General features: G+C 63.6%; 401 protein-coding genes, 1 tRNA gene and 7 pseudogenes (1 of these 409 cut by a window edge). 147 read left to right on the forward strand and 262 right to left on the reverse strand.

Annotated features, from left to right (window positions below; genetic code table 11):
* Nucleotides 1–30: 30 nt before the first annotated feature.
* The 5 genes from guaA to IPF49_18425 all read right to left on the reverse strand — a co-directional run bounded on the left by guaA (nucleotide 31) and on the right by IPF49_18425 (nucleotide 5,713).
* Entirely contained in the window at nucleotides 31–1,608 is a 1,578-nt protein-coding gene (gene guaA, locus IPF49_18405; GenBank protein ID MBK6289562.1) for a glutamine-hydrolyzing GMP synthase, read from the reverse strand.
* Nucleotides 1,609–1,679: 71 nt separating this feature from the next.
* Complete coding sequence (gene guaB, locus IPF49_18410; GenBank protein ID MBK6289563.1) at nucleotides 1,680–3,146, reverse strand: IMP dehydrogenase; 1,467 nt, start codon at nucleotides 3,144–3,146, stop codon at nucleotides 1,680–1,682.
* Nucleotides 3,147–3,238: 92 nt separating this feature from the next.
* A complete protein-coding gene (msrA, locus tag IPF49_18415) occupies nucleotides 3,239–3,883 on the reverse strand; it encodes a peptide-methionine (S)-S-oxide reductase MsrA (GenBank protein ID MBK6289564.1) in 645 nt (214 codons plus the stop codon).
* A gap of 8 nt (nucleotides 3,884–3,891) precedes the next feature.
* Nucleotides 3,892–4,656, reverse strand: coding sequence for an SDR family oxidoreductase (locus tag IPF49_18420; protein MBK6289565.1), 765 nt, complete (start codon nucleotides 4,654–4,656; stop codon nucleotides 3,892–3,894).
* 31 nt (nucleotides 4,657–4,687) lie between these two features.
* Nucleotides 4,688–5,713, reverse strand: a complete 1,026-nt coding sequence (locus IPF49_18425; GenBank protein MBK6289566.1) for a phosphotransferase family protein — start codon at nucleotides 5,711–5,713, stop codon at nucleotides 4,688–4,690.
* 337 nt (nucleotides 5,714–6,050) lie between these two features.
* Between IPF49_18425 and IPF49_18430 the strand changes: the two genes are divergently transcribed.
* Nucleotides 6,051–6,521, forward strand: a complete 471-nt coding sequence (locus IPF49_18430; protein MBK6289567.1) for a hypothetical protein — start codon at nucleotides 6,051–6,053, stop codon at nucleotides 6,519–6,521.
* Nucleotides 6,522–6,623: 102 nt separating this feature from the next.
* On the opposite strand, the gene IPF49_18435 is transcribed toward IPF49_18430, so the two are convergent.
* Nucleotides 6,624–7,607 carry a zinc-dependent alcohol dehydrogenase family protein gene (locus IPF49_18435; protein MBK6289568.1) on the reverse strand — a complete coding sequence of 328 codons (984 nt, stop codon included), beginning with the start codon at nucleotides 7,605–7,607 and terminating at the stop codon, nucleotides 6,624–6,626.
* A gap of 89 nt (nucleotides 7,608–7,696) precedes the next feature.
* Nucleotides 7,697–8,857, reverse strand: coding sequence for a tetratricopeptide repeat protein (locus tag IPF49_18440; protein ID MBK6289569.1), 1,161 nt, complete (start codon nucleotides 8,855–8,857; stop codon nucleotides 7,697–7,699).
* 141 nt (nucleotides 8,858–8,998) lie between these two features.
* Here IPF49_18440 and IPF49_18445 point away from each other — a divergent pair, with 141 nt between their 5' ends.
* The gene (locus tag IPF49_18445; GenBank protein ID MBK6289570.1) at nucleotides 8,999–9,559 is read left to right on the forward strand and encodes an HNH endonuclease; all 561 of its coding nucleotides are present in this window, start codon (nucleotides 8,999–9,001) and stop codon (nucleotides 9,557–9,559) included.
* Between the two features lie 94 nt (nucleotides 9,560–9,653).
* Nucleotides 9,654–11,042: a DUF1254 domain-containing protein gene (locus IPF49_18450; protein MBK6289571.1), complete on the forward strand. Its 1,389-nt coding sequence runs from the start codon at nucleotides 9,654–9,656 to the stop codon at nucleotides 11,040–11,042.
* 159 nt (nucleotides 11,043–11,201) lie between these two features.
* Here the strand turns inward: IPF49_18450 and IPF49_18455 are convergent, their stop codons facing one another.
* From IPF49_18455 to IPF49_18465, 3 genes are read right to left on the reverse strand one after another with little or no spacing between them, the layout of a single operon-like run.
* Nucleotides 11,202–11,516, reverse strand: a complete 315-nt coding sequence (locus IPF49_18455; GenBank protein ID MBK6289572.1) for a DUF3301 domain-containing protein — start codon at nucleotides 11,514–11,516, stop codon at nucleotides 11,202–11,204.
* On the reverse strand, nucleotides 11,509–12,486 hold the full coding sequence (locus IPF49_18460) for an SDR family NAD(P)-dependent oxidoreductase (protein ID MBK6289573.1): 978 nt from the start codon (nucleotides 12,484–12,486) through the stop codon (nucleotides 11,509–11,511). The genes IPF49_18455 and IPF49_18460 overlap by 8 nt, the downstream gene beginning before the upstream one ends.
* On the reverse strand, nucleotides 12,483–12,974 hold the full coding sequence (locus IPF49_18465; GenBank protein MBK6289574.1) for an LEA type 2 family protein: 492 nt from the start codon (nucleotides 12,972–12,974) through the stop codon (nucleotides 12,483–12,485). The genes IPF49_18460 and IPF49_18465 overlap by 4 nt, the downstream gene beginning before the upstream one ends.
* A 171-nt stretch (nucleotides 12,975–13,145) precedes the next feature.
* Here IPF49_18465 and IPF49_18470 point away from each other — a divergent pair, with 171 nt between their 5' ends.
* Nucleotides 13,146–14,270 (forward strand): nitronate monooxygenase, encoded by a 1,125-nt coding sequence (locus IPF49_18470; protein ID MBK6289575.1) that lies wholly within the window; start codon nucleotides 13,146–13,148, stop codon nucleotides 14,268–14,270.
* Here the strand turns inward: IPF49_18470 and IPF49_18475 are convergent.
* From IPF49_18475 to IPF49_18485, 3 genes are all read right to left on the reverse strand, one after another.
* Complete coding sequence (locus IPF49_18475; protein MBK6289576.1) at nucleotides 14,248–15,393, reverse strand: patatin-like phospholipase family protein; 1,146 nt, start codon at nucleotides 15,391–15,393, stop codon at nucleotides 14,248–14,250. The genes IPF49_18470 and IPF49_18475 overlap by 23 nt on opposite strands.
* A complete protein-coding gene (locus IPF49_18480) occupies nucleotides 15,390–15,860 on the reverse strand; it encodes an EVE domain-containing protein (GenBank protein MBK6289577.1) in 471 nt (156 codons plus the stop codon). The genes IPF49_18475 and IPF49_18480 overlap by 4 nt, the downstream gene beginning before the upstream one ends.
* A 240-nt stretch (nucleotides 15,861–16,100) precedes the next feature.
* Entirely contained in the window at nucleotides 16,101–16,562 is a 462-nt protein-coding gene (locus tag IPF49_18485; protein ID MBK6289578.1) for a MaoC family dehydratase, read from the reverse strand.
* A gap of 144 nt (nucleotides 16,563–16,706) precedes the next feature.
* Between IPF49_18485 and IPF49_18490 the strand changes: the two genes are divergently transcribed.
* A complete protein-coding gene (locus tag IPF49_18490; protein MBK6289579.1) occupies nucleotides 16,707–17,132 on the forward strand; it encodes a hypothetical protein in 426 nt (141 codons plus the stop codon).
* A 57-nt stretch (nucleotides 17,133–17,189) separates the two neighbouring features.
* Here the strand turns inward: IPF49_18490 and IPF49_18495 are convergent.
* The 4 genes and pseudogenes from IPF49_18495 to IPF49_18510 all read right to left on the reverse strand — a co-directional run bounded on the left by IPF49_18495 (nucleotide 17,190) and on the right by IPF49_18510 (nucleotide 21,697).
* Nucleotides 17,190–18,883: pseudogene (locus tag IPF49_18495) on the reverse strand (FAD-dependent oxidoreductase).
* Nucleotides 18,884–18,906: 23 nt separating this feature from the next.
* Nucleotides 18,907–19,964, reverse strand: a pseudogene (locus IPF49_18500) (pyruvate ferredoxin oxidoreductase).
* A gap of 1 nt (nucleotide 19,965) precedes the next feature.
* Nucleotides 19,966–21,138: a pyruvate ferredoxin oxidoreductase gene (porA, locus tag IPF49_18505; protein ID MBK6289580.1), complete on the reverse strand. Its 1,173-nt coding sequence runs from the start codon at nucleotides 21,136–21,138 to the stop codon at nucleotides 19,966–19,968.
* A complete protein-coding gene (locus tag IPF49_18510) occupies nucleotides 21,122–21,697 on the reverse strand; it encodes a 2-oxoacid:acceptor oxidoreductase family protein (protein ID MBK6289581.1) in 576 nt (191 codons plus the stop codon). The genes porA and IPF49_18510 overlap by 17 nt, the downstream gene beginning before the upstream one ends.
* Nucleotides 21,698–21,857: 160 nt before the next feature.
* On the opposite strand from IPF49_18510, the gene ribB reads away from it, so the two are divergent.
* Genes ribB through IPF49_18525 form a run of 3 tightly spaced genes read left to right on the forward strand, consistent with a single transcriptional unit; the run spans nucleotide 21,858 to nucleotide 25,037 of the window.
* Nucleotides 21,858–23,006: a 3,4-dihydroxy-2-butanone-4-phosphate synthase gene (gene ribB / locus IPF49_18515; protein MBK6289582.1), complete on the forward strand. Its 1,149-nt coding sequence runs from the start codon at nucleotides 21,858–21,860 to the stop codon at nucleotides 23,004–23,006.
* A 47-nt stretch (nucleotides 23,007–23,053) separates the two neighbouring features.
* Nucleotides 23,054–24,154 carry a Zn-dependent alcohol dehydrogenase gene (locus IPF49_18520; protein ID MBK6289583.1) on the forward strand — a complete coding sequence of 367 codons (1,101 nt, stop codon included), beginning with the start codon at nucleotides 23,054–23,056 and terminating at the stop codon, nucleotides 24,152–24,154.
* 28 nt (nucleotides 24,155–24,182) lie between these two features.
* Nucleotides 24,183–25,037, forward strand: a complete 855-nt coding sequence (locus IPF49_18525) for an HDOD domain-containing protein (GenBank protein ID MBK6289584.1) — start codon at nucleotides 24,183–24,185, stop codon at nucleotides 25,035–25,037.
* A 7-nt stretch (nucleotides 25,038–25,044) separates the two neighbouring features.
* Here IPF49_18525 and IPF49_18530 read toward each other — a convergent pair whose 3' ends face one another.
* The 5 genes from IPF49_18530 to wrbA are packed head-to-tail and all read right to left on the reverse strand — an operon-like array spanning nucleotide 25,045 to nucleotide 29,341.
* On the reverse strand, nucleotides 25,045–25,398 hold the full coding sequence (locus IPF49_18530) for a diacylglycerol kinase family protein (GenBank protein ID MBK6289585.1): 354 nt from the start codon (nucleotides 25,396–25,398) through the stop codon (nucleotides 25,045–25,047).
* A 7-nt stretch (nucleotides 25,399–25,405) separates the two neighbouring features.
* Nucleotides 25,406–26,488 (reverse strand): aminopeptidase, encoded by a 1,083-nt coding sequence (locus IPF49_18535; GenBank protein MBK6289586.1) that lies wholly within the window; start codon nucleotides 26,486–26,488, stop codon nucleotides 25,406–25,408.
* Between the two features lie 3 nt (nucleotides 26,489–26,491).
* Nucleotides 26,492–28,330 (reverse strand): signal peptide peptidase SppA, encoded by a 1,839-nt coding sequence (gene sppA, locus IPF49_18540; protein MBK6289587.1) that lies wholly within the window; start codon nucleotides 28,328–28,330, stop codon nucleotides 26,492–26,494.
* Between the two features lie 16 nt (nucleotides 28,331–28,346).
* Nucleotides 28,347–28,727, reverse strand: coding sequence for a DUF2069 domain-containing protein (locus IPF49_18545; protein MBK6289588.1), 381 nt, complete (start codon nucleotides 28,725–28,727; stop codon nucleotides 28,347–28,349).
* A complete protein-coding gene (wrbA, locus tag IPF49_18550; GenBank protein ID MBK6289589.1) occupies nucleotides 28,724–29,341 on the reverse strand; it encodes an NAD(P)H:quinone oxidoreductase in 618 nt (205 codons plus the stop codon). The genes IPF49_18545 and wrbA overlap by 4 nt, the downstream gene beginning before the upstream one ends.
* 80 nt (nucleotides 29,342–29,421) lie before the next feature.
* Here wrbA and IPF49_18555 point away from each other — a divergent pair, with 80 nt between their 5' ends.
* The 7 genes from IPF49_18555 to IPF49_18585 all read left to right on the forward strand — a co-directional run bounded on the left by IPF49_18555 (nucleotide 29,422) and on the right by IPF49_18585 (nucleotide 35,056).
* On the forward strand, nucleotides 29,422–30,696 hold the full coding sequence (locus tag IPF49_18555) for a YihY family inner membrane protein (protein MBK6289590.1): 1,275 nt from the start codon (nucleotides 29,422–29,424) through the stop codon (nucleotides 30,694–30,696).
* A complete protein-coding gene (locus IPF49_18560) occupies nucleotides 30,680–31,126 on the forward strand; it encodes a TlpA family protein disulfide reductase (protein ID MBK6289591.1) in 447 nt (148 codons plus the stop codon). Before IPF49_18555 ends, IPF49_18560 begins: the two co-directional genes overlap by 17 nt.
* A 4-nt stretch (nucleotides 31,127–31,130) precedes the next feature.
* Nucleotides 31,131–31,391: an acylphosphatase gene (locus IPF49_18565; GenBank protein MBK6289592.1), complete on the forward strand. Its 261-nt coding sequence runs from the start codon at nucleotides 31,131–31,133 to the stop codon at nucleotides 31,389–31,391.
* Between the two features lie 285 nt (nucleotides 31,392–31,676).
* Nucleotides 31,677–32,399: a L,D-transpeptidase family protein gene (locus tag IPF49_18570; protein MBK6289593.1), complete on the forward strand. Its 723-nt coding sequence runs from the start codon at nucleotides 31,677–31,679 to the stop codon at nucleotides 32,397–32,399.
* Between the two features lie 200 nt (nucleotides 32,400–32,599).
* Nucleotides 32,600–33,067 carry an ATP-dependent zinc protease gene (locus IPF49_18575; GenBank protein ID MBK6289594.1) on the forward strand — a complete coding sequence of 156 codons (468 nt, stop codon included), beginning with the start codon at nucleotides 32,600–32,602 and terminating at the stop codon, nucleotides 33,065–33,067.
* A gap of 5 nt (nucleotides 33,068–33,072) precedes the next feature.
* Complete coding sequence (gene rimK, locus IPF49_18580; protein MBK6289595.1) at nucleotides 33,073–34,005, forward strand: 30S ribosomal protein S6--L-glutamate ligase; 933 nt, start codon at nucleotides 33,073–33,075, stop codon at nucleotides 34,003–34,005.
* Complete coding sequence (locus IPF49_18585) at nucleotides 33,992–35,056, forward strand: succinylglutamate desuccinylase/aspartoacylase family protein (GenBank protein ID MBK6289596.1); 1,065 nt, start codon at nucleotides 33,992–33,994, stop codon at nucleotides 35,054–35,056. The genes rimK and IPF49_18585 overlap by 14 nt, the downstream gene beginning before the upstream one ends.
* 281 nt (nucleotides 35,057–35,337) lie before the next feature.
* Here IPF49_18585 and IPF49_18590 read toward each other — a convergent pair whose 3' ends face one another.
* The 4 genes from IPF49_18590 to IPF49_18605 form a co-directional block, all read right to left on the reverse strand.
* On the reverse strand, nucleotides 35,338–35,871 hold the full coding sequence (locus IPF49_18590) for a carbon monoxide dehydrogenase subunit G (GenBank protein MBK6289597.1): 534 nt from the start codon (nucleotides 35,869–35,871) through the stop codon (nucleotides 35,338–35,340).
* 13 nt (nucleotides 35,872–35,884) lie between these two features.
* Nucleotides 35,885–36,748 (reverse strand): xanthine dehydrogenase family protein subunit M, encoded by an 864-nt coding sequence (locus IPF49_18595; protein MBK6289598.1) that lies wholly within the window; start codon nucleotides 36,746–36,748, stop codon nucleotides 35,885–35,887.
* Nucleotides 36,745–38,979: a xanthine dehydrogenase family protein molybdopterin-binding subunit gene (locus IPF49_18600; protein MBK6289599.1), complete on the reverse strand. Its 2,235-nt coding sequence runs from the start codon at nucleotides 38,977–38,979 to the stop codon at nucleotides 36,745–36,747. Before IPF49_18600 ends, IPF49_18595 begins: the two co-directional genes overlap by 4 nt.
* 113 nt (nucleotides 38,980–39,092) lie before the next feature.
* Entirely contained in the window at nucleotides 39,093–39,563 is a 471-nt protein-coding gene (locus tag IPF49_18605; GenBank protein MBK6289600.1) for a (2Fe-2S)-binding protein, read from the reverse strand.
* Between the two features lie 195 nt (nucleotides 39,564–39,758).
* On the opposite strand from IPF49_18605, the gene IPF49_18610 reads away from it, so the two are divergent.
* From IPF49_18610 to IPF49_18620, 3 genes are read left to right on the forward strand one after another with little or no spacing between them, the layout of a single operon-like run.
* Nucleotides 39,759–40,220 (forward strand): CoA-binding protein, encoded by a 462-nt coding sequence (locus tag IPF49_18610; GenBank protein MBK6289601.1) that lies wholly within the window; start codon nucleotides 39,759–39,761, stop codon nucleotides 40,218–40,220.
* A gap of 2 nt (nucleotides 40,221–40,222) precedes the next feature.
* Nucleotides 40,223–41,524 carry an O-acetylhomoserine aminocarboxypropyltransferase/cysteine synthase gene (locus IPF49_18615; GenBank protein ID MBK6289602.1) on the forward strand — a complete coding sequence of 434 codons (1,302 nt, stop codon included), beginning with the start codon at nucleotides 40,223–40,225 and terminating at the stop codon, nucleotides 41,522–41,524.
* The gene (locus IPF49_18620; GenBank protein MBK6289603.1) at nucleotides 41,521–43,164 is read left to right on the forward strand and encodes an acyl-CoA synthetase; all 1,644 of its coding nucleotides are present in this window, start codon (nucleotides 41,521–41,523) and stop codon (nucleotides 43,162–43,164) included. Before IPF49_18615 ends, IPF49_18620 begins: the two co-directional genes overlap by 4 nt.
* A gap of 81 nt (nucleotides 43,165–43,245) precedes the next feature.
* Here IPF49_18620 and IPF49_18625 read toward each other — a convergent pair whose 3' ends face one another.
* Nucleotides 43,246–44,478: an NADH:flavin oxidoreductase gene (locus IPF49_18625; protein MBK6289604.1), complete on the reverse strand. Its 1,233-nt coding sequence runs from the start codon at nucleotides 44,476–44,478 to the stop codon at nucleotides 43,246–43,248.
* Nucleotides 44,475–45,347 (reverse strand): SDR family NAD(P)-dependent oxidoreductase, encoded by an 873-nt coding sequence (locus IPF49_18630; protein MBK6289605.1) that lies wholly within the window; start codon nucleotides 45,345–45,347, stop codon nucleotides 44,475–44,477. The genes IPF49_18625 and IPF49_18630 overlap by 4 nt, the downstream gene beginning before the upstream one ends.
* A 172-nt stretch (nucleotides 45,348–45,519) precedes the next feature.
* On the opposite strand from IPF49_18630, the gene IPF49_18635 reads away from it, so the two are divergent.
* Complete coding sequence (locus IPF49_18635; GenBank protein ID MBK6289606.1) at nucleotides 45,520–46,266, forward strand: glucose 1-dehydrogenase; 747 nt, start codon at nucleotides 45,520–45,522, stop codon at nucleotides 46,264–46,266.
* Between the two features lie 28 nt (nucleotides 46,267–46,294).
* Here IPF49_18635 and IPF49_18640 read toward each other — a convergent pair whose 3' ends face one another.
* Both IPF49_18640 and IPF49_18645 read right to left on the reverse strand, forming a co-directional pair.
* On the reverse strand, nucleotides 46,295–48,577 hold the full coding sequence (locus tag IPF49_18640; protein MBK6289607.1) for an arylsulfatase: 2,283 nt from the start codon (nucleotides 48,575–48,577) through the stop codon (nucleotides 46,295–46,297).
* Nucleotides 48,578–48,605: 28 nt separating this feature from the next.
* Nucleotides 48,606–49,367, reverse strand: coding sequence for an SDR family oxidoreductase (locus tag IPF49_18645; GenBank protein ID MBK6289608.1), 762 nt, complete (start codon nucleotides 49,365–49,367; stop codon nucleotides 48,606–48,608).
* A gap of 288 nt (nucleotides 49,368–49,655) precedes the next feature.
* Between IPF49_18645 and IPF49_18650 the strand changes: the two genes are divergently transcribed.
* The 5 genes from IPF49_18650 (at nucleotide 49,656) to IPF49_18670 (ending at nucleotide 55,045) form a co-directional block, all read left to right on the forward strand.
* Nucleotides 49,656–51,644: an SDR family oxidoreductase gene (locus IPF49_18650; protein MBK6289609.1), complete on the forward strand. Its 1,989-nt coding sequence runs from the start codon at nucleotides 49,656–49,658 to the stop codon at nucleotides 51,642–51,644.
* Nucleotides 51,645–51,660: 16 nt separating this feature from the next.
* On the forward strand, nucleotides 51,661–52,416 hold the full coding sequence (locus IPF49_18655) for an SDR family oxidoreductase (GenBank protein MBK6289610.1): 756 nt from the start codon (nucleotides 51,661–51,663) through the stop codon (nucleotides 52,414–52,416).
* A 41-nt stretch (nucleotides 52,417–52,457) separates the two neighbouring features.
* Complete coding sequence (locus IPF49_18660; GenBank protein MBK6289611.1) at nucleotides 52,458–53,225, forward strand: glycerophosphodiester phosphodiesterase; 768 nt, start codon at nucleotides 52,458–52,460, stop codon at nucleotides 53,223–53,225.
* Nucleotides 53,222–53,845, forward strand: a complete 624-nt coding sequence (locus IPF49_18665; GenBank protein ID MBK6289612.1) for a histidine phosphatase family protein — start codon at nucleotides 53,222–53,224, stop codon at nucleotides 53,843–53,845. Before IPF49_18660 ends, IPF49_18665 begins: the two co-directional genes overlap by 4 nt.
* A gap of 63 nt (nucleotides 53,846–53,908) precedes the next feature.
* On the forward strand, nucleotides 53,909–55,045 hold the full coding sequence (locus IPF49_18670) for an iron-containing alcohol dehydrogenase (GenBank protein MBK6289613.1): 1,137 nt from the start codon (nucleotides 53,909–53,911) through the stop codon (nucleotides 55,043–55,045).
* A 19-nt stretch (nucleotides 55,046–55,064) separates the two neighbouring features.
* Here the strand turns inward: IPF49_18670 and IPF49_18675 are convergent, their stop codons facing one another.
* Nucleotides 55,065–56,072 (reverse strand): Rieske (2Fe-2S) protein, encoded by a 1,008-nt coding sequence (locus tag IPF49_18675; GenBank protein ID MBK6289614.1) that lies wholly within the window; start codon nucleotides 56,070–56,072, stop codon nucleotides 55,065–55,067.
* 16 nt (nucleotides 56,073–56,088) lie between these two features.
* A pseudogene (locus IPF49_18680) lies at nucleotides 56,089–57,244 on the reverse strand (amidohydrolase).
* Nucleotides 57,245–57,567: 323 nt separating this feature from the next.
* Here IPF49_18680 and IPF49_18685 point away from each other — a divergent pair.
* On the forward strand, nucleotides 57,568–58,092 hold the full coding sequence (locus IPF49_18685; GenBank protein MBK6289615.1) for a nitroreductase family deazaflavin-dependent oxidoreductase: 525 nt from the start codon (nucleotides 57,568–57,570) through the stop codon (nucleotides 58,090–58,092).
* A gap of 22 nt (nucleotides 58,093–58,114) precedes the next feature.
* Here the strand turns inward: IPF49_18685 and IPF49_18690 are convergent, their stop codons facing one another.
* Both IPF49_18690 and IPF49_18695 read right to left on the reverse strand, forming a co-directional pair.
* Nucleotides 58,115–58,645, reverse strand: a complete 531-nt coding sequence (locus IPF49_18690) for a nuclear transport factor 2 family protein (GenBank protein MBK6289616.1) — start codon at nucleotides 58,643–58,645, stop codon at nucleotides 58,115–58,117.
* 43 nt (nucleotides 58,646–58,688) lie between these two features.
* Nucleotides 58,689–59,816 (reverse strand): hypothetical protein, encoded by a 1,128-nt coding sequence (locus IPF49_18695; protein MBK6289617.1) that lies wholly within the window; start codon nucleotides 59,814–59,816, stop codon nucleotides 58,689–58,691.
* Nucleotides 59,817–60,221: 405 nt separating this feature from the next.
* Between IPF49_18695 and IPF49_18700 the strand changes: the two genes are divergently transcribed.
* The 4 genes from IPF49_18700 to IPF49_18715 all read left to right on the forward strand — a co-directional run bounded on the left by IPF49_18700 (nucleotide 60,222) and on the right by IPF49_18715 (nucleotide 63,380).
* Nucleotides 60,222–60,605 (forward strand): DUF302 domain-containing protein, encoded by a 384-nt coding sequence (locus IPF49_18700; GenBank protein MBK6289618.1) that lies wholly within the window; start codon nucleotides 60,222–60,224, stop codon nucleotides 60,603–60,605.
* Nucleotides 60,606–60,640: 35 nt separating this feature from the next.
* Nucleotides 60,641–61,735 (forward strand): mechanosensitive ion channel, encoded by a 1,095-nt coding sequence (locus IPF49_18705; GenBank protein MBK6289619.1) that lies wholly within the window; start codon nucleotides 60,641–60,643, stop codon nucleotides 61,733–61,735.
* A 335-nt stretch (nucleotides 61,736–62,070) separates the two neighbouring features.
* Complete coding sequence (locus tag IPF49_18710) at nucleotides 62,071–62,622, forward strand: carboxymuconolactone decarboxylase family protein (protein ID MBK6289620.1); 552 nt, start codon at nucleotides 62,071–62,073, stop codon at nucleotides 62,620–62,622.
* A gap of 44 nt (nucleotides 62,623–62,666) precedes the next feature.
* Nucleotides 62,667–63,380 (forward strand): glutathione S-transferase family protein, encoded by a 714-nt coding sequence (locus IPF49_18715; protein MBK6289621.1) that lies wholly within the window; start codon nucleotides 62,667–62,669, stop codon nucleotides 63,378–63,380.
* Nucleotides 63,381–63,445: 65 nt separating this feature from the next.
* Here the strand turns inward: IPF49_18715 and IPF49_18720 are convergent, their stop codons facing one another.
* The 3 genes from IPF49_18720 to IPF49_18730 form a co-directional block, all read right to left on the reverse strand.
* Nucleotides 63,446–64,165, reverse strand: coding sequence for an SIMPL domain-containing protein (locus IPF49_18720; GenBank protein ID MBK6289622.1), 720 nt, complete (start codon nucleotides 64,163–64,165; stop codon nucleotides 63,446–63,448).
* Between the two features lie 146 nt (nucleotides 64,166–64,311).
* The gene (locus tag IPF49_18725; GenBank protein ID MBK6289623.1) at nucleotides 64,312–66,171 is read right to left on the reverse strand and encodes a diguanylate cyclase; all 1,860 of its coding nucleotides are present in this window, start codon (nucleotides 66,169–66,171) and stop codon (nucleotides 64,312–64,314) included.
* Nucleotides 66,172–66,270: 99 nt separating this feature from the next.
* Complete coding sequence (locus IPF49_18730) at nucleotides 66,271–68,157, reverse strand: DEAD/DEAH box helicase (protein MBK6289624.1); 1,887 nt, start codon at nucleotides 68,155–68,157, stop codon at nucleotides 66,271–66,273.
* 231 nt (nucleotides 68,158–68,388) lie between these two features.
* Here IPF49_18730 and IPF49_18735 point away from each other — a divergent pair, with 231 nt between their 5' ends.
* On the forward strand, nucleotides 68,389–69,165 hold the full coding sequence (locus tag IPF49_18735; GenBank protein MBK6289625.1) for an acetoacetate decarboxylase family protein: 777 nt from the start codon (nucleotides 68,389–68,391) through the stop codon (nucleotides 69,163–69,165).
* A gap of 126 nt (nucleotides 69,166–69,291) precedes the next feature.
* On the opposite strand, the gene IPF49_18740 is transcribed toward IPF49_18735, so the two are convergent.
* A complete protein-coding gene (locus IPF49_18740; GenBank protein ID MBK6289626.1) occupies nucleotides 69,292–70,512 on the reverse strand; it encodes an MFS transporter in 1,221 nt (406 codons plus the stop codon).
* An 88-nt stretch (nucleotides 70,513–70,600) separates the two neighbouring features.
* The gene (locus IPF49_18745) at nucleotides 70,601–71,425 is read right to left on the reverse strand and encodes an aldo/keto reductase (GenBank protein MBK6289627.1); all 825 of its coding nucleotides are present in this window, start codon (nucleotides 71,423–71,425) and stop codon (nucleotides 70,601–70,603) included.
* A 266-nt stretch (nucleotides 71,426–71,691) separates the two neighbouring features.
* Between IPF49_18745 and IPF49_18750 the strand changes: the two genes are divergently transcribed.
* The 4 genes from IPF49_18750 (at nucleotide 71,692) to IPF49_18765 (ending at nucleotide 74,571) form a co-directional block, all read left to right on the forward strand.
* Entirely contained in the window at nucleotides 71,692–73,278 is a 1,587-nt protein-coding gene (locus tag IPF49_18750) for a 5-guanidino-2-oxopentanoate decarboxylase (protein MBK6289628.1), read from the forward strand.
* A gap of 411 nt (nucleotides 73,279–73,689) precedes the next feature.
* Nucleotides 73,690–73,980, forward strand: a complete 291-nt coding sequence (locus tag IPF49_18755; protein MBK6289629.1) for a hypothetical protein — start codon at nucleotides 73,690–73,692, stop codon at nucleotides 73,978–73,980.
* Nucleotides 73,973–74,344: a hypothetical protein gene (locus IPF49_18760; GenBank protein ID MBK6289630.1), complete on the forward strand. Its 372-nt coding sequence runs from the start codon at nucleotides 73,973–73,975 to the stop codon at nucleotides 74,342–74,344. Before IPF49_18755 ends, IPF49_18760 begins: the two co-directional genes overlap by 8 nt.
* Nucleotides 74,332–74,571: a hypothetical protein gene (locus IPF49_18765; protein ID MBK6289631.1), complete on the forward strand. Its 240-nt coding sequence runs from the start codon at nucleotides 74,332–74,334 to the stop codon at nucleotides 74,569–74,571. The genes IPF49_18760 and IPF49_18765 overlap by 13 nt, the downstream gene beginning before the upstream one ends.
* A 32-nt stretch (nucleotides 74,572–74,603) precedes the next feature.
* Here the strand turns inward: IPF49_18765 and IPF49_18770 are convergent, their stop codons facing one another.
* Together IPF49_18770 and IPF49_18775 are read right to left on the reverse strand one after the other, a co-directional pair.
* Nucleotides 74,604–75,416 (reverse strand): NAD(P)-binding domain-containing protein, encoded by an 813-nt coding sequence (locus tag IPF49_18770; GenBank protein MBK6289632.1) that lies wholly within the window; start codon nucleotides 75,414–75,416, stop codon nucleotides 74,604–74,606.
* Between the two features lie 42 nt (nucleotides 75,417–75,458).
* Nucleotides 75,459–75,860, reverse strand: a complete 402-nt coding sequence (locus IPF49_18775; protein MBK6289633.1) for a cupin domain-containing protein — start codon at nucleotides 75,858–75,860, stop codon at nucleotides 75,459–75,461.
* A 386-nt stretch (nucleotides 75,861–76,246) separates the two neighbouring features.
* Here IPF49_18775 and IPF49_18780 point away from each other — a divergent pair, with 386 nt between their 5' ends.
* Together IPF49_18780 and arcC are read left to right on the forward strand one after the other, a co-directional pair.
* On the forward strand, nucleotides 76,247–77,437 hold the full coding sequence (locus IPF49_18780) for a pyridoxal phosphate-dependent aminotransferase (protein ID MBK6289634.1): 1,191 nt from the start codon (nucleotides 76,247–76,249) through the stop codon (nucleotides 77,435–77,437).
* A 54-nt stretch (nucleotides 77,438–77,491) separates the two neighbouring features.
* A complete protein-coding gene (gene arcC / locus IPF49_18785) occupies nucleotides 77,492–78,427 on the forward strand; it encodes a carbamate kinase (protein MBK6289635.1) in 936 nt (311 codons plus the stop codon).
* A gap of 32 nt (nucleotides 78,428–78,459) precedes the next feature.
* On the opposite strand, the gene IPF49_18790 is transcribed toward arcC, so the two are convergent.
* From IPF49_18790 to IPF49_18800, 3 genes are all read right to left on the reverse strand, one after another.
* Nucleotides 78,460–78,660: a DUF1289 domain-containing protein gene (locus IPF49_18790; protein MBK6289636.1), complete on the reverse strand. Its 201-nt coding sequence runs from the start codon at nucleotides 78,658–78,660 to the stop codon at nucleotides 78,460–78,462.
* Complete coding sequence (locus IPF49_18795) at nucleotides 78,657–79,430, reverse strand: pseudouridine synthase (protein MBK6289637.1); 774 nt, start codon at nucleotides 79,428–79,430, stop codon at nucleotides 78,657–78,659. Before IPF49_18795 ends, IPF49_18790 begins: the two co-directional genes overlap by 4 nt.
* A 253-nt stretch (nucleotides 79,431–79,683) precedes the next feature.
* Nucleotides 79,684–81,171 carry a Fic family protein gene (locus IPF49_18800; protein MBK6289638.1) on the reverse strand — a complete coding sequence of 496 codons (1,488 nt, stop codon included), beginning with the start codon at nucleotides 81,169–81,171 and terminating at the stop codon, nucleotides 79,684–79,686.
* A gap of 396 nt (nucleotides 81,172–81,567) precedes the next feature.
* Here IPF49_18800 and IPF49_18805 point away from each other — a divergent pair, with 396 nt between their 5' ends.
* From IPF49_18805 to IPF49_18830, 6 genes and pseudogenes are all read left to right on the forward strand, one after another.
* Nucleotides 81,568–81,906 (forward strand): helix-turn-helix transcriptional regulator, encoded by a 339-nt coding sequence (locus tag IPF49_18805; protein MBK6289639.1) that lies wholly within the window; start codon nucleotides 81,568–81,570, stop codon nucleotides 81,904–81,906.
* Nucleotides 81,896–83,158, forward strand: a complete 1,263-nt coding sequence (locus tag IPF49_18810; GenBank protein ID MBK6289640.1) for a type II toxin-antitoxin system HipA family toxin — start codon at nucleotides 81,896–81,898, stop codon at nucleotides 83,156–83,158. The genes IPF49_18805 and IPF49_18810 overlap by 11 nt, the downstream gene beginning before the upstream one ends.
* Before the next feature lie 37 nt (nucleotides 83,159–83,195).
* A pseudogene (locus tag IPF49_18815) lies at nucleotides 83,196–83,441 on the forward strand (IS3 family transposase).
* 79 nt (nucleotides 83,442–83,520) lie between these two features.
* Nucleotides 83,521–83,952 (forward strand): transposase, encoded by a 432-nt coding sequence (locus tag IPF49_18820; protein ID MBK6289641.1) that lies wholly within the window; start codon nucleotides 83,521–83,523, stop codon nucleotides 83,950–83,952.
* A gap of 329 nt (nucleotides 83,953–84,281) precedes the next feature.
* Nucleotides 84,282–84,716, forward strand: a complete 435-nt coding sequence (locus tag IPF49_18825) for a hypothetical protein (GenBank protein ID MBK6289642.1) — start codon at nucleotides 84,282–84,284, stop codon at nucleotides 84,714–84,716.
* 137 nt (nucleotides 84,717–84,853) lie between these two features.
* Nucleotides 84,854–85,246, forward strand: a pseudogene (locus IPF49_18830) (transposase).
* Between the two features lie 435 nt (nucleotides 85,247–85,681).
* On the opposite strand, the gene IPF49_18835 reads toward IPF49_18830, so the two are convergent.
* From IPF49_18835 to IPF49_18875, 9 genes and pseudogenes are all read right to left on the reverse strand, one after another.
* Nucleotides 85,682–85,891 (reverse strand): hypothetical protein, encoded by a 210-nt coding sequence (locus IPF49_18835; GenBank protein MBK6289643.1) that lies wholly within the window; start codon nucleotides 85,889–85,891, stop codon nucleotides 85,682–85,684.
* A 33-nt stretch (nucleotides 85,892–85,924) separates the two neighbouring features.
* Nucleotides 85,925–86,119 (reverse strand): hypothetical protein, encoded by a 195-nt coding sequence (locus tag IPF49_18840; GenBank protein ID MBK6289644.1) that lies wholly within the window; start codon nucleotides 86,117–86,119, stop codon nucleotides 85,925–85,927.
* A 65-nt stretch (nucleotides 86,120–86,184) separates the two neighbouring features.
* Nucleotides 86,185–86,298: pseudogene (locus IPF49_18845) on the reverse strand (helix-turn-helix domain-containing protein).
* Between the two features lie 381 nt (nucleotides 86,299–86,679).
* Nucleotides 86,680–87,627: an RHS domain-containing protein gene (locus IPF49_18850; GenBank protein ID MBK6289645.1), complete on the reverse strand. Its 948-nt coding sequence runs from the start codon at nucleotides 87,625–87,627 to the stop codon at nucleotides 86,680–86,682.
* A complete protein-coding gene (locus IPF49_18855; GenBank protein ID MBK6289646.1) occupies nucleotides 87,620–87,799 on the reverse strand; it encodes a hypothetical protein in 180 nt (59 codons plus the stop codon). Before IPF49_18855 ends, IPF49_18850 begins: the two co-directional genes overlap by 8 nt.
* Before the next feature lie 38 nt (nucleotides 87,800–87,837).
* The gene (locus tag IPF49_18860) at nucleotides 87,838–88,089 is read right to left on the reverse strand and encodes a hypothetical protein (protein MBK6289647.1); all 252 of its coding nucleotides are present in this window, start codon (nucleotides 88,087–88,089) and stop codon (nucleotides 87,838–87,840) included.
* Nucleotides 88,074–88,331 (reverse strand): hypothetical protein, encoded by a 258-nt coding sequence (locus IPF49_18865; GenBank protein MBK6289648.1) that lies wholly within the window; start codon nucleotides 88,329–88,331, stop codon nucleotides 88,074–88,076. The genes IPF49_18860 and IPF49_18865 overlap by 16 nt, the downstream gene beginning before the upstream one ends.
* A 110-nt stretch (nucleotides 88,332–88,441) precedes the next feature.
* Nucleotides 88,442–90,841, reverse strand: coding sequence for a DEAD/DEAH box helicase family protein (locus tag IPF49_18870; protein MBK6289649.1), 2,400 nt, complete (start codon nucleotides 90,839–90,841; stop codon nucleotides 88,442–88,444).
* Nucleotides 90,842–90,867: 26 nt separating this feature from the next.
* Nucleotides 90,868–92,262 carry a Fic family protein gene (locus tag IPF49_18875; protein MBK6289650.1) on the reverse strand — a complete coding sequence of 465 codons (1,395 nt, stop codon included), beginning with the start codon at nucleotides 92,260–92,262 and terminating at the stop codon, nucleotides 90,868–90,870.
* Between the two features lie 193 nt (nucleotides 92,263–92,455).
* Here IPF49_18875 and IPF49_18880 point away from each other — a divergent pair.
* Nucleotides 92,456–93,547, forward strand: a pseudogene (locus tag IPF49_18880) (transposase).
* 86 nt (nucleotides 93,548–93,633) lie between these two features.
* Here the strand turns inward: IPF49_18880 and IPF49_18885 are convergent.
* The 10 genes from IPF49_18885 to IPF49_18930 all read right to left on the reverse strand — a co-directional run bounded on the left by IPF49_18885 (nucleotide 93,634) and on the right by IPF49_18930 (nucleotide 102,730).
* Nucleotides 93,634–94,053: a hypothetical protein gene (locus IPF49_18885; GenBank protein MBK6289651.1), complete on the reverse strand. Its 420-nt coding sequence runs from the start codon at nucleotides 94,051–94,053 to the stop codon at nucleotides 93,634–93,636.
* Entirely contained in the window at nucleotides 94,050–95,528 is a 1,479-nt protein-coding gene (locus tag IPF49_18890; GenBank protein MBK6289652.1) for an RHS domain-containing protein, read from the reverse strand. The genes IPF49_18885 and IPF49_18890 overlap by 4 nt, the downstream gene beginning before the upstream one ends.
* 291 nt (nucleotides 95,529–95,819) lie before the next feature.
* Nucleotides 95,820–96,119: an immunity protein 32 gene (locus IPF49_18895; GenBank protein MBK6289653.1), complete on the reverse strand. Its 300-nt coding sequence runs from the start codon at nucleotides 96,117–96,119 to the stop codon at nucleotides 95,820–95,822.
* The gene (locus tag IPF49_18900) at nucleotides 96,116–96,832 is read right to left on the reverse strand and encodes a hypothetical protein (protein ID MBK6289654.1); all 717 of its coding nucleotides are present in this window, start codon (nucleotides 96,830–96,832) and stop codon (nucleotides 96,116–96,118) included. The genes IPF49_18895 and IPF49_18900 overlap by 4 nt, the downstream gene beginning before the upstream one ends.
* 74 nt (nucleotides 96,833–96,906) lie before the next feature.
* Nucleotides 96,907–97,467, reverse strand: a complete 561-nt coding sequence (locus IPF49_18905) for an RHS repeat protein (GenBank protein ID MBK6289655.1) — start codon at nucleotides 97,465–97,467, stop codon at nucleotides 96,907–96,909.
* Entirely contained in the window at nucleotides 97,452–97,637 is a 186-nt protein-coding gene (locus tag IPF49_18910; GenBank protein ID MBK6289656.1) for a hypothetical protein, read from the reverse strand. Before IPF49_18910 ends, IPF49_18905 begins: the two co-directional genes overlap by 16 nt.
* A 439-nt stretch (nucleotides 97,638–98,076) precedes the next feature.
* The gene (locus IPF49_18915; GenBank protein ID MBK6289657.1) at nucleotides 98,077–99,447 is read right to left on the reverse strand and encodes an RHS domain-containing protein; all 1,371 of its coding nucleotides are present in this window, start codon (nucleotides 99,445–99,447) and stop codon (nucleotides 98,077–98,079) included.
* Between the two features lie 262 nt (nucleotides 99,448–99,709).
* Nucleotides 99,710–100,285, reverse strand: coding sequence for a hypothetical protein (locus IPF49_18920; GenBank protein ID MBK6289658.1), 576 nt, complete (start codon nucleotides 100,283–100,285; stop codon nucleotides 99,710–99,712).
* Nucleotides 100,286–100,295: 10 nt separating this feature from the next.
* The gene (locus IPF49_18925) at nucleotides 100,296–102,395 is read right to left on the reverse strand and encodes an RHS domain-containing protein (GenBank protein ID MBK6289659.1); all 2,100 of its coding nucleotides are present in this window, start codon (nucleotides 102,393–102,395) and stop codon (nucleotides 100,296–100,298) included.
* Nucleotides 102,341–102,730, reverse strand: a complete 390-nt coding sequence (locus IPF49_18930) for an RHS repeat-associated core domain-containing protein (protein MBK6289660.1) — start codon at nucleotides 102,728–102,730, stop codon at nucleotides 102,341–102,343. The genes IPF49_18925 and IPF49_18930 overlap by 55 nt, the downstream gene beginning before the upstream one ends.
* 211 nt (nucleotides 102,731–102,941) lie before the next feature.
* On the opposite strand from IPF49_18930, the gene IPF49_18935 reads away from it, so the two are divergent.
* Together IPF49_18935 and IPF49_18940 are read left to right on the forward strand one after the other, a co-directional pair.
* Nucleotides 102,942–103,184 carry a hypothetical protein gene (locus IPF49_18935; GenBank protein ID MBK6289661.1) on the forward strand — a complete coding sequence of 81 codons (243 nt, stop codon included), beginning with the start codon at nucleotides 102,942–102,944 and terminating at the stop codon, nucleotides 103,182–103,184.
* A complete protein-coding gene (locus IPF49_18940) occupies nucleotides 103,184–103,630 on the forward strand; it encodes a putative toxin-antitoxin system toxin component, PIN family (protein MBK6289662.1) in 447 nt (148 codons plus the stop codon). The genes IPF49_18935 and IPF49_18940 overlap by 1 nt, the downstream gene beginning before the upstream one ends.
* 197 nt (nucleotides 103,631–103,827) lie before the next feature.
* Here the strand turns inward: IPF49_18940 and IPF49_18945 are convergent, their stop codons facing one another.
* From IPF49_18945 to IPF49_18985, 9 genes are all read right to left on the reverse strand, one after another.
* Nucleotides 103,828–104,196 carry an RHS repeat protein gene (locus IPF49_18945; GenBank protein MBK6289663.1) on the reverse strand — a complete coding sequence of 123 codons (369 nt, stop codon included), beginning with the start codon at nucleotides 104,194–104,196 and terminating at the stop codon, nucleotides 103,828–103,830.
* Between the two features lie 51 nt (nucleotides 104,197–104,247).
* On the reverse strand, nucleotides 104,248–104,637 hold the full coding sequence (locus IPF49_18950; GenBank protein ID MBK6289664.1) for a hypothetical protein: 390 nt from the start codon (nucleotides 104,635–104,637) through the stop codon (nucleotides 104,248–104,250).
* Nucleotides 104,637–105,584, reverse strand: coding sequence for a hypothetical protein (locus IPF49_18955; protein ID MBK6289665.1), 948 nt, complete (start codon nucleotides 105,582–105,584; stop codon nucleotides 104,637–104,639). The genes IPF49_18950 and IPF49_18955 overlap by 1 nt, the downstream gene beginning before the upstream one ends.
* 471 nt (nucleotides 105,585–106,055) lie before the next feature.
* Nucleotides 106,056–106,146, reverse strand: a tRNA-Ser gene (locus IPF49_18960).
* 362 nt (nucleotides 106,147–106,508) lie between these two features.
* Nucleotides 106,509–106,703 carry a carbon storage regulator CsrA gene (csrA, locus tag IPF49_18965; protein ID MBK6289666.1) on the reverse strand — a complete coding sequence of 65 codons (195 nt, stop codon included), beginning with the start codon at nucleotides 106,701–106,703 and terminating at the stop codon, nucleotides 106,509–106,511.
* 134 nt (nucleotides 106,704–106,837) lie between these two features.
* A complete protein-coding gene (locus tag IPF49_18970; GenBank protein MBK6289667.1) occupies nucleotides 106,838–108,073 on the reverse strand; it encodes an aspartate kinase in 1,236 nt (411 codons plus the stop codon).
* 39 nt (nucleotides 108,074–108,112) lie between these two features.
* Nucleotides 108,113–110,710, reverse strand: coding sequence for an alanine--tRNA ligase (gene alaS / locus IPF49_18975; protein MBK6289668.1), 2,598 nt, complete (start codon nucleotides 110,708–110,710; stop codon nucleotides 108,113–108,115).
* 124 nt (nucleotides 110,711–110,834) lie between these two features.
* Complete coding sequence (locus tag IPF49_18980) at nucleotides 110,835–111,023, reverse strand: Trm112 family protein (GenBank protein ID MBK6289669.1); 189 nt, start codon at nucleotides 111,021–111,023, stop codon at nucleotides 110,835–110,837.
* Nucleotides 111,023–111,862 (reverse strand): M23 family metallopeptidase, encoded by an 840-nt coding sequence (locus IPF49_18985; protein ID MBK6289670.1) that lies wholly within the window; start codon nucleotides 111,860–111,862, stop codon nucleotides 111,023–111,025. Before IPF49_18985 ends, IPF49_18980 begins: the two co-directional genes overlap by 1 nt.
* Nucleotides 111,863–111,962: 100 nt before the next feature.
* On the opposite strand from IPF49_18985, the gene greB reads away from it, so the two are divergent.
* From greB to IPF49_19050, 13 genes are all read left to right on the forward strand, one after another.
* On the forward strand, nucleotides 111,963–112,502 hold the full coding sequence (gene greB, locus IPF49_18990; GenBank protein MBK6289671.1) for a transcription elongation factor GreB: 540 nt from the start codon (nucleotides 111,963–111,965) through the stop codon (nucleotides 112,500–112,502).
* A gap of 18 nt (nucleotides 112,503–112,520) precedes the next feature.
* Nucleotides 112,521–113,270, forward strand: a complete 750-nt coding sequence (locus IPF49_18995) for a (Fe-S)-binding protein (GenBank protein MBK6289672.1) — start codon at nucleotides 112,521–112,523, stop codon at nucleotides 113,268–113,270.
* Complete coding sequence (locus IPF49_19000) at nucleotides 113,270–114,703, forward strand: iron-sulfur cluster-binding protein (GenBank protein ID MBK6289673.1); 1,434 nt, start codon at nucleotides 113,270–113,272, stop codon at nucleotides 114,701–114,703. The genes IPF49_18995 and IPF49_19000 overlap by 1 nt, the downstream gene beginning before the upstream one ends.
* Nucleotides 114,700–115,290, forward strand: a complete 591-nt coding sequence (locus tag IPF49_19005) for an LUD domain-containing protein (GenBank protein MBK6289674.1) — start codon at nucleotides 114,700–114,702, stop codon at nucleotides 115,288–115,290. Before IPF49_19000 ends, IPF49_19005 begins: the two co-directional genes overlap by 4 nt.
* 115 nt (nucleotides 115,291–115,405) lie before the next feature.
* Entirely contained in the window at nucleotides 115,406–118,279 is a 2,874-nt protein-coding gene (gene gcvP / locus IPF49_19010; GenBank protein MBK6289675.1) for an aminomethyl-transferring glycine dehydrogenase, read from the forward strand.
* 101 nt (nucleotides 118,280–118,380) lie between these two features.
* Nucleotides 118,381–119,652 carry a bifunctional O-acetylhomoserine aminocarboxypropyltransferase/cysteine synthase gene (locus IPF49_19015; protein ID MBK6289676.1) on the forward strand — a complete coding sequence of 424 codons (1,272 nt, stop codon included), beginning with the start codon at nucleotides 118,381–118,383 and terminating at the stop codon, nucleotides 119,650–119,652.
* Between the two features lie 4 nt (nucleotides 119,653–119,656).
* Nucleotides 119,657–119,959: a hypothetical protein gene (locus IPF49_19020; GenBank protein ID MBK6289677.1), complete on the forward strand. Its 303-nt coding sequence runs from the start codon at nucleotides 119,657–119,659 to the stop codon at nucleotides 119,957–119,959.
* 201 nt (nucleotides 119,960–120,160) lie between these two features.
* A complete protein-coding gene (locus tag IPF49_19025) occupies nucleotides 120,161–121,402 on the forward strand; it encodes a molybdopterin-dependent oxidoreductase (GenBank protein ID MBK6289678.1) in 1,242 nt (413 codons plus the stop codon).
* A gap of 10 nt (nucleotides 121,403–121,412) precedes the next feature.
* Nucleotides 121,413–122,051: a c-type cytochrome gene (locus tag IPF49_19030; protein MBK6289679.1), complete on the forward strand. Its 639-nt coding sequence runs from the start codon at nucleotides 121,413–121,415 to the stop codon at nucleotides 122,049–122,051.
* 236 nt (nucleotides 122,052–122,287) lie between these two features.
* Nucleotides 122,288–123,268 carry an LLM class flavin-dependent oxidoreductase gene (locus tag IPF49_19035; protein MBK6289680.1) on the forward strand — a complete coding sequence of 327 codons (981 nt, stop codon included), beginning with the start codon at nucleotides 122,288–122,290 and terminating at the stop codon, nucleotides 123,266–123,268.
* Between the two features lie 93 nt (nucleotides 123,269–123,361).
* Nucleotides 123,362–124,594: an outer membrane protein transport protein gene (locus tag IPF49_19040; protein ID MBK6289681.1), complete on the forward strand. Its 1,233-nt coding sequence runs from the start codon at nucleotides 123,362–123,364 to the stop codon at nucleotides 124,592–124,594.
* An 842-nt stretch (nucleotides 124,595–125,436) separates the two neighbouring features.
* Nucleotides 125,437–126,018, forward strand: a complete 582-nt coding sequence (locus IPF49_19045) for a hypothetical protein (protein MBK6289682.1) — start codon at nucleotides 125,437–125,439, stop codon at nucleotides 126,016–126,018.
* Between the two features lie 163 nt (nucleotides 126,019–126,181).
* Nucleotides 126,182–127,048, forward strand: coding sequence for an LLM class flavin-dependent oxidoreductase (locus tag IPF49_19050; GenBank protein MBK6289683.1), 867 nt, complete (start codon nucleotides 126,182–126,184; stop codon nucleotides 127,046–127,048).
* Nucleotides 127,049–127,146: 98 nt separating this feature from the next.
* Here the strand turns inward: IPF49_19050 and IPF49_19055 are convergent, their stop codons facing one another.
* Nucleotides 127,147–128,514, reverse strand: coding sequence for a phosphotransferase family protein (locus IPF49_19055; GenBank protein MBK6289684.1), 1,368 nt, complete (start codon nucleotides 128,512–128,514; stop codon nucleotides 127,147–127,149).
* 122 nt (nucleotides 128,515–128,636) lie between these two features.
* Between IPF49_19055 and IPF49_19060 the strand changes: the two genes are divergently transcribed.
* Nucleotides 128,637–129,080 (forward strand): helix-turn-helix domain-containing protein, encoded by a 444-nt coding sequence (locus IPF49_19060; protein ID MBK6289685.1) that lies wholly within the window; start codon nucleotides 128,637–128,639, stop codon nucleotides 129,078–129,080.
* A 143-nt stretch (nucleotides 129,081–129,223) separates the two neighbouring features.
* Here the strand turns inward: IPF49_19060 and IPF49_19065 are convergent, their stop codons facing one another.
* The 3 genes from IPF49_19065 to IPF49_19075 are packed head-to-tail and all read right to left on the reverse strand — an operon-like array spanning nucleotide 129,224 to nucleotide 133,541.
* Nucleotides 129,224–131,644 carry an arylsulfatase gene (locus IPF49_19065; protein ID MBK6289686.1) on the reverse strand — a complete coding sequence of 807 codons (2,421 nt, stop codon included), beginning with the start codon at nucleotides 131,642–131,644 and terminating at the stop codon, nucleotides 129,224–129,226.
* A gap of 30 nt (nucleotides 131,645–131,674) precedes the next feature.
* Nucleotides 131,675–132,013 carry a hypothetical protein gene (locus IPF49_19070; GenBank protein ID MBK6289687.1) on the reverse strand — a complete coding sequence of 113 codons (339 nt, stop codon included), beginning with the start codon at nucleotides 132,011–132,013 and terminating at the stop codon, nucleotides 131,675–131,677.
* A gap of 46 nt (nucleotides 132,014–132,059) precedes the next feature.
* Entirely contained in the window at nucleotides 132,060–133,541 is a 1,482-nt protein-coding gene (locus IPF49_19075) for a wax ester/triacylglycerol synthase family O-acyltransferase (protein ID MBK6289688.1), read from the reverse strand.
* A 187-nt stretch (nucleotides 133,542–133,728) separates the two neighbouring features.
* On the opposite strand from IPF49_19075, the gene IPF49_19080 reads away from it, so the two are divergent.
* From IPF49_19080 to gdhA, 4 genes are all read left to right on the forward strand, one after another.
* Nucleotides 133,729–134,676, forward strand: a complete 948-nt coding sequence (locus tag IPF49_19080) for an alpha/beta hydrolase (protein MBK6289689.1) — start codon at nucleotides 133,729–133,731, stop codon at nucleotides 134,674–134,676.
* A complete protein-coding gene (locus tag IPF49_19085) occupies nucleotides 134,663–136,066 on the forward strand; it encodes a wax ester/triacylglycerol synthase family O-acyltransferase (protein ID MBK6289690.1) in 1,404 nt (467 codons plus the stop codon). The genes IPF49_19080 and IPF49_19085 overlap by 14 nt, the downstream gene beginning before the upstream one ends.
* Nucleotides 136,063–136,974, forward strand: a complete 912-nt coding sequence (locus IPF49_19090; GenBank protein ID MBK6289691.1) for an alpha/beta fold hydrolase — start codon at nucleotides 136,063–136,065, stop codon at nucleotides 136,972–136,974. Before IPF49_19085 ends, IPF49_19090 begins: the two co-directional genes overlap by 4 nt.
* A 229-nt stretch (nucleotides 136,975–137,203) precedes the next feature.
* Nucleotides 137,204–138,553: an NADP-specific glutamate dehydrogenase gene (gene gdhA / locus IPF49_19095; protein MBK6289692.1), complete on the forward strand. Its 1,350-nt coding sequence runs from the start codon at nucleotides 137,204–137,206 to the stop codon at nucleotides 138,551–138,553.
* 109 nt (nucleotides 138,554–138,662) lie between these two features.
* Here the strand turns inward: gdhA and IPF49_19100 are convergent, their stop codons facing one another.
* The 8 genes from IPF49_19100 to IPF49_19135 form a co-directional block, all read right to left on the reverse strand.
* Entirely contained in the window at nucleotides 138,663–139,151 is a 489-nt protein-coding gene (locus tag IPF49_19100) for a hypothetical protein (GenBank protein MBK6289693.1), read from the reverse strand.
* A gap of 13 nt (nucleotides 139,152–139,164) precedes the next feature.
* Complete coding sequence (locus tag IPF49_19105; GenBank protein ID MBK6289694.1) at nucleotides 139,165–139,710, reverse strand: hypothetical protein; 546 nt, start codon at nucleotides 139,708–139,710, stop codon at nucleotides 139,165–139,167.
* A 20-nt stretch (nucleotides 139,711–139,730) separates the two neighbouring features.
* A complete protein-coding gene (locus IPF49_19110) occupies nucleotides 139,731–140,729 on the reverse strand; it encodes a 4Fe-4S dicluster domain-containing protein (protein MBK6289695.1) in 999 nt (332 codons plus the stop codon).
* A gap of 49 nt (nucleotides 140,730–140,778) precedes the next feature.
* Nucleotides 140,779–143,721, reverse strand: coding sequence for a molybdopterin-dependent oxidoreductase (locus IPF49_19115; protein ID MBK6289696.1), 2,943 nt, complete (start codon nucleotides 143,719–143,721; stop codon nucleotides 140,779–140,781).
* A gap of 275 nt (nucleotides 143,722–143,996) precedes the next feature.
* Entirely contained in the window at nucleotides 143,997–144,671 is a 675-nt protein-coding gene (locus tag IPF49_19120) for an MOSC domain-containing protein (GenBank protein MBK6289697.1), read from the reverse strand.
* 47 nt (nucleotides 144,672–144,718) lie between these two features.
* Entirely contained in the window at nucleotides 144,719–145,897 is a 1,179-nt protein-coding gene (locus IPF49_19125; protein MBK6289698.1) for an aminotransferase class I/II-fold pyridoxal phosphate-dependent enzyme, read from the reverse strand.
* 40 nt (nucleotides 145,898–145,937) lie between these two features.
* Nucleotides 145,938–147,509, reverse strand: a complete 1,572-nt coding sequence (locus IPF49_19130; protein ID MBK6289699.1) for a PQQ-binding-like beta-propeller repeat protein — start codon at nucleotides 147,507–147,509, stop codon at nucleotides 145,938–145,940.
* Nucleotides 147,510–147,829: 320 nt separating this feature from the next.
* Complete coding sequence (locus IPF49_19135; GenBank protein MBK6289700.1) at nucleotides 147,830–149,626, reverse strand: long-chain-acyl-CoA synthetase; 1,797 nt, start codon at nucleotides 149,624–149,626, stop codon at nucleotides 147,830–147,832.
* Between the two features lie 123 nt (nucleotides 149,627–149,749).
* Here IPF49_19135 and IPF49_19140 point away from each other — a divergent pair, with 123 nt between their 5' ends.
* The gene (locus IPF49_19140; protein ID MBK6289701.1) at nucleotides 149,750–149,995 is read left to right on the forward strand and encodes a hypothetical protein; all 246 of its coding nucleotides are present in this window, start codon (nucleotides 149,750–149,752) and stop codon (nucleotides 149,993–149,995) included.
* On the opposite strand, the gene IPF49_19145 is transcribed toward IPF49_19140, so the two are convergent.
* On the reverse strand, nucleotides 149,983–150,180 hold the full coding sequence (locus tag IPF49_19145) for a hypothetical protein (GenBank protein MBK6289702.1): 198 nt from the start codon (nucleotides 150,178–150,180) through the stop codon (nucleotides 149,983–149,985). The genes IPF49_19140 and IPF49_19145 overlap by 13 nt on opposite strands.
* 227 nt (nucleotides 150,181–150,407) lie before the next feature.
* On the opposite strand from IPF49_19145, the gene IPF49_19150 reads away from it, so the two are divergent.
* The 3 genes from IPF49_19150 (at nucleotide 150,408) to IPF49_19160 (ending at nucleotide 155,957) form a co-directional block, all read left to right on the forward strand.
* Complete coding sequence (locus IPF49_19150; protein ID MBK6289703.1) at nucleotides 150,408–151,529, forward strand: efflux RND transporter periplasmic adaptor subunit; 1,122 nt, start codon at nucleotides 150,408–150,410, stop codon at nucleotides 151,527–151,529.
* Complete coding sequence (locus IPF49_19155) at nucleotides 151,526–154,759, forward strand: efflux RND transporter permease subunit (protein MBK6289704.1); 3,234 nt, start codon at nucleotides 151,526–151,528, stop codon at nucleotides 154,757–154,759. Before IPF49_19150 ends, IPF49_19155 begins: the two co-directional genes overlap by 4 nt.
* A 346-nt stretch (nucleotides 154,760–155,105) precedes the next feature.
* The gene (locus IPF49_19160) at nucleotides 155,106–155,957 is read left to right on the forward strand and encodes an SDR family NAD(P)-dependent oxidoreductase (GenBank protein ID MBK6289705.1); all 852 of its coding nucleotides are present in this window, start codon (nucleotides 155,106–155,108) and stop codon (nucleotides 155,955–155,957) included.
* Nucleotides 155,958–156,032: 75 nt separating this feature from the next.
* Here the strand turns inward: IPF49_19160 and IPF49_19165 are convergent, their stop codons facing one another.
* From IPF49_19165 to IPF49_19180, 4 genes are all read right to left on the reverse strand, one after another.
* The gene (locus IPF49_19165) at nucleotides 156,033–156,431 is read right to left on the reverse strand and encodes a YbaN family protein (GenBank protein ID MBK6289706.1); all 399 of its coding nucleotides are present in this window, start codon (nucleotides 156,429–156,431) and stop codon (nucleotides 156,033–156,035) included.
* A gap of 35 nt (nucleotides 156,432–156,466) precedes the next feature.
* Complete coding sequence (locus IPF49_19170) at nucleotides 156,467–158,818, reverse strand: arylsulfatase (GenBank protein ID MBK6289707.1); 2,352 nt, start codon at nucleotides 158,816–158,818, stop codon at nucleotides 156,467–156,469.
* A 71-nt stretch (nucleotides 158,819–158,889) separates the two neighbouring features.
* Complete coding sequence (locus IPF49_19175) at nucleotides 158,890–159,318, reverse strand: nuclear transport factor 2 family protein (protein ID MBK6289708.1); 429 nt, start codon at nucleotides 159,316–159,318, stop codon at nucleotides 158,890–158,892.
* A gap of 55 nt (nucleotides 159,319–159,373) precedes the next feature.
* The gene (locus IPF49_19180; GenBank protein ID MBK6289709.1) at nucleotides 159,374–160,213 is read right to left on the reverse strand and encodes an SDR family oxidoreductase; all 840 of its coding nucleotides are present in this window, start codon (nucleotides 160,211–160,213) and stop codon (nucleotides 159,374–159,376) included.
* A 187-nt stretch (nucleotides 160,214–160,400) separates the two neighbouring features.
* Between IPF49_19180 and IPF49_19185 the strand changes: the two genes are divergently transcribed.
* Nucleotides 160,401–162,692, forward strand: a complete 2,292-nt coding sequence (locus IPF49_19185) for an arylsulfatase (protein MBK6289710.1) — start codon at nucleotides 160,401–160,403, stop codon at nucleotides 162,690–162,692.
* A 103-nt stretch (nucleotides 162,693–162,795) separates the two neighbouring features.
* On the opposite strand, the gene IPF49_19190 is transcribed toward IPF49_19185, so the two are convergent.
* The 3 genes from IPF49_19190 to IPF49_19200 form a co-directional block, all read right to left on the reverse strand.
* Entirely contained in the window at nucleotides 162,796–164,382 is a 1,587-nt protein-coding gene (locus IPF49_19190; GenBank protein MBK6289711.1) for a choline dehydrogenase, read from the reverse strand.
* A 17-nt stretch (nucleotides 164,383–164,399) separates the two neighbouring features.
* Nucleotides 164,400–164,876 carry a VOC family protein gene (locus IPF49_19195; protein MBK6289712.1) on the reverse strand — a complete coding sequence of 159 codons (477 nt, stop codon included), beginning with the start codon at nucleotides 164,874–164,876 and terminating at the stop codon, nucleotides 164,400–164,402.
* A gap of 91 nt (nucleotides 164,877–164,967) precedes the next feature.
* Nucleotides 164,968–166,188: a DegT/DnrJ/EryC1/StrS family aminotransferase gene (locus IPF49_19200; protein ID MBK6289713.1), complete on the reverse strand. Its 1,221-nt coding sequence runs from the start codon at nucleotides 166,186–166,188 to the stop codon at nucleotides 164,968–164,970.
* A 208-nt stretch (nucleotides 166,189–166,396) separates the two neighbouring features.
* Between IPF49_19200 and IPF49_19205 the strand changes: the two genes are divergently transcribed.
* Complete coding sequence (locus tag IPF49_19205; GenBank protein MBK6289714.1) at nucleotides 166,397–167,509, forward strand: AraC family transcriptional regulator ligand-binding domain-containing protein; 1,113 nt, start codon at nucleotides 166,397–166,399, stop codon at nucleotides 167,507–167,509.
* On the opposite strand, the gene IPF49_19210 is transcribed toward IPF49_19205, so the two are convergent.
* The 8 genes from IPF49_19210 to IPF49_19245 all read right to left on the reverse strand — a co-directional run bounded on the left by IPF49_19210 (nucleotide 167,475) and on the right by IPF49_19245 (nucleotide 179,378).
* Nucleotides 167,475–167,921, reverse strand: coding sequence for a nuclear transport factor 2 family protein (locus tag IPF49_19210; GenBank protein ID MBK6289715.1), 447 nt, complete (start codon nucleotides 167,919–167,921; stop codon nucleotides 167,475–167,477). The two genes, IPF49_19205 and IPF49_19210, sit on opposite strands and share 35 nt — an antisense overlap.
* A gap of 32 nt (nucleotides 167,922–167,953) precedes the next feature.
* Nucleotides 167,954–169,771 carry a pyrroloquinoline quinone-dependent dehydrogenase gene (locus IPF49_19215; protein MBK6289716.1) on the reverse strand — a complete coding sequence of 606 codons (1,818 nt, stop codon included), beginning with the start codon at nucleotides 169,769–169,771 and terminating at the stop codon, nucleotides 167,954–167,956.
* Nucleotides 169,772–169,893: 122 nt separating this feature from the next.
* Nucleotides 169,894–172,350, reverse strand: a complete 2,457-nt coding sequence (locus tag IPF49_19220; GenBank protein MBK6289717.1) for a GcvT family protein — start codon at nucleotides 172,348–172,350, stop codon at nucleotides 169,894–169,896.
* A 236-nt stretch (nucleotides 172,351–172,586) separates the two neighbouring features.
* Complete coding sequence (locus IPF49_19225; protein ID MBK6289718.1) at nucleotides 172,587–174,677, reverse strand: glycosyl hydrolase; 2,091 nt, start codon at nucleotides 174,675–174,677, stop codon at nucleotides 172,587–172,589.
* A gap of 15 nt (nucleotides 174,678–174,692) precedes the next feature.
* A complete protein-coding gene (gene zwf / locus IPF49_19230; protein MBK6289719.1) occupies nucleotides 174,693–176,075 on the reverse strand; it encodes a glucose-6-phosphate dehydrogenase in 1,383 nt (460 codons plus the stop codon).
* A gap of 8 nt (nucleotides 176,076–176,083) precedes the next feature.
* Nucleotides 176,084–177,100 (reverse strand): decarboxylating 6-phosphogluconate dehydrogenase, encoded by a 1,017-nt coding sequence (gene gnd / locus IPF49_19235; protein ID MBK6289720.1) that lies wholly within the window; start codon nucleotides 177,098–177,100, stop codon nucleotides 176,084–176,086.
* Between the two features lie 11 nt (nucleotides 177,101–177,111).
* Entirely contained in the window at nucleotides 177,112–177,795 is a 684-nt protein-coding gene (locus IPF49_19240) for an ROK family protein (GenBank protein ID MBK6289721.1), read from the reverse strand.
* A gap of 272 nt (nucleotides 177,796–178,067) precedes the next feature.
* Nucleotides 178,068–179,378 carry an HlyC/CorC family transporter gene (locus tag IPF49_19245; protein ID MBK6289722.1) on the reverse strand — a complete coding sequence of 437 codons (1,311 nt, stop codon included), beginning with the start codon at nucleotides 179,376–179,378 and terminating at the stop codon, nucleotides 178,068–178,070.
* A 233-nt stretch (nucleotides 179,379–179,611) separates the two neighbouring features.
* Here IPF49_19245 and IPF49_19250 point away from each other — a divergent pair, with 233 nt between their 5' ends.
* The 3 genes from IPF49_19250 to IPF49_19260 all read left to right on the forward strand — a co-directional run bounded on the left by IPF49_19250 (nucleotide 179,612) and on the right by IPF49_19260 (nucleotide 183,267).
* Nucleotides 179,612–180,394 (forward strand): hypothetical protein, encoded by a 783-nt coding sequence (locus IPF49_19250; GenBank protein MBK6289723.1) that lies wholly within the window; start codon nucleotides 179,612–179,614, stop codon nucleotides 180,392–180,394.
* A gap of 174 nt (nucleotides 180,395–180,568) precedes the next feature.
* Nucleotides 180,569–182,032: an FAD-dependent oxidoreductase gene (locus tag IPF49_19255; protein MBK6289724.1), complete on the forward strand. Its 1,464-nt coding sequence runs from the start codon at nucleotides 180,569–180,571 to the stop codon at nucleotides 182,030–182,032.
* An 80-nt stretch (nucleotides 182,033–182,112) separates the two neighbouring features.
* Nucleotides 182,113–183,267: a hypothetical protein gene (locus tag IPF49_19260; protein ID MBK6289725.1), complete on the forward strand. Its 1,155-nt coding sequence runs from the start codon at nucleotides 182,113–182,115 to the stop codon at nucleotides 183,265–183,267.
* A 17-nt stretch (nucleotides 183,268–183,284) separates the two neighbouring features.
* Here IPF49_19260 and IPF49_19265 read toward each other — a convergent pair whose 3' ends face one another.
* Nucleotides 183,285–183,881: a hypothetical protein gene (locus tag IPF49_19265; GenBank protein MBK6289726.1), complete on the reverse strand. Its 597-nt coding sequence runs from the start codon at nucleotides 183,879–183,881 to the stop codon at nucleotides 183,285–183,287.
* Nucleotides 183,882–184,268: 387 nt separating this feature from the next.
* Between IPF49_19265 and IPF49_19270 the strand changes: the two genes are divergently transcribed.
* A complete protein-coding gene (locus IPF49_19270; protein MBK6289727.1) occupies nucleotides 184,269–185,897 on the forward strand; it encodes a hypothetical protein in 1,629 nt (542 codons plus the stop codon).
* Between the two features lie 579 nt (nucleotides 185,898–186,476).
* Nucleotides 186,477–186,674 carry a type II toxin-antitoxin system HicA family toxin gene (locus tag IPF49_19275; protein MBK6289728.1) on the forward strand — a complete coding sequence of 66 codons (198 nt, stop codon included), beginning with the start codon at nucleotides 186,477–186,479 and terminating at the stop codon, nucleotides 186,672–186,674.
* 616 nt (nucleotides 186,675–187,290) lie between these two features.
* Here the strand turns inward: IPF49_19275 and IPF49_19280 are convergent.
* The 10 genes from IPF49_19280 to IPF49_19325 all read right to left on the reverse strand — a co-directional run bounded on the left by IPF49_19280 (nucleotide 187,291) and on the right by IPF49_19325 (nucleotide 199,840).
* Nucleotides 187,291–188,112 (reverse strand): HAD family phosphatase, encoded by an 822-nt coding sequence (locus IPF49_19280; GenBank protein ID MBK6289729.1) that lies wholly within the window; start codon nucleotides 188,110–188,112, stop codon nucleotides 187,291–187,293.
* Between the two features lie 84 nt (nucleotides 188,113–188,196).
* Nucleotides 188,197–188,490, reverse strand: coding sequence for a DUF1330 domain-containing protein (locus IPF49_19285; protein ID MBK6289730.1), 294 nt, complete (start codon nucleotides 188,488–188,490; stop codon nucleotides 188,197–188,199).
* A gap of 41 nt (nucleotides 188,491–188,531) precedes the next feature.
* Entirely contained in the window at nucleotides 188,532–189,779 is a 1,248-nt protein-coding gene (locus tag IPF49_19290; protein MBK6289731.1) for a flavin-dependent oxidoreductase, read from the reverse strand.
* Nucleotides 189,780–190,032: 253 nt separating this feature from the next.
* Nucleotides 190,033–191,622 (reverse strand): hypothetical protein, encoded by a 1,590-nt coding sequence (locus IPF49_19295; GenBank protein MBK6289732.1) that lies wholly within the window; start codon nucleotides 191,620–191,622, stop codon nucleotides 190,033–190,035.
* Nucleotides 191,619–192,788 (reverse strand): VanZ family protein, encoded by a 1,170-nt coding sequence (locus IPF49_19300; GenBank protein ID MBK6289733.1) that lies wholly within the window; start codon nucleotides 192,786–192,788, stop codon nucleotides 191,619–191,621. The genes IPF49_19295 and IPF49_19300 overlap by 4 nt, the downstream gene beginning before the upstream one ends.
* Before the next feature lie 83 nt (nucleotides 192,789–192,871).
* A complete protein-coding gene (yghU, locus tag IPF49_19305; protein MBK6289734.1) occupies nucleotides 192,872–193,714 on the reverse strand; it encodes a glutathione-dependent disulfide-bond oxidoreductase in 843 nt (280 codons plus the stop codon).
* Between the two features lie 141 nt (nucleotides 193,715–193,855).
* On the reverse strand, nucleotides 193,856–196,363 hold the full coding sequence (locus tag IPF49_19310) for a HEAT repeat domain-containing protein (GenBank protein MBK6289735.1): 2,508 nt from the start codon (nucleotides 196,361–196,363) through the stop codon (nucleotides 193,856–193,858).
* A 34-nt stretch (nucleotides 196,364–196,397) separates the two neighbouring features.
* A complete protein-coding gene (locus IPF49_19315; GenBank protein ID MBK6289736.1) occupies nucleotides 196,398–197,222 on the reverse strand; it encodes a hypothetical protein in 825 nt (274 codons plus the stop codon).
* Nucleotides 197,223–197,570: 348 nt separating this feature from the next.
* Nucleotides 197,571–199,292 (reverse strand): DUF2207 domain-containing protein, encoded by a 1,722-nt coding sequence (locus IPF49_19320; protein MBK6289737.1) that lies wholly within the window; start codon nucleotides 199,290–199,292, stop codon nucleotides 197,571–197,573.
* The gene (locus IPF49_19325) at nucleotides 199,292–199,840 is read right to left on the reverse strand and encodes a LemA family protein (GenBank protein MBK6289738.1); all 549 of its coding nucleotides are present in this window, start codon (nucleotides 199,838–199,840) and stop codon (nucleotides 199,292–199,294) included. The genes IPF49_19320 and IPF49_19325 overlap by 1 nt, the downstream gene beginning before the upstream one ends.
* 322 nt (nucleotides 199,841–200,162) lie before the next feature.
* Between IPF49_19325 and IPF49_19330 the strand changes: the two genes are divergently transcribed.
* Nucleotides 200,163–201,209: a TauD/TfdA family dioxygenase gene (locus IPF49_19330; GenBank protein MBK6289739.1), complete on the forward strand. Its 1,047-nt coding sequence runs from the start codon at nucleotides 200,163–200,165 to the stop codon at nucleotides 201,207–201,209.
* A 62-nt stretch (nucleotides 201,210–201,271) separates the two neighbouring features.
* Here IPF49_19330 and IPF49_19335 read toward each other — a convergent pair whose 3' ends face one another.
* On the reverse strand, nucleotides 201,272–201,679 hold the full coding sequence (locus IPF49_19335) for a rhodanese-like domain-containing protein (GenBank protein ID MBK6289740.1): 408 nt from the start codon (nucleotides 201,677–201,679) through the stop codon (nucleotides 201,272–201,274).
* Nucleotides 201,680–201,808: 129 nt separating this feature from the next.
* Here IPF49_19335 and IPF49_19340 point away from each other — a divergent pair, with 129 nt between their 5' ends.
* Nucleotides 201,809–203,500, forward strand: coding sequence for an ABC-F family ATPase (locus tag IPF49_19340; protein ID MBK6289741.1), 1,692 nt, complete (start codon nucleotides 201,809–201,811; stop codon nucleotides 203,498–203,500).
* Between the two features lie 24 nt (nucleotides 203,501–203,524).
* Here IPF49_19340 and IPF49_19345 read toward each other — a convergent pair whose 3' ends face one another.
* Nucleotides 203,525–205,747 (reverse strand): xanthine dehydrogenase family protein molybdopterin-binding subunit, encoded by a 2,223-nt coding sequence (locus IPF49_19345; GenBank protein ID MBK6289742.1) that lies wholly within the window; start codon nucleotides 205,745–205,747, stop codon nucleotides 203,525–203,527.
* Nucleotides 205,744–206,208 carry a (2Fe-2S)-binding protein gene (locus tag IPF49_19350; protein ID MBK6289743.1) on the reverse strand — a complete coding sequence of 155 codons (465 nt, stop codon included), beginning with the start codon at nucleotides 206,206–206,208 and terminating at the stop codon, nucleotides 205,744–205,746. The genes IPF49_19345 and IPF49_19350 overlap by 4 nt, the downstream gene beginning before the upstream one ends.
* Before the next feature lie 205 nt (nucleotides 206,209–206,413).
* Between IPF49_19350 and IPF49_19355 the strand changes: the two genes are divergently transcribed.
* The 3 genes from IPF49_19355 (at nucleotide 206,414) to IPF49_19365 (ending at nucleotide 210,790) form a co-directional block, all read left to right on the forward strand.
* Complete coding sequence (locus IPF49_19355; protein ID MBK6289744.1) at nucleotides 206,414–207,037, forward strand: hypothetical protein; 624 nt, start codon at nucleotides 206,414–206,416, stop codon at nucleotides 207,035–207,037.
* Between the two features lie 336 nt (nucleotides 207,038–207,373).
* Nucleotides 207,374–209,134: an amidohydrolase gene (locus tag IPF49_19360; GenBank protein ID MBK6289745.1), complete on the forward strand. Its 1,761-nt coding sequence runs from the start codon at nucleotides 207,374–207,376 to the stop codon at nucleotides 209,132–209,134.
* A 78-nt stretch (nucleotides 209,135–209,212) separates the two neighbouring features.
* Nucleotides 209,213–210,790 carry an AMP-binding protein gene (locus IPF49_19365; protein ID MBK6289746.1) on the forward strand — a complete coding sequence of 526 codons (1,578 nt, stop codon included), beginning with the start codon at nucleotides 209,213–209,215 and terminating at the stop codon, nucleotides 210,788–210,790.
* 16 nt (nucleotides 210,791–210,806) lie between these two features.
* On the opposite strand, the gene IPF49_19370 is transcribed toward IPF49_19365, so the two are convergent.
* The 4 genes from IPF49_19370 to IPF49_19385 form a co-directional block, all read right to left on the reverse strand.
* Complete coding sequence (locus tag IPF49_19370; protein ID MBK6289747.1) at nucleotides 210,807–211,301, reverse strand: nitroreductase family deazaflavin-dependent oxidoreductase; 495 nt, start codon at nucleotides 211,299–211,301, stop codon at nucleotides 210,807–210,809.
* 125 nt (nucleotides 211,302–211,426) lie between these two features.
* Nucleotides 211,427–212,209, reverse strand: a complete 783-nt coding sequence (locus IPF49_19375) for a methyltransferase domain-containing protein (GenBank protein ID MBK6289748.1) — start codon at nucleotides 212,207–212,209, stop codon at nucleotides 211,427–211,429.
* Nucleotides 212,210–212,331: 122 nt separating this feature from the next.
* The gene (locus IPF49_19380) at nucleotides 212,332–213,747 is read right to left on the reverse strand and encodes a sensor histidine kinase N-terminal domain-containing protein (protein ID MBK6289749.1); all 1,416 of its coding nucleotides are present in this window, start codon (nucleotides 213,745–213,747) and stop codon (nucleotides 212,332–212,334) included.
* The gene (locus IPF49_19385; GenBank protein ID MBK6289750.1) at nucleotides 213,723–214,421 is read right to left on the reverse strand and encodes a response regulator transcription factor; all 699 of its coding nucleotides are present in this window, start codon (nucleotides 214,419–214,421) and stop codon (nucleotides 213,723–213,725) included. Before IPF49_19385 ends, IPF49_19380 begins: the two co-directional genes overlap by 25 nt.
* A gap of 149 nt (nucleotides 214,422–214,570) precedes the next feature.
* Here IPF49_19385 and IPF49_19390 point away from each other — a divergent pair, with 149 nt between their 5' ends.
* The gene (locus IPF49_19390; GenBank protein MBK6289751.1) at nucleotides 214,571–215,806 is read left to right on the forward strand and encodes an MFS transporter; all 1,236 of its coding nucleotides are present in this window, start codon (nucleotides 214,571–214,573) and stop codon (nucleotides 215,804–215,806) included.
* 102 nt (nucleotides 215,807–215,908) lie between these two features.
* Nucleotides 215,909–217,021 carry a cellulase family glycosylhydrolase gene (locus tag IPF49_19395; protein ID MBK6289752.1) on the forward strand — a complete coding sequence of 371 codons (1,113 nt, stop codon included), beginning with the start codon at nucleotides 215,909–215,911 and terminating at the stop codon, nucleotides 217,019–217,021.
* Between the two features lie 53 nt (nucleotides 217,022–217,074).
* On the opposite strand, the gene IPF49_19400 is transcribed toward IPF49_19395, so the two are convergent.
* The 10 genes from IPF49_19400 to IPF49_19445 all read right to left on the reverse strand — a co-directional run bounded on the left by IPF49_19400 (nucleotide 217,075) and on the right by IPF49_19445 (nucleotide 228,801).
* Entirely contained in the window at nucleotides 217,075–218,865 is a 1,791-nt protein-coding gene (locus IPF49_19400; GenBank protein ID MBK6289753.1) for an ABC transporter ATP-binding protein/permease, read from the reverse strand.
* Nucleotides 218,866–218,988: 123 nt separating this feature from the next.
* Nucleotides 218,989–219,441, reverse strand: coding sequence for a nuclear transport factor 2 family protein (locus IPF49_19405; protein ID MBK6289754.1), 453 nt, complete (start codon nucleotides 219,439–219,441; stop codon nucleotides 218,989–218,991).
* A 41-nt stretch (nucleotides 219,442–219,482) separates the two neighbouring features.
* Nucleotides 219,483–220,331 (reverse strand): SDR family oxidoreductase, encoded by an 849-nt coding sequence (locus IPF49_19410; GenBank protein ID MBK6289755.1) that lies wholly within the window; start codon nucleotides 220,329–220,331, stop codon nucleotides 219,483–219,485.
* A 38-nt stretch (nucleotides 220,332–220,369) separates the two neighbouring features.
* Nucleotides 220,370–220,510 (reverse strand): hypothetical protein, encoded by a 141-nt coding sequence (locus IPF49_19415; protein ID MBK6289756.1) that lies wholly within the window; start codon nucleotides 220,508–220,510, stop codon nucleotides 220,370–220,372.
* A complete protein-coding gene (locus tag IPF49_19420; GenBank protein ID MBK6289757.1) occupies nucleotides 220,507–221,166 on the reverse strand; it encodes a GntR family transcriptional regulator in 660 nt (219 codons plus the stop codon). Before IPF49_19420 ends, IPF49_19415 begins: the two co-directional genes overlap by 4 nt.
* A complete protein-coding gene (locus IPF49_19425; GenBank protein MBK6289758.1) occupies nucleotides 221,163–222,317 on the reverse strand; it encodes an efflux RND transporter periplasmic adaptor subunit in 1,155 nt (384 codons plus the stop codon). The genes IPF49_19420 and IPF49_19425 overlap by 4 nt, the downstream gene beginning before the upstream one ends.
* A gap of 49 nt (nucleotides 222,318–222,366) precedes the next feature.
* A complete protein-coding gene (locus IPF49_19430; GenBank protein ID MBK6289759.1) occupies nucleotides 222,367–225,528 on the reverse strand; it encodes an efflux RND transporter permease subunit in 3,162 nt (1,053 codons plus the stop codon).
* A gap of 187 nt (nucleotides 225,529–225,715) precedes the next feature.
* The gene (locus IPF49_19435) at nucleotides 225,716–226,477 is read right to left on the reverse strand and encodes a slipin family protein (GenBank protein MBK6289760.1); all 762 of its coding nucleotides are present in this window, start codon (nucleotides 226,475–226,477) and stop codon (nucleotides 225,716–225,718) included.
* Nucleotides 226,478–226,483: 6 nt separating this feature from the next.
* On the reverse strand, nucleotides 226,484–227,992 hold the full coding sequence (locus IPF49_19440; GenBank protein ID MBK6289761.1) for a nodulation protein NfeD: 1,509 nt from the start codon (nucleotides 227,990–227,992) through the stop codon (nucleotides 226,484–226,486).
* Nucleotides 227,993–228,162: 170 nt separating this feature from the next.
* The gene (locus IPF49_19445; protein ID MBK6289762.1) at nucleotides 228,163–228,801 is read right to left on the reverse strand and encodes a DUF2238 domain-containing protein; all 639 of its coding nucleotides are present in this window, start codon (nucleotides 228,799–228,801) and stop codon (nucleotides 228,163–228,165) included.
* A 98-nt stretch (nucleotides 228,802–228,899) separates the two neighbouring features.
* Between IPF49_19445 and IPF49_19450 the strand changes: the two genes are divergently transcribed.
* A complete protein-coding gene (locus IPF49_19450) occupies nucleotides 228,900–230,417 on the forward strand; it encodes a PQQ-dependent sugar dehydrogenase (GenBank protein ID MBK6289763.1) in 1,518 nt (505 codons plus the stop codon).
* Nucleotides 230,418–230,460: 43 nt separating this feature from the next.
* Here IPF49_19450 and IPF49_19455 read toward each other — a convergent pair whose 3' ends face one another.
* Nucleotides 230,461–231,408, reverse strand: a complete 948-nt coding sequence (locus IPF49_19455) for a hypothetical protein (protein ID MBK6289764.1) — start codon at nucleotides 231,406–231,408, stop codon at nucleotides 230,461–230,463.
* On the reverse strand, nucleotides 231,396–232,610 hold the full coding sequence (locus IPF49_19460; GenBank protein ID MBK6289765.1) for a trypsin-like peptidase domain-containing protein: 1,215 nt from the start codon (nucleotides 232,608–232,610) through the stop codon (nucleotides 231,396–231,398). Before IPF49_19460 ends, IPF49_19455 begins: the two co-directional genes overlap by 13 nt.
* Nucleotides 232,611–232,788: 178 nt before the next feature.
* Here IPF49_19460 and IPF49_19465 point away from each other — a divergent pair, with 178 nt between their 5' ends.
* The 4 genes from IPF49_19465 to IPF49_19480 are packed head-to-tail and all read left to right on the forward strand — an operon-like array spanning nucleotide 232,789 to nucleotide 238,442.
* Nucleotides 232,789–235,161, forward strand: coding sequence for a glycerol-3-phosphate 1-O-acyltransferase (locus tag IPF49_19465; protein MBK6289766.1), 2,373 nt, complete (start codon nucleotides 232,789–232,791; stop codon nucleotides 235,159–235,161).
* Between the two features lie 29 nt (nucleotides 235,162–235,190).
* The gene (locus tag IPF49_19470) at nucleotides 235,191–236,687 is read left to right on the forward strand and encodes an HAD-IB family hydrolase (protein MBK6289767.1); all 1,497 of its coding nucleotides are present in this window, start codon (nucleotides 235,191–235,193) and stop codon (nucleotides 236,685–236,687) included.
* Nucleotides 236,684–237,685: an NAD(P)H-dependent glycerol-3-phosphate dehydrogenase gene (locus IPF49_19475; GenBank protein MBK6289768.1), complete on the forward strand. Its 1,002-nt coding sequence runs from the start codon at nucleotides 236,684–236,686 to the stop codon at nucleotides 237,683–237,685. Before IPF49_19470 ends, IPF49_19475 begins: the two co-directional genes overlap by 4 nt.
* A 34-nt stretch (nucleotides 237,686–237,719) precedes the next feature.
* Nucleotides 237,720–238,442 carry a hypothetical protein gene (locus IPF49_19480; GenBank protein MBK6289769.1) on the forward strand — a complete coding sequence of 241 codons (723 nt, stop codon included), beginning with the start codon at nucleotides 237,720–237,722 and terminating at the stop codon, nucleotides 238,440–238,442.
* A 50-nt stretch (nucleotides 238,443–238,492) separates the two neighbouring features.
* On the opposite strand, the gene gabT is transcribed toward IPF49_19480, so the two are convergent.
* The 3 genes from gabT to IPF49_19495 form a co-directional block, all read right to left on the reverse strand.
* Complete coding sequence (gene gabT / locus IPF49_19485) at nucleotides 238,493–239,773, reverse strand: 4-aminobutyrate--2-oxoglutarate transaminase (protein ID MBK6289770.1); 1,281 nt, start codon at nucleotides 239,771–239,773, stop codon at nucleotides 238,493–238,495.
* 115 nt (nucleotides 239,774–239,888) lie between these two features.
* Nucleotides 239,889–240,125, reverse strand: a complete 237-nt coding sequence (locus IPF49_19490; protein ID MBK6289771.1) for a class I SAM-dependent methyltransferase — start codon at nucleotides 240,123–240,125, stop codon at nucleotides 239,889–239,891.
* Between the two features lie 25 nt (nucleotides 240,126–240,150).
* The gene (locus IPF49_19495; GenBank protein MBK6289772.1) at nucleotides 240,151–243,141 is read right to left on the reverse strand and encodes a transglycosylase domain-containing protein; all 2,991 of its coding nucleotides are present in this window, start codon (nucleotides 243,139–243,141) and stop codon (nucleotides 240,151–240,153) included.
* Between the two features lie 569 nt (nucleotides 243,142–243,710).
* Between IPF49_19495 and IPF49_19500 the strand changes: the two genes are divergently transcribed.
* On the forward strand, nucleotides 243,711–244,256 hold the full coding sequence (locus IPF49_19500) for a glycine zipper 2TM domain-containing protein (GenBank protein ID MBK6289773.1): 546 nt from the start codon (nucleotides 243,711–243,713) through the stop codon (nucleotides 244,254–244,256).
* Nucleotides 244,257–244,443: 187 nt separating this feature from the next.
* Complete coding sequence (locus IPF49_19505; GenBank protein ID MBK6289774.1) at nucleotides 244,444–245,622, forward strand: P1 family peptidase; 1,179 nt, start codon at nucleotides 244,444–244,446, stop codon at nucleotides 245,620–245,622.
* 9 nt (nucleotides 245,623–245,631) lie between these two features.
* Here IPF49_19505 and IPF49_19510 read toward each other — a convergent pair whose 3' ends face one another.
* The gene (locus IPF49_19510; protein MBK6289775.1) at nucleotides 245,632–247,638 is read right to left on the reverse strand and encodes an amidohydrolase family protein; all 2,007 of its coding nucleotides are present in this window, start codon (nucleotides 247,636–247,638) and stop codon (nucleotides 245,632–245,634) included.
* 21 nt (nucleotides 247,639–247,659) lie between these two features.
* Nucleotides 247,660–248,583, reverse strand: a complete 924-nt coding sequence (locus tag IPF49_19515; GenBank protein ID MBK6289776.1) for an alpha/beta hydrolase — start codon at nucleotides 248,581–248,583, stop codon at nucleotides 247,660–247,662.
* 154 nt (nucleotides 248,584–248,737) lie between these two features.
* Here IPF49_19515 and IPF49_19520 point away from each other — a divergent pair, with 154 nt between their 5' ends.
* Entirely contained in the window at nucleotides 248,738–250,201 is a 1,464-nt protein-coding gene (locus IPF49_19520) for an NAD-dependent succinate-semialdehyde dehydrogenase (GenBank protein MBK6289777.1), read from the forward strand.
* 1 nt (nucleotide 250,202) lies between these two features.
* Here the strand turns inward: IPF49_19520 and IPF49_19525 are convergent, their stop codons facing one another.
* The gene (locus IPF49_19525; protein ID MBK6289778.1) at nucleotides 250,203–250,559 is read right to left on the reverse strand and encodes a hypothetical protein; all 357 of its coding nucleotides are present in this window, start codon (nucleotides 250,557–250,559) and stop codon (nucleotides 250,203–250,205) included.
* A 344-nt stretch (nucleotides 250,560–250,903) separates the two neighbouring features.
* Here IPF49_19525 and IPF49_19530 point away from each other — a divergent pair, with 344 nt between their 5' ends.
* Together IPF49_19530 and IPF49_19535 are read left to right on the forward strand one after the other, a co-directional pair.
* Complete coding sequence (locus IPF49_19530) at nucleotides 250,904–251,914, forward strand: cytochrome-c peroxidase (protein MBK6289779.1); 1,011 nt, start codon at nucleotides 250,904–250,906, stop codon at nucleotides 251,912–251,914.
* Between the two features lie 305 nt (nucleotides 251,915–252,219).
* Entirely contained in the window at nucleotides 252,220–254,013 is a 1,794-nt protein-coding gene (locus tag IPF49_19535; protein MBK6289780.1) for an aminopeptidase P family protein, read from the forward strand.
* A 65-nt stretch (nucleotides 254,014–254,078) separates the two neighbouring features.
* On the opposite strand, the gene IPF49_19540 is transcribed toward IPF49_19535, so the two are convergent.
* The 4 genes from IPF49_19540 to IPF49_19555 form a co-directional block, all read right to left on the reverse strand.
* The gene (locus IPF49_19540; GenBank protein ID MBK6289781.1) at nucleotides 254,079–255,095 is read right to left on the reverse strand and encodes an alpha/beta hydrolase; all 1,017 of its coding nucleotides are present in this window, start codon (nucleotides 255,093–255,095) and stop codon (nucleotides 254,079–254,081) included.
* 155 nt (nucleotides 255,096–255,250) lie between these two features.
* Nucleotides 255,251–257,323 carry a TonB-dependent receptor gene (locus tag IPF49_19545; GenBank protein ID MBK6289782.1) on the reverse strand — a complete coding sequence of 691 codons (2,073 nt, stop codon included), beginning with the start codon at nucleotides 257,321–257,323 and terminating at the stop codon, nucleotides 255,251–255,253.
* A 232-nt stretch (nucleotides 257,324–257,555) separates the two neighbouring features.
* A complete protein-coding gene (locus IPF49_19550; GenBank protein MBK6289783.1) occupies nucleotides 257,556–257,975 on the reverse strand; it encodes a PPOX class F420-dependent oxidoreductase in 420 nt (139 codons plus the stop codon).
* A gap of 16 nt (nucleotides 257,976–257,991) precedes the next feature.
* The gene (locus IPF49_19555) at nucleotides 257,992–258,483 is read right to left on the reverse strand and encodes a nuclear transport factor 2 family protein (GenBank protein MBK6289784.1); all 492 of its coding nucleotides are present in this window, start codon (nucleotides 258,481–258,483) and stop codon (nucleotides 257,992–257,994) included.
* Between the two features lie 320 nt (nucleotides 258,484–258,803).
* On the opposite strand from IPF49_19555, the gene IPF49_19560 reads away from it, so the two are divergent.
* The 4 genes from IPF49_19560 to IPF49_19575 all read left to right on the forward strand — a co-directional run bounded on the left by IPF49_19560 (nucleotide 258,804) and on the right by IPF49_19575 (nucleotide 261,319).
* Nucleotides 258,804–259,502, forward strand: a complete 699-nt coding sequence (locus IPF49_19560; protein MBK6289785.1) for a TetR/AcrR family transcriptional regulator — start codon at nucleotides 258,804–258,806, stop codon at nucleotides 259,500–259,502.
* Nucleotides 259,503–259,539: 37 nt separating this feature from the next.
* Nucleotides 259,540–259,935 carry a hypothetical protein gene (locus tag IPF49_19565; protein ID MBK6289786.1) on the forward strand — a complete coding sequence of 132 codons (396 nt, stop codon included), beginning with the start codon at nucleotides 259,540–259,542 and terminating at the stop codon, nucleotides 259,933–259,935.
* Between the two features lie 45 nt (nucleotides 259,936–259,980).
* Nucleotides 259,981–260,685 (forward strand): succinate dehydrogenase iron-sulfur subunit, encoded by a 705-nt coding sequence (locus IPF49_19570; GenBank protein MBK6289787.1) that lies wholly within the window; start codon nucleotides 259,981–259,983, stop codon nucleotides 260,683–260,685.
* A 79-nt stretch (nucleotides 260,686–260,764) separates the two neighbouring features.
* Entirely contained in the window at nucleotides 260,765–261,319 is a 555-nt protein-coding gene (locus IPF49_19575; protein MBK6289788.1) for a hypothetical protein, read from the forward strand.
* A gap of 110 nt (nucleotides 261,320–261,429) precedes the next feature.
* On the opposite strand, the gene IPF49_19580 is transcribed toward IPF49_19575, so the two are convergent.
* The 13 genes from IPF49_19580 to IPF49_19640 form a co-directional block, all read right to left on the reverse strand.
* Complete coding sequence (locus IPF49_19580; GenBank protein MBK6289789.1) at nucleotides 261,430–263,757, reverse strand: TonB-dependent receptor; 2,328 nt, start codon at nucleotides 263,755–263,757, stop codon at nucleotides 261,430–261,432.
* A 333-nt stretch (nucleotides 263,758–264,090) separates the two neighbouring features.
* Nucleotides 264,091–264,885: a CoA transferase gene (locus IPF49_19585; protein MBK6289790.1), complete on the reverse strand. Its 795-nt coding sequence runs from the start codon at nucleotides 264,883–264,885 to the stop codon at nucleotides 264,091–264,093.
* The gene (locus IPF49_19590; protein ID MBK6289791.1) at nucleotides 264,866–265,342 is read right to left on the reverse strand and encodes a CoA transferase; all 477 of its coding nucleotides are present in this window, start codon (nucleotides 265,340–265,342) and stop codon (nucleotides 264,866–264,868) included. The genes IPF49_19585 and IPF49_19590 overlap by 20 nt, the downstream gene beginning before the upstream one ends.
* A 30-nt stretch (nucleotides 265,343–265,372) precedes the next feature.
* Complete coding sequence (locus tag IPF49_19595; protein MBK6289792.1) at nucleotides 265,373–266,440, reverse strand: TIGR03617 family F420-dependent LLM class oxidoreductase; 1,068 nt, start codon at nucleotides 266,438–266,440, stop codon at nucleotides 265,373–265,375.
* 26 nt (nucleotides 266,441–266,466) lie between these two features.
* Entirely contained in the window at nucleotides 266,467–267,246 is a 780-nt protein-coding gene (locus tag IPF49_19600; GenBank protein ID MBK6289793.1) for an enoyl-CoA hydratase/isomerase family protein, read from the reverse strand.
* Between the two features lie 52 nt (nucleotides 267,247–267,298).
* Complete coding sequence (locus IPF49_19605) at nucleotides 267,299–267,724, reverse strand: OB-fold domain-containing protein (GenBank protein MBK6289794.1); 426 nt, start codon at nucleotides 267,722–267,724, stop codon at nucleotides 267,299–267,301.
* A gap of 17 nt (nucleotides 267,725–267,741) precedes the next feature.
* Entirely contained in the window at nucleotides 267,742–268,920 is a 1,179-nt protein-coding gene (locus IPF49_19610; protein MBK6289795.1) for a transporter, read from the reverse strand.
* A gap of 10 nt (nucleotides 268,921–268,930) precedes the next feature.
* The gene (locus IPF49_19615; GenBank protein ID MBK6289796.1) at nucleotides 268,931–269,839 is read right to left on the reverse strand and encodes an enoyl-CoA hydratase/isomerase family protein; all 909 of its coding nucleotides are present in this window, start codon (nucleotides 269,837–269,839) and stop codon (nucleotides 268,931–268,933) included.
* A 36-nt stretch (nucleotides 269,840–269,875) separates the two neighbouring features.
* Nucleotides 269,876–271,084: a CoA transferase gene (locus tag IPF49_19620; GenBank protein MBK6289797.1), complete on the reverse strand. Its 1,209-nt coding sequence runs from the start codon at nucleotides 271,082–271,084 to the stop codon at nucleotides 269,876–269,878.
* 18 nt (nucleotides 271,085–271,102) lie between these two features.
* The gene (locus tag IPF49_19625) at nucleotides 271,103–272,311 is read right to left on the reverse strand and encodes a CoA transferase (GenBank protein ID MBK6289798.1); all 1,209 of its coding nucleotides are present in this window, start codon (nucleotides 272,309–272,311) and stop codon (nucleotides 271,103–271,105) included.
* Nucleotides 272,312–272,661: 350 nt separating this feature from the next.
* Nucleotides 272,662–273,087 (reverse strand): type II toxin-antitoxin system VapC family toxin, encoded by a 426-nt coding sequence (locus IPF49_19630; protein MBK6289799.1) that lies wholly within the window; start codon nucleotides 273,085–273,087, stop codon nucleotides 272,662–272,664.
* Nucleotides 273,084–273,323, reverse strand: coding sequence for a type II toxin-antitoxin system prevent-host-death family antitoxin (locus IPF49_19635; protein ID MBK6289800.1), 240 nt, complete (start codon nucleotides 273,321–273,323; stop codon nucleotides 273,084–273,086). The genes IPF49_19630 and IPF49_19635 overlap by 4 nt, the downstream gene beginning before the upstream one ends.
* A gap of 40 nt (nucleotides 273,324–273,363) precedes the next feature.
* Nucleotides 273,364–273,582, reverse strand: a complete 219-nt coding sequence (locus IPF49_19640; GenBank protein ID MBK6289801.1) for a hypothetical protein — start codon at nucleotides 273,580–273,582, stop codon at nucleotides 273,364–273,366.
* Nucleotides 273,583–273,667: 85 nt separating this feature from the next.
* On the opposite strand from IPF49_19640, the gene IPF49_19645 reads away from it, so the two are divergent.
* The 3 genes from IPF49_19645 to IPF49_19655 all read left to right on the forward strand — a co-directional run bounded on the left by IPF49_19645 (nucleotide 273,668) and on the right by IPF49_19655 (nucleotide 276,710).
* Nucleotides 273,668–274,711, forward strand: coding sequence for an enoyl-CoA hydratase/isomerase family protein (locus IPF49_19645; protein ID MBK6289802.1), 1,044 nt, complete (start codon nucleotides 273,668–273,670; stop codon nucleotides 274,709–274,711).
* A 199-nt stretch (nucleotides 274,712–274,910) separates the two neighbouring features.
* Nucleotides 274,911–275,198 (forward strand): ferritin, encoded by a 288-nt coding sequence (locus IPF49_19650; GenBank protein ID MBK6289803.1) that lies wholly within the window; start codon nucleotides 274,911–274,913, stop codon nucleotides 275,196–275,198.
* Nucleotides 275,199–275,258: 60 nt separating this feature from the next.
* Nucleotides 275,259–276,710: a catalase gene (locus IPF49_19655; GenBank protein ID MBK6289804.1), complete on the forward strand. Its 1,452-nt coding sequence runs from the start codon at nucleotides 275,259–275,261 to the stop codon at nucleotides 276,708–276,710.
* A 132-nt stretch (nucleotides 276,711–276,842) separates the two neighbouring features.
* Here the strand turns inward: IPF49_19655 and IPF49_19660 are convergent, their stop codons facing one another.
* From IPF49_19660 to hyfB, 11 genes are all read right to left on the reverse strand, one after another.
* Complete coding sequence (locus IPF49_19660) at nucleotides 276,843–278,345, reverse strand: acyl--CoA ligase (protein MBK6289805.1); 1,503 nt, start codon at nucleotides 278,343–278,345, stop codon at nucleotides 276,843–276,845.
* An 18-nt stretch (nucleotides 278,346–278,363) separates the two neighbouring features.
* A complete protein-coding gene (locus tag IPF49_19665) occupies nucleotides 278,364–278,693 on the reverse strand; it encodes a xanthine dehydrogenase family protein molybdopterin-binding subunit (protein MBK6289806.1) in 330 nt (109 codons plus the stop codon).
* Between the two features lie 71 nt (nucleotides 278,694–278,764).
* Nucleotides 278,765–280,633, reverse strand: coding sequence for a xanthine dehydrogenase family protein molybdopterin-binding subunit (locus IPF49_19670; protein MBK6289807.1), 1,869 nt, complete (start codon nucleotides 280,631–280,633; stop codon nucleotides 278,765–278,767).
* A 24-nt stretch (nucleotides 280,634–280,657) separates the two neighbouring features.
* Nucleotides 280,658–281,164: a (2Fe-2S)-binding protein gene (locus tag IPF49_19675; protein ID MBK6289808.1), complete on the reverse strand. Its 507-nt coding sequence runs from the start codon at nucleotides 281,162–281,164 to the stop codon at nucleotides 280,658–280,660.
* A 34-nt stretch (nucleotides 281,165–281,198) separates the two neighbouring features.
* The gene (locus IPF49_19680; GenBank protein ID MBK6289809.1) at nucleotides 281,199–282,077 is read right to left on the reverse strand and encodes a xanthine dehydrogenase family protein subunit M; all 879 of its coding nucleotides are present in this window, start codon (nucleotides 282,075–282,077) and stop codon (nucleotides 281,199–281,201) included.
* A gap of 193 nt (nucleotides 282,078–282,270) precedes the next feature.
* Entirely contained in the window at nucleotides 282,271–282,771 is a 501-nt protein-coding gene (locus IPF49_19685) for a formate hydrogenlyase (GenBank protein MBK6289810.1), read from the reverse strand.
* A 7-nt stretch (nucleotides 282,772–282,778) separates the two neighbouring features.
* Nucleotides 282,779–284,287: an NADH-quinone oxidoreductase subunit C gene (locus IPF49_19690; GenBank protein MBK6289811.1), complete on the reverse strand. Its 1,509-nt coding sequence runs from the start codon at nucleotides 284,285–284,287 to the stop codon at nucleotides 282,779–282,781.
* On the reverse strand, nucleotides 284,284–285,744 hold the full coding sequence (locus IPF49_19695; GenBank protein ID MBK6289812.1) for a hydrogenase 4 subunit F: 1,461 nt from the start codon (nucleotides 285,742–285,744) through the stop codon (nucleotides 284,284–284,286). Before IPF49_19695 ends, IPF49_19690 begins: the two co-directional genes overlap by 4 nt.
* Nucleotides 285,745–285,752: 8 nt before the next feature.
* A complete protein-coding gene (locus tag IPF49_19700; protein MBK6289813.1) occupies nucleotides 285,753–286,418 on the reverse strand; it encodes a formate hydrogenlyase in 666 nt (221 codons plus the stop codon).
* A gap of 4 nt (nucleotides 286,419–286,422) precedes the next feature.
* Complete coding sequence (locus IPF49_19705; protein ID MBK6289814.1) at nucleotides 286,423–287,460, reverse strand: NADH-quinone oxidoreductase subunit H; 1,038 nt, start codon at nucleotides 287,458–287,460, stop codon at nucleotides 286,423–286,425.
* On the reverse strand, nucleotides 287,370–289,352 hold the full coding sequence (hyfB, locus tag IPF49_19710) for a hydrogenase 4 subunit B (GenBank protein MBK6289815.1): 1,983 nt from the start codon (nucleotides 289,350–289,352) through the stop codon (nucleotides 287,370–287,372). Before hyfB ends, IPF49_19705 begins: the two co-directional genes overlap by 91 nt.
* Nucleotides 289,353–289,459: 107 nt before the next feature.
* On the opposite strand from hyfB, the gene IPF49_19715 reads away from it, so the two are divergent.
* The 4 genes from IPF49_19715 (at nucleotide 289,460) to IPF49_19730 (ending at nucleotide 292,014) form a co-directional block, all read left to right on the forward strand.
* Nucleotides 289,460–289,654, forward strand: a complete 195-nt coding sequence (locus IPF49_19715; GenBank protein ID MBK6289816.1) for a CopG family transcriptional regulator — start codon at nucleotides 289,460–289,462, stop codon at nucleotides 289,652–289,654.
* Between the two features lie 150 nt (nucleotides 289,655–289,804).
* On the forward strand, nucleotides 289,805–290,911 hold the full coding sequence (locus IPF49_19720; GenBank protein ID MBK6289817.1) for a nitronate monooxygenase: 1,107 nt from the start codon (nucleotides 289,805–289,807) through the stop codon (nucleotides 290,909–290,911).
* Entirely contained in the window at nucleotides 290,874–291,176 is a 303-nt protein-coding gene (locus tag IPF49_19725; protein ID MBK6289818.1) for a hypothetical protein, read from the forward strand. The genes IPF49_19720 and IPF49_19725 overlap by 38 nt, the downstream gene beginning before the upstream one ends.
* A gap of 37 nt (nucleotides 291,177–291,213) precedes the next feature.
* Complete coding sequence (locus tag IPF49_19730; protein ID MBK6289819.1) at nucleotides 291,214–292,014, forward strand: electron transfer flavoprotein subunit beta/FixA family protein; 801 nt, start codon at nucleotides 291,214–291,216, stop codon at nucleotides 292,012–292,014.
* Nucleotides 292,015–292,021: 7 nt separating this feature from the next.
* On the opposite strand, the gene IPF49_19735 is transcribed toward IPF49_19730, so the two are convergent.
* The 15 genes from IPF49_19735 to IPF49_19805 form a co-directional block, all read right to left on the reverse strand.
* Complete coding sequence (locus IPF49_19735) at nucleotides 292,022–292,852, reverse strand: enoyl-CoA hydratase/isomerase family protein (protein ID MBK6289820.1); 831 nt, start codon at nucleotides 292,850–292,852, stop codon at nucleotides 292,022–292,024.
* A 21-nt stretch (nucleotides 292,853–292,873) separates the two neighbouring features.
* Nucleotides 292,874–293,797 (reverse strand): TIGR03619 family F420-dependent LLM class oxidoreductase, encoded by a 924-nt coding sequence (locus tag IPF49_19740; protein MBK6289821.1) that lies wholly within the window; start codon nucleotides 293,795–293,797, stop codon nucleotides 292,874–292,876.
* 78 nt (nucleotides 293,798–293,875) lie between these two features.
* Nucleotides 293,876–296,305, reverse strand: coding sequence for a CoA transferase (locus IPF49_19745; protein ID MBK6289822.1), 2,430 nt, complete (start codon nucleotides 296,303–296,305; stop codon nucleotides 293,876–293,878).
* Between the two features lie 61 nt (nucleotides 296,306–296,366).
* Nucleotides 296,367–297,527 carry an acyl-CoA/acyl-ACP dehydrogenase gene (locus tag IPF49_19750; GenBank protein ID MBK6289823.1) on the reverse strand — a complete coding sequence of 387 codons (1,161 nt, stop codon included), beginning with the start codon at nucleotides 297,525–297,527 and terminating at the stop codon, nucleotides 296,367–296,369.
* Nucleotides 297,528–297,574: 47 nt separating this feature from the next.
* A complete protein-coding gene (locus IPF49_19755; protein MBK6289824.1) occupies nucleotides 297,575–298,063 on the reverse strand; it encodes a hypothetical protein in 489 nt (162 codons plus the stop codon).
* A complete protein-coding gene (locus IPF49_19760) occupies nucleotides 298,063–298,584 on the reverse strand; it encodes a MaoC family dehydratase N-terminal domain-containing protein (GenBank protein ID MBK6289825.1) in 522 nt (173 codons plus the stop codon). Before IPF49_19760 ends, IPF49_19755 begins: the two co-directional genes overlap by 1 nt.
* Nucleotides 298,585–298,621: 37 nt before the next feature.
* Complete coding sequence (locus tag IPF49_19765; protein ID MBK6289826.1) at nucleotides 298,622–299,782, reverse strand: CoA transferase; 1,161 nt, start codon at nucleotides 299,780–299,782, stop codon at nucleotides 298,622–298,624.
* Nucleotides 299,783–299,797: 15 nt separating this feature from the next.
* Nucleotides 299,798–300,979 carry an acyl-CoA dehydrogenase family protein gene (locus tag IPF49_19770; protein ID MBK6289827.1) on the reverse strand — a complete coding sequence of 394 codons (1,182 nt, stop codon included), beginning with the start codon at nucleotides 300,977–300,979 and terminating at the stop codon, nucleotides 299,798–299,800.
* Between the two features lie 118 nt (nucleotides 300,980–301,097).
* Nucleotides 301,098–302,342 (reverse strand): CoA transferase, encoded by a 1,245-nt coding sequence (locus IPF49_19775; GenBank protein MBK6289828.1) that lies wholly within the window; start codon nucleotides 302,340–302,342, stop codon nucleotides 301,098–301,100.
* A gap of 215 nt (nucleotides 302,343–302,557) precedes the next feature.
* On the reverse strand, nucleotides 302,558–303,097 hold the full coding sequence (locus tag IPF49_19780) for an LLM class flavin-dependent oxidoreductase (protein ID MBK6289829.1): 540 nt from the start codon (nucleotides 303,095–303,097) through the stop codon (nucleotides 302,558–302,560).
* Nucleotides 303,098–303,142: 45 nt separating this feature from the next.
* On the reverse strand, nucleotides 303,143–303,556 hold the full coding sequence (locus IPF49_19785) for an LLM class flavin-dependent oxidoreductase (GenBank protein ID MBK6289830.1): 414 nt from the start codon (nucleotides 303,554–303,556) through the stop codon (nucleotides 303,143–303,145).
* Between the two features lie 33 nt (nucleotides 303,557–303,589).
* On the reverse strand, nucleotides 303,590–304,450 hold the full coding sequence (locus IPF49_19790; protein MBK6289831.1) for an SDR family NAD(P)-dependent oxidoreductase: 861 nt from the start codon (nucleotides 304,448–304,450) through the stop codon (nucleotides 303,590–303,592).
* 76 nt (nucleotides 304,451–304,526) lie between these two features.
* Nucleotides 304,527–305,315: an enoyl-CoA hydratase/isomerase family protein gene (locus IPF49_19795; GenBank protein MBK6289832.1), complete on the reverse strand. Its 789-nt coding sequence runs from the start codon at nucleotides 305,313–305,315 to the stop codon at nucleotides 304,527–304,529.
* Nucleotides 305,316–305,389: 74 nt separating this feature from the next.
* A complete protein-coding gene (locus IPF49_19800) occupies nucleotides 305,390–306,460 on the reverse strand; it encodes a TIGR03617 family F420-dependent LLM class oxidoreductase (protein ID MBK6289833.1) in 1,071 nt (356 codons plus the stop codon).
* A gap of 106 nt (nucleotides 306,461–306,566) precedes the next feature.
* Nucleotides 306,567–308,690 (reverse strand): TonB-dependent receptor, encoded by a 2,124-nt coding sequence (locus IPF49_19805; protein MBK6289834.1) that lies wholly within the window; start codon nucleotides 308,688–308,690, stop codon nucleotides 306,567–306,569.
* A gap of 323 nt (nucleotides 308,691–309,013) precedes the next feature.
* On the opposite strand from IPF49_19805, the gene IPF49_19810 reads away from it, so the two are divergent.
* Nucleotides 309,014–309,529: a nitroreductase family deazaflavin-dependent oxidoreductase gene (locus tag IPF49_19810; GenBank protein ID MBK6289835.1), complete on the forward strand. Its 516-nt coding sequence runs from the start codon at nucleotides 309,014–309,016 to the stop codon at nucleotides 309,527–309,529.
* A gap of 205 nt (nucleotides 309,530–309,734) precedes the next feature.
* The gene (locus IPF49_19815; GenBank protein ID MBK6289836.1) at nucleotides 309,735–311,723 is read left to right on the forward strand and encodes an FAD-dependent oxidoreductase; all 1,989 of its coding nucleotides are present in this window, start codon (nucleotides 309,735–309,737) and stop codon (nucleotides 311,721–311,723) included.
* 85 nt (nucleotides 311,724–311,808) lie between these two features.
* Here IPF49_19815 and IPF49_19820 read toward each other — a convergent pair whose 3' ends face one another.
* From IPF49_19820 to IPF49_19870, 11 genes are all read right to left on the reverse strand, one after another.
* A complete protein-coding gene (locus IPF49_19820; protein MBK6289837.1) occupies nucleotides 311,809–312,042 on the reverse strand; it encodes a thioredoxin family protein in 234 nt (77 codons plus the stop codon).
* A 15-nt stretch (nucleotides 312,043–312,057) separates the two neighbouring features.
* The gene (locus tag IPF49_19825) at nucleotides 312,058–313,035 is read right to left on the reverse strand and encodes a permease (GenBank protein MBK6289838.1); all 978 of its coding nucleotides are present in this window, start codon (nucleotides 313,033–313,035) and stop codon (nucleotides 312,058–312,060) included.
* 525 nt (nucleotides 313,036–313,560) lie between these two features.
* Nucleotides 313,561–314,874 carry an alpha/beta hydrolase gene (locus tag IPF49_19830; GenBank protein ID MBK6289839.1) on the reverse strand — a complete coding sequence of 438 codons (1,314 nt, stop codon included), beginning with the start codon at nucleotides 314,872–314,874 and terminating at the stop codon, nucleotides 313,561–313,563.
* Nucleotides 314,875–315,070: 196 nt separating this feature from the next.
* A complete protein-coding gene (gene pflA, locus IPF49_19835) occupies nucleotides 315,071–315,916 on the reverse strand; it encodes a pyruvate formate lyase-activating protein (protein MBK6289840.1) in 846 nt (281 codons plus the stop codon).
* Nucleotides 315,917–315,920: 4 nt separating this feature from the next.
* A complete protein-coding gene (gene pflB, locus IPF49_19840) occupies nucleotides 315,921–318,182 on the reverse strand; it encodes a formate C-acetyltransferase (GenBank protein MBK6289841.1) in 2,262 nt (753 codons plus the stop codon).
* A gap of 11 nt (nucleotides 318,183–318,193) precedes the next feature.
* Entirely contained in the window at nucleotides 318,194–319,411 is a 1,218-nt protein-coding gene (locus tag IPF49_19845; protein ID MBK6289842.1) for an acetate/propionate family kinase, read from the reverse strand.
* A 14-nt stretch (nucleotides 319,412–319,425) separates the two neighbouring features.
* A complete protein-coding gene (locus IPF49_19850) occupies nucleotides 319,426–320,379 on the reverse strand; it encodes a phosphate acetyltransferase (protein MBK6289843.1) in 954 nt (317 codons plus the stop codon).
* Complete coding sequence (locus IPF49_19855) at nucleotides 320,376–321,632, reverse strand: MFS transporter (GenBank protein MBK6289844.1); 1,257 nt, start codon at nucleotides 321,630–321,632, stop codon at nucleotides 320,376–320,378. Before IPF49_19855 ends, IPF49_19850 begins: the two co-directional genes overlap by 4 nt.
* Before the next feature lie 51 nt (nucleotides 321,633–321,683).
* Nucleotides 321,684–323,288 carry an L-serine ammonia-lyase gene (locus tag IPF49_19860; GenBank protein MBK6289845.1) on the reverse strand — a complete coding sequence of 535 codons (1,605 nt, stop codon included), beginning with the start codon at nucleotides 323,286–323,288 and terminating at the stop codon, nucleotides 321,684–321,686.
* A 349-nt stretch (nucleotides 323,289–323,637) separates the two neighbouring features.
* Entirely contained in the window at nucleotides 323,638–324,558 is a 921-nt protein-coding gene (locus IPF49_19865) for a GFA family protein (GenBank protein MBK6289846.1), read from the reverse strand.
* A 47-nt stretch (nucleotides 324,559–324,605) separates the two neighbouring features.
* Entirely contained in the window at nucleotides 324,606–325,511 is a 906-nt protein-coding gene (locus tag IPF49_19870; GenBank protein ID MBK6289847.1) for a TIGR03619 family F420-dependent LLM class oxidoreductase, read from the reverse strand.
* 312 nt (nucleotides 325,512–325,823) lie between these two features.
* On the opposite strand from IPF49_19870, the gene IPF49_19875 reads away from it, so the two are divergent.
* Nucleotides 325,824–328,040 (forward strand): TonB-dependent receptor, encoded by a 2,217-nt coding sequence (locus IPF49_19875; GenBank protein MBK6289848.1) that lies wholly within the window; start codon nucleotides 325,824–325,826, stop codon nucleotides 328,038–328,040.
* A 105-nt stretch (nucleotides 328,041–328,145) separates the two neighbouring features.
* On the opposite strand, the gene IPF49_19880 is transcribed toward IPF49_19875, so the two are convergent.
* From IPF49_19880 to IPF49_19895, 4 genes are all read right to left on the reverse strand, one after another.
* Entirely contained in the window at nucleotides 328,146–330,575 is a 2,430-nt protein-coding gene (locus tag IPF49_19880) for a CoA transferase (GenBank protein ID MBK6289849.1), read from the reverse strand.
* Nucleotides 330,576–330,580: 5 nt separating this feature from the next.
* Nucleotides 330,581–331,570, reverse strand: a complete 990-nt coding sequence (locus tag IPF49_19885) for an AraC family transcriptional regulator ligand-binding domain-containing protein (GenBank protein ID MBK6289850.1) — start codon at nucleotides 331,568–331,570, stop codon at nucleotides 330,581–330,583.
* Between the two features lie 143 nt (nucleotides 331,571–331,713).
* Entirely contained in the window at nucleotides 331,714–332,016 is a 303-nt protein-coding gene (locus IPF49_19890; GenBank protein ID MBK6289851.1) for a hypothetical protein, read from the reverse strand.
* Nucleotides 332,017–332,080: 64 nt separating this feature from the next.
* Entirely contained in the window at nucleotides 332,081–333,049 is a 969-nt protein-coding gene (locus IPF49_19895; protein MBK6289852.1) for an amidohydrolase family protein, read from the reverse strand.
* A 203-nt stretch (nucleotides 333,050–333,252) separates the two neighbouring features.
* On the opposite strand from IPF49_19895, the gene IPF49_19900 reads away from it, so the two are divergent.
* The 4 genes from IPF49_19900 to IPF49_19915 are packed head-to-tail and all read left to right on the forward strand — an operon-like array spanning nucleotide 333,253 to nucleotide 337,856.
* Nucleotides 333,253–334,209: an electron transfer flavoprotein subunit alpha/FixB family protein gene (locus IPF49_19900; GenBank protein MBK6289853.1), complete on the forward strand. Its 957-nt coding sequence runs from the start codon at nucleotides 333,253–333,255 to the stop codon at nucleotides 334,207–334,209.
* An 11-nt stretch (nucleotides 334,210–334,220) separates the two neighbouring features.
* A complete protein-coding gene (locus IPF49_19905) occupies nucleotides 334,221–334,661 on the forward strand; it encodes an OB-fold domain-containing protein (protein MBK6289854.1) in 441 nt (146 codons plus the stop codon).
* Between the two features lies 1 nt (nucleotide 334,662).
* Nucleotides 334,663–335,856 (forward strand): transporter, encoded by a 1,194-nt coding sequence (locus IPF49_19910; protein MBK6289855.1) that lies wholly within the window; start codon nucleotides 334,663–334,665, stop codon nucleotides 335,854–335,856.
* Nucleotides 335,857–335,897: 41 nt separating this feature from the next.
* Nucleotides 335,898–337,856: a (Fe-S)-binding protein gene (locus tag IPF49_19915; GenBank protein ID MBK6289856.1), complete on the forward strand. Its 1,959-nt coding sequence runs from the start codon at nucleotides 335,898–335,900 to the stop codon at nucleotides 337,854–337,856.
* 92 nt (nucleotides 337,857–337,948) lie between these two features.
* Here the strand turns inward: IPF49_19915 and IPF49_19920 are convergent, their stop codons facing one another.
* Complete coding sequence (locus IPF49_19920) at nucleotides 337,949–338,563, reverse strand: SRPBCC family protein (GenBank protein MBK6289857.1); 615 nt, start codon at nucleotides 338,561–338,563, stop codon at nucleotides 337,949–337,951.
* A gap of 315 nt (nucleotides 338,564–338,878) precedes the next feature.
* Between IPF49_19920 and IPF49_19925 the strand changes: the two genes are divergently transcribed.
* Genes IPF49_19925 through IPF49_19935 form a run of 3 tightly spaced genes read left to right on the forward strand, consistent with a single transcriptional unit; the run spans nucleotide 338,879 to nucleotide 342,282 of the window.
* Nucleotides 338,879–340,051, forward strand: a complete 1,173-nt coding sequence (locus IPF49_19925) for a DUF1214 domain-containing protein (protein MBK6289858.1) — start codon at nucleotides 338,879–338,881, stop codon at nucleotides 340,049–340,051.
* Nucleotides 340,052–340,061: 10 nt separating this feature from the next.
* A complete protein-coding gene (locus IPF49_19930; protein ID MBK6289859.1) occupies nucleotides 340,062–341,213 on the forward strand; it encodes a sulfotransferase in 1,152 nt (383 codons plus the stop codon).
* A gap of 49 nt (nucleotides 341,214–341,262) precedes the next feature.
* Nucleotides 341,263–342,282 carry an alcohol dehydrogenase catalytic domain-containing protein gene (locus tag IPF49_19935; protein ID MBK6289860.1) on the forward strand — a complete coding sequence of 340 codons (1,020 nt, stop codon included), beginning with the start codon at nucleotides 341,263–341,265 and terminating at the stop codon, nucleotides 342,280–342,282.
* A gap of 150 nt (nucleotides 342,283–342,432) precedes the next feature.
* Here IPF49_19935 and IPF49_19940 read toward each other — a convergent pair whose 3' ends face one another.
* The 5 genes from IPF49_19940 to IPF49_19960 all read right to left on the reverse strand — a co-directional run bounded on the left by IPF49_19940 (nucleotide 342,433) and on the right by IPF49_19960 (nucleotide 350,568).
* Nucleotides 342,433–343,557 (reverse strand): dienelactone hydrolase family protein, encoded by a 1,125-nt coding sequence (locus IPF49_19940; GenBank protein ID MBK6289861.1) that lies wholly within the window; start codon nucleotides 343,555–343,557, stop codon nucleotides 342,433–342,435.
* Between the two features lie 86 nt (nucleotides 343,558–343,643).
* The gene (locus IPF49_19945) at nucleotides 343,644–345,353 is read right to left on the reverse strand and encodes an acetolactate synthase catalytic subunit (protein MBK6289862.1); all 1,710 of its coding nucleotides are present in this window, start codon (nucleotides 345,351–345,353) and stop codon (nucleotides 343,644–343,646) included.
* A 73-nt stretch (nucleotides 345,354–345,426) separates the two neighbouring features.
* Nucleotides 345,427–346,899: an aldehyde dehydrogenase family protein gene (locus tag IPF49_19950; GenBank protein MBK6289863.1), complete on the reverse strand. Its 1,473-nt coding sequence runs from the start codon at nucleotides 346,897–346,899 to the stop codon at nucleotides 345,427–345,429.
* Nucleotides 346,896–348,794: a pyrroloquinoline quinone-dependent dehydrogenase gene (locus IPF49_19955; protein ID MBK6289864.1), complete on the reverse strand. Its 1,899-nt coding sequence runs from the start codon at nucleotides 348,792–348,794 to the stop codon at nucleotides 346,896–346,898. The genes IPF49_19950 and IPF49_19955 overlap by 4 nt, the downstream gene beginning before the upstream one ends.
* An 82-nt stretch (nucleotides 348,795–348,876) precedes the next feature.
* Complete coding sequence (locus IPF49_19960) at nucleotides 348,877–350,568, reverse strand: carboxypeptidase regulatory-like domain-containing protein (protein ID MBK6289865.1); 1,692 nt, start codon at nucleotides 350,566–350,568, stop codon at nucleotides 348,877–348,879.
* A 265-nt stretch (nucleotides 350,569–350,833) separates the two neighbouring features.
* On the opposite strand from IPF49_19960, the gene IPF49_19965 reads away from it, so the two are divergent.
* Nucleotides 350,834–351,856: an AraC family transcriptional regulator gene (locus tag IPF49_19965; GenBank protein ID MBK6289866.1), complete on the forward strand. Its 1,023-nt coding sequence runs from the start codon at nucleotides 350,834–350,836 to the stop codon at nucleotides 351,854–351,856.
* Nucleotides 351,857–351,941: 85 nt separating this feature from the next.
* Here the strand turns inward: IPF49_19965 and IPF49_19970 are convergent, their stop codons facing one another.
* Both IPF49_19970 and IPF49_19975 read right to left on the reverse strand, forming a co-directional pair.
* Nucleotides 351,942–354,209, reverse strand: coding sequence for a TonB-dependent receptor (locus IPF49_19970; GenBank protein MBK6289867.1), 2,268 nt, complete (start codon nucleotides 354,207–354,209; stop codon nucleotides 351,942–351,944).
* Nucleotides 354,210–354,399: 190 nt separating this feature from the next.
* The gene (locus IPF49_19975; protein ID MBK6289868.1) at nucleotides 354,400–356,550 is read right to left on the reverse strand and encodes an FAD-dependent oxidoreductase; all 2,151 of its coding nucleotides are present in this window, start codon (nucleotides 356,548–356,550) and stop codon (nucleotides 354,400–354,402) included.
* Nucleotides 356,551–356,716: 166 nt separating this feature from the next.
* Here IPF49_19975 and speB point away from each other — a divergent pair, with 166 nt between their 5' ends.
* The 4 genes from speB (at nucleotide 356,717) to IPF49_19995 (ending at nucleotide 361,950) form a co-directional block, all read left to right on the forward strand.
* Nucleotides 356,717–357,670 (forward strand): agmatinase, encoded by a 954-nt coding sequence (gene speB, locus IPF49_19980; protein ID MBK6289869.1) that lies wholly within the window; start codon nucleotides 356,717–356,719, stop codon nucleotides 357,668–357,670.
* A gap of 147 nt (nucleotides 357,671–357,817) precedes the next feature.
* Complete coding sequence (locus IPF49_19985; GenBank protein ID MBK6289870.1) at nucleotides 357,818–360,406, forward strand: TonB-dependent receptor; 2,589 nt, start codon at nucleotides 357,818–357,820, stop codon at nucleotides 360,404–360,406.
* 167 nt (nucleotides 360,407–360,573) lie between these two features.
* The gene (locus tag IPF49_19990) at nucleotides 360,574–360,945 is read left to right on the forward strand and encodes a PA2779 family protein (protein ID MBK6289871.1); all 372 of its coding nucleotides are present in this window, start codon (nucleotides 360,574–360,576) and stop codon (nucleotides 360,943–360,945) included.
* Entirely contained in the window at nucleotides 360,946–361,950 is a 1,005-nt protein-coding gene (locus IPF49_19995) for a PA2778 family cysteine peptidase (protein MBK6289872.1), read from the forward strand.
* 18 nt (nucleotides 361,951–361,968) lie between these two features.
* Here the strand turns inward: IPF49_19995 and IPF49_20000 are convergent, their stop codons facing one another.
* The gene (locus IPF49_20000) at nucleotides 361,969–363,831 is read right to left on the reverse strand and encodes a potassium transporter Kup (protein ID MBK6289873.1); all 1,863 of its coding nucleotides are present in this window, start codon (nucleotides 363,829–363,831) and stop codon (nucleotides 361,969–361,971) included.
* Nucleotides 363,832–363,935: 104 nt separating this feature from the next.
* Nucleotides 363,936–364,850 (reverse strand): cation transporter, encoded by a 915-nt coding sequence (locus tag IPF49_20005; GenBank protein MBK6289874.1) that lies wholly within the window; start codon nucleotides 364,848–364,850, stop codon nucleotides 363,936–363,938.
* 150 nt (nucleotides 364,851–365,000) lie between these two features.
* On the opposite strand from IPF49_20005, the gene sugE reads away from it, so the two are divergent.
* Entirely contained in the window at nucleotides 365,001–365,321 is a 321-nt protein-coding gene (gene sugE, locus IPF49_20010) for a quaternary ammonium compound efflux SMR transporter SugE (protein ID MBK6289875.1), read from the forward strand.
* 40 nt (nucleotides 365,322–365,361) lie between these two features.
* Here sugE and hflC read toward each other — a convergent pair whose 3' ends face one another.
* The 20 genes from hflC to IPF49_20110 all read right to left on the reverse strand — a co-directional run bounded on the left by hflC (nucleotide 365,362) and on the right by IPF49_20110 (nucleotide 388,472).
* A complete protein-coding gene (gene hflC, locus IPF49_20015; protein ID MBK6289876.1) occupies nucleotides 365,362–366,306 on the reverse strand; it encodes a protease modulator HflC in 945 nt (314 codons plus the stop codon).
* Nucleotides 366,303–367,343 carry an FtsH protease activity modulator HflK gene (gene hflK / locus IPF49_20020; protein ID MBK6289877.1) on the reverse strand — a complete coding sequence of 347 codons (1,041 nt, stop codon included), beginning with the start codon at nucleotides 367,341–367,343 and terminating at the stop codon, nucleotides 366,303–366,305. Before hflK ends, hflC begins: the two co-directional genes overlap by 4 nt.
* A gap of 75 nt (nucleotides 367,344–367,418) precedes the next feature.
* The gene (locus tag IPF49_20025) at nucleotides 367,419–367,895 is read right to left on the reverse strand and encodes a DUF3237 domain-containing protein (GenBank protein ID MBK6289878.1); all 477 of its coding nucleotides are present in this window, start codon (nucleotides 367,893–367,895) and stop codon (nucleotides 367,419–367,421) included.
* Between the two features lie 61 nt (nucleotides 367,896–367,956).
* Nucleotides 367,957–368,727, reverse strand: a complete 771-nt coding sequence (locus IPF49_20030) for a glucose 1-dehydrogenase (protein ID MBK6289879.1) — start codon at nucleotides 368,725–368,727, stop codon at nucleotides 367,957–367,959.
* Nucleotides 368,728–368,760: 33 nt separating this feature from the next.
* Nucleotides 368,761–369,003, reverse strand: coding sequence for an SDR family oxidoreductase (locus IPF49_20035; protein ID MBK6289880.1), 243 nt, complete (start codon nucleotides 369,001–369,003; stop codon nucleotides 368,761–368,763).
* Nucleotides 369,004–369,020: 17 nt separating this feature from the next.
* Complete coding sequence (locus tag IPF49_20040) at nucleotides 369,021–370,028, reverse strand: YhdH/YhfP family quinone oxidoreductase (GenBank protein ID MBK6289881.1); 1,008 nt, start codon at nucleotides 370,026–370,028, stop codon at nucleotides 369,021–369,023.
* 34 nt (nucleotides 370,029–370,062) lie between these two features.
* Entirely contained in the window at nucleotides 370,063–371,352 is a 1,290-nt protein-coding gene (locus IPF49_20045; GenBank protein ID MBK6289882.1) for a DUF1329 domain-containing protein, read from the reverse strand.
* A 275-nt stretch (nucleotides 371,353–371,627) separates the two neighbouring features.
* Nucleotides 371,628–373,793: a hypothetical protein gene (locus tag IPF49_20050; protein ID MBK6289883.1), complete on the reverse strand. Its 2,166-nt coding sequence runs from the start codon at nucleotides 373,791–373,793 to the stop codon at nucleotides 371,628–371,630.
* Nucleotides 373,790–374,887 carry a VWA domain-containing protein gene (locus tag IPF49_20055; GenBank protein MBK6289884.1) on the reverse strand — a complete coding sequence of 366 codons (1,098 nt, stop codon included), beginning with the start codon at nucleotides 374,885–374,887 and terminating at the stop codon, nucleotides 373,790–373,792. The genes IPF49_20050 and IPF49_20055 overlap by 4 nt, the downstream gene beginning before the upstream one ends.
* A 49-nt stretch (nucleotides 374,888–374,936) precedes the next feature.
* Nucleotides 374,937–375,350 carry a biopolymer transporter ExbD gene (locus IPF49_20060; GenBank protein ID MBK6289885.1) on the reverse strand — a complete coding sequence of 138 codons (414 nt, stop codon included), beginning with the start codon at nucleotides 375,348–375,350 and terminating at the stop codon, nucleotides 374,937–374,939.
* Nucleotides 375,347–375,751, reverse strand: coding sequence for a biopolymer transporter ExbD (locus IPF49_20065; protein ID MBK6289886.1), 405 nt, complete (start codon nucleotides 375,749–375,751; stop codon nucleotides 375,347–375,349). Before IPF49_20065 ends, IPF49_20060 begins: the two co-directional genes overlap by 4 nt.
* A gap of 14 nt (nucleotides 375,752–375,765) precedes the next feature.
* Complete coding sequence (locus tag IPF49_20070; protein MBK6289887.1) at nucleotides 375,766–376,401, reverse strand: MotA/TolQ/ExbB proton channel family protein; 636 nt, start codon at nucleotides 376,399–376,401, stop codon at nucleotides 375,766–375,768.
* Nucleotides 376,401–378,245, reverse strand: coding sequence for a hypothetical protein (locus tag IPF49_20075; GenBank protein MBK6289888.1), 1,845 nt, complete (start codon nucleotides 378,243–378,245; stop codon nucleotides 376,401–376,403). Before IPF49_20075 ends, IPF49_20070 begins: the two co-directional genes overlap by 1 nt.
* Before the next feature lie 11 nt (nucleotides 378,246–378,256).
* Nucleotides 378,257–379,222: a hypothetical protein gene (locus tag IPF49_20080; GenBank protein MBK6289889.1), complete on the reverse strand. Its 966-nt coding sequence runs from the start codon at nucleotides 379,220–379,222 to the stop codon at nucleotides 378,257–378,259.
* Nucleotides 379,222–380,595: a DUF1329 domain-containing protein gene (locus tag IPF49_20085; GenBank protein MBK6289890.1), complete on the reverse strand. Its 1,374-nt coding sequence runs from the start codon at nucleotides 380,593–380,595 to the stop codon at nucleotides 379,222–379,224. The genes IPF49_20080 and IPF49_20085 overlap by 1 nt, the downstream gene beginning before the upstream one ends.
* Nucleotides 380,596–380,636: 41 nt before the next feature.
* Nucleotides 380,637–383,006, reverse strand: a complete 2,370-nt coding sequence (locus tag IPF49_20090; GenBank protein MBK6289891.1) for an MMPL family transporter — start codon at nucleotides 383,004–383,006, stop codon at nucleotides 380,637–380,639.
* 68 nt (nucleotides 383,007–383,074) lie between these two features.
* Nucleotides 383,075–384,184, reverse strand: a complete 1,110-nt coding sequence (locus tag IPF49_20095; GenBank protein ID MBK6289892.1) for a saccharopine dehydrogenase NADP-binding domain-containing protein — start codon at nucleotides 384,182–384,184, stop codon at nucleotides 383,075–383,077.
* A complete protein-coding gene (locus tag IPF49_20100; protein MBK6289893.1) occupies nucleotides 384,181–385,785 on the reverse strand; it encodes an AMP-binding protein in 1,605 nt (534 codons plus the stop codon). The genes IPF49_20095 and IPF49_20100 overlap by 4 nt, the downstream gene beginning before the upstream one ends.
* A 124-nt stretch (nucleotides 385,786–385,909) precedes the next feature.
* Nucleotides 385,910–387,142 carry a thiolase family protein gene (locus IPF49_20105; protein MBK6289894.1) on the reverse strand — a complete coding sequence of 411 codons (1,233 nt, stop codon included), beginning with the start codon at nucleotides 387,140–387,142 and terminating at the stop codon, nucleotides 385,910–385,912.
* A gap of 67 nt (nucleotides 387,143–387,209) precedes the next feature.
* Nucleotides 387,210–388,472 carry an acyl-CoA dehydrogenase family protein gene (locus tag IPF49_20110; GenBank protein MBK6289895.1) on the reverse strand — a complete coding sequence of 421 codons (1,263 nt, stop codon included), beginning with the start codon at nucleotides 388,470–388,472 and terminating at the stop codon, nucleotides 387,210–387,212.
* Between the two features lie 292 nt (nucleotides 388,473–388,764).
* Here IPF49_20110 and IPF49_20115 point away from each other — a divergent pair, with 292 nt between their 5' ends.
* Nucleotides 388,765–389,790, forward strand: a complete 1,026-nt coding sequence (locus tag IPF49_20115) for an AraC family transcriptional regulator (GenBank protein ID MBK6289896.1) — start codon at nucleotides 388,765–388,767, stop codon at nucleotides 389,788–389,790.
* Between the two features lie 35 nt (nucleotides 389,791–389,825).
* On the opposite strand, the gene ald is transcribed toward IPF49_20115, so the two are convergent.
* A complete protein-coding gene (gene ald, locus IPF49_20120; GenBank protein MBK6289897.1) occupies nucleotides 389,826–390,941 on the reverse strand; it encodes an alanine dehydrogenase in 1,116 nt (371 codons plus the stop codon).
* On the opposite strand from ald, the gene IPF49_20125 reads away from it, so the two are divergent.
* A complete protein-coding gene (locus IPF49_20125; protein MBK6289898.1) occupies nucleotides 390,906–391,130 on the forward strand; it encodes an AsnC family protein in 225 nt (74 codons plus the stop codon). The genes ald and IPF49_20125 overlap by 36 nt on opposite strands.
* A 27-nt stretch (nucleotides 391,131–391,157) precedes the next feature.
* On the opposite strand, the gene IPF49_20130 is transcribed toward IPF49_20125, so the two are convergent.
* Together IPF49_20130 and IPF49_20135 are read right to left on the reverse strand one after the other, a co-directional pair.
* Nucleotides 391,158–392,357, reverse strand: a complete 1,200-nt coding sequence (locus IPF49_20130; GenBank protein MBK6289899.1) for a CoA transferase — start codon at nucleotides 392,355–392,357, stop codon at nucleotides 391,158–391,160.
* Nucleotides 392,358–392,389: 32 nt separating this feature from the next.
* On the reverse strand, nucleotides 392,390–393,625 hold the full coding sequence (locus tag IPF49_20135) for an MFS transporter (GenBank protein ID MBK6289900.1): 1,236 nt from the start codon (nucleotides 393,623–393,625) through the stop codon (nucleotides 392,390–392,392).
* Nucleotides 393,626–393,825: 200 nt separating this feature from the next.
* Between IPF49_20135 and IPF49_20140 the strand changes: the two genes are divergently transcribed.
* From IPF49_20140 to lhgO, 4 genes are read left to right on the forward strand one after another with little or no spacing between them, the layout of a single operon-like run.
* Nucleotides 393,826–394,713: a TIGR03620 family F420-dependent LLM class oxidoreductase gene (locus IPF49_20140; protein MBK6289901.1), complete on the forward strand. Its 888-nt coding sequence runs from the start codon at nucleotides 393,826–393,828 to the stop codon at nucleotides 394,711–394,713.
* 17 nt (nucleotides 394,714–394,730) lie between these two features.
* Nucleotides 394,731–396,281, forward strand: a complete 1,551-nt coding sequence (locus IPF49_20145) for a wax ester/triacylglycerol synthase family O-acyltransferase (protein MBK6289902.1) — start codon at nucleotides 394,731–394,733, stop codon at nucleotides 396,279–396,281.
* 31 nt (nucleotides 396,282–396,312) lie between these two features.
* Nucleotides 396,313–398,022 carry a wax ester/triacylglycerol synthase family O-acyltransferase gene (locus tag IPF49_20150; protein ID MBK6289903.1) on the forward strand — a complete coding sequence of 570 codons (1,710 nt, stop codon included), beginning with the start codon at nucleotides 396,313–396,315 and terminating at the stop codon, nucleotides 398,020–398,022.
* Nucleotides 398,019–399,245, forward strand: coding sequence for an L-2-hydroxyglutarate oxidase (lhgO, locus tag IPF49_20155; GenBank protein MBK6289904.1), 1,227 nt, complete (start codon nucleotides 398,019–398,021; stop codon nucleotides 399,243–399,245). Before IPF49_20150 ends, lhgO begins: the two co-directional genes overlap by 4 nt.
* Before the next feature lie 9 nt (nucleotides 399,246–399,254).
* Here lhgO and IPF49_20160 read toward each other — a convergent pair whose 3' ends face one another.
* From IPF49_20160 to IPF49_20180, 5 genes are all read right to left on the reverse strand, one after another.
* Nucleotides 399,255–399,626: a CoA-binding protein gene (locus tag IPF49_20160; protein ID MBK6289905.1), complete on the reverse strand. Its 372-nt coding sequence runs from the start codon at nucleotides 399,624–399,626 to the stop codon at nucleotides 399,255–399,257.
* Between the two features lie 9 nt (nucleotides 399,627–399,635).
* Nucleotides 399,636–400,514 (reverse strand): NAD(P)-dependent oxidoreductase, encoded by an 879-nt coding sequence (locus tag IPF49_20165; protein ID MBK6289906.1) that lies wholly within the window; start codon nucleotides 400,512–400,514, stop codon nucleotides 399,636–399,638.
* Nucleotides 400,515–400,607: 93 nt separating this feature from the next.
* On the reverse strand, nucleotides 400,608–402,458 hold the full coding sequence (gene asnB / locus IPF49_20170) for an asparagine synthase (glutamine-hydrolyzing) (protein MBK6289907.1): 1,851 nt from the start codon (nucleotides 402,456–402,458) through the stop codon (nucleotides 400,608–400,610).
* A 132-nt stretch (nucleotides 402,459–402,590) separates the two neighbouring features.
* Nucleotides 402,591–404,144, reverse strand: coding sequence for an arylsulfatase (locus tag IPF49_20175; GenBank protein MBK6289908.1), 1,554 nt, complete (start codon nucleotides 404,142–404,144; stop codon nucleotides 402,591–402,593).
* A gap of 70 nt (nucleotides 404,145–404,214) precedes the next feature.
* Entirely contained in the window at nucleotides 404,215–405,384 is a 1,170-nt protein-coding gene (locus IPF49_20180) for a CoA transferase (protein MBK6289909.1), read from the reverse strand.
* Nucleotides 405,385–405,659: 275 nt separating this feature from the next.
* On the opposite strand from IPF49_20180, the gene IPF49_20185 reads away from it, so the two are divergent.
* Nucleotides 405,660–406,037: a VOC family protein gene (locus tag IPF49_20185; GenBank protein MBK6289910.1), complete on the forward strand. Its 378-nt coding sequence runs from the start codon at nucleotides 405,660–405,662 to the stop codon at nucleotides 406,035–406,037.
* Nucleotides 406,038–406,178: 141 nt separating this feature from the next.
* Nucleotides 406,179–407,648: an NAD(P)/FAD-dependent oxidoreductase gene (locus IPF49_20190; protein MBK6289911.1), complete on the forward strand. Its 1,470-nt coding sequence runs from the start codon at nucleotides 406,179–406,181 to the stop codon at nucleotides 407,646–407,648.
* Nucleotides 407,649–408,055: 407 nt separating this feature from the next.
* On the opposite strand, the gene sulP is transcribed toward IPF49_20190, so the two are convergent.
* The 5 genes from sulP to IPF49_20215 form a co-directional block, all read right to left on the reverse strand.
* Nucleotides 408,056–409,780 (reverse strand): sulfate permease, encoded by a 1,725-nt coding sequence (gene sulP / locus IPF49_20195; protein ID MBK6289912.1) that lies wholly within the window; start codon nucleotides 409,778–409,780, stop codon nucleotides 408,056–408,058.
* 112 nt (nucleotides 409,781–409,892) lie between these two features.
* Nucleotides 409,893–410,303, reverse strand: a complete 411-nt coding sequence (locus IPF49_20200) for an ATP-binding protein (protein ID MBK6289913.1) — start codon at nucleotides 410,301–410,303, stop codon at nucleotides 409,893–409,895.
* Nucleotides 410,304–410,525: 222 nt separating this feature from the next.
* Nucleotides 410,526–411,344 carry a type IV pili methyl-accepting chemotaxis transducer N-terminal domain-containing protein gene (locus IPF49_20205; GenBank protein ID MBK6289914.1) on the reverse strand — a complete coding sequence of 273 codons (819 nt, stop codon included), beginning with the start codon at nucleotides 411,342–411,344 and terminating at the stop codon, nucleotides 410,526–410,528.
* 88 nt (nucleotides 411,345–411,432) lie between these two features.
* The gene (locus tag IPF49_20210; protein ID MBK6289915.1) at nucleotides 411,433–412,614 is read right to left on the reverse strand and encodes an acyl-CoA dehydrogenase; all 1,182 of its coding nucleotides are present in this window, start codon (nucleotides 412,612–412,614) and stop codon (nucleotides 411,433–411,435) included.
* Nucleotides 412,615–412,781: 167 nt separating this feature from the next.
* Nucleotides 412,782–413,075, reverse strand: a complete 294-nt coding sequence (locus IPF49_20215; protein MBK6289916.1) for an addiction module protein — start codon at nucleotides 413,073–413,075, stop codon at nucleotides 412,782–412,784.
* Nucleotides 413,076–413,115: 40 nt separating this feature from the next.
* Between IPF49_20215 and IPF49_20220 the strand changes: the two genes are divergently transcribed.
* Nucleotides 413,116–413,256, forward strand: a complete 141-nt coding sequence (locus IPF49_20220; protein ID MBK6289917.1) for a hypothetical protein — start codon at nucleotides 413,116–413,118, stop codon at nucleotides 413,254–413,256.
* Nucleotides 413,257–413,429: 173 nt separating this feature from the next.
* Here IPF49_20220 and IPF49_20225 read toward each other — a convergent pair whose 3' ends face one another.
* The 3 genes from IPF49_20225 to IPF49_20235 form a co-directional block, all read right to left on the reverse strand.
* Nucleotides 413,430–413,720, reverse strand: coding sequence for a coiled coil domain-containing protein (locus IPF49_20225; protein MBK6289918.1), 291 nt, complete (start codon nucleotides 413,718–413,720; stop codon nucleotides 413,430–413,432).
* A 28-nt stretch (nucleotides 413,721–413,748) separates the two neighbouring features.
* Nucleotides 413,749–413,970, reverse strand: a complete 222-nt coding sequence (locus IPF49_20230) for a hypothetical protein (protein ID MBK6289919.1) — start codon at nucleotides 413,968–413,970, stop codon at nucleotides 413,749–413,751.
* A gap of 127 nt (nucleotides 413,971–414,097) precedes the next feature.
* Nucleotides 414,098–414,244, reverse strand: coding sequence for a lmo0937 family membrane protein (locus IPF49_20235; GenBank protein MBK6289920.1), 147 nt, complete (start codon nucleotides 414,242–414,244; stop codon nucleotides 414,098–414,100).
* Between the two features lie 669 nt (nucleotides 414,245–414,913).
* On the opposite strand from IPF49_20235, the gene IPF49_20240 reads away from it, so the two are divergent.
* From IPF49_20240 to IPF49_20265, 6 genes are all read left to right on the forward strand, one after another.
* Nucleotides 414,914–416,272 carry a TolC family protein gene (locus IPF49_20240; GenBank protein ID MBK6289921.1) on the forward strand — a complete coding sequence of 453 codons (1,359 nt, stop codon included), beginning with the start codon at nucleotides 414,914–414,916 and terminating at the stop codon, nucleotides 416,270–416,272.
* Entirely contained in the window at nucleotides 416,269–417,198 is a 930-nt protein-coding gene (locus IPF49_20245; protein MBK6289922.1) for a hypothetical protein, read from the forward strand. The genes IPF49_20240 and IPF49_20245 overlap by 4 nt, the downstream gene beginning before the upstream one ends.
* A gap of 2 nt (nucleotides 417,199–417,200) precedes the next feature.
* On the forward strand, nucleotides 417,201–420,329 hold the full coding sequence (locus IPF49_20250) for an efflux RND transporter permease subunit (GenBank protein ID MBK6289923.1): 3,129 nt from the start codon (nucleotides 417,201–417,203) through the stop codon (nucleotides 420,327–420,329).
* Entirely contained in the window at nucleotides 420,304–420,978 is a 675-nt protein-coding gene (locus tag IPF49_20255) for a response regulator transcription factor (protein MBK6289924.1), read from the forward strand. The genes IPF49_20250 and IPF49_20255 overlap by 26 nt, the downstream gene beginning before the upstream one ends.
* A complete protein-coding gene (locus IPF49_20260; protein ID MBK6289925.1) occupies nucleotides 420,968–422,341 on the forward strand; it encodes a HAMP domain-containing histidine kinase in 1,374 nt (457 codons plus the stop codon). Before IPF49_20255 ends, IPF49_20260 begins: the two co-directional genes overlap by 11 nt.
* A gap of 133 nt (nucleotides 422,342–422,474) precedes the next feature.
* Nucleotides 422,475–422,738, forward strand: a complete 264-nt coding sequence (locus IPF49_20265; GenBank protein ID MBK6289926.1) for a DUF2249 domain-containing protein — start codon at nucleotides 422,475–422,477, stop codon at nucleotides 422,736–422,738.
* Between the two features lie 112 nt (nucleotides 422,739–422,850).
* Here the strand turns inward: IPF49_20265 and selD are convergent, their stop codons facing one another.
* The 3 genes from selD to IPF49_20280 all read right to left on the reverse strand — a co-directional run bounded on the left by selD (nucleotide 422,851) and on the right by IPF49_20280 (nucleotide 425,678).
* Nucleotides 422,851–423,891: a selenide, water dikinase SelD gene (selD, locus tag IPF49_20270; protein MBK6289927.1), complete on the reverse strand. Its 1,041-nt coding sequence runs from the start codon at nucleotides 423,889–423,891 to the stop codon at nucleotides 422,851–422,853.
* Nucleotides 423,888–424,577, reverse strand: coding sequence for a hypothetical protein (locus IPF49_20275; protein ID MBK6289928.1), 690 nt, complete (start codon nucleotides 424,575–424,577; stop codon nucleotides 423,888–423,890). The genes selD and IPF49_20275 overlap by 4 nt, the downstream gene beginning before the upstream one ends.
* Nucleotides 424,578–424,877: 300 nt before the next feature.
* Complete coding sequence (locus IPF49_20280) at nucleotides 424,878–425,678, reverse strand: SDR family NAD(P)-dependent oxidoreductase (GenBank protein ID MBK6289929.1); 801 nt, start codon at nucleotides 425,676–425,678, stop codon at nucleotides 424,878–424,880.
* A gap of 188 nt (nucleotides 425,679–425,866) precedes the next feature.
* Between IPF49_20280 and IPF49_20285 the strand changes: the two genes are divergently transcribed.
* Nucleotides 425,867–427,687, forward strand: a complete 1,821-nt coding sequence (locus IPF49_20285) for a carboxypeptidase regulatory-like domain-containing protein (GenBank protein ID MBK6289930.1) — start codon at nucleotides 425,867–425,869, stop codon at nucleotides 427,685–427,687.
* Nucleotides 427,688–427,780: 93 nt separating this feature from the next.
* On the opposite strand, the gene IPF49_20290 is transcribed toward IPF49_20285, so the two are convergent.
* From IPF49_20290 to IPF49_20305, 4 genes are all read right to left on the reverse strand, one after another.
* Nucleotides 427,781–428,332 carry a cytochrome b gene (locus IPF49_20290; protein MBK6289931.1) on the reverse strand — a complete coding sequence of 184 codons (552 nt, stop codon included), beginning with the start codon at nucleotides 428,330–428,332 and terminating at the stop codon, nucleotides 427,781–427,783.
* A gap of 174 nt (nucleotides 428,333–428,506) precedes the next feature.
* Nucleotides 428,507–428,677 (reverse strand): hypothetical protein, encoded by a 171-nt coding sequence (locus IPF49_20295; GenBank protein ID MBK6289932.1) that lies wholly within the window; start codon nucleotides 428,675–428,677, stop codon nucleotides 428,507–428,509.
* Nucleotides 428,674–429,141 carry a class I SAM-dependent methyltransferase gene (locus IPF49_20300; protein MBK6289933.1) on the reverse strand — a complete coding sequence of 156 codons (468 nt, stop codon included), beginning with the start codon at nucleotides 429,139–429,141 and terminating at the stop codon, nucleotides 428,674–428,676. The genes IPF49_20295 and IPF49_20300 overlap by 4 nt, the downstream gene beginning before the upstream one ends.
* Before the next feature lie 2 nt (nucleotides 429,142–429,143).
* Nucleotides 429,144–429,515 (reverse strand): hypothetical protein, encoded by a 372-nt coding sequence (locus tag IPF49_20305; GenBank protein ID MBK6289934.1) that lies wholly within the window; start codon nucleotides 429,513–429,515, stop codon nucleotides 429,144–429,146.
* A gap of 328 nt (nucleotides 429,516–429,843) precedes the next feature.
* Here IPF49_20305 and IPF49_20310 point away from each other — a divergent pair, with 328 nt between their 5' ends.
* The 5 genes from IPF49_20310 to IPF49_20330 all read left to right on the forward strand — a co-directional run bounded on the left by IPF49_20310 (nucleotide 429,844) and on the right by IPF49_20330 (nucleotide 433,520).
* A complete protein-coding gene (locus IPF49_20310; GenBank protein MBK6289935.1) occupies nucleotides 429,844–430,089 on the forward strand; it encodes a DUF2132 domain-containing protein in 246 nt (81 codons plus the stop codon).
* Nucleotides 430,090–430,221: 132 nt separating this feature from the next.
* Nucleotides 430,222–431,610: a glutamine synthetase gene (locus IPF49_20315; GenBank protein MBK6289936.1), complete on the forward strand. Its 1,389-nt coding sequence runs from the start codon at nucleotides 430,222–430,224 to the stop codon at nucleotides 431,608–431,610.
* A 104-nt stretch (nucleotides 431,611–431,714) separates the two neighbouring features.
* The gene (locus IPF49_20320; GenBank protein ID MBK6289937.1) at nucleotides 431,715–431,966 is read left to right on the forward strand and encodes a hypothetical protein; all 252 of its coding nucleotides are present in this window, start codon (nucleotides 431,715–431,717) and stop codon (nucleotides 431,964–431,966) included.
* A 104-nt stretch (nucleotides 431,967–432,070) separates the two neighbouring features.
* The gene (locus tag IPF49_20325) at nucleotides 432,071–432,847 is read left to right on the forward strand and encodes a transporter (protein ID MBK6289938.1); all 777 of its coding nucleotides are present in this window, start codon (nucleotides 432,071–432,073) and stop codon (nucleotides 432,845–432,847) included.
* A gap of 4 nt (nucleotides 432,848–432,851) precedes the next feature.
* Entirely contained in the window at nucleotides 432,852–433,520 is a 669-nt protein-coding gene (locus IPF49_20330) for a DNA-3-methyladenine glycosylase 2 family protein (GenBank protein ID MBK6289939.1), read from the forward strand.
* Nucleotides 433,521–433,557: 37 nt separating this feature from the next.
* Here IPF49_20330 and IPF49_20335 read toward each other — a convergent pair whose 3' ends face one another.
* The 3 genes from IPF49_20335 to paaN all read right to left on the reverse strand — a co-directional run bounded on the left by IPF49_20335 (nucleotide 433,558) and on the right by paaN (nucleotide 437,099).
* A complete protein-coding gene (locus IPF49_20335) occupies nucleotides 433,558–434,469 on the reverse strand; it encodes an SDR family NAD(P)-dependent oxidoreductase (GenBank protein MBK6289940.1) in 912 nt (303 codons plus the stop codon).
* Nucleotides 434,454–435,317, reverse strand: coding sequence for a nitronate monooxygenase (locus IPF49_20340; protein ID MBK6289941.1), 864 nt, complete (start codon nucleotides 435,315–435,317; stop codon nucleotides 434,454–434,456). The genes IPF49_20335 and IPF49_20340 overlap by 16 nt, the downstream gene beginning before the upstream one ends.
* Before the next feature lie 96 nt (nucleotides 435,318–435,413).
* The gene (gene paaN, locus IPF49_20345; protein MBK6289942.1) at nucleotides 435,414–437,099 is read right to left on the reverse strand and encodes a phenylacetic acid degradation protein PaaN; all 1,686 of its coding nucleotides are present in this window, start codon (nucleotides 437,097–437,099) and stop codon (nucleotides 435,414–435,416) included.
* 263 nt (nucleotides 437,100–437,362) lie between these two features.
* Between paaN and IPF49_20350 the strand changes: the two genes are divergently transcribed.
* Nucleotides 437,363–438,811 (forward strand): carotenoid oxygenase family protein, encoded by a 1,449-nt coding sequence (locus IPF49_20350; protein ID MBK6289943.1) that lies wholly within the window; start codon nucleotides 437,363–437,365, stop codon nucleotides 438,809–438,811.
* A 23-nt stretch (nucleotides 438,812–438,834) separates the two neighbouring features.
* Here the strand turns inward: IPF49_20350 and IPF49_20355 are convergent, their stop codons facing one another.
* The 5 genes from IPF49_20355 to IPF49_20375 all read right to left on the reverse strand — a co-directional run bounded on the left by IPF49_20355 (nucleotide 438,835) and on the right by IPF49_20375 (nucleotide 445,134).
* Nucleotides 438,835–440,073, reverse strand: coding sequence for a thiolase domain-containing protein (locus IPF49_20355; protein MBK6289944.1), 1,239 nt, complete (start codon nucleotides 440,071–440,073; stop codon nucleotides 438,835–438,837).
* Between the two features lie 151 nt (nucleotides 440,074–440,224).
* Nucleotides 440,225–441,427 (reverse strand): acetyl-CoA C-acyltransferase, encoded by a 1,203-nt coding sequence (locus IPF49_20360; protein MBK6289945.1) that lies wholly within the window; start codon nucleotides 441,425–441,427, stop codon nucleotides 440,225–440,227.
* A complete protein-coding gene (locus IPF49_20365; GenBank protein ID MBK6289946.1) occupies nucleotides 441,424–443,076 on the reverse strand; it encodes an acyl--CoA ligase in 1,653 nt (550 codons plus the stop codon). Before IPF49_20365 ends, IPF49_20360 begins: the two co-directional genes overlap by 4 nt.
* A 37-nt stretch (nucleotides 443,077–443,113) precedes the next feature.
* Complete coding sequence (locus IPF49_20370; protein ID MBK6289947.1) at nucleotides 443,114–444,121, reverse strand: SDR family NAD(P)-dependent oxidoreductase; 1,008 nt, start codon at nucleotides 444,119–444,121, stop codon at nucleotides 443,114–443,116.
* A gap of 71 nt (nucleotides 444,122–444,192) precedes the next feature.
* On the reverse strand, nucleotides 444,193–445,134 hold the full coding sequence (locus IPF49_20375) for a helix-turn-helix transcriptional regulator (protein MBK6289948.1): 942 nt from the start codon (nucleotides 445,132–445,134) through the stop codon (nucleotides 444,193–444,195).
* Nucleotides 445,135–445,450: 316 nt separating this feature from the next.
* Between IPF49_20375 and IPF49_20380 the strand changes: the two genes are divergently transcribed.
* Nucleotides 445,451–446,266 carry a DUF1295 domain-containing protein gene (locus IPF49_20380; GenBank protein ID MBK6289949.1) on the forward strand — a complete coding sequence of 272 codons (816 nt, stop codon included), beginning with the start codon at nucleotides 445,451–445,453 and terminating at the stop codon, nucleotides 446,264–446,266.
* Here the strand turns inward: IPF49_20380 and IPF49_20385 are convergent.
* Both IPF49_20385 and IPF49_20390 read right to left on the reverse strand, forming a co-directional pair.
* A complete protein-coding gene (locus tag IPF49_20385) occupies nucleotides 446,247–446,672 on the reverse strand; it encodes a hypothetical protein (protein ID MBK6289950.1) in 426 nt (141 codons plus the stop codon). The two genes, IPF49_20380 and IPF49_20385, sit on opposite strands and share 20 nt — an antisense overlap.
* A 2-nt stretch (nucleotides 446,673–446,674) precedes the next feature.
* Nucleotides 446,675–447,451 (reverse strand): enoyl-CoA hydratase/isomerase family protein, encoded by a 777-nt coding sequence (locus IPF49_20390; GenBank protein ID MBK6289951.1) that lies wholly within the window; start codon nucleotides 447,449–447,451, stop codon nucleotides 446,675–446,677.
* Nucleotides 447,452–447,569: 118 nt separating this feature from the next.
* On the opposite strand from IPF49_20390, the gene IPF49_20395 reads away from it, so the two are divergent.
* The 4 genes from IPF49_20395 to IPF49_20410 are packed head-to-tail and all read left to right on the forward strand — an operon-like array spanning nucleotide 447,570 to nucleotide 451,484.
* Nucleotides 447,570–448,604 carry a DUF1611 domain-containing protein gene (locus IPF49_20395; GenBank protein MBK6289952.1) on the forward strand — a complete coding sequence of 345 codons (1,035 nt, stop codon included), beginning with the start codon at nucleotides 447,570–447,572 and terminating at the stop codon, nucleotides 448,602–448,604.
* Entirely contained in the window at nucleotides 448,604–449,578 is a 975-nt protein-coding gene (locus IPF49_20400) for a dipeptide epimerase (GenBank protein MBK6289953.1), read from the forward strand. Before IPF49_20395 ends, IPF49_20400 begins: the two co-directional genes overlap by 1 nt.
* The gene (locus IPF49_20405; protein ID MBK6289954.1) at nucleotides 449,569–451,071 is read left to right on the forward strand and encodes an amidohydrolase family protein; all 1,503 of its coding nucleotides are present in this window, start codon (nucleotides 449,569–449,571) and stop codon (nucleotides 451,069–451,071) included. Before IPF49_20400 ends, IPF49_20405 begins: the two co-directional genes overlap by 10 nt.
* A gap of 32 nt (nucleotides 451,072–451,103) precedes the next feature.
* A complete protein-coding gene (locus IPF49_20410) occupies nucleotides 451,104–451,484 on the forward strand; it encodes a translation initiation factor (protein ID MBK6289955.1) in 381 nt (126 codons plus the stop codon).
* Between the two features lie 18 nt (nucleotides 451,485–451,502).
* Here the strand turns inward: IPF49_20410 and IPF49_20415 are convergent, their stop codons facing one another.
* Complete coding sequence (locus tag IPF49_20415) at nucleotides 451,503–453,278, reverse strand: anion permease (protein ID MBK6289956.1); 1,776 nt, start codon at nucleotides 453,276–453,278, stop codon at nucleotides 451,503–451,505.
* Nucleotides 453,279–453,447: 169 nt separating this feature from the next.
* Nucleotides 453,448–455,808 (reverse strand): winged helix-turn-helix domain-containing protein, encoded by a 2,361-nt coding sequence (locus tag IPF49_20420; GenBank protein ID MBK6289957.1) that lies wholly within the window; start codon nucleotides 455,806–455,808, stop codon nucleotides 453,448–453,450.
* 312 nt (nucleotides 455,809–456,120) lie between these two features.
* Here IPF49_20420 and IPF49_20425 point away from each other — a divergent pair, with 312 nt between their 5' ends.
* Complete coding sequence (locus IPF49_20425) at nucleotides 456,121–456,555, forward strand: UrcA family protein (protein MBK6289958.1); 435 nt, start codon at nucleotides 456,121–456,123, stop codon at nucleotides 456,553–456,555.
* A 64-nt stretch (nucleotides 456,556–456,619) separates the two neighbouring features.
* On the opposite strand, the gene IPF49_20430 is transcribed toward IPF49_20425, so the two are convergent.
* From IPF49_20430 to IPF49_20440, 3 genes are read right to left on the reverse strand one after another with little or no spacing between them, the layout of a single operon-like run.
* Nucleotides 456,620–457,363: a fumarate reductase iron-sulfur subunit gene (locus IPF49_20430; protein MBK6289959.1), complete on the reverse strand. Its 744-nt coding sequence runs from the start codon at nucleotides 457,361–457,363 to the stop codon at nucleotides 456,620–456,622.
* The gene (locus IPF49_20435; protein ID MBK6289960.1) at nucleotides 457,363–459,342 is read right to left on the reverse strand and encodes a fumarate reductase flavoprotein subunit; all 1,980 of its coding nucleotides are present in this window, start codon (nucleotides 459,340–459,342) and stop codon (nucleotides 457,363–457,365) included. Before IPF49_20435 ends, IPF49_20430 begins: the two co-directional genes overlap by 1 nt.
* A 1-nt stretch (nucleotide 459,343) precedes the next feature.
* The gene (locus IPF49_20440) at nucleotides 459,344–460,129 is read right to left on the reverse strand and encodes a fumarate reductase cytochrome b subunit (GenBank protein ID MBK6289961.1); all 786 of its coding nucleotides are present in this window, start codon (nucleotides 460,127–460,129) and stop codon (nucleotides 459,344–459,346) included.
* A 193-nt stretch (nucleotides 460,130–460,322) separates the two neighbouring features.
* On the opposite strand from IPF49_20440, the gene argS reads away from it, so the two are divergent.
* On the forward strand, nucleotides 460,323–461,373 hold the 5' portion of the coding sequence (gene argS, locus IPF49_20445) for an arginine--tRNA ligase (GenBank protein ID MBK6289962.1). 692 nt of this gene lie beyond the right edge of the window; 1,051 of the gene's 1,743 nt are visible here — the first part of the coding sequence; its start codon is at nucleotides 460,323–460,325; its stop codon lies off the right edge, out of view.

A 461,373-nucleotide genomic window follows, 5' to 3' on the forward strand; every position in this document is an offset into this window, starting at 1 on the left:
GGATGCCGATAGACCGCGAAAGGCACCTAATCACTCCCACTCGATCGTAGCGGGCGGCTTGCTGGAAATATCGTAGGTCACGCGCGAGACCTGCGCGATCTCGTTCATGATGCGTCGCGAGGCGGTTTCCAGCAGTTCGTAGGGAAGATGCGCCCAGCGCGCGGTCATGAAATCGATGGTTTCCACCGCGCGCAGACCGATCACCCATTCGTAGCGCCGCCCGTCCCCCGTCACGCCAACCGACTTGACCGGCAGAAACACCGCAAAGGCCTGGCTCACCTCGTGATAGAGCCCCGCGTTGTGCAGTTCCTCGATGAATATCGCATCGGCCTGGCGCAGGATGTCGGCGTAAGCCTTGCGCACCTCACCGAGAATCCGCACCCCGAGCCCCGGGCCCGGAAACGGATGGCGGTAGACCATATCGTGCGGCAGTCCGAGTTCAAGACCAATCTTGCGCACTTCGTCCTTGAACAGTTCCTTGAGCGGTTCCAGCAGTGACAGCTTCATGCGCCGCGGCAGCCCACCGACATTGTGATGGGACTTGATCACGTGCGCATTGCCATGCTGCGAGGCCGCCGATTCGATCACGTCGGGGTAGATGGTGCCCTGTGCCAGCCACTTCACACCCTTGATGCGCGCGGATTTCTCCTCGAAGACCTCGATGAAGGTGCGCCCGATGATCTTGCGCTTGCGCTCCGGATCGCTCACACCCTTGAGATTGCGCATGAAGCGCGCCTCCGCGCGCACCCGTATCACCTTGATGCCCATGTTGCGCGCGAACATGTCCATCACATGATCGCCCTCGCCGAGACGCAGCAGGCCGTGATCAACGAATACGCAGGTCAGACGGTCACCGATCGCGCGGTGGAGCAATGCCGCAACCACCGAAGAATCGACACCGCCCGACAAGCCGAGCAGGACACGGTCCGAGCCCACCGTGGCACGGATGGTTTCGATTGCATCCTCGATGATGCTGCCGGCAGTCCACAGCCCGTCGCAGCCACAGATCGAGTGCAGGAAGTGCTCCAGAATCCGCCCGCCCTGGCGCGTGTGGGTGACCTCGGGGTGAAACTGCAGCCCGTAGAGGTGACGCTTCGCATCGTACATGCCCGCAATCGGCGCACTGGCCGTGGCGGCCAGCAGACTGAAACCGGGAGGCAGTTTCACCACCTTGTCGCCATGACTCATCCACACATCGAGCAGTGCCGCGCCATCCTCGGCGATATGGTCGCTGATGCCATCCAGCAAACCGCTTCCGGGCTGTGCCCGTACCTGGACATAACCGAATTCGCGCCGGTTCGAGGCCTCGACGTGCCCGCCCAGCTGCGCTGCCATGGCCTGCATTCCGTAGCAGATTCCCAGCACCGGGACGCCGAGCGAAAACACCACATCGGGTATCCGCGGCGTGCGCTTTTCGGTAACCGATTCCGGTCCGCCGGAGAGAATGATTCCCTGCGGCGCAAAATCCCTGATCGCCTGCGCGCCGGTGCGCCAGCTGTAGATCTCGCAATACACGCCCAGTTCGCGCACCCGACGGGCGATCAGTTGTGTGTACTGCGATCCGAAATCGAGTATCAGGACGCGTTGTGCGTGGATGTCGGCGCTCATCTGCGATATTTCCTTGCGACGAAAATGCATGCGGGGCTGCAACAGCCCCGCACGAACACTTCAAGACTGATTCAGCGCACCGGGTAATTGGGCGCTTCCTTGGTGATGTTCACGTCGTGCACATGGCTTTCATGGATGCCGGCAGAGGTGATGCGCACGAAGTTCGGGCGGGTGCGCATGGTCTCGATATCCGGACTCCCGGTATAACCCATCGCCGCGCGCAGCCCACCCATCAATTGATGCACGATCGCGGAGATGGGGCCCTTGTACGGAACACGCCCTTCGATGCCCTCCGGAACCAGCTTTTCCACACCGTCGGCGGCATCCTGGAAATAGCGGTCGCTCGAGCCGCCCGCCATCGCGCCAAGCGAGCCCATGCCGCGATAGGCCTTGTAGCTGCGTCCCTGGAACAGTTCGATTTCCCCGGGCGCCTCCTCGGTGCCGGCAAGCATGCTGCCGACCATCACTACCGAGGCGCCGGCGGCAACCGCCTTTGCCACATCGCCCGAGAAGCGGATACCACCATCGGCGATCAACGGCACCCCGCTGTCAGCCAGCGCCGCCGCCACATTCGCGACCGCGCTGATCTGCGGCACCCCGATGCCGGTGACGATACGCGTGGTGCAGATCGAGCCCGGACCGATGCCCACCTTCACCCCGTCGACGCCCGCATCGAGCAGATACCTCGCGGCCTCGGCCGTTGCCACGTTGCCGGCAATCACCTGGATCGCGGGGTAATCCCGCTTGATCGCCATCACCGTATTGCGCACATTGCGCGAGTGGCCGTGCGCGGTGTCGACGACCAGTACATCCACCCCGGCCTCGATCAGCCGCGTCACGCGCTCGTCCGTGCCACCCGAAACGCCCACCGCAGCGCCCACGCGCAGCCGGCCGTCTGCATCCTTGCAAGCGCTGGGATAACGCTCGGCCTTGAAGATATCCTTGGCCGTGACCATGCCGCAGAGCCGGAAATTGTCATCGACGACCAATACTTTCTCGACCCGGTGCCGATGCAGCAGCTTCTTGATTTCAGCCAGTTCGGTGCCCTCGCGAACCGTCACGAGGTCGCGTTTGCGGGTCATGATGGTGGAAACCGGATCATCCAAATTCTCGGCAAACCGCACATCCCTGTTGGTCACTATGCCGACCAGGTCGCGCTTGCGGTTGAGCACCGGGACCCCGGAAAAATTCTTTTCGATGGTGAGCCGGATCAGTTCGCGGATCGTGGCGGTCGAGACAATGGTGACCGGCTCACGCACCACGCCGCTCTCGTAGCGCTTGACCGCGCGCACTTCGTCGGCCTGCTGCTCCGGCGTCATGTTCTTGTGGATAATGCCAATGCCGCCTTCCTGGGCAATGGCGATGGCCAGCTTGGACTCCGTGACGGTATCCATTGCCGCCGACATCAGGGGAATATTGAGGGTGATCTCGCGGGTCAGGCGGGTCTGGAGGCGCACATCCTTGGCCACGACATCGGACTCGCCGGGCATCAGCAGTACGTCGTCAAAGGTCAGCGCTTCTTCCTGTACCCGCAGCATGGCGACTCCGCATGGCCTTGTTTGATCAAGGCGCGGCATTATACGGGCCACATCCGTGGCGGTAAACAAAGCCCGCGGTCACGGGGCCGGACTCAGCCGCTCAGACCGACAGGACAACTCACCTGCGTGCCACCGAGACCGCAGTAACCCGCGGGATTCTTGGCGAGGTACTGCTGATGGTATTCCTCGGCATAGTAAAAGGTGTCCAGCGCGCATATCTCGGTGGTGATCTCGCCGAATCCCGCCGCAACCAGCGCGCCCTGGTAGACCTCGCGGCTCTGCAGTGCCGCCTGCAATTGCTGCGCGTCGAAGGTGTAGATACCGGAGCGGTACTGGGTGCCGACGTCGTTGCCCTGGCGCATCCCCTGGGTCGGGTCATGACTCTCCCAGAAAACCTTGAGCAGCGCGCCGAAACTGGTGGAATCGGGATCGAAAACGACGTGCACTGCTTCCGTATGACCCGTCCGGCCCGAGCAGACCTCACGATAATCGGGATTGGGCGTCACTCCCGCCGTATACCCGACCGCTGTCGAATACACGCCGGTTTGCTGCCAGAAACGGCGCTCGGCGCCCCAGAAGCAGCCCAGTGCGAACACCGCGCACTGCATGCCGGCCGGAAAGGGTGCGCGCAGGGGATGTCCGTTCACAAAATGCCGCGCCGGAACCCGCATCTCCTGCTCCCGCCCCGGCAGCGCCGCGGAAGGTTGCGGCAACGAAATCCTGGTTGCGTCCTTCATGTTTACTCCTAGATCGTCACTCCGCCATCGACCACGATACACTCTCCGGTGATATAGCTCGCCGCTGCGGACACCAGATACAAAACGGTGCCGGCCATCTCGTCGGGCAGCGCGTGGCGGCCAAGGGGCACGCGTCCGATGATTTCACGGTGAATCTCCGGGTTGTCGAACAGGGCTCCGGCAAAACGGGTCTTGGTCAGGCCGGGCAGCAGCGCATTGACGCGGATATTGAATTCGCCACACTCGCGGGCAAACGCCTTCGTCATGTTGATCACCGCCGCCTTGGTGATCGAATAGATCGCCTGCCCCGGTGACGGTTGCAGCCCGTTGATCGATGCGGTGTTGACGATCGAGCCGCCGCCATGTTCACGCATCAGGCGCGCACCCTCCACCGACATGAAGAAGTAACCGCGGATGTTCACATCGACGGTCTTCTGGAACGCACCGGGATCGGTATCGAGCACATGTCCGAAATAGGGGTTGGTCGCGGCGTTGTTCACCAGGATGTCGAGCCGTCCGTGGACCGCACGAATATGGGCAAAAATCGCCGCAATATCCTCCAGGTTGCCGATATGACAGGCCGCGGCCTCGGCCGAACCACCGCTCTCGACGATCGAGGCGGCGACCACCGCACAGTCGGCACGCTTGCGGCTCGACACGATCACGTGTGCCCCGTGCTTGGCCAGCAGGCGCGCGATCGACTCACCGATTCCGCGGCTCGCGCCGGTGACCAGCGCCACCTTGCCACTCAGATCAAACATCGCATCCGGCATCGGAATTTCTCCTGGTTCGGGTTCGTCCGGTTCAATCGATCACTGCGCAACCGGCGGCCGCTATCGCGCGCGCCGCATCACCGTAGCGTAGCGCCTCGGCGCTCGAGGCATTGCCGTCGATGCCGCGCTTGTAGACGCCCTGGCAGATGGCGGCAAGACGAAAAAAACTGACCGCCAGATAGAAATTCCAGTCGCCGATATCGTCAATGCCCATGCGCTCGCAGTAACTCGCGACATAACTCTTTTCATCGGGGATGCCGAGCGCCACGCGCTCGACGCCGCCAAGCCCGCGCAATGCCGCCTGCCCGGCCGGCAGGCGCCACTGCATGCACTGATAGGCAAGGTCCGCATAGGGATGCCCCAGCGTCGAGAGCTCCCAGTCCAGTACCGCAATGATGCGCTCCTCCGCGGGATGAAACATCAGGTTGTCGAGACGATAATCTCCGTGCACCAGAGATACGCGCCCGTCATCGCCGGGAATCCTCGCTTCCAGCCAGCTCATGAGTCTCTCCATCGCATCGACACGCGTGGTTTCCGCGGCCCGGTACTGCTTGCTCCAACGGCTCACCTGGCGTGCGTAGTAGTTTCCCGGCTGTCCGAAATCGGCCAACCCGGCTGCCACCGGATCCACGCGGTGCAGCGCCACGAGCACACGGTTCATTTCATCGTAAACGCGCGCGCGCCGTTCGTTCGACAGTTCCGGCAATGTCGGCTCCCACAGCACCCGCCCGTCCAGGTGCTCCATGACATAGAACATGCTCCCGATCACGCTGTCATCGTCGCAAAGATACAACGCCGCCGGCACCGGTACCGCGCTGCCGGCCAGGGCACGGATCACCCGGAACTCCCGGTCGACGGCATGCGCCGATTTCAGCAGTTCGCCCGGGGGTTTGCGGCGCAACACATAACGGCCACTCGCAGCCTCCAGCAGGAAGGTGGGGTTCGATTGACCGCCGGGAAACTTGCGCGCCTCGCGCAGCCCACGGAAACCCGGAATTGCACGTTCCAGACAAGAACCCAGGCGTTCAAGGGGAAGGTTCTGCAGTGCATTGCCCATCGGTTCGTTTTCCTCTCGATTCAGCCATAGGTTATCGCATTATCGCGACCGCGACCTTCGAGATGCGGCACCGCATTCCAGCCGCCCACCGAGCAGCGCGGCCATTGCACCGCCGGAGCTGATCGCGAGAATTCGCCGATGATCGGCGGCGAGCGCGAACAAGGTCTCCATATTGACCGCATCGCGCAATGCCGGCCATCTGAAAAAAGTCCCGGCACGCTGTGTTGTGCCCGAATTTCTAGTATGCGATTTCTAAATGCGATCGCTAATCTGCACCCATCGTGAACGAATCGGGTTCACGCGAACCGTCCCCGTTACCACATTCAGGAGAATGATCATGGCAGAAGTAGCAAGCACCGAAACCACCCGCAAGCCCGGCCGCCCGAAAGGCACCCGCAAGGCACCGGCGCGCAAGGCCGCAACCCGCAAGACCGCAGCGTCCAGGTCTGCTGCCGTCAAGCGTCCCGTGCACAAGCCTGCGGCTCGCAAGCAGGCTATCTCGATCGACAAGGTAAGCGATACCGTGAAGGAAGTCGCGTTTGTGCAGCTCGGCATCTGCGGCAAGGTATACGACGAGGTCAACACCCGCATGAGCAAGGCCCGCAAGGACGCTCCGAAGCAGTGGAGCGAACTGGTCAAGCGCGGCGAGCGCGTGCAGCGCGATCTCGAACAGGCGCAGAAGGATCTGAGCAAGGATCTCAAGAAGCGCGTCGGCAAGATCGACGTCAGGAGCGACCTGGAAGGCCGCGTTGCCAAGGTACGCAAAGTTGTGAACAAGCTGAAAAACCGCGTCAGGAAAGCCGCCTGATCCCATCGGTTCTCAATCCGGTAAAGCCACCTCCGGGTGGCTTTTTTTGTCTTTGCGACCAGGCTCCGGGGCGCACAGGGCGCCCGCGAGGCGGGCTCTCGATCAGGGTATGAGCACCGCGGCTCCGCTGAAGCGCCCTTCGCGCAGATCATCCAGCGCCTCGTTGGCCTGCTCCAGGCGGTAGGCATGCACTTCGGTTCGCACGGGCAAGGCCGCGGCCAGCGGCAGGAACTCCTCGCCATCGCGCCGGGTCAGGTTGGCAATGGACTGGATATGCCGCTCACCCCACAACAATGCGTACGGGAATGACGGGATATCGCTCATGTGAATACCGGCGCAGACCACTCTCCCGCCCTTGCGCACCGCGCGCAGCGCGAGGGGCAGCAGTTCACCCGCCGGGGCGAAAATGATCGCGGCATCGAGTTCGCAGGGCGGTGCGCACTCGCAACCCGCCGCCCAACGAGCTCCGAGCCGCCGCGCGAACGCCTGCGCCTCGTGATCGCCTTCGCGGGTAAAGGCATAAACTTCCTGACCGTGGGCGCAGGCTATCTGCACCAGAATATGCGCTGCCGCTCCGAAGCCGTAGAACCCCAGGCGCTGTGCCGATTGCACCGGCCGGTATGCGCGATAGCCGATGAGGCCGGCGCACAGCAGCGGAGCTGCCTGCACACTGTCGAGCTTGTCCGGAATCGCAAAACAGTAGTGTGCGTCGGCAACGCAATATTCCGCGAATCCACCATCAATCTGATAACCGGTGTAGAGCGCCTCATCGCAAAGATTTTCCTCGCCGCGACGGCAATAGGCACAACACCCGCAGCTTCCCCCCAACCAGGGAACACCGACCCGGTCACCGATGGCGAATCCGCTCACCGCGCTGCCGAGCGCCACCACACAGCCAATGATCTGATGCCCGGGTATCAGTGGCAGGCGCGGTTCGCGCAAATCGTTGTCGACTACATGCAGGTCGGTACGGCATATGCCGCATGCCAGGATCCGCAACAGCAGCTGCGCGGGAGCGGGTACCGGGATCGCGACCTCGCAGGCTTGCAGACGCTCCCCTGGAGCGTGCAACACCATTGCGCGCATTTTCGTTTTCCTGTCCATGTCAGAACGATACCCTTCCCGCGCGCTGCCCGGATTGATCCGCATCAAGCGGTCCCGACGCTCGCTGCAGCTCAATCGGCGCCCGCCTCGTACCGCGCCCGGTAACGCTGCCGGACGCTGTCGCTCGCTGCCCGCTCGAGCGCGGCGCCGTAACTCCGCGCGGCCAGCTTCGTGTCCCCGAGCGCGCGATAGACGCGCGCCAGGGCAAAGTGGAAATCCCCTTCCTTCGGTGCTTTGCGTACCGCCGCGCGGAACGCCGCGAGAGCCTGCGGATACTCGCCGCTGTGCAGGTAATACTCGCCCTGTGCATACATGAAATAGGGATTCTTGCGACGCAAACGCTCGACCCGCGCACGCAGCGCGCTCGCTTGTTCCCGTTCGCCCTGCAACTCGGCCACGCCCGCGAGGTTACCGAGCGCCGAGAGATTGCGCGGATCGAGCGCGAGCGCCTGGCGATAGCTCTGCCCGGCTTCCTGCAGCTGGCCGTTTCTGGCCAGCGCCACGCCGATATTGATCCACAGCGAGGCGGCTCGCGGATCGACTTCCAGGCCCCGACGAAACAAGCGATACGCCGTGCCGGGATTGTCGTCCGTGAGCTGCTCGACGCCGAGATTGCCAAAATACTGCGCGATCGCATTGGCGTCGCCGATGATTTTCGCGCGGCTCCAGGACGCCGCATCGGGCGGCCGGAAATCGACCACGAACTTGCGACTGGCCACCCGTACCAGCGTATTGACGTGGCGCTCCACCAGGAACACACGCCCGGCAAGACGCCAGGTGGGAAGTACGGGCACGTCCTGGAAGCGGGCGTCGAGCCCGGCCTCACGCGCCATTGCCACCAGCAGAGCACTGAACGAAAGGCAGTTCGCTGCCCGTTGTCGATACGCTTCGCGTGCGGGCAGGGTCAACTCGGAATCGTAGCGGATACCCAACTGCTCCGGATCGAGCAGCAGCCTGGAAAGCCGCTGCAGCCGATCGAGGGGATCGCGCACCCGGCCCAGGCGGGCGGTCACGAGCGCGCGCATGTCGTCATCGATCGCGAGAAACTGCTCTGCGGCGGGAAGCTCGGTCGTGCCCGCGTCGCCAGCGAACGCCGGCACATCGAGCAGCGCCGGTGGCTGCCGCGCCGCACACCCTCCCAGGAACATCACCAGCACAACGCCCAGTGAGACGAGGAGCGCAGTTGCCTCGAGCCTCGGATTGCCGGTTTTTTCGCCATTTTCCCCGGGCACGGCAAAAACCTGTTGAAAACCGCGTGATTCTGCGGTTACTTTGAGCCACCGGAGGTGCGCCTGTCAGAGCGCGCCCTTTCAGGAGGATAACGCCTTTCCATACCTGGAATCATCGACTCTCGATGGCGCGGGGCTGAACCGATGAACCCGCGCATCCTGCGTCTCAATATCGGCGGTCAACCCGTGCAGTGGTTGAGCTGGCAGGAAGCCACCTGCCTCTACGCTCGCGAAATGGTTGCCTGGACCCTTGGTGACACTGTTCGCACGGTGCTCGGAGGCGTTTCGCGCCTGTCGGGCCTGCAATCCTCCATAGCCTTGCACAGCATCGTGGCCTGCTCGGGTCACGTCGTGTTCAAACCGCGTACGGTTCCTCCGCTCACCAACCGCGCATTGTTCCGGCGCGACCTGCATGTGTGCATGTACTGCGGCATCAAGCTCGGCGAACGCGAGCTCACCCGCGACCATATCGTGCCGAAATCCCGCGGCGGACGCGATTCATGGACCAATGTCGTGGCAGCCTGCAAGCGCTGCAACCAGCGCAAGGGCAACCGCCTGCCCGAGGAAGCCACCATGGAGATGCTGGCCATCCCCTATCAACCCAACACCGCCGAGTGGCTCGCGCTGATCAACAGCGATCGCATCCGTGGCGATCAGATGGAATTCCTGCGCTCGCAATTTTCCCCGCACTCGCGCTGGAACTGATCCCTGGGCACGGAAGCCGGTAGCTGCGACGCAATCGCCACGCTGATGTGACGACCGAACCGCGAAGTGGGACGGGTAACCCGGAGTAAAGCGCATGAATTTTCGTCTTGCCAGTGGCGTACTCGCCTGTCTGCTGGGGTTCACAGCCTCGCTCGCATCGGCGTCTGACGGGCCGGCTCCCGAGCGGGTGCGCGAACTCGCGCGGGCGGCGTATATCTGGGGCTATCCGATGGTCGACCTGTACAGCATCCTGCGCAGTCAGACACTCGATCCATCGTCGGCGGAATTCAAGGCCCCGCTGAATCACGTGGGGCATGTGCGCCACGTCGGTACGCCGCAAGACAAGGTGGTCGTCGCGCCCAACCTGGATACTCCGTACTCCTACGCCTGGCTGGACCTGCGTGCCGAGCCGGTAGTGATCACCGTGCCGCCTTTCGAAAGCAACCGCTATCTCTCGCTGCAGATCAGCGACCTGTACACCTGGATTGTCGGTTACGTCACACCACGCACCAACGGATATGGCGGCGGCGATTTCCTGGTGGCGCGAGAAGCCTGGCAAGGGGAGGCTCCGCCTGGAATCCGCAAGGTGTTTCGTTCGCCGACGGATCTCGCGCTGGGTTTTTTCCGCATCCAGTTGCTGAATCCCGATGACCTGCCGAACGTCCATCGCCTGCAGAACAGTATCGTCGTGCGTCCGCTCTCCACGTACATGGGAGACCCCAACGCGCCCGCACCGCAACCGATGCCCGCGCCAATCACCGCCATCAACGTGCGCAAGACTCCGACGGACCCCGCTTTTTTCGACATCCTGAACTGGATGCTGCAATTCATGCCGGTACTGCCCGAGGAGGTCGAGTTGCGCCGTGACATCGCCGGGACCGGCATCGGTGCGGGGCAGCGTTTTCGGCCCGACGACGGCCCACGGGCGACCGTGATCGCCGGTATGGAGGAGGGGCATGCCGAGATCCAGCAGCGCGCTGCGAAGGTGCGTTCCTCGGCCGAAATTTTCGGTTCACGGGAATTCATTGGTCGCGATTACCTCTCCCGCGCCGCGGGCGCGATGCTCGGCATTCTCGGCAACTCGGCCGAGGAATTCCTGGGAATCGGATACCCTGCCGACGCCGAGGGTAATCCCTTCGATGGCAACAAGCGCTACCGGATCCATTTCGAGCCCGATCGGATGCCGCCGGTGGGTGCATTCTGGTCGATCACTGTGTACACGCAGGAGCGCCTGTTATACGCCAATCCTCTGCAGCGCTACGCGATCAATAGCCCGTTGGTGCCTACCCTGGTGCGCGATGCCGACGACGGCTTCACGATCGACATCCAGCACGAATCACCGGGGCCCGAGCGCGAGTCCAATTGGCTGCCGGTGCCGCAAGCCCCGTTCATCCTCACGTTCCGCGCCTACCAGCCCGAAGACGCAATCCGCGAAGGCACATGGAAGGCGCCGCCACCGGTGCCGTTGCCGTTGCCACATTGATGCGTTTCCGGTAGATCCACTGCCGCTGACAGACGACGCGGCGCCGGTGCCGGGCGACGCACGCGCACTGCTGTCGGAGGCGCCCCGGCGCGCGATGGCAGTTCCGCCTCCCCCCGCCGGCGAGCATGCCGTGATCAGGGTCGAGGCGCCGTCCTGAACTCAGTGCAGTATCCGGTGCATCTCCACCTGTACTCCGAGCACCAGCGCACCATGGGTGGTGATCTCGCCACGGTAGCGACGCTCGCCATCGCTGGTGAATTCGAAGCTGAAGCAGCGCTTGATGCGCAGCTGCCCATCGGACGCACGACACAGGCTGATGCGCTGGCGACTCACGGTCTCGTCGAGCATCTGCAGGTCCACGTTGCGACAATATTCGCGCCCGGCGCGCAAAGCCATCTCGCGTACCCGGATGCCGTCGTAAAACAGCCATCCGATCGCGGCCACCAACGTTGCCAGCAACAGCTGCTCAAGCATCGACGCCCCACGCAAACCGCTCGCCCACCAGCTTTTCCGACAATGCCCACAGTTGCTCGGCCGCCGTCGGATCGCGCGCGTACGAACGGTATCCGCCGACCATTGCCGCGGGATCGTCGTTCGCTTCGGCCACACCGCAATCCTCGAGATACAAGCCGCCGCGGGTACCCAGCGCCGGATCGGTAGCAGCCCACACCGTGGTCGCTGCACCCTGCTCCAGAGTCTTGAACGAGTATCCGCCGGCACTCCCGGCCCGCGCCCGCAACAGGGCGTAATCCTCCGCCTGCAGGTGCCGACCCAGGCCGGTGCTGGCGATCGCCCCCGGGTGCACCGCGTTCACGCTCACGCCGAGGTCCGCCAGGCGCCGGTTCAGCGCGACCGAAAACAGGATATTGGCGGTCTTCGCCTGACCATAAGCCTGCCATTTCTCATAGGGGCGGCGACGGAAATCGACATCGTCAAAATGCACATCCGAGAGCTTGTGGCCAGCCGAACTGAGATTCACCACGCGCGAGGGAGCGCTGCGCACCAGCATCGGCACCAACAGCGCGCTCAGCAGAAAATGCCCCAGATGACACACCGCGAACTGCATCTCGTGTCCATCCGCCGAGTACGCGAGCGGACTCGCCATCACGCCGGCGTTGTTGATCAGCAGGTTGAGCCGTTCGTGCGTGGAACAAAAGCGACCTGTCGCGGCGCGCACGCTGCTCATCGATCCGAGGTCGATTTCGAGCCAGTCGACGCGCGCGTTGCCGCTACTCGCGACGATGCCCTGTGCGGCCTGCTGCAGGCGCGACTCCCCGCGACCGGCCAGCGTGACACTCGCGCCATGCGCGGCCAGCGCGCGTGCGGTTTCCAGCCCAAGCCCCCCGGTGGCGCCGGTGACCAGCGCCGTGACGGCGCCGAGATCCAGCCCCTGCAGGACCTCGTCCGTGGTGCGCTCCGCGCCGTTCGGCGCTGCCGTGCTCACCGCGTGCTCCCGGGTGCGGATACCGGGTGACGCCCGGAGATTTCGCCCTGCTCCAGCACGGTGATGTGCTGCCAGAACGGCGCACCCAGATCGAGCCGCGCTTCGAGTCGATACTGCAGGGGCTCGTCGGGACGTTCCATCAACCTGCTCACCAGGCGCATGCCGTTCAACAGGCTTGCCGACAGGACCACCGTCATCTCCACCTCCGAATATGCGGGCACCGGCGGGGGGTTTGCCGCGACGCCGCGCAAGAGTTCCAGGTCGTTGAAACCGACGTTGACCACCAGTCCGCGCGCTGCCAGCGCAGAGGAGTTCGGATTCATCACCCGCAGGCCAACCTCGATGCGCTGCTCGATCCCCGAGGCCGGCAACACCTTCACCGAGACGATGCTGACCCCCGGCTCCTCGATCGGCGTGAATACGCCGGCACAGCCTGCCAGCAGCAGCACGACGATCGGCAGACAAACGCTTCTCAGGATTTCAGCCATCGCTCTCGATCTCCCGGGGACCTCGCGGAGTGTAGGGTCAGCGGCGTCATCCGGGCAACCCGCCGCTGCGGGTTGACTGCATTCGTCACGAGCCAATGAGCCGCATCACCATTGCGGGCATGCGGGTCGGGTACCATGATTGCCACAAACCCAGCCCCTGACGAGGTTCATATGCGCACCGAACTCTGCAAGCAACTCGGCATCGAGATTCCGATTTTCGCGTTTACCCATTGCCGCGACGTCGTGGTGGAAGTCAGCAAGGCCGGGGGCTTGGGGGTACTCGGCGCGGTTGGCTTCTCGCCCGACAAGCTGCGTGAGGAGCTCGACTGGATCGACGCCCATATCGGGGATCTGCCATACGCGGTGGATATCGTGATCCCGCAGAAATATGAAGGCATCGGCAACATCGACCCCGCCGAACTGGAGCAACAGCTGGAATCCATGGTGCCACAGGAGCACCGTGATTTTGCCGCGCGCCTGCTGCGCGAGCACGGCGTTCCGGAGTGGCCCGACCAGGAGGACCGCATGGGGTTGCTCGGCTGGACCGAAGCCACCGCATCGCCCTTGCTCGAGGAAGCGCTCAAGCGCCCCAAGGTCAAGCTCATCGCCAACGCGCTCGGTACGCCGCCCAAGGAAATCATCGACCGCATCCATGCCAGCGGTCGCCTGGTGGCCGCGCTGTGCGGCAAGGTGAAGCAAGCCAGGCAGCACAAGGCGGCAGGCGTCGATATCGTGATCGCACAGGGATCCGAAGGCGGTGGTCATACCGGCGAAATCGGCAGCATCGTATTGTGGCCGCAAATCATCGATGCCGTCGCCCCGACACCGGTGCTCGCGGCAGGCGGCATCGGCAACGGCAGGCAGGTAGCCGCGGCGCTCGCGATGGGCGCGGCCGGTGCATGGACCGGCTCGCTGTGGCTGAGCGTGGCCGAAGCCGCCGCCGAGCCGGAGGAGAAGGAGTGCTACTTCCAGGCGACCAGCGAGGACACCGTGCGCTCGCCCTCGTGGACCGGCAAACCGGCTCGCATGTTACGCAATGACTGGACCGATGCCTGGGCCGCGCCCGGGACACCGAAACCGCTCGGCATGCCGCTGCAGGGCCTGGTCAGCGCTGACGGGATGCGTCGTACCCACCGCTATATCGCCACCGGCGACACGCGCAAGGTGGCTTTTCATCCGATCGGACAGGTGGTCGGACAGATCCACCACGTGGAGACCAGCCGTGGCGTGGTGCAGCGCCTGATGGAGGAATACGTGGATGCGCTAGAGCGCCTCAATGGGCTGATGGCGGAGTGAGAGGCACGCCCGGTGCTTCGAGAAAGCGCCGGACCTGCTCGCGCTCGGCCAGCGCATCCTGGTAACCGAGATCCATCAAGCGCGAGCAGAAACCGCCGTCGAACATGAGATAGCTCGCAAAACTCGCACCCGCCCCGCGTGGCGTGGTGCCGAGCAGGCGGAACAACAACTGCAGCGAACGCGGCTGCTTGGCGAGGTAATCGACCGCAATCTCGCTGAAGTGCGCCGACGGCGTGATCACGAAGGTTTCGATATGCTGCGTGCCAATGCGCTCGCGCGCCTCGGCCGGCAGCTCCATCGAGAAGGTGTTGAAGCGCCGCGCCAGCTCGATGTCGGCCTCCAGATTGTCGATGAATTCCCGGTTGAGCAGATGCCCCGCCATCTGCCCGATGCTCGGGCGGCGGCGCTCGATCATGTGCGGCTGATCCTCGACCGGTGCCGACACCCCGATGATGAACAGCCGCGTGGCGCCGAACTTCAGTGCCGGGCTTATCGGATGCAACTGGCGCAAGGCCCCGTCGCCATAGAACGATTCGCCGATGCGCTGCGCCGGGAACAGGATCGGGATCGCCGCGGATGCCATCACGTGGTCGAGCTCCAGCGTGGTTTTCACGCCGTGACGATAGAGCCGGTCCCACGGTGTCGCGTGCCCGCCGTCGTAAAAGGCCACCGATGCCCCGCTCGAGTAATCCATCGCGGTGATACACAGGTTCTGCAAATAGCCGGCCTTGAGGTTGGCACTGGCGGTCTCGAAATCGAGCCAGCTGGTCAACATGCCACGCAACGGCGTGTTGTCCAGCATCGAGGTCGGAGCGCCGCGCGTGCTCGAGCGAAACGGGGTGGTGAGGATCCGCAGCAGGTTGCCCAGCACCGCACGCCAGCGCGGATCGTAGACATCGCTGGCCGTGATGCCGCGCCAGGCGCGATAGAGCGTCTCGATTCCCTCGCGGGGACGATGCGCATTCGCCGCCATGAAAACGGCATTGATCGCCCCGGCTGAGGTTCCGCAAACCACCTCGAACGGAAACCGGTCCTGCCCGTAGGCCTCCATCACGCCGCGCATCACCCCGACCTGGTAGGCTGCCCTTGCCCCGCCGCCGGAGAGTATCAGCGCTGTCGTCATGGCCCCTTGCCCCGCGCAAGACGGCGGATGATTGCATACTCCCGGGCCGTCACCGGTTGTACCGACAGCCGCCCCTGCTTCAGCAGCAGCATGGCTTGCAGACCCGCTTCGCTCCTGATCACGCCAATGCTGACCGGACGAACGAAGTGCTCACGATAGCGGATATCGATGCAGTACCAGCGCGGTGCATCCGGCCGCGCCGCCGCGTCGAACAACGGGGTAGCGGCCTGGAACTGGGCCGGATCGGGATAGCCGGCGCGTACCACTTCGGCACAGCCGACCACCGCCGGTTCGCGTATACCGGAGTGATATATCAGACAGTGATCACCGGAGCGCACCGCATCGCGCAGGAAATTCCTCGCCTGGTAATTGCGTATCCCGTCCCAGCGCATGCTGCCGCCGCGCGCATCGCGTATGTCCTCGATGCTGCACTCCGCGGGCTCCGTTTTCAGCAGCCAGACGTTCAAGGCGCGCTCATGCCGGCGTTGTGATCGAGCATTCGCATCGTCGCCACACTCCACGTCCCGACTCGATTGCAGTCTAGTCCACGCCGGCAGTGCGCGCTGTTCACGGTATCCGCCGTCGATACCGTGCGGCACTGGATTACGCCACCCGGGAAATCTGCGTCGAGTGAAGCCTGGAGACTGCGCGGCAAACCCAGGGCCGCGCGCGGGCTACCCGCAGGCCGGACCGCTCGGGTCCGAACCCTACTCGTCCGGGAAAAACCGGCTGATGGTGTCGACCACGCAGGCAGGCCGCTCGCCGCCTTCGATCTCGACGCTGACCCGCACGATCAGCTGCACCGCGCCTTTCACCTCTTCGGCCGCCACGATCTCGCCGTGCCCGCGAATACGCGAACCGACGACGACGGCAGCCGGAAACCGCACCTTGTCGACACCGTAATTGACACCCATGCGCACGCCGTCGACGCGCAATAACTGTGGCAGGAACAGGTTCACCAGCGACAGCGTCAGGTAGCCATGCGCGATGCAGGCACCGTAGGGGCCGCTGCGGGCACGCTCGGGGTCGACGTGAATCCACTGGTGGTCGCCGGTGGCATCCGCAAACAGGTTCACCCGTTCCTGGGTGATCGGCAGCCACTCACTCGGCCCGAGCGTCGTCCCTTCCTTGCCCAGCAGATCGCCGGGGCGATCGAAAACCATGGTCATTCGCAATGTCTCCATTTCCGGTTGTTGACGATCACCAGTGTAACCCCGCGCAAAGCGCCCTCGCCAATCCCGCCCGGTGGCGGCATCCCATGTGCACGCCTATACTCCTGAGCACTGCCCAGTCCGGCACGGGAGGTTTTGCTCATGTCCCTGCTAAAAGTCCGTAACACGCGTGGCGTTGGCTGCCGGCTGCTGCTGTTCGTGGCCGCGCTGTGCGCAACCACGATGGCGCAGGCACTCAGCATCGGTGAAGTCAATCTGCACTCGATGCTCGGCGAGCCATTGCGCGCGAGCGTGGCGCTCGGCAATCTCGGATCGCTGTCACGGGATGAATTGATCGTCGGGCGTGCCCCGGATTCGGATTACCGTGACCTCGGGGTCGAACAAGCCGTGAACGCGGCACCGGTACGCTACGAACTGGTGGTCGACACCAAGGGCAATGCGAGCGTCGAACTGAGCACCGAGCGAGTCATCAACGAGCCTCTTGTCGAACTGGTACTGGAAGTACGCTGGCCCAGCGGGCGTGCCATCAGGCAATTCACCCTGCTGCTGGATCTTCCCACCCGTTGAGCTTCGTCGTCGGGCCCAGGGCCGCGCATGGCGCGGGCATGGGGGCGGCGGCGCGAATCACAGCGGTTCCTCGACCATCGCGATGAATCCAGCCGGACACTCGCGCGCACACAAGCCGCACCCCTTGCAGTAATCGTAATCGAACACATAGTGCGATCCGTCACCGGCGACGCGCGCGGTCTTTATCACCGCATTGTCCGGACACAGGTTCCAGCAGTTGTCGCAGGCCAGGCAATTACCACAGGAAAAGCAACGGGCGGCTTCGTGGCGGGCCGCGCTGGCATCCAGGCCGGATTCGATTTCCGCGTGATCACTGCGCTCGCTCACCGCCAGCGATGAGGCACGCCGGGCCGGCGCACTCTCGAAATAGGCGAGGTTGAGCTCCGCGAACGGCAGCTCCCGGCGTGGCGACCGCGCCACCGGCGCGCTGCCATCCAGCAATTGGTGGATTTCCCGCGCCGCACGCCGGCCGTCGCCGATCGCAGCCGCCACCGTGCCACGATCGCCACGCGCATCGCCACCCGCGAAAACACGCTCGTTGCCGGCGAAGCTCCCGCGTTCGTTCACCCGGAGAAAACCGGAAGCGTCCACCAGGGCGCCGAGCCCCGCCGGGTCGACCTGCTCGCCGATGCACGGAATGACCATGTCCGCCTGCAGAATGCGCTCGGTCCCTCGAATGCCACCCGCGCCTTGCGACCGTCCGCGCGTGCCAGTTTGCGCAGGCTGACCATCTCGACCCCCACCACCCGCGAACCGCGCAGCAACAAGCGCTGCAACGTGGCATGCGGATGCAACACGATGCCCTCCTCGATTCCCTCGACCAGTTCGCGCGGCACCACGTTCAGCACATCATCGGCTGCCGTTTCCGGACCGGGCAAGCCGGAAGCAGTCACGAGGTGCACTTCTTCGGCTCCATGACGCTTCATGACCCGTGCGATGTCCATCGCGGTATTGCCGCCCCCGTGGACCACCACCCGCCGCGCCGCCGGGACCTCGCCCACATCTATCCATTCCTTGAGCAGATCGAGCCCGTCGCGACACGCCGCCGGCACCACGCCCTGCACGTCCCATGGCCTGGAGCGCTGGCAGCCCGGTGCCAGGAATACCGCCGCATGGTCCTGCACCAGTTCGTCAAGGCTGATATGGCGGCCGAGCGTCTGACGCGTGCGCAACTCGATACCCAGCGCAAGGATCCGTTCGAGTTCCGCATCGAGAACCGCACGCGGCAAGCGGGTCATGGGGATCGCGGAGCGCATCAGCCCGCCGGCTTCCGGCAAGGCATCGAATATCACCGCTGCCAGGCCCCGGCGGCGCAGATGATAGGCAGCCGCAATGCCGGCCGGACCCGCGCCGACGATCGCCACCCGCGGCGCATCCGCTGCCAATACCGCGATTCCGGGGTACTCCCATCCTGCCGCCAATGCGGCATCGCCCAGGTGGCGCTCGAGGTTGTGAATACCGATGGACTCGTCGTAGTGGCCGCGGTTACAGCGACTCTCGCAGGGATGCGGGCAGACCCGGCCGGTGATGGCCGGCATCGGGTTGACGCGCACCAGTTCGCACCAGGCGCCGTGATCGTCGCCATTCTGCATGCCTGCGATCCATGCCTGGGGATCCTCGCCGGCCGGACAGGCGACATGACAGGGCGCCGCCGCGTGCACATGCACCGGCCGCTCCTCGCGCCAGCTTCCGGTCCTGTAGCCGAGCGAGGTTCCGGGTTCGGCCCAGGCGCCGCGGCTCATTTTTTTCACGTCCGAGTTGGCGTCGCGGGCGCTCACGACACCACCCCGCCACGGCATACCGTATCCGCGCCATCGGCATCCGCGGGGTCCGCCTGTTCGGCGGCGAGACCGTAGATGGCAATGTTGTGGTCGGCCAGCGCCTGCAGGTGCTCACGCTCCTCGAGTGCGCGCGGATCGTCGCCGAACAGATGCCGGAAACGCGTCTGCAGGGCGAGGTAATCGCTGACCGGGCGCGGCGTGCGCAACGGCATGACACCGGTTACGGCACCGCGCTCGAGCTCGATCAGCGGAAACAGGCCGCTCTGCACCGCCAAGCGCCCGACCTCCACCGTCAATGAGGCGGCGTGCCCCCATCCCAGCGGACACGGGGAATGCACCAGCAGAAAGGTCGGCCCTCGATCGCCATCGCGCGTCGCACCTTGCGCTGCAGATCGCGCGGATAGGCCACCGAGGCGCTGGCGGCATAAGGTATGTGGTGTGCACCGATGATCGAGAGCAGGTCTTTCTTGAGGTGACGCTTGCCCATGCGTTCACGCCCGGGCGGCGACGTGGTGGTGCGCGCCGCATGTGGCGTGGAGCTCGAGCGCTGCACGCCGGTGTTCATGTAGGCTTCGTTGTCATAACAGACGTAGAGCACGTCGTGCTGGCGTTCGAGCATGCCCGAGAGCGCCTGGAAACCGATGTCGAAGGTGCCGCCATCGCCGCCGAAAGCCAGCACCTTGGTGGATTTTCCCTGGTGTTTCAGCGCCGCTTCCATACCGGCGGCAATCGCCGCTGCATTCTCGAACAGCGAATGCATCCACGGCATGCGCCAGGCCGACTGCGGCCACGGCGTGGTGAACACCTCCAGGCAGCCGGTGGCATTGGCAATCATCACGTCGTGCCCGGCCGCTTCCGTAACCAGCCGCGCGGCCAGCGCCTCGCCGCAACCCTGACAGGCACGGTGACCGGACTCTAGCCCCTGGTAACGCGGCTGCGCGGCGCGGATATCGATGCGCTCGTGCCGCGCCTGCGCATCGCCATCATCGGCCAGCGGCCGATCGAATTTCGCCCGCAGTTCGGCAATTCGCGCACGCGCCTGCTGGTCCATCTCAACGGTCCTCCGGCGGCAGCTTTTCGGGTTGCAGGTCGAAGATGCCGAACGTGGGCAATTTTCCCGCGCGAGCGGCCTCGACCAGGCGCGCCAGCATTTCCGGCGGCACATCGCGCCCACCCAGACCGACCGCGACATTGTGCACCCGCGGCGCGTCGTCGACGCCTGCGAATACCGCGCGCACCTCGGTGCCGATAATTCCACCCATGCCCGGCGACAGCGCCCGCTCGACCACGATCAGCTCACTCACACCACGGCAGGCCTTGCGCAACGCCGCGACCGGAAACGGCCGGAAGCAGCGCAGCCGCAACAACTTGACCGGCGCGGCGGGCGGACACTGATCGAGCGCCTCCGCAAAGGTCCCGCCGACCGAACCGATGGTCAGTACCGCGATCCCGGCATCGCGCCTGCCGACCTGCTCGATGAGCCCACCGGCGCTGCGGCCCACTGCTTTCTTCCACTCCCGGTCCGCCTGTTCCACGACCGCGAGCGCGCGTTCGAGCGCGACGTGCTGCGCATGGCGTGTTTCGCTGTAGTACTCCGGTGCGACGAAGGTGCCGAGAGTGCGCGGTTGCGCGCTGTCCAGCATGCGCGCGAAGTGATACGGAGGCAGGTAGTCGTCGACTTCGGCCTGGGTGGGCAAGTCGACGATTTCCATGGTGTGGGTGAGCGTAAAGCCGTCCATGCACACCATGACCGGCAACTCGGTCTGCTCGGCGATGCGGAATGCCTGCACGGTGCTGTCGACGGCCTGCTGATTGTCCACGCAGTAGAGCTGGATCCAGCCCGCATCGCGCACTGCCATCGAATCCTGCTGATCGTTCCAGATCGACAGCGGCGCGCCAACCGCACGATTGGCACAGCTGAGAACCAGCGGAATGCGCAGCCCGGCGATGTTGTAGAGTACCTCGGCCATCAGCAGGATGCCCTGCGAGGAGCTGGCCGTGTAGGCCCGCGAGCCGGCGGCCGCCGCTCCCAGCACCACCGAGGCCGCCGAGAACTCGCTCTCCACGCTGATCAGCTCCGCATCCAGTTCGCCGTCGGCGACCAGTGCGGAAATATGCTCCACGATGTGGGTCTGCGGCGTGATCGGATAGGCCGCGATCACCCCGGGGCGGCACAACGCCACGGTGCGTGCTACTGCCTGCGAACCCTCAAGCGCCCGACGCACGTGCCTGCTCCTTCCATAAACCCGCCTCGACCCCTGCCGCCGCACTGCTGGCCAGGGCAAGATTCTGTTCCAGCACGCTGCTCCTGAACCGCGCCGCAAGCGCCTCCTCCAGCGCCCGCGCGGGCAGCAACCCGGTAAGTCGGTTGAAAGCGGCAAGCAATGCGACATTCGGCAGGCGCCGCCCGAGATGCTGCTCGGCCAACTGGCTGGCCGCGAGCGTGACAACCTCGAGTCCGTGACGGGCGCGGACCTCCCGTGCGCTCAACGGCGTATTCAGCAGGATACCGCCACCGGGGCACAGCCCGGCAACGAGTTCGGGCTCGTGCAGCAGGGTTGCATCCTGCACGATCAGGAACGCCGGCGACTTCACCGCATCGCGTCGTTTGATCGGCCGTCTGGCGATACGCACGAACGCCGTGACCGGCGCACCGCGGCGCTCGGCACCAAAAGCCGGAAACGCCTGACAATGGCGCCGCGCGCGGCATGCCGCATCGGCCAGCAGGTAGGCGGCAACCACATTGCCCTGCCCGCCGCGGCCGTGAATGCGTATCTCCAGCATCGAACTGCACCTGCCAGAATCCATCCGAGCGGGTATCGTCGGCGAGTGCAGCCGCTCGCGCATTGATGGAAATCATGTCCTGCACCGATCGTGGAGCCGCTGGCACTGGGGACCCAAACTGCCTAAGATGGCCGCTGCGCCCTCATCATTCGACTTCGCCATGCCGATCAGTGCAATCCAGGACATCATCGACGACATTCGCCTCGGCCGGATGGTGATCCTGATGGACGACGAGGATCGCGAGAACGAAGGCGATCTGATCATCGCCGCGGAGGCCGTAACCGCGGAGCACATCACCTTTTTTGCCTCCCATGCCTGCGGCCTGATCTGTCTGCCGATCACCGAGGAGCGCGCACGACGGCTGGCACTGCCGCTGATGGTGCAAAAGAACCAGTCGCAGCACGAGACCAATTTCACCGTCTCCATCGACGCCGCGGTATTGCCCGCCGCCGGCATCACCTCCGCGGGCCGCGCGGCCACCGTACGGGCCGCGATCGCGCGTGATGCGGTGCCCACCGACATCGTGCAGCCCGGCCACATCTTTCCGCTGGTCGCGAAACCCGGCGGGGTACTGACGCGCGCCGGACACACCGAGGCCGGATGTGATCTGGCACGGCTCGCCGGTTTCGAATCGGCGGCACTGATCGTGGAGATCGTCAACGAGGACGGCACGATGGCACGTCGGCCCCAGCTCGAGGAATTTGCCGCGCGCCACGAACTGCGCATCGGCACCATCGCCGACCTGATCGCCTACCGCGCCCTGCACGACCAGACTGTGGCCCGAAAACATGAAAGGGAAATCGACACCGCCTTCGGACGTTTTCGCCTGATCAGCTATCGCGACCTGATCGATGGCACGCTGCATTTCTCGCTGGTCAAGGGCGAGATCGATCCGGTCGAACCGACCCTGGTGCGCGTGCATGTGCTGAACTTGCTGCGCGACATCTTCCAGACCGAGCGCCCCGGCATGGCGCGCAGCTGGTCACTGAACGATGCGATGCGCCGTATAGAGCGTGAGGGAAGCGGCGTCGTGGTGCTGGTGACGCGAAGCGAATCACCCGAGGACCTGGCAGCGCAGATCGAGATATTTCCGGATGTACCGCAAGCGCGCGGCACGCCGAGCGAGAAGGGACATCACTTCTGGCGCGTAAACGGCACCGGCTCGCAGATACTGAAGGATCTCGGCGTGCACCACATGCGCCTGCTCAGCTCGCCCACCCGCTTCAGCGCCATCTCGGGATTCAACCTCGAAATCACCGAGTTCATCGAAAACACCCGCGAGCGGCAATCGCCTGCCGGTTCCTGTTAGATGATGGTCGTGCTTCAACTACGTTGGTATCTTTCGAGGACGAATCGATGAGAGCGGCAGTACTGGAATCCGTCGGCAAACCGATCGTGGTGCACCATGACGTGGAGATCATCGCGCCGCGTGCCGGAGAGGTACGCGTGCGCGTGCATTACTGTGGTTTGTGTCATTCCGACTACAGCGTGGTGAGCGGCGCTTTCCCGGCCGCGGGTCCGATCATACTGGGGCACGAGGCCTCCGGGATCATCGATTCGGTGGGTGCCGGCGTTACTCATCTCGCGCCGGGCGATCCGGTCGTCCTCAGTCCCTTGCCGCCCTGCGGATCATGCTATTTCTGCCTGCGCAACCAGCACAGCCTGTGCGTGAACGGCATGGGTCTTGCGACTTCCGCTTTGCCCGACGGCCAAACCGGCCTGTCACGCGGCGGCCAAGCCATCCTGCGCGGCGTCGGTCTCGGTGCGCTGGCCGAGTACGTGATCACACCTGCCGCCGGTGCCATCAAGGTGGATGCCGATGTGCCGCTCGATATCGCCTGCGTGATCGGCTGCGCGGTGCAAACCGGCGTCGGCGCGGTACTGAATACCGCGAATGTCGAAGCAGGAGCCACCGTGCTGATACAGGGCCTGGGCGGCGTCGGGCTTGCGACCGTGCAGGGCGCGCGCATTGCCGGTGCCTCGCTGGTAGTCGCCTCCGATCCGATCGCCGCACGGCGCGAGGCGGCGCACGCCTTCGGCGCGACCCATACCATTGACCCGCTTGCCCAGGATCTGGGTACCGAGATCATGCGTCTGACCGCGAACATCGGGGTCGATTACGCGTTCGAGACCGCGGGACGCGCCGCGCTGATAGAGAGCTGCCTGGCGCTGACCCGCTCGGGAGGCACGACCGTGTGCGTAGGCGCACCACCGTTGGAGGAGAATGTCACGATCAACAACGTGGTAATCTTCGCCTCGACCGAAAAAAAGCTGTGCGGGTGTCTGCTCGGGAGTTGCAACTCCCCGCGCGATATTCCGCGTCTGGTCGCGCTGTGGCGAAGCGGACAACTCGATCTCGGGAGCATGGTGACATCGCGCCGCCCGCTGGCAGAGATCAACGAGGGCTTCGCGGATCTCGCGGCGGGCCGGGGCATACGCACGGTGATCTCGATCTAGCCAACGGTCAGGACAGCCGGAGGGCGTGATGACGACTGCGCACGCGCTGGTGGCAGATATCCGCGAACTGGTCAGCCTGCCCGAAGCCTATCTGCATATCCAGGGTCTGATGCGCGATCCGCACAGCTCGGTCGAGGATTTCACGCGCGCCGTGCAGAATGATCCTGGCCTCGTCGCGCGCGTGCTGCAGGTGGCCAACAGCGCCTTCTTCGGGCTGAGCCGCAAGGTTGAAACCATCTCGCTGGCAATCAACCTGATGGGCATATCGCGGCTCCACGACCTGGTGCTTGCCACCTCGGTGATCAGCACCTTCAACGGTTTGCGGGTGACCGAGATGGATATGACGAGGTTCTGGCGGCGCAGTATCCATACCGGTATCCTGGCACGAATGCTGGCCGAGGAGTGCGGTATCTTCGACAGCGAACGGCTGTTCGTCAGCGGACTGCTGCACGATATCGGGCACCTGGTGATGTATCTGCGCATACCCCAGCAAGCGCTCGCCGCGATGGTCCAGTCACGGGAGCAGTCGCGCCCGTTGCGGGCCATCGAAAAGGAACTGCTCGGCTTCGATTACTGCGAAGTCGGCGCCGCACTGATGCAGGCGTGGCGGTTCCCGGAAAGCCTGCAGGAAATCTGCCGTCTGCATGCCGACCCCGGGAGTGCGCGCCAGTTTCCGCGCGAAACCGCGCTCGTGAACCTCGCGCAACACGTGGTGGCAAGCGGCGATGCGCAAGCTCACAGCCTGCCTTTCGTGGCACCCCTCGACGCGATTGCGCTGCAGCTTGCCGGCCTCGGTCCCCAAGCGTTGGCACAGGTGAGCGCCGCCTCGCAGGCACCACTGGCCGAAACCCTGGAGTTGCTGCTTCCGCGGCGTGCGGCCTGAGAGCCTCTCAGAGGAGGAGATGGGGCGCGAAAACCAGCGCGCCGATCAGCGCCGCGGCGAGCGAGGCCAGCAGCACCGCCGCCGCGGCAATGTCCTTGGCGTGCTTGATCAGCGCATGATGGTCCGGTACCGCGGCATCGGCCAGGAACTCGATCGCGGTATTGAGCGATTCCGCCATCCACACCAGTCCGATCGCACCCACCAGCAAGGCCCAGTCACGCCCGGGCAGCGCAAAATGGATTCCGGCGCCAACCACCACCAGCGTCGCGACGGCATGTATCCAGGCGTTGGGCTGGGTGCGGATCATCACCCACAGCCCCGCGAAGGCATACCTGAAACTTGCAATCCGTCCGCGCACCATCGCGCCGCTACTCCGTGAAATTTCCATCGGACGTCATGGTAGCTGCGTGCTCCAGGACCAGCAATCGCGCCTCGCGCCGGGCGGCAGGAAGCTCGGACAGGACGCGGGCGGCGGCATGGAACGAGGACAGATCGCGCTGGTGCTCGAGCAGCAATTGCTCGAAGGCGCCCACCCAGCGCTGGTAATTCGCGAGACTGGCCAGGCGCGCGTTGTTGAGCGGAGCACGCATCCAGGCATCGAAGCGCTCAGGTGCCGGCCAGCTTGCGCTTGCCCGCGCATACTCGGTGCGCAGATCTTCCAGTACACTCGCCTTGCGCTCGCGCATCAGCGGCGCCGCGAGCGGCTGTCGATACAGCAGTTCGAGCCGCTCGCGCGTCGCCGCCAGCAGTGCGGAGAACTGCGCTTCGGTCTGCTGCTCGCGCAGGTATTGCGCATACGCGGTGTCGTCGCCTTCCTGCGCCAGCCAGCGGCGCACACCCTCGCGTTCCACGACGCGGGCAAAACTCTCGGAGAACTCGGTATCGCCGCTTGCGTACAGCACCTGGTGGGCCAGCTCGTGGAATACCAGTGCCGCCAGGGCAGGCTCGTCACGATCGATCCAGGTATCGAGCACCGGATCCGCGAACCAGCCAAGCGTCGAGTAGGCGGTCACCCCGTAAACATGGGTATCGAAACCGCGCCGGGCCATTTTCGCGGCAAAGCGCTCGGCGCGCGCACGTTCGAAATAGCCGCGGTAATTCACGCAACCGGCAACCGGAAAGCACCAGCTGGTCGCGGTTACCGAGAACTCGCCGCTCGCCACCACGTTCCACACCACGAAATCGCGACCAGTGGCGACAAAACTGTCGAAACCGCGCGTATTTTCCATTCCCAGCGACTGACGCGCGAATTCGCGCAACCCGTTCACCGTGCGCAGCCGTTCCCGCAGCGCGGAATCGGTTGAAGGATCAGCGAGCAGGCGCTCGAGCGGCTGACGCGCCGCGAAAAGTTGCGCCTGTCCCCACGCAGCCTGCCCCATGTAGGACATGCTTTCGCAACCCGGGAGCGCCATGGCAAACGCTGCCAGCAGCACACCTCGCCGACGCCACACGGATCAGAACACGGCGCAGACGGTACAGATCGCGTATTGCGAGCGCGGATCCTGCAAACGCCCGAGCAACGTCAGCGGCTCAGGCGGCAGGTACAGCATATGCGCACCGCTCAACGCCTTGCCCAACAACGTATCCGGTGACAGCGAAAGCCTCGCGAGCAACTGGCTGCTCCACGATGCCGGCTCCTCGATATAGCGGGTATCGTAACTGTCGAGCTTGGCCAGGCGCGCGGCCGCGGCCAGCGCCTGCTCCAGATTGCCCAACTGATCGACCAGCCCGTTGGCCTGTGCCTGGGTGCCGGTCCAGGCGCGCCCCTGCGCGACCTCCTCCACTTTTTCCGGGCTCATCTTGCGCCCGTCGGCCACGATATCGACGAACCGGCGGTAGGTATGCTCATTTGCCATCCGCAGTACCGCCTCGAGTTGCGGCGACAGCGGACGCGAGAGGTCCATCCCCCCGGCAATCGAGGTGGTACCCAGGCCGTCGTTGTTGATGCCGAGCTCGTTCAGTCCCCGTGCGATACTCGGAAATGCGCTCAGCACACCGATGGAGCCGGTGAGCGTGGTGGCGCTTGCCCAGATTTCATCGGCGGGCGCGGCAATCCAGTAGCCTCCCGATGCGGCGACACTGCCCATCGATGCCACCAGCGGCTTGCCGGTGGCCCGAAACTCGAGCAACGCCTCGCGGATGATCTCGGAGGCGAAGCCACTGCCACCGGGCGAGTCGATGCGCAGAACCAGCGCTTTCACGCTGTCATCCCTGGCCGCCTCGCGCACCAGGGCCGCCAGCGAATCCCCGCCCACATTGCCCGCGGGCTGCTTGCCGTCGAGAATCATCCCGCTCGCCACGATCACGCCAACGACCGCCTCGCCACGCTCGCCATCGAGTTCGAAGACCGGGCGCACGGCGCTCAGGTAATCGCGGAAATTCACCGCCGAGAAATGCCCCTCGTCGTCTTCTCCCACCATTTCCGCCAGCGTCGCGTCCATCTCGCCACGGGTCATCAGCGAATCCACGAAACCGTACTCCATGGCCGCAGCCCCTGCGTCGCCCCCGTGGCGCGCGAAGATGGCATCGATGCCGTTGGCGTAGTGATCGACCGCCTCGGCGGGCAGCTTGCGCCGTACGGTAACCACGCCGGTATAAGCGCTCCAGATCTCCTGCAGCAGGCTGCCGGTCGCTATCCGGTCGGCGTCCGACATATTGCCCCGTTCCATGAATTCGAAGGCTGATTTGAAAGTTCCCGAACGGAAAACGTGCAGGTCGATCTTCAGTTTTTCGAGTGCATCACCATAGTAATTGCGATAGGCCGCATAGCCGCTGAGATCGACCATGCCCATCGGATGCATCCAGATCTCGTCGGCTTGCGCGGCCAGCAGGTACTGGTCCTGCGAATAGGAATCGCCGATCGCGATGATCTTGCGCCCGGTGGAGCGGAAGGCCTCGAGCGCCGCGGCGATGTCGCGCGTCTTGGTGATACCCGCGCCTTTCAGGGCATCGGTGGCGAGCACGATCGCGCCGATCCGCTGGTCATCGCGCGCATGCACGATCGCATCGAGAATATCCTTGAGCAGCGTTTCGCGATCCTGACCCTCGGCACCGCCCAGCAGTTGCGCCAACGGGTCGACGATACTCAGTTGTTCCACCACGCGCCCCGAGGGGTCCACGACCAGCGCGGCGCGCTCGGGTATGCCGGCCCCGCGATCGGCCGAAAACATCACGATCGCGATCGCAATAAACAGCAGAAAGAACAGGTTTGCGAGGGATGTCCTCAACCAGGTCAGCAGCGCCCACAACCCACCGAAGAAGCGGCGGATCAGACTCTTGCGCTCTTGTGTCATGCGCGATTTTCTCCGTTCAGGAACTGCGACCGGCGATTTCCCGCTGGCGCCAGCGAGCATAGAACATCGCCGCATTGAAAAGAATCACGTTGCACAGCAGTTCGAGCCATTCCCTGGAATCCGCGGGTGTCCGGAACAACTCGTCGACCGTGAACATGAAGTATGCCAACAGCACAAAGCACAGCCACAGATAGGTCTTCCATGCCCCGCGCAACAAGCCCGGCAGGAAGACGATCAGCGGCCCGATCGAGATAACCCACCAGAAGGCACGCGATGCCGGCTCCAGGCGCACGATGCCGAACACCTCGATCGACAGCAGCAGGATCAGCATCGCGTAGCACCCGAGCGCAACACGTTGTGCAAGCAAGACCCTGCGGTGCAAGGAACCGGTGCTCATCGCGGCGCTCCGCGCGGCAACGCCAGCGCCAGGCGTGCGATGCGCCGACCGAGCGCCTGGCACAGCGCCGTCTCGTGCGCATCGACGGGGCGCGCCCCGTCGGCGCCCGCCCAGTGCGATGCACCGTAGGGCGTGCCTCCAGCGCCGGTCTGCATCAGGCCGGACTCGCTGTAGGGCAGCCCGCAGCACACCATGCCGTGATGCAACAGCGGCAGCATCATGCTGAGCAGCGTGCTCTCCTGCCCGCCGTGCAGGCTCGCGGTGGAGGTGAACACACCCGCCGGCCGATCGATCAGCGCGCCGCTCAGCCACAGGCTGGAAGTGCCATCGATAAAATATTTCAGCGCCGCGGCCATGTTGCCAAAACGCGTGGGGCTGCCGAGCACCAGGCCGGCCGCGTTACGCAGGTCGTCTTCCTCGCAGTACAATGCGCCCGCCTGCGGCATATCCGGCTCGCCCGGCTCGCACACGGTCGACACCGCCGGCACGGTACGCAAGCGTGCCCCGATGCCACGCACCGAATCGACCCCGATGCCGACCTGCTCAGCGAGACGCGCGGTGGCTCCGTGACGGCTGTAGTAGAGCACCAGCACGTAGGGGTCGGGGGTACTCATGGGAGCGCTGCGGGCATGACGTGTCCGGATCGGTCTGGTTAAATGCATCGACGCAAGAGCAGGGATTATAGACCAGCAACATGTCCGACCGATCACGACCGATAGACGCGATCATTGCCGATGTGGGCGGCTTCCTGCGCTACCTGGGCGGGCGCATGATCGAGGATCGCTGCCAGCAGACCGCGGCGGCGCTCACCTGGGTGACGCTGTTCGCATTGGTACCCATGCTCACCGTGTTTTATTCGATCCTCTCCCTGGTGCCGGGATTCCAGGCTCTCGGCGATCAGCTCCAGACCCTGGTGTTCCAGCATTTCGTGCCGAGCACCGGCGCCGAGATCCAGCAGTATCTCGCCGGCTTCGCGGAACAGGCGCGCAAGCTGACACTCGCCGGGACGCTGATGCTCGTGGTATCGGCATGGCTGATGCTGAGAACCATCGAACAGGCTTTCAACCATATCTGGCGGGTTCGCCAGGAACGGCGCGGCGTGGCGCGCTTCGTGTTGTACTGGGCGATTCTCAGTCTCGGACCGTTGTTGCTCGGCGCCGGCCTGCTGATCAGCACCTACCTGTTCTCGCTGTCGGTGTTCAGCGCGGTACCACAGACGGAACAGCTGAAATCCCTGCTGTTCGGAGTTCTGCCGGAGGTTCTCACGTTCGTGACCTTCACCCTGATCTTCGTGGCGGTGCCCAATTGCCGGGTACTGCTGCGTCATGCGGCGATCGGCGGACTGGTGAGCATGCTGCTGTTCGAGTCCGGCAAAACCCTGTTCGCCTGGGTGGTGGCCAGGAGCAGCTACACGCTGATCTACGGCGCGTTTGCGGCGCTGCCATTGTTCCTGTTGTGGTTGTACCTGTCATGGCTGGTGTTGCTGGCTGGCGCGGAATTCGTCTACTCCCTGGCCAACTACCGCGGCCAGCGTGCCCTGCAGGTACCCGATCTGTTTGCGGCGCTCGGCGTGCTCGAGCGCTTGAGCCGTCTGCACCGCAGCGGCGGCGTTCTGTGCGACAGCGAGGTCCTCGAGCACGGCTGGCTGCTCGGGCGCTTCACGATCGATCCGCAGCGCTGGGAAATCATCCGCCAGCGGCTGCTCGACGCCCGCATGCTGCGCCTCACGCAGCACGGCGAGTACGTTCTGGGCACGGATGACGGCAGCGTATCGCTGTGGGCGCTGTACCGCCTGATCGGCGCTCCCGAGACGCTGCTCCCGGACGCTGGTCTCGCCGATCTGCCCGCCTGGTATCGCCAGGCCCACACCGCCATCGCACTCGCCGATGCGCGCGCGCAACAAAGCATGGAGCAGAGCCTGCGTGAATTGTTCAACAGTCCGGAGGACATAAATGAGCCCGCGAACTGAGCGCCTCGCGCGCTTGCTGCTGACGATATTGCTGCTGGCCGGCTGCGCGCGCGAACAACCTGCCGACGCACCCGACCCCCTGGCACAGACCCGCGGCGAGTGGCTGTTGATCAATTACTGGGCCGAATGGTGCAAGCCCTGCATCGAGGAGATCCCGGAGCTGAACGAATTCGCACGACTCAACGCCATGCGCGCCCGGGTACTGATGGTGAACTACGACGGTGCCCGCGGTGATGCCCTGCGCGAACAGGCACGGCGTCTCGGGATAACCACCACCCTGCTCGAATCCGACCCTGCCGCACGTTTCGGCTACCCGCGACCACAGGCATTGCCGACGACCTTCGTGATCGACCCCGACGGCAAGCTGCGCGCGACGCTGCTCGGCCCACAGACCGTGGCAAGCCTTGGCGCTGCCACGCAAGCGCCCTGACACGATGTGCCGCCGGGTAATGGCGAGCGGCAAGGTGCAGGGCGTGGGCTATCGCGCATTCGCACGCCGCGCCGCACAAGAACTCGGGATCTCGGGGTATGCACGAAATCTCGCCGACGGACGGGTGGAGATTCTTGCCTGCGGCGAGAACACGGCACTCGAGCGCTTCATCGAGCGGCTGCAACAGGGGCCTAAATGGTCGCGGGTGGAACCGCTCGAGGTGGTCAGCGCCGCGTGCTGCGCCCCCGGATTCTCCACCGCCTGATACGGCATCGGCAGTACGCAGGCGCTCGATCAACTGATCGAGCGGCGGATACAGTGCAACCACTTTCCGGTCCATCGCCCGGGTGCGAAACGATTCCTTGCGCTCGCCCGCGTCCATCTGACCGAAAGCCTGCCTTCGCGGCAACGAGCTCTGGCATTGATTAGGGCAATCGCTATACTTGGAACTGGACAGAAAGGGTAATCCAAGGGGTAGCGAGGCGTGCTTCGGTCGGGCATACGCAATTTTCTGCTCGCGCTGGCGCTATTGCCGGCCGGCAATCCATCGATGGCGGTGGCCGATTCGCTGGCCACTTCAGACCCGGTTCCCGATGCTTACAGCGTGCTCCAGCGCCATGGACTGCTCGAGGCCGCGACGCCGGTGGCGGCGAAAAGCGCACCCGTGATATCGCTGCCTGCTCCTTCGACGCGGCCGAGCCGCACGGTAGCGGTGCCAACCGCCACCTCCCTGACCGAAACCGATGTCCTGCCACGCGCCTATCAGCGTCTGCGCGCACTGGGTTTGCTGAAATCCGAACCCTCCTCCAAGTCCGCGACCGCGCTGATTGCAGACACGCGCCCGAAGGCGGATCGCGTGGTCGTCGACAAGTCCGAACGCAAGCTGTTCCTGATGAGAAATGGTCAGACCTTTCGTGAATTCCGGATTTCGCTGGGCAAGGCGCCCGAGGGACCGAAGCTGCAGGAAGGTGATCTGCGCACCCCGGAAGGCGTCTATACACTCGACTGGCGCAACCCGAAAAGCGGCTTCTACAAATCGATACACATTTCCTACCCGAACGAGAACGATCGCCTGCAGGCACTGAAGCGCGGGGTAAGCCCCGGCGGCATGATCATGATCCATGGCGAGCATTACATTCCCTCGCTCAGCCGCATCTACCGGCTGGCGAGCAAGAAAGACTGGACCGAGGGTTGTATCGCCCTCAACAATGAAGAAATGGATGAGCTGTGGGTCACCGTGGCCGACGGCACACCGATCGAGATTCGCCCCTGAACGACGACTGCCTGCCCGGCGCGCGATGCCAGGCAGGATTTCGCCAAGCGCCCGATCAAGTCACAACCAGGAAATCACCGGCAGCGGGATGGCACCGCAGGCGTCGCGCTGCACCGCACGGCGCAGTAAAACCCTTCCTTGAACACCAAAAACGAGGCGGAACGTTGCGCAAGCCCAAGACAGCAGGGTTATCGAGAACAATCCGACCTACCGCGGGCTGGCGCGAATGGGTCGCCTTGCCGGAGCTCGGCGTCGGCGCCATCAAGGCCAAGCTCGATACCGGTGCCCGTTCCTCCGCGCTGCACAGCAAGAGTATCGAGCGCTTCAGCAGGCGGGGCGCGGAATATGTTAGGGTACTGCTCGATCCCGGCCAGCGATTGCGGCTCAGCGAAACTTTCTTCGAAGCACCCATTGTCGACGAACGCATCGTGACCGACTCCGGTGGCCACCGCGAACGTCGCATCGTCATCGTCTCGACGCTGATGCTCGGCAACATCGGCTGGCCGGTGGAAATCACCCTGACCAATCGCGAGGACATGCGCTTTCGCCTGCTGCTCGGCCGTACCGCGCTGGCGGGCCGCTACACGGTCGATCCCGCCCGATCGTATGTGCTCGGCAAACGCAAATTGGCACTGCCTCGACCAACCCGAACCGGAGAACCGAATTGACCGTGATAGCCCCGCCTGCCAGACCGCTCAAGATCGGCATCCTCTCGCGCAATCCCAAGCTGTATTCCACCCGGCGCCTGGTGGAGGCAGCCCAGACCCGCGGACATTCGGTCGAGGTGATCGACGTGTTGCGCTGCTATATGGACATCACCTCGCACAACCCGACGATTCACTACAAGGGCAAGGAATTCAAACCCAACAGCTTCGATGCAATCATCCCGCGCATCGGTGCCTCGATCACGTTCTACGGCACCGCGATGGTGCGCCAGTTCGAGATGATGAATACCTTTTCGGTCAACGAATCGGTGGCGATCTCGCGTGCCCGCGACAAGCTGCGCTCGATGCAATTGCTTTCGCGCGAGGGCATCGGACTGCCGGTCACCGGCTTTGCGCATTCGCCCGATGACATCGATCACCTGATCAGCGAAGTCGGTGGCGCCCCGCTGGTGATCAAACTGCTGGAAGGCACCCAGGGGCTGGGCGTGGTGCTGGCCGAAACCAAGAAGGCCGCCGAAAGCGTGATCCAGGCATTCATGGGGCTGGACGCCAATATCCTGGTACAGGAGTTCATCAAGGAATCGAAGGGTTGCGACATCCGCGCCTTCGTGATCGACGGCAAGGTGGTCGCGGCCATCCAGCGCACCGCGGCAGAGGGCGAGTTCCGCTCGAACCTGCATCGCGGCGGCAAGGCCTCGCTGATCAAGATCACCCCCGAGGAGCGTTCGACCGCGGTGCGTGCCGCCGGCGTGATGGGACTCAACATGTGCGGCGTCGACATGCTGCGCTCGAACCACGGGCCGGTGGTGATGGAGGTCAATTCATCACCCGGGCTGCGCGGCATCGAGGAGGCCACCGGCATGGACGTGGCCGGCAAGGTGATCGAATTCATCGAAAAGAAAGGCCCTGGCGCCAAGACCCGTACCCGTGGCAAAGGCTAAACCCGACGGCACCGAACTCGTCATTGGCGGCGTGCCGGTCAAGCCCGGCACGCGCGCCAATATCGACATCGCGTTCGCCGCCCTCTACACGCACACCGCGGTCAGCATGCCGGTGCAGGTGATCCGCGGGCGTGTCGCCGGCCCGACACTTTTTGTCTGTGCCGCGATCCACGGCGACGAGATAAACGGCGTCGAAATCGTGCGCCGCCTGATCCGTTCGATCACCCCCGAGCGCCTCAAGGGCACCCTGATCTGTATTCCGATCGTCAACGTGCTGGGGTTTCTGAATCATTCGCGCTACCTTCCGGACGGGCGTGATCTCAATCGCAGTTTCCCGGGTTCGCCGAACGGCTCGCTGACCGCGCGTCTCGCCAACCTCTTTCTCGAAGAGATTATTTCGAAGGCCACCCACGGCATCGACCTGCACACCGGCGGCGGACACCGCGCCAATTTGCCGCATATCCGGGCCAACCTGGACGACCCGCAGGTGCACGCACTGGCGCGCTCCTTCGATGTGCCGGTGCTGGTCAACTCGAGCATGCGCGACGGTTCGCTGCGCCAGGTGGCGGCCGACATGGGCGTCTGCACCCTGCTCTACGAAGCCGGGGAAGCGCTGCGCTTCGACGAGTTCTGCGTGCGCGCGGGGGTGCGCGGCGTTCTGAACGTGATGCGCGCGCTCGGCATGCTGCGCAGGACGCGCAGCGTCCGCCCCGGAACCGAGCCGATGGTGGCGCGCTCCACGCGCTGGGTGCGCGCACCGGGAGCCGGCATCACCCGTTTCGTGACGCCGCTGGGTGCGCGCGTCAAGATGGGCGAGGTGCTTGGCACCATCAGCGATCCGTTCGGCGAGCGCGAGCAGGACGTGAATGCCCCGTGCGACGGCATCGTGCTGGGGCGCAACAACCTGCCGCTGGTCAACGAGGGCGATGCGCTGTTCCACATCGCCCTGTTCGAAAGCAGCCATTCGGTGGCCGAGCAGGTCGAGGCGTTCCAGAACATGCTGTCCGATCCCGACCTGGAGTCGGTCGACAACCAGCCGCCCATCGTCTGAACGGTGGCAGGGATCGGCCTTGTCATGCCCCCGGCACTGCGGGATCGGCCTTGTCATGCCCCCGGCACTGCGGGATCGCCACCGCCAGTACGGCGTCTCGAGCAAGTACACCCCATTCCCCTGCACGGTCACCGTGGGCCGTTTCTCGGCCACCGCAGAGCGCGCGATGGAGCGGCACAGCCGCTCACGCAGTTCGCCCTGGAGCCCCTCGCAGCGCCCGGTCGTGGACCACGGCATTAGCCATCCCTGCCTTGCTGTGACGGATGCGGCCGATCAATCGATCAACCGCCGCGTCGGGACAAGCCCAGCATGCGGAGCAGGCTTTGCCACAGCAAACGGATCATGGCAATGACCGGGTTGAGCGCCCGGGGTTTTTCACGTCCCTGCATCAGCTGTTCGAAAGCGGTGAAGAAATTCCCGGCCATTTCCCTGCTGACCCCGGCGATCATGCGCTGGCCGAGACGTGCGATCTGGCCGCCGACCTGGACCTCGAGCCGGTAATGGATATCGGTACCGTCGCCGCTTTCATTCATCAGCAACTCGGCTTCGCCCACTACAAAACCAGGGCTGCCCTTGCCCTCCAGTCGCAGCTTCAGGCGCTCGGGTTCGTTACGCTCCAGCACATCGAGACTGCCTTCGAAGCGACCGCTGATGGCCGCCAGTTTCAGCTCCAGTACCGCGTCCATATGGTCGGGCCGGGTCTCCTCCAGCGAGGTGAGTTCGGGCATGCTGTCGCGGTAGGTCCGGGTATCGTTCAGGCCCCGCCAGACTTCGCTGATCGCCACTGCCACATGTTCGCGTCCTTCGATGATCATGCCGCGCCAACTTCTAGTTTGATTTTGACCGCGCCACCGCGGCTTCCAACGCCTTCAGCGCCTGCACCTTGAGCAACTGGCGGCGGTAATCGGGCGGCACAAGACGGTCTTCCATCGGATCGGCCTCCGCAATATCGCCGCAGATGCGTTCAAACAATTCGCGGCCGGGCTCAACGCCGACCAGCAGCGACTCGATACTGTGGGCGCGAAACGGAATGATATTGACGCCAGTGACGCCCAGCGTCGCGTTGCTGATCCGCCCCCTGCGATCCATCGTCAACCGGGCCGCGACTCCCACTACCGCCAGTCCCGAGGCCTGGTGGCGCAATTTGCAGTAGGCCGCACCGCTGCGTTTGGCCTGCGCAGGGATAATGATTTCCGTCAGCAGCTCGTCTGCACCGATGTCACTGCTCAGCATGCGCAGGAAAAAATTCTCGGCTTTCACTTTTCGTTTTCCCCTGGCACCCACCAGCCCGGCTTCTCCTTCCAGTGCCAGGAACAGGGCCGGCCAGTCGGCAGCGGGATCGGCATAGGCCAGTGAGCCGCCGATAGTGCCCCGGTTGCGCACCTGGGGATCTCCAATCACACGGGCGGTATCGGTAAAGGCAGGGAAGTCGACCAGGTCGGGGTGATCGATCAACTCGGCGTGCGTGGTGCACGAACCGATATGCAGCTTCCCCCAGCTTTTACTGACACCGCTCAATTGCGCGATACGGCCTATATCCACCACCAGGGACGGTTGGCTGAGACGCGGTTTGAGCGCCGGGATCAGGCTCATGCCACCCGCGAGCACCTTGGCGCCGGGTGTCGTCGCCAACAGCCGGCACGCATCGGCCACGGTCGCGGGAGCTGCATATTCGAATCTGGCCGGTATCATGATTTTCCCTGCTGCATTGCCCGCCACAGTTTGTTCGGGGTGAGTGGCATATCCAGGTGTTTGACCCCAAAAGGGGCCAGCGCATCCACCACGGCATTTACCACGGCTGGCGGCGCGCCCACCGTACCTGCCTCGCCGATACCGCGCGCCCCGAGGGGATTGACCGTCGAGGGTGTTTCGGTGATTTCCACCTCGATCAGCGGCAAGTCGATGGCTCTCGGTATGGCGTAATCGAGAAAGGACGAGCTCAGTGGTTGTGCCATCTCGTCGTAGACCGCCTCTTCCATCAGCGCCTGTCCAATTCCCTGAACGATGCCGCCATGCAGCTGGCCTTCGACGATGTCGGGATTGATGAGCCTGCCCGCATCATCGACCGCGATATAGCGCAGCAGTTTGACCCGGGCGGTATCGGCCTCGACTTCCGCGACGCAGATATGGGTGCCGAAGCAGCTGACGAAGTTGGACGCCTCGAAAATGACCGCGGCCTCCAGACAGGACGCCATCCCCGGCGGCAAATCAACGGGACCGGCAAAGGAACGGTTGGCGACATCGGCAAATGAAATATTGATGGCGGGATCATCGATGCAGCGGAATCTCCCGGCCACCAGCGTCAACCGAGCCGGCTCGAGCCGCAGCATATGCGCCGCAAGGCGCAGCGCCTGGTCCCTCACTTTCTGTGCGGCCTGCAGCACGGCACTGCCTCCCACCACCAGTGAGCGGCTGCCCATGGTACCGTTGCCCTGGGCGACCTTGTCCGTATCACTGTGCAGCACCGCGATGTCCGTCAGTGGCACACCCAGCGTATCCGCCACAATCTGGGCCGTCGTGGTGACAATGCCCTGGCCGTGGGGTGAAGTACCGATCACCACCCGCACCTTGCCGCCGGGATCGACACTGACGATGGCTTTCTCCCAGCCGCCGACCACATATCCCCGACCGCCCGGCACCGAAGGAAATCCTGCACGCCAGACGTGGGTGGCAATGCCAATGCCCAGATAACGCCCCTGCTCCCGTAACAGCTGTTGCTCCCGGCGCATCTTGGCGTAATCGAGCTTTGCCAGTGCCCGTTGCAGGCACAGCTCGTACGCACCGCTCTCATGCACATGACCCGATGGCGTGGCAAAGGGAAACTGCTCGGGCTGAATAAAATTCCGTCGCCGCAGTTGCACCGGGTCCAGCGCCAGTTCCCGCGCGATCAGATCCATGGTTCGTTCGATGAAGTAAGCCGCCTCGGCGCGACCGAAGCCCCGGTAGGGGTCGGTGGGTGTGGTGTTGGTGAAGACGCTGACGATATCGGCCTTGGCGTGGGGGATGCGGTAGGCGCCGGTCATCAGCATCGCCGTCATCATCGCCCCCACCGGAGTAATGGCGTGATAATAGGCGCCCATATCGGCCGTGAGCTTGAAGTGCAGGGCGTTGATCCTGCCATCACGATCCACCCCGGCAGTCAGGTCAACAGTCTGGGCGCGGGCATGGCTGGTCACCAGCATGTGCTCCTGGCGCTCCTCGATCCATTTCACCGCACAGCCCAGTTTCAATGCCAGCGCCGCCGCCAGCAATTCCTCCGGATAGGCATTGTTCTTGGCGCCGAAAGCACCACCCACGTCCGGCGCGATCACGCGCAGCCGGTGTTCCGGAAAATCGAGAAAGCGGGAAAATTCGCGGCGCATCAAATGTGGCGCCTGGGTGGAGAGCCAGACCGTCAGCTGCTGTTCCCAGTGCCGGTATTGAGCCACCACGCCGCGCGTTTCCATGGCGTTCGGGATCACCCGCTGATTTACCAGGCGCTGCCGAATGAGCAGCTCGGATCGCTCGAGAGCGGCATCGGTTTCATTTCCCAACGACATCCGGTAGCCGACATTGTTGCCGATGAAATCGTGCAGTACGGGGGCGTCTTCCTGTAATGCCTTGTCAGGGTCGGCTACCGCTGCCAGCGGCTGATAATCGACACGAATCAGCTCCCGGGCGTCGCGCGCGATATAGCGGTCGCTGGCGAGCACGGCGACGACCCCCTCACCGACAAAGCGCACGCGATCGATCGCCAGGGTGTGATGTTCGGGCGCATTGAAGCCCTCCATTCCGCCGCCACTGGGCACCGGCGGCAGAAACGCCGCCAATTCCCTGCCGGTGTAAACGGCTTGTACACCGGACAGGGTCAGAGCGGCACTCGCATCGATGGCCTTTATGGTGGCATGCGCATAGGGGCTGCGCAGAATATCCAGGTGCAGCATGTTGTCGAGCTGGATGTCGTCAACATAGCTGCCGTGGCCGGTGAGCAGCCGCGGATCCTCACTGCGCTTGATGCGTTGTCCGATCAGGGGTTCGGCTTGCGGTGACGAGATGCTCACTGCGCCGGGCTCCGTGTCTGGCAAACACTGCGGATGGCGTCGACGATATGCTGGTAACCGGTACAGCGACAGCGATTGCCTTCGATGGCTTCACGAATCTCCTGGTCACCGGGATTGCCTTTCTTTTCGATCAGCTCCTGCGCGGACATCACCATACCCGGGGTACAGAAGCCGCACTGCAGGGCATGGTGCTGCTGAAAAGATTTCTGCAATGCCTGCATCTCGCCATTTTTTGCCAGACCTTCAATGGTGGTGATGTCACAGCCGTTGGCTTGTACCGCCAACAGTGAGCAACTCTTGATGGCTTTGCCATCCAGATGCACCGTGCAGGCGCCGCACTGGCTGGTATCGCATCCGATATGGGTGCCGGTGAGACGCAGTTGCTCACGCAAAAAATGCACGAGCAGTGTGCGCGGCTCTATCTCGGCGCTGACCGCCTTGCCATTGACCCGGAATGAAATTTTCATGATCAGTAATCCGATGAAGGTTGCGCAACGTTGAGAGCCCGGATTGGCAGAATCCCGCCAGCAGTTCACGCAGTGCGTCGATATTGCCGGAGGCGGGAGCTGCTCCGCTGCTTTCCACCGCATCTTGTCAGGATTGGCTTTCGCTGGGTAGCCTGTTTATTCTTGCCGCGATCCAGACCACGCCCGGAGGTTTCGATGTCCGAAGATATCGCCACGCTGCGCCGAATCCTCGGCAGCGCTCGCACCATCGCGGTGGTCGGGCTGTCCGCCGAGTGGCATCGGCCGAGCTATTTCGCGGCCAAGTACATGCAGCAGCACGGCTATCGCGTGATCCCGGTCAATCCCCGCTACGAGGAAGTGCTGGGGGAGCGTTGCTATGGTTGTCTCGAGGATATTCCGCAGGCGGTCGATATCGTCGATGTGTTCCGGCGCAGCGCCGATGTGCCGCCGATCGCCGAGAGCGCGATCGCGATCGGCGCGAAGTGCCTGTGGCAGCAGATCGGCGTGATCAATGAGGAGGCCGACGCACGGGTGCGCGCCGCCGGTCTCGACTCGGTGATGGATCGCTGCGTGAAGATCGAGCATGCGCGGGTATTCGGCGGCCTGCACTGGCTCGGGGTGAACACCGGGGTGATCTCGGCAACACGGAGGGCCTGAACATGAGCGATCACGTATTCCAGCCCGAAACCCTGGCGATCCACGCCGGCCAGGTACCCGACAAGGAAACCGGGGCGCGCGCGCTGCCGATCTACCAGACCACCAGTTTCGTGTTCGACAGCGCCGATCACGCCGCCAGCCTGTTCAACCTGCAGACCTTCGGCAATATCTATACGCGGCTGTCGAACCCCACCGTCGCGGCGCTGGAGGAGCGCGTGGCGGCGCTCGAGGGCGGGCGCGCCGCGATTGCGAGCGCCAGCGGCATGGCCTCCGAGGCGATGGCCCTGATGACCCTGCTCGCGCAGGGCGATCACGTGGTCGCGGCCGGCGCACTCTATGGCGGCACGGTGTCGATGCTCGCGGTCAACCTCGCCAGGTTCGGTATCACCACCACCTTCGTCGATGCCACCCGACCCGAGGCATTCGCCGCCGCGATGCAGCCGAACACCCGCGCGGTATTCGCCGAGAGCCTCGGCAATCCGAGCCTCGCGGTGCTCGACATCGCAGCGGTCGCCGAAGTCGCGCATGCCCACGGTGTGCCGCTGCTGATCGACAACACCGTGCCTTCCCCGTTTCTGTGCAACCCGATCCGTCTCGGCGCCGATATCGTGGTGCATTCGGCCACCAAGTACCTTGCGGGCCACGGCACCACGCTCGGCGGCGTGATGGTCGAGAGCGGCAAGTTCCCCTGGGACAACGGCAAGTTTCCCGGCATGACCGAGCCTTCGCCGGGTTACCACGGGGTAAAGTTTTTCGAGACCTTCGGCGATTTCGCCTGCACCATGCGCGCGCGCATGGAAACGCTGCGGGTGTTCGGCGCCACTCTCTCGCCAAACAGTGCCTGGCAGATACTCCAGGGCGTCGAGACGCTGGGCCTGCGCATGGAGCGTCATTGCCGCAACGCGCTCGCGGTGGCGCGTTTTCTGGCCGCCGATCCGCGGGTGGACTGGGTCAACTTTCCGGGTCTGCCCGGTCACCCCCAACACGCCCTGCTCGGCAGGCAGATGCGCCAGGTCGATGGCCTGCCCGGCGGTTCCGGCCTGCTCGCCTTCGGCGTGAGGGGTGGCCTGGCGGCGGGTGTCAGATTCATCGAGGCGGCGCAGTTCATGAGCCATCTCGCCAATATCGGCGATACCCGCACGCTGATCATCCACCCGGCCTCCACCACCCATCGCCAGCTCGACGATGCGCAGCAGCGCGCCGCCGGCGTGCTGCCCGACATGGTGCGCATATCGGTGGGCCTCGAACATATCGACGACATACTCTGGGACATCGACCAGGCATTGGACAGGGCAAACGCATGAGCACGATCTACGAGCAGGATCTGGACAAATGCGCGGCGAATTTCGTCGCGCTGTCACCGGTGAGTTTCGTGGAGCGCAGCGCCGAGGTATTCGCCGATCTGCCGGCGGTGATCCACGGCCAGCGTCGCTACGACTGGGCCGAGACCCGCGCGCGATCGGCACGGCTCGCTGCCGCGCTGCGTGCGCTCGGCGTGGGCCGTGGCAGCACGGTCAGCGCGATGCTGGCCAATACGCCGGAAATGATCGAGGCCCACTATGCGGTGCCGGCGCTGAACGCGGTGCTCAACGCATTGAATACCCGCCTCGATGCCCGGCTGCTCGCCTGGCAGATGAACCATTGCGAAACCGCCGTATTGCTCAGTGATCGCGAATTCGCGCCCGTCATCGGCGAGGCGCTGGCGCTGCTGCAATCCGAACACGGTCGCACGCCGGTGGTGATCGATGTCTGCGACAGCGAGTACACGGGCGCGGGCGAGCGCCTCGGCGCCCATGAATACGAGGCGCTGCTGGCGGCACACGATCCCGTGCCGACGTTGGAGGGACCGCGCGACGAATGGGATGCAATCGCGGTGTCATACACCTCCGGCACCACGGGTGAGCCCAAGGGCGTGGTCACCCATCATCGCGGGGCTTATCTCAACGCGGTCAGCAATGCCCTCACCTGGAGCATGCCGCAGTTTCCGCGCTACCTGTGGACCCTGCCGATGTTTCATTGCAACGGCTGGTGCTTTCCATGGACCGTCGCGTTGCAGGGCGGTACCCATATCTGTCTGCGGCGGGTCGAGGCCAGGGCCATTTTCAAGGCCATGCGTGAACACCGCGCCGATCACTACTGCGCCGCACCGATCGTGCACAACCTGTTGATCGCGGCACCCGCCGCCGAACGTGCCGGCATCATTGGGCCGGTGCGGGCAATGGTCGCGGGTGCCGCACCACCGGCGGCGATGATCGACGGCATGAAGAAGATCGGTATCGATCTCACCCACACCTATGGCCTGACCGAGGTCTACGGACCGGCAACCGTCGCGGTCAAGCGCGAAAGCTGGGACCGCGAAAGCCTGTCCGAGCAGACCCGCCTCAACCAGCGCCAGGGCGTGCGTTACGCGCTCGAGGAAGGCATGACGGTGCTGGATCCGCAAACCATGCTCGCCACCCCTGCCGACGGCGAAACCATGGGTGAAATCATGTTTCGCGGCAATATCGTGATGAAGGGTTACCTGAAGAACCCGAGTGTCACCGAAAAATCGTTTGCCGGCGGCTGGTTTCACACCGGCGATCTCGCGGTGATGGAAGCCGATCGTTATGTGCGCATCAAGGATCGCAGCAAGGACATCATCATCTCCGGCGGCGAAAACATCAGTTCGCTCGAAGTCGAGGACGCGCTGTACCGTCATCCCGCGGTAATGGCCTGCGCGGTGGTGGCGCATGCGCACCCGAAATGGGGCGAGACGCCGCTCGCTTTCGTCGAACTGAAGCCCGGCACGAGCGTCAGCGTCGATGAACTGTTGAGCCACTGCCGCGAACTGCTGGCCGGCTACAAGATTCCGCGCGACATCCGCTTCGAGGAAATTCCCAAGACGGCGACCGGCAAGATCCAGAAGTTCGCGCTGCGCGAGCGGGCCCGCACATCGGATCTGTAGGCCGGCGCACCGATGCCATCGACCACCGTGCCGCCGCGAATCATTACCTTGCTCATTGCGAGCCTCCCCGGGAATTGACAATCATTGCACCGCCGCACGCTGCTGGTTCAGGGCAAGGTCATTGGGCGGATTTTCCACGCAGCGGGTGCCCGCGGGATCGTAGATATAGGCCACGCAGCGATTGCAGCTGGTGCAGCCCGAGCGATCCAGCTCACCGCTGCGAAACTTGTTGACCAGCGCGGTATCGTGAATCAGCGCCCGCGCCATCACCACGCACTCGAAGCCCTCGGCAAGCGCGGTTTCGGCGGCGTCCATCGATTTCACACCACCGAGATAGGCCAGCGGCATCTTCACCGCCGCGCGAATCCTGCGCGAATGCTCGAGCAGATACAGCTCGTGAAACGCGAGATCAGCCGGGGTCCCCATGGAGCCTGCTTTCAGTGCGAGGCGCGTCAACGGGCTGCCCTTCACCACCTTGCCCATCTCCTCCATGTTCATCGCGCTGCCGAACATGAACCATACGGATTCGACATTGCGCCCGCCCGAGAGCACCAGCAAATCGGCGCCGGCCGCTTCCAGCGCCGCGGCCGTCACGCAACCGTCATCGGCGGTGGCGCCGCCAGGCACGCCATCGGCCACGTTGATCTTGGCGATGATCGCCATGTCCTTGCCCACCGCGTCCTTGACCGCGGCCAGTACGCTGGCTGGAAAGCGCACCCGGTTCGCGGGGCTGCCGCCGTACTCGTCGCGACGTCGGTTATCGAGCGGCGAGATGAACTGGTTCAACAGATAACCGTGCCCCATATGCAGCTCAAGGGCGTCGAAACCCGCCTCGCGCGCAAGTCTTGCGGCCGCCACGAATTCGTTGCGCACCTGGTCCATGTCCGCCTGGTTCATCGCGCGCCGACGCCAGTTGCCGGCCAGCAATCCGCCCTTGTTGAGTCCGCTCACCGAACTCATCAGCGCCCCCTTGACCTTCATGCCGGTCACGAAGGAGCCGCCATGGGTAATCTGCGCCGAGATCGCGGCGCCCTCGGCATGCACCGCATCGGTCAGCGCCCGCAGATCGGGCAGGATCTGCGGGCGCATCCAGATCTGGTTTGGCAGGGTGCGACCGACCTCGCTCACCGCGGCGTAGGCGACCGTGGTCAGCGCGACACCGCCGCGCGCGAGATCACCATGGTGGCGGACCAGCGCGCGGGTCGGGGCGCCATCCAGGCACATCGCCTCGTTGGCGCCGGATTTGATGAAGCGGTTGCGCAGCCGCAACGGCCCGATCTGTACGGGTTCGAACAATTCGGAAGTCGTGCTCATGTATTTGCCCCTCCATCAACTTTGCCGAGTATTGCCAACAGTTCCGGTGTCACTTGCGGCCGTTGCAGGCCGCTGAGGTGTGCCGCCCGATTGCGCGCGAATTCAGCGGTCATCTCCGGGTGGGTCGATACCCAGAATTCACCATCCGCGATCTGAGTGAGGATCCTTGAAGCGGCTTCGCGCGGACTGATGCCGGCATCCTGCAGCATGCCATGCATCAGCCCGCGGTGCTGCACGGCCATATCCGCCGGACTACTCTTCGCGTCATCGAAAATACGTGTCGCAACCAGCCCCGGCAGAATCGCCGAGACCCGCACCGCGCTGTTGATGAGTTGCATTTCCATACTGAGGCATTCGCTGTAGGACAGCACCGCGTGCTTGCTCAATATATAAGAAGTCTGCAGCGGCATCATGCCGAGACCACCGATCGAGGACACATTGGCGATATAGGCCGGTTTGCCGCTGGCGATCATGCGTGGCGCAAACGCCCTCACTCCGTGTATCACGCCGTGAATGTTGACGCCAAGCGTGCGCTCCCAATCCGCCGCGGACAACTCCCAGCTGAACCCGAGGGTCTCGATGCCGGCGTTGTTCACCAGCAGTCGCACATCGCCCCAGTGCTCATGCACGCTCGCGGCCAGGCGATCCAGCGCCGCCGGATCGCACACATCCGTCTCCACCGTCAGCGTCTCGGCACCGCCGCCACGGATCTCCGCCGCCACCGCCTCGATACGCGCCAGCGAGATATCGGCCAGCACCACTTTCATGCCGAGCGTCGCGGCATGCCGCGCCAGCCCCTCGCCAATTCCCGAGCCCGCACCGGTGATCACCGCGACACCGCCGCCGAAGGCTTGCAGCTGCCTGTCCATCGTTGTTGTTCTCCTTTACTCTCGGTTGGAGTCGGGGGCGAACATAGCACGATTGCGGCCCGCGCTTGCAAGCCCACGGCATTGCACCAACCATGGGGGGGGTATCCCGCCGCGGGCAACAAACTGCAATAATCGCGGTGTTCGGGGTAGCGCAACACGCGGGAGCATCTTCATGGATCAGGGTTCGCAACGACTGCGGGGAAAAATTGCCATCATCACCGGCGCGGCGCAGGGCATGGGCGCCGAGCATGCACGCGTATTCGTGGCCGAGGGTGCGCGCGTGGTGCTCACCGACCTGGAAGAGGCCAGCGGTCGCGCACTTGCCACCGAACTCGGCGAGTGCGCACTGTTCCTGCGCCAGGACGTGAGCAAGGCCGAGGACTGGGACCGGGTGCTGGAGCAGACCCGTGCGCACTTCGGACCAGCCAACATCCTGATCAACAACGCCGCGATCTATTTCATCGGGGCCGTCGACGAGGCGCAGCCCGAGCGGGTGCGCAAGCTGCTCGACATCAATGTCTTCGGCTGCTGGCTCGGCATCAGCCGGATCGCACCGATGATGCGCGAAGCCGGTGGCGGCTCGATCATCAACCTGTCATCGCTGGCCGGCGCGCGGGGCATTCCGTGGCACAGCATCTACGGCATGTCGAAATGGGCGATCCGCGGCCTGACGCGCTCGGCCGCGCACGATCTCGGCCCCGACGGGATACGCGTGAACGCGGTGCTGCCCGGCGCGATCGAGGGCACCGGCATGCACAGCGGCGAGGCACCCGATGCGGCACTGCTGCAGGCGATACCGCTGCGCCGCTCCGGGCGCAAGGACGAGGTCTCGCGACTGCTGGTGTTTCTCGCCTCCGATGAAAGCGCCTATATCACCGGCGCGGATCATTTCATCGATGGTGGTCGTGCGACCTGGTGAACGCCGTGACCGATATCGTCGGCGCCGTTCACCGCAACTCGATTTCCACCGCGCCCAGCACCCCTTCGGTCAGCGGATAACCGAAGGGATAAGCACCGGCCGGCGAACCGGTATCCATGCCGACACCAAAGGTTTCATCTATCGAGAAGAACGCCGGGGGTGTAGCCGGCAGACGGGCAGTACCCTGCTCCTGCCCGTCGACCAGCAGACGCAGCGTGCCGCCCTTGGCGTAGCCCTCGCCAGCGTAATCGAAGTCGACCTGCAAACGATGCATGCCGGCGCTCAGCGGCTGGTGCGCATCGATGCGCACGCGGCTCACCTCGAACACCCGGTACTCGAACACCGGCTTGCCCTCGGCATCGAGATACAGCGACCAGCCCGCACCCCTGCCGCCCTCGGTCGCGATCACGCCATGCGCGCGGCTTGTCGGAAGTTCCAGCTCCGCAAACAGGCTCCAGGAACGGTTGAGGATCGGCGGAGCCTCTTTCTCCGGGATACCGATTGCGCCGGGATAGTAACGGAACCGGGTACGATCCGCATTGAGACTCGGCATCGGCGTGCGCGTACCGGAGGCATCGCGTAACGGCAGGATACCCACCCGGGCCGCTTCGGTGTCGAACAGTTTGCGCAACGCCGCGAGCTTGGCTGGCTGCTGCGCGGCGAGGTCCCGGGCCTGGCTGAAATCCTCGTCCAGGTGGTACAGCTCCCACGGGTCCGCGGAAAAATCGCGTCCCTGATCGCGCAGCCCGACGGTCCATGGCAAGCCGCCATGAAAGGCCGAGGCCATCCAGCCATCGTGGTAGATCGCGCGATTGCCGAAGACCTCGAAGTACTGCGTGCGATGTTTCTCCGGTGCATCCGCGCTGGAGAAACTTGCGACCAGGCTCGTCCCGTCCATCGGCAACTGCGTGACCCCGTCGACACTCGCCGGCGCCTTGATATGCGCGGCTTCCAGGATCGTCGGCACGATATCGTTGACGTGTCCGAACTGGCTGCGCAGCCCGCCATGCTCGCGGATGCCAGCGGGCCAGCTGACCACCATCGGGTTGCGCGTACCCCCGAGATGCGAGGCGAACTGCTTCATCCACTGAAACGGCGTGCTCATCGCCCAGGCCCAGCCGGCCGGGTAGTTGAGGTAACTGTCCGGTCCGCCGAAATCATCGATACGGGAAAGCTTGCGTGCGACCGGCTCCGGCAGGCCCTGCAGCGTGCCCATGTAGTTCACGGCGCCGAGCAATCCGCCCTCCCCGCTGCCGCCGTTATCACCCACGATACAGAAAATCAGCGTGTCATCGAATTGGCCCGCGTCTTTCAGCGCCTGCACCAGCCGGCCGACCTGCGCATCGGTGTGCGCCAGGAAGCCCGCGTAGACTTCCATCATGCGTGCCGCCACGGCGCGCTCGTCGGCACCCAGTTGCTCCCACGCTGGCAGCAGATCCGGTCGCGGCGTCAGCAGCGCGTCGGGCGGAATCACACCTTGTGCCTTCTGGCGCGCGAAAATGGCGTCACGCATGGCATCCCAGCCGGCATCGAACTTGCCGCGATAAGGTTCGATCCACGCGGCAGGTACCTGGTGCGGCGCGTGCGTGGCGCCGGGCGCGAAATACAGAAAAAACGGCTTGTCTGGCGTCACCGCATGCTGCAGCCGCAGCCAGCGTACCGCCTGCGTCGCCAGGTCTTCGCTCAGATGGTAATCCGGGCCGGCCGGACGCAGCACCGGTGTCGTGCCCTCGTAGAGCGTGGGCTCGAACTGATCGGTTTCGCCACCGAGAAAACCATAGAATTTCTCGAAGCCCACGCCGGTCGGCCAATGATCGAAGGGGCCGCTGGACGATATCTCCCAGTCCGGTGCGAGATGCCATTTGCCGAAGGCCGCGGTGTTGTAACCGTTGCCGCGCAGGATACGGGCGATGGTCGCGGTTTCTTTTTTCAGCACACCGGTATAACCGGGGTAACTGTTGGCGACATTCATGACCGTGCCCACACCGGTGACATGCGCATCGCGACCGGTCAGCAACGAGGCCCGCGTCGGCGAGCAGATCGCGGTGGTATGAAAGCGGTTGTAGCGCAAACCCGCGTTGGCCAGCGCTTCGAGAGCCGGGGTATCGATCGGCCCGCCAAAGGTGCTCGCGGCGCCGAAACCCACATCATCGAGCAATACCACGAGCACATTGGGCGCGCCCTGCGGCGCCCGCAGCACCGCGATTTCCGGCGGCGCAATCTCCGCGGACTGTGCCGCGCACATCCACGCATTTGCCAACAGCAGCAGGGCCAGTCCGATCCGCCATGTCCGATACCGTGCATGACTCATGGGCGCCACCTCCGATGCGTGACAAATATCAGAACTGGTCCGGGCGCAGCATCGCATCATGCCCGCCGTCGACGAATAGCACCGACCCACACACGAACGAGGCTTCCGGACCGAGCAGGTAGCTCACCGCCGCCGCGATATCGTCGGGCTTGCCGGGGCGACGCAGCGGGATGCTGGCGAGGAACGCCCGAATGGCATCACCCATGGCGGGATCCTTCGCCACCTGCTCGGTCATCGGCGTCTCGGTATAACCGGGTGCGACCGCATTCAGACGCACACCGAGAGCGGCATAACCGGGGGTATTGCGGCGCATCCAGCGGGCCAGCGCCAACTTGGATCCGCTGTAGACCGGATGACCTTGCATTCCATTGGCCAGTGCCCGGGCCGCTTCCTCGTTGCCCTCGAGCAGGCGATTCACAAACTCCTCGCTGGTTGGCATCGGTGCGGAATTCGACGAAATCAGCACCACCGCACCCTTGTGCGCCGCGACCAGGTCTTTCAGCCCCTCGACCACATCCACCGCACCGAAATAGTTCACGCTCGCCACCAGTGCCCGATCCGGCACATGACCACCGAGGCCGGCACAGGCAACAATGCCATCGAGCCCGGCACCCGCGCGGCTGCGAATACCCTCGATCGCCGATTCGCGGCCCGCCCGGGTTCCCAGGTCGGCGATCACGTCGGCATCCTTCACGTCGGCCACGATGACCGTGTGCCCTGCCCCGCGCAGCCGCTGCTTGATTGCGGCGCCGATTCCGGTGGCGCCGCCCGTCATGGCATAGATACCCATGTTTTCCGCTCCTTTCCTCGCGTTGGTGGTGCCCGGACAACCGCCCGGTGGTGGCGCCATCTTGCACCGCCCGGAAGGCAATTGAAAGAACACGAGCGGTCAAAGTCGCCGTCAAAACGGTTCGCCGGCAACCCGGACCAATGGCCCGCGAGTTGCCGAAATTGCTTATCGAAATCGAACGCTTGCGCTAAAGCCAAAACTTCGCGAGCGGATTACAGTAGACTTTCGATACGCGATCATCGCAGTTCCGATCGACACCCCGACCACGATAAGCAAAGAGGATCGACCATGAACTATTTCCTGACCGGCGGCACCGGCTTTATCGGCCGTTTCTTTGTCGAAAACCTGCTGTCCCGTGGCGGCACCATCCATTTGCTGGTGCGGGACTCCTCCCGTCACAAGCTCGATGAACTGAAAGCACGTTTCCCGGTGGCGGCCGAGCGCATCATCGGCGTCAGCGGCGACATCACCGCCAACGGTCTCGGCATCGCCGCCACCGATATCGCGCAACTCAAGGGCCGCATCGATCATTTCTTCCACTTCGCCGCGATCTACGACATGGGCGCCAGCGAGGAGAGCCAGCGCCTCGCCAACGTCAACGGCACACTGCACGCGGTGCGCACGGCCGAGGCGCTCGGCGCCGGCTGCTTTCACCACGTCAGCTCGGTAGCGGTGAGCGGTCTCTACCGCGGCAGTTTCCGCGAGGACATGTTCGAGGAAGCCGAGAATCTCGATCACCCGTACTTCCGCACCAAGCACGACTCCGAAAAGATGGTGCGCGAGAAGTGCGGCATCCCGTACCGGATCTATCGCCCCGGCGCGGTAATCGGTCACTCGCGCACCGGCGAGATCGACAAGATCGATGGCCCCTACTATTCGTTCAAGATGCTGCAGCGCATCCGCAACACCTTGCCGAAATGGATGCCGTTGATCGGGATCGAGTCGGGCCTGAACAATCTCGTGCCGGTCGACTACGTGGTGAATGCGATCGACTATCTCGCACACATCGAGGGACACGACGGTGGTTGCTTTCACATCACCGATACCGAGCACTACTCGACCGGCCAGATGATGAATATCTTTGCCGAGGCCGCGCACGCGCCGCAGTTCACGCTGCGCTTCGACCCGAAGATATTCAACTTCATGCCGACCGCGCTGGCCGATCTGCTCGCCAAGCTGCCGCCGGTCAAACGGCTGAAAAGCGCGATATTCGAACGCATCGGCATGCCCGAATCGGCCGCGATTTTGATGAAATACGAGACGCGCTACGACAGCCGCCAGACCCAGCGGCTGCTGGAAGGCAGCGGTATCAAGCCGCCGAAACTCGCGAGCTACGCGGCGCGGATCTGGGATTACTGGGAACGCAACCTCGACCCCGATCTGTTCATCGATCACACGCTGGAAGGGCAGGTCAGGGACCGCGTGGTGCTGATCACCGGCGGCTCGGCCGGTATCGGCAAGGCCCTCGCCATACGTCTGGCTGCCTCCGGCGCCAAAGTGGTGATCACCGCACGCAAGCAGGAAGCACTCGAGGAAACCTGCGCCGAGATCCGCGCCGCCGGCGGCCAGTCATACAGCCATGTCTGCGACGGCGCGGACTTCGAGGCGGTCGATCGTGTGATGCAGCAGATCGAGACCGAGCACGGCGGCGTGGACATACTGATCAACAATGCCGGCCGTTCGATCCGGCGCTCGGTATCGCTCGCCTATGACCGTTTTCATGACTTCGAACGCACGATGCAGCTCAATTACTTCGGCGCGCTGCGCGTGATCCTGCGGGTACTTCCCGGCATGGACCGGCGTCGTCACGGTCACGTGATCAATATTTCCTCGATGGGCGTGCTCGGCCACCCGCCGCGCTTCTCGGCCTATATCGCCTCGAAATCCGCGCTGGAGGCGTTTTCCCTGTGCGCCGCGGCGGAGTATTCGGACCGCAATATCCATTTCACCAATATCAACATGCCGCTGGTGCGTACCGCGATGATTGCACCCACCAAGATTTACGAATACGCTCCGGCACTGGAGGTGGACGAGGCCATCGACCTGATCGTGGATGCGATCATTCACAAGAAAGCGCGCGTGGCGACCGGGATGGGCCGGGTGCAGCAATTGATCGAACTGCTGTTCCCGAAGTTCTCCGAGATCACCAACAACGCGACCTACCGCATGTTCCCGGATTCCGAAGCCGCCAAGGGCCTGCCCGCGCCCGCGGCGCCGCCGGAAGCCACCAGCGAGCAGATTGCAATGGCGGCGCTGATGAAGGGCGTACATTTCTGAGCACGGGAGATCGACGATGGGAATGCTGGATGGAAAGGTTGCACTGGTCACCGGTGCCGGACAGGGCGTGGGCCAGGGCATCGCGCTGGCGCTGGCGGCCGAGGGTGCGCGCGTCGCGGTGACCGGGCGCACGCTGGAGAAACTCGAAGCCACCGCGCGCGAAATCGCGGCGCGCGGTGGCCAGGCCCTGCCAATTGCCTGCGACGTCAAGGATGCGCAATCGATCGCCAACAGCGTGCAGCAGACCGTGGCACAATTCGGCGCGCTCAATATCCTGGTCAACAATGCCCAGGAAGTGCCGCTGGGCACGTTGAACGAACTGAGCGAGGCCGCCTTCGAGGCGGGCTGGCAATCGGGACCACTGGCCACGCTGCGCCTGATGAAACTGTGCTATCCGCACCTGAAGGGTGACGGCTGCATCGTGAACCTCGCGAGTTCCGCCGCCAAGCGCTGGGACATGAGCGGCTACGGCGCCTATGCGGCGGTCAAGGAAGCGATCCGCTCGCTGACGCGCGCCGCGGCCTGCGAATGGGGCGTCGACAATATCCGCACCAACGTGATTCTGCCGCATGCGCGCTCGCCGGGTCTCGAGCGGTGGATCCAGAAGAGCCCGGAGGAGGCGAAGGCCTTCTTCGCGCAGATTCCGCTGCGCCGGGTCGGGGAGTGCGAGGAGGATATCGGTCGTTTCGTGGCGCAGTTGTGTTCGCCGGCCTCGGCTTTCGTAAACGGCCAGAGCATTGCGCTCGATGGTGGCCAGGCTTACCTTGGCTGATGCTTCACGCCCGCCGGGGCGCCCTGCCGGGAGAACGCGCCATGCTGGTCTATGGTCATCGCGGTGCTGCAGGCGAGGCACCGGAAAACACCCTCGGCGGCTTCCGGCATGCGTGGCAACGCGGCGCGCGGCGCTTCGAGCTCGATGTGCACCTGGCCGCCGACGAGGAACTGGTGGTGATCCACGATGCCCGCGTCGATCGCACCACCGGCGAGCGTGGTGCGGTGGCGTCGTTCAGCAGCGCCATGCTGAAACGCATGGATGCACGCCGCGGCGCTCCGCCTTGGCCACGGCGCGAGGGTATACCGCGGTTGCGTGAAGTGCTGCGCGCATTGCCACGTGCCGAATCCTGGCAGATCGAAGTCAAGAAAGGCGGCTCCGCGCAACAGATGCGCGCCACCGCCCTGCGTTTGCGCGCGCTGGTCGCGGAGTTGCGTATCGCGCCCAAAATCATCGTGACCTCCGCTGACCGGGAATTTCTTGGCCACGCAGCTGAACTCATGCCGCGCGTGGCGCGTGGCTATGTGGGCATCGGCCACAACTCGCTCGCCACTGCCAGCGAGCTCGGCTGCAACTACCTGATGCTCAACCTGTTTGCCTGCTCTCCCACGCTGCGCGTGCAGGCCTGGCGCAAGCAGATTGCGTTGTCGGTATGGACCGTGAACGATCCGGTCTCGATCCGCAATCTGCAACGCATGCGCGTGCACAGCATCGTGAGCGATTACCCCTCGATGGCGTTGCCGCTGCTCGCGCAGATCGAGGGCAAGGCGCAGGCCCGCAGTCCGACCCGACCCGGAAAGGCCAGGTGAACCCGCCCTCTTTCGGCAGACGCTACTACGCGCTGCGTCACGGCCAGAGTCTTGCCAACGAGCAGGGTCTGATAGTCAGCGATCCGGAGCGCGGTGCCACTGCCTACGGGCTGACTGCCAGGGGTCGCGAGCAGGTTTGCGCGAGCATCGCCGCCTGCGGCTCGCTCGATCGCGAACTGCGGATCTTGAGTTCACCGCTGCTGCGCGCCCGCGAAAGTGCCCGCCTCGCACAACGGCTGATCGGCTGCGCCGCGCCGATCGTGGATGCACGCCTGCGCGAACGCGGATTCGGTACACTCGAAGGCGGCAGCGATGCGTGCTACGCCGAGATATGGGCCCACGACGCGCTCGATGCCAGCAGTGCGCCGCACGGCGTGGAGTCTGCCCAGGCGGTGCGAACGCGAGTGCTCGAGCTGCTGTGCGAACTCGAACGCCAGCCCGCGGGACCGACGATCCTGCTGGTCGCGCATGGCGACACCATCCAGATCCTGTGGACCGTCTTTGCCGGTCTCGGTGCCGGCGAGCATCGGCGCCGTGCCGCGCTGCGCCCCGGACAATTGGTGGAGTTGGGCGCGCCACGCCCGCGCAACCCTGTCGACCGGCGAACCCGCGCGCTATAGTATCCGCCACCGCCAGGCACGCGGGCACTTCGGCAGGCTTTTTCAGACAATGCGGAGATCGGGATGATCAAAAGCTATTTCATGACCCAGGTGCGTTTCGATTTCGGTGCGGTGGAATTGCTCGGCAAGGAACTGCGCACGCTCGGCATCAAGCGTCCGCTGCTGGTCACCGATCCGGGCCTGGTCGTCACCGGCCTTGCCGCGCGCGTGATGGCGCTGATGCCCGCCGGCAGCGCAATGTTCAGCGATCTGCCGGCCAATCCGACCTGGGAAAACGTGGACGCGGCAAGCGCACTGTACCAGGCGAGCGGCTGTGACGGCCTGGTCGCACTGGGCGGCGGATCGGCGATGGATCTGGCCAAGGGTGCGGCGGTGATGACCACCCACGAGGGGCTGCTGCGCGATTACGACATCACCCGCGTGATCCGCAAGGAAGGGCGGCTGGTAACGGCGGCCGCCGCACCGATCATCGCGATCCCGACCTCGGCAGGCACCGGCTCGGAAGTTGCGACGACCGCGGTTTTCATCGTCGGTCCGGGCGAGAAGATCCTGCTGATCAACAACAACCTGCTGCCGAAGGTCACGCTGGCCGATCCCGAACTTACCCTGTCATTGCCGCGCAGTCTCACCGCGGGCACCGGCATGGATGCGCTGTCGCATTGCCTGGAAGGGGTGTTCTCGAGCAACGAGAACCCGCCGGCCAAGGCGGTCGGATTCGACGGCCTGACGCGCATCTTCGCGAATCTGCGCCAGGCGTATCACGAGCCCGACAATCGCCAGGCACGCCGGGAGATGATGATGGGCGCACTGGAAGGCGGCATGACCATGCTGAACGGCTGCGGCGCGATGCATGCCATGTCGCATGCGCTCGGCGGACTGCATCAGCTCAACCTGCATCACGGCACCCTGAACGCGGTGCTGATGCCCGCCGTGCTCGCCTTCAACCGCCCGCACGCACCGCAGATTTTCGAGCGCATGCGCAGCAGCTTCGGTCTCACTGGCGCAGCCGATCCGATCGATGCGATTCGTGCGCTCAACCGGGACCTGCAGATACCGCAGGGACTCGCCGCGATGGGCGTCGAGGAGCACATGATCGCCGGTGTCGCGCAAGCGGCAGTGCGCGATATCAACACGCTCACCAATCCGGTCAAACCGGTCGCGGCCGATTACGAACGCCTGCTGCGGCTATCGATGCAGTGATTCGTCACGAATTACTCACTCAGGTAATCGCGCGCATCTTCCGGGAGTCCTCGGCGGGCGCGTAGAACTGGCTGAACCAGCGACGAAACTGGGCGATCGGACCATCACCGTCGCAGAGCATCGGGTTCTTCAGATGAATCTTGTTTTCCCAGATCGGGATGTCCTGCTCTACCTGGCGCGAGATTTCGTCGGTCAGACCCTTGGCCATCATCTTCTGCACATCGTTCATGTCCTTGCGCTGGATGAAACAGAAACGCAATTGCATGTGCTCGCTGTCGATCGGGATCACCAGGCCGAACTGGATCGTGTCGAACAGACCCATGAAGCGCTGGATGGTCTGGCCGGGGCCATTGTTCGAGGTCTCGAGCAGGCTGTCGCGCCAGCGCGTGCCGGTGGTGTCGAGCTTGCCCTGCTCGTCCATGTCGGGCGTGCGGCTCTCGTAGCGCGCAAAGCGCTGATGGCCTTCATGACGCACCTCGCCACGCGGAATATCCTGCGAGCTGTGCACGTAGAGGAAATGTGCGGCGTCCGCTGCATTTTCCGCGGTTTCCTGGATTGCCGTGGCGATCGTCCAGTCGTAGACACGGAAATCAGTCCATTGCGGATCGCCGATTTCCGCGACTTCCACCACGTCGAACATCGGCGCCACGCGCTGCGGGTGGTACCAGGCCCAGATCACGCCGCTGCGCTCGATCACCGGCCACGGGTAGATGCACTGCTTGCCATCGGCGCGCGGCGGCATATTGCGTGCATAAGGAACCCGGGTGCACATGCCCTCGCCGCTGAATTCCCAGCCGTGGAATGGACAGGCGATGCTCTCGCCGGTGACCTTGCCACCATGCCCGAGATGGGCGCCGAGATGCGGACAGAAGGCATCGAGCACGCGTGCTTCACCGCTCTCGGTCCGGAACAGCACCAGCTCCTGCGCGAAATAACGCAGCGGGCGCACTTCGCCGAGCGCGAGCTCGCGCGACAGGCTGACGCCATACCAGCCATAGGGAATCGGAAAATCGAATCGGGCGCCCATGGCCGTACTCCTTGAACTACGATGAGGTTGCCACAAAATCGCTGCGCTTCGGGCCGATGCGCGCGGCGATATCCACCAGCGCGGCGCGGTCGAAGCGATAGAACTCGATCGCGTTCTCGCCCAGCATCTGCGCGATATCGTAGTCGGGCAAGCCGCTGAAGGTCTTCTGCAGATGCGGCTTCGTCTTCGGCCAGGAACCCTCGGGGTGCGGATAATCGCTGCCCCACATCAACTGCTCGAGACCTGAAATAGTCGCTCGGAGACAGCGACAAATGACTGTGGAAATCACCCAGCTTGGCCGAGAACTGCACATCGTGGTAGTTGTGATCGAGCAGGCGCAGGTACGGCGGAATCATCCAGCCGCAGCCGGTCTCGGTAAAACTCACGCGCAGCTTCGGGTAACGCTCGAACACCCCGCCCCAGACCAGGAAGGTCAGCGGGCGGTAGGTCCACCACAGCACTTCGGACACATAGATGCCCATCGCGCCGACATAATCCGACGCCGCCTCGGTGGGCCATCCCGGACCGAAATATTCCTTGCTCGGCGCAGCGCCCGAATGAAAGCTCACCACCATGCCGAGCGACTCGCAAACTTCCCAGAACGGGTTGTAACGCGTGTGATGGTAATGCGGAAAATGGCCGGTGAGATTGGGAATCATCACCGCGCGCAATCCTGCCTCGTGAACCGCACGCACCTCGCGCACCGCCTCCTCGATATCCCACAGCACAGGCATCACTGCCACGCCGCAATGACGCGCCGGTGCCTGCGCGCACAGTTCCGCCAGCCAGCGGTTGTGCGCCCGCGCGCCGGCCCACTGCAGTTCCGGCACGATATCCTCGGTGGGCAGGCTGAGCCCGGCACCGAAGGGCGGCGTATTCATCTCGGTAATGCCGTCGCAGAAAATCACCTCTCCCGCGATGCCGTCACCATCGAGCATGCGGATACGCTCGGCATGATCCCAGGCGCCGGTGAGTTGCTGTTCGATGCCGCTGCGCCACTGATCATTGATTTCCTGGATCAGGAAACTCTTTTCCGCGGCCTTGATCTTGGCAACCTGCATCGGCAATGCCTGATCGAAGATCTCGCGATACTGCGGATCGAGATAACCGCGGTACCTGTCGCCGGGCAGTCCGGCATGGCAATCGGAAGAAATAACGATGTAACGATCCATGACGATGTTCTCCTGCCCGCTTCAGCCGACGCTCGGCGCCACGGGGTTGGTATTTGTTCGTATCGATTCGACGCGTGCGAGGTGCCCTGAGTCCGAGTGTAACGCGCGCAGGCGGCCTGGTCTAACCCCCCCGGATCTCCGCGCAAGACCGGAATTGCGCCTGGCACGGCGCGTAACCCCGGGCACCCATTGAACGATGGAGGCGCTATCCATAGTTCGCTACACTGAGGCGCGAAGTCGAGGCTCGTACCGGGAAAAAAGCACTGCTCACGATTGCTCTCCTGCAGAACAGTTCAATGACCATCAGACACGGCGGATTGAATATGAAAGCACGCGACGTCATGAAAAAGCCGGACTCCATGTCGGTCACGGACTGGGAATTATTGAAGGCCCAGACGTCCTCGCTGGAGCGAATCAAAGGTGACGCAAAAGCGGATGTCGAAGCCTATTTGTCCAATCCCGAGGGCCGATCGACGGGGGCCGGTCCGGATCCGACGGTGCCGACCGGGCTGCCCACCTTGTTGCTGACCACCATCGGACGCAAATCCGGCGAGCAACGCATTACGCCTCTGGTGTTTCTGCAACACGGCAAGGACATGGTGGTTGTCGGGTCCCTGGCCGGTTACGACAACCACCCGGCCTGGTATCTCAATCTCGAGAAGAATCCCGGGTGCCAGGTGCAACTCGATCGCAACAAAATGGCCGCCAATGCGCGCGACGCCACGACGAAGGAACGGGAGACCTTGTGGCCTGCGCTGACCACGATGTTTCCAAACTGGGGTTATTTCCAGGCCCAGACCGATCGCCCCTTTCCGATTGTGATTCTTTCACCAACGGGTCCGGCCTGATTCAGCGACTGCCACGATCCCTTTATTGCCCGGCAGCTCCGATCAAGCGGAAAAAGCCGCAGGAAGGGTCATGCTGACCCACCCCTGCCACCGGTGCTCCGTGACGAATCTTCAGCGCCAGCGCATCCGTTGGCACGGGCAGATTCAAGGTGTAGTCGGCAACCGTTTTCCGATGCAGGAACTGCCAGCCATTGATTGATCTCACGTACTTGTCCAGGTAGCGACTGCCCGTGCTGATATTGACCTTTTTGCCATCGCTGTCTTCCATGATATGAACATTGCAGGTGTAAACCTCCCCCTCGGCGTAGTCCCCGGCCAGCTCTATCAAATGGTTCAGGATCTGATGCGAGGTATGGCCGCTTCCTTCAAGGACTTTGCTCACCCATTCGACAAATTCTGCGCCGCTGCCGCTGAACATGCCGCCATGTTCATCGATGGAACCCTCCGCATAGAGCGATTTGAGCAAGCCGTAATCCCGGCGATCAATTGCCCGACTGTATTTGCAGACGAGCTGCTGGATTTCAATCCTGTCCGCAAGTTCTTCAAGTGTCATCTGGTTCCCTCTGGTCATGACGAATGAGGGCGCGGGGAGCGCCTCACTTCGCGCCGTCGAACCAGTCATCGAAGCCATAGGTCGTGTACGGGCCGATATGCATCTGCTCCAGCACGCCCCAGCCCTGGCGTTTGCCGCAACGGGCCTTCACCACCTGCTGGATATGGAGGTTTTCCAGCGCCAGCGGATTCACCGAATCGGCATCCCAGCTCTCGCCCGCCACTGCCAGCTCGCCCTGCCATTTTCCATGTCCCCAGGTCGGGTGCTGATAGCCGAGCCCCTTCATGCGGTGCAGCAGCACGGGCTCGAGCTCGATTTCCATCGACTCGCCCGATTTGTCGTGCATCACGATGGTCGCGCCGCTGGCCTGGCGCGTGCCCGGCACCAATTTGAGCCGGTGCTCGACCCTGCCGTCCCAGGTACGCGCGGCGGGATCGATCACGCCGGGAATATCGCTGCTCGTCGCGTAGGCCGGCAGGATTGCCTGGTCGTTGTGCCACTGGTGCCCCTTGTCGTCCTCGAACAGGCCCGCCAGCGTGCATTGATCATCCCAGTGGATCGGAACCCACATGAAATGCAGCGCCTGGAACGCGTTCATCGGCGCCCCGCCCGGGTACGCATCGCCCACCGGGCGGATACCCCAGGAGCGGTCCTTCAGGCCAAAGGTATTGCGGCCATCGACCGCGAGTTCCTTGCCGTCGTAGCGCACCGTTCCCTGCCAGAACCCGAACTGGTCGAGGCGGGTCGCATCCATCACCACGAAACGCTCGTTGCGCAGCGTCTGGCGCCCCTCCTCGATCACCGCGGTGCGCGGCGAAAACGTCAGGTCGCATTCGATGCCGGTCTCGTTCGGCCCGATCAGCACCCGATGGCGGCCCATCGGCTCGAGGATCTGCAGCGCGAACGGACCCACCACGGTCTCGGTGGGTTCCAGCGGAGCGCGGCGCGAGGCATGAAACGCATACTGGCGCCCACCGATGGCCAGGCTGAAACTGCAGTCGAGTATGCCGAGATTCGGGTACCGGCACATCCCGACCCCGAAATAGAACGAGCCGTCGCGCGCGTGCGCGTTGTACCAGTAGCGGTCATAGGTAAACCGGTCGCTCGAGGCGGTATGAAACAGCGGTTCGGCAGTCTGGTGAATCGGGTAGTCATCGAATTTCGAAAGCATGGCTCGCTCCTCGCGTGGTTTCCGGCAGCCGGTCTGCAAGTCGGCAATGGCCAGTCGCTTGCAGGGTCCCGCGCATTGTACCTACCATCGGGCCCGAACCGTGCGCACAGCGCTCCCGGGGGATTACGCTTTGTTCACACACCGTACGACCAGTCTCTCGGCGAGCTTGCCTGGAGTATCGGCGCCGAGGTTTCCGCATGGCGAGGTGATCCGGAGCGCGCGTGGAAACCATATCTCGAAGCCCTGCAATCACCGGATATGAGTCGATGGTTGGCATCGCAGGCTCATGCAACTAGGATGGACGATGAAGCTGACTGTGCAAGCGACAGCCATCTTCGTCTGGCCATCGGCGCGCTGTCCGGCTGCTTTTCGCGATGACTCGAATCGACGAACGGGAGAAGTATCGTGTATTACGTGGTTGAAACGGATAAATCGTTCGAGCAGGCAGCCGCCGACCTCGAAGCCGCGGTAACGCGCCACGGTTTCGGGGTGCTGCATGTGCACGACCTGGGGCAGACCCTGCGCAGCAAGGGCATTGCATTCGAAGAGCAGTGCCGGATCCTCGAGGTCTGCAACCCGGTACAGGCGGCAAGGATACTGTCGGCCGACATGCTGCTGAACATGGCGCTTCCCTGTCGCATCTCGGTATTCACCGAAGGCAAGAAGACAAAGATGGGCCTGATCCGGCCAGCGAGAATGTTATCGGCGCTGTCGGAGGACGCGGCACTTCTGCAGGTTGCAAAAGACGTGGAGGACGCGACCATGCAAATGATCAAGGATGCGAAATGAGCGCGTCCGCAATGCCCGCGATCTGAGGACCACCCATGCCGGAACTGAGCGGAATCGTCGTTTTGATCTTCCTCTTCGTCCCGCTGATCGCGACCGTCCTCGTCTGCGCCGCGCTGCTCTGGGTGGCGCATCGTCTGCTCATCGCCCGTCACCCGGAAATCGGCAACGAGCAAATGCTCCCGCGGCAACTGATCATGCTGGGGCTCACCCTGGGCAGCCTGGTGGCGCTGGTACTCGCGTTTCCGGTCAGCGAAAGTTCGCGCAATCAGATCATCGGACTCATCGGGCTGCTGCTTTCGGGAATCATCGCGTTTTCATCGAGCACCATTTTCGCCAACCTCATGGCCGGCATCATGCTGCGCGTTACCCGCCCTTTCGGCACCGGCGACTTCGTCAGCGTGAACGGACATTTCGGGCGGGTCGTGGAGCGCGGTCTGCTCGATACCGAAATCCAGACCGAGGACCGGGAACTGGTCGCATTCCCGAATACATCCCTGATCACCAACCCGGTCACGGTGGTGCGCAGCAGCGGCACCATCGTCTCGGTCCGGTTATCGCTCGGCTACGATATCCACCACACGCGGATCGAAACCCTGCTGCTCGATGCGGTGAAGGACTGCGGGCTCGAGGAGCCCTTCGTGCAGATCCTGGAACTGGGCAACTTTGCGGTCACCTACAAGGCCAGCGGGATGCTGCTCGATACCAAAACCCTGCTCACCGCACGCTCCAACCTGTGCCGCAGCGTGCTCGACACCCTGCACGGCAACGGGGTCGAGATCATGTCTCCCGCGTTCATGAACCAGCGACCGATGGCGGATGCGATGCAGGTAATACCGAGGGAACCCAGCCGCGCCCCGGCGGAAACGCTGGCTGTCGCCGAGGAAGTGGTATTCGACAAGGCGGTAAGCGCCGAGCAACTGGAAAAAGAAAAAGAGCAGCTGGCCGCCACCATCAAGGACTACGAGAAACTGCTGGCGGAATCCACGGATGGAGACAAGAAACAGGCCAAGGAACGCATCAAGGAATGCCGCGAGCGGCTGAAGCAACTGGAGAAGCAGACCGGGTCAACGGAAGCCGAGCCTGCGGACACCGACGTCGAGGCCGATGACCCGGAACACAAGCAGAGCTGATCCTGTACGCTCTCTCATCGAGTGATTTTGAAGGCCATACCTGCCCGCTGCGGGGCTGCAGCCGTGGCGGCAAGAAGGGCAAGCCGCAGCTCAACCATGGCCTGTTGACCGATGCCCGGGGTGCCCGGTATCGCTCCCGGTGCGCGCCATTACCAATCCCTGACCCAGGTCGGACATTGCGGCGTCTCCCTTGGCGATCGTGTGCCCATTGGACATGCTAATCATTGTGACCCTTCATCCTCTCGGAGCGTCCTGGGCCTGACAGCTCGTTGAAATTCGCAGCGAACGAGCGAACGGCCGGATAGAATGGTTCAACCGCGCAAATCGAGGTGTATATGGCCAGAATCAGTTATCTCACCAGGGAAACCGTCAGCCCGGAACTCAGCCCGATATTCAGAGAGGGACAGCCACAGCACGTTCCGGGACTGCTCGCTCATGCACCGGCCAATGCGGCGGCACTGGTGAATTACCTGATCAGTATCCTCAGCAAGCAAAAGCTCGACCCGAAGGTCAGGGAGTTATGCATTCTCTACAATGCGCGACTGATGAGCTGCGATTATGAATGGGTGCAGCATGAAAGCATCGGCGTGGCCGCGGGCCTCACCAGGGAGGATATTGAAGTCATCAAGACTGCGGTCCACCCCGAAAGCGCATTCCCCGGCCAAGCAGGAGTCGCGCTGGTACTGACCCGAGAGCTGGTCGAAGCCGGCACTGCAAAACCGGAAACCATCAAGGCCGCCCTGCAGGAAATGAGCGAGCAGGAACTGGTGGAACTGATCATGGCCGTCACTGCCTATCTGGGCCTGGCGGTAATGATGAACGCGCTGGCCATCGATACCGAATCGGGCATGGGTAGTGCGGCTGCACATCAGCTGATCGGCGATTAGAAGTGCCCCCGACCTGACAAGCTGGATCAAGAGAAAGGCTGTCAATGATTGATTATTACGGCTATATCACGACCATGAGCTGGCGCGCATCGATCGCGCTCGAGGAGCTTGGCCTCGATTACCGGTTCAATTCGGTGAACATCGGGGTTGGCGAGCAGTTCACGCCCGCGCATACCGCTCGCAACCCGATGCAAAAGGTCCCGGTGATCGTGGACCATGATCCGGAAGACGGAGGCGAACCCGTCACGGTGTTCGAGTCGGGCGCGATCCTGTTGTACCTGGCCGAAAAAGCCGGTCGGCTGGGGCCGCCGAAGCAATCACGCGAACGCGCAGAGTTTCATGCCTGGTTCTTCTGGATCCTGAACAGCTATGGAGAGGCACTCACCTGGCCCGGCATGATGTTCCATACCGACCCGAAGTATCGACTCTTTGACAAGACGGACTACGGCCGCGCGACTTACGCGTACTTCACCGAGGCGAGCGTGAAGGCCCACGCGAAGCTCGATGGGCGACTCGCCGGACGCGACTTCATTTGCGGAGACTTCTCGCTCATTGATATCGCAGCGATCGGGTCTACTGTTCCGCTGCTGCTGCACGGCATCGAGGATATATCGGCATACCCGAACCTCGCCCGCTGGTACGATCGGGTCCGCAGTCGCGCCGGTGTCCAGGCAGGACTAGCCGTCGGGAGCGCCGCGCGATCGAATCTTCCCGACTATTATGCCGCGGCTCTCTTTGACGACACCTGGTCTGCATAGGCGTTCACGTACACGGCAAGAATCGGGCGGATTCGGCCAGCGACAGCAGGCGCGGACGAGCACCCTCAATCCGAGAGGTAGTATTCAACGGTCGAGACAACGCGGACTTTCTTGATGTGCGGATTGTTCTTGTCGCGGGCCTCGATGGAGAACTGCCCCTGTGAGGCCTGGCGAATCTTGCCGAGGCGACTGTTCGAATCGCGGGCGAATGTCTCGGCGACTTCGCGCGCCTTGGTGGTGGCCTCCTGGATCATCTCGGGCTTCACCTCGTTCAGGCGCGTGAACAGGTATTCGGTCTGGTTTTCGTAATCACCACCGGTGAACGCAATGCCCTGGCGCCCGAGCGTCGCCAGCCTGCTCATCACCGCGCGCACCCGCTCGACCTGGCTCGAATACACCGTCACCGCCTGGACCGCGGAGTAGCGAAACTCGGAGCGCGGACCATCGCCGAAACGCTGCGCGGCCTTGTCGACGATGGTCGGCGGCGTGGCCGATATCTCGCCCGCCGCGATGCCCTGTTCGAGCAGGAAATCGCTGATCTTGCCGGTATTGATCTCGATCGTCTGATAGAGCGATTCGAGATCGTTGTCGGCGCTGGTGAACTGGATCGGCCAGATCACGATATCGGCCGGAAACTCGCGTTCCGACAGTCCTTTCACGATCACGGTGCGCTCGTACTCCTTGTAGCGGATCGCGGCATCGCCGAGCAGGTAGCCGAGCAGGGCGAGCCCGATCAGCAGACACAAGCCAAGCAGCAGCGCGTCACTGGTGTTACGTGTTTGCACGATGTCCTCCGCAATAAAAGTTGTTGTAGCGTTGCCGTCACGGACCGCGATGGATGCGACCGTCCTTCATCACGAACCGCAGGTCCTCGACCACGGCGGGTGCGGTCGCGATCATGCCGCCATGGTAGACCCAACACGCGAAACAGTCAGCCGGGCGCGAGCTCCACCCGGTTGCGCCCCGTCGCCTTGGCCTCGTAGAGGGCGGTGTCGGCACGCTTGATCACTTCCTGCGCATCGGCGTCATCCGCGCGCCACTGGCTCACGCCAATACTGACGCTGGTACGCAAGCCCGGATCGATAGCGTCGAGCGAGAGTTCGCGTACCTGTTCGCACAGCCGCCATGCCACATCACCGGCATCGCTCAACGGCGCCCCGGGCAGCACCGCGAGAAACTCCTCCCCGCCGGTCCTGCCGATCTTGTCATTGTCGCGCATCAGTTGCTGGCAAAGGTCGGCAACGGATTTCAGGGCCTGGTCTCCGGCCGCATGGCCATACAGATCGTTGAGCTGCTTGAAGCGGTCGATATCGAGCAGCACCACCGACAGCGGCTTGCCGCTGGCGCGATGCAACCGGATCTGCTCGTCGAGAAACGCCAGCACGCTGCGCCGGTTGCCGATGCCGGTGAGCTCATCGGCCATCGCCAGGGCGCTCAGGCGCCGCGCCAGCGCAAGCTGACGGGCAACGAAGACTCCTCCCATCAGTAGCAGAAGCGCCGACAGCAGGATCACCGCGGTCTTCAGCCGGTCGATGCGTTGCACGCCCTCCAGGGCCCTCGCGGTGAGCTTGTTGCGCGACCTCAGGAAGCGGTTCGACTGCTCCTTGCGTTCGGTATCGAACTCCGCGCGTTGCCGCGCCAGGCTTTCGTCGCGCCGCGCCAGATCGAGTTGCGCATGCACATCGCGCTCGAGCAGCAAGGTCTTTGCGGCACGCTCGGCCTGAGCGCCGTGCAACAGTATCCTGGCGAGCAACTGGTAACTCTGCTCGAGCCCGGGCAACTGGCGCAGTTCGCCATAGATCGCCACTGCCGCCTCGACCGAGGCAAGCGCCTCTTTGCTGCGCCCCAGCATGAACAGCGCCTCGGCGCGCGCAGCCAGCAGCCGGGCGGTGTAATCCTGGTCCTTGAGGCGGCGGAAAACGGCCAGCGCCGAATCCAGCAGTGGCAGCGCCCTGGCAGGCTCGTTCTGGCGTATGAAGATGCGCCCGAGCGCCTGCGCCGAATAGGCCTCGCTGGTTTCATTGCCGAGCGCGGACGACAGTTGTTGTGAACGTTCGTAAATGCCCCGGGCCTGCTCGAGATCGCCTTTGCCTTCGCGCGCGCGGGCCAGGTTGTACAGGGCGTCCGCGAGCATATGCGTCTGGTTGCGCGCCTCGCGCTCCGGAATGACATCCTGCAGGTACTCGATCGCACGATCGTAGTCTTCGAGCCGGAAATAGAGCACCGCAATGGCTTGCACACAGGACAGCGCCTCGTCAGCCAACCCGAGTTCGTGGTATTTGCGGCAGGCGAACTGCATGTCCTCGAGCGCATCGCCGTAATGCCCCTCGTAGCCGCGAAGTTCGCCACGGGCAAAGCGCGCCTCGGCCTCGAGGCTGGACACACCCAGATTTTCGGCCTGCGCGACGGCGCGGTCATAACCCACCAGCGATTCACTGGACTGGCCGAGATACTCGCGCGCCGCGTACTCGCACAATTCGAGCCTCAGCTGCATCACCTGATCCGGGGCCTGGTCCAGCGCCGCCTTGCCCGCGAGCGCGGCGGCGAGCGCCTGCTCGCCATCCTCCTCGATCAGCGAGCGGCAATCATTGAGGTACGTGCCCGCCTCGATCGTGGAATCCGGAGCATCGCGAAGCAGGGTGCGCAGTTCGGCATCGAGGCGTCGCGCCTCCACCGGAGAGCGATAGCTGGCGGCAACCGCCTGCTCGAGCAGGGCCTGGAGATCGCCCGAAGCGCTGACGCGCCCGGCAGCGCCCACGGCAATCAGGATTGCAGCAATGCTGCAATTCAACCGGCGTAGGTACTCCTGCCACCGCATAACTGGAGATCCCCTGTGTTCCCGCCGTGCCAACTGTTTACAGGGTAATAGCCCGGGGCGCTCAGCGCAAAATCACGGCTTCTCGCGTTTTGCACCGCGTGGCCGCGGGGATGGAACCTTCGGCGCCGGTTCACGCGCAACCTTGCGCGGTGGCTGGTGACCGGTACGCTCGTCTCGTTCGCGCCGCGGCGGGCGCTTGCGCTCGCTCTTGCCGCGCCCGGGGCGCTGATCAGTCTCCCCGGCCGCCATCGGTCGAATTTCCAGCGCGCGCTGCTTTACCCGGGTCCGGCGCAACACATCGAGCACCGCGGCGGGCAGGTCCGCGGGCAGTTCCACGGTGCTGTACTGATCGAACAACTCGATCCTGCCGATGAACCGGCTGGCGAGACCGGCCTCGTTGGCGATGGCTCCGACGATCTCGCGCGGGCTGGCTTCGTGATCGCGCCCGACCTCGATACGAAACGGCACCAGCGCGCCACGCGGTTCGATCGCCGGCGCAGCGGCGCGCGTCTTGCGCTCGCGGGGCTCGCGCTCCTCCCGTGGAGCCCGGGTGCCGCGGCCGTCGCGCGGGTCGCGATCATCACGCGCCACGCGTGCCGGCGTCCGCTCGCGCGATTCGCCCCCATCGGACCCATAACCTTCCTTCTCCTGCAGACGCAGCGGCTTGGCGCGCTGCGCCATGCACACCAGCGCCGCGGCAACCGCGGCCAGGTTGCCCTCGTGTTCCTGTTCGAGTTGCGCCACGACCTCGGCGAAAAACTCCATCGGTTCGGACTTCAGCACCTCGGCAACCTGCTTGCGGAACTGCGCCACGCGCCGGTCGGCGACCAGCGCCCGGCTCGGCAGCGTCAGCGGCTCGATCGGCTGGCGCGTCACCCGCTCGATGGTGCGCAGCATGCGGAATTCGCGCGGCGCCACGAACAGGATGGCATTGCCGGTGCGACCGGCACGACCGGTACGCCCGATGCGATGCACATAGGCCTCGGAATCGTAGGGAATGTCGTAATTGATGACATGGCTGATGCGCCCCACGTCGATGCCGCGTGCCGCCACATCGGTGGCGACCACGATATCGAGCGCGCCACTCTTGAGCTGCTCGATTACCCGCTCGCGCAGCGGCTGGTTCATATCGCCGTTGAGCGCCGCGGCGGAGTAGCCGCGCGCCTCGAGGCGATCGGCGAGTTCCACCGTCGCGGTCTTGGTGCGCACGAATACCAGCGCCGCATCCAGTTCCTCCTCGACCTCGAGAATGCGGGTCAGCGCGTCGAGCTTGTTGGTGCCGGTGACCTGCCAGTAACGCTGGCGGATGGCCGCCACGGTGCGCGTCGCTGACTTGATCTTGATCTCGCGCGGCTCGCGCATGTGGGTGCGCGCCACGCGCCGGATGGTATCGGACATGGTCGCGGAAAACAGCGCCGTCTGGCGCGTGGCTGGCGTATGCTCGAGGATCCACTGCACATCATCGATAAAGCCCATGCGCAGCATCTCGTCGGCCTCGTCGAGCACCAGCCCGGTCAGCTGATCGAGCACCAGGCTCTTGCGCTCGAGATGATCCATCACCCGCCCCGGGGTGCCGACGATCACGTGCACGCCACGCTTCAGGCTGCGCAACTGCAGGCCCATGCCCTGTCCGCCGTAGACCGGCAGCACATGGAAGCCGGGCAGATGCCGCGCGTAGCGCTGGAACGCTTCCGCAACCTGTATCGCGAGTTCGCGGGTCGGCGTCAGCACCAGTACCTGTGGCTGCATCAGCTCGAGATCGAGCCGCTGCAGGAACGGCAGCGCGAAAGCGGCGGTCTTGCCGGTGCCGGTCTGTGCTTCGCCGAGCAGATCGTGCCCGGCAAGCAGCGGCGGAATGCAGGCCTCCTGTATCGGCGAGGGCGTTTCGTAGCCCACATCGGCCAGCGCAGCGAGCAGCGGCGCCGAGAGCTCGAGCGAGCTGAAGGTGGTATCGGACATCGGGATTTACCGGAAAATAGCAGTGGGTCGACGCGGCGATATGCCAGGGAACCCGGAACCGCAGAAGTATGCCGCAGAGGCTGCTCCATGACGATCATTCATGTGGCGACAAAGTGCAGCTTTATGAAACTCCTGTCAGCTCGCGTTGCTCTCGCGTCTACCTGCCCTGCGTTACCATGGATTCGGCCCAGAGCGGGTATCATTCCCGAAATTCAAATGGAGAGAGAACCCATGACCACCAGCACCACGAACGGCCCGCAGGGCAACCCGGGCGATATCCTCAACTGGCCGATGCTGAAGATCACCTACCGCACCGACCCGGCGGCGATCGCGGCGCTGCTGCCACCGGGCATCAAGCCCGGGCGCAACCCCCACGTGAACATCACGATCTACAATTTCCCGGTGCATGCCGAACCCGAGTACGGCCTGGTGATCAATGTCGATGCCGACTATCACGGCGTCGAGGGCGAATACACCCTGGCGATCGGCATCGACCAGGAAGCGCCGCTGTTCATCTGCCAGGAAATGTGGGGCCAGCCGAAGTATCCGGTGGACGCCGAGTACTACCGCCTGATGGACCATGTGGTCGCGAAGGTCGTGCACCAGGGCTGCACCTTCATCGAATTCCACGGTGATGTGGTTGCGACCCTGCCGATCCCCGCCGACCACGAACAGAACGAGTGGTGGATCAAGTCGGTGCGCGGCGTCGATTCCTCGAAGATCCAGTACGATTTCCCGCCGCACGTGGTCAGGGTGCACAGCAAGTACGGTACCGCGCACCTGCAGGAACTGAAGGGCACGCTGACGCTGCGCGAAAGCGCCTGGGACCCGATCGCAACCCTGCTGCCGCTGCGCGAGCAGGTCAGCGCCCGCCTGTGGACGCCGATTTTCAAGGACCGCAGCATCACCCTGTTCGGTGAACTCGACGGCGAAGCCTACTGGCCCTTCGCCGACACCATCAGCGGCACTCGCTGGCCCGGCTCCTCGGGCGGGCCGAAGCAGGGCTGAGCAAGCGCCTCAACCGCCACGCACGCGCAGGCAGGACCAGGCGTGCGTCGGTCGTGAACAGCAAACCGGTGTGCTCGGACAGCGGCGCATCCATCGCCCCGCCACGGCTCCGAACAGGGCGATCCGTCAAGCTCGGGCGGCGCTCTCGCGCCGGTGAACAGCCCCGAGCCGCAGGCCGATCACGGCCCACCCTGCCGCGAGCAGCGCACCGATCAGCGCCACGAACGAAGGGCCGTGGCCGAGCAGATCGAGCCCGGTCTTGACCCAGGCACTGAGCGCATCGCCGCCGCGGTAAACCGCGGTGTCGATGAAATTCTTGGCCTTGTAGCGCGACTCCGCGTCAACCGTCGTGAACAGCATCTCGCGCGCCGGGCGCATCACCGCGTACTCCCCGACCCGGCGCACCACCATCACCCCGGCCAGCACCCAGAATTGCGGCAGTGCGGCGAGCGCCACGAAACCGGCCGCGACGATCACCGGCACCGAGCTCAGCAGTGCCGAGACACCGAAGCGTTCGGCAATCCGTCCCGTGACCAGCAACTGCAGCACGATGGTCAACGCCTGCACCGTGAAATCGAGCATGCCGAAGATCTGCGTCTGGCGGGTCGAATCGGGAAACGCGGCCTCGACCATGCGCGCCTGCTCGAAATACAGGAACGTGGTCGTGGTCGCCAGCAGCAGCACGAAAGCGCTGACGCCGAGCAGGTAGGGCGAGCGCAGCACCAGCAGCAGGCCCGCGAACGGATTGCCGCCGAGCGGGCGCGCGGGACTTTCGCGGGCCGCCCGGGTGCCGCTGTCGGCCCCTGCCCCGGCCCGTTCGCGCCAGCCGAACAGAAAGCGGATGCAGGGTACCGTGGGCAGCAGCAACAGCGCCGAGACCACCATCAACCCGCCATGTCCGAGCGGCTCGACCAGCAGTGCGCCGAGCACGGGTCCGGCGAGCCCGCCGGCGCTCGCGCCCGCGGCGATCAGAGCGAACAGACGATGCGCCTGCGCGACCCGGAAACAGTCCGCCATCACGCTCCAGGCAACCGAGACCACGAACAGGTTGAACACGCTGAGCCACACGTAGAACACGCGCGCGCTCCAGACATGGTCCGGGTGGCGCACGAACAAGGCCGCGAACAGCAGGAGGTTGAGCACAAAGAACACGCTGACCCAGGGCACCAGCGCCGCGCGGCGAAAGCGTGCGCTGAGCGCGCCGAACACCGGCATCGCGGCCAGCATCACCACGAAGGTCGCGCTGAACAGCCACTGCAGGTTCCTGACACCGCCGGTGATGCCCATGGTCTCGCGTACCGGGCGCAGCATGAAATAAGCGGTGAACAGGCAAAAGAAATACAGCATCGCCACCAGCACCGCGCGCTGTTCGCCCGGCTCGATCCGCACCAGCCGCACCAGCGACGGACGCCCGTTCAGCGAGCGAGCGCCCGGTTCAGAGCGCGGCAAAATACGCGGCCATCTTTTCGCGCATCGGCTGCTCCGGCAGGCGCCCGTGCCCGGCGGCGGCATTGTCCAGCATGTGCCTGGGATTCGAGGTCGCGGGAATCACGCAGCTCACCGCGGGATGACTGACGATGAACTTCAGGAAGAACTGGCCCCAGGACGTGCAGCCGAATTCCGCGGCCCATTCCGGCAGCGGCTTGCCACGCACCCGCGCGAACAGCGCGCCATCCTCGTAGGGTCGATTCACCAGTACCGCGACCTTGCGTTCGGCCGCCAGCGGCAGCAATCGCTGCTCCGCATCACGGGTCACGATCGAATAATTGAATTGCACGAAATCCAGCGCCTCGCGCCCGATCACGCGCTCGAGTTCCGCGTGTGCCGCCACGGTGTAATGCGTGATACCGATGTAGCGCAGCTTGCCGGCCTCCTTCAGCGCCCGCACATTGGCCAGCTGCGTGGCGAGATCGACCAGGTTGTGCACCTGCACCAGGTCGAGCACCCCGGTCTTCAGCAGGCGCATGGAGTCCTCGATCTGGCGCAACCCCTCGGCCTTGCCGGTGGTCCATACCTTGGTGGCAAGAAACATCCTCGCGCGGGCACCGGCGGCCTCGACCAGCTCACCCGATACGCCCTCGGCGCGGCCGTACATCGGCGAGGTATCGAGCAGCGAGCCGCCCGCTTCGAGCAGGATTTTCAGCACCTGCGCGAGCGGTGCGCGCGCGGCTTCATCAGCGCCGACATCGAACACATCGGAAGTGCCGAGACCGATAACCGGCAGGAGTTCGCCGGAGGAGGGAATCCTGCGTGTCAGCATGCTGTTCACCGTGCTGGTCCCGGCAGCGGCGAGGCCGGGAATCGCGGCGCAGGCCGCAACCGCCTGGCAAAAACGCCGTCGCGTGAAGCCGATATCCATTTTCGCTGCCTCCCGTCGAATCCTCAGGGTGCAAGCGATGGTACGCCTGCGGTTCGGCAACGCGCAACGCCCGCCGCTCCACCCGGCGTTGCGCTCGCGCGGGCGCACTGTCACGATGCGGGCAAAGCGATCGCGGCATCCCACCCGGCGCCGCGCAAGGAGGAGGTATGGCAAGCTGCGGCGAAGTCCTGGCGCTGCTGCTCGAGGCGCACGGCATCGAAATCGCGTTCGGCATTCCCGGCACCCACACCATCGAGCTCTACCGCGGCATCCCGCAAACGCGCATCCGCCATGTGACGCCACGCCACGAACAGGGCGCGGGCTTCATGGCCGATGGCTACGCGCGGGTGTGCGGCAAGCCGGCGCTCTGCATCACTGTCAGCGGGCCCGGCGCATTCAATATCGCCACCGCGATGGGACAGGCGCTGCAGGACTCGGTGCCGATGCTGGTGATCTCGGCCGACAACAACAGCTGGGAAAAAAGCCTCGGCGAGGGGCGCCTGCACGAGACCCGCAACCTGCAGGCCGCGATGGCCGAATGCAGCCGCTGGAGCCATACGCTCACGCGTCCGGACGAGTTGCCGCGGATACTGGCGCGCGCCTTTGCGATTTTCCGCAGCCAGCGTCCAGGCCCGGTACACCTGAGCCTTCCGCTCGACGTGATCACCGCCGATGCGTCCCATGTGGCGCCCGATGCCTGGCCCGTACCGAGCCGGCCGGCCGCCGACCCCGCGGCACTGGCCGCAGCCGCACGACTGCTGAATGCGGCCGAGCGCCCGGTCATCGCCCTCGGCGGCGGCGCGGCCGATATCGGCGTACTGGCGGCACGGCTCGCCGAGCGTCTCGATGCCCCGCTCACCTGCACCCACAATGCCAAGGGCCTGCTGGCGCGCGAGCACCCGCTGCATGTTGCCGGCAGTCCCTCGCTCGCGCCGGTACGCGAACTCTACCGCGATGCCGACGTGATTCTCGGCATCGGCACCGAGTTCGGCGAAACCGATTACGACTTCTTCTTCAAGGGCGATTTCGCCCTCGGCGGCAAGCTCGTGCGCATCGATATCGATGCGCTCCAGCTGCTGCGCAACGTGCGCCCGGAAATCGCGATACAGGCCGACAGCCGGCTTGCCGTCGAGGCCCTGCTGCCGCTGCTCGAAAGCCGTGAACGGCGCGGTGCCGAACGCACACGCGCGGCCTGCGAGCGACTGCGCGCGCTCGATCATCCCGGCTACCAGCGGGTACTCGACACGCTGCTCGAGGCGCTGCCCGAGGCGATCGTGATCGGCGACTCGACCCAGCCGGCCTATTTCGCCGCGGCGCAATTCCATGCCCGCGCGGCACGGCGCTTTGCCAGCGCCGCCACCGGTTACGGCACGCTCGGCTTCGCGCTGCCCGCGGCGTTCGGTGCCAGGCTGGCGCAACCGGCGCTGCCGGTGATTGCGCTGATCGGCGACGGCGGTCTGCAGTTCACGCTGAACGAATTGTCGAGCGGCGTCGAGGCAGAGCTGTCGCTGGCCATCGTGGTGTGGAACAACCGGCGCTACGAGATGATCGCGCAGAACTTCGAGGCCGCCGGCATGGAACCGATCGCCTGCGATATCCACACCCCGGATTTTCTGGCGATCGCGCGCGCCTACGGCTGCCGCGCCTGCCGCGTCGATGATCATGCCACGCTGATCGAGGCACTGCGCGAATACCTCAACCACCGCGTGCCCACCCTGATCGAGTTGGTGGAAGCGGATTTCATCGGCGCCTGAGCCTGGCGGGAATGACCATATGCGGAGGCGCCCGCCAGGCGCAGGTGGCCACCCGCCGCTGGAGCACGCCGTTCGGCCCAACGCGGAAAAGGAAAAGGGGACAAGGAAAAGGGGACAAGGAAAAGGATGAAGGAAAAGGGGACGGATTTATTTTCGCCTTGATGGAATCGCGGCCAAGATACTGGAGGAGGAAAAGGGGACGGATTTATTTTCGCCTTGATGGAATAGGAATCGCGGCCGAGATACTGCGGCAGGATGCGCGCGGGCTCCAGAACCCGGGGTTCACGCACCGTGGCCCGTCATTGCCCCTGGCCCGCCGCTCCGGGCGCCGACCTGTTACGATGAAGGCCGCATCACTGCGCCCGACGAGCGAAGCACCGGCATAATTCGCGCAGGCACCAGGCGAGGCAAATGGACAGCATTTCCGACCAGCCCGACTACTGCTCGCTGCGCAGCAATGTCAGCTTTCTCGGTCGCCTGCTGGGCGAGTCACCTCGGTCACTCCGAATAAATAAATCCGTCCCCTTTTCCGAACTCTTTGCGGGGGAAGTCGTCCGACCTCAAGCAATTTTCCTGCGAGGTTCTGATGCAAAATTTGACTTACACCGGATGCCACTGGCGGTTCATTTTATTGATTCTGGTCGGGCTTCTAGTTCTCGTATCGGCAACCGCGTGCGGGCGGGGAGGGGTTGTCGTGATTGACTTCTCGACGAAGGAGTCGATTGATAATGCCGTCAACAAAGGATGGCTCCCGGATTGGCTGCCGCGCAACGTAGAGGATATGCGTGGCGCCCAAGAGACCTTCGATAGTAACTTCATATGGATCAGCCTGAAGGTTGATTCGGAGATTCGCAGCATTATTCAGAGCAGCTGCGACGACCGCGCGCTAACCTCCATTGACTTGCCAAGCACTAGCTTCATGGAGCGTTTTCCAGAAGGCGTCGTTGAGGAGTTTCGGCGCGTCTCTGCGGGAGCAATGACGTACTACGCATGTCCCAATACTCGTCGAAATTTTTTTGTTGCGGTCGATGATGCTGAGAGCGCCGCGTATCTCTGGGCAGACTGACGTGTCTCTACAACTACTACCGCGATTACGATCCGAGCACGGGACGGTACATCGAGAGTGATCCGATCGGGCTGGCGGGTGGGTTGAATACCTACGCTTACGTGCGCGGGAACCCGCTACGGAAAAGGGGACGGATTTATTTTCGCCTTGATGGAATAGGAATCGGAATAAGGGGACAGATTTATTTTCACCTTTGTGGCGCTCGATCTCCCGCTGCGTCAGGATAGCTGCCGCCCCGTCCTCTTGTTCTCATGTTTGGCTAATTTGCGGGGCAGGGTTCTGGCGGATTTTCCGGGTCGGGAAATTTGGCCAGGTTCCCACTGTCGCCAACAGGCGCATACCAGTCATCCTGCCAAATGCAGTACCAGTAGTTGCTGGGGAGAACAGCCAGTTCGAACCCTTGTTTTCGCTTCTGCAGCACTGGAACGAACCACAGACGTGCCCATGCCTCGATCTCCCGGGCGTTGCGCAAGGGTCCGGCATCCAGCGGTTGCAACCCAAGTTCCGCAATGATCCTTGCAACCACCTCCTTGGCTTCGCGATCATCGGCGGCAACAAAACTCGTTACCCGCCCCCCGAGGGTCATCGGATCGTCGATCACATTGGACCCTGCGAGCAAGGTCTTCACCACTTTTGCTCGTGGGTTCCAGGCCTGGATCATCTCGGCACTCGAAGTTTCGACCAGACTTTCCAGGTAACCATCCGCCGCCTGGCGGGTGGGTGTCGAAACATCTATCACGATCTTGCCATCCAGGTTCCCAAGATTCTGGGCGACTTGTTCCATTGCCGGCCACGGCACGACCAGCACAACAATCGCCGCTTGCTGTGCCGCCTGCTGCTGCGTCGTCGCACTCGCATCGGCTCCAGTCCGACTCACCAGAGATTTGACCGATTCACGTGTCGGATCACGACTACCGTAAATAACGCGATATCCCCTCTTCGCGAGTTTGGGGCCGACTGAGTCTCCCATGTCACCCGTACCGATAACGGCCACGGTCTCCCGACTCTGTGCGTATAAAACCGCAGGCAGGGCAAACAACGCAAAAGCGAGCAAAAAAGTAAAATTTCTCATAACCCCGTGATTACCTCCGTGCCAACCTGGCATGCCCGTGCATTACTGAACCGGGATAACCGGTGGCGTCTCCTTGTTCTTCACCAGGAATACAAGAAATTTTGCCGGATCCGTGTCGCTCGCGTTTTTCGACACGGCGTGAACGTCCGTCGGCGATTCATAGAATGTCTCGCCAACGCCCAGAGTTACCGGTTCATGTCCTGAAACCTGCATTGTGATGGCGCCTTCGAGCACGTAGACGAATACGTGAGCGTCGTGACGGTGTATCGGGGTTTCCGCACCCGGAGGGTAGCTGACTGTCAGCATCAGACCCTCTTTGCCATCTGTTCCCAGCTCCTTGCTGAGGAGAGGTAAAACGACCCCATCCTCGGCGATCACGCTCGTTGAAACCAGCGGCATAACCGAGACCAGCAGACCGATAATCATTGTACGAAATGGCGACATCGTGATTTCCTCTTGCTCTGCAAATGGATGAACACATCCCGAAATGCTGCTCGCCTCACAAGGACAGGGCCCTGCTACCCCGTCCTGCCTGTGATCGATCAAGAGACAATAATGTAATCGGGGGAATAAGGGGACCCTTATTCCAGTTTTCATTGGATTCCAAAAATTTGGAACGGTGCGCTCGGGTCTCGCTGCTTGCCCTTGACCCGCACCTCATACCGGTCGCGCTGCACTGCCTTCGGCTCCCACCTCTGCATTCACCTCTCCTCTCTCCTGCCCGCGCATGCGTCTGCCCCCTGTTCCCGCGTGTCGCCCCTGGCAAGCTACCATGGATTCGCATGCATTCTGCTAATCTGGAGCCGGCCAACCATGGGCAGGTTACCGGGATGAATACCTTCACCGCGCGCTACAGCCGAACCACCGCACGACTCGACCAGGGATCGGATGCGGCGTGGTCGGTGCATTACCGGGCGCTGCAACGCCTGGACGCCGGCGAGGACGTGATCCTGCTGTGCGTGGGCGATCCCAATTTCGATACGCCGCCGCTGATCTTCGGCGAGGCGCTGGCCGCGATGCGCGCCGGGCGCACCCATTATTCCTCGGCGCAGGGCGAGTACCAGCTGCGCCTCGCGATCGCCGAACTCGAGAGCCGCACCTCGCCGCACCCCTGCCGGCCCGAGGAGGTGGTGGTGTTTCCGGGCGCCACCAATGCCATCTTCAGCACGGTTGCCACGTTGCTCGACCCGGGCGATGAAATCATCATCCCCGAACCGATGTACGTGGGCTACACCGGGATGATGCAGGCGGTGGGTGTGAGCGTGAAGAACGTACCGCTGATCGCCACGCGCAATTTCGCGATCGATATTGAGGCGATCAAGGCGGCGGTCAGCCGCGATACCCGCGCGGTGATGGTGAACACGCCCGGCAACCCTGCGGGCAACATGATCAGTGCCGCCGAGCTCGGCGACCTGGCGGCATTCTGCCGGGCACGCGATCTGTGGCTGATCTGCGACGAAGTCTATTCGATGATCACCTTTCGCGAGCGCCACCGCAGCCTGCGCTCCTCGGCCCGCGAGCTCGACAACCTGGTGATGATCGATGCGCTGTCGAAATCGCACGCGATGAGCGGCTGGCGCATCGGCTGGGCGGTGGCGCCCGAACCGCTGGCCGAGCGGCTGGCGCGTTTCGGTGGCGCCACGCTGTTCGGTTGTTCGCAGTTCATCCAGGACGCCGCCGCCTATGCCCTGCGCCACGACGATGTGTATGTCGAGAAGATGCGGCTCGAATACCAGGCCCGGCGCGATTTCGTGGTCGAACGCATCAACGCGATGCCGAGACTCGCTTGCGACACCCCCGACGCCGGCATGTTCGTGATGATGAACACCAGCGCCACGGGCCTGGACGGGCAACGCTTCGCCGAGGCCCTGCTCGCGAACGCCGCGGTATCCACGGTACCCGGCGCAGGTTTCGGGCCGAGCGGACACGACTTCGTGCGCATCACGCTGGCGCAGGACCACAAACAGCTGGCGCGCGCGATGGAGCGTATCGCGAGTTTCTGCCAGACGTTGGTGCGCTAGGCCGGGGTCCGCTGCGCGGCCTGCCGGCAATCCACGACACCGGGAGACGAGACCATGCGAATTGTGGTTGCGCTGGGTGGCAATGCCCTGCTCAAGCGCGGCGAGCCGATGAGCGCCGCGGCGCAACGCGCCAACGTGCGTGTCGCCGCCGCGGCGCTCGCACCCGTCGCGCGGGAGCACCAGCTGGTGATCAGCCACGGCAACGGGCCGCAGGTCGGTCTGCTTGCGCTGCAGGGCGCCGCCGGCAAGCCCGACGAGGCCTATCCGCTCGATGTTCTCGGCGCGCAGACCGAGGGCGGCATCGGCTACATGATCGAGCAGGAACTCGGCAACCTGCTGCCCGTCGAGGTGCCGTTCGCGACCCTGCTGACGATGGTCGAGGTCGATCCCGACGATCCGGGGTTCGCGAACCCGAGCAAGTTCGTCGGCCCGGTCTACGACAAGGACGAGGCCGATCGTCTGGCCGCGAGCAAAAGCTGGACCTTCGGGCAGGATGGCGAGAAGTGGCGCCGCGTGGTGCCCTCGCCGCTGCCGCAACGGATCTTCGAGATCCGCCCCATAAAATGGCTGCTGGAGCATGACACGATCGTGATCTGCGCCGGTGGTGGCGGAATTCCGACGCTGTACACGCAAGGCAGCGAACGCAGGCTCGTCGGCGTCGAGGCAGTGATCGACAAGGACCTGTGTTCGGAGCTGCTGGCACGCGAGCTCGCTGCCGATCGCCTCGTGATGCTCACCGACGTCGAGGCGGTGTATCTCGACTGGGGCAAGCCGACACAACGCGCGATCCGCCAGGCCACGCCCGCCTCGCTCGCGCACATCGCGTTCGCCGCGGGCTCGATGGGTCCGAAGGTGGCGGCGGCTTGCCGCTTTGCCGAGAGAACCGGCAAAGCGGCCGCGATCGGCGCGCTGGCGGAGCTCGGCGCGATCCTCGCGGGCGAAGCGGGCACCACGATTGCAGTCGAAGGCGAGGGAATGCACTTCGCGTAGCCCGGTTTGCGGACCGGCTACGGGTTTCTTCGTCATGGTCTGCCCGGCTGGCGCAACCGTGCCTGGGCGCGCCACGCGGCAGCACGCTCGAGCGCCTGCTCCCGCGCATCTGCATCCATTGCCGACCAGTCGAGAATATCCTGCAACGAGCGTCCGCAACCGATGCAGATATCCGCCTCGTCCAGGGTGCAGTGGCGGATGCACGGAGAGGCCTGTGGAGTGACTGCGCTCATTGCGGTGCCGCTCGCCGTGGCACGGTATCGCGGAGCGGCCGTGGCAACCGCCCGGGCTCCGCGTGGCTGCCCGGCTGCTGGTCGACCGATAAAACCTCGGCCGCGCTCAGGTGGCGATATTCACCCGGAGCGAGACTTTCATCCAGAACGATGTTTCCAACGGACAGCCGGTGCAGGGCGATGACCTCGTTGCCGAAGAATCCGAACATGCGCTTCACCTGGTGATAGCGTCCTTCGTAAAGGGTGAGCTCCGCGCTATTGGCGGACAGTATTTTCAACTCCGCCGGCAACGTAGTCAGGTTCTCGAAGCGGAAATGGATTCCCGCCGCGAATTTTTCCACGTAGCGGGCGCTTATCGCATCTCTGGTGTGGACGCGATAGGTCTTGGGGATTTTCCGCTGCGGCAGGGTTATCCGGCCGGACCAGTTGCCGTTGTTTGTCAGCAGCAGCAAGCCGGTCGTGTTGAAGTCCAGGCGCCCCGCGAGGTGCAGTCGTTCCTTTCCCGGCAGATCGATCAGGTCGAGGACCGTGGGGTGCCTGCGGTCGCTAGTCGCGCTGACGCAGCCCCGGGGTTTGTGCATCATCAGGTGGATCGGCGTGCCGGACTGCAGCACCCTGCCGTCGGCCTCGACCAGGCAGAATTTCGAGATTTCCTGGTCGCCACTGGCGACGGCCACACCATCGAGACGAATCCGGCGCTCGGCGAACAGGTAGCGCACCGTGCGCGCGGAGCACGAGAGCCGCGATTCGAGGAACCTGTCGAGCCGCATCGGGCATGATCCTGTTCGGTTGGCTGAAATTGTCGTGATGGCAGACGGTGCAGAGTGCGTCGATACATCGCGTTGCTGCTGTCAGCCGCGTCTGCGAAGCACATCAAGATACCTCGCCGCGGCCGTCCGCGACCAGCTTCATGAATGCATGACTCATTGGCCCAGCCCCTCCGGTCCCATCTCTGGATTGAAAAGGACTGTGTGCCGTTGACGCAGGTTGAATTTGCGCGGGCCGGGAATCGAGACCTGCCTCCTAACGCTCGTCGTAGCGGTGGGCGCGCCGCACTGCGTTGAAGGTCGCGACCCCCTCGTCGGGCGTGCTGAAGGCGCCGTCACGCTCCAGACGCTCCAGCAGTTCGTCGTACAGCGTCGCCGGAAGCGCAGCGGTGTAGTGATGCAATTGGTAGAGCACCTTGGTCGCGGTGCGGAAGTCGCCGGCGCGGCTGGCGCGACGCTGGCCGTTCAGGTAGTCCTCGCGTGCGACGTTCGGCACGATGATCTTGTGCTGCCCGGTGGCCACCAGCTCGGCGTTCATCAGGACGTGCGCGAGACGGCCATTGCCGTCCTGCATCGGGTGGACATCGGTGATCAGGAAATGGAGCAGCAGTGCGCGCGTGAAACCCGGCGCCGCCGCCTGGCAGATTTCGAAGCCTCGCGTGAGCGTTCCGGCAACGCACTCGGGCGCAACAAACGGCGTGTTGCCGGCACGGTTGGCGGCGTGCTTGAACTCGCCCGGCCGCATGACGGGCCGCCCGCGCAGCAGCACCTTGTGACGGCTGCGCAGCAGCGACAGAAAGGCACTGGCATCCTGCGGCACATGGCTCATCTCCTCGAGGTCCGCGCAAATCTCCCAACTGCCACGCACATCGTGCGAGTCACCGCTGCGTTGCGCGAGGTCGCGGTGTTCGAACACAACCTGCTGCGCCTCCTCCACGGTCATTTCCGTGCCCTCGATGTAGTTCGAGAAGTAGGCCTCGAAAAACGCCAGGTTGCGCCACGCGCTCCTCTCGTAGACGAACGGCAGCGGCGCGAAGAACTGGCGCTGCAGGTACTCGGCGAACCGCTCGCAACGCGCCAGGCAGGCGCCATCGAACGGTTCGCGGGCGGCGTGCGCATGGCCGGCGGATGAATGCAGCACACCCCCGGCATCACCGGTGGCCAGCAAGGCACTGATTTTCGCATTCAATGCAGCAAAGGCGTCCGCCTGCCCGAATGCGTCCGCGCAGGCACGCGCTTCATCGCGCAGCGCGTTCAATCCGCGCTCCTTGCCCTGGGCCAGCCGCTTGACCAGGATGGCTTCAATTTCGTCCGGGCGGAGAAACTTCTCCCGCCCCCGACGTGCTTTCTGCCCGGCTTCGGACTCCAGCAGGACGCGCACCTCCGTCATGCGCTTCAATCGCGGCAGCACCTGCTCCGTGCCCGTGTCGACGGCGCCTGGCAACAGGTGAATCGTAAGCGGCCCGACCCTGACGTTGCGCGCATTGGGCTTGGGCGTGATCAGGTAGACGTGTGAACTCTCCGGCAACAGGCTCAGCGCATTGCGGTAGGCCAGCACGTGGCCGGGATACAGGAACTCCAGCAGAGGCGCCAACTGCGCACGCAGCAAGGCATCGATGTTATCGACATCCGCTGCGATGTAGACCCTGGGGGCCAATCGGCGAAGCTCCCCCTTGCGGGAGCGGTAGGCGAGCGCATCCCGCTCCTTGGCGGAGCGTGCCAGGTAAAGGCGGGGACTGCCCATTGCTTGATCCATAAATCATGCGATTTCTGTGAGCTATGGATTAATAATCGACTGTTTTCTTGATATTATCCAGTTTCTATGTGTTTTCTAATCAATGAATTCAGATTTTTGTCGGTTTATATCCTGTTTGAAGTCAGTATTCGAGGTGCCGCATTACGCACGGGCTGGCAGGAAGCCTTGGTCTGCCTCCTGTTTCAGAAAATAAATCTGTCCCCATATCCGCTGAAAATATATCTACCCCCATATCCCATGTCTCAATAACAGGACACGAAGCTGTCACAGGACTCATTAATGAATCATTTTGATTGACAAGCTAGGCAAAAATCCTACAATGACTCACTAACAGGACATTAGACCGTTATATGACTCCTCAATGAGGCAAAATCAGGTTTTAGCATGGGCAAGCGCAAATCCCGAATCTATTCCGAGTACGCCACCGAAGCCCTGCGCCTGTTTGGCCAGCTCCTGCGCGAGGCTCGCAAGCGTCGCGGCCTGACCCTGGCCGATGTGGCGACACGGGCAGGCATTTCCCGCTCGCTGATGCAGCGCATCGAAAAGGGCGAGCCGGGCTGCGCGATCGGGGTGAGTTTCGAGGTCGCGGCGATCGTCGGCGTGCCCCTGTTCGAGGAGTCGCTGGCGGACCTGGGTGCGCGGCGCGCGCAGGCCGATGCCATCGGCGCCCTGCTGCCAAAGGCGGTGCGCAAGCCGAGCGGCAACGTGCACGATGAGTTCTGATCCCGATTACAAGGATGCCTATGTCTGGGTGTGGCTGCCCGGCGGAACGCAACCCGTGGTCGCGGGCCATATAAGCAAGGCAGGCGACCGGCTTGTGTTCAACTACGGCCGCAGCTACCTGGAACGCGACGGCGCGATACCGCTGCATCTCCCGGAGCTGCCGCTTCGCCAGGGCCTGATCGAGCCGCTCACCGGGCTGCGCATGGCAGGCTGCCTGCGCGACGCATCACCGGATGCGTGGGGTCGGCGCGTCATCCTGAACCGCAGGCTCGGGGTGCGCGGCCAAGCCGCGGACTCAGCAGACCTTGCCGAGTTGACCTACATGCTGGAGTCGAGCTCCGACCGGGCCGGGGCCCTCGACTTCCAGCGCTCGCCAACGGAGTACGTCGCGCGGGAGACCGGCCAGGCCTCGCTGCCGCAACTGGTCGAGGCCGCCGCGCGTATCGAACAGGGTTTACCGCTACCCGTATCGCTGGGTACCGCGCTGCAGCACGGCACCTCGCTCGGTGGCGCGCGCCCCAAGGCTCCGATCGAGGACGGTCGCCACAAATACATCGCGAAATTCTCCTCGAGCACCGATACCTTCAACGTGGTGAAGGCGGAATACGTGGCGATGCGCCTCGCGATGCTCGTCGGCCTCGATGTCGCACCGGTCACCCTCGCCCGCTCGCTCAACAAGGACGTGCTGCTGGTGCAGCGCTTCGATCGCACGTGGGGTGGCGGGGGCTGGCATCGGCACGCCATGGTGTCCGCGCTGACGCTGCTGGAACTGGACGAGATGGCAGCGCGTTACGCCAGCTACGAGAAGCTGGCGGAAATCATGCGGCACCGGTTTGCCGAACCTGTCGCGACGCTGCGCGAGCTGTTCGCACGCATGACTTTCAATGTGCTGTGCGGCAACACCGATGATCATGCGCGCAACCACGCTGCATTCTGGGACGGGCACACGCTCCGCCTGACGCCTGCCTACGATATCTGTCCGCAGAATCGCACGGGTGGCGAGGCCTCGCAGGGCATGGTCATTCACGCCGGCAATCGACTAAGCCGTGTTGCCGTGTGCATCGATGCGGCGCCGGCGTTTCTGCTGAGCGTTTCGCAAGCCACGGAGATCGTGCGCGAGCAGATTACCGGCATCCAGGCGAATTGGGCGAGCGTTTGCGACGAAGCGGAATTGCCGGCCATCGAGCGGACATTCCTGTGGCAGCGCCAGTTCCTGAACCCGTATGCGCTCGAACACATAATGCTTGCGTGATGTCAGTCCAGTGTTGACGTCCGCACCCCCGATCGGTGATGCGAACCTGATTCGCTCGATGTCTCGCAAGGGGTGCTCGCCTGACAACGCTGCATGCGAAGGCTTCTTCGGACGGCTGAAAACGGAACTGTTCTACCCTCGGGATTGGAAGACCACCACCATTGAGCAGTTCATTCAGGTAGTCGATACTTACATCCGCTGGTACAACGAGAGGCGGATCAAGATATCCCTTGGCTCTCTCAGCCCCATCGAATACCGAGAGAGTCTTGGACTTACGGCATAAAATAAGTCCAAGTTTTTATCCGCACCCCCGTCGTCTACACCCTCAAGACACACCGTACCGTGACGGTACCACGCAGATCGTGTTCGAGCCCATCGACTTTGTCGCGCGTCTCGCCGCCCTGGTGCCGCGTCCTCGCGTCAACCTCACTCGCTACCACGGCGTCTCGGCACCGAATCATCATTGGCGAGCCGAAATTACGCCCGCAGGCCGCGGCAAAGGAGACCAGCGAAAGCAGCAGCGCGACGGCTCCTCACCGACCGAACGCCATGCTTCCATGACCTGGGCACAGCGGTTGAAGCGCGTGTTCAACATTGATGTGGAAACCTGCGCGCGCTGCAGCGGGCCCGTCAAGGTGATTGCCTGCATGGAAGAGCAGGTAGTCATCGACAAAATTCTGGTCCATCTGCGCGACAAGGAACACAAGGCCCCGGCGGCACCACTGCTCGTGGCGCCACCGCGAGCCCCACCGTCACGCCCTGTCCCGGCGCAAATGGATACCGCGCCGGCGTAACCACAACCATCATTCGGAAGGACACCGCTGATGAGAAAACATTGGCACATGGACGGCTGTGTCCGCGAGCGAAAATAAGCGGGAAACGCCGAAACCGCGCCCGGTTTCAGGGCAGCATCAAGCAGTCGGACAACGAATTTTCAGGGGAATCCCGGGAAAACTCGGGTGACAATGGGCATGGCTTCCTGCAAACCGACCCTTTATGCTGCTTATACTCACTCATACCGTAGACCATGTCATGTGAGATCGGAGCCGTATGCCCGGGCCAATTCCCAGGATTCGATACGACCCAGACACAACGTATACATCGTACAAAAGGTACCGAGATCGTGGAATTTCATCAGATGCTGGGGACAGTTCACAGTGGAACCGCCCTGCTGCTTTTTACTCTCGCAATGTTGTCAGTCGCACTTTCCGTTCTGATCGCCGTGAAACCTGCGACGGATCCGGCGAACGCCAGACTGTTGAAAGCGGCAAATGCGGTCGGATTCGTAGAAATCAGCACTGCGGGTATCGTCACCCTGACGGGGTTGATTCTCGTGTACACGGGTTCCTGGTCTCTGGCTCAATTCTGGTTGTGGATGAGCCTTCTGGTCATGGTGTTCTACAGCACCGCATTGAAGCGCTTCACCAAGCCTGCCCGACAGGCAGTCGCCCGCGGTGGAAGTGAGGTGAAGGTCGGTATGCAGGTCGTACTTCAGGTCGGGCATCTGCTGCTGCTGATCGTCGCATTCAGCATGATGCTGTTGAAGCCGGGCCAGTAAGTAAATACCTGCAGGCAGATGCATGCCTCGCCGCCCTGGTGTCGCGTCCTCGCGTCAACCTCACTCGCTACCACGGCGTCTTGGCACCGAATCATCATTGGCGAGCCAAAATTACGCCCGAAGGCCGCGGCAAAGATGACGATTGTTTGCAGGAATTGCGCTGGCTCTACGACCGGCGAGACCTCAAGGAGGCGCAGCAGGACCTGGCTGCCTGGCTCAAGCGCTGGGAAAGCCGTTATCCACGCCTTACCGATTGGGTCGAGGAGAACATCGGCGAGACGCTGACGTTTTACCGATTACCGCGCCAGCATCACAAGCACATGAAGAGCTCGAATCTGCTTGAGCGGCTAAATGAGGAAATCAAAAGGCGCACACGGGTCGTGAGGATCTTTCCGAATCCCGCTTCGTGTCGACGTCTGGTGTTGGCGCTGTGCGTGGAAACCCACGAGACCTGGCTCGAGGACCACCGTTACATCAACATGGGTCTGCTGAAGGAGCAGAAGAAAGAGCAATTGCGCGAGGCCGCATGATCAGCACCTCTGAACATGGCCACCGAATTTGCACAACTTGACGTACACAACTGCTCGCCCTGCGGGCGCTCTCGCTTCGCTCGCGCGTCCAAATCGGCAGTCCTGCCGATTTGTGATTCGGCTGCTTCGCAGCCTCACCCCTGCGGGGCGCCTCCACTGCGTTACGGCGTCCTGCGTCGCCGCGTAGCGGCTCGTTTCAAATCGCTTTCGCGATTTGTCGAACCAGAGGGTTCGTCCACGCCGCTCGCTTCGCCAAATAGAAAAGGGACCTCAGGGTCCCTTTTCTATTTGGTGGTGGTTGCAGTCTGGCGCGATCTCGTCTCCGGAATTTTCCCTGTTCACGGGAAATTTACAGGGAAAATCATTCGCTTCTATCGCACGTTGCCATGCATACCCCCTTAGCCCACTGATTTAGCAGCAGATATTCTAAAGAATTCAGACTGAACGCTTCTGATAACAGGGAATTATCAGGGAATGGTCATTGAAGTCGGACTTCGCGCCACCGAGCATGTTTTTCACTTCGATTGGCAATGATTTACGAATTTGCACCCCACACGTCGAGATAAATAAATCTGTCCCCATATTCCAGTAGAGCTTGTCGTAACCAAAGCTCTCCGAGAGCGCCGCCGTGTTGTCCGTGATCACGGTCACCAGGTTGGCGGTGTTGGCAGGTCAGCGTCAGGTCCTGGGCCACCGCCCTGCGGGCGTCTGGCTCGATTGCAGCGTGGTTATCCGGTATTTCGGGTCACGCCCCACGCTCACGGTCTGCTGGTTCCAGAACTGCCACCCGCTCGGCCCGCCGAAGGGCGCGTGGTTGATGTTGCCGGCCAGCGTAACAGCCGGATCGATTTGTCCGCTTGCCCAGTTCACCACGCGCAGGCGATTCAGCGCGTCGTGGGTGCAGTTACCTTTTCGGGAATAATAAATCTGTCCCCTTTTTCCGCATACCGACGGATGGTCTTGCGATCGACGCCGGTGCGCCGCGCAATCTCGTGCTGGCTCGCGCCGTGCGCCAGCAGCGTGGCAATGGTGGTCTGCAAATGTGACTTCAAGACGTTCAACTCCTCGCTCCCCGAACAAAAGGGGAGCAGCGTAAACGTCCCGCAACAACCGCCGGCGCATACCGACCGGTCAGCTCACAGGTGGGGGATTTTCAAGTGGCCACAGGTGGGGGATTTTCAAGTGGCCACAGGTGGGGGAGTTTGGGTGGCCGCCGGGGGAATACGCACATAACTTGCATTATGTGTAAATGGGGATGATTATTAAAGATCAATCATCAAGTAGTGCAATCACCAAACCATTCAATAAAAGAGCACCAGCGCATATCAGAAGGGAGGATAGGAACTCCAGGCGAGTAAATGAACTCAACAAAAAGGCTCCACCAACTACAACAATAGTCGCGGTTAAAAAACCAACCGGGGAGAAGTACTTTTTTACTGACACTCGCATGACGCACCGCCCGACTGGTTAGCTGCTCCACCAGCAAATACTATTGCACCAGCTTGGTTGACCCTCAGGTTGGTAACCCCAGAAGAACGAATAATTGCAGCGTCAGATTTCCCCGCAGCCTTTAAAGCCTCATATGTTTTCCGACGGAAATTGGGGAAGAGACCTCCCCTAAATATTACCTTCAAGCTTTGCCGATAATTCACAGCTCTCGGCGCTGAGCGAATCACCATCGAACCACCCTTGGCGAGCCCAGCATATGCCAAGCGCCCTCCACCTGCGATTAATGATGCATACCAGCCTGCATCGTAGGCAATTGAACACTCGTTAACTCCACCGTCAACATTCAGGGCATAGCGAAGATCGTCACCAAAACCAAATAGTAGTGCGTCGCCTAGCCCCGCTGAAAAATCCACTACCTCCTGCGGTAGCAGTGGCATATCAGACCATCCGAACAATCCATAGGGATCGTAATATCCCAAGGGATTTCCACCGACATACCCGTACGTATTGAGCCCACCCGCGAGCCCAATCGGATCGGATTCGATATATCTTCCCGTCGTCGGATCGTAATCCCTGAAGTAGTTGTAGTTCAGCCCCGTCTCGGCATCAAAGTACTGACCCGGGAAGCGTGCGTTGTAGGTGATCGAGGTGCCGTTCAGATCCACGTCCTCGTTGGGCAGGCCGAAAGCACCGTGGATCGCATCGAAGGGCGTGCTGTCGAGCGCCCAGACCACCGTGCCGGTGGTGTCCGTGAGCCGCATCGGCGTGCCCAGATGGTCGGTGTGGATCGCATAGGCCTTGGTCGCTTGCGTGGCCGGGTTGACGGGTACATCGATCAGCGCCAGGGGTAAGGCATCGAGATACACATAATCGCGGTGCGCCGTGCTGTTGCCCGGCTGCTCGACCAGCAGCTTGCCGTCCAGATCACACATAATAGGTCCACTGCCCGCTCGCCGCCACGTACTTCGCCACCCGCTGCCCGAGCGCGTTGTGGTAATACGAGGCCACCGGCATCGCGCCCGAGCCGCCAACGGTGCGGGTGACCGCGCTCAGCCGGCCGAGTGCGTTGTAGGCATAGCTGCGCGTGCTGCCATCGGACCGCAATTCCTGCGTCAGGTTGCCGGCGGCATCGTATTGTCGGGTCAGGCTCCCACGCTCGTCAGGCGGTTGTTGGTGGCGGGATAGGCGAGATTCGACACCGTGGTGTTCAGCGTCTGCTTCGTGCGGTTGCCCGTGGCGTCGTATTTCCACACCAGGGCGCCGTAGCTGCCCGTGCTGTTGACCAGGCGGTAGAGCTTGTCGTAACCAAAGCTCTCCGAGAGCGCCGCCGTGTTGTCCGTGATCACGGTCACCAGGTTGGCGGTGTTGTAGGTCAGCGTCAGGTCCTGGGCCACCACCCCGCCGGCGCCTGGCTCGATTGCAGCCTGGTTATCCGGTATTTCGGGTCACGCCCCACGCTCACGCTCTGCTGGTTCCAGAACTGCCACCCGCTCGGCCCGCCGAAGGGCGCGTGGCTGATGGTGCCGGCCAGCGTAACAGCCGGGATGCCATCACTGCTTTGAACAGAACCGATCTGCCCCACCCCGTTACGGCCGTAGCTGATCTCGCGTCCATCGGGATAGGTCCAAATCGGCATTCCTGCCGATTTGTCGAACCAGGGCGCTCGTCCACACCGCTCACTTCTCCATATAAGAAAGGGACCCTGAGGTCCCTTTCTTATATGGTGGTGTGCAGTTTACTACCGAACTATTCGCTATTGGGGCCAATGAGTAAGTCTGCGGCCTCCTGCGGGTGTTCGGCAATCCGGTAGCCCATTGCCCGGTAGCCGCGTTGCCGCTTGTCCCACATCCGGAGCAATGCCTTGTGACCGGTGTCCACGAAATCGATGATCCGCACATCGGTCTTGGTGGCGTGCTCGCGGTGGAGGCGGCCCGCGTATTGCTGCAACGTTCCTTTCCACGAGACCGGCATTGCCAGCACCAAAGTGTCGAGCGGTGGATGGTCGAATCCTTCCCCGACCAGTTTGCCGGTCGCCAGCAGAACACGCGGTGCATCAGGTGGCACCTCATTGAGTTCCGCGATCAGTGTGGCACGTTGTTTCTTGGCTATCCTCCCGTGCAGGACAAACAAGGATGGAATCTTGCCGTCCAAGGCGGTTTGGATAGCATCGAGATGTTCGGTGCGCTCGGTCAGCACCAATACCTTTCGGCCCTGGCCATAGGCGTTGGCGATCTCGGCAGCAATCGCGTCCGTTCTGGATTGGTCGATGGCAAGGTGCCGGAAGACATCCTGAATTCCTGCTTCCTGCTGCAAATCAATCCGCGAATGTAATGTGCACGGCGTGACCACCAGATCGTGCGGCGCACCCGTTGGCTTGGCTGCGGTGTGCCGGGTTGGCCCGCACTGCATGAAAATAATCGGCTGCTGGCCATCGCGGCGAATCGGTGTGGCAGTGAGGCCAAGCACGTATTTGGCTTTGGCCTGCTTCAGAATCGCCTCGAACGACGCGGCACCGACGTGATGGCATTCGTCCACAATCACATGACCGTAGTTTTCGACCAGCGAATTCACTTCGCCCTGCCGCGACAGCGATTGCATTACCGCGATGTCGATCTTGCCTGTCGGCTTGGCTTTGCCGCCACCGATGGTACCGACCACCCCTTTGCAAATGCCCAGGAATGATTGCAAGCGTTCCTGCCATTGCTTGAGCAGTTCAGTCCGATGCACCAGAACCAGCGTATTGACACCCCGCCGGGCAATCATCGCGGCAGCCGTAACCGTCTTACCAAAGGCCGTTGGCGCACACAGGACGCCGGAGTCGTGATGAAGCATGGCCGCAACCGCCGCTTCCTGATCGAGACGTAATGTACCGGCGAAGGCAACCTCGATTGGCTCTCCGGAACACCGCTCATCGACAAGTTCGACGTCAATAGCGTTTTCACGAAGCAGGTCCAGTGCAGCATCCAGACAGCCACGCGGCAGCGCGATGTGATTGGGGTAGTTCTCTGCACAGCCGATTACCCGAGGCTCTTTCCATACCGAAAAGCGCATCGCTTGTTTCTTGTAGAACTCGGGATTCTGAAAGGCCGCCAAACGAATCAAGCGATTGGCCAGTGACTGCGGCAGTTGTGCCTTCTCGAAATACATAAGGTTGGCGAACGTTACCGTGAGCGACTTCGGCATTGGACCGACCAGTTTCTTAGTGGCAGGTGATGGTCGCTTCCACGGTTCCTTCTGATCTTCTTCGTCGATGAAGTTCACATCGAGCGGATGCGAGTTGCCGGTTGCCCGCAGAATGGTGGGCTCGATGTCGTGCGCAGGCATCGGCTGGAACGTGGCGAGGAAAGCCCACTGGTCACGGTAGGGGCGCAAGTCGCCGTCTACGAAAATACTGCAACCACGCTCACGTGGCGCCTTCTGCAGTGGCAAGGCAATCAGGTTGCCGAAGCCGCCCTTGGACATCGAATCCTGATTGGGAAACAACCGGTCATAAGATTCGAGCTTGAGTTGTCGGGTCCGGGCACAGGTGTGGCTGATGATGGCAGTGCCAAGCCGACGCGCATCCCGGGCAGAGACCGTGCCGACGAAGAATATCCAGGCATGGGCGCCGTTGCCGGATCGTGATATCTCGAGTGCTGCCGGCACGCCCAACTCGCGGCACGACTGGATGAATGCCTTGGCATCCTCCCGCCAATCGGCCTCGTCGAAATCGGCGGCGAGGAAATGGCAGGTATCGTCGGTCAGCATCGGATAAACGCCGACCGTGCGTTTCCCAGCGAGATGCTCGTAGATCACCTGGTCCGACAGCGGTTTCATTTGGCGATGGTTGCAGTCAGCGCACTTGATTCTCGGCTTCTCGCAAATACGGTGGCGCCGATCATTGGCACAGACCGGAGAGTAGCCTGACTTGCCGGTTGTCGAATTTTCCCACCGGACTGGATAAAGATCGGTGCGGCCACGAAACAGGCGACGGAACAGCGCCACCTTCTCGTCGGTTGTGAGTCGCGAGGGCTCTGGTTCTGAAACAGGCTTTGCTGGTGGTGGCGGCAAACGCCATTCGATACCGTGGGCTTCAAGCAATGCGATCAGGCGAGAATTTTCAGCCTGGAGATCTGCGACCTGTGGATGTTGATCTGCGTGATCCATCACCAGGGCTCACATCCGTAGCTGCATCATGCGTTTTGGATCTGTTGCTTCCAGGACTCAAACTCCAGTCGCCTGAGTCCGAAACGGACCGCGTTTCCGGCGTGCATAGTCTTGAACTCATCCAGGACGAGTTTGGCAAAGCCTTCCTGATCGTCGGGCACGACCGATGCTGGCATCGACTGACGGACCGCCTCCATCGTTGCGGGCAGACCACCCCGGACGACGGCACACACTGATTCAGCCAATGCGACCCGATAGCGCAGTCTGAAAGTGTCGGGCGGCACAAGCTGACTTTTGACCGCCACGTACTGTTGGCAAGAGCGTTCGTAGGCCCAGACGAAAACGTCGCGCAACAATTCGATGCGGTTCAGTTCGTATACGCCCAGCAAGGCATCGACGTAGGCACACTCCGGCACATCAATAAACGATAGTGGACTCAGGTTGCCCTTGATAAGGGGAATGTTGGCTGCCAAACGTGACACGCGCTTGTTTACATCCTCGAAGGGCTGAAGATAGGGCAGATGGACCATCAGGAAGAACGCCTGCTCGAAGGGGTCTTCAATTTCGGCGGCCATGCCGAGCACAATCCCAAACAATTCATCAATGCGCTGCGGCAGCGCTATTGGCAGAAAGACGCTGCCACCGATTTCAACTGCACGGTTACGTAGCTTGCCGCACGCCATCGGGTCGGCAAGCAGGCCATCTGACAGGAGCGCGTGAACGGCAATGATAGTTTCGGCATTCACGGCCGCACGATCAGCGTCATGAACCAGATACTCGATAGCCATCTTGTGGTTCAAAATCATCTGGGTTTCGATTGCATCCTTGCCTTCGGCGACTTCTCCGAACCGAATCAATCGTTCCGTGTCGAGCCGGTTGTAGGTATTTCCCTCCAGACGCGACGAAGCCCACGACAGATCGATCAGCAGGCGGTTGAGAATGTCGCGGGCAAAAGTGCCCGCCGGCGCAAGATCTGCAGGGGATCGTCCCAGGGTATGCAGTTGTTGGCACAAGTTTTCTGGCAAGTACCACGTGGTGTTTGGCCGGTAGGCTTCGAGGAATGTGATGTTGTAGCTAACAGGACGGCGCCCTTGGATCGGCTGACGCACGTAGGCTTTGATTTCCGCTCCTTCGCGGGAAGTCGGGACATAGACCTCGCCTTGTGCCTCCATCCGGTCACTTTCTTCTGTGACCTCCAATATGCCCGTGATGGGTGCAAGCCGATACTTGAATGACTTCTGCTCTCTGCCGCCGATGACACGTCTCTCGGCAATCAAATCAGCAAGGCGGCGCTGAAGCGTTCGTCGCGACAATCCGCCGCCAATGGCTCCCAATATTTCATCAAGCTCTGCGCCATCAGGAAATCGACCGACAACCTCGGCTATCTGGTCAAACTCCTCTGATCGAATCACTTTTGGCATGGCGGTCCCTTTTATTTGTCGCGCGACAAAGTATCGCGCCATTTTATTTGGCGTGCAACATATTTGCGCGCCAAATAAAACTACTTTTAATGGCGCGCCACACACTGCGGGAGGCGAATTGGTAATTTTCGCAATCAGGAAGCAACCCCCTTGGACTTGATCGCAACATACCCCGCGATATACGGTTCGCATCATGCGCGAAATTATTCTATTGGCGGCCCACTAACTCACAACGCTGGCGAAAATGCTTCGCTCCGGCGGGGCCAAGTCAGTCGTCGCCGAATCGTTGCTATTGAAGCATCAGCTTCTCATCGCTAACCGCTCACGGCAACGGGCTCCGAATCTGACGCCGTTCGATCGAATCTTGCTCGGACTGACAACTTTTTTCATCACGCCGGCTCGCTTCAGCAAGGTCGCCGTGGCACTCAAACCCGCGACCCTGCTTCGCTTTCACGTAGCATTGGTCAAACGAAAATATCACCTGCTGTTTTCGTCGGGCGCGACTCGCCGTAAACCCGGCCCCAAGGGTCCGTCTCCAGCACTCATTGCAGCCGTCGTTTCGATGAAACAAGCCAACCCCCGATTCGGTTGCCTGCGCATCGCTCAGCAGATTACTTTTGACTTCTCAGTCAACAGCGACAAGGACGTCGTTCGCCGTATATTGGCCAAACACTATCGACCCGGATCGGGAAATGGTGGCCCGTCCTGGCTCTCCCTTATTGGCCACGCCAAGGACAGCCTGTGGAGCATTGATCTATTCCGCTGCGAGTCAGTTCTGCTTCGCAGCCATTATGTGATGGTCGTCATGGACGTGTTCACCCGCCGGCTCGTCGGGTTCAGCGTGAAACCCGCCAATATCGATGGCATCGCGATTTGCCGGATGTTCAATCGGGCAATTGCTGGGCACTCGCTCCCGAAACACGTCAGCACCGATAACGCCCCGCTCTTCCGCTTTCATCGCTGGCAAGCAAATCTGCGCGTGCGCGACATCGCGGAAATCAGGTCGGTTCCCTACACACCGGTTTCGCATCCCTTTGTCGAACGCCTGATCGGCACGATACGTCGCGAATATCTGGATCAGGTATTCTTCTGGAATGCCGTGGATCTAGAGCGAAAACTGAGCGATTTCAAGAAATACGATAACGCCGCGCGCGTGCATCGTTCGATTGCTGGCGTAGTTCCGAGCGTCCGCGCCGGAGAGCGGCGCTTAGAACCTGCCAGTCTGGGCTGCTACGCCTGGCAGTCGCATTGTCGTGGTTTGTTTCACACCCCGGTAGCGGCGTGATTAGGAATTCGCCTCCCACACCTTTTCCGAATAAATCCGTCCCCTTTTCCGCGAATAAATCCGTCCCCTTTTCCGGTAGCCTTGGATTAGTGGATATCCCGGTCCTCCTTGCTTGGCTTGCTTAATCCGTCGCGAATCGTTCGACTGGCTGCGAATCCAATAGCAGTTCCGACTGTGCATGACATTGCGTGATAGACAAATAAGATCGCAAACATACCGACCACCCCGGCGATGCGGTCAACCGCGATTCCTAATAACTGGTGGGCCTGCGCGGCGATCATTGCGACGATTGGACCAAACAATGCCAACGACATTCCAACTAGAACCTTGCGCTTAGGTGCAACATAGGTGCTGGCAAATGAAGCAACTCCGGGAACTAGCAGCAACGCTACATCGAGAAACTCTTGGGGTCCGGGCGTCATCAAGTCAAACAGGTAGATGAGATGGGCAGCCACCAGCGTACCGACGCCAAGCAGAACAGCCTTTAGAATTGTCCAGCGAATCATGGCTGATATCCTGGTTCGCCGGGGTGCGGCCCTGGATTGAACGGATAGTTCGGCCATGCTTTCGTTGGAATCGATTGCCCACATGCTTTCAGGGCGTTCTCGGCACAATGACAGCAATTGTTGCCCGTGAAGTGATAGTTCTCGCACTTCTGGTATTCGCGCTTTACGCAATCATCGTCGTCTCTCCCCTCCGCCTTTGTGCAACTAGTAGCTTCCGCCGGCGCGGGATCAGGATGGACACCGTTTAGATCAAAACTTGATGTATCTGCGTTGTTCCCGTTGTATCTAACGAAGCAGTGCTGGCCAGGAATCACGTAGCCTTGAGTTGGCCGCACGCATACTTCTGCAACAAGGCCAAGAGAATCCGTATATCGAAGTGGATTCCCGCCAACGTAAGCGTAGGTGTTCAACCCACCGGCGAGTCCAATCGGATCAGATTCGATGTATCTCCCCGTCGTCGGATCGTAGTCCCGGAAGTAGTTGTAGTTCAGCCCCGTCTCGGCATCAAAGTACTGACCCGGGAAGCGCGCGTTGTAGGTGATCGAGATGCCGTTCAGATCCACGTCCTCGCTGGGCAGGCCGAACGCGCCGTGGATCGCATCGAAGGGCGTGCTGTCGAGCGCCCAGACCACCGCGCCGGTGGTGTCGGTGAGGCGCATCGGCGTGCCCAGATGGTCGGTGTGGATCGCATAGGCCTTGGTCGCTTGCGTGGCCGGGTTGACGGGTACATCGATCAGCGCCAGGGGTAAGGCATCGAGATACACATAATCGCGGTGCGCCGTGCTGTTGCCCGGCTGCTCGACCAGCAGCTTCCCGTCCAGATCATACACATAATAGGTCCACTGCCCACTCGCCGCCACGTACTTCGCCACCCGCTGCCCGAGCGCGTTGTGGTAATACGAGGCCACCGGCATCGCGCCCGAGCCGCCAACGGTGCGGGTGACCGCGCTCAGCCGGTTCATTGCGTTGTAGGCATAGCTGCGCGTGCTGCCATCGGACCGCAATTCCTGCCTCAGGTTGCCGGCGGCATCGTATTGTCGGGTCAGGCTCCCCACGCTCGTCAGGCGGTTGTTGGTGGCGGGATAGGCGAGATTCGACACCGTGGTGTTCAGCGTCTGCTTCGTGCGGTTGCCCGTGGCGTCGTATTTCCACACCAGGGCGCCGTAGCTGCCCGTGCTGTTGACCAGGCGGTAGAGCTTGTCGTAACCAAAGCTCTCCGAGAGCGCCGCCGTGTTGTCCGTGATCACGGTCACCAGGTTGGCGGTGTTGTAGGTCAGCGTCAGGTCCTGGGCCACCGCCCCCGCCGGCGCCTGGCTCGATTGCAGCCTGGTTATCCGGTATTTCGGGTCACGCCCCACGCTCACGCTCTGCTGGTTCCAGAACTGCCACCCGCTCGGCCCGCCGAAGGGCGCGTGGCTGATGGTGCCGGCCAGCGTAACAGCCGGATCGATTTGTCCGCTTGCCCAGTTCACCACGCGCAGGCGCTTCAGCGCGTCGTGGGTGCAGTTACCTTTTCGGGAATAATAAATCTGTCCCCTTTTTCCGACATCCTTATTTGCCTGTGAACGAAGGCACCACACCATCCGCTGGCGCGGACCGCATAACGGAGTGAGCCCGCCTCTTCGCTCGATCAGTGCGACGAACCCGGACGCTGGCACAGTGCGAGCGTGGCGCGTCCGTTTGCGCGCGCGCAGCGCTGCAAACGGCGTGACACGCGGGGGCAGAACCTTCAATAGTCAAGAAGAAAGACCCCGTTTTCTTCTTCCTCAATCATCGGCCTTTCGGGCGTACGGAAGTGCGCCGGCCGAACTGGGCCACCCATACACCTTCACATGGTTCAAGCAATGGTGTTCTTTCTCCTGCGGCAGAGAGGAAAGTTCGTCACCCCCCCAATCTGGTGTGAACATGTGCTCGTGGGGGAAATCGCCGCCCTCGGCGGCGATAGCTAACCTGTCCAGCAATCGTGCTAGTCGTCGGAGCCCATCTGGATCTGCATGAACAAAGAGTTCATCGTTGTCTTCGTTCAACTCGAATACGAGCAGGCCCGGAACTGTTGGCGCGTTCATTTCGATGGCTCCCATTTCCCTGTGTTGGGAAAATAGTCCCACTTCGTCCCATCGGGATTTGTCAGCCCCCAATGGGGTCCCTTCGGTGGCAGATGGTGCGCGTCCGGATGAATCTTTTGACCGGTCTCGGGGTTCACCCAGTTTCCCTTGCCACTCTCGGGCTGACCCTTTCCTTTCCATTCCCAGCCTTCGCCGGGCGATGCACCCCAATTGTCGGGAATCGGCGGCGGATTCTCTGGACATTCTTCAGCCTTCTCATTTGTCTGGCAACTACCACTGAGCAAGCACCAAAGCGATACGCCAGCGGTATTTGTAGCACCTGATGCGTGCCCCGCTGCTCCGGCAGAACACGCCGGATGAAACGGGTCACGCGCACAAACGTTAGTTAATGAGTTCGCGGTCTGAAGACCGAATGGATCAATCGCGCTCAGTGGATTTCCACCGACATACCCGTACGTATTCAACCCACCCGCCAACCCAATCGGATCGCTCTGGATATACCGCCCCGTCCCCGGATCGTAATCCCTGAAGTAGTTGTAGTTCAGCCCCGTCTCGGCATCAAAGTACTGACCCGGGAAGCGCGCGTTGTAGGTGATCGAGATGCCGTTCAGATCGACGTCCTCGTTGGGCAGGCCGAAAGCACCGTGGATCGCATCGAACGGGGTGCTGTCGAGCGCCCAGACCACCGCGCCGGTGGTGTCGGTGAGGCGCATCGGCGTGCCCAGATGGTCGGTGTGGATCGCATAGGCCTTGGTCGCTTGCGTGGCCGGGTTGACGGGTACATCGATCAGCGCCAGGGTAAGGCATCGAGATACACATAATCGCGGTGCGCCGTGCTGTTGCCCGGCTGCTCGACCAGCAGCTTCCCGTCCAGATCATACACATAATAGGTCCATGCCCGCTCGCCGCCACGTACTTCGCCACCCGCTGCCCGGAGCGCGTTGTGGTAATACGAGGCCACCGGCATCGCGCCCGAGCCGCCAACGGTGCGGGTGACCGCGCTCAGCCGGCCGAGTGCGTTGTAGGCATAGCTGCGCGTGCTGCCATCGGACCGCAATTCCTGCGTCAGGTTGCCGGCGGCATCGTATTGTCGGGTCAGGCTCCCCACGCTCGTCAGGCGGTTGTTGGTGGTGGGATAGGCGAGATTCGACACCGTGGTGTTCAGCGTCTGCTTCGTGCGGTTGCCCGTGGCGTCGTATTTCCACACCAGGGCGCCGTAGCTGCCCGTGCTGTTGACCAGGCGGTAGAACTTGTCGTAACCAAAGCTCTCCGAGAGCGCCGCCGTGTTGTCCGTGATCACAGTCACCAGGTTGGCGGTGTTGTAGGTCAGCGTCAGGTCCTGGGCCACCGCCCCGCCGGCGCCTGGCTCGATTGCAGCCTGGTTATCCGGTATTTCGGGTCACGCCCCACGCTCACGGTCTGCTGGTTCCAGAACTGCCACCCGCTCGGCCCGCCGAAGGGCGCGTGGCTGATGGTGCCGGCCAGCGTAACAGCCGGGATGCCATCACTGCTTTGCACCGAACTGATGCCCTTATTCTAGGGGCAATGCGTCGGGATTAATAAATCTGTCCCCTTATTCCTATTCCGTCCCCTTATTCCGATTCACGCTAAGAATCTATACACGATTGGGAACGCTACGATCATGCTGCTTCCGAGTATCCACAAGAAGTAATGCTCGACCTGAGTCATCCCCGTAGCAGACGCGATGACCACGACGAATATCCATATTATTCCGGCGACGCCAAATGCTCCGATGGTCGCTCTTGCTACGCGAATGTCCCGTCTTCTCGTCACTGGGGGATGTTGCCTCTTGCGGATCAGAACAAACACGATGAGCAGACAAAGAATCGCGAGAGCGAACTTCCAATAGCCGACATCTGAGCTTTGGTGGTCGGCTGCCTCGCAAATCTGCGTAAGAGGGAGTCCGGTAAACGCAAATGGCCACCGGCCTCTCATGCTAGCGCTGGCAGTTACAGTCATTGGTTATGCTCGATGAAGTGACGGTAGACGTTCCGTACAACGCACCGATCGAAAACTCGAAGCCGGCTTGCGGCCCGATACCATATCGTCCCGCCTCTCCCAGCTTCGTAGCGCCGATCGACGCGCCAACATCTTGCGGTTTGATCGGGTGACCGGCGAGAGCGGCACCAACAGCCACCGCTGGAGTCGCGGCTCCTGGCAACGCGACTCCAGCCGACGCTATCCATCCTTCGCCGTTAAAGGAACTCGGGTTTATGAACAGATACGGGTCTTTGAATCCAGCGGACGATGCTGTTGCACTCACGTTCACACCTAAACCAAGCCCAGCGCCTACAAAAGTGACGCGGACGTGACCTCTCTGCCCGTTCACACACTCACTGGTCAGATTAAAGAAGTAGACTCCAGCAGTAAAAAAGGCTCCCCCGGTTTGCGTCCCCGTCCAAGTTAGCAGTCCACTCGGATCGCTAGATCGCAGCGGATTCCCCCCCACATACCCATACGTATTCAACCCACCCGCCAACCCAATCGGATCGCTCTGGATATACCGCCCGATACTCGGATCGTAGTCCCGGAAGTAGTTGTAGTTCAGCCCTGTCTCGACATCAAAGTATTGCCCCGGGAAGCGCGCGTTGTACGTGGTCGAGATGCCGTTCAGATCCACGTCCTCGTTGGGCAGGCCGAAGGCGCCGTGGATCGCATCGAAGGGCGTGCTGTCGAGCGCCCAGACCACCGTGCCGGTGGTGTCCGTAAGCCGCATCGGCGTGCCGAGGTGATCGGTGTGGATCGCATAGGCCTTGGTCGCTTGTGTAGTGGGGTTGACGGGTACATCGATCAGCGCCAGGGGCAGGGCATCGAGATACACATAATCGCGGTGCGCCGTGCTGTTGCCCGGCTGCTCGACCAGCAGCTTCCCGTCCAGATCATACACATAATAGGTCCACTGCCCGCTCGCCGCCACGTACTTCGCCACCCGCTGCCCGAGCGCGTTGTGGTAATACGAGGCCACCGGCATCGCGCCCGAGCCGCCAACGGTGCGGGTGACCGCGCTCAGCCGGCCGAGTGCGTTGTAGGCATAGCTGCGCGTGCTGCCATCGGACCGCAATTCCTGCCTCAGGTTGCCGGCGGCATCGTATTGTCGGGTCAGGCTCCCCACGCTCGTCAGGCGGTTGTTGGTGGTGGGATAGGCGAGATTCGACACCGTGGTGTTTCTGGTTATCCGGTATTTCGGGTCACGCCCCACGCTCACGCTCTGCTGGTTCCAGAACTGCCACCCGCTCGGCCCGCCGAAGGGCGCGTGGCTGATGGTGCCGGCCAGCGTAACAGCCGGGATGCCATCACTGCTTTGCACCGAACTGATGCCCTTATTCTAGGGGCAATGCGTCGGGATTAATAAATCTGTCCCCTTATTCCTGTCCCCTTATTCCGTGGGTCAGCGAAGGCACCGACCTGGACTCTCGCACCGGCGCCGATAACGGAGTGATCACGCTACACGCCGGATCGGCGCACGATTCCGGACGCGGGCGCCGCGCGAGCGCGGCGCGCCGGTTGCGCGCGCGGAACAATGGGCAAGAAGCAAGACTTGACCCCGTTTTCCCCACAATCGTGGCCCGTCAAGACGGGATCTGTCCGTGCGCCGATTCGTCTTGGATCGCTCTTGCATGATCGAGGAGCGACATCACCGCACCATCACCGCCAAAAAACTCCAATGCCGACAGAGTAGCCGAATAGAAGCAGAGCACGTCTGTCACCCCAAGTTGCTTCAGATATGGCGCCTCATATCCCTCGCGCGAGAACTTCCACCAAGCCGGCTCAAGCTTAGGAAGCGCCGATATGACTTCGACTGCCCGAGAAAGATCGCACAACATGATCGCGAGGATCTCTGCGCGCCACATTGAGAGTATCGTCTCGATAGACGACCGAAATGCTGTGCTAACTAGTCCCGAAGCGGTGTCAACACGAACACCTGCATTCTCGAATCGGTCCTTCAGATCCTCTAACCGAGTGAACTCTCCGATTGCATGGAAGCTCATGCTCCGCTCACCTGAAGCGCGACCTAGAAGTTCAACAAGGACCTGCGTCTCGCCTGTAACGACCAGTCTAGAATGCTCCGAGGATATTCCTCGCTGCTTTGCCTCCGATTCATCCATAGGCAGATCGAGACGTAATGCAAGGATGCGATCGCGCATATGGCCGGCCCTAGTTGCTGCATCCACAATCGCTACTCTCCGGGGAATCCACCGGCGGTGGTGTCACCGGCTTTGGATCCACGGAGGGCGCTCGATTCCGCCACCACTTTGGAATTTCCCCGTCCCAGCCAGGTGGCTTCCCATGATGCGATCGGTCGTACCTTATGTACTTTCGATATCGCGCAATAAATCGCGGCGCTCCACGAGTCGTGAACGGGCCAAAGATTCTCGCAGCATAGCCGCCCGCCAAAGTGAGAAACGTCTTATCACTTGTACAGGGCGTCCAGAGGGCAGCGACCGCACCGGGTATGTGATACGCCCAGTTGCCCGTCTCTTCGGCACGGTTTGCCCAATACTCGGCAGCCGAATCTCCGTATGACTCCCCGGCCGGGATGCCGAACAGTAGCCCGTCGGGATCGATGTAAACCAATGGATTGGAGCCGGCGTACGCGTAGGTGTTTAGGCCACCTTCCAGCCCAATCGGATCACTCTCGATGTAACGACCGGTACCCGGATCGTAATCGCGGAAGTAGTTGTAGTTCAGCCCCGTCTCGGCATCAAAGTACTGACCCGGGAAGCGCGCGTTGTAGGTGATCGAGATGCCGTTCAGATCCACGTCCTCGTTGGGCAGGCCGAAGGCGCCGTGGATCGCATCGAAGGGGGTGCTGTCGAGCGCCCAGACCACCGTGCCGGTGGTGTCGGTGAGGCGCATCGGCGTGCCCAGATGGTCGGTGTGGATCGCATAGGCCTTGGTCGCTTGCGTGGCCGGGTTGACGGGTACATCGATCAGCGCCAGGGGTAAGGCATCGAGATACACATAATCGCGGTGCGCCGTGCTGTTGCCTGGCTGCTCGAGCAGCAGCTTCCCGTCCAGATCATACACATAATAGGTCCACTGCCCGCTCGCCGCCACGTACTTCGCCACCCGCTGCCCGAGCGCGTTGTGGTAATACGAGGCCACCGGCATCGCGCCCGAGCCGCCAACGGTGCGGGTGACCGCGCTCAGCCGGCCGAGTGCGTTGTAGGCATAGCTGCGCGTGCTGCCATCGGACCGCAATTCCTGCGTCAGGTTGCCGGCGGCATCGTATTGTCGGGTCAGGCTCCCCACGCTCGTCAGGCGGTTGTTGGTGGCGGGATAGGCGAGATTCGACACCGTGGTGTTCAGCGTCTGCTTCGTGCGGTTGCCCGTGGCGTCGTATTTCCACACCAGGGCGCCGTAGCTGCCCGTGCTGTTGACCAGGCGGTAGAGCTTGTCGTAACCAAAGCTCTCCGAGAGCGCCGCCGTGTTGTCCGTGATCACGGTCACCAGGTTGGCGGTGTTGTAGGTCAGCGTCAGGTCCTGGGCCACCACCACCGGGGATGCCTTGCTCGATTGCAGCGTGGTTATCCGGTATTTCGTGTCACGCCCCACGCTCACGGTCTGCTGGTTCCAGAACTGCCACCCGCTCGGCCCGCCGAAGGGCGCGTGGCTGATGGTGCCGGCCAGCGTAACAGCCGGGATGCCATCACTGCTTTGAACAGAACCGATCTGCCCCACCCCGTTACGGCCGTAGCTGATCTCGCGTCCATCGGGATAGGTGATCCCCGTCAGATGGTCGGCCAGATCCCAGCGGTAACCCACGCTGTAGGCATAACCACCAACATTGCCTTCCTGGCGAACCACGTTGCCGCGCAGATCGTAGTAGTAGCGGGTCTCGATTCCGGAACTCAGGGCCGCGAGATGCGTGCCGGTCTCGGTGATCGTCGTCAGACGCCCAACCCCCAGGCGCTGGTTGCCCGTCTGGTCGTACTGGTAATCGATTTGTCCGCTTGCCCAGTTCACCACGCGCAGGCGATTCAGCGCGTCGTGGGTGCAGTTACCTTTTCGGGAATAATAAATCTGTCCCCTTTTTCCCTTCAATAAATCTGTCCCCTTTTTCCCATCGAACGGGGTGCTGTCGAGCGCCCAGACCACCGTGCCGGTGGTGTCCGTGAGCCGCATCGGCGTGCCGAGATGATCGGTGTGGATCGCATAGGCCTTGGTCGCTTGCGTGGCCGGGTTGACGGGTACATCGATCAGCGCCAGGGGTAATGCGTCGGGATTAATAAATCCGTCCCCTTTTCCCTGCACATGAGGTCCGACCAAACCTGCTTGCAAAGGCCGAGGAAGTCGATGAAGCGCAGCGGATTCCCGCCAACGTAGGCGTATGTATTCAATCCACCCGCCAATCCGATCGGATCGCTCTGGATATACCGCCCGATACTCGGATCATAGTCCCTGAAGTAGTTGTAGTTCAGCCCTGTCTCGGCATCAAAGTACTGACCCGGGAAGCGCGCGTTGTAGGTGATCGAGATGCCGTTCAGATCCACGTCCTCGTTGGGCAGGCCGAAGGCCCCGTGGATCGCATCGAACGGCGTGCTGTCGAGCGCCCAGACCACCGTGCCGGTGGTGTCCGTAAGCCGCATCGGCGTGCCGAGATTATCGGTGTGGATCGCATAGGCCTTGGTCGCTTGCGTGGCCGGGTTGACGGGTGCATCATCGGCGGCTGCAGCAGATCGAGAAGCTCGACCCAACCGAGAAGCGTCACGTGCTGCAGCTGCTCGATGCGTTCATCGAGCGGGGCCAGCTCAAACGCAAGATGGAAAGCCGTTCAACGAACGGCTGAAGGAGGTCACCATGACGACGGTCCAGATCACACTGCCCGATGACTTGGCGCAGAAGGCTGCCAAGGAAGGGTTGTTGTCGCCCGAGGCGATGGAGACGATGCTGCGCGAACAGTTGCGCCGGCGCGCCGGCGAGGCGCTGCAAGCGATGTGGGAGCGCATGCCGCGCGAGGAACTCACCCCCGAGATCGAACAGGAGATCGTCGAGGAAGTGCGCAAGGTTCGCGCCGAGCGGCGCAATCGCGGGAGCAGTTGATGGCCGAACAGGGCGCGCACCCGACGCGTCTGGTGCTCGATACCAACGTCGTGGTCGCGGGCCTGCTCTGGAATGGACCGCCGCGACGGTTGCTCGATCTCGGCATGGGTGATGCGGTCGAACTGGTCAGCAGCACGGTGTTGCTCGATGAGCTGGCGCGCACGCTGGCGTATCCCAAGTTCGCCGCGCGGATCGAGCGCTTCGGGGCGACCATCGATGCGCTGCTGGCGCACTACACCGCGCTGATCGCGCGGGTCACCCCCGCCACCGTGGCGCGCGTCTCGCGCGATCCGGACGATGATCATGTGATCGCCTGCGCGCTCGCCGCGCAGGCCGATGCCATCGTCTCCGGTGACCGCGATCTGCTCGTGCTCGAGCGCTATCACGACATTCCCATCGTTACGCCGGCACACGCGCTGAAACTGATCGATGTCGCGCAAAAATAACGTGTCGCTCCCGGCGCTTTTCTTTAGCTGCTGTTTTTTGTATTCATCGCAGGCGGCGCGGCAAGATGCAGCCGCAGGCTGCGGCTTGCTGCGCGCCCACGCTCGGCGCCGTAGCCGCCGGTGCTGTCATTTACCCGGTAGAGCTTGTCGTAGCCGAAGGTCTCCGAGAGTGCCGTCGTGTTGTCCGTTTATTTGTTTCATGCGTCGGGATTAATAAATCCGTCCCCTTTTCCCCCAGTTATCCGATACTTGGTGTCGCGCCCAATGCTCACGTTCTGCTGGTTCCAGAACTGCCACCCGCTCGGCCCGCCGAAGGGCGCGTGGCTGATGGTGCCGGCCAGCGTAACAGCCGGGATGCCATCACTGCTTTGAACAGAACCGATCTGCCCCACCCCGTTACGGCCGTAGCTGATCTCGCGTCCATCGGGATAGGTGATCCCCGTCAGATGGTCGGCCAGATCCCAGCGGTAACCCACGCTGTAGGCATAACCACCAACATTGCCTTCCTGGCGAACCACGTTGCCGCGCAGATCGTAGTAGTAGCGGGTCTCGATTCCTGAAAACAAATCCCGTTTTCCCTCCCGTTGTAGTGCGGCCACGACATGTACCGATCTACGTCAATGGTCTACGCCATGCTTTCTCGAATCTACCTTGTCGACAGATTCCTTCCGCCCGTCAAAAATTGCAGCGGCCTTGTGGGCCAACCTTGGCACTAGCCAAAACCATTGCCAATATCCTGCCGCGAAGTAGAACATCCAAAGCAAGACAAAGCCGGTATAGCCCGACTCGACGACGTCGAGGTACGGCACTGATAGTCTTTCGCTAGCCATGACGAGGAGCGTAATAGTGCCGGATACGACGAGGCTCAGCGGAAAAGCTAGCGCCGTCATTGCTCCCACGAGGAATATTCCGATGTCACTATTGCTGCTCGGAGTGTAACTCCAAAGTGTGAGCGCCAAAACCGCTAAACAGCACATACTCCAGACGGCTTTAAAGAAGACTTTCATTACTTCTTGCACTCTTGCCGGCATTCTTCGAGCGTATCGTCTGCCCACTCCTGGCAATCAGTGCCAAACGGTATGCCGTAGCTCGGCCGATCCTCGGCAGCTTTTCGTATCACGCACTCTTCAATGCAAGTGTTGTCTGGCTCTACTTGGTCGCAGGTATTTTCGTTGTACTCATCGTTGCTCTTCTTGCCTGGACCGTGAACTGGGTCGTACCACTTTTCACCACGTTGATCTTGACCGCCGCAGGTATAAGGTCCGCCGGCGTGATTCACACAAAGGAACTGGTGATGTGCGTAAGGGACATACTCGCGTGCCCACTCGCTTGCCTCTGAACCGAGCTTGTCCGTAAGGGCATGCAAGGGCGCAGTACACATGGCGGTCGCCAAGCCACGGGGATCGGTTAATTTCACGGGGTTCTGCAGGGCGTACCCGTAGGTGTTCAACCCACCTTCCAGCCCAATCGGATCGCTCTCGATGTACCGCCCGATACTCGGATCGTAGTCCCGGAAGTAGTTGTAGTTCAGCCCCGTCTCGGCATCAAAGTATTGCCCCGGGAAGCGCGCGTTGTAGGTGATCGAGATGCCGTTCAGATCGACGTCCTCGTTGGGCAGGCCGAAGGCGCCGTGGATCGCATCGAACGGGGTGCTGTCGAGCGCCCAGACCACCGTGCCGGTGGTGTCCGTAAGCCGCATCGGCGTGTCCAGATGGTCGGTGTGGATCGCATAGGCCTTGGTCGCTTGCGTGGCCGGGTTGACGGGTACATCGATCAGCGCCAGGGGTAAGGCATCGAGATACACATGATCGCGGTGCGCCGTGCTGTTGCCCGGCTGCTCGACCAGCAGCTTCCCGTCCAGATCATACACATAATAGGTCCACTGCCCGCTCGCCGCCACGTACTTCGCCACCCGCTGCCCGAGCGCGTTGTGGTAATACGAGGCCACCGGCATCGCGCCCGAGCCGCCAACGGTGCGGGTGACCGCGCTCAGCCTGCAGAACCGATCTGCCCCACCCCGTTACGGCCGTAGCTGATCTCGCGTCCATCGGGATAGGTGATCCCCGTCAGATGGTCGGCCAGGTCCCAGCGGTAACCCACGCTGTAGGCACAGCCTTTGGACCGTTCCGACCCTGCGGGCTTCGCCGCTACGCGGCTCGTTTCAAATCGCTTTCGCGATTTGTCGAACCGGAGGGTTCGTCCACACCGCTCGCTTCGCCAATTAGAAAAGGGACCCTGAGGTCCCTTTTCTAATTGGTGGAGAGAGAGGGATTAATCGGAACGGCCTTTGGGCCGTTCCGACCCTACGGGCTTCGCCGCTGCGCGGCTCGTTTCAAATCGCTTTCGCGATTTGTCGAACCAGAGGGTTCGTCCACACCGCTCACTTCGCCAATTAGAAAAGGGACCCTGAGGTCCCTTTTCTAATTGGTGGAGAGAGAGGGATTCGAACCCTCGATAGGGTATAAGCCTATACGCCCTTAGCAGGGGCGCGCCTTCAGCCACTCGGCCATCTCTCCAGAACTCATATGTCGCAATTCGTTGACCTCGCGGCTTCGAGCCGCTCGATCAATCAGGGGCGCGCGTTACTCGTCGCTTCGCTCCTCGCCCTTCGGGTCGCCTCCGTTTCACTACGGCGCTCTCTGCGCTGGCTTCGCCAGCTCCGAGTCAGCCACTCGGCCATCTCTCCAGAAGTCATATGTCCGTCAATCAGCTCGTCGCGAGCAGGCGTCCATGCGGCTCGCCCAGCTCGGCATCCTTGCCTCGCGCTCTCGGTGCGCGAAGCTGCGCTTCGCATACTTCGCACCTCGAGCCCATCTCTCCAGAACTCTTGTGTCGCAATTCGTTGAGCTCGCGGCTTCGAGCCGCTCGATCGCTCGTGCTACTCGGGCGCCGGGTCTCCATCGTCATCGTGCTCGCGCTGGATGCGCTGGTAGATTTCTTCGCGGTGCACCGTGACATCCTTCGGGGCATTGACGCCGATGCGCACCTGGTTGCCCTTTACACCGAGCACGGTGATCGTCACGTTGTCGCCGATGATCAGGGTTTCGCCCACCCGACGCGTCAAGATCAGCATGATGTCCCTCTCTTCCCCAACGCCCTCTTCCCTCTGCCGCTATCCTGCCCCGGCATCATCGGAACCTCGCCAACCCGCGAGAGCGCGGGATTATAGAGAATAGTTTGCCGATTCCCAAGCATTAACGTGCGCGATCATTGGCCTTCGAGTACCGGGGTGTCCAGCCCGAACGCGGTGTGCAGCGCGCGCACCGCCAATTCGAGGTATTTTTCCGCGATCACGACCGTGATCTTGATCTCCGAGGTGGTGACCATCTGGATGTTGATGTTCACATCCGAGAGCGCCTTGAACATCGTGCTGGCCACGCCTGCATGCGAGCGCATGCCGACCCCGACGACCGAGACCTTGGCGATCTTGGCATCGGTGGTGATGCCACGCGCACCGAGCGCGTCGGACACATCCGACAGCACCGCCGCCGCGCGCTGCAGATCGTTGCGGTGCACGGTGAACGTGAAATCGGTGTTCTTGTCCTCGGCAACGTTCTGCACGATCACATCGACCTCGATATTGGCATCGCCGATCGGGCCGAGTATCTGGTAGGCGGTTCCGGGCGTGTCGGGCACGCCGCGGACCGTGATCTTGGCTTCGTCGCGGTTGAACGCGATGCCCGCTATCGTGGGTGCTTCCATGGCGTCGGTATCCTCCATCGTGATCAGCGTGCCCGGACCGTCGACGAAACTCGACAGCACCCGCAGCGGCACCTTGTATTTGCCGGCAAACTCCACCGAGCGGATCTGCAGCACCTTGCTGCCCTGGCTGGCGAGTTCCAGCATCTCCTCGAACGTGATGCGATCGAGACGCCGCGCCTCGGGAACCATGCGCGGATCGGTGGTGTAGACCCCGTCGACATCGGTATAGATCTGGCATTCATCGGCCTTCAGTGCCGCCGCCACCGCGACCGCGGTGGTATCCGAGCCGCCACGCCCGAGCGTGGTCACGTTGCCGTCTTCGTCGACACCCTGGAAACCGGCGATCACCACCACGTGATCGCGATCGAGATCGGCGCGGATGCGCTGGTCATCGATCTGGCGGATCCGCGCCTTGGTGAATGCGCTGTCGGTCAGGATCCTGACCTGGCCGCCGTTGTACGAGCGCGCATTGCAGCCGCGCCGGTGCAGCGCCATCGCCAGCAGGGCCATCGAGACCTGCTCGCCGGTGGAGACCAATGCGTCGAGTTCGCGCGCATCGGGCTGCTCCTGTATCTGTCTGGCCAGCCCCAGCAGGCGGTTGGTTTCACCCGACATCGCCGAGACCACGACCACCACATCGTGACCCTGGCGCTTGAACGCCAATACCTTGTCCGCGACCGCCTCGATGCGCTCGACGCTGCCGACGGAGGTTCCGCCATATTTCTGGACGATCAGGCTCATCGTGTCAATCGGGCTCCCTGCCGGTTTTCAGGCCACTATTCATTGCGCCAGGCGCCGGCGCACCCAGTCGGGGACGCTGGCGAGCGCCGCCGGCAGCGCGGCACCATCGGTGCCCCCGCCCTGGGCCATATCGGGGCGGCCACCGCCCTTGCCGCCGACCAGCGCGGCAACCGCGCCAACCAGCTCGCCCGCGGGCACGCGGGCGCTGACATTCTTGCCGACACCGGCCACCAGCGAAATTTTCTCACCCTCGAGTGCCGCCAGCAGCACCACCGCATCGCCGAGCTTGTCTTTCAACTGATCGACTGCGGCGCGCAGGCTTTTGGCATCGGCGCCATCGAGTTGCGCGGCCAGCACCTTGATGCCCTCGATCTCGATTGCACCGGCCGCCAGATCGCTGCCGCTGGCAAGCCGCGCGCGCAGGCGTTCGAGTTCCTTCTCGAGCTGGCGATTGCTCGCAATCAGCTGTTCGAGCTTTTCGACCGCGCCCTCGCCGCCGGCTTTCAGCAGGCGTGCGATTCGCGCATTGCGTTCCTCGAGCGCATCGAACAGGTCGAGCGCATTGGCACCGGTCAGCGCCTCGATACGCCGCACACCGGCGGCAATTCCCGCTTCCGCGGTGATGCGCAGCAAGCCGATATCGCCGGTACGCTGCACGTGGGTTCCCCCGCACAGCTCCACCGAAAAGCCGCCGCCCATCGTCAGCACGCGCACTTCGCTGCCGTACTTCTCGCCGAACAGTGCCATCGCGCCGCGCGCTTTTGCGGTGTCCATATCGGTGATCTCGATGCTCACCGGCGTGTTGCCGCGAATCTGCTCGTTGACCAGGCGTTCGACCGCTCGCAGCTCGGCCGGTGTCAGCGCCTCGAAGTGGGCGAAATCGAAACGCAGCCGGGACGAATCGACCAGCGAGCCTTTCTGGGTGACGTGGGTGCCGAGCACTTCGCGCAGCGCCGCGTGCAGCAGGTGGGTGGCGGAGTGATTGAGCGCCGTGGCCTGACGAATGGCGGGCTCGACGCGGGCATCGACCTCGGCACCGGTACCCATGCTGCCTTCGACCATCACTCCATGATGCAGCGTGGCCGCGCCACTGCGCGTCGTATCACGCACCTCGAAGCGGGCACCGGGCAGTTCGATCACCCCGGCATCGCCCACCTGCCCGCCCGCCTCGGCATAGAACGGCGTGCTCCCGAGCACCAGGATGCCCTGCTGCGCGGCCTCGAGTCGCTCCACCCGGGTACCGTCGCGCACGATGGCGACAAGCTTCGTGCGCCCCTGCAGACTTTCATAACCGGTGAATACCGTTGCCGCATCGATACCGAGTTCGTGCTGTTCGTCCATCACGAAATGGCTGGCACCGCGGGCGCGCTCGCGCTGCGTCTGCATCGCCCGCTCGAAACCCTCTTCGTCGACCGCGAGCCCGCGCTCGCGCGCGATGTCCGCGGTCAGGTCGAGCGGGAAGCCATAGGTATCGTAGAGCTTGAACAGCGTTTCGCCGGGGATTAGCGGGCCCGTGAGTTCCGCGAGATCCTGCTCGAGAATGCGCAGGCCGGTGTCGAGGGTGCGCGCGAACTGCACTTCTTCGAGCAACAGGATGCGCTCGATCTGCGCGCGCTTTTCGATCAGCTCGGGATAGGCATCGCCCATCGCCGCGCCGAGCGGTGCGACCAGCCGATGAAAGAAGGGTTCGCTGGCGCCGAGCTTGTGCCCATGGCGGCAGGCGCGGCGCAGGATGCGGCGCAGCACATAGCCGCGCCCCTCGTTGGACGGGACCACCCCGTCACTGACCAGGAACGCACAGGAACGGATATGGTCCGCGATCACCCGCAGGGAGGGGCTGTCCGGGTCGCCGGCGCCGGTCACTTCGCGCGCGGCATCGAGCAGCAGCCGGAACAGGTCGATCTCGTAGTTGCTGTGCACATGCTGCATCACCGCGGCGATGCGCTCGAGCCCCATGCCGGTATCGACCGAGGGTTTTGGCAACGCCGCGAGCGTGCCGTCGGCGGCGCGCTCGTACTGCATGAAGACCAGGTTCCAGATCTCGATATAGCGGTCGCCGTCCTCGTCCGGGCTGCCGGGTGGTCCGCCGGCCACTTGCGGGCCGTGATCGTAGAAAATCTCGGTGCACGGTCCGCAGGGACCGGTATCGCCCATGGCCCAGAAATTGGATTTCTCGCCGAGGCGGGTAACCCGGGCCGGGTCCACGCCGATCTGCTCGATCCAGATCCGCTCGGCCTCCTGGTCATCCTCGAACACCGTCACCCACAGGCGCTCGCGCGGCAGCTTCAGCACCCCGGTCAGGAATTCCCAGCCGTAGCTGATCGCCTCGGGCTTGAAGTAATCGCCGAAGCTGAAATTCCCGAGCATTTCGAAAAAGGTGTGATGGCGCGCGGTGTAGCCGACGTTGTCGAGGTCGTTGTGCTTGCCGCCGGCCCGCACGCAGCGCTGCGAGCTGGTGGCACGGGTATAGGCGCGCTGCTCGCGCCCGAGAAACAGGTCCTTGAACTGCACCATGCCGGCATTGGTGAACAGCAGCGTCGGGTCATTGCCCGGCACCAGCGAACTGCTGGCCACGCGCGTGTGTCCCTTGCTCTCGAAGTATGCGAGGAACGCTTCCCTGATTTCCGCACCGTTCATGCCATCAACCTGCCTCAGCCAGCCAGATGCGCCCTGCCAGCCGGACCGGGTGCGCAAAAAGGTCAAAAAGTATAAGCGGCGGGACCGTTCAAGTCCCGCGAGAAAATCCCGTTTTCCGGGATAACTACTTGCGCTCGCGCTCTTCGAGGCTGAGCTGGCGGGCCTCGTTCTCGAGCATCACCGGAATGTCATCGCGTACCGGGTACGCCAGTCCGCAGGCGCGGCACACCAGTTCCTGCGCCTCGCGATGGTACTTGAGCGGCCCCTTGCACACGGGGCAGCGCAGGAGGTCCAGCAGTTTCTCGTCGAGCATCAGTTCGAATCTCCTTGAGCAGCGGGCGCCGCCGGCGGCGCGGGCATCGCACCGGCCAGCAGTTGCGGATCGACACGGGCATCGCGCCAGTTCATGCGCCAGTCGAGATGCGGGCCGGTGGCACGCCCCGTGGCACCGACCTGGGCAATCAGCGTGCCCGTTTCCACGCGCTGCCCGACGCTGACCAGCACCTTGCTCAGGTGCAGGAAGCTCGAGGACAGCTCATGCCCGTGATCGATGATGATGGTGCCGCCGGAATAGAACAGGTCCGGCTCGGCCAGCGTCACGATGCCCGGCGCCGGGGCATGGACCGGGGCACCGGTCGGCGCGGCCACATCAACGCCGAAATGCGGGCGCGACGGGGCGCCATTGTAAAAGCGCTGGCTGCCGTACACACCGCTGATCGGCCCGAGTATCGGCCAGGAAAAGCCGGCGGCAAAATCGCTGCGCGGATCATCGCGCCCGCGCGCGGCGTTGACCAGGCGCTGCTCGCGCGCGATCCGTTCCAGGTCCGCCGCCGAAGGGCTCATGATGTTTTGCGCGATACCGGTCACCCGCTGGATCGCGTACTCGCGCTGTTTGATCGCCAACTCGCGCGTCTCCGCGCCCGCCACCAGGGTATGGCTTTGCGGCGAATCGCGATCGAAGCCGATCACGAACAAGCCGTCTTCCGATACCCGCAAGGCGCGTCCGTCAAGGCTTACCGGGGTGCCTGGTGCCACCTGGCCGATTACCACGCCGCCCTGCAACAAGGGGCCCTCGAGTTCCAGCGCAACCGCGGGCAACGGGCCGCACAGCAGCAACGCGAGCAGCAGTCGATCGAGAATGCCTGACATCATGGGGAGCTTCGGTGGCAATGGTTGAACGCTTTTGGCTAAGCTGCAGTCTACCAGAGACCATCGAGCCCGCGCCCGCCGCAATCGAGGGAGTATTCAGCGCATGGGACGCTACCGGCCACCGGCCGCACGCAAGTCTGCCTATATCACTCCCGAGGGCGAGGCGCGCATGCGCGCCGAACTCGAGCAGCTGTGGAAAGTCGAGCGTCCGCAGGTGACCGCGGCGGTGCATGAAGCGGCCAAGAACGGCGATCGCTCGGAGAACGGTGATTACATCTACGGCAAGCGGCGCCTGCGCGAAATCGACAGCCGCGTCCGCTACCTCGGCAAGCGTCTCGAGCAGATGCAGGTGATCCGCGAAGTGCCCGCGGACCGCGCACGGGTGTTCTTCGGCGCCTGGATCAGGCTGGAAGACGAGTCGGGCACCGAGTTGCGCTACCGCATCGTCGGCCCCGACGAGTTCGATATCCGCCAGGGCCTGATCAGCATGGACTCGCCGATGGCGCGCGCGGTGCTCGGCAAACGCCTCGACGACACTATCCAGGTAAGCACGCCAGGCGGCACCCGGGAGTACACGATCGTGGCGATCGATTACCCTGCCGGCACCGAATCCAGCGGGATGCAGCATGAATCCGCCCAGTGAGACAGGCCGGCGCCACGCATCGGCCTGTTCGTGACCTGTCTCGCCAATGTGTTTCGCCCCGGCGTGGCCGAATCCACGCTGCGCCTGCTGCAGCAGGCGGGCTGCACGGTCGAGGTGCCGCTGGCCCAGAGTTGCTGCGGCCAGCCGGGCTACAACGCCGGCGCGATCGCCGCGGCCAAACCGATCGCACGCCAGCTGATCGAGACCTTCGAGCCCTTCGATTACGTGGTCACACCATCGGGCTCCTGCGCCGGGATGATCGCGCATCACTACCCGAAGCTGTTTGCCGACGAAGCCGCCTGGCAGGCGCGCGCGCTGGCTTTGGCGGCAAAAACCAGGGAGATCACCCAATTCCTGGTCGATATGCCGGGTTGGGAAGCCGCGCCAGCACAACTGCCCGACGCACGGCAGTTCACCTATCACGACAGTTGCGCCGGCTTGCGCGAGATGGGTATCAAGGCGCAACCGCGCAAATTGCTCGCCGCCCTGGGTGTATCGCTGAAGGAAATGCAGGGTACCGAGGTGTGCTGCGGCTTCGGCGGGACTTTCTGCGCCAAGCTGCCGGATATCTCGCTGGCGATGGCCGACGAGAAGATCGCCCATGCGCTCGCGAGCGGCGCCGACACCCTGGTCGGCGGCGATCTGGGCTGCCTGCTGCACCTCGCGGGAAGGATCGCGGAGCGCGGGCTCGCGCTCGAGGTACGACATGTCACCGAAGTGCTGGACGGCACGCTCGAGTCGCCCGCGCTCGGCAGCGGGCCGCGCTGATGCACAACACCAGCGAACATTTCATCGCCAACGCGCGCATCGCGCTGCACAACGAGCAGTTGCAGCCGGTGCTTAACGCCGTAACGCAGTTCCTGCCCGCGGCACGCAGCGCGGCACTCGCGGAAACGCCGGAGTTCCGGGCGCTCAGCGATTACGCGGTCGCGATGAAGGATCATGTGCTCGAATATCTCGACGACTACCTCGGCGAGTTCGTGACCCATGTACGAGGCCGTGGCGGACAGGTTCACCACGCCGCAACGGGCGCCGATCTGAACCGCATCGTGGCCGGGATCTGTCGCGCGACCGGCGCCCGGCGGGTGATCAAGGGCAAGTCGATGGTCGGCGAGGAGACCTCGCTGAACGAGGCGCTCGAGACCGCTGGCTTCGAGGTGCTCGAGACCGATCTCGGCGAATACATCATCCAGCAGGCGCAGGAACCGCCGAGCCATATCATTGGCCCGGCGCTGCACAAATCGAAGGAACAGGTCGCACAGCTGTTCCTCGACAAGCACGATCTCGGCCCGCGCCGGCTCGACGATGTGCGGAGCATGGTCAGCGAGGCGCGCGCGGTGCTGCGCGAGCGCTTTCTCGAGGGCGAGGTCGGCATCACCGGCGCCAATGCGCTGGTCGCGGAGACCGGCTCGTTCATGCTGGTCACCAACGAGGGCAACGGGGACCTGAGCAGCACCCTCCCGCGGGTGCATATCGTGATCGCGGGCATCGAAAAGCTGGTGCCGACGCTCGAGGATGCCAGCGCGCTGCACCGCGTGCTGTGCCGCAGCGCCACCGGCCAGGCGACCAGCGCCTATACCACTTTTTATACCGGCCCGCGCGCGCCGGACGATCCCGACGGGCCCGAGGAATTCCACGTCGTGCTGCTCGACAACGGCCGTCGCGAGATGCTGAACGGCAAGTACCGCAGCATGCTGCGCTGCATCCGCTGCGGTTCCTGCCTGAATCACTGCCCGATCTATCGTCATGTCGGGGGCCATGCCTACGGCTGGGTGTATCCGGGGCCGATGGGCTCCGTGCTCACGCCGCTGCTGACCGGGCTGGAAGGCGCGAAAGAGTTGCCCAATGCCTGCACCGCCTGCGGGCGCTGCGAGGAAGCCTGCCCGATGCAGATCCCGTTGCCCGAACACCTGCGGCAACTGCGCGACGACGAACGTGCGCAACACGTTTCTCCGCTCATCTGGCGGCTCGGCGTGGCGGCGATGATGTGGATGTTTCGTTATCCCGCGCTCTACCGCCTGGCCTGTTCGCTGGCGCGCCCGCTGCTCGGCTGGTTGTCCGCGCACCCGGGACTGATGAAGAAGCTGCCGATTCTCGGCGGCTGGGCGGCGGGGCGTACCCTGCCCGCGCCGCAATCACACACCTTTCTCGGACAATGGCAGCGCCAGCTTGCCGCCCGTGAGCAGGACACACGCTTGTGAGCAACGCACGCGAGCAGGCCCTTGCGCGCCTCGCCGCCGAGCGGCCGCGTCCCGCAATAACAGGCGAGCCGTTGGCGGCATTCAGCCGGCGTTTCACCCGCCAGGGCGGTGTCTGTGCGACGCTGACATCGATCGAGTCCCTGCCTGGCTATATCGCCGGGCATTTCGCCAACGCGCAGGATGCAACGCTCGAAGTCATTCTCTCGAGCGACGCCTTGCTCGCGGAGGTCGACTGGACCGCGCAGCCGCGACTCCAACCCTGCCCGGCCAGTGACCGCCCAAGAGGAGCGATTGCAGTCACCACGGCATTTTGCGCCGTCGCCGAAACCGGCAGCCTGGCGGTGTATCCGCGTGCCGGCGCACCGATGGCGCTGAATTTTCTGCCCGACCGGCTGCTGATCGTGCTGCGCAGGGAAGACGTGGTGGCAAATCTCGAGGATTTCTGGCGCCGGGCACGCGCGCGCTTCGACAGCATGTTGCCGCGCGGGCTGTGCCTGGTTTCCGGCCCCTCCTCGACCGGTGATATCGCGATGAGCTTTACCACCGGCGTGCACGGTCCCATAGAGGTGCATGCGCTGATCCTGTGAGCCCCCGGACCTGCGCCGATCCTGCGGCGGCGGCACACGCGGCCTGGCTTGTGCTTAAATACGCCGCTTTTCGCTACCCGGCTCGCGCCGGGGCACCGGCACTGCGAGGAAACCCATGAGCGCCAGCACCACCCAGGTATCCGTACCCACCCTAGACCTGCTGGAACAGCGCGCCGCGTTCGTGCACCGTCATATCGGCCCCTCCGAGGCACAGATACAGGACATGCTGGCATTGCTGGGTGTCGGCTCGCTCGATGAACTCACCGCGCAAACCGTACCCCGGGCGATCCTGAGCAGCGGCCCGCTGGCCCTGCCCGAAGCACAACCCGAGCACGTGGTGCTGGAGCGCCTGGCCCGGATCGCGGCCAAAAACCAGGTGCTGCGCTCGATGATCGGCTGCGGCTATCACGACACCATCACCCCGGCGGTGATCCTGCGCAATGTGCTGGAGAACCCGGGCTGGTACACGGCCTACACGCCCTACCAGCCGGAGATCTCCCAGGGCCGTCTCGAGGGCCTGCTGAATTTCCAGCAGATGATCATCGATCTCAGCGGACTCGAACTGGCCAACGCCTCGTTGCTCGACGAGGGCACCGCGGCGGCCGAGGCAATGGCGCTGTGCAAGCGGGTGGCGCGCAAGAACAAGAGCAACCTGTTCTTCGTCAGCGAGGATTGCCACCCGCAGACCATCGCGGTGGTGCGCACCCGCGCCGAACCGCTCGGTCTCGATATCATGGTCGGCAACCCGGACACCGATCTCGAAGGGGCGGACATCTTCGGTGCGCTGTTGCAGTATCCCGCCACCGACGGTCGCGTGCGCGATCTGTCCGGGCTGATCGAACAGGTGCATGCCAGCAACGCGCTGGCCGTGGTCGCGGCCGACCTGATGAGCCTGCTGCTGCTGAAAAGCCCCGGCGAAATGGGAGCCGATGTCGCGATCGGCAACACCCAGCGCTTTGGCGTGCCGATGGGTTTCGGCGGCCCGCACGCCGCGTACTTCGCCACCCGCGACGAACACAAGCGCTCGCTTCCCGGGCGCATCATCGGCGTCTCGGTGGATGCGCGTGGCAACCCGGCCTATCGCATGGCGATGCAGACCCGCGAGCAGCATATCCGGCGCGAGAAAGCGACCAGCAACATCTGCACCTCGCAGGCGCTGCTGGCGCTGATGGCCGCGTTCTACGCGATCTATCACGGCCCGGTGGCACTGAAGACCATCGCCCGGCGCATCCATCGCCTCACCCAGGTGCTGGCGCGCGGACTCGCCGCCTGCGGGCATCCGCCGCTGCATGCGCATTTCTTCGACACGCTGTGCATCGATGCCGGCGCCGAACAGGGCGCGATCATGCAGCGCGCACGCGATGCCGGCTTCAATTTACGCGCGCTCGACGCGACCCGCATCGGCATCAGTCTCGATGAACGCAGCACGCGCGCCGAGGTACAGGCGGTGTGGCGTATTTTCGCCGGTGACGAGGCGCCCGCTTTCGATCCCATCGACGCGCTGATCGAGGGCTATTCGGTACCTGTCACCTGCGTGCGCCAGAGCGGCTACCTCACGCATCCGATCTTCAACAGCTACCATTCGGAAACCGAGATGCTGCGCTACCTGCGCAAGCTCGAGCAGCGTGATATCGCGCTGAACCGCGCGATGATCCCGCTCGGTTCCTGCACCATGAAACTCAACGCCACCAGCGAGATGATCCCCGTCACCTGGGGCGCCTTTGCCAACATGCACCCGTTCGCGCCACGCGAGCAGAGCGCGGGCTACGCCGAGATGCTGGGCGAGCTGAGCGCCGCGCTGCTCGAATGCACCGGTTACGACGCGCTGTCATTCCAGCCCAACTCCGGCGCCCAGGGCGAATATGCCGGGCTGCTCGCAATCCGTCATTACCACCGCTCGCGCGACGAGGAAGCGCGCGATATCTGCCTGATCCCGAGTTCCGCGCACGGCACCAACCCGGCCAGCGCGGCGATGGCCGGCATGCGCGTGGTGATCGTCGATTGCGACGATCACGGCAATGTCGATATCGAGGATCTGCGCCACAAGGCCGAGCGTCATCGCGAGGAACTCGCCGCGCTGATGATCACCTACCCGTCCACGCACGGCGTGTTCGAGCAGAACATCGTGGAGATCTGCGCGCTGATTCACGACTGCGGTGCACAGGTCTATCTCGATGGCGCGAACATGAATGCGCTGGTCGGCGTGGCCCGCCCGGGAAAATTCGGCGCCGACGTCTCGCACCTGAACCTGCACAAGACATTCTGTATTCCGCACGGCGGCGGTGGCCCCGGCGTGGGCCCGATCGGGGTCGGCGCGCATCTCGCGCCGTTCCTGCCCGGCAACGACGGCACGACGGTCTCCTCGGCACCGTTCGGCAGCGCCAGCATCCTGCCGATACCGTGGGTATACGTGACGCTGATGGGCGCGGCAGGGCTGCGCAAGGCGACCCAGGTCGCGATACTCAGCGCAAACTATATCGCCACGCGCCTCGCCGCCTGCTACGAGATTCTCTATACCGGCGCCAACAACCGCGTCGCCCACGAATGCATCATCGATCTGCGCCCGCTCAAGGAGCGCAGCGGCATCACCGAGGAAGACATCGCCAAGCGCCTGGTCGATTACGGTTTCCACGCACCGACCATGTCATTCCCGGTGCCGGGCACGCTGATGGTGGAACCGACCGAAAGCGAACCGCTGCGCGAACTCGACCGCTTCTGCGATGCGATGATCAGCATCTACCAGGAAGTGCACGCGGTCGAGACGGGTCACGCCGACACCGCGGACAACGTGCTGAAAAACGCCCCGCACACGCTGCGCGACATCTCCGATACCGAGTGGTCGCACCCGTACACGCGGCTCGAAGCCGCATACCCGGTCGCCGGCCTGCACGACGACAAGTACTGGGCGCCGGTCAACCGCATCGACAACGTCTACGGCGATCGCCACCTGGTCTGCTCGTGCCCGCCGGTGGAGAGTTACCGGAACTGAGGGCGACGAGCCGGGGCAACCGGCGCCTGCTGCCAAAAATCGATCGCCCCCGTTGATTATAATGTTCAACTCACATCCACACCTCGACCAAGGACTGCATCATGAAGCTCGAGACGCTCGCCGTGCACGGCGGCTACAGCCCGGACCCAACCACCAAGGCGGTCGCGGTGCCGATTTACCAGACCACCTCCTACGCATTCGACGACACGCAGCATGCCGCCGACCTGTTCGATCTCAAGGTGCCGGGCAACATCTACACCCGCATGATGAACCCGACCCAGGACGTGCTGGAAAAGCGCGTGGCGGCGATGGAAGGCGGTATCGGCGCACTCGCGATGGCCTCCGGCATGGCGGCGATCACCGCCGCGATCCAGACCATCACCGAAGCCGGTGACAACATCGTGACCTCCAGCACGCTGTACGGCGGCACCTACAACCTGTTTGCCCACACCCTGCCGCAATACGGCATCGAAGTCCGCTTTGCCGATTACCGTGACCCGGATGCGTTCGAGAAGCTGATCGACGCCAGGACCAAAGCGGTCTTTTGCGAGTCAGTGGGCAATCCGCTGGGCAACATCACCGACTTCGAGAAACTGGCCGCCATCGCACACAAGCACGGGGTGCCGGTAATCGTCGACAACACCGTGCCTTCACCCTATCTTTGCCGCCCGTTCGAGCACGGCGCCGACATCGTGGTGCATGCGCTGACCAAATACCTTGGTGGGCACGGCAACTCCCTTGGCGGCATCATCGTCGACTCGGGCAAATTCCCGTGGGCCGAACACAAGGAGCGCTTCCCGCGCCTGAATGAACCGGACGTGTCGTACCACGGTGTGGTGTACACGGAAGCGCTGGGGCCGGCTGCCTACATCGGCCGTGCGCGGGTGGTGCCGCTGCGCAACATGGGCGCGGCCATTTCACCGTTCAACGCCTTCCTGATCCTGCAAGGCATCGAAACCCTGGCGCTGCGCATGGACCGCATTTGCATCAATGCATTGAAAGTTGCCAAGCACCTGCAGAACCACCCCAAGGTCAATTGGGTGAATTTCGCCGCCCTGGAGGATCACAAGGACTATCCGCTGGCGCAAAAGTACATGGGGGGACGCGCCTCGGGAATACTGAGCTTCGGCGTCAAGGGCGGATTGGCCGCCGGCACACGCTTCCAGGATGCGCTGCAATTGATCACGCGGCTGGTCAACATCGGTGATGCGAAGTCCCTCGCCTGTCACCCGGCGTCGACTACCCACCGTCAACTCAATGCCGAGGAGATGCTGAAGGCCGGCGTGTCGGAAGACATGATCCGCCTGTCAATCGGCATCGAACACATCGACGACCTGATCGCCGATCTCGACCAGGCACTTGCGACCGCCTGAGCGCATGGCTGGACGGACCGGGGCAATCCCGGTCCGGTTTTCCCGGTCGGCCATCACTGCGCGTTGCGACGAAGGCAGGATCGTTGATGTTTGGCCGGCCTTTGCGGAGCCACCGGCGACGGCAGCTGAGGGACAAGGCAGCGCGTTGCTCTTTCGCGTTGCCTTGTCCGCCAGCCCTGGCGCCAAGGCCGCAGACCAGTTCACCTTCGTCGAAAAAATTTCCCGTCGCGTGTTTCTCGCCAAACTCGATATCAATTCGCGCTACCCATTTGGTAAAGCCTCACCACGTGATGCTTTGCGCGCTTAGCTCAAAAAATATTTGTCGCGTGTCCTGCCGCAAGCAACTATATCAAGGAGCTGTATCACGCTGTGCAATGAGGACGAAAGCGTTGGCATTTCCTGTCCTGCGCTGAAGCCCGGGTAACACGGACCAGCCGAATGAACGGACCCGGCTGACGGTTGTGGCACAATGCCCACGCTCCCGGTACCAATTTGCGGAGGCAGAATAATGAAAGCTGACAGCAGACCAGGGCGTCTTTCACGGCGCCACTTCATGCTCGCAGCGGGTGCCGTGGCCGCCGCCGCATCACCCCTGGCCGCCCTGGCGAGGCAGGACACCGACGAGGGCATCACCTTCGCGGCCGGTCCGCGTCCTCTGGTCAAATACCCGGGCAAGCGCGAGCTGATCCTGGTACACAGCCGGCCGCCGCATCTCGAGACGCCATTCGCAACGTTCAATGAGAGCGTGATAACACCCAATGACGCTTTTTTTGTGCGCTATCACCTGGCAGATTTTCCCGTGTCTATCGACCCCGGGACCTATCGCCTCACGGTCAAGGGCAGGGTGCGAACACCACTCGAGCTGTCATTGGCGGATCTCAAGGCCAGCAGCGATCCCGTCGAGGTAGTTGCGGTAAATCAGTGTTCGGGCAACAGCAGGGGCTATTCGCAGCCGCGTGTGTTTGGCGCGCAGTTGGGCAACGGCGCGATGGGTAATGCACGCTGGACCGGGGTGCCGCTGAAATTGGTACTGGACAAGGCAGGTGTGCTGCCCGGCGCGAAACAGGTCACTTTCAACGGTCTGGACAAGCCGGTGCTGGCCAGCACCCCGGATTTTCGCAAGGCGCTGGACATCGAGCATGCACTGCATCCTGAACCGATACTTGCCTGGGCCATGAACGGCGAAGACCTGCCGTTCCTGAACGGTTACCCTCTCAAATTGATTGTGCCGGGGTATTTCGGCACCTATTGGGTGAAGCATCTATCGGAAATCGAGATCATCGATCACGACTTCAGCGGTCATGATGCGTATTTCATGAGCAGTGGCTACCGCCTGCCGGATAATGACTGCGCCTGTGTGGCGCCCGGCACCACTCCGGATAAAACCCGGCCGATTTCCACCCTGCCCGTGCGCAGCTTCATCACCAGCGTCATGGCCGGAGAAGTGCTTCCCGCCGGGCGTACGGTGGAACTCAAAGGCATCGCCTTCGACGGTGGCGCGGGGATCAGGGCCGTGGATGTGTCCATCGATGGCGGGCGCAGCTGGCGCGCGGCTGCGCTGGGAGAAAACCTGGGACGTTTTTCTTTCCGCGAGTGGCGCCTGCCCGTCAGCTTTGCCAGCAAGGGAACCGCGGTATTGCAGGTACGTGCCACGAATAATCGAGGCGTGATGCAGCCGGCTGAGGCGAGCTGGAATCCAGGTGGCTATCAGCGTCATGTCATCGAATCCACGCCCGTTGTCATTACCTGAGGTTACCCCCATGAAACGAGCGCTGACCAGCGTGTTGATGCTTGCGGCCAGCCTGGTGACGGCAGTCGCCACGGCACGCGAAATCACCCTGCCTGCCGACACCTCCACGCTACGCGTATCCGAGCTCCCGGGATATGCCATCGCCCGGCACAAATGCGGCATTTGTCATTCTGCCGATTACATCAGCTATCAGGCGCCCGCTATGAACCAGGCGCAGTGGACCGCCGAAATGCTCAAGATGCAGCATTCTTACGGTGCCCCGATCGATGAAGATGAAACCAGGCTGATCGGAGCCTATCTCGCAGTCAGCTACGGCAGCGCTGACAAGGATGATGCCAGCGTCGTGGCGCTGTCGGCATTGGCACAGAAAGCGGAGCCGGCACCGGGCGAGGCCGGGGAAATCGATGTGCAGGCGTTGCTGGTGTCCAATACCTGTCTGGCTTGCCACGCGATCGAGAACAAGGTCGTAGGCCCATCCTTTCGGGAAGTGGCTGCCCGTTACCGGAGCGAAGCCCATGCATCTTCCCGGCTGGCCGAGTCGATACGAGCGGGCGGGACGGGAAAGTGGGGGCCGGCTGCAATGCCGCCGATGAGTGCTTTGAGCGCTGCGCAGGCCCAGGCACTGGCGCAGTTCGTGCTGGCGCAATAGGCTATGGATGCCACGCCGGTGTGCGCCGGGTTTCAGGGCGGTATCAATCCACCTGACAGCCAATTTTCAGGGGAAACCGAGTGATAATGGGCCGGGCTTCTCGTTAACAAGTCTTTCATGCTGCTTGTGCTTGTTTGAAATCCACGGCGACGATTGCTGACGGTTCGACAAAATACGGCGATCCGGCGGCAGGCGCGCTGACAGAACGCAACCCGGTAAAGAGAGTGTAAAGATCCATGTATGTTCTTCGATTCGATATGCGCGCACCGGCCACCTCTGCGGCATCAATTGCCGAACTCTACAGGGCAGCTGTCGATATGGTTGCCTGGGGCGAGGCCAACGGCTGTGTTTCGGCCATGGTGTCGGAGCACCATTCCTCCAGTGACAATTACCTGCCTTCGCCGCTGGTGCTTGCTGCCGGTTTTGCCACGCGCACCCGCACGCTGCCCATTGCCATCGGAGCAATCCTGCTCAATATGTATGATCCGGTAAAACTCGCGGAAGACATGGCAGTGCTCGATATACTTTCAGAGGGCCGGGTCAGCTACATCATCGGTCTGGGATATCGGGCCGAGGAGTACGCCATGTTCGGCGTGTCGATGGCGAATCGCACCGCCGTTATCGAGGAAAAAATCCAGGCCTTGCTGCAGGCATTGAGTGGCCAGCAATTCGTGTATCAGGGCCGCAATGTCCAGGTGACGCCAACACCGCGAGCGGCTCGAGGCATTGCAATCGCCTATGGCGGGCACAGCAAGGCCGCGGCGCGGCGCGCGGGCAGATTCGGGCTGGATTTCTATGCCAATGGAGGCAGCCCGGAACTGGTGGATATCTACACGCAAGCTGCCCTATCCGCAGGCAAGGCCGTTGGCAATGCCATCGTGCCGGCTCCTGATTCAGCACAGTGCGTATTCGTGGCGCAGAACCTGGACCGCGCCTGGAATGAAATAGGACCATACATGCTGCACGACATAAAAATGTATCGGCAATGGGAAGGCGAGGACAGCACTGCCGTGACCAGCTACGCCACGAACATCGATGAAATCAGGGAAGAAAGCGGCCCCTATCGTATCGTGACCCCCGATCAGGCGCTGGAGATGATCACTACCACAGGCCCGTTGATGATGAGCCCGCTCGTGGGCGGCTGCCCTCCGCAACATGGGTGGGCGAGCCTGCATTTGCTGGCGGAAAAGGTCTTGCCGCGCCTGGCGGCTCGCTGAATGCCATACGGTTATGTAATGCGTCGATGGATGGAATGAATGCCGTCTATAATCCGGGTCCACGTTTTCTGGGTTGCGGCGGAGATTGAATCGATGACACACCCCCGTTCACGCAGCATTGCTGCCCTGACCACGCTGACGCTGCTTTCGCCGGTGGCGCTCGCCGGCGGACCCGCGCTGAGCGGCATGAGCGCACAGGCGGATTCGGCCGAGACCGCGATCAGCAACCCGGCCGGGATGGCCCGGCTCGACGAAGCCACGTTCACGGTGCGCACGGTAGTCGGCGAGGGGCTGGGCGAATTCAAGGTGGACGAAAACCGCACCACGATGGACGGCGGCGACCCCGATTCGAATTTCGCGCCGGTGATCCTTCCCATGCTGTTCTATGTACGGCCCCTCGGCGAGCGCTGGCGCGCCGGCATCTCGCTGACGATTCCCACTGGATTCGGCGCCGATTACGGCAGCGACTGGGCCGGACGTTACTACAGCGATTACTACACCCTGGTCTACGTGGCACTGACACCGGCACTGTCGTACCGGGTCAACGACAAACTCTCGCTCGGCGTTGCCACGAACATCAACTACACGCTCTCCGAAACCGAGGTTCCGTTCAACAACCCTGGAGCGGACGTAGCGGATGGACGATTGAAAGCCGAACTCGACGGCATCGGCAGCAGTTTTTCCCTTTCGATGCTGTGGGAAGCCACCGAGCACACGCGCTACGGACTGGTTTATACCAGCGAGGCGCAGGCCGATCTCGAGGGTGATCTGAAATTCAGGAATCTCGGCCCGGTGCTCGAATCGGTACTGCAGCAGCAGGGACTGCTCGACTCGGACATCAAGGTCGAGAACACCCTGCCGCAACGCATCAGCGGCGGCATGTATCACGAATTCGAATCCGGCGCCTCGTTCTCGATCGATGCGATGTGGATGGAGTTCAGCGAGTTCGGTACTTCCTCGGTGTCCCTGAACGGCAGTTCGCTCGAAATCGATGAAAATGGAGCGTTCGACGATTTCTGGGGCATGTCGGTCGGCTGGGGTTTCCCCGCTTGCGGCAGATTGCGCTGGTCGGTCGGTGCCTTCTACACCTCGGCTCCGGTCGACGACGACGAGCGCAGTCTCTCGCTGGCGCTCGACCGCATGTGGGGCGTGGGTGCGGGCGTCCACGTCACGCGGCAAGGCGGACGTTCGATCGACCTCAACGCCAATATCGTCGACTACGGCGAGGCGCCGGTGGATACCGGCGACAGCCCCTATCGAGGCCGCGTCGTTGGCAAGACCGACAATCCGTACGCCCTGATGTTCGACGCCTCGTTTCACTTCTGAGCACGGCGTCGTTCACGTCCGACGCAAAATTTTGTCGTGACCATAAGGCAGGATCGTTGACCTTTGGTCGGTCTTTGCGGAGGCACTGGCGACTGCAGCTGCCGGACAAGGCGGCGCAGTTTCGCCAGCCGCACGAGTTCGCGTCGAACCGCATGCCCCAGCACCGCTGCTATTCGTTCCACGAATGCCTCGAAATGTTCCAATCGGTGGTCCATACTCCCTTCGTGACGCAACAGATCGAGACAGAGGAAGCGTAGCGCTCACTTCTTCTAGCACAGTATAAGTAGGGGCCTGTCGGACCTGGCCGTCCGTAGCGAAGGGAACAGGAGATGATGATTGCACACGCCCCTGGATTGTCAGCAAGACTGCGCACTGCGTTGATGCTGCTTGTTTGTTTTGCCTGGGCAGGCAGCACTATTGCGGAAGATGCCTGCCTGGCATCGGGCGACTACCGATTCGTCTGCGGTCCGAAGAGCACCGAGGACCTGGTGCTGGTCCCTGGCACGAACTTCATCATTGGCAGCGCTTTCAGTGCGGGTCCTGCGTTGTACCTGGTCGATGCCGCAGAAAAATCCTGGAGTATTCTCTACCCGGGCGAGCAGGCTCACGCATTACAGGATAGGGAGCGCTATGGCGCATGCCCCGGCGCACCGGACCCCGCAAAGCTGGTGACGCATGGATTGTATATACGAGCCGGCGACGCGGGACGTTCGACGCTATACGTTGTCGGCCACGGCGGTCGCGAGGCCATCGAGGTTTTTTCCGTGGATGCCAGCGGCACGCGGCCTGTCGTGACGTGGACCGGTTGCGTGATGATGCCCGAGGGTCTGGCAGCCAACAGCGTGGCCGCGCTCGCCAACGGCACGCTGCTGGCGACGATTCCACTGCCCCCGGGGAAAACGATCGCTGAAGCGATGAAAGAAAATTTGCCCGGTGCGGTGTACCAATGGTCACCCGGAGACCGCGGATTCACGAAGATCGAAGGTCCCGATGCGCACTTCCCCAACGGTATCGAGCTGTCTGCGAATGAACAGGAATTTTATATCGTGAGCGGTTCCAGCGTCGTCGCCTACTCGAACACCCGTCCCGCGCGGCTGCTGCGAAACACGGAACCGCTGGCGTTCGGACCCGATAATCTTCATATGGGATCCGACGGACAACTGCTCACCGCAGGCATGATTCTCGATTATCCGGCATGTGCAAAAATCGGTGGCGATGCGGATTTTTCGTTTGAGGCATTTGCGAATTGCCCAAGACCTTTCATCGTGGCGGCGGTCAATCCGAAAACGATGGAAGTCAGGCAGATTGCCGATGGTCCTGCCAATCCCGTATTCAGCAATGCCACGATGGTGCTTCCGGTGGGGGACGAATTGTGGATCGGCAGCTTTTTCAGTGATCGTATCGCTTATCGGTCCCGGCACTGAGGCCGTGAGCGAGACGATCAATGGATCAGCAACACGTGAACAACCCCGCCTACGGGCGAGGGGTTCACGGATCCCCGGTGGGGGACTTTGAATAAATTCCTGCTTGTCTCTCTGGCTAGCGCCAGTAAATCGTTGGCATAGGAGCGTAGTTATGCAGATAGGTATGACTCTGCCGCTGATGGAGCCCCATGTGAATGGCATCGTGCTGGAGACATGGGCGCGTGCCGTGGACAAAGGCCCGTTCAGCTCGCTGTGCTTTGGAGAGCGGATGGCGTTTGACAACCCGGAGATCATGACGCTGCTCGGCGCTTGCGCGGCATGGACAGAACGCGTACAGCTGCAGACTACGGTTATCGTCGCACAGCTTCACAACCCCGTGATGCTGGCAAAATGTCTGGCGACCGGTGACATGCTGAGCCGCGGGCGGCTCACGGTTGGCCTGGGAATCGGTGGACGTACTGAAGACTATGTAGCCGCCGGCGTAGATCCGGCAACGCGTAACCATGCCGATCTCGCGGCGCGCGTGGCAATCATGAAACGCGTGTGGGCTGGCGAACAGGTGGTGGACGCGTTGAAACCGGTCGGCCCGGCACCGTATCGTCGAGGTGGTCCGGAGCTATTGGCAGGCGCTCAGGGGCCCAAGGCAATTCGAGCGGCAGCGCAATGGGCCGACGGCCTGTCGGGATTCAGCTTCGACCTGAACATGAAGGATGTGGCTGAGTCATTCAAACAGGTGCGGGCCGCGTGGAGTGAGGCTGGCCGACCGGCGCCAAAGTTGAGCACCGCATTCTGGTTCGCACTCGAGGATGGTGGTCGCGCGCAGATGCAGCGCCACCTGCGCCACTATTTCAACTGGATCGAACCCGCTGCGCTTGAGGCGATATTACCGACTTCGGGCTTTGCCGGCAGTTTGGCGGAACTGAAAACCGTGCTGACACAACTCGAGGATCTGGGCGCTGATGAAGTGCATTTGATCCCTACCAGTGACGCTGTTGATCAGGTGTTGCGCATTGCCGATCTTGTCGGTTAGCTCCTGGCCGTTTTGTTGGCATGAGGCAGAACGCTACTGCAGCACGGTAAATGTCCCTTTGACACTCGCGGACAGCGAGGTTATTCACGAGCGGACCCTTAGCGGAGCTTCTGCACCCGCGATCCCTGAAACTCTTTGAGGATCGGCTGGAGAATCAAAAGCTGTCGCTGATGACGGCGGTAGAGATACTGCAGGATCTCGCCCTCTTGCTCAGCAGGCGCCTCCGACACAAAGTGCTCGAGCGCAGCGTCCGCCGCGCGCCAGTCCGGCGGTCGGGAGCCGAGCAGGGCTGTCGCCTCGTCGAGATCATCTGATTCGAGGGCCGGTCCGTAACACTCCGAGCGACGCAGGTATTCGGCAACACGCGCAGCGGTCGCGACCTGATAGTCCGCGTAGTTGTCCGCTCCCTTCGCAACGCAAAGAAGCTTCTCGAGCGCACCAAACGCCGGGGCCTGACGCCCGGAAACGGGCTCTGGCACAGGCGGCTCTTCCAGCTCCACACCCACTTCGAGCGCCATCACTTCGATCGCCATACGTGCATAGACGTGGTACCAGGCGATGTACTGGACGGGCTCGTCCGGATTGGGTTTGTACAAGGTGCTTGCCGTCGACATCGGTACGCAGATACCGACACGCACGGCATGCCAATTCACGACATGCGGGTCCATCTCGCGACCCGAAAGCTCCGCATACCGTCGCACAGCGTGCGGCAGGGGCCCGAGCGGCTCGGAAAGATCGCGTACAAAGAGGGCGCCCAGATCGCTGGCCGGATCGCCCAGATGCGCGAGCTCAAGGTCGAGCACAGCGGTCAAATGTCCTTTATCAAAGATGAACTGGCCCGCATCACCCTGGACGAAGCTGATCTCTTCGCGCCGCGGCTGGTTCCGCTTCAGCCATTCGATCGTGAAGGCGATTGTCGGGTCCGGGCCCGACTTCGAACGTTCATAATCGGCCTGCCAGCGCGGGAAGTCCCCCCAGGCGAGTGCGTCGGATCGGGTCGGGCGTTCAAATCCTTCCGCCTCCAGGACCGCGGGATCAATCGCGTGCATCCTGACCAGATTCTGCAAAAATTCGTCGAGCACGGCGGTGCGTTCGAGCTCGCTCTCCGCGGTTCCCAGATTCGGTCGCCCCGGTGACCGTTCCATCACGATGCCCGCCGGGTCGTCGCAATAGGCATACACATGCGGGACGAGCACACCTTCCTTTTCGCAGACCTGGAACGCGCGACATTCATGCTCGATGGGGTAGATCCCGACTTGCGGTCGCTCCCCCCGGAAATGAACGGGGATGATCTCGCCGTCGCGTTCGACATCGACGTCAAAGGCGGGGCGCCAGCGTGGGTAGCGGTGGTGGCGCACAATGCGTCCGCCGACGGATTTTTCGATGAAGGCGAAGGCGCGACGCCATTCGGGGGCGAGTTCGCTTTGCTTTGCCGTTTCAGTCTTTTCGTTTTCCCCGCTGCCCATGACGAACTCCTCCGGTCGTTCAATTGGTCGATGAGTATAGCAAGCCCTGGCGTTGCAACCCATAAATAACGGCACATATATTATACTGTTGCGTGTCTTCCCCACGATGACGAGAAGCCGCCATGCGACAGACCGAACTGCATCTTAGCGTTGAGGATCGTGAGGTGCTCGAACTATATCGTGCGAGCGGGTTGCACCGTGCCCGCGAAGTCAACCGGGCACACATCCTGTGCGCCCTTGATCGCGGGATCCCCGAAACCCAGATCATGGCGGTTTTGGGTGTCGGACGATCCGTGATCTGGCGCACACGCCGCGCGTATCTGGCAGGGGGGACTGATTTTGCGCTGCGCGATGTTGCACGCCCCGGCAAACCGCGGCGATATGCGACCGATGTCGAGGCGAAAATTGCCGCTCTCGCCTGCTCGCAACCGCCAGCAGGCGCCAAACGCTGGACACTTGAATTGCTGGAACAGGCGGCGCGCGAGCAGCCGGACATAGGCCCGATCAGCCGCGAGACAATTCGCCGCTTGCTGAAAAAAACTGCCTCAAAGCCTGGCGCAAGGTGATGTGGTGCATTGGTGTGCTGACCGAAGAATGCCGCCAGCGCAGGTACGGGCTGTTCGATCTTGATGCCCGTCCGTTCCGGATGACGACGACGCGCGCACCGGCCGGCCCACTGCCCGGCGCGGGCGCGTCGCCTTCCCGAAGCTTATTTCACCTCGACGGTCACTTTCGGAATGCGGCCGTTGAAGCGTGATTTCTGCTCCGAGCCGATTGCCTCGACGACCGGCGTGCCGAGATCGATGCCCACATCGGCGGTCTCGTCCGCGGAGAAGAGGCCGGCCTGTGTATGCGCGAGTCGGCCCTCGGCAACCTTCTCGCCGTTCACATACAGCACGCCCAGGCCGCCCTTGCCGGGGCCGCCTCCGTCATAGCTGAAATCGTAGCGCAGCGTCGCCTTGCCGGGCGCAAGCGGCTTCGCAGCGGCGATCGAAACGTGCTCCAGACCGAGGAAGTTGTAGTCGTACGCCGGCACGCCGTTCTTGACGTACAGCGACCAGCCACCAAAACGCCCGCCCTGCGCGAGGATGGTGCCGTTCCCGCCGCCTGCCGGTACCTCGATCTCCGCCGTGATCGTCTTGGACCTGTTCTTCACGTTGATGAAGACCGCCTCCATCATGCCGGTCATGCCTTCGGCCAGGGTCAGCGAGGTGCGCCCCGCCATCAGGTCCGGGCGGCCGACCAGCTTGGCATCGAGCCGCTCGAACACGCGGTCGTCGATGGGTAGCACGTGGTACTTTTCGGCTTCCGTCATGAAGACGGCCTGCAACTCGGCCAGCTTCTTCGGGTCCCTGGCGGCGAGGTCGTTGGTCAGGCTGAAGTCGGCGCGCACGTCGTACAGTTCCCAGGCATCCTTGTCCAGCGGATTGCGCCCCTTGGCTTCCCATGGCGCGCGATGGATGGTGCGCGCAAACCAGCCGTGGTCATAGATGGCGCGGTTGCCGGCTATCTCGAAGTACTGGGTAGTGTGGCGCTCACTGGCCTTGGCGTCATCGAAGGTATAGGCGAGACTCGTGCCTTCCATCGGGATCTGCGGCGTGCCATTCACCGTCTTCGGCTCGGGCAGGCCGATCACCTGAAGGATGGTCGGCGCGACATCGATGACATGCCCGAACTGGCTGCGGATCCCGCTCTTCGCCTTGATGCCCTGCGGCCAGCTCACCACCATTCCGTTGCGCGTGCCGCCGAAGTCCGAGGGCACCTGCTTCATCCAGCCGAACGGGGCATCGAAGCCCACCGCCCAGCCGGCCGCCATGTGGGGGTAGGTCTCGGGGCTGCCCCACTTGTCGATGAGCTTCAACATGTCCTCAACTTTTTCGGGTACCCCGTTGAAGTAGGTGTACTCGTTGAACATGCCGTTCTGGCCGCCCTCGCCGCTGGTGCCGTTGTCGCCGGCGATGTAGAAGACGAGGGTGTTGTCGGCCTGGCCGACATCCTCGAAGGCCTGCAGCATGCGGCCGATCTCGTGGTCGGTATGATCGGCGAAGGCGGCGAAAACCTCGGCCTGGTGCGCAAACAGCCGCTTCTCGTCGGCGGAAAGCGTGTCCCAGTCCTTGATCGCCGCGGGCTTTGGCGCCAGCCTGGTCCCCGGCGGCACGATGCCCATCTCGATCTGCCGCGCCAGGCTTTCCTCGCGCAGCTTGTCCCAGCCCTGGTCGAACTTGCCCTTCCACTTGGCGATCCACTCCTTCGGGACGTGGTGCGGCGCGTGCGTGGCGCCGGGGGCGAAGTAGACGAAGGATGGCTTGTCGGGTGTCAAGGCCTTCTGGTACTTGATCCAGGCCACCGCCTGGTTGGCCATGTCGGTCGTGAAATGGTAGTTCGGATCACTCGGCAGTTCGACCTGATGGGTACCATCGAAAATGTACGGAGCCCACTGGTTGGTCTCGCCGCCGATGAAGCCGTAGAACTTGTCGAAACCCTGCCGCGTCGGCCAGCGATCGAAGGGGCCGGAGATGCTGGCCTCCCAGGATGCCGTTTCATGCCACTTGCCGAAGGCCGCCGTGCTGTAACCGTTGAGGCGCAGCATCTCGGCCAGCGGGGCGGTCGCGTTCGGGATCTGCCCGGTTTCGCCGGGCATCGACGTCGCCATTTCGGTGATGAAACCCATGTTCACCGTGTGATGGTTGCGCCCCGACTTGAGTGCGGCTCTGGTCGGCGAGCACAGCGCAGTCGTGTGGAAGTTGTTGTAGCGCAGGCCGTTCTGGGCCAGGCCGTCGAGTGTCGGCATGGGAACCGGGCCGCCGAAGGTGCTCGGCACACCGAAGCCCAGGTCGTCTATCAGCACGATGACGACGTTGGGCGCGCCCTTGGGCGCCTTCACCTCGAAGCGCGGCGGAGGCGTCACTTGCCGCGCGTCGAGCTCCTTGTACAGCGGCCGCTTCGGCTCCTGGATGGGCAGTACCGTCCGGTCGGGTTCTGCCTCGGGTGCCGCATGCGCCGGGGCGGGCAAACCGCCCGCTGCAAGAAGCAATGCGCCGACAAGCGCAGCAAGACGTATTCCAGGCTTGCGCTTCGCCGTGTCGCTCGCCGCAGCCCACTCTCCACCGTAACTGTTGTTGTTGTTCATGGAGTTCTCCTTTCCTGGTTCAAAACGGCTTCACATTGAATAACTTTCCATCCACCCTTGCGGACAGTCAGGATCAACTCGGTCAAGGCGTGCCAGCGCCCTGTTCGCCAGGTCGAGAATTTGCGCCTTGGTCGCCCCTCTGACGTTGAGCGCGATGAGCAAGCCACCTTCGGCAACGACCTGGATCAATGAGGTGTCGGGATGATAGTGGCCAAATCGGCCGATGTCGATCCGCTCTCCTTCTGCTTCCGGATCAACCATATCGCTGGCGATCATGCCTCGCCGCAATTTTTCGGAAATCGACTGCCACCTGGGTGCAGGGGCCTGCGCACGCTGTTCTTCGCGCGACGGGGTGATGCCGGTATCCAACGAAGCGCCGCCAAACCCCGCACGGTGCATTGCGGCTACCCGATACTCAGGATTTCCCGGCTTTCGCGCGTTTTGCCGTTGTCCCCGCTTTCGCGGTGGTGCGCACCGGCCTGGCCCGCGACCTGGTGCCGGTGCGTCGTCCGGCCGCATTTCCAGCCAGTTGCAGATACTCGCGCAACGCCTCGTCCAGGCCCTCCGCGATCGCCCATGCATCGGGTACCAGTTCCGGGTCGCAGGTGATGCCGAAATCGATCTTGTCCACGTAGCTGACGCAGGTGAAGTTGAGGCCCACGCCGTTGACGAGCAGCGAGATCGGATACATCGCCTCGATCCGCGCGCCGGCGAGATACATCGGCCTGGTGCTGCCCTTCACGTTGGAGACCAGGAAGTTGCAGTTCATGCCGGAACGCACCATTTCCGGTGTCAGCGCACGGGTGATCAACCCCACCGCGATCGGCGGCAATGAGTTGATCAGTTCGAACACCGAGGATTTCCCGCTGCGCGCCGTGCGTTTCGCCGCATCGGTCTCGTCGTTGATTGCGCGCAATCGCGCGACCGGATCGGCGCATTGGGCAGGCAGGCCGATATTGGCCGTGGTCAGCGCGTTGCTCGCCGCCGAATCGCTCTCCTTGCGCAGCGACACCGCCATGTTCACCCGAACCGGCTGCTCCGGCAGCGCGTCGTGCTGCAGCAGGTAGTTGCGCATCGTTGTCGTGATGAGCGCCAGCACCACATCGTTGATCGACACCTCGAAATGATTCTTTACCCGCTTTACGCCGCCAAGCGCCAGCGAGCGGCAAACAAACCCACGCTGCGTGCCGACCGCCCCGTTGCAGGGTAGCGGCAGCGCTTTTTGCCGGGGCCTCCCTGGCGAGTCCGAACCGGAGCGCCGCGAGCTCTCCGGACGCAGCATCGACCACACATGCCGTCCGCTGCGCAGCGGAAGCTGCGCCAGATTGCCCACCGTGCGCGCATAGAGCTCGAGTTCACCCGGCGCACCGCCGGTCCGTGCCTGCGACAACTCGAGCGGCACCGCGCGCGGCGGCGGGTCCGGCGCGAAATCACACAGCGCCTCGCCGATCTTCTGCGCGCCCTGCCCGTCCATCATGCAATGGTGCAGCTTCTGCAGCAGGCCGAAACGCCCGTCCTGCAATCCCTCGATGAACCAGATCTCCCACAGTGGCCGCGAGCGATCGAGGCGATGGCTGTACAGGAAGGCCGCGAGTTCGGTGAGGGCCTTCATATCGCCGGGTGCGGGCACCGCGATCCGGTGAATGTGTCGCTCGAAGCTGAATTTCTCGTCCTCGACCCAATACGGCAGGTCCAGCCCAAAAGGAGCTTCCTCGAGCTTCCAGCGAAACTGGGGGATCTGCCCCAGACGCGCGCCGATGAACGACTTGAGCTTCTCGAAACAGAAATCGGGGGATTCGTCCGCATTCAGGATCACCAGACCTGCGGTGTGCTGGTACGAGTTGTCGCTCTCGGTGCTGACAAAGAGGTTTGCGGACTCGGCTAGTTGCAACATCATGGATACCTGTCATCTGATGGAGCCATCGGAGCGCATTCTCGCAGCCCGCTGCATCGTACCGGCTTGACCTCGATCAGCAAAACGAAGTGCCGGCCATGTCTGCCATTGAACTCCGGTGCCCGACATCAGTAAATTGGAGCAATGTATCCAGCATCGATACGCCCGAACCGTGGCAAAGGGTCCCGCCATGAATCCTGATCCGGATCGTTCCGACAGTTCGGCCGCAGCCATCCTGGAGCTGCCGCCGCTGACCACGACCAGACTGCCCGGGGGATCGGTGTCTTACCGGGAAACCAGTGGTCCGCCGGGTGCGCCGGCCGTCGTGCTGCTGCACGGCTTCCTGGCGACGTCGGGGCTCAACTGGATGCACGCTTACGCACCGCTTGGACAGCATTTCCGGGTCATTGCGCCCGATCTGTGCGGTCATGGTGGCGATGCCTTCGAGCGGCGGAACTTCACGCTCGAACACTGCGCGGACGATGTCGCCGCGCTGATTGCGATACTGGGGTTGAAGCAGGTGATCGTCGTCGGCTACTCGATGGGCGGCATGGTGGCCCAGCTCGTGGCGCGGCGCCATGGCGCCCTGATCGGGGGCATGGTTCTCTCGGGCGTGGACTGGGGCTCGCGAGAGTATGGCCGGGTCTCGAAACTGCTCTCCCCCGTGTTCATGGAGGCGACCCTGCGCCTGATACATCTGCAGGTCTGCCTGTTGCGCGTGCCGGTGTCGCTGTTGCGTCGCTTGAACCCGGGAGTGCGGAGCGAGCGCGGTGCGCTCCGCGTGGCCGCCGGTGAAATGAGCGGTCACCACCCCAGGGCGATCGGCGGTGCGACGCGCGCGATCACGCTGTTTCGCAGCATCGAGTGGCTCGGCGAGATCACGGTGCCGACGACCGTGCTGGTCACGCTGCGCGACCGGCTGTTTCCACAGGCGGAGCAGCGTCGGATGGCCCGGGCCGTCGCGGCGCAGGTGCACGAATTCAACGGTGGCCACGTCTCGGCGCGCTTGCCGGAGTATTCGGCCGCCCTCGTTGCGGCCTGCCTGAACGTGAGTTCGCGAATGGAAGGCGGCAACAAGGTAGCCGGCAGAAGTAAGCGGTCTTCAGCGCGCAGCCCGGGCATCCATGTTGCGGCTTAGCGGCCAGGATGCGTATTTCCTCTACCAGGAAACGCAGACCACGCCGATGCACACGCTGAAGATCCTGGTGGGCAGGCCAACGGGGGAACGGGTTCCGACATTCAGCGAAATCAAGCAGGCGATCAGCGCCAGCCTTGACAATATGCCGGGCTTCAGACGCCGCATCGTCGGGGTTCCGTTCGGTTTGCATCATCCGGTGGCCATCGAGGATCCGGAATTCGACATCGATCTCCATGTGCACCGTCTCGCCGCGCCGGCACCCGGCGGCGCCAGCGAGCTCGACGAGGTGATCGCGCAGATTTCCTCGTATCCACTCGATCGCTCGCGGCCCCTGTGGGATCTGTGGATGATCGAGGGGCTGGCAAACGGCCGTGTCGCCTACGTCGCAAAAGTACATCATGCCATTGCCGACGGACAGGCCTCGGTCAACCAGCTTGAACGGATCCTGGGTTCCGCGCGGCGCGAGCTGCCGGATGCTCCGGTAAAGCAGTGGCAGCCCGAGTCGGTTCCCTCGATGGGTCGGCTCATCGCCGATGCGCTGCGCGATCAGTTGGGCGATATAAGGCGCCTGCCCGGGCTGATCGGCAAGACACTGCAAAGCCTGCACCGGGTCTACCTGCGCATTCGCACCGGACCGCTCGATATTACGCTCCCATCCGACGCTCCCGTCACGCCCTTCAACCGATCCCTGTGTGGGCAGCGCGATTTCGCGAGCGTGCACTTTGCCCTGGCCGACTTCAAGGCCATCAAGGCGGGCCTGGGCGGAACCGTCAACGATGCGGTGCTTGCAGTGGTGGCAGGGGCGCTGCGCGACTACCTGCTTGCCCGGCAGCAGCTGCCCGCAAAACCGCTCGTGGCATCGATACCGGCAGCCGGGATCGAGGATGATGGCGCCCGGCGGACGTTCGGCAACAGGGCTTCGGGGATCATGGTTTACCTGCGCACCGATCTCGCAGATCCATTGCAGCGCTATGCGGCTACGCGTGAGGCCATGAGCGCAAGCAAGGAACTGCTCGAACTGCTGGGACGCAACACCTTTCACAGTTGGGCGAGCTATGTTCCGCCGCTGCTCTACACGCTGGCGCAACGTCTCAAGGTGCATTTCCGTATCGCGGAACGCGGCGCGCGCACCATGAACCTGATCGTGTCGAACGTACCGGGACCGCGTTACGGCGAGCCGATGATGGATTTCGAGGTCGAGGAACTCTACTCCGGAGGCCCCCTGCTCGAGGGGGTCGCGCTCAATATCACCGTCTGGAGCTTTCGGGATCAACTGAGTTTTGGGCTCGTGGCCTGCCGCAAGGCGGTGCCTGACCTGCACGACCTGGCGCAGGGGCTTGTCATGCAGCACAACGTGCTGCTGCAGTTGGCCGAGCGGCACGGCGCATGAGCACGACCCACACGTGGACGGTGATCGACAAACGCCGCAACCGCAAGCTGGCGGTGGCGATCACCGGCAAGCGCGGCTTGCCCTTCGTCTGGGGGCACGCGCTGCAGTGCAGCATGCAGGCAGATGAAGCCAGCACCATATTTGACTGGCCGGGGCTCGCAACCACCGTGCAGCTGATTCGCTACGACGCGCGAGCGCACGGCGAGTCCTGCGCCGAGCACGATCCGCAGGCTTGCCGCTGGGAGTCGCTGGCCCGCGACATGTGGCGGGTGGCCGAGGACTGTGGCGCGAACACCGCCGTGCTCGGAGGTGCCTCGATGGGATGCGCCACGGCGCTGCATGCCGCGATGCTGCATCCCGAGCGGGTACTGGGTCTGGTGCTGGTCATTCCGCCGACCGCATGGGAACTGCGGCCACGCCAGGCCCGGGCATACCGGATCATGGCGCGAGTGGTGCGTTTTACCGGCAGGCTGCCGTTCCGCCTGGCCGCGAGCATGCTCGGCAAGGCCACGCCCGGCACCCCGCTGCGGGCAATGGCGCGCGCGGTGGTGCGCGAACTCGCAACGCGGGATCCGCGCAATGTCGAGGCCGCGTTCAACGGAGCCGCTTTGTCTGACCTGCCATCACCCGACGGGTTGGTACGGCTCGACATGCCGACACTGATCCTCGCGTGGCAGAACGATACCGCCCACCCGATCGGGGTGGCGCAAAGGCTGGCCAGCCTGCTGCCCGATGCCACGCTGGTCGTTGCCGAGAATGATGCGGCAATCCGGCGCTGGCCCGAAGAGGTGGCACGCTTTCTCGATTCGATCCGCCGGCAGCGCTCAAAGGCGCGGGCTCGGGTTCGCCGTCGTCAAGTGGCTGGTAATATGCACGCAAGTCCCATCGCTTCGCTGTCCCGGCCTTGATTGAAGTCAAAGCCGGGGGCGCGGATAAAATATATCGTCGGTTCTTTATTCGGCTTGGGCTCCCGCTGTTCCGCTCCTGCTCCGGATGCTACAGTGCCGCGCAACCGGCCAACCACGTGGCCTTGCCGCATGGCCGAGCTTACCGACCGGGCCAGCGGCGTCGGATCCGGCCCGACGACAGCGCAAGCCTCAATACCCGAACCCATCAACCTTCAGGACATCCACCTGTATGACGCATCCCCTCGACGAAAAACTCGAACCGATTTTCCAGGAAGTGATCCGGCGCAATCCCGGCGAAGTGGAATTCCATCAAGCGGTCCGCGAGGTGCTGGAATCGCTCGGCCCGGTGCTGGTGAAGTATCCTGAATTCGGCGAGCACAAGATCATCGAGCGCATCTGCGAACCGGAGCGCCAGATCATTTTCCGCGTGCCGTGGCAGGACGACCGCGGCGAGGTGCAGATCAACCGCGGCTTCCGGGTCGAGGTCAACAGCGCATTGGGGCCCTACAAGGGCGGATTGCGCTTCCATCCCTCGGTTTACCTGGGAATCATCAAGTTCCTCGGCTTCGAACAACTCTTCAAGAATGCGCTGACCGGCATGCCGATCGGCGGTGGCAAGGGCGGCTCGGATTTCGATCCCAAGGGTAAATCAGACTCGGAGATCATGCGCTTTTGTCAGAGCTTCATGACCGAGCTGTACCGGCATCTGGGCGAATACACCGACGTGCCAGCCGGAGACATCGGTGTCGGCACGCGCGAGATCGGTTATCTGTTTGGCCAGTACAAGCGCATCACCAACCGCTACGAGTCAGGCGTGCTGACGGGCAAGGGCCTGGACTGGGGTGGCTCCCAGGCGCGCAAGGAAGCCACGGGCTATGGCGCAGTCCTGTTCATGGACGAAATGCTCAAGGTACGACAAGACACGCTGGCGGGTAAAACCTGCGTCGTGTCCGGCGCCGGCAACGTGGCGATCTATGCGATCGAAAAGCTGCAGGAGCTGGGTGGCAAGGTGGTTGCGTGCTCCGATTCGGGTGGTTATATCCACGACAGCAAAGGCCTCGACCTGGAGTTGATCAAGCAGCTCAAGGAAGTCGAGCGGCGGCGGATCGAAGAGTACGTTTGTCATCACAAGCACGCGCGCTACGTTGCCAAGGGCAACCTGTGGGAGATCCCCTGTGAAGTGGCACTGCCGTGCGCCACGCAGAACGAGCTGAATGGCAAGGATGCGACCAGGCTGGTCAAGAATGGCTGTATTGCCGTTGCCGAAGGAGCAAACATGCCAGTCACACCGGAAGGTGTGCGCAACTTCATCAAGGCAGGTATTGCCTATGGCCCAGGCAAAGCCGCCAATGCCGGCGGCGTGGCGACCTCGGCGCTGGAAATGCAGCAAAATGCCAGCCGTGACGTGTGGGATTTTGAATATACCGAGAAGAAACTGGCCGTGATCATGAAGGGGATTCACCAGCAATGCTATGACACGGCGGAAGAATTCGGTACCCCGGGCAACTACGTCAATGGCGCCAATATCGCCGGCTTTATCAAGGTCGCCACGGCCATGGTAGCCCTTGGGCTGATTTGAACCCGGCGCCAGCACCAGTGCAGGAGCGCCGGGCGCAGCCAGTTGCCAATCCGGCGCGATGCATCGCCGATATCAGGCATCCGGGCAGGGTAGACCGAACCACCGCGGTTCAGGCCGGCGCGCTTTCGATATCCGCCGCCAGCCGATCCACCAGGGCGAGCAGTGCGGGATGTTCACCGAGCATGGCACGGGCCTGTTGCGCCCAGGGTCGCAGGTAGCGTTCCCGCAGACCGTGGACGAGCGCCGCTTCCTGCCGCTCGATGGCCAACCCGAAGACCTCGCAGGCAGGACCCAGGTGATCCGGCGGCAAACGCTTGTCGCCGCTCTCCAGGTCAAGATAGTCGGCAGCCCGCATCAGGTCCTCGCGTGCGGAACTGCCTTCGCGTCGTAGCAGGGCGTGGAACAGCAGGGATATCGGCGGCTGCGGTGAGCCGGCATGAAAGCTGTTCCAGTAATCCAGCCGCACATCGGCGAACACCCCGGGCAAGGCCAGCAGCTCCCACGCCTCCTGGTGCTCGGCATCATCGGCCAGCGGGCTCCACAGGCAGGCCCATGCCAGCATGCGTAGCGCCAACGGGTCGAGCCGATCCTCGCTCATGACGTTGCCGGACTCAATCGAGGGCCAGCCAGCCGGCGCTGATGGACTTCAGCCCGGCGCGCTCCTGGGCGGTGCCGCGCCACACGGCCACCGCGAGCTGGCGATTCCCCGCGAGGGCCGGCCATGCGGGAATTTCGAACACCACCCGCCAACGGCCATCCAGCCAGTTGCCGCTTGCCGTCGTGCCGGCGGATGGCGCTTCACGTCGCACCGTGCCCAGCCCTTCGGCATGGATTCTCCAGGGTTCGTTCCGGTCCGGGCGCCACAGCAGACCTTCCACGGGCTGCTCCGGCGTTCCCATGGAGATCCACGGCGCGTCGGCAACCAGCGGCGCCAATACCGCGCAGGCATCGACGAAGCGGTCGGTCTCGTTGGCGCAGGTGTTCACCGGCTCGGGGCAGTCCCAGGCGAGGGTGATCCGCCACCCCGTTGCGAGCGGCTCCACGGTGACTTCGGCGCTCGGCGTCAGCGCCGCGCTGCGATCGGCAAAGGCGGCAGGTATATACCCTCCGGGTTGGATGCCGGTAGGTGCGGGGATCAGGCTCACAGTCTTGTTCATGCTTGGTCTTCCCGTTCCTGCTATGCCAGCACTTCCCGGAGTCCGGGAGCAAGCTTGAAGTTGTCGTGCCAGTTGTAGGCAATCAGCAGGTCCATCAATTCACTGGTTTCCCCGCGCTTCGTTTTTGCCCGCTCGGCGAGCAGCACGTCCAGCGCCGGCTGTACCGCCGGACCGAACAGGGATTCCAGGTAAGCCAGCGGTATCCGTGGCTCCGTGGTTTCCCGGCCCTGCTCGTCGAGCTTCGGCGGACTCATCGGCGGCACGTAGAAGACGTTCGGGCCCAGCCCGTATTCCGGATGCAGCGGAATCGCGACCTGCCACTTTTCCACCAGCTTCCAGATCGGACCCTCCTGGTCGTCGCGATAGCCGACGAAGCGCAGTCGTCCGGGACACTGACGGGCACAGGCGGGCGCCACGCCCTCCTCGACCCGTGGCAGGCAGAAGATGCACTTGGAGGACACCTGCCGCACATGGTCGTAATAGATCTTCTTGTAGGGGCAGGCCTCCACGCAGAAGCGATAACCATGGCACTTGTCCTGATCGACCAGGACGATGCCGTCCTCCTGGCGTTTGTGGATTGCCGATCGAGGGCATGCATCCAGGCAAGCAGGATGGGTACAGTGATTGCACAGCCGCGGCAGGTAGAAATAATGGTTGTCCGCCGGGTAGACCCCCTCGCCCTGGTCCTCGTCGAAGTTGGGACCCCACTTCACTTCTTCCGTGGGCCGGAGCCACTCCTTGGTCTCACGGCCGGTGGAAGCCAGGACGTCCTTGTGATTGAATTTCCAGGCGCGGCCATAACCCGTATCAAGACCGGGCAACTGGCCCCGCTTGGTCTCGCCGGCCAGATTGCGCCCCGCCGTGTCGGGATCGTGGACCCGGGCCGGATAACCCTTGCCGGGCATGGTCTCCACGTTGTTCCAGTAGGCGTAGTCGGTGCCCTCGTCGGTGTTCCACATTTTCTTGCAGGCGACACTACAGGTGTGACAGCCAAGGCATTTGTTCAGGTCCAGCACCATCGCAACCTGACGTTCGGACTTCGGGATAGCGTATTTCATCGTTGCTCTCTCAGGCCTTGACCACTGGCTTGGCGCCGGTGGACTGACCGGTCCAGGGGCGAATGCCCAGGCGGGTATCCTGCACCGCGCTGCCGGGTTGGTAGCGGTTCATCATGTGCTCGATCTGACCATAGCCTCCGGCCAGGTGCAGCGCGTTGACCAGACCCGGGATCAGCCACTTGTAGGACTCGTGATTGGGGAACTGGTGCGGCTCCCAGGCATGGTGGTAATAGGCCACGCCGGGGCGCACGGTGGTGGAATACTTGATGCGCATGCGCACCGAGCCGTAGTCGTTGTAGAGTTCCGCGTAGCTGTAATCCTCCAGTCCCAGCTTGCGCGCCTCTTCCGGGTTCAACCAGACCTGGGGCTCGCCCCGCTGCAGGCGCAGCATCATCGGCGTGTCGCGCCAGGTGGAGTGGATCGACCAGCGTGCATGGCAGCTGACGAACTGGAACGGGTAGTCACCCCCTGCCCGGGGGCTGTCCTTGTGGGTCGCGAACTGTTCGCGCATCTCGATGAACCACGGGTGGTCGATGAACGAGGTGATGCGACCGGAGTAGGTGGGCCAAGGTTCCTTGTACTCGGTGAATCGCGTGAGCGTGTTCAGCACGCCTGCGCCTTTCCAATCCGGATTGTGCAGCGCGCTCGCCTGGATGCTGCTGCCGGTGCCGGTGAATTTCGCGATCCCGGTCCGCTTCAGGTCCGCCACGGTCACCCCCTCGGTGGCCTCGCTGCGCAGGATTTCCGCGCACAGCACCTCGGCATCCTTCTGCCCCAGCGCGCCGTGGTTGCTGTAGCGCTGGTGCAGGGTTTTCCAGTCGATGCTGCCACGCCCGCAGCCATCGAATACGGGCAGATCCATGGTCTTCGCCTGGCGCTCGATCTCGCGCGACAACAGCCAGTAGATCTCGTATTCGTCCTTCGATTCGCCCAACGGTGGCACCGCGGCATCACAGTAATGAACATAGGGCACGTGGGCCACGGTGTACTTGATGCCCGTTTTTTCGTACCAGCCGGCGGCGGGCAGGATATAGTCCGACTGGGTGCCGGTGTACGAGAACTTGGGGTTGATGTCGACGATCAGTTCCATATCGTCCCAGATCAGGGCCTTCAGGTACTGCGGCAGATTGTTGCGCCGCAGCAGGTTGGCGCCACCACTGAAGAACACCCTGGGTGGCACCTTGCGCGGCAGCCCCGGCGCCCAGCCCTTTTCGCTGGCCTCGTCGTGGTAGGCAGCCAGCGGACGCGAAAACAGATCCTTCTCTTCCCGGTTCAGTGCGTCGCGGTATCCGTCCGCCTTGAAGTTCACCTCCACCACGTCCGTCATGCACAGCTTGTTCTTCAGGTAATGGCTCTCGCCCGCCCGCTCCACCTCGTTCTGCGTCTTGCGCTCCCTGGCGATATCGAGCACGGCATTGAACAACTCCCCGGGTGGCATCGCGCCCAACAGCACCGCCATGCGCCCGCGCAACCCCTTGCGCTCCATCTGCATGGCGTTGCCGAAGCCGCCGAGATCCACCCAGCCCGTGGCCTGGTAACCGGCGCCCTTGCGCCCCAGCGCGCCTTTCAGCGCCAGGCAGAGAATCTTGGCGCGGTTCATCAGATCGGAATGCAGATAGCGGTTGGAACCCCAGGACGACAGCACCATCGGCCGCTTGGCCCTGGCGAAGCCTTCGGCGAAGCGCCGGATCTGCGCCACGTGCAGGCCCGTGACCTCGGCGGTGTATTCGAATGTCCAGGGTTCCAGGTGCTCCCGGAGCATCGAACCCACGGGCACCACGACCACCTCCTGGCCATCCTTCAGTTGAATCGTCCACTGGCCGTCGATCGGGGGCTCGAAGTCCAGGCTCAGCTTGCGGGTCTCGTTGCCGGTGCAGCCCGGGGCGAGCACCGGTGCGTTGTTTCCCGGGTGCCACAGGTAGAGCTGGCTTTCACGCCCCCCCTCCACCAGGTCCTCCTCACGCAACAGCCGTCCGGTGTCGAGACGGGCCAGCAGCGGCAGATCGGTCTGCTCACGCACGTAGGGCAGGTCGATGGCCTGCACCTCGATCAGGTGGCGTGCCACGGCCAGCCCCAGCGCCGCATCGGTTCCGACGGCGAGCGGCAGCCACTGGTCGGCATGGATCGCGGTCGCGGAATACACCGGGTCGATGACCACCAGCTCCGTGCCCTTGTAGCGCGCCTCATACAGGAAATGAGCGTCGGGAATCTGGGTCACGGAGGGATTCATCATCCAGACCACGAGGTAGTCCGAGAGAAACCATTCGTCAGACGAGCCCCCCACATGCGCAAAACCCATGCTCATGGTGGCGCCGATGTTCAGGTCGCCGATCTCGGCCCAGTTGTCGGCAAACAGGCCCCCCGCCATGAACTGGAACTTGAAGCGCCCTGCCGTGGTCGGTCCGAAATCGAAGTTGGGACCAAGATCCTGGTAGAGCGTATCGGTCCCCCAGCGGCTGGCGGCGCCGATGCACTTCTCCGCGATCTCCTGCATCGCCTGGTCCCAGCCGATCGGTTCCCACTGGCCGGAGCCCCGCGGACCGACTCGTTTCAGCGGCACCGAGGTGCGGCTGGGGCCGTACATCACTTCCGTGTAGCAGGCCCCCTTCTGGCAGCCCCGGGGATTGAAATCCGGCACTCCGGCCTCGGACTGCTCGTAGGTGGCGCTCTGCTCCTCCCGCACCACCACGCCGTTCTTGACGTAGAGATCCCAGGCGCACGCCGAACGGCAGTTGGCCCAGCCGTGCGTGCCCTTGGCGATCTTGTCCCAGGTCCAGCGCTGACGGTAGAGATCCTCCCAGGTACCGAGCCGGGGTCGGGTCCGCGGCCCGGGCAAGGCATCCGCGGGCGTCTTGAATCGGTAGTGGAACAGGGGAATCCCGGCGACGCCGGCGACCGTCGCGGTAGCGGCGAGCGCGAGAAATCTTCGCCGACCCAGTGAAACACCACTCATGTATTGGCTCTCCGCATCCATCGACGGGCAAACTGCCCGGCCCGAAGTGAACACGACCGCGGAACGCAGGGTTTTGATCCAGAACAAATTATGGCAAGCGTGACGGACAAGTAATGGTGCACAGGCGAAGCTGATCCGCGGCGTGGAGCTGGCGCTGGGCGCACTCCCCGTCGCGATCGGGCTGGGGCTCCTGCTACCGTGGCTCGCGGTACCTGCGGCTGCCGCGCGCAGAGACCCACGATTTCCGCAAGCGCGCCCTGCCCTTGCAGACGCACTCAGACCGGCGTATCAAGCCGCCGGCTCCAATCCTCGACTGCTCCTGTGGCCAGGCGCCGTGCGGCCAATGCGCGCCAGCCCGGCGCGAGTGCCGCGAGTTCACTCAGCGCGGCGAGCGAGTCCTGTTCCAGGCAGTCGCGGTAGAGCACCCGCTGCACGGCGGCGATGGTCCACTCGGGATGCGGCCGCGCGATCAGCTCGAAGCTGTCGTGTGCAGCGATTTCCCCTTCCTCGATCACCCGGTAATACCAGCCGGCACAACCCGTGTCCTGGACCCGGCGCGCCATGTCGGGTAGTGCGAAACGCACATTCAGTTTCCAGCAGGGCTGGCGCCCCTGCGCTACCTGGATGGTGGCACTCCCGAGACGAAATACATCGCCCACGCAAACGTCCTGCTCGCACATCCCCAGGGTCACGAGATTTTCACCAAAGCCGCCGCTCACGAAGCGCGCGGCGCGCTCGGACAGCGTCGCCTGCCACACGGCGTAGTGCTCGCGGGGGTAGTGATGCAGCGCCTTGTCGGGTCCGCCGTGGTGCTTGCGGTCGGCCTGTTCATCGCCAACGAGACCGAGTGTCGCGACTCTGACACGCCCCGGTACAGGCTGTTTGTGGATGGCGCTCGGCTCGCCGTGCGGTCCAAACGCAACGGCGCGGCCTGCCCGCACTTCGAGCAGGCGGGCGGCAACGCCACGCGACTGGCCTGCATTCGTCGCGCCCGGGACTATCTCACGCACAGCGCATGATCCAGGTCGGCGATCAGATCCGCGCTATCCTCCAGCCCGACCGACAGTCGCAGCATTGCGTCGGAGATCCCGCGGCGGGCACGTTCATCGGGGCTGAGACCATGGTGCGTGGTGGTGCAGGGCTGGGTCACCAGGCTTTCGACACCCCCGAGACTGGGGGCGAGCGAAAAGATCTTCAGCCGATCGGCCACGCGCGTGGCATCCGCCCCGCTGCCGTTCACCTCGATCGTGAGCATGCCGCCGAAACCGTGCATCTGCCGTTGCGCCAACGCGTGCCCCGGGAAGTCCGCCAGCCCCGGATAATAGACACGGCGCACCGCGGGATGCCCGCTCATGGCCTCGGCGATCAACTGGGCCGAGGCATTTTGCTGGCGCACCCGCACCACCAGCGTCCGCAGGCTGCGCGCAAGCTGCGACGCAGTGCCCGGCGCAATCATCGAGCCGAGATTCTTGCGCCAGTCGCGCACCGGCAGCAGCAGTTCCCGTGAGCCCATCATCGTTCCGGCGGTCAGATCGCTGTGACCACCGAGATACTTGGTCGCGCTGTGGATGACCACATCGGCACCGAGTTCGAGAGGGCGCTGGTTCACCGGCGAGGCAAAGGTGTTGTCCACCGCCACCAGCGCCCCGTGAGCATGAGCTCGCTGCGCGATGGCGCGGATATCCAGCACCTCCAGCGTCGGGTTGGTGGGCGTCTCGAAAAACACCAGGCGAGCGCCTTCGCCCAGCAGCGCATCGAGACGCTCGAGCTCGCTGCCGAGCAGCAGGTGGGTGCGGATTCCGAGCAGCGGCAACTGCGTCCCCAGCAGTTCCAGTGTGCCACCGTAGGCATCGCCGATACACACGATGCCGTCGCGTCCGTGGCTCAGGAACAACGCCGATTCAGCCGCCATGCCGGAACTGAACGACAGCGCCGCCTCCGCTCCTTCGAGACCGGACAAAACTTCCTCCAGCGCCAGAATCGAGGGATTCATGCCATAGCGGGTGTACAGGTTGCCCGGCTTGCGCCCCTCGACCACATCGAGCAGATCCGCGGTCGAATCGAACCTGAAGGTGGTCGTGTCGTACACCGGGACGTGGGGGCTGCCGTGCGCATCGCGAAAGCCGTGGCCGTGGATGCTGCGCGTCGCCAGGCCCTGTTTGCTGTTTTTGCTCACTGCGGTTTCTCCTTGGTCTGTGTGGGTAGTGGGCGCACCATCAGCGGGCAGCCCCGGACGGCACCATGGCCACCAGCCCCCCGACCGGCTTGATGCCGGCGCGCAGGAACCAGGGCAGTTTCGGATCCACGCCGTAATGGCTGATCGAGGTGGCGGCGGCCGACAGCGTGAGGTACAAACGCCCGCCCACGTCCGGCACCACGAAAGCGCCCGATGAATCGCGTGCCTCGAACCAGCCCAGCACGCTGCCGTCCTCGGGCGCGAGGTGCACCACCACGATCTTGCGTGGCTGCGGGTAGTCGCCCTCACCGACCGGCAGGCGATAGTTGAGATCGAGAAACGCCAGCAGGCCATTGGCGGTGGCGGTGATGATGCAATCGACGGTCGCGGTTCGATCCAGGAAGGGGCGCCAGGCGAGGTGTGCGCGGGCGATATCGTCATACTGGCGGCTCCACTTCAGCGCGCCGCTCATGCCGTCGATCGCGACGATGGTGCCTTGCATTCCATTGAACGAATAGATCGTGCCGTCGCCACCCACGGTTGGCGAAGCCTGTCCCATGGTGTCCGCGGTTTCCCAGGCGCGTTCGCCGCTTGCGGCATCGATCGCGACCATCAGACCGTCATCGTCGATCGCATAGACCAGCGAGCCGTCGGGTGACAGCGCCGGGCTGGTTCCCGAACCCGCACCCATCGGCGCGGAGAACGCCAGCCGCAGACCTTCTGGCGTGGTATCGATCCCGTAGAGCACGCCGGCGCTCTGGCTGGCGCCGCCCGCGGTGATGAAAATCCGGCCGCTTTCCGGGCTCACGGCAGGCGTGTTCGCAACCTCGACTTCGCGCCCGTAGACCAGGTCCCACAGCGGGCGGATGAATTCGGGCGCGAGCAGCCCCCCGCCCCACAATCCGGGCGGCGGCTCGCGCGAGGGCGGGCCGCTGACGCCCGGCAGGTCCAGCACATCGAAAGCCAGCGAGCCGTCCGCGCGATCGAAGAATGCCACCTTGCCGTCGGTGCTGATGCCGCCCACGGCGCCCTCGTGGCTGAACACCGGGGTGACGAAGAAGCCGGAGACGCCGTGCGCCGCGAGATCGGCGACCCAGCGCATCCGGCCCTGCGCCGTGAAGGACCACAACTGGTTCGAATCGGAGGCATACACGTTGCCGTCGGGGTCCACGATCGGCGCGCTCACTACCGCTGCATGATCGAAATCCGCCGGCGAGTGCATCGGCGGCGTCTCCCACAGCAGTTTTCCGTCACGCGAGAACGCATGCAGATGACTGGTGCCGATGCCGCGACCGCTCGGCACATACAGGTTTCCCTCCGGGCCGATGACCGGGCCCACCAGCAGTGCCGCGCCTTCGAGCGCGCTCCACGCGGGAACGACCTGGGTGCTGACCGCGAGCGGCACATAATCCGAGTTGCGCGAGTCGCGATGCACGCTGGCCCAGGGGCTTTGCGCGTAATGCGTGCCGGTAGCTGGTTGCACCGGTAGTGTCTGCGCCACGGCAGGCAGGTCCACACCTGTGGGTTCGGGAGGTTTGGCGCATGAACACAGCAGCGCCGCAACCGCAACAATGAAGAGCAGCCGTGAACCACCCTGCGGATTTCCGGTCATCGATCCACGTCTCCGAGCGCAGCTGAAGCCAACCATGGATTTTTCGTGATTCATTTTCGCTCCCGTGTCGCAATCAGAACAGATGGCTCGCATACCGCCGCGGTGCCCGAGAAATCGCCCACATCGGCACGGTAGCTACCGTGGCGATATTCGATCTGCCGAACCAGTGCCGGCCATCGCTGCAAGCGGCAACTGCCCCGGCCATCCATGCAGGATCGGCTCGCACTCTGCTCAGCCCCTTGAAGTGAGGTCGGCAGAGGTTCCCGGCGCCTCCCGAATCCATTTGAGTCCATTGGCCGTGCTCCACATGGTCGCACTCATCATGCGGCACACAGCCGCGCCAGCAGTTCGGCGTCGAGCGGTACATAGCTGCCGCGCGCATGGTCCAGACCGTAGAGCGGGTCAGCGACACGCGACGGATCGCAACCTTCCTCGCGCAGGCGCACCTTTTGCAGCTTGAAATTGGCCGTGACCTCGGCCTGCGGCAGCACCCGCACGAACAGCGGCTGCGCGTACTCCGGCAGCCGCTCGGTGACGCACCTGTAGAACGCCTGCGGATCGAAGGCGTGCCCCGGCTTCAGTTCCAGCGCGGCCATACAGGCACGACCCTCGCGGCCGGGAACCTTGACCCCGTAGATGTTGGTGGTTTCCGCGTCGGCGTAAACAGAGAGTTCCTGCGCTACCTCGGTCGTGGACACATTCTCGCCCTTCCAGCGGAAGGTGTCGCCGATACGATCCACGAAGTAGAAATATCCATCGTCGTCGAAGCGGAACAGGTCACCGGAACGCCACCATGCGTCTCCTGGCTCGAACACGTCCCGGAGCACCTTGGACTCGGTGTCCGCGGGATTTGTGTACCCCTGGAACGGCGCGACGATCTCGCCATTGCCGCGCTGGATCTGACCATGGAGTTCGCCAACATCTCCGGGCCGGCAGAGGATGAAGCGCCCAGCCTCGTCACGCAGCAGTTCATCGCTGCCCTGATCATAGCGGAGCATGCGGATGTGGCTGCGTTCCGGGAACGGAATACGTCCGCAACTGCCCGGCTTCTGGTCGAAATTGGTCATGTTGGCATTGGACTCGGTCGCGCCCCAGCCCTCGTAGATCAGAATCTGCTCGCCGAAACGCTGCTTGAAGCGCCGCCACACGTCGATGCCGATACCGGAACCCATGATCATGCGCAGGCCGTGTCCCCTCTCCTCGGGCACCGGCCCCGTGTTGACCAGGTAGCGGATCACTTCGCCGACGTACTGGAACACCGTCACGCGCCAGGCCTGCACATCCTGCCAGAAGCGCGATACGCTGAAGCGACGCCGGATCAGCACAGTGCTGCCCGCCTGCAGCGCGGTACTGTAGAGCGACATCAACGCCGCGCCGTGGAACAGCGGCAATGCGCAATAGAACACGTCGTTCTCGTCGAGCGGCATCACGCTCATCCAGCCGGCGCCCACCGAAAGGAAGCGGCCGTGGCTGACCAGCGCCGCCTTGGGCAGCCCCGTGGTGCCCGAGGTGAAGATGTAGAAACATGAGCTGCGATTGTCAATGCCCGCGCGCAGCGTGGCGAAATCATCCTGCAACACGCCCGAGGTATCGATCGTCTCGAGCTCGAGTGCCTGCGGGTGGCGCCGCGCCTGGGCTATCGCGGCATCGGCAATACGCACGATGGTGAAGCCCTGCGCAGGAAGACCCTCGGCGCCACAAAGCTGCTCCATGCATTCATCACCGACGAACAGCAGTTTTGCCTGCGCGGCGTGCAACGCGTGACTCAACGCAGTGCCCAGTGCGCTGGTGTTGATCAGCCCGGCGGTCACGCCGATGCGCGCGAGCCCGAGCCAGGCGTAGAAGAACTCCGGACGGTTCTCGATCATCACCGCGCCAACGTCACCGGGACGCAGTCCACTGGCCAGTGCCACCCGTGCGTAATGCGCCGAGCGCTGCTCGAGTTGTGCCCAGGTGGTGCGCTCGCCCTCGTAGACCAGCGCCGTGTGCCCGGCGAGGCACCGTGCCTGCTGCTCGAAGCAATCCGGCACCAGGAAATCCGTGCGCATCATCATCGCACCCGCGGCGGCGCGGTGGGCATCGATGATCTGCTGGGTTTTTTCACGAGTGTAATTCACGCCTGTTCTCCGTGTTTCATTCAATTGAATCCGTGCCCTGCTCACTCACTGCCGGCATTCAACCGGAATCCTTGTGCAGCGCTTGTCAGCTAGCCAACGGTGCGAGCGAGACAATGGTCACCGATGCAACGCTGGTCGGCAAGGGACCAGCAATATCCGAAGGGTATCGACGACGTACCGATCCTCGACGAGGGGCGCGCGATGCTGGTGCAGGCCGGCAACTTCCTGGTCGCACCCGAAGAGATCGCCGACGTTGTGGCGGGCGACGCTGGCCAATCTGTTTTGCCTGCGTTGGCGGATGTTCGGCTTGCGCCCGCAGGACAGGAACACTACTTGCCGGTTTCTGGCGCATCTGCTCAGAACAGATAACTCACGTAGAGGCGCAATGCGCGCGCCTCCATCACATGGTAGTGGAGGTCGGCAACCGGAGCCTGCCCGCCGGTACGCAACAGGGGTCGCAACGGAAGTTCAGCCTGTCCGACCACGCCCTGGGAAGCAGAAACCGCTTCGCCGATCAGGTTGAGTTCACGGCCAACGACGATGATTACCGACACAAGGCGCGGCGGAAAGGTACCGGGAACGACTGCGGAAAAGATCGGGAATCCTGTTGCCCGGCGGCACGCAGGAGGAACGGCATCAAAGCTGACGGGCGCGCTGAGCGAGCGGCGGAGTTCCCGCGGCCGAATTGCGCTCCATCAAGTTTTGCGATGCACGGGCAGCGAACATGCACGGGTTGCGCTTAGAATTCGCTCAGTCTTCGAACCTGCCGGAAATCATCCCCATGAGCTTGCGCATCCGTGCCCCTTCGATTCCCGTGCTCGCGCCGACGTGCGCCGCATTGATGCTGTTGGTTCTCGCTCTCCCCGGCTGCTCCGATTCCGACCAGCCCGCGGCGCTCTTCAGGGGCGCGGCGCCGGCCGACCTCGAGACCACAACCGCTGCGGTTGCCACGGTGCCGCGCGAGACATTTTTTGACGGCGTGGTCGAGGCCGTGAACCAGTCCACCGTCTCGGCGCAGACCAGCGGGCGCGTGCTCGAAATGCCGGTCGATGTGGGCGACCAGGTAGAGAAAGGCGCGCTGATCCTGCGCTTCACCGACACCGAACAGAAGGCGCGCGCCGCGGCAGCCGAATCCGCCCTGCAAGAGGCGCAGGCGCGGCTCGCCGAGACGCAGCTCGAGTTCGACCGCACGCGCGAGATCTACGCCAGGAAACTCATCGCCAAGGCGCAGTACGACCGCGCGCGCGCCGACCTCGAAGCGGCGCGCGCGCGCACCGCGGCGGCGCAGGCAACACTGGAGGGTGTGCAGGAGGACCTGGCGAACACCGTGATCCGCGCACCCTATGCGGGCATCGTGGTAGCCCGTCACGTGCAGATCGGTGAAACCGTGGGTGTGGGCACGCCGCTGATAACCGGCGTGTCGCTGGAGCATCTGCGGGTACAAGTCGATGTGCCGCACCAGCACATCGGCATGCTGCGCAAGCATCGCCAGGCCCGCGTCCTGCTGCCCGATGGGCGCTCCATCGCGGCCGAGGAACTGCGCATCGCGCCGAATGCCGACCCCGCGACGCACACCTTCCGCGTGCTGATTACCGTGTCGCAGGGCGAGTACGGCGTGTACCCCGGCATGCTGCTCAAGGTCGCCTTCGTGACCGGTGCCGAGGAGCGGTTGCTGCTGCCCGCCGCGGCGCTGGTGCGCCGCGGCGAGATCGATGCTGCCTATGTGGTCGAGGATGACGGGCGCATCGCGTTCCGCTACCTGCGCCTCGGGACGCCCGCGGCCGACGGACGCGTACCGGTGCTCGCGGGACTGGTCGCGGGCGAGCGCATCGCCATCGATCCGCTCGCGGCGCTCGCCGCCTACAAGGCCCAGGGCGTGCCGGCCGGAGATTCCCTGCAATGAACCCTGGCGGCAAGGAGCGGCTGGGGCTGTCCGGGCGCATAGCGAACAGCTTTCTTGACAGCGAGATCACGCCGCTGATCGCGCTGTTCGGAGTACTGCTCGGGTTGTTCGCGATCCTGGTCACGCCACGCGAGGAAGAACCGCAGATCGACGTGACTTTCGCCAACGTGTTCATTCCCTATCCGGGCGCCTCCGCCAGGGAGGTCGAGGCACTGGTGACCACACCCGCGGAGCAGATCGTCTCCGAGATCGAGGGCGTCGAGTATGTCTATTCCGCATCCTCGCCCGGGATGGCCGCGCTGACCGTACGCTTCGAGGTGGGGCAACTGCGCACCGATGCCATCGTGCGCCTGTACAACGCGTTCTACAGCAACCAGGACTGGCTGCCCGTTGGCACCGGCGTCGGCGCACCATTGATCAAGCCGAAGGGTATCGACGACGTACCGATCTTCGCCGCGACGCTGTGGAGCGAAAATCCGGTCATCGGCGCTGCCGACTTGCTGCGCGTGGCGCACGCGGTCGAGGCCGAACTGCAGCGTGTGCCGGGTACGCGCGAGGTCGAGACCATCGGCGGGCCCGATCGCGCGGTACGCGTGGAGTTCGATCCCGAGCGCCTCGCGGCCTACGGACTTGCGCTGAGTGACCTGCGCATCGCACTGGTCTCGGCCAATGCCGCACGCGATGCCGGCAGCATCGTCGACGAGGGGCGCGCGATGCTGGTGCAGGCCGGCACCTTTCTGGTCACACCCGAAGAGGTGGCCGACGTGGTGGTGGGCGTGCATGAAGGCGCGCCGGTATTCCTGCGCGACGTGGCGCTTATCAGCGACGGCTCCGACCGCCCGGCACGCTACCTGAGCCATGGTACCGGTCAGGCAGCAGCACACCCTGCCGGGACCGCACGCTACCCCGCGGTGACGCTCACGGTAGGCAAGAAGCCCGGCGAGAACGCAGTCGAGGTATCGGCCGGCGTGATCGCGCGTCTCGAACAGTTGCGTGGGGTGCTGATCCCGGACGAGGTGAACCTCACGATCACGCGCGATTACGGCGCGACCGCGGCCGACAAGGCACAGACGCTGATCAGGAAACTGGTCTTCGCCACGCTGTCGGTGATCGTGCTGGTGCTGTTCGCGCTGGGGCGGCGCGAGGCGCTGGTCGTGGGCGCTGCGGTGATCGTGACGCTGGCCATCACGCTGTTTGCGTCCTGGGCGTGGGGCTTCACGCTGAACCGCGTCTCGTTGTTCGCGCTGATCTTCTCGATCGGCATCCTCGTCGACGATGCCATCGTGGTGGTCGAGAACATCCATCGCCACCTGCTGCTGGGCAAGCACTCGCTCGCCGACGCGATACCGATTGCAGTCGACGAGGTCGGCGGACCCACGATACTCGCCACCTTCACCGTGATCGCGGCCTTGCTGCCGATGGCATTCGTGACCGGGCTGATGGGTCCATACATGCGCCCGATCCCGATCAATGCCAGCATGGGCATGCTGATCTCGCTCGCGGTGGCTTTCGTGTTCACGCCGTGGCTGTACCGGCGGCTGTTCCTGCGGGTCGCCACCGATACGCGCGCGCAGCATCGCGAGGATACGGCGCTCGCGCGCATTTTCACGCGCGCCCTGGGGCCGCTGCTCGGGGGGCAGGCCGGCGCGGGCAGACGCTGGCTGCTGCTCGGCGCGCTGCTGGTGCTGATCGCGCTGTCGTGCTCGCTCGCAGGCTTCGGCGCGGTGATCCTGAAAATGCTCCCGTTCGACAACAAGAGCGAATTCCAGGTCGTGGTCGATATGCCGGAGGGCACTCCGCTGGAAAGCACCGAACGCGTGTTGCAGACACTGGCGGAGCATATCGTGACGGTGCCCGAAGTCACCGATTACCAGATCTACGCGGGTGATGCGGCTCCGATCAATTTCAACGGACTGGTGCGCCAGTACTACCTGCGCAACCAGCCCTGGCAGGGCGACATCCAGGTGAACCTGGCCGGGAAACACCAGCGCGAGCGCAAGTCGCACGAGATCGTCGCCGCGGTGCGCCCCCGACTGGCCGCGATCGGCCAGTCCTTCGGCGCCAGCGTGAGCGTGGTCGAGGTGCCGCCGGGTCCGCCGGTGCTGGCACCGCTGCTCGCGGAGATCTACGGCCCGGATCATGCGCGGGCGCTGGACGTCGCACGCGCGGTACGCCAGTTATTCGAGGCCACGTTCGGCGTAGTCGACATCGACGACTCCATCGAGGCACCGCAACGCAAACTCGTGGTCGTGGTCGATCGTGCGCGGGCGGCGAAGCTCGGCGTTACCCAGCAGAGCGTGACGGCAGCGGTCGCGACCGCGGTCGGCGGCGAGGACATGTCCTTCCTGCACAGCGAGCAGGCGAAAATCGCAATCCCGCTGCGCGTGACGCTCCCCGATGACGCCAGGGCGCGGGTCGAGTCGCTGCTGTCGCTGCGTGTGCGCGCCACGTGCGGTGCGCTGGTGCCCCTGTCGGAACTCGCCTCGGTCCACCCGACCACGCGCGAGCAGACCATACTGCACAAGAACCTGCTGCCCGTGGTTTACGTGATGGGCGATGTGGCGGGCCGGACCGACAGCCCGCTGTATGGCATGGCCACAATCGCCTCCGCGCTGCGCGAGACACCGATCGACGGCGCGCCGATCACGCAGCACCTCACCCGGCAGCCCGAGGAGACCTGGACCTGGAGCTTGAAGTGGGACGGCGAGTGGCAGGTAACCTACGAGACTTTCCGCGACATGGGTACTGCCTATGCGGTCGGGCTGGTATTGATCTACCTGCTGGTGGTGGCGCAGTTCGGCTCCTACAGCGTGCCGCTGATCATCATGGCGCCGATCCCGCTCACGATCATCGGCATCATGCCCGGACACGCGCTGCTGGGACAGCAGTTCACCGCGCCCTCCATGATCGGCATGATCGCGCTTGCGGGAATCATCGTGCGCAACTCGATTCTGCTGGTGGATTTCATCCAGCAGGAAGTGCGCGCGGGCAAATCGCTGCAGGATGCGACGATCGCGGCCGCCACGGTGCGTTCGCGGCCGATTACGCTGACCGCGGTGGCCGCGATGATGGGCGGCTTGTTCATCATCGACGATCCGATCTTCGGCGGCCTCGCCGTATCGCTCATCTTCGGCCTGTTCGTCTCGACGCTGCTGACGCTGTTCGTGATCCCGGTTGTCTACTACCACTACAACTGGCGGGGGGCGGAGACACCCGCAACCACGCCATGACTGCCGCCGTGTGTGCTGGCCTGGCCACGGGAGCCGCGCGTGAGCGCGCCGGGGGCCAGACCGGGGTCGCACGCGGACTTGTGGATGCCGAAATCGTCGGGAACGATTTCGGCAACACGCGTAGCCGCCGCACAGGGATGTGCCAGGCGGCGGCCGCGTGCGGAACCGGGCTGGCCCCCGGCGCGCCCGGACGTATCCGTGCCACAAGGGCTTTGCGGCAAAAGTCGCGGCAAATGCCGCCTCCCATGCAACGTGAGCACCGCGTAGCAAGCCCCTCACGCGCTTGCGATCCATCGGCAATCCGGGCAATCTCGCCAGCATCGTCAAATGCAAACCGGAGAGCCCCATGCCGGAGACCCTGAAGAACAGGATCGCGATCATCACCGGCGCCAGCCGCGGCATCGGTGCCGCGATCGCGCTGCGCTTCGCCGCCGAAGGCGCCAGCGTCGTCATCACCGCGCGCACCGTGCAAGCCGACGGCACGCTGCCCGGTTCGCTCGAGGAGACCGCCGCGCGCATCCGCGCCATCGGCGGCGAGTGCCACTGCGTGCAGGCGGACCTCGGCGATCCCGCGGATCGCGCCCGCATCGTGCCCGAGGCCATCGCACGTTTCGGCGGCGTCGATGTGCTGGTGAACAACGCGGCATGGGCCCGCTTTCGCCGCACCGTGAAGCAGACGGCAAAAGACACCCATCTCGCCTTCGAGATCAATTACTTCGCGCCGCTCGAACTCTCGCAGCAGGCGATCCCGAGCATGAACGAGCGCGGCGGCGGCTGGATCCTGAACCTCTCGAGCGCCACATCGAACCACCCTGCCCCGGCCCCCTATGACAGCGCAAACCGCTATCACCTGTTTCACGTGCACAGCGGACCCACCTTGTACGGATCCACCAAGGCCGCGCTGGAACGACTGTCGGCCGGACTCGCGGCGGAACTGGCGGACATGCGCATCGCGGTAAACACGCTCGCGCCGGTGGAAGCGGTTGAAAGCGAAGGCGCGCTCGAAACCGGGACCATCGACTCGCTCGCGCACATCGAGCCGGTGGAGGCGATGGCCGAGGCCGCGCTCGCGCTGTGCTCGCGACCGCAGGATCAGCTGTCGGGGCGTTGCGTGCTGAGCCTGCCGTTGCTGCGCGAACTGGGTGCGACGGTGCGCACGCTCGACGGCGGCAAACCGCTGGCGGGCTTCACGCTGTAACCGGCATTCGCCGCCGGTCTTGCGCGGCGCAGCGGATCACGGTGCAAAACCCGTGCAGCGGAGTGCCGCAGCCCATCAATCCGGATGATCGCGCGAGGGCACGCGGTAAAGCCATACCGCGAGCACCAGTCCCATCAGCGCCAGCGCCGCACGCAGCCGGGGAGGCTCGACAAAAAACACGATCGAGACCGTGAGCGTGCTGCTCATCAGCACGATGGCCACGATCTTGGTGCGCCACGGAATGCTGCCGTACTGCTGCCATTCGCTGATCATCGGGCCGAACAGCGCGTGCGCGAGCAGCCAGTCGTGGAAGCGGGTCGAGCCGCGCGCGAAGCAGGCTGCCGCCAGCAGCACGAACGGCGTGGTCGGCAGCACCGGCAGCACGACCCCGGCAATACCGAGGGCGAGGGCCGTGAATCCGAGCACCACGTACAGCGCACGCACGAAAGACGATTCATGCTCGGTCGATGTCATTCAGTTCCCGGTTGCAATGATGACGAATCCGCGACTCATCGATCGATGCTGATGTCGACGCGACTCAGCACGCCGTTGAACCGGCCCTCGTCGCGGTACTCGGTGCACACCGGCGTATCGGCATCGAAGCCGATGTCGAGGGTGTCGGTCATCTCGGGCAGCTTGGAGATGGTGCGGGCGATGCGACCGCGTGCGACCTCCCTGCCGTTCACGCCGATGCGTATCTCGCCGCCGGCGTTGACGCCGCCATCGGAAACGAACTGGTAGCTCAACACCGAGCTGCCCGCCGGCAGCTTCGCCGTGGCGGCCACGCGTGACTGGTCGCCGGCGAGCTGCGAAGCGGCCATCAGCGCAACCGGCACTCCATCTTTCACGAAGAAACTCCAGCCGCCGAATTTGCTGCCGAGCGCCAGCACCACGCCCGCCGCCTCGGCCGGCGTTTCGATCGCGGCGGTGATCGTGAACGAACGGTTCAGGATCGGCGCGGCATTGATCGCGGGAACGCTGACACCGGCTCCCCAGTAGGTGTAGCTGTCCGCCCGTCGATGCTGGCTCGCGGCGGCGAGAAAGCGCTCCATCGTCAGGCGGTTGTCGAGTGGCAGCACCTGGTTGCGTTGCGCCTCGCTCAGGAACAGCGCCTGCAATTGTTCGAGTTTTTGCGGCTGGGTAGCTGCCAGGTCCCGTGCCTGCGAGAAATCGGCGCGCAGATCGTAGAGCTCCCACACGTAGTCGCCAGGCAGCGCCGTGCTCCGCTCCCCGCTCCACGGCAGGGCGGGAGGCGTGGTGCTGGCCATCCAGCCATCGTGGTAGATCGCGCGGTTGCCCATCATCTCGAAATACTGGCTAACGTGACGCTCCGCCGCCTCCGGCGCATCGAAACTGTACACCAGGCTGACACCGTCGACCGGCTGTTGCGCGACCCCATTGACCATCGCGGGAGCCGTGATGCCTGCCGCTTCGAGAATGGTCGGTGCGATATCACTCACGTGGCTGAACTGCGAACGGATACCGCGCGCCCTGATGCGTTGCGGCCACGACACCACCATGCCGTTGCGGGTGCCGCCGAGGTGCGATGCGTACTGCTTGGCCAGACGGAACGGCGCGTTGGTCGCCCAGGTCCAGCCATAACCGAAGTTCGGCACGCTGTCCGGTCCGCCAAACTTGTCCAGATTCGCAGCAAGGACTTTCTCGCTCTCCTGCGTGCCGTTGGCGAAGTTCGACATCGGGTTCATGCTGCCGTGCATGCCGCCCTCGGCAGCCGCACCGTTGTCACCCTCGATGAAGATCACCAGCGTGGTGTCGCGCAGCCCCATGCGCTCGATCTCGTCGAGCAACCGCCCCACCTGCGCATCCTGGTAGGCGAGCATCGCCGCATACACTTCCATCATGCGCGCATTGATGCGCTTCTGTGCGGGCGTCAGATCCTTCCAGGCAGCGATCTGTTCAGGTCGCGGCGTATTGACGGCATCAGCGGGTATGATCCCAAGCTTTTTCTGACGCGCGACGGTATCGGCGCGAACCTGGTCGTAGCCCGCGTCGAACTGTCCGCGGAACTTCGCGATCCAGTCGGCGGGTGCCTGCAGCGGCGCGTGCGCGGTACCCGTCGCGTAGTACATGAAGAAAGGCTTGGCGGGCGCGGCCGCGTTCTGCTGGTGCAGCCAGGCGATCGCATCGTCGGCCAGCGCCTTGTCGAGCACGCCTTCCTTCAGTGTCGGGAGCGGAGTGATACCGCGATAGAGCGCGGGTGTGAACTGGTTGGTCTCGGCCGCCATGAAGCCGAAAAAGTACTCGAAGCCGAGTCCCGTGGGCCAGAGGTCGAAGGGGCCGGCCGCGGACACCTGCGCCTCGGGCGCGTTGTGGTGCTTGCCGAACATCGCGGTGTTGTAACCATTCTGGCGCAGCACCTCGGCAATGGTCGCCGCGCTCTTCGGCAGCAGGTTGTTGTAGCCCGGAAAGCCGGTCGAGAGGTTGGCGACGATGCCGTTGCCGACCGCATGATGATTGCGCCCGGTCAGCAGCGAGGCGCGCGTCGGCGAGCACATCGCGGTGGTGTGGAAGCGGTTGTAGCGCAGACCCTGCTCCGCCAGCTGATCGAGATTCGGCGTCGGGATCGGCCCGCCGAATGTGCTCGCCGCACCAAAGCCGACATCGTCGGTCATGATGAGCACGACGTTCGGCGCGCCCGCCGGTGCCGAGACCGGCGCGGGGAAGGCCGCGGTGGAATCGGCATAGCTGGTGCCGATCTTGCCGGTGAAGGGTTCGACCGGCCGCGGCAACACGGACTGCGCCATCGCGGGCGAGGCGGCGAGCACGAACAGCAACATGGCAACCCCGGTGCGCCAGACACACCGCGTCAGCGGTAGCGAAAAATCGGCATTCATGTGCATTTGCTCCTTCGTTTCTCGAGATCGGAATCGGGTTCGCCTTGCGTCATCTGCCCGCAAGGTGCCGCGTTGCATTAACCGGGTATTTCGTCCAGTTCATCCCACAGCGGACCGAGCAGGGCGCGGAACAGCACTTCATCGGAATACATGCGCTCGCCCGACAGGCGCTCCTCGCCAAAAGTCAGGATCGCGATGATCCGGTGCGAGGTGGTTTCGCCGGCGTGCGGATGCTCGAGGGAGAGGGTGAATTCCTGGACCACACCCACGTCGCCGATCCATTCGCCGTGCTGTTCCACGTCAACGATCCGCGGCATCGCATTGGCCACGAAATGCTCGTAGTAGCGACGCGTGTTGTTCATGCCCGACAGCCGGCGACCCACGGGGTAGAAGTCGTAGACCGGCTCGCCCTCGAGTGTCGCCAGGATGCCCTCGAGGTCACCGTTGGTTTCGGTTGCGACATGCCGGGCAGCTGCCATCACCAGTTGCAGCAGGGACTTTGTCATGGTCGGTATCCTCGGGTTGTGATTGGTGGACGGTGCCTGTTGATCAGCGTCGCTTTCAGCTTTCGAAAAACGCGTTGCCGGTGATCACCGGAGTGTTGGTCCACGAGCCGTCGGGAGCGCGGTACCAGCCTCCCGCCGCCAGCGCACCGCCGTCGACGTGAAGCGTGGTACCCGTGACCCATGCCGCATGCGGACTGGCCAGGAACAGCGCCGCGCCCGCCATGTCCTCGGGCGTGCCAAAGCGACCGAGCGGTATCCAGCGCTTCTTGTCCTCGGCGAAGCGGGGCGAGATGATATCTTCGATGGGCAACTGCGGGGTGTGGGTCGTCTCGGGTGCGATCAGGTTCACGCGGATGCCTTCCGGCGCCAGTTCCAGCGCGAGGCTCCTGGTGAAGCCGGTCACCGCCGCCTTGAGGGCCCCGTAAACGGCCCCCGTGGGATTGCCGCGAAAGCCCTCGATCGAGGAGATGCCGACGATGCTGGCGCCCGGAGCGCCACGGCGCAACAGCGGGATCATCTGCCGCGTGACCAGGAACATCTGGTTCAGGTTCACCGCGTAGAGCCTGGCAATATCCTCGTTCGAGATATCCGCGAAGGAACCGATCACGCCCATATAGTCACCGACGTTGTTGACCAGGACATCGAGCGCGCCGAAGCGGCTCTCGATCCGTGCCGCAACGTTGCGCACGTCGGCTTCGAGCGTGACATCGGCCTCGACCACCAGCGCATCGACACCCGCCGCCTCGAGCTCGGCACGGACCGCGTCGGCCCGCGTCGCGTCGATCTCGGCAACCGCGACCTTCGCCCCGGATTTCCCGAAACCAAGCGCTATGGCGCGACCGATCCCGGCGCCCCCACCCGTCACCAGCACGGTCCGGTCACTGAAATCGAACATGAAAAGATCTCCTTGCAGAGGTGTTGTTGCCAGGTTACGCCATCATCGCGCGGTCAATCCGCGGAGCATTCCGGATTCTATCCATTTGCTCATCATTTGCCCAAACCAATTGCCTTGTTTTGCAGAGGCGGGCGACAACGCTAAGGTTCGCGGAGGCGACCCTCGAGCAACATTGGAGAATCGGCATATGCGCGCCATTGAAGCCACCCTGAAACTGGCCACCCGGCTGCTTGTGCTGGGTGCCACGCTGGGCAGCGCACCGCACGGTGTCGCGTCCGACGCCGCAGCGGCAGCGCAAGCCGCGCCGGTAGTGACGCGCCAACTGCCACCGGCCGGCGCGCCGAATATCGTGGTGGTGCTGCTCGATGACGTGGGCTTCGGCGCCGCCAGCACCTTCGGCGGCCCGGTCGCAACGCCGGCGCTGGAGCAACTGGCCAATGATGGCCTTCGCTACAACCGTTTCCACACCACGGCGATCTGCTCGCCGACGCGCGCCGCGCTGCTCACGGGACGCAATTCACACGCCGCGGGTGTGGGCACCGTGATGAACAGCGCGACCACCTACCCGGGATATCGCGGCGTGCTGCGCGACGATAGTGCCACCATCGCGCGCGTGCTCGGCCAGAACGGCTACGCGACCTCGGCCTGGGGCAAGTGGCACCTGGTGCCGGACTGGGAAGCCACCCAATCCGGCCCGTTCACGCACTGGCCGACCGGTGTGGGCTTCGACACGTTCCATGGTTTCCTCGGTGGCGAGGCGGATCAATACGAGCCCACGCTCTATGACGGCACCACCCCCGTGGTGCGTGAACGGCAAGCGGGTTACCACCTCACCGAGGACATCGCCGAGCACGCCATCTCGTGGATGCAGATGCAGCGTTCGGTGGATCCGGCACGCCCCTTCTTCGTGTACTTCGCACCCGGCGCCACCCACGCTCCGCTGCAGCCGCCTGCAACCTGGGCCGAGCGCTACCGTGGCAAGTTTGACCAGGGCTGGGATCGCCTGCGCGAGGAAACCTTCGCGCACCAGAAGAAGGCTGGCGTGATCCCGCGCGACGCTCTGCTGACCCCACGGCCCGCCGAGTTGCCGGCCTGGGATTCGCTGACTCCGGAGCAGAAGCGCACCTCGGCGCGCCTGATGGAGCTCTACGCCGCGTTCCTCGCGCACACCGACGCGCAGGTCGGCCGGCTGCGCGATGCGCTGAAGGAAATGGGACAGTATGACAACACCTTGTTCGTCTATATCGTCGGCGACAACGGCGCCAGCGCCGAGGGCGGATTGCTCGGCAGCAGCAATTACCTGGGCGATCTGCAGGGACTGCAGTCGAACCTGGCGAGCTTTGCCGACGATCCCCAGGCGCTTCTTGGCGAGCACAGCTACGCGCATTACAACTCCGGCTGGGCCTGGGCCACCGATACCCCGTTCCAGTGGACCAAGCAGGTGGCTTCGCATCTGGGCGGTACACGCAACCCGATGGTGCTCGCCTGGCCCGCGCGTATCCGTGACCGCGGTGGCCTGCGCCAGCAGTTCGGCCATGTGAACGATATCGTGCCGACGATCCTCGAGGCGGCCGGCATCGCGGCGCCGGCGAGCGTGAACGGCGTGGCGCAGCGCCCGATGGACGGTACCAGCCTCGCGTACACTTTCGCCGACGCGAAAGCTGCCGAGCGCCACACCACGCAGTATTTCGAGATCTACGGCAACCGCGCGATCTACCACGACGGCTGGATGGCCTCCGCATTCCGGGGTCGTGTGCCGTGGAACGTGATCAGCGCGCCGCGCAGCACGGATTTCGCCGCCGACCGCTGGGAGCTCTATGACCTGCGCACCGACTTCAGCCAGGGCCGTGACCTCGCGGCGCGCGAACCCGGCAAGCTGCGCGAACTGCAGCAACTCTTCGACACCCAGGCCGCCGCCAACAACGTGGTGCTGCACAACCCGTCCCGCGAGAACACGCGGTTTCCCGACCTCGCCGCCGGGCGCACCCACTTCGCGTACCGGCCCGGCACCATCGGCATCGCCGAGAAGGAGGCGCCGAACACGAAGACCCGTTCCCACGTCATCGAAGCACACATCCGGGTGCCCGAGGGCGGTGCGCACGGTGTGCTCGCCACCCTGGGCGGACGCAGTGCCGGCTGGTCGCTGTACCTGGACGATGCCGGCGTACCGGTCTATCGCCTGCGTATCTTCGACGCCGAGGAAATCACGCTGCGCGGCACGGCGCCACTCGAGGCCGGCGCGCACGTGCTGCGCTACGAGTTCGCCACCACGGGTGCCGGCCCGGTGCCCGGCGGCACGACGCGGCTCAGCGTGGACGGCAAGGAAGCAGCGAGTGCGACGCTAAAGCGCAGCGCCATGATGTACTCGATCGACGAGACCTTCGATATCGGACTGGACACGGGCTCATCGCCGGCCGATTATCGTGCACCCTACCCGTTCACGGGCGAGATCCAGGGGGTGAACATCGAGCTGCGATAGCCAGCAGACCAGCCTGCACACTCGTGCTCGAGGTGGCCGGACTCGCCGCGCCGCGCCGCGCGACGCCTGAGCCGCTCGGCCGCAGGATTGCGCGCCCATCAACTCACCCTCGCGCGCCGCGAATCATGGCGGCCGCTTTTTCCGCGACCATGATGACCGGCATGTTGGTGTTGCCGCCGATCATGTGCGGTATCACCGAGGCGTCGACCACGCGCAGGCCCGCTACGCCGTGCACACGCAGTTCGGCATCGACCACGGCGAGTTCATCGCGCCCCATGCGGCAGGTGCCCACGGAGTGATAGTCGGCCTCGGCCTTCGATCGGATGAATGCGTCGACTTGCGCATCCGTCGAGATGGCGGGGCCCGGCTCCAGTTCTTCACCGCGCAGCGCATCGAAGGCTTTCTGCGCAAACACCACGCGGGCGATGCGTACCGCGGCTCGCGCGATGCGCCAATCCTCCTCGCGGGCAAGATAGTTCTGGTCGATCAGCGGAGCATCCAGGGGATTTGCCGAGGCCAGCCGCACACTGCCGCGGCTCGCGGGACGGATCACGTTGGTGTGCGCGGCGAACCCGTGGTGCGGCGACAGTTCGCGTCCGTTGTTGGCATAGAGTGCCATCACGAGCAGCAGCTTGATGTCGGGCTCGGCGAGCGCGGGATCGGACTTCACGAAGGCGCAGGCTTCCATGCCGGGATCGCCGAGCGGGCCTCCGCGGGCAACGAGGTACTGCACCAGCGCCGCCGCGCCATGCCACGGCTTGAAATACTTGAACAGCGAGATCGGCGCAAGCGAGCGGTACTTCACCACCACGGCGAGGTGATCCTGCAGGCCCTGGCCGACGCCCGGCAACTCGTGGCGCACCGCGATACCGTGCGCCAGCAGTTGATCGGGCGGACCGATGCCTGAGAGCATCAGCAACTGCGGGGAATTGATTGCCCCACCGCAGAGCAGCACCTCGCGTCGGGCGCGAACCTGGTGCGTCCTGCCCTTTTGCAGATACTCGACGCCCGTGGCACGGCCGTCCGTCAGCAGGACGCGGCTCGCGTGCGCGCGCAGCGCAAAATGCAGGTTGGCGCGGCGACGTGCGGGATCGACATAGGCCCGCGATGCGCTGGAGCGCACACCGCGCCCGATCGTGACATCGACCGGCCCGAAGCCCTCGCGCTCGGCGCCGTTGGTGTCATCGTTGCCGGCATAACCGGCCTGCCGGCCGGCCTCGATGAAGGCACGCGCGAAGGGATGCTTGGCACCCGGTCGCGAGACCTGGATCGGTCCGGTGTCCCCGTGGTAGGGGTCATTCGGGCGATGGAACGTCTCGGCGCGCCGGAAATACGGCAGCACCTCGGCATAGGACCAACCGGGGTTGCCCGCCGCGGCAATGCGGTCGTAATCGCTCGCGAATCCGCGGTCGTAGACCATGCCGTTGATCGAACTGCCGCCGCCCATCACCTTGCCGCGCGGAAGGTAGAGAACCCGGTCGTTCAGCTGTTTTTGCGGCGTCGAGACATAGGGCCACGCGTGTGCACCGGACAGCATGATGGGCAGCAGCCCGCCGGGCGCACGGATCAGCGGGCTGCGGTCGCGCTTGCCGGCCTCGATCAACAGCACCTGCACCGCGGGGTCCTCGCTGAGCCGCGCGGCGAGCACGCAACCGGCCGAGCCGCCACCGACGATGACGTAGTCGTAAATCGGCTCACTCACCGCGCTCAGCCCCACTGCACGAATTCGATCATCAGCGGATCACCCGCACGCTCGAGGTAACACCAGCTGAGCGACGGTGCCGCCTCCGAGACAGGGAAACTACCCGACCAGACGGGGCGGTAGCCGATCCCTGCAGCCCTGGCGATCCAGCCATCGAGGTCCTCGATCACGTAGCGGATGTGCTGCACGCCCTCGCGACCGCCCTGGATGAAATCGCGATGCGGCGTCGGCCCCGAACGCCACTCGATCAGTTCGATCTCGAGCGCGCCGGTGCGTCCGAAGGCGCACAGCAGCTCCACCATCACCCGCTCACCACGATACACGGACTCGAAGGGGCCGTTGTCGAGCACCGTGAACGGCCCGAACAGCGGCTCGTACAGCGCCACGGCGGCCTGCAGATCGCGCACCACGAGGCAGATCTGATCGGCCGGTGGCAGGCCGAGCGAGACCTGCGCGTTTTCTGCCGGCTGCGTGTCCGGCATCAGATCTCCCGGCGCTGCGGCGCGAGCAGCGCGCATATCCCTGGCAGACATCGAAGCATCACGTCGGTTTTCATGGTCCCTCCCCGCGAGCTCACTTGCCACGCTGCAGCGCGATGAAATCGTCGATGGTCTGGTACAGGTAACGGCAGTCCTCGAGCGTCATCGTCGGGTGGCAGGGCAGCATCAGGCCGTGGCGCATCACGCGCTCGGCGTTCGGGCAGCCTTCCGGGTCAACACGGTACTTCACCTTGTTCATCATCGGCTGCAGCGCGGTATGGCCGGACATGATCACGCGGGTGAAGATGCCGGAATCCTCGAGGTGGCGCTGCAGTTCACGCCGGCTCCAGCCGAGTTCGGGGCGCAACTGGACCGGGTAACAGATCCAGGTGGTGAACACCTCGTCGAGCACCCGCGGCTTGACGAAGATATCGCTGCGCGTGTCCATATACGCGTCGTGCAGCTCGAACCGTTCCTGGCGCAGTTTAGTGAACAGCTCGAGCTTGTTCAGTTGCTCATGGCCGAAGGCCGCGCCAGCCTCGTTGGGGATGAAGCCATAGGCGATCTCCTCGAAGATGAACAGCCCGTCGTATTCGATATCGCCGAGGTTTTCGAGAAAGCGGCCGTCGCTGTCGTTCTTGCGCGTGCCGTGCATGAACTTCTCGGAAGAGCGGCCCCAGGCGCGCAGCATCAGCCCGCGATCCCACAGCTGCGGATCGTTGATCGCGATCAGGCCGCCGTTGCCGAGGCAGGTGATGATGTGGAAGATCGAAAAGCTGGTGACGCTGATATCGCTGCGATCACCGGCCGGCGTGCCACGGTAGGTGCCGCCGAGCGTGTCGCAGCTGTCCTCGATGATCTTGAGGCCATGCTTGTCGGCCAATGCGCGCAGGCGGTCCCAGTCCGGCATGCCGCCCACGAGGCTGGGAATCAGCAGCGCCCGGGTCAGCGGCGTGATGTTGCGCTCGATCCTGTCGATATCGACCTGGTAGGTGTCCGGCTCCACGTCGACCAGCACCGGCACATGACCGTTCAGCACGATGCAGGAAATATCGGTGCCGAACGTCAGCGTCGGCGTGATGATTTCCGAGCCGGGCGGCAGATCGAGCAGGCGCACGGCGATCAGCAGCGCGGAACTGCCGGAGTTGACCATCACCCCGTATTCCTTGCCGAGCAGCCTGGCGCAGCGGCTCTCGAAGGTCTGCACCTGTTCGCCAACCGACATGCCGGTCTTCATCACGTTGACGACCGCGTCGATTTCCTTCTGGTCGATCATTGCGCCGCCGTAGCGGACTTCGCGTGCCGGGATTCTCATCCTGCCTGTACCTCTGGGGGTTGGGGTGATCGTGTATCTGTTACGGGTTGGCGCGACAGCTCGAGCCGGAATTATGCGCCCTCCTCCCCTGCGCGCGAGGCCCAACGGGTTCAACAGGGGGACACAAGAGCTCAAATGGTTTAAGTTGAGCCTTGGATCGGCTGCGCGGGGAGGCGCAGATGCAGGATTTTCCGGGGCTCGCTGGCTGATGGCAGTACCGCTTCCACGTCATCCGCCGCAGGGCGTTCCAGCTCAATTTGCCCTGACGCTGCTCCAGGAAATATCGGCTACCGGCGACGACCCCGGGCACCTGCTGGCACGACTCGGCCTGCCGTTCACGTTTGCCCAACTGGCGGCAGGGCGCGTGCAGGTCATTTCGGATCACCACTTCGTGCTGCTTTACGGCGAGTGCATCACCGTGCTCTCGGCGCATGCCAACCGCGAGCGCGGCCTGCCGCCGATGAGCAAGGACGAGGTCGACATGCTCTGCTACTGCGTGATCACCTGCACCACGCTGGCGGAGGTCATCGAACGCGCATCGCGCTTCTGCGCCATGCTGGATCATCGCGCCGCCGACCTGTCGCTCGTGATCGACGCTGACGAGGCCGTGTTCCACATGGCGACCCAGCGCCTGCGCCACAGCGTCAGCGGCTTGCTGACGGACCTGAATGGGCTGAGCTTCTACCACCGCCTGTTCGCGTGGCTGATCGGCGAGGCGATCCCGGTGCAAGGCTACGATGTCTACGCCGAGGCACCGGCGGATCGCGCCACGCTGGAGCGCTTCTTCCAGCAACCGATCCGTTTCGCCTGCCCCGACAATAACTTCCGTTTCCCCGCGCACCAACTCGCCAGGCCGGTGGTGCGCAGCTATCAGCGTCTGGTGGAGCGGCTCAGCGTATTTCCCTTCGACCACCTGCGCGAACCACGCGACGGGGCTCAGTTCGCCGATACGGTGGAACATATCATCGCCACCCGGCTTGGGCGCCAGCAAAGCATGCCGAGCCTCGAGCAGTTCGCGCGTTTCTTCTGCATCAGCCGGGCCACCTTGCAGCGCCGCCTGCGCGAGGAAGGCGTCACGCTCGATGCGATCAAGCAGCGCTTGCGCCTGAAACTGGCGGAGGAATTGCTGCAGCCGGGCGCGCGCCTCAAGGTGAGCGACGTGGCGCTCAGGCTCGGCTTCAGCGATGTGCGCTCATTCCGCCGCGCCTTCATCGAATGGACCGGCAAGTCACCGGATGCCTGGCGGCGCGGCCCTGCGGCGCGGCAGGAAGGAAACAGGTCGGGGATTATCCCGCAACCGCGATCAGGAGGTGGTCGCTGAGATCGCCCGCGAGGTCGAAGAGCGTGTAGTCGCGATAGCTGAAGCGCCATTTGCCGTCGGCGCGCTCGAAATTGTCGTGGTAGCGCCCCGCGGCAATCACTTGCAGCGGCAGGGAGTCGGTCGCCTGCAGCACGGTGTAATAGGAGCGGCAGGTCGCCGTACCCGCAGTCTCATCCACCTCGATGATCGGGTTGGTGACAACGTGCTTGGTACGCGGCGTGCCACAGGGATAAATTTTGACAAAGCGTCGCCACTGCTCGAGCATTCCGGCGTTGTCGAGCAGCTCGCCGGCAGATCTGCTCTTCATGCGCGCATGGCGGAACATTTCAGCGACGGCCTCCAGCTCACCGCCATCCATCAGTTCGGCATAGCGGTAAAGCAGGTTGGCGATCTCGGTCGCACTGTTGCTCATTCTCGTCCTCCCTTGAAGTTGGCGGGTCGCCGTCAGTTTTCCAGCGTATAGGCCACCAGCGCGTCGCTGATGTCGGTGCCGAGATATTTGTGACCGCCTGCGGCAATCACCACGTACTGCTTTCCGCTTTCACCGATCCGGTAACTCATCGGTGTCGCCTGGCCGCCGCCCGGCAGGCGTGCTTTCCACAGCATCTTGCCGCTGTGAATATCGAAAGCACGCAAAAAGTTGTCAGTGGTCGCACCGATGAACACCAACCCCGAAGCCGTGACCATCGAGCCACCGAGATTCGGCACGCCCCAGTCAAACCACAGCGGGAATGGCGCCACATCACGCGTCGAGCCAAGTGGCACCTCCCACAGACGCTCACCCTTGTTCAGGTCAATCGCGAGCAGCGTGCCCCAGGGCGGGCGAATGCAGGGTGCGCCGAGCGGCGAGAGCATCGGCGCCATCGTATGCGCGTAGGGCGCGCCGAGCGAGGGCGGAAACCTCTCGCCGCGCGCGAGCATCGCATCGGCCTGCGCACGTGGATACATGCGGATGATCGCCGGTACCTGGGTCGTGTTGGCGATGAGTATGCCATTGACCGGGTCAATCGATACGCCGCCCCAGTTCGTCGCACCCATGAAACTCGGGAAATAGATCGTGCCGCGCAGCGAGGGCGGCGTAAACACCCCTTCCCAGTTCGCGCCCTCGAAGAGATCCATGCACTTGCCCTTGTCCCACGGCGTGAAACCCCAGATATCCTCCTGCGCCAGATCGCGGCGCACGATGAATGCCGGATTGACCGGGAAGGGCTGCGTGGGGCTGTAGCGCTCGCCCTCGATGGCCCCGCTCAGCGGCACCGGGCGCTCCTCGACCGGGAACAGCGGCTCACCGCTCTCGCGGTTCAGGATGAAGATATGGCCCTGCTTGGTCGCCTGCGCCAGCGCCGGAACCTCGACGCCAGCGCGGTGCAACGGGAACAGCACCGGCTGCGAGGGAATGTCATAGTCCCAGTGGTCACGGTGCACGGTCTGGAAATGCCACTTCACCGCGCCGGTCACGGCATCCAGCGCCACCACCGAGGAGGCATAGTAATCACGCTCGCCACGGATGATATTGGTGTGGTCGGTCGAAGCATTGCCGGTCGGCACGAACACCAGCTTGCGCTCGCTGTCGACCGACAGCGGCGCCCAGGCATTCGGCGTACCACGCACGTAAGGTTCGCCCGCAGGCGGCACTGAACCTGGAGGCGCGGAATTCCACGACCACAGCAGCGCGCCGCTGTGCACATCGAAGGCACGGATCACGCCCGCCGGCACATCGACCCGCATATTGTCGGGAATCCGGCCACCGAGCACGATCTTGCCGTCGACGATCACCGGCGGCGAGGACGGCGAAAAGTCGCCGGGCTGTGTCTGTCCCAGCCCCTGGCTCAGGTCGAGCGCACCGTTATCGCCAAAGCCCGCGCACGGCTTGCCGCTCGCCGCATCGAGCGCGAGCAGCCGGCCATCGAGCGTACCCGCGAACACGCGGCCCGGACACTCGCCGCGGTAACCCGCCTCCTCGGCGTGGTAAGTCAGGCCGCGGCAATTCAGCAGGTAGCTGCCCCGGGTGTCGGCGGTGTAGTGATACGCCCACAGCTCCTTGCCGGACTCCGGATCCAGCGCCGCCACCTTGCCCAGCCCCGAGCACACGAACATGCGGCCACCGGCCACGATCGGCGTGCCCTCGAAGGTGGGCGACGCTGGTGCCGGCGCATCGAGCATGCCGATATGATAGGTCCACGCTTCCTTCAAATGGCCCACGTTGGCGGGCGCGATCTGCGTCAACGGTGAAAATTTCATGCCGCCCTCGTTGCCGCCCATGTACGGCCAGTCGGCACCGGTGCCGTCCGCCGCTGCAACTGCGGCATACACGATGCCGAGCAATGCCGCGGCGCCGGATTTCCATGTAGATGCGATATTCAATTCGTTGTCTCCCTGCACGATCAAAGCTTGATCCGCTCCATCCGCGGATCGTAAAACGGACGCAGTGACACGGTAGCAGGATAGCGCCGCCCCGCGATATCCACTTCCCAGTTTCCTTCGCCGAGCGAATGCTCCTCGAGATGCTCGCCTTCGACCATCGCCAGTCCCACCGATCCACCGAGCGTATGGCCATAGGACGCGGCGCGCACATCGCCCACCGCCACCCCGTCGCGCAACACCACCTCGGCGTGGTACATCATCGCCTCGGGATCCCTGAGCAGCACCTGCACCAGCCGCTGCGGATAGGGGCTTGCGGCTTTCTTCGCCACGCAGGCATCGCGGCCGATGAAACCACCCGGCTTTTTCAGGTTCACCGCGAAGCCGAGACCCGTCTCGTAGGGATCGTCGGTGTTGTCGATATCGTGGCCGTAATCGCGATAGCCCTTTTCGAGACGCAGGCTGGCGAGTGCTTTCAGCCCCGCGAGACGCAAACCGAATTTCGCGCCCGCGTCGAGGATCCGGTCGAGCACATGCACCGCCTGCTCGGAGGGAATGTTCAGCTCGTAACCGAGTTCACCGACATAGGTGATGCGCACGCACAGCAGGCGTGCGAAGCCGATATCGATCTCGCGCGCGGTGCGGAACGGGAAGGCTTCGTTCGAGAGATCCGCGCTGCTCAGCGATTGCAGCAGTGCGCGCGAGCGCGGGCCCTGCACGTTGAGCTGCGCATAGCCCGAGGTCACGTCGGTCACACACACATGCTGCCCGGACGCGATGTGGCGCCGCATCCAGGTCTCGACGTGACGGTGCGCGGTATCGGAGGCCACCACCATGAAGCGCTCCTCATCGAGCTTGATCACGGTGAGATCCGCTTCCAGCTTGCCGGCATCGTTCAGCCACTGCGTGTAGGTGATGCGCTCGGGCTCGCCGTCCACATCGTTGGCCGAGAGATGGTTGAGAAACGCGCCGGCATCACGGCCCTGCACCAGGAACTTGCCCATGAACGACATGTCCATCGCGATCACCGCCTCGCGGCAGGCGCGGTGCTCGGCCTCCCACCACGGGAAAAAGTTCTCGCGCCCCCAGGAATATTTCTCGATCACCGGCTCTTGACCGGGCGGCGCAAACCAGCCGGGCGATTCCCAGCCGCTCACATCGCGAAAGTGCGCACCGCGCGCGGCGAGGCGTTCGTGAAACGGCGATTTGCGCGCGCCGCGTGCGCTTTGCATCGCGCGCGAGGGATAGCGGCACTCGTAGACCATTCCCAGCACCTCGAAGGCACGCGCCCGCCGGTATTCCGGGTTGCACTGGTAGCGGTGGAAACGATCGATATTGAAGCCGGTGACATCGACATCGGGCCGTCCGTGCAGCATCCAGTGCGCCAGCACGCGGCCGATGCCGCCCCCGGTGATGATGCCGACGGAATTGAGCCCCGCGGCCACGAAGTAGTTGCGCAGTTCGGGGGCCTCGCCAATGATCGGCGCGAGATCCGGCGTGAAACTCTCGGGGCCGCAGAAGAACTTGCGGATCCCGACTTCCATGGTGACCGGCACCCGGCGCATGGCACGCTCGAGAAAGGGCGACAGACGGTCCATGTCACCCGGCAACTCGCCAAAGGAGAAATCATCGGGAATGCCCTCGACCCGCCACGGCGCGCAGTCGGGCTCGAACATCCCGACCATCATGCCGCCGCCTTCCTCGCGGTAATAGGCATGCACCGATGGATCCTCCATTACCGGCAGGTCCTTGCCGAGCCCGGGGATCTCGTCGGTGATCAGGTAATAGTGCTCGGCGGCCTGGTTGGGAATGCAGACGCCGGAAAGCTCGCCCAGTTGGCGCGCCCACATCCCGGCGCAGTTCACCACGAATTCCGCCTGGATATCGCCGTGTTCCGTGCGCACGCCGAGCGCGGTTCCGTTGCGGGCCAGCACACCCGTGACCGGCGTGTTCTGGAAAATCCTCACGCCCTTCAGACGCGCGGCCTTGGCCATCGTCATCGTCAGGTCGACCGGATTGATGCGCCCGTCATCGGGGCAATAAAAGCCCGCGACCATCGGCGCGGTATCCGCGTATGGAAACAGGCGCTTGATCTCGGACGGCGAGATCTCCTGCACCTCGTTGCCGTGGCGCCGGTTGAAGCAGGTGACGCGGCGGTACTCCTCGAGGCGATCGCTATCGGAGGCGACCTCGATGAAGCCCACCTTCATGAAGCCCGTCGACATCCCGGTCTCGCGCTCGATGCGCTGGTAGAGTTCGCGCGAGTAGCGGCGGATGCCGAGCGAGGTTTCCGAACTCGAGCCATAGATCGTCATCAACCCGGCCGCATGCCAGGTCGTGCCCGAGGTCAGCTGGTCGCGCTCGAGCAGCACGACATCAGTGCATCCCATGTCGGCGAGGTTGTAGGCAACGGAGCAACCGATGATGCCCCCGCCGATGATCACGACCCGGGCGCTGCCGGGTATCTGCTTGCTCGTCATGACAGGTTCGTTCTCCGCTACCGTGAAATCAATTCCCCGTGGACCATGAAGCATCGCCCTCGGCCCCGGGCACGTACCGCGAACCGATGCTCGGATGCCGGTGCCGCCGGCCCGATCCTTCAGGCGCGGCGATTATCGGATGCAATGCGCGGTATCTCCATACGTGCGGACGGGCCAGGATGCTGAAGCGCCTGGAGAGCATTCAGAAAGATTTCCAGGCCCTGACTTGCCGCGAATCATCGCGTCCCGGACGCGCTGTAGCGATCGAACACGACACGCGGGCAATCGACCGGTTTCCCTCGCTGTATGGAGAGCAGCAGTTTCACGAACTCTGCATGAGTCCAGGCCAACGGCATCGCCGACCCGGTCGGCTTGCCGGGTCTGAGGTTTCGCGCGGCGAGCGTCTGCGCGTCCCAGACCTGCTCGGGCAGCATGCCGTTGGTACCCGACATCCTGTCCATGGCCTGCAGATACGGCCAGGGATCCTCTCCGGCCAGCATCGCGTAATGCCCGCGCTCGCCGGTCAGCAGTGGCCAGGCCCGGCCCACGCCGGTGCCGTCGAATCCCCGTCCGTCCGGATGTTCTCCATAGCCGTCGCCGTTGTAACGATGCCACGACGCTCCGGATGGCGTCTCGACTCGAAGCAGCCCATCGGCCACGACCAGCGAGTCGCGAACACGGGGATCATCGGGCGCGCGCAAACCGAAACGCACCAGCTGCAGAAAATCCGTTGAAACCTGCATGTCCGCGCCCAGTGCGGGGTCACGCTCGCGATTCTTGATCGGAAAGGGCCGGCGCAGTGCCGCGGCGTCCTGCAGTACCTCTGGCGGTGCAACCCGAATGTAGTGCCCGGACACGCGGGCCTTCCGCGCCAGCTCTGTTCCCTGCACAAAAAGCCAGGACTCGATCCGGCTGTTCCACTCGTCGGCCAGTGCGATCGCCGCCGATTTGTCGGCACCATCCAGAAACTCCGCACCCGAGACCAGCGCCGCTATGCACGCCGCCAGCGTGAACGCATTTATCCCACGATCCTCCTCCCAGCGGTCCTGCTCGGTCACCGGTCCCTCGCGCGCAATGAACGCCAGAGCGCGGCGCGTCATGTCCGTGACCTCGATGCCGGCGAGCGCACCGGCTTCGTGCAGCAACGCGGCAAGAACCACCGGCAGCGCAGCCTCGTCGAGCTGGATTCCCTGCCAGAAAGGTGTTCCGCCGAGCCACTGATTCTGGTTCCAGTGGCCGTCCTCATGCTGCGTGGCAATCAGGTAACGCAGCACATCCCTGGCCTCCGCCGCACCGCCAGCGGCCAGCAGCGCGCTGGCGCATTCCACGAGGTCGCGGGGCCATACCAGGTGATAGCCACCACGGTCATCCTTGTTGTTACCCCAGGGCACGCTCAGGCTCGCGACCATCGCGCCGGGATTGAGCTTGTCCATGTGGCAGCGCAGCACCATCCGCGAGGTGTGGAACTGCGCCTCGAGCGCGGGCTCGCAAGTACCGACGTCGATGCCTTCATGACAACTCCGATGCCAGTCCTGCCATGCCGAGACATGCTCGGTCCAGGGCTGCTCGAAGGGCTGGGTCAATGACGCGGTGGCAAGGCTGGCGGCAGCACCCCGCGACGCGCCAAATCCGAGCGCCACCACGCATTCGCGTTCGAGCTCACCGATCAGCGCGACATTGCCAGGCCCGGCACGCTCGTGGCTCCAGCTCAGCCGCTTGTTCGCGGCGAAGTCCTGCCAGCCATCGCTGAAGCCGACGTAACCGGCGCTCATGCGCGCGAGCGCCTCGCGCTGCGCGCGGTTTACGGCAACCAGCGCAACACCAAACGGACCCTGCTCCGCCCAGAGAACATTTCTGCCATGCTGCCGCCCGGCTGCCGCGAGGTTGTCGCGGCCGCTGCCGCCAAGATGCGGTGCGAGCAATACATAAGGCCGCAGCTTCGCCGCGCCCGACAATACGACATCGATCAGCAGAACATCCCGGCGGGGATCCGGTGCGATTCGAATCCGCAATTCGAAGCGTTCATGACGGTGCACGATCGTCGCGGCCGGCACACCGGGCGCGGGCAGCTCGAATCGATAGCCCTCCAGCCGCTTGACCTCGCACCAGAAGCCCTCGTCGTCCGCGACGATGAAGCCGAGATCACGGATCTGCGGCAGATCGACCCGCGGGTAGTAGACCTCGTTGAGGATTCCGTGCCCCAGCGTGAACCACAGCCGGCTCGGTCCCAGCGAGGTTCCCACCAGGTCCTTGTCGCTCGAGGTCCATGTCGGATCGATACCCGGCGCGCCCGGCGCATCATTCTTCGGCCAGTCGCTGTCACTCATCACACGCCTCGCGGTTCATTCGGAACGCGGCGCAGGCCAGCGGTGTCCGCCGCGCTCGAGTCGAGCGGCCTCCGGAGGACCCCAGCTGTCCTGCTCGTAGCCGTACACCGGCGTCGCCATGCATATCAGCGGATCGACGATTCTCCACGCCTCCAGAACTGCATCCTCGCGCGCGAACAACGTGGGATCACCCGCGATCGCATCGCCGATCAAGCGCTCGTAGGCGCCCATTTCATCCTCGCCGCCATTGCACACATGCAGCTCGACGTCCTCGCCGACCAGCTCGGCTCCGGGTTTTTTTGCGCGGGCACCGATGGCAATCGCGACCCGGTCCGGACCCAGACGGAAGCGGATGTAATTGCTGTCTTGGGCGACTGACTCGGGAAATATCCTCACGGGTGGACGCTTGAACCGCACGATGGCCTCGGTCGCGGTGACGGCCAGCTTCTTGCCCGCGCGTATGTAAAACGGAACGCCCTCCCACCGCCAGGAATCCAGATGCAGTTCCATGGCTGCATAGGTTTCGACGGCGGAATCCGCCGCAACTCCGGGTTCGTCACGGTAGCCGCGATACTGGCCACGCACCAGGCTCTTGCCGGTCAGTGTGCGGATCGACTGCAGAACCCGGGTTTTCTCGTCGCGCAGCGCATCGATACCGCGGCCGACCGGCGCGTCCATCGCGAGATGCGACACAACCTGCAGAAGATGATTCTGGATCACATCCCGGATCGCGCCGACTTCCTCGTAGAACTTGCCGCGACCCTCCATCCCCAGCGTTTCCGCCATGGTCACGGTTACGCTCCGCACGTGCTCGCGATTCCAGAGAGGCTCGAGAAACGCGTTGGCAAAGCGGAAATAGAGCAGATTCTGAACCGACTCCTTCCCCAGGTAGTGATCGATGCGGAATATGGCCGGCTCCTCGAATGCGCCGCGCAAAACCGCATTGAGTTCGCGCGCCGATTCCAGATCGCGACCAAAGGGCTTCTCGACAACGACCCGCGCGCCCGCCGTCACGCCGTGCCGTGCGAGCGCGACGACAACCGTTGCGAAAAGACCGGGCGGAATCGCCAGGTAATGGAGCGGTCGCTGAACCTGGCTCAGCGCCTGCTTCAGCTGGCCGAAGGTATTCGCATCGCCGTAGTCTCCGTCGATGTATTGCAGGTTTGCCAAGAGCCTCTCGCGTGCAGCCGCATCGCGCGAATCACCGAATCGATCGAGTCCGTCGGCCACGTGCTCGATCAGCGCTTGTCTGTTCATGCCGGATTTCGCAATCCCGATTACCGGCAGATCGAGACCGCGTTCGTACAAGGCAAGAACAGCCGGAAATATTTTCCGGTGAGCCAGATCGCCCGTCGCGCCGAACAGCACGAGTGCATCCGAATGCAGCCGGTGTGCCATCGCACCGTTCATTCCGCTTTCTTCTCGACGTGTCCGCCAAAGCCGTAACGCATCGCGGAAAGAATCCTGTTCTGGAAATCCGCTTCGCCGCGCGAGCTGAACCGCTGGTACAGTGCGGCTGTCAGCACCGGTGCGGGAACCGCCTCGTCGATTGCCGCGCGGATCGTCCAGCGCCCCTCGCCCGAATCGGAAACCCTGCCGGAGAAATTCTCCAGCTCGCGGTCTTGGGCCAGGGCCGATGCGGTGATGTCCAGCAACCAGGATGAAATCACGCTGCCCCGGCGCCAGAGTTCGGCGATTTCCACGAGATCCAGGTTGTATTGATAATGCGCCGGATCGCGCAGCGGTGTCGTTTCGGCATCGATCGCGTGCACGCGCGTGCCGATGTTCGCTCCCTGCAGGATGCCAAGACCCTCGGCATAGGCAGCCATCATGCCGTACTCGATGCCGTTGTGGACCATCTTGACGAAGTGGCCCGCGCCGTTCTGGCCGCAATGCAGGTAGCCGTGCTCGGCGGTGGTGACCAGCTTCTCCAGACCGGGCGTCCGGGAAATCGTGCCGATTCCCGGGGAGAGTGTCGCGAAGACCGGATCGAGGCGCGCGACGATATCGTCCTCGCCGCCGATCATCATGCAGTACCCGCGCTCCAGACCCCAGACGCCGCCGCTGGTACCGACGTCCACGTAATGGACTCCCGCTTCGCCGAGCTTTTCGGCGCGGCGAATATCGTCCACATAGTACGAGTTGCCGCCGTCAACCAGGATGTCGCCGGCAGCGAGGAGTGGCAGCAGTTCATTGATCGTGTCATCAACGATGCCCGCCGGAACCATCAACCAGATCGCGCGCGGCGCCGACAACCTCGCCACGAAATCCGCCAACGAGGAGCTGCCGGTCGCCCCCTCCGCCACGAGTTGCTGCACGGCTGGTGCGGAAATATCGGATACGATGCAATCATGCCCGTCGCGCATCAGTCGCCGAACCATATTGGCTCCCATCCGGCCGAGACCTATCATGCCCAATTGCATACGTCGCTCCTTCATTTCCTGTTTGCGCGAGTCCGCCTGCCGCGACCTGACCAGAGCAGGAATCCGCCGGCGAAGGCATCCGCGTTGTCGCCCAGGCGGCAGTTCGCCGGCAGCGAGAGAATGTGCCGCGCGTTGCCGCCGCCAATCAGGATGTCATCGGGTTCCAGCGCGGCACTGAATTGCCCGATCACCTGGCATACGTGCTTGCTCCACTTCTTCCTGCCTTTTTTCCCGAGTGCGCGTGCCCCGACGTAATCCTCGCAGTTTCCCTTGCGGTACGGCAAATGTCCGAGTTCCATCGGTTCCACGATCCCGTCGACGATGAAGGCTGAGCCCAATCCGGTGCCAAAGCCAAGAAACAGCATCCTGCCGCCGCGATAACCACCGAGTGCCTGCATGGCGGCATCGTTGACCAGTTTCACCGGACGGTCAAATGCCGCGGCGAAATCGAATGCCGTCCACCCCTTGCCGAGATTATGCGGCTCGGCCGCGACCCGACCGTGCAGAACCGGGCCCGGGTAGCCGATTGAGACAACATCATATTTCCAGTCGCCGGCAAGTTTTTTCACCTGCCTGACCATATCCTCGGCACTCAACCCGTTTCCGGAGGGGAATTGCCGTCGTTCAGCTTTGCCCGACGCAAGAATCTTGACGTGCGTTCCGCCAACATCGATGACCAGTACTTTCAGACTCATGATGTGCAGACGTTCCTTGGATTTCGACCTGGAGCCTGCAGCGAACCGCAGGAAATAAATTGATGCGGCATTCCTGAATTGCCGGAGCAGCAGCCGGTTGCGGCCCGCAATCCGGCAAGGCGATCCTTGCCGCAATCAAAGGACACCGCGCAACGCGACAATGCTCGGCCGAAACGCCCGGATCGGCATTTTTGCCGATAAATATCGCTGCCGGCATCTTACCAACTGCGATGGCTTTGGCGCGTGACCAGAGCGCGTGCGCACGCTCCCCGCTATTGATCGGGGAGCTTTTCGATTCCGACGCGCTCCGCCCGGCGCTGCCCCACCGAGAGCACGCTCAGGCGGAAGCCGGAGACGTCCAGCACGTCGCCCGTGACCGGCAGCCGTCCCAGGCTGTCCATGAACAGGCCGGACAGTGTATTGGTCTTCGCGGCGTGCTCGAGCGGCGTACCGATCATCTTCTCGACATCGTCCAGGGGCGCCAGACCATCCGCTTCCCAGCGTCCTTCGGAAATTACCAGGATGTAGTGCGACTCCTCGCCGGTATCGGTTTCGTCCTTGATCTCGCCGGTGATTTCCTCGAGCAGGTCCTCGAGGGCCACGACGCCACACATCTGACCGTACTCGTCGACGATCAGACCCATGTGCATCCGCCGCACACGCATCTGCTCCATCACGCGCGACAGCCCCACGGTTTCCGGAATCAGCAGCGGTTCGCGCAGGTATCCGCGCAGGTTCTCCCAGGGGGACGGCTCACCGCTCAGCATCGCTCCGAAGATGTCCTTGGTCAGCAATATGCCCACGACACTGTCGTCGCTCCGGCGCACGACCGGGTAGCGCGAGTGCTTGGTCTGCAGGACGATTGCCGCATTGCTCGCGGCATCGTCATCGATATCGAGCGTGATCACCTCGGGCCACGCGATCATGATCCTGGAAACCGGCTGGCGGCCAAAGCCGAGCAGGTTGCTCAGCATTTCGCCCTTCACGTCGCCAATGCTGCCCGCGGCGCGCGAGATCGCGACCAGGCCCTTGATTTCGCTGGCTGTCAGAACCTCCGCGTGGGTCGCCTCGCTGACGCCGAACAGCGAGAGGATGCCGCGCGATGCGCGGTCGAGCAGCCAGTTGAGCGGGTAGACCAGCAGGTAACAAACGTGCAACGGGTAGGCAATCCAGAGCGAGACGGTTTCCGCCTGCCGGATCGCGAAGGACTTGGGTACTTGCTCCCCGATCACGATGTGAAGCGAGGAAAAGATCAGGAAGCCGGTCAGGAACGATATCCGGTGAATGGTGGCTGCCGGCAGTTCCAGCAGTTCCAGCAACGGCCCTATCAGTCCCGCCACGAACGGCTCGCCGATCCAGCCCAGGCCGAGCGAGGCCATCGTGATGCCGAGTTGGCAGGCCGCCAGGTAGGCTTCGAGGTTGCGCATGATAGCGAGCGTGCGGCGCGCCGTGCCGCTGCCGGCATCGGCTTTCTGCTGGATCCGGATGAGCCTGGACTTGACCAGCGCAAATTCCGCCGCCACGAAGAAGCCGTTGACGGCGAGCAGCGCAATGACCAGCAGCAGGGTAAGCGTGGTGCTCATGTTGCGGTTCTCCCCGGTGAAACGCGACGCTCCGCGAAACCGGCATGTTACGAATAACTGGCCGGCACAGGAACCGGCGCGCGCTGGGCCGCATCCTCGCGCGGCAATTACACACCGTCCACAACACACAGGGCAGATACCCGGTTCGAGCTTGATCGCGAGGACTCACAGCGGCAAAATCCCGTGCTCCCCCGGCGGGCCAACAACCACATTCCTCCAGGCAGATCCACATCATGACCACCCATCGTTCGATCCTGCGTGTCCTTGCACTTTTGGCCGCGGCGCTCGGCTTTCAGTCGGTTTGCCAGGCGGAAGCCACCGAGATCACCGTACGGGTGATCGCTCGCGACGCCAAGTTCATCGGCACCAGCATGGGCGGCGTTCGTATCCTGGTACGCGATGCCGACAGCGGCGAACTCCTCGCCGATGGCCTGACGCGCGGTGAAACAGGAGATACCGACCGCCTCATGAAACACGATCACAAACGGGGTAGTGTGCTCGCGACGCCCGGAGCGGCGCAGTTCTCGACCACGCTCGATCTGGATGAGCCGCGACTGATCGAGATTTCCGCCAGCGGCCCCCAAGGCCAGCGCCAGGCCGCGAACCGGGTCTCGGCGACGCAATGGGTCGTGCCTGGCAAGCACCTCACCGGTGGCGACGGCTGGGTCCTGGAAATGCCGGGTTTCGTCGTCGATATCCTGCAACCACCCACGCACGTCAAGCTGAGCGGGTTACCCCGGACCGTCGAATTGCGCGCGAATGTGACGTTGATGTGCGGCTGCCCCGTCGAACCGGCGGGAATCTGGGATGCAAACCGCTACGAGGTGAGAGCACTGATCGCCCGGGATGGCAAACGCAGCGGGATAACGCCACTGGTCTATGCGGGAAAGACGAGCCAGTTCAGTGCATCGCTCGGGATCGACAAACCCGGAACCTACGAGGCGACGGTATACGCATACGACGCGCAGACCGGCAACACGGGTCTCGACCGCGTGAGCTTCATCGTTGCACAGTAAGTAACGCGGTCAGTGCGCTTGTTCCCGGATCGCCTTCGCGATGGCGGATTTGCGCTCCGGGTTGCGTTGCACCACGCTTGATGAACGGATTGTTATCAACCGGCAACGCGGATCGTCATAATATGCGTTGCGAAGCGGCGTGCATCTGCGTCGACTCCGAACAGCGAGGTCCCGATGTCGTTGAAAACCGATCCCTGCACACCGATTTCCGCCGCACACATCGAATCGTGGCACGCGCACACCGACGTGCTCGTCATCGGCTTTGGTGCAGCCGGCGCGTGCGCCGCGCTCGAGGCGCATGCCGCCGGAGCGCGGGTCACGATACTCGAAGTGGCCAGCGGCAGCGGCGGCACGACGGCGCTCGCGGGTGGCCAGATCTACCTCGGTGGCGGCACACCCATACAGACGGCATGCGGCTTCTCCGATACGCCCGAGGACATGGAAGCCTATGTGCGCATGGCCGCCGGCCCGCACGCAGACGATGAAAAGATTCGCAGCTATTGCCGCGACAGCATTGCGCACTACGAATGGCTGGTGAGCCAGGGCGTGGTGTTCAACCCCGAATACTACGGTGGCAAGCACACCAATACCCCCGAGTACCAGTCACTGGCATATTCCGGCAACGAGAAGGGTTTCCGCGAAGCGCAGGCGGCCCGCCCCGCGCCACGCGCGCACAAGCCCAAAGCCTTCTGGGAAGAAGGCGGTGCAACCCTGATGGCAACGCTCACCCGGGCGATCGAGCGCGCCGGAATCGAGGTGCATTACGACACCCGCGCACTGACCCTGATCCGCGAGGACGAACGAGTGGTCGGAGTGCTCTGCCGGCAGGACGGCGAGCAGCGCGCCTGGCACGCCCGCGGTGGTGTGGTGCTGTGTTGCGGCGGTTTCATCATGAACCGGGAAATGATCGACAAGTACGCGCCGCGCTTGCGCGATGCAACACCGATCGGCGGTCCCGGCGACGTGGGCAGCGGTATCCTGATGGGCATCGGTGCGGGTGGCGCCGCCATCAACATGCACGAGGGCTTCGTCTCGGTGATCTGGTATCCCTCGGGCGAGTTCTGCAAGGGCGTGTTCGTGAACCGCCAGGGCAACCGCTTCGTCAACGAGGACTGCTACCACGCCCGTGGCGCTCACCATTGCCTGAACCAGCCCGAGCGCAAGGTCTACATGGTGGTGGACAGCGCGATTTTCACCGAGCCGCCGCTGTACGCGGATCCGAAGGTGATCGAAGTGGGCGAGACTTTCGCCGAACTGGAGCGTGACGCCGGCTTCGCCGAGGGCACGCTGAGCGCCACGCTGGAAACCTACAACCGCTTCGCGCGCCAGGGAGAGGACCCCCTGTTCCACAAGAGCGCCGAATTCCTGCAGCCACTCGACCAGCCACCCTACGCGCTGCTGGATTTCTCGATCGACAGCGACGTCTGGTACCCGGCATTCACGCTGGGCGGGCTCGACACCAGCGTGGACGGGCAGGTACGTTCCGCCAGCGGCGGCGTGATCGAGGGGCTGTACGCGGCGGGACGCACAGCCGCCGGCCTGCCGCGTTGCGCCGAGAGCTACGCCAGCGGGATGTCGATCGGTGATGCGAGCTATTTCGGCAGGCGCGCGGGCCGGGCGGCTGCGGCGCGGCGCTGAACGGGCGCGCGCGGCATGTGATCGTGGACTGCAATTGTATTATGGTAACTACTCACCTTCGACTATTGGAGCGCATCCTGATGAGCCTTTGCCGCACCCTGTCTCTTTCGGTGGTGAGCGCGCTGTATTGCGTCGCGGTATCCATGACGGCAAATGCCGACAACAGCGGTGCCTTCCGGGTCGCCGCTCCGACGGACACCTCAGGCGTACAGCGCAAACCTGCCGCTGGCGGATGGCAGGAAGTCACGATCATGGACAACCACGGATTCAGTCAACCGGTATCGGTGGGTACCGCGCGCATCCCGGCAGAATGGATAACCCGTGGCGGCGTCAGCTGGGACAACAGTACCCAGTGCGTGGGCAACATGATGCGCATGAGCTGGCAGGCATCCTCGGCAGACGGCCTGCACGGATTCGAAATCCGGCCCGGGTACAACTGGCAGGTACAAGGCACTGAAATCCCGTTCAACCCCTGCGCACCCATGCCCATCAACTCGGTGCGTGGCTATCTCGATCTGGTGGTCAACCAGCGCTATGGCGGCCGCGCCAGGATCCTGCAATACCGCGATCGCCCCGACCTGGTGCAAAGCCTGGCGCAGGGCGCGCAAGGCTCGGGCGGTGCGCAGATGCACTTCGAGGCCGGCCAGATGCTGATCGGCTATTCGCAGGATGGACGGGAGTTTCGCGAATCACTGGTCACCACCCTCACCTTCTCCCAATTGCAGGGCAACATCGTCGCCGGGACCCCCAACGTATACGCCCAGCACGCACCCGATGGCCAGCTGGATTTCGAGCTCGGCGAACGCCTGCGTGATTCGATGCGGGCAAACAGACAGTGGGTCGATATGTGGGGACAGGTCACTCGTGCAACCGCCGATCGCGTGGCGATGGAACAAGCCAACGGGATCACCCGGTGGCACAACGATCGCATGAACGAAATCAACCTCAGGGGAGCGAACGACCGCTTGCAGATCCGCCAGCAGACGCTGCGCGAGGTCTCGCAGATCTACTCCGATACCTGGAAAAGCACTCAGGATACGGACGCTCGTATTCAACGTCGCACACTGGAGGCTGTCGGCGAATACAACACCTACAACGACCCGGTCAGCAACACCCCGGTGCGCGCCACCATCCACAACGATTACGTCTGGCGTGTCGGTAACGACAGCTACGTTTCCACCAACGATCCGAATTACGCGCCCGCCAACGGTGTTCAGTTGCAGCGCATTCCCTGATCAAGCGGGGGCGGATTTCAGTCATCGTCCTCGCAACCGCCGACGGTTTTCGCCTGGCAGAAGGCATGAATCACCGAAACTGACGCGCCGGCATCGAGGTTGGCCGCCTGCCGATCAAGCACCACGGAAACGCCACCCCAGCCCTCGCCGGATTCGACCCGGTCGATCATCAGTGAGTAGGTATCAGGATCATCTTCGTCGACATCCGCCGGGATCCTGCAGTCCTGCAATGCCTTCCTGATCTGAGCAAACTGCGCGGGACTCGTTCTGGTCGATGGCCACAAGCAGTTGTAGCGCGCCTCGCTGATGATCGACTCGGGATCCTCGACCCGCGCCACAAGCACCGAACAGATTGCCGCTGCGGCCAACCGACGTTCGGTCGCGTACTCATCGCGGTTGCTGCTGAAGCCTTCAATGCGCTGCAGCTCCGCCATTTCCGGATCGGGCGGAAGCTCCCGACGGGCGCCACGGAATGCGGCAAAATCCTGCCAGCTCGCGGAAATCGCATCATTCAGAGCCGTGCAATCGACTTCCAGGGCAGAGACCTCTGGCACACAGAGGAGCAGCGCTGCTGCGATGGCAATTTTCGGCTGGTATTTGCTCAACAGGGTCATCGATGTTTTTTCCCCATGTGGTGGCAGTGTCTTTTTGGCGCCGTTGTGCCCGGGTATTGAAGCGCTTGCACCATGAAAACGCAGCCCCATATTTGGCTCTTTCTCCCACATGACAATCTGCTATCCGGGTTTTGCCTGCGTATCAATCCAGCACCAACTCTTTCCCGGCGACCACTGCAGATTTCGCGTAGCTCTTCGCTGGCGAGCCCTTTGGCAACCAGGGCGCTGGCCAGGTTCCGCTTTTTCCGGAATTCTGCACGCATTGCCAGAACGCCATCGGTGAATCGCCTGGCGGTGCGGGCGAAACAAAACCGGAACCAGCGGAAAACTTGCTTACAATGCGCGCAAATCCATGATCATCCGGACGCACGAGGAGAGCGCACTGACATGATGACAACATCTCGATCCGTGGCGGTGCTTCTCCTCCTGCTGAGCGCCGGTTGTACTCACAATACCACGCCCTCCCCCGATCCGCTGGCCGCGACCGAGGCGGAATTCCTCCGCTTTCTCGACGCCGCGAATGCCCTCGGCGCTATAGAGTCCGGCCTCTACCGGGAATACGGAGGCCGCGATCTTGCTGCCTGGCAAGCGCTCGAAAAACGCCACCGCGCACAACTCGGCGCGAAGTTCTCCGCGATCGATGAGACGAAGCTCACGGCTGACCAGGCCAACGCGCTCGCCGCGATGCGGCGCACCTTCGGCGATTACGCGAGCGCGAGTTCCGACGGCGCCTCCCCTCCTGTCTGCGCCGATCGTTCGCGCACCGACCTCGACTTCACCACGATGACCGAGGTACTCAGCGCCTGCTTCCGCGAGATCGGCAACAACATGCGTTTCGAAGGTCGCACGATCGACCGCGGCTCGGCACTGCAGCTGCTGCACGACATCGAGGAACCGGCGCGGCGCAAGGCGGTGTTCGACGCTTTCCTGCCGCTGTGGGCAGCGCTGAACGGCAACAACGAACCCGACAGCCCGTACCGGCGCACCATCGGCATGGCCGCCGAAGAGGCGAGGAAGAACGGCTCCTACGTGGACCAGGCCGCGAAGGCCATCGGCATCACCAACGCGGAGCTCGAACGCTGGCTGATCGAGATGCTCGATGCCTGGCGCATCGCCAGCGACCCGGCACCGATCGAGCCCTGGGATTTTCGCTACACGACAGGCGAGGCGAACCGGCGGCTCGCCGTGGCCATACCCCCCGAAGTGCTGGTGCCGATCAACCAGCGCTTCTACGCGGATCTCGGCGCCGATCCCGGGAAACTCGGCGTGGTCCACGATCTCGCCGCGCGCGCGGACAAATCGCCGCTCGCGTATTGCGATTTCCTGGTGCGCGGGCGTTACGAGGCGGACGGCCGCTGGCGCCCGACCCGCGCGCTCGTGGTCGGCACGTATCCCGTCGGCGGTCTGTTCTCGTTGCACGAGCTGGTGCACGAGAACGGCCATGCGGTGCACATCAGCGCGATCCGCAACCGCCCCGCCTTCACCGACTGGCCGGACACGCTTTTCACCGAGGCCTTTGCCGACGTGCCGTCGTGGAGCGTGTTCGAGCCGCAGTGGCAGCGCAAATATCTCGGCAAGGAAGTGGAGCCCGAGACCGCGCTGCGCGCGCAGTTCGGCAACGTGATCCTGGACGTGACCTGGTCGCTGTTCGAACTGCGGCTGCTGCGCGATCCCTCATCCGACCCGAACCTGGTCTGGACCGAAATCACCAGTCATTTTCTGCACATCGAGCCGCACCCCGAAATGCCGTGGTGGGCGATGCGGGTGCAACTGGGCGGCAGCCCCGGCTACATGGTGAATTACGGACTCGGCGCGGTGCTCACGGCGGAGATCAGGAAGCGCACCGCCGAGGCCATCGGCCCGATCGATGCCGGCAACCCCCGATGGTACGCCTGGACCAGCGAGCAGCTCCTGCGCTTTGGCTCCGAGCGCAACACGCAGCGACTGATGCAGGACTTTCTCGGCCGGCCGCCGACATCGCAGGCCGTGCTGGAACAGATCCGCCGCAGGAACTGAATCGTCGCGCGGGGCGGACGCCGAGTCGCGGAATGCGCGTGACAATCGATGTGATAATCTGCTTTGCCTTGAAGATCGAATTATTGGTTAGGCATAATCCCGGAGGCCGTTCCAAGTGCCAGTGTGGCTCAAGATTCTCGCGACCTTGCTCATAATTGCAGTGACGATAGCCATTGCAACTGCGGTAGTTGCGATCCCGCTCTTGCTTTTGCAAAAGCACCTCAAACGCACAGATTCACACAACCGGCTTGTTCAGCGAGTACCCGCCTCCGGGTTCATATCAGCAATCGCTGGTGCTGCCATTGCATTTGCTCTCATTGTTGCCTTGACATTAGCCCCGACTGATCCTCTGAGGATATTCCTATGGCAGGATGCTGGGCTTGTGTACGTTATTGCTGGATTCGGTGGCACAGTTGGTACCGTCTGGTTCGTTGTCGCTGGGGTCAAATTGCTGATGTGCCATATTCGTGGAGCGAATGATGCCAACTAGCGGATCCAGCCGTCCGTCCGGCGCTTCGCTCCTCAACCGTCGCGGCTGATTCCTTGTCGTTATGCGACGACATCGTAAAGGCTTTGCGTATGCCACCGAAGATTCGCGAAATAATAAGTCAGCTTGAAAGCGCTGGCTTTGAAAGCCGGGGAGGCAAGGGAAGCCATCGGAATTTCGTACATCCAAAAGTATCGCGACCGGTTACAATTTCCGGGAAACGGGGTGACGACGCGAAACACTATCAGGTTCGTGCAGTGCGTTCTGCCATTGAGGAGTCCAAATCATGAGAGACACAGCAAAGTACGTAAAGATTGTGGAGTGGTCCGATGAGGACCAGTGCTACGTGGGGAGTGCACCTGGACTAGTACTCGGCGGGTGCCACGGCGACGATGAAAGAGCAGTATTTGCGGAACTCTGCCAAATCGTTGAAGACGCAATTGCGCTATATCGACAGGACGGAAAACCGTTACCTCCTCCAACGAGCGGCCGCGATTTTGCCAACAAACTCCAAAGCGTCGCATAACCAGTCGTATATGCACTCCCCCCAAAAAGCCAAGCGCGATTCAATATGAGTGGCGAAACGCAAACGCGTGCAGTCGTATATCCAGCATCATTGATGAGCCTTTGTTGATGGCTCGTGCCTTCATGGAATCCATTGAAGCACTTGAGTCTTAACCCCAAACACGCGTTACAGCCAACACCGTTCTCGTCGCTTCGCTCCTTCAACGGAGTCGCGTTCATCAAGTTGCATCCACAGGAATGGCAAAATGAACCGTCCGAGCGGCCGGAACACGGGTTAAAAAAAACGTCGTGGGACCCGGGTTACACTTGGTCGCGCGCCCGCGATATGGCCGTGTGCCGCGGTCGGCACCGCAATGGTCTGCGAGTCGAGGCAGAATGCGTTTACAAGCGGAACCGCTCGCGCAGGAACTCCGCTATCCCGTTCTCGTCGTGATGGCCAATGATCGCGGTCGCCGCAGCCTTGATCTCGGGCTTGGCATTGATCGGCGCATAGGACTCGTCCGCCATCGCGAACATGCTGAGATCGTTGTCGCTGTCACCAAAGCAGATCACGCGCGTGGCGCCGAGGTCACGCTTCAGTTGCTCGATCGCGCCGCCCTTGCTGGCCTCGCTGTGATGGATGTCGATCCAGCCGAGGTGCTCACCCTCGAGCGCGGTGCCCGCGTAAGCGACCAGGTGTTCCTCGTCATCGATCAGGCGCGCGATCTGCTGGATCAGCGCCATCTCGCCGATCGCGCTGATGTTGGTGATGTCCGCGGTTGCCGGGAGTTCCGCCGCGGGCCTGAGCTCGATGCCGGTCTGCTTCATGTGATGGTTCACCAGCCTTTCCTCGACCAGACTCTGCAGCGGCGCATGATAGACCGCGTGACGGTTGCCCGGCTCCAGGGTGAAGATGAACGGAGTGATGTGCTGGCCCATCACCGCGTCCAGCACATGCTGGATCTCGCGCTGCGTCAGGATACTCACGCGGCTGTAGCGCTCCGACTCCGGGTTCCAGATCATCACGCCGTTTTTCAGCACATGGGGCAACCTGAATCCGTGCCCTTCCAATATCGCGCGCGAACCGTGCAGCATCCTGCCGGTGGCCACCGTATAGGCGATTCCTCGTGCGGAGAGCAGGCGCAGCGTCTCGGCGGTACGCTCGGACAGCACCGAATCACGGTTCAGCAGCGTGCCATCGAGATCGAAGACCACGAGTTCCATTCAAAATCCCTTCTGGTTGGCAGGCCAGCCCTGCGCCATCGACGAACAGGATACACCCCGCCCACGCCCGGCAAGTAAGCGCTCTCAGCGGTCGCGGACCGGCACGATACTGACCTGGACTTCGGCGGCCTGTTCGCGAATGGCTCGCGCCGCCTGGTATTCGGGCGATTCATACCAGGCGCGGGCGGATGCCACATCGGCGAATTCCGCGATGATCATGAAGCACGACGCAGGCCCTTCGAGCACCAGCATCTCGCCCGGGCCGACGTTCACCCGACCACCGTATTTCCCGACCGTGGGATGAGCCTGGCGGCGGTAATCGAGAATCCTTTCTTCGTCGAAAACCTGCAGGTAATTGAAGATCACGTAGGCAGCCATGCGGTGCTCTCGCTCGTTTGCGGGTGATCAGGACGCCCGTCTCAGGGCTGTTCGTTGAGTGTTTTCGGATCGAAGCCGGCAATCCTCTTGTAGTGCTGCGCCACTGCCTCCAGTTCGGCGCGATCGATCACATCATCGATGTTCGCGAAGCCTTGCGGCGCCCTCTCCTCCGCCATCTGCATCACCTGCTCCGGCCCGTTGTTGCGGTTGGCGAGGACGATGGCCGCCGTTTTCGGGCGGCGTTCGGCGTCATAGGCCACGAAAGCGGATCGCGGGTCACCGTGGGTCCCGAGCATGTTCGCGATGCAGGCCGCATCGAGGATGGCCTGCGAAGCGCCGTTGGAGCCGATCGGGTACATGGGGTGCGCCGCATCCCCGAGCAGCACCACGTTGCCGAATGCCCAGTTCGCCACCGGGTCACGGTCCACCATGGGGAACTCGTAGATCGACGAGGCATCACGAATCAGGCGCGGGATGTCCAGCCAGTCGAAGGTCCACGACTCGAACCGCGGCAGGAAATCGGCCAGCACCCCGGGGCGGTTCCAGTCTTCGCGTGAAATCAATTCCCGCGGCTCGTAGCGCAGCTCGGCGATCCAGTTGCTGAAGGATCGTCCGGCGCGCAGATGCTCGGCGCTGATCGGGTAACAGACGAATTTCTGATCCTGGTGACCCGCCATGAACATCGAGCGCCCGCTCAGGAATTGTCCGGACTCCGTCACCCCACGCCAGAGAATCGCGCCGTTCCACCGGGGCATGCCCTCGTCCGGGTAGTGCATCGCACGCACGCGGGAATGGATGCCATCGGCGGCGATCACGCAATCGGTGGAGCGGGAGTGCAGCACGGCGCCGGTCTTGCGCTCGATGAACTGCAACAGGACGCGGCCGTCGCCCGTGTTCTCGTAATTCCCGAGATGGTGACCGCACACCAACGCGTCTTCACCCAGTCGCTGCTTTACCGTGCGCACCAGCAGGTTCTGCAGTTGCCCGCGATGGATGGAAAACTGCGGCCAGCGATAGCCCATCGCGACGCCGCGCGGTTCGCGCCAGATCAGCTGCCCGAACTTGTTGAAATAGCACAGCTCCGAGGTTTCCACCGCGATCTCGCGCAGCTGCGGCAGCAAATCCAGTTCGGCCAGCACGCGCACGGCATGGGGCAACAGGTTGATGCCGACGCCCAGGTCACGCAGCTCACCGACGCTTTCGAAAATCGTGCAGGATATTCCCGCCCGCTGCAGCGCCAGCGCCGTGGTCAGTCCGCCGATGCCACCACCGATGATGGAGACGTTCAAGAATTACCTTCCTTGCGCTTGTGTCCGAACCAGCCGGGCGGAAACGCGCCGATTGCCGTATCAAGCCGGGCGGAATCATACCACCCGCTATTCGCCTTCCCGCTCCCGGCAGATAACACGATGGGGTTATTCGCGGACCAAACGGGCTACCCGGTTGGGGCAACGCTGGGCGGAATCGTCGCTGCGGTGCTCCTCGCCCAACCGGGTTGGCGTTGGGTGTATGCGGCGGCGGGGCTGGCTGTCGCGATCGGCGTCAGCGGCGCCCCGTGCCATCGCGCTGCTCACGCAGCGCGCGCTGTGCCCGGTAGATATTGGGCGGCATCGTTTCGGCACCCGGCCAGGACTCGACCCACCAGTCCGGCATCGTCGGATCGGCGCGATAAGCCGCCATGCCATCGACACCGACCAGCGTGAGCCCCGGCAGATCCTGCGGCAGCCGGCCAAGGCTGGCGCTGCCCGGAAACACCACGTTCCACAGCGTGGTGCGCGCTCCCCCAGGTTCGTCGGGACGCCGGCCACCACTGAGGAACAGGTCCTGGCCGCTGTCGGCGAGGCTGATTTCCGTGTACAGATTCTCGTACGCACCGGCGCCGTGATGATCGAAGTGCGGCACCGCCGAGCGTATCCCGGAAAACACGTTGCCGTTGGCGAAGCTCGCCACACTGAGATTGTGAACGAACACGGTCTGCACGACGGAATTTTCGATCAGGTTATCCTGGCTGCGCGGACCGGCCACCGATACACCGTAATGACCGGTGGCAAACACCTTGGCCGTCAACTGCGGAGTCCTCAGCGCCGCGCGCAGTTGCAACCCGCTGATGGTGTTGTAGCCGCCGCGGATATCGACGCCGCGGTCGGCGTCGATGATCGTGACGTCGCGCACCCAGCAATTGTAGGCATCGCGAATCAGGATCCCGTAATGGCCCTGTTCATTGTTGTGCCCGGCGTAGGCCTCGCCGGAAAAACGCAGGCTCAGGTTTTCGATTCCCGAATCCTCGACCGAGGCGCTGAAACTCCGGATCTCCGGGCTCCAGCCCATGCGCACATCGAGGCGCAGCGCTCGCTCGAGCGTCACGGTATCGCCGGCGACGGATTCGACGCGCACCAGCCAGTCGACGATCCGCCCCGAGTACCATTGCCGGCGTTCCGGATTGAGGCAGCCGCGCTCCAGGTAGAGATGACAGCCGAGCGAGTTGTCGGCGGGATTGCGCATCGTCAGGCGAATCCACTGTCCCGCGCGAATCCCCGCCACCGACGACAGACGCAGGCGCCGTTCACCACGCGAGGCCGCCACAACCACCGTCGCGAGCCGGTTGCCACCCACCGTGCCTTCGATCTCCAACATTGCCGCACCCTGGTAAGGTGCGCAATTCGGCGGACCCTGGTTGGGCACCGAGCAGTCGCCATGAATCGGCGCCGCCATGATCACGCTCGCGTTCGCATCCTCGCCCCGCAGCACGACTCCCGGGCGCCGGATCGACAGCGGCCTGCTGATACGGTAATTGCCGCGCGGCACCAGCAAGGCCCCTGCATCAACCGCGACAAGCGCCGCCTCGAAGGCCGCGGTGTCGTCGGTCGTGCCGTCTCCCTTGGCGCCAAAATCACGCACGCTGGCAACGACCGGTGGCCGTGGCAGCTCGCGGCCGCCCGATCGGTAACCGGCAGCGGAAAAATCCGGCAACCGGCTCGCCTCGCTCCAACGCTCCCCCGCAACACCCCACAGCCCGGAATACCGTGCCCCGCTGCCCGGCTCCATGCGCTGCGACTGGTACACGCTGCAGCCGCCAGAGAACAGCACCATTGCAAGGCAAAGCGTGGCTGCGAGCTGTCGCGACACTTTCATATGCGCACCCCCGCGGTTGGCTGACTCATGCGCTGCGGATGAATCAGCAGTTGCACGAAGTCGAGTTGTGCAGCATACAGAAACGTCCCGCACCACACGCTGGCCAATCCCAGCACGCCCCGCAGCACGCTGGCTCGCTCGTCGGGCCGGAATCCGTGCGCGACTTCGATCAGCACCACCGCGACAGCGCCGAGCACCAGGTTGCGCAGCAACACGCGCCGCGCGGGCGCGTTGCTGCGACCGAAAGTCTCGCCGATGAGGTAGCCGAGCACCGTCAGTGCGCCAAGTTGCTCGACCACGCGCAACGCAAAATCACGCTGGAAGCCGTATTGCGGATAGATCCACACAATATCGAACGGCGCCTGCAGTCGTGGCGGGAAGTCCAGCGTGATCATCAGCAGGTATGCCAGGTACCACGGCCACAGCGTGGCGAGAATCCGCGCCTCGAAGCGGCGTTCGCCACCGGAGTACGGTCCCCGCAGGCACGGCATCGCCACGCCGATCAGCAGAACCGCGGTCGCGCAGATCGCGACGGTTCCGGGCGCGATCCCGAGCCCGACGATGGCCCCGGCGATGAACCACGCGCTCACGATCAGCAACAGCTGCAAACGCGGCGATCGCAGCGCGCGCTGCAGGCGAAAGCGCCACAGGCCGGCGAGCGTCAATGCCCCCGTGACAGCAAGTGGCAGCAGCACCCACAGGCGCAGGCGATCCGCTCCGATACCCGTACCGGCCAGCCACATCAGCGGCAGCAACAGGTACAACAGGTTGATCAGCGGCAGATCGAGGGTGAGCACGCCGGGCATCCGCCTGTCCATCTGCACGCGCAAGGCAGCGCACATCAGCGCGCCGAGAACGCTGCCGGACACGTTCCCGATCACATCGAGCAGCGAGCTCAGACGCGCTTCGAGAAACAGTTGCGAGGTTTCGATCGCGAGGCCTGCCACGGCCGCGAAAAGCAATGCCCGCAACACGGCTGCGCGCTTGCTCGTGCGTTGCCGCAACAGGCCGAAGATAAAGCCGAGCGGGACGAACAACAGGATATTGTTCGGCAGGTCACCGACATCACCCCACCATGACACGACCCACTGCGTCGGCCAGGCAAAACGGAACGGTGCCAGCGTCAGCACGGCCAGCACCACCAGCACATATGCCAGCAGCGTCAACCGAATGAAATATCCGTGAGCCATGCAATCCTGCGTCGTCCGTGTGCGACGATATCAGCGTGGCGTGACATCCGCCCGGCGGATCAATCCAGATCACTGGCGTCATGACGCTCCGGCACGCGTTTTTCTTCCGCCCCCCAGACCGAGTTGACCCGACGCCCGCGCCTGACCGCGGGTCGTTGATCGATATCCCGGGCCCAGCGCACCACATGGGTATAGGACTCGACGTCGAGAAACTCCTTCGAGTCGTAGAGGCCAATGGTAACCAGGGCACCGTACCAGGGGTAAGTGGCCATATCCGCGATCGTATATTCCTCACCGCACAGGTAACGACGCTCGGCCAGGTTCCTGTCGAGCACGTCGAGCTGACGCTTGACCTCCATCGTGTAGCGGTTGATCGGGTATTCGTATTTCTCGGGCGCATAGGCATAGAAATGGCCAAAACCCCCGCCCAGATACGGGGTGCTGGCAACCTGCCAGAACAGCCATGACAGGCATTCGGCCCGCTGCGCCGCTTCGGTTGGCAGGAAGGCAGCAAATTTTTCGGCCAGGTAGAGCAGTATCGCGCCCGACTCGAAAACGCGGATCGGCGGCGAGACGCTGTTGTCCAGCATGGCGGGTATTTTTGCATTCGGGTTGATCGCCACGAAACCGCTGCCGAACTGGTCTCCCTCGAGAATATTCACCAGGTGGGCATCGTATTCGGCCTCCTTGCGGCCCAGCGCCAGCAGCTCCTCCAGCAGAATGGTGACCTTGATGCCATTGGGCGTTCCCAGCGAGTACAGCTGCAGCGGGTGCTTGCCGATCGGCAAGTCCTTGTCATGGGTCGCGCCGGCGACCGGGCGATTGATCCTGGCGAAACGTCCACCGCTCTCGGCATCCCAGGTCCAGACGCGCGGTGGTGTATAGCTGCTGTTTTCGGTCATGACACGGGTCCCTTTTGTCGATGGTCATCACGGGTCGAGCCCGCAGGGCGAATACGCTTGTCGCGGTACGGGGCAATCCGCCGGGGTTTTTATCACTATTCGTGCTTCCGTGCACCCGCGAAGGCGCCGGATGCGCCCGCTTCAGCGCTTCCCGGCAAACTCCCTGATCGTCTTCGCGGCTTCCCTGGCCCGCTTCTGCAGGTTGCGGTCCGACGCGGCTTTGGCGTATTCGGAAAGGAACTCCATGTCCCCCGCATGATGCAATTCTCCCAGCGCATCCAGCGCGGCGCCGCGAATCGTATAGTCCGGATCCCGGGCGAGCGTTTTCAAGGCTGCGGCCAGGTCGGGGTCCTGCGGCGCGGCCCGCGACCAGCCATCGATTGCCGCCAGCCGCAGCCCCTGGTTGACCGCCGGCCCGATATGGCGCGCGAACGTGGGCACATGGCTCTTATCTTCCAGCTCCGCGAGGCCCTGCAGCGCAGCCAGGCGGAACACATCGTAGTAGCGCGCGTCACGCTCGAGCAAACCCTGGAGAACCACGTCGGCCCGCGGTGCCTGCATGGTACCGAGCGCAACCGCTGCCGCGCCAACCACTTCCTCGGACGGGTCCTGCTCGATCGCTTTCTCGAGCGCCGCGGCGCCCCGCGCACCACCCAGGCGGCCAAGAGCGACGACGACCGCGCGCCGGATGCGCTGGTCCGCATCACCGAGCCCGGCAACCAGCGCCGCACCCGCGACATCGCCGCCCATGCTGCCCAGATCGAGCGCGGCTTCCTGGCGCAGCCCCCAGTGCAGGCTGCCATCGGCAAGCACCCGAGACAGCGCATCCAGGGCGGCGGGTTTGCGCGCATGATCCTGCGCCAGTTGCCGTGCCGTCCGGAGCGCGCTCGCCAGATCCCCGTGCTCGAGCTTGTATACCAGTTCCTGCAGGGTTTCCTCCTGGTGGATGTCGGCGACCAGCCAGTTGCCCTTGTCGACAGTCACCATCAGCGGCTTGCCATCGACCGGCAAAGCAACACTCAGGGATTTTTTGTTCAGCCGCACGCGGTGCGTCCTGCTGCCACCGGCGGTGCGGATCTCGACCTCGATCGGCAAATCGAACAGGTTCTCGAATGGAAGCTCCGCCTGCACCTGTTCCAGCGTCAGGTCCACGGCGTTTCTCTCCGGCACCCACAACCAGGAAACCTGCAGTGCGGGGTAGCCACCGCCACCGCGTATCCAGTCATTGAAGAACCAGTCGAGATTGCGACCGCTCGCGTCCTCCAGCGCACGCTGGAAGTCACGCGACTCGACCTCGGCGAACTGATGCCGATTCAGGTACATGGAGATCGCCGGATAAAAGTTCGCATCGCCAAGGATCCGCCGCAACATGTGCAGCACCAGCGCACCCTTGAAGTACGTGATCTCCGTCGTGTACATATCATCCGACACATCGAATCCGGAATACTCCAGCGGGCGCACGACGCCGCTTTCGCGCACGAAATCGAGGTAGTGGTTCAGGTAGCGCCAACGCTGGTAGGTGAGGTCGTCTTCACCATGGGCGTGCCCGTTCCACACGGTATGCGCAAACGTCGCGAACGATTCGTTCAGCCACAGCGAAGCAAGAGAACGGCAGGTGAGCAGGTCGCCGAACCAGTGGTGGGCGAGTTCATGGGCAATCGTGTCTTCGGTGGTCCAGCCCGGAAACGCCAGATTCAGCTCCGGTCCGTTATCCTGCGGGCCGCCCTGGTATGACAGGCTGTAGGGCGCAAACCCGACCATCGTCGTGGTTTCCATCGCGCTGCTGAAATTTCTCGGCGTCACCTGGTCGTACTTGTCCCAGGCGTAGTCGTAGCCGAATCTGCTCGAGAAAAACTCGACCATCGCAGGTGTTGCGCCAAAACTGAACGCCGCGGATGCTTCGTCGCCACGATGGGTCCAGACCGTGAGCGGCACCTTGCGCGCGCCTACCGTGGCGCTGCGCAGCGGTACCGCGACGAACTCACCGACATCGAGCGCCAGCAGGTAATTGGGGATCGGTTGCTCCTGCACCCAGTGGAAGGTGCGGCTGCCGTCCGGGTTTTCGAGCGTCTCGATGAGCGTGCCATTGGCGAGCACCCTATAGGGTTTGGCAACGCTGATGCGAAAGTCCACGCTGAAGCGGTCGTTGGTATCGTTGTACAGTGGCAGCCATCCGTAATGCCGCCCACCCTCGCCATAGTTCCAGGCTTCCGCGCTCTCGTTGCCGGTCTGCGCAAAGAAATACAGCCCGGAATCGGGTTGCGCGCTGTAGTGAATACGGATTTTCAGTTCCTGGCCCGGCTCGATCCCCGGCGGCAAGGTGATCGCGAGCAGCCGGCTCTTCTTGTCAAAGGACAATTTTTCCGCCCCGGATCGACCCAGCAGTTCCACCTTGCTGACGACAGGGTCGGCGGCATCGAAATGCACGGTATGCAGATCGCTGCGCAGCGCGCTCAGGGTGACGGTTATGGAACCGCTCAGCCGCTGGCGTTTCAGGTCGATATGCAGATCGGCCTCGAGGCGCCCGATATCCACCTCGCGCTCCCGCACCGACTGCTCCGCTCCCTCCGGCAGATGATGACCGGGCACAGGACGCGCCCACGTTGGCGCGGACAGCAGCAGCAAGAACAACAATCCGGGACAGCGCATGAGGTACTCCCTGGAAACCAGACCGCGCACGGGATCAAGGGTTTCGTTGCCGATAAATTCTCGCATAGGCGATGCTGTCGGCGTTATCGACCAGGGTGCCGTTGGGCAGCTCATCGCTGCGCGCGCTGATTTCCAGCATGGCGCCGCCCAGCTCCGTCGCCGTGATCACCAGCGAGCCCGGGCGCAACAGGGCCTCGCCAAGATAGTGAAGGAAGTTTGCATCATCCGCGGACGGGCGGATGAAAGCCGAGCGATAGGAAAACGTTCGCAGCCCGCTGCCATCGGCCAGCGCCGCCAGTTCGCGCTCCGCGCGCCCCTTCTCGCGCGCCCAGCGGGCACTGCCCCCGGGATCGGTTCCCATGCCGGTGACATAGTGAAAGGACATCGGCGCATATGTTCTTGCCAACAACCATTGCTTCACGAACGCCACCGGAAAATCCACGTGGATCCTGGTGTAGGTGGCATCGTCGACCTGCAGCGAGGAGGTGCCCAGCCCCCACAGCACGGTATTGACCTGCGCCAGCACATCGGCCAGGGAAGTGTAATCGGTGAAATCCTGGTGGAGCCTCATCTCGATTTTTCCGGAGGCAATGCCGGCCTCGATCCGCGGCGAGCTGCGCCGGGTGATCACGTGGATCTTCTGCACCTGCGGATCGTCCATCGCGGCCTCGAGCAGGCCGTCCCCGACGGAACCGGTCGCACCGAATACCATCACCACCCGATTGGCGCCGCTGTCACGCGCCGCATCCGCGGACGGCACGATGGTTCCGAGGCTCAGGAAGCCCCAGGCATCGAGCATCGCCACCACCAGCAGCAGGCCCGCCAGAACGTAGATAAGCATCTTTTTTGCAAGCTTCATGGCGCGATCATTCCGCAAAGGTCATTGAGTATTGCATATCCGGATGACACTCAATCAGGCCGCAGGGTAGCTGCCGCACCACTCGCACGGTGACGACCGCCGCGCGACGCAAGGCAGTTGCTGCGCAATTTGGCTGATCGGTTGGCACTGCATGGAGACGCAAGGCGCTTGCTGCGCAGCGAACATAAAGGACCAGCGCCGAGCGAGGACCGGAGACTGCGCAGCAGGCTCCGGGCGGAGAGAGGGTAGCCCGGAGGGCCGCCAGTCCAGTGAGCGGAGCAGCAAGCGCCTTGCGTCGGGCCGTACGCAGTCCAGTGAGCGAAGCAGCAACCGCCTTGCATCCAGCCACTAGCGCCCGCCGCCGCCACCACCTCCGCCACCACCACCGGACGAACCGCCCCCTCCGGAACCGGATGAGCTGCCGGGAGGGCTCGAGGACGAGGCGATCTGCGATGTCAGGCTGCTGCCGAGCGCACGACTCAGGCCGCCGGCATCGCTGAAACGAGAGCCGTGATACCAGCCGATGCGGGAGGTGGCAGCGGCGGCCTCTTCCGCTCCCACGGCCAGGGTGAATTTTTCGGTCCAGGCATCCTCGACTTCGAGCGCGACCGCATACGGCAGCAGCATCTCGTAGCGCCCGGCATCGAGCAACGGGGGCGCATCCGGGCCGGGCATGCGCGCGAGCTCGTCGCGTTCGGCAACGCCGAGATAGAGCTTCAGACCGGCAATTTCGTCGAGCAGGGCGCGACCCTCCGCAGTCGGGGCGCGCACCAGCAGAGCGAAGGCAGCAAGAGCGATCGCCATCAACACGCCGATCGCGATCACCGCCGCAATCCCCATATTGCCGGCAATCCGCCAGGCGCCCACGATGCTCGCCAACGCAATGAAGCCGGCGATGACCAGGCTGCGTTGGTTGCGTTTGAAATAGCGCGGATGCATGTTTGCGTCGAGGATCGCGCTGTGCGCCAGACGCGCGGCGGAAAGAATCGCGGCATTGCTTTTGCCGAGCAGCAGGGATTGCTTGCCCCCGGCGAACAGGCGCTCGAGCAGAGCCTGCTGCGCGGGCTTCAGCGCCGAGCCTGCCGGCGCGCTGCTTCTCTGCAGTTGCCATTCATCACTGAACAGGCTTTTCTTTCTCTCGATCTGCAAACAGCCCGCCACTGCCAGGGCAAGCACTTCGGCGGAGAAGCAGCGTACGTCGTAACCCATGCGCTGCATGTAGCGCAGGCTCGCCGGGGTCTGCGCCGCGGGCGGCTCGTAACGCGCGATGATGATGCCCTGGCGCGGATCGCGACCCACGCGCCGCCATTCCCCGAGGCAATAAACCAGCAGCAACACGAGGCCACCCAGCGCCACCAGTACACCGCGGTTGTCCTGCAACAGCCAGACCGCGCGTTGCAGCGCGCCCGGCTCGGTGACGACACCCTTCGGAAACGACAGGACCAGCGTGAATCCCTGCCGTGGCATCAGTGCATCGCCGAGTTGCCAGCGCGCATGGCCGGGCTCGACCGCACGTGCTACATAGGCCTGCCCCTGCTCGCCCTGGTAGCCGGTATAACCTTCGACCCGCAGCTGATCGATCGGCACCGCCGCCGGCAGGCGCACATCGGCACTGCCGGCGTCGATCGGAAACTCCCATCCCGTGCCGATCGCATTCCAGTACAGCTCGTCATGATCGCGGAAGAAGCCGATCTGACGCGTGGTCCGATAATGGAATGTAAAAGTGTATCGCGCCGGTACCGGCAGGAAATCATCGTTGCCCGTGTTGATGCGGATGCCGTTGTCCAGCGGCTCGGTAAACCAGGGTTCGGAGACACCGTCACGCTGCACGCCGAGCACGTCGAGACCGACGACCACGCGATTGCCGTAGCGATCCCTGTAACGGGTGGGAAAGTCGCGATAGATGCCGCGCCGGATATTCTCGCCGGCAGCTTGCACGGTAATTTCTTCGGTCACATCGAGGCGTCCATCGCGCTCGATATGCACATCGATCCGGTAATCGAGAATGCGTTCTTCGGCATGCACCGCCGACGCCGCGATCAGAGCCAGTGCCGCGATCAAGCGCCACATCACGGTGCGATCTCCACCCGGACCGCCGGTCGCGCGGCGTCCTGTGCCTGGAAGAACTCTGCCGATTCGAACGCGAATGCCCGCGCAATCAGGGTATCCGGCACCCGCTGCACCGCATCGTTCAAGTCGCGTACGGCGCCGTTGTAGAACCTGCGCGCGTACTGCAACTGTTCCTCGACGGCTACCAGGTCGCGCTGCAGTTGCGCGAAGTTGTCGCTGGCCTTGAGCTCCGGGTAGGCTTCCTTGAGCACGAACACCTGGCCGATTGCCTGTTCCAGCGCCGCTTCGACTTCGCCAAGACGCGCCGGACTGCGCAGCGCCACGGCCCGGGTGCGCAACTCCGTCACTGCCTGCATCACGGATTTCTCGTGTGCCGCATACGCTTTTACCGCGGCGACCAGTTGCGGGACGAGATCATGGCGACGCAAGAGCTGCACATCGATATCCGCCCATGCGGTACGCACCTGGATTCGCAGCCGGACCAGCCGGTTGTAGATCATCAGGGCCCAGATCGACCCCGCGATGCAGATTGCCAGCACGACAGCCATGCAATTCTCCTCAATGTATCGTCGGGAGCTACCAAAGCCGGCGACCGCCTTGCAGCTCGATCGCCGACCGTGCGCTCATGGTGCCATCGGCAGCGGATTGTAATCCAGCGGGCGGCAAACCATGGGCAAGTACCCCGGTTTGCGGCAATTCGGCATCTGCGTGTCATCAGGGCAGACGGCGCAGCTTGACATGGTCAAGCCACGGGCCATATCATAAAACCACGCTCCTACGTTGTTTTATGCTAACCGCGCAGGAGTCGACTGCCGCAGCTGTATCAGGCAGATGGCGTGATCGATTCACTGTAAATCGCGAGGTCCCGACATGAACGCTCCCCAATTGGCCAAGATTGATCATCCCGCCTCATGGACGGCCCGATCCCTGACCGAACAGTCGGCGAAATGGGCCTATCAGCTGAGTCCGGAAGACGTGGCCGAACTCGACCAGGGTCTGCAGCAGGTGAAGTCCCTGGGACTGGTGGTTCCGAATTTCGGCACCAAAGAATTTCCGATGCCGAAGCTGGCGGCAAAGCTTGCCTCATTCAAGGAGGGGTTGTGCACGGGAATCGGCCTTCTTTATATCAAGGGGCTGCCCATCTCCCGGTACACCAAGGACCAGGCGAGCGCGATCTTCTGGGGCATCGGCAGCCATATCGGGATACCGTGGCCACAGAATGTCCGCGGACATCTGCTGGGCGATATCCGCGACGAGGGGCGCACGCTGGATGATCCGATGGCACGCGGATACCAGACGACCGCGGATCTCGACATGCACACCGACGGCGCCGATATCGTTGCCCTGCTGTGCCTGAAACAGGCTCCGCAGGGCGGAGAAAACCAGCTTTGCAGTGCACTCTCTGCTTTCAACAAGCTGGTCGATACCGATCCCGCGGCGGCACAGCATCTGCTCGACACCCCCTGGTGCATCGACTGGCGCGGCGAGGAACCGCCCGGCAAGCCGCCTTATCACAAGGCGCCGCTGCTGACCCGGGTCGGCGACGTCATCACCTGTTTCGACCTGATCCCCTACGTCCACAGCGCCCAGCGCTTCGAGGAGGTGCCACGATTGACGGAACGTGACCGTTCCGCCCTCGCGGCATTCGAGAAAGCCATCTGGGACGATGAACTGGTGGTGCGCCTGCGCCAGGAACCCGGCGACATGGTGTTTATCAACAACCACTATCACGTGCACGCGCGCAGCACGTTCAAGGATTTGGAAGATCCGGCGGAAAAGCGCCATCTGCGTCGGCTGTGGCTGGAAACCGATGCGTGGGCCGCCCAGCGTCCTGTCGCGATGAGCACCTTCCTGCACGCCGCCCGCTCTTTCTGGGAAAAGCCCGGGTCAAGCGTCCAGATGTGGGACCATATGTAGCCGGGGCTCGGCGCGGCAAATACGCCAGGGACTGGCGGTTTGCCGGCCAGGCGCGTCAGGCTTCAGCGCACCTGCTGCGGCTCGTGACTGGCGACCGGCGCACCGGATTCCTTCCAGGCCCTGAAGCCACCCTCGAAATGCGCGATGCGCGGCAGTCCCATATCGCCGAGTACCGCGGCGGCCAGTGAGGAGCGCCACGCGGACTGGCAATAAAGTATCAGTTCCTTGCCGGAACCGAAGACCTCCTTGTAATACGGGCTCTCCGGGTCGGCCCAGAATTCGAGCATTCCGCGCGGCGCATGAAAAGCGTCGGGGACCATTCCCTCGCGCTCGAGCTCACGCACATCGCGGATATCCACGAACAGCACATCGGGGTCGCCGAATTTGAGCCTTGCCTCCTCGAGCGACAGGGTGCGGATCCTTGCGCGCGCTTCCTCGATCAGTTTCTTGTAACCCTTGGTCAGTTGCATGGCATATTCCTTGGGCCGGCAAGGCATCAGAACAAATTCAACGCAGAGTATTCCGTAGCGCCATATCATCCGTCAAACCGTGTTCGACGCTACCTGCGGGCGGCGATCCGCGGTCCGGCGGGCGCGAATATGCGGCAGTTGTTGCACTGTTTGCAATTGAGAATTCCGCGGCAGCCATTACACTGGCGCCCCTCGCGGAGCGCTCTTGCGCCGTCTTCACTGTGGATTTCCTTCGTGATCGCTACCAGCAACCTCACCATCCAGTTCGGGGCCCGGCCCCTGTTTGAAAACGTGTCGGTGAAATTCGGCAACGGCAACCGCTATGGCCTGATCGGCGCCAACGGCTGCGGCAAATCCACCTTCATGAAGATCCTCGGCGGCGATCTCGAACCGAGCTCCGGCAACGTGATGCGCCCGGTCGACATGCGTCTGGGCAAGCTGCGCCAGGACCAGTTCGCTCATGAAGACCAGCGCGTCATCGATGTGGTGATCATGGGACACGAGGAGCTGTGGCAGGTCCGGTCCGAGCGCGAGCGCATCTACGCTCTCCCCGCGATGAGCGAGGAAGAAGGCATGGCGGTTGCCGAGCTGGAGGTACGGTTCGCCGAACTCGACGGCTACACCGCGGAATCGCGCGCCGGGGAATTGCTGCTCGGGCTCGGCATCGCGGTGGAACAGCACGCGGGGCCGATGAGCGCGGTGGCGCCCGGCTGGAAGCTGCGCGTGCTGCTGGCGCAGACCCTGTTCGCGGACCCCGATGTGCTGCTGCTCGACGAGCCCACCAACCATCTCGACATCGACACCATCCGCTGGCTCGAAGGCATGCTGAAGGCGCGCAGCAGCACCATGGTGATCATCTCCCACGACCGTCATTTCCTGAACAGCGTGTGCACGCACATGGCGGATCTCGATTATGGCGCGCTGAAAGTCTATCCGGGCAACTGGGATGCCTACATGCGCGCCTCCACCCAGGCGCGCGAGTTGGTGCAGAACGAGAATGCGAAAAAGAAGGCGCAGATTGCCGATCTGCAGAGCTTCGTGAGCCGTTTTTCCGCCAATGCCTCGAAAGCCAGGCAGGCGACATCACGCGCGCGCCAGATCGAGAAGATCGAGCTCGTCGACATCGTGCCCTCGAGCCGCCAGAGCCCTTTCATCCGCTTCGACCAGAAGCAGAAACTGCACCGCCAGGCGGTCACGCTGCGCGCTGCGGGCAAGGGCTTTGGTGCAGCGCCATTGTTCGAGAGCTTCAGCATCCAGGTGGAAGCCGGCGAGCGCATCGCGATCATCGGTCCCAACGGGGCCGGCAAGACCACGCTGCTGCGCTGCCTGATGAACGAACTCGCGCTCGACGCCGGCGAACTGAAATGGGCGGAACAGGCCGATATCGGTTACTTCGCGCAGGAGCATGCCGCGGATTTTGCCGAAGACCTGAACCTGTTCGAGTGGATGAAGCAGTGGACCAAGGGTGACGAGCAACTGGTGCGCGGCACTCTCGGGCGCATGCTGTTCACCCAGGACGAGATCACCAAGTCGGTGAAGGTGATTTCCGGTGGCGAGCAGGCGCGCATGCTGTTCGGACGGCTGATACTGCAGCGCGGCAACGTGATGGTGCTCGACGAACCCACCAATCACCTTGACATGGAATCGATCGAGGCGCTGAACCTCGCCCTGGAAAACTATCCGGGCACGCTGATATTCGTGAGCCACGACCGCGAGTTCGTGTCCTCGCTGGCCAACCGCATCCTGGATTTCAGGCCCTCGGGCATCGTCGATTTCAGCGGCAGCTACGACGAGTACCTGCGCAGCCAGGCGCTGGAATGAGCGGGCGCTGAAGCGCGTGGGACGCTACCCGCTGGCGGCCCAGCCCTTCATCAGCGGCAACTCGCGCAGGCGGCGGCCCGAGGCGGCGAACAGCGCCGCTGCCAGCGCCGGGGCGATGGTCGGCGTCGGTGGCTCGCCGATGCCGCTCGGCGGCTCTTCGCTCGCCACGATGTGTGCTTCGATAACGGGCGGCGCCTCGGTGATGCGCAGTATGCGGTAATCGCCGAAGTTGCTTTGCTCCACGCGCCCCTCGCGCACGCTGAGTTCGCCGAACAGCGCGAGCCCGAGACCGAAGATCGTTGCGCCCTCGACCTGCGCCCGCACACCGTCGGGATTCACCACCCTTCCGCAATCGAGCGCGGTATCGACGCGCACCACCCGCGGCGTGCCGTCGGCCTGCAGCGCGACTTCGACGATCGTCGCAACATAGCTGTAGAAACTGTTGTGCGCCGCAAAGCCCCGGAAATGACCGGCCGGCAATGGCGCACCCCAGTTCACGCGCGCCGCGAGGTGCTCGATCACGCGCCGGTAGCGGCCGCTGTCGACGGTCGTCCCGTTGGAACTGGCAAGCGGATCGGGGTCCTCGTTGGGTGCTGCAAACTGGCGGTCGGGGCCCAGCAGCGCGATGCGATAGGCGAGCGGATCGACTCCCGCCGCGGCCGCCATTTCATCGATGAAACCGTTCAGCGCGAACGCCTGCCACACATTGCACACCGAGCGCAGCCAGCCGATACGGATAGGGACGGGTGCCTGGCAGGCCTCGATGCCGAGGTGGGGCACGGCGAACGGCAGATTGCTCAGCCCCATGCCGATCTCCCAGGGCTGCGGATGATCGATGCCCTTCTCGAACAACCAGTCGATCGAAGGGTAGGCCGCACGAATCAACCACGCCCGCGGCAGGCCATCGGCGCCAAGACGTGCGCGCATGAACTGCACTGCCTCGGCGTGGAAATAGCAGTTGCGGATGTCCTCCTCACGGGTCCAGAACAGCTTCACCGGAGCGCCCACCCGGCTCGAGACCTCGACCGCCTCGAGCACGAAATCGGTCTGCGACTTGCGCCCGAACGCGCCACCGAGCAGGGTGACATTGATGGTGACTCCGGCCGGCGGGATGCGCAGCCATTCCGCGACCAGCCGGCGCGTCGCGCGCGGATCCTGCACCGGCGCCCAGATCTCGCAGCGCCCGTCGTGCACCCAGGCAACCGCTACCGGCGGCTCCATCGGGGCATGCGCCAGCATCGGCGTTTCGTAGCTTGCCTCGACCAGCGTACCTTCGCCCTCGAGTTCCGCCATCACCTCACCGCGCAGCAACCGGCTCCTGCCGGGCCGGGTGAGACTGTCGCGCAGCTGCGCGCGATAGCTCGCCGTCTCGTAGCCGGCATTGTCGCCGGACAGCCATTCGATCGCGAGCGCCTCGCGCCCTTTCAGGGCCGCCCAGCTGCTGTCGGCGACCACCGCGATACCTTCTTCCGGACGGAACTCGCGCGGATGCGCGGAAAAGGGAATGCTGCAGGTGGCTCGGACGCCGGGGACCGCCAGCGCAGCCGTGTCGTCGACCTGGCGGATGCGTGCATCGAACACCGGTGCGCGCGCCACGCAGGCGTATTTCATGCCGGGCAGGCGCACATCGAAGCCATAGATCGCGGTACCGGTGACGATCGCCGGGGCATCGAGGCCACGCGCACTGTGCCCGATATAGCGGAAATCGCACGGATCCTTCAGCGCCGGGTTCCTCGGTACCTCGAGCTTCGCAGCGCGTGACAGCAATTGCGCATACTCGAAGCGCCGCCCGCTCGCGGCATGCTCGACACCGTGATCGAACGCGCGACACTCGGCAGGCGACACACTCCACCACTGCGCCGCCGCCTGCACCAGCATCTCGCGCGCGGCGGCACCTGCCTCGCGCAGCGGCTGGAACATCAGGCGCACGCTTTTCGATCCATCCGTATTCTGGTCGCCGTATTTCGCATCGCCCACCGCCTGCAGCAGCGTGACCCGGGCAAGATCCGCCTCCAGTTCATCGGCCACGATACGCGGCAGCGCGGTGCGTACACCCTGCCCCATTTCGCTGCGGCTCACCGTGATCTGCACGCTGCCATCGGGGCTGAAGGCCACGAACAGGTTGGGCTCGAAGTTCACCTCGTCGGCGCCCGCGCGTGGTGCAATCCGCGCGCCGAGCACCCACGCCGCCGACACCCCGCCGCTCGCACGTAGAAACGCGCGGCGGGAAATCCGGCGCACGTTCATGCCGGTTTCCTCGCGGCGGCGGCTGCGGCACTCACCGCGGCGCGGATGCGCAGGTAGGTACCGCAGCGGCACAGATTGCCCGCCATCGCGGCGTCGATCGCTGCATCGTCGGGATCGGGGTTCTTCGCCAGCAGCGCGACGGCGCTCATCAACTGCCCCGCCTGGCAGTAACCGCATTGCGGGACGTTGTGCTCGATCCAGGCCTGTTGCACGGCGTGAAGGCCGTCGACCGCCAGCCCTTCGATCGTGAGCACCGTCTTGCCCCCCAGCGAACCGATTGGCGTCAGGCAGGCACGCGCGGGCTCGCCGTCGATATGCACCGTACAGGCACCGCAGGCGCCGATGCCACAACCGTACTTGGTGCCGGTGAGACCCGCGCTGTCGCGCAACCACCACAGCAGCGGCATCCCGGGGTCCGCAGCGGCGGTAACCGGTTCGGCGTTGACCGTGAACTCGATCATTCCATGGGCCTCGCAGGGTGTCGGATCCAGCATATCGCATTTTGCCGCGGGCCCGCTCGCAGCCACGGGACGGTCCTGACAGGCGCGCACACCGCCCAAGCGTTGCCGTTTTGTGTTCGTATCCCCGATTGGTTAGGCTTGGCTCACGCCGGGTCGCTTCTCGCAAATTCTCCGCGCAGGCGTTCAACCCAACCGGAGACCCGGGATGCACGAAGAGATCCACAAGCTGATCGCACAGATCGGCGAACTCGAATCACAGCTGCGCGAACGGCTGCATCAGCAGCAAACCCGCGATCCGTACCACGCGGACGGCAAGCGCATCCGCTTCACCTCAACGGTGCGCAAACAGCATCGTGGCATGCGCATACACCTGCTGCGCTGGCTGGCACAAAGCGAGTGGCGCAACGTCGTCTCGGCGCCATTCATCTTCGCGCTGTTCATCCCGTTTGCGCTGCTCGACCTGTTCCTTGCGCTGTACCTGGCAACCTGCTTTCCGCTTTATCGCCTGAAGCGCCCGCGACGATCCGATTTCATCGTCATCGATCATCAGCACCTGGACTACCTGAACAGCATGCAGCGCCTGAACTGCGTCTACTGCAGCTACGTTACCGGGCTGATCGCCTACGCTCGCGAGATCGCCTCTGTCACGGAGCAGTACTGGTGCCCGATCAAGCACGCGGGCAAGATCATCGGAACCCATGCCCGCTACGCAAAATACCTCGATTACGGCGAAACCGAAAACATCGTGGTCAAGGTGCGTGACCTGCGCGAGGAGTTGCGTGACCCGCCCGTCGAAGACAGTTCCGGGACCCCGCCTGGCGCTGCCTGACCGTACTCAAAACGCGCACCCGACCCGCATCTCGTCATCGGTGGCCTTGCGGATCAGATCGAGACCGGTGCAATCGCCAATGGCGTGAAGTTCCGCGACTTGGACATGCAAGTCCTCGACCCCTGATGCCCGGCGCCTGTGCGTCAACGCATAATCGGTGCCATGACATCCGATTCGTCAGTTGCATGCTGCCTATGCGGGGCGACGAGAACAGGTGCAGTCAGTCCGCCATCACGGAGTTTCCCGGTTGCAGATTTACGGCAGCGAACGACAATATCTTATGTTTGCGGATCGAGGCCGCATTTTCTCGCCGCCATTCGCGAATGGAGTTGGCCGATGCACAAACCGAAACCGATACCCGCCCGGATGCTCGCAACCGTGCTGCTCGCGCTGCTGCCCGCCGGCTGCGTGGGCATGCCGCAGCAACCTGCAGCCGATCGGGTGTTCCTGAACGGCGCCGTCTACACCGTGAATCCGGCGCAACCATGGGCCGAGGCCGTGGCAATTCGCGCCGGCGCGATCGTGTATGTCGGGGACGATGCGGGGGCGCAGTCGCTGATCGATACCCGCACCGTGGTGAGCGATCTGCGCGGGCGCATGCTGCTGCCGGGATTTCACGACGGACACGCCCATGTGCTGGCCGGCGGAATGTCCCTGTCGAGTTGCGACCTGGAGGACCGCCGCGATCACGAGTGGATCCGCGCGCGGCTGGCACAATGCAGCCACAGCGATCGCTTCGCCGCGGACGGCTGGATCACCGGCGCGCATTGGGCACTGGCCGCCTTTGCCGACGGCAGCCCGCCAAAGGCCTGGCTGGATGAGAGTTTCGGTTCGCGCCCGGCGTACTTCGTCGACAGCTTTTCACACTCCGCGTGGGTCAACACCCGGGCCCTGGAACTTGCCGGAATCGACCGCGACACCCCGAACCCGCCACATGGCGTGATCGAGCGCGATCCGCTCAGCGGCCAGGCCACCGGCGTGCTGCGCGATGCCGCGATGGAACTGGTAGCGCGCCATGTGCCGGAACCGGGCGCCGCGGAGCTCGCCGCCAGCGTTGCCGCCGGAGTGCAACAGGCCAACAGTTTCGGGATCACGGCATTTGTCGAACCGGGGCTCACGCGCGAATACCTCGTCCCCTACGTGAACGCCGACCGGGCCGGAACGCTGAACGCCCGGGTCACGGCATCGTTGTCGCCGATCGGCTGGGATTCGGGGCGCTTCGGTCCCGAGATCTTCGAGCTGCTCGCCGAACGCGGGAATTTCCGCGGCCCGCGCCTGAACGTCGACTCGGTGAAGGTCTATATCGATGGCGTGATGGAAACCGGCACCTCGCACCTGCTGGAGCCATACAGCGATGGCAGCAACTTCGAACCGTTCTACAGCACGGCGGAACTCAACGAGCTGTATCCCCGGCTCGACGCGCTCGGGGTGCAGATCCACACCCATGCCATCGGCGACGGCGCGATCCGCATGGCGCTGGATGCCTACGCGCAGGCACGAAAGCTGAACCCCTCGAGCGACAACCGCCACCAGATCGTGCACCTGCAACTCATCGACGAGACCGACATCCCGCGCTTTGCCGAGCTCGACGTGGCGGCGGATTTCCAGTCCCTGTGGGCCTACCCGGATGACTACTTCGACATGGCGCTGCCGCTGCTCGGCGCGCCGCGCGTGAACCGCTACTACCCGATCGCCAGCGTGCAGCGCAGCGGCGGGCGCATCGTCGGTGGCAGCGACTGGGACGTGTCCTCGCTGAACCCGCTGGATGCCATCGAGACCGCCGTGCGGCGCCAGGATCCGTTCACGGCCGATGGACCGGTGCTGCAGGCAAGCGAGCGCGTGGACCTGGCCACCATGATCGAGGCCTACACGCGCAATGCGGCCTGGGTGATGCGGCTCGACACGCTGAGCGGATCCGTGGAGGTCGGCAAGCGCGCGGACCTGATCGTGCTCGATCGCAACCTGTTCGCGATTCCTGCCACGGAAATCAACCAGGCGCGGGTGCTGCTGACACTGCTCGACGGAGTGGAGATGTACCGCGCCGCGATGGAGACGCGGGGCGACCTTTCCTCTCTGCACGGGGACGGCGATCGATGAATTCATCGTCATGAACCGCGGGCGGCACATGCGGCTATCATGGGCGTTCCGTTCCGCCCGCAACCAGGACACCTCCCGATGAGTGCACAGAACCTCTATGACCCACCGCTGATGGCCGACCTGCTGATCGGCGGGCTCAACCGGCACTCCGACCGCCCCTGCCTGCTGATCGGCGACACCGTGCTCAGCTATGCCGAGATTCGGGCGCTGACCAGCCAACTGGTCCAGGCGCTGCAGTCGAAGGGACTCGCGCAGGGTTCGCGGGTCGCGGTGATCTCGGGCAATCGCCCCGAGGTGCTGGCCAATATTGCGGCGATGCAGATCACCGGCTGCTGCGGCACGCCGCTGCATCCGCTCGGCTCGCTCGACGACCACGCCTACGTGATGGAAGACGCCGGCATCGAGACCCTGATCTACGATCCCGCCGGCTTCGATCAGCGCGCCGCCGAACTCCGGCAGCGACTGCCCGGGCTGAAAAACCTGCTGGCCTTCGGCCCGAGCGCCACGGGCGAGGATTACCTGGCACTGGCCGCGGGCTTCGCACCGCGCGCACTGGTGGCACCCCCGTTGCTGCCCGGGGACCTGTCCTCGATCAACTACACCGGCGGCACCACCGGCAAACCCAAGGGCGTGATGATGAGTTATCGCGCCAGCGCCTACATGTCGATGATCCAGATGGCCGAGTGGGAATTCCCCGAAGAGCTGCGGATGATGATCTGCACCCCGCTCTCGCATGCGGCGGCGGCTTTCTTCGTGCCAGTGCTGCAACGCGGCGGGGCGTTCTACGTACCGCGCGGCTTCTCGCCCGACGGCTTCTTCGACATGGTCGAACAGCACCGCATCACGGCCACGATGCTGGTGCCGGTGATGATCAACGTGCTGCTCGATTCGCCCCGTGCCGCAACCGCGGACATGTCGAGCATGCAGACGATCTTCTATGGTGCCTCGCCGATCAGTCCGGCGCGCCTCGAACAGGGCATCCGTACCTGGGGGCCGATTTTCTACCAGTTCTTCGGCCAGTCCGAGGCGCCGATGGTGCTCGCCAACATGAAGAAAGGCGAACACGATCTCGCCAAACCCGAGCGGCTCGCCTCCTGCGGCCGGCCCGCGCCCTGGGTGCACCTCGCGCTGCTCGACGATGACAACAAACCGGTCGCGGCCGGCGCTTCCGGCGAAATCTGCGTGCGCGGCCCGCTGGTCATGAGCGGCTACAACAAGCTGCCCGAGCAGACTGCCGAAGCCTTCGCCGGCGGCTGGATGCATACCGGCGATATCGGACGCTTCGACGACGAGGGCTTTCTCTACATCATCGATCGCAAGAAGGACATGGTGGTGAGCGGCGGCTTCAACGTGTTTCCGCGCGAAGTGGAGGATGTGCTCGCGGCGGACCCCGCGGTGGCGCAGGTCGCGGTGATCGGAGTGCCCGACGAGCGCTGGGGCGAGGCGGTCAAGGCACTGGTGGTGCTCAAGCCCGGCATCAGCGGCGACGCCGAACTCGCCGCGGCGCTGATCGCGCGCGTCAAGGATGCCAAGGGGGCGGTGCAGGCGCCGAAGAGCGTCGATTTCATCACCGGCATTCCGCTCACCCCGGTCGGCAAACCCGACAAGAAAGCGCTGCGTGCACCGTTCTGGGCAGGAGCGGCTAGAAAGGTCTAGGAGTCGAGACGCCGGGCTACAGCGGATCGCACAGGAACACCGGGATATTGCGGTCGGTGCGAGCCTGGTACTCGTCGAAATCCGGGTACAGCGACAGCAGGTGTGGCCACAGCGCGGCCTTCTCCTCGTCGCTGACCCGGCGCGCGCGCATCCTGCGCGTGGTGCCGGCAAAGAAGATCTCGACCTCGGGATTGGCGCTGACGTTGTAGAACCAGAACGGGCTTTTGTCCATGCCGCCCTGGGATGCCACCAGCAGTTCCTGGTCGCCATGCGGCAGATGTATCAACGCGACTTCGCGCCACACGCCGGTCCTCGCGCCCTTGCAGCCCAGCACGCAGATCGGGTATCCGCCGGGAAAATGCTTCATCAGCCGCCCACCGCTCTTCCTGTACACCCAGACATTGAGCCGCGTGTACAGCTTGATGAATTTCTTGCCCCAAGCCTGCTGGTTCTCATCCATCGGCTTGACGTCTTCACGGCGCTTGGTCACGTAGTCGTAACGGATCATCATCTATTCCGGGGCTGACATGGCATAGCCACTTTCGGCAGCATAATGCCTTGCGCGCGCCGACAATCAAACTACCTGTCCGGAATGTCATGTTCCGCAGTTGTGCGAAACGAGGCGCTCCGGGATGTTCAGACGCGGTGCGCAATCAGCAGATAGCGACGCTTGAAGCGGGAACGGACGATTTCCACCCGGGGGAATACATCCTTGTGCTTCTCGAACAAGCGCAGCATGGCGCGCCGGGTGAAATAATATTTGAGGCGGTGCGGCGCGTCCGGAGTCGCTCCCGGAACGCGTCCGATGAAGACCACGGGGAAAGGGGTCAGCAGGAAAGCAAAAAACGCGAAAAACGGCACGACTTCGAGTTTGCAAAAACAGTCGAACAGGCTGAATCCGGCGATTTCCAGCACCAGCGTCTCGCGCGTGATGGACATCATGCGCTCGAGTTGCAACAGGGGATTGTCAAGGTGGTGCAGCACGTTCAGGCACAGCACGTAGTCGAACGTTTCAGTCACCGGTTCATGATTGAGGTCACGCCATTCGAATTCCGCGATGACTCCCTTGGCCTGGGCAAGACGGGCAGCCCTGCGGATGATCATCGGGCTATGGTCATAACCAACCACGCGCATGGCCCCACGACGCAGCGCTTCAAAACAGAAGTAGCCGTGATTGCAGCCGAGGTCGAGGACAGTCTTTCCGGCAAGATTTTCCGGAAACATCCGGTCCGCCGACGAAGACCGGTCCTTGCCGTTGGTGCTCAGGCCGTAGGGCAGTTCGATACGCTGATAGGAGAATTGCCCACGCGCCAGAAGCGCTTCGATGCGCTCCTTTGGCCAGGGAACGTTGTCCGCGACACGGTTCCTGCGCCGACCCTCGGCAACAGAGCGCGGCTTCTGCACTTCGGCTTGCGTCAACTATCCACGTCCGTGTCTTGAACATACCGGTTTATGGCGCCACTCGGCGCCGGTCGCGCAATGGTAGTCCCGCAAGCTGAAGATTGGCTGAATGTACGAGGTCAATCGGGTGTGACGTTGCATCACACCGCAAGAGAAGCGAGGCCAGACACGCGTATGTGCAGCCGCTGCTTCGCATCGAGCTCGGCCGCGACTTCGAAGTGAACCTGCTGGGCATACGCCGTCACGAGCGCCAGCCCAAGTCCGCTGTGCTCGCCCGAGCTGCGCGCCGGATCCTTGCGCCAGAAGCGCTCGAACAGGTGTGGCACATCGCTCGATTCCAGGTCCACGACCCGATTGCTCACCCCGATCTGTATCCTGCCGTTGCTGCGTTCCAGCGTGCAGATTACCACCGTGTCACACGGGCTGTAGCTCACGGCATTCGCAAACAGGTTGTTCAGGATGCCCTCGAACTGTTCGCGTCCACGATCGATCACGATCTCTGCGGCAGGCTCGCACCGCAGCTCGAGCTGCCGTCCGCGGGCGAAGGGCTGGATTCTCTGCCATGTTTCCTCGACGAGCGCCTGGAGCGAAAAATCACCGGTTCTGATCGTTACCGTACCGAAATCATGGCGTGCAAGCTCAAGCAGATCGAACACCAGATGCTCCATCTGCAGCGTCGTTTCGCGCACATCGTCGAGATACCCGGTCACCAGCGCCTGGTCCGCCGGCCAGCGCCCTCCGATCTCGGCGAGGGCACGCAGCTCCGCCAGCGGCGTACGCAATTCATGCGCAACGTTGGCGGAAAAGCGCTGCTCCGCGCTGAAGGCCCGCTTCACGCGTTCGAGAAGCGAATTGAACTGGCTTACGAATATATCGAGTTCCACCGCGGGATGCGTCAACCGCAGCGGTGGTTCCATCGAGCGCGCATCGAGCGCCGCCACCTGGCGCCCCAACTCCGAAAGCGGACCAAGACCCCAGCGAACACTGAGCCGGGCCAGGAAGGCAAGTGCAAACATCAAGGCGAAGCTGACGCCAAAAATGACCTCCCGGATGTTTTCACGCATGGCCTCGAGATCGTGACTGCTGCGCGCAACCTGCACGATCGCAGCCTCGCGCCGCAATCGCGCCCGCATCGCCGACGATTCGATCTGCGGCAGGAATTCGATCTCCACCATACGACCATTGCGGCCATCCGGCAGCGTGAGGCCGATGAATCGCACGCCCCCAAGGGCGGTTTCAAATGGGGGCAGGCGCGATTCGCCGAGCGAGCGCGATGCCTCGACCAGGGAGCCGTCCGCGAGCCAGACCTGGAAAAAACTCGCGTTGCTCCTCGCCGCGAATTCCGGCATGAACTCGTCCGCGAAATCAAAAAACACTCCTCGCTCGTTCTGTTTGGTCAGGGTCGCAAGTGCCTGCGCGCGGGCCAGCAGCGCGCCATCCAGATCCGCTTGTAACCGTCTCCCGATCAACGTGTCGAGCAGCAGCCCCGCGCCGAGCAGCAGCACGCAACTGCCAATGACGACGTTGCGGGTCACCCGTGTGCTGATCGATGACACTGTCCGTGGTCCTCGATGCAATAACCAAAACCGCGCCGGGTGCTGATCAGGTCGGGTTCTCCCGCGAGCCGCAATTTCTTCCGCAGCGCGCTGATATGCGCCTCGATGGCATTGCGTGACACCGACGAATCGCTGTCGTAGACGCTGTCTTCAAGCTTGCGCAGTGACACAACACGTCCACGATTCAAGGCCAGGCACTCGAGAATCACACTCTCGTGCGGCGTCAGCTTCAGCTCCGTACCGGACTTGAAAGCCTGGTGCCTCGCCGTGTCGAAATCAATGCTGCCGAGAGCGATCACGGGGTCGGGTTTCGCGTAGCGACGTCGAATCAATGCCGCGATTCGGGCCTGCAGTTCATCAAAGGAAAACGGCTTGACCAGGTAGTCGTCGGCACCGAGTTGCAAACCCTGAACACGGTCCTGCACCTGGTCCCGCGCCGACAGAATGATGATGCCAGCGCTTTCACCCGATCTGCGCAGTTCGCGCAGCACGGCTAGTCCATCGATCTTCGGCAGCATCAGGTCCAGCACGACGACGTCATAAGCCAGCCGCTTCGCATACTGCAGCGCCGCGCTGCCATCGCCCACGAGGTCGACCGCATATCCGCTGCGGCTCAGACCATCAACCAGCGTCTTGCCGAGACGAATCGAATCTTCGACGACCAGGATTTTCATCGACGCACTTTATCACGGCACCGGGCTGCCACCCACGGCGCGGCGCAGTCGATTGCCCGTCGCGTGGGCATGATCGCCTGTTTTGCTTAATCGCTCACCGGCCTTATGCTCTACCCAGGCAATCAGCGGAAGATCCGGATTTCATCGCCATGGCCAGCGCCCGCTCCACCCTGATCACCGTCATGCTGGTGAGCTTCATGAGCACTGCCGGCGTGGCGCTGCCGTTTCCGGTACTCGCGCCGTATTTTCTTGCGGGTGAACCCGGCGCACTGAGCGGATTTCTCGGCTTGCCGCCAAAACTGCTGCTCGGCATATTGCTGGCGGTCTATCCGCTCGGCATCCTGATCGGCAGTTCCTTTCTCGGGGCGCTGTCGGATCATTTCGGTCGCAAGCGGGTACTGGTCGCGAGCCTGTGCCTTGCGGCGCTCGGCTATCTCCTGACCGCGGCCGCGGTGCTGATCGAGAGCTTTCCGCTGTTTGCGCTGGCGCGTCTGCTGACCGGGCTGTGTGAAGGCAACGATGCGATCGCGCGCGCCGTGGCACTCGACCTGCACCCGGCGATCAGCCGCAGCCGCGCGCTGAGCCTGGTGTTCGCTACCACCTACGCGGGCTGGATGGCGGGGCCGCTGGCCGGCGGCTACCTGATGGTGTTCGGCATGGCGGCGGTATTCCTGTTCGCCGGCGCGGCACTGCTCGCCTGCGCATCGTTCACCCTGCTTGCCCTGATGGAGACCTCCGCGCTGCCCGCTTCTCCACAATCCCCGCCTGCCCTGCTGAAAACCGCGCGCCAACACAATTCCCTGCGCCTGTGGCGCGAGCCGCCGATCCGCGAGCTGCTGATCTTCCATCTGCTCTACACGCTTGGCGTGAACGCCTGCTACGAGTTCTATCCGCTGTGGCTGGTCGAGTACTTCGGCAGCGACAGCCGGCATATCGCCTGGCTTACGGTGTACATGACCGGCGCGATGATATTCACCAGCATGTTCGTGGTGACCCGGCTGCGCGCGCGCTGCGCCAGCCTGACGCTGGTGCGCACGAGTTCGAGCGTGTTCGCCGCGCTGCTGCTGTTGCTGGTGTTCACCCCGATCGAGCATGTCCCATGGGTGTTTGCCGGGCTGGGAATGACCATCAGCATCAACAGCGGATGTTTCCCCGAGTACATGGCCGAGCGCTTCGCCCACCAGGGGGCCGGGCGCGTGATGGGTCTGATCAGCACCAATTTCTACGCGAGCAATATGCTGATCGCGCTGGCCGGAAGCGTGATCGCGCTGGCCGGCAGTCAATGGTCGCTGATCGCCGGGGCGCTGCTGTGCGCCTGCGCGGTGGCCTGGCTGCAGTACACCAGGCCGCCGGCGTCGGCGCAGGTGATCGAGGCAGTGACATGAATGGTGCCACGGGCACTTGCTCCGCGACCGCTTCGCGCCGCATGATCAGCCGTAACGATGCCGCGCCGCGAGCGGCCTGACGAGATGTCCGGGAACAAGCATATGGACGAGACGGTGACGGGCATGCGCCTGCGCGGGGTGAACCTCGGCGGCTGGCTGGTGCTGGAGAAATGGATGAAACCGAGCCTCTTCGAGGGGCTCGCCGCCACCGACGAAACCTCGTGGTGCGCGGAACTCGGCGCCGCGGCGCCGGCGCGGCTACGCGCCCACTGGGACGGCTTCATCACCCGGGCCGATTTTGCCTGGCTCGCGGAGCGCGGCATCAACGCCGTGCGCATCCCGCTCGGACACTGGATTTTCGGCCCGCCCTATCCCTGGCACCGCGCCTACGGCAGCAACCCTCACCCGTTTGTGGAAGGCGGCATCGAGGTGCTCGACCGCGCCATGGACTGGGCCGACGAGCTTGGCCTGCGCGTGATACTCGACCTGCACGCCGCTCCCGGCTGCCAGAACGGTTTCGACAACGGCGGCATCAAGGATGTGTGCGAATGGCACACCCGCGAAGAGTACCTGGCGCATTCCGTCGCCGTGCTCGGGCGCCTCGCGGCGCGCTATCGCGGGCGCCGCTGCCTGCACGCGATCGAGGTGCTGAACGAGCCCAACTCGAGCGTGCCGACCGCGCTGCTCGAGGCCTATAACATCCGCGCCTGCCAGGCGATCCGCGCGCACTGCCCGGCGCACGAGGTGGCGGTCGTGTTCCACGACGGCTTTCGCTCGCATCGCGAATACCGCGGCGGCCTGCTCACCTCGGGCGCGCAGAACCTGGTCTTCGATGTGCACCGCTACCAGTGTTTCGAGCGCTCCGACATCGATATGGACATCCACGGCCACCTGCACAAGGCAGGTGTGCTGTGGCGCGAGGAGGCCGACGCGATCCAGCGCGATCTCGCCCTGCCCGCCATCGTCGGCGAATGGAGCCTCGGGCTCGATCTCAAAGTGGTTTCGCTGTGGGCGCAGGGTCCCTGGAATCACGCGCTGGAGCGCATGGACGCCTTCCAGGAACATGTTGCCTACCGCGCCTACGCGGCCGCGCAACTGCTCAGTTTCGAACGCTACCGGGGCTGGTTCTTCTGGAGCTACCGCACCGAGACCACGCCCGCGTGGTGCTTCCGCGAATGCGTGGAGCGCGGCTGGCTGCCCGGGAGGTTCGACTGAGGGGGTTGCGGCGCGCGCAGCCGCGGTAATGCCCGCGGACATGCTTTCCGGGCTCAGTGCGAGATCGAGCCGTTCTCCCGTACCCCCGCGAACAGGAAGTGCGGCTCGGCCAGGCGGTTGAGCACGATCTTGCGATGGTGCAGCGCTTCCAGCCCGGAGTGGAAGCTGATGGTCAGCACCGCGCTGTTCGGCAGTTCGCGGTGCAGCATCTCGAGAATCAGCTGCTCGCCGCGCGGGTCAAAGGCATCGCTTGCCTCTTCCATCAGAATCCACGCCGGACTCTGCAGCAGTGCGCGCGCGAAACCGAGGCGCTGCTGCGCGCGCAGCGGCAGCGCCTGCTCCCAGTTATCGATCGCATCCAGCCGCGGCGCCAGCCAGGTGACGCCCGCGCATTCCAGCGCACGATGGATGCTCTCGCTGCCGTGGGCGTCGCCGCCGCGCGGGTAGCACAGCGCCTGGCGCAGCGTGCCCTCGGGCAGGAACGGGCGCTGCGGCATGAACAGGATGCCGCCGTCATCGGGCAGCAGCACGCGTCCACTGCCCCACGGCCACAGGCCGCCGATGACCTTGAACAGGCTGCTGGTCACGGCCGGGTCACCGGCCACCAGCACCCGCTCGCCGCGGTGGATCTCGGTATCGAGATTCTCGAGCAGGATCAGGCCATCGGGATCGGCGATGCAGAGCTTCTCGATCACCAGGCAGGCGCCCTTCGCGCGACCGATGAAGATGCGCTTGTCGCTGGGCGTGCGCGCCTCGGCATCGAGGCGTTCCATATCCTCGAACAGCGACAGCACGCGATCGGCCGAGGCCCGCGCGCGCGCCATGTCGCCGAGGTTGTCGACCGGCCACGACAATGCCGAGGTAAGCTTCTGGAACGCCTGCGCCGCCTGCATCAGCACCCCGAGTGACATCGTGCCGAGAATGTACTGCGGCGCCGCAACCAGGATCGGAAACACCGGCAGCAGGGCGCCGTAGCCGGTCGAAAAAGACACGATGCCCATGTAGGCCAATGACTGGCGATCCCAGTTGCGCATGATCGCGCCGAACTGCCGGCCCGCTCCGGCACGCTCGATCGACTCGCCGCGTAACAGCGCGATGGCTTCCGAGTGCTCGCGCGCCCGCGCCATGCCGAAGCGAAAATCCGCCTCCGCGGTCTGCAGGGCATTGGTCGAGCGCACCAGCGGGCGTCCCATCATCCAGCCGAGCACCGCGCCGAGGCCCGCGTAAAGGAACGCGAGCGGCACCATGAAACCCGGCACGCGGATATCGGTGCCCGGCAACTGCAACGTGCCCGACACGGTCCACAGGATATCGATGAAACTGCCGAGAATCAGCACCGAATAAACCAGGGTGTGCGCCAGCGCGATCGCGGTCTCGGTCACGACGCGGATATCCTCGGCGATGCGCCCGTCGGGATTGTCGTGCTCGCCGGCGCTGAACAGCAGGCGGTAATGGCGCCCGCTCTCCATCCAGCGACCGATAACCCGGTCCGTGAGCCAGGCGCGCCAGCCCAGTTGCAACCAGCGTTTCACCAGCAAGTGCGCCGCGGTGACGCCCAGGGTCAGCGCAAAGATCAGCGCGAATACCCCGACCTGCAGTATCAGGGCGGGAACCGAGCGCGCTTCCAGCGCATCGAACAAGGCGCGGTTCCAGTAGTTGGTCCAGACCGCGAGCGCGACCTGCGCAACGGTGAGCACCAGCAGCAGCAGCGACCCGCCGCGCACCCGCCACTTGTCGACGCCATTCCAGTACCCGCCGGCGAGCCGCAGCACCCGGGTCGGGAAATGGCGGCGCGCGACCGGGTCTGCCCGCCCCGCGGGGTGTGTGCGGATTTCTTCTTTCATGCTCGGCGGGCGCGTGGGATTTTTCCTGTGGCGCATCGAGGCGCCGGTTTTTGTATTGTTATCGGATCGTGCAGCGCAGTCTTTCCATTCAATGGCAAATCCAGGTCTGTCTCCCACGCCGCCTCAGGCGTCCACATCCTCGCCTTCGGTGCGATCGACGATCAGGGCTCGCTCGACGAATCTCCATTGCCCGTCCACCTTGGCAAACCGGTCCTGGTAACGGATATACATCACGAAGCAATGATCCTTGCCCTGCTTGTGATGGAAGTGCGAGGCGATGCAGTACGTCTCGCCGCTGGCACTGTCGGGCGTGAGGGACAGCAGCAGTTGCTGGCCGACCAGGTGAAAGGTGCGCTGGTAGCGATGCAGCAGCTGCAAGCCCTGCTGGATGGTCGCGAGGCCATCCATCCGGTACAGCGGCTGCTGGGCCGCGGGATCGCCCGTAAACCCCGCGATACTGGCATCGGCGCCCAGCACCGAGTCCAGCTGGTCGAATTCGCGCCGGTCCACATGGCGCGCGTAGCGAATGCCGAGCTCTTTCAGTGCGGCAACGGTAGCGAGGTCGGTGATACTCAAGGTACTGCTCCTGTCACGGGTTCAAGAAAATCGAAAACGACTCAGCAGATCTCGCCACGGTCAGTGGCCGCGAACACCTCCGCGCCGACGATCGCGGCGGCTACATTCCGGCAGTCGGGAAAACTGCGCAGCGTATGCCCGCCATCCACCGCCAGGCACTGACCGGTGATCCACGACGATTCGGGACCGACCAGGAAGCGGATCGCGCGCGCCTGGTCGAGTGGCTCACCCGCGCGACGCAGCGGTTGCTGGTCGAGAAAGCGTTCGATCAGCGCGCTGTCCGCAAACATGCCCTCGGTGGCAGCGGTGCGCGTCAGGCCGGGCCCCACCGCATTGACCCGGATGTTCTTTTCACCGAGCTCGTCGGCGGCGACGCGCACCAGCTGCTCGACAGCGGCCTTGCCCGCGCAGTACGAGGCCAGGTAGCGGCTGGAGAAGCGGGCCGCGGTGGACGATATCGCGACGATCGAACCGCCGCCCGCACGCACCATCGCCAGCCCGGCATATTTGAGCACCAGGTACTGCGGACGCACGTTCTGGTCAATCTCGGCGCCGAACAGATCGTCGGGATAACCCAGCACCGGGCGGAAATGACCGCCACCGGGCACGGTCACCGCGGAGTCGAGCCTGATGCCACCCTCGGCAACCTCGACCGCCCGGCGCACATCGGCACCCTGCATGACATCGCAACCGACCCAGTGGATCGCGCCACCCGAGGCCGCCGCAACGCCAGCCAGCCTGGCTGCCGCGGCACGCAGCTTGTCTTCATCGCGCCCGGCAATGGTAACCGTCGCACCCTCTGCCAGCAGCAGCTCCGCGCTGGCATAGCCGATGCCACTGCCGCCGCCGACGATCAGCGCACGATGTCCTGTCAGCAAGGCGTTGTTCATGTCCCGGATTTCCACGTCGGCAAAGATACGCGGAAAGCCTAATGCACCTGTTGCGCCAAAGCGAGTCCTCCCGCCCCTGCCTGCAGCGTCAGCGTCGCAATATCCTCCATGAGCAAGGTGCAAATGTTCCCGGGAGTGCAGATCACGGCAACCGGAAGCTCGCTTGACGTGTTGCTCATTCAGCCTCCAGCATCGAGATCAGCGCATCGAATGTCGCCCGCACCGCCTGCACGGACTCCGCGACGCGCCCCGCGACCAGGTGCTCGACCAGCACCACGTGACGCTGCAGGGTTGCATCGAGATTCAGCGCGTCATCGACATAACGCAGCGTGATGCGTGCCCGCACATCCCAGTGAAAGGCATCCCAGGTCCTCAGGAAAAAGCGGTTTGCGCAAGCCTCGATCAACCTGCGGTGCAGCTCCAGCGCCGCACCGACATAGGCATCGCGCGCGTTGCGGCCGGCAAATCCACGCATGCGCCTGATGTCCGCCCGGAACCGCCGCGACATTGCGGGATGCAGCGGCAAGGCCAGCTCGACCGCGCGCATCTCGAGTACCGCGCGCAGCTCGTATGCTTCCTTCAAAGCGTTCAGGTCGGCAGCACACACCCGGGTGCCACAATAGCGCTCGGTGGTGAGCAGCCCGGTGGCCTCGAGTTCGCGCAATGCTTCGCGAACCGGCGCCTGGCTCACACCGAATTCCTCGGCGAGCACGAGTTCCTTGAGGCGCATGCCCGGGGGGTAGCTGCCCTCCAGTATGCGTGCCACCAGTTGCTCACGAATCCGGTCGCGCATGCACGTGCGCTTGATGACGCTCTTGGGCAGCAGCTTGCTCATGGGGGATGGTCCGTGGTCCCGGCACCGTTCACGATACGCACCGCCTCGTGATCCGAGAGCGAATCCGGCGGGCTGAGTATCACGCGATCCGTGGCGTCCACTCCGGACAGGATCTCGAGCTCGTTGCCGAAATCGCGACCCAGCGTCACGGGCTTCAGCAACACGCGATTGTCCTCGCCAACCGTGGCGACGTGCGGACCTGCCGCGCGAAACAGCAGGGTATTGGCGGGCAGGCGCAACGTGGATGATCCGGGCAGCTGGAAATGAACATCGACATAGGTGCCGGACAGCAATTCGTGGTGGCGATTGTCCACATCGAGTTCCACCAGCAAGGTGCGCGATGCGGCATCGAGCGCGTTGGCGCTGCGCACCAGTCGCGCCTCGTATTCCGCGCCCGGACGATCAGGAAAGCCGAGTCTTGCGACCAGTCCGGGAGTCATCGTCGCCACATAGACCTGCGGCACGCGAACGAATACCCGCAGCCGGCTGGTATCGGCGATCCGGAACAGTTCCTCGCCCGTGCCATTGGCCGAAATCAGCTGCCCAATGTCGGTATTGCGCACGGTCACGATACCGTCGAAGGGCGCGACGATCCGCTTGAAGGCGCTCAGTTCCTGCAAGCGCTGCAGACTGGCGCGCGCCGCGTTCAGCCGGGCGGCGCTTGCCTGCGCGGCACTCTGCTGCTCGTCGACCTGCTGGCGCGACACCGTGTGGCTCGCACCCAGGGCAAGCCAGCGTTCGGCCGTGGTCTGCGCGAGCGCAGCGGCCGCCTCGGCCGCAGCCACCTCCGCGCCGCCCTCGCGCAATTGCTGATCGAGCTCGGGCGCATCGATCTCGGCGAGAAGCTGACCGGCGGTTACCGTCGTACCGATATCGACGTGCAAGCGGGCAAGATAACCGTCGGTGCGTGCGAAAATCGACGCTTCCACGCGGGCAACCACATTGCCCGGCAGGCTCAGGTCGATGCTCGTATCGCTGCGTGTCGCGCTGATCGTGGTTACCGTGCGCGCAATCTGTTTCTCGGTATGTGCGCGCAGGCGCGCTTCGGCACGCTCTCGTGACACCAGGCCCCATCCCGCCACAACGAGCGCAACGAGCACCACGACCAGTGCCACTCGCCCGAAGCCCCTCGCGGAAGCCTTGATCGGCATGGATCGGTTGCTGCTATTCATGACGATTTCCTGGGGAACATGTACCTGCTCACACCGCGCTCGCGTCGTTGCGCGCGCGGTGCAACAAGCTGAAAACGCCGGGCACGAAGAACAGCGTGGCGAACGTGGCAAATATCAGCCCGCCGATCACCGCGCGCCCGAGGGGCGCATTCTGCTCACCGCCCTCCCCCAGTCCCAGCGCCATCGGCAGCATGCCGATGATCATCGCGAGCGCGGTCATCAGGACCGGACGAAAGCGCGTATGGCCGGCTTCGAGCGCGGCCTCCGATGATGCGAGGCCCTGCCCGATGCGCTCGCGTGCAAAACTCACGACGAGAATGCTGTTGGCGGTCGCCACGCCCATGCACATGATCGCTCCGGTCAGCGCCGGTACGCTCAGGGTAGTCCCGCTCAGAAACAGCATCCACGCGATGCCCGCAAGCGCCACGGGCAATGCGGAGATGATGACAAACGGATCCGTCCACGACTGGAAATTGACCACGATCAGCAGGTAGACCAGAACGATTGCACCGGCCAGGCCGATCAGCAGTCCGGTGAACGAGCTGCGCATGGTTTCCATCTGACCGCGCGCGACCAGGCGCGTGCCGCGTGGCAGCTTGTCGGCATACGCGGCGACGATACGGTCGACATCCTGCGCGACACCGCCGAGATCGCGGTCCTGCACACTCCCGAAGATATCGATCACGGGCTGGGCGTCGTAGTGAGTGGCAACGTTGGCGCCCGCGCCGCGGGAGATGCTCGCCAGCGCACCGAGGATCTGCTGCGAACCGTCAATGGCGCTCCCGACCGGCAGGTTCTGCAGATCGTCCAGCGAGCTCACGCGGTTCTGCGGCATGCGCGTAACAATCGGGTATTGGACGCCGTTTGCCGGGTTCAGCCAGTAAGTAGGTGAAGTCTGGAAGCTGCCCGAGAGCGCGATCAGCAGATTGCCCGCCAGATCACGCTGCGTGAGCCCGAGTTGTTCAGCACGACCGCGATCGGCACTGACCCTGAACTCGGGCTTGTCGTTTTCCTGCTGGATACGCAGATCGACCAGTCCGGGCACATGCCGCAGCTCGGCCAGCAATTGCCGCGCCAGCGCGCGGTTTTCCCCGCTGGGGCCGATGATCTGCAGGTTTATGGGCGCCGGCAGCCCGAAGTTCAGGATCTGGCTGACGATATCGGCAGGGAGGAACGCGAAATTGATCGAAGGGAACGCCTCCGGGAGGCGTCGACGCAGTTCGCGTACATAATCGGCGGTCGGGCGATGGTCCTTTTCGAGGCGAATCAGGATATCCGCATCGCTCGTGCCGATCGTACCGGAGGTGCCATAGGTCAGGTTGATACCGCTGTTGGGCAGGCCGACGATATCGACCACGCTGGCGATGTCCGCCGCCGGGATCACGCGCCGGATTTCCTCCTCCACATCATCAGCCAGCAGCGCGGTCTCCTCGACCCGCGTCCCGCTCGGACCCCGCATGTGCAGGCGTATCTGGCCCGAGTCTATCTGGGGAAAGAAGTTCCTGCCGAGCGCGGGATAGAGCAGCATCGAGAGCAGCGCGAACCCCAGAAACATGCACACAAACAAGCCGCGATGCTGCATGACGTGCTGCAGCGCCTCGAAATAAGCGGTGCGCAACGCCTCGAAGCGTCGTTCGAATGCCTGCTGCACACGCCGCAACGGGTGCGCGGGCGGCTGCACACCGGCCACGGCTCGCGGGCGCAGCCAGTATTTTGCGAGTGTTGGCACCAGGGTGCGGGACAGCCCGTAGGAGGCAAGCATGGCAAACACCACGGCCTCGGCCATCGGCACGAACAGGTAGCGCGCCACGCCCGTGAGCAGGAACATCGGCACGAACACGATGCAGATAGCCAGGGTCGAGACCAGCGCCGGTACCAGGATCTGGCGCGAGCCCTCCAGTATTGCCTCTTCCACATCACGGCCTTCCTCCAGCAAGCGGTTGATGTTCTCGATGGTGACCGTTCCATCGTCGACCAGTATGCCGACCGCAAGGGCCAGGCCGCCCAGCGTCATGATGTTGATCGTCTCGCCCAGCGCATGCAGTGCAATGATCGAGCACAGGATCGAAAGCGGAATGGAGATCGCGATGATCAGCGTGCTGTGCCAGCTGCCCAGGAACAGCAGGATCAGCAGCGCGGTGAGCAGCGCCGCGATGAGCCCCTCGGCCAGCACACCCTGGATCGAGGCCTTGACGAATACTGACTGGTCGCCGGTCGCCTCCAGATTCACGTCATCGGGCAGCAGCGCACGGATCTGCGGCAGGCGTTGCTTGATGGTTTCGATGATGTCCAGAGTCGAGGCCGACCCGGTCTTCTGTACCGTCATCAATACCGCGCGACTGCCGTCGACCCGCACAATATTGGTCTGTGGCGGATGGCCGTCATGCACATGCGCCACATCGCGCACATAGGTGATACTGCCGTTCTGGCCCCGGATCGGAAGATCGTTGAGCTCCTCGAGTTTCTGCGGGCTGGCGTTGAGCTTGACCGCGTACTCGATCGTACCGATCTTCTGGGTGCCTGCCGGCAACACCAGGTTCTGGTCACCCAGCGCCTGGTTGACATCCCGCGGCGAAAGACCCTGGGCACGCAGTGCAACCGGGTCGAGATCGACATTGATCTGGCGTGCCGCACCGCCATAGGGAAAGGGAACCGAGGCTCCGGCAACCGTCGCGAGCTGCGCGCGCACAAACTGGTTGGCAAGGTCGAACAACTCCGACTCGCCCAGCACGGCGCTGGAAAATGCCAGTTGGATGATCGGCACCGTGGAGGCGCTGTATTTCATTACAAACGGCGGCGAAGTCCCCGGCGGAAGAGCGTGCTGGCTCGTCTGGGCAAACGCCGTGATCTGTGACATCGCCAGATTGATGTCGACACCGGGCTGGAAAAACACCTTGATTACCGCGATGCCCGGATAGCTTTGCGATTCCAGGTGTTCGACGTCGTTGACGATCGTGGTCAGCGGGCGCTCGAAGGTCGTGGTGATCCGCCCGGCCATTTCGTCGGGCGCCAGCCCCGAGTATGCGAACACCACGCCGATCACCGGAATCGGGATATCGGGGAAAATATCGGTGGGCATGCCTGCACGCATCGGACTGCCGAAAATCGACAGCGCTCCGATCAGGGGCAGCAACAACGCCAGCACGATGAATGTGTAAGGACGCTGCAGTGCGAGGCGAACGATCCACATTCGATCGATATCCGGGCTTCTTCTGGTGCCATGCGGGGCGTGGGCAGACCACGGCTGGTTATCGATTATCGATAATCAACCGTGGTCGATGCAAGCATGAATTCAGACCAAGGCACCAGCGCTCAAACCCGGGCTCCACTCGATCCCCGCCGCAGCGCACCCATTCCAGATGCGGTGCCACAGCACATCAATCCGGCTTGCCGCGGGGCAAGCTCCCGACGATCGACGTGAGCAAGTCGATCGGCATCGGGAAGATGATCGTGGAACTCTTCTCGCCGGCGATCGCGGTAAGCGTCTGCAGATAGCGCAACTGCATCGCTTCCGGCGCCTGCGCCAGCTTGTTGGCCGCTTCCAGCAGCTTGTCGGAAGCTTGCAGCTCGCCCTCGGCGTGGATCACCTTGGCGCGCCGCTCGCGTTCGGCCTCGGCCTGCTTCGCGATCGCACGGATCATGTTCTCGTTGAGGTCCACGTGCTTGATCTCGACATTCGCGACCTTGATGCCCCAGACATCGGTCTGCACATCGAGCACCTGCTGCAGATCCTGGTTGATGCGCTCGCGATCGGCCAGCAGCTGGTCGAGCTCGTGCTTGCCGAGGATCGCGCGCAGCGTGGTCTGCGCCAGCTGCGAGGTCGCGTTCATGTAGTCCTCGACCTGGATGATCGCGAGCTGCGGGTCGACCACGCGTGCGTAGATCACCGCGTTGACCTTTACCGAGACATTGTCACGCGTGATCACGTCCTGCGGCGGCACGTCCATCACCACGGTGCGCAGATCGACGCGCACCATCTGCTGGATGCCGGGAATCAGGATGATCAGCCCCGGTCCCTTCACCTTCCAGAAACGCCCCAGCTGGAACACCACGCCGCGCTCGTACTCGCGCAAAATGCGCACCGAGGCGAACACCAGCAGAATCAACAGTATTGGAATGAACCCGTAACCGATACCCATCTGTTTTTACTCCTCGCTTGCAGTGGAACCTGTATTGCCCGGGGTGCCACCGTCGGCCGCTTGCGTCGCGACGCCAGCCTCGGGCTGCACCTGCAGGATCAGACCTTCGCGGCCGGTGACGCGCACCTGCTCGCCGGGGCGCAGCGGCGCGCTCGAGCGGACCTGCCAGCGCTCGCCGTGAACTCGTGCCCAGGTCGTCTGCAGGTCTTCGCCGATAATCTCGCCGTGCGCGCCGATCAGCTCCTCGGAGCCGCTCACCACGGGCCGGCCGCGAGCCTTCAGCGCCAGGCGCAGCACCACCACCACGAACAGCACATTGAACAGCGCCACACTCACGATCAGTCCGAGCGGAATGCCGAAGCCCGGCGTCTCGGTGTCGATCAGCATCACCGAGCCGATCACGAAGGCGATGATGCCACCGATGCCGAGCGCGCCGAAACTCGGCAACAGGGCCTCGCCCACCAGCATTGCAAACCCCAGCACGATCAGCGCCACTCCGGCATAGTTCACCGGCAGCATCTGCAAGGCAAACATGCCGAGCAGCAGCGCGATCGATCCCGCCACGCCGGGCAGACCGAATCCCGGCGTGGTCAGCTCGAAATAGATGCCATAGATGCCGAGCAGCAGCAACAGGTAGGCCACGGTCGGATCGGTGATGATAGCGAGCAACCGGGTGCGCCAGTCGGCATCGAAGGCCTCGATGATCACTCCGTCACTTTGCAGCAGCAGGGTGCCGTCCTGCATCGCCACCGTACGGCCCTGCGCCTGTTGCAGCAGCGAGGGCAGATCGGATGCCACGAGGTCGATCACGCCACGCTCGTGTGCCTCCTGCGCCGACAGGCTGGCGCCTTCGCGTACCGCGCGATCGGCCCATTCGACATTGCGTCCGCGCAACTGCGCCAGCGAGCGCAGGTAGGCCGCGGAATCGTTCACCATCTTGCGGGTCATCGCATCGGCACCCGGATGCACTTCGTCCGTATCGGGCGCGGCACCGGGCGGATCCGTCCGCGGCTGCGCAGGCGCATTGGGCGCTGGTGCGGGTCGCGTTCCCGGCAGGCCACCGATCTGTACCGGGGTGGCGGCACCGAGATTGGTGCCGAGCGCCATCGCGGCGACATGGCTGGCATAAACGATGTAGGCACCGGCGCTGGCCGCGCGCGCGCCGCTCGGTGCCACCCAGGCGATGACCGGAACCGGAGAAGCGAGAATGTCCTTCACGATCTGGCGGGTCGAGCTGTCGAGCCCGCCCGGCGTGTCGATCTGCAGGATCAGCAGCGGCGCACCCTCGGCTGCCGCCTTGTGCAGCCCGCGCGCAATGAAATCGACGCTGGCCGGCCCGATCGCGCCGTTCAGCCGCAGCAGCGGCGCGGACGCAGTGACGGCGACCGGCGAGGATTGCTCCGGTTGCGGAGCCTGCGCCGAAACCAGCGTTGCGATCAGCACGAGCAGCAGCACAGCGATACTGCTGCGCCCGGCGCCACGGATGATTTTCCGCACGATGCTGTTCGTACCCATCCTCAAAGCCTCCCACCCGGATCCGGGCAGTTGCCATGTCCACCATCATGCGTCGGTTGCGCCGAATCGGCAAACACTCTGGATAGAGCACCCTGAATCGCCGGGTGGAGATCTCGTGATGGCAGGCCGCGAATTGCGCGCGGACCCCGGAATCCTCGATTGAATCGCGCTCAGTCTTGCGGCGTGCCGGCCTGAAGCCCGACCCCACCCATTTGCCGGTCATGCACTCGCACCAGCGTGAGCTGCGCCAGCACCGCGCCGCACAGCGCCAGGAACATATCCCACTGGGTGTCCCAGATATCGCCCTGGGTGCCGAGAAATTCGATCGACGCCTGGTCCGCGATTTCGGCGGTCCACCATTCGATGAACTCGTAATTCACGCTCACGAACATGCACACGCACAGCACCAGGAAAAACAGCCATTTGCCGCGCTGCAGCGGCGAGCGGCGCAACAATACCTCGCGCGCAATCATCGCGGGTACCAAACCCTGCACGATATGACCGAGCCGGTCGTAGTGATTGCGACCCAGCTCGAACCACTCCTGGAACCAGAAACCGAGCGGTACGCGGGCATAGGTATAATGGCCGCCGACCATCAGAACCAGCGCATGCAGGAAAATCAGCCAGTAAAGAAGCCGGGTGAGCGGAAATTTCCCGCGGCTTGCCGCCAGCAGCGGTATCGCGACCAGCACCGGGAATACCTCGAGAAACCAGGTGGTCATGTCATGGGGATGCCAACCCGAAACCAGCAGCGCGACCAGTGTCAAGGCCAGCAACAGCCAGAGTTCGTTACGCGTCGCGGTGATCATGGGCGAATATCCGGATGGATGCGGCCGGATTACTATAGCAAAGGCATCCTGCGCGCGAGCGCGTGCGAACGATGCATTTCATTGTCTGGAGTGAGCCGATGACAATTCGTCCTTTCAAGATCCTGTTCTGGACCCTGGTCGCACTGGCAATGCTGCTGATCGCGGGAATCACCCTGACGCCGAATCTCGAGATCACGAGCTGGAGCATGCTGCTCAACGCGATCAGCGGTGCGCCCGGGCCGCAGGCGAGCGCCGAATCCACGGGCCGGCAACTCGAGGCGCCGGCGGGCTTTGCGCTCAGCCTTTACGCGGGCGATGTCCCGAAGGCACGCTTCATGCGCCTGACCAGCGCCGGCGATCTGCTGGTCAGCCAGCCCCGGCTCGGCCAGATACTGTTGCTCGCCCGCGATGCCGACGGCGACGGACATCCCGATCGCCAGCAGGTTCTGATAGACGGACTGGACCGCCCGCAAGGCATGGATATCGCCGACGGCTGGCTCTACATCGCCGAGAGCGGCGCTCTCGGGCGCATCGCGTTCGACAGCGCAACGGGGCGCACCAGCGGGGAGTACCGGCAAGTGCTCGGGGGCCTGCCCGAAGGCGGCAATCACTGGGGTCGTACGGTGCGCGTCGGCCCGGACGGCTGGCTGTACCTCAGCATCGGCTCGAGCTGCAACGCCTGCGTCGAGGAGCACCGGTGGCGCGCCGCGATGCTGCGCCTGCGTCCCGATGGTTCGCAGGTGCAGATACACGCCAGCGGCTTGCGCAACAGCGTCGGCTTCGACTGGGCGCCATGGAACGGCGAACTCTATGCCACCGACAACGGCCGCGATCTGCTGGGCGACGATTTTCCGCCCTGCGAACTGAACCGCATCGTTGCGGGCGGATTCTACGGCTGGCCATATATCAACGGTTTCGCCAAGCTCGATCCCGATAACGGCGGCGGCAGGGAAATCCTGCTCGCCACCGCCCTTTCCCCGGCCCACGGGTTTCGCGCCCACACCGCGCCGCTCGGCATCAGCTTCCTGCGCAGTCCGAGCCGTGCACCCCGGTTCCAGCGCGCGGCGCTGGTCGCCCTGCACGGATCGTGGAACCGCTCCGTTCCCGATGGGTACAAGGTGGTGCTGCTCAGCTGGGACGAGCAGGGCATGATCAGCGAGAGCGATTTCCTGAGTGGCTTCGAGCGCGACGGGCAAGTGATCGGACGCCCGGTCGATGTGGTCGAGGCTACCGATGGCAGCATCTTTGTCAGCGACGACTACGCCGGCGCGATCTACCGCCTGGTTCCGGGTCAGGACGCGAACAGCACGCTGCCCATGAGCCCCGCGCCAAGCACCGTGGCGGCCAGGCCAGATCCGCTGGCCGGCATCGATGCGCGGCAACGCGCCGCCGCGCACAGCAGTGGCAGTGCGCTGATGACGCGCTACGCCTGCATCGGCTGCCATTCCGCGGGGACCGTACCCGGCGACAAGCTGCAAACCCTGGCCGAGCGCTACACGCTCGCTGAACTCGCCGATTATTTCCTGTTGCCCACCGCGCCGATGCCGATATTTGCGCTGAACGCCGCCGAGCGACGCGATCTCGCCATCCATCTGCTGGACAATCCGGAGAACTGAAGCCCGCCTATTGCGCCGTGCCCGCCGGTGCTGGCGGGCAGGCTCATTGCTCCTCGCGCAACTCGATGAACAGCTCCGACAATCGCTGCTCGTAAGCGTCGAAATCCAGACCGTCGCGCAGCTTCAGGAATGGCGCCCGCAACAACGGTTCCTCGACCGGATACGGGATGAATTCCTCCTCGCCGGCTTTCTCGAAGCCATAGAGCAGCGCCAGCAACAGCGCAACGCTCAGCGCCGCGGTGATCGCGGGGCGGCGCAGGCTGGTGGCAAAACGCAGGTTGAAATAGAGCAGCGCGAAGGAAAACAGCGCGCTGGCACACCAGTCGGCGATATCCACCGCAGGCGCGAAGCCGACGGCATAGGACAGATAGGCCGCGCCCAGCGTGGTCTGCATGGTCAGCAGCGTGATCAGCGCGCTCACAAAAAGCTGGCTGAAAAACTGCGGCTGGTGACGCAGCACGCGGCCCACGATCGCCCACAACGCCGCCCAGCCCACGATCACCAGCCCAAGAAACACCGGCCCGGTCAACAATTCGCCCCACTCGATAGTCTCGACCGTGTCGAGATAGTCGACGTACAACGCCACCAGCAGCGTGAGCAGCAGCATCGCGACCGCGACGGCCGGCCGCCAGGCGCCCAGCCGGGCCCACACGGTGGTCGACATTGGGCGCGTCCTGGGCACCGGGCTGTCTTCGGACAGCACCGAGAACACGCTCTGGCCGACCGCGATTTCGTCACCCGGGGCGATCGCGAGCACCGCGTCATCTCGCACCGCGCCATTTACCGCAACGGGGTTGGTGCGATCGAGAATCTCCAGCACCAGCGTGCCGTCGGCGCGCAACAAGCGAAACTGCGCGGCGCCCAGGTAGGGATCGGAGACGATCAGGTCATTGTGCAGTGCCCTGCCAATCGTCATGGCGGCGCCATCGAACCTGCGGTGGTAGACACCCCGGCCGTGCCGCGCACCCACCCGCAGCACTAGGGCGTCCATTCGATCGTCTCCACGAAGCGGCGCAACAACACCAGTGCGCGGGTTTCGCTGATACCGTCGATCGCGAGATTGACCACCAGGCCACGCCCCGGCAATTCGCGGCTGACCATCGCCACGCTCACATCGTACAGGCCGGCGTACTGCTGATAGCGGCGCGCGCAGAACGATATCCGCCATTCGAGCCCCTTGCCGCGCACGAATTCCTCGCGGCAGCGGAAATTCCCGACCTGCTCCTTGTCGTTGGCATTGAACGCCTGGTCGTGCTGGTAGTGTGCCGCGAGCAGCCCGTAGAACTGCACCCGATTGAGTTCCTCGCTGCTGAAAAAATTGAACGCGTACTGCAGGTTCCCGGTCTCGAAACTGTCCTCGATGAAAATCGAGTCCTGCGAACTGCATTGCTGGCGCACATGCTCGAATCGATACGACTCATCGTCGCTCGATCCGCCCCAGCATTTGAGGGTCGAACTCAGCCGCCCCGGTACCCTGAACTCGCCGAACGGCTGGCTCACCCAGGGTGCGGCGAGCAGTTCTCCGAAATACTGATCCTGGTCATCGAGCAGCGCCTCCGCGATGCGCTGGTGCATATCGAGCGCCTGGCGGCGTGCGTCGGTGCGTCGCGTCAGCAATGCCTGCAGGTATTCGACGGGCACCAGGAAGCTGATCTGCTCGCCGCCACGCGCGACATTCACGCCGACCAGTTCCCCGGCATCGTTCAGCGCCGGCCCGCCGCTCATGCCCGGGTTCAGTGAAGCCGAGAACAGGATCTTGCGATAACGCGCCGCCGACACATACCCGTTGTAGGTGCCCTCGATGATCGTCATCGCGAGATCGAGCGGATTGCCCATCGAATACACCCGCTCGCCCTGCGCCAGCGTGCCACTCGCCAGCGGCAGGGTCGCCGGCAGCGCCGCCGGCGCCTGCAGCAGCGCGATGTCGTGGACCACGTCGATATCGACCAGCTCGAGCGGTACCGCCGCGCCATCGCGACCAAGGTATTCGAGGTGATAGCGCTGCGGTTTGTGGGCGAATTCCGCCACCACGTGGAAATTGGTGGCGAGCAGCCCATCGTCCGCGACCTGGAATCCCGAGCCGATACTGGACTTGTCACCCGAGGCCTGGTCGATCACGCGGATCTGCACCACTGCCGCCGCGGAGGCCGCGAACAATTCCTCGGCACGCCCCGTCCCGGCCAGCGCTGGCATATTCCATACGAGGAGGCAAAGAACGGCGAGCGCGCGCATATGCGGTCCGGCTGTCATGGAGCCGGCATTGTAGCGGCTGGCGCTCGCGTGCGTCACCGCGCACCGGACAGCGCTTGCGGGCCGCGATCGATCAGGGCACTATCGCCCTGCCCGCCACCAACAAGACAGCGACCAGCGCATGGGCTCCGATGACAACGATCCGTGGTCAGAGCGCCCCGATCTCGCCCGGGTGTTCCTGATCGAGCACCGCAGCGCACTCGAGCGCCGCATCATCGACAACTGGATCAATAGTGCGGCCGCATCACGGGCGGACGATGCACCGCGCTTCCTGCTGGCGAGCGTCGGATCGCCGAGCGCTGACGATGACGAGGCCTTGCGCCAGTTCCTCGGGAGCGGCAGCGACTGCTACTTCGTGCCCTTGCGGGTGATGTGGCTGGCAGGTGCCGGCGAGCACCAGCGGGGCTGGGGACTGCGTCGCCTGTTGCTGGGCGATTCGCGCGCCCCGGGTCGCATCCGTCAGCACCTGGTTTACCGCCGCGACGCCGGACGTGCGCGCACCCTGATCGCGGCAGGCGCGGCGCTCAGCGAACTGCGTGCGCGCTTCGCCGACGCCAATCCCGCCAACCCCGGAGATACCCGCGGACTGGCGCAATTCATCGCCCGCCAGGCGGTGCTCGCGCTCGAGAAAGCCGAGCGCAATATCCGCGGATCGCGCTACAAGGTGCCACGCCTGCTGGAAGAGGAGGTGCTTTCCCGGCCACGCCTCCTGCAAGCGCTCGGGGAGGAAGCCGAGCGCAGCAACCGGCCGCTCGCCGGGATCATGCAGGAGGCGCGCGACTGCCTGCGCGAGATGGCACCGCGCCACAGTACGGTCGCGGTCGACATGATGGCCGCACTGGGGCGCTATCTGTACACCCGCGGCTTCGACCCCGCGATCGATTACCTCGACGCGGATCTCGAGCGGCTGCGCGCCCTGAGCAAGCAATACCCGATCGCATTCCTGATGACCCACAAGTCGCACCTCGACGGGTTCCTGTTGATGAGCATGTTCTACGATCTCGACATGCCGCCGGTGCACCTGTTCGGTGGTATCAACATGAGTTTTCTCGGGCTGGGCGCGCTCGGCCGACGCTCGGGCGCGATCTTCATCCGCCGCACCATGAGCGGTGACAACGTCTACAAGGCGGTGTTCAAGCAGTACATCGATTACCTCGCCGAAAAGCGCTTCCCGCTGTTGTGGGCGCTGGAGGGCACCCGATCGCGCACCGGCAAGCTGATGCCGCCGCGTTACGGCCTGATCAACTACGTGGTCGATTCCTATGTGCGCGCGGCGAGCACCGACATGATCCTGATGCCGATCTCCATCGCCTACGACCAGGTGCCCGAAGTCGGGGATTACATCGCCGAACAAAAGGGAGTCGGCAAGCGTCCCGAATCGGCCTCCTGGTTCATGCAGTACATCAGCGGGCTGCGCAATCCCTTTGGCCGGATCCACGTGCGCTTCGGCGAGGGTGTCAAGCTCTCGGAAGTGCTTGGCGAACCGCATCCCGACCTGCGGGTAGGCGCACTCGACGTGCAGAAAATCGCGTTCCGTCTCGCGGTGGATGCCAACAGCGTGACGCCGATACTCGGAACCTCGCTGATCGCCCTGGTGCTCGCCGCCGCCGGGGGCAAGGCCATGACCTTGTCCGAACTGGCCGAGGAGTGCGCCGCGATGGTGCGGCTGGTGCGCAAGCTGCGTTTGCCCGTGAGCGGCGATGTAAACCTTGCCGGGATGGAGGTGTTGCAGCGCATGCTCGGCCAGCTGGTCCATACCGGCGTGCTGCTGCGTTACGAGGGCGGGCAGGAACCGCTGTTCGCGATCGCACCCGATGCCATCATGGCGGCCTCGTACTATCGCAATGCGGCAATCCACTTCCTGGTAATCGGCGCCATCGCCGAGCTGGCACTGGTGGAAGTGGCGCGCCGCGATTGCGTCAATGCGCTCGGAACCTTGCACGAGGAGTCCCTGAGACTGCGTGACCTGCTGAAATTCGAGTTCTTCTTTCACGAGAAAGCGCATTTCATCGAGGAGCTCGAACAACACCTCGACATCCGCGAGCCCACCTGGCGCGCCAGCCTCGGCGAGGATGGGCGCGCGCTGTACACCCTGCTCTGGTCGATGCATCCACTGCTCGCCCCCGGCGTGCTGCGCCCGTTTGTCGAGAGCTACCTCGTGGTGGCCGAGGCGCTCACCATGCAAGCACCCGACGAGACACCCGAACCGAAGACGCTGTTGCGTTTCTGCATGAGCCTCGGGCGCCAGCGCGCCCTGCAGCAGCGCATCGCGAGCGAGGAATCGGCGGCCAAGGTCTACCTGGAAAACGGCTTGCTGGTGGCGAAGGCGCGCGGCCTGCTCGATCCCGCCACCGCCGGGCTGGCGCTCGCGCGCAGCGCGCATCACGAGGAACTCGATCAGATGGCGCGACGGATCGCGTTTGTTGCCGCGCTGGCCGAGAATCGGCGCCTGGGGCTCGACGCCGGCGTGGGCGTGGAACCGATCGCCCGCTAGAATAACCGCAGCATTGCAGGGGAACGGCCATGTATGGTCATCTGACCGAGAGCATCGACCGCAGCGCGGCGGGCCCGCATATCGGTGCCCTGTTCGATCTCGACCGCACCCTGCTGGAAGGCTTTTCGGTGTTCGCGTTTCTCCAGCAACGCCTGATGAGCGGCACCATGACACCGCGCGAAATGCAGGCCAATGCCGCGGCGTTTGCCAACTACAGCCTCGGCAAGACCGGCTTTTCCGGGATGCTCGCCACCACCACCCGCGCCCTGCGCGGGGTTGCCGAAAAGAGCCTCGAAGAGGTCGGCGAGGACACCTTCGAGAACAATCTTGCTTCGCGGATCTATCCCGAGGCACGCGCGCTGGTCGAGGCACACCGGCGCAAGGGCCATACGCTGGCAATCATATCCTCGGCCACCCGCTACCAGATCGCGCCGGTGGCACAGGAACTCGGCATCGAACACGTGCTGTGCACCCGGCTCGAAGTCGTGGACGGGGTGTTCACCGGCGAGATCGTGCCGCCGCCCTGCTGGAAGGAAGGCAAGGCGGAAGCCGCGCGCGAACTCGCTCGCACGCACGGGCTGAAACTGGAGAAAAGCTATTTCTACACCGACGCCAGCGAGGATCTGCCGCTGCTCGAGATCGTCGGCCACCCGCACCCGCTCAATCCCGATCGCGAGCTCGCGCTGATTGCCGAGCGCCGTGACTGGCCCGTGCATCGCTTCGCCAAACGCAAGACCGGCTTCAGCGAGACGCTGCGCACCGGGCTTGCCTACGGCGGCATGCTGCCGGCCATCCTGGCCGGCGTACCGGTGCGCCTGCTGGGAGGTTCGGCGCGCCAGGCGGCGAACGTGACCATTGCGACCTGGTCGGATTTTGCCAGTGCCGCGATCGGGCTCGATATCCGCATCATCGGCCGCGAGCATCTGTGGTCGCGGCGCCCGGCGGTGTTCGTGTTCAATCACCAGAGCGCCGCCGATGTGATGATCATCGGCCGGCTGCTGCGCCAGGATTTCACCGGCATCGCCAAGATCGAAGCCAGCCGTGCCCTGCTCTCCGGCACCCTGCTGAAAGCAGCCGGCACCGTGTTCATCGATCGTGCCGATCGCGGCAAGGCGCTCGAGGCGCTGCAGCCCGCGGTCGAGGCGCTGCGTAACGGTACCTCGCTGGCGATCGCACCCGAGGGTACGCGCAGCGAAACCGCGGCGCTCGGCGCGTTCAAGAAAGGCGCCTTCCACATGGCCATGCAGGCCGGCGTACCGGTGGTGCCGATCGTGATCCACAACGCCCTTGATGTGCAGCCCAAGGGAGAAAGCGTGTTCCGCCCCGCCACGGTCTACGTGGAAGTGCTGGCGCCGATCGCCACCACCGGATGGAGTGCCCGCGGCATCGACAAGCACGTGGCCGAAGTGCGCGACCTGTTTCTGCGCGCGCTGGGTCAGCCAGCCGGGCCGACGCCACCAAAACGTCGCGCGCCGCGCAAGGCCGCGGCAAGATCCGTCACCAGACGCAAGGCAGCACGCACATGAAACTGAAGGTCGGATTGCTGGGGGGCGGATCCTGGGGCACCACGGTGGCCTCGATGGTGGCGCGCAACGCACCCGCCGTGCTGTGGGCGCGCGACCAGGCCACGGTCGAGGAAATCAACGCCCATCACACCAACGGTAAGTACCTGCCGGGCGCCAAACTCCACGACAACCTGCAGGCGACCGGCGATATCGCCCTGGCCAGCGCCAGCGTCGACGTGGTGGTGGTCGGGGTGCCCTCGCAGGGATTTCGCAGCGCGCTCGAAGCCATCCGCGGCCATATCCGCCCGTGGGTGCCGGTGATCAGCCTCAGCAAGGGGCTGGAGGTGGGCAGCGGCAAGCGCATGACCGAGATCATCGAGGAGGTGCTGCCCGGACATCCGGCCGGGGTGCTGACCGGACCCAACCTGGCGCGCGAGATCATGTCGGGTTTCGCCGCCGCCGGGGTCATCGCGATGGAAGACCAGATCATCAACCGTTCGCTGCAGGGCCTGTTCAGCAGCGGGCTGTTCCGCGTCTATACCAACGACGACGTGATCGGCTGCGAACTCGGCGGGGTGCTGAAGAACGTGATCGCGATCGCGGTCGGCATGGGCGACGGACAGGGCGCCGGCGACAACACCCGCGCGGCGCTGATCAGCCGCGGACTGGCGGAAATCACCCGCCTGGGGGTCGCGATGGGCGGCAAACCGAGCACCTTCGCCGGGCTGGCCGGCATCGGCGACCTGGTCGCGACCTGCACCAGTGCCCAGAGCCGCAACCGGCACGTGGGCGTGGAACTCGGCAAGGGGCGTCACATCGACGAGATCATCGCCGGGATGTTCATGGTCGCCGAGGGCGTGAAGAGCGCACCGGTAGTGATGGCGCTGGCGGAAAAGTACGGCGTCGACATGCCGCTCACCCGCGAGGTGTTCGAAGTGGTGCAGGGACGCGGCAACGCGCGCAGGGCGTTCCGCGGCTTGCTGCGCACCTCGGCGGGCGCCGAATCGGAGGCCGGCTGATCCGCGTATGTCTCGCCATGGGGAGAGAGTTCGGGTGAGCGCAAGAGCAATCGCCCACCGCAAGCGCGAGCAATGGTTCTTTGCACTGATGACCGGCTGCGCCGCGCTGCTCGTGTTCGCGGGTTTTGCACCGACCTATTATCTGAAACGCTGGTTCGCCGCACCCGGACTCGGCACGCTCGCGCAGGTGCACGGCATCGTGTTCAGCGCGTGGATCATGCTATTCGCGACCCAGGTCGGACTGGTCGCCACGGGACGCACCCGCATACACCGCCGGGTGGGTATTCTCGGCGCGGTGATCGCGGCCGCGATGGTGGTGCTCGGCATCGCGCTCGCGATCCAGAGCGCGCGCGCAGGGCACACTCCGGTACCGGAGCTGCCACCACTGTCGACCATGGCGATACCGTTATTCAATATCACCGGCTTCGCGGTGCTGGTCGGCGTCGCGCTGCAACTGCGTGGCGATGCGCAGGCGCACAAGCGCCTGATGCTGCTGGCAACGATCACGGTGGTGACACCGGGAATCGCGCGCCTGCGCTTCGATTTCATCCGCTTTGGTGGCCCGCCGGTATTCTTCGCGCTGACCGACCTGATGGTGCTTGCCTGCATCGCCTACGACGCATTTACCCGCGGCAAGGTGCATTCGGCCTGGCTGCGCGGCGGCCTGCTGCTGGTGTTGTCGCAGATTGCACCGCTGGCGGTTGCACAGACCACACCCTGGCTGGCGTTCGCCGGCTGGCTGGTGGGAACCAGGTAAACGTCCGCCTCGCCAGCCGTCCGACAACTCCGGGATTGCCGCCTCGAGAGCTACGCCGCGGTATCGCGTATGGCGCGGGCAAGCAAATCCAGGCCCTCGTCGAACACCGCATCGCTCACGGTGATCGGCACCAGCACCCGGATCGTGTTGTAGTACACGCCGCAGCTGAGCAGCATCAGTCCCAGTTCGGCGGCACGCGCGGTGATGGCCCTGGTGCGATCAGCGTCCGGTTCACGGGTTCCGGGCTTCACGATCTCGAAGGCCATCATTGCTCCGAGGCCGCGGATCTCGCCGATGCCGTTGGCGGTCTGCGTCGCGAGTTGCTCCATATATGCGCGAAAGTTCGCACCGAGCCTGGCGGCACGGGCCAGGATGTTCTCCTCGCGGATCACGTCGATGACCGCGCAGGCAGCGGCGCAGGCGATGGGGTTACCGGCATAGGTGCCACCCAGTCCACCCGGAGCCGGCGCGTCCATCACCGCGGCGCGGCCCACCACACCCGACAGCGGCAGACCGCCGCCGATGGATTTCGCGGTGGTGATCAGGTCGGCCTGCACATCGTAGTGCTCCATCGCGAAGAACTTCCCGGTACGCGCAAAGCCCGACTGCACCTCGTCGGCGATCAGCAGGATGCCGTGCTGGTCGGCCAGTTCGCGCAGCGCGCGCATGAACTCCGGCGGGGCCACCGTGAAGCCGCCCTCGCCCTGCACCGGCTCGATGATGAAGGCCGCAACCCGGGTAGCCTCGATATCGCTCTTGAACAGGTGCGCGATGTCACCCAGCGCGTCCTCGACGCTGACCCCGTGATAGGGATGCGGGAACCGTGCATGGTGGATGTCGGCCGGGAACGGTCCGAATCCGAGCTTGTAGGGCACCACCTTGCCGGTCAGTGCCATGCCCATCATGGTGCGCCCGTGAAAGCCGCCGCTGAAGGCGATGATTCCCGGGCGCCCGGTCGCGGCGCGCGCGATCTTGACCGCGTTCTCGACCGCTTCCGCTCCGGTCGACAGCAACAGTGTCTTGGCCAGGCCCGCGATCGGCGCCAGCTCGTTGAGCTTTTCCGCGAGCTCGATATAGGGCTCGTAGGGCATGACCTGGAAACAGGAATGGATCACGCGCGCGAGTTGTGCCTCGATGGCCGCCACCACCTTCGGATGACGATGACCGGTATTGAGCACCCCGATGCCACCGGCGAAATCGATATAGCGCTTGCCCTCCACATCCCAGATCTCGGCATTCAGCGCGCGATCGGCAAACAGCTGGCTGGCGCTGCCCACACCGCGGGCAACCGCGGCGCTGCGCCGGGCCCAGAGTTCTGCGTTGCTGCTCATGTTCGATTCCTCGCTTGGTTGATGCGTGATGGTAAGTCCGGTCTTCCGGGGCCGGCAACACCACCGCGGGGGTATGATCATGAGGTAATATCGCCACATGCGGCGAAATGACTCGTCATCGCGCCCCGAGCAAGGGCCAGGCACGCTCGATGCGGGCGTGCCAAGCCATCAGGGTACGGTCATAGTCGGCCCCGAAATTGTGCCAGTCCTCCATTGTCAGCAGGCCATCGGTGGCCTGCGCAATCTGCCTCATGCCGGGCAGTTCACCATTCAGGAAAATGCTCCTGCTGAGCCACGGATTCGCGGCGTCCGCCGCCCCCGAGGTTTTTGCGCCGATGGTGTGCAGCAGCATCAGGCCGTCGCGCGCACTGCAAGCGTCACGAGCCGGCGGATACGCCGGGCGCCGGATCGGGCGCACGTTCGAGCAGCGGCGCCAGCGTCGGCATCAGGGCTCCGAGCAGGCGTACCGGCAGGCCGCTGGTGAATTCGTATTGCGCCGCCTGGGCACCGGGGACGAAAGCCGTGATCGTGCCATAGAAACGGTCATCGATCATGAACACGAAGGTCGCGACCCGGTTGACCACGCGCGAGGAAATCAGTCGTCCCGGCGAGGCGTATACCTCGAAACGGTGATCGCCGGTACCGGTCTTGCCGCCAACCAGGTGGCGCGTGCCATCGGGGCGTTTCACATATCCGAGCAGGGCACGCGCGGTGCCGTTCTCGGCGACGTCGATCAGCGCCGCGCGTGCAACAGCGGCAATGTCCGCGTTCAACACCGGCTTACCCTCGGCCGCTGTAGCCTCGAAGGCAGTTTCGTAGGGCGTGTCGGCGGCAAAGTGCAGGCCCTCGATCAGGCGTGCCGGAAAACGCATGCCACCATTGACGATGATGCCCATCAATTCCGCGAGCGCCGCGGGCCGATCGCCGGAACTGCCGATCGAGGTCGCGATCGAAGGGGTCAGCGAGGCGAACGGATAACCGAGCCGTTGCCATTGCTGGTGCAATTCCTGGAAGGCTTCGATTTCCAGCAGGTCGAGGATGCGCCGGTCCTGCGCTTTGCGCCGGCTGGTTTTCATCAACCAGCGATAGACCTCCTGGCGCACATCGGCAGAGGCGGCGATCGCTTCGTCCACGCGCGCGCCCGGGTGGCCCAGCAGGTAGTCGATCAGCCACAGCTCCAGCGGATGCACACGCGCCAGGTAGCCACGGTCATTGAGATTGAATTTCTCCGGTGGATAGCGGTTGAACAGGCTGTCGAGCGCGGCCGGGGTGTATTGCTCGTCGGGCACATAGCGCGCCATCCACGGCGCAAGGTCGGCGGCTTGCATGTCCGGCCATACCGAGCGCAGCGCAACCACCACCGCACGCGGCGTGACCCGCACCCCGTCGAGCAGGGTGCCGAGAGCCTCGTCGCGGGTCTTGCCACGGTATTTCTCGTAGAAGCGACGCAGGAACACCGTGCCTTCGCGATCGGCGAAACGGCGCAGATAATCGCCGCGCGCGGGATCGGAGGCATTCTCCAGCAGCCGTGCGGTGGTCGAGGGTGCGCGGTACATGTAATGGTCGATGACCTCGCGCATCACACGAATGAACACCAGGTTGACCGAACGCCGCAGCGCCTCGGCAACCGTGAGCACCCGCCCGTTGTCGGCGCGCTCGAAATTGGCGAAGGTGTGCACCCCGCCCCCGGTATAGAATCTTTGTGCCGTGCTGGCCGAGTACTGGCGCCGCATTGCGCTCTCGAGCGTCGAGCGCAGATCCGCACCGCGATTTGCCTGCAGATGCGCGATCACCCAGGCGCTGAGCCGATCACGCGGATGCACATCCACGGCTGCGAGCTCGGCGCTCGACATCACGCGGTAGCGATCGTACGCGCCGGCGATCAGCTCCAGCCAGCTGATCAGCGTGCGCAACTTCGCGGTCGAACCGAGATCGAGCTTGGCGCCGGCATTGATATCGAGCGGCTGGTCGAGGTTGTCGGCGTTGATGCGCAGACGGTTGTATCCGTGTCCGCGCTCGTAGAGCGTGAGGCTGTAGATGACCTTGCCCGGATCGTTGGCCCGCAACAGCCGCGCGCCGGTCAGGCCGAGTTCCGTGATGACTTCAGGCTTCGCGAGCGAGCGCAGGAAATCGGCCACGCCGCGCTGCACCTCGACATCGAGCGAGGTGCGCACCGACAGATCGAGGCGATCGAGCTCATACAGGCTGCGTACATCGAGCAGCGACAACAACCTGGTGCGCGCAAGATTTATACCCTTCTGGCGAGTGAAGTCGATTACCGGCGACGCACCGGCACGCTTGCGAATCTCGAGCGGCACCGCCAGCGCCGCATCCGCGAGGCTGCGCGCAATCGCGCCTTCGCTGGCCATGCGCCGCAGATAGCTGTTGGTCAGATCGGCCAGTGCCGCCGTGTCCTGTCCCAGATAGTAGCTGGGACGACGCACCGAGAGAATCAGACTCAGCGCCTGCTTGTAATAACGCGCACGCTCGGCAAGCGGCGCATCGGCGCTGGCGAGCACACGACTGACCTCGCCGAAATCGCTTCCGTACCAGGCCTGCAGTCCGTCACCGAGACTGCTGACCTCGCCAAAACCCGGTTGCGCGGCGAGCGGCAGCGAATTCAGATAATCCAGCAGCAGCCCGCGGCGCGCCGCCAGGGTATAGCGGCCCTGGCTGTAGACGCGCAGACTGGCCGCCGCCATCTGGTAGAGCTTGTCACGGGGTTCCCGGGTGATGCCGTCAGGGGCATGGCGGAATTTCTCGAGCTGGGTGGCGAGCGTGCTGGCACCGATAACCTTGTGTTCGCGTCCCAGTGTCTTCAGCCCCTGCTGGGCCACCGCCATCGCGAGCCGCTCCCAATCGACCACCGGGTTCATGGTCGGACGCGATTCGTCGAGCAGTTCGCGATCCTCGACAAACAGCAGTGCCTGGACCACCAGTTGCGGTATCGATTCGTAGTCCGGGTAGACCGTGCGCGGGTAGCGTGCTTGTTGCACCACCGCACCATTCATGTCGCGCAGTTGCAGCCCGGTCTGGTTTTTCTCGGGGTAGACATTGAATACACCGTGCGCGGCAAGTTCACTGAGACGACGCGAGGGAACCGCCTGGCGTTCGATGACAAAACCGTTTTGCAGCAAGCGCTGCCGGAATGCGGGAAGACCGGCGTAACCCAGGCGCTCGTCCCAGGGGCCGCGATCCGGCGGCAGCGGCTCGCGCGCCGGGCCGCTTTCGACATGGAAACCGATACCGGCGGCAAAATCAGCCAGCCAGCGCGATTGCCAGGTCGCATTGCGCAGCTCGTCATGGGCAAAGTAGCCGAGCGCGAGCAATTCGCCGAGCAGGATCACGCCCAGGGTGATCCGCAACACCGGCCCCAACAGGCGCCGCCACAGGCTGCGGCCAGCGCGCTTTGGGTTCCGCGGATGCGCACCAGGGAGCTTTTTCCCCGGCGCCGGTGCCACGCCTTTGCTGGAGTCGTTCCGGGTACGGGGCGGGGGCACGCGGTCAGCGGTCACGAATAGGTCTGCGTCGGGTGAGAGGTGTATGCCCATAATAGACCGGCATGCCGGAGCGCGCGAAAATCAGGGCATACTCACATCAAGGGCAAATGCATCGACAGATTTATTTCCTTGTTGACGGCGCGGCCTCGCGGCTGCGCGCCGCTCCCCTGACGCCGTCGTTGTAACCGATCTGTTCCCGGCTGGCCGTTCGGCATTCATTCTCCGAAAGGCTGGCGCAACCTCCCGGGAAGAACAGGGCAAACAGCAACACTGGCCGACGCATAACTGCTCCTTTGTTCACGACCATGGATATCCCGTGATCGCCATCACGCTTTGTGCGCCACGATAATCCGCCGTGTGGCATGTTTGGTCCTTTTGCCGCTTTCGCAGCCTCAGCGCCTGCTAGAATCGACCCTGTCACTCAAAGAGGAATCCGCATGAACAAATCATTGGTGGTTGGCGCCCTTTTTGGCGCCGCCGTTGCAACGGCCGCCGGCGGATTCGCCGGCTACAAGATGCTCAGCACGCCCGAATACGCCGACGTGGTGGCCGTGACCGCTGTAACCGAACGGGTGGAAACGCCGCGCGAGGAGTGCCACGACCAGGTCGTGACCCGCAAGAAGCCGGTCAAGGACCAGCACAAGATCACCGGCACCGTGATCGGTGCGGTCGCCGGTGGCCTGCTCGGCGATGCGATCGGCGGCGGTGGCAGCAACACCGCGGCCAAGGTCGCGGGCGCTGCCGCAGGCGGTTACGCGGGCAACAAGACCCAGCAAAAAATGCAGGAGAACGCCACCTACCAGACCACCGAACGGGTGTGCAAGACGGTGGTGGATGTCAGCGAGCGTACCGTCGGTTACGACGTGCAGTACCGGATCGGGGAGACTCCCGGTCAAGTGCGCATGGACTACGACCCCGGCAACAGCATCCCGCTGCAGGACGGCCAGCTGGTCATCGCGCGCAGCGCGGCACAGACGCGCTGAGGCAAAAAAGGCGGGCGCGCCCTGACCCGGGGCTGAGACGATCGCGGTGTGCATCGCGGTGCTCGCGACGGTAACCGGCGCCGCGTTGCGCGATGTCGGTATCCGGCTTGGCCTCGCGCTGCGCTGGGCAATCCGCCGCCGCGCGGCGTATGCTGGACACTCCTCGCCGCACATCGGGCAAGCCCACGTGAACAAGAACCGGCTGTCCCTGCTGGTTGCCGGCACCGCGCTGCTGTGCGCGGCGCTGGCGGCGGATGTTCAGGCGCGTGCCCGCGACCTCGGGATTCCGTTCGAGGGCACGCCCGGAGCGCTCGACGCCATCACCGATGTGCGCGGCATCGAGGTTGGCCACCACACCCTGATTTCCGGCGCAGCCAATGCACCCGACGGCGGACCCGTGGTGCGCAGCGGCGTGACCGCCATCCTGCCACGTGGGCGCAACAATCCGACGGATGCGGTGTTTGCCGGCTGGTTCAGCCAGAACGGCAACGGCGAGATGAGCGGCACCACCTGGGTCGAGGAATCCGGGCTGATGTACGGCCCGGTGATGATCACCAATACCCACAGCGTCGGCGTGGTGCGCGATGCGGTGATCGGCTGGGCGCTCGATCGTTTCGATATCGACACCGAGGACTGGTGGTCGCTGCCGGTGGTGGGCGAGACCTGGGACGGCTGGCTGAACGATATCAACGGCTTTCATGTGCACCCGGAACATGCGCGCCTGGCGCTCGATGGCGCGCGCGGCGGCGCCGTGGCCGAGGGCAACGTCGGCGGCGGTACCGGCATGATCTGCTACGAATTCAAGGGCGGCATCGGCACCGCATCGCGCCTGGTGCAGGACGAGTCCGGCAACTACACCGTCGGCGTGCTGGTACAGGCCAATTTCGGCAGCCGCGAACAACTGCTGGTTGCCGGCGTGCCGGTCGGCCGCGAGATACCCGAGGAGCCGGCTTACGCGGGCCTCGCCGCGAAACGCAGCGACCGCGACATGGGCTCGATCATCGCGGTGGTCGCGACCGACGCGCCGCTGCTGCCGCACCAGCTGAAACGCATCGCGCGGCGCGTGAGCATGGGCATTGCGCGCACCGGCAGCGTGGCCAGCAATTCCTCCGGCGATATCTTTATCGCGTTCTCCACCGCCAACGAGGGCGCGGCACTCGCGAGCGGATTGCCGGCGCTGAAGATGCTGCCCAACGAACGCATCACGCCGTTCTTCGAAGCCACCGTGTACGCGGTGGAAGAAGCGATCATCAATGCGCTGGTCGCGGCCGAAACCATGGACGGCTACGCCGGCCATCGCGCGATCGAATTGCCCGAGGAACGGCTGCGTGCGGTGCTGCGCACGTACAACCGCCTCGACGAGTGAGGCGCCGGATCAGGGACGCACCAGCACCTCTTTCCCATCGAACACGACGCGCAACACCTTCGTGTCGCTGATGCGCCAGGCATCGCCGCGCTCGGCGAGCTGTACCAGGTTCTGGTCGAGCACGATCAGGTCGGCTTTCTTGCCGGCCTCGATGGAACCCGTCAACGCTTCCTGCCCGAGGGCGCGGGCGCCGTTGATGGTGTAGGCCGCGATCGCCTCATCGATGCTCAAGCGCTGGGCCGCATTGAGCACCACTTCGGTTGCGCGCTCCGGATCGGCGCGCGTAACCGCCTGCTCGAGATTCACGAACGGCCGTGGATCACGCTGATCGACCGGGGCATCGCTGCCGGCGGCGACCGTGCCGCCGTTGGCGATGATGCCGCGCGTCGGGTAGACATTGTCCATGTAGTAGCCCGGCTTATAGAGATCGGCCGCCCCGCCCTCCAGCTGCTCGATAAACGGAATCACCGACATGTCGTAGGGCAGGTTCGGCTCCGACCAGGCGTGGGTGAACGTGACGACCAGCCCGGCATCGCCAATGCGCTTCTGCTCGTCCGGGTGCACCAGCTGGGCATGAGCGATCGAGTGCGGGCGGGCCGGATCGATGGCCGGAGATCTTGCGAGTGCATTGACCGCCACCCGCACCGCGCGATCGCCGATGGCATGCATATGCACCGAGAAGCCGGCCTTGCTCATCGCATCGGCATACGCATCGATGAAGGCTTCATCGGCTTCGAGCACGCCGCGGCTCACCGTGCACTGGGCAGGATGGAATCCGTTTTCTGCGACAAACTGCGCCCCGAGCTTTGGATCCGCGAGTGCCGCCCCTGCCTGCTGGCAGGCCACCGAGCCGGTATCGACGTAGCCCGTGACATCGAAAGTCCCGCTCTCCGGATCACCGCCGAATATTGGCTGGCGGTAGGGCTCGAGCACCGCGGCATTGGGCAGCGTGGGCGGTACCGCCAGCGGATTGCCCTCGATCACGCCATCGACAAAGATCTTGACCGCATCGGCGCGGATGAGCTTGCTCTCGCGCGCCATTTTCTCGCGCAACGCGGTGAATTCCGTGACCACCGCGGGGATGTCGTCGAGCCCCGGGCGCGCCATGATGTCGTCGAAACCCTTGATCAGCGCGGCCCGCATGCGGAAGTGCATCTGCCCGGAATCCTCGAGCGTGCGGAACCACTCGAGGTGGGCGGGATCGGATGCCGCATCCATGATCGAGGTGATGCCCTGCTCGCGGAAAACCGTGGCGATCGCCGGCATCAGCGTCGCGGGATCTCCGATCTGGAAAAAGCCCGGCGCACCGAGCAGACCGATCGCGCCCTCGGTCAGGCCACCACTCGGTTCACCGTCGCCATCCACCCCCACCAGTTCACGCTGACCGGCAAAGACACCCGCAAGGGTTTCCCTGGAAAATCCGATGGCCTGGCCGCTGGTATCGCGCGCCCGCGCCAGGGCCAGCGAATTCGCCGCCGCGTGGTGTCCGTCATTGCCACGCAACAGGATCGGGTGTTCACTCGAGGCCGCATCGAGCGCGCTGCGCAGCGTCGGGTATTGCGCATCCGGATCGTTGCCAATCGCAAAGCTCCACTGCGGCACTACCATCCATTCACCCGGCGCGATCCGGTAACGCTCGATGCATTCCTGCAAAAAACCGACCAGCGCCGCGAGCGGCATCGGCTCGCTCGCCAGGTCGCAGATATCGGGCTGCACCACGCCGAGCGGATGCACGTGCGCATCGTGCAGCCCGGGCATCATCATGCGGCCCTCGAGATTGACCATCCGCGTATCCGCGCCCTTGTAGGCAAAAGCATCCGCGTCACTGCCCACGAACTCGATGCGGTCACCGCGCAACGCCACCGCCTGGGCGATATGACGCGCGCCATCCACCGTGTAGACATAACCATTGTGGTAGATCGTGTCGGCCACCGGCAGCTTCGGCTCCGGTTCCGCACATCCGCCAACGACAAGCCCGAGGGCCAGCAACAGGGCTCCGCCAAGATTACGCATCATGTACTCCCGTTGTCGTGAGGCTCAGGCAGTTGCCGGAGCGATATGGGCATCGAGCCAGCGCAGCAGATCCGCGCTCGCCTGTTCGCGATTGGTTTCGTTCAGCAGTTCGTGACGCGCCCCGGCGTAAAAACGCCAGGCCACGTTGCGCAGACCCGCGGTGGCGTAGCGACGCAACAGTTCCTGCAGCGCGCCGAGGTTCTGGTTGATCGGGTCGCATTCGCCGGCAAACACGTACAGCGGCAATTCCTTGGGGATCGTCAGGAAATCCGCCGCGTGCTTCGGGATGCGATTGTGCTTGATCATGTCGAGCCAGGCACCCGCGCTCAACTCGAAACCACACAGTGGATCGTCGATATATGCCTGCACCTCCTGGTGATCGCGGCTCAGCCAGTCATAATCCGTGCGCGGGTTCTCGATTCCCTCATTGACGCCCGCCCCCATCATCTCGGCCATCACCCGACTCGGCGTCTCGCGTCCGTTGGCCGCGACCTCGGCCTCGATCAGCGGCACCAGCTCGCTGAAACCATCGATCAGCGCGGAGCCGCTGAGTATCGCGGCATCGATACTGTCGCCATGTTCGGCAATGTATTGCTGGGTCATGATCGAACCCATGCTGTGACCCAGCAGCACGACCGGTTCACCAGGGTGATAGTCGCGCGTCCTGTTGACCAGTTGGTGAATATCCGCCACTGCGCGATTCCAGCCGTCCTGGTCGGCGAATACACCGAGCTTTGCGGCCTGTCCGGTGCGTCCGTGTCCGCGATGATCGAGTGCAGCCACGCCGTAGCCAGCCTTGTTCAGCACCCCGGCCGCGCGCGCATAGCGTCCCGCGTGTTCGGCCGCGCCATGCGCGATCAGCACGATGGCGCGGCGCTTCTCGATAGGCCAGGCAGTGAAAAAAATTTCCGTTTGATCGGCGGCGGAAACAAAACTGGATTCGAACATGCAGGCACCGTGTCCTGGTCAGGGAATTCACGCCAAAGCATAACAGCTCCGGCGAAAGAGAAGGCTGATTTGCGTGAGCCCAGGATGGTTCAAATATATCGATTGCGGTGATTGGATCAATAGCTAAACTGTGCCCACAATCAGGAGACTACCCATGAATCTGATGCTCAAGGATCCTTCGCTACTGCGCACGCAGGCCTTCGTCGATGGCCGCTGGATCGACGCCGACGGCGGCGAACTGCTCGCGGTGTTCAACCCCGCGACCGGCGCCACGGTGGCCGAGGTCGCCAAATGCGGCCAGGCCGAGACGCGCCGTGCCATCGAGGCGGCCGAACGCGCGCAGAAACCCTGGGCCGCGCGCACGGCCAAGGATCGCGCGGTGCTGCTGCGCAAGCTGTTCGACCTGATGATGGCGAACCAGGACGATCTCGCGCGCATCCTCACCGCCGAGCAGGGCAAACCGCTGGCCGAGGCGCGCGGAGAAATTGCCTACAGCGCGAACTTCGTCGACTGGTTCTCGGAGGAGGCCAAGAGGGTCTACGGCGATACCATCCCGGCACCCGGCACCGACAAGCGGATCGTGGTGATCAAGCAGGCAATCGGGGTGGTGGCCTGCATCACGCCGTGGAATTTCCCCAGCGCCATGCTCGGGCGCAAGCTCGCACCGGCGCTCGCCGCCGGTTGTGCGGTGGTGTGCAAACCGGCCAACAACACCCCGCTGTCGGCATTCGCGATCGCGGCGCTGGCCGAGCGCGCCGGTTTCCCGCCCGGCGTGATCAACATGGTGTGCGGACGCACCCGCGAGATCGGCGACGAGATGTGCGCCAACCCGGCGGTGCGCAAGCTCACCTTTACCGGCTCGACGCCGGTGGGCAAGGAACTGATGGCAAAATGCGCCGCCACGGTGAAGCGCACCTCGATGGAACTCGGCGGCAACGCCCCGTTCATCGTGTTCGACGATGCGGATCTCGATGCCGCGGTCACCGGCGCCATCGCCTCCAAGTATCGCAACGCCGGCCAGACCTGTGTCTGTGCCAACCGCATGCTGGTGCAGGACGGCGTGTACGAGGCTTTCACCGGCAAGCTTGCCGAGGCAATCAAGCAGTTCCGGCTCGGCGACGGCAGCGAGGACGGCATCAACATGGGCCCGCTGATCGACGAAGGCGCGGCCAACGACGTGCTGGCCTTCGTGGAAGACGCGGTTGCCAAGGGCGCAAAAGTGCTGGCTGGCGGCGGCCGCGGGGCACTCGGCGGCAGTTTCGTCGAGCCGACCATCCTCACCGATGTGAACCAGGACATGCGCGTGTTCCAGGAAGAGATCTTCGGCCCGGTCGCGCCGATCTTCCGCTTTGCTACCGAACAGGAAGCGATCGCGCTGGCCAACGACACGCCGTTCGGGCTGGCCTCGTATTTCTACGCGCGCGACATCGGGCGCATCTGGCGGGTCGCCGAAGGCCTCGAGTACGGCATCGTCGGCATCAACGAGGGCATCATCTCCACCGAGGTCGCACCGTTCGGCGGCATGAAGGAGTCGGGCTCGGGGCGCGAGGGATCGCACTACGGCATGGACGATTATCTCGAGATCAAGTACCTGTGCATGGGCGGTATCGACCAATGAGTCACCTGCCAGGCTCGCCCCCCGATTGTCTGCGGGTGAAGAAAACCTCGAAGCTTTGCTTGGCGACTGCCTGGTAATAGATACCGTAGAGCCGATCGGATGCCGGATCGTAGCGCAGGTCATAGGTCGAACCGGCATAGCCGCCGGCGCGCAATTCGAAAAACACACGCAGCTTCGCACCATCCGGTACGGCCAGCGCCCGGGAAAATGGTAGCGGATCCGGATTGAAATACATCGCATCGAGCCTGCCATCGACATCGGCAGCGCGGATCACGATCCGGTAACCGCCATCAGGTCGAACCCACTCGCCCTCGAGCACGCGACTGTCGACTTTGCCTCTGACCACGGGCGAGGCCATCGGTTGCGCCGCCACGCCGGGCACCGACATCAATCCAAATACCAGGACAAGAACCTGGAGGGCTCCAGCCTTGACCATCTTTTCGGGCCATCGCAACACGTCCGTTTCTCCCGCAACACGGCCAAGATCGCGCAGCTTAACACCCGAGCGCGCCGGCAGTCGGCGCGGAACTACCGGGCCAACGTAGTCGGCGCTGGATGATTCGTCCGCCACGGGACAGGCAGGGGCCTTTGTCCAGGAAACTCTTGATCTGGATCGTCCGGGTGGCACTTGCGGTGCTGGTCCGGCAACGGCTCGGCCAGCATAATGAGCGTAGGGATTTTCGTGCCGCCAGGGAGCCACTCATGAAACGCAACATGCTTTTTATCGCCATTGCGACGATGTCCATCGGTCTCGCCCAGATCGCCCCACCGGTTTCCGCGCAGGAGCCGATTCAGCCGATCAAGCCCGCACGCAACATCGACCTGGGGCTCACCGAGCTTGGCAAGAAGCTCTACTTCGATCCGCGTCTGTCGAAATCCGGCGTCATTTCCTGCAATTCCTGCCACAACCTGTCGATGGGCGGCACCGACAACATCCCCAGCTCGGTGGGCGACCAGTGGCAGCAGGGCCCGATCAATTCGCCAACGGTGCTGAATTCCAGTCTGAACATCGCGCAGTTCTGGGACGGCCGCGCGGCCGACCTGCAGGCGCAGGCCGGCGGGCCCATCGCCAACCCGAAGGAGATGGCGTTCTCCCACTCGCTGGCCGTGGATGTGGTGGCATCGATCCCGGGTTATGTGCGCGAGTTCAGGCAGGTCTTCGGCAAGGACACGATCACCATTGACGATGTGACCCAGGCCATCGCGGAGTTCGAGAAGACGCTGGTAACGCCAAACTCGCGTTTCGACCAGTGGCTGCTGGGCAAGAAAGATGCGCTGAGCACCCAGGAACTGGCAGGCTACAAGCTGTTCAAGGATAGCGGTTGCATCGCCTGCCATAACGGCGAAGGCGTGGGCGGCAACTCATTCCAGAAGATGGGTGTCGTGGAACCCTACAAGGCAACCACGGATGCCGAGGGGCGTTCGGCAGTGACCGGCAAGGATTCCGACCGCTTCAATTTCAAGGTGCCGACGCTGCGCAACGTCGAGCTGAGCTACCCGTACTTCCACGACGGCGCGGCCAACACACTGACCGAGGCAGTGGACACCATGGGGCGCCTGCAACTCGGTCGCAGGTTCACGGCGCCGGAAAACGCCAGCATCGTCGCATTTCTGAAGACACTGACCGGCGATCAGCCACAGCTCATCCTGCCGATCCTGCCACCCTCGACAGACCAGACGCTGCGGCCGACGCCATTTCCGTCAAGGAGTTGAGGGCGCAGGCCCGGATTGATTGCGCCATAGCAGAGGTTCGATCCGCAGCGATCCATTAACCAGGCCGCCAACCGCGGCATCGCGCGCGGCGGCGGCATTCATTACATCTCCCGGCAGCAGCCAATCCTCTTCCGGCAACGGCATGCCACAAAACGTGGTCGCTCGCGTGACCACGCAACTGAGCGGCAAGGTTTTGTGTCCATGCGGATTCCGAACGCTCGCCTTCACACGCTGCGCTCGAATTCCCCCTGTAACCACTCGAGCGGATCGAAGATAATCCCGCGCATTCACACCAGGGGCAAGCCATGGATACACCGCAGATCCGCGCGCGGCTCGGCGCCGTGCGCTGCGCAATGCACCGCGCTGGCATCGATGCGCTGATCGTGCCGCGTGCCGATGAATACCTCGGCGAATACCTTCCCCCACACAACGAGCGGCTGCGCTGGATCAGCGGTTTCAGTGGCTCGGCGGGCGTGGTGATCGTGCTCGCCGACAGCGCGGCGATCTTTGTCGACGGCCGTTACACGGTTCAGGTGCGTCAGCAGGTGCCGGCCGATCTGTTCGAGTTCCTGCACCTGGTCGAGGAGCCGCACGCGCGCTGGCTCGGCAAACGCCTCGGTGCCGGCAAACGGGTCGGCTACGATTCGCGCCTGCACACGCTGTCATGGCAACGCCGGACCAGCGAAGTGCTCGAGGAATGCTCCGTCGCACTGGTAACGCTGGAGGAGAACCCGATCGATCGTGCCTGGCACGACCGGCCTATACCCGAAATCCATCCTGCCGTACTGCTGGACCAGCGCTTCACGGGGCGTGCAAGCCTCGACAAGCGGCGTGAAATCGGGGCGCTGATCACGGGGAAAGGTGCCGACGCGGCATTGATCTTTGCCGCCGATTCGATTGCGTGGCTGCTGAACATCCGCGGCAGCGATGTGCCGCATATGCCGGTGGTGCTCGGTTATGCCCTGCTCGCGGCGGACGGCGGCATGCGGTTTTTCACCGATATCGCAAAAATTCCGCCGGGTTTTGAAGCGCATGTCGGGCCGGGTGTCGAAGTCCTCGCGCAAGCCCGATATGCGCAGGCTCTGGCATCGCTGGGTGGACAGAAAATCCTCGCCGATCCCGATACCGCCAATGCCTGGTGCCAGCTGCTGCTCGAGAGTTCGGGTGCCCGCCTGATTGCGACGCCCGATCCGGTGCTGCTGCCCAAGGCGTGCAAGAACGCCGCCGAGATCGACGGCATGCGCCGCGCCCATATCCGCGACGCGGTTGCCGAATGCCGCTTTCTCGCCTGGCTGGATGCCGAAGTCACTGCGGGGCGTCTACACGACGAGGCAATGCTATGCGAGCGCCTGTTCGAATTCCGCGCCGACGACGAGCTGTTCCGCGACCTGAGCTTCGATACCATCTCGGCCGCCGGCGGTAATGCCGCGATGTGCCATTACCGGCATTCGGATACCGATCCGGGGCGACTCTCGATGAACAGCGTCTACCTCGTCGACAGCGGCGCCCAGTATCTCGACGGTACCACCGATATCACGCGCACGGTCGCGATCGGCGACCCCGGCGCCGAGATCAGGCGTCTTGCAACATTGGTGCTGAAGGGGCATATCGCGCTCGACCAGGCGCGCTTCCCCAAGGGCACCACCGGCACCCAGCTCGATGTGCTGGCGCGCCAGTACCTGTGGCAGCAGGGCTTCGACTATGACCACGGCACCGGGCATGGCGTCGGCAGCTTCCTGAGCGTGCACGAGGGGCCGCAACGCATCGGCAAAGGCTGGAACGCGACCGCACTCGCCCCCGGCATGGTGATCAGCAATGAACCGGGTTATTACAAGGCCGGTTGCTATGGCATCCGCCACGAGAACCTGCTGCTGGTCACTGAACTCGAAGTACCCGCCGGCAGCGACCAGCCCATGTACGGCTTCGAGGCGCTCACCCTGGTGCCCTTCGATCGGCGCCTGAGCGACCGCACGCTGCTCGATGCCACCGAGATCGCATGGCTGAACCGCTATCACCGGCGCGTCGCGACGACCATCGCTCCGCTGCTCGACGGGAGCGACCGCGAGTGGCTGCTCCAGGCAACCCGCGCCCTGGATTGAATTAAACGGGGTCAGTTAAACGGGGTCAGAGTCAATTTCTTTTCAGAAATTGACTCTGACCCCGTTTAATTCTTGCCGGCCAAGTGCCGGCTGAGAAAGCGGTCGAACTCCTGCCGCATCTCGGCCATTTCCGGCGCGTCGAAGCCGAAGCCACCGTGCGGCATCGCTTCCCATACATGCAGTTCCGCGGCGACATCCGCATTGCGCAGGGCGCGGTGCATGCGCACGCTGTTCGACAGGAACAGGTCGCGCGTTCCGGTCTGGATGAAACTGGCGGGAAAGCCACGGCCGAAATCGCCGAACAGCGGCGACATCAGCGGCTGACGCAAATCCGCGCCATTCGCATACTGCGCGATCTCCTCGGCCAGGCGCCCGGGCAGGGCATTGTCGATGTCCTGGTTGGTGAAAAAGCTGTCACCCGACTCGGTGAGATCGCACTGCGGCGTGAACAGACCGAGTGCCGCCGGCAGCGCCAGCCCCTGATCGCGCGCCTTGAGCACCGCGGCCGCCGCGATGTTGCCGCCCGCGGAAGCGCCCGACAGCGCGATCCGCGATGCGTCATGCTGCTGCAGGGCCGCACCATAGACCGCGACCACATCATCGATGGCCGCCGGAAAGGGATGATCCGGCGGCACGCGATAATCCACCGACCAGGTCTCGCAGCCGCTCTGCATCGCCAGCAACCCGGCTTCGGCACGCGCGTACGCACCGCCGAAGTAGAGCAGTGCGCCACCGTGCACCACGATGCGCAACCAACTGTCACGCCCGGGGCGCGGCCTGACCGGTGTCGCGACATGAACCACCACGCCGGCAATCTCACGCGTCTCGATCCGCGCGCGCCCCGCGCACAGCGCAAGCATCTGCGTGACGCGCGGCGCGCTCGAGGCGTTGACCGTCTCGATATGCCGGCGCCACTCCTGGGTGGCATCCGCTGCCGGGCGCGGCCCCAGTTCCAGGCGCGGCATTGCCAGCATGCGCCGCGCCTCGGCACTGACGGAGGACGGCAGTGGAATGCAGCGCCGCCCCAGGTGCAGATTGCCCTCGGCATCGAGCCGCGCTGCCTGATCGTCGTCTTCGCTCATGATGCTGCCTCACCGGTACCGTCGTTGTCGTAACCCTAGCGAGGGCACGACATCGGCGCAAGCTGTTGCGATGCGGCAGCGGGCACAACGACCACCACGCAATCACATACGGTGAGTCCCGAGGCGTTTGCCAGGGATCAAATGGCGCGCTTCGCCTAGAATTCCATGCGCAGGTCGACCCCGAAACTGCGAGGATCGCCAAAGCTGCCTGTCTGGAACTGGGCGTAATCGATACCGAAGATCTGGTAGTCCTCGTCAGCCAGGTTTTTGCCCCACACTGCAATGCTTGCATCAACGCTTTCAAATGGCAGTTCGCTCAGTGTGATGCGCGCATTGACGAGCGCGTAGTCATCAGCCTGCGTCGTGGCGGAGTTCAGGGGAGAGAACGCGACTTCGTCTTTGTAGGTGGCATCCAGTCGAACCGCGACCGTCCCGATAGCGATAGGCAAAAATCTGAATTCGATGAAACCCGAGGCGGTGTTCTCCGGCATGTACGGAAGGGCGGCAGAATCGGTGACATCGATCTGCCCGTAAACGAACTCGTTGATCTCGTAATCGAGATATCCGTAACTCAGCCCGAGAGTCAAACCTGCCACCGGACTCGCAAGAAGCTCGACCTCTGCACCCCAGATATCAGTACTTCCCACATTCAGCGCGGTACTTTCGCCGGCGACGTACACGATTGACTGCATGTCCTCGAATTCCGAATAGAACAAGGCCGTGTTCAGGCGCAGTCGATGCTCGAACCACTCGGTCTTGGCACCCAACTCGTAGGAAACAACAGTTTCTTCGTCGGCCGGGGTGGAAAACGAGGCCGCGGAGGAACGCACGTTGAAGATGCCGGCGTTATAGGCTTCCGCCACCCGCAGATAGACATTGACGTCTTCGCTCGCCTGAAAGTCGATGGTGCCCGCCGGACTGAAGTGATTCCAGCTCTTCTGGCCCGGCATATCGGCGGGCACACCGTTATGCACGGTTTTGTGGACATCCTTGTCGTCGTCCGTGTAGCGGCCACCCAGGGTAACCCGCAATCTGTCATCAAGAACCGGCAAGGTGTAGGTGGCTTGTCCGTATACGGCCATCGATTTGTTGTCGATGGTGAAGGTCTTCGAGGTATCGTTGAAAAAAACAAAGGGGGCCAGGGCATCGTAATACAGCGAGCCGATCGTTGATTCGGTTCCCTCTTCGTCGAAATAATACAATCCCGCCACATAATCCAGACGGCCATCGAGGGTGGTACCCACCGCTTGCAGCTCCTGCGAAAACTGCTCGTCGTCCCGTGTGCCATAGACGTTGTAGAGCCCGCCCGTACTCATGGCGCCGGTGGAAAGCAATCGCGCGGTGAACTCGACCGGTGTTCCGTCGAGGTCAGGGTCGTACTGGAGATTGCTGTCGCGATACCCGGTAATGGACTTCAACGTGACATCACCAAGATCCCACGTGGCAACAAGAGTGTGGGCATCAATCGTGATTTCATCGCGCCCGGCGGTGTCGAGCGAAAAACGCTCCAGGCGTTTGCGCCGCGACGCGTATCGATCGGCACCCATCGAGGGGGGAGCGTACAGGAGCTGGTCCTGGCGGGAGGTACCATTGCGGTTGATGTGATCAAAGGCATAGTCGATGACGATGTCCTCGTTCAGGTTCCAGGCCGCGGCGAAACGAAGGGAATCGCTATCCACCTCGCCAAGGTCGTGCGGGCCCGCAACCCGATCATTGACACGATTCGCCCAGCCGTCGCTCATGGTCTTCAGATAGCTGAATTTCAGATTGACGCTTCCCAGTTCCCCCAGCTCGGACGGATTCAGGTCGAGCACGGTCTTCGAGCGGAATCGTCCATACTCACCAAATCCGAGTTCCTGTTTCAGGCCGAGCTCACCTGTCGGCTTGGTGGTAATCACGTTGATCGAACCGCCCGTGGTGTTCTTTCCCCAAAGTGTTCCCTGGGGACCCCGCAGCACTTCGATCCGCTCCAGGTCGAGTTCGAATACCGTTGCCGTATTACGTGCCACGTAGACGCCGTCAACATAGAGACCCACCTTCGGGTCGATGGCCGCGGATGGTTCGGCACTGCCTATGCCACGCAGCGTTATGGCGGTCCCGTTGGTGCCGGATTGCGGCATGATATTCAGATTCGGCACGTATTCCCCGATCGCGGTGAAGTCCGTCGCACCGATTGCCTCGAGGGCGGAGGACGAGAACGCCGAGACCGCGACCGGGATGCCCTGCAACCCCTCCTCGCGCTTCTGCGCGGTAACCACGATGACTTCGAGCGCGCCCGCTGCCGAACCGGAACCTGCAGCGCCCTGCGCCGCGGCGACAGCGGACATCGCGACCGGCGCGCACAGCGAGGCGATGATCAGGCCCGGAACACGACTCATGAACCGATGTTTCATTTTTTATTCCCCCAGGAAAAAATCATGTAACTGGATTTCGCCATCAGGCGGCCGATGCAATGAACTGTCACGGATCATGCGCATCGAGATTCACCGCACGTACCCGCGCCAGCTCAAGTGTCACGGTCACGCGTTCGTCTCCCGGCCTGTCGAATGGATAGCGTTCGAGGCCAAAGTATTTCGCCGCCACGCTATCGATGAATTCGCGCCGAACATCGTCCGTCAGCCCGACCTGGCCGCGTAATTCGAGATAACGCCGCGAATCATGCGGATCAACGATCAGCGCCGTGAGACAGGGGTCTGCCACCAGGCACTTGTACTTGTGATAGCTTTTCAGCGTGCTGAAACGGAACCTGCCCTCCGCCCAGAGAAAGGACACCAGGTTGTTTGCCAGCAGACCATTCGGCAATTTGTGAGCGACGCAAGCCAGCGCCTTGCTCTGCACAATGTCTTTATGACTGTCGGGTATCACACATGCCAGTTGCATCGGCTCGACCTTGCGGCTAGTTTGCGGGCGGCTCGTCGGCAAGAAAGTAATTCAGCGACTGTATGCGACCATCCTTGACGGTAAAGAGGTCGATTACGTGCAGCGAAGAGCCGTCGGAAAGACCGATATGGATCTCCGCCGCCACCCGCGACCCGTCAGAGAGCAATGGCCCGGCATTTCGCGGCTGCGGGCTGCCTGATGCGATGGACTCGGTGTAGAACTTCCTGATCGCTTCACTGCCCGTTGTGCGCCTCCCCAAGCCCAGCAACAGCGCATCGGGGTGAAACAGATCGACGACGCTGATATCGCCGTTGCGCATCAACGCAAAATACTTTTCCACCACGGCGATCGCGGGATCTGAAGCCTGCATGACGCTCACCCTGTCTGTTTCCGGTTGTTGATGATTTACGGGTATGGGAGTTTCTGATACCGCTGCCATTGCCGGTTGGCCACAAGCGATGACGATGAGCAGGAGGCTCATTCGATTCAGTTTTGTCTTGAACCACATCGCGGTCACCATCCAGTCGAAAAATGATCACTGCCACCACCGCCTTTACGGCATCGCGACCGCCAAGGATTCCGGTTGCGATCACGGTTGGCCTGCTCTGATTGACACGTCATCGACATTGCTTTTGATAATATATTCTTATTATTTAAAGTCAATATTTAAATAATATATGATTATTTAATTTATTATAAATAATAAATGATCTGTTTTTTTGGTGCGTAAATTTGTTATTCTGCCGAAGGTCAACGCTTTCGGAGCGTTGCCAATCACCAATTCCATCAGTTGTCGGACATCAGTGCTGAAGAGGGCTCACGGATCATATGAGGCAAGCGGATAACAAGGCGAAGCGCACTGACACTACCCGCGCGCTGATCATCGGCACGGCCGAGAAATTGTTTGCGGAGCATGGTGTCAGCGGCGTCACCATCAACAGCATCAACCAGGCCGCAGGACAAAAGAACAGCAATGCCGTGCGCTACCATTTTGGCGACAAGACCGGCCTGTTGCTGGCGATCATCGACAAACACCTCGAACAAATTGCCGAACACCGCAAGATCATGCTGAAGAATCTGGCCAGGAGGGGGAATCACAGCCTGCGGGACCTGGTCGAAACCCTGGTGCACCCGATTGCCCGGCAAATGAACGAGCCCGGCGGAGGAGAGGCATTCATCCACATCAACGCCGAATTCATTACCGTCAAAGCGTTCAGTTTCTACAAGGAAATAGACAACCCCATCCGCGTTCACTTCGAGGACCAGCTGATCTTGCTGTTCCAGGCACACCTGTCGCACCTGCCGAAAATATTGCATATGCAACGAATGATCCTGGTGTCGGGAATGATCTACAACAGCCTCTCCAGTCACGCCCGCATCCGTCATCAGCTGCCGGCAGACAACCCGGTCATCGATTTCGATCTTGCCGTCTGCAACCTGGTGGACGCCATCGTCGCAATCCTGTCCAGCCCGGTTTCCGACGAGGCGGCAAAACTGATCTCGCGCAAACCGGTTGCGAAATCATGAACGCGCATCCGGCGCTTTCGTCTGGTACCTGTCGCCCATGAAATTGCTGCTCAAACTGCTGATTGCATCCATCGGCCTGCTATATCTTCTGATCTGGTTGCGGTTGATGACCGATCCGGGTGCGATGCTCGAGCAGTTTGCGCTCGTACCGGAGGGCATTGCGGGTCTCAACTCACTGCGCGCCAATGTCGGCGTATTGTTCTGTGCCGGAACGCTGTTTTGCTTTCTGTCACTGCGCGCAAATGGTCACTGGTGGTTGCTGCCTGCGGCGGCGCTGACCGGAGGTGCTGCCCTCGGCAGGCTGATCGGCATGGCGATGGATGGAATCGCCTGGGAATCCATGACGGGGCTGCTGTTCGAACTGGCGATCATCGCAATATTCCTGCTGGCGTACCGGGCCCTCGGAGGCACCGCTTCCCGATCAGCTGATTAGTGCTACCGATTGAATCCAGGCGATGCAGGGCTTAATCTGCCACCCATGCTGATCGAAATCTATCGCTACAACCCGGAGACCGATGCGCAGCCGCGCATGCAGTCCTTTGATTACGATCCACCACAGGGTCGTGATGTGATGGTGCTCGATCTGCTCGAGCATCTCAAAGTCGAAGACCCGACTCTCACCTTCAGGCGCTCCTGCCGCGAAGGCGTGTGCGGCTCGGACGGCGTCAACATGAACGGCGGCAACGGACTGGCCTGCGTCACCCCGATCTCGCAGGTGATCGCCAACGACAAGCTGGTGATCCGGCCACTGCCGGGACTGCCGGTGATTCGCGACCTCGTGGTCGATATGGAGCAGTTCTGGCAGCAGTACGCGCGCGTAAAACCGTATCTGATCAACCACGACCCGACACCTGCCATTGAACGCCTGCAATCCCCGGAAGAGCGTGCCAGGCTCGACAACCTGTACGAATGCATCCTGTGCGCCTGTTGCTCGACGGCCTGCCCCTCGTGGTGGTGGAACCCCGACCGGTATGCGGGCCCCGCGGCGCTGCTGCAAGCGTACCGCTTCCTGCAGGACAGCCGGGACACCGCCACCGCCGAGCGCCTGGCGGATCTGGACGATCATTTCAGCGTGTTCCGCTGTCGTGGGGTCGGTAACTGCAATGTCTACTGCCCCAGGGGGCTCGAGCCGCTGAAGGCCATCGATGCCATCAAACTGAGAATGCTTGAACGCGGCAGCTAAATGGCTTTGCTGTGCGGGCAGCGACGGCTGCCGTCGTCCCGGGCACGCGCGCGAGACCGTGCAAGCGAGAGGTGATGGGTTGAGCAGGGAATCAGGTCGCGAGAAATCCCGTCGAACACCGGGCGCAACGCGCGAGTACGCCTCGCCCGCGTGCTCCAGGCACGAATTCGAGGGCGCGGAACCCGCGTATTTCAACCGCACGGAGTTGCTGGCACTGCTGAACGAGCTGCTGGAAGGAGAGCGCGCCGGCGCACGCGGACTGATCGAGATGCAACATGACTGCGACGATTCCGAACTCGGAAAGCTGTTGCACCAGGTGGCCAGGGACGAGGCGCGATTCTGCGCGATGCTGGGTGCTCATTGCGCGCGCCTCGGCGCCGAACCGAGCCGTGCGACGGGTGTGTTTTTCGACAAGCTGCGGGCACGCGCGACACTCGCGGAAAAATTCGTGCTGCTCGATCGCGGGCAGTCGGCGGTGGTGCTCCGGCTTGAGGCCAGCATCCCGCGCATCGAGCACGATGGCCTGCGTACCGATTTCATGGAGATGCGCGACGTGCATATCGCGAACATCGAGCGTTGCGCGCGTTATGCCGGTATCGAACCCGGAATACGCTTCGAATCGCGCAAGCCGTGAACTCCGGTACGTCCTGTTGCCGGCAGTTCAGGGCTTTGGAGCCAGCCCCGTTTTGACCCATGCAGCCGGGTGCCGCAGCGCCGCCTCAGGCAGCGCTGTGGCACCGGGTGCTACATCGAGCCGAACCGGTAACTGACGTCCACGCCATAGGTGCGCGGCTCGCCCCACTGACTGGTGCTTGCACGCCCCAGACCGATGCCGGTCAGGTCGAATTCGTAGCCGCCGATCTTGTACTCCTCGTCGGTGGCATTACGTACCCAGCCGGAGATACTGAGGCGGCCGTCGCCAAGCGCGATGTCGTCATAGCCAAGGCGCAGGTTCAGGATGTCGTAGCCGTCCTGCGCGAGATCTTTGTTGCCGCTGATCTTCGGCGTGAACACCAGATCGCTCATGCCGGACCAGTCGATCCGCGCGCGCAACTCGCCGTTGTCGCTGAATTTGGGAAAGGTATAGTTCAGGGACACGTTGTAGCTGTGCTCCGGCGTGTACTCGAAGGCACGGTCGTTCGAGATATCGCTGAGCGCACCGGTGTTATTGTCGAAGGAAAGGAACTCGTCGTACTCGGGATCGACATAACCATAACCCGCGGTGATATCGAGCCCCGGAACCAGCATGATCACGGTCTCGACTTCCAGCCCCTTTATGGTTGCCGAAGCGGCATTCTGCACCACGGTCGAATAGCCGCCCTGGGCGCCGCCGTCCACCGCGTTGACCTGCGCCTGCATATCGCTGAGATCTTCGTAGAACACGCTCATGTTGAAGCGCAGCCGGTTGTCGAGCCACATCGACTTGATGCCGGCCTCGTAGCTGTCGACCTGCATATCGTCGTAGGGTCCCCACTGCAGCGGCGTGGAACTGCGGGCGTTGAAACCCCCGCTCTTGAATCCGCGGGTGAAACTGACATAGCTCATCAGATCGTCGGTCCACTGGTAATTCAGCACCACGCGCGGTGACCACCCCGAATCATCGATCTTGGTCGGAATTGATGCCGGATAACCCCCATAGGTCTGCGCCCAGGTATCGAGATAGGTGAAACCCGCACCCCCGTCCGTCGTGACACTGTGATTCTGCTCGCGCTCCTCGTCGGTGTAGCGTACACCGAGCGAAGCGGAGAATTTATCCGTGAAGTTCAGATCTACCTCGCCGTATGCTGCCAGGCTGGTATTGTCGATATCGGTGTAGAACTCCTGGCTCAGATCGAACAAGTCGATCATCTGCGTATTGACGAAATCGCCGTCCTCGTTGAAGTAGAACAGCCCCCCCACGAAATCGACAAAGCCGTCAAAGCCGCTTCCCGTGAGCTGGAATTCCTGACTGGTCGAATCCAGCGTGAAGTGGTCAGGAATGTTGAACAGCAACGGTGTCGTGGTGCCAAAGGCGTTGTTGACCAGGTAGTTCTCCGACTCGCGATAGCCGGTGATGGATTTCAGCACCAGGTCCGTGAACACACCGGCGTCGCCAAACTCGTAGCTCATCGTCAAGCCATGACCCTCGAGATCCACATCATTGCGCGATACCCCCCAGCTGGTGACCTTGTCCTCGCGATGGGGACGCACGTTATCGCCATGCAGCAAGCCCAGAACGCCGGTCGCCGAATTCAGCTGCGGGACCATCGCGTGCTCGCGTTTCTCCTGCCAGTCATAGGCATAATCGAGTGTGAAGCGCTCATTGGGTGTCCAGCGTACGGCGCCACGCAATGCGTTGTTGTCCTCGCTCCAGATATCCTCACCCAACGTGTTTTTGACAAAGGGATCACGGTTCTTGCTGAGCACCGCCACGCTGGCCGCAAGGCCATCCGTCACCGGGAATTCGAGATAGGCCTTGCCGTTGAGGCGGCCATAGTCACCGACGGTTACCATCGCTTCACCACCGAGCTCACCGGTGGGTTTGCGCGTGTTCAGCAGCACGGCACCACCAACCGTGTTCTTGCCGTAGAGCGTGCCCTGCGGGCCGCGCAGCACTTCCACCCGCTCCAGAGATACCATATCGAACAGGGATCCGATCGACTTGCCGATATAGACACCATCGAGGTAGATGCCGACCATCGGGTCCTCGGTGATCGTGAAGTCGGTACGACACAAGCCGCGCATGCAGATCAGCGTACCGTCATCGCCGCCGGTGTTGGGCATGATCATCAGGTTCGGGGTCATCTCACTGAGATGCGAAACATCGGTGACGCCGATCTCCGCGATGTCCTTCGCGCTGAACGCGGTCACCGACACCGGCACTTCCTGCAGGCTTTCCTCGCGCCGGCGCGCGGTGATCGTCATTTCCTCGATCTGCCAGGATCCGGAGGGCTCCGCTCCACCCTGCGCCGCGGCACCCGGTGCGTTGGCCGCACCCAGGGCAGCCATCCCGATCGCGAGCGCGAGGGTCCTGGAACGAAATCGCTCACGCGTGGTGGCGCCTTTGACCCTGAGATCGATTGATGCGGACATATGGATACCCCTTGAAGTCATGTTGATCGGCACGCGTGCGACGGCTTCCCGACCGGTGCCGGCACTATCGCTCGCGATTTACACGCATCGCCTGCCACCCGCGATTGACGGGGCGGCGATCCATTTCAAAGTGTAGTGGCGCAGGCGCGGTGCGCGCTCGACGCCATGAAGCACAATCGGACAAAAAAGTATCCATTCAGGACATCCGGGAACTTCGGCAAACGGGGACAGATTTCGTTCTCTCCCGCAACCACGTGCCCGCCGCGCGCCGCCAGCCGCCCTCGATCGAGGCACTTTCGACAGTTGTTCCAACGCCGGGCTGGTGCCGTGAAACTACCTGGATTTGTTCCGCTCCAGGCGCCGTCTTTCGATTTCGCCGTGATCGGCCACCAGTCCTTCGCGTACCAGCGCCGCCGCCTCCTCTGCGCTGTAGCCGAGTTCGCCGAGCAGCTCGAAGGTGTGCTCTCCAAGCAACGGCGGGTGCAGTCGCACGCTTCCCGGGGTTTCATAGAAGCGGATCGGCACGCCGGTCACCCGCACTTCGCCGAGCAGCGGATGGCTGGTCGGCACGATCATGTTGTTGTGCAGGATCTGGGGATCACGCACCACGTCCTCGACCTGGTTGATTGGCGCCGTGAGCACATCGGCCGCGATCAGTTTCGGGAGGAGTTCCTCGCGCGTGTACGCCTGCGTGCGCTCGGCGACCACGCGATCGAGCTCGTCCTGATTCGTCAGCCGCGCCGCGATATCGTGAAAGCGTGGATCGGTGTCCCAGTCGACCTCGAGCGCGCGGCACAGCTTGACGAAGAATTTCTCGCCCGGCGTGGTGATCACGACGTGTCCGCCGTCGCGCGTCGGATAAACGCCCGAGGGCGCGAAATACAGGCTGCGGTTTCCGGTACGTACCGGCGCCTCCCCGGTCGCGAGATAGGTGCCGATCGAGCTCGCCTGCGCATGCATCAGCGCATCGAGCAGCGAGACTTCCACACGCTGTCCGGCACCGGTGCGGTCACGCACACGCAGCGCCGCCTGGGCCGCATTGGCGACCAGCAGCGAGGTGATCACGTCGACCGCGGGGAAACCGGTGCGCACCGGCTCGCCATCCGGGTCACCGTTCAGCGCCAGCACACCGGCATAACCCTGGGCGAGAAAAGTCGATGCCCGGACGGCCCGCGTAGGGACCGTCCGGACCGAACGCGGTGACACCGACCCACACGATATGGGGTTTGAGCACGGCCACCTGCTCGTAGTTGAGGCCGAGCTTGCTCAGCGCCGGCTCGCGGATATTGCTGATCAGCACATCGGCGGTGCGCACCAAACGCGCAAACACCTCGCGCGCACCCTCCTCGCGCAGATCGATCACGATGTCGCGCTTGTTGCGATTCAGGCTGAGATAGGGACCGCGCTCGGTGCCGCGCAGCGGGCCGAGGTGACGGCTCTCATCGCCGTAGTGCGATTCCACGCGAATCACGTCGGCACCGAGATCCCCGAGCAGCGTGGCACCGTAAGGGCCCGCGAGCATGGTCGAGATATCGAGCACGCGCAGCCCTTCCAACGGTCCAGCCGACGGTTTTTGTTCACTCATGGTAGAGATTTCCTGGTGTGGGCCGGCACATCAGGCGTGCAGGCGTTGAACCGTTTCGCGCACGAAATCGGTATCGGCTTGCGCCGCCGGCGGTAGATCGATCAGCACGGTGTCGAACAATCCCGCCACACGCTCACGCAGACGATCCGCGAATTCATCGAAGCGCGCGATGACGGCCCATTGTTCCAGCATATCGTCGCGGATCAGCGCCGGCATCTCGGCCCACTTTCCCGCGAGCGAAAGGCGGTGCAACTCGAGCCCGACCTCTTCCCAGCCATGGAATGCGAGCACCGCATGATAAGAGCGAGTGGAGGCGTAGAACGAAATCTGCTGGCGTAGCGCGTCCTTGGCTTTCTGCACCGCCTCCTCGTCGCGCCCGAGCGCCAGAAACGGCGCCCCGGTCAGTTCGAAATCCGTGCGCTCGCGTCCCGCCTTCATCAAGCCCGCATCGATCGCAGGCAGCAGCACCGAACGCGTGTAGTCGAAGGTTCCCACCGGATGCAGCCGCAAGCCCTCGCAGAGCTCACCGGCGAGACGCGCCATGTACGGATTGACCGCCGCGACCTGGATCGGGATATCGGGATGCGCGATCGGTCCCGGGTTGAAAAACGGCGGGATCATCGTGAAGCGGTAGTGCTTCCCCTCGAAATACTGCGGGTTTTTCGGGTCCTGGAACGAGCGGAATATCGCGCGCAGGCACTGCACGTACTCACGCATCCGTGGCCCGGGAGCAGACGGCCAAGGCGTGGAATAGCGGCGCTCGTTGTGGCCCTTGATCTGGGTGCCGATGCCGAGCACAAAGCGTCCCTGAGAATAATGCTGCAGATCCCAGGCACATTGCGCGGTGACCATGGGGCTGCGCGGAAACGCGATCGCGACATTGGTGCCGAGACGCACCCGCGTGGTGTGCTCGGCGGCAACCGCGAGCGGCAGGTACGGATCATGTCCAGCCTCGGGTGTGGTGATGCCGTCGAAGCCGAGATTCTCGAGCGTGCGCGCGCGTTCAGCGATGCGCGCGAGCGCCGTGCCGGCCTGCCCCTTCCCGGCATACTGGGCTGTGTCCGGCCCCATCATCACGGTCTCGACGCGCAGTGTCATGAGTGCTCCCTTGTCACGCGTGGGCCTCAGCGTCCCTTGAACTCGGGTTTGCGCTTCTCCATGAATGCACGCGGCCCCTCGGTCGCGTCATAGGAGCCGAACACGCGCGCGCCGATGGCTTTTTCCAGCACGAAACCCGGCTCCAGGTTAGCCTGGCGCAGCACGATCTCCTTGGCCGTGCGCACCGCGAACGGACTGTTCAGGCAGATCTTTTCCGCGATGCGCAGCGCCTCGTCCATCAGTTGCTCGCGCGGCACCACGCGGTTGATCAACCCGATGTCATAGGCGCGGCGCGCATCGATATTCTCGCCCGTGAGCAGCAGCTCCATCGCCACCGCCCAGGGGATTTGCCGCGGCAGGCGCACATGTGTGCCGCCGGTGGGCACCAGGCCGAAGCGCACTTCGCCGAGGCCGAAGGTCGCATGCTCGGAAGCGATGCGGATATCGGTACCCTGCATGAATTCCATGCCACCGGCGATGCAGAAACCGTTCACGGCGGCAATGATCGGTTTGAACACATCGGAGAACGGGCGCTTGGTATGATCCGAATAGCCCAGTTGCTCGCCCGCGTTCAGTCGCGGGATTGCTTCCTGCAGATCCATGCCGGCGCAAAATGCCTTCTCGCCGGCGCCGGTGAGAATCGCGACCCACAGCTCGTCGTCGTTCTGGAAGTCGGCGAAACAGGCATCCATCGCCGCGAGCATCTCGACGGTGAACGCATTCATGGCACGCGGCCGGTTGATGGTCATCAGCGCGATGTGGCCGCGCTTTTCGTAGCCAAATGTTTCCGGCAGTTCCAATGTCATCTGCTGTTTCTCCCCTGCGCTGATTGGTTGATCCGTTGTCGCCACGCGGTGCTCAGCCCGGCCTGCGGCGAAAACGCGGCAGGCTGACCTCGGGCGTCACCGCCTCGAATTCCACCTCGACCGGCAGGCCGATCACGAGCTCCTGCGGCGCGCAGTCGACCATGTTGCCGAGCAGGCGCACGCCCTCTTCCATCTCCACCACCACCGGCGCCAGCGGCGTGTCGTTCGCGAATGCCGGATGCAGCGCGCGCTGCACCACGGTCCAGGTGTAGACAGTGCCGCGTCCGCTGGAGCGCGCCCATTCCCAGGCGAAGGAATTGCATTGCGCGCAGAGCTCGCGCGGCACATGACGAAACGTTCCGCAATCGGTACAGCGCTGGAAGCGCAGCTCGCCCTGGCGGCACCACGCATAGAACTCGCCGCTCAGCCCCTCCAGCACGGGCAGCGGTTTGGCGTAAGGCAGGGCATCGTTGCTCATCGGGTTCCGCTCCTTCGCTAGCGTCGCAGAATCGCGATGCTGCCATCGCCGAAATCGCCCCAGCCGGTGACCACGCCGATCTCGGCATCCGCCACCTGGCGCGCCCCGGCCGTGCCGCGCAATTGCTTGACTGCCTCGACGATATGGCCGATGCCGAGCGAGTGCGCGTGCGACAACAATCCGCCATGGGTATTAACCGGCAGCCGGCCACCGAGCTCGATCGCCCCGTTCTCGACGAAGGCTCCGCCTTCGCCGCGTGCGCAGAAGCCGGCCTCCTCCAGTTGCTGTATCACCTCGAAGGTGAAGCAATCATAGATCTGCGCGAAATCGGCATCGGCCGGTGTGACGCCCGCCATCCGGAACGCTTCGGGCGCGGCGTTGGTGAGTCCGGTACGGTGGAAATCCTGGCGGTTGATGATCTCGTCGGCAGGATAGGGTTGCCCGGCGGCCGCGCCCATGATGTAGACCGGCGGCTTGCCGAGATCGCGGGCGCGCTCCACCGTGGTGACGATGCAGGCCGAGGCACCATCCGTCTCGAGACAGCAGTCATTCACGCGGTAGGGATCGGCCAGCATCGGCGAGGCGAGGTAGTCGGCCAGCGTGAGCGGCTTGCCGTGCATCAGCGCGGCGGGGTTCAGTTGCGCGTGGCGCCGCATCGCTACCGCGACCGCACCCATCTGCTCGTGGGTGGTGCCATATTCGTGCATGTGGCGCCGCGCCATCAGCGCGTACCACTGTGGCGGCGCCGTGAGACCCTGCGGCAGGTAGTAATCCCAGGCGATTGCGCCACCGGGGATGGAATGCTTGTCGGAGCTGACGGTCTCGCGCACGCGCGCACCGGAGTATCCGTTCCAGCCCCCGGGAATCAGCACGTAGTTCGCCGCGCCGCTGGCAACCGCCATCGCGGCCATGCGCAGCGAGGCAACCGGCGCCGCGCCGCCCATGTGGATGATCGCGGCGAAGCGCAGATTCTCCGCCCCCAGATTCGCGGCGAGGGACTCGCACTTGCCGACATTCGGGAACGCCAGCACGCCGTCGATCTGCTTGCCGTCGAGGCCGGCATCCTGCAACGCCGCGACCGCAGCGTGCAGCTGCAGCGCTTCCTCGCTGAGTCCCGATCCGGGCTTGCGGCAGTAGGTGGTCTCCCCGATGCCTACGATGCAGGCCTTGTCCTTGAACACGATTTCACCTTTCATTCACAACGAATCAGTTCTTGTGCTGCGCCTCGTAGTCCGCGAGCAGTTGCGCGCGCGCCTCGGCTTCGCGCCGGCGGATATCCCAGAATTCGGGCTTGCGCTTGGCCATGAATGCCGCACCGCCTTCCTTGCCCTCGGGCATGTCGAACCAGTCGGGGTACATCCCGGCCGAGGTGATGCACGGATCGCGGTAACCGTCCATTTCCTGGTCGAACGCGGCTTTCAGCACCTCCAGGCATCCCGGGCTGAGCGCCAGCATTTCCGCGCACCACTGATCGACTTCCGCCTCGAGCCGCTCCAGCGGCACCACGCAGTTGACCAGCCCCATCTCGAGCGCCTGCGCCGCCGGATACTTGCGGCACAGCATCCACATTTCGCGCGCCTTCTTCGCGCCCACGACCTTGCTCAGGTACGGCACGAAGAAGCCGTCGGCGGGCGAGGAGACGCGCGGACCAGCCTGGCCGAACACGGCGTTGTCGGCCGCGATGGTGAAGTCGCAGCAGTAAGCCATGTGGTTGTGACCGGCAAGGCAATAACCCTGTACCTGGGCAATGATCGGTTTGCGCGACATACGCATCAAGCGGTTGTGCGGGTAGCGGTTGTAGAAGGCCTCGCGCAGGCCCCAGCGTTCCCATTCGACATCGCCACCGGCGCCGAAATGCTTGCCGCTGGCGGCGACGATGATCACACCGACCATGGGATCGTGGTTGGCGTCGTAGAACGCACGGAACATCTCGTCGACGGTGGCGAGCGTCAGCGTGTTCATCTTGTCGGGCTTGTTCAGCGTGATGCGGGCCACGCCGCCGCCGCTCGCCAGGTGGGTCTTCTTCTGGTAGGCAATCTCCACAAAGTTATCGAGCCCGTCGCCACCCGGGGTGCGCCACCCGCTCCAGTTCGCTGTCGCTTCGCCTTCATTCATCGATCACTGCCTCCGTTGCGGCTGATTGGGCTCATTTCAGGGAATCGCGCCCGCAGCCTTGAATGCCTCGATTTCGTCCCAGGAATATTCCAGCAGATCCATCATCAGCAGCTCCGTGTCCTGCCCCAGCTGTGGACCCAGCGTGTTCACTTCGCCCGGTGTCTTCGACAGCGCGACCGGCAGGCCGCGCACATCGACCTCACGTCGCACTTCCTCGCAGTAGGCCTTCATCAGGTAGTCGTTGTCCCAGGCCTGCGGATCCTTGATTACATCGGCCAGCGTGTTGACCGGTGCCGCCACCACCCCATGCTCCGCGCAGCGCGTGAGCAGCGTGTCGTGGTCGAGCCCCGCGCTCAGCGTCTCGAATTCCGCGATCAGGTCGACGTTGTTCGCCACGCGTGCCGCAGCGGTCGCAAAACGCGGATCCCCGATCAGCTTGCCATCACCCAGCGCCGCACACAGCAGCCGGAAGCGCGCATCCTCGTTCGGCTCGCATACGTAGACCCACTTGCCGCGGGTCGGATAGAGATTCCACAACGGGTTCGGCGCCGCGCGCCGCGAGTGCTGCAGTGCCCGGTCACCGTTGCCGGCAAGATAGGACTGCAACTGCGGCGCCGCGAGGTAGAGCTGTGCGCCGTAGAGCGAGGCATCGATGCACTGTCCATGGCCGCAGCGGTTGCGCTGATAGAGGGCCAACACGATCGCAAAAGCCGACATGATGCCGCCGTAGGCATCACCCGATCCCATGCCAAGGTAGATCGGCGGCTGACCGGGCTCGCCGAGACGCGCCATGATGCCGGTAAGCGCCTGCACGGTCATGTCGAACGATGGCCGCGATACCCCGCCGAAGCGGCCGTAGCCGGTATTGGTCGCATAGACCAGGCGCGGATTGATCTCCTTCAGCTTCGCCCACGACAGGCCCCAGCCGTCCAGCAACTCGGGCGACATGTTCGACAGGAACACATCGGATTTCTCCACCAGGCGGTACATGATCTGCTGCCCCTCGGGCTTGCGCAGGTCGATCACCAGGCTTTTCTTGTTGCGGTTGATGACCAGGAAATACTGGTTCCAGTCGCCGATCTCCAGCGATTTGATGCTGCGCACGCCGCGTGCCTGATCACCGCCCTGCGGGCGCTCGACCTTGATCACGTCGGCGCCGAAATCGGCCAGGAACTGCGCCGACACCGGGCCCTGGAACCAGACCGTGAGGTCGATGACGCGAATGCCTTCCAATGCTCTTGCCACGATGGACCTTCCGTATGCTCAGGCAATGACGCCTTCGGCGCCGAGTTCGTGGATCTTCTCCGCCGGGTAACCCAGCAGCTCGTGCAGCAATTCGACGGTGTGCTGTCCGCGGCACGGCGCAAGGCTCGCCAGGCGTGCCGGGGTCTCGCTCATGAAGATCGGGAATCCCAGGCTCTTCAGTGCACCGTGAGTCGGGTGATCGAGCCCGATGATGTAGCGGTTGGCCCGTGCCTGGGGGTCGTTCGCCGGGTAATCGAAGCGCTCGATCACATCGGCCGACATCCCCTTGGCGGCGAACTGCGCGCGCCAGTGGCTGCCGGGAGCGCGCGCGAACCCTTCCTCGAGCGCGTGTATCAGTTCGAGGCGATTGGTCTCGCAGCGCTTCTCATGCGTGTCGAAGCGCGGGTCAGCAACGTCGAGACCGACGCTCGCGGCGAGATCCGGCCACCAGCGATCGGTGTCGGGCATCGTCAGCGTGACCCAGCGCCCGTCGGCACTCGGGTACAGCGAACCCGACATCGGGTTCGACACATCGAGACGCGAGATCGGGTTCAGCAGGCGATCGCCCTTGCCGATCGCGAGAAAGGCCTGCAGGTCGAGACTTGCACTGTACATATTGGCTGCGAACAGCGAGGTGTCGACCTGCTGCCCCTCGCCGCTTTGCTGCCGATGCACCAGCGCGGTGACGATGCCAAAAGCGAGCAGCACCGCCGAGTGCATCGCACCGGCGCCGGCATACACCGGCGGTTCGCCCGGCTGCTGCACGATCGGCATCATGCCGGTGCGCGCCGCCGCGAGTTCGTCGATCGCCGGCAGATCCCGATCCTTGCCGCGCGGCCCGAAGCCGGAAATACGCGCCACGATGATATCGCCGCGCTGCGCCACCACGGAGCCGTAGTCGAGACCGAATGCGGCAAGTTCCGCGAGCGGCCAGTCGGTGACAATCACGTCGCAGCGCGCAACCAGCTCGGCCAGCACCACGCGACCGCGTTCGAGCGCAGGGTCGAGCGCGAAGCTCTGCTTGTTGCGGTGGATCAGGTCGGCCTCGTGGTTCCAGGCGCCGGGCAGCGGCGCATCGGTGCCGCTCACGGTAGTGCGCGCTTCGCCTGCCAGCGATTCGAAACGGATCACGCGGGCGCCGAAATCAGCCAGGAACGCAGCGGCCATGGACGATGCGAAGTTGCGCGTCAGGTCCAGCACCACGATATCGTCCAGCGCACCACTCATCGTCGATACCCACCCGTTTTCATCATGGAGACAGCAGGCGCCCGGTGCCCCTGCTACCCTGCGTCATCGGATCCATCACATCCACCAAGGGACATGGGAGCCCGGCGCGATACCCGTATCCTAATCGCTGCGCCGGATCGGGCTCGTTCTAGAGCGCATCAATTCCGGCCTTCGCGATTTCATTTCCGGACATTGCTGCTCACGCCGCAACGGGTACGGCGGGCACAGCCCCTACAATACACTTGCGGCACACCGGCTCGCCATCCGGATCACCGATCAGCGCCAGCACGCCTGCATAACCCTTGGCGAGAAAAAAGGAAGTCGTCGACGGGCTGGCACCGTTCCTTGCATCAGCGCAGGTAAATAGTCACGTCGGATTTTCTCGCGGCCCTGCGAAGATCCTTGTCGAGTGTGGCAAGGGGCAAGCCCTCGCGCAGAGCCAACTCCAGATAGGCGGCGTCATAACTGCTCAATCGATAAGCCAGCGCCAAGGCAATGGTATGGCCGAAAACCTGGTTTGCCGTCAGTGCGTCTACCGTTATGCGCAAATTCTCCAACTGCGCGGTGAAGCGCTCTATCTCTCCAATCTCGACGTTCTCGCGCAGACAGGCACCGAGCAGAACATTCGCGGCTTCCAGATGCCAAAGATTGGGCACGACGGCCTCGGCAGTCGTCATGGACCTCAAAACAGCCTCGGCATAACGCTGATCCGTTGCCTTGTCACTGGCGAGCAACCAGCGCATGGCGACTGAATTGTCCAGCACAAAGCTGGTCATTTGCGACCCCGTTCCTTGAGTTCGGCCAACTCGTTGCTGGAAATCACATGCTTTCTGGCTTTCAGCATATTGGTGACAGCGGCTTCGGCACGCAGATCGGTACCCGCGCGGCTGGGGATCAGATCCGCCACCGGCTTGCCTCGATTGGTGATCGTGAATCTCTCTCCTGCTTCCACGCGACGAAGGATTTCCGGGAGCTTTGTTTTAGCGTCATACGATCCGATTTCTTCATTCATGGAGGTTTTCCGATCATTGGCACTAGACCAGTGTACTAGTCTATCGGCTTCGTCTCAAGATCGATCGGCCGACAGTCGCCCAGGTCTGAAATACCTGCGCATGCTGTGTCTGGACCAGCATGACCTCGTCGCGCGGGCCATGGTGCAGTGCCAACCGTTCGCTCAGATCGGATTGAAACGATGCAACACCGATATCGAGTTCCTTTGCGCAATCGATCAGCGCATCAATTCCGGCCTTCGCGATTTCATTTCCGGACATTGCTGCTCACGCCGCGACGGGTACGGCGGGCACAGCCCCTACAATACGCTCACGGCGCACGGGAATACACCGGGAGGGAAGTGCGATGGACCAGTCGATCACGGTGCAATCGCTGTCGGAAATCGCGATGCAACTCACCGACGCGCAGGATCTGGAGTGCTACTCAGCGCTGTTCGGGCAACCCCTGGTGCTGTTCGAGGCAAAACCAGACTCGCTGACCCTGGACGCCACGGCGCGCGCGACCTTGCATGCGCGCCTCGGCGAACTGCCGTGTCCGGTGATCGCGCTACAGGCGCCGGACCAACACCCGCCCGCCGCCGGGCTGACCGACTTCACCGACCTCGCGGATGTGGTGGTGAGCTCGCTCAGGGAAGCCCAATCACTGGTGCGCAACATCCGCGCCAATCCGCTCGCGGCGATGGTCCTGGTGCAGTTGTTGCGCCACAACGCGCGCGTCGGCATGAGCGACGGTCTGTTCGCGGAATCGCTGGCTTTTGCAACATTGCAGGGCGGCGCCGAGTTCCGCGCCTTCCTGCACTCGCGCGCGGCTGCCGGCGCCACGCCGGTGGCCCCGGCACCGGTTGATGAACCGGTGGTGCGACTCTCGCGCATGGACGATGTGCTCGGCATCACGCTGAACCAGCCCGAGCGGCGCAATGCATTTTCGATCGCCATGCGTGACGGTCTCATCGAAGGTTTGCAGTTGCTGGCCGAAGACCGCTCGATCAGGACCGCGATCATCGATGGCGCCGGTGCGTGCTTCTGTACCGGCGGCGACCTCGACGAATTCGGCCTCGCGGGTGACCCTGCCGCCGCGCACGCGATCCGCTCCACGCGCAATGCGGGCCGCCTGATCGCCGAGCAAGCCGCGCGCATCGAATGCCGCGTACACCGCGCCTGCATCGGCTCGGGTATCGAGCTGCCCGCCTTCGCCGGACGCATCGTGGCGCGCCCCGACACGATTTTCCAGCTGCCCGAAATCACCATGGGGCTGATACCCGGCGCCGGTGGCACCGTGAGCATTACCCGGCGCATCGGCCGTCAGCGCACGGCGTACATGGCGCTGTCGGCGCGGCGCATCAACGCGCAAACCGCCCTGGCCTGGGGCCTGGTCGACGCGCTCGAATAGACGGGCGTAACCACGCGGCCCAGGTCCATCACCGCGGGCTGAGGATCTGGATCGCGCGGGGCGAACCCGGCCGCACCAACGCAAATCAAGAGCATGAAAATTGACCTGCAACAACAAGAAATGCGGTCCATTCGCTATGATGGAAAAAGTGAACCTGACCGGTTTCATTGCAGTGATGGACAAGCAGAGAGGAAGTGCCATGACAAGTGTTGGTTATCATGAACCCCTGACCGAGCTTTCCGAGGCGACGCGTGACATGCATCGCGCGATCGTTTCGCTGATGGAGGAACTCGAGGCGGTCGACTGGTACAACCAGCGCGCGGACGCCTGCAAGGATCCGGAACTGCGCGCGATCCTCGCGCACAACCGTGACGAGGAAAAGGAGCACGCGGCGATGGTGCTGGAGTGGATCCGGCGCAAGGATGCCGTTTTCTCGAAGGAACTCAAGGAGTTTCTGTTCACCGACAAACCGATCGCCCACGAGTAAGTCGAAACCGGCCCCGCCCGCTCGGCGCGGGCCGCGCAAACATCGGAGAGGAACACTTCCTTGAACAAGAAACTCACCACCAATTCCGGGTGTCCGGTTGCCGACAACCAGAACGTGATGACGGCCGGCCCGCGTGGCCCGCAGTTGCTGCAGGACTTCTGGTTCCTGGAAAAGCTCGCGCATTTCGATCGCGAGGTGATTCCCGAGCGGCGGATGCATGCCAAGGGGTCCGGCGCCTACGGCACATTCACCGTCACGCATGACATCACGAAGTACACGCGTGCCAGGGTCTTTTCCGCGATCGGCAAGAAAACCGAACTGTTCAGCCGCATGTCCACCGTGGCCGGTGAGCGCGGCGCCGCCGATGCCGAACGCGACATTCGCGGTTTTGCCCTCAAGTTCTACACCGAGGAAGGCAACTGGGACCTGGTGGGCAACAACACGCCGGTGTTCTTCCTGCGTGACCCGCTGAAATTCCCTGACCTCAACCACGCCGTGAAGCGCGACCCGCGCACGAACCTGCGCAGCGCGAGGAACAACTGGGACTTCTGGACCTCGCTGCCCGAGGCGTTGCACCAGGTCACCGTCGTGATGAGCGACCGCGGCATTCCCGCGAGCTATCGTCACATGCACGGCTTCGGCTCGCACACCTTCAGCTTCATCAATGCGCGGAACGAGCGCTTCTGGGTCAAGTTCCACTGGCGCACGCAGCAAGGCATCCGCAACCTGACCGACCAGGAAGCAGAGGCCGCGGTCGGCAAGTGCCGCGAGACGCACCAGCGCGACCTGTACGAAGCCATCGAGCGGGGCGACTTCCCCAAATGGACCCTCCACGTGCAGGTGATGCCGGAGCTGGACGCGGCGAAGGTGCCTTACCATCCCTTCGACCTGACCAAGGTATGGCCGCAGAAGGACTACCCGCTGATCGAGGTCGGCATGATCGAATTGAACCGCAATCCGGAGAATTATTTCGCCGAGGTCGAGCAGGCCGCGTTCAACCCCGCCAGTATCGTGCCGGGCATCGGCTTCTCGCCGGACAAGATGCTGCAGGGACGGCTCTTCTCCTACAGCGATACCCAGCGTTACCGGCTCGGCGTGAATCACCACCTGATTCCCGTCAACGCGCCGCGCTGCCCGGCACACAGCTACCATCGCGATGGTGCGATGCGGGTGGACGGCAACCACGGCAGCCGGCTCGGCTACGAGCCGAACAGTTACGGCGAATGGGCGGAGCAGCCCGATTTTCGCGAGCCACCGCTGGCGCTCGACGGTGCAGCCGATCACTGGAACTTCCGCGAGGACGATGCCGACTACTACTCGCAGCCGCGCGCGCTGTTCCGCCTGATGACGCCTGCGCAACAGCAGCTGCTGTTCGAGAACACCGCACGCTCGATCGGCGATGCGCCGCGTGAGGTCCAGTTGCGCCACATCCGCAACTGCTTCAAAGCGGACCCGGCCTATGGTGAAGGCGTGGCAAAGGCGCTGGGCATCGCCGCGAGCGAAGCCAGCTGAGCCGGCATGGAAAGCTGATCGATCAAGGTGACGATTCTGCTATCCGCAACAGGAGCATCTCGCCCTTGCGACCCCGGTAGCGGGCGGTACCACGCAAATGCGGGCACCGCGCGTTCCGCAACGGCCTGATGCTCAGGCGTTTTTCGCCAGCTCCGCCTTGACCACGCGCCGCAGCAGCTTGCCGGTCTCGTTGTAGGGCAGCGCGGGCCAGAACTCGATGCACTGCGGCACGCGCGAGGAGCGCAGGCGCTCGCGCACCCAGCCCTGCAGCGCGGCCGCATCGGCCTGACGGCCTGATTTCAGCACCACCGCGGCAGCCACTCCCTCGCCCCATTGCTCATCGGGAATACCGACCACCGCGACGTCGGACACCGCCTCGTGCTCGAGCAACACGTCCTCGATCTCCCCCGGCGACAGGTTCTCGCCGCCGCGCACGATCACGTCATCCGCTCGCCCTTCCAGGAACAGGTAACCGTCGGTGTCCATGCTGCCCGCATCGCGGGTCGGAAACCAGCCGTCGTTGTCCAGAGCGCTCGCGCGCCCGGCATATTCGCCCGAGACCTGTTCGCCACGCACATAAATTTCACCGCGTTCCCCCGGCCCCAGCACCTGCCCCTCGTCGGAGCGGATCTCGATCTCGACACCGGGCAACGCACGTCCCACCGAAACCAGCCGGCGCCGCAGCGCGGGATCGTTGCTGGCGACGGCGTCGCGGTGCTCCTGTGGCCCGAGCACCGCAATCGTGGAGCTGGTCTCGGTGAGGCCATAGGCATTGGTGAAATCGGTGGCGGGGAACAATGCCATCGCGCGCTCGATCACCGCGAGCGGCATCTTGCCGCCGCCATAGGACAGCGCGCGCAATTGCGGCAGATCCGCCGAGGCCGCGCCCTCGAGCGCCTCGACGATGCGCGCCAGCATGGTCGGCACCACGAAGGCGTTGCTGACCCGGTTGCGGCGCGCCAGATCGAGCCATGTCTCGGCGCTGAAATTCGCCAGCTGCACCACCCGGCGCCCGGCAAACACCGAACTCAGTACCGCCGCGATCCCGGCGACGTGATAGGGTGGCACGCAAACCAGCGCGGCGTCGTCCTCGGCGGCGGAGCAGAATTCCACCGAGCCCAGGATGTAGGAGACCAGGTGTTTCTGGCGCAGGATCGCCGCTTTCGGCACCCCGGTCGTGCCGCTGGTGAAAAGCAGCACGGCAATGTCCTCGGCATCCATCGACCACGCGGGCGCGACATCTTTGCCCCTGCGCGCGGCGGCGAGAAATTGCTCGCGGGTCCTCACCTCCACGCCTTCACGCCCGGCGAAGGTCGCGGCACGTTCCGGACTCGTTACCAGCACGCAAGGCGTCACCCGCTCCAGCAACGCATCGATTTCCGGACCGCTCAGGCGGTAGTTGATCGGCACGTACGGGATGCCCGCCCAGGCACTGGCAAACAATCCCAGCGGGCAGGCGAGCGAATTCTCGTCGAGCATCGCGAGGTGCCTGGCGCCCGAGCCCTGCAACAGCGCCGCCGCGCTGCCCGCCGCATCGAACAGCTCCCGGCAAGTCAGCGCATCGTCCCCGTTGACGAACGCGATGCGCTCGCCGAAACCCTCGGCAGCCATCTCCAGCAACATCATCATGTTCATCGTGAGCGCATCCGTTTCTCAGCTGTCGCGGGCCGCCCGTGCGGCACGTATCAATGACCAAACCTGCTGCGGCGAGGCCGGTGTCTCGCGCACCGCAACCCCGAGCGGCGCCAGCGCGTCATTGATCGCGCAGACCACGGCAGCTGGCGTGGTGTGCATCGCGCCTTCGCCAGAACCCTTGGCACCGAGCGGCGCAAACGGCGATGGCGTCACCAGCGCCGCTTTCGTGGTCATCGGCACTTCGTTGATCGTCGGTACCAGGTAGTCCATGAAGGTGGACACCAGCGGCTGCGCGTTCTCGTTGTAGACATACTGCTCGAGCAGCGCCGCGCCCACGCCCTGGGCCACACCGCCCTGGATTTGGCCCTCGACGCTGGCCGGATTGAGTCGCGTGCCACAATCATCGGCAATAAAATATTTCAGGAGGGCGGCAGCAGATCGCTGCGCGCAAGCATCGCGCCGGCCACCTGCGCCATTGGCATCTGCGCACCAGGCACACCCTTCACGCGCAGACAGCCGTCCATCAACTCGACCTGGTCCGGCTGCACCTGCAGCAGTACCGCGGCGACCGCGCACAGTTTTTCCGCGATCGCGGCACTGGCGCCAAGGACCGCGCCGGTGATCGCGACGCCGACACGGCTACCACCAGGACCGAAATGCGGCGGTGCGTGGTCGGTATCGGCGTAGACCACGCGCACCTCTTCCATCGTCACCCCGAAATAATCGGCCAGCAGTTGCGCGACGATAGTGTACTGACCCTGTCCCTGCAGGTTGAAGCCGACCCGCGCCGTGATCTGCCCAAGAATATCGATGCCGATGCTCACGCCCTCGGGCACACCAACGCCGGGCACACCGACGGTGCGGTAGGCATTCCAGTCGAACACGCCCGGTTCGATGGTGCTGACCACACCGATGCCGAGCAGACGGCCTGCAGCGCGTGCGCTGGCCTGTTCCTCGCGCAGGCGTCGGTAATCGGCGATCTCGAGCACTTTGTCGAGTGTCGCCTCGTAATTGCCGCTGTCGTACTCGTTGCCGCTCGGAATGGTATAGGGAAACTGCTCCGGACGGATGTAGTTGCGCCGACGCAGCTCGGCAGGATCGAGACCCAGCCCGCGCGCCGCAATGTCCATCAGCGATTCGAGCACGAAGTTATGCGGTGGCGGCCCGTAGCCACGATACGGATAGGATGGCGCGCGATTCGTGGTCACCAACTTCATGTCGTATTGCGCCGCCTCGATGCGGTAGCAGCCGGTGAAGGCGGCGAGCGGCTTGGCAACCGAGATCGTGCCATAACCCTCCGCGCTGGCGCCCTGGTTATCGACCAGGTGCACGCGGAAACCCGTTACCGTGCCATCGGCCTTTACCGCGAGCGAAGCGTCGTAATGACGATCCCAGGACTGACCGCCGCCCGCGAGCAGGTACTCCACCCGATCCTCGATATACTTGACCGGGCGCCCCCCTGCCTTGCGTGACAGCAGCGCCGCGATATCCGTACCGCGCGGTCCGCCCTTGCCACCGAAACCACCGCCTTGGGGATGGCTGATCACGTTGACCTGGTTCGATTGCAGACGCAGCGTCTGGGCGCGGCCCAACGCCATGAAACTCGGGGTCTGGTAGGCACCATGACAGGTCAGCCGGTTTTCGACCAGGTCCCACTGGCATACGCAGCCGAAAGTCTCCATGGGGTTGGCGCCCACACGGTTCCAGCGGAACTTGCCGCTGAACTCGTGATCGGCCGCAGCGAACACCCCGTCGATGTCGCCCCAGGTGAACACGCGTCCCTGGATCAGGTTGCTGCCGTTCTCCTCGTAGAGCAGCGCGCTCTCCGGGTCCAGCGCCGTGTAGGGGTCGGACGTTGGCGCCAGCAGCTCGTATTCGACATCGATCAGTTCACAGGCATCCTCCGCAATGTAACGACTGGTCGCCGCGATTGCGGCCACCGGCTCGCCGACGAAACGCACCTTGCCGACCGCGAGGCTGTAAGGCCCCCAGCCGGCCGGCGCGGTGATCATCGGATCGCACCAGCGCTCGAGATCGGCACCACTCAGCACCGCGTGCACGCCGGGATGGGCTGCGGCCCTGCTGGTGTCGACACTCACAATGCGCGCGTGCGGATGCGGGCTGCGCAGGACCGCGCAATGCAGCATGTCAGGCAGGGAAAAATTGTCGATGAATTGCGCGTGTCCGGTTACCAGTGCGCGATCCTCGATCCGCTTGACTTCCTTGCCCACGAAACGGCGTGCAGTGGTCGGCAGCTGGTCCAGCGAAGTGGGGATTGTCGTCGTCATGCGTGTCTGCTCCCGGTCGTTTGCTCAGTTGCCAAGCGCGGCAGGATCGGCGCGTCCGGCACGCAGCTTGGCGGCCGCGTGACGCACCGACTCCATGATGTGCTGGTAGCCGGTGCAGCGACACAGGTTTCCGCCCAGCGCCTCGCGGATCTCCTCGTCGCTCGGATCGGGCGTGTCACCCAGCAGTTCAACCGTGGTCATCAGAAAGCCCGGGGTGCAGAAGCCGCACTGCAGGCCGTGCTTCTCGATAAAGGCTTCCTGGATCGGGTGCAGGCCGTCGGGGCCCTGCAGGCCCTCGACGGTCCGCAGTTCGGTGCCGTCGGCCTGCACCGCGAGCAGCAGGCAGCTGCGCACCGCCTGGCCGTCCTTGATGATGGTACAGGCCCCGCAGACGCCATGTTCGCAGCCCACATGCGTTCCCGTCAGGTGCAGTTCGTGGCGCAGGAAATCGACCAGCGTCATGCGCGCCTCGACCTCGCGTTCGTAGACCTTGCCGTTCACCGTGAGGCGCACCTTGTGCAGCTGCGTCATGATCCCTTACCTCCGCGTGTCCATTACCTTAGAATCAGGGCGTCGCGCGCGCCAGCGCCTGCGCCAGGCCGCGCTCCACCACCACCGACACGAGATTACGGCGAAAATCGGCCGAGGCGTGCACATCGGCAATCGGTTCCTCGACCTCCGCGGCACCCGCACTACCCGCCTGTCCGAACAGCACCGGATCCGGCACCTGCCCGAGCACGACCTGCTCCGCAGCCGCGAGCTGCACCGCGGTGGCGTTCACGCCGAACACCACGATGCGCGCACTGCTGATGCGCCCGCCCCCGAGCGTCAGCAACACCGCGCAACCGGCCATCGCGAAATCGCCCTTGCGCCGCGACACTTCGTAAAAGGACCAGCCCGTGCCCGGCGCCAGCACCGGCATGCGCACTTCGGTCAGGATCTCGGTGGAAGCGAGATCCGTGGTCAGGTAGGTCACGAAGAAATCGCGCGCCGCAATCAGGCGTTCGCCGTCGGGGCCCACCGCCTTCAGCTGCATATCGAGTGCAATCGCCGTTGCCGGGTATTCCGAAGCCGGATCGGCGTTGGCAAAGGAACCGCCGACACTGCCCTGGGCACGGATCGCGCGGTGTCCGACGTTGAGCGTCGCGGCATGGAACAGCGGTTGGCGCTCGCGCACCAGTGGCGAATCCTCCGCGGCCCGCTTGCTGGCCATCGCGCCGATCGCAATCGTGGCGCCTTCGTCGCGGATATGGTCCAAGCCCCCGATCCGGCGCAGGTCCACCAGTACCTCGGGGCGCGCGACGCGCAGGCTCAGCATCGGCATCAGGCTCTGACCGCCCGCGATGATTCTGGCCTCCAGGCCTTCCTCCTCGAAACGCACCAGCAGCGCGATGGCCTCCTCGAGGGTTTCAGGCGCGTAGTAATCGAATGGTGCCGGCTTCATCGCATTTACCCGTGAATTGCTGGGACGGCTTTGGCTGACGCATTCTAATTGCTGGGAGTGGTGCACCGCCACCCGGCGCGCATCAAATCAGGCCGTTCGGATCTCATTTCCGGTCAAGCGCGCGTTGCGGCGCCGGCGGCACTCTTCACCTGTTGGCAACGAGCGACGAGCAACGCGTGCCGCTGAACGCCGCTCAGCGGAGCGCGCCGAGGATGCCCTGCAGGATCAGCGTGGGAGCGGGAGGGCAACCACTGACCACCGCATCGACGGGAATGATGTCCGACACGCGTGAGGGGCACGCATGACCCTTGCCGAATACTCCTCCGTCACCGGCACAATCACCGATGGCGACCACCAGCTTCGGATCGGGGGTGGCGGCGTAGGTGCGTTGCAGCGCGACCACCATGTTCCGCGATACCGGCCCGGTCACCAGCAGCATGTCGGCGTGGCGCGGAGAGGCGACGAATTTGATGCCGCTGCCCTCGATGTTGTAATGCGGGTTGTTCAGCGCGTGGATCTCGAGTTCGCAGCCGTTGCACGATCCCGCGTCGATCATGCGGATGCACAGCGCGCGCCCCAGCACTTTCAGGATATCGGCCTGCAGTCTCTCGCGCAGATGGGTGTCGTCGCCGGGCGACGGCATGGCATCGCTCAGCATCCCGGTACTGAATATCTGCTTCACGATATCGAACATCGGCACCTCACAGATCAACACCGCTGTAGGACAGGTTGAAGGACTTGTTGATCAGCGGAAAGTCGGGAACGATATTGCCGATCACCGCGTGCTCGATAACCGGCCAGTTGTGCCACGACGGATCGTGCGGGTGGCAGCGGTGGATGCGGTTGCCGGGCGCGGTTTGCAGCGCCACCAGTACCGGTCCGCGCCAGCCCTCGACAAGTCCCGGTGCAAAACCCGCCGGCGTCACGGCAGGCAATTCGTCACGGATCGCGCCCTGCGGCAACTCCCGCAGCAACTGCGTGCACAGTCGCAGCGATTCCTCGAGTTCGTCGAAGCGCACTGCCACGCGCGCCGCCACATCGCCCCGATCGCTACCCGCACGCCGCACCACGATCCGGTCCCACGGCGCGAGCGGCAGGTCGCAGCGCAGATCCAGGGGCTGCCCGCTGGCGCGCCCCGCGAGTCCGCACAGGCCAAATCGCTGTGCCAGCGATGGTGGTACCACGCCGCAGCCGGAAAAACGATCCTGCACCCCGGCGTGGTCATCGATGATGGCGCGCAGGGTGGCCGATTGCGCGGCCAGAAACACGCACTGCGCGAGCAGCTGTTCGCATGCCGCATCGTCCAGATCGTGCAGCGTGCCGCCCGGCACGATCTCGTCCATCGGGTAGCGTGCGCCATAGACGCGCGCGTTGAGCCGCAGCAACTCCTCCTTCAGGTGCGAGAACTGGCTGAGACCGAAGCCGAGCCCGGCATCGTTGGCGAGCGCGCCGAGATCCCCGAGATGATTGGCGATGCGCTCGCGCTCGAGCAGCAAGGCGCGCAGGAACAGCGCGCGTGGCGGCGGAGCAATCCCGCAAATCTGTTCGAGCGCCATGCAATAGGCCCACGAGAATGCCGCCGCGCTGTCACCCGATACCCGCGCCGCGAGACGCTGGCCTTGCACGGGCGAGAGTTCGGTGAAACGCCGCTCGATACCCTTGTGTGCGTAGCCGAGCCGCGTCTCGAGGCGCAGCACTTTTTCACCGACTACAGAAAAGCGGAAATGGCCGGGCTCGATGATGCCCGCGTGCACGGGACCAACGGCGATCTCGTGGACCCCATCGCCCCTGACGTGCACGAACGGGTAGTCGTCCGGCCCGGCGCGGGCGCTGTCTGGCTCGCCCGCGTCATGACGCAGTGGAAAATGATCGCGTGCCCAGCCCGCATGGCGTACCCACGCACGTTTGTCGGCATCGTCCGTTTCGATTCCGAGCAGATCGCGCATGCCGCGCTGCATGCGTGCTGCCGAGGGGTAGATCGTCGCGATGCCGGGCAGCTCTGGTGCGTCTGCCGGCAGCGCGATTTCCAGCACTCGTACCTGCGCGGCATCGAGAAACGCGGCGCGTACCGTAAATCCTGCTCGGAGCGCGCGGTCGTCGCTGCCCCACAGCGCCAGAAAATGCGCGTCACGTGCGCGCAGTTGCCGCACTTCGTCGAGCCAGCCGGATGCAGCGACCCGGATGTGCAGCACGGGAGGTGTGATGCTCACGGCGCACCCCCGATCAGCGTGGCCGCGACCCGGAACCACTGCGCGAGCGCCGGTGGAATCCACACGCCGAGCATCAGCACCAGCAGCAGGTGCGCGAACACCGGCAGCGTGCCGTGTGGTTGCCGGGCAGGCGTGTCGGCGGCAGAACCGAACACCATCGATTGCACACGCGAGAAGATCGCGCCGAACGCAACACCGAGCCCGAGCAGCAGGATCGGCGTGGCCCAGGGCTGTTCGCGCATGGCGGTGGTCAGGATCAGGAACTCGCTGGCGAACACGCCAAAGGGCGGCATGCCGAGGATCGCCAGCGATCCGATCATCAGCCCCCAGCCAACGCGCGGCGAGAACACCAGCAGGCCGCGGATATCGTCGATGATCTGGGTGCCGGCTTTCTGCGCCGCGTGACCGACCGTGAAGAAGATCGCGCTCTTGGTGAGCGAGTGCACCGTCATGTGCAGCAGCGCCGCGAAATTGGCCACCGGCCCGCCCATGCCGAAGGCGAACGTGATGATGCCCATGTGCTCTATCGAGGAATAGGCGAACAGGCGCTTGATATCGCGCTGGCGCCACAGCATGAAAGCCGCGATCACGACCGAGAGCAGTCCGAAGAACATCAGCAGGCGCCCGGGCAATTCGAAGCCGACGGAACCCTCGACCAGCACCTTGCAGCGAATCACCGCGTACAGCGCAACGTTCAGCAGCAGACCCGAGAGCACCGCCGATACCGGCGTCGGACCCTCCGCGTGCGCATCGGGCAACCAGTTGTGCAGTGGCGCGAGTCCCACCTTGGTGCCGTAACCGACCAGCAGGAACACAAAGGCAATCAGCAGCACCGTGGGTTCCATCTCGCCCTTGATGGCATCGAGGTGGGTCCACAGCAACGCGCTCATGCCGCTGCCGCCGAGTGCGCGCTCCGCCGCGGAGTAGAGCAGGATGGTTCCGAACAGTGCCTGCGCGATACCCACGCCGCACAGGATGAAGTACTTCCATGCCGCCTCCAGGCTCGCCGCCGTGCGATACAGCGAGACCAGCAGCACCGTGGAGAGTGTCGCGGCTTCCATCGCCACCCACAGTATGCCCATGTTGTTGGTGAGCAATGCGAGCAGCATGGTGAACATGAACAGCTGGTACATGCTGTGATAGAGCCGCAGGCGCGCGCGGTTGAGCTTGCCGCGGCTTTCCTCGACACGCATGTAATCGCGCGAGAACAACGCGGTGGTGAGACTGACGAATGCCGTGAGCATCGCGAGGAACACATTGAAGGAATCGACGAGGAAGTTCTCGTTCCACACCAGTTGCGGCCCGTCGCGGATGACCCGCGCGGTGAGCGCGCAGCCGGCGATGAAGGTGCCGAGGCTCACGAGCACATTGAGCTCCGCGGCGTGGCGGCGCTCGCCGAGCAGCGCCAGCAGGAGCGCGCCCGCGAGCGGCAGACTCATCAGCACGAGCAATTCCATGAGCCTGTTCAGTCCTCCCGCAGCGCTTCGAGGTGGTGCAGATCGAGGCTGTCGAACTGCTCGCGGATCTGGAAGAAAAAGATGCCGAGAATGATCGCGCCGACCAGCACATCGAGCGCGATGCCGAGCTCGACCACCATCGGCATGCCATAGGTCGCGCTGGTTGCCGCGAAGAACAGCCCGTTCTCCATCGCGAGGAATCCGATGACCTGGGTGACGGCCTTGTGGCGCGTGATCATCATCAGGAACGAGAGCATCACCACCGCCATCGCGATGCCGAGCGTGCCGCGTGTGACGGTGCTCGCGAGCGCGGATATCGGTTGCGCCAGCCCGAAGCAGAACACCACCAGCATCATCCCGATCAGCATCGTGGCCGGGATGTTGAGTTCGGTCTCGGTGTCGCTGCGCAGCCCCAGGCGCAATACCAGCCGGTGCAGTATCCACGGCAGCAGCAACACCTTGAGTGTGAGCGTGAGTGCGGCCGAGTAGTACAGATGATGCTGCGCGCTGCTGAAGGCGACGATCGCGGTCGAGCACACCAGCGCCGCGCCCTGCAGCGCGAACAGATTTATGAGGGTACGGATGCGACGCTGCGCGAGCATTGCAAAGGACAGCAGCAGCACCAGCGCGGCGAACAGATGGATCAGCTGGGCGGAAAAAGGCAATTCGCTCATGCGCTCAGCTCCGCAGCAACAGGCGCACGAGCACGCCGAGCACGGCCAGCAGGAAGGCCATCACGAGAAATTCGGGGGCACGGAAGATGCGGATCTTGGCGCTCAGCGTCTCGATCAGCGCGAGGAACGCACCGGCAACGGTCAGCTTTGCCATGAGAAACACCAGTGCGACAGGCAGTGCGGTCCAGGGGTCGCCGGCGCGGGCCACGCCCCAGGGCAGGAACAGCGCGAAGCCGACACAGGCGTAATTGAACAGCTTCAGCGCCGCGGCCCATTCGATCAGCGCGAGGTGACGCGCGGAGTACTCCAGCACCAGAGCCTCGTGGATCATGGTGAGTTCGAGATGGGTGGCCGGGTTGTCGACCGGGATCCGGGCATTCTCGGCGAGCAGCACCATCAGGAATGCGATCGCGGCAAATGCGAGGCTCGGGTGGATCGCGAGCGAACGCCCCGTCAGCGTCTCGACGATGACCGGCAAAGCGGTGCTGCCCGCGATCAGCGAAGCGGTGAAAAGCACCATCAGCAGGGCCGGTTCGGCGAGAAAGCCGATCATCATTTCACGCCGCGCCCCGAGCGTGCCGAACGCGGTGCCGATATCCATTGCGGCCAGCGAGATGAACACGCGGGCGGTGGCGAACAGACCGACCAGCGCGATCGCATCGGCGGCACGCGCAAACGGCATCCGGGTGCCGAGCGAGGGAATGATGGCGACCGCCGTGACCATCGTGCCGAACACGACGTAGGGCGTGATGCGAAACAGCGAACTGGCATTGTGCGCGAGCACCGCGTCCTTGCGCACCAGTTTGCGCAACATGCGGTAGGGCTGGGTGAGCGGTGCCGCGCGGCGGTTCTGCAGCCACGCGCGACAGCAGTTGATCCAGCCGACGAACAGCGGCGCGAGCAGCACCGCCACCACCACCTCGAGCAGCTGGACGAACAGGCCCTCGATGTTCACAGCACGATCACCAGCAGGGTCAGCAGGGTCACGAAGCTGTACAGCAGGTACGCCGAGATGCGTCCGCGCTGCAGATGCCCGACCCATCCCGCCACGGCGAGTACGGCGTTGGCCACGGGAAGATAGAACGCGCTCCAGATGCGGTCCTCGACCTGAACGCGATAGACCGGGTCGGTATCGAAGGGTGTGGGCAGTTCCCGGCGCATGCGGAAAAACGGCCCGAAGATATGGCGGATCGGCTGGCCAAAGCCCTCGGCGGTGTCCTGCATGCGTGGTGTCTGCCCGGCAAAGCCGCAGTCCCAGGCGGGCGCGCGGCGCACGCGCCCGTGATAGGCGCGCTTGGCGACCAGCGCGGTGAGCGCGAGCACCAGTGCGCTGCCCAGCAGGAACACGATCGGGCTGTAGCTCGCGCGATGCTCCGACAGGGGCACCAGCAGCCAGATGCTCCCTTCGCGCAGCGCCGGTGAATTGCCCAGCACGCTGCCGATCACCTGATCGAGGTATCCCAGCACAACAGAGGGAACCAGGCCGAGCACAACACAACCGAGCGCGAGCCACGCCAGCCCGATCCGCTCGAGTCGCCCGCAATCGCGGGCCTCGTCGAGTGCCGGCTCACGCATCCGGCCGAGGAAGATGACGCCGTAGAACTTGACCATCACGTACGCGGCAAGCGCCGCGGTGAGCGCCAGCACCGCGGCACCGAGCGGCACCAGCATGTTGGCGAAGGGTTGCGGGATCTCGGGCGTGAACAGGAAGGACTGCAGCAGCAGCCACTCCGACACGAAACCGTTGAGCGGTGGCAGACCGGCAATCGCCAGCGTGCCGATCAGCGCCAGCCACGCAACCCAGGGCATGCGGCGCATCAGACCACCGAGCTTGCCGAGACTGCGCTCATGCGTGGCATGCAGTACCGAGCCGGTAGCCAGGAACAGCAGACTCTTGAAGAAGGCGTGATTGAGGCAGTGATACAGGGTGGCCGCGAGCGCGAGTGCCGCCAGCGCGGACATCCCGAATGCGTGGAACATCAATGCCAGCCCGAAACCGGCGAACACGATGCCGATGTTCTCGATGGAGGAGTAGGCGAGCAGGCGCTTCATGTCGGTCTGCACGGCGGCAAACACCACGCCGAACAGCGCGCTGAACAGGCCGAGCGCGAGGGCGAGTGCTCCCCACCACCATTGCTGCACGGGCAACAGGTCAAAACTGACGCGCAGGATTCCGTAGATCGCGGTTTTCAGCATCACCCCACTCATCAGGGCGGAGACCGGCGAAGGCGCGGCGGGGTGCGCCTCGGGCAGCCACACGTGCAGCGGTACCAGCCCGGCCTTGGCGCCGAAGCCGAGCATGGCCAGCAGGAAGGCCACGCTGGACCAGGTCGGGTCGAGGTGGGCGGCACGCATCGCATCGAAGCTGAATTGCCACGAACCGCCCTGCAGCACACCGAAGCACAGCAGCAGGGAAATCGCGCCCAGATGCGCCAGCAGCAGGTACAGGAAGCCGGCACTGCGTATCTCGGGAATGCGGTGCTGGGTAGTGACCAGGAAGAATGACGCGAGGGCCATGGTTTCCCAGCTGACCATGAACGAGTAGGCATCGTCGGCGAGCATCACCAGCGCCATGCTGGCGAGGAACGCGTGGTACTGCAGGCACAGCAGCCCCGGCGAGGCCCCGTCGCCGGCGCGGAAGTAGCCGGCCGAAAACGCCGAAACGCCGGCCGCGGTACCGCCGAGCAGGAACAGGAAGAATGCCGACAGCGGGTCCAGGCGCAGGCTGAACGGGAGCCCGGGCAGGCCAAGCGGCAATATCATATGGCGCGGTTCGGCGGGCAGCGCGGCTAGCGCGGCGAGCGCCAGAAGCAGCGCGCAGAGCGCACCCAGCGGAAACAGGACCCGGCCCACATACACCAGGCTGGCGGGACGCAGCAGGCCGAGCAGGCCAATCAGACCCCAGCCGAGCAGCGCGGCGAGCGCAAGCGTCAGTGGGTCCGGGAAAGAAAGCACGCGCAAGAACCTGCATGGTTGAACTTGACTTATGTTAATCCTATACTCATTCTAGGTGTCGTCAATGTAAATATGATTAACATTAAATGAGTATTGAAAAACGCACATCACGGTTGACTCTTCTCATTGACCCGGACAAGAAGGCCGTGTTCGAGCAGCTCTGCGCACGCGAGGATCAGACTCCCTCGCAGGTCGTGCGCCGCCTGATCAGGGACTACATCGAACAGCGGCTCGGGCAACCCTGGAAACCCGGCGACAAGGTCGTCGGGACGCCGCAGTAGCGGCGCCATCGGGCAGGCATCAAATCAGGCCGTTCGGATCTCATATCCGGTCAAGCGCGCGTTGCGGCGCCGGTGGCCGTTTCAATTGGGCAAGCGAGTGCTTAAATTAGGGCCTCGACAATATTCAACACCTCATACGGGAACAGTGTCATGCGCAATCCCCTGCACACCAAACTCTGCGAGCGGCTGGGCATCGAGTATCCAGTCGTCGCGTTCACGCACTGCAAGGACGTCGCGGTCGCCGTCATCAACGCGGGCGGTTTCGCGGTGCTCGGCGAAGCCATGCATACGCCGGAGCATATCGTGGGCGATATTCGCTGGATCCGCGATCGGGTCAACGGCAAGCCGTTTGGCATCGACCTGGTGCTGCCGGCCTCGGTTCCCGAGGAAAAGACACTCGAGGAACTGTACGCGATGATTCCGCGCGAACAGCGCGAATACACCGACATGATCATGAAGAAATACTCGGTTCCCAAGCCGAAGGAACAACTCGAGATTTCGACCTGGGGCGGGCTTGACCAACAGCGCGGCCTGGCCCAGTTGGAGGTGCTGTTCGACGAAAAGGTACCGGTAATTGCCTCGGGGCTCGGTTCGCCGGAATTCATGCTCAAGCGGGCACACCAGCTCGGCATCCAGGTCTGGGGCCTGGTCGGCAAGCCACGCCAGGCGAAGAAGCAGATTGCTGCCGGCACCGACGTGATCATCGCCCAAGGCTACGATGCCGCCGGACACACCGGCAATATCGGCACCTTCTCGATCGTGCCGCAGGTGGTGGATGCCGCGCGCGCCGCCGGCGTGCCGATACTCGCCGCCGGTGGTGTCACCACGGGCCGCCACCTCGCGGCCGCGCTCGCGCTCGGCGCCGACGGGGTCTGGACCGGCTCGCTGTGGCTGGCCTCGCGCGAATCGGACGTGAACCTGCCGATGAAGGAAAAGCTGATCGAGTCGAACGCCGACGACACCTCGTATTCGGACTGCATCTCGGGTTACACGATGCGCACGATCCGCTGTCCGTGGCACGTCGAGTGGGACCGTGAAGATGCCCCGGCGGTGCTCAAGCCACCGCTGCAGATGCTGCTCTCGAACGAGTACATCACCGGCGCCAACGATTACCAGCGCAAGGACCTGATGACCGAGGCAGCGGGCCAGGGCATCGACTACGTGACGGAAATGAAGCCGGCGCGCCAGATACTCTCCGACATGGTCGAGGAAGCGCTCGATGTGTTCGACCGCTTTGGTGCCGATGACGGAAGTTGAGGCACAAGCGGGCGAGCCCTTTCGCGCCGGCTTCGATCCGACGCGCGCGGGTATCCGGGCCGAATGCGACGGCGGTGCCGCGATTGCCGGCACCCGTTTCGCGGGCCGGCAGTTTTTCGCCGGTACCCTGACCGGCGATTACCGCGACTACGGCATCTACCCGTGGCGCTGGTACCTGATGACGCAACTCAGCCAGGCGCCGAAGGACTTCCCCCACGAGGCCGTGTGGTGTGACGCGGGCAGCCTCGCGTTCGAAGACGACTGAACAGTGCTCCGCGGAGCAAGTAACGGAGGACAGGAATATGCGCATCGTGGTTTGCATCAAGCAGGTGCTGGATCCCAGCGCGGTGAACAACTACGCCCTTGCCGGCAATCTCAGGATCGCGGCCGACGGCCGCACGCTCGATGTTCAGGCCATTCCGCGGCTGATCAATGCCTACGACGAACAGGCCCTCGAGGCGGCGCTGCGCCTGCGTGATGCGGGTTGCGAGTGCCGCATCACGGCAGTGTCGATCGGCCGCGATCTGCAGGACCCGCTCAAGCACTGCGCCGCGCTGGGTGCCGACGAAATCGTGGCGATCGAGGCCAAGGCCGAAACGCTGGATCATCACGTCGTGGCAAACATCCTCGCCGCCTATATCCGTTCGAGCGGCGGCGCGGACCTGGTGCTGTGCGGACGCCAGGCTTCCGATGACGACCAGGGCGTGGTGCCCGCGCTGATCGGCGAAGCGCTCGGCTTGCCGATCGCCTCGCTGGCGCGCGCCATCGAGTTAGTGGACGGCGCCCGCTTGCGGGTCACGCGAGTCACCACGGACGGCGACGAGATCATCGAGGGCGCACTGCCGGCGGTTGTGACCGTCAGCAACGAGCTCGGCGAGCCGCGCTTTCCCAGCGCACGCGACAAGATGGCGGCACGCAAGAAGGTACCGCTGGATATCTCCGTCGCCTCGCTGGGATTGTCGGACGCGGAACTGACCCCGCGCGTCGTCCTCGCGAAACAGTACATCCCGGAAATACACGGGCACTGCGAATTCATCGAAGGCACGCCCGCTGAAGCCGCGCAGCTCCTGTTCGAGAAGCTGCGCGCCGACAAGCTGCTGTAAGGCTCCCTCAGATCCCGCGGAACACGGGCTTGCGTTTCTCCAGGAAGGCCGTCGTGCCCTCCTTCGCGTCGAAGGCCGATGCCACCATGGTGCCGGCCACGGCCTCGTAATCGAGGATCTCTTCCAGGGTGCAGTCCTGCGAGCGATGGATCAGGCGGCGCGCCATGTCCACCGCCACGCTGGCACGCTGCGCAATCAGGCGTGCGTAATCGAACGCCGCATCAAACGCCTTGCCCTCGGGAACCAGTTCGTCCAGCAGCCCGATCGCCTTGCTCTCCTCGGCGTTCAGGATCTTCGCGGTTTCGACCATCATCAAGGCATTCGAGAATCCGACCAGCCGCGGCAGAAACCATGACACTCCGCAATCGGGCGAGACACCGACATTGGTGAAGATCGCCGACATGCGCGTCGTGGTGTCGCCGAAGCGGCGGTCGCAGGCCATCGCATAGCCCAGCCCCGCGCCGACGGCGGCACCATGGATTGCCGCTATCACCGGCTTGTCGACCGCCACCAGCTGGCGCACCACGTCGATGAAGGGCCCGCCGGGCGTCTTGCGCTGCGAGCGTGGCAGCGGGCGAGAGGGATCCGAGGTGCCGGGCATCGGTCGCTCGCTGTCGCCCGAGATGAACTCGAGGTCACCGCCGGCGCAGAATGCCCGGCCCGCACCGTGGAGCAGGATCGCGCGCACCGCGTCATTCTCGCGCAGCGAATAAAGCAGTTGCGCGAGTTCGGCGGCCAGATCCCAGCTGATCGCGTTGAGCTTGTGCGGCCGGTTGAGCGTGATGATGCCCACACCGTCCTCGATGCGAAACAGCAGCATGTTTTCTTCCCGGGGCATGGTCTGTCCTCCTGCAGTTGTTCAGCGGAAATTCGGAATGATTTCGCTGTCGTACCATTCGATCCACTCGAGACACTGATCGACCGTATCGACCTGGGGCGTCATGACCTGTGCAACGGTGGTACCCGCCTTCTGCAGGTCCTCGAGTTCGCGCAGAATCCTGTCCCGCTCCGTGACGATCTCGGTCGTGCCTTTTTCCGCGTGCGAGTAGTCCTCGACCTTGTACTCCGTGGTTGTTATCACGATCTCGAATCGATCTTTCTTCTCCTCGTAAGCGGGCTGCCGGCGGATGAATTCGAGGCACCCGCCGAGCTGTTCGGTGGTGATCAGCCAAGGCATCCAGCCATCCCCACGCTGCACCGCACGCTTCATCGCAACCTCGGTGTTGCCGCCGATAAAGATCGGCGGGTAGGGCTTCTGCACCGGCTTTGGCTCCATCACGATGTCCTGAAAACTCACGTATTTGCCCTTGAAGGCGGGTGAGTCCGAGGTCCAGCACTCGATCATCGCATCGATATACTCATCGGTGATCAGGCCGCGTTCCCTGAACGGGACCCCGAGCACCTCGAACTCGCCTTGCAGGTGTCCGGGCGCGGCACCCAGGGTGAAGCGTCCGCCCGCAATGAACTCCAGGGTGGCGATCTGTTTGGCCAGCAGCACCGGGTTGCGATAGGGTACGACCAGCACATAGGTCAGCAGGTGGATGCGCTCGGTCGCACCAGCCAGCACCGCACAGGCGGTGAGGCCCTCGGGGAAACGTCGCCCCATCACCTCGGCCATATCGTCGGGTATGAACAGGTGCTCCGGCACGGTGAGCCAGTCCCAGCTCAGCGCATCAGCGCGCTTGGCGAAGCGGATGATGTCCTTGCCGGTCGCGTGCGCCTCCCAGGGTGCCATCGCGGGTGGGTAATTCAGCAGACCAGGTACCGACAATGCGAATTTCATGATTCCATTTCCTTGTGTTGCTCGAGTGAATCACTGTTGCCCGCCGTCCCCATGGACTGCGCGCCTGCAGGTGCATCGCTAGTAGATCACCCCATCTTCCACGAGTTGCCGGTAGCGTTCCTGCGGCATGCCGAGGATATCCCTGAACACGCGCTCGTTGTCCTGTCCAATCGCGGGGCCAGGCCGTATATCCGCCACGGTGCGGCTGGTCTTCACGTAGGCGCCATAGATCGTTTCGCTAAAGCCCAGGGGATGCACGACTTCCACGAAAGTCTTTCGCGCACGGTAATGCGGATCCGCCAGCAGGTCTGCGATACACAATACCGGTGCCGCGGCGACGCCGTGAGCCTGCAGCGTCGTGGCCAATTCATGGTTGTCAAAGGCCAGGATCCATGCCGCAAGCTCGCGGTGCAGTTCATCGATGTTCGCCACCCGCGCCGCGCGCGTTGCGAAGCGCTCGGAAGCCGCCCACGCGGGCTTGTCCATCGCGCGCACCAACCCCTGCCATTCCGCCTCGCCCGGCACCGCAATGCTGATCCAGCGGTCATCACCGGTGCAACGGAACACGCCGTGCGGCGCCGCCCCCGCCAGCGGATGCTCATTGCCCTTCGGGCCACCCACACGTCCGTTCAGCGCATAATCGATATAGGCCGGACCGACCATTTGCATGATCGCTTCCTGCTGCGAGAAATCGATGTGCTGTCCCTGGCCGCTGGCATCACGATGATGCAGCGCGGTCAGGATCGCAAACGAGCCGAAGATGCCGACAAAAGGATCGGAGAAGGCATTCTCCACCGGGATCGGCCCGCCGCCCTTGTATCCGACCAGGCTGTCGAGCCCCGTGGTCGAGGTCACGCTGAGACCATAGGTGCGCACCTCGCGCAGTGGCCCATCGAGACCCGCGGCCGGCATCGAGAGCATCACCAGGTCCTGTTTGACCTTGCGCAGCTCCTGGTAGCCAAGACCCAGTTGTTCCATCACGCCGGGGCCGAAATTCTCGATCACCACATCGGCTTTTGCGACCAGCTCGAGCGCGAGGCGTTTCGCTTCCGGTTGCTTGAGGTTGAGCGATACCGAGCCATTGCCGGCCCAGCAGGCGTGGTTCGACAGGCTCCGGTCAGGCCCTGGCACACCCTCGGCGAAAGGTGGCAGGTTACGCGTCATATCGATGCGCGCACGCGACTCGATCTTGAGCACTTCGGCACCAAGAAAGCCCAGTGTCTGGCCCGCGACCGGCCCGGCCCACACCCAGCCGAAGTTGATCACCCGCAGCCCCTGCAACGGCAGGGCACGACCCGGGTCTTGCGTCGCACCGTGCGGCGCCGCGATTGGCGTATCCGGCAGCTCGGCGAGTTCACGGCCCAGCTCGGCATTGTGTTCACCCAGCAGCGGCGCGGGTGTCTTCGGCCCGCCCGGTGATTCGGGCAGCCTGAACGGCGCCCCCAGAGTGCGCACACGACCGAGCGCTGCATGCTCGATGTCGACGAAGTAGTTGCGCGCCGCGAGATGGGGCTGTTCCGCCGCTTCGGCGACCGTGAGTACCGCCGTCACCGGGCAACCCGCCGCCTGGCATTTCTCCATGATCTCCATCTTGCCGTGCTGCATCGTCCATTCTTCGATGAACGGATAGATCAGGTCGGCATTCTGGGCGCGCTCGAACATGCTCTGGAACAGATCCAGATCCGCCCATTCCGGATTACCCATGACGCGCCGCAATCCGTTCCACTGCCCGGGCTCCAGCGCCAGCATCCAGACATGACCGTCCATGCAGGGCATGATCGTGGCCGGCGCGCCCTGCGGCATGCCGACGCCGGTGCGCGTGTCGTAGTTGCCCGTCTGCGCAAAGCCGCCGATGTTCTGCCCGCCGACGAAAGTCGCGGCAATCGTCTCGGCCGTGGATACATCGAGATGCTGGCCACCACCGGCCTGGCGGCGACCAAGTACCGCAGCCAGGCCCCAGGCCGCCGCGGCAACCGCACCGCAATAGTCGGCCGCGAACGTGCCATGTTCCAGCGGCATCTCGCCGGGGCGCCCGCAGTAACGATGGCTTGCGCCAGTGAGGTGATAGGCGTTGAGGTCGTACCCGTTCCACTCGCTGTAAGGTCCGGTCTGACCGAAGGGCGTGATCGACACCACCACGAGATCGGGGTTGGTGGCGGCCAGCGTGGCGTAATCCAGCCCCCAGGCCCGCATCTGGGCCGGGCTGTGATTCTCGATCAGCAGATCGGCCCAGGCCAGCAGGCGCAGGAACAGTGCACGCCCCGCCTCGGTGGCGACATCACAGGTGATGCCACGCTTGTTGGTATTGTTGATGAAATAGAGTCCGCTCTTCTCGGGGTCGCTCACATCACCCGGAAACGGTCCTGCCGCGCGCGCCGTGTCACCTCCAGGCAACTCGACCTTGACCACATCGGCGCCATAATCGGCGAACAGTCTGGCGCAGAATGGCGCAGAAACCATCTGTCCGAAATCGATGACCTTGATTCCCGCCAGTGCTCCGGCACTCACCCGCGTGCCCTCTTCACTGCCTGCTCCTGTTGCGCACTCCCCAAGACGCCATCTCCACCAGCTATGCCGACAAGGGGTCTTCGATCGTGGGACCGGTGCCGTCGAGCACCTCGGCCGCGATCAGCTGTTCGAGGTAGCGCGAATCCCACCAGTTCAGCTGCAACTGCTTGGCGCGGCGAAAGAACAACTGGATATCGTATTCCAGCGTGAAGCCATAGCCTCCGTGAATCTGCTCGCAGGTCGCCGTGACATCACGGAACGAGTTGCAGGCAAAAAGCTTCGCCATCGGTGACAGGCGTGCGATCGACCTGCCCTGGGTCTGGGCCCAGGCGGCTTCGAGGACCAGGGTCTTGGCTCCCTCGAGCACCGCAACCGCATCGGCCATGTAGTGCGCCAGCGACTGGAACGAGCCGATCGGTTTGTCGAACTGTACCCGACCCTTGGAGTACTCGACCGTGATCTCCAGCGCGCGGGCGGCGCCGCCTGCAGCCTGCGCCGCGAGCAGGATGAGGCCCTCGTACATGCAGGCCTCCCAGGTTTTCCACCCGCTCCCGGACGCACCCAGACGGTTTGCCGCGGGGACCTCGACATTGTCGAAATGAACCTGGTACTGGGTGTCAGAGGCCATCGAGAGCTGCTGCTCCAGCCTGAGTCCGGGCGCGGTGGTATCGACCAGCAGCAGGTCGATCGCCTCTGGCGCATCACCGGTGCGCGCCAGCACCAGCAGCTTCTGCGCGGCCTTGGCATGGAACACATGTCGCTTCACACCGCTCAGGCGATAGCCATCCGCCGTGCCCTGTGCGCGCAACTGCACACCCTCGGCACCAAAGCCGTTGTCGGGTTCCAGCCATGCCGGCGTGACGATGAGATCACCGCTTCCGATCGGACGCAACAAGGCCTCCTTCTGCGCGCTGCTGCCGGCCTTTTCGATGGCGAGTGCGCTCATCACCGAGCTCACGAAATACGGCCCCGGTGCCAGCGCACGACCGAGCTCCTCGAAGATCACCGCCCGGTCGAGCATGTTCAATCCGATGCCGCCATAGCTTTCGGGCAGCATCATGCCGAGCAGACCGGTTTCCTTCATCTGCGCCCACAACGCGGCGGGTACGCCGATCGGATCGTTCTCCAGATCACGCACGATGCGCGTGGTGCTGTGCTCCTCGCACAGATTGCGCACCATGTCGCGCAGAAGCACCTGCTCTTCGCTGAAATTCAAATCCATCGTCTGAATCCTCTCTGGTTCATCTGCAACCGTTCATCGTGAAACTTTCAGGGCTTCCAGTGCTCGTTCTTGCGTTGCCACGGGTTGTCCGCGGCATCCCGGGGTATCGCGACCCGCGCCTGGCACGAGGTCGCGACCTTGCCCTCGACGCTGATCGCAAGATCCAGGTCGAGCCAGCAGCAACCGGCCTCATCCACATCGATGCGGCTCACCCGCCCCGAGAACACCATCTCATCACCCGGAAAAACCGGTTGGTTCATGCGGAACTTCATCCGCCCGAGCCGCCCTTTCGGACCCGTCCAGTCGGTCACATAGCGTTCGAACCACGCCGCGTTGTTCGGCGTGTTGATGAAGATGTCCTTGACCCCGTTGCGGTTGATCGCGAATTCCCGGTCATGGTGCATCGGTCGCCAGTCGCGGCTCGCGAGCGCGCCGAGCACGACCGTGGTCGCGGTGACCGGATGCTTCAGCAGCGGCAGTTCCTGGCCCTCGCGGAGCTGCTCCATGGTGAGACTGCCGATTGTGGTCGCGCTCATCACGCTGATCTCCGGTAGCCGAGACAGGTATAGGTTTCGCGCCCCACGAACTCATCGTCCTGGTTGAAGCTCTCCACGTCGATCACCCAGAATCGGCCACGCCCGACCTTGGTGTCTTTCATCTCGCTGATCGAACGCACGATCTGGTGTGTGCGCAGCCGGTCACCCGGGCGCACCGGGACCCCGAAAACCGCCTCATTGCCGGAGATGATGGCCTCCGGCAGGCCCAGCAGTTCCTTCAGGTCGAAATGCGTGCGCAGCGCCTTCTGCTCGCCGCTCGCACCCGGCGCCCAGTAATGCGGGCGAAACCACACCGACATCATCGTTGGTGGCGTGATCCAGCCCTGGGTGATCTCCTGCGCCACCCCTTCGTCCCAGAACAGCGGATTGCCGTTCTGCACGGCGGCACAGGTGTTGTATACGTAGCCCATCTCGATGGCGAAGCTCGACTCCTCCGGGTATTGCACGACGCCGATCAGCGCCTGGACGATAGCGGGAATTTCCGGGCTGCCTTCAGTCATCGTCACCGACCCCCCTCGAATGATCCATCGCGCACACCTATTCCACCACGCCGGCGGTGCGCAGCGCGGCAATTTCCGCGGCGCTGAATCCCGCCGCGCCAAATACCGCATCGGTGTCAGTGCGGCCCGCGGGTCGCACCTCGTGCGCCGCGCACTCGCGTTCATTGCCCGCCAGCACCGGTGCGAGCTGGCGGAATTCACCATGCTCCGGATGATGCGCCGCCATGAATGTGCGGCGCGCCTGGAAATGTTCGTTCGCCACGATCTCCGGAATGCCGAGCACCGGCGTCACGCAGGTGTTTGCGCCCGCCAGCAGTGCCGTCCACTCATCACGATCGCGACCCAGAAAGGCCTCGCTCAAGGCGGCCTTGATCTCGCGCTGACGCGCGGTGTCGTATTGCAGCGGGGCGTACTGATCCAGTTCCAGCAGACGACACAGGTTGGCGAAGAAGCGCGTCTCGATCGCACCGACTGCGAGCGCCTTGCCGTCACGCGTCGCGTACACTCCGTAGCAGGCGTACTTGCCGGTGAGCAGCGCGGATTCAGGCGCGGTATCGACCCCGGTCGCGAGGTACTCGTCAATATAGAGCGACATCAGATTCAATACGCCATCGGTGATCGCGACATCGAGGTAGCAGCCCTCGCCGCGCCGCGGCAGCTGCACCAGCGCCGCCATGATCGACATGGCCGCCTGCATGCCGCCACCGGCGCTGTCGGCTACCGTGGCGCCGGGAATCGCCGGCCGACCGGCCGCATCGCGACCGCTGCAGGCGAGAAAACCGCCCATCGCCAGGTAGTTGATGTCGTGCCCGGCCCATTGCGCGCAGGGACCGTCCTGCCCATAGCCGCTGGTCGAGCAGTAAACAATGCGCGGATTGTGCGCCTTGATCTGCTCGTAACCGACCCCGATGCGTTGCGCCACGCCGGGCCGGAAACTCTCGATCATCACATCCACGCTGCGTGCCAGGCGGTAGATCGCCTCCTTGCCCGCGGCAGACTCGAGATCGACGCGAATCCGCTTCGTGCCGCGCCCCGCGCCATAGGCGTGATACACCGGCTCGGTCTGCTTCGCGCCCTTGCTCGCAACCGGTGCCACCTTGATGACTTCCATGCCGTAGTCCGCGAGTATCCGCGAGGCACGCGCGGCCGGGCCCACGCTGGCCAGGTCGAGCACCTTGAATCCCTGCAGCAATGACATCGCGGCCGTTCCGGCTCAGAAGTTCTTCGGCAGGCCGAGATGGCGCCGGGAGATGATGTTCTTCTGCACCTCGGAGCTGCCACCACCGATCGTGTCGATCACGGTGTAGGTGTAGCAGCGCTCCGGGCGCCCGCGCAGCGGCGCATCCTCGGTGCCGAGCGCGAGTTGCGCGCCCGCCCCGACGATGTCCATCGTGGCGTTGGCGACGCGCAGCGACAACTCGGTGGTATAGAGCTTGTAGCACGAGGCCTCGATGGTCGGCGTCTTGCCGCCCTGCATCGCCGCAGTGATGAATTTCACGCCGAGCAGCCGCCCGACCTCGCACTCCGTGGCCAGCTGCGCAACACGCTGGCGGATCACCGGGTCCTCGCGCAGCGGCTTGCCGTCGCGGGTCGCGGTTTTCACATAATCACACAGCAGTTGTACACGCGCGCGAATCGGCGAGAAGGTGAACAGCGTGAAACGCTCGACGTCGAGCGCCTCGGCGATGTACTGGAATCCCTTGTTCAGTTCGCCCACGCGGTATTCGTCCGGCACGTCGACGTTGTCGAAAAACACGCCGTTGGTGCGCTCACCGCCCATCGTGTACATCGCGTGCACGGTGAGACCCGGGTGATTCATGGGTATCAGGAACAACGTGATCCCGTCGTGCTTGGGGCGGCTGGTGTCGGTGCGCGCGCCCACCCAGTACCAGTCGGCGAAATGCGCCGAGGTGGTGAAGATCTTCTGGCCGTTCAGCACCCAGCCATCGCCCTTGCGCTCGGCCTTCAACCGCATCGCCGCGGCATCGGAACCCGCGCCCGGTTCGGAGTAGCCGACCGCGAACTCGATCTCCGCGTTGAGGATCTTGGGCAGGAACTCCTTCTTGAGCTTTTCCGAGCCGACATTGATCAGGGTCTTGCCAACGATGCCCACGCCCTTGCCGATGCCCGGTGCACCGACCGCGGAGAGCTTTTCATTGAGCAGGTATTCGTAGATACCGCTGCCGTCCTGCCCGCCATGCTCTTTCGGCCAGGTGATCCCCAGCCAGCCGCGCTCGGATACCTTCTTCATGAAGGCCCGGCGCTCCGGCGTGTCGCACACCTGCGCCATGTTCTCGCGGCTCGGGTCCATCACATCGGGCGATTCGTTCTCTTTCAGAAACGCATCGACCTGGCGGATGAACTCACGCTCTTCTGCGGAAAATTCGAAGTCCATAGTTGACGCCTCGACTGGATCAATTTCATGCCATATCCGGATTCTAGCGAGGCTGTCGTCGCGCACACGCGCAACGACAGCCCCTTATCGGCCAAATCGATATCAGAACCGGACAGCGCTATTTCGCCGCGTTGCCCAGCGCCCCCGACTCGCGGATTGCCGCGGCGCGCGCTTCGTCGCAGCCCAGCACGTCGCGCAACACCTCATCGGTATGCTCGCCCACGGTCGGTGCACGCCCGGGTGCGGCGAGTTGCTCATCGATGAAATGCACCGGGAATGACAGCATGTCGGCGCCGTGGGTCTCATGCGGCAGCAGGCTGAAACGTGCCGCGAACTGCGGATCGTTCACGATGTTCTGCGGGGTGTTCACCGGCGCGATCGGGGTGTTCACGCGGGCGCTGAACTCGATCCACTCGCGCGAGGAGCGGGTCTTGAAGATCGTGCGCAATTCAGCCTGCAGGTCCCGGTTGCCGCGCGCATGGTCGGCGTAGCGCGCACCCGGCCACTTCTCGAACAGGTCCATGCGCTCCACGCCGGCACAGAAGTTCTTCCAGAACGCCTGTTCGGACGCCATGAACAGCACATGGCCATCACTGGATTCGTAGATCTGGTAGCGCACCCCTTCCTTCATGCCGGCGGTCGCCACGGGTCGACGCACATAAGCGTCGGCCTTGTTGCCGGTCACGACGCTCTCGGGTCGCGCGTAGGCCAGGTGGCTTTCGCAGCGGTACCAGTCGAAATAGGCGGCGGCATCGCTCTGACCAAGCTCCATCATGCAGCCATTGCCGGTCGCGCGCGCGCGCAGCACGCCGGCCAGCACCGCGAGCCCGCCAAACAGCGGCGCGGCGTTGATGCCGATCGAGACATGCTCGGGAATGTAGCAGAAGCCTTCCTCGTCATAAGCCGGTGTCACCGCCCCGGACCAGGTGTCATAGGCAATGCCGTGCGAGGGCATGTCCTTGTAGGGGCCGGTCATGCCATAGCCCGAGACGGTACAGAACACGATCGCGGGGTTTGCCGCGCGCAGATTCTGGTAGCCGAGGCCCAGTTTCTCGAGCACACCGGGGCGCATCGCCTCGATCACCACGTCGGCATCGCGCACCAGTTCCAGGTACAGCTCGCGGCCCGCCGCGGTTTTCAGATCGAGCGTGATGCTCTTCTTGCCGCGGTTCAGGTGGTAGTGCATCAGCGAGACGCCCTCGATGACCGGCCAGGTCATCTCGCGGATGTAATCACCCTCGGGGGACTCCACCTTGATCACGGTAGCGCCCAGATCGGCCAGCGAGGTGGTGATCGCGGCCGCGCCAAGCAGCGAGCTCTCGATGATGCGCAGCCCCGCGAGCGGCATGTGTGCGGAATCCATTGAACCTCCTCCCTTGTGCAATTTCGGTGGGTGTATGCCACGCCATCTATGGGAACATACGCGAGCCGCGCTACGCAATCAGGTCCTCGGCAATGCGCCTGCGGCCAAAGCTGTATCTGTTCGGGCCAACGCCGCGCCGCATGCAAACCAGCATGCGAGCGGAGGGTAGCGTCCGCGCACTCGCCGCGCGGTCTGCTACTCCTGCAATTCCCTGATCACCCGGGCGAGGGCCGGATCATCCGCGGCATCGAGCGGCAGTGGCAGACAGATGCCGCTGGCCAGCCCGTCGAATCGTTCCCGCAACACCCGTGCGAGATCGTCCCAGCCCGCCGTCGGTACCAGTACGTCCAGCATCTCGTCGTGGATCTGCGCTGAAAGCAGGTTCCGGCGATTTTCCCGTACCAGCTGACGCAGACGCTCGCCCGTTTCCCGCCAGCCGAAGAGTTCCAGCGTTGGCCAGTATTGCGGTGTAAAGAGGTTGATTGCGAGCTGCTCGCGACACTTTCCGGGCGTTCGCGGATTTCCCCCGCCGTTCGTCCCGTCGCGTACAGTGGTGCGACGACGAGTTCCGCACTCGCGCCCGCTCGCTGCGCGCGGCGCGCGCCTTGCGCGATGCGCCCGAGCATGACTTCCCGGATGTAGCGTGCCGCGGTGTTCGTCGGATGGGTAAGCACACCCCGTGTGCATTCGCCTGCCAGCGTGCTCATTTGCGGGCCAATGGCCCCGAGATGGATGGGAATATCGGGGTGTGCGATGGGTGCGGGCCGTGTCCACCCGTTCTGCCGGGCGAAACGATAGTGCTACCCCTCGTAACACAGCGGAACATCATCCTGCCAGGAGGCAAAGATCGCCCGCAATGAGCCGATGTATTCCCGCATGCGCGGCGCCGGCTGCCATGGAACGCTGAATCTGCCGACCAGCATCGGTGGCACCAGCGAACTCAGGCCAAGACGGAAACGTCCTGCGGAAATTGCCGCCAGGTTCCAGGAGGCGACGGCGGTGACCATGGGGCTGCGCGCGAAACACACCAGCCCGCTGGTGGCCACCGCGACACGTCCCGTCGCCTGGATCGCCGCCTGTGCCCCGAGCAACGCGTCAAAGGCCACATCGGGCAGCGTCACCACATCACAGCCGAGGGCTTCGGCGCGGCGGGCATGCTCGCCGATGGCGCCGAGCGGCAGGTTCATGTCCAGCGTCAGCCATATCCGGAACATTGGCAGGGATCCTGCGTCGCGGCAGGCGAATTCTCAAGCGCCGGTTCGTACCGGCAGCGGCAGACCATGCATCCCGGCGCTGGCCTCGCCCATCAGTCGCACCACTTCGTCACGCGGCATTTGGCTCAGGCGCGCGGCGGTCGCACGATTTTTCTCGCCCGCGATCCAGATCGGACCCTGGCCCAGATGCTCGAGTGCTTCACCCACGACCTCGTCCGGTGTCATCGGCACGATGTTCAGCTTGCGCATCGCGACATCGGCGTCGGCCCGGTCGAATCTCACCGTCGAGCGTTCCATCGCGGGTGTCGCGGTCGCGCCTGCCAGCAAGCCCAGCACGTCGACGCCGAAGGCACCGAACTCCCACCACAACGCCTCCGCCAGCGCCCGATCGAACGCCTTGGTGGCCGCATACGCGGCCACATATCCTCCGCCGCCAAGCGCCGACATGGACGACATGAGGATGATGCCGCCACGTCCGCGGTCACGCATGCGTGAACCCAGGCTGTGCACCAGGATCAACGGGCCCATGCAGTTCAGACGCACCAGTCCAAGCGCATTCCGCAGGGGGTTGTCGATCAGGAACCCGGCCCCGTGGGTTGCGCCGGCGTTGTAGACCAGCAGGCCGACCTCTCTGCCATCGACGATCTCATCGAGCCCGTGTTCCGGGTCGAGCGTTGTCAGGTCCGCGCTGTGCGTGCTGACCTGCACATCGAAGTGCTCAAGGATCTCCCGGGCCGTCGCATCGAGCGGCTGCTGCCGCCGTGCAACGAGGATCAGGTTCAAGCCCCGGGACGCGAGTTGCAGTGCATAGCTGCGACCGATGCCCTCGGAGCCGCCGGCGACCAGGGCCCAGGGGCCGTACTTGCGCGCAAACCGTTCGTTTTCGTGATTCATGATTCACTGAACCCGCCGTCAGGAGTTGGAGTCGATGCCGGATACTGTGCCTTCGCGCATGCCAGTGCGGGGTGCGTTAGCGCCCTTCGAAGCGCGGTGGGCGCTTCTCCAGAAACGATTTGAAGCCTTCCTGGAAGTCCCGGGATTGCAGCAATGGCAGCGTTTGCAGATACACCCGCTGGATATGCTCGACAAAGCCCTCACCAAGCCCCGCGCGCATCATGCGCTTGGCGGCCTGTACCGCCAGCGGAGCGCCGGAGCTGATTTCCTCGGCAAGTACGCGTGCCGCGGCGAGCAGTGCGTCCGCCTCCGTCACACGACTCACGAGCCCGAACTGGAGCGATTCGTCGGCGCTCAGGGTCCTGCCGGCAAACACCAACTCGGCCGCCCTGGACCAGCCGATCAACCGAGGCAGCAGCCAGGTTCCGCCGGTTTCAGGCAATACCCCGCGTTTCGTGAACGAGGCCGACAGCTTGGCATGGGTCGAGCAGAAACGAATGTCGCAGCCGAGCGCAAGATCCAGACCAAATCCCGCGGCACCGCCGTTGATCGCGCAGATCACCGGAGTATCCATCTGGTGCAGGACGACGGGCGGAAAGTTTCTCAGATCCAGCGAGGGTGCGAGCGCGAATCCGCCCTTGGAAATGCCTTCCTCGCTTGCCGCATCCTGCAGGTCGAGTCCGGCGCAGAACGCCTTGCCAGCCCCCGTGAGAATGATTGCGCGCACCGCGGGATCCGCATCGCTCGCCAGCAATGCCTCCGACAATGCGGACAGCATGGGCTGCGAGATCGTATTCATGCGCTGCGGCCGGTTCAGCGTCACGGTCGCCACGGCCCCGTCACGTTGGTACAGGATATCTGTCATCGCCCATTCTCCTGTTCCGTGCTCCGCCTCATCTCCCGTCAGGGGATCCGGCAAACAGCGGGAATCGTTCTGCCTCAACCCTGATGCAGGCGCCTAATCGTATCGCGCATCAGGTCCACGTCACGGCGCGCCTCGTCGAGCAGAGTGAGCGTCACCGTCCTGAAGAGCCCGTCCGCCTTGTTCCGCATCTGGTCCGCGAGTCGATCATAAGTGGCGACTACCGCCCACTCCTCGAGCATCTCGTCGGTGATCAGCGCCGGCATCTGCTCCCACTTGCCCGCGACCGACAAGCGATGCAACTCCAGGCCGGCGTCCTCCCAGCCATGATGCGCGAGAACCTTGTGATACGAGCGGGTGGAGGCGTAGAACGCGATCTGCTTGCGCACCGAGTTCCTGGCCTGCTCCACATCCGATTCGGTGCGCCCCGTTGCCAGAAAGGGAGCGCCGACCAGATCGAAGCACGATACATCACGGCCTGCCCGGGCAGCGCCCTCGGCGACGGCGGGCACGATCACGTCCTTCGTATACGTGAACGTCGAAATCGGATGCAGCCGCAAACCCTCGCACAACTCCCCGGAAAGGCGCGCCATGTACGGACCGACCGCGGAAACATACAACGGCACATCGGGGTGAGCGATGGGACCCGGATTGAAGAACGGCGCCATCAACGTGAACTGGTAGAACTCGCCGTTGAAATAGCTCGGCTTGTCCGGGTTCTGGAAGCTCTGGAAGATCGCTTTCAGACACAACAGGTATTCACGCATGCGCGGACCGGGCGCGCTGGGCCAGGGGGTGCTGTAACGACGCTCGTTATGGCCCTTTACCTGGGTTCCCAGGCCCAGATTGAAGCGCCCGCCCGTAAAATGCGCCAGATCCCAGGCCATCTGGGCGGTTACCATGGGACTGCGCGGAAACGCGATCGCCACATTCGTCCCCAGGTTCATTCGCGTAGTATTTGCCGCCGCGATCATCAACGGCAAGAATGCATCATGACCGGCCTCCGCGGTCGTGATGCCGTCAAAGCCGATCTCCTCGAACAGCCGGCAGGTCCTGGCGATCTGCTCCAGGCTCACGCTGGGCTGTCCCTGCCCCGCATACTGATTGGTATCCGGTCCGAAAATCGGGGTTTCTACACGTAATGCCATGATCAACCTCTTTCAGTCATGCGGGAGTTTCCCGGAAATGATCTCGCACCGTCGCGGTCGGTGCACCCGTCGGCGTTGAGCACAACGAGCGCACTCCCCGCACCCCTCAGAATTCGTAGATCACATCGATTCCGGTCGATCTGGGGGCGCCGAACTGGGCACTGATAACTCCGAGGTTGGTTGTCGACAAGCGATATTCCTCATCGTCGAGGTTCTTGCCCCATAGCGCAACCCGCATGGCGCCATGCGACACGGGAATGTCGGCCAGTTGCAGTCTTGCGTTCCACACCTGGTAGTCAGGCGACAAGGTGTTTTCAATCGGACCAGCATAGAAATCGTCCTGCGCCCGATAATCGATGTTCAGGATGAAATTGCCGAAGTCCATGTGCGGGAACGCATACTCCAGTCCGGCGCCGACCTGCCAGTCCGGTGAGTTGGGCACGTGCCGTACCGACGCCAGTTCCACGCCACCGTCGATGAAGGAATCGTATTCCGCATCGAGATACGAATAGAACACATTGAACGTGAGGCCAGGCATCAACACCGCGACAGCTTCGACTTCCAGGCCCTTGATCCCGGCTTCGCCGGCATTGAGCGTATCGACAAATACCGGTGGCGTGCGGGCCTGATCCACCTGCAGATCCGTGTACTCGTTGTCGAACAGCGCGATATTCAAGCGTGCACGGCCGTCCAGGAAGTCGCTCTTCACGCCCACCTCCCAGGCCTCGACCTCTTCCTGGTCATAGCCGGGCGCGAAGTACGCCGGGGTGCTCTGGGCATTGAAGCCGCCCGCGCGGTAGCCGGTGGAATACTTCACATACGCATTGATGTTGTCGGAGATCTCGTAGGCCACGTTCACCATGGGATCGAGCGAATCGAAGTCCAGCTTGCCCGGTATGACCAGGCCAGTGACCGCCGGCGTGAAGCCGGGATTCACATAGGTCTTGGTCGCCTCGCGCGTATCGTCGGTGTAGCGTACCCCGAAGGTCAGTTTGAGCCGGTCATCCAATACCGGCGGTGTCCAGTCGACCTGGGCGTAGCCTGCGGTGGATTCGGACTCGGCATGAACGAACCAGGAATCGACCAGTGCACCACCGGCAAACAGCGATGCCAGGGTTTCATCGGCGTCTTCCTCGATATAGAACAGCCCGACCACATAATTCACGCGGCCGCCGTCCGCCTCGCCGATCAGCTGCAGCTCCTGCGAGAGCTGGTCCTGGTTCATCGTCCGGTCCTGGGTGAAGGCGTCGATGAAGTTCATGTTGATGTCGCTGTCGAGATCCCGGTAGGCGGTGATCGACTTCAGGGTCATACTATCGCTGAGCGCCCAGCTGAGGGTGAGGTTGTGACCCCAGACTTCGGTGTTGCTCGGCGTCTGGCCTCTGAGGGGAGTTGCATCCTCCTGACGCCCGGAGACCGCACGAGGCCCCTCGATGACCTGGTAGAAATGGTTGCCGTATTCCATCGAGGAGTCGTCAAAACCGTAATCGACCGTGAGGTTTTCGGTCGGCTCATAGCGTACGGCCAGCTTGACCGCCTCCTTCTCGCGGTCTTCGTTGAAGTTGATCTGATCGGGCAGGCTGGAATGGTTGTCAACCCAGCCGTCGTTTTCAACCAGCATGTACGCCGCCCGCACGAACAGCTGGTCGTTGACCGGAACGTTGAGCATGGCGCGACCGGAGCGCTCATCCCAGCTGCCGGCTGTCAACTGCACGGAACCGCCGAGCTCATCGTTCGGCTTCTCGGTGATGAAGCTGATCGCACCGGCGGTCGTGTTGCGCCCCCACAGCGTACCCTGCGGTCCGCGCAACACCTCGACGCGTTCGAGGTCGGCCAGATCCGTCGCCAGGCCGATGCCGCGCCCGACCGGAACGCCGTCGATATAGATACCCGTGGCCATGTCATTGGTCGACTGGGTGTTCAGGTTGCCCATGCCGCGGATGAAAAGATTCGGGGCGACCCGGCTGCCTGCCCACGGCGCAATATTGACCGACGGCACCTGGTTCAGCAGGTCCATCACATTCTCCACGCGCTGGGTCTCCAGTTGCCGTTTGCTGAAAGCAGTGATCGCGATCGGCGTATCCTGCAGCGATTCTTCGCGTCGCTGCGCGGTAACGGTGATTTCCTCGACTGTAGTGATCTGCTCCTGCGCCATGGCGACCAGTGGCGATGCGCTGCCGAGCATGACGCCGGCGGACAGCATGCAAAGCGATTTTCCGCGTGATTTCATCGAACGTTCCCCTTGATGAATGACAGGTATCAATAAAATTATCACTACCCTGATCAAGCTCGGCAAGAGACCTCGGCAGCGCCTGCAAAATAGTAACGGTAGTTGACGAATTCACCGATTTTCATGATCTCCGTCAAGAAAAGCCCGGATTCGGCCATACCGTGCCAATACCGAACATGGAGCTGAGCCGGTATTCATTAACAACAAATATTGCAGAATTGAAATGAATCTGGGTTACGATGGCTGCGCACCGAACCTTGGCTGCCCAGGCATGGGCCGCTTGGTCACCTTGCGGAATTTCCGGAAAAAATGAGAGCCTGATTATGACCAGCACCAATCGCACGAAAATGGAAAAGCCCGACTTCATGTCGGATGAAGACTGGGCCGCACTGCAGGACATGACCTCGTCGCTCGAGCGCATCAGGGGTGATGCCAAGGCGGATGTCGAGGCCTACCTCGCGGATCCCGCGGGCCGCTCGACGGGCTCCGGTCCATCGGGCCTGCCGACCCTGTTGCTGACCTGCACCGGACGCAAGTCGGGCGAGCAACGCACCACGCCGCTGGTGTTCCTGCAGGACGGCGAGAACATGATCATCGTCGGCTCGCTGGCCGGTTACGACAGCCATCCGGCCTGGTATCTCAATATCAGTGCCAACCCGCGATGCCAGGTGCAGCTCGATGACCGGAAAATGGCCGCCATTGCCCGCGATGCGAGCGACGCGGAGCGCAAGGCGTTGTGGCCGCGACTGACCGCGATGTTCCCGCCCTGGGGTTATTTCCAGAAGCAGACCGAGCGCCCGTTCGCGATCGTGGTGCTCACGCCGACTGGCGCGGCATAAATCCTGCCCGATTCCGGCCAGCGCGCGGCATACGATTCGTGCCGCGTGCCGGGGCAGGTTGTCTTAGCTGTCCGGAAAAGAAACCAATATGGTCGAATATGAATGAACGCGCCCTGGATTTCGCGCTTGAATAATTTCTAGACTGTGTGAATTCCGCTACGGCGTTTCGAGCCGCCATCGACGCAACAAAAGGGGCAGGAGCATCATGAGCAAAGTGCATTTCGAACACCTTTTCGCACCCCTGCAGGTGGGCCCGATGCGGGTTCCGAACCGGATCTGCGAAACCACCAATACCATCAATTCCTCGATGAGTCCCGGCTTGATCGACGATCACTTCATCGCCCACCACGGCGCCAAGGCGCGCGGAGGTACGGGCTGGATCGGCAGCGAAACCTGGCTGCTCGACTCGCCGTTTCCGGCGGAAGCGCCGGATGAAGTCAATCTGGCGGTGGGATTTGCCTCGCGTTTTTCCGCCTACCAGAACCCGGCTTTTGCCGAAGGCATGGCGAAATTCTGCAAGGAGGTACACCAGTACGGCTCCGTGGCGGTGGTTCAACTGACCCACCTCAATGCCGCATGGTCCCCCTCGCCGGTACCGATCATCGGTGCCCAGGACTATACGCCGCACGTACTGGGGGAGGCGGAGATTGAGTTCTGTCTCAACACCTATGCCGAGGCCGCCGCGGTGGCCAAGGCCACGGGCGCGGACGGAATCGAGATTCACTGCGCCCACGAGACCCTGGGTTACAGCTTCCTGTCACCGGTGACCAACCGGCGCACCGACCAATGGGGCGGTGGCCCCGAGCAGCGCGTACGCTTCGTCGTGGAGGCACTGAAGCGTATCCGCGAACGCGTAGGCGACTCGATCGCGCTGGGCATTCGCGTCGGCGGTCAGGAGTTCCGCCAGGGCGGCTACGACAACATGGAATTGCGCGAGATGCTGTACTGCATCGGCGAAACCGGCCTGCTCGATTTCGTGGATATCGATACCGGGCATTGCTGGGGTGCGCCATCCTACGTGCCCTCGTCCTACCATCCGCACGCGGAGTTTCGTGAAGTCGGCAAGGCGGCGCGCGCCGACCTGGATCCGAAAATCAAGGTCCTGTTCACCGGTCGCATCAACGATCCCGTGCTGGCGGAGGAATTGATCAGGAACGGATATTGCGACCTGGTCGGCATGGTGCGCGCGGGCATCGCCGATCCCGAGTTCGCCAACAAGGCGCGCGAGGGCCGCCTGGGCGAAATCCGCCGCTGCATCGCCTGCACCCGCTGTATCGACGAGGCCTCGGAACCCACTTCTTCTCCTTATACCCCGACCTGCTCCATCAATCCGGTGATCGGCAACGAGCTGCTCTGGGAACAAAAGTACCGCCCGGCGGAGGTTCCGAAGCAGGTGGTCGTAGTCGGCGGAGGAATCGCCGGATGCGAGGCCGCACGCGTGGCCCGCATGCGCGGGCACCAAGTGACGCTGCTCGAGCAGGGCAAGCGGCTCGGCGGTCAACTGCTGATTGCCGGCAAGGCCCCCGGGCGCGATGCATTCGAGGACCAGGTGTATTTCGAGGAAAACGAGATGACGCGCCTGGGCGTTGATGTACGGCTCGGTGCCACGGCGGATATCGCGGCGATCAAGGCGCTGTCACCGGAGGCAGTGGTCATTGCAACGGGGGCGCTGCCGCGCGTGCCCCACGATGTCACCGGTCTCGAGCTGCCGCACGTGGTGCAGGGCTGGGAGGTGATGAAAGGCAAGATCCCGGCAGGCAAGCGGATCGCGCTGATTTCGCAGGAAGACTATTACGAGACGCCGTGCATTGCCGAATTCCTGGCCGAACGCGGCAAAGAGGTGGAGGTGTTCCACAAATCCGTGCATCTGGGCACCGAGATTGCGCGCTATTCGATCGCGATGGTCCTTGCCCGCATGGAACAATGCGGCGTGCTCGTTCATCCGAACCTGATCCTGACGCAGATCCAGGCCGACGGTCTCGATTTCGTTTCCTCCTTCGGCGGCAAGACCTATCGCCATGAAGGCTTCGACAGCGTGGTGCTGGTGTACGGAACGGTGTCCAAGTGCGATCTCTACGACCAGCTCAAGGCCGAGGGTGATATTGCGCAACTCTACCTCGCCGGTGCGGCCTGGTTGCCGCGCCGCCTGGCCGAGGCAACCCGTCACGGGGCGGGGGTCGGGCTGGCGATCTGATTCACCAGCTTGGCCCGCGAGCGTTTACGACGCCGCAGGAAACATCACGTCGGCTGCGCTGAACTGCCAGGCGAAACTGGTTCGCCTATTTCAACCAACCTTCGACCTTTTTCCTTTCTGGAATCGAGCCCGAGTGCACCAGCACATTATCCACGACAACGGCTGGGGTACTCATTACACCAAAGCGCATTATCACTTCCGGACTGGTTTCCTTGACCACATTGACGGGAATACCGCATTCGGCGGCAACTGATTGAATCAATTCAACCGCTTTGGCGCACTTGGCACAACCACTACCCAACACCCTGATTTCTTTCATGTGCATGTCCTGGTTTTAACCAATCGCATTGAGAGTCCATCCGACTACGGTGAAGGATGCCAGCAGAAGCACGAAAATGGTCGCGAGCAACTTCCAGGTCATAACCTGCTTCAGCAATATGAATTCCGGAAAACTTGCCGCTACCGTGCTCATGCAGAATGCCAATGTGGTTCCAATCGGCAAACCTTTTGTGATCAGGCTTTCCATGACGGGAATAACACCGGTCGCGTTCGAGTAGAGCGGAATGCCGAGAAGCACCGCCGAGGGAACAGACCACCATTGCCCGCTTCCCAGATTCACCTCTATCCACGAAGTTGGCACAAAGCCGTGCAATGCAGCGCCAAGGCCCACACCGATAAAGACCCATTTCCAGACGCGGCTCAGGATATCGAGCAGCTCCTGTTTGGCGAATTCATGCCGATCTCCAAACGAAAGTGCTGGCTTGAAAGTGTCCTTGGCTTCTATCGGTCTGGCCGATTGATAGGCCTTCAGTGCAAAGGGTTGCAGCAGTTTTTCGGCATGGACAAGGTCAAGAAACATGCCTCCCGTGATTCCGACCGCCATCCCGACCAATACATAAACAAGGGTTATCTTCCACCCCACCAAACTCAGCAAAAGCAGCACTGCCACTTCGTTGATCAGCGGCGACGTCAACAGAAACGACATCGTTATCCCGACAGGGATTCCTCCAGACGTGAAGCCAAGAAAAACCGGCACACTTGAACAGGAACAAAACGGCGTTATTGCTCCGAATATCGAGCCCATGAAATAGCCAATGAACCTGTTCTTTCCTGCCAGATAATCTCGAACTTTTTCTATATTCAGGGATGCACGGACAAGCGCAATGCAATAAATCATTGCAACCAGAAGAAAAAATATCTTGGTCGTGTCTTCAATAAAAAAATGAACTGCACCGCCCAGCTTTGACTCCGGCGCAAAGCCAAATAGCGCGTAAGCAAGCCAATCAGCCAATTCTGCAAATATGCTCAGCACGTAATTTCTCTTTTCCGCCTAACGACGCTGCAGATAAACCCCATTCGGGGTGATGCGGATTGCGCGCACCATTGCGCGCGTAATCTTGCTGACATTCATGGAATCCGCCCCGCCTCGTTTGAGGCCCCGGTTAAGCGTTGCGTTTCGCTCGTTACTTTCGGTTCATACGCTTCGGCATGGCGCTATCCTTCACCCACCGTGCCCATGATGCGCCAGTTTCCCGATATTATGCACGAGGCAATACACCTTCCCCTGCCCATTCACCTTGGCTCTGCCCCGCAACTCAGCCCCTTGTTGCAGCGCAGATTCCCGAATGCCGGCTCCACCGTCGCAAAGCGCACCGCGCAGTCACGCCCGTTGGCGTACAGCCGCATCCCCGCCGGGCACACACAATGCGAGCCGTCCTCGGGGATTCGGAATTCCGCAGGCGTGAACAGCGGCGGCCTGGTCTGCTGCGCGCGCTTGTCCCACAGCGGGTCGGGCTTCGCGGCATGCTGCGCAGATCATCCGGGTGCGTGCGCAGCCCTAATCAGGAACGGGGTCGCCCGCGGGCGAGCTATCGTGTGTGTCGAGAAACCCCCTCAGGGCGGTATAGACATCCGGATGATTGACGATGTGAATATGACTCATTCCGGCAAAAACCCTGCCGCTGGAAAAGGGAATCCGCCTCGCCCTCTTCCTCGTCTTGCCCGCAGCACTGGGCAAGCGCACCAACAGGTCTCCCAGCAACCTGCCTATCGGGTGTGTCGCGTCTTTTGAAATGGTGGCGGCAAAAAAATAGTATCCCACCCCATCGATCAACGGTATGTCCAGCCGGGCGTTGGCGAACACGGCGTCCGGGTCCTTTCCCAGCCATTCCTGATCCACGGTATAGCCATAGCGCAGGTCCTTCACGCCGGCGCTGCGCGTGTTGAGTACTTTGGCTGGCACCTGTGCGCCTGCCGCGTCCACATGCCGCAATACTCCGGCAAGCAGGTGCACCACTTTTTCGAGTGGCGCGCCGAGGTTGGGGGCGCCCACGCAGGCCACGTGACGCAGCTTGTCCACCCAGGGCAGATTCAGTTCGGACGCGTAGCTGGCTGCACCGCGGGCCACCAGTCCGCCCATGCTGTGGCCAATCAGCGCAATCTCCTCGATGGGCACGGGGTAGACAGCAACGAGGTCGCGAATCAGCTCTGCCAACTGTCGCCCGTTATCCGAGACATGCAGGCCCGTGTTGTACCGAATGTACACCGGCGTGAAACCGAGCTCGTCCTGCAGCCGTGAGCCGAAGCTGATTCCCGGGTCACCGTCGTAGTACTGGGCGGAGGAAAATGTCCACAGCCATTCTGTTGCGGCGAGGCTGTGGACGAACACGCAGATTTTATTGCTGGCGTGCGGGAACGCCGCTGCGACAGCATCCGCGCGGACCGGCACCGCGCGCCCGTTGGCACGCAGGCTCATGCCCTCGGCAAGGGCATTGTTGCGCTGGCTCAGGTAGTCGCCCCAGAACCCGTTCAGTGAGGACTGCAGGTAATCGACACACCAACTGACGTTGCCAACGGCGGACGACTGCATTGGCGTGGTGAGTGCATCGCTATCCGATTCCACCTGCGGCCCCAGTGCAGTCTCGACAACATCCGCCACCGCATTCACCGAGCGCCGGGTAGCGCCGTTGATCCCGCGCACGGACTTGAATACTGCCCCCGCGATAACGCCCTGGACACCGGTAACCACTTTTGCGGTGCTCTTCGCTGGCTCTATCAGTGCAAAGCGCCGCACGGTGCGCGCCACCACTTCGTCGTGGGTCTGCTCGACCAGGTTATTGGTCTCATCGACGACATCAAAAACCAGATCCATAAAACCGCGAATCCGTCTCATGCAGTGTCCACCGGGTAACGTGAATCAAAGCCCTGAATTGTGAGCAAGCATCCTCCGGCGTAGCCGGGGCGATTCAGTACCGTTGCCGGCATTCGGCCTGTCGTCATCACCTCTTGCGGCCGATTTGCGGGCCTGGCGTGGATTGCGATGGGCGGCGGCGCGCGCGATGATGCCCTCAGTAAGTCTTCAGACCCTCTGCGCGGAAAATGGAACACACCTGCTCCACCGCCTCGGCGGAAGGGGGCTCGGTATTGCCAAGCTTGTACTCGATGCCGAGCTTGTCCCACTTGTAGCGGCCCAACTGATGGAAGGGCAGTACGTCCACGCGCTCGACATTGCCGAGACTGCCCGCAAAGCGGGCAATTTGCCCCACTTCGTCGGGGTCGTCGGTCAGCCCGGGCACCATGACAAAACGCACCCAGCCCGGCCTGCGCCGCGCGGCGAGACGCTGTGCAAACACGCGGGTCGGACCCGGTTCCCGACCCGTCAAATGACGGTGTTTCTCCTCGTCCCACGCCTTGAGGTCAAGCAGCACCAGGTCGGCCAGGTCCAGCTCCGCGTCGCTCAGACGCTCCCCGTAGTAGCCATTGGTATCGAGCGCGGTGTGAATGCCCATCCCCTTTGCCGCCTGGAACATCTTCACGACGAAGCGGTCCTGCAGCAGCGGCTCGCCCCCGCTGATGGTGAAGCCACCGGACATGACTTTCAGACCATAGCGATACTTGCGCAATTGTTCGGTCGCCTTGACGACGGCGACCGGGATGCCGTTGCGCAAGGTCCAGGTATCCGGGTTGTGGCAGTAGAGACAGCGCCACATGCAGCCCGTCGTCCAGGCCACCGCCCGCATCCCCGGGCCATCCAGCGCCGATCCGGTGGTAAAGGAGTGCAGGAAGCCCATGTCGCCGCTTTCAAGCGCCGTCCGGACGTCCGTCTCGGGCAGGTCCTTGCCGAGTTCGATACGCATATCGAACGGGCTCTTCGCCTCCAGCGAAACTTTCTGCTGCACTTGCTGCCCGGTCATGACATCACGCTCCGTGAAAGGTCCGGTTGATAACGTCCATCTGCTGCTCGCGTGTCAGGCGTACGAAGTTCACCGCGTAGCCCGATACCCGGATAGTGAGTTGCGGGTACTTCTCCGGATGCTCCATGGCGTCGACCAGCGTTTCACGCGTCATGACGTTGATGTTCATGTGGAATCCCGTGGCGCCGAAAAAGGCGTCGAGCATGGAAGTCAGGTTGGTGATGCGGTCCTCAGGCACGCGCCCGAGCCCCGTCGGCACCAGCGAGGTGGTCAGCGAAATCCCGTCCTGCGCGTCGCGATAGGGAATTTTTGCCACCGAATAGGCCGAGGCGTGGATGCCGTAACTGTCCCGGCCGTGCATCGGATTGGCGCCCGGCGCGAAAGGCTCGCCGTGGCGGCGCCCGTCGGGTGTATTGCCGGTCGCCTTCCCGTACACGACATTCGATGTGATGGTCAGAATCGATTGCGTGTGTACGGCGTTGCGGTAGGTCGGGTACTTGCGGAGTTTTTCCATGAAGGTACTGACCGCCCACACCGCAAATTGGTCCACGCGGTTATCGTTGACGCCGAAGACCGGAAATTCGCCCTCCGTCACATAATCCGTCACGAGACCGCTCGCGTCGCGAACGACACGCACCGTTGCGTACTTGATGGCAGAGAGGCTGTCTGCGACAACCGACAGCCCGGCCATGCCAAACGCCATGGTGCGCAGCGGGGCGTAGTCGTGCAACGCCATCTCGATGCGCTCGTAGGCGTACTTGTCATGCATGTAGTGGATGACGTTCATCGCGTTGACATACACGCCGGCGAGCCAGTCCATCATCCGTTCGAAACGGTCCTGCACATCGTCGAAGTCGAGCACCTCACCCTGCACCGGTGCGCAAGCGGGCGCCACCTGCTGGCCGCTGATCTCGTCGCGCCCGCCATTGATCGCGTAGAGGAGGCACTTGCCCATGTTGGCCCGCGCACCGAAGAACTGCATCTGCTTGCCCAGCGCCATCGGCGACACGCAACAGGCGATTGCGCTGTCCTCGCCCCAGGCCCTGCGGATGATCTCGTCGTTCTCGAACTGCAGCGAACTGGTGTCGATGGCCACCTGGGACACAAAGCGCCGGAAGCCATCGGGCAAGCGTGGCGTGTAAAGAATCGTCAGGTTCGGCTCGGGCGCCGGGCCGAGATTGTAAAGGGTCTGCAGCATCCGGAAGCAGTTTCGGGTCACGAGCGGCCGGCCGTCCTCACCCGCCCCGCCAATCGACTCGGTCACCCAGGTCGGATCACCCGCGAAAAGTTCATCGTACTCGGGGGTGCGCAGGAACCGCACGATACGCAGCTTGATCACGAAATCGTCGATCAACTCCTGCGCCCGGGACTCGCTGAGTTGCCCCTCGGCGATATCCCGTTCGAAATAGATGTCGAGGAACGTGGATACCCGGCCCAGCGACATGGCCGCGCCATTCTGTTCCTTGACGGCCGCGAGATAGCCGAAGTAAAGCCACTGCACGGCCTCCCGGGCGGTGGCCGCCGGGCGCGAGATGTCAAATCCGTACTTCGCGGCCATCGCGACGAGTTCCTGCAGCGCCCGTTCCTGCTCCGCCAGTTCCTCGCGATCGCGAATGATCTCATCGGTGGACATGCAGCCATCGAGTGCAACCCGCTCTGCCTTCTTCTGCGCGATCAGTTGCTTGACACCGTACAGTGCCACCCGGCGATAGTCGCCGATGATCCTGCCGCGGCCGTAGGCATCGGGCAGGCCGGTGAGAATATGCGAGCTTCGACACCGGCGTATATCCGCGGTATACGCATCGAAGACCGCTTCGTTATGGGTCTTTCGATACTTGGTAAAGGTTTCCACGACATGCGGATCCGCCTCGTACCCGTAGGTTTTGAGCGCGGTCTGTACCATCCGGAAGCCACCGTTGGGCATGATGGCCCGTTTCAGGGGCGCATCGGTCTGCAGGCCGACAATCAGCTCATTGTCGCGATCAATGTAGCCCGGCTCGTGGGCCGTGATGGAGCTCGGCACCAGCGAGACATCGAGCACGCCCTTGCGGCGCTCCTCGACGAAGAGCGTCTGCAGCGTTTCCCAGATCTTCTGTGTCCGACGGGTAGCAGGCGCGAGAAATGCGGCGTCACCTTCGTACAAGGTGTAGTTCTGCTGGATGAAATCCCGGACGTTGATTTCCCTCTGCCATTGCCCGGACTGGAAGTCCCGCCAGGGAGAGGCAACGTCCGGCACCGGATTCTGCTGTTGTACGCTTGCGACCATGACAGACTTCCCTAGTTGGTAACCGCGGGCCGGCCGGCGCCGGGCACTGTGAGCTTCAGCATCGAATTCAGGTGGCGGGCAATCATGAGTTCCTCGTTGGTCGGAATCACCCAGGCTGAAATCCTGCTGCCCTGCCGGGAAATGCGCGGCCCGCCTCCCGCATTGGCGTCTGTATCCAGCTCGATGCCGAGCCAGGCCGACGCCGTGCAGATTCGCGCGCGGATCTCGGCGGAGTTCTCGCCGATGCCGGCGGTGAATACCAGCGCGTCGATACCGCCAAGGACCGCGGCCAACCCGCCAATCTCCCTGGCGGCACGATAAACAAAATAGTCAACCGCGAGTCTCGCCGAGGGCTCGTTGCTGCGCAGCAGATCCCGCATGTCGTTGCTGGTACCGGAAATGGCCAACAGGCCCGATTGTTTGTACAGCAGGGCCTCCACCTCCTTCGCCGAAAGCCCGAGATTCTGGAACAGATACAGGATCACACCGGGATCGATCGCGCCGGGGCGCGTGCCCATGCACAAGCCATCGAGAGCCGTAAATCCGAAACTGCTGTCGATGCTCGCGCCGTTGCGCAGCGCGCAGAGGCTGGCACCGCTGCCGAGGTGGGCGACGATCACGCGTCCGGCCGCAATCTCCGGTGCAACTTCTGGCAGGACGGAGGCGATGTATTCATAAGACAGGCCGTGGAATCCGTAGCGCTGCACCCCGCCGCGGCGAATCGCCAGCGGCAACGGTACGAGCTCGGCGACGGCCGGCTGGCCGCGGTGGAAGCTCGTGTCGAAGCACGCGACCTGCGGCACGTCCGGCAGCACCTCGCCAACCGCCTCGATGGCCGCCAGATTGTGCGGCTGGTGCAGGGGCGCCAGCGGTATGAGCTTGCGCAATTCCGCGAGAACCTCGGGTGTGATCACCGTGGGGCCGGCAAACCGCGCGCCGCCGTGAACGACACGGTGGCCGACACCCAGCACCCGCGATCCGCCGTAGCGCGAGCGCAACCATTCGCCCATGGTGGCCAGTGCCGTTCGCCCGTCGCACACGGTCTGCTCGAGTTGCCGATCGTCCATGACGGCACCCGCGCTGTTCTTCGCCGTCAGTCGTGGTGTGGTACCGATGCCCTCGATCTGACCGCGCGCCTCCAGCCGCCACGCATCGTTGGCAGGTCGCTGGTAGACGCAGAACTTGAGGCTCGACGAGCCTGCGTTCAGTACCAGAGCGTAATCATTCATGCCGTTCGTTTCCCTCAGGGCTTGCGCGGCGATTGTTTCCCGTGCCTGCGCCGGGCGTGCGCCGCCAGCATGGCGACCGCGCAACTGGCCAGTCTCGCCCGGACGCTGTCGGCACGGCTGGTCAGGATGACCGGTACGCGCGCACCGAGCACGAGGCCGGCACTGTCGGCGTTGGCCAGAAAAGTAAGTTGCTTCGCGAGAATATTTCCCGCCTCGAGATCCGGCGCCAGCAGGATGTCGGGATCTCCGGCGACCTCCGAACGGATGCCCTTGATCTTTGCCGCCTCTTTGCTGATGGCATTGTCGAAGGCCATGGGACCATCGAGCATGCCACCGGTTATCTGCCCACGCTCGGCCATTTTGCACAGCGCGGCGGCGTCGAGGGTTGCAGGCATTTTCGAGTTCACCGTCTCGACGGCCGCGAGTATGGCCACCTTGGGTTTTTCCACACCGAGCACGATCGCGAGATCGAGGGCGTTCTGGCATATGTCCAGCTTGTCCTCGAGCGTGGGCGCGATATTGATGGCGGCATCGGTGACCATCAGCACCTTGTGGTAGGTCGGGATGTCCATGATAAACACATGACTGAGGCGCCGGCCCGTGCGCAGGCCCTTCTCGCGCGCCACCACCGCGCCGAGCAGTTCATCGGTGTGCAGGCTGCCTTTCATCAGCAGTTCCGCCCTGCCCTCCCGGACCAGTTGTACCGCCATTGCGGCCGATTCGCGGCTGTCCGCGGCATCGACAACCTCGATGGTTCCGAGTTCGATGCGCTTTTTCCTGGCGAGCGCCCGAATCGTCGCCGCCGGCCCCACCAGGATCGGTATGATCAGGCCTGCCCCGCCCGCCTCGACCGCGCCGGCCAGTGCCGTCTCCTCGCAAGGGTAGGCCACGGCCGTCGGTATGGGCGCGAGCTTGTGGCACCGCTTCAGCAGATTTTCGTATTTTCCCGTTCCGGTTTTTCTGTTCATGGCTGATGGCTCGCTGTTGCCGGGGATTCCAGGCGGACGGCGGTGCCGGTCTCCTTTAAAAGAAATGCAAAAATGATGGCCAGTGCCAGGCCGTAGAGCAGTGGCTCGAATGCCGCCTGGTAATGCTGCCGCGTCATCGCCTCCGCGCCGTCCGCCGCTTTGTGTAACAGCGACGCGAACACCGGACCGAGCAACGCGCTGAAGGTAAAGTTCAGAAAATTGATGACCCCGGTGGCCGTACCACTGACCTCGGGCGGATTGGCTTCCTTGATCACCGAGTAGGGCAGCATGGCCGCGCCCGAGGCGATGCCGGTAGCCAGCCCGAGCACATAGGGCGGAAACAGGCCGGTCGGGCCATGCAAAATCCAGGCGAAGCAGGCGAGCAGCACCAGCGCCGCGCCTATGATCACCGGTTTGCGGCGTCCGATCCGGTCAGAAATATAACCGAGCAGCGGACAGCCTATGATCCAGCCGAACGGCACGGCAGCCGAGCGCAGCACCGCCGCCGTGTAGTCAAAACCGAGCCCCTCCTGTACGTAGCGCACGCCCCACACCATGTCGAAGATCGTCGTCGGTATGAACATCAGTCCGGCGATCACGCCGCACAGAATGGATTGCGGATTGCGAAATACCACGCCGAAGGCGCCCATGACACTGGCCTTGCCATGCCCGCGGCTTTGCGTTTGTGCCTGTGGCGGCAGCAGTACAAACAACAGGACACAGATCACCAGGCCCGCGATTCCCATCCCGATCCAGAACTGGTTCCAGGGCAAGCCTGCGCTGATCACCGGACCCACCAGGAACTGGCCAGCCGAGCCGCCCGCCATGCCGAACATCTGGGTGGCGCCGATCAGGGTTGCCGCCAGGGACGCGGGAAAATTATTGGTGGCGATGTAGATTGCGCCCACCAGCGCGAAGACGCCGCCTGCCCCCTGCAGCAACCTGCCCAGGCTCGCCAGCTCGGGGATTCCGGTGCTGAACAGCAGCGCCCCGATGCCGACCGCCGCGGCGCCCAGCGGCACCACCTTGCGCGGCCCGAGCCGATCCATGGCTGCGCCGGCAACCAGGCTGAATGGCGAGTAACCGAAATAGAACAGACCGACCATCGAGGCAACGGCCGTGCCAGTCAGCCCGAAACCCTCCGCCATCTGCGGCATCATCACCGCCGGTGCGGAACGCAGCATGTATTGGTAGAAATAGTAAACGGCCGCGATCAGCCAGGCGATCGCGACCGTTTTTGCACCACTCTTCAAGTGTCGACCCCTGTTGGCCGGCGTCGACGAGTGTGGCTCACGCGGCAGGCCTCAGCAAAGCACGACCGATACGGCCAGTCCGCCTTCCGAGGTTTCCTTGTACTTCGAGTTCATCTCCTTGGCGGTCAGCGCCATCGCATTGACGGTCGTGTCGAAATCCAGACGCCGGTCGACCGCGATCTCGTTGCTCGCGATCATGAAGGCCGTCCAGGATTTGATGGCACCGAAGGCGCAGCGCTCGATGCAGGGGACCTGCACATAACCGGCGACGGGATCGCAGGTCATCCCCAGGTGATGCTCCAGCGCGGACTCGGCAGCGTTGGCCACCACCTGATCATCAAAGTCGTGCGCCTGGGCGATGAGTGCCGCACCCATCGCGGACGCGACGCCGATCTCGGCCTGGCAGCCGCCCTCGGCACCCGACAGCGTGGCGTTGTGCTTGCCGAGATAGCCGATCACCGCAGCCGCTATCAGCCCCTCCCGAATCTTCTCCTGCGGCAATTTGCGCCCACCCTCGCCGAGCACATACACCAGGGCCGGAATGACGCCGGCGGAGCCACCGGTGGGCGCCGTCACCACGAGGTGGCCGCGGGCGTTTTCCTCGGAACCGGCCAGTGCGTAAGCCGACACCACGCCAATGGCGCGCTGATTCACGTAGGCATCGTCCATGGCGCGTTTGTAGACCTCACCGGCCTTGGTCTTGAGCTTGATCGGCCCGGGCAAGATCCCGACCGGCATGCTGAGCCCGGACTTGACGATGTTTACCATCGCGGTGGAAATCTTGTCGAGGAAGGCATTGATTTCCGCCTCGGTCTTGCCGGAGACCGCGATCTCGTTCGCCATGCCAACCTGCGCAATGCTCAGCTTGTTCTTCTGTGCGTGCGCCTGCAGTTCCTTCATCGTGGAATAGGGGTACTTCGGCTGGCCCTTTTTCGGCGGCTGATAGCCCTTCCATTCGATGAAGCCCCCGCCCACCGAGTAATACTCCTGCTCGAGCAGCACGGTGTCACCCGCCAACAGCACACAGGTCATGGTGTTGGGATGCGGGAAGTCGCCCTTGGGAGCGTCGTAAATGACGTCCTTGAGGGACAGCTGCAGGGATTTGTCGCCGAGTTTTACCGCGAAAGTCTGGTCGGGCTTCTCGACCAGGCTGTCCAGGAATGCCGGCTCGACTGTCGCCGGCTCCTTGCCGACCAGGCCGGCCAGAGACGCGCGCTCCGTACCGTGGCCTTTGCCCGTGGCGCTGAGGCTGCCAAACAAATGCACCTTGAGACCCGTTGCCTTGGCGAGAACGTCCGGGGGGAGTTTGGTACAACGCTGGTAGAAATCGTAGGTAATGCGCATCGGGCCGATGGTATGGGAGCTCGATGGGCCGGGACCGACCTTGTAAAACTCCTCGAGCGTGGTCATGACCGGTCCCTTGGCGTTCTTTACGAACTGCAGGTCCGGCGACATGGTAACCGGAAGTGGCGCCGCGTCCTGGCCAGGGGAATTGGTGGAGGCCAATACCGGACGACCGGTGAGCACCGCCATCCCGCTGATCATCGCAGTGCGCATCATGAACGCCCGGCGGTCCATGCCCTCCGGCACATTTGCCGCCTGCAACTCTTCGACCGCGGAAATGGAAAACACATCTTCGTCATTCTCATTACGCATGCGAGCAGTCCTTTTTCTGATTGACATGAAAACAAAGCTTGAAGCGCAGTCATTGCAATTGCATTAAATCACAAATGCTCGGGCGGCAATACGGTCCCTGCGTCTTGCGGATGAGCGGTGATGACTATCTGTTCAGGCACGCAATTCCTGCCTCGAATCCCGGTCTCGCTATGAACCGTGACAACGGTTTCGTCTTCCTGCAACCGCTTGCGTCTCGAGGGTTTCCGATCAGCCAGGGCACGCTCGTGTTCGCGCCGCCAATGCAGCATCTTGCGCGCACCGCGGTTCGACGCCGCGTCGAGCGATACGGCAGCGAGCACACCGACACCGATGCGCCCTCGAGGTCACTTCAACCTGCGCCGTCTGCGGCCTGATCCGCATCGACCCTCTTCCAGGCGAAATCCGGCGGCGTGAATTCGTCGAAGCGCACCATGCCGTCCGCTGTGCTGATCCAGGGCGCACGTGAGCCGTAGTAGATGTGACAGCTGGCGCGTATGCCAGGATCGTCGTCCAGGGTCCCGGCGGAAAGAAACGTCCCGTGAGCCGTCGCCGATGGTACGGCCGCGCCGCACACCGTACAGAAAAATACCTTGTAGAACCGCGTGCCCGGCATCTGCCACGAGCGAACCAGCTGTTCGCCGCTTCGCCAATGCAAGGAACTGGCGCCGCAAGCCAGGCCCACGAAGTAGCTGCTGCCCGAACGCCGGCGACAGCGCGAGCAGTGACAGACACGCATCGCGAACAGCGGCGGCTCGACAGCCCACCCGACTGCGCCGCACAGACAACTCCCGGGAACGGTCGCGGGGCTGAGGCGTGCATCCGGCAAAGCGTCATTAGAATGTGGATCGATCGGATCGCCCTGCCCGCGCGGTCCCGGGTATTGGGGTAGGGCATCGTTCCAGACCGGCAACCAAGCCACTCGCTCGCTCGCATGAGCGTGGCAACAGGGCTGCCTCGCTCCGGTATCCTCCAGCCCCCCCGCCGGCAACAACGCACTTCCGCCGTGCGCGGCAAGTGCCGGCAAAACGCTCCCACACCTTTCGCAAAAGGCGCGCACGAGAGCCGGCGATGCGCTGAAGCGGGTCACTTGCTGCTCGCCCGCCAGCCAGCGGATACCGGGCGCTTCGATCCAGGTTGCGAAGCCAACACCGCTCGACTTGCGACACGCGCGGCAGTGGCAGTACCACATCGCACCGCCAGCACCACTCGCTTCGTAGCGAACCTCGCCGCACAGGCATTGACCGTGAAGCATGCCCTGCCGCGAATTCATGACGCGATGGCTACGCAGACAGGCTCAGATCGCTCCCGGCGCATTGGCTAGCGCAATTTGTCGATCACTTCACCGGCATAACGCTTGATCGCGTCCTGCTTCGCGGCCAGTGAGGGTTGCTGCTGCATGCTGCTGGACAGCCCCTTTTCGACCTGCACGCTGCCGGGCAGAGTCCACGGTGTGACCTGCAGATCGGTGATTCCCAGGTCCTCCAGACGCCGGATGTCATCGACTGTCTCCGCGTCGGGGCAGTGCATCATGATGTCGAAGGGCTCGTTCTCGCGCCCGAACTCCCGCCGCAGCCGGGTCAGCTCCGCCACGACCTCCTTGACCTCTGCCAGCGCATGAATCACGGCAATCCAGCCGTCGCCGTAACGTGCGGCGCGCCGCAGTGCTGGCTTGGTGGTGCCTCCCACGTAGATGGGAATGCGCTTGCGCGGCACCGGCGCCATCGTCAGTCGGTCGAAGTCGATGTGCTTGCCGTGAAACTCCACCATGCCGCCCTGCATCAGCAGGCGCAGCACCTGGATCGCCTCATCCTGACGCGCGCCGCGGGTCTTCATGTCCTGGTTGAGCCACTTGAATTCCTCGGGCATCCACGCCAAGCCAACGCCGAGGGCAACGCGATCATTGGAGATTGCCGCCACCGAGCACAGGCTCTTCGCCTCCAGCAGGGGCTGGCGGATCGCCAGCCTCAGTACCGAGGGAACGAAGCGGATGCGCTGCGTCACCGCGGCCATCGCGGTGATCGCGACCCACGGGTCGAGCACCGGCATATCGAGGGGCCAGAAGCGCGAGCCATCGGGGTGATAGGGATAGGGAACGGAAACCGTTTCCGGAAAAAACGGGGCATCCGCAACCTGGATGCTGTCCCAACCGCTGGCGTCCGCGGTGCGCGCGATATCCTGCAACTCGCCAGGGTCGACCATGAAGGTGTGAAACCCGAATCTCATGACAGCTCCTCCAAATCGGAAAAATTCACGAAAACAACCAATCCATTCGCGCGGCAACAGGCCACGCGTTCATTGTGCACGACCGTGCTTTACAAGACCACAGCAGCTAGCTCAGCTCAGCTGCGCTCGGCACACACGTACTCGACCCCCCCCGATGATTCGCGTTGACCCAAATAGATATCCAATTGGCCGCAACGCAATTGCCTGGATCCGGCGCGTACACCGCCCGGTGGCCAGGATGCGCTAAAATGAGCGAATGGGGTCGCAGCGTACGGCCCCTGCTTTTCGATCAACCCGCCAGGAGACCCTTTGATGAGAACCCTTTCCGACGTATTTGCGAGATCCCGTGTTCACCTCCTTCTCGGCGCAGCCATTGCTGCTACGATTCCGTGCACGGCCCTGGCCCAATCGGCCTCGATCGAAGAGATCATCGTCACGGCGCAGAAGCGCGAGGAGCGCCTGCAGGACGTGCCGATCGCCATCAGCGCCGTCACGGTCGAGCAGATCGAGGCGCGCGGCATCGACAACGTGCTCGATCTGCGCACCCTGGCGCCGAACCTGATGGTGAGCAAGTACCCCAACAGCAATGTCGTGTCACAGATCGCGATCCGTGGCGGCGTCACCGTCAATGCCGCGATGTACTGGGAACCGAGCACCGCCATGTATCTCGACGGGGTCTACCTGGGCAAGGCCGTGGGCTCGGTCTTCGAGGTGGTCGACATCGAGCGCATCGAGGTGCTGCGCGGGCCGCAGGGCACTTTGTACGGGCGCAACACCATGGCGGGCGCGGTCAACCTGATCACCCGCAAGCCGAGCGGGGAGTTTGGCGGCACCGCGAGCTTCGAGGTCGGCGACTATGGCCACCACGTGGAGAAAGTGACCTTCGATATGCCGAAGATGGGCATCGCGCGGATGTCCTTCGGGGCACGCTCGGAGAACCGCGATGGTCTCGTGGATCTGACCAGGGGCAGCCCCGGCACCGAGCTCGACAGCCGTGACCGCTACGCATTGCGCTACGCCCTCGGACTCGACTTCAGCGACAACTTCGTGGCGGATTACAGCTTCGACTACACCAAGATGGATCAGATGCCGCCGAACAGCCAGCTGTACAGCGTCACCCCGTCCAACCCCCTGTTCACCGCGGCTTCGGCCTATGCCTCCAAGGACTGGGAGGACACCGTGAGCACCGACTGGCCGGCATACGAGCAGATCAAGCTGCAGGGGCATGCGCTGACGCTGAGCTGGGAGATCAACGACAGCAACACGCTGAAATCGATCACGGCCTATCGTGAGCTGCGCAACGACGATTCGGTCGACCTCGACGGCACGCCGCTGCTCATCGCGACCGCCAACCGGATTTCGGACTACGACCAGACCTCACAGGAATTGCAGCTGATCGGCAATGCGGCGCGGCTCGACTACGTGCTCGGCCTGTACTACTTCACGGACGACGGTTACACGATCAACCCGCACGAGTTCTTTTTTGGCACGGACAGCTCGCAGTACGGCTTCGGCACCGATGCGACGGCCGCCTACATGCAGCTCGACTACCATGTCACGGATGCCCTGACGCTCACCGCGGGGCTGCGTTACACGGATGAAGACAAGGACACGGAGCGTTACAAGACCGTCACCGGGGCGGGAGCACCCATCCCGCGGGTCAAGGCCGACGAGTCGTTTTCCGATACCACGCCGATGGCGAGCGTTGCCTACCGGTTCAGCGACCAGCTGAACGTCTACCTCAAGTACTCCGAGGGCTTCAAGAGTGGCGGCTTCCCGGGCGAGGCGGGCAATGCCCTCGAGGCGGTGACCCCCTTCGACCCCGAGCAGCAGACCACCTGGGAAATCGGGGCCAAGATGAGCTCGGCCGACGGGCAGTTCCAGTTGAATACGGCCGCTTTCCATAACGAGATCGAGGACATGCAGGTGAACCAGTTCACCGGTTTGCCCGGTGTCTCGGTGATTCGCAACGCCGGCAAGGCGACCACCCAGGGCGTGGAGCTCGAGGGCATCTGGCTGCCGATCGAGGAACTGCGGCTGCAGCTGAGCTACGGCTATCTCGACTCCGAGTGGGATGAGTTCATGGAAGCGCCCGCGACCGGTCAGCCGATCAGCAACGTGGCGGACAACCGCTCCTTCCCGCATGCGCCCGAGCACACGCTCAGCCTGACCGCGGATGCGCGGCTCGCGCAGACCGCCTGGGGTGAATTGCGCGCCCTGGCCGACTACAGCTACAGCTCGTCCTTCTATGCCTACGCGTACCAGCTGGACACCATCGATACGAGGCGAGCGACGGCGAGGAACACCAAGGTGGACGATTACGGGCTGCTCAACCTGCGCCTGGCGCTGAAGGATATCCCGGTCGGCAACAACGGTACGGCGGAATTCTCGCTGTGGACTCGCAATGTCACGGACGAGCAACAGCCGGTGAACTTCATCGACTTCGGGCCGGGATTCTTCTCCGACTACCTCCTCGCCTACTATCTCGAGCCGCGGACCTACGGAGCCTCCTTCACCTACCGCTGGTAGGCAGAGAGGCAAGATCGCGGCGCAGCAGCTGCGCCGCGATCTTGCCGCGGCCCACTCCCGCGACCATCAATGCCGTATCAGCGGCAAAGGGGGTGGCGCGCGTGACTACGCATCAGCCGCTTCGATGACACCACCCTCGAGATAGTTCGCGAATTCCTCGGAAGACAGGCCAAGCAGTTCACAGAAGACCTCACGGTTATCGTGACCACGCGCGTGGCCGGCATCACGCGTGCGCCCCTGTGTGCCGGTAAGACCGAGCGGTATACCCGGCGCCACCACCGTGCCCTTGCGATGATGCGAGATTTCCTCGAAAAATGCGCGTGCCGCGAGATGTCCGTCACGTTGCAGCTGATCCTCCACGTCCTGCACCACACCGGCCGCGATACCGGCCTGCGCCAGCAGGTGCATCACCTCGTAAGGATCGCGGGCGCTGGTCCATTCCCCGATCAGGCGGTCCAGTTCGGCGGCATTCACACGGCGTGCGCCGGCATCGGCGAAGCGCGCATCGCCAATCCAGTGCGGTCGCCCGAGCAGGGTGCAGAAGCGTTGCCACTCGGCTTCATCGGCCACCGCGATCACACACCAGCGATCCTCCCCGCGACAGGGATAGCAGCCCTGCGGCGCGTGGCTCAGCGAGCCGTTGCCGAGGCGCCGCGGCTCGCGTCCGTCCACCAGGGTCTCGAGCACCAGGTGTCCGAATGAGGCGATCATGGTCTCGAGCTGGGAGAGATCGATGCGCTGCCCCGCGCCATGCTCGCGCCGGTGCTCGAGCGCGGCGAGGATCGCGCACAGCCCGTGAAGTGCACTCAGCGGATCGGGATAGGCGAACTGCGTCATCGTGCAATCGCGGCCCGGGAAACCAGACACGCTCGCAAGCCCCGACAGCGTCTCGATGTTCGGGCCCCAACTCACGTAATGATGATCTGGTCCGCTGTCACCGTAACCGGTGCTGCTGAACAGGATCATTTCCGGGTGCAAGCGCTCCAGCTCATCAAAACCCAGCCCGAGTTTCGCGAGCACGCCGCTGCTGTTGTTGTCGATCACCACATCGCTGGCGCCGATCAGCCTGCGCGCCAGCGCCGATCCCGCGGCCGTGGTGAGGTCGAGCGAGACAAAACGCTTGCCCGCGTTCCAGTCGGTGAACCACGGCGAGCACTGTGGCTGGATGCCGAGCTGCGGCTCGCGCGGCGGGATGTAGAGACGGGTCACGTCGGGGTAGGCTTTCGATTCGACCTTGATCACATCGGCACCGCACCAAGCCATGAAGCGTCCGATCCACGGTCCGGCCATGCCGGCGGTGAATTCGACCACGCGCACACCGGCGAGCGGCAACTCCGCGGACACCGCCGCGCTTCGGGCCGGCGGGCGGCGCGCCAGCAGCGCGGCGAGCTCTCCATCGTGTTCCCCCGGCTGCGGCGCGCCACCTCCGACCCTGCACGGCGTGCGTGACAGGCGGTACGGAGCGCCCGGCGCGCGCCAGCAGCGGCCGGCGGGTTGCGGCGCCTCGACAAAGAAGCCGCGCTCCGCCAGATGACGGTCGTGACACACCATGCTGACGGAATTGAGCGGTGTCAGCGCGAGATGGCGTCGCTGGCCCTCGCGGTAGAGTTGCTCCACGGTAAAACGCGCGGTGTGTTCGCCGATGAAGATATCCAGCAGCTCGCGGTAGGGCTGGCGCAGCAGCGAGGAGCCCTCGAACATGGGGTCGAGGATCTCCTCGTTGCCGGTGGTCTCGTGCACCCAGCGCGCCAGCGCTTTCCAGTGCAGCGGGCGATTGACCATGAGGTAGATCTCGCCATCGCTGCAACGATGGATTCCCGAAGGCACGGAAGAAAACGTCGCGGTACCGAAACGCTTGGGCACCAGCCCGTCGTCGAGCCATTTGCTCGCGCCACAGATGCTGGTCACCGCCAGCATCGCTTCCTGCATCGAGATATCGACGTGTTGCCCCTGCCCGGTGCATGCGGCGTGGCGCAGCGCGATCAGGCTGCTCACCGCCGCCAGCGTCGCGCCCGCCACGCAGGCCTGCGAGCCGGCGAGAGTGACCGGCGGATCGGCCGGATCGCCGGTCACCACCATCGCGCCGCCCATCGCCATCGCGACGATATCGGCACCCGGGTAGTCGCGGTGCGGGCCGCTCTGGCCGAACGGCGTGATCGAGGTGAGCACCAGCGCCGGGTTCACCGCCCGCAGTTGCTCGAAGCCGAGGCCGAGTTGCGCCAGCCGCCCGGGTGGCAGCGTCTCGACGATCAGGTCCGCGGTGGCCGCCAGGTCGAGCAGCAGCGAACGGCCCGCCGCGGTATCGGGATCCAGCGTCAGGCTCTTCTTGCCGGCATTCATGTAGCAGTGGAAAAAACCGGGATCGTCGGTGCCCGCACCAGCGGGAAACGGAGCAATGCGCCGCGTGGCATCACCACCGGGGGGTTCGAGACGGATCACTTCCGCGCCCAGGTCGGCAAGCAGCTTGCCGCAGTAGACGCCCGTGGCATCGGCGATTTCGAGAACCCGACGCCCGCCCAGCGCCGACTGCTTCACGGAGTTCACTCGTGCGATCGGTAATCGCTGAGCTTGCTGCCGGTCCAACCCTTGAAGGCACGGCGGAAATTGCTGACGCTGTTGTAGCCCAGCATGAAGCCGATCTCCTTCGGGGTCAGCGCGGTGAACTGCAGGTACTGCAGCGCGAGATCACGCCGCGTGTCGTCGAGAATTTCCTGGTAGGTCAGGTTCTCCTTCTGCAGCCGGCGGCGCAGTGTGCGCGATCCCATGCGCAGCCTCGACGCCATCTGCTCCACCTTCGGAAACTCGCCGGGTTTCTCGACCAGCGCCACGCGAATGCGGTTGGCAATATTGTCGGCCTCGGCGAGCTGGTTGGCGTGTGTCTGGCACTGCCGTTCGCAGAGCTTGAATACTTCCTCGTTGGCCAGGCTGATCGGGTCGTTGAGATGCTCGATATCGAAATAGACGATATTGCGCGGCTGATCGAAGAACAGCGGGCAATCGAAACGCCGCTGGTAGGGCGTGATATCGCACGGCTGCGGATAGCTCAGACGCATCTCCAGGATCGGAAACGGGCGGTTGCTGATATTCGAGGCCAGGCTCATGGTCTGGCTGACGAACTCCTCCACGGCGAACGGAAGCAGGTCGCCGAGCGGAAACATCTCGCTGATCTCGGAAAACCACTTGCCGTCACGGATCTCGTTCGTGGTGGTGATCACCCGCTCGTTCAGCGTCGTGTATTTCAGGAACAGCCTGCGCGACTGCTCCAGGGTGGAGGCGGTCAGCGCGGCATATCCAAGTATTCCCAGGTCACTGATCCCGAATTCGGCCCCGAGCGCGATGCCGATGCAGGGATCGTTGCTCAGGCACAGGATGTTGTGGACGATCCTGCGGAAATCGTTCGGTTCCGGATGAAATTTTTCATCGTGGATCTGGGCGCACGACAAGCCGGTGCCGTCGAGGACCTGCTCCGCGCTGAATCCCCGGGGTGCCATCCGCGCGAGATAGAACCCAATCCGATTGCTGACATTCAATGCGCGCGTCGTCATACGGGATCTGGCCGGCAATGGAACCACGCCCGCCAAGGGCCGTTCCGAAAGCCGCAAGGATGCCATCTCTTGGGAGCATGTCAACACTCCCAAGCGGCGTCTTGCGCTGGCCCGGCGTTGAGCCCGTGCTAATCCGACGAGGGCAGCGGCTTGGCCTCCTTCAATGCCATCGGCGCGCCGTCTACCGCCAGCGAGCCGTCGCCGGGCTTAACGCACAGCAGTTCCAGGTCGCCGGCCGCACTGACATAGCGCTTGCCGAGCAGGGTACCGCCACTGCTGTCCGCGGCCGGCGCACCGCCGGCGGGGGGCGTTTCGCTGCTCGCGATCATCGCTGCCCCGCCGCAACTCAGCTGTACATCCACCGCGGGTGCGACGATGACCATCACCTCGGTCTTGCACACCGCGCTGCGCATCCGCGTCCCGGCCTTCAAAGTCGCCATGTCCTCACTCCGTCCTGTTGTGCCACCTGGATCCTGGGCCGGCGAACGCCGGGGCTCAGATTCGCTTCACCGGATCGATGCCGGTGAGCCGCGCGAGGTTCAATCCGAGAATCTTGGCCTTGTCCTCGTTGGTGAGCTGCTGATAACCCCAGTTCTTCTGCAGTTCTTCCGGCATGTCGAGATTGCGGATGTAATCGACCACGCGCTTGGTATCGTCGAACGGCAGGTCGAGACCGAGCACGATCTTGTCGGCCGGCATCCACTGCAGCGCGGTACCGATCACGTGGTAGCCACGATAAGGTGCCCGCTCATACCAGCCGATGATCCCCGAGAGGCTCATGTAGAGATTCGTGTGCTTGCCGCACAGACCGATCAATGCTTCCGTGTCGGGCCAGCCCGCGTGGTAGGCGATGATCTTCAGATCGGGGAATGCGAGCAGCACATCGTCGAGCTGGCGCACATCGCAGTGCGATCCGGGCTGCGGCACCACGTAGGAGTTGCCGGTGTGCACGGTCAGCGGCACACCGAGTTCCTGGGCCTTGGCATAGAACGGCCACAAGCGCTTGTCGTTGATCGGGCCCGCGTCCTCCGGCTGATACATCTTGCACAGCTTGGCGTCACACTCCTTGACCATGTGCTCGAGTTCCCAGATCGCGTGATCCAGGCCGCGGCGGATCACCGGACCGCAGTTCGCCTCGAGGTACATGCGCCCCGGGTAGGGTGCGATCTGCTGCATCATGAAGCCATTGGTCGACATCGACACGGTGCCGCCGGTGATGTCCATCATCGGCTCGCGCAGACAGAAACATACATCGACGCGCGCCTCGTCCATGTACTTGATCAGTTCCTCGGCCAGCGGATGCGGCCATTCTCCCGACAGATCGCGTCCCGACCAGGCACGCATGACGCCGTCGACGCTGGCCCACCACCGCGCCATTCCCGGGTAGTAGCCGATTTCGGACATAGTCTGCGGGTTCATGAAATGGCACTCGGTCAGTGCCACGAAATAATCCTGATCTGCCATGATCGCGTACCTTCTGCTTTGTTGATCGAACGGATTGGAATCCTGCACCAGTTACAGCCACAATACAACGCGCGCGGCGCGCGTGGACTGCCTTGTCCTGAAATGAGATGCTGTCGTCCGGATTTGATCCGCCGCGGGCAGGCAGCAAGTGCATATGCGCAATTAGACTGTGGCCAGGCATCGAAACTGCGGGGAGAGCCGGAATGAGCGTGGTGTTGTGCAGCTGGGGAGAATCCCTCGAGGGCGGAACCGAGGAAACGCTGTCGCTCGCGGGCAGGTTGAGCCGCTCGCAAGGGCAGGATCTCGACTGGCTGGTGATCGGCGGCCTCGGCGAGGCCGCCAGCGCAATTGCGGGCCGGTATGGCGTGGCGCATATCGATCGCATTGCACAGGCGCAGCAAGGCCCCGACGCACTGCTCGCGGCTCTTGCCGACTACTGCGCGCAGTACTCCCCCACCACGATCCTGTTCAACCAGACACCAGCGGCACGCCTGATCGCGCCGCGGCTCGCCGCCCGGCTCGGTGTGCCGGTGGTGATGAACGGCTTCTACGTCGAGGCCCAGGGCAGTGAACTCGAAGTGCGCGCCACGGCCTATGGCGGTGACACCCATGCCGTGTACCGACTGCCTGCTCCGGTCAACGTGGTATCGATCCTGAGCACCACGCTCGGCGCCGAAGCGGCACCCGCGCCAAGCGACCCCGTAACACGCGAGATCACCGTGAGCAGCGGCGCGGTGCAGGAACGCTGGACCGTGGTCGCGAGCGCGCAATCCTCGGGGCCGCGCCTCGAGGATGCCGATGTGATCGTCGCGGGCGGGCGCGGACTCGGCAGCGCCGCCAGCTACGCACTGGTGCGGGAATTCGCCGAACTGCTCGGTGGCATGCACGGCGCCTCGCGCGCGATCGTCGATGACGGCTGGATCGATTCCTCGCGCCAGGTCGGGCTTACCGGCAAGATCACGCGTCCCGGCCTGTACATCGCGGTCGGCATCTCGGGCGCGAGCCAGCACATGGCCGGATGCTCCGCGGCGAAAACGATCGTCGCCATCAACAAGGACCGCGACGCATCGATCTATCGCTACGCACGTTATGGCATCGCGGGTGATTGCCTCGCGGTGATGCCCGAACTGATCAAGCTGGCCAAGGCCGGCAATACCTGAGGGAGACTGCTATGTCCGAAGAAAGAATTCCCTGTATCCCGGGGCTGTTCAGCGAGAATGACGGCGTGGCGCAGATCCACGGTTCACGCTGCGCCAGCTGCCGGACCCCCTATTTCCCCAAATCCGCCGCATGCCACAACCCGGACTGCGGCGAATCGAAAATGGAGGACTGCAGCTTCAGCGGCAGTGGTGTACTGTGGAGCTACTCGGTCGCGAATTTTCCGCCACCGGCGCCGCACAAGTTCGATAAACCCTTCACGCCCTACGCGGTGGGCGTGGCGGACCTGGATTGCGGTCTGCGCGTGGTCGGCCAGATGATCGATCCTCCCGATCAGGTGCGGGTCGGGAGCGGCGTCGAACTGGTGATCGACACGTTGTATCACGAAGACGGCAAGGCATTCACCTCGTGGAAATTCAGACAGATCGCAGCACCTGCGACAAGGAGTCAGTGAGATGCAGGAAGTCACCGTACTGGGTGTCGGTCTTCACCGCTTCGGCAAGACCGGCGACGATATCGTCGCCAACAAGTCCGTAACCGAATTGTGTCGTCACGCCGTCGATGCGGCCCTCGCCGACGCGGGAGTGAAGTGGACGCAGATCCAGGCGGTCTGTGCCGCCAGTTCGCGCTTCTCCGGCGGCAAGGGCTGGGGCTTGAACGGCAACGATGTGGTCGAGGACCTGGGCTCGACGGGCATTCCCGTGTACAACATGTCGGCCGGCTGCGCGGCGGGCGGCAATGCCTTCAACGTGGGCTACTCGATGGTCGCCGGCGGCGTCTATGACATGGTGCTGGTGGTCGGCGGCGAAGTGATGCCCAAGGGCATGATCCAGACCTCGGGAGTCGAGGAAGTCACGGACCCGGAATTCCTGCGCCAGCGCTGCGTCGGCATGCCCGGACCCTCGTTCTGGGCAACCCTGGCACGTCGGCGCATGCACGAATTCGGCACCACCGAGGAACAGCTCGCGAAAGTGACGGTAAAGGCACGCAAATGCTCGGTGCACAATCCCTACGCACGCTTCCAGAAGGAAATCAGCCTGCAGGAAGTGCTCGCCTCGCCCTATGTCAGCAATCCGCTGCGCCTGTTCGAGATCTGCCCGGTGTCCAACGGCGCGGCAGCGGTGGTGATCTGCTCCAGCGCAACCGCCAGGAAGTTCACGACCCATCCGGTGCGTGTCGCATCCAGTACGGTCGCGACGATGCACTTCAGCGATGCACTGCCGCGCGGTCTCGCGGGACCGGTGCCCAACGGACCCAGCCTGCACACCGAGGTGCAGGCCGCAGTGACCCGGGCTTTCGAACAGGCGGGCATCGGTCCCAAGGAACTGAGTCTCACCGAACTTCAGGACAACACCTGCTTCTACGAGCTGGCGTATCCGGAAGAATGGGGGCTGTGCCAGCCCGGCGAAGCGGAACATCTGCTGGAGAGCGGCCAGACCGCCCCGACCGGGAGCATGCCGATCAACCCCTCGGGCGGCTTCGTGTCGTTCGGTGAAGCAACCACCGCCATGGGCGTGTTCCAGATCGTGGAACTCGCCTGGCAGTTGCGCGGCCAGTCGGGTGGCCGGCAGGTGCCGGGTGCCCGGGTGGGACTGGCGCAAACCAATGGTCTCGGCGGTAATGCGACCGCCACGATCCTGAAACGATAGCCAAGGCGCTATACTCGGCGCAAAACAGTCGAGCGTGCGCCATGCCGGAAATGTCTGCCTTCAGCTACCTGCTCCTGGCTCTGTTGCTGGTTGCAGCCCTCGGCAGCCTGGGATTCGGCCTGCGCGGGCATTGGCGGCGCATCGCGCACGGCAAGCCTGCGTGGCCCGCGTTCACCAGCCTCGCGGGTGCGCTGGAGAACATCAACTGGCGCACCTTCCTCACCCGTGGTGTATTGACCTCGCGCCTCAAACAGCGGCGCTGGTCCGGTATCGCGCATGGATTGCTGTTCTGCGGTGCGCTGATCCTGATCTTCGGTCACGCAGTATTCGCGCTCAGTTTTGTCGGTGTGCCGGTCTATGCGGGCTGGTTCGGCTTCCTGGTGATGGAGCTGGGGCGCGAGATCGCCGGGATCATGGTATTTCTCGGGGTGCTGTTCTTCCTGCTGCGTCGCTTCTTTCCGCCCGAACGCCTGGTGGTGGGTCGAACCCGTCAGGGCTTCGAGCGCATGGAAGCGCTCATTTTGCTGATCGTGGTCGCGGGCTATTGCTCCGAGAGCTTTCGTCTCGCGCTGCAACCGGGCAGCGGCGGTGAATTTCTCGGCACGGCACTGTCCGCCGCTCTCGGAAAGCAGCTGGATCCAGACGCACTGTTGTTCGGTTTCAAGCTGCTGTGGTGGCTGCACGGCCTGCTCGGCGTCACGTTCATCGTGCTGATCGCGCGTACGCCGATGGCGCATATGCTGCTCGGGCCGGGCAATTCGGGGCTGGCGAACCGGCGCCCCGGCATCAATCTCGCGCCGATGGACTTCGATGCCGAGGGCGATGTGTCCTTCGGCGCTGCCCGGCTGGCCGACTTGAGCCGCAAGCATCTGCTCGACGCCTCGGCCTGCCTGTGGTGCGGGCGCTGTCATGAGGTCTGTCCGGCGGCGCAGACCGGCAAGGATCTCTCGCCCAAGAAGGTCATGGCGATCTGTGCCGAGTACCTCGCTGAGGACCGCTTCGACGACGCCTCGCTGATCGAGGTGCTGGGCAGCGAGGCAATATTCAACTGCACTACCTGCGCGGCCTGCGTCGAGGTCTGCCCGGTCAGCAACAACCCGGCGGAAATCATCCTCGAGTTCCGCCGCCACTTCGTGATGGAACTGGCCACGATGCCGGACACGATGGCCGCTGCCAACCGCAACCTGGAGTCGCGCGAACATCCCTTTGTCGGAACCGCGGCAAACCAGGCCGACTGGCGCAACGGCCTGGATGTACCGGTGTTCGAGCCCGGCGTCAGCGACTACCTGCTGTGGATCGGCTGCTCGGTGAGTTATGAGCCGCGGGCGCAGGAGACCGCGCGCGCGATGGTGCGCATCCTCGAGGCGGCCGGCATATCCTACGGGATACTGGCGCAATCACGCTGCACCGGTGACCCGGCCAAGATGATGGGCAACGAGATGCAGTTCGTCGAGCTGGCCGAGGCCAACATCCAGGACTTCCGCGAACAGCGGGTGCAGAAGGTGATCACCCTGTGCGCGCACTGCTTCAACAGCTTCGACCGCTATTACCCCGAACTCGGCGCCGACTGGCAGACGATTCCGCACTCGGTGCTGATCGATGAACTGCTGGCCGACGGACGCCTGCGGATCGCCGCCCAGAGCGACGAGAAGATCACGTTTCACGATCCCTGCTATCTCGCGCGGCACAACGGCATCGTCGAGGCCCCGCGCCGCGTGCTGGCGGCCGTGGGCCAGCTGATCGAGATGCCCCGCGCCCGCGAGCAGAGTTTCTGCTGCGGCGCCGGCGGCGGAAATTACTGGGGCGGACAGGGCGGGACGGCGCGCATCAGTGACGTTCGCACCCAGGAAGCGCTGGACACCGGCGCCAACAGGATCGCGACCTCGTGCTCGTTCTGCACCCTGATGCTGACCGCAAGCGCCGGCAAGCACAGCGAGGAACGCAAGGTTTTTGATATCGCCGAACTGGTCGCGGAGCGCATCCGCATCATCGAGAGCTGAGGGTCGCAAGCAGCGCGGGGCGGCAGCGCCACGCTGCTCACCCCGCAAATCAGCCTGTAGGGAAAAGGCGCCGTTCAGTCAGGCGCAGTGATTCAGGAACGTCCCAGCAGGCGCCGGAAAAAGCCGCGTATCGCATCCCAGATCACTTTCCAGACCACCGCGAGCACGTTGATCGAGTCTTCCTTCACCGGCGGCGGAGGCGGCGGCGACACGGGCGTACCGCTGCTGTCAGCCGTGACGGGTGCCGCCGCGGAAGCCGTCTCCAACATGCCTTTCACATTGGCGACAAACTTCTGGATTATCTGCTTCGAAACCCCTTCGATCATGCCGCGGCCCACCTGCACGATACGCCCCGTCAGATCAGTGCTGGATTCGCAGCGCACCTCGGTACTGCCGTCGGGCTGCGCGACCAGGCTGGCGGATATCGTACCGCTCACCGTGCCGCCACCCTTCTCCTTGGCCTCGGCCAGCAGGGTCATCTCACGCGTGCTTTCATCGAGCTTGATGAAGCTCATGGTGCCGTCGTAACTCGCCGTGATGGCCCCTACCCTCAACTTGACAGTGCCGATAAAGCTGCGCTCGTCGATCAGTTGCGTGATCGAGGCGCCCGGCATGCAGCCCGCGAGATTCTCCGGACTCTTCATGAAGCTCCACACCTGCTCGATCGGAGCGGCGACCTGGAACGTTTCCCTGATTTCAATGGCCATCGTGATTCCTGTTCCCTTGTCTTCGGCGATCGTGACAAAAAGACCCCGGTATTGCAAACATGGTAGCGGGCGGCATCGCGCAAATGCGGGTGCGGCTAAATCCGAAACGGCCTAATCGGTATCAGAACATGACATGCCCCCATTGTCGCGCACTCGCATGTGCGGTTATTGTGATGCTCTGGCGAAGGAACCCGCACCCGCGAAAATCCTGTTCGGTTGCGCAGTCGCGGGTGACATCAATGCGACAACGTAATCGTACGCCGACCTCGTTTGTCAATCGTCGAGCGCGGTAGCGCCGTATGCGGAGGTTTCCCGATGAGTTCCACACTGTTGCCCTGGTCCTCCTACGTCGATTTGCTGAAGCCCGCGGAAGATCTGATCGAACTGGGCTTCGATCCGCACAGCGAGCAGTTACGGGCGCAGTTGTATCAGCAACTGCTGATGAATCTCGCGCAGGGCTATTTCATCTATTTCCAGTCCGATGCCGATCACCCCGACTGGGCGCCGTTCCTGAACTCCGTGTTCCTGCTCCAGCCCAACCCCGATGACACCTACCAGCTGGCCCCGGTGCGCGGCGATGCGGTCTACCGGGTGGTCGGCAACCGCGGCACGATCCGGCTGCTGACCTTTTCCACCGGCGCCAACATGATGGGAATGGCCGACGCGCCGGGCAAGAACTTCGGCTACTACGATGCCGATGACCTGGAACTGGGAGCGGACGGCGAATTCGAAGTCATCTTCAGCGCCGAGCGCCCCGCCGGCCATGAAGGCAACTGGCTGCACCTGCATCCGGAATCGGAATTCATCATGGTGCGCAATCGCGGCTATGCATGGGGCGTGGAGCGGGAAGCCAGCCTGGCCATCGAGCGTCTCGGCGCGCCTTCACTGAAGCCCCGACCCACCCCGCAACAGGTCGATGGCCGGGCACGCGCCCTGCTGGGAGGTTTTGTCCGGCGCCTGTCGCGCCTGTGGCTCGACTACCAGAACGCGGTGCTGGCGCGCGGCATGATCAACCAGGTCGAACTCGCGGACTTCGGCGGTGCGGTACCGGCCCAGGCGTACTGGCAGGGTATTTTCCGGCTGGCCCCGGACCAGGCCCTGATCCTGGAGACCACGCTGCCGGCAAAACACAGCTACTGGAACGTGCAGCTCAATGACGAGTTGTGGAACGCAGTGGAGTTCATCTATCGCCAGAGCAGCCTCAATGGTCACCAGGCCCGACTCGATGCCGACGGCCGCTTCCGTGCCGTGATCAGCCTCGAAGACCCGGGTGTGGCCAACTGGCTCGATCCCGGCGGCGCGCTCCAGGGCATGATCATCGGACGCTGGTACCAGGCCGACGCACTGCCGCTTCCGACGCTGAAGGCGGTGCCGTTCAAGGAGTTGCACCAGCACCTGCCGGCGGATACACCGCGGATCGACCCGGAGCAGCGGGCCCTACAGCTGCGCGAGCGCCGCATCGGCGCCCAGCTGCGACGCCGCTGGTGATACGCACACCATGAGTTCGAGCGCCTTTCCCGGGGTCGAGCAATTGCTGGAGCAGGCTGCCGCGGCCTGCGGCCTGGATGACTTCGGCTCGGATTACGAAGAAGGACTGGAAGTCCTGGTGGAGTCGATCCGCACTGATGTCCGCCCGATCCATGCCGGCAATGTGCCGCAGCTCAGCGGGCCGCTGCTGGGTTTGCTGGTCAGCCGCGCCCGTTCCCAGGAAGGGTGGAAGAAGCGCCCCGACTGTCTGCGCCAGCCATTGCGCGCGCCCCTGGTGGTGACCGGCATCCCGCGAACCGGCACCACCGCCCTGCACAAGCTGCTGTCGATGGATTCCCAGTTCCAGGGCCTGGAACAGTGGCTGATCGGCAGCCCGATGCCACGCCCGACCCGGGCAAGCTGGGAAGACAACCCGCTGTTTCTCGCCGCGGTAGCCCAGCAGGAGGCATTTCTCGATGCCGTGCCGGCCATGCGCGCCTCGCACGAGGTGAATGCCGACGAAGTGGATGAATGCCTGAACCTGCTGGCCCAGAGTTTTGTCAGCCATTATCCGGCCACCGGCATTGGCTTGCCGACCTATGACCGCTGGTGGTGGGGGCGCGACGAAACACCCAGCTACCGCCGCTATGCCGACAACCTGCGCCTGATCGGTGCCGATTCACCGGATCAGCGCTGGCTGCTGAAGAACCCGGGCCATATCACCCACCTCGATGCCCTGCTGACGGTATTCCCCGATGCCTGCATCATCCAGACGCATCGCGACCCGGCCGCATGCATACCCTCCCTGTGCGGCGTGATCTGGCCGGCGCGCTGCTTCTTCCATGGGCGCGAGGTGGACGCACGCGAAGTGGGCCCGCGCGAGCTCGAGTTCTGGGCCTGGTCCGCCGAGCGTGCCGAGCAGCTCAGGAGGCGCCGGCCCGAACGGTTTTTCGATGTCCGTTTCGCCGACTTCCAGCGTCAGCCGATGGCCGTGGTCGATGCCATCTTTCGGCATTTCAGCCTCGAGCTGAGTCCGCAGGCCGAACAGCAGATGAAGCAGTGGCTCGCCGCCAACCCCCGGCACAAGCACGGCCGTCACGAGTACAGCGCGGAACAGTACGGCCTCAGTACATCGGGCATCCATGAACGCTTTGCCGGATACATGGCACAGCACCAGCTTTGAGCATTGCCGACCGACCGCGATCGACCATCCAGCCCGGAGGAAAGCGCAAATGAAAGCAGCCGTATTCAAGGGCCCCGGCCAACCCCTGGTCATCGAGGATCGGCCGGAGCCGGTGCCGCAAGCCGGAGAAGTGCTGATCCGGGTGAGCCTGGCCGGTATTTGCGGCAGCGATCTGCAGATGAGCTCCGGCGAGGGTCAGCAACTGCCCGAGGACAGCATCATCGGCCACGAGTTCTGCGGTGAGGTCGTGGCCCTGGGTGCGGGCGTGCGGAATATCCGGCTCGGCGAACGCGTCGCACCGATCCCCTTCATCGGCTGCGGCAATTGTGCCGCCTGCCATCGCGGGCAGCCCCATCGCTGCCCCACCGCGCAGATCGATGTCGTGGCCGGCTTCTGCGAGTTTTCCCGGGTAGGCGCCAGTGACTGCGTGGTCCTGCCGCCGCCGGTGACGGATGAAGAAGGTGCCCTGATCGAACCCCTGGCAGTGGGTCTGCAGGGGGTGCGCAAGGCCGCGTTGGCGGTGGGTTCGAGGGTGCTGGTGACCGGCGCCGGACCGATTGGCCTGTCGGCTGCGTTCTGGGCCCAGCGCCTCGGGGCGAGCCGTGTCGCGGTGATGGCCAGCTCGGGGCGTCGCAGCGCGATTGCGCTGGCAATGGGTGCCACCCATTTCATTGCCCGGCGCGAGCTGAGCGACCCGGCGGCGGCCATCGAGGAAGCCCTCGGCGGGCAGCCCGACGTGGTATTCGAGGCCGTGGGCAAGCCCGGCGCGATCAGCGAAGCCATCGGCTACGTGAAACCCATGGGAACCGTCGTGTCCCTGGGATTCTGCGCCGGTCCCGACAGTTTCATCCCGGCTGTTGCGCTGTGGAAGGAAGTACGCCTGCTGTTCTCGATGTGCTATGACAGGCAGGACTTCCAGTACGCCACAGACGTGATGGCCGCCGGCGATCACCGCCCGCGGGCGATGATCACTTCCACCATCAGCCTCGATGAACTGCCACGCAGATTCGAAGAGCTGCGCGGGGCCACCGCGGATTGCAAGGTTATGGTCAGGCCCTGGGGCGCCTGATCGTGGGGATCTGACAGGGCACAGCGCGACAGGAACATCGCCAAGCTCGACCCGACACTTTTACGGATCCCCGGTGACCAGCAGCAGGGCGCAGGCGGCAATCGCCACAGCCCGCCATCGAAGGGCGGTGCAAGCCGCGTGTGTCCGGCCTCAGCCCGCGGCGCGCGGCACGGCGTCACCGGTGGCGAAATTCCTCGCCAGGAAATCCAGCAGCAGCTCGTAGCCCCGGCGTGTCGATTCCTCGTCATGGCCCACGATATAGCCGTATTGCAGGCAGTCCTCGTAGGCTCCGCCGCTGGTGATCCGCGCGGCGATGCGCTCGAAACGACTGGCCCCGGCCCGGATATCGGTGATGTGCTTGCCGTCGAGGTAAGCGAAGCCCTTGGCGTCGTAATCGAGTTCGCAACCACGCAGATAGGGATTGTCCCTGAGCATTCGCGGAGCCGTGTTTTCCCAGGCATGGCCGGCGCCGGGGAACACGTGGGGCTGTACCACGACACCCAGCGCCGCCAGCTCCCGTTCACGTGCGGCGCAGGCAGCCAGATCGTTGGAGGCATCGTCGGTGCCGCGCAGGGTCAGCAACGGCACCGCTCGCGCACGCGTGGTGTCCAGCTTCTGGAAACAGGGGCCGTAGAAGTCCGCATACAGCGCGAAACCCGGCAGCTCCGGCACCAGCGCCTCGCGAAAACGCTCGTCGATGGCGAAGCGCGCCGCCATGCCGCCGTAGGAAAAGCCCATCAGCCCGATGCGTCGCGGATCGATGCGCGTGCTGGTCGAAAGCAGTTTCAGTGCCGCGTAAGCATCGGTGACGATGTCGAACTCGGTCACGTTCGAGGTGCGCACCAGGTAAGGGAAATCCGGCGTCATGCCACGCGGCAGGTAGTACTCGAGCACGAAGGACGCGATGCCGTTGCGCATCAGCAGCTCGGCGTATTCCCGCTCGCGTCCCGGCGAAATGCCGCCGCTGCCGGGCAGGATGATCATCGCCGGCACCGGGTGCTGCGCACTGGCCGCCTCGGGCACCGTGAGGTATCCGAGACCCGTGGTGGGCGTGGCACCCTTCATCCCGTCCAGCACCACGTCCAGATCGAAGGGCGAGGCGCTGGGGAAATGGATCTCGCCGCCGGCAGCGTCGGAAAGCACGCTCACCGTATCCGGTGGATGCGGGAATTCCGGCAGGTACCAGCCGATCAGCACACCCTGCACCGTGCGCGACTGCAGCAGCAGCATGAGCAGGACGACGATGCCGAGCGCAGTGACAAGAAACTTCTTCATCGGATTTTCCAGCGTGGCGGGACAGCGCTATTTTCTCCCTTTCATGCCCTCGCGAACAGCCGGTATTTTCTGGCGGATCCGCCAACTCAGTAATCCGCAAGCTTCTCGAACGCCTTGACCGGAGGCATGGCGTTCGGGTCGGCCAACACATCGATCACCACGGAGGAATCCGCTGCCAGTGCCTGCGCTATCGCTGCGGCAATATCCCGGGCGCGATGCACGCGTATGCCCTTCAGCCCGCAGGCCTCGGCAATGGCCGCATGATCGACCGGCCTGAAATCGCAGACGTTGGTATGACGTCCCAACCCTGCATCCTCGGCATGCTTCTGGTAGCCGAGAACGGCATTGTTCATCACCGCCACCACGACCTTGATTCCATGGCGGACCGTGGTTTCCAGCTCCGACCAGACATGGCCAAAACCCCCGTCCCCCACCACGCAGAAAACCGGGCGCCCGGGACGCCCGATCCTGGCGCCCATCGCCAATGGAAGCCCCCAGCCGAGGCCTGCCTGGCCGCGCGGCGTGATGAAGCGCCGGGCGGATCTTGCGCACAGGTAGTTGGCCACCCAGATGGACGAGAAGCTCGCATCGGCAACCACGATATGGTCATCCGCCAATTGCGCCTCGAGCTCGGCCATGAAACGCTCGGGACGAATGGGTGAGGCATCCGATTGCGTGACCCCGGCAATTTCCCGCCGATGATCGAGCCTGGCGGTCGCGATGGTGCTCTCGATCAGCGCCCGTGCCGCCACGCGCCGCGACAGGTCCAGGTCCGCCAGCGCGGCATTCAATGCCTGCAGGGTCAGCTTCGCGTCACCGTTCAAACGCAGTGATTCGTAATTGCGGCCGATTTCGCCGGGGTCGATATCGATATGGATGTAGCGTGCCTGCGCGGGCAGCAGCGTCCAGGAATCGGTGCCGTTCTGGTTGGTGCGATTGCCGATCAGCAGGATGACGTCCGCGTCGCTCACCATCGGTTTCACGAATTTGGCCATGCCCCGGGTGCCCATGTAATAACCGATGATGCCCAGCGACAGCGGGTGTGTCTCGTCCACGCCGCCCTTGCCCATGGTGCTGGTCGCGACCGGCAGGTGAGCCAGTTCCTGCAGCCTGCGCAATTCCTGTTGCGCACCGGAGCCGATCACGCCGCCCCCGGCATAGACGATCGGCGCCCTGGCATTGGCCAGCAGGCGGGCTGCCTCGGCGATCTGCCCGGGATCGGCCTGGGTGCGGTCGAGCGGGTAGTGGCCCAGGCAAGCCACGCGTGGCGATACCGGCTTTTCTTCCCTTTCGGCGAGCAGTTCGGTCGACACCAGCAGCACCGCGGGGCCCGGACGCCCGCTCGCCGCCGCGGTAAACGCCATATCGACATAGTCCTCGATCCGCTCGGCCGAACTCACCCGTTTGATCCACTTGGCTACGCCCTTGAACAACTCGAGCTGGTCCAGCTCCTGGAAGGCATTGCGATCCTGGCTGTTGGGGCCGACATCCTGTACCAGCGCAACGAGCGGAATGGAGGCCGACAGGCACTCGGCCAGTCCCGCGACCAGCAGGGTCGCCGCCGGGCCATTCTGCGCCGTCACGACCGCCACCTTGCCGGTCACGCGGGCGTAGCCATCGGCCATGTAGGTGCCGGAGTTTTCCTGTCGATAGCCGATCTGCTTTATGCCCGCATCATCGGCCGCCAGGGTTATGGCCGGCGGATTGCTCTGGCCAAACAGGTATTCGACGCCGTGGCGCTTCAGCGCGTTGGCAAATCGCTGCGGTGGACGCAGCAGAACCGGCTTGTCACTCATAACGATCTCCGTGCTGATTGCCGGGGTAGCTTGGCCCGGCCTGCCATTCATGAAAAACCACGCGAACCATGTTTCAACCCAGCAATCCTCCGCTGACGGTCTTGACGAACTGCCGCGTCTCCTCGCCGTGCGGCGAGTACAGCGTCTTGATCTGCGCCCCGGCACCCAGCTCGAATACCGCGCGCGGGTTGGAAAACTGGCAAAAGCCCTCGAAGCCGTGATGGCGGCCCATGCCGCTCTCGCCCACGCCACCGAAGGCCAGCGATTCCTGCGCTCCGTGCAGCGAGGGAGCATTGACCGTAAAGCCACCGGACCGGGTATTGCGCCGCAATTTCTCGATCAGCTGCGCGTTTTCCGAAAATATGTAGACACCCAGCGGCTTGTCACCCGCCCGGATGCGCTCGATCACCTCGTCGAAATCGCGATAGCCGATGATCGGCAGCACGGGCCCGAAGATCTCCTCGGTACAGACCAGGCTGTCCAGCTCCGGGTCGAGCACCAGCGTCAGGGGCATGCGAAACGGAGGTTCGCCGGTGGTTGCCGAGCCGATCTCGATGACGCTGGCACGATTGCGCGCCCTGGCGTCATCGACATAGCTCTGCACCCGGTCAAACTGTTTGCGGTTGATGATCGCCACGCCAAGCTCGCTGGTGGTGAAATCACCCATCAGCGCCTCGATGGTCTCGCGAACCATCGCCACGAATCGATCCACCAGCGCCTCGGGCACGAATACATGATCGACACAGATGCACAGCTGGCCACCCTTGGTCAGATTGGAACCGAGCAGGCTGCGCACGTTGTCCGCGCTCAGCGCTTCCTCGGTGAATACGGTCGGACTCTTGCCGCCCAGCTCGAGGGTAACCGGCACCAGGTTCCGCGCCGCTTTCAGCATGACCTCGCGACCGATCCTCGCATTGCCGGTGTAGAGCAGATGGTCCCATTTCAGGGTGCTGAAAGCGCGCGCGAGATCTAGACCTCCGGTGGCCACCGACACCTGGTCGCGATCGAAGGTCGCGGCAATCATCTGCGCCATGAGCTCGGCCGTTGCCGGCACCTGCTCCGAGGGCTTGATGATCACCCGATTGCCCGCCGCCAGCATTTCGGTCAGCGGGCCGATCGAGAGATCGACCGGGAAATTCCACGCCGACAGGTTGCCGATCACGCCCTTGGGCTGGTATTCGATCCAGGCACGCGAGCGGCCATAGAGATGCGGTTCGAGCTCGCGCGGTTGCGGCAGCACCCAGCGGGCGACATTGTTCGCGACATACTCGGCGCGGCTTGCCACGTTGAGCACATCGAACATGTAGGCGGTCAGTTCGGGGTGGTGCCCGAAATCACTGGCAAGCGCCTCGGCAATCCGCTTGGCGTTTTTCATCATCATCGGCGGGATGGCCTTGAGCAGATCCACGCGCGATGCCGTGGAAGGATCCGGGTCCCCGTGAAAGGCCTTTTGCTGCAGCTTGAAGGTGTCGTGCAGCCGCTCGATGGCGACCTGGTCATCGGCTGTAGCCATGGTGATCTCTCCGGCGGCCGTCCGGCCGCTCATTGCTGTTGTTCCGGCAAGGCAAAGGCCACCAGCGCGTCTCCGAGAGGCCTGCCGAACGCCACCTGCCCACCGGCGGCGATCACGACGTATTGACGACCCTTGTGGGTGTAGGTCATCGGCGATGCGGAGCCGTCGTTGGGCAGCCTGGCGGTCCAGAGTTTTTCCCCGCTCCGGCTGTCGAAGGCACGGAAGCGACGATCCGTGGTGGCGCCGATGAAGATCAGTCCGCTCCCGGTCAACAGCGGGCCACCGAGGTTGGGTGTACCCAGCTCGATCTCGAACGGCAACGCGATCGGCCCCATCTCGTGAACGGAACCGAGCGGCACCTGCCAGCGGATATCCCCGGTCCTCAGATCGATCGCGGCGAGCTTGCCCCAGGGTGGCGGCGAACACGGAACTCCGAGCGGAGAAGCGATCACGCCCATCACGATTGCGTACGGCGTTCCCTTCATCGCATTCACCTGGGTCAGCGCCGGGTTCCAGTGCCCGCGCGAATTGGCCATCTCAATCGGTACCAGTTGACCGAACATCGCGGCATTGCTCAGGTTGACGATCAGCAGCTGCTCATCGATCGACACCGATGCGCCCCCCCAGTTCATGCCGCCCAGCGCGCTCGGGTTGTACAGCGTCGGCTCCAGGCCGAAAGGCGTATAGATTCCCTCGTTGCGAAGCTTCCCGAATTGCTCCGCGCATTTCCCGCGGTCCCAGAACGTGAAGCCCCAGGCGTCCTCCGCGCGGAGCTCATGATTGGCCAGGGGCAGCGGTTTCAGCGGAAAAGGCTGGGTCGGAGATGCCCGCTCCCCCTCGATCAGCGATTTAGCCACCGGTCGCTCCTCGATCCCGAACAGGGGCTCGCCGGTCTCGCGGTTGAACATGAAGACCAATCCCTGCTTGGTGGTCTGCACAACCGCCGGAATCAACCTGCCATCGCGTTCCACCTCGGTCAGGATCGGCTGCGAAGGCGTGTCGTAATCCCACAGGTCGTGGTGCACGAACTGGAAATGCCAGATCACCTCACCAGTGGCTCCGTTCAACGCCACCAGGGAATTGGCGTAACGGTTGTCGCCGGGACGATAGACTCCGTAATAATCCGGCGACGGCGAACTGGTGGGGACGAACACCATGTTGCGCCCGGCATCGACGGATATCGGTGCCCAGACATTGGCGGCGCCACTGGCCGAGCGCGGATTGGCGGGCCAGCTTTCACTGGCCTGCTCCTGCTCCGGAATCGGGTTGAAGGACCAGCGGAATGCTCCGCTGCGCGCATCGATTGCCTTGACCACTCCGGCGGGCATATGCGCCTGGTTGAAGTCCTCGACCTGGGATCCGACCACCAGGTTGCCATTGACCACGACCGGAGGCGAGGTGGAAAACACGGTCGGGATACGCCCGGCCAGTCCGTCGCTGTGGTAGAGCTTCACCTCGCCATCGTCGCCGAACTCCTTGCAGGGCTGGCCGTCGATGGCATCGATCGCCACGATGCGACGATCGATGACCGCCATGAACAGGCGCTGTTTGCACTGTTCGCCCGGCTTCTTGGCGGGATCTTCCCACCAGGTGATGCCGCGGCACTTGAAGTGGTTCCTGACCCCGGCTTCATCCAGCCCCGAGTCATGACGCCAGCGCTCCTCGCCGGTCGCGGGATCCAGGGCCACGATTCGCCCGAACGGACTGCAGCTGACCAGGTGTCCGCCGGCACGCACCGGCAGGTACAGCGGCGTCATCTGCAAGCTGCTTGTTGCTCCGTCTGCTTCAGGCTCGGCAAAGTGATATTCCCAGGCCTGCTCCAGTCGATGCACATTGGCCCTGTCGATCTGGCGCAGATCCGCGTAACGCTGACCACCCGCATCGCCCCCGGGAAACTCCCAGGCTTGCGCGACGGAAGTTATCACCATGGCCGCGGTCGCCAGCAACGCTCCTGCCAATGTTCTGTTCACGACAACCTCCACTCCGGAGCTGAATACATTCCCGCGCCGCTCAGTCGAGCGGCTTGATTCGCACGAATGCCGAACTGCCGCCCTCGATCGACGCCGAAGGATAATTCGAATAACTGGTCCACACGCTGCCATCGGCGGCAAATGAAATCTCGCGGCAGAACGTCACATGCGTGGGAAGCTGGTAGGTAACGACTTCCCCGGTTGCGGGTAACAGATGCATCATGGTGTCCGAGTTGGAGCCGCAGGCCCAGATGGTGTCGTCCCTGGGATCGACCGCCAGTGCATACGTGGAATCGCCGGGACCGGTAGGCATGTCATAGGGGGTGAACTGCTTTGCGGCCGGGTTGTAGCGATAGACCAGGCCGTCGGTGAATGCCGGAATCCACAGCACGCCACGGGAGTCGCTGCGGAACCGGCGCGGTCCGCCAAAGGGCGTGTCCACCATTTCAAATGTCCCGGTCTTCTTGTCGAACGAGCCGATGCGGCGGTTGTTGAACTGGCTGAACCAGATCTTGCCGTCCGGAGTCACATCGATGCCGTAGGCAACCGGCAGCAACTCGTCGTAGTAACTCTTGACGATATCGAATTTCTGCTGCGCCCAGAACAACAGCCCGGTGACCGGCGGCCAGGTCGCCAGGGATTGCCAGACATTCCGGGTGGGCATGTCGTAGAGCACCACTTCGTCGGTGTCTGGATCGATGGTGCCCAGCTGGTTGGTGAGCGCCACGGTAAACCAGATCTGCCCGTCCTGGTCGAAGCGCATGGTATGGGGGTAAATACCGTCGAAATAGGATATCTCGTGGACCTTCATGGTGCCGGTGCGGACATCAAGACTGGCGATCAGGTTGCCAAGCGCGTAGGTGAACCACATTTTTCCATCAGGTGCCTGGAATACGGTATGCAGCAGCAGCGGCGAGTCACCGCGGTTCCCGGGGTACAGATGATCGAGCGTTTCGATCTGGCTGGTTTGCGGATCGAGTCGCCAGATATTGCTCCCCACCGTGTCGACACCGTAGATCTTGCCGTCGGGGCCGACCGCAACATCGTGCATGCTGGCCGTGGGACTGTCGAGACGCCATTCGCTGATCTCCACTTCGGTCGCCTTGCCGCTTGGCGCCGCGGGAATTCGCGGCATGCCGAGTCCGCCACCGGTGTCATAGGCCTTCAGCAGGGCATCCGCCATCGTCTCCCGTGTTTCCCTGGTCAGCAATGCGCTCTTGTGCGCCATGCGCTCGTATACGGAGTACCATTGTTCCCGGTTTTTCGGCCAGCGCGCATGCGGATACCCCTGCTGATGGCACATCATGCATTGGATGCGGAATTCACGCCGCACCCTGTCGTTGGTCTTCCCGACCCGCTCGGCCCATACATGGGCAGGCAGCTGTTGCAGCAACTGCTCCTGCGATGCTGGCTGCAGCACGACATCGAGCGTCGGCGATGTCGCATCGAGTGGCAGCAGCCGATCGGCAAAACCGGGCAGACGCACGCGCACAGCCGCCTCATCCGCGGCCAGCCGTTCAAACCGGAACACCCCGTTCTCGTCGCTGAAACGGGTCGTGAAGCGCCGTTCGGAACGATCAACCAGCGAAACCATCACGCCTTCCAGGCGATTGCCCTGGGCGTCGGCGACGACACCGGACAGGCCCTCACTCCAGCCCTCGCCGGCAAATCCCGTCAGGCCCGCCAGCAGCACAATCCATCGCCGTACCAGGTATCGAATGTCTTGCTTCATGCATCACTCATCGGCCGGTTGAAGTCAGAAAACGGAACAATTCCCGGAAACCAAACGCGCGCACGCCTGCCGGGTTCGATGACCGGGCTCTTTAACTCGCCGTCAGGATGCTGCTAGACTCGGCGGCGACTGCAATGGATTCAAGAATTTACCGTACCTATAATAAAATTTTCATGGGTAATAACAGCGTCGGGAATGGTCTGGGAAGCTCACTATTCCGGACACCGAAAGCAAGTGCGGTGCAGGCACGCCGGAGAGAGCGCATATGAATCAGCCCCGTGTGGCATCAGGCGCAATGATCCCATATCTGAAACTGGCAAAGGATTCCGGTATCGATCCGCAGGCACCGCTGTCTGAACTCGGACTGACACTCGAGGCCATCAACCAGAAGCAGACGCGTATCCCGATGTCCGTTTGCAGCAGCCTGATCGGGCGCCTGGTCGAACTCTCCCGCGACTCGTCGTTCGGGTTGCAATCGGCCAGGTACATCGAAATCGGCAGTTACGACATCAACGGTTATATCTCGGTCAACTGCAGCTGCCCGCTGGAAGCCGTGGAACTGACCACGAAGTATTACGGCATCATTTCCGACCAGCGCGTGCTCTATGTCTCAGAAAACCAGACGCACATCATCAGCCAGTGGCTCCTTCCCGACCCGCTCAATACCGTCAATCGCAATATCGCCGACCACCTGCTGGCGAGCTATGTCCGTTTTGCCCGCAGCATTCTCGGCCTGCAGGACGGGATCGCCTACGCAAGCTTCCGCCACCCGGCCCCGACGGACCCGCAGCTGATGCAGCTCTACGAAGAGTCGTTTGACTGCCCGCTGCATTTCGATCAGCAACACTACTCGGTTGCCTTCGACCGGCAAATGGCCCGCGACATGCGGATTCCCCAGGCCGACACCATGCTGCGGGACATTCTCGTCGCGCATGCGGAATCACGGCTGCGCGATATCCGCACCACGCCGCCGTTCACCTACGAGGTCAAGGAGCAGATAAGGAAAATGCTGGAGGAAACGGTACCTTCACGGGAGTGCGTCGCCGAAAAACTGCACATGGGCAGCCGCACCCTGCAGCGTCATCTGCTGTCCGAAGGCTCGTCCTACAAGAGCGCATTCAACGAGGTGCGCCACGAACTGGCGCTGCACTACATCAAGAACAAAACGCTGTCGCTGGACGATATCGCGGAAAAGCTCGGCTTCAGCGAGACCCGATCTTTCCATCGCAGCTTCAAGCAATGGACCGGAGAGACCATCGGTGCCTATCGGGCCCAGCTCACGCAGTAATCACGCCCGCAAAACAATGGTCCTGAAGCGCGCCTTGCAAAACGAACTGCAGGACCGTACCTGTTGCCGATGAAGCGCCAGCCGGTCAATCCCAGTTGTATCTGAATTGCAGGGTGTAGGTGCGCGGCGGTCTCATCCAAGCCTCACCCGCGGTCATCGGACCGGCAGCGGAATCGGTGAACACGGCATTGACCTGGGCCGCGATGAATACCTCTTCATCGGTTACGTTGTCGACCAGCAACGCGGCTTCCCATACGCCGGCCTGGTCCCCCAGGCCGAGGCGCAGGTTGGTGCGCAGGCTGGAGTCGCGACTCAATGCAATTCCGGTATAGTCAAGATTGTCCTCGAAGATGTTGTACATGTCGGCCGTGATCCTCAGATCCCCCACGGGATACTGGTAGCCTACATGATTGGTGGCGCCCCACTGGGGGATGCTGTCGATCGGGCCCTTGGTTTCGAGTTGCAGGGTACCAGCCACGATCGGTTCGTCGATGTCGCCCGTCAGGTACGCCAGCGAAAGATCCCACTGCAGGTTTTCGGTGATCAGGAACTGGCTCTCGAATTCCATCCCCTGGTACGAGGTCTCGCCCGAGTTGCCGACGATGAAGCCGGTGAGCGGAACAAAGCGGCTGAACTGGCGATCGGTGACCTCGACGTAGAATGCGGCCCAGTTTGCCATCAGACGGCCATCGAGAAACATTCCCTTGCCGCCGATTTCCGCGGAGACCACTTCCTCGTCATCGAACTCGAACTGCGCCGGTCCCGCATTGGCCGGGTATTCGCCGGGCTCGTCGCCGTTGACGCCCTGTTCGTCGAAGCCACCGGACTTGAAGCTCTGCGAGACGCTGGTGTAGAGCATGAAGTCATCGCTCAGATCGTACTGCAACTTGGCCGAGCTGTTGAATTTGTCGACGCTGCGATCGCCGCTCATATCATGCGCGTAGTCACCGGCAACTATTGCCGCAACCGTGGCATTGCCGGCAATGGTCAGCATTCGCTCCGCGTCCTTGCTCTCGTCGCTGTAGTTGCCGCCGAGCGACAGGGTCCAGGCGTCAGCCAGGTGGAAATCGAAATTCGCATAGACCGACACCGATTCGTTGTCGCTGCTGAATGCACGGCTGCTCACGGCCGGGGGAAGCCCGATCAGCGAAACGTTGTAATTTCTCTGCTCGATGGAATGGTCGCTCGAGGACTGGTAATAGATGCCGGCCACATACTCCACCTTCTCCCCCAGCGGGGACACCAGGCGGAACTCCTGGCTGTATGCCTCGAAGTCCTGGGTATCGTCCTGGCTGAGCAGATCGGCCGCGGTCCAGTCGGCATCGCGGTGCTGGTCGTAGTCGAAATCGGTGTAACCGGAAATCGACATCAGGGTGAAATCGCTGACATCCCATTCCACCGTGAGTGTCGCGGCATTGGTATCGGTGTCGTCCTTGCCTGTGTTCCAGCTCTGCAGATACTTGCCTTCCACCACCGGTGACGCTCCCGCTATCGCTACCAGCGCCTGGGGGGTGAGCCCGCCGAGGCCCGGTGAAAACGCGGTGCGGTAGTTCACGGTTCTGTTCGGCTCGCCGTCGATCCTGCTGCGACCTTTCTCGAACTTCAGCAGCGCCGACAGCGTATCGCTCGGCTGCCACATCAGGCTCAACCGGCCTGCCTGCTGCTCCTTGTCATCGACATCCTCGGAACCGGTATTCAGTACATTGGTGAAATAACCGTGATCCTCGACCTGGCGCAACGCCAAGCGGGCCGAAAAGGTATCGCCCAGACCGCCCGAGACAAATCCCTCGGTGGTGTAACCGCCATTGTGACCACCTTCGCCGTCATCGAAAATATAGGATCCTGTCACGCCGGCTTCGAACTCGCTGGTGGGCCGGTTCGAGGTCAGCATCAGCGCGCCGCCGGTGGTGTTCTTGCCGAACAGGGTGCCCTGCGGGCCTCTCAGGACCTGCACATTGGCCACATCCAGAAACGAAGTGGCGCGATACAGGCGATCCTTGGGCTGGTGAATCCCGTCGATGAACAAACCCACCGACTGCTCGAAACCACCGTTGTCGGTCGTACCGATACCGCGGATGGAAATCGCGGTGATGTTGGCAACGTTGGTGATGCCGAGGCTGGGTATCCGGTCCGCCATCCCCTCGAAGTCCAGCGTATTGGTGCTGATGAGTTCCTTCCCGGTCACCACCGCAACCGAGACCGGCACATCCTGCAGGTTTTGCTCGCGCTTCTGCGCAGTGACGACCATTTCCTCGAGCTGCATCATGCCCTTTTCCTGCTGGGCCAGCAGCGGGAAACTGGCTGCCGCCATTGCCACACCCAACGCCATCGCTTTCTTGTCGAACCTGGTCATGTCATCCACCCTTGTCAGCGTGATTTTGTTGCCTTTTCTGCCGCTGACAGCCTAGCACCACCCCTTCGGGTAGCACTGTCCAATCCGGTCAGTTCCACTCACAAATCCGGACAGCCCGTTCCCGGCCGCATGGGCCGGGCCAGCTTCCATTCATGGTTTGCCGTGTTATCGATCGAGAAACTCGTGACAATCACCCCCGCCGCCAGGCGTGATAGCGCTCCACCCAGCGCAGCAAGCGCGCCGGGGCGTGGGCCCGCTTCCACTCGCCGGCGGCGTACTTGTTGGCTTCGGCGAGCGTGGGATAGGCATGGATCGTGCCGAGAATCCTGTTCAATCCCAGGCCGTGCTTCATTGCCAGCACGAATTCCGCCAGCAGCTCACCGGCCTGCGCGCCGACTATGGTCACGCCAAGAATGCGATCCTTGCCCGGCACGGTGAGCACTTTCACAAAACCTTCGGCGCTGCTGTCGGCAATCGCGCGATCGAGCTCGTCGATGCGATAGCGCACCAACTCGAACGCGACACCCTTTTCCCTCGCCTCCTGCTCGTTCAACCCGACCCGCGCCACCTCGGGATCGCAGAACGTGACCCACGGGATCACCGAGTAATCCGCCTTGAACTTCCACAGCCCTCCAAACAGCGCATTGACGGATGCGTACCATGCCTGGTGCGCCGCGACATGCGTGAACTGGTAAGGTCCGGCCACGTCGCCCGCCGCGTAGATGTTCGGATACAGGGTTTCGAGGTATTCATTGCAGAGCACCGTGCGCTCGACCGGGATACCGAGCTCCTCGAGACCGTAGCCACGGAGCCGGGCACTGCGCCCCACCGCGCAGATCAGGGTATCGAAGCCGATCTGCTGCTCCACGCCCTGGTGCTCGACCACGATGAATCCGGCTGCGGCCTGCCGCTCAAAACGCACAGCCCGGTGCTCGCAAAGCACCGTGACACCGTCACGCTCCAGCGCCCGGCGCGTGGGTTCGGCGACATCGGTATCCTCGCGCATCAGGATGCGCGGCAGCATCTCGATCTGCGTCACCTGCGAGCCGAGCCGGGCAAAGGCCTGGGCCAGTTCGCAGCCGATCGGACCGCCGCCGAGCACTACCAGCCGTTGTGGTGGCGCGTCCTGCCCGGCAAGCACATCCCACAGCGTGTCACTGGTGAGATAGCCCGAATTCTCGATGCCCGGCAACGGCGGCACCGACGGACTGGCACCGGCCGCGATCACCACCGAGCGCGTGGTGAGCTGCTGTTTGGTGCCATCATGGCGGGTGATTTCGACCGTCCACGGATCGAGCAGTCGAGCATGCCCCTGCAACACTTCGACCCCGAGTCCGGTGTAACGCTCGATGCTGTCGTGGGGCTCGATATCGGCAATGACCCGGTGTACGCGCGCCATCACCGCACGGAAATTCACCACCGACGTGCTTGCCTGCAATCCATAGCGGTCCGCATGGCGCATCTGCGCGGCCAGCTTTGCACTGCGGATCAGCGCCTTGCTCGGCACGCAACCGTAATTGAGACAGTCCCCGCCCATGCGGTGCGCCTCGACCAGGGTCACCCGCGCCTTGACCACGGCCGCGACATACGCGCTGACCAGGCCGGCGGCACCGGCACCGATCACGATCAGGTTGCGATCGAAGCGCCGCGGACGGGTCCAGCGCGCGTACACGCGTCGCTTCCGCAGTTGCGCAAGTGCCCGCCGCGCGAGCAGCGGAAACACGCCGAGCAGCGCAAAGGAGGCGATGAGTCCCGGCGACACGATGCCGGAAAGCCCCTCGATACGCGCGAGCTGGGTGCCCGCATTCACATAGACCAGGGTGCCCGGCAGCATGCCGAGCTGGCTTACCCAGTAATAGGTGAGCGCACGCATCGGTGTCAGCCCCAGCAACAGGTTCACCAGGAAAAACGGGAACAGCGGCACCAGGCGCAACGTGAACAGGTAGAACGCGCCCTCGCGCGCAACCCCGTCGTTGACCGATTGCAACCGCGCGCCGAAACGCCGCTGCACGGTATCGCGCAGCAGGTAGCGCGCAACAAGGAAAGCGCATGTTGCACCGATACTCGACGCAAAGGAGACGATCAGCATGCCCCAGCCAAGTCCGAACAGCGCGCCGGCACCGAGTGTCATCACCGTTGCGCCCGGCAACGATACCGCCGTCACCAGCACATAGAGCAGGAAGAACGCGCCGGCAACCAGCACCCACGAGTCAGCCAGCATTGCCGCGAAACGCTGCTGGCTCGTCTTGATGCCCTCGAGCGTCAGCAAGCGATCGAGGTCAAGCGCGAAAAAAGCAATCGCAACCGTCAACAGGAGCAGCAGCAGGGCAAGCTTCTTCATGATTGGATGTCCGGGTTCCATGCCTGCACCGGAGCGCATTTTCGGCGCTCGATCAACAGCCATCGATATTGCACCTTGCCACAAATGGTGGCGCTTTGGACACCCATCGGGGAGCGCACTATCATCTGCCGCCTTGCAGTCCGCAATATCAGCGGGGCGCGCGCTCATGAGCCAGTTCAACCAGCCGCTCGGCGGCAACGAAATGCCGCGTTTTGCCGGCATTGCCAGCATGTTCCGCCTGCCGGTACAAAACGATGCCCGGGGCCTCGATGTCGCGATCTGCGGCGTGCCGCTCGATCTCGGCACCAGCAACCGGGTGGGCACGCGTTACGGACCGCGCCAGATCCGCACCGAGTCGGTGCTGGTGCGCCCCTATGGCATGGCCACCGGCGCCGCACCATTCGATTCGTTCCAGGTCGCCGATATCGGTGATGTAGCGCTCAACACCTACAACCTGCTGAAGTCGATCGATATCATCGAGAAATTCCATGACCGCATCCTCGCCTGCGGCGCAAAGCCGGTCACGCTCGGCGGCGATCACACGCTTGCGCTGCCGATACTGCGCGCGCTCGCGAAGAAACACGGACCGCTGGCGCTGGTGCACGTGGATGCACACGCCGATGTCAACGACACGATGTTCGGCGAGCGCATCACCCACGGCACGGTATTCCGCCGTGCGATCGAGGAGAACCTGATCGATCCGCGACGCATGGTGCAGATCGGCCTGCGTGCCACCGGTTATGCCGCCGACGATTTCGACTGGACACGCCAGCAGGGCGCGCGCGTGGTGCCGGCCGAGGAGTGCTGGTACCGCTCGCTGGCGCCGCTGATGGCGGAAGTGCGCGCGCAGATCGGACCCGCTGCCCCGACCTATCTCAGTTTCGATATCGACGGACTCGACCCCTCGGTGGCGCCGGGCACCGGCACGCCTGAACCCGGCGGCCTCAGCGCCTCGCAGGGTATCGAGGTGATCCGCGGCTGCTTTGGTCTGAACCTGGTCGGCTGCGACCTCGTCGAGGTCTCGCCGCCCTACGACAGCAGCGGCAATACCGCGTTGCTGGCGGCCAACCTGGTGTTCGAAATGCTGTGCAGCCTGCCCGGCTGCATCCGGCGGTGCTAACAGTCTGCGCAGCCGGCCAGCCCGGGAAATATTACCGTAAAGTCATGTACCACCACGGAAAAATACTGTAGCGTTCGGCTGTCTGCTGACAGAACGAAACACCGGCTTGTCCGGTTGATAAATTTAGCTGTTGTAGGAGACTGAACCGTGCCAAAAGCAATCCCCTTTGCCCGTCGTTCCATCGTTGTCGCCATCACTACCCTGGGCTGTTCGCTGGGTGCGACTACCCTGGCTCCGCAGCTGCATGCCCAGCAGCTCGCCATCGAGGAAGTCGTGGTAACCGCGCGCAAGCGCGACGAGTCGATGCAGGACGTTCCGATCGCAATAACGGCATTCTCCGGCGACCAGCTGCGCGACGCCGGCGTGACCAATATCAAGACGCTGGGGCTGCAGGTTCCCGGGCTGCAGATCGATGAAGCCAGTACCGCGCAGATCTGGATCCGCGGCATCGGCCAGCGCGATGACGGCGCCCGTGTCGATGGCCCGGTCGGCGTGTACCTCGATGGCCTCTACATTCCGCGCAAGGACGGCCAGTTGCTGGACATCATGGATGTGCAGAGCGTGCAGGTATTGCGCGGGCCGCAGGGCACCCTGTTCGGCAAGAACACCACCGGCGGCGCGTTGATCATTACCACCAAGGCACCGACGGAAGAATTCGGCGGCGACGTCCAGGCACGGTTTGGCAACTATGATCGCCAGGACTTCAAGGCGACGCTCAATGTGCCGCTGATCAAGAACACCCTGCTGTCGAAGCTGACGCTGGCCTCGATCGAGCGCGACGGGTACATGGACAATATCGTGACCGGCCAGACCGCCGCCTCCGAGGACCGCCAATCCGCGGCGCTGCAACTGCACTGGACCCCAAGCGATACCGTGAGCGTGGACACGTTTGCCTATTACGGCGAGACCCGCGAAGTGCAACCGGCCACCAACTGCCGCTGGATGGAAAACAGCAGTTTCAACGGCGAGGACTCGCTGTTCGGCAACCGCGTCTGGCCCGGCGATACCGTAGGTGTCGATGCCTTCGACGACAATGACACGCCGCTCAGTCCCGGCCTGACCGAGCAGAGCACGGTTTACGAAGCGGCCTGCCACGAATCGCAGGCGTTGACCAAAAAACGCAAGTACGTGCACGAAACGCCACACGCCGCGTTCAACCTCGACAACACGCTGCTGGGCGTGACCATCAATTGGGATATCAGCGATGACCTGGCGCTGAAAAGCATCACCGGCTACGGCGACCAGAAGAAATTCGGCAACGGCGGCAATCCGGACAACGACGCCACCCGTTTGCCGATCAGCACCCGCTATCACATATCGCCCAGCAACCGCGATCAATGGTCACAGGAATTCCAGCTGAACGGCTCGGCATTCGCGGAAAAACTCGATTACACCTTCGGCCTGTTCGGCATGGAGGAGGATATCGATGACGGCACCGATGCAATGGCGAGTTATTCCTCCGGCTCGTTGATCCCACCGAACATCCTGGTGATCAACTCGCCCTCCGGGGAGAAGCAGACCTACGAACTGAAGAACTCGACCTATGCCGCCTTCTTCCAGGGCAGCTACCAGCTGACGGAAAATATCGAATTCACCGCCGGAGTCCGCTGGACCAGCGAAGAGCGTGAACAGACGGTCCAGCTCGAACTGCTGGATGAGGCCGAGTTTCGCAGGATCGCCTTCGACGCGATTGCCGGCGTGCCGGGTATCCTGGTACCCCTCCCCTCGTACGGTGTCGCGTTCGTCGACCCCAACGTGGTCTTCGCACAGGATATTTTCTCGATCATCACCAATCAGTTTTCCATAGATCCGAGCACCGGTCTGATCGACTACGCCTTGCTTCCGGCAGTGGAGAACCGTGCCAGCGAGACCTGGGAGGAAACCACACCGATGGTCAGTCTCTCCTACAGGTTTCCCGAGAGCATGATCGCCGACAGCATCGTCGACAGCGCGATGGTGTACGTCTCCTACGCCGAGGGATTCAAGTCCGGCACCTTCGAACCGGTGGGACTGGACGGACAGCAGACGGTGGAACCGGAAACGGTGGCCAATATCGAGTTCGGCTTCAAGCTGGATCTGTTCGCTTCGCGGATGCGCATGAACGGCGCCGTTTTCAGCACCGACTTCGACGATATGCAGCTGCGCCAGGTGCAGATGGATTCAACGAACACGCCGCGCGTGGTATTGACCAACGCATCCAAGACCCGCATCCAGGGCATCGAGCTCGAACTCACCCTGGCACCGGTCGACAACCTGCTGCTGATCGCCACCGGCAGCTACAACGACTATGAATATCTCGATTTCGAGGAACAGCAATTCAGTTCCGTCGCGCTGCTGACCCAGCAGCCACTGCCCGTGGTCGATCGCTCGGGGGAACCGTTTGCCGAAGTGCCCGACATGACCTACAGCCTGGCCGTCCAGTACACCCTTGAAACCGATTACGGCCGCTTCGTGCCACGGATGGATTACAGCTATATCGACGATATTTTCATGGGTCTCGATGCCGGTGCCGGGCAGAATGTCAATCAATCCAGCTTCGACGATTATGGCCTGCTCAGCGCCCGTCTCGGCTGGACCAGCCCGGACGAGAAGTACCAGATCACCGTGTACGGCACCAACCTGACCGACGAGTTCTATTACTTCGGTGCCGCCGCCGTCGGCGATTCCGTGGGTACCTTTCCGGTCACAGCCGGACCGCCACGCATGTATGGGGTGGAGCTGGGTTACAACTTCTAGAAAGCAGCAGAGGGCCGCCCGCCTGAAGGCCGCACATGCCGTCGTTGCCGGGCAAGCACGGATCCGGCGAATTGTCCCCGGGCTCCATTGTGGACATCGCCGGCAATGGCTTTTATGCTCTCCCGCGATCCGGGATATCCCGGTGTATTTCCAGTGAGGAGCAAGACGTGTACAGGAAAGCATCCGCGTTGCTGTTGTCAGTCACCCTGATGTTTGCGGGCACCGCCACCCGGGTGTCGGCTGCGGTTATTTCCACCCAGGACGCCCTGGCCACGGAGACTCGCGAGTCACGGCTCGCAGGGATCGGTGCCCGGCTGGCGCGTGACGATGTGCGTGCGGCGATGGTCGAACTCGGTGTGGACCCGCGACAGGCGGAGCTCCGGGTAGCGGCACTCAGCGACCAGGAGCTCGCCCAGCTCGACACCCGGCTCGACAGCCTGCCGGCAGGCGAAGGCGCGCTGGCGCTGGTCGGCGCGGTATTCCTGGTGCTGATGATTCTCGAATTTACCGGCGTAATCGATATCTTCAAAAAAATCTGAGTGATGCGCAGCCTGTGCCGCGCGGCGGGTGACAAGCTGCCGCGCGGCATGGTGTTGCTCATGATGTGCGCGCTGTTGTCTGCTTGCGGCCACAACCCGCCGCTCGAGATTGCAGAGCATTCCGCCGCAACCACCACGGTGCTGGCAGTCCCGGTACCGTTTTTTCCCCAGACCGATCATCAGTGCGGACCCGCCGCGCTGGCCGGCGTGCTCGGCGCCTCGGGAGTCGATATCGATCCGGTGACCTTGACGCCGCAGGTGTTTTTGCCCGGCAGGCAGGGTAGCCTGCAGATCGAACTGCTCGCGGCCACGCGCCGCGCCGGGCGCATCGCCTACCTGCCCGCCGGGGAACCACAGGCACTGGTCGCCGAGCTCGAAGCCGGTCGGCCGGTGCTGGTGTTGCAGAACCTGCTCACTCCCCGTTTCCCCGCCTGGCACTACGCAGTGCTGACCGGATTCGATGCGCGCAGCAATCGCTTCTTCCTCAACAGCGGAAAGAAGCAGCAACTGCCGATCGGGGCCGGAAAATTTCTCCGCAGCTGGGATTGGGCCGGGCGCTGGGCCATGGTGGCGCTGCAACCCGGCGAACTGCCGGCAGGGCCCGATCCGCGGCGCTACGCGGAGGCGGTCGCGGCGTTCGAGATCGTGGCCAGCAACGACGCCGCAAGCGCGGCCTGGCAAGCCGCGCTCGTCAACTGGCCCGAGCAGCCCCTGGCATACCTCGGGCTCGGCAATCTCGCCTATCGCGGTGCGGATCTCGATCGCGCCATCGGCTTTTACCGACGCGGGCTGGAAGCGAACCCGCACGATCCGGCGCTGCTCAACAATCTTGCCTCGATACTCGGGGAAGCGGGCTGTCCGCGCATGGCCGAGCGCTTGCTGCAAGCGTTTGCGGCCACGCGCGGTGCAGGCTCGAAATGGCAGGCCGATATCGAGGTCACGCTGGCGGAGCTTGCCGCGCGGGCCGGCGGCGATGACCCGAGCTGCGGCGCCTACGGCATCTGAGGTGTTGCCGAGACGACTTCAAAGCGCGATCTGCTGTCCGAGTTCGACCACGCGGTTGGGTGGCAGGTGGAAGGTGGAGAGCGGTGTCGCGGCGTTGCGCATCAGCCACGAGAACAGCGCCTCGCGCCATGCCATCATGCCGGGGGTGGCGGATGACACCAGCCGTTCGCGGCTGAGAAAGTAGGAGGTCTCCATCTCGCCCACCGGCAACTCGGGCGGCGCCAGTGCAACGAGGTTGTCGGGTACGTTCTGGTCATCCAGATAGCCGAAATCGAGTTCCGCGCGGTAAAAGCCGTCACCCAGCTCCGTGATGTGCAAGCGCTCGCGCGGCGCAACGGCGGGGCGGTCGAGAGTATGAACGGTGAGCAGGATCACTGTCTCGTGGATCACCTTGTTGTGCTTCAGATTGTGCAGCATCGCCGGCGGAATGCCGTGCGGATTGCTGGTCAGAAAAATCGCGGTGCCGGGCACCCGCTGGATATCCGCAAGCCCCTGGAGAAACAGGCCGATCGGCATCGCACTTTCGCGCAGACGCGCAATCAGCAGCTTGCGACCCGTACCCCAGGTGGTCAGCAGGGTGAAGATCACCACGCCGATCGCGAGCGGGAACCAGCCACCGTGAGGCACCTTCAGCGAGTTGGCGGTAAAGAAAGCGGTATCCACCAGGATGAACACGAGCGCGGCCATGCCCGTGAACCAGCGGTTCCAGCTCCATGACAGCAGCATCACGACGGTGAGCAGCAATGAATCGATCAGCATCGTGCCGGTAACCGCCACGCCGTATGCGGCGGCCAGATCGCTGGACTCGCCGAAACCGATCACCAGCGCGACAACCGCCACGAACAGCGTCCAGTTGATGAACGGGATATAGATCTGGCCCTCCTCGGATACCGAGGTATGGATGGTCGGGATGCGCGGCACGAGCTTCAGCTGAAACGCCATGCGGGTCACCGAAAACGCGCCCGATATCACTGCCTGCGAGGCAATCACGGTGGCCATCCCCGCGAGCAGGATCATCGGCAGCAGCGCGATCTGCGGCACCATCCGGTACAGCGGGTTGTCCATTGCGGACGGCTCCTGCAACACCAGCGCACCCTGCCCGAAATAATTCAGCACCAGGGCCGGCGAGACGAACGCGGTCCAGGCGATGCGGATCGGGCGCTTGCCGAAATGCCCCATGTCCGCATAGAGCGCTTCGGCGCCAGTGAGCGCCAGCACCACCGAACCGAGCGCGATGAACGCGATCAGCAGATGCTGCTGGAACAAAAGCACCACATACCAGGGGTTGAGCGCCTGCAGGATCGAGGGCATCGAACTGATGTGCCACACGCCAAGGCCGGCCAGCACTGCGAACCATACCGACATGATCGGACCGAACCAGGCTCCCACCGAGGCGGTACCGCGACGCTGGATCATGAACAACCCGGTGATGATGGCGAGCGTGAGCGGCACCACGTAATCGTCCAGAACCGGGGTGAGCAGGTTCAGGCCCTCCACCGCGCTCAGCACCGAAATCGCGGGGGTCAGCATGCTGTCACCGTAGAACAACGCGGCGGCGAAGATGCCGAGCACCAGGATCACGGCCGAAAACCGCGTATTGCGCGTGGTGCGCATCGCCAGCGACAGGAGCGCAAGGCTGCCGCCTTCGCCACGATTGTCGGCGCGCATCATGAACACCACGTACTTCAGGGTGACCACCGCGGTGACCGACCAGAAGATCAGCGACAGCACGCCAAACACCTCCGCCCGGCCCGGGTGCAGGCCATGCGCCTGGTGAAAGCACTCCTTGAACGCATACAGCGGGCTGGTACCGATATCGCCATAGACCACGCCCATTGCCGCAAGGGTCAATGGGGCGGTACGCGCATTCGGATTGCTCATGGAGAACGCAGACTCGAGGGCAGGCACTGCCGATGGGGTGTCACCTTAACGTCTGCCGGCACCGACGTAAACCTTATTTTCTGCGCCAAATCCGCACCTGAAAGCTACGCTGCACAGCCGCCCGGGACGGAGGTACAGGCGGCGGAAAAGCGTGGCGATTCGATCTGCAGCGTGACGTGGTTTATGGCGAATTCCCCGTGCAATCGCGCCATCGCAAACTGCAACAGCGCATCGCTGTCGCCGGCCCCGTCACCGACCACGAGATGGGCGGTCAGCGCTGTCTCCGAACTCGCCATCGCCCACACGTGCAGATCGTGCACCGCCTCCACACCGGGAAGTTGCACCAGGCACTCACGCACCGCCCCGAGCGGGATATGCGCCGGCACACCGTCGAAGAGCAAATGAAGTGTCTGGCGCAACAGCGACCAGGTGCCGACCACGATGACCACCGCAATGGCCAGCGCCATTACCGGATCGATCCACGCCCAGCCCCGCCAGAGATACAACGCTCCCGCCAGTACCACTCCAACCGAGACCAGCGCATCCGCCGCCATATGCAGGAAGGCACCGCGGATATTGAGATCACGCCTGCTGCCCGACATCAGCATCAGCGCGGTCAGCGTGTTGATCACCACGCCGATACCGGCCACGGCCATTACCGTGAAGCCTGCTAGCGGCGCGGGCTGTTGCAGGCGCTGCAGCGCCTCCCAGGCAAGCGAACCCATCGCCAGCAGCAACAGCACGGCATTGGCAAACCCGGCCATGATCGAGGCGCGCCGCCAGCCATAGGTATGGCGATCGTCGGCCGGCAGGCGGGCCGCCGCGATGCCGGCCCAGGCCAGGATCAGACCCACCACATCGCTCAGGTTGTGGCCCGCATCGGCAAGCAGGGCGAGCGAACCCGCACGCCAGCCGTAGAATGCCTCGACCAGCACAAAACCGAGATTCAGCGTGATGCCAAGTGCAAACGCGCGGCCGAAGTTCCGTGGTGTCTCATGGTGATGGTGGTGTTCGGACATCCTGCCGGTTCCCTGGTATCGCCCGGAGCACGGTAGCGCGCCCAGTGCAGATGCTGCGCAATTATATCCGCCGACACGGGCATGGCAGCCACATGCAACCAGACCATGGACACTCGGCTATCATGCCGCCGTCACCAAGGAGGCAAGTCGATGGCATGGATCATCCTCGTCAGCGCCGGCCTGTTCGAGATCGGTTGGGCCGTCGGGCTCAAGTACTCGGAGGGATTCACCCGCGTGTGGCCGTCGGTGCTGACGGTGATCGCGATGGGCTTCAGCATCTGGTTGCTGGCGATCGCGCTGAAACAGCTGCCGCTCGGCACCGCCTACAGCGTGTGGGTGGGCGTAGGTGCGATCGGTACCGTGGCACTCGGCATCGTGCTGTTCGACGAGCCCGCGAACACGCTGCGCCTGGCCAGCGTCGCGCTGATCGTCACCGGCATCATCGGCCTGAAACTCGCGACGCCGGGATGATGTTCGCGACCTGCCCGACCCGGATACCGATGACCATCGATCAGCGCTTGCGCGTGGACTCGATATAGCGGAAAAACTCCGAGTTCGCGTCGATCATCAGGGTGGTGTTCTCGCCGAGCACCTTGTAGGTTTCCAGCGTGTTCAGGAAGGCGTAGAACTCGGGATCCGCGCCATAGGCCTCGCCATAGATCCGCGTTGCCTCGCCATCGGCCTTGCCGCGAATCTCGGCGGCCTGGCGTTCCGCCTGCGAACGGATGCTGCGCAGTTCCTTTTCCATCTCGCCGAGTATTTCCTGGCTCTTGCCCTGGCCTTCGGAACGGAAGCGCTCCGCGATACTCTGGCGCTCGGAAATCATCCGGCTCTCGACCTGGGCACCCACACTTTCGATATAATTGATGCGCTTGAGACGCACATCGACCAGTTCGATCCCCATCTCCGGCATGCGCTCCGAGGCGGCCGCGAGGATTTCCTTCTCCAGCAGCGCCCGTCCCTTCTTCGGTTTGCCGAGCAGGTCCACATCCTCGCGCACCATCGACTCGTCCTCGATGGCCTTGATATCGACGCTCCAGTCGCGCGAGCGCACGATCTCCTCGAGATTGGTGCCGGAGATGATGTCGCGTGTCATCGAATCGATGATGTCATCGAGACGCGTGCGGGCGCCGTTCTCGTCGCGAACCGAGCGCAGGAATTGCAGCGGATCCACGATGCGCCAGCGCGCGGTGGTATCGACCAGCACGAACTCGCGGCCCAGTGTCGGGATCTGGCTCACCGAGCCGTCCCACACCAGCAGGCGCTTGTCGAAATAGCGCACTTCCTGGATAAACGGGGTCTTCCAGTGCAGGCCCGGCTCGCTCGCCACCTCGCCCACGGGCTCGCCGAACTGCACGATGATGCCCTGCTCGCCCTGATCGACCACGAAGGCCGCGGAAGACACCACCATCAGCAGGATCAGCGCGACGAGGAGCGGAACTATCGGAAGTTTCATCGTGCCGCCTCCTTTTTCGCGGGCTGCGCATCGCGCAGGTTGAGCAGCGGCAGCGGCGGCATCTGCTTGTCCTGTACCACCAGCACGCTGCCCACTTTCGGCAGCACTGCGTTCAGGGTCTCGAGATACAAGCGGGTTCGGGTGACCTCCGGCGCCACCCGGTACTCGGCGAGAATGGATTTGAAACGCGCGGTCTCGCCATGCGCCGCGTTCACGCGCTCGGTGGCATAACCCTCGGATTCCGCGATGGTGCGGTTGGCGATGCCCTTGGCGCGCGGGATCTCCTGGTTGGCGCGCTTGGTCGCCTCGTTGATCATGCGCTCGCGCTCCTGGCGCGCCTCGTTGACCTCGTTGAACGCCGGTTGCACCCGCGCCGGCGGCACCACGTCCTGCAACTGCACCGTGATCACGTGTATGCCCGCCTCGTAGCGATCCATCGCCTCCTGGATTTCCTCGTGCACCAGATTGGCGATCTCGACGCGCGCCGTGGTCAGCACCTCGCTGCCCAGGCGGTTGCCCACCGCGCGCCGCATCACGGATTCCGAGATATCGCGCAGGGTGCGGGTCGGCTCGCGCATCGAGTAGAGAAACTTCATCGGGTCCGAGATGCGGTACTGCACCACCCATTCGACATCGATGATATTGAGATCGCCCGAGAGCATCAGCGATTCATCAGGAAAATTTCTTGCGGAATACTGCGTGCGATCCTCCTCCCCCTCGGTGCGAAAACCGAACTCCTGCTTCAGCACCCGCTCGGTGGCCACGAACTCGAGCTGATCGATGCCGAATGGAATCTTGAAATGCAATCCGGGGTCGGCGATCTTGATCACCGCGCCGAAGCGTTTCACCACCGCGCGCTCCTCCGGCTGCACGGTGTAATAGCTGCTGCCCAGACCCCACAACGCGATCGTCACCGCGATGATGCTGGCGATCGCCGAGGGTGGCAGACGCGGCATGTCGGGTGGCCCCGAGGCAGAACCTTCGTCATCGTTGCCGTACACGCTGAACGGCGATTTGCCGCTTCGTCGCTGTACCATCAAATTCTCTCCCGGCAGAACATCGGGCTACAGCATAACCACAAGCAGTACCTGCGGATACCGCGCCCGGGCCGGTCAGCGCAAGGCGTACATATCGTAGGCGACGGTGGCGGTGGCAAAATCCACCTCGCCGATGTTCAGGCACTGCAGACGATTCAGCCAGAGATAATCCGGGTGCGCGCACACCAGGCGCGGCACGGCGCGGATCGCGGCGCGCACCGGCGGATCGCCGGCCAGCATCCGGGCATAGCCGTCCGCCCCGAGATCCATCAAACCCTGGTACTGGACGTCGATCAACGCGCCGTCATGGGTTTCCATCGTCGCCCTGACATCCAGCATGCCCATGCCGTCGCGGCGGATGGTGAGCCAGTCACCACCGACCGGCAGAACCCGTCCGCGCAACCGCGGGCCAGACACCTCGCCGCCACTGACGTAGGCATTGACGCGCAAGCCCAGCGGCGTTTCGCCAATCCCCTCGAACGGCGATTGCAACGTGGCGCTGTAGCTGCAGATATGCTCCATCGCGTAATCGAACATGGAATCCTCCTTCATGGTGCCCGCGGTCAGGCCGTCGGGCCGGTGGTGGCCGGGCGGAGATCCGCCCGGAAATTGCTCAGCGTGCGGTGTAGCCGCCATCGATCACGAGTTCCGCGCCGGTCATGTAGCGCGATTCATCCGAGGCGAGAAACAACACGCCATTGGCGATATCGAGCGGCTCGCCCATCGTGCCAACCGGGATGCTCGCCATTACCCGTGCCTCGAACTCCGCGGATTCCGCGGGCGGCATGGCCGCCAGCGCATTCGTCACCATCGGCGTCGCGATGAACCCCGGATGCACCGAATTCACCCGCACCCGGTAGCCCTGTGCGGCGCAATGCAGCGCGGCCGACTTGGTGAATATCCGCACGCCACCCTTGCTGGCATTGTAGGCGGCGGTCAGCGGATCGCCGACGATTCCCTCGATGGAGGAGATATTGATGATCGAACCGCCACTGTCCTTCATCGCCCGGATCGCCGCGCGGGTGCCGAGGAACACCGCATCGAGATTCACTCGCTGGGTCTTGCGCCAGTCATCGAGTGTCGCGTCCTCGACCGTGCCGGTGATCACGATGCCGGCATTGTTCACCAGGATATCGAGCCGCCGGTGACGCCCGATGACATCGACGATGACTTCGCTCCAGCGTGCTTCGTCGGTGACATCCTGGCTCACCGCCTCGGCCTGCAGACCCGCCGCATGCAGCGATGCCACGACCGCCTGCACCGATTGCAGGTCGATATCGCTCGCCACCACGCAGGCACCCTCCGCGGCCAGACGACACGCAATCGCCTCACCGAGCCCCGATCCGGCGCCCGTCACCAGCGCCGTCTTGCCTGCCAATCGCATGTTTTCATCTCCTGCTGTTGCGGTTTGTTCTTTTCAGCGTGCGCTCATGCCGTCATCGACCACGAACTCCGCGCCGGTCACGTAACTTGCCGCATCGCTGGCCAGGAACAGCACCATCGCCGCCACGTCGCGCGGCGTGCCGAGCCGTCCCATCGCGGTCATGCCATACACGATCTCGCGCGCCTCGCTCACACCCGGCGCCAGACCGATGCCGGTGGCCGCTCCCGTTACCAGCGCCACCTTGCCCGCGAGCGAAAACATCGCTTCGATGCCCATGTCGTGCCACTCCCGTTTCAGTGCAGGTTCACCAGGTAGCGACCACTGCTCTTGCCGGCTGCCATCAATGCCAGGCGTTCAGGCACCTGTGTGAGAGCGATCTCCGTGGCCATGCGATCGAGCTCCACGATTTTCATTTCGCCGGCGATCTGCTGCCAGGTCGCCTCCTTGCGCGCGAGCGGCAGCTCCACGCAATCGACGCCGAGCAGGTTCACCCCGCGCAGGATGAATGGCATCACGCTGGTATTGAGCAGATGCGAGGCCGCGAGTCCGCAACAAGACACCGATCCCTGATAGCTCAGCACATTCAGCAGGCTCGCCAGGTATTCGCCACCGACCGCATCGATCGCGTTGGCAAAGCGTGGTTTGCGCATCGCCAGCGCCTTGCCGTTCTCGTCGAGCAGTTCCTCGCGGCCGAGGATCTCGTCGGCACCGAGGTCCATGAGCCGCGCATGCTCGCTGCTCTTGCCGGTAACGGCGGCCACAGAGTAACCAAGCTTGGCAAGCAGCGCCACCGCGAAGGAGCCGACACCTCCCGTGGCACCGGTCACCGCGACCAGGCCGGCAGCAGGGCTCGCGCCCATCTGTTCGAGCTTCTCCACGCACAGCACCGCGGTGAACCCGCCGGTGCCATAGATCATGCTCTCGCGCGCCGTCAGCCCGCGGGGCAAGCGGATTGCCCAGCGCGAGGGCACGCGAATGTATTGCCCCAGCCCGCCCGCGGTACCCATGCCGAGGTCATAACCCGATACGATCACCTCGTCTCCGGTCTTGAATGCCGGATCATCGCTGGCTGCCACCTCGCCGGCGGCATCGATTCCGGGCTGGTGCGGAAAACGCCGCGTCACGCCGGGGTGTCCGTTGGCCGATAACATGTCCTTGAAGTTCAGTGACGACCAGCGCACACGCACCAGCAATTCGCCGGCGGGCAACTCGGCCGTGTTGCGCTGCTCGACCGCAAGGCTGAATTTTCCGTCCTCGCTCTTGCGCACCATCAGCGCCTGGTAGTCATATTCCGTACTCATGCTTTGTCCTCCCATGTGTTGTCGATCAAAAGTTTCAGGAACCGATACGCTGCAACGCCGCCTGCGTCAGGTATTTATCGTAAAGATCCCGGTCATTGACGCCGCTGCGATAACCACCGGGCAATTCCCTGACCTGTTCGAGGCGCGTGATGCGGTTCGTCTGCACATCATGGGCATGCACCCGGGTCCAGGACCAGTAAGGGTGCGCCCCGTCCATCACCCGATTCTCGCCGTCCTCGTAAATCGAAAATGCGCCATCGAAGGAGCGAAAGATATTTCCCTGCCTGTCGAAGCTCACCATGCTGAGCGGCAACAGGGTGCGCGCATCGAACCACACCCGCTTCCTGCTGACCGGCGCCCGCGGGTATTTGACGGGCTCCGCCTCGACCACGATCGCCTCCGGCACAAACTCCACCGCGGTATCCCAAAACGATAGACCCTTGGCCCCCCCGTGCGTTCCATGCTCCCAGTTCGGATGCGCCGCATTCCAGCTGCGCGATACCGCACCGAGCGCCGGTCCCTGGTGCACGATGCGATAGTTACCCCAGGTCAGGAACGGGTCGCCCGCGGCCCAGGCATCCGAGAGGTACAGCGTCGAGCCCGGAATCAGCGGTTCGAAGCGCTGGTTGGTCGGAAAGCGTCGCACACGCTTGAACGCCGGAAGATAACCGAACAGATCGGGATAGCGGTTCTGGTCATAGTGCCAGATATTCAGAAACGAGGTTCCGCGCACATCGTTCGGCGCCAGGAAGAAAATCGACTGGTAGCGCAGCTTGTCTTCGTGCCCGGGCATATAGGGCATCGGTTCGACACTCACCCGCCCGACCGGCGCGAGCTCCGCCCAGCACGACTGATACTCGTAGCCCAGCGCGCCCCTGTCATCGAGATCGTATTCGCGGATCGCATACAGCGAGGCGTCGTGTCGCCCCCAGCTCATGGTGATCCCGGCAAATACCTCGATGCCGCTGCTCGGGGACGGAAACGGATTGCCGCCGATCCACGGCTTGCCCTCGTCGGTGACGACATTGCCATCGGCGGCAAAACGCGCCCGGCCGCGGTTGCGCAGCGTCGCCTCGACGTACTCCCAGGGGCTGAGCCGCATGATGTCGGTGGTGGTGTCGAGCACCGTCAGTCGCCGACCCATCTGCGCAATCTGGGTGTACTGGATCGGATCGAGCAGGTCCCTGACCAGTTCCACGTTGTGCGCATCGATGGTGTCGCCCGCGCCCAATTTGCCTTGCGTATAACCCTCCAGTGACAGGGCCTCGTCGGGATAGGCGGCCGTGATATCCCCGTCCGCCGCGATCGCTTTCCACAGTGGCATGAGCACACCGGTCGCGAGCACGCCCTGCCCCAGCCGCTGCATGAATTGCCGGCGACTGTAAGCGTCATGATATTTGCGGATTCTCAAAATCCTGCGGCCTCCTGGATTACGTCACTCGATCCGGCACTGCGCTGCTGCGCGCTGACGCGTGCTCATGCGGCTGCAGACCCCGCCGCAAGTACGTCCCTGTAGGCTCGTGTCGCCATCCTGGCGACACACGGTCTGCTGCCGTATGAGCACGCGTCAGCGGGCACTCACCGCGACATCCCCTGGCGTTAACAATGATTTTCCTGCCGCAGCACGGAAAACTCCCGGTCTGCGGATTCATTCATCCTGGCACGATACACTCCTGCCCCATCCAGCAACGCGCAATGTTGCGGCTGGGCGCCCTCTGCCTGCGTCAACAGCGCCACCCGGCGCAGGGTTGCCTCGATCCAGTGATCGGAACCGACCGGCACCGCGCCCGCGATCTTTGCCCAGCCGCGTTCAGCGGCGAATCCGTCACCCGCCCGCTCGGCGCCTTCGGCGTAGATCCGCCAGGCATCTCCGGATTCGGCAAACCGGCCCACCATATCGGTCGCAACCGCAAACGCCTCGTCGTGACGACCCAACGCCGCGAGCGCCCGGTAGCGCACCAGCAGCAGCTGCCGTTGCCGATCAGGCTGGCTCGCGAAGCCGGCAACGCTCTGTGCGCACAGCGGTTCAAGCGCGGCATATTCGCCGCGCTGTTCGAGCTCCAGCAGAAAAGCCACCAGCTCCTGCTTGTCGGCGGCATCGGCGGAGGCTACCAGTTGCACGACGCGCGCCAGCAACGGATCCCCTGCCAGCGCCCGCAGCTCGGTCCAGGCAAGCACCCGGCGCAGGCCGGCATCTGCGCCGGCCTCGGTCCGCAATGTGGCTATCCGTTGCAGGATATCCGGTGGCGGCTGGCCCGCGGCGAGTTGCATCTGCAGGCTCAACGCCTGCATCGCGACGGGTTTGCGCTGCGCCCGCGGCAGCGCCTCGATCGCCGCCAGCGCCCGGCCCGCCGCCGCCGTGCGGGCACTCCAGTCGCGGGCGAGCGATGCGGCGCCGAATTCCTGGACCGCGGCGTCGAGGCGCACGCGCTCCACCGCGGCGCGGGTTCGCGGGTCGCCCCGGGCAGCGGCCAGATGTGCCACGGATTCGCTGCCGCCCGTGGCCAGCGCAAGGTGCGCCAGTGCGGCATCGGGATCCTCGGGACGGCGTGCCAGGAACTCGCGAGCCGCGCTGTCGAGCCGCTCGCGATTTACCGCTCCCGGCTGCGCGCGGTTGAGCTCCCCGGCCACCAGGAAAGCCAGCTTGGCCACATCATCGCCCAGCGCCGGGTCCTGCTGCAGGTTGTTGCACACTTCGAGCGCTTCACGTGCGTAGCCCAGCCGATAGAGAGCGACCGCGTAATGGTAGCGAAACGGCGCCGCATCGAAATCGAGATCGAAGCCCCGTTGCGCGATGAACTCGCGGTATTTCAGCACCGTGGTCTCGAACTGCCCGTTGGCATAGGCGTACTCCGCATCGAGCAGCAGGCCGATCACACCCATGTCGCGGCCCACGATCTCATCGCGCCAGGCGAGCATGCGCGCGATCAGCGCGTCGTCGAGATAGCCGGCATCGATCACCCGTCGCAGCCGCTCGGCTGCATCGCTGGCGATCACGTCATGCGCGCGGCGTTGCTCGAGAATCGCGAAAGCCTCCTCCCGCAGACGGCGCGCGATCGCCGGAGTGATCTCGGCACCGACATCGGGAAGGCCTTGCAATGCCTCGCCGCGGCGCGCGCGCAGCACCGCGAGCTCGCCGTCCACGATATCGGCGAGCGGATTGCCGGGATCGCCGGCCAGCGCATCGCGCAGCCGCGTGAGCCGGCTTTCGGCCGCCGCCACATCGTCACGCGCGAGCTCCACGTAGGCCATGCCGAGCCAGCTGCCGTACACCAGGCCGGGAAACAGGATCCGCACCGCCGTTGCCTGGAATCCGCGCTCGGCGCGCGACAGGGCCGGGATGCGCTGATCCGGCGCGCGCAGCGCGTCCGCCAGCGCCAGGTCGATCCAGGCCTGCCAGTAGCGCACCCCGGCCAGCGCATAATTGATGGCGTGCCACTGCTCGGAGCGATACAGCGATTCGAGCCGGGCTTCATCCTCGCCCGTCGTCGCTTCGAGGACCCGGATCCGGGCACGGCAGGCGCGATGCAGTTCGTCTCCGCTGGCACGCAATGCGGCGAGCGTGGCGGGGCCCTCGCGGCGCTCGCGGGCCGCACTCACCCGCTTGCCGTAATCGTCGACACCGTCACTGAACTGCTCGGGGCTCCAACTGGCCGCATGGCGTTCGATAGCGCTCGCCAGCACGGCGGTCTGTTCCACGGCACCCTGCGCCGCGGGCGTCAACGCCAGCCAGGCGATCAGGCATGCCCGCAGCCAGGCTCTCACAGCCCCTCCAGCAGCAGGCGCATCTCGGTCGAGAACTGCCCGCCCATGATCAGCGTAACCAGCTGGCGCGTGATATGGATATCGCCGTCCATCGTCGCGGCACTGCCACCGCCGGCCTCGGCGATCGATTCGAACTGCATCATGGGGCGATCGCGATACAGCGCGCGATTCACCGCCCGCCCGAGGCTCGCCTCGATCAGCGCGGGATTGGAGTCGTTGCTGACGTCGAGTGCCGAGAGCTGACCACCCGAACGCTGCAGCTCGCGCGCCAGGGCAATCGTACCGCCAAGCTCGTTTTCATGCGGCGGCGCATCGCCGATGAGCAGCACCACGCGTTTCGCACCCGGACGCCAGCCGGCGCGATTGACCGCCACATCCAGGCCCGCATAAACCGCCTCCTGCCAGCTTCCGCCGCCCTTCGCCTCCAGGGTATCGATGAAGCGAGCCAGCTTCGCGAGGCTGAAGGTCAGCGTTTGCTGGCGCACCACGAACTCCGGATCATCATGGTCGCGATACGCCACCACGCCGAAACGGGTCAGCGGTACCAGGGTGCGGGTGGCATCGGCGATGTCGCCCACGCGCCGTCGCACCTCGTCTATGACCCAGTCCATCGAGCCCGTCGCATCGATCACGAACACCACGTCGAGCCCGCTGTCGCGAAGCCCCTGCACATAGGCCGCGAAGCGATTGCTGGAATTGCTGAGCCCATTGCCGATGCCGCTGCCGAAGCCGGCCGTGCCCAGTCCCTGAACCGGCGGGCCGGCCCCGGGTGCCAGCGCCGGCAACGGCAGCTCGCTGCCGGCACCTGCCGCGGCGCGCATCGCGAGATTGACTGCCGACGGGGGTGGCGTGGCAGCGCTCGCCGCCAGCAACATCAGCGGTGGCTCGAGTTCCAGCGGCGGATCGAAACGCAGCTCCGGGCGCTCTTCTGGGGCGATGACAGCCAGCTCGATCGCACGATCGGTGGCGCGTTCGCGCGCGCTCCCGGCGGTGAGTTCCAGCCCGCGCCCGGCTTCGCGCGTCAACAGCAGATGCAACGCGAACGAGGCCAGCAGCAACAGTGACCACACGAGGATTCGTCGCGCCGCGCTCATCGGCGCAATGTCCGGCGTCGTACGACGGTTGGTGAGCGCCACACCGTGTTCAGGCCCGCGGACCGCGCCGCACCGTCACGATCGCGATCCGCGTGGCGCCTGCGGCCTTGAGCGCATCGATCACCGGCAGCAGCCGCGCGGCGCTGACCCGGGCATCCGCACGCAAGCGCAACCCGGTCGCGGCGCCGGGATGCTGCCGAATGCGTTGCTGCAATTGCGCCAGTGACAGCACCTCGTCGCCCCAGCCGAGCGCGCCGTCGGCGGAGAGCGTGATCTCGATGCTCCGCGCCGCGGCCATCGCATCGCTGACCGACACCGGTGAAACCAGGCCCTGCCCGACAAGGCGGCTCAGGTTGCCGACGATCAGGAAAAACATCAGCAACAGGAATATCACGTTGATCATCGGGATGAGCTTGTCATCGATGCTGCGGATGCCGTGCCTGGAACGCTCCAGCCGGATCATGGCGCGGCGCCCTCGAGTGCGCGCAGATCGACCCGCTCGAGCCCGTGCTCACGCAACACATCGCAGATATCCACGACCAGCTGCAGATCGACCGCGGGCGCCAGCGCAACGATCACCGGCGTGCCCGGTGCGCCGCGGCGTTGCTCGAGGAATGCGCCCAGCGTCGCGACCCCGAGGGTGCTTCCACCCGACCAGATCCGGCCGTCGGCAAACACCTCGAGACGCAGCGGCACGGGTCCCGACTGCGCCCCGGCACTCGCGCCGGTCAACGCCAGGCCCATCTGGCGGAATTCGCTGAAACTCGTTTCGAGGATGAAAAACAGCAACAGGATGAACACGATATCGATCAGCGGCGTCATCGCCACGCGACGCGCGCCGCGCGCACGGCCTGCCAGCAACATGAATCGTCCTCTCTTCAGGCTGCCCGGTACAACGACACGGTGAAAAGTCGCGTCAAACTGTCCTCCATGCGCTGGCGCAACTGCTCGACCTGGTTCTCGAGCAGCGAGTGCGTCATCGCAAAGGGTATGGCCACGCAAAGACCCACCGCGGTCGTGAGCAGCGCCTCCCATATGCCACCGGCCAGCGATCCGGCATCGGCATCGGCGCCCTGCACCGCAAGCCCCTGGAACACATCGATGATCCCCAGCACCGTGCCGAGCAGGCCCAGCAGGGGCGCGAGATACGCGACCTGTTCCAGCACGCCGAGCAGACCCGATGCATCCGCCAGCGTGCGTTGGGCGCGCCGCACGAGTTCCTCGCGCACCTGCTCGGGTTCCTTGCCCTCGCTCAGCCAGCGCATGCCATCGGCGAGCACCTGCAGCGTCGGTGCACGCGTGCCGAGGAGTGCCGTGCGGGCTGCATCCACCTCACCCCTCGCCCAGCACTCCATTGCGGTATCGGCCATGCGCGCTCCGCGGGTCAGGGCGCGGATCTGCACGGCCTTGAACACCGCGACCGCGAGCGCCACCACCGACATCGCGAACAGCACCACGACCACCGGTCCGCCGAGACGCACCAGTGACAGCGCATCGGCGAGCAACTCCTGCATCAGAATTGATAGCCGATACGCATACCGAGTTCGTCACCCCAGCTGAAAGTGCCCATCTGGTCGTCGTTGTCGCCGTCGAGAAAGTTGGCGTAGGTCTCGACGGTCCATGCACTCGATGGCTTCCAGCGCACGCCAGGCTGGATCAGGTAGCCACCCTCGGGATCGTAGAGCACCGCCAGATCAAAACGCCACATCAGGGTCGGTGATGGTTGCTGCAATGCGAAAGCGATCGCGTCGAAGCCTTTGCCATCACGGCCTGCGGGCGGCGAAGTGCTCGCGTCCCCGCCATAGCCACCGACCAGCCGGCCGAACATATCGCTCTCGGTTTTGTGCAGCCACTGCAGCACCATGTAGGTCGCCGGGAAGTTTTCCGAGAAGCGCTGGTTTTTCTCGAATACCAGCGATGTGGCCCATTCGTCGTGCACGGCGAATTCCTGCGCCAGCGCCAGGTCCGTGAACTCCTTGTCGGGCGTGTAGGTGGCCTCGAAACGCACGATCAACTGATCGAAGAAGGAATCCGGCTCGGCATAGAACATGTAGTTCATGCCGATACCGTAAATCTCCTCACGCGGGTACTTGCGCTCGATATGGCCGCGCAGATCGCCAAGACCGCCGAGTGCCTGCGAAAAGAAAGTATCGAGCAGCGTGGAAGCGGAAGCGTAATCATCGATCGCGCCCAGGCCGAATGCATCCTTGACCGGCTGGGCCACCCCCGCAGCGGCCGGGAAGTCGTCGAGCAGTTGCTGCAGGTTCGCACCATCGAGGCGCGTGAACCCGGCATATTCGAACCACTCGCGTGCGGTGTAAATGCCCTGGCCGGTGAACGGCTCGAACGGCGTCTGCGACAACAACTGCCCGGTGGTGATGCCGCTGCCGGGAATGGCTTCCGGATCGGGTATACCCGCCTTCGTGAATGGATTGACCTTGGAGGTGGTCCAGCGAAACGCGCCATCCGGATTGCGCCGGCTGACGGCCATGAACTGAAGACCGAGTTCACCGATCTGCCCACGCAGGCGCATGCCGAAGTTCCATTCGTCATCCACCTCGTCGAAGGCATCGGCCTCCTGGCGCACGAACTGGGTACCGATGGTGTTATACGGCGAATTCTCGGCGGCGTAGATGGTCGGGTTGAATTCCTGGGCGAATGCCTCGAGCTCCCACTCATTCTGGAAGCGGTAACTGCCGCGCACGCCAAGCGAGGGCACCCGCTCGTCGGCGTACTCCTCGGACGCCCAGTCGAGAAAGCTGTGGCGACGCAGATCGAGACCGTTCGGTACATCCAGCACGCGGAAGAAAATCGACTCTCCCCAGGCAATCTGCTGGTTGCCAACACGCACCCAGAACGGTCCGTCGCTGTAATCGAGATGGAACGAGGGCAGATCGATCATGAAATCGTCGCCGCACACTTCCAGACGCGAGCCGCAGTCACCGCGAAAATTCGCCTCGAACTGGTTCACGTCGCCGAGATCATTGTAGATGCCCGGATCGTAGTAGGCGCGCAGCTTCATCGAACCGGTCAGGTTCTCGGTGAACGTGGCCTTCACATCCAGCTCGCCGCGCGTCGCCATCAGGTTCCAGTCATTCGACTCGCTGTAGTCGGGTCGGGTGACGTCGACCGGGATCCCGAGGATATTGTTGAACACATAGTTTGGCGTGGGTTTGCCGTTGTAGACATTACCCTGCTGGTTGAACGGATTCTCGTCATCGGTGAGCTTGTAGGCCATCTCCTGGCGTACGAAGCCCGATACGTTGAGATCGAGCGCCAGCGCCGACGGCGCTGCCGCGGCGATGGATGCCAGCGTGATACCGCGGATTGCGGTTGCGAGTCTGGTTGAGTTGCGCATAAAAGACTCCCTCATTGGTTATGTTGTAGCCCTTGGTTTGCCGCGAAGAACGGAAGCTCGAGCACACGCCCCTCGTTCCCGACTGAAAAAATCCTCTTGCTCCCGGTCGCCGGTGCCAATGCGGCATACCATCCGACCGCGATATCGGCGCCTTCCATGGCGCTCCAGTTCTGCCCCTCATTGTCGCTGTGCAGCATCGAGCGCATGCCGCTGATCAACACGCCCGCACCGGGTGCGGACCAGACGTCCAGCAGCAGTGCGTCCACCGGCGAGGCAAGCTGCTCCCAGCTCGCACCGCCATCGACCGTGCGCAGCGCGCAGCCCTGCTGGCCTACCGCGTAGCCCTCGCCCGAGGGATCGATATGCAGGCCGAACAGCGAGGCATCGCCCTTGTACGCACGCTGCCAGGTTTTTCCGGCATCCTCCGAGCGCATCACGATGCCGAACTCCCCGACCAGCGTGATCACGCCCGCGTCGCTGACATCCACGTCGTAGAGGTGGGGATCGGCGAAATCCTCCACGATCGTCGGCCAGTCGAATACCGGTGCTTCCCAACGCTCGCCGGCGTCGTGCGAAACCAGTACCGAACCGAAGCCGCCGACCGCGACCGCAAGACCGGACCGGTTCAGGGCAACCGCCAGCAAGCGCTGTTCGGTGCCGGTTGCCACCGCTCGCCAGCCACTGCCGTCGTCGATGAACAACTCGCCCAGTTGCCCGACCGCGATACGCCGCCCCTCGCCGCAGGCAACACCGAGCAGCGCGAGTGTGGTGGGCTGGGCGGCAGCGGGCGTCCAGCCCGCCCCGTCCACATCGCTCTCGAGTATCACTCCGGCCGCGCCCACCGCGACGCCACCACGCGCGTCGAAGCACACATCGTAGAGCGCATCGTGGGCAATGCCCTGGTGCACGATGAGCGGCTCGCCGGCGAACGCCACGCGCACGCAGGCAAGCGCGATCAACGCGGCAATTGCACGCATCAGGTACCCATCCTGAGCAGGGACTGCATGGTCAGGTACTTGTCGTACATGCCCTCCATGTTGTACCCGGAACGGAAGCCGCCACGCACTTCCTCGGCCTGCACGAAGCGGCTCATGCGGTTGGTCTGCACATCGTGGCTGTGCACATGGGTCCAGGACCAGGCGGTATCGTTGCCATCCTTGCGTACCTGGTCGCCTTTTTCATACAAGCCGCCAGCCGGATGGAAGCTCTTCCACAGCTCGCCACGGCGGTCATAGGTGATATATGCCACATACATCATGTTGCGCACATCGATCCATACCCGCTTCTTGCTGACCGGCGCGCGCGGATAACCGGTGGGCTCGGCTTCGATCACGATGGTCTCCGGCACCAGTTCCATGGCGGTCTCCATGAAGGTCAGGCCTTTTGGGCCACCGTGCGTCGGGCGCTCGTAGTTGGTGCCCGGCCCCATCCAGTTCTCGCTCACCGCACCGAGCATCGGCTGGCGTCCGATCACCTTGTAGTTGCCCCAGGTGAGCATCGGGTCGCCGGCGGCCCAGGCATCCGACAGGAACAACGTGATACCCGGCACCAGCGGCTCGAAACGCTGGTTGGTGGGAAAACGGCGCACGCGCTTGAACGCCGGCAGATAGCCGTAGAGGTCGGGGAACTTGCGCTGGTCGTAGTACCAGGTATTGAGGAACGAGGTGCCCTTGGAATCGTTCGGGTAGTTGAACCACACCGACTGGTAGCGCAGCTTGTCTTCGTTTCCGGGCCAGTACGGACCACCGTCGCCAAGCAGCGCAACGGTGTTCTGCTCCGCCCAGCAGAAGTCGTATTCGTATTGCACGTTGCCGTCGGGACCGATATCCCAGTCGCGCACCGCGTACAGCGAATTGTCATGACGGCCCCAGCTCAAGGTGAGGTTTGCAAAAGCCTCCAGACCGTCCTTCGGATCGGGGAACGGGTTGCCGCCGATCCACGGCTTGCCCTCGGTGGTGACCACATTGCCGTCCGCATCGAGCTTCGCCTTGCCCTGGTTGGAAAGGGTTGCCTCGAAATATGGCTTCGGAAACAGGCGCGACACATCGGTGGTGGTCTTTACCAGGCGTATCTGGCGTCCCATCTGGCTCACCTGGATATAGGTGATCGGATCGAGCAGGTCCTTGACCAGTTCGACATTGTCGGCGGTGATCATGTCACCGGTCTTCATCTTGCCCTTGGTGTAGCCTTCGATGGACAGCAGTTCGTCCGGATAGGCCTTGGTGATATCGCCGGCCCGGGCTATCAGCGGCCACAGCGGACTGAGCACCCCGGCCGCCATGGTCCCTTTTGCCAACTTGTCGAGAAAGGTGCGGCGGCTGTAGTTGAAGTCATATTTTCTGATGCGCATTTTCGGATCCTCCAAAAGAAACCAGTGCTTTTAAAAAATTTTCAGGTCGCATATGCCGACAAATCCACCCCTTCCCCGACCAGCAAATCCTTCGAACCCACGAATCGCGGCTTGATCAGCCACACCAGCAGCGGCAACACGATCAGCGCGATGACCATATTGATCAACATCACCATCACCAGCAACAAACCCATATCGGCCAGGAACTTCAGCTCGGACAGGAAGTACCACGGAAGAATGCTGACCAGCACGATGCTGGCGGTAAAGAAGATCGCCTTGCCCGTGGTGCCCACCGCCGCGGTGATTGCTTTTTCATAACTGTTGTGCAACTGGTATTCCTCGCAGATACGGCTGAGCAGGTAAATGCCGTAATCGATACCCACCCCGATGCCGATGGCCGCGATCGGCAGCGTGTTCACGTCGAGCCCGATACCCATCGAGACCATCACCGTGCCAAGCAGCACATTGGAGAAATTTACCGGAATCAGCAGCATGATGCCGGCCACCAGCGAACGGTAGGCGTAACTGCAGCTGATCAGGATCACCAGGTTCAGCAAGCCGAGAATGATGAACTGGTAGCGATCGACGGTATCGTTGATCGACTGCTGCAGCGCGATGGTACCGGCCGCCACACGGATCCGGAACGCATCGTGCTCGGCACCCACTTTCTCGACCGCACGCCGCGCCTGGGCCAGCGCCCGGTCGACCGTTTCCTGCTTGTTGTCCTTGTACCAGAGCGACACCGTGCCATTTTCCTGCACGAAATCCGTGACATGCAGGAAGGCCTTGGGGCTGGAACCGAACAGCACCGCACCCGCCGCCGCCGCCACCGGTTCGTCGGCGGGGTCGAGCGGTGCCCACTTGGGATTGCCACCGCTGAACAGACGGTTGGCCTCCGGCAGATAATCGGCAAAGGACAGCGTGGCCTCGGGCGGAACTTCCTCGCTCTCGACCAGGCGTTGCAGCGCGTTCATCGTCGCGATGGTATCGGCCTGGTGCATCACCCGGCGCACATTGCTCTCGCTCCTGGCCTCGAACACGATTTCGAGGGTGTTGAGTCCCGGAAAATAGTCGTTGATATGCGCCACCGCCACGTTGTATTCCGAGTCGTCCCAAAGCAGGCTGCTGCCCTCGACCGGGTTGCCGACCTTCAGGTCGAGCAGGCGCAGCACGCCGAATATCGCGAGCAACAGCATGACCACGGCGGTTATCCGGCCCTTGCTGCCATAAGTCAGCGTCGACAGTCTCTCGAGCATTCTCTTGATCGAGGCGTGCAGCGAGGAGTGCTTCTCGTCAATGCCGATGATCGCATCCACGTTGCGCGGTTCGGGCAACATCGACAGCAGCAGCGGCGACAGGAATACATTGGTCGGGATCAGCATCAGCGCCCAGAAACCGCAGAACAGCGCGAAGCGCTCCATCGCGGGAATCGGGGCGACGGCGATCAGGAACAGACCCGCCGCATCGGTGATGATGCCGAGCGTACCGGGCGCCATCATCACCCCGAGCGAAATCTCCGCGGCTTTCCGTTTGTCACGAACGATGTGGTAGACCTCGTAGAAGCGCTCCGTGACCTGCACGCAGTGACTGAACGAGCGCGCGACGAGCAACAGCGGGACCACCATGATCAACGGCTCGACCGGCTGACCGAGCCAGCCCACGAAGCCAAACCCCCATATGGCCGCCGTGACGCTGGTAACCAGCGGCGCGACCACACCGGCCACATTGCGCATGTACAAAACGAGCGCCAGCAGCAAGGCCGTGGCCGTTACCCCGAATATCCCGAGCATCTGGTATTCGTAGCGATACACCCAGCCGGTCAGCATCGGCTGGCCTGCCACGAATACGTCGTGATCGGCATCGCGGTTGCGCTCGACCAGCTCCTGCACAAACTCGAAACTCTCGCCGTAGTTCAGCAACCGTTCGATGAACGTGGCGCGGATCAGGGTGGCGCTCTCGTCGGCGGAAATCAGGAACTTGCGCGAGTTGGGCGATTTTTCCACGCGGCGTCTGAATTCCGCCAGCTCTGCCTCCGTTGCCGGTGCGTGATCGCCCATCAGCGGCTGGCTGTCGATGCCGAATGGCGTCGCTTCCTGGAAGCGCGCCTTCTCGGTGGCAATCGACAGCACCTGGTCATGGTCAACCGCCGGCGTCAGATCGACATCACGGGTCATGTTCCAGATTTTCGCAAGCGTTTCGGGATTGTAGATGTCGCCGTCCTTGCGCCTGACCATGATCGTGATGGTGAGCGGGTTGCCGAAATTGGGATGGTCCTGGTAGGTCTGCACGAACGGATGGTTGGCTGGCAACAGGTCGGAGAAGATGGTTCGCAACTCGACCCGCGGCAAGCCGAGCGCAAAACCGGCCGTGATCGCGGTGAGCAGCGCCAGCGAAAGCCAGCGATGACGCATCGTGAATGCGGATATGCGGTAACGGATGGTCTTCAATACGCTCCCCTTGTCTGCGTATGCACGGCTCGTTACACCGAGGTGCTGGTCCACGTGAGCTGGCCGCGCGCGGCATTCGCGGCGATCATTTCACGGGCGCCGAATGCCGCCGCCGGAGACGAAAAGCCCGCGCCACGATGCCTGCCGAGCAAAATCTGCCGGCACGCTTCGGCTGCCATGATGCCGGTCTGTATATACGGCGAGTTGCCGCGCATCACCACGCTGACCGACTCGGTGTTGCCACGACCATGACAGCACAGCACGCTGCGGTTCAGATCGGGGTTTTCGCGTCCGGGCTCGACCGAGACCAACTGGTTGCCGATGGCGTTGGTGAGCTTTTCCTGCTCATCGGGCGGCAGGTGTTTGTGCTTTTGCTCGAACTCCACCAGGATACCGACGATCGCGGCAAGCATCGCCTGGTTCTTGAACGCAACCAGCACGCTGCAATTGCGCACCCGCGCATCGTGCTCGTACCACACCGGCTCGCCACCGCCGCTCCAGGGCAACGCGTTCAGCACCCGGTGCACGCCCGGAATGGATACCGGGTACTGCGTTGCCTGCGGCCAGGTGCACAGCGCACCGTGCTCGATAAAGAACTGGTCCTTGGTCAGCATGCGCAAAAACGACATCGTGGAGGCCACGCTGGTATTGGAATCCGCGAGATAGCAGATATCGAGGGTATCGATGCCGGGGTGCTCGAGCGCAATCTCCGCCGCAAGCTGTCCACCCAGCCACATCCACGAACAGGCCGGCACCAGCAACAGGCCCTTGTCGGCAAACGCCTTGCCATAGCTGCGCTTGACGTGGAACATCCAGTCCTGTTCGCCGGTGGTGTCGAGGTAATGGCAACCTGCCTTCAGGCAGGCCCTGACCACGACCTCACCGAGTTGCATGAACGGACCCACCACGTTGTAGACCACCTTGCGGCCCCGGAACAATTCCACGAGCGCGGCCTCGTCATGATTCACCGCCGCGCATTCATAACTCGCCCCGGCGAGCTCCGGCACCATTGCCATCTGCTCCTGCAGGCGCTCGCGGTTGCGCCCGGCGGCGACGAACGCAATGCCGTTCTCGGCAAGATGCCAGGCAATCAATTTGCCGGTGTAACCACTGGCGCCATACACCACCACATCCGCATTCATGACTGCCTCCGTAATTGAGCCTGGTTCCTGTCTTCGCTGAACACCGCCTCGGGGTGGGCGCGGAAGAACTCCAGGCAGAAACGCTCCTGGGGCTTTTCCGAGGCGGTCTTGGGAATTTCATCCATCACCTGGATATACGAGGGCACGAAATTCGATTCCAGCGCAATCCGGCAATGTGCATACAGCGCCGCGACATCGATGTGCTGTGCCGGGCGCGCGACCACGACCGCAACCACGTCCTTTTCGCCGGGCACGCCGGAGGCCGCATCGATCCCGTAGACAAACACATCGTCCACCGCCGGAAACTCGGCCACGGCCTTTTCCACGAACGCGGTGTTGACGAAATCGCCGTTGTGGCGAATCCCGCCACCCCTGCGGTAATCGAAGTAGAACCAGCCATCGGCATCGCGATGCCCGACATCGCCCATATGCAACCAGCCGCCCCCGGTCTTCCTGGCGGAGGCATCTGCATTGCGGAAATACTCGACCGGCGGACAGCTGCCGTCGGCATTGCGAAACACGATCTCGCCCTGCACGCCCGGTGCACACTCGCGCCCTTCGTTATCGACGATGCGTGCCTCGAGTATCGGTGGCGGTTTGCCGATGCTGCCGACTGGCCCGCTACCGGGTGGATTGAAGATCATGCCGCCTTCGGCGGCACCGTAGAACTCGAAGATCTCGACATTGAAGCGGCGCGCGAAATTCTCCCAGATCGCGGCCGGCATGCCGGCACTCAGCACGAAGCGTACCGGGTTGTCGTCATCGTCGGGGCGCGGCGCTTCGCTGTAGACCGCGGTGGTCATGCCACCGAGCAAGTTGAAGGTCGTGCAGCCGTAGTGACGGCAGATATCCCACAGCCGCGACTTGGTGAAACGCAGGCTGATCACACCGCGCAAACCCATCTTGAGAATATTGCCGAGCGTGATCAGCTGTGCATTGGCGTGCGTCAGCGACAGGCCGGTGTAGGGCCGATCGGCAGCGGTCCAGCCAATCAGCGGACCGATCGAAGCCACACTGTTGAAGCGGTTGTAGGACGCGAGAATGGCCTTGGGATCGCCGGTGGTACCCGAGGTGAACAGCATCTGCATGGTCTGCTCGGGATCGCTGACCGCTACCTGCAAATCCTCTGCCGCGCGTTGCGGCAACCCGTCCAGCCAGCGTAGCGGAATTTCCGCTTGCGGCAGTTCCGCGACCGCGCCGGTGTGCAACACCCAGACCCAGGACAGATCCGCCAGGCTGCCCAGCACCGGCAGCAGGTTCTCCAGCGCATAATCAGCGACCACCACTCCACGGCAATTGGCAAAGCCCAGCATGTAGCGGAGCTTGTCGCCACGGGTGCGCGGATCGATCGGCACGAATACGGTGCCCGCGATGCACGAACCCGTCATCGCATCGACGAACTCCGGGTGATTCTGCATCAGCAGTGCAAAGTTCTCGCCCCGGCGCATGCCGGCAGCGAGCAGTCCGCGGGCGATGCGCTGGCCGTTGTCCCACAATGCGCGTGGCGTCCTGATCTGCTCGGCGAACGAGCCATCGCGCTGCACCTCCACGAAGGTCAGCACATCCAGCTGCGGCTGCTGCCGGGCCAGGCTGGCGATCATGTTGGCAAAGATGCTCTGGTCGCTCACGAGTTTATCTGCTCTTCTCTGTTTATATGCATTACGCCCCCGCCATCCCGGGTCATCGTCCCAACTGCAACGCTCGTCGCCGGATCGAGGTCCGGGCTCAGCGTGACAGCAGCGTCATCACCATCGCGGCCGCATCGGTACCGATGAAGCCGCCGCCGTTCTCGGCCAGCGCGACCTTCGCACCCTGCACCTGGCGCTGCCCGGCCTCGCCACGCAATTGCTCGGTCAATTCAACGATCTGTGCCAGCCCGGTAGCCCCGATCGGATGTCCCTTGCGCATCAATCCACCAGAGGTGTTGACCGGCTGTCTGCCGCCGAGACGCGAATGTCCGTCCGCGACGAAACGACCGCCCTCGCCCCTGGGGCACAAGCCGAGATATTCGTAATACATCAGTTCGGATGGCGCGGACGCATCGTGCAGTTCCACGCAGTCGATATCGGCCGGGCCGACGCCGGCGCTTTCGTAGAGTGCGCGCGCGGTACCCTCGGCAACCGACTCCTCGCCCTCGGCATAGTCCCAGCCGCTCGCCAGCACGCAGGCTTCGACCTTCACCGCGCGCGCGATGCCCAATTCGCGCCGCTTGCGTTCGCTGACGATCACCGCGGCCGCCGCTCCATCGCCGATCGGCGAACACATCGGCAGGGTCAGGGGCCAGGAAACCTCGCGTGCGGCCAACACCTCCTGCACGCTGATCACATCGCGATACTGTGCCTTCGGGTTGAGGCTGCCGTGCACCGAATTCTTCGCCGACACCGCGGCGAACTGTTCGCGCGTGGTGCCGTAACGCTTCATGTGGGCCAGCGCCCAGGTCGCGTATATATCCATGAACAACGAGCGCGTGGTGCCGGCGCCGGCGGTGTCGATCGGCGCATCGAGTGTCTCGATGCGCCGGCCGATGCCAGCGATTACTTGGTCCATCGCCTCGACATCCACCGCACCGCTGAACACCGAAAAGGTCTTGAGCTTGTCCTGGTGATAAAGCTTTTCCACACCGCAGGCGAGCACCACGTCATAAAGCCCGGCACTCACCATCGTGCAGGCCTGCTGGAACGCGGTCGCGGCAGTGGCGCAGGCGTTCTCGACATTGACTACCGCAATCCTGCCCACGCCGAGCGAGCGCAGGATCATCTGCCCCGGCACGCAGACCTGTCCGGTGATCACCGCGGCCGCCGCATTGCCCATGTACGCAGCCTGCAGATCGCCGAGACCGATACCGGCATCGGCCACCGCGTCGCTGATCGCCTCGCCAGCCAGCGACTTCAGCCCGCGATCCAGGTGCTTGCCGAACTTCGTCATGCCGATGCCGGCGATATAGGCATTTTGTTTCATCTGCCAGTTCACCCCACAGATTGCTTCGGGATGCCGCGCGCGCCGGGCAAGGGCTGCGGGCTGCCGCTCATTTCAGGCGGTCCTCATCGATCAGGTAGCAGCCGCCCTTGATCGACAGCACCTCGTTGCAGCCGTCCTCGATCATCGAGGCGCGCGCATCGCGCAGCAGCTTTTCCATCGGATATTCGCGGGTCAGGCCATTACCGCCGAAGATCTGCAGCGCCTCGCTGCAGACCTCGAAGCAATTCTGGGTGCCGGTGATCTTGGATGTCATTGCCGCCTGCAGCGCGGGAATCGAGGCGGTATTGTTGAACAGCACCACCCGGCGCGTGAGTGCGCGCGCGCATTCGACCTTGCGATACATGTGGAAAAGACGCTGTTGCACCGACTGGTGACGGATGATCGGCACCCCGCCCTGCTTGCGCTCGTGCGCATAATCGAGCGCATGATCGAACGCAGCCTGCGCGACACCGGTAAAGGTGCCGCCCATCAGACCGTTGGCCTCGGTGTGGATGCAGTACACGGCTTTCTTGTAGGCCAGCGGCCCGGCCAGGATGTAGTCCGCGGACAACTCGACGTTGTCGAAGAACAACTCGCCCTGCGGCAGCGCACGCTGGCCCATTTTCTCCAATGGCTTGCCGCGGCTCACGCCGGGCAGGTCGAGTGGCATCACCAGCACGCAACCATTCGAGGGGTCGGGGCCGTTGCCGGTATCCGCCGCGCAATAGAGGATGCACACCTCGGCGACGGGGGCGTTCGATACCCAGGCGGATTTCTGGCCGTTGACGATCACCTTGTCGCCGCGGATCGTCGCAACGCAATTCGGGCGCCCGTACTGGCCACGCGAGTCGAGGATCTGCTTGTTCGGATCCAGCGAATCGGAGCCGTGGTCGGGCTCGGTGATTCCCCAGCATCCGATCATCGTGTCCGGAAAGCGCTCGAGCAGGAACGGGTTGTTGAACTTGGCCGCAAGATACATCGGCAGCATCGCCGCCCCCATCGAGATCGCGAGTCCCGCGTCACCGTAACCGAGTTCCTCGAAGATGATCGGGAACATCAGGCTGAAGTCTTCCGCAGACAATGAGCCGAGCGTCTCCATGCCGATGCCGAGATCGAGATATTGCTTGCGGAAATCCCAGTAGGGAGAACCCGGCGCTATCACCTCTTCCGCGCTCATGCGGTCGAGCTTCGCACCCACCGGTCGCATCACCTTCAGCGCGAAATCGTGCAGGGTTTTCTGGAAGTCCGCGATCATCGGCGGCAAGGGCGGCTCGGCCCCGGAAATGGTGAGCTTGCCCCTGGGTGTTTCAGGCCATTCGATAGCGCTCATTTTGCGTCTCCCGTGTCATCTGCTTTTTGAAATTGAATGATGCACAGTCATGGACCCGCCTCGCGGGCGGATTCAACCTGCGCTATTTATATCCCAGCGACCTCTTGATGCGGATGTTTTTTCACGACAGTATGCATGTTAGTTTGCGACATGCCGGTGGACCGAGCCGCGGATTTTCAGCGGTCTCGAACACAATGCCAACCGCCACGACCCGACAATTCTTTACGGACCACGACATGAGCCGAATGCAGGAATTGAGTCCGCCCGCAGCGTCACGAACGGTGTCTGGCTGATGCTGCTGGAAACCAGAACCCGGCCCGGCAATGTCCGGCACCTGATCTACGGGTTGAACCCGCTGATCACGCTGCTCAAGCAGCACCAGGCAGACGTGGATGCGCTGCTCGGCACCTCGCGCATTCCCGCCACCGCGCTCGGCGACCCGGACTACATGCTGACACCGGCGCAGGAATTGCGCTTCACCGAACTGGCGCTGGCGCAACTCGGGCAACCGGATCTCGGGATCCGGCTCGGCCCGCGCTATCACCTCTCGGCCTACGGCATGCTGGGGCTGGCGGTGATGACGAGTTCGAACCTGATCGAGGCCTTCAGGGTGCTGTTCCACAACATCCTGATGACCTGGACCTATATGCACTGGACGCTTCGGACCGAACACGGGATCGCGATCATCGCTCTCGAAAAACAGCGCGACCTGGGCGGGTGCCACCAGTACATGATCGACCGCGGGCTCGTGGCCGCCTACACCATCGCCGCCGAGGCACTCGGCAAGGCACTGCCCTTGCATGCCGTCAATGTCACCCAGCCGCAACCCGATTACGCCGGCGCCTATGACGAGTTTTTCAACTGCCCGGTCAATTTCAGCGCGCCGGCCAATGATTTCCGCTTCGACGAGAGCTATCTCTACGAACCCCTGCTGCAGTCGGAAACCGCATCGGCCCGGGTATTCGCCGCCCAGTGCGAAAGGATCTGCGCGGAGCTCGAACGTGGTGGAAGTTTTGCCGAACTGATACGCCAGCACCTGGTGCAGTTGCCGCACCAACTGGCGAGTCTCGAAACCATCGCCGAGCGCCTGTGCACCACGCCGCGCACCATCCAGCGCAAATTGGCCAGCGAGGACACCAGCTTCAAGGAGCTGGTCGAGGACGTGCGCAAGAACCTGTCGTTCGAATACCTGCAGTCAACCGCGCTGTCGGTGGAGGAAATCGCGCTGCGTCTCGGTTACAGCGACGCACCGAGCTTCAGCCATGCCTTCAAGCGCTGGACCGGAGTTTCGCCGCGCGATGCGCGGCGCGGCGAGTAGTGCGCAAAGGGGCACGCTTGCCTGCCCCGGGTTGATCAGGCGATTGCCTGCGTCGCCGGCACATAGGGATAACCGAGCGCCTCGGCCACCGCTTCGCAGCTCACCTTGCCGTGATGGATGTTGAGACCGTTCAACAAGTGGGGATCGGCCGCCAGCGCCTTCCTGTAACCCTTGTTGGCGAGCGCCAGCACAAACGGCAGGGTGGCGTTGTTGAGTGCGAAGGTCGAGGTGCGCGCGACCGCGCCGGGCATGTTGGCCACGCAGTAATGGACCACATCGTGCACCATGTAGGTGGGATCGGCATGCGTGGTGGCGTGGCTGGTCTCGAAACACCCACCCTGATCGATCGCAACGTCCACCAGCACCGAACCCGGTTTCATTCCCTTGACCATCTCCTCGGTAACGAGCTTTGGCGCCGCCGCGCCGGGCACCAGTACCGCCCCGACCACCAGGTCGGCCCCCGTCACGTGATGGCGCAACGCCTCGCGGGTCGCGAAAATCGTGTTCAGCATGCAACCGAACTGGAAGTCGAGTTCCTTCAGCCGGTTGAGCGAGCTGTCGATCACCGTTACGTGCGCTTCCATGCCCATTGCCATGCGGATTGCGTTGGTGCCGACAACGCCGCCACCGATCACCACCACCTTGGCCGCTTCCACTCCGGGCACACCCCCGAGCAGCATGCCCGAACCGCCCTGTTCCTTCTCGAGACAATGCGCGCCAGCCTGGATCGACATGCGACCGGCGACTTCGCTCATCGGCGAGAGCAGCGGCAGCGTATTGCCCGGACCGGTGACGGTTTCATAGGCGATCGCCACGCAGCCCGACTCGATCAGCAGCCTGGTCTGTTCGGGATCGGGCGCCAGGTGCAGATAGGTGAACAGGACTTGTCCCTCGCGCAGCATGCGGCACTCGTGCGCCTGTGGCTCCTTGACCTTGACCACCATGTCGGCGCGCGCGAACACCTCGGCCGCGGTCGCGACGATCTCGGCACCCGCCTGGCGATACATCTCGTCACTCAGGCCGATGCCGGCACCGGCCATGCTCTCGATGATGACCTGGTGGCCATCGTGGACCAGTTCATACACGCTGCCGGTGGTCAGGCCAACACGGTACTCATGGGTTTTTATTTCTTTCGGTACACCGACGAGCATGACGAAATCCTCTGCGACGGTTGGGTTGATGGCGAAAACCTGGCTTCGCCACGCGGCAGTATAGACGTGGTGATAAAGGAAATTTTCGCTATTTTGCCGAACCGGAATATTCTGTCCATCCTGCAGCAGGATGGCCGGATCAGTTTTTCCGAGCCGGCGCGTCGCGTCGGTCTCAGCACCACGCACTGAACGAATCCCGCGCGCAGCAGCCGCGGCTCAGATCACCGCGGCATCGCGCAACGCCGCGATTTCGCCTCCATCGAGTCCGAGCACCTCGCGCAGCACCTCGTCGGTATGGCTGCCTATGCCGGCACCCGCCCACTCGGTGGCCCCGGGCGTATCGGCGAGACGCGGAAACAGCGCCGGGATTTCGAGAGTCTTGCCGTCAATCTCGACCCGCTCGAAGAGCTGGCGGGCGCGGAAATGCGGATCCTCGAACATCTCGCGCACGCTGTAGATGGGGCCGGCCGGCACCCGCTGGCGCTCCATCACGCTCAGCACCACCGCCACGGGACGCCCCGCGCACCACTCGCCGATCACGGCATCGATCTCGGCTTCGCGCGCGACCCTTCCGGCGTTGTGCGCGAGCCCCGGGTCGGTGCCGAGATCGGCGCGCCCGATGCCTTCCATCAGGCGCCGGAAAATCGAATCGCCGTTGCCACCAATCACCACATGCCTGCCATCGGCGCAACGATAGGTGTTGGTCGGCACGATTCCGGTCACGGTGGTACCGGAGGGTTCGCGCACCACGCCGGCACCGGAGAACTCCGGCACCACCGCCTCCATCAGGTTGAACATCGATTCGTACAGCGCCACGTCGACGACCTGCCCACCGGTATCGGGTAGCGCATCGCGGGCACGCAAGGCCAGCATGATGCCAAGCGCCGCGTGCAGCGCCGCGATCGTGTCACCGATGCTCAGATTCGGTCGCACCGGTGCCTCGCCCGGATAGCCGTTGACGTAACGAAAGCCGCTGATGCCTTCGCAGACCGAAGCGAAACCGGGCCTGGAGGCATAGGGCCCGTCCTGGCCATAGCCGGAAATGCGTGCATAGACCAGCCGTGGATTGCGCTTCTTCAAATCAGCCGGCGCGAGCCCCCAACGCTCCATCACCCCCGGGCTGAAATTCTCGATCAGCACATCCGAGCGATTCGCCAGCCGCAGCGCCAACGCGCGTCCCTCCGGCGTACCGAGGTCGATGGTGATGCATTTCTTGTTGCGCCCGAGGCTGCGCCACCAATACGAGGTGCCGTTCTCGTCGAGCTCGCGCCAGCCGCGGATCGGATCGCCGGCGGGAGCCTCGATCTTGATGACCTCGGCACCGAAATAAGCCAGCAGCGAGCCGGTGAAGGGTCCGGCCAGCAACTGCCCGAGTTCCAGTACCCGCAGACCTTCCAGTGGTTTAAGACCGGCCATTGTCACTGCTCCCCTGCGCGCCGCGCGCGTTGTCAGGCCTCGGCCGCCACCCGGCCTGCCATCTCGGTTGCCACTATCGAGGACTGCGGCGTGGCCGGCGCGTAGTGCGCCTGCTGACCGATCACCAGGTCCCGCACCTTGTACATGTTACGCAGCACGATCAGTCCGACGACGGCATGCACCAGCGCCAGGAACAGCACGTAGGCCACCGTTGCCACCGACTCCATCAGCCACGCCACCATCAGCGGGCCAAGCGCCGAGCCGATGCCATTCACCAACAGGATCTTGCTGCAGGCCGCGACCATTTCCTCCGGGCGCAGGTAATCGCCGGCCAGCGCCAGGAACAGCGAATAAAGCGGGAACGACAAGCCCCCGTAGAGGAACATCAGCACGAACATCAGCATCGATGACTGCGCCGGGATCAGCGCCAGCCATAGCGCGACCGCGGTCACCAATGCACACAGCAGCGCGATCAGGCGGCGTCGGTCGCCGCGATCCGAGAGCAGACCGAGCGGCCACTGCAGGATCACGCTGCCCATGATCGCGGCAGCCATGAACGTGGCGATCTGTGAACGATCGAGGCCGATATTGATCGCATAGACGGGACCCATTGCATAGAAACTGCCGTAGCTCAGCGAAACCAGCAGCACCCCGACCAGCGTGAGCGGAATGCGCCGGAACAGCACCCCGAAGCCGATCGTGGCGCTTTCCTCGAAACGCGGTGCGCTGCGACGGGACAACGCGATCGGTACCGCGGCGAGCGAACACAGGGCGCTGACCAGCACGAACAGCTCGAAACCCATCGGGTCGGCAATACCGAGCAGGTATTGCCCACCCGCCAGCGACACCTGGCAGACGATGATATAGAGCGACAGCAGCCGCCCTCGATTGGCATTGCTGGCCTCGCCGTTCAACCAGCTCTCCGCAACGATGAATACACCCACCATGCAGGCCCCGGCCAGCATCCGTACCAGCGCCCATACCAGAGGCTGGACGAACAGCGCATGCGCCAGCGGCGCGAACGAGACCAGCGATGCAAATGCCGCGAATACGCGAATCGGACCGACCCGCCGGATCAGGCGCGGCGTCACCCAGGAACCCAGCAGGAAGCCCACGTAATAGCAGGCCATGACCGCACCGGTCACCTGCGTCTCGAAACCCGACAGGCTCGCGCGCACGCCAAGCAACGTGCCCTGCAGGCCGTTGCCGAGCATCAACAGTGCCAGGCCCGTGAACAGGGCCCAGAGCGAAAACAAAACCTTGCGCATGGCGGAAACTGCACATCGAGCGGTAATTGCCCATGCTAACAAGGTGCCGCGATCGTCCGCTGTGACGTTTTACCGTCGCGCAGCGGATCGTGAATAGCAGCGGAGGGCATCCCCCTCGCCCGAGAGCATCATGGAAGCCGTGCGGCTCCTTGGGTACACTGCGGCAAATTTCTCGAATTTGCACGATCAGGGAGCACGGCATGAGCACGGATATCGGAGGACTCGGCGTCTGGTCGTACATCGACAATCTTTCGGCTGCGGAGGCGGCCGTGTTTGCCCGGCGACTCGAGAGCTGGGGTTATTCCGCGCTGTGGGTCCCGGAGGCGGTCGGGCGCGATCCGTTCGCGATTCTCGCCTGGCTGGCCGCGCACACCAGCACCCTCGTATTCGCGACCGGAATCGCCAACATCTACGCGCGCGATCCCATGACCATGAAGGGTATCCGCAAGACGCTGGCCGAAATGGCGCCCGGGCGCTTCGTGATGGGCCTCGGCGTCTCGCACTCGCACCTGGTGAACAAGGTGCGCGGCCACGACTACTCGGCAAGACCCGTAGCCACCATGCGCGCCTACCTGGAGGGGATGGAAAGAGCACTGTACATGGGCCCCGAACCGGCCGCGGAGGCACCGATCGTGCTGGCAGCCTTGCGCCAGAACATGCTGCAGCTCGCAGCCGAAAAAACCCGCGGTGCGCACCCCTACTTCGTGCCGCCGGAGCACACCGCGCGCGCCCGCGAATTGCTCGGGCCCGAAGCCTGGCTCTGTCCCGAACAGATGATCCTGCTCGAAACCGATGCGAGCAAGGCGCGCGCGGTGGCGCGCAAGCACATGGCCGTCTACGTCGGACTGCCCAACTACCAGAACAACCTGCGCGAGTACGGTTTCGACGATCGTGATTTTGCCGATGGCGGCAGCGACCGGCTGGTCGATGCGATCGTGGCGTGGGGCAACGAGACGGCGATTCGCGCGCGCATCGAGGCACACCGGAGCGCGGGCGCCAATCATGTGTGCATACAGCCATTTCGCCCCGATGGAGAAATGGGCGCCGATCTGCGGGTGCTGGAACTGCTCGCGCCCACTGCGAACTGAGCTTCGAGGCACCCGGCATGAGACAACTCGGCATCATCGATTCCGCCTTCATCAACATGGAGAATCCACGCATTCCGCAGCACGTCGGAGGCGTTGGCATCTACGATCCGTCGACAGCGCCGGGTGGGGTCGTGCGCTTCAAGGATGTGCTGGCGAATTTCGAGCGGCGGCTGCAGCTCCTGCCGCTGTTTCGTACCCGCCTGGTCGAGGTCCCACTCGGCCTGGACCGACCCTACTGGGTGCTCGATCCGCAATTCGATGTGCAATTCCATATCCGCCATATCGCGCTGCCAAAGCCTGGCGACTGGCGCCAGCTGTGCACCCAGGTCGCCCGTCTGCATTCGCGAGCGCTCGACATGAGCCGCCCGTTGTGGGAGGCCTATATCATCGAGGGCCTCGACCGGATCCCCGATCTGCCGAAGGGTTCCTTTGCGGTCTACACCAAGATGCACCACAGCCTGGTCGACGGCGCCGGCGGGCAGGATTTCATGTCGGTAATGCACGACCTGGAGCCGGTACCGCCCAGGCAGTGCGCACCCTCTTCGATACGCCAACAGGTACCCGATCTGCAGCCTACCGATATCCGGCTGCTCGGCAAGGCCGCGCTGAACTGGGTACCGGACCTGGTGGCCAAGGCAAGCGGTGGCGCCCGCCTGGCATCGGGTCTCGCGCGCATGGCAATGCGCATGGCGCGCAACGAGTTGCCTGCCGTCCAGTTGCAGGGTCCCAAGACGCGCTTCGACGAACCGGTTGGCCCGAACCGCGTGTTCGACGCCTGCGTGTTCGATCTCGAGGATCTAAAGGCGCTGAAAAATGCCGCCAACCTGACCCTCAACGATATCGCCGTCTGCATCGTTTCGGGGGCACTGCGCACCTACCTGCTCGCGCACAACGAGCTACCCGCCGAATCGCTGCTCGCGACGATGCCGGTGAACATGCGCACCCGGATCGGCGCAACCACCGACAACAACCAGGTCGGGGCGATGTCCGCCAGGCTGCATACCGATATCGCCGATCCGCTCGAGCGGCTGCACACGATCAAGAAAAGTCTGGACGAGGCCAAGGCCTTCATCGACACGCCGCTGGTCAATGTCTCGAAGGTGATGGGGCTGTTTTCGCCGATGATCTCCAGGCGCCTCGCGCGCTTCTATCTCGACCACGAGCTCACCCGGCACCTGCCGATAGGCGTGGCAACCGTGATCACCAATATCATGGGGCCGCCATTCCCGGTCTATTGTGCCGGTGCGCAGCTGGTGCAATACCACCCCCTCGGGCTGCTCAACCCCGGCCTCGGGCTGTTTCACGCCGTGTTCAGTTGCACTGGCAAGGTCAGTATCGGGGTGCTTGCCGACCGCGAGCAGATGCCGGATCCGGAGTTTTACCGCCAATGTATCGAGAGCGCGTATCAGGAATTGCGCGGGGCGCTGTTTCCGGCGCAGCGTGAACCGGCCGGCACACGCCGTCGCCGGACCACTGGAACAGCCCGGCGCCCGGCAGGGCATCGCGCGCAGCGCTCCGGCGCAAAACGGGGCAAAGAACGCATGGCGCGCGGGGCGCGCGATCGTTAAACTGGCGACCAACCCACCTGGATGTTGAATCATGCGACAGCTCGGAATAATTGACGCAGCATTTATCAACCTGGAAAACCCCACTGTTCCGCAACAGATCGGCAGCCTGGGTATCTATGATCCCTCCACCGCGCCGGGTGGCTTTGTGCGTTTCAAGAACGTACTCGCCAACTTCGAGCAAAGACTCAGTCGCTTGCCGATTTTCCGCACCCGCCTGGTGGAGGTGCCGCTGGGGCTCGATCGCCCCTACTGGGTGCTCGATCCGCACTTCGATGTCGAGTTCCACATTCGCCATATCGCGCTGCCCAAACCCGGTGACTGGCGCCAGCTGTGCATCCAGGTCGCGCGTCTGCACTCACGCCCGCTCGACATGAGCCGCCCGTTGTGGGAGGCCTACATCATCGAAGGTCTCGACAACATCCCCGGCCTGCCCGAGGGATCATTTGCGATCTACACCAAGATGCACCACTCACTGGTCGATGGCGCCGGCGGGCAGGACTTCATGGCGGCCATTCACGATCTCGAGCCGGTGCCACACAATGACGGGAGCGTGGCCGAGGAGCCGCGGGCGCGGCTTTTTGAACTGCAGGCCTCCGACATCAGCCTGCTGGGCAGAACGCTGCTGCGTTTGCCGACGCGCATCTGGGGCAACGCCAAGGGCGGCGCGGAACTCGTTGGTTCGATGTACTCGACGCTGCGTCGGATCATGCGCGATGAACTGCCTGCCACTCAGCTGTCGGGGCCGAAAACGCGATTCGACGAACCGGTGGGACACAACCGTGTATTCGATGCACGCCTGTTCAGTCTCGACGACATCAAGGCGATGAAAAATGCCGGCAACGTGACCATCAACGATATCGCCGTGGCCATCGTCGCGGGCGCCCTGCGCAGGTACCTGCAGGCACACGACGAGCTGCCACAGGAAAGCCTGCTGGCATCGATGCCGGTCAATATGCGCGCGCGCGTCGGTGAAACCGGCGACAACAACCAGGTCGGTGCGATGTCCGGCTCCCTGCACACCAATATCGCCGACCCGCTAGAGCGCCTGCAGGCGATAAAGAAAAGCCTCGATGACGCCAAGGCGTATATCGACACGCCGCTGGTCAGCATCATGAAGCTGCCGGGCGCGCTGCCGCCGCTGATCGCCAAGCCGCTCGCCCGGGCCTATGTGCGCAACAAGCTGACCCGGCAATTGCCGATGGGCCAGGCGACCGTGATCACCAATGTGCCGGGGCCACCTTTCCCGCTGTATTGTGCCGGCGCCAGGATGACGCGCTTCTATCCGCTTGGCCTGATCAATCCGGGCCTCGGACTGTTTCACGCGGTGTTCAGTTGCTCGGGCCAGATCAGTATCTCGGTGCTCGCGGACCGGGACCAGATGCCGGACCCCGAGTTCTACACCCAATGCCTCGACGCCTCCTACGACGAGTTGCACAAGGCGCTGCTGGGGAGTGCTGGTGCGAAAGCGATTCCTGCCAGGGCAGGTGCAGCCAAGAGCGCCGCGCCACGCAAGGCGAAATCACCGTCCGCAGCTCGCGCCGCGGCGAAGAAACCGCCGGCCAGGCGCGCGCGGGTGAAAAAAGCGGCTGCCGTGCCGCTCAAAGCCGCAGCGGGCACTCGCCGCGGCCGACCGAAAAAAGCCGCTTCCACGGCGAAAAAGAGTGTGGCCAGGCGCACCCGGCCGGCCACGGCAAGCGCCGCTGCGGCCGCTCCCAAACGCGTTTCCCGCAAGGCGGAATGATCCACGATTTCACCGTCATCGGTGGTGGCATTCTCGGCCTGTCGACGGCGTGGCAACTGGCGCGCCGTCATCCTTCCAGCCGCATCGTCCTGCTCGAGAAGGAAAGCGCTCTCGCCACTCACCAGAGCGGCCGCAACAGCGGTGTGATCCACGCCGGCGTGTACTATCCGCCGGGGAGCCTGAAGGCACGCCTGTGCCGGGAAGGCGCGGCCGCCACCAAACGATTCTGCGCCGAACACGGCATCGCGACCGACCCTTGCGGCAAACTGATCGTTGCCACCGATACCACGCAATTGCCGCAACTCCAGGCGCTGCGCGAGCGGGCCGGCGCAAACGGCATCACCAGCGAATGGTTGCAGGCTGGCGCGTTGCGCGAGCGCGAACCGCGGGTGCGCGGTGTGAGCGCGCTGTGGGTACCCGACACCGCGGTAGTCAGTTACCGGGCCTTGTGCGCCGCGCTGGCGAGCGCGATCCGTGGCGCCGGCGCCGAAATCGTCCTGGATGCCGAAGTGCGCGATATCCGTGAACAGCACGACCAGGTACTGGTGCGCACCGCCACGGGCGCGATCCGCACCCGCTGGCTGCTGGCCTGCGCGGGCCTGCAATCCGACCGCCTTGCGGCCATGGCGGGACTTGCGGTGGATTTCCGTATCGTGCCGTTCCGGGGGGAGTATTTCCGCCTCGCCCCGCGCCTCGACAACCTCGTGCAGCACCTGATCTACCCGGTCCCCGACCCGGCGCTGCCGTTCCTTGGCGTGCATCTCACACGCACCATCGACGGCGGCGTCACTGTTGGCCCGAACGCACTGGCGAGTCTCGCCCGGGAGGCTTACGGGCCCGCGGAATTCAGCATCCGCGATGCCTGCGCCACCATCGGCTTTGGCGGGACCTGGCGCTTCGCGCGCCGGCATCTGCGCTACGCGGCGCGGGAACTGCGCAACTCCTGGTGGCGTCGCGGTTATCTGCGCGAGATACAGCGCTATTGCCCGGAGGTCGGATTGCAGGATCTGCAGCCACACCCGGTCGGCATACGCGCGCAGGCGTTGCGGCGCGATGGCAGCGCGGTGGAAGATTTCCTGTTCCTGGAGAGTCCGCGCACGCTGCACGTCTGCAATGCGCCCTCGCCGGCGGCAACCTCGGCGCTGCCGATAGGTGCGCATCTGTGCGCGCGGCTGGAGGCAAAATGCGCGAACGCAGGTTTTGCGCTGTCGCCCGCCGGCTGAGCTCCCTTCTCAGAAGTCGCCAGTGCGCAGCAACACCAGCGTGCAGGCGTCCCTGGTTTTGATTCCCGCCTCTTCGAGCGCCGCTGCCAGCGGCCCGTTCTCGGTGCCCGGATTGAAGATCACGCGTTGCGGCTTCAGCCGCTCGATATCCTCGCGATGCCGGTCGGACAACGCCGGGCGCACATACACCGTCAGCGTATGCACCGGCACATCGATATCCGCCAGCCTTGCCGCGGTCGCATCGCCATCGATGACCGATTCCTTGGCGCTGACCGGTATCACCCGGTGGCCGTATTGCTTCAACAGCCGCTGGGCCTTGAACGCATAGCGCTCGGGATCCGCGCTGGCACCGAGTATCGCGACGGTCTGTGTAGCTGGCATGGGCGTTTCCTACTCCGAATACATTTCAATCAGCGTCGACCAGTCGGCATCGGGCGGCGTGCGCAGGCCGTGCTGTCTCACCAGTTGCGCCGCGAGACCGGTGAGCGGCACCGGGGCGTGCGTCTCGCGCGCCAGCTCCACCACCGCGTCGAGATCCTTGGCCAGCGTGCCCAGTCTGCCAAGCACCGGTTCATGGCTGCGCACCGCCATGCGCGGCGCGAACAGCTGGAGCGGAATCGAGTCGGCAAAACCGCCACGCAGCGCATCGGGCAGCAGTTCCGCATCCACCCCCGCGCGCTCGGCCAGGGCAATCATCTCGGTCATCGCGACCGCCAGGCAACCGACGATCATCTGGTTGCACACTTTGGTGATCTGGCCCGCACCCACCTCACCCATGCGCGTCACGCGTTGGCTGAAACTCGCCAGCAGCGGGCGCACCCGATCGATATCTTCCTCGTGGCCTCCGGCCATCACCACCAGCGTGCCATTTTCCGCTCCCGGCACGCCACCGGAGACCGGCGCATCCACCCAGCCCATCCCGCATTGCCGATCCAGCTCGCGCGCGAAACGGCGCGTCGCATCGGGATCGATACTCGAGAGATCGACCAGCAATTGTTCGGCATCACCATTGGCGGCAATGCCATCGTCGCCGAACACCACTTCGTGCACCGCATCGGTGTCGCTCAGGCACAACATGATGATGTCGGCGTCGGTCGCGAGATCGGCAATGCTGGCGGCCAGTTCCGCGCCCTGCGCGACAAGCTCCTCACATTTTTCCGGCGTACGGTTCCACACGATGACATCAAAACCTTCGCCAAGCAGGCATGACACCATGGGGCGTCCCATGAGCCCGACTCCCACAAATCCGATGGTTTCACGATCCTGCACTGCCCACCCTCCGGAACGGCAATCCGTGCACCCGAAGATACACGCGGTCAGTAGACGCCACAAGCGTTCGCGGCGCTCCGGTCGCTGTCAATATCAATCGATGTAGCGCCGAAACCAGAGCTCCAGCGCCACACACCGGAACAGCCGTGTCGCTGCTCGATTGTCAACACGGTAATTGGACATGCAATGCGTCAGGCCCGCCGGGTTGAAAATTTCGCGCTCTCTCGTCCGTTGCGAATTCAACACATCGAAAAGCTCGCTGCGGTGCAATTGCAGCCAGTGTTTCAGGGGGGTGGCAAAACCCACCTTGTCACGGCGCGACAGAATATCTTCGGGCAAATCGCGCGCAAAGGCTCGCCTCAGAACATGCTTGGTTTCGGCGCCACGCATCTTGTCATCGAATGGCAGTTTGAACACAAACTCGACCAGTCGATGATCCAGGAAAGGCAGCCGCGACTCCAGGGAGTGCCCCATGCTGATCGCATCGCCAAAATGCAGGAGCTCTGGCAGCAGACCCAGTGCATGGTCCTTGAACAGCGTACGTGTCAAGGGGTCCTTGAATTGCACCGGGATCATGCTGTTGCTCGTATCCTTCAGTATTTGATCACCCAGGATGCGGCCCGGAATCGGCGGCATCGGCGCCGGATAGGAGTGCATCCGATCCAGATGTTGCCGGGCGCTGATCATGCGCGGCACACGGTGGTGCAAATTCCATGGACGCAGCATCCGGAGTTCCGAGCACAAATAGGATTTTGTGTAGCGATCCGGATATCCGGCAAGCATCTCGTCCGCACCCTGGCCTTCCAGCACCACTCGCGCTTGCGCGGAAACAGCCTGAAGCAACTTCCAGCGAACGAGTTCTTGTCCCCGTCGGGGTGGCGCGTCCAGGTGCTCGGTAACCGCTGCCATATCTTCCAGCAAACCTGAAGATTTGTACTCTACGCAATGAAGCGGCATGCCGACATGTTTGGCCACGAGCGCCGCATACCGGCTCTCGTCGAATTCATATCCGGGAAAGACCGCGGTGTATGCTTCGATATCGATGGCCTGCTCCTGCGCCTTTGCATGCACTGCGATCGAGGAGGAATCGAGACCTCCACTGAGCAATAGCGCGACCGGCACATCGGAGCGCAAGCGGATTCGCACGGCATCGCGAAAAAGTTCCCGGAAAGTCTCCCCGGGCTGCTTGTAGTCGTAGTGCCCGGTTTGGTCCACATGGCTCCAATACCGTGTTTCATGATGGCCTTCACGTGTAACCACGAGGTTGTGTCCGGAAGACAGCTGCGTGATACCCGCAAACGCGGTGTCGTGACCGTTTTCACATTCATCCAGAACCAGATAACGGTGCACGAAAGACCGATTCGGTGTCGCCACAAGCTCACCGGCAGCGAGTATGGCTTTCACCTCGGACGCAAAATAAAAAGTGTCACCATGCCATGCGACAAAAAGCGGTTTGATACCCAATCGGTCACGTGAACAAACCAGTCGACGTTTACGTGCATCCCAGATTGCGTAGGCCCACATCCCGTTGAATCGACGTGCGCAGTTTTCCCCCCATTCTTCGTAAGCATGCACGATGACTTCGGTATCTGTATGTGATCGAAACGTGTGTCCGCGTGATTCAAGTTCCTCGCGCAACTCGACATAGTTGTGGATGGCACCATTGAATGCCACGAATACATCGCTCGTTTCGTTTGCAATGGGCTGTCTCCCTTGCGAACCGAGATCTATGATCGCCAGGCGACGGCTGGCGATCAATACGTCGGGATCAAAGTCGTTTACGGTCGCCTGGCTCACCGATGCAAGCATGCGTTGCGAGTTCGCGAACAAATAGCCGAAATCGTCCGGCCCACGGTGAATGAGGGTCTTTGCCATGCGTTCGACCCGCACTCCATCAGCGGGATCAGGTCCGCCACGACGCCATAAGCCAGCTATACCGCACATAAGGTCCACTCGCCTGGTCGTCTTTTTGGCATTTCTTGAATTCCGGGCGGGTAACTGGCGTCATGCCCGTGCCGAGTGACGAAAGATAGAAGCACGACGGCACAGTTGTTCGCTGCGACGCCGAGGGCCGAGCTACTGCGGGGGCTTGGCCCCGGCCCTCATGAATTGCTCCATGATCTGGTCGATCGTGAACGAGGCCGGGCGCTGGCGCGGCGGATATTTCTGGAAGGTGGACATGAAGCGCACCACCTTCGCCACCGCCGGACTGCCCTGGGCGGCGATCTTGTGATCCCACCAGACGTTGTAGCTGTTCGAGTCGGTATCGGCGCGCTCGAAGGGATCGCGACGCAGGTTGAAGATCTTCGGTATGCGCAGATCCACGAAAGGTTCCCGCCACACATCGAAGCGGTGGGCGCGCTGTTCCGCGAACACCAGCTTCCAGTCACCGTCGCGCAGCCCGACCAGCTTGCCGTCATCGCTGAAATAGAAGAAATCCTGCCGCGGCCCCACCGCCGCCTTGCCGCTCAGGTAGGGCAGGAAATTGTAACCATCGAGATGCACGTTGAATTTCTTGTTGCCCGCCGTGTGCCCCGCGAGCAATTCCTGGCTGATATTCGCATCCCCCGCCGCCGCCATCAGCGTCGGCACCCAGTCCTCGTGCGCCATGACCTGGTTGGAGATCACACCGGCTTTGATGTGACCCGGCCAGCGCACCATCGCCGGCACCCGGAAACCGCCTTCCCAGTTGGTGTTCTTCTCACCGCGGTAAGGCGTGATGCCTGCGTCCGGCCACTGGCTGAAATGCACCCCGTTGTCGGTGGAATAGAACACCAGGGTATTGTCGGCGATGCCGAGATCATCGAGTTTCTTCAGCAGTTGCCCGACCTGATTATCGTGCTCGACCATGCCATCGTTGTAGAAATCCTGGCCCGAGAGTCCGCGGCTCGCCTCCTTCACATGGGTGTAGTAGTGCATGCGGGTCGAGTTGAACCACACGAAAAACGGCTTGTCCGCGGCCTTGGCCCGGTCGATGAAATCCAGCGATGCCGCGAGAAACTCCTCGTCCACCGTCTCCATGCGCTTCTTCGTGAGCGGTCCCGAATCCTCGATCTTGCCGTCGGCATAACTGCGGATCACACCCCGCGGGCCGAACTGCTTGCGCAGGGCCGGATCCTTCGGGTAGTCCGGATCCTCGGGCGCCTCCTCGGCGTTCAGGTGGTAGAGATTGCCGAAGAATTCGTCGAAGCCGTGGTTGGTGGGCAGAAAATCGTCGCGATCCCCGAGATGGTTCTTGCCAAACTGGCCGCTGGTATAACCGAGTGGTCGCAGCAATTCAGCCAGGGTGGGATCGGCTGCGTGGATACCACCAGGCGCCCCTGGCACCCCAACCTTGGTGAGACCGGTGCGCACCGGGTATTGACCGGTGATGAACGCAGCACGCCCGGCAGTGCAGCTCTGTTCGCCGTAATAGTCGGTGAAAATCATGCCTTCATTGGCGATGCGATCGATATTCGGCGTGTGGTAGCCCATCTGTCCCATGCTGTAGCGGCTGATGTTCCAGATGCCGATATCGTCACCCCAGATCACGAGGATGTTCGGCCGTTCGGCGGCCGTCGCCAGCGCGCTGGCGAGCATTGAAGCGACAAAAAACAGAAGGTTTCGCAGCGCCTGCGCGGTGTTGTTCATCGTGGCTCCTTGTACTTGTACCCGCCATTCACGATTCGGCTCAAAGAATAAACATCCGGCCGCGGTAAAGCTACCTCGGCGCCGGATCCGCGTCATGCTGCCCCAGCAACGGTGGCGCCGCCACCGTTGCGATCGGCGTGCGCGAGAACCGGATCGGATTGCGCACCACCGGCACATCGACGCCGCTCGGGTGCGGCAATGTCTGCACCATGCCACGCGCCCGCACCTGCGGGTCGGCGAACACGCGATCGATCGTGTTGATCGGCCCGCAGGGGACGCCAACCGCCTCCAGCGCGGCGAGCCAGTCATCGATGGTGCGGGTCTTGATGAGTACCGAGATATACGCGCATAGCTCCTCGCGGTTGGCGACCCGCCCGCGATTGCTGGCATAGCGCGGGTCATCGGCCAGCGTCGGCCAGCCCGCGACCTCGCAGAAGCGCCGGAACTGGGTGTCATTGCCCACCGCGAGAATGAGGTGTCCATCGGCGGCGGCAAATGTCTGGTAGGGAACGATATTGGGGTGCGCGCTGCCAAGACGTTGCGGCACCGTTCCTCCAACCAGGTAATTCATCGCCTGGTTGGCAAGACAGGCCACTCCGACATCGAGCAGCGCAAGATCGATGTACTGGCCGAGCCCCGAGCGCACACGCTCGAGCAGCGCCGCCTGCACCGCGATGCTGGCGTACAGGCCCGTCAGGATATCGATCACCGCGACGCCGACCTTTTGCGGGCCGCCACCCGGCCGGCCATCCGGCTCGCCGGTCACGCTCATCAACCCACCCATGCCCTGCAGCAGGAAATCGTATCCGGCACGGTGCGCGTACGGTCCGGTCTGGCCGAATCCGGTGATCGAACAGTAGACGAGCCGCGGATTGAGCGTCTGCAGGCTTGCGTAGTCGAGACCGTATCTGGCCAGCCCGCCGACCTTGTAGTTCTCGATCAGCACATCGCTGCCGGTCGCCAGCTCACGCACCCGCTGCTGGCCACCGGGGCTCGCAATATCGATGGTCAGCGATTTCTTGCCACGATTGGTGCCCAGATAATAAGCCGCCTCGCCGGTTGCGTTGCCATCGCGGCCCGCCAGCCATGGCGGACCCCAGTGGCGGGTGTCGTCCCCTTCGCCGGGCCGCTCCACCTTGATTACTTCGGCACCCATATCGGCAAATATCTGCCCGGCCCATGGCCCGGCGAGAATACGGCTCAATTCCAGTACACGGTAGCCTTCGAGTGGTCCGGGCATCGGCGAATATTCTCCTTGCAGCCTGAAACCTGCGGCGCGGCGCGCGCCAGCAACTCGCCGCTGCCATCGTGCAGTGGCGGCAGGGCAACTCGCGCAATGGTACCCGATCGAGCTTTCCCGCCATGCACCCCTGTCGGGGTACATCGCCTCCCGCTCGCGGGCCTCGGGCACACACCCGATCCCCCGTGTGATGCGACCGGGAAGGCAAAATGCTGGCATCCTGCTCCACAGTGCGTCAGGATACGCATCGAATCACCAACACACAGGAGAGCTGCATGTTTTCGCACATCATGGTAGGCACCAACGATCCGGCCAGGGCCAAGATTTTCTACGACGCCCTGTTCGGCGCATTGGGCGGCAAACCGGGTATGGCGGATGACAAGAGCCGGCTGGTTTACGCCCACAACGGCGGCCTGTTCATGGTCAGCAAGCCCATCGATGGCGAGCCGGCGACCCATGCCAACGGCGGCACGATCGGTTTCGCCCTTGCCTCGACCGAACAGGTAGATGCCTGGCACGTCGCGGGCCTGAGCAGTGGCGGCACCATCTGCGAGGATCCGCCGGGTGTGCGCGAGGGTGCATTTGGCAAGCTTTATCTTGCCTATGTGCGCGACCCGGACGGCAACAAGCTTTGCGGACTGTATCGTATGTGACACGACGCGGCAGTCTGTGCGACGACGGCTCCGCACGCGGCGCGGCGCTGCATGCTGCTTTATTTAGTGCATATGGATGATTCGGCTTGCGGGTATTCGCCGTAGAGTAGTGGCTGTCAGAACAAGCAGAGGGTACTGCAGATGGGCGATCGGGCAACGCAACGCGATGTGCGCGTGGTGGTGATGGGTGCGGGCATGTCAGGCATCCTGAGCGGCATCAAGCTGCTCGAAGCCGGCATCACGAACTGCACGATCTATGAGAAAGCCGCCCGGATCGGCGGCACCTGGCGCGAAAACACCTATCCGGGACTCACCTGCGATGTGCCCTCGCACGCCTATACCTATTCGTTCGAGCCAAACCCGGACTGGAGCCACATGCTGCCGCCCGGCGCCGAAATCCAGGAGTACTTCGAACGCACCGTGAAGAAGTACGGTGTGGAGCAGCTGATCCGCTTCAACGAGGAAATCATCCGTTGCGAATTCCACGATGGACGCTGGCAGCTCGAGATGAAAAGCGGGCTGCGCGATGCGGCCGACATCGTGATCGCCGCCACCGGGGTCCTGCACCACCCGAACCAGCCGTCCATTCCCGGCCTCGATACCTTCCAGGGTGCCCGCTTCCACAGTGCGCGCTGGGATCATTCCGTGGCACTCGACGGCAAACGCATCGGCATCGTCGGCACCGGCTCGACCGGCGTGCAGATTATCTCCGCACTCGCGTCGCGCGCCGGCAAGCTGTGCCACTTCCAGCGCACCGCGCAATGGATCATGCCGGTGGAAAACCCGGCCTTCACCGAGGAGCAGAAAGCGGCGTTTCGCAGCGATCCGGCCCTGCTGCACCGGATGCAGAACGAGCCGGAATATCTCTCCAATGTGGAGCGCTTCACCAACGCCATCGTCAACACCGACTCCCCCGGCATGGCCGAGATCGAGGCGATCGTGCTTGCCAACCTCGAGAACAGCGTGCGCGATCCGCAGTTGCGCGAGCGGCTGCGCCCGAATTACCGTGCGGCCTGCAAGCGGCTGATCTACTCGCCCGATTATTACCGCGCAATCCAGCACCCGAATGCTGCGCTGGTGGACGCCGCTATCGAGCGCATCGAGCCGGGCGGCGTGCGCACCCGCGACGGTGTGCTGCACGAACTCGATGTGCTGGTGCTGGCCACCGGTTTCAAGGCCGACATGTTCATGCGCCCGATGAACGTGATCGGACGCAATGGCACAGCGCTGAACGATGCATGGGCGAGGCGTCCAAGCGCCTTGCTCGCGATCTCCATCCCCGATTTCCCGAACCTGTTCATGCTGAACGGACCAACCGGCCCGGTCGGAAATTTCTCGCTGATCGACGTGGCCGAGCAGCAGTGGACCTATATCGCGCAGTTGATCGAGCGGCTGTGCAACGGTGAATGTCGCGAGATCTCGCCGACTCCCGCCGCATTCGAGGAGTACGAGGCTGCGCGCATCGAAGCCGCCAAAAACACGATCTTCGGCTCGGGATGCAAGAGCTGGTACCTCGATGCCGAGGGTGTGCCGGCCACCTGGCCATGGAGCCAGGCGAAGTTCAGGGAAGCGATGGCCGCGCCACGCGCGGAGCATTTCGAATTTCGCTGACGGCCTGCGGCTGCGCTGCCAGGCCAGCGCCTGCGCGGCACGGCGGAGGCCGCTCGGACACGCCGTGAACACATCCATGCAGGCTCGACGTTCACGTGCGCCGTCCCTGGCGCACGCCCTTCGGGCAGCATACGCTGTGCAAATCGGCATTCCTGCCGATTTGTCGCCATCCCTGGCGGCAGATGGTCCTCGCGGCCCCGGCCGCACCGCGCAGGCTTGCGTGACCGCAATTTCAGACAGAGAAAAAATAAATCTGTCCCCTTTTCGCCCTTTTCGGTCCCATACGCAGTTACGTGATGACCGTAGCAAAACAGGAGATCGATCTCCTCGATGCGTTTGTCAGAGTCTTCGAGGAAAACCCGTTCATTCCACAAGCCCCGTGATTCTTGCTCTAATAGGCTGAGTAGTTACCAGCGACGTACGTTGGTTTGTAGCGCGATTTCCTCTCGCTTGTAGACACCTTCGTCAAAATATGTCACTGCGTCATCAATGTTAGAAAAAATATGCCCCCCTCGATACTCCCCAAGATTGGAATTGGTCAAAGCATCACGCACGGGACCGATTAAATTGGTGAGATATAATTCAACATTCTGCTCTTTCAGATTATCAATTACGTGTGACAGCATTCGAATTGCCGTACTATCGATACTGTTTACTGCGCTTCCATCAAAAACAACCAGCTTCAACTTGCCCGCTGGACGTAATTTCATCCAAGCATACAAGCGCGATATAAATTGGTCCTTGTTGGCAAAATACAAGGGGGCATCAAATCGAAATACGAGAATATCCTCACGCACTTCCGCGTTGTGAAAGCGATGAATATTTCGATATAAACCCTGCTTTCTGATCAAGCCAAGTTCTGTCATATGAGGATTGGCACTGTTATATACAACCAGGCCCAGCGAGACGAGAATTCCAACAAGCAAACCCTGCTGTATGCCAAAGATCAAGGTGATGCAAAAAGTGACCATGGCACAAAAGAAATCCTTCTTGTTCTGGTAGAAGAGCGCCTTCATTTCTCCGTACTTAAACAAGCTCATTACCGACAGTACAATAATCGCGGCAAGAATCGCTTCCGGAAGTGGATATCTGGAAAACACAGGTGCGAAAAACAGCAAGACACTAACTACAAATGCTGACGATACAACGGCTGAAACTTGAGTCAAAGCTCCGGAGGCACGAAAGGCCGCACTACGAGAAAAGCTGGCTGACACAGGGAACGCCCTGAACAGGCCGCCAAGCATATTAGCGAGACCTATCGCAATCAATTCTTGATTTGGTTGTACGCTGTACTTGTCTGTGGGCGTCTCTTGTGACTTACAAATGGAAATAGTTCCTACATAGCCCATAAAAGCCACGGTCATTGCCAGTGGAAGCAATTGGATCAATTGCCGGCCGTTAACACTGGGAAAATTCAACTGTGGAATGCCCTGCGGTATATAACTTATAACTACCACGCCGTATTGCTCAATCTGAAACAGACCCGACAGGAGCATGCCCATGACAAGTACAATTAAAGCTGTAGGGAGCTTTGGTATCAAACGAGTGCTGACGAGAATAAAGAACATACTGATTGCAGAGACCGCGACAGTGCAACCGTTCCAATGGTTGTCTGGCGACAGCAATTGGTAGACCAAACTAAAAACATTGACATGGTCCACGGTTGAACCCACCAAGCTCTGCAGTTGACTACCAACAATGATAATGGCTGCCGCCGAGGTATAGCCTACAACAACAGGGTAAGACAAGAAGTTGGCTATAAAGCCGATACGCAGAAGCCCGAAAAAAAACTGCAGTAAACCCACCATCAAGGTCAAAACAATTGCTAGCTGTAAATATTCTTCTGAGCCTGGCGTGGCTAAAGTGCTTAGGCCTGCCAAAATCAAAATTGAATCGAGCGCGACCGGCCCAATGGATATTTTGTTGGATGTCCCCAGCAAGGCGTAAAGTAGTGGTGGAAATACCGCAGCGTATAGGCCTACTTCCGGAGGCAAGCCAGCGACCATGGCATACCCCATACTCTGCGGAATCAACAATACGCCAATGGATAAACCGGAAAAGAGATCACCTCTAAAGGTGTGTCTGCTATAACCTTGTAGCCACAGCAGTCCGGGAAAGTATTTCGTCAGCACAATGTGTATGTCCGATATATATGATCCTGATTAGCCCCGGCGGCCACCTCAAACTCCCCCACCTGTGGCCAGGTCAAATTCCCCCATCTGAGGCGGCGGGACGGGTGGATGGTTACACGCTGCCGGCGCGCTTTGCAACTCGTGCCGCAGCTTCCCGTAGCCGCCAGCTCTTGCCCTCGAACTTCAGCAGGTGCGCATGGTGCATCAGGCGGTCGAGCAACGGCGTCACGATGACCACGTCGCCGAGCAGCGTGGCCCAGTCCTCGACCGGTCGGTTGGACGTGATGATCGTGGAGCGTTTTTCGTAACGGCTCATCAGCACGTCGGCGAGTTCATCGCCGGCACTTGCCGGCAACCGGCGCAGGAACAGGTCGTCGATAACGAGCAGATCGGCAGCCTTGAGCTGCGCGCGGTGCTTGCGCAACTCGCCGTGCGCGAAAAGTAGAAAAGGGGACAGATTTATTTTCTTCGTAAATAAATCTGCCCCCGTTTTTGAGGTGCGCTTCAAGGAGGCGATGGTCACACCGCTTGCGGAGCATTTCGAATTTCGCTGACACCCTTGGTGTTCATTGCCAGGCCACCGTCTGCGGGGTGCGGCAGAGGCCGCTCGGACACGCCGTGAATACATCCATGTAGGCTCACTGCCGCCATCCCTGGCGGCAGATGGACCTCGCGGCCCCAGCCGCACCGCGCAGACTTGCGTGACCGCAATTTCAAACAGAGAAAAATAAATCTGTCCCCCTTTTCAGCGCGGCGACTGCGCCACAAGTTGCGCGACCAGATCCTCCGTGGCCGCGAGTACCAGCTCGCTCAACTGGGCCACGCGCGCGGCATCGCTGCGCATATTCAGCGGATCGTGGCTTGCGAACAGTGTCTGCTGATACGGTTCCCACTCACGTCGCAGTTGCGCCAAGGCTGCCTTGGCCTGTACCGATACGAGCGGCGACCTGTCGATCTGGATCAGCGAGGCGGTGAACTGCGCGCGGCTGAGATGCAATTCCATATCGGCCGGCGCGTCATAAAGTCCCCAGCTGCGATAGAAATAGAACTTGGCCATGCGCTGCGAGAGCATCCGCTGGCGCCCTACCAGGCCGACCAGGTGGTCGATCGCCGCTTCGTTGACGTCCACATAGGCCAGTACCACGCTGTGTGCCGCCTGCTGCAGTGCCTCGCCGGCATCGTAGAGTTCAACCGCACCGGTCCGGCTGGGGGGTGCCGTCAGCCGCGCCTTGCATTTCGCCCATTCGCCTTCCAGGGCGGAGTTCGCATGCCGCACCTTCGGGGTCGGCTGGAAGGCTTTCAGCGCCGCGAGATGGGCTTCGAACTGAGCGATCGATCCCTGCAGAAGGGTTCGGGCATCCTCGGGCGCGATGCCTTGTCCCAGCATGAGGTACGCCTTCACCATGCGCTGCGAGAGCATGCGCTGGCGCCCCGCCATATTCACGGCGGATACGACATCGATCGGGGTCGCCGCTGCTGTGGATGTGTCTGCATGCACCGGCAGTGGCAACGCCACAAACAGCAGTCCTGCCAGGAGCCATATACCGAATCGGAGTCTGTCCATGATGATCCCCTCGAAAAGCGAAAAGGAGCGAAAAGGGGACAGATTTATTTTCTCCGTAAATAAATCTGTCCCCTTTTTCCACTTTTTCTCAGAATGCGGCGATACCGGTCTGCGCGCGCCCGAGGATCAGCGCGTGCACATCGTGGGTGCCCTCGTAGGTGTTCACGGTCTCGAGGTTGGCCATGTGGCGGAACACCGGGTACTCGTCGGAGATGCCGTTGCCGCCATGCATGTCACGCGCCATGCGCGCGACATCGAGTGCCTTGCCGCAGGAATTGCGCTTCAGCAAGGAGATCAGTTCCGGTGCCAGATGGCCCGCGTCCTTGAGCCGTCCGGCCTGCAGGCAACCGAGCAGGCCCAGGCTGATCTCGGTCTGCATATCCGCGAGCTTCTTCTGGATCAGCTGGTTTGCGGCCAGCGGACGTCCGAACTGCTTGCGATCCAGGGTGTACTGGCGCGCCGCGTGCCAGCAGGCCTCCGCCGCACCGAGCGCCCCCCAGGCAATCCCGTAGCGGGCGTTGTTGAGACAGCCGAAGGGTCCTTTCAAGCCTTCCACGTTCGGCAGCAAGTGCTCCGCGGACACCGCGACATCCTCCATCACGATCTGCCCGGTAATCGAGGCACGCAGGCTCAGCTTGCCCCGGATCTTCGGTGCCGACAGGCCCTTCATGCCCTTCTCCAGCACGAAGCCGCGGATCTTGCCGTCATCGCACTTCGCCCACACCACGAACACATCGGCGAGCGGCGCGTTGCTGATCCACATCTTGGCGCCGTTCAGCACATAGCCGCCATCGACGCTGCGCGCCCGTGTCAGCATGCTGCCCGGATCGGAACCGGAGTCGGGCTCGGTGAGCCCGAAGCAGCCGATCGATTCACCGCTGGCGAGCTTCGGCAGGTACTTCTCGCGCTGGGCCTCGGTGCCGTAGGCGTGGATCGGGTACATCACCAGGCTCGACTGCACGCTCAGCATCGAACGGTAGCCGGAATCCACGCGCTCGATCTCGCGCGCCACCAGACCGTAACTCACGTAGTTGACCCCCGGGCAGCCATAGCCATCGATGGTCGAACCGAGCAGCCCGAGTTCGCCCATCTCGCGGAAAATCGCCGGGTCGGTGGTTTCCTCCCGGTAGGCATCACGGATCCGCGGCGCCAGCTTCTGCTGTGCATAACCGCGCGCGGTCTCCTGCACCAGGCGCTCCTCCTCGCTCAATTCCAGGGACAGCAGAAAAGGATCCTGCCAGTCGAAACTGGCCCAGCCGAACGATGCCATCACGAGTCTCCGGTAGTGGTGATCGAGCGAAATCGCGAAAGCCGATTCTAAGCAGAGCGCGAGCGAATTTGCACTACCCGCCGTGGAGTGGTCTGCCGATTGAACCACAACCGCGCGGTCTGGCGCCTGAAAAAAAGGGGACCAAAAAAGCAAAAAAGGGGACAGCTTTATTTTTTCCGTAAATAAATCTGTCCCCTTTTTCTCCTTTTTCTTGATGCTGGCTGCGCGAATTTTTCACGAAGACGGCTCATCGCTTCGTCGGCGGGAATCCACTGCGTGCGCCCTGCATCCATGTCTGTCACGCGCCTGGCAATTTCCGCGTCCCATGCGCGCGCGATTTCCTCTGGCGTGCCTTCGGGTTCTCCATCCAGGCTGACGATCAGGCGGTGGATCAACTGGCCGCGCTGTTCGGGCGGCAGTTGCAACGCCTGCTCTTCCAGTTTTTCCAGTGTCGTGGACATGGCCTTCGCATGACTCCCGATACAAACAAATCGGACACGGATGGTAGCACTCCGAGAAGATGGGAGACCGAACGAGGAAGAAGACAATCTGCGCATCTATCGGATCACCGATCCGGCACAGGTACGCGTGAAGCAATACGGCACTTTCCGCTTCACCGATCTTGAAGAGCCCCTTGCGTGAAAAGGGGACCGTGAAAAGGGGACAGATTTATTTTCTCCGCAAATATATCTGTCCCCTTTTTCCTCCTTTTTCCTATCCCGAGAGCGGGTTTTCCACATTGCCCGTGAGGATCCGGCGCGCGCTTTGACAAGCGGCAGCTACGCGCGATCTATCCTTGTTCATTAGACAGCTTCCTATTTCTTGAATTTCGCGGCGGCGTCACCAGCCGCAGACTTCAAGGAATCCCAAGTCGATTCCACGTCGTCCTTGATCAACTCCCAGGCGTCGTCAGCTGCCTCGGCAAGCTGCGAGAGCTTCGTCTTGCCTTCTTCAATCTTGCTTTCCAGCGTCTTGATCTGTTTGCTCATTTTCAGCTGAGCGTCTGCGCTGGCCCCGGAAGTCCTGGCCTTGAGCTTGTCAACCTCGGCCCGCCACTCATCCAATCGAGCCTGCATCTTCTGCTGATACAGTTCTTTGTCACTCATGAGATTCTCCTTTCGCTAGCCGGTGCGACTAACCCTTCCTGCCTCCGAAACCAAGGAGCACGCCGCCAATCACTACCGCTGCCACGCCAACCCAAACCGGGACGTTGACGGTCTCCTTGTCTTTTACCGATAACTCGAGAGGTCCCAGCTTGGCCTCATGGGTTTCCTTGGTATAGCTGAAACTGCCATATGCCAAGCCCAAGGCACCGAGCACGATCAGCACGACCCCTGCAATCTTGATCCCGTTCATTTTGTCTCCTTCTCTCTACAAGAACCTGGGGCCCACGCCATCGACAGCAGGCCAGGAATGAATATCGTGACAGGAAGCCGCGAGCAGTCTGCCCGGCGCCGCTCAAAATGGAATCACTCCAGGGTGGTTACAGACGTCGACCCTGAATCACACGAACCAGAATCACCACCACCGCGATGACCAGCAGAACATGAATGAACCCGCCCATGGTGTACGAGCTCACAAAACCCAGAAGCCAGAGGACGATCAGGATAACTGCAATAGTCTCGAGCATTTTGCTTCTCCTTTTGTCGTCGCCTGGTGAATCGTGTATTTCACGGATTCAATCACGAAGCGCAACGAGGTCGAATGATTGCAACATAACCGGCCCATCAAGTACAGCAGCTGGGGACAGATTTATTTTCTCCGTAAATGAATCGATCCCCTTTTTTGGTCGTCCCCTTTTTTGGTCCCATTTTTGATGGAGCCAGGCGTGCTTCACGGAAGCGATGACCACACCGCTTGCGGAGTATTTCGAATTCCGCTGACGGCCTGCCGCTGCACTACCAGGTCAGCGCGTGCGGAGTACGGCGGCTGCGGTATTGTGACAGGCCAGCGCCTGCGCGGTGCGGCTGGGGCTGCGAGGACCATCTGCCGCCAGGGATGGCGGCAGTGAGCCTACATGGATGTATTCACGGCGTGTCCTCGCAGCCCCAACCGTGCCGCACAGACTTGCCTTACCGCAATTTCAAACAGAGAGAAAATAAATCTGTCCCCTTTTTCCGGTCCCCTTTTTCCGGCGCACCACCCTGCCAAGCACGCGCGACGCCCGATAAACGGCACGCACGCCAGCAACTGATCATGACGCCTCGTCCAAAGATTGCCGATCCCCAATGTTGCGCCATAGTCCGCACAAACCGCCGCCCGGTATAACTGTTCCGTCCTGATTCAGCGGAGCGCGGGCTTGGCGCGATTGACGATCCTGTTGTTGCTGTGCGGATGGCTGTGCGCCTGCATCGGCTATCAGCCCGCGCCGAGCGCGGCGACGCTGATCGCGCAGGCGCAAATCCCCCGTGCAATCGACCGCGCAGCGGTTGCGGCCGAACGGATGCGGCTTGGCGCAAGGCCTGCGCCGCAGCCGGACCGGCTCGACCTGGTGCTCGCCGCAGGCCTGCACAATCCGGCGATCCGCGCCCGGCAATCCGCATTGCTGGTGGCACTCGCCGCCAATACCGCGGCAGGGCAGGCACCGTCGCCTTCGATGTCCCTGCTGGCTGAGTATGCACAACACGCCGCCGAATCGTCGCCATGGCAGTTCGGCTTCGGTCTCGACCTGCCACTCGATTACGGGCAGCGCCGCACCAGTCGCCAGGACGCGGCAAATACCGCGCTGTTGTATGCCCGCTGCGATCTCGCCGATGCCTCGTGGACGATACGCTCGGGGTTGCGGCGCGATCTCGGCATCATTCTCGCCAGCGAGCGACGGATCGCGTTGCTGCGGGAGCTTGGTGAACCTCGCGCGCTGCGTCTTGCGGCGCTCACGCGCCGCGCCGATGCCGGAGAGATTGCCGGCACTGAAGTCGACCGCGTGCGGCTCGAAACGGCCAGTGACAGTCGGCTGTTGCGTGAAGCGCAAAACAGCGTGGCCGACGCCCGACAGCGCATTGCCGCGGCGCTGGGCATTGGCGTGGATTCGTTGCAGATCGAGGCATCGGTCTGGCCGGACTTTCTGCAGCCCGAACTGTCCCGGTCAACCAACCCTGCACCACAGGACGTCTCGGGCCACCCCGATCTGCTGCGCGCCATTGGCGCCTACGAACAGTCCGACAGCGATCTGCGCCTGCAACTCGCACGCCAGTACCCGGGCGTCAGCATCGGCCCGGGCTATGCCTGGGAGCGCGGCCTGATCAAACTGCCACTGAACGTGGGGCTGGCGCTGCCACCGCTCGATCTCAACCGCAGCGCCATCGGGGTGGCGCTGAGCGCACGCGAGGCGGCCGCCGCCTCGCTCGAAGAAACGTATGCGCGGGTCAGCAGCAACAGCGAACAGAAGGACACCGTGCTGCAACAGGCGCGCCGCGCGTTGAGCGCGATCCGCAACCACGAGTTGCCGGCCATGCAGCGCATCGCGCGGCGCGCCACCGCGCAATTCGAGGCAGGTGAAATCGACCGCGGGCAATGGGCCAGCGCCCGGATCGAGGAACTCGGCATGCAGCTGGCCGAGACCGATGCAGTGGAGCAGCTGCGCGATGCCGAAACCGCGCTGGAGGAAGCGCTGCACCGCGCCATCGAAGGACCCGAACTGGAGATCACCGCGCCATGAACCATCACCCTCTCGCCTCCGCGCTCGCACTGGGCGTGCTGACGATCGCCGCCCTTGCCTGCAACGCAGCGGGCGAGGTCGCCTGCCTCAGGCTGGATGCACCAACACGGACACGCCTCGGCATTGCCACCGTTCGCGCCCAGCCGGTGCAGCGCGCGACCCGCCAGGAGGCGATGCTGCAGGTGCTCGATTCGGGCGCTCTGGTGACTCTGCTCTCGGACCTCTCGGCAGCGCGCGCGGCTGCGGATGCCGCGAATCGGGAAGCGCGACGCCTCGAGGGGCTGGTCAGCGCGGATTCCAGCGCCGCGCCACGCGAGCTGGAAGCGATGCGCGCGCAGGCGATCGGCAACACCAGCCAGGTGCAGGCACTGCAAGCGCGCCTCGACATGGACTGGGGCGGATGGTTCACGCAGATCGACAACACGCGGCAGCAGGAGCTCGTCACCGAACTGGCCAACGCCAGGCAGGTGATCGCGCGCATCGATGCGATCGGTCGCTCCACTACCGCCAGCGGCGCCGTCAGCATCGTCGTCGATGGCAGCGACCGCGTGCTGGCGGCGCTCGATATCGGCAGTGCAGGAACCAGCGATATGCGCCTGCAATCGCTTGGGCGAATGTTGCTGCTCGCGGTCACCGCCACCACCCCGCTCGCGGCTGGACAGAGTTTTGCCGCGCACGTTGCCGGCCCGGTGCAGACCGGGGAACTGCTGCCGGATGGCGCGCTGGTGCGCTGGAATGCACTCGCCTGGATCTATGTACAGGATGCCGATGATTGCTTCGAGCGCCGTGCGATCGGCACTCCGCTGCCAGTTGCCGACGGCGTGCTGGTGCCGGCGGGAACCGCGGGCGATGCAAGCGTGGTCAGCGTCGGCGCCGAGGCCCTGCTGGCGAAGGAGTTTGCCACCTCCATGCCGGAGCCCGACTGACCATGCTGACGCGCATCATCCGCTGGTCGGTCGAGCACCCGGTAGTGGTCCTGAGCGGCGCTGCGATCCTGCTCGCACTCGGCATCTCGACCGTGTTCCAGGCACGCTATGACGTGTTTCCGGAATTCGTGCCACCACAGGCCAGTGTGCAGACCGAGGCACCGGGCCTGGTTCCGGAGCAGGTGGAGCAACTGATCACAAGGCCACTGGAGAATGCGCTGCAGGGCGCCAACGGGGTCAGCGGCGTGCGCTCCGAATCGATACAGGGGCTGTCGGTGATCACGGTGAGTTTCGCGGAAGGCAGCGATCCGTTTCGCGCCCGCCAGGTGGTGGCCGAGAGTCTGGCCGAAGCCGCCTCCGCGCTGCCCGCCGGAGTGGCACCACCGAAACTGTCACCGCTGACCTCATCGACCATGGACCTGCTCAAGATCGGCTTCCTGAGCGATACGCTGTCGCCGCTGGAGCTGCGCGACCTGGTGGAATGGACCGTGCGACCGCGGCTGCTGGCGGTGCCGGGGGTTGCGCGGGCCACGATCTTCGGTGGCAAGGTGCGGCGCATCGAGATCCGGTTGCGCCCGGTCGCGATGCTCGCCCGCAACGTGACCATGGACGAGGTCGGTGCCGCGGTGCGGGCCGCCGTCACGGTGCGCGGTGGCGGCTTTGTCGATACCGGTGCCCAGCGAGTGCTGATCGAGGCGCGCCAGGATGCGTACACCCCGGAGCAGATTGCCACCATCGGCATCGCGCCACAGGGCGGTGCACCGGTGCGGCTCGGCGATATCGCCGAGGTCCGCGAGTCCGGAGAGCCGCTCTTCGGTGACACGCTGATCATGGGCAAGCCGGGGGTGCTGATTGCGCTTTCCAGCCAGTACGGCGCCAATACGCTCGATACCACGCTGGCCGTGGAAGCAGCCCTCGACGAAATCTCGCCGGCGATCACGGGACGTGGCGTGAGCATCTATCCGGCATTGCACCGTCCGGCGAATTTCATCGAGACCGCCATCGGCGGAATCCGTATCGATCTCCTGCTCGGTGCGGCGCTGGTGGCGCTGGTATTGCTGGTGTTCGTACGCGACCTGCGCATCGCGCTGATCTCCTTCGTGTCGATCCCGCTGTCGCTGCTGGCCGCGCTGATCGTGCTCGACCGCAGCGGACAATCGATCAATACCATGACCCTCGGTGGGCTCGCGGTAGCGCTCGGCGTGGTTATCGACGACGCCATCATCGACGTGGAGAACATCTCGCGGCGCATGCGCCAGGCCGCAGCGGGGACCGCCGCCGAACTGCGCGAGGTCGTGATCGCCGCCAGCAGCGAAGTACGCAAGCCGATCCTGTCGGCAACCTCGATACTGGCGCTGACCATCGCGCCGGTGTTGCTGCTCCACGGCATCCAGGGTGCGTTCTTCACGCCACTCGCGCTGTCGTTTCTGTTGTCGATACTGGCATCGCTGGCCATCGCGATGACCGTGACGCCGGCGCTTGCCTCGCTGTTGCTGCGCCGTCACGCTCCGCATACCGAGCCGCGCTTTCTCGGCTGGCTCAAGCACCAGCACCGGCGCATGCTCGGCGCGATCCTTGCACATCCGCGCCAGGCATTGTTGTCGGTGATCCTCGCCGGGATCGCCAGCAGCGCCATCTTCGCCACCTTCGGCGCCGAACTGCTACCCGCATTCCGCGAACGTCATTACGTGCTGCAACTGAGCGGGCCGCCGGGCACTTCGCTCGCGGCGATGCAGCGTGTCGGTGCCTCGCTGATCGACTCGCTGCTGCATATCGAGGGCATCGCCAGCGCCGAGCAGCAGACCGGCCGCGCGGAACAGGGCGAAGACACCTGGCCACCTAACCGCAGCGAACTCCATGTCGAACTCGCGGCGGTGGACGGGACCGCCGAGGAACGCATCCTCGTGCAGATCCGCGAATTGCTCGATCGATACCCCGGCTACCAGACCGAGGCCCTGACCTTTCTCGGCGATCGAATCGGGGAATCGCTGTCGGGCGAGACCGCCGCGGTGGCAATCAGCATATTCGGGCCCGACCTGGATCAGCTGGACCGGGTTGCCGCCAGGTTGCAATCCGTGGTGCAGGCTTTTCCCGATGCGACCGATGTGCAGATCAAGGCCCAGCCCGGCGCGCCGCTGCTGCGCATCGCACTCGACCCCGTGCGGATGGCGCAGTACGGCGTCGGCACGACAATCGCCTACGACTCCATCGCCGCGGCTTTCGGCGGCGCCACCATCGCGCAGATCACCCACGGCGAGCGGATGATCAACGTCGCGGTCGGTCTCGACGGCGCGCAAGCTGTGCAACCGGAAAGCGCCGCGCAGTTGCTGATACGCGGCGAAGCGGGACGCATGCTGCGCCTGGGTGATATCGCAACCATCGACATGAGCCGCGGCCGCACCTCGGTACAACACGACGGCGGCAGGCGCCGCCAGGTGGTCACCGCGAATCCGGCCACTGCGGATGTGGCGGGGTTTGTCAGCGCCTTGAAGGCCCGTATCGCCGGGCAATTGCAGCTGCCGGCGGAGGTCTATCTCGAATTCGGCGGCACCGCGGAGGGCCAGTCCGCAGCCAGCCGCGAACTGCTGTTCAACAGCGGCATCGCCTTGATCTCGATCCTGGTCGTCCTGTCGCTGGCCTTCGGCGGCTGGCGCGCGGCGGCGCTGGTGCTGGCCGGCGCACCGTTCGCCGCGATCGGCGGCAGCGTGGCAGTGCTGCTCGGCGGCGGAGTAATCACGCTTGGCGCGCTGGTCGGATTCGTCACCCTGTTCGGCATCACCGCACGCAACGCGATCCTGCTGATCGCGCACACCGAGCAACTGGCATTCGCGGAAGGCTTCGGCTGGAACCGCGAGACCTCGTTGCGCGCCACCACGGAGCGCGTCACGCCGATCCTGATGACCGCCATCATTGCCGGCCTGGCACTGGCACCACTGGCGCTCGGCAGCGGCGAGGCCGGGCGCGAAGTCCAGGGGCCCATGGCACAGGTGATCGTGGGTGGACTGGTGTCTTCGACGCTGCTGAGCCTGCTGATACTGCCGGCACTCGTACTGGCCTGGTTACACCCTCATAATGATGATCGGCACGGCAGCGCAGGAGCGGTACTTGAAGGTATTGCTGATCGAGGATGACGCACAGACCGCGGGCTACGTCGCGCGCGGCCTGCGCGAACTGGGCCATGTGGTCGATGCACTCGGGGACGGGCGCGATGGCCTGGTGCAGGCACTGGAAAATCGTTACGACGTGCTGATCGTCGACCGCATGCTGCCGGGGCTCGACGGCCTGTCGGTGGTCAAGGCGATCCGTGCTGCCGGCTTGCAGGTACCGGTGCTGTTTCTCAGTGCCATGGGTACTGTCAACGACCGCGTGCAAGGCCTCGACAGCGGTGCCGACGATTACCTCGGCAAGCCGTTTTCCTTCATCGAGTTACGCGCCAGGCTGAACGCGCTGCTGCGCCGCGCACCGCTCAACGAACAACCGGCGCTGCTCGGCGTGGGCAATCTGTGGTTGAACCGGCTCGATCGCAGCGTGCGGCGCGGCACGCGGCTGGTGGATCTGCAGCCACGCGAGTTCAGCTTGCTGGAAATGCTGATGCTGCATGCCGGGCAGATCGTCACCCGCACCATGCTGCTGGAGAACGTCTGGGACATGCACTTCGATCCGCAAACCAATATCGTCGAATCCCATATCAGCCGCCTGCGCGCCAAGATTTCCGCACCCGACGAGGCGCAACTGATTCATACCGTACGCGGCGCCGGGTATATGATCCGTGGCGACTGAAACGCTGCGCCTGTCAACCGGCGCGCGCCTGTCCGCGATCTTCGCCGCGTTGCTGGTCGGCGCTTTCCTGATGGCCGGCACAATCACCTTTTTCGCTACCGCGCGTACCGTCGAAAACGCCATCCGCGAACGAATCGCGCTCGAAATGCAGGCCATGGAATTCGAGATCGGGGCCGAGGGCTTCGCTGGCCTGGTGGAGGCCATCCGTTCACGCGCCAATCAGCCCGGCGCGCTGGGCTATCGTCTGGAGAGCCACGACGGCTCGATCGAGATCGACAATCTGCGGCACTCCCGACCACAGCCCGGGTGGACCCGAGTCGAGGCCGGCGCTGACGGCGAGCAGCACGGAGCGCAAACCCTGCTGGTACTGTCGCGGCTACTGCCCGACGGCTCCCTGCTGTCGATCGCCGGCAATCTGCAACAGGCAGAAGCCGTGCGCCGCGCCGTGCTGCTGGCGCTCGGCTGGTCGGGTGCGCTGGCATTGCTGATCGGTCTCGGCGCCGCTGCATTCGTTACCCGCCGGGCGCTGGCGCGCATGGCAGCGGTAGCGGACGCGGTGCGCCGCTTTGCCGCGGGCGACCATGCGGTGCGGGCTGCGCATGCCGGCACGCGCGCGCCAGACGATATCGATGCAATCGCCGACGGTGTGAACAGCATGCTGGACAGCGTCGCCACGCTGGCGGCCAGCGTGCGCCGCGTCTCGGTCGCGGTGGCGCACGATCTGCGCACCCCGCTCTCGCATATGCGCCAGCAACTCGAGACGGTTGGCGACCCGGATGCATCTGGCGCCGAGCGGGAGGCCGCCGTGTCTGGCGCGCAAACAGCCATCGATGACGTCATGCGTACCTTCGATGCGATTCTCAGCCTGTCGGAAATCGAATCGGGCACGGCGCCGAACAGCTTCGAGACGCTGGACCTGGCCTTGCTCGCCGCAACCATCGCCAACGCCTATTCCGCGGATATCGAGGCCGGCGGGCGCCGCCTGTTCAGCTGCACGGCCACCCCGCTGAGGGTCCAGGGCAATCGCTATCTGCTGGCGCGCGCGATCGCCAACCTGCTGGAGAATGCGGCGCGTCACACGCCGACCGGCACGGATATCGGTATCGAGGTATTCGCACACGGTGCAACGGTGTGCCTGAGCGTCGCGGACAATGGTCCCGGAATACCGGAATCCGAGCGTGAGCGGGCACTGGAACCTTTCTACCGGCTGGATAGAAGTCGCGGCTCGACCGGCTCGGGACTCGGCCTCGCCATCGTCGCGGCGATCGCCAGGCAGCATCGCGCGACGCTGGTGCTGGACGATGCGCACCCGGGGCTGCGGGTCATGCTCGGCTTCGGCGCGAGGCCTTCCGTGACCAGCTGAGGCCCGCGGTACGGGGCGCTGCCCGCCGAATCCGTGAATTCCGATCCAGATCAAGGAATCCGCTGTCGAGCAACAGGTATATTGCTTTACCCGACCAATTTGGTCGGACTTGGTTTTGCCACGAGGAGTCCGCATGCAAACCGTCCACGCCTGCAACCACACTACCGCCGAAGCGCTCTATCCGTTCGATGCGCGCGGCGTTGCCAAGCGTTTCCGCCACGCGGCGATTTTCGGCGCGCTGGATGCGCTGACACCCGGGGAGACGATGCGTTTCTGCAATGACCACGATCCGCTGCCGCTGCTCGGCCAGTTGCAGCAACGCTATGGCGACAAGCTGTCCATCACCTACCGCCAGCGCGAACCGGGCGCCATCGTCATCGACTTCGCCAGGCTCTAAAGGATCGCCTTAACCCGGCGGCGGGAATTCGGGTCCGCCAAGCTTCGGAACGACACCAGCGGGTTCGCCGCTGGAGCGCCCGCATTTGGTGCCGCGGGTCAGCGGTGCGCGTTCAGCACACCTCGACCCGGGGAGCGCCGGCGCTCAGCACCCCGATTTCCGCTGCCTGGGCGAATCCCTGGGCACGGAAGATCCCCAGCACCTCCTGTTTCACCCCGGCGTCGCAGGCAACCAGCAGGCCGCCGCTGGTTTGCGCATCGCAAAGGAGTTCGCGCTGCCATGCGGCGACGCCCTCGCGCAGCCCGACATCGGCCCCGTAACTCGCCCAGTTGCGGCCGATGGCGCCGGGGCCGATGCCCTGTCGTGCAAAGTCCTCGGCCCCCGCCAGCAGCGGGACACGCGCCATCTCGATGCGGGCAGCAAGCCCTGAGCCACGGCAGATTTCCAGCAAATGTCCGAGCAGTCCGAAGCCGGTGACGTCGGTGAGGGCGTGCACGCCGGGCAGCCGGGCAAGCGCACTGCCCGGCGTATTGAGAGTCGTGGTGCTGTCCAGCAGCACCCGATAACCGTCGGGGCCGAGCAGCTTATTTTTCAGTGCGGCGGCGAGTACGCCAACCCCGAGACCCTTGCCCAGGATCAGCACGTCGCGCGCGCGCGCACCACAGTTGCGCTTGATATGGTCCGGGTGCACGAGACCAAGGGCAACCAGGCCGTAGATCGGTTCCGGGGTATCGATGGAGTGGCCGCCGGCCACCGGGATGCCGGCCGCCGCACACACATCGGCGCCGCCGTCGAGAATTCGCCCGATGACTTGCGGCGACAATTTATCGATCGGCATCCCGAGCAGCGCGAGCGCGAGGATCGGTGTGCCGCCCATCGCATAAACATCACTGATCGCATTGGTGGCGGCGATACGCCCAAAATCGTAGGGGTCATCGACGATTGGCATGAAAAAATCGGTTGTCGCGATGAGCGCCTGCTCGTCATTGAGCTTGTAGACCGCGGCGTCGTCGCTGGTTTCCGTACCGACGAGCAGCGCGGCGAACGGCCCGGCCCGCGGCGTGTTCCTCAGGATTTCGCCGAGCAGTTGCGGCGAGATCTTGCAGCCGCAACCGCCACCATGCGCGTAATCGGTCAGCTTGATCCCGCTCACCGCTGTTCCTGGCACTGGCGAGCGCGCGCGGGGCTCCCGGCGTATGCCGAGCCACGATCGCCCTGGGACTCGAGGCCTCGCGCGCCGATCAGCGGACTGTCCTCATGGGCCTCGGTGCGCTGTGCGAGCGTCGTGACGAGCAGGTAGAGGTAGGCGCTGAGCTCGAGGAGTTCCTCGAAGAACCGGTCCGGGCCCGGGAAGTGGATCACGCTCTTGTCCAGCAGCACGGCAAGCACCATCATCACCGCGCAGCCGCCTACGAGCAGCGCGACATCGGACGAAAGAAAGCTGCGGGTACGCCGCCAATCCGCGCCGAGGCAGCGCCCCAGCACGATCGCCGCGGCAAGCCACAGCGGCGGAGTCACGACGGGCTTGGCGATATGCAGTGCGGAACGAAGCGCCGAGTCCAGCGGCAGCAGCGACTGCAGGTCGGCTTCGCGGTAACAGATCGCCAGCGACAACAGGCAGAGTGCCGCGAACAGCCGCTGCTCGAATACCGACACCGCGTGGCGGCTACGCCATGCATGGGCAACGATGCCCAGGGCGAGGACAATCAGCTGCGCATTCTCCAACAGGCCGTTCTCCTGGTAGAACGCTTCGGAACCGCTGCTCACCAGCAACAGCACGCAGCAAAGATCGATCGCCAGTACCGTCATCAGCGCCAGCTGCAAGCGCACGCTCAGCATGACGGCGTTCCCGCGGGTAATCGTTGCCAGTACGCAATCTTGCGCGGCATGGTGCCTGATCCGTGCCTGATGGAACCGATTGGATGGTGCATCTCGTAAAGCCCTGAGGGTAACGGAAAGAAGGCTAGACCAGCATTCACGGCTCGAAATCAACCCGGGGGGACCACGGCAGCGCAGCAACGGCCTGCTACGTACTGCAATCGTCAATATTGCCGTAAATCACGGCTGCGATAAGGCCCGGTCGAACCGGTGCCGCGACGACCACGCGAGGGCGAACACCGACTACAGCGGGCGCGCAACTCAGCTCAACCAACGCAACAGTGTTGGATAACGATCCGGGAACAGCCGCGCGATCCACGCCAGGGTGCTGGATTTGTTGCCGGTGACAATCCGCCGCCTGCCCTTGCGCACGCCCTCGAGAATATCCGCCGCGCAATCCTCGGGCGGAGTGACCAGCAGCTTGTCGCCCATACCCTCGAAGCTGGATTCCTCCTGGCCGGCCCTCGCACACATGCGCCCCGCCGTGGCGATCGCGGTGCGGATTCCGCCGGGGTGCACGCATACCGCGCGCACGCCACTGTCTTCGAGTTCCGACCACAGGCACTCGGTCAGGCCACGCACCCCGAACTTGGAGATGTTGTAGGCGCTCTGCAGCGGGTAACCCACCAGGCCGAACACGCTCGAGATATTGACGATACAGCCCTCGCGTCGCGCCAGCATCTGTGGCAGGAAGGCCTTGCAGCCATAGAGCACACCCCACAGATTGATGCCGAGCTGCCACTCGATTTCCTCGATGCTCAGATGCTCGAAGGTACCGACCACGGTCACGCCCGCGTTGTTGAACAGGAATTGTGCCGCGCCGAAATCGCGCTCGACTTCCTCGGCATGCGCGAACACCGCCGCGCGCGAAGACACATCGAGCACATAGGCGCGCGCATCGTGATCGGCCGGCAACAATTGCATCGTTGCCTCCAGCGCCTGGGCATTGATATCCGACAGTGCCAGCCGCGCGCCCGCAGCCGCGAGCTGCCGTGCCAGGGCGCGGCCGATCCCCGAGCCTGCGCCGGTAACGACCGCGACTTTCTCCTTGTATATCGTCATGCTGATACGACCTCCGCCGGATATGATCTGCCCAAGCATGCAGGGTAGCCTGTATGCGTCCGATCCCATAGCCATGGCACGGGATGACAACAGTCCTGCTTCAAGGGACAGACGTTGCCCGATAAACCGGGGTATATTCCCCGGGCCGCGGCGCCAGGATCAGCGCCGACCCAACGGGAGTGATATCGATGAATCGCATGACTCCGTACCTGGTGCTGGTGCTGGGCGCACTGGGATACGCCACCAATACGTTTGCCGGCATCGTCCACGGCACCGTGAGCACCGCCGATGGCCGCGCCGTCTCCGGCGCGCTGCTCACGCTGTTCAACGAGGCGCGCAACCGCAAGGAAACCGTCTACAGCGCGCCGGATGGCAGTTATGTGCTCGCCACCGGGTTCAGCGGCAAGCTGCGGTTGCGCGCGCGCCTGCCCTATTTTGCCGACGTGAGCCAGGACATCGCGCTCGGCGTCGATACCAGCCTGCCGGTCGATTTCACGCTGAGCGAGATCGGCGATCCCCAGACCCTGTCCGATACGCTCACCGCTTCGGCCCATCTCACGAAACTGCAATGGCAGGATCCGGCGCTGCGCGCCACCTTCGTGAGCCAGTGCAACTACTGCCACCAGGTGGGCAACTCGCTGACCCGCACCCCGCGTGACGAGGATGCCTGGCGTAGCAGTGTCGAGCGCATGGAAAGCTATTTCGCGATGCTTACTCCATCCCAGAGCGCCGGCATCGTCAGCACGCTGGCACGCGATTTCACTCCCGATCCGGTTACGGCAGTGCAAACCTACGCGGTGGCTCCCGAACTGCACCACGCCAAGGTCCACGAATGGCTGGTCGGCGACGGCATGTCGTTCATCCACGATGCCGCGGTTAATCACGCCGATGACAATCTCTACGGCGCCGACGAAGGTCATGACGTGATCTGGTTCCTCGATCGCAAGACGGCCAAGGTCGAGACTTTCGCGCTGCCCGATATCGATCTGCCACGGGGTGGGGTGTTGTCGGGCATCCCGTTCCCGATCGGCGTGTTTACCGGCAAGCATGGCCCGCACAGTCTCGCCCAGACCTCCGACGGGCGTTTCTGGATCACCAATGCGCTGTCATCCTCGCTGGCCTCTTTCGATCCTGCAACCCGGAAGTTCAAGCTCTACGAACTCGGCCCTACCCATATTTACCCGCACACCGTGCGCGTCGATGCCAACGATATCGTCTGGTTCACCGTGGTGCTGTCAAACGAGGTGATCCGTTTCGATCCGCAAACCGAACAGTTCAGCGTGATCGATCTGCCGCACAACGGGTTCTGGCCGTGGCTGATCGATACCACGTTGCCGGCGGTGATCAAAATCGCGGCGTGGTTTCCCGGCAACAACCTGCACAACGTGCTGTCGCCGCACAAATGGGCCGGCAAGGATCACCGCGCGCTGTTCAACTTTCCCTACGGTATCGACGTCAATCCGCGCGACGGTTCGATCTGGTACGCCAAGCTGTACCTGAACCGGATCGGGCGCATCGACCCGCAAACGCACGAGGTGCAGGAGTTCGAGACGCCGATGAAGGGACCACGTCGCCCGCGCTTCGCGAAAGACGGCACGCTGTGGATTCCCGCATTCGACGACGGCGGCCTGATGGCCTTCGACACCGGCACGCACGAATTCCGCACCTGGAAACTGCCCACCCTGGCGCCCAACGAGTACGAGGTACCCTATGCGCTGAACGTGCATCCTCGAACCGGCGATATCTGGATCACCTCCAATATGTCGGACCGCAGCTTTCGCTTCGTGCCGGGGAGCGAAACCTTCATCACCTACCCCAGCCCGACCCGGGTGACCTGGCTGCGCGACTGGGAGTTCACCTCGGATGGCCAGGCCTGCTCGAGCTCCTCCAACCTGCCCTCCTATGCGATCGAGGACGGGGTGCCCTCGTTTATCTGCATCGACCCCGAGGGCGGCGCTGCCGACCGCGCCCTGCTGGGCCCGGAGACGCCAACTCGCGACCCCGGCTGAACCAGGATTTCGGCTGCCGCGGATTTCAGCCCGGCGAGATCCAGGACAGCGCCTGGCAGCCCCGGTGATCGCGCAATTCGAAGGGACGCGGGCTCAGCCGCCAAAGCGGCGCGGCAGCATCCGCAGCACGGTGTTGTCCTTCACGATGTAGTGATGATAGAGCGCCGCGACCGCGTGCAGTCCGACCAGGTAGTAGGCCCATTCGCCGACTTCCTTGTGCCAGTGCTCGATGGTCTCGGCCAGGTCGTGGTTCTTGGCGATCAGCGCCGGCAATTCCAGGCCGAAGAAGGGCACCGGCTTGCCCTCGCCGCTGAGGATCAGCCAGCCCGCGATCGGCATGCCGATCATGAAGACATAAAGTGCGAGATGCATGAGTTTGGCCAGCAGTTCCTGCCACCCTGCGGGCTGTGGCTGTATCAGCGGCGTCGGGCCGGAAAAGCGCGCCGCGATGCGCGCCGCCATCAGGATCAGCACCGAGATGCCGAGCATGAAATGCAGTGCCTTCATGAACGCACGCGCATCGCTGCCCTTGGGGAAATTCTCGTGCAGTTCCATGGCGAGATAGACCGCCACCAGCAACACCAGCATCAGCCAGTGCAGCGCGACTTGCAACGAACCGTAACGCGTAGCCGAGTTCTTCCACATGACCGGACTCCTCCCTGGGATGGTGGCGATATTATGCGGTCGGCCTTGTGCCTGGAGCCACCGCCGGCGGGTGCCATAAAGTCGGCTTTCGGATTAAGCGAAAGTTAAGCTGACTGTGCTGATCCCCGCGCAGCGATTGGTCCAATGGAAAGTATCCGGGAGGATTTGCTGACCCTACCGCGGGTTTCCCTGCCTCGCGGTTGCGTCCGGCTTGCGCGCATGGATGGTTTTCACCACGTCGAGGTAGACGTTGCGCACGCGCTCGATCAGAAAGCCCGCCGCCTCAACGTTGGCAACGGTGTCGCGGTTCATATCGGGACCGAAGTTGCGGGTGAGATATGTCATCCAGTCCATGACCTGCCTGAAGGGAAATACCTTGCTGCCCGTGTGCTCGAACATATGCAATTCCCGCCCGGCTTGAGCACGCGCAGCAATTGGCGCAAACCATCCACCGGGCGTGGCACCGAGCAGAAAGTGCAGGACGTGAACACCTGATCGAAGCGCTCATCGGCAAAATCCAGCTCCAGCACATCCTGGCGCTGCACGCTCATATGCCCGGGATAGGCCTGCGCACGCGGCTCCGCGCGCTTGAGCATTTCGGTCGAGATATCGATGCCGGTGATGTGCTGCCCGGGCGGAAACAAGGCGATGTCCAGACCTGTTCCCACTGCCAGGAACAGCACCTCTCCCTGCATGCGCGCGAACATCGCGCGCTTCACCGGACCCCAGCGCTTCTCCGAGCCAACGCCGTTCATCAGGTCGAAACTTTGGGCGGCGCGATCCCATTTTCTCGCGGTGGCCTCGTCCATGTTCAGGCCTCCCGCGTCATTCGCGCATTGGCAATGTAGGTGAGAAGAAGGACCCCGAGGCCGATCAGCGCACCCAACCAGGCGCCATCGAGCGGCGACATCGCATGATGGTGCGCAAGCGCGCACACCGTCATGTTCGCCGTCATGCCGCCGATCATGGTCGGCACCATCACCTCGTGCGTGCCCAGCCAGCGCAACAACAGCGTGAGCGCAAGCAGCATCGTCACCGCCATCGCACCGGCCATCGACACCACCATGCCCAGCCAGAAGCCGAGCGCATGCGGCATCCATGCAACTGCGGCCCAGCCGGAGAAGGCACCTACCAGCGCATTGCCAAGACAATCGCCGAGCACGAAGTAAAGCCTGGCCTCCATCGACAAATCCTCGCACTCTGTTGCCTGCGCGCAATCACGCTGAGCGCGCGATGGCATATCGCGTCGCGATCCTGCCCGACCGGCTGGCAGTGATCGGGTCGAAAACGTTGCGCGACCGATGTTAGGGGCGCGTCGGAGATCGCGTCAATGCGCTGTGCGCTGCGGGCGGCGCTGACCTGCTCCGCCGCAGACGCTGCATTCGCCCAGGTGGCCGAGCCGTGCCGCTACTCTCCATGCTCCGGTCAGGCCGCGCGATGATGCACAATGACGCGGCACCCGGATGAGTTCCATCCCCCGGCACCAGGCCATGAGCAGGGAATGATCGACGATGAACGACCGCCAGCCGCGCAACCCCCTGCATGGAATCACGCTCGAGCAGATTGTCAGTGCCCTCGTCGATCATTACGGCTGGGATGCCCTCGCCGGGAAGATAAATCTCAATTGCTTCAGGAATGATCCCTCGGTCAGATCAAGCCTGAAGTTCCTGCGCAAAACGCCCTGGGCCAGGGAGAAAGTGGAACAGCTGTATATCTCCACGTTTCTGCGCCGCAACCGGCCCCGGGGAGCAGAATGAAACACCGGGTGTGAAGTGAGCGCTTTTCGGGAACGGGGCGGCGCCATCGCTCTGCGTTGCATTTCGGAGGCGGCGCCGCCAAACGGGATCGACTAATATCGCAGGCATCTGTCCCCTTGCTTCGAGCAAACCATGAGCTTCAACCTCGACAACTACCAGCCGACCGACATCGACAATACCGAGGCGCTGGTACAGTGGCTGCGCGAAACGCGCATCGACGAGATCGAGTGCCTGCTGCCGGACGTGAACGGGATGATGCGCGGCAAGATCGTGCCCTGCGCGGATTTCATCCAGAGCCTCGATACCGACGGTTTGCGCGTACCGGAAACGGTGCTCATACAGTCGGTCACCGGCGAGAGCGAGTACTACACCAAGGTCGCGGCCGAGATCGATCTCGACATCTACGTGATACCCGACGTGCGCACTGCGCGGATCGTGCCGTGGACCGCCTTTCCAACCGCGCAGATCATCTGCGACGCGCGCAACAAGCAGGGCGAGATGGTGCCGTTCGCACCGCGCACGGTGCTCAAGCGGGTGCTGGCGGCCTATGCCGAGCGCGGACTCAAACCCATCGTCGCGCCGGAAAAGGAATTTTACCTGGTCGAGAAGAATATCGATCCCGACATCCCCCTGTCGGTGCCGGTGGGCATGTCCGGGCGTCGTGAAGCGGGACGCCAGGCCTATGGCATCGAGGCCGCCAACGAATACGATGCGGTGGTCAACCAGATCTACGATTACTGCGAGGCCTGCTCGATCAGCATCGGCACCATGGCGCACGAAGCCGGTCCCGCGCAACTCGAGATCAACTTCAAGCACGGCGATCCGCTGGCGCTCGCCGACCAGGTGTTCCTGTTCAAGCGCCTGGTGCGCAAGGCCGCGTTGAATCACGGCATGTACGCGACTTTCATGGCGATGCCGCATGCCTCCGAACCCGGTTCGGCGATGCATATCCACCAGTCGGTGCTCGATGTGAAGACCGGCGAGAACATCTTCTCGTTGCCCGACGGCAGCGACTCGCCGGCACTGATGCACTACATCGCCGGCCTGCAACGCTATGTGGAGCCGGCCACCGCGCTGTTCTGCCCCAACGTCAACTCGTTCCGCCGCATGCGCCTCGAGAGCGACGCCCCGATCAACCTGCATTGGGGCCGCGACAACCGCACCTGCGGTCTGCGGGTGCCGGATTCGGGGCGCGCCGCGCGGCGGGTCGAGAACCGCATCGGCGGCGCCGACGCAAACCCGTATATCGCGATTGCCGCCACGCTGGCATGTGGTCTGCTCGGGCTCGACCAGAAACTCGAACCCGGCCCGCTGACCGTGGGCGATGCGCACGAACTCGAATTCACGCTGCCGCGGCACCTTCCCGAGGCACTCGAGCAGCTCGACGCCTGCAAGGAACTGCGCGCGGCGCTGGGCGAATCGTTCATCGATGCCTTCGTCGAAGTGAAGACCCTCGAGATGAACAAGTACAACCGGGTGGTGAGCTCCTGGGAGCGCAATTTCCTGTTGCTGAGTATCTGAGGCGCGTTCAATCGCGCCATCAAAGGCCGCATCTTGGGCAATAGCTCTGCATCGGCGGATATCGACACCTGCGGTCTGGTCGGCGGCCTCGTGGCCCATGTCTGGTGGGACTATCGGTACTCTACCGGGGCGCGCTCGGCCCGGTTTCCGCGATCGACATCATCGCCCATCGCGCGTTGTGGGCGGTACCGTTCTGCGCCCTGCTGCTGCTCGCGGTGTGCTGGTTCAGCGAGCCGGTCACGATCAGCCGGGCATGGACTTTTGCACTGGTGTGGAGCGGGCTTGCGCTGTATCTTGGCCACCTGCTGCATCGGCGCCGACGCTGGAATCCGCCGCTTTTGATGCGCTTGTATTGAAACCCCCGTGCGCTTGGCCAGTTCGCAACCAGACGAGTACTCCCATGTTTCCAGAGCACCGTTTCCGCTTGTTCAATCACCGTAAACACCTGGCATCGGCGGGCATGCTGTGCACGCTGCTGATCCAGGCACCACAACTCCTGGCCGCGGATAGCAGCGCCGAGCTGGCCAAAAAGCTGAGCAATCCGATCGCCTCGCTGATCAGCGTGCCAATGCAGGGAAACTACGACCAGGACCTCGGCCCCTTCAATGACGGCGAACGCTATCTGCTCAACGTGCAACCCGTCATTCCCTTTTCGATCAGCTCCGATTGGAACATGATCTCGCGCACCATCATACCGCTGGTGAAGCAGGACGATATGGTGCCCGGCTCCAGCCAGGAGGGCTTTGGCGACGTGGTGCAGAGCCTGTTCTTTTCACCGAAGGCGCCAACCGCCGACGGCTGGATCTGGGGCGTCGGGCCGGTGTTCCTGCTGCGCACCGCCAGCGACAAGTACCTGGGTTCCGAAAAATGGGGTGCCGGCCCGACCGCGGTGCTGCTCAAGCAAAGCAATGGCTGGACCTTTGGCGCGCTGGCCAACCACATCAACTCCTACGATGGCGACGACGATCGCAGCGATGTGAATGCCACGTTCCTGCAGCCGTTCCTGTCGTTCACCACGGCGCGCTTCACGACCTGGTCGCTCAACACCGAATCGACCTACGACTGGGAAGCCGAGAAATGGAATATCCCGGTCAATTTCACGGTCGCACAACTGTTCAAGGTCGGCGCCCGGCCCATGCAGTTGCAACTCGGTGTGCGCCGCTGGCTCGAAAGCCCGCAACACGGCGCCGAGGGCTGGGGCGCACGCTTGACATACACCCTGCTGTTTCCGAAATAGGTCGGTGAACAGCTCCCGATCCGGCGTGAACCGCAGGACACAACGCGCGCCCCGACGTCTCGATTCCACCGGCATCAGCAACGGGGTTGCGCATATCGCCGCGCTGCACCCGGTATTCCACGCCCAGGTCGAGCGCCATGGCATGCCGCCCCTGTGGGGCCGCACGCCGGGTTTCGAAACGCTGCTGCGCATCATCCTCGAGCAGCAGGTTTCGCTGGCCTCGGCCAATGCGTTGCGCCGCCGCCTGCTCGAAGCGCTGGGGTCGTTATCGGCGCAGACCATTGCGGCCGCCGGCGAAGAGGCGCTGCGCGGGCGCGGCGTGACCCGCCAGAAGGCGGGCTATTGCGTCGGCCTGGCGCGGGCAGTACTCGAGGGGCAGGTCGATCTTGCGGCGATAGCGCGTGCCAGCGATGACGAAGCACGCGCGATGCTGGTCGGTATCCGTGGCATCGGCCCGTGGAGCGCCGAGATCTACCAGTTGATGGCCCTGCGTCGTCCCGATATCTGGCCGACCGGCGACCTGGCACTGCTGATCGCGTTGCAGGAATTGCACGGTCTCGGCGAGCGCCCCGACAACACGCACGCCGCCGAGCTCACCGCACCCTGGGCACCATACCGCTCGGTGGGTGCACGGCTGTTATGGCAGGCCTACCTCAATCGCGGCACGCGCTGAGCATCAGCCGTGCGCGGCGGCATCGGCTGAACCGCGCTCATGAATCCGGTGCGGCGGCTGCGACCACGCGCCGGAAGCAATCGTCGGCCGAGTCCTGCCCGATGGCTGGATCGAGCGAGCGAATCGCGGCGTAGTGCCGCGCGATGTCCTCGGCGCCGATCTGCGCGAAACCGGGTATCTGCAGGCCCTCGCCCTCGACCCAGCGCGCGGCGCGAAACACCCCGCCTCCGGCGATCACGGTATCGCCGCTCGCGGAGCAGTCCCGGTGCGCGAACCAGAGTGCAAGCGCCGCGGGCCAGGCGGTGCTGAAGCGCCCGTCGGATTGCCCCGGCATATAACCCGCTGTCATCGGAGTGTCGGCAAACGGCGCGATCGCGTTGACCCGGAAATCGTAGCCGCTTTCCTCGAGACGGATGCTCTGCATGAATGCGAGCAGTGCCGCTTTCGAGGCGCTGTAGGCACTCTGTCCGCGATTGCCATAGAGCCCGGCCGCCGATGTCGAAAACACCATGCGTCCGTAACCACGCTCACGCATATGCGGCAACACGGCACGCGTCAGTGCCACCGGCGCGAGGAAATTGATGCGCATCAGCGCGGCGAAATCCGTCGCGCTCATGCGGGTGAAAAAGCCGCTCCGGGCAATACCCGCATTGTGGATCACGATATCGACACGTCCCCATGCCGCCAGCGCCTGCCTCAGCATCTCCTGCGGCGCGTCCTCGTCCTCGACGCTGGCGTAATTGGCGACCGCCGCACCACCGCCGGCAACGATTGCCGCGACCGTGGAGTCGGCGGAGCGTACCGGATCGCCCGCGTGGGCGCGATTGTTCACCAGGACCCGGGCACCACGCGCGGCGAGCTGCAACGCGTATTCCCGCCCCAGCCCCTTGCCGGCGCCGGTGACGATCGCAACCTGTTCGTCGAAGCGCAGCTTCATCGGTGTTCGCACGCGAGGCGGTATTCCCGTTCCAGCTGATCGACCACTTCGGCCATCGGGCAGATTCGATCGACGGATCCCACTCCCTGCCCCGCCGACCAGATATCGCGCCAGCGCTTGAGATCCTGGCGCGAGAAATCGATTTCCCCTTCGGGCAGCTTGTCGGGATCCATGCCGTAATTGATGATCGACTGGCGCAGCCAGTTGGCTTTCACCCCGGTGAAGGAGGCCGAGCACACGACATCCTCGCTGCCCGAGGCGACCACCATCTGTTTCTGCTCCTCGGCGACCAGGCTCTCGCGCGTGGCGAGAAAACGGGTTCCGAGATACGCGAAATCGGCCCCGAGGATTTCCGCGGCGCGGATCGCGCGGCCACTGCCGATACCGCCACCGAGCACCAGCGGCCCGGCGAAGAAACGCCGCACCTCCTCGACGAACGCAAAGCCCGCGATCGGCCCGGTGTGACCACCAGCGCCGGCCGCGACCAGCACCAGTCCGTCCACCCCGGCATCGAGCGCCTTGCGCGCAAAACGCAGCGAGATCACATCGGCCAGCACGATGCCGCCATAGCCGTGAATCCGGTCGACCACCTCGCGCGGGCTGCCGAGCGCAGTGATCACGATCGACGGTTTGTATCTGAGCACCGCGGCAATATCCTGCTCGCGGCGCGGATAGCTCGGGTGCACGATCACGTTGACCGCGTACGGCGCACACCCTCCGCGCACCCCGGTGCTGGCATCGATCTCGGCGAACCAGCTCTCGAGATCCGCGTCGCTGCGCACGTTCTGGGTCGGAAAACTGCCGATGATCCCGGCGCGGCAGGCCGCGATCACCATTGCCGGCCCGGTCGCCAGGAACATCGGTGCCTGTATCACCGGCAACCTCAGTTGCGTCTTGATGTCATTCAGCACGCAGAACTCCTCGTCGGGGGTTTAACAGATCTCCGGTGGAAAAATTCACTTCCCGACCGGCCTCTTCGACTGCACGATCCGGAACCGGTTGCTCACGAACGCGAGGTCGGTCAGGCAGGCGGTTCCCGCCGGGGTCATGCCGGTCACGTGAAAATCGCTGTAGGCCGCGGCAAAGTTTATCGGCATGCGATGCAGGTTGCAGGCCACCGAGGCGCCGGCGATCTGAAAGGCATCGACCGCACGCGCCAGGAACACCTCGTCGATCGAGTACACATGCGTGGTGATCGCACCGCGCTCGCGCACCAGTTGCGTCGCATCGGCGAGCGCGGCGTCACGGTCGGCGGCGCGGATCAGGAACGAAACCGGGCCGAAGCGCTCTTCACCATACAGCTCATGGGCACCGCAATCGATCTCGATCATCAGCGGCGTGGCAGTTCGTGCCCGGGGGAAATCGGGGTGGGCATAGGGGGCGGAGTCGCGCCGGATGCGGCCCGTTCGCCGGCCGGCCTCGCGCATCGCGGCAAGCGTGTCGGCCACGGCGTCGTTCACCAGCGCTCCGCACAGGAACGCGGCGTTGGCGGGATCCGCGATATGGTTGTCGACTGCCTCGTGCAGCGCCGTGCAGATTTCGTCGAAGGACGCGCTCGATTCGCCGACCCGCACGCCCCCGGCAGGGATATAGATATTCTGCACACTGGTGCACATCTGCGCGGACGCCTGGCAGAGAGAGTGCGCAATGGCCTTCGCGGTCGCAGCGAGATCTGCGGTCGATTCGAGCAGCACCGAGTTGCAGCCGGCGGTTTCGGTGTAGACCTGGGCGTGGCGGCAGTTCTGCTCGATCCATTTGCCAAAGCGTGCCGAGCCGGTGAAGTCGATGATCGCGGTATCCGGATGGCGCAACAGTTCCAGCGTCGATTGGGCCGCAGGATCGTCCGCGACCATGCTCAGCAGATTCGGATCGTAGCCGGCCTCGGCCAGCAATTCGCGCCCGCTCCTGACCAGCAACGCAACCGGCAGAATCGCGTTCGGGTGCGGCTTCAGTACCACCGGATTGCCCGTCGCCAGGTTGGCCATCAGCGCCGGGTATCCGTTCCACTGCGGAAACGTGGCACAGCTCACCACCACGGCGGTGCCGCGCGGCATGATCCGGTAATGCTTCTCGAGGCCTGCCGTTTCGGGTCCGCCGAACCCGCGTTCCCAGTGCGCAGTCTCCGGCACATCGGCCATCGCCTTCCAGGCATACGCGAGCGCTTCCAAGCCGCGATCGAGGGCATTCGCGCCACATCCCGCGAACGCCATGATGTAGCTCTGCCCGGCAGTGTGCATCGTCGCATGGGCATTCACGAACAGTGCCAGCGGATCGCCCCAGCGGCTCAGCATCTCGAGGCAGATACCCACGCGCTCGCGCACCCCGGCATCACGCCACCCGGGCAGCGCCGCGCGCGCTGCCGCGAACACCGCATCGATGTCAGGCAGCGGGTAGCTGATGCCAAGCGACTCGCGCGTGAACGGCGAGACCTCGGCTCCGACCCAGCCCCGCTGCCCCGCCATCGGCAGCTCGAAACGCGACCCCAGCAGCGCATCGAAGTGTTGCCGGCCGAGCGCCGGAAGCTCCGCACCATGAATCCGCGAACTCGGCGATTCCGGATACGCCGTCCATGAATAGCGCCGGGCGCAGGCGTCCAGCGCCTTGTCGAGCACCGCCACATGCTTCTCGAACCAGTTGCTCATCGTCTTCCCTGCTCCCGGGAGCGTTGCGATGGATCGATTCTACCGGCCTTCCTTTACAGACCGATAGCGGTTGCCCGTGTTCGACGTGGCGTCCTGAAAGTAATTCGTGACAGTAAACTCTTTGTCGCAGACAAAGAGTTTACTGTCACGAATTACTGTCACGAATTACTGTTGCCGCGAAATGTCCGAATCGCCTTAAATTGCATTAATGAACGCACCTGAATAGACTGGATTCGCCCCTCACCGCAGCACAGGGATTAGCGATGAATGCTCGCCTGCTCGATCCAGACGCCCCGTTTGGCGATGCCCACGGCCCCATGCTCTGCGGCAGCTTTGCTCCGATATTCGAGGAGCAGGTGCTGGATGCACTGCCCGTCGAAGGACAGATTCCGGCAGATCTGAACGGCGTCTACCTGCGCAACGGCCCCAACCCGCGTTTCGAGCCAAACGGCAATTACCACCCCTTCGACGGCGACGGCATGCTGCACGCCGCGCACTTCGACCGCGGCCGCGTGACCTACCGCAACAAGTGGGTGCGCACCGATGCCTGGCTCGAGGAGGAGCGCACCGGCGGCTCGCCGTTCTGGGGCATCATGAGTACCCTGAAGGGGCGCCGCGATCTGCGGCTCAAGGACAGCGCCAATACCGATGTGATTGCCCACGCCGGCCACGCGGTGGCGTCGTGGTACATGGCGGGCGAGGCCTACCATGTCGATCCGGTCACGCTCGAAACGCTGGGCAAGGCGGATTATGTGAAAGGGCTGGGCAATGGTTTCTCGGCCCACCCCAAGGTCGACGAGCACAGCGGCGAGATGATGTTCTTCGATTACTGGCACGAGCAGCCCTTCATGAGCCACGGCGTGGTGAATGCCGAGGGCAGGCTGACCCACCACGAGCCCATCGAATTGCCCGGCGCACGCCTGCCCCATGACATGGCGATCACCGAACACTACTCGATCCTGCACGATCTGCCGCTGTTCCACGACGACGAGGCCTACCGTGCCGGGCGCCACAAGCTGTGCTTTCACAGCGAGCTGCCGACACGTTTCGGGGTACTCCCGCGCTACGGCGCCGGCAGCGAAATCCGCTGGTTCGAATTCTCGCCCTGCTTCCTGTACCACACGGTCAATGCGTGGGAGGAAGGCGACGAGATCGTGATGGTCGCGTGCCGCTTTCTGCCGGCCGAGACCCGTAACGGGCGCATCGACGAGGCACGCACCGCGCACATGATCGCCACGCTGATGATGGATGCGCGCCTGTGGCGCTACCGCATCAACCTCAGGACCGGCGCCACTCGCGAGGAATGCCTGGACCCGGAGCACAATATCGAATTCCCGACCATGAACAGCCGCATGACCGGGCGCCGCACGCAATGGGGCTACCTGGTCGACCATGATCCGAACATCCTGCGCTGGACCGGGATCCGCAAGTACAACACCGACAGCGGGACCTGCGTGGCCGCCTGGAGCGATGGACACGATCACTGCTGGTACAGCGAACCGTGGTTTGCGCCGGCCGACAACGCCCGCTCCGAGGACCATGGCTACGTGGTGAGTTTCGTGTGGAACGACCGCGAACGCAGCCAGCAATTGCAGATCTTCGATGCGCTCGATATCGGCAAGGGGCCGGTCGCGCGGGTACGGATGCCGCAGCGTATTCCGGCGGGATTTCATGCCTGCTGGGTAAAGCCGGAGCAGATCGCCGTGCGCTGAGCCGGCGCCGCACCGGACGCGTTTCAGCCATCCACTCCCACCACGAAACTCACCACCGTCGCGCACGAACCACCGATGTTCAGGGTTGCGAAACGAGTTGCGCCCTCGACTTGCATCGCGCCCGCCTGCCCGCTGACCTGGCGCGCGGCATCGAACAGCATGCGCGCACCGGTCGCGCCCACCGGATGACCGCAGCCGATCAGTCCACCGCCGGGGTTGATCGGCAGCTTGCCGCCCATTTCGATCAAACCGCTCTCCACCGCCTGCCACGACTGCCCCGGTGCCGTGATGCCGAAGTGATCGATCGCCATGTACTCGGTAACCGTGAAGCAGTCGTGCGTCTCGATGCCATCGAGAGCTTCGACACCCGCGATCCCGGCCCGCCTGAACGCGTCCCGGATCGTGTCATGCACATGCGGGAATACCAGTTCCTGGTCCCTGCTGCGCTCGATCTTGTCACGGTAACGCAAGCCCGCATTGTGGTGCCCCCAGCCCTGGATGCGCGGTAACTGCGCGAGCCGTCCGCCACGCGCGCGAACATGCGCCGCGGCAAATTCACCGCTGGCCAGCACCACCGCGCAGGCTCCATCGGTGATCTGTCCGCAATCCTGGCGGCGCACGCCGGGTTCGATCACCGGATTGGCCCGATCGTCATCGCTGAAGCTGTTGTCCCTGAATTCCCAACTGCGCGTCTGCGACAGCGGATTGCGCCTGGCATTGCCGTAGTTGATCGCGGAAATCCGGTTCAGGTGCTTTCGATCGAGACCGTAACGCCGTTCGTATTCCCCGGCCAGCAGGCCAAACACCGCCGGCCACATGAAGGTGCAGTCGATACCCTCGCGCCCCTGCCAAGCGGCGGCGTTCTGGTTCCGCGAGGCCACGTTGCCGGGCAGGTTGCGGAATTCCTCGGCACCCAGCACCAGCACGCAGCCGTAGCGTCCGGCCTCGATCCGGGCCATCGCCGTGAGCACTGCCAGCGAGGACGAGGCGCAGGCACCTTCGTGGCGCATCGCGGGCACTCCCCAGAGCTCGGGCACCACCTGTGCCACCATCGCCCCGAGGTGACCCTGCTGGCGCTGCGCCTCGCCGAATGCATTGCCCACGTGGATCGAGCCGATCGCCCCGGCATCGAGCGCGCAATTCTCCAGTGCGCCGAGCGTGGCCTCGCGGATCATGTCGGAGATATCGAGCCCCTCGCGTGACCAGGCGCGGGCGAAATCCGTCTGGTAGCCGCCGAGGATATATACGGGTGTGGTACTCATTTCCTGCTACTCCAAAACTTTTCCGGCCAACAATCCAGGCATCGAGGGGAAATGAATCTGCCACGCTCGGTCGCTTTGGCGCGTGCCGTCTCGATCCGTCAGCACCCTGCCTCGCACACCCGGTTGGCGCGTCGGCCGGTCCCGATACAAACTAGACCCTTTCCAGCAGCAGCGCGGCGCCAGTTCCGGCGGCGCCACTTGCCGCGACGATGCCCCGCTTCAGGTCGCGGCGCTCCATCTCGTCGAGCAGGGTGCCGGCCATGATCGCACCGGTGGCGCCAAGTGGGTGGCCGAGCGCGATCACGCCGCCGTTGACGTTGAGCTTTTCATCCGGGATGTCGAGATCGCGCCGGGCCTTGATCACGGTCGCGGCGAAGGCTTCGTGCAGCTCGAACAGGTCGATATCGGCGCTGCAAAGGCCCTGGGTCCGCATCAGTTTCGCGGTTGCGGCCACGCAGCCCGACACCACCAGCAGCGGATCGTCACAGGCGTTGGCAGCAGCCAGCAGCCGCGCACGCGGCGCCTTTCCGAGACGCGCCCCGGTGCTTTCGTCACCGAGCAGCAACAATGCCGCGGCGTCGGCCATCGCTGGCGAGTTGCCTGCCGTGTGCAGGTGGTCGATCACGACGAGACCGGCGAAGGCACGCAACTGCTCGGCGTCGGCACCGCCCGCGCCGAGTGCCGCGAAGGCGGGCTCCATGCGCGCCAGCGATTCCGCGGTGGTCTGCGCGCGAATGCACTCATCGGTCTCGACCGTGATGCCCTTCAGCGGATTCACGATCGGCACGATGGAGCGGAACCAGCCGTTGTCACGCGCGCGCGCCGCGCGCTGCTGGCTCTGCAGTGCCACCCCATCGATTTCCGCGCGACTAGCTGCGCTGAGCGTCGCGATCAGGTCGGCACCGCTGCCCATCATCAGCATGCGGCAACGCCGCGCCAGTTCCTGATCGCTGAACACCGCCGCGCGATCGGCCAGCATCGGCACCCGCGACATCATCTCGATGCCGCCGGCAACCGCGGCGTGATCCTGTCCGGCGGCGATCTTCAACGCCGCGATATTGATCGCATCGAGACCCGAGGAACAGAAACGGTTGACCGTGATTCCGGAAACGGATGCCGGCCAGCCCGCATAAAGCGCGGAAGTCTTGGCGATATTGCCCGCCTGCTCGCCGTGCTGCGTGACGCAGCCAAGCACCACATCGCCGACCGTTGCCGGATCCAGCCCGGCGCGTGCAACCAGCGCCGCGTAGAGCTGGTTCAGCAGTTCGTGCGGCGCGAGGTCGTGGAGGCCGCCGTCGGGCCGGGCCCTGGCCCGCGCGCTGCGCAGCCAATCGTAGAAATAGACCGCTTTCATGGTGCCACCAGCTCGCGCAGCGCGGGGCGCACCAGCTTGCCGAGCGGATTGCGCGGCAGCGCTTCGGCCAGCACCAGTTTCTCGGGAAGCTTGATCCGCGCCAACTGCCTTTCCTCGAGGAAGCCGACGATGTCCTGCAGAGCGACGCTTGCGCCCGGCTTTGGCACCGCGACCACGCAGATGCGCTCGCCGAGCATTTCGTCGGGATAGGCGCAGACCGCGGCTTCGGCGAGCAGCGGATGTCCGGCCAGCAGGGTGTCGATCTCGTCGGGCGAGATCTTCATGCCACCGCGCACGATGATGTCCTTGCAGCGGCCCACGAAACGGTAATAGCGGCTGTCCTCGCCGCTTCCGGCGATCTCGAACATATCACCGGTGCGGAAAAAGCCATCCGTGCTGAATACTTCCTCGTTGGCTTCGGGCGCATCGAAATAACCGTCGATCACGTTCGGTCCCCAGATCTGCATCTCGCCCGCCTGACCGGGCTCGGTGATCGGGGTATCGCTGTGTGGATCCACCAGCCGCGTGCGCATGCGGTCGCTGATGCTGTTCGACCACTCGATGCCCTCCACACCGAAACGCGGAAACAGCGTTGCACGACGCTCTGGATCAGGCACGTCGAGGCCCGACGAGGCAAGCGACATACCCTCGTTCGAGCCGAAGACATTGACCACCGTTATGCCGAATTCCTGCTGGAACTCGCGCACCATCCATGGCGCCAGAGGCGCGCTGCCCGAAGCGACCAGGCGCAGCGAGGACAGGTCGAAGCGTTCCATCAGTTCACGCTGCTTGAGCAGCATGTTGAGCAATGCCGGTGGCGCGATCGTGTAGGCCACCCGTTCGGCCTCGATCTGACCCAGGAAAACCGGCAGATCGAGCGGATGGTGCAGCGCCAGGGTACCGCGACAACGCAGCCACGGAAAAAAGAAACCCGAAAGGCTCGCCATGTTCACCATCGGAAACGGGCACAGCATCGTCATCCCCGGCTCCACACCGGTCTCTGTCACCGCCAGCGTCTGGGCCAGCCATTGATTGTGGCTGCGCGGAACGCCCTTGGGCGTGCCCGTGGTGCCCGAAGTCCAGCAGATCGTGAATACATCGTCGGCGGAAACCACGGCAACCGGCGGCGCAACCGCACCCGGTGCGAGCGGCAAAATGCCTTGCGGCCCGAGCGCAAGCACCCGCGTGCCGGCATCGAACAGCGCGGCATGACGAGCGGCGAGATCCTCGCCCTTGAAATTCGCGGTGCCGAGATAGACGCGCGGGCGCAGTTTGCGCGCGATCACACCGAGTTCGTGCCCGGCATACTGCATCGGCACCGGGCTGAGGATCGCACCAAGCGCGGCGCAGCTCAGGTAGGCAACGATGGATTCGACGCTGTTCGGCAACTGCATCAGCACGATATCGTCGCGGGCGATGCCTTCCTCGCGCAGGCTCGCCGCAAAACCGAGCGCGCGCTGGCGAAGCTCGCTCCAGCTCAGGCGCAGCGGTGCGCCGCTGGTGAACGATTCGCGGTTGGGCGGGTCGAGCAGCGCAAGCCCTTCGGGGTCTGCCTCGACCGCCGCCTCGAACAATTGCCAGGTCGTGGTATCACCCCACCAACCCAGCTTGCGGAACAGCGCGATGCGCTCGGGTGCGGCAGTCTGCATGATGTCTCTTTCCTTGCGTTACCGGGTCAAGAATACCTCACTGCCAGGCAGTGCGGGGCACCGTCTCGGTTACAGCCCAGGGAAGTGCATCGGGAAATTTCGCGAGCTCATCCTCGAGCCAGGCCGCGAGCGAGGCTGGACTGTCTGCGCTGGTGCGCGTGTGGGCAAAGATATGCGCCGGGCGGGACTTGCGATCGAACCACACATGATCTTCGAGCGGAACGGCGGGCCGGGTCGCGGCCAGCCATATGACGGTATCGGCACCGGCGGGCTCCTTGCGCAGCACGGATTTCAGGATCCGCCGGAAACGCGGCAGCGAACGCCGGACGCCATCAGTGTCCACCCACCCGGGGTGCATCACATAGCTGTGGACTCCCGAGCTGGCGTGATTTTTCTCCCACAGCGCGCTCAGCGCGAGCTGGGCACGCTTGGCAAAACCATAGGCGGCAGTACCGTTGTACTGCTGCGGATCCAGCACATGCAGCATTTTTGTCGAGAGCGGCACGTTGTACATGCCGCCGGAAGAAATATTGATGACCAGCCCCCGGTTGGCGAAGCCCCTGCCCCGCACCAGCCCTTCCGTCAGCAGGTAATGGTTGAGCAGGTTGGTTGCAAACGACGTCTCGCGCCCTTCGCTGTTGAGACTGAATTCATCGAGCAGCACACCCACGCAATTGACCAGCACATCCACGCGCTTTCCCGCCGCGGCCAATTCCCCGAGCAGCCGGCTCACATCCCGCTGCAACGAGAGATCCACGATGAACGGTTCGACGCGATCCGCCTCGGCACTCAAAGTGGCACGCATCGCCTCGAGTTTTTGCCGGTTGCGCGCAACCGCGCAGACGCGGGCGCCACGGCGGGCAGCCGCGGCCACTATCTCGCTGCCAATGCCACCCGAGGCACCGGTCACCAGCCAGAGCTGTTCGCTGAAATCAGCGTCGAAACTCCGCCACGGGAGTCCTCGCGCCACGAATCCGATTTGCGAGAAGCTTGCCGCACAGCGCCCGTAGAAATTGATTATCTTCTTGAGTTGCGCCAGCTGCACGGGATCTCCTGCCGGTCCGGGCAATCGGGAACGACGATTATACTTCTCCGTGCAACCGCAACGCTGGCGAGTCATTCCGCCGCAACGTCCTGTGCGCGCAATGCTCCGTGACAGCGATTGCATTCCATGCGCATCTTGAGCGGCCTGGCAGAGCAGCTGTGCAACAGCTTCATGCTGGGCTCGCTATCCGCGGGCATCCATTCCATGCTCCAGAGATGGATTGCCAGGGTCGGCACGATCAACTCGCGCCCCTTGTCGGTGAGACGATATTCCAGCCGGCGCGCACCGGCGCGGCCGGGTTGCGGCTGCAGCACGCCCGCCTCGACCAGAAGCTTCAGGCGATGGGCAAGGATATTGGTCGCGACGCCCAGTTCGCGCCGCAGTTCGTCGTAACGGCGCAAACCCATGAACGTGGCCGCGAGCACCAGCGGCGTCCAGTGATCGGCCACCACATCGATGAAATGCAGGAACATGCCGCTCCCGGTTCCCGCCGCCACGGAAAACGTGGACGAGCGCCGCAGCGATCCGTCGTTGAGGTATTCCTGTTGCGTCTCCGAGACGACGCCCGCCCTGAAGCGGATGTCGCGGATGGAAATTGCGGTGCCGCAGCGTCCGCAGACGGCGACCGGGGTGAAGCGGTGGCCACAACTGCGATGCGTCAGGCGCATCGGCAGGTTGCGCCGCGCCGCCTGGGTCCAGCGCGATTCCCATGCCCATGCCGCGAGCGCGGTATCGTAGAGCGCGGACCCCTTGACGGTCAGGCGATACTCGAATCGCGGCGGTCGGGTCTGGTAGGGGCTCTGGTACAGCAAACCGTTATCCACCATCGCCCGCAATCGCTTGGTCAACGTGGCGCGGCTCGCCCCTGTCGCCGCAGCCAGTTCGCCGAAGCGTGTAGCCCCGGAAAACATCTCGCGCAGTACCACCATGGTCCAGCGGTCGCCGATCACCGCCAGCGCCCTTGCGATGGGGCTGCGCGTCAGCAGTGATTGGTGCTCCGATGCGGATTTCAAGCTCGGATTCCAGAAGGGAACGGGATGGAATTCGGCACAGGCAACAGTGCCTTCATACCCATGCGCAGGACCTTCAGCTTAGCGCAGGCGCGCTGCCAAAGAGAAGCACGACAACCCGTCCGCGCAAACGCTTGACAGCGTTGCAAGCGCTCGATAGATTCGGTCTTCTTGTGCAAGCAATACGCGTCGTCCCTGTTGCGCGGCACAGCTTTCATATGCGGGAAGTTCAGCGCCCGCAACCATCTGGATCCGCACTGAGGGGTTGTCGCTGCCGACCCTCGGCAACTGCCCTGCTCGCACGCAAAGGTATCCGACCATGGCGGCAATCCTGTCATCACTGTCGCTGAGTGCCACAGCGGTCCTGTGCTCGGTGCTCGCGCTCTGGCTGCTGTCGATCCGCCTGCGCGACGTCAGCATCATCGACCTTGCCTACGGGCTGCTGATCGGCGCGGTTGCGCTGCTCGGCTTTCTGCGCAGTGATTCACGCGGCGAATTGCAGTACCTGGCACTCGCCGCGATCACGATATGGATGACGCGCTACACACTGCATGTCTTCCGCCGCAATATCGGCAAGGGAGAAGACCCGCGTTACACCAGGCTGCGCGGCTGGGTGGGAAGCGAACGCGCATTCCGCTGGTTCAGCCTGCGCCAGGTATTTCTGCACCAGGGCGTGGTGATATGGCTGATCAGCCTGCCGCTGCAACTGATCATGTGCGGCCCCGCAACCGCGGCGGGCATCCTGGCGTACGCCGGGCTGCTGCTCTGGGGAGCAGGATTCATCACCGAGGCCGTGGCCGATCGTCAACTCACCCGCTTTCGCAACAACCCGGCGCAACGCGGTCAAATCCTCGATACCGGCTTGTGGCGCTACAGCCGCCATCCCAACTATTTCGGCGATGCCTGTGTGCACTGGGGAATCTATCTGATGGCCTGTTCGGTACCCTGGGGCGCCGCAACCATCATCGGACCGGTGGCGATCACCCACTACCTGCTGAACGTCACCGGCATGCGTACCCTGGAGAAGAAAATGCTGCGGGAAAAACCCGCTTACGCCGATTACGTGAAGCGCACCAGCGGATTCGTGCCGCTGCCGCCGTTGCGCAACGCCCGGCTCAGGGCAGATAGGTCTTGAACAACCCGCCGATCTGCCCGTCCCCATGCTGCGGCACCTTGTAGAAGGTGCGGATCACCACCGAGCCGTCGGGCTCGAAACGGTAGGTCTCGATGCTGAGCTCGAACGCCGGTGCGCCATCGCGCTCGAAATGGTTTTCCAGCAGCCACGCAACCTCGTTGCCACAGATGAACAGGGCGCCGTCGGCAATCCGGAAACGAACCGTTGGCTGGAACAGGTCCCAGGAGTCGAGTGCGCAATGCTGGAAGCCGGCTTTCTGCGGCGTGCCGACCGGGTCCAGCATCGAGAAATCGCCGGGGGCGACCTTGCGCCAGTTCGCGGCCCAGGCGTCGCGGTCACCGGCGTTCCACAACGCCACGTAATTGCGCGCCCACTCTTTCAGCTCGGCAAATGTCGGTGTACCCATGCTCAACTCCCCTTGAACGCCGCCGGGCGTTTCTCGAAAAATGCTTTCACACCCTCTTTGGCGTCTTCGCTCAGCATGGTGATGTTCTGCAGCTTGGCCTCGTAGGAAATGGTGTCGGGCAGGTCGAGCTGCATGGCACGGGCCAGCGCCTCCTTGGAATAGCGCAAGGCCAGCGGCGCCTTGGCCGCCAGCCCGTGCGCCCAGCGCAGGGCCTCGTCGAGCAACTGCGCGGCAGGCACCACGCGGTTTGCCAGCCCGAGATCGACGCAACGCGCCGCGCCGATCTTCTCGCCCTCGACGATCACCTCGAAGGCGCGCTTGGGTCCGAGCTGGCGCGCCAGGTGCCAGGTCGCGCCGCCATCGGGCACCAGCGCGATCGCCATGAAGGCCTCGTAGATATAGGCATTGTCGGCCATCACCATCAGGTCGCAGCTCATCGCGAAGGAGGCACCGATCCCGGCCGCGGCACCGTTGACCGCAGCGATGAAGGGCTTGGGCGCCGCGGCGATCGCCATCAGGGCCGGCTTGTATTCCTCGTCGATCTGCAACTGCACCAGTGGCGGCAGCCCGTCGCCGAGATCGGCACCGGCGCTGAACGCACGCCCCGCACCGGTCAGGACGGCGACCCGCACCTGCGGATCGGCGCTCGCCAACCGCACTGCCTCGAATACATCGCCGCGCATCCGGCGATTGAACGCGTTCATCGACTGGGGGCGGTTCAGCGTGATCAGCGCCACGCCGGCGTCGATCGCATAATCGACGGTTTCGAACTTGCTCATGCAGGGTACTCCGGCCGGTGAAGGCACAACTTGTAGCCACCGGCCACGATTGTCAATCCCGGGCGCGGCATCCTGAGGATAGAATACCCCGAACCAGTGCCGGAGATTCACGAGCCACATGAACACAGAGCCCTGGCGCGACGATATCCGCGCGATCGGGAAGCCCTACCTGCTGTTCCTCGGCGACATCACCGACCCGAGCGACGCCAAGACCGCGCAGGGCATCCACCAGTGGCGCCGCGAATGGTGCACCGCGCAACTGCGTATGCCCGGCTGCGTGGTCGATCTCGGCTTGCCCGACATGAACCCGCAACAGGCGGCGGCAGCGGGTGTGCGCAGCCTCGTGATCGGCATCGCGCCCGATGGCGGTGCGTTGCCGGCGCGCTGGCGTCCGAGCCTGTTCGCCGCACTCGAGGCGGGTCTTGACCTGGTGTGCGGTCTGCACCAGCGCCTGGCCGCGGACAGCGAACTGGCCGAACACGCGCGCCGCTATGGGCGGCGCCTGGTCGATGTGCGCAATACACCCGTGGCGCTCACGCCCGGCAACGGCGCGCCGCGCAGCGGCAAGCGCCTGCTCAGCGTCGGCACCGACTGCGCGGTCGGCAAGAAATACACCGTGCTGGCGCTCGAACGCGCACTGCGCGCGCGCGGCACGAGCGTCGATTACCGCGCCACCGGCCAGACCGGCGTGCTGATCGCCGAGCGCGGCCTGGCGATCGACGCGGTAATCTCGGACTTCGTCTCGGGCGCGGCCGAATGGCTGTCACCGGCCAACGAACCCGGGCACTGGGACCTGATCGAAGGCCAGGGCTCGCTGTTTCACCCCTCGTATGCCGCCGTGACCCTCGGCCTGATCCACGGCAGCCAGCCCGATGCACTGGTGCTGTGCCATGAAACGGGACGCCGCCATATCGGCAACCTGCCGGGGTATCCGATACCCACTTTGGGACGCTGCATGGACGCCTACCTGCAGGCCGCGCGCCTGACCAACCCGGCGGTGCGCTTCGTGGGCATCGCGCTGAATACCGCCTCCTGCGACGATGCCACCGCGCACCGCGCGATCGAGGCCGCGGCCGCCGAGACCGGCCTGCCCTCTACCGATCCCCTGCGTTTCGGTTGCGAAGCGATTGCGGCAGCGATGGAGGAGATCTGATGCGCGCGATCGCACGCTCCGAAACCTGGGCGGTGCGTGGCGGCTTCCGGATTTCGCGCGGGGCAAGCACGCTGAGCCACGTGCTGCATGTGAGGATCGAAGCCCACGGCATCCGCGCCCAGGGCGAGGCGGAGGCTGCCGAATTCAATATCGACGAGGCCGCCGCCTGTGTTGCGCGCTGCCGGGATTTTCTCGCCACACTCGAGCCGTCGTATACCCGCGAGCGCCTGCAGCACGATCTGCCGCGCGGGCCGATCCGCAATGCCATCGACTGCGCGTTGTGGGACCTCGAGGCAAAACGCAGTGGCCGGCGTGCCTGGGAACTGGCCGGCATCGATCCGGCGCCGGTACGCACGCTGTACACGCTCTCGCTCGACACACCAGCGGTCATGGCCGAGGCGGCACGCACCCACGCCCACTGGCCGTGGCTGAAGCTGAAACTCGGCGCCGACGGCGATATCGAAAGAGTACAGGCCGTGCGCGCCGCGGCGCCGCAGGCAAAACTATTGGTGGACGCGAACGGCGGCTGGAATCTTGCCCAGCTCAACCACTACGCGCCACTGCTGGCGGATCTCGGGGTGAGCGTGATCGAGCAACCGCTGCCCACGGGAAATGATCGGGCGCTCGACGGCTACAGCGGCCAGCTGCCGATCTGCGCCGACGAGTCCTGCACCGACCGGGCCAGCCTCGACACGCTGCCCGCGACGTATCGCTTCATCAACATAAAGCTCGACAAGACCGGCGGACTCAGCGAAGCACTGGCGCTCGCCGAGCGCGCGCGCACGCGCGGCCTGGGCGTGATGGTCGGCTGCAATCTCGGCACCTCGCTGGCCATCGCACCGGCATTGCTGATCGCGCGCCACGCCGATGTCGTCGATCTCGACTCACCGTTGCTGCTGGCCGGTGACCGCGAGCCGGCGCTGCGTTTCGAAACAGATCTCGTTCACTGGCCGGAGTCTGCATTATGGGGTTGAGAATCGTCTGCACCGGACTCGGCCTGCTGCTCGCCGCAACGCTGCAGGCGGATACGCTGTTTCGCGCGGCATCGATCGTCGATGGCAGCGGCGCACAACCCTACACTGCGGATCTTCGCGTGCGCGGCACGCGCATCGCGGCAATCGGTGCGCTGCAGCCCGCAACCACCGACACGATCATCGATGCGCAGGGTCTGGTGCTCGCCCCGGGCTTCATCGATCCGCACAGCCACCACGACGAGCACCTCGAGCGCCTGCCGGACGCGGCGGCCGCGGTATCGCAGGGCATCACCACCATCGTGGTCGGCGTCGACGGGGAATCGATCCATCCTTTCCGCGACCGGCTGCCGCAACCGGTGGCCGTCAACCTTGCCTCCTTCAGCGGCCACGGCACGCTGCGGCGCGCGGTGCTCGGCGAGGATTACCGGCGCCTCGCGAGCGCGACCGAAGTCGCCCGCATGCAGCAACTGCTGCAGGCCGATATGGACGCCGGCGCGCTCGGACTGTCGACCGGACTCGAATACGATCCGGGCATCTACTCCGCCACCGCGGAAATCGTGGCGCTGGCGCGCACCGCGGCTGCGGCCGGCGGGATCTACGCCAGCCATATGCGCAGCGAGGATGTGAAACTCGACGAGGCGATCGATGAACTTGCCACCATCGCGCGCGCGGCAAAAATTCCCGCCCACGTCTCGCACCTGAAGCTGGCGCTGATCGATCGCTGGGGCAAGGCCGGCACCGTGCTGGAAAAACTCGATGCGCTGCGCGCCGAAGGGCTCGATATCACGGCCGATGCCTATCCCTATACCTACTGGCACTCGAGCCTGACGGTGCTGTTTCCGGCGCGCGATTTCTCCGACATGGAGGCTGCGCGCCAGGCGCTGCTGCACAGCACGCCGGCCGCCGGCCTGCGACTCTCGCGCTACCAGCCCGAGCCGCGCTTCGTCGGCATGACGCTCGAACAGATTGCCGCCGAGCGCAACGAGGCACCCGAAATCACCCTGCTGTGGCTGATCAACCGCGCCTACCCGGACGGCAATCTCGATGCGGCTGAAGATGTCGAGGCGGTGATGGGCACCTCGATGCGCGAGGACGACGTGGCGGCGATCCTCGCATGGCCGCACACCAGCGTGTGTTCCGACGGCGCGCTCGAGGACGGGCATCCGCGCGGCGCCGGGGCGTTCACCCGCTACCTGCGCGACCACGTGCTGAACCGCGAGCCCGCCGATCTCGCCGCCGGCATCCACCGCATGACCGGCAAGAGCGCAACACAGATGCGCATCCGCGATCGCGGACGTATCGGCATCGGTCGCTACGCCGACCTGGTGCTGTTCGATCCGCACACCGTGCGCGATCGCGCCGACCTCGACAACCCGGGTGCGCTGTCGACCGGAATGCATGGCGTATGGGTCAATGGCGAACGCGTCTGGGATGGCTCCCGCAGCACCGGCGCCCTGCCGGGGCAGATCGTGACCCGCGACACCGTCCTGTAGCCAGGGCAACGGGAATCAGGACGAATACTTCGATGGGCAAACAGCGCAACGACAACCGGACATCCTCTCCACCCGCGCCTGCCAGCCCCTTTGCCGCACTGCAGTCACTGCGCGGTTCGCTGCCGCCGGGCGCCGCGGAACCGGCGCCGGCTGCGGGCAGCACGTCGTGTTTTGACACCAAGGTGGTGATCAGCCGCGAGCGCAAGGGCCGCGGCGGCAAGACCGTGACCGTGGTGCGCGGGGTGCTGCTGCAGGGTGCCATGCTCGAGGATTTCGCCAGTGAAATGCGCCGTGCGCTAGGTACCGGTGGCAGCGTGGAGGACGCGCTCATCGTGGTGGCGGGCGATCAGGTCCAGCGCGCCGCCGCCTGGCTGCGCGCCAGGGGCGCCTCACGCATCGTCATCGCCAACTGAGAACAGGAGGTGCCGGGCTCAACCCTGCAGCGGCCACAACAGCGGCACCGAGATGATCGTGACCGTCGCCATCAGCAGGTTCATCGGGATACCGATACGGAAAAAATCCGAGAACCGGTAACCGCCCGGTCCGTACACCATCAGGTTGCACTGGTACCCTATGGGCGTGGCAAAGCTTGCCGAAGCCGCCATCATCACCGTGATCACGTACGGAATGTCGTTCAGCCCCGCGGTCTTGGTGACCGCGAGCACCACCGGCAGCATCAGCATCGCCGCCGCGTTGTTGGTGATCATCTCGGTCAGCGTCATCACGCTGAGGTAGGTGAGTCCGAGCAGCAGCCACGGATTGGTGCCGGCAGCCGCGAGCAGCCCCTGGCCGAGAAACGCTGCTGCGCCGCTCTGCTCGATGGCATTGCCGAGGGCAAAGCTCGCCGCGATGGTGATCAGCACCGGCAGATCGAGGCTGCGCCGCGCATCGCTGACCTTGATGCAGCGGGTGAGCAGCATCAGTGCCGCGCCGAGCAACGAGGCGTTCAGCATGCTGGTCACGCCGAAGGTTGCCAGCGCCACGATCGCACCGAGAATACCCCATGACAGCCAGGCGTGACTGTGATCCGGCAGATCGTGCTCCAGTTCGTTCATCAGCAGGAAATCGCGCGACTGGCGCAGCCGGTTCATCACCGCCGGACGGGCCTCCAGCAGCAGCACATCACCGGCCTCGAGAGTGATCGAACTGAGCCGCCCGCGGATATGCTCGCCGTTGCGCGCCACCGCCAGCACCACTGCCCCATAGCGATCGCGAAAGTTTCCATCACGGACGGTACTGCCCACGACTTCGCAATGCTGCGCCACCACTGCCTCGACCAGGCGCCGCTCGGGCACACTGCGCTCGAGCGCGGGCTTGCTGCCCACGGCGGCCACCAGGCCGTTGATGCGCAGGATATCCACGATCGCCTCGGTCTCGCCGACGAATACCAGGCGATCACCGCCACGCAGGGTTTCCTCCGGTGCCACCGCGGTGATGACCGCGCCTTCGCGCTCGATTTCGGCGAGATAGATGCGTTGCAGATGGCGCAGGCCGGCTTCCTGGATGGTCTTGCCGACCAGCGGTCCGTCACGCGCCACCGCCACCTCGAAGGTGAAATTGCGGGTATCGGCAAAGGTCTCGTCCGGGCTGCGACGTGCCTTCAGCAGGATCGGCGCCAGCAGCACCACGAAGGTCACACCGCACAGAACGGCTATCATTCCGATCGGCGTGATTGCAAACAATCCAAAGCCCTCTTTGCCGGTCAGCGCCTGGTACTGGCCGTTCACCACCAGGTTGGTGCTGGTACCGATCAGGGTCATGGTGCCGCCCAGAATCGAGGCGTAGCTGAGCGGAATCATCAATGCGGAACTGGGCAGACGGATACGTCGCGCCCACTGGCTGACCGCCGGAATCATGGTCGCGACCACCGGCGTGTTGTTCAGGAAGCCCGACAGCAGCGCCACCGGCACCATCAACCGGAGCAGCGCCGGGCGATGACCGGCAGGCCGCCCGAGGATGCGTTCCACGATCAGGTCCACGCCACCGGAATTGCGGATACCGGCCGCCACCACGAACATTCCGGCCACGGTTATCAGGCCCGAATTGCTGAACCCCGACAGTGCCTGCTCGGGCGTCAGAATACCGGTGACACTGAGCACGAACAGCGCACCCATCAACACCAGATCGGTGCTGAGACGCGGAACGGTAACCAGCGTCAGCAGTACCGAAACCGTCAGCGCGATCGTGAACCAACCCTGCCAATCCATACATTTTCCCCGCGCACTGCGCTGGAATCATTCTAGGAGCAATGAGCAAGCGGCTGTAAATAAATATTTCGCCTTTGCATATAAGCATGGCGCGGACCTGCCGTGCCGGGGGGACCATGGACGGATACCGGGCAGCGGACAAATACTGCACGCAAGACGTGCAGGAACCTCAGAACGCGGCGGACTTCGCACGTCCATCGCCACTTGTGGGCGACCCTTGCTTGTTTCCGACAATCTCGCCGCCGTTGCGCATCTGCCCCAGCAGGTTCCGCTGCCGTGCGGCATGTGCCTCGGCACGTGCAAGGAGGGCCTGGAAGCGTGGCTCGGACCGAAGAGCGGCAAAATCGGGATAATTCTTCAGATAGATCCACCAGACCGTCATCGGCGAGGACAGCGAAGCCAGCTCCAGCGCGGCAAGCGCGCCCGCCAGGTCGGCATTCTGCGCAAGCAGGATGGCGCGGGCAATTTCGGTGAGGCGCGCGAGGCCTGGAGTCCGTCGTTCCAACTCCGGTAACTGCGCCAGCAAGGTCCGGGTAAGCGCCAGCGATCCGGTTTCGTCACCGCTCTCGCGCAGCAGCCGCGCGAGCTCCGCATACTGGATGAGCTCCCAGGGCATATCGAGCGCGGGAACGGTGCCGTGAAATCCCAGGCGTCGGGCCGCCAACTCGAGGGCGCGTGCGTACTCACCGGTTGCATGTGCATGCAGCAATGCGATTTTCGACACCCATGCGCCCTCGATCCGACTGGCGACCGAATTGTCGAGGGCATAAAGGATTTCACCTGCCGACTTCCACTCACCCGCCGCGAGCAGGATCTCCATGCGGCCCAGGGGAGTGGCCGGCTGGTTGGCATGGATCGCACCTTGCAGATCGTCGAGATCGAGATAAAACCATACCAGCTCGTCACGCACCCACTCGGCGCGGGGGTCGATCGCCGTGGCGCGCTCGCCGTAAGTGACCGCTGCGGCGAAATCGCCTTTCAATGCACTCAGATTGCCGAGCCGCACCAGTGCGGCCCGAAATCGCGGATCCAGTTCGATGGCCAGTTTCTCGAGCAATTCTGCCTCCGCCCATTGACCTTGCTGAACCAGCATCCTGGCTTTCACGTGATGGTTGTTCGGCATCAGGGGGTCGAGCGCACGCGCGCGGTCGATCAATCGAAAAGCCTCCTCACGACGCCCGGAAGACGACGCAAGCAGATCCGCAAGCATCGCGTAACCGCGCGCGGAACTGGGGTTCAATTCGAGTCCACGCCGCAGATCGCGCTCTCGCTGTGCCGGATCATCGCTCAGCCAGGACCTCGTCACATAAGCATCACCGAGCCCTGGCTCGAGCTCGAGCGCCTTGCGAACCAGCGGTGCCACGACTTCACGGGCATTCGCAACGCTGTTGTTGGCCGATGCGCGGATCAGGATCGCATCGGCCAGCAGGGCGTAAGCCGCGGCGTAATCCGGATCGAGTGCGATGGCCCGTTGAAGATGGTCGGCCGCGGCATCCGCATCACTGACAACCCAGGTGGCAAGCAGATTTCGCGCCTGCAGATACTCATCATGGGCTTCGATGCTGGCCGTGGAACTTTCGTTGAACAGGGGGTCTCCCGTACTGACAATCGCAACTTGCAATTTCCTCACCACGTTGCGGGCAATTTCCTGCTGCACCGCGAAGGTATCTCCGAGACGACGCTCGTAGGTCTCGCTCCAGACGTTGTAGCCACTCTGGGCGTCAGTGAGCTGCACACCGATGCGCACCTTGTCGGAGGCTTTACGCACGCTGCCCTCGAGCACATAACGCACACCCAGCCGGCGACCCACCGCACGAACATCTTCCTGGTTGGCCTTGAACTGGAACGAGGAGGATCGCGCGGTCACCTGAAACGCATCGACCTGTGCGAGCAATCCCAGCAGTTCCTCGGCGAGACCGTCCGAAAAATAACCAGAGCCCGCATCCTCGCTCAGGTTGAGGAACGAAAGCACCGCGATGGTGACAGGTGCGCTGGCCGCAACCCGGGACGACGCGGGCGGCGGAACCTCACGTAATGCCTGGTGCAGGAAATACACCCCCAGCGCCAGTAGCACCACCAGCGCCAGGAAGCCGAAGCCGGGGCGCAGCAAACGCCATCCGGCGCGTGACGCACTGCCAACGGATGGCGGGATCGGTGATTGCGCAGGAGCTATCAGCAGATCCGGGTTTTGCGGAGACAGGGCCAGGTCCGGCGATTCTGCAAGGGGCGGGGGGAAATCCGCAAGATAGCCTTTCTTGTGAATGGTCTTGATATAACCATTCGATCCATCGGCGGCCAGCGCGTGACGCAAGCTGGAGATGCCGCGACGCACCGCCTCGTCGGATATTACCCGGCCATCCCACACTGCGTTCACCAGCTGGTCATGGCTGAGCACTTCGTCCGGGTGCGCGAGAAAGTACTCGAGCAACCGTGCAACCTTGGGCTCGAGCACATTCTGCAGCTCACCGATCGCCAGCATGTGGGTATCGGGTTGAAAACACCAATCGCCAAAGCGTATCTGACGAGTCATGGGTTCGCTTCGCCCTGATTCCGGCAATAAACCGCAGCCACGAGTGTAAAACCATAGGCAAGTGCCGCGCCAGTACCTGAGTGGCACGGTGCGGAATTTGCGTCACTGCCCATCTACCTTGAGTGATAACCGATTGATTACAAAGATGTTCACGAATTCCTCACGATTGAATCACGCACTCCTCATGCCTTGCGCCGCGGCTTGTGATCTTGTGCTCGCCCGGTACAGCGCACGGCCGCGAAGAAGAAGAAGAAACCGCTACGCGTCCCGCGCAGCCTGTCCGGCAAATTCAACCTGGAGGAGAAAAATCCCATGAACCCAAGGTACAGTGCCCCGCTGATCAAGTCTGTCGCTCTCGGCATCGCCATTGCCACCGCGGGCGTTTCCACGCACGCTGCCGACGACCCCCGCATCGGAACCTACGTCACCACCGCAACGCGGAACGCCGCCGCGGATGCCCCTCCCCGTTCGGCAACACGTTCGATGACCGTGAGCTACCGCGATCTCGATCTGTCACGTCCGGCCGGAATCGGCAGCCTGTATGCGCGACTGGAACGCGCCGCGCGTGCTGTTTGTGTGCCGCGCGAGGTGCGCGATCTCGGCATGCGCCGCGATCAGGCGCGTTGCCATGCGTCCGCAATGGATAACGCGGTCGCGAACATCGACAATCCCGGTTTATCGGGATTCCACCTCGCCCAGACCGGGCGGTCGGTGGGAATCGAATCACGGGTCGCCGACACGCAATGAGCGATGGATGATCCTGACACTCCCTCCCGGTCGCGGCGAGGGAGCTGTCAGAATATAGTGCGGGTCAGGAGGATGCGATGAGCATCTTGCGCCGCAGAAAAGCAATCTGGGTGGAGAGATCGAGGTCCTTGGGGCAGTAATCCTCGCAGCCGAGCAGGCTCATGCAGCCGAACACGCCGTTCTCGTCGCCGATCAGTTCGTAGAACTGCGCGTCGCTGCGGGTATCGCGCGGATCGAGCCGCAAACGGGCGATCTTGTTGAGACCGGCCGCGCCGACAAAATCCTCGCGCATCTGCGCGGTGGCGCAGCCCGCGATGCAGCAACCGCATTCGATGCAACGCTCCAGCTCGTAGATGTCCTGCGCGAGCTGCGGCTCCATGCGTTCTTCCAGGGCGCACAGATCGGGCTCGGCTGCGCGCATGTGAACCCAGGCCTCGAGCCGCTCGCTCATGCCCTGCATCCACTTGCCGGTATCCACCGAGAGGTCCCCGATCAACTGGAAAGCCGGCAATGGCGCCAGCGTGATCCCGGTGCCGAGGTCGCGGGTCAGGGTGCGGCAGGCGAGTCTCGGGCGGCCATCGATCAGCATGCCACAGGCGCCGCAGATTCCGGCACGACAGACAAAATCGAACTGCAGCGAGGGATCCTGGTTTTCGCGGATCTCGTTGAGAGCGATGAACAGCGTCATGCCCTCGGCTTCCTCGACCTCGAAACTCTCCATGCGCGGCTGGCTGCGGGGATCGGTGGGATTGTGGCGCATCACGCTGATGCGCAGCTGCCGGGGTTGCGTCCTGGCGTTGCCGTTCATTATTCGTTCTCCCCAAGACGCGCGTTGCGACCCCGGTATTTCCGCGGCAGCAATTCCTCGCAGGGCATCAAGCGCTGCTGCAGCACGAAGCGGTCCCGCCCGTCGTACTCCGCACGCAGGCGATCCACCTCGGCCTGGCGCGCCGCGCTCGCCGGATGCTCGATATAGTCCCTGGCCCCGTAGCCGCGCCAGCCGGGCGGCAGTTCCATGCGCGTGACGTCGAGCGGCTCGTAGGCGAGCTGCGCCCGCATGGCACCGGCATCGGGCCACGTGGCCAGGGTGCGGTTCAACCAGTCACGATCGTTGCGCTGCGGATGATCGCTGCGAAAATGCGCGCCGCGACTCTCGGTGCGCGCCAGCGCGCCCTGTGCCACGCACAGCGCGAGCTTCAGCATCCGCGGCAAGCGATAGGCTGCCACCAGTTCCGGGTTGGCACCGCGCGCCTGGCTGCGCAGCCCCATGTTGCGACTGCGCTCGAGCAGCAGCCCGAGCCCCTCCACTGCGGCGGCAAGCTTTTCCCCCGAGCGGAAAATTCCCACGTTGTCGGTCATGATCTGCTGCATCTCGTTCATCAATCCGAACGGGTTCTCGGTGCCCGCGCCGCTCGCGATGGCGCTCAGCTGGCGCCGCTCGCGCTCGGCAAACTGCTTCACCAGCGTGGTGGACACGACACTTTCGCTGTCCGCGGAGGCACAGAAATCGGCGATATACTCACCGACGATCATCCCCGCCACCACGGTCTCCGCCACCGAGTTGCCGCCCAGGCGATTGAAGCCGTGCATGTCCCAGCAGGCGGCCTCGCCGGCGGCGAACAGGCCCTTCAGGGTGCGGCTCTCGCCGCGCTGATCGGTGCGCACCCCACCCATCGAATAATGCTGCGCCGGGCGCACCGGGATCAGCTGCTCCGCGGGGTCGATACCGAGAAAATAATTGCAGATCTCGCGCACCTCGCGCAGCCGCGTCTCGATGTGCTTGCGCCCCAGCAGGCGGATATCCAGCCACAGGTGTTTGCCGAAGCGGGTGCTCGCCGCATGCCCCGCCGCAATATGCTCCTCCATGCGCCGCGACACCACGTCGCGCGAGGCGAGCTCGGCCTTGTCCGGCTCGTAATCGGGCATGAAACGGTGCCCGTTGCCATCGAGCATCAGGCCACCATCGCCACGGCAGCCCTCGGTGACCAGGATCCCGGCCGGAAATATCGCGGTCGGATGAAACTGGATGGCCTCCATGTTGCCGAGCGCCGCGCAGCCGGTCTCGAGGGCGATCGCGGCCCCCATGCCCTCGTTGATCACCGCGTTGGTCGTGACCCGGTAGAGACGCCCGAAACCGCCGGTGGCGATGCAGGTCGCGCGTGCCACGTAGGCGACCAGCTCGCCGCTGGCAAGATTGCGCGCAATCGCGCCGCGACAGCACCCGCCCTCGTGGATCAGCGACAACGCTTCCATGCGCTCGTGCACCGGGATCCGGCTGGCCAGCGCCTGGTCGCTCATCGTGAACAGCATCGAATGCCCGGTGCCGTCGGCGACATAGCAGGTGCGCCATTTCCTGGTGCCGCCGAAATCGCGCGCGGTGATCAGGCCGTGGGCCTCATCGCGCTCGCTCAGGGTGACACGCTTGCCGTTGATCACCACCTCATGATCGCCGCGCTGCACCCGGTTCCACGGCACACCCCAGGCCGCGAGCTCGCGCACCGCCTTCGGGGCGGTATTCACGAACATGCGCACCACGTCCTGGTCGGCGCCCCAGTCGCTGCCGCGCACGGTGTCGGCGAAATGCACATCCTCGTTGTCGCCATCGCCCATCACGGCATTGCCGAGGCTTGCCTGCATGCCGCCCTGCGCGGCCGATGAATGCGAGCGCTTGGCCGGCACCAGGCTCAGCACCAGTGCATCGAAACCGCGCCGGCGCGCGGCAATCGCGGTGCGCAGCCCGGCGAGCCCGCCACCGATCACCAGCACATCGGTATGGATGATCTGCATCTCAGTGCGTCCCGCGGTTGCCGGGCACCTGCGGATGCTCCGGTACATAGCGCTCACCGGCGCGATCACGGTGCTCCAGGCCGATCCTCACATAGGTCGCGAGCGTCAGCGTGCCGAGCACCAGGAAGAACACCACGATCAGCGTGATCAGCAAGCGCAGGCGGCGGCGCATGCGCCGCGGATCAGAGGAGCGTATCCAGCCCCATTTCAGGATCAGGCGGTAAAGGCCGATCCCGGCATGGATTTCCACCGCGTAGAGCATCAGCAGATCGAGCGGCCACATGCGCCCGCTCACGGCACGATCGGCCGAGGCATAAGGCCCGATGGCACCCGGGTGTAGCGCCATTTCGTAAAGATGAATCGCAACCACGAACATCAGCACCAGCCCGGTGATCACCTGCAGCAGCCACAGCCAGGTATCGGCATGACGCAACATCCGCGCGTGCTTCATGAAACCGCGATACTCGCGATAGCTCGCCGGCATGCGCCGGATCGATGCCAGTGCATGCACCAGCACCAGCGCCGCTACCGCCAGCACGGCGGCACTGACCAGCCCCGGCACCGGGCGCCGGAACAGGAACTCGCCCTCCATCGCACGCGTGACCGCGTGCATGGCATCCTTGCTGATCAGGATGCTCGAGACCAGCCCCATGTGCACCCACATGAACAGCACGAGAAGCAGCCCGCTCGCACCCTGGATCAGGTCGAGCCGTGCCGGTCCCTTGTCAATGGGTGCTGGTGTCGTGTTCAACTGGCTGGTTGCTGTTCGAGACTGTTGTTGTCGCATTATGTCCGGACAGCGGCGCCACCTCTTGATCTGGTGCAAACGAATTGCAGCCCGCACACCCCGAGCGGCTCGCGTAACACCCGCGTGCCCGCGGCTCCTTGCCCCGAACGGGGAGAGCCGCGCGCGTGTTGCAAGGCCCGGTTCGCAGGCTACAATCGCGCTCCTGTCCGAACCCGCCCGGAAACCCTGAGCAATGAACCTGCGCGACACCCTCAACACCGCGGTCGAAAAGGCGATGCGCGCGATCGATGTTCCCGCCGACTGCCAGGCCCTGCTGACCCCCGGCACGCGCGCCGAATTCGGCGATTACCAGGCCAACGGCGCAATGGCCGCCGCCAAGCGCATGCGCGGCAACCCGCGCGAACTGGCCGCGCGCATCGTGGCTGAACTCGAGCTCGAAGGTATCGCCGAACGCATCGAGATCGCCGGGCCGGGCTTCATCAATATCCACCTGGACACGGCATTCCTGGAACAGCGCCTGGCGCTGGCTGCGGCCGATCCGCGTCTCGGCATCGCCGCGATGGAACAGCCACAGACCGTGGTGGTCGATTACTCGGCCCCCAATCTCGCCAAGGAAATGCACGTCGGACATCTGCGCAGCACCATCATCGGCGATGCGGTGGTGCGCTCACTCGAGTTTCGCGGCGATCGTGTGATCCGCCAGAACCATGTAGGAGACTGGGGCACGCAGTTCGGCATGCTGATCGCGCATCTCGAGGATCTCACGGCCGGCGGCACCTCGATCGAGGACGCCGCGCTGTCCGACCTCGAGGAGTTCTACCGCAACGCCAAGCAGCGCTTCGATGCCGATGCGGCGTTTGCCGAACGCTCCCGCGAGTACGTGGTCCGCCTGCAATCGGGCGATGCGCACTGCCGCCGGCTGTGGCAGCGCTTCATCGATATCTCGGTGCGGCACAGCGAGGAAATCTATCGCGCCCTGAACGTCACGCTGACCCGCGCCGACATCAGGGCCGAGAGCGCCTACAACGACGATCTGCCGCTGGTGATGAAGGAACTCGATGCGCGCGGCCTGCTCGCGTGCAGCGATGGCGCGAAAGTGGTGTTCCTGGAGGAACTGCGTGACCGCGAGGGCAACCCGCAGGCAGTGATCGTGCAGAAGGGCGATGGCGGATTCCTCTATGCCACCACCGATCTGGCGGCCGCGCGCTATCGCGCCGCCACCCTGCATGCTGATCGCGTGCTGTATTTCATCGACGATCGCCAGAAGCTGCATATGCAGCAGG

Source organism: Gammaproteobacteria bacterium, assembly GCA_016705365.1.
Taxonomy (GTDB): Bacteria; Pseudomonadota; Gammaproteobacteria; order Pseudomonadales; family UBA5518; genus UBA5518.

Bases quoted from the DNA above. Each gene is read 5' to 3' on its own strand.
- IPF49_19735 (MBK6289820.1), bottom strand. From the start codon at position 292,852: ATGCCCCGGGAAGAAAACATGCTGCTGTTTCGCATCGAGGACGGTGTG.
- IPF49_18955 (MBK6289665.1), bottom strand. From the start codon at position 105,584: ATGCCGGTGGCCTCGTATTACCACAACGCGCTCGGGCAGCGGGTGGCG.
- IPF49_20245 (MBK6289922.1), top strand. From the start codon at position 416,269: ATGAACCATCACCCTCTCGCCTCCGCGCTCGCACTGGGCGTGCTGACG.
- IPF49_19715 (MBK6289816.1), top strand. From the start codon at position 289,460: ATGAGTATTGAAAAACGCACATCACGGTTGACTCTTCTCATTGACCCG.
- IPF49_19110 (MBK6289695.1), bottom strand. From the start codon at position 140,729: ATGGTGCTGGACCTGAACAAATGCCTTGGCTGTCACACCTGTAGTGTC.
- IPF49_19955 (MBK6289864.1), bottom strand. From the start codon at position 348,794: ATGGTGATAACTTCCGTCGCGCAAGCCTGGGAGTTTCCCGGGGGCGAT.
- IPF49_18670 (MBK6289613.1), top strand. From the start codon at position 53,909: ATGATCAAAAGCTATTTCATGACCCAGGTGCGTTTCGATTTCGGTGCG.
- IPF49_19140 (MBK6289701.1), top strand. From the start codon at position 149,750: ATGCAACGCTGGTCGGCAAGGGACCAGCAATATCCGAAGGGTATCGAC.
- IPF49_18850 (MBK6289645.1), bottom strand. From the start codon at position 87,627: ATGTGTGATCTGGACGGCAAGCTGCTGGTCGAGCAGCCGGGCAACAGC.
- speB (MBK6289869.1), top strand. From the start codon at position 356,717: ATGAGCCAGTTCAACCAGCCGCTCGGCGGCAACGAAATGCCGCGTTTT.
- IPF49_19200 (MBK6289713.1), bottom strand. From the start codon at position 166,188: ATGAGAATCCCGGCACGCGAAGTCCGCTACGGCGGCGCAATGATCGAC.
- IPF49_19470 (MBK6289767.1), top strand. From the start codon at position 235,191: ATGTATGGTCATCTGACCGAGAGCATCGACCGCAGCGCGGCGGGCCCG.
- IPF49_19815 (MBK6289836.1), top strand. From the start codon at position 309,735: ATGAGCAAAGTGCATTTCGAACACCTTTTCGCACCCCTGCAGGTGGGC.
- IPF49_18675 (MBK6289614.1), bottom strand. From the start codon at position 56,072: ATGGGCGCCCGATTCGATTTTCCGATTCCCTATGGCTGGTATGGCGTC.
- hflK (MBK6289877.1), bottom strand. From the start codon at position 367,343: ATGGTACAGCGACGAAGCGGCAAATCGCCGTTCAGCGTGTACGGCAAC.
- IPF49_20005 (MBK6289874.1), bottom strand. From the start codon at position 364,850: ATGTCCGAACACCACCATCACCATGAGACACCACGGAACTTCGGCCGC.
- IPF49_20295 (MBK6289932.1), bottom strand. From the start codon at position 428,677: ATGACATATCTCACCCGCAACTTCGGTCCCGATATGAACCGCGACACC.
- IPF49_18645 (MBK6289608.1), bottom strand. From the start codon at position 49,367: ATGGGTATCTATGCCATGACGGGCGGCGCCACCGGAATCGGCGCCGCA.
- IPF49_19925 (MBK6289858.1), top strand. From the start codon at position 338,879: ATGAGTTCCACACTGTTGCCCTGGTCCTCCTACGTCGATTTGCTGAAG.
- IPF49_20390 (MBK6289951.1), bottom strand. From the start codon at position 447,451: ATGAGCAAGTTCGAAACCGTCGATTATGCGATCGACGCCGGCGTGGCG.
- IPF49_19635 (MBK6289800.1), bottom strand. From the start codon at position 273,323: ATGAATGAAGAAATCGGATCGTATGACGCTAAAACAAAGCTCCCGGAA.
- IPF49_19940 (MBK6289861.1), bottom strand. From the start codon at position 343,557: ATGAAGAAGTTTCTTGTCACTGCGCTCGGCATCGTCGTCCTGCTCATG.
- IPF49_20205 (MBK6289914.1), bottom strand. From the start codon at position 411,344: ATGGACAGACTCCGATTCGGTATATGGCTCCTGGCAGGACTGCTGTTT.
- IPF49_20305 (MBK6289934.1), bottom strand. From the start codon at position 429,515: ATGGAGGCCAGGCTTTACTTCGTGCTCGGCGATTGTCTTGGCAATGCG.
- IPF49_19030 (MBK6289679.1), top strand. From the start codon at position 121,413: ATGAAACGAGCGCTGACCAGCGTGTTGATGCTTGCGGCCAGCCTGGTG.
- IPF49_20225 (MBK6289918.1), bottom strand. From the start codon at position 413,720: ATGAGTGACAAAGAACTGTATCAGCAGAAGATGCAGGCTCGATTGGAT.
- IPF49_19055 (MBK6289684.1), bottom strand. From the start codon at position 128,514: ATGGGCAGCGGGGAAAACGAAAAGACTGAAACGGCAAAGCAAAGCGAA.
- IPF49_19820 (MBK6289837.1), bottom strand. From the start codon at position 312,042: ATGAAAGAAATCAGGGTGTTGGGTAGTGGTTGTGCCAAGTGCGCCAAA.
- IPF49_18790 (MBK6289636.1), bottom strand. From the start codon at position 78,660: ATGAGCGCAGTCACTCCACAGGCCTCTCCGTGCATCCGCCACTGCACC.
- IPF49_20340 (MBK6289941.1), bottom strand. From the start codon at position 435,317: ATGTTCCTGGCGACCGGGCCGGCAATGGTGATCGCGGCCTGCCGCGCC.
- IPF49_19660 (MBK6289805.1), bottom strand. From the start codon at position 278,345: ATGAACATGATGATGTTGCTGGAGATGGCTGCCGAGGGTTTCGGCGAG.
- IPF49_18605 (MBK6289600.1), bottom strand. From the start codon at position 39,563: ATGAAAATTTCATTCCGGGTCAATGGCAAGGCGGTCAGCGCCGAGATA.
- IPF49_19945 (MBK6289862.1), bottom strand. From the start codon at position 345,353: ATGAGTGACAAGCCGGTTCTGCTGCGTCCACCGCAGCGATTTGCCAAC.
- IPF49_20150 (MBK6289903.1), top strand. From the start codon at position 396,313: ATGCGACAGCTCGGAATAATTGACGCAGCATTTATCAACCTGGAAAAC.
- IPF49_20105 (MBK6289894.1), bottom strand. From the start codon at position 387,142: ATGAAACAAAATGCCTATATCGCCGGCATCGGCATGACGAAGTTCGGC.
- msrA (MBK6289564.1), bottom strand. From the start codon at position 3,883: ATGAAGGACGCAACCAGGATTTCGTTGCCGCAACCTTCCGCGGCGCTG.
- IPF49_19215 (MBK6289716.1), bottom strand. From the start codon at position 169,771: ATGGGCGGCAACGAGGGCGGCATGAAATTTTCACCGTTGACGCAGATC.
- sppA (MBK6289587.1), bottom strand. From the start codon at position 28,330: ATGACACAAGAGCGCAAGAGTCTGATCCGCCGCTTCTTCGGTGGGTTG.
- IPF49_20275 (MBK6289928.1), bottom strand. From the start codon at position 424,577: ATGCTGAGCGTGCGCTTGCAGCTGGCGCTGATGACGGTACTGGCGATC.
- IPF49_19340 (MBK6289741.1), top strand. From the start codon at position 201,809: ATGCGGCAGTTGTTGCACTGTTTGCAATTGAGAATTCCGCGGCAGCCA.
- IPF49_20355 (MBK6289944.1), bottom strand. From the start codon at position 440,073: ATGAGTACCACACCCGTATATATCCTCGGCGGCTACCAGACGGATTTC.
- IPF49_20065 (MBK6289886.1), bottom strand. From the start codon at position 375,751: ATGTTGCTGGCAGGCCGTGCGCGCGGCGCGCGTCGCGTGGCGATGACG.
- IPF49_20425 (MBK6289958.1), top strand. From the start codon at position 456,121: ATGAACCCAAGGTACAGTGCCCCGCTGATCAAGTCTGTCGCTCTCGGC.
- IPF49_19845 (MBK6289842.1), bottom strand. From the start codon at position 319,411: ATGAATGATTACGCTCTGGTACTGAACGCAGGCTCGTCGAGCCTCAAG.
- IPF49_20285 (MBK6289930.1), top strand. From the start codon at position 425,867: ATGAATCGCATGACTCCGTACCTGGTGCTGGTGCTGGGCGCACTGGGA.
- IPF49_20360 (MBK6289945.1), bottom strand. From the start codon at position 441,427: ATGAAAGCGGTCTATTTCTACGATTGGCTGCGCAGCGCGCGGGCCAGG.
- IPF49_19435 (MBK6289760.1), bottom strand. From the start codon at position 226,477: ATGGGTATCGGTTACGGGTTCATTCCAATACTGTTGATTCTGCTGGTG.
- IPF49_19210 (MBK6289715.1), bottom strand. From the start codon at position 167,921: ATGAGCAACAGTGCGACCGAGATCGCCAACCTGCTTTACCGCTATGCC.
- IPF49_20250 (MBK6289923.1), top strand. From the start codon at position 417,201: ATGCTGACGCGCATCATCCGCTGGTCGGTCGAGCACCCGGTAGTGGTC.
- IPF49_19950 (MBK6289863.1), bottom strand. From the start codon at position 346,899: ATGAGCGGCCGGACGGCCGCCGGAGAGATCACCATGGCTACAGCCGAT.
- IPF49_20410 (MBK6289955.1), top strand. From the start codon at position 451,104: ATGGGCAAACAGCGCAACGACAACCGGACATCCTCTCCACCCGCGCCT.
- IPF49_18685 (MBK6289615.1), top strand. From the start codon at position 57,568: ATGAAAGCACGCGACGTCATGAAAAAGCCGGACTCCATGTCGGTCACG.
- IPF49_20420 (MBK6289957.1), bottom strand. From the start codon at position 455,808: ATGACTCGTCAGATACGCTTTGGCGATTGGTGTTTTCAACCCGATACC.
- IPF49_19280 (MBK6289729.1), bottom strand. From the start codon at position 188,112: ATGGAACTCGTGGTCTTCGATCTCGATGGCACGCTGCTGAACCGTGAT.
- IPF49_19310 (MBK6289735.1), bottom strand. From the start codon at position 196,363: ATGCGCTGTCCCGGATTGTTGTTCTTGCTGCTGCTGTCCGCGCCAACG.
- IPF49_20280 (MBK6289929.1), bottom strand. From the start codon at position 425,678: ATGACGATATACAAGGAGAAAGTCGCGGTCGTTACCGGCGCAGGCTCG.
- IPF49_19680 (MBK6289809.1), bottom strand. From the start codon at position 282,077: ATGAAGCCGGCACCATTCGATTACTACGCGCCTGAAACCCTCGAGGAG.
- IPF49_19465 (MBK6289766.1), top strand. From the start codon at position 232,789: ATGGGCTCCGATGACAACGATCCGTGGTCAGAGCGCCCCGATCTCGCC.
- IPF49_20060 (MBK6289885.1), bottom strand. From the start codon at position 375,350: ATGATCCGGCTGGAGCGTTCCAGGCACGGCATCCGCAGCATCGATGAC.
- IPF49_18735 (MBK6289625.1), top strand. From the start codon at position 68,389: ATGACCACCAGCACCACGAACGGCCCGCAGGGCAACCCGGGCGATATC.
- IPF49_19295 (MBK6289732.1), bottom strand. From the start codon at position 191,622: ATGAAAGTGTCGCGACAGCTCGCAGCCACGCTTTGCCTTGCAATGGTG.
- IPF49_19770 (MBK6289827.1), bottom strand. From the start codon at position 300,979: ATGGACTTCGAATTTTCCGCAGAAGAGCGTGAGTTCATCCGCCAGGTC.
- IPF49_20130 (MBK6289899.1), bottom strand. From the start codon at position 392,357: ATGGCCGGTCTTAAACCACTGGAAGGTCTGCGGGTACTGGAACTCGGG.
- IPF49_18985 (MBK6289670.1), bottom strand. From the start codon at position 111,862: ATGATGTCAGGCATTCTCGATCGACTGCTGCTCGCGTTGCTGCTGTGC.
- IPF49_19550 (MBK6289783.1), bottom strand. From the start codon at position 257,975: ATGCAACTGGCATGTGTGATACCCGACAGTCATAAAGACATTGTGCAG.
- IPF49_18940 (MBK6289662.1), top strand. From the start codon at position 103,184: ATGGCCGAACAGGGCGCGCACCCGACGCGTCTGGTGCTCGATACCAAC.
- IPF49_19065 (MBK6289686.1), bottom strand. From the start codon at position 131,644: ATGAACAACAACAACAGTTACGGTGGAGAGTGGGCTGCGGCGAGCGAC.
- IPF49_19445 (MBK6289762.1), bottom strand. From the start codon at position 228,801: ATGATCACCGCGACGCGTAACGAACTCTGGCTGTTGCTGGCCTTGACA.
- IPF49_18745 (MBK6289627.1), bottom strand. From the start codon at position 71,425: ATGCTGACACGCAGGATTCCCTCCTCCGGCGAACTCCTGCCGGTTATC.
- IPF49_18730 (MBK6289624.1), bottom strand. From the start codon at position 68,157: ATGTCCGATACCACCTTCAGCTCGCTCGAGCTCTCGGCGCCGCTGCTC.
- IPF49_19100 (MBK6289693.1), bottom strand. From the start codon at position 139,151: ATGAGCGAGGATCGGCTCGACCCGTTGGCGCTACGCATGCTGGCATGG.
- IPF49_18595 (MBK6289598.1), bottom strand. From the start codon at position 36,748: ATGATACCGGCCAGATTCGAATATGCAGCTCCCGCGACCGTGGCCGAT.
- IPF49_19895 (MBK6289852.1), bottom strand. From the start codon at position 333,049: ATGGCAGATCAGGATTATTTCGTGGCACTGACCGAGTGCCATTTCATG.
- IPF49_19370 (MBK6289747.1), bottom strand. From the start codon at position 211,301: ATGATGATCCGTTACGACTACGTGACCAAGCGCCGTGAAGACGTCAAG.
- sugE (MBK6289875.1), top strand. From the start codon at position 365,001: ATGGCATGGATCATCCTCGTCAGCGCCGGCCTGTTCGAGATCGGTTGG.
- IPF49_19730 (MBK6289819.1), top strand. From the start codon at position 291,214: ATGCGCATCGTGGTTTGCATCAAGCAGGTGCTGGATCCCAGCGCGGTG.
- IPF49_19420 (MBK6289757.1), bottom strand. From the start codon at position 221,166: ATGAGCAAGCTGCTGCCCAAGAGCGTCATCAAGCGCACGTGCATGCGC.
- IPF49_20075 (MBK6289888.1), bottom strand. From the start codon at position 378,245: ATGCGCAACTCAACCAGACTCGCAACCGCAATCCGCGGTATCACGCTG.
- IPF49_19790 (MBK6289831.1), bottom strand. From the start codon at position 304,450: ATGAATCACGAAAACGAACGGTTTGCGCGCAAGTACGGCCCCTGGGCC.
- IPF49_19440 (MBK6289761.1), bottom strand. From the start codon at position 227,992: ATGGGTACGAACAGCATCGTGCGGAAAATCATCCGTGGCGCCGGGCGC.
- IPF49_19205 (MBK6289714.1), top strand. From the start codon at position 166,397: ATGGCAGTACCGCTTCCACGTCATCCGCCGCAGGGCGTTCCAGCTCAA.
- IPF49_19740 (MBK6289821.1), bottom strand. From the start codon at position 293,797: ATGAAATTCGCATTGTCGGTACCTGGTCTGCTGAATTACCCACCCGCG.
- IPF49_18615 (MBK6289602.1), top strand. From the start codon at position 40,223: ATGAGCGATCACGTATTCCAGCCCGAAACCCTGGCGATCCACGCCGGC.
- IPF49_18715 (MBK6289621.1), top strand. From the start codon at position 62,667: ATGATTGATTATTACGGCTATATCACGACCATGAGCTGGCGCGCATCG.
- pflB (MBK6289841.1), bottom strand. From the start codon at position 318,182: ATGGTCGCAAGCGTACAACAGCAGAATCCGGTGCCGGACGTTGCCTCT.
- IPF49_19090 (MBK6289691.1), top strand. From the start codon at position 136,063: ATGAGCACGACCCACACGTGGACGGTGATCGACAAACGCCGCAACCGC.
- IPF49_19130 (MBK6289699.1), bottom strand. From the start codon at position 147,509: ATGACCGGAAATCCGCAGGGTGGTTCACGGCTGCTCTTCATTGTTGCG.
- pflA (MBK6289840.1), bottom strand. From the start codon at position 315,916: ATGACCGGGCAGCAAGTGCAGCAGAAAGTTTCGCTGGAGGCGAAGAGC.
- IPF49_18485 (MBK6289578.1), bottom strand. From the start codon at position 16,562: ATGACCATGGTTTTCGATCGCCCCGGCGATCTGCTGGGCAAGGAAGGG.
- IPF49_19555 (MBK6289784.1), bottom strand. From the start codon at position 258,483: ATGTGGTTCAAGACAAAACTGAATCGAATGAGCCTCCTGCTCATCGTC.
- IPF49_18875 (MBK6289650.1), bottom strand. From the start codon at position 92,262: ATGCCAAAAGTGATTCGATCAGAGGAGTTTGACCAGATAGCCGAGGTT.
- IPF49_19515 (MBK6289776.1), bottom strand. From the start codon at position 248,583: ATGTTCGAATCCAGTTTTGTTTCCGCCGCCGATCAAACGGAAATTTTT.
- IPF49_19700 (MBK6289813.1), bottom strand. From the start codon at position 286,418: ATGAGCGAATTGCCTTTTTCCGCCCAGCTGATCCATCTGTTCGCCGCG.
- IPF49_19040 (MBK6289681.1), top strand. From the start codon at position 123,362: ATGACACACCCCCGTTCACGCAGCATTGCTGCCCTGACCACGCTGACG.
- IPF49_20365 (MBK6289946.1), bottom strand. From the start codon at position 443,076: ATGCAGACTGCCGCACCCGAGCGCATCGCGCTGTTCCGCAAGCTGGGT.
- IPF49_19105 (MBK6289694.1), bottom strand. From the start codon at position 139,710: ATGAACAAGACTGTGAGCCTGATCCCCGCACCTACCGGCATCCAACCC.
- IPF49_19450 (MBK6289763.1), top strand. From the start codon at position 228,900: ATGACAATTCGTCCTTTCAAGATCCTGTTCTGGACCCTGGTCGCACTG.
- IPF49_18930 (MBK6289660.1), bottom strand. From the start codon at position 102,730: ATGCGGCTTACGGACACCACCGGCACGGTGGTCTGGGCGCTCGACAGC.
- IPF49_20385 (MBK6289950.1), bottom strand. From the start codon at position 446,672: ATGGGTACACCGACATTTGCCGAGCTGAAAGAGTGGGCGCGCAATTAC.
- IPF49_20135 (MBK6289900.1), bottom strand. From the start codon at position 393,625: ATGCGCAAGGTTTTGTTTTCGCTCTGGGCCCTGTTCACGGGCCTGGCA.
- wrbA (MBK6289589.1), bottom strand. From the start codon at position 29,341: ATGAGTACCCCCGACCCCTACGTGCTGGTGCTCTACTACAGCCGTCAC.
- IPF49_19695 (MBK6289812.1), bottom strand. From the start codon at position 285,744: ATGGAATTGCTCGTGCTGATGAGTCTGCCGCTCGCGGGCGCGCTCCTG.
- IPF49_18800 (MBK6289638.1), bottom strand. From the start codon at position 81,171: ATGGGCAGTCCCCGCCTTTACCTGGCACGCTCCGCCAAGGAGCGGGAT.
- IPF49_19935 (MBK6289860.1), top strand. From the start codon at position 341,263: ATGAAAGCAGCCGTATTCAAGGGCCCCGGCCAACCCCTGGTCATCGAG.
- csrA (MBK6289666.1), bottom strand. From the start codon at position 106,703: ATGCTGATCTTGACGCGTCGGGTGGGCGAAACCCTGATCATCGGCGAC.
- IPF49_20115 (MBK6289896.1), top strand. From the start codon at position 388,765: ATGCTGCTGGAAACCAGAACCCGGCCCGGCAATGTCCGGCACCTGATC.
- IPF49_19315 (MBK6289736.1), bottom strand. From the start codon at position 197,222: ATGAAGCTTGCAAAAAAGATGCTTATCTACGTTCTGGCGGGCCTGCTG.
- IPF49_20405 (MBK6289954.1), top strand. From the start codon at position 449,569: ATGGGGTTGAGAATCGTCTGCACCGGACTCGGCCTGCTGCTCGCCGCA.
- IPF49_18655 (MBK6289610.1), top strand. From the start codon at position 51,661: ATGGGAATGCTGGATGGAAAGGTTGCACTGGTCACCGGTGCCGGACAG.
- IPF49_19500 (MBK6289773.1), top strand. From the start codon at position 243,711: ATGAACAAATCATTGGTGGTTGGCGCCCTTTTTGGCGCCGCCGTTGCA.
- IPF49_20070 (MBK6289887.1), bottom strand. From the start codon at position 376,401: ATGCAGGAGTTGCTCGCCGATGCGCTGTCACTGGTGCGTCTCGGCGGA.
- IPF49_18475 (MBK6289576.1), bottom strand. From the start codon at position 15,393: ATGACGACAGCGCTGATACTCTCCGGCGGCGGGGCAAGGGCAGCCTAC.
- IPF49_19595 (MBK6289792.1), bottom strand. From the start codon at position 266,440: ATGACACTGCGCGTCGAGACCGTGATGATGGGGCCGGACACAGCCCAG.
- IPF49_19255 (MBK6289724.1), top strand. From the start codon at position 180,569: ATGTCGTTGAAAACCGATCCCTGCACACCGATTTCCGCCGCACACATC.
- IPF49_18710 (MBK6289620.1), top strand. From the start codon at position 62,071: ATGGCCAGAATCAGTTATCTCACCAGGGAAACCGTCAGCCCGGAACTC.
- IPF49_20185 (MBK6289910.1), top strand. From the start codon at position 405,660: ATGTTTTCGCACATCATGGTAGGCACCAACGATCCGGCCAGGGCCAAG.
- IPF49_20430 (MBK6289959.1), bottom strand. From the start codon at position 457,363: ATGAACGGCAACGCCAGGACGCAACCCCGGCAGCTGCGCATCAGCGTG.
- zwf (MBK6289719.1), bottom strand. From the start codon at position 176,075: ATGGCACACCGGCTGCATTCGGATGCACTCGTGCTGTTCGGCGCGACG.
- IPF49_19610 (MBK6289795.1), bottom strand. From the start codon at position 268,920: ATGAAAGGTGAAATCGTGTTCAAGGACAAGGCCTGCATCGTAGGCATC.
- IPF49_19360 (MBK6289745.1), top strand. From the start codon at position 207,374: ATGCACAAACCGAAACCGATACCCGCCCGGATGCTCGCAACCGTGCTG.
- IPF49_19960 (MBK6289865.1), bottom strand. From the start codon at position 350,568: ATGAAGCAAGACATTCGATACCTGGTACGGCGATGGATTGTGCTGCTG.
- IPF49_19335 (MBK6289740.1), bottom strand. From the start codon at position 201,679: ATGCAACTGACCAAGGGTTACAAGAAACTGATCGAGGAAGCGCGCGCA.
- IPF49_20040 (MBK6289881.1), bottom strand. From the start codon at position 370,028: ATGAGTACGGAATATGACTACCAGGCGCTGATGGTGCGCAAGAGCGAG.
- IPF49_18805 (MBK6289639.1), top strand. From the start codon at position 81,568: ATGGGCAAGCGCAAATCCCGAATCTATTCCGAGTACGCCACCGAAGCC.
- IPF49_19785 (MBK6289830.1), bottom strand. From the start codon at position 303,556: ATGTTCCGGATATGGCTGACGCTGGACATGAACCTGCCGCTCGGCGCC.
- IPF49_19195 (MBK6289712.1), bottom strand. From the start codon at position 164,876: ATGCCGGACACGCAGCCGGCAGAAAACGCGCAGGTCTCGCTCGGCCTG.
- IPF49_18705 (MBK6289619.1), top strand. From the start codon at position 60,641: ATGCCGGAACTGAGCGGAATCGTCGTTTTGATCTTCCTCTTCGTCCCG.
- IPF49_18445 (MBK6289570.1), top strand. From the start codon at position 8,999: ATGAACCCGCGCATCCTGCGTCTCAATATCGGCGGTCAACCCGTGCAG.
- IPF49_18755 (MBK6289629.1), top strand. From the start codon at position 73,690: ATGGACAGCATTTCCGACCAGCCCGACTACTGCTCGCTGCGCAGCAAT.
- yghU (MBK6289734.1), bottom strand. From the start codon at position 193,714: ATGACCGAAAACAGCAGCTATACACCACCGCGCGTCTGGACCTGGGAT.
- IPF49_18900 (MBK6289654.1), bottom strand. From the start codon at position 96,832: ATGCGCCTCACCGACACCACCGGCGCGGTGGTCTGGGCGCTCGACAGC.
- IPF49_20235 (MBK6289920.1), bottom strand. From the start codon at position 414,244: ATGCTCGAGACTATTGCAGTTATCCTGATCGTCCTCTGGCTTCTGGGT.
- IPF49_19355 (MBK6289744.1), top strand. From the start codon at position 206,414: ATGCACGAAGAGATCCACAAGCTGATCGCACAGATCGGCGAACTCGAA.
- IPF49_19510 (MBK6289775.1), bottom strand. From the start codon at position 247,638: ATGATGCGTAATCTTGGCGGAGCCCTGTTGCTGGCCCTCGGGCTTGTC.
- IPF49_19720 (MBK6289817.1), top strand. From the start codon at position 289,805: ATGCGCAATCCCCTGCACACCAAACTCTGCGAGCGGCTGGGCATCGAG.
- IPF49_19605 (MBK6289794.1), bottom strand. From the start codon at position 267,724: ATGAGCAACGATGCCCTGCCTTACGCCAAACCGCTGCCCGTGCTGGAG.
- IPF49_19800 (MBK6289833.1), bottom strand. From the start codon at position 306,460: ATGGCATTACGTGTAGAAACCCCGATTTTCGGACCGGATACCAATCAG.
- IPF49_20315 (MBK6289936.1), top strand. From the start codon at position 430,222: ATGAGCTTCAACCTCGACAACTACCAGCCGACCGACATCGACAATACC.
- IPF49_20025 (MBK6289878.1), bottom strand. From the start codon at position 367,895: ATGAAGGAGGATTCCATGTTCGATTACGCGATGGAGCATATCTGCAGC.
- IPF49_19725 (MBK6289818.1), top strand. From the start codon at position 290,874: ATGTGTTCGACCGCTTTGGTGCCGATGACGGAAGTTGAGGCACAAGCG.
- IPF49_19170 (MBK6289707.1), bottom strand. From the start codon at position 158,818: ATGCACATGAATGCCGATTTTTCGCTACCGCTGACGCGGTGTGTCTGG.
- IPF49_19760 (MBK6289825.1), bottom strand. From the start codon at position 298,584: ATGACTGAAGGCAGCCCGGAAATTCCCGCTATCGTCCAGGCGCTGATC.
- IPF49_19970 (MBK6289867.1), bottom strand. From the start codon at position 354,209: ATGACCAGGTTCGACAAGAAAGCGATGGCGTTGGGTGTGGCAATGGCG.
- IPF49_19865 (MBK6289846.1), bottom strand. From the start codon at position 324,558: ATGAATTCGCGGCAGGGCATGCTTCACGGTCAATGCCTGTGCGGCGAG.
- IPF49_20045 (MBK6289882.1), bottom strand. From the start codon at position 371,352: ATGCCACTGTGGAAAGCGATCGCGGCGGACGGGGATATCACGGCCGCC.
- IPF49_18555 (MBK6289590.1), top strand. From the start codon at position 29,422: ATGTCCGACCGATCACGACCGATAGACGCGATCATTGCCGATGTGGGC.
- IPF49_20175 (MBK6289908.1), bottom strand. From the start codon at position 404,144: ATGAACAACACCGCGCAGGCGCTGCGAAACCTTCTGTTTTTTGTCGCT.
- IPF49_19330 (MBK6289739.1), top strand. From the start codon at position 200,163: ATGAACGCTCCCCAATTGGCCAAGATTGATCATCCCGCCTCATGGACG.
- IPF49_20100 (MBK6289893.1), bottom strand. From the start codon at position 385,785: ATGATCGCCAGCCTGGCCCGGCAGCAGCCGCAGCTGGATGTGCTGACC.
- paaN (MBK6289942.1), bottom strand. From the start codon at position 437,099: ATGAGCAACTGGTTCGAGAAGCATGTGGCGGTGCTCGACAAGGCGCTG.
- IPF49_19020 (MBK6289677.1), top strand. From the start codon at position 119,657: ATGGCTGGACGGACCGGGGCAATCCCGGTCCGGTTTTCCCGGTCGGCC.
- IPF49_20380 (MBK6289949.1), top strand. From the start codon at position 445,451: ATGGCGGCAATCCTGTCATCACTGTCGCTGAGTGCCACAGCGGTCCTG.
- IPF49_19830 (MBK6289839.1), bottom strand. From the start codon at position 314,874: ATGGATCTGGTTTTTGATGTCGTCGATGAGACCAATAACCTGGTCGAG.
- greB (MBK6289671.1), top strand. From the start codon at position 111,963: ATGGGACGCTACCGGCCACCGGCCGCACGCAAGTCTGCCTATATCACT.
- IPF49_18530 (MBK6289585.1), bottom strand. From the start codon at position 25,398: ATGGTGCGCGGACGGATTGCAAGTTTCAGGTATGCCTTCGCGGGGCTG.
- IPF49_20230 (MBK6289919.1), bottom strand. From the start codon at position 413,970: ATGAACGGGATCAAGATTGCAGGGGTCGTGCTGATCGTGCTCGGTGCC.
- IPF49_20110 (MBK6289895.1), bottom strand. From the start codon at position 388,472: ATGAGCGCTATCGAATGGCCTGAAACACCCAGGGGCAAGCTCACCATT.
- IPF49_19000 (MBK6289673.1), top strand. From the start codon at position 113,270: ATGCACAACACCAGCGAACATTTCATCGCCAACGCGCGCATCGCGCTG.
- IPF49_19615 (MBK6289796.1), bottom strand. From the start codon at position 269,839: ATGAATGAAGGCGAAGCGACAGCGAACTGGAGCGGGTGGCGCACCCCG.
- IPF49_20095 (MBK6289892.1), bottom strand. From the start codon at position 384,184: ATGAATGCGGATGTGGTGGTGTATGGCGCCAGTGGTTACACCGGCAAA.
- IPF49_19165 (MBK6289706.1), bottom strand. From the start codon at position 156,431: ATGACATCGACCGAGCATGAATCGTCTTTCGTGCGTGCGCTGTACGTG.
- IPF49_20400 (MBK6289953.1), top strand. From the start codon at position 448,604: ATGCGCGCGATCGCACGCTCCGAAACCTGGGCGGTGCGTGGCGGCTTC.
- IPF49_19180 (MBK6289709.1), bottom strand. From the start codon at position 160,213: ATGTTCGATTTCAGTGACCGGACCGTGCTGGTGACGGGTGGGGGCGCC.
- IPF49_18425 (MBK6289566.1), bottom strand. From the start codon at position 5,713: ATGGGCAATGCACTGCAGAACCTTCCCCTTGAACGCCTGGGTTCTTGT.
- IPF49_20350 (MBK6289943.1), top strand. From the start codon at position 437,363: ATGAATGCTCGCCTGCTCGATCCAGACGCCCCGTTTGGCGATGCCCAC.
- asnB (MBK6289907.1), bottom strand. From the start codon at position 402,458: ATGTGCGGTATAGCTGGCTTATGGCGTCGTGGCGGACCTGATCCCGCT.
- IPF49_18565 (MBK6289592.1), top strand. From the start codon at position 31,131: ATGTGCCGCCGGGTAATGGCGAGCGGCAAGGTGCAGGGCGTGGGCTAT.
- IPF49_19930 (MBK6289859.1), top strand. From the start codon at position 340,062: ATGAGTTCGAGCGCCTTTCCCGGGGTCGAGCAATTGCTGGAGCAGGCT.
- IPF49_19640 (MBK6289801.1), bottom strand. From the start codon at position 273,582: ATGTCCGGAAATGAAATCGCGAAGGCCGGAATTGATGCGCTGATCGAT.
- IPF49_19705 (MBK6289814.1), bottom strand. From the start codon at position 287,460: ATGGGTCGGGCATCTGCAGCGCGGACGCATCTCGGCGTACCTGCTGTA.
- IPF49_19805 (MBK6289834.1), bottom strand. From the start codon at position 308,690: ATGAAATCACGCGGAAAATCGCTTTGCATGCTGTCCGCCGGCGTCATG.
- gabT (MBK6289770.1), bottom strand. From the start codon at position 239,773: ATGAGCAGCAACGCAGAACTCTGGGCCCGGCGCAGCGCCGCGGTTGCC.
- IPF49_18520 (MBK6289583.1), top strand. From the start codon at position 23,054: ATGAGAGCGGCAGTACTGGAATCCGTCGGCAAACCGATCGTGGTGCAC.
- IPF49_19080 (MBK6289689.1), top strand. From the start codon at position 133,729: ATGAATCCTGATCCGGATCGTTCCGACAGTTCGGCCGCAGCCATCCTG.
- IPF49_20435 (MBK6289960.1), bottom strand. From the start codon at position 459,342: ATGCAGATCATCCATACCGATGTGCTGGTGATCGGTGGCGGGCTCGCC.
- alaS (MBK6289668.1), bottom strand. From the start codon at position 110,710: ATGAACGGTGCGGAAATCAGGGAAGCGTTCCTCGCATACTTCGAGAGC.
- IPF49_19345 (MBK6289742.1), bottom strand. From the start codon at position 205,747: ATGAACGTGCGCCGGATTTCCCGCCGCGCGTTTCTACGTGCGAGCGGC.
- IPF49_18510 (MBK6289581.1), bottom strand. From the start codon at position 21,697: ATGCTGGAGATACGCATTCACGGCCGCGGCGGGCAGGGCAATGTGGTT.
- gdhA (MBK6289692.1), top strand. From the start codon at position 137,204: ATGACGCATCCCCTCGACGAAAAACTCGAACCGATTTTCCAGGAAGTG.
- IPF49_19265 (MBK6289726.1), bottom strand. From the start codon at position 183,881: ATGACCCTGTTGAGCAAATACCAGCCGAAAATTGCCATCGCAGCAGCG.
- IPF49_18695 (MBK6289617.1), bottom strand. From the start codon at position 59,816: ATGCTTTCGAAATTCGATGACTACCCGATTCACCAGACTGCCGAACCG.
- IPF49_18545 (MBK6289588.1), bottom strand. From the start codon at position 28,727: ATGAGCACCGGTTCCTTGCACCGCAGGGTCTTGCTTGCACAACGTGTT.
- IPF49_20215 (MBK6289916.1), bottom strand. From the start codon at position 413,075: ATGTCCACGACACTGGAAAAACTGGAAGAGCAGGCGTTGCAACTGCCG.
- IPF49_19415 (MBK6289756.1), bottom strand. From the start codon at position 220,510: ATGAGCAACACGTCAAGCGAGCTTCCGGTTGCCGTGATCTGCACTCCC.
- IPF49_18590 (MBK6289597.1), bottom strand. From the start codon at position 35,871: ATGATCATCGAAGGACGCGAACATGTGGCAGTGGCGATCAGCGAAGTC.
- IPF49_19915 (MBK6289856.1), top strand. From the start codon at position 335,898: ATGCCGGAAATGTCTGCCTTCAGCTACCTGCTCCTGGCTCTGTTGCTG.
- lhgO (MBK6289904.1), top strand. From the start codon at position 398,019: ATGATCCACGATTTCACCGTCATCGGTGGTGGCATTCTCGGCCTGTCG.
- IPF49_18870 (MBK6289649.1), bottom strand. From the start codon at position 90,841: ATGGATCACGCAGATCAACATCCACAGGTCGCAGATCTCCAGGCTGAA.
- IPF49_19520 (MBK6289777.1), top strand. From the start codon at position 248,738: ATGAATCTGATGCTCAAGGATCCTTCGCTACTGCGCACGCAGGCCTTC.
- IPF49_19050 (MBK6289683.1), top strand. From the start codon at position 126,182: ATGACTCTGCCGCTGATGGAGCCCCATGTGAATGGCATCGTGCTGGAG.
- IPF49_20145 (MBK6289902.1), top strand. From the start codon at position 394,731: ATGAGACAACTCGGCATCATCGATTCCGCCTTCATCAACATGGAGAAT.
- IPF49_20125 (MBK6289898.1), top strand. From the start codon at position 390,906: ATGGGTTTTTATTTCTTTCGGTACACCGACGAGCATGACGAAATCCTC.
- IPF49_19540 (MBK6289781.1), bottom strand. From the start codon at position 255,095: ATGAGCGAAGACGACGATCAGGCAGCGCGGCTCGATGCCGAGGGCAAT.
- IPF49_19260 (MBK6289725.1), top strand. From the start codon at position 182,113: ATGAGCCTTTGCCGCACCCTGTCTCTTTCGGTGGTGAGCGCGCTGTAT.
- IPF49_19270 (MBK6289727.1), top strand. From the start codon at position 184,269: ATGATGACAACATCTCGATCCGTGGCGGTGCTTCTCCTCCTGCTGAGC.
- gcvP (MBK6289675.1), top strand. From the start codon at position 115,406: ATGAGCGCCAGCACCACCCAGGTATCCGTACCCACCCTAGACCTGCTG.
- IPF49_19175 (MBK6289708.1), bottom strand. From the start codon at position 159,318: ATGACAAAGTCCCTGCTGCAACTGGTGATGGCAGCTGCCCGGCATGTC.
- IPF49_20055 (MBK6289884.1), bottom strand. From the start codon at position 374,887: ATGAGCGCGGCGCGACGAATCCTCGTGTGGTCACTGTTGCTGCTGGCC.
- IPF49_19320 (MBK6289737.1), bottom strand. From the start codon at position 199,292: ATGTGGCGCTTGATCGCGGCACTGGCTCTGATCGCGGCGTCGGCGGTG.
- IPF49_19015 (MBK6289676.1), top strand. From the start codon at position 118,381: ATGAAGCTCGAGACGCTCGCCGTGCACGGCGGCTACAGCCCGGACCCA.
- IPF49_18950 (MBK6289664.1), bottom strand. From the start codon at position 104,637: ATGAAAGTCTTCTTTAAAGCCGTCTGGAGTATGTGCTGTTTAGCGGTT.
- IPF49_20220 (MBK6289917.1), top strand. From the start codon at position 413,116: ATGGTAGCACTCCGAGAAGATGGGAGACCGAACGAGGAAGAAGACAAT.
- IPF49_19325 (MBK6289738.1), bottom strand. From the start codon at position 199,840: ATGGCTGTCGTGCTGGCAATCTGCATCGCGGGGTCGATCTGGGCCCTG.
- IPF49_19675 (MBK6289808.1), bottom strand. From the start codon at position 281,164: ATGACGCAGCTGCACAAGGTGCGCCTCACGGTGAACGGCAAGGTCTAC.
- IPF49_19275 (MBK6289728.1), top strand. From the start codon at position 186,477: ATGCCACCGAAGATTCGCGAAATAATAAGTCAGCTTGAAAGCGCTGGC.
- IPF49_19645 (MBK6289802.1), top strand. From the start codon at position 273,668: ATGGACCAGTCGATCACGGTGCAATCGCTGTCGGAAATCGCGATGCAA.
- IPF49_18465 (MBK6289574.1), bottom strand. From the start codon at position 12,974: ATGGCTGAAATCCTGAGAAGCGTTTGTCTGCCGATCGTCGTGCTGCTG.
- IPF49_19975 (MBK6289868.1), bottom strand. From the start codon at position 356,550: ATGAAGAAGCTTGCCCTGCTGCTGCTCCTGTTGACGGTTGCGATTGCT.
- IPF49_19570 (MBK6289787.1), top strand. From the start codon at position 259,981: ATGCTGATCGAAATCTATCGCTACAACCCGGAGACCGATGCGCAGCCG.
- IPF49_20030 (MBK6289879.1), bottom strand. From the start codon at position 368,727: ATGCGATTGGCAGGCAAGACGGCGCTGGTGACGGGCGCCGGATCGGGG.
- IPF49_20440 (MBK6289961.1), bottom strand. From the start codon at position 460,129: ATGCGACAACAACAGTCTCGAACAGCAACCAGCCAGTTGAACACGACA.
- IPF49_19755 (MBK6289824.1), bottom strand. From the start codon at position 298,063: ATGAGCGCGACCACAATCGGCAGTCTCACCATGGAGCAGCTCCGCGAG.
- IPF49_20415 (MBK6289956.1), bottom strand. From the start codon at position 453,278: ATGGATTGGCAGGGTTGGTTCACGATCGCGCTGACGGTTTCGGTACTG.
- IPF49_19530 (MBK6289779.1), top strand. From the start codon at position 250,904: ATGAAACGCAACATGCTTTTTATCGCCATTGCGACGATGTCCATCGGT.
- IPF49_19905 (MBK6289854.1), top strand. From the start codon at position 334,221: ATGTCCGAAGAAAGAATTCCCTGTATCCCGGGGCTGTTCAGCGAGAAT.
- IPF49_19225 (MBK6289718.1), bottom strand. From the start codon at position 174,677: ATGAGTGACAGCGACTGGCCGAAGAATGATGCGCCGGGCGCGCCGGGT.
- IPF49_19580 (MBK6289789.1), bottom strand. From the start codon at position 263,757: ATGTCCGCATCAATCGATCTCAGGGTCAAAGGCGCCACCACGCGTGAG.
- IPF49_18525 (MBK6289584.1), top strand. From the start codon at position 24,183: ATGACGACTGCGCACGCGCTGGTGGCAGATATCCGCGAACTGGTCAGC.
- IPF49_19475 (MBK6289768.1), top strand. From the start codon at position 236,684: ATGAAACTGAAGGTCGGATTGCTGGGGGGCGGATCCTGGGGCACCACG.
- IPF49_18690 (MBK6289616.1), bottom strand. From the start codon at position 58,645: ATGACACTTGAAGAACTTGCGGACAGGATTGAAATCCAGCAGCTCGTC.
- IPF49_18430 (MBK6289567.1), top strand. From the start codon at position 6,051: ATGGCAGAAGTAGCAAGCACCGAAACCACCCGCAAGCCCGGCCGCCCG.
- IPF49_20210 (MBK6289915.1), bottom strand. From the start codon at position 412,614: ATGGCATCGTTCGGCTGGGCCAGTTTCGACTGGCAGGATCCTTTTCTG.
- IPF49_18750 (MBK6289628.1), top strand. From the start codon at position 71,692: ATGGCAAGCTGCGGCGAAGTCCTGGCGCTGCTGCTCGAGGCGCACGGC.
- IPF49_18980 (MBK6289669.1), bottom strand. From the start codon at position 111,023: ATGCTCGACGAGAAACTGCTGGACCTCCTGCGCTGCCCCGTGTGCAAG.
- IPF49_20085 (MBK6289890.1), bottom strand. From the start codon at position 380,595: ATGCGCATCAGAAAATATGACTTCAACTACAGCCGCCGCACCTTTCTC.
- IPF49_19150 (MBK6289703.1), top strand. From the start codon at position 150,408: ATGAGCTTGCGCATCCGTGCCCCTTCGATTCCCGTGCTCGCGCCGACG.
- IPF49_18660 (MBK6289611.1), top strand. From the start codon at position 52,458: ATGCTGGTCTATGGTCATCGCGGTGCTGCAGGCGAGGCACCGGAAAAC.
- IPF49_19535 (MBK6289780.1), top strand. From the start codon at position 252,220: ATGGATACACCGCAGATCCGCGCGCGGCTCGGCGCCGTGCGCTGCGCA.
- IPF49_19385 (MBK6289750.1), bottom strand. From the start codon at position 214,421: ATGAAAATCCTGGTCGTCGAAGATTCGATTCGTCTCGGCAAGACGCTG.
- IPF49_19750 (MBK6289823.1), bottom strand. From the start codon at position 297,527: ATGGATTTGAATTTCAGCGAAGAGCAGGTGCTTCTGCGCGACATGGTG.
- IPF49_20080 (MBK6289889.1), bottom strand. From the start codon at position 379,222: ATGCGTGCAATTGCCGCGTTGATCGCGCTTGCCTGCGTGCGCGTGGCG.
- IPF49_20160 (MBK6289905.1), bottom strand. From the start codon at position 399,626: ATGCCAGCTACACAGACCGTCGCGATACTCGGTGCCAGCGCGGATCCC.
- IPF49_18770 (MBK6289632.1), bottom strand. From the start codon at position 75,416: ATGAGAAATTTTACTTTTTTGCTCGCTTTTGCGTTGTTTGCCCTGCCT.
- IPF49_19185 (MBK6289710.1), top strand. From the start codon at position 160,401: ATGCGCGCCATTGAAGCCACCCTGAAACTGGCCACCCGGCTGCTTGTG.
- IPF49_19920 (MBK6289857.1), bottom strand. From the start codon at position 338,563: ATGGCCATTGAAATCAGGGAAACGTTCCAGGTCGCCGCTCCGATCGAG.
- IPF49_19910 (MBK6289855.1), top strand. From the start codon at position 334,663: ATGCAGGAAGTCACCGTACTGGGTGTCGGTCTTCACCGCTTCGGCAAG.
- IPF49_18740 (MBK6289626.1), bottom strand. From the start codon at position 70,512: ATGCTGTATTTCTTTTGCCTGTTCACCGCTTATTTCATGCTGCGCCCG.
- IPF49_19365 (MBK6289746.1), top strand. From the start codon at position 209,213: ATGAGTGCACAGAACCTCTATGACCCACCGCTGATGGCCGACCTGCTG.
- IPF49_19075 (MBK6289688.1), bottom strand. From the start codon at position 133,541: ATGATGTTGCAACTAGCCGAGTCCGCAAACCTCTTTGTCAGCACCGAG.
- IPF49_20035 (MBK6289880.1), bottom strand. From the start codon at position 369,003: ATGGGCATCGAAGCGATGTTTTCGCTCGCGGGCAAGGTGGCGCTGGTA.
- IPF49_19765 (MBK6289826.1), bottom strand. From the start codon at position 299,782: ATGTCATTGCTGCAGGGATTCAAGGTGCTCGACCTGGCCAGCGTGGGC.
- IPF49_20290 (MBK6289931.1), bottom strand. From the start codon at position 428,332: ATGTGGAAGAACTCGGCTACGCGTTACGGTTCGTTGCAAGTCGCGCTG.
- IPF49_18970 (MBK6289667.1), bottom strand. From the start codon at position 108,073: ATGAGCCTGATCGTCCAGAAATATGGCGGAACCTCCGTCGGCAGCGTC.
- IPF49_19875 (MBK6289848.1), top strand. From the start codon at position 325,824: ATGAGAACCCTTTCCGACGTATTTGCGAGATCCCGTGTTCACCTCCTT.
- IPF49_18920 (MBK6289658.1), bottom strand. From the start codon at position 100,285: ATGCGCGATCGCATCCTTGCATTACGTCTCGATCTGCCTATGGATGAA.
- IPF49_20265 (MBK6289926.1), top strand. From the start codon at position 422,475: ATGCAAACCGTCCACGCCTGCAACCACACTACCGCCGAAGCGCTCTAT.
- IPF49_19035 (MBK6289680.1), top strand. From the start codon at position 122,288: ATGTATGTTCTTCGATTCGATATGCGCGCACCGGCCACCTCTGCGGCA.
- IPF49_19600 (MBK6289793.1), bottom strand. From the start codon at position 267,246: ATGACATTGGAACTGCCGGAAACATTTGGCTACGAAAAGCGCGGCCAC.
- IPF49_19795 (MBK6289832.1), bottom strand. From the start codon at position 305,315: ATGACAGATATCCTGTACCAACGTGACGGGGCCGTGGCGACCGTGACG.
- IPF49_18885 (MBK6289651.1), bottom strand. From the start codon at position 94,053: ATGATTCGCTGGACAATTCTAAAGGCTGTTCTGCTTGGCGTCGGTACG.
- IPF49_19400 (MBK6289753.1), bottom strand. From the start codon at position 218,865: ATGAAAGAAGAAATCCGCACACACCCCGCGGGGCGGGCAGACCCGGTC.
- guaB (MBK6289563.1), bottom strand. From the start codon at position 3,146: ATGCTGCGGGTACAGGAAGAAGCGCTGACCTTTGACGACGTACTGCTG.
- IPF49_19115 (MBK6289696.1), bottom strand. From the start codon at position 143,721: ATGAGTGGTGTTTCACTGGGTCGGCGAAGATTTCTCGCGCTCGCCGCT.
- IPF49_19455 (MBK6289764.1), bottom strand. From the start codon at position 231,408: ATGGACGCCCTAGTGCTGCGGGTGGGTGCGCGGCACGGCCGGGGTGTC.
- gnd (MBK6289720.1), bottom strand. From the start codon at position 177,100: ATGCAATTGGGCATGATAGGTCTCGGCCGGATGGGAGCCAATATGGTT.
- IPF49_20000 (MBK6289873.1), bottom strand. From the start codon at position 363,831: ATGAGCAATCCGAATGCGCGTACCGCCCCATTGACCCTTGCGGCAATG.
- arcC (MBK6289635.1), top strand. From the start codon at position 77,492: ATGCGAATTGTGGTTGCGCTGGGTGGCAATGCCCTGCTCAAGCGCGGC.
- IPF49_20140 (MBK6289901.1), top strand. From the start codon at position 393,826: ATGAGCACGGATATCGGAGGACTCGGCGTCTGGTCGTACATCGACAAT.
- IPF49_18625 (MBK6289604.1), bottom strand. From the start codon at position 44,478: ATGAGCACGACTTCCGAATTGTTCGAACCCGTACAGATCGGGCCGTTG.
- IPF49_19900 (MBK6289853.1), top strand. From the start codon at position 333,253: ATGAGCGTGGTGTTGTGCAGCTGGGGAGAATCCCTCGAGGGCGGAACC.
- IPF49_18610 (MBK6289601.1), top strand. From the start codon at position 39,759: ATGTCCGAAGATATCGCCACGCTGCGCCGAATCCTCGGCAGCGCTCGC.
- IPF49_20190 (MBK6289911.1), top strand. From the start codon at position 406,179: ATGGGCGATCGGGCAACGCAACGCGATGTGCGCGTGGTGGTGATGGGT.
- IPF49_20180 (MBK6289909.1), bottom strand. From the start codon at position 405,384: ATGCCCGGACCACTCGAAGGCTACCGTGTACTGGAATTGAGCCGTATT.
- hflC (MBK6289876.1), bottom strand. From the start codon at position 366,306: ATGAAACTTCCGATAGTTCCGCTCCTCGTCGCGCTGATCCTGCTGATG.
- IPF49_18775 (MBK6289633.1), bottom strand. From the start codon at position 75,860: ATGTCGCCATTTCGTACAATGATTATCGGTCTGCTGGTCTCGGTTATG.
- IPF49_18490 (MBK6289579.1), top strand. From the start codon at position 16,707: ATGTCCCTGCTAAAAGTCCGTAACACGCGTGGCGTTGGCTGCCGGCTG.
- IPF49_19965 (MBK6289866.1), top strand. From the start codon at position 350,834: ATGAATCAGCCCCGTGTGGCATCAGGCGCAATGATCCCATATCTGAAA.
- IPF49_18620 (MBK6289603.1), top strand. From the start codon at position 41,521: ATGAGCACGATCTACGAGCAGGATCTGGACAAATGCGCGGCGAATTTC.
- guaA (MBK6289562.1), bottom strand. From the start codon at position 1,608: ATGAGCGCCGACATCCACGCACAACGCGTCCTGATACTCGATTTCGGA.
- IPF49_19625 (MBK6289798.1), bottom strand. From the start codon at position 272,311: ATGAGTGGTGCGCTGGACGATATCGTGGTGCTGGACCTGACGCGCAAC.
- ald (MBK6289897.1), bottom strand. From the start codon at position 390,941: ATGCTCGTCGGTGTACCGAAAGAAATAAAAACCCATGAGTACCGTGTT.
- IPF49_20395 (MBK6289952.1), top strand. From the start codon at position 447,570: ATGAACACAGAGCCCTGGCGCGACGATATCCGCGCGATCGGGAAGCCC.
- IPF49_19810 (MBK6289835.1), top strand. From the start codon at position 309,014: ATGACCAGCACCAATCGCACGAAAATGGAAAAGCCCGACTTCATGTCG.
- IPF49_20310 (MBK6289935.1), top strand. From the start codon at position 429,844: ATGAACGACCGCCAGCCGCGCAACCCCCTGCATGGAATCACGCTCGAG.
- IPF49_20090 (MBK6289891.1), bottom strand. From the start codon at position 383,006: ATGCGTCATCGCTGGCTTTCGCTGGCGCTGCTCACCGCGATCACGGCC.
- IPF49_19160 (MBK6289705.1), top strand. From the start codon at position 155,106: ATGCCGGAGACCCTGAAGAACAGGATCGCGATCATCACCGGCGCCAGC.
- IPF49_19240 (MBK6289721.1), bottom strand. From the start codon at position 177,795: ATGAGTCTGAAAGTACTGGTCATCGATGTTGGCGGAACGCACGTCAAG.
- IPF49_19490 (MBK6289771.1), bottom strand. From the start codon at position 240,125: ATGCTGCTGCACACCATCGGCGCAAAAACCTCGGGGGCGGCGGACGCC.
- IPF49_19285 (MBK6289730.1), bottom strand. From the start codon at position 188,490: ATGGCTGCCTACGTGATCTTCAATTACCTGCAGGTTTTCGACGAAGAA.
- IPF49_19525 (MBK6289778.1), bottom strand. From the start codon at position 250,559: ATGGCCTCGCCCGTGGTCAGAGGCAAAGTCGACAGTCGCGTGCTCGAG.
- IPF49_18650 (MBK6289609.1), top strand. From the start codon at position 49,656: ATGAACTATTTCCTGACCGGCGGCACCGGCTTTATCGGCCGTTTCTTT.
- IPF49_18640 (MBK6289607.1), bottom strand. From the start codon at position 48,577: ATGAGTCATGCACGGTATCGGACATGGCGGATCGGACTGGCCCTGCTG.
- IPF49_18470 (MBK6289575.1), top strand. From the start codon at position 13,146: ATGCGCACCGAACTCTGCAAGCAACTCGGCATCGAGATTCCGATTTTC.
- IPF49_18455 (MBK6289572.1), bottom strand. From the start codon at position 11,516: ATGCTTGAGCAGCTGTTGCTGGCAACGTTGGTGGCCGCGATCGGATGG.
- IPF49_19350 (MBK6289743.1), bottom strand. From the start codon at position 206,208: ATGATCGAGTTCACGGTCAACGCCGAACCGGTTACCGCCGCTGCGGAC.
- IPF49_19650 (MBK6289803.1), top strand. From the start codon at position 274,911: ATGACAAGTGTTGGTTATCATGAACCCCTGACCGAGCTTTCCGAGGCG.
- IPF49_19590 (MBK6289791.1), bottom strand. From the start codon at position 265,342: ATGAGTGAACAAAAACCGTCGGCTGGACCGTTGGAAGGGCTGCGCGTG.
- IPF49_19250 (MBK6289723.1), top strand. From the start codon at position 179,612: ATGACCACCCATCGTTCGATCCTGCGTGTCCTTGCACTTTTGGCCGCG.
- IPF49_19155 (MBK6289704.1), top strand. From the start codon at position 151,526: ATGAACCCTGGCGGCAAGGAGCGGCTGGGGCTGTCCGGGCGCATAGCG.
- IPF49_19025 (MBK6289678.1), top strand. From the start codon at position 120,161: ATGAAAGCTGACAGCAGACCAGGGCGTCTTTCACGGCGCCACTTCATG.
- IPF49_18450 (MBK6289571.1), top strand. From the start codon at position 9,654: ATGAATTTTCGTCTTGCCAGTGGCGTACTCGCCTGTCTGCTGGGGTTC.
- IPF49_18570 (MBK6289593.1), top strand. From the start codon at position 31,677: ATGGCGGTGGCCGATTCGCTGGCCACTTCAGACCCGGTTCCCGATGCT.
- IPF49_18600 (MBK6289599.1), bottom strand. From the start codon at position 38,979: ATGCTGCACCTGGATATTCTGCGCAGCCCCTATGCGCATGCCACCATA.
- IPF49_18560 (MBK6289591.1), top strand. From the start codon at position 30,680: ATGAGCCCGCGAACTGAGCGCCTCGCGCGCTTGCTGCTGACGATATTG.
- IPF49_18420 (MBK6289565.1), bottom strand. From the start codon at position 4,656: ATGCCGGATGCGATGTTTGATCTGAGTGGCAAGGTGGCGCTGGTCACC.
- IPF49_18795 (MBK6289637.1), bottom strand. From the start codon at position 79,430: ATGCGGCTCGACAGGTTCCTCGAATCGCGGCTCTCGTGCTCCGCGCGC.
- IPF49_19565 (MBK6289786.1), top strand. From the start codon at position 259,540: ATGAAATTGCTGCTCAAACTGCTGATTGCATCCATCGGCCTGCTATAT.
- IPF49_19085 (MBK6289690.1), top strand. From the start codon at position 134,663: ATGTTGCGGCTTAGCGGCCAGGATGCGTATTTCCTCTACCAGGAAACG.
- IPF49_19425 (MBK6289758.1), bottom strand. From the start codon at position 222,317: ATGCCGATCAAGGCTTCCGCGAGGGGCTTCGGGCGAGTGGCACTGGTC.
- IPF49_19390 (MBK6289751.1), top strand. From the start codon at position 214,571: ATGGCCAGCGCCCGCTCCACCCTGATCACCGTCATGCTGGTGAGCTTC.
- IPF49_19850 (MBK6289843.1), bottom strand. From the start codon at position 320,379: ATGAACAGAAAAACCGGAACGGGAAAATACGAAAATCTGCTGAAGCGG.
- IPF49_19870 (MBK6289847.1), bottom strand. From the start codon at position 325,511: ATGAGATTCGGGTTTCACACCTTCATGGTCGACCCTGGCGAGTTGCAG.
- IPF49_19245 (MBK6289722.1), bottom strand. From the start codon at position 179,378: ATGAGCACCACGCTTACCCTGCTGCTGGTCATTGCGCTGCTCGCCGTC.
- IPF49_18435 (MBK6289568.1), bottom strand. From the start codon at position 7,607: ATGCGCGCAATGGTGTTGCACGCTCCAGGGGAGCGTCTGCAAGCCTGC.
- IPF49_19685 (MBK6289810.1), bottom strand. From the start codon at position 282,771: ATGTTCGATATCGTGAAGCAGATATTCAGTACCGGGATGCTGAGCGAT.
- IPF49_18630 (MBK6289605.1), bottom strand. From the start codon at position 45,347: ATGGACAGGCAGCTGCAAGCCTTCGGCGGCGGTGTCGCGGTGATCACC.
- IPF49_19430 (MBK6289759.1), bottom strand. From the start codon at position 225,528: ATGTGGATCGTTCGCCTCGCACTGCAGCGTCCTTACACATTCATCGTG.
- IPF49_18895 (MBK6289653.1), bottom strand. From the start codon at position 96,119: ATGAACGCGCCAACAGTTCCGGGCCTGCTCGTATTCGAGTTGAACGAA.
- ribB (MBK6289582.1), top strand. From the start codon at position 21,858: ATGCCGATCAGTGCAATCCAGGACATCATCGACGACATTCGCCTCGGC.
- IPF49_19220 (MBK6289717.1), bottom strand. From the start codon at position 172,350: ATGACGAGCAAGCAGATACCCGGCAGCGCCCGGGTCGTGATCATCGGC.
- IPF49_18935 (MBK6289661.1), top strand. From the start codon at position 102,942: ATGACGACGGTCCAGATCACACTGCCCGATGACTTGGCGCAGAAGGCT.
- IPF49_19775 (MBK6289828.1), bottom strand. From the start codon at position 302,342: ATGGATTCCGCACACATGCCGCTCGCGGGGCTGCGCATCATCGAGAGC.
- IPF49_19670 (MBK6289807.1), bottom strand. From the start codon at position 280,633: ATGACGACGACAATCCCCACTTCGCTGGACCAGCTGCCGACCACTGCA.
- IPF49_18780 (MBK6289634.1), top strand. From the start codon at position 76,247: ATGAATACCTTCACCGCGCGCTACAGCCGAACCACCGCACGACTCGAC.
- IPF49_19410 (MBK6289755.1), bottom strand. From the start codon at position 220,331: ATGAACAACGCCTTGCTGACAGGACATCGTGCGCTGATCGTCGGCGGC.
- IPF49_18635 (MBK6289606.1), top strand. From the start codon at position 45,520: ATGGATCAGGGTTCGCAACGACTGCGGGGAAAAATTGCCATCATCACC.
- IPF49_19460 (MBK6289765.1), bottom strand. From the start codon at position 232,610: ATGCCAGCGCTGGCCGGGACGGGGCGTGCCGAGGAATTGTTCGCGGCC.
- IPF49_19395 (MBK6289752.1), top strand. From the start codon at position 215,909: ATGGACGAGACGGTGACGGGCATGCGCCTGCGCGGGGTGAACCTCGGC.
- IPF49_19560 (MBK6289785.1), top strand. From the start codon at position 258,804: ATGAGGCAAGCGGATAACAAGGCGAAGCGCACTGACACTACCCGCGCG.
- IPF49_19060 (MBK6289685.1), top strand. From the start codon at position 128,637: ATGCGACAGACCGAACTGCATCTTAGCGTTGAGGATCGTGAGGTGCTC.
- IPF49_19630 (MBK6289799.1), bottom strand. From the start codon at position 273,087: ATGACCAGCTTTGTGCTGGACAATTCAGTCGCCATGCGCTGGTTGCTC.
- IPF49_18865 (MBK6289648.1), bottom strand. From the start codon at position 88,331: ATGCCGATTTGGACCTATCCCGATGGACGCGAGATCAGCTACGGCCGT.
- IPF49_19860 (MBK6289845.1), bottom strand. From the start codon at position 323,288: ATGCGTAATGAGAATGACGAAGATGTGTTTTCCATTTCCGCGGTCGAA.
- IPF49_20325 (MBK6289938.1), top strand. From the start codon at position 432,071: ATGCTGTGCACGCTGCTGATCCAGGCACCACAACTCCTGGCCGCGGAT.
- IPF49_18810 (MBK6289640.1), top strand. From the start codon at position 81,896: ATGAGTTCTGATCCCGATTACAAGGATGCCTATGTCTGGGTGTGGCTG.
- IPF49_20300 (MBK6289933.1), bottom strand. From the start codon at position 429,141: ATGGACGAGGCCACCGCGAGAAAATGGGATCGCGCCGCCCAAAGTTTC.